This window comes from Bradyrhizobium sp. U87765 SZCCT0048 (assembly GCF_018131225.1).
GTDB lineage: Bacteria > Pseudomonadota > Alphaproteobacteria > Rhizobiales > Xanthobacteraceae > Bradyrhizobium_A.
This window is the reverse complement of sequence record NZ_JAFCMM010000003.1, coordinates 543,479-916,863: the sequence shown is the minus strand read 5'-3', so window position 1 is coordinate 916,863 and position 373,385 is coordinate 543,479. Positions and strand designations below refer to the sequence as shown.

Annotated in this window: 330 protein-coding genes, 1 tRNA gene, 1 pseudogene and 3 riboswitches; of the genes and pseudogenes, 211 read left to right on the top strand and 121 right to left on the bottom strand. The window is 66.7% G+C overall.

Annotated elements, in window-relative coordinates; translation table 11 throughout:
* The 3 genes and pseudogenes from JQ639_RS35835 to JQ639_RS35560 form a co-directional block, all read left to right on the top strand.
* A pseudogene (locus JQ639_RS35835) lies at positions 1-76 on the top strand (autotransporter outer membrane beta-barrel domain-containing protein); the annotation flags it as partial.
* A gap of 383 nt (positions 77-459) precedes the next feature.
* On the top strand, positions 460-3,732 hold the full coding sequence (locus JQ639_RS35715; RefSeq protein ID WP_211976386.1) for an autotransporter family protein: 3,273 nt from the start codon (positions 460-462) through the stop codon (positions 3,730-3,732).
* Positions 3,733-4,154: 422 nt separating this feature from the next.
* Positions 4,155-7,469, top strand: a complete 3,315-nt coding sequence (locus JQ639_RS35560) for an autotransporter domain-containing protein (RefSeq protein WP_211971087.1) — start codon at positions 4,155-4,157, stop codon at positions 7,467-7,469.
* 269 nt (positions 7,470-7,738) lie between these two features.
* Here JQ639_RS35560 and JQ639_RS22710 read toward each other — a convergent pair whose 3' ends face one another.
* On the bottom strand, positions 7,739-8,752 hold the full coding sequence (locus tag JQ639_RS22710) for a helix-turn-helix domain-containing protein (protein ID WP_211971089.1): 1,014 nt from the start codon (positions 8,750-8,752) through the stop codon (positions 7,739-7,741).
* A gap of 309 nt (positions 8,753-9,061) precedes the next feature.
* Here JQ639_RS22710 and JQ639_RS22705 point away from each other — a divergent pair, with 309 nt between their 5' ends.
* Positions 9,062-14,170, top strand: coding sequence for an autotransporter domain-containing protein (locus tag JQ639_RS22705; RefSeq protein WP_211990926.1), 5,109 nt, complete (start codon positions 9,062-9,064; stop codon positions 14,168-14,170).
* A 235-nt stretch (positions 14,171-14,405) separates the two neighbouring features.
* Here JQ639_RS22705 and JQ639_RS22700 read toward each other — a convergent pair whose 3' ends face one another.
* Complete coding sequence (locus JQ639_RS22700) at positions 14,406-15,404, bottom strand: LysR family transcriptional regulator (protein ID WP_211968507.1); 999 nt, start codon at positions 15,402-15,404, stop codon at positions 14,406-14,408.
* A gap of 100 nt (positions 15,405-15,504) precedes the next feature.
* On the opposite strand from JQ639_RS22700, the gene JQ639_RS22695 reads away from it, so the two are divergent.
* The 3 genes from JQ639_RS22695 to JQ639_RS22685 all read left to right on the top strand — a co-directional run bounded on the left by JQ639_RS22695 (position 15,505) and on the right by JQ639_RS22685 (position 18,302).
* Positions 15,505-16,344 (top strand): oxidoreductase, encoded by an 840-nt coding sequence (locus JQ639_RS22695; protein WP_211968506.1) that lies wholly within the window; start codon positions 15,505-15,507, stop codon positions 16,342-16,344.
* A gap of 340 nt (positions 16,345-16,684) precedes the next feature.
* Positions 16,685-17,668, top strand: a complete 984-nt coding sequence (locus tag JQ639_RS22690) for an SDR family oxidoreductase (RefSeq protein ID WP_211968505.1) — start codon at positions 16,685-16,687, stop codon at positions 17,666-17,668.
* 355 nt (positions 17,669-18,023) lie between these two features.
* A complete protein-coding gene (locus JQ639_RS22685) occupies positions 18,024-18,302 on the top strand; it encodes a hypothetical protein (protein WP_211968504.1) in 279 nt (92 codons plus the stop codon).
* A gap of 106 nt (positions 18,303-18,408) precedes the next feature.
* Here JQ639_RS22685 and JQ639_RS22680 read toward each other — a convergent pair whose 3' ends face one another.
* Positions 18,409-19,113: a sulfite exporter TauE/SafE family protein gene (locus tag JQ639_RS22680; protein WP_349644585.1), complete on the bottom strand. Its 705-nt coding sequence runs from the start codon at positions 19,111-19,113 to the stop codon at positions 18,409-18,411.
* Between the two features lie 195 nt (positions 19,114-19,308).
* Here JQ639_RS22680 and JQ639_RS22675 point away from each other — a divergent pair, with 195 nt between their 5' ends.
* Both JQ639_RS22675 and JQ639_RS22670 read left to right on the top strand, forming a co-directional pair.
* Positions 19,309-20,316, top strand: coding sequence for an ADP-ribosylglycohydrolase family protein (locus JQ639_RS22675; protein ID WP_211968503.1), 1,008 nt, complete (start codon positions 19,309-19,311; stop codon positions 20,314-20,316).
* 91 nt (positions 20,317-20,407) lie between these two features.
* Positions 20,408-21,232 carry a terminase small subunit-like protein gene (locus JQ639_RS22670; RefSeq protein ID WP_211968502.1) on the top strand — a complete coding sequence of 275 codons (825 nt, stop codon included), beginning with the start codon at positions 20,408-20,410 and terminating at the stop codon, positions 21,230-21,232.
* Between the two features lie 57 nt (positions 21,233-21,289).
* On the opposite strand, the gene JQ639_RS22665 is transcribed toward JQ639_RS22670, so the two are convergent.
* Positions 21,290-22,189 carry a hypothetical protein gene (locus JQ639_RS22665; protein WP_211968501.1) on the bottom strand — a complete coding sequence of 300 codons (900 nt, stop codon included), beginning with the start codon at positions 22,187-22,189 and terminating at the stop codon, positions 21,290-21,292.
* A 45-nt stretch (positions 22,190-22,234) separates the two neighbouring features.
* Between JQ639_RS22665 and JQ639_RS22660 the strand changes: the two genes are divergently transcribed.
* From JQ639_RS22660 to JQ639_RS35365, 20 genes are all read left to right on the top strand, one after another.
* The gene (locus JQ639_RS22660) at positions 22,235-22,840 is read left to right on the top strand and encodes a hypothetical protein (RefSeq protein ID WP_211968500.1); all 606 of its coding nucleotides are present in this window, start codon (positions 22,235-22,237) and stop codon (positions 22,838-22,840) included.
* Between the two features lie 108 nt (positions 22,841-22,948).
* Positions 22,949-23,188 carry a hypothetical protein gene (locus JQ639_RS22655; protein WP_211968499.1) on the top strand — a complete coding sequence of 80 codons (240 nt, stop codon included), beginning with the start codon at positions 22,949-22,951 and terminating at the stop codon, positions 23,186-23,188.
* 257 nt (positions 23,189-23,445) lie between these two features.
* Entirely contained in the window at positions 23,446-24,909 is a 1,464-nt protein-coding gene (locus JQ639_RS22650; protein ID WP_211968498.1) for an aldehyde dehydrogenase family protein, read from the top strand.
* 187 nt (positions 24,910-25,096) lie between these two features.
* A complete protein-coding gene (locus JQ639_RS22645) occupies positions 25,097-25,846 on the top strand; it encodes a glucose 1-dehydrogenase (RefSeq protein ID WP_211968497.1) in 750 nt (249 codons plus the stop codon).
* A 274-nt stretch (positions 25,847-26,120) separates the two neighbouring features.
* On the top strand, positions 26,121-26,891 hold the full coding sequence (locus JQ639_RS22640; protein ID WP_211968496.1) for a secretin and TonB N-terminal domain-containing protein: 771 nt from the start codon (positions 26,121-26,123) through the stop codon (positions 26,889-26,891).
* A complete protein-coding gene (locus tag JQ639_RS22635) occupies positions 26,888-27,598 on the top strand; it encodes an energy transducer TonB family protein (protein WP_211968495.1) in 711 nt (236 codons plus the stop codon). The genes JQ639_RS22640 and JQ639_RS22635 overlap by 4 nt, the downstream gene beginning before the upstream one ends.
* Before the next feature lie 236 nt (positions 27,599-27,834).
* Positions 27,835-28,377, top strand: coding sequence for an RNA polymerase sigma factor (locus JQ639_RS22630; RefSeq protein WP_211968494.1), 543 nt, complete (start codon positions 27,835-27,837; stop codon positions 28,375-28,377).
* A gap of 363 nt (positions 28,378-28,740) precedes the next feature.
* Complete coding sequence (locus tag JQ639_RS22625) at positions 28,741-29,727, top strand: FecR family protein (RefSeq protein ID WP_349644586.1); 987 nt, start codon at positions 28,741-28,743, stop codon at positions 29,725-29,727.
* A gap of 258 nt (positions 29,728-29,985) precedes the next feature.
* On the top strand, positions 29,986-31,659 hold the full coding sequence (locus JQ639_RS22620; protein WP_349644587.1) for a ShlB/FhaC/HecB family hemolysin secretion/activation protein: 1,674 nt from the start codon (positions 29,986-29,988) through the stop codon (positions 31,657-31,659).
* A complete protein-coding gene (locus JQ639_RS22615) occupies positions 31,659-33,659 on the top strand; it encodes a DUF2341 domain-containing protein (RefSeq protein ID WP_211968493.1) in 2,001 nt (666 codons plus the stop codon). Before JQ639_RS22620 ends, JQ639_RS22615 begins: the two co-directional genes overlap by 1 nt.
* Before the next feature lie 5 nt (positions 33,660-33,664).
* Positions 33,665-34,069 carry an ExbD/TolR family protein gene (locus JQ639_RS22610; protein WP_211968492.1) on the top strand — a complete coding sequence of 135 codons (405 nt, stop codon included), beginning with the start codon at positions 33,665-33,667 and terminating at the stop codon, positions 34,067-34,069.
* Positions 34,070-34,089: 20 nt separating this feature from the next.
* Positions 34,090-34,572, top strand: a complete 483-nt coding sequence (locus tag JQ639_RS22605) for a hypothetical protein (RefSeq protein WP_249123381.1) — start codon at positions 34,090-34,092, stop codon at positions 34,570-34,572.
* Positions 34,569-35,393 (top strand): TonB C-terminal domain-containing protein, encoded by an 825-nt coding sequence (locus JQ639_RS22600; protein ID WP_249123380.1) that lies wholly within the window; start codon positions 34,569-34,571, stop codon positions 35,391-35,393. Before JQ639_RS22605 ends, JQ639_RS22600 begins: the two co-directional genes overlap by 4 nt.
* Positions 35,394-35,442: 49 nt before the next feature.
* The gene (locus JQ639_RS22595) at positions 35,443-37,269 is read left to right on the top strand and encodes a putative porin (protein ID WP_211968491.1); all 1,827 of its coding nucleotides are present in this window, start codon (positions 35,443-35,445) and stop codon (positions 37,267-37,269) included.
* Positions 37,270-37,271: 2 nt separating this feature from the next.
* Positions 37,272-37,865 carry a coiled-coil domain-containing protein gene (locus tag JQ639_RS22590; RefSeq protein ID WP_249123379.1) on the top strand — a complete coding sequence of 198 codons (594 nt, stop codon included), beginning with the start codon at positions 37,272-37,274 and terminating at the stop codon, positions 37,863-37,865.
* A complete protein-coding gene (locus JQ639_RS22585) occupies positions 37,862-38,908 on the top strand; it encodes a peptidylprolyl isomerase (RefSeq protein ID WP_249123378.1) in 1,047 nt (348 codons plus the stop codon). The genes JQ639_RS22590 and JQ639_RS22585 overlap by 4 nt, the downstream gene beginning before the upstream one ends.
* Before the next feature lie 47 nt (positions 38,909-38,955).
* Complete coding sequence (locus JQ639_RS22580) at positions 38,956-39,480, top strand: YbjN domain-containing protein (RefSeq protein WP_211968490.1); 525 nt, start codon at positions 38,956-38,958, stop codon at positions 39,478-39,480.
* Between the two features lie 57 nt (positions 39,481-39,537).
* Positions 39,538-40,020: a hypothetical protein gene (locus JQ639_RS22575; RefSeq protein ID WP_211968489.1), complete on the top strand. Its 483-nt coding sequence runs from the start codon at positions 39,538-39,540 to the stop codon at positions 40,018-40,020.
* A 1-nt stretch (position 40,021) separates the two neighbouring features.
* Positions 40,022-40,825 (top strand): lytic transglycosylase domain-containing protein, encoded by an 804-nt coding sequence (locus JQ639_RS22570; protein ID WP_371745161.1) that lies wholly within the window; start codon positions 40,022-40,024, stop codon positions 40,823-40,825.
* Positions 40,826-40,851: 26 nt separating this feature from the next.
* The gene (locus JQ639_RS35365) at positions 40,852-41,322 is read left to right on the top strand and encodes a hypothetical protein (protein WP_249123377.1); all 471 of its coding nucleotides are present in this window, start codon (positions 40,852-40,854) and stop codon (positions 41,320-41,322) included.
* Positions 41,323-41,554: 232 nt separating this feature from the next.
* Here the strand turns inward: JQ639_RS35365 and JQ639_RS22560 are convergent, their stop codons facing one another.
* Positions 41,555-41,905, bottom strand: coding sequence for a hypothetical protein (locus JQ639_RS22560; RefSeq protein ID WP_211968488.1), 351 nt, complete (start codon positions 41,903-41,905; stop codon positions 41,555-41,557).
* 92 nt (positions 41,906-41,997) lie between these two features.
* On the opposite strand from JQ639_RS22560, the gene JQ639_RS22555 reads away from it, so the two are divergent.
* The 18 genes from JQ639_RS22555 to paaE all read left to right on the top strand — a co-directional run bounded on the left by JQ639_RS22555 (position 41,998) and on the right by paaE (position 60,070).
* On the top strand, positions 41,998-42,438 hold the full coding sequence (locus tag JQ639_RS22555; RefSeq protein WP_211968487.1) for a MarR family winged helix-turn-helix transcriptional regulator: 441 nt from the start codon (positions 41,998-42,000) through the stop codon (positions 42,436-42,438).
* 279 nt (positions 42,439-42,717) lie between these two features.
* Entirely contained in the window at positions 42,718-43,692 is a 975-nt protein-coding gene (gene ytfQ / locus JQ639_RS22550) for a galactofuranose ABC transporter, galactofuranose-binding protein YtfQ (RefSeq protein WP_305828616.1), read from the top strand.
* A gap of 32 nt (positions 43,693-43,724) precedes the next feature.
* On the top strand, positions 43,725-45,263 hold the full coding sequence (locus JQ639_RS22545; RefSeq protein ID WP_211968486.1) for a sugar ABC transporter ATP-binding protein: 1,539 nt from the start codon (positions 43,725-43,727) through the stop codon (positions 45,261-45,263).
* Between the two features lie 2 nt (positions 45,264-45,265).
* On the top strand, positions 45,266-46,246 hold the full coding sequence (locus tag JQ639_RS22540) for an ABC transporter permease (protein WP_211968485.1): 981 nt from the start codon (positions 45,266-45,268) through the stop codon (positions 46,244-46,246).
* Entirely contained in the window at positions 46,243-47,226 is a 984-nt protein-coding gene (gene yjfF, locus JQ639_RS22535; protein WP_211968484.1) for a galactofuranose ABC transporter, permease protein YjfF, read from the top strand. The genes JQ639_RS22540 and yjfF overlap by 4 nt, the downstream gene beginning before the upstream one ends.
* On the top strand, positions 47,223-48,008 hold the full coding sequence (locus JQ639_RS22530; RefSeq protein ID WP_211968483.1) for a FadR/GntR family transcriptional regulator: 786 nt from the start codon (positions 47,223-47,225) through the stop codon (positions 48,006-48,008). The genes yjfF and JQ639_RS22530 overlap by 4 nt, the downstream gene beginning before the upstream one ends.
* Complete coding sequence (locus JQ639_RS22525; protein WP_211968482.1) at positions 48,005-48,931, top strand: Gfo/Idh/MocA family protein; 927 nt, start codon at positions 48,005-48,007, stop codon at positions 48,929-48,931. The genes JQ639_RS22530 and JQ639_RS22525 overlap by 4 nt, the downstream gene beginning before the upstream one ends.
* A 2-nt stretch (positions 48,932-48,933) precedes the next feature.
* Positions 48,934-49,998, top strand: coding sequence for an aldose epimerase family protein (locus JQ639_RS22520; protein ID WP_211968481.1), 1,065 nt, complete (start codon positions 48,934-48,936; stop codon positions 49,996-49,998).
* An 81-nt stretch (positions 49,999-50,079) separates the two neighbouring features.
* Positions 50,080-50,946, top strand: coding sequence for an SMP-30/gluconolactonase/LRE family protein (locus JQ639_RS22515; protein ID WP_211968550.1), 867 nt, complete (start codon positions 50,080-50,082; stop codon positions 50,944-50,946).
* Positions 50,947-51,150: 204 nt separating this feature from the next.
* Complete coding sequence (gene chvE / locus JQ639_RS22510; protein WP_371745166.1) at positions 51,151-52,197, top strand: multiple monosaccharide ABC transporter substrate-binding protein; 1,047 nt, start codon at positions 51,151-51,153, stop codon at positions 52,195-52,197.
* A gap of 82 nt (positions 52,198-52,279) precedes the next feature.
* Positions 52,280-53,878, top strand: a complete 1,599-nt coding sequence (gene mmsA, locus JQ639_RS22505; protein ID WP_211968479.1) for a multiple monosaccharide ABC transporter ATP-binding protein — start codon at positions 52,280-52,282, stop codon at positions 53,876-53,878.
* Positions 53,875-55,065 carry a multiple monosaccharide ABC transporter permease gene (gene mmsB / locus JQ639_RS22500; RefSeq protein WP_211968478.1) on the top strand — a complete coding sequence of 397 codons (1,191 nt, stop codon included), beginning with the start codon at positions 53,875-53,877 and terminating at the stop codon, positions 55,063-55,065. The genes mmsA and mmsB overlap by 4 nt, the downstream gene beginning before the upstream one ends.
* Before the next feature lie 65 nt (positions 55,066-55,130).
* Entirely contained in the window at positions 55,131-56,012 is an 882-nt protein-coding gene (gene paaX, locus JQ639_RS22495; protein ID WP_211968477.1) for a phenylacetic acid degradation operon negative regulatory protein PaaX, read from the top strand.
* 56 nt (positions 56,013-56,068) lie between these two features.
* On the top strand, positions 56,069-57,067 hold the full coding sequence (gene paaA, locus JQ639_RS22490; RefSeq protein ID WP_211968476.1) for a 1,2-phenylacetyl-CoA epoxidase subunit PaaA: 999 nt from the start codon (positions 56,069-56,071) through the stop codon (positions 57,065-57,067).
* Positions 57,068-57,081: 14 nt separating this feature from the next.
* Positions 57,082-57,369: a 1,2-phenylacetyl-CoA epoxidase subunit PaaB gene (gene paaB / locus JQ639_RS22485; protein WP_211968475.1), complete on the top strand. Its 288-nt coding sequence runs from the start codon at positions 57,082-57,084 to the stop codon at positions 57,367-57,369.
* Between the two features lie 185 nt (positions 57,370-57,554).
* The gene (paaC, locus tag JQ639_RS22480; RefSeq protein WP_211968474.1) at positions 57,555-58,331 is read left to right on the top strand and encodes a 1,2-phenylacetyl-CoA epoxidase subunit PaaC; all 777 of its coding nucleotides are present in this window, start codon (positions 57,555-57,557) and stop codon (positions 58,329-58,331) included.
* Complete coding sequence (paaD, locus tag JQ639_RS22475; RefSeq protein WP_211968473.1) at positions 58,325-58,828, top strand: 1,2-phenylacetyl-CoA epoxidase subunit PaaD; 504 nt, start codon at positions 58,325-58,327, stop codon at positions 58,826-58,828. The genes paaC and paaD overlap by 7 nt, the downstream gene beginning before the upstream one ends.
* A gap of 162 nt (positions 58,829-58,990) precedes the next feature.
* Complete coding sequence (gene paaE, locus JQ639_RS22470; protein WP_211968472.1) at positions 58,991-60,070, top strand: 1,2-phenylacetyl-CoA epoxidase subunit PaaE; 1,080 nt, start codon at positions 58,991-58,993, stop codon at positions 60,068-60,070.
* Positions 60,071-60,360: 290 nt separating this feature from the next.
* On the opposite strand, the gene JQ639_RS22465 is transcribed toward paaE, so the two are convergent.
* The 8 genes from JQ639_RS22465 to paaG all read right to left on the bottom strand — a co-directional run bounded on the left by JQ639_RS22465 (position 60,361) and on the right by paaG (position 68,430).
* Positions 60,361-60,786, bottom strand: coding sequence for a PaaI family thioesterase (locus JQ639_RS22465; RefSeq protein WP_211968471.1), 426 nt, complete (start codon positions 60,784-60,786; stop codon positions 60,361-60,363).
* A 170-nt stretch (positions 60,787-60,956) separates the two neighbouring features.
* The gene (locus JQ639_RS22460; protein ID WP_211968470.1) at positions 60,957-62,225 is read right to left on the bottom strand and encodes a cytochrome P450; all 1,269 of its coding nucleotides are present in this window, start codon (positions 62,223-62,225) and stop codon (positions 60,957-60,959) included.
* A 319-nt stretch (positions 62,226-62,544) separates the two neighbouring features.
* A complete protein-coding gene (locus JQ639_RS22455) occupies positions 62,545-62,856 on the bottom strand; it encodes an EthD family reductase (RefSeq protein WP_211968469.1) in 312 nt (103 codons plus the stop codon).
* A gap of 86 nt (positions 62,857-62,942) precedes the next feature.
* Positions 62,943-64,976 carry a phenylacetic acid degradation bifunctional protein PaaZ gene (paaZ, locus tag JQ639_RS22450; protein ID WP_211968468.1) on the bottom strand — a complete coding sequence of 678 codons (2,034 nt, stop codon included), beginning with the start codon at positions 64,974-64,976 and terminating at the stop codon, positions 62,943-62,945.
* Positions 64,977-65,007: 31 nt separating this feature from the next.
* Positions 65,008-65,643 carry a TetR/AcrR family transcriptional regulator gene (locus JQ639_RS22445; protein WP_211968467.1) on the bottom strand — a complete coding sequence of 212 codons (636 nt, stop codon included), beginning with the start codon at positions 65,641-65,643 and terminating at the stop codon, positions 65,008-65,010.
* A 181-nt stretch (positions 65,644-65,824) separates the two neighbouring features.
* Positions 65,825-67,159, bottom strand: a complete 1,335-nt coding sequence (paaK, locus tag JQ639_RS22440; protein WP_211968466.1) for a phenylacetate--CoA ligase PaaK — start codon at positions 67,157-67,159, stop codon at positions 65,825-65,827.
* 27 nt (positions 67,160-67,186) lie between these two features.
* Positions 67,187-67,639: a hydroxyphenylacetyl-CoA thioesterase PaaI gene (gene paaI, locus JQ639_RS22435; protein WP_249123376.1), complete on the bottom strand. Its 453-nt coding sequence runs from the start codon at positions 67,637-67,639 to the stop codon at positions 67,187-67,189.
* Positions 67,639-68,430, bottom strand: coding sequence for a 2-(1,2-epoxy-1,2-dihydrophenyl)acetyl-CoA isomerase PaaG (gene paaG / locus JQ639_RS22430; protein WP_211968465.1), 792 nt, complete (start codon positions 68,428-68,430; stop codon positions 67,639-67,641). The genes paaI and paaG overlap by 1 nt, the downstream gene beginning before the upstream one ends.
* A gap of 183 nt (positions 68,431-68,613) precedes the next feature.
* On the opposite strand from paaG, the gene JQ639_RS22425 reads away from it, so the two are divergent.
* The 9 genes from JQ639_RS22425 (at position 68,614) to JQ639_RS22385 (ending at position 75,879) form a co-directional block, all read left to right on the top strand.
* A complete protein-coding gene (locus JQ639_RS22425) occupies positions 68,614-69,777 on the top strand; it encodes an ABC transporter substrate-binding protein (protein ID WP_211968464.1) in 1,164 nt (387 codons plus the stop codon).
* 274 nt (positions 69,778-70,051) lie between these two features.
* Positions 70,052-70,924 (top strand): branched-chain amino acid ABC transporter permease, encoded by an 873-nt coding sequence (locus JQ639_RS22420; protein ID WP_211968463.1) that lies wholly within the window; start codon positions 70,052-70,054, stop codon positions 70,922-70,924.
* A 2-nt stretch (positions 70,925-70,926) separates the two neighbouring features.
* Positions 70,927-71,871, top strand: a complete 945-nt coding sequence (locus JQ639_RS22415) for a branched-chain amino acid ABC transporter permease (RefSeq protein ID WP_211968462.1) — start codon at positions 70,927-70,929, stop codon at positions 71,869-71,871.
* Positions 71,868-72,650, top strand: coding sequence for an ABC transporter ATP-binding protein (locus JQ639_RS22410; RefSeq protein WP_211968461.1), 783 nt, complete (start codon positions 71,868-71,870; stop codon positions 72,648-72,650). Before JQ639_RS22415 ends, JQ639_RS22410 begins: the two co-directional genes overlap by 4 nt.
* A complete protein-coding gene (locus JQ639_RS22405) occupies positions 72,643-73,347 on the top strand; it encodes an ABC transporter ATP-binding protein (RefSeq protein WP_211968460.1) in 705 nt (234 codons plus the stop codon). The genes JQ639_RS22410 and JQ639_RS22405 overlap by 8 nt, the downstream gene beginning before the upstream one ends.
* A gap of 295 nt (positions 73,348-73,642) precedes the next feature.
* Complete coding sequence (locus JQ639_RS22400) at positions 73,643-74,332, top strand: spermidine synthase (RefSeq protein ID WP_211968459.1); 690 nt, start codon at positions 73,643-73,645, stop codon at positions 74,330-74,332.
* Between the two features lie 94 nt (positions 74,333-74,426).
* Positions 74,427-74,768 carry an ArsR/SmtB family transcription factor gene (locus JQ639_RS22395; protein ID WP_211968458.1) on the top strand — a complete coding sequence of 114 codons (342 nt, stop codon included), beginning with the start codon at positions 74,427-74,429 and terminating at the stop codon, positions 74,766-74,768.
* Positions 74,769-74,778: 10 nt separating this feature from the next.
* The gene (locus tag JQ639_RS22390) at positions 74,779-75,270 is read left to right on the top strand and encodes an SRPBCC family protein (RefSeq protein WP_211968457.1); all 492 of its coding nucleotides are present in this window, start codon (positions 74,779-74,781) and stop codon (positions 75,268-75,270) included.
* Between the two features lie 186 nt (positions 75,271-75,456).
* A complete protein-coding gene (locus tag JQ639_RS22385) occupies positions 75,457-75,879 on the top strand; it encodes a DUF2158 domain-containing protein (RefSeq protein WP_211968456.1) in 423 nt (140 codons plus the stop codon).
* Positions 75,880-75,943: 64 nt separating this feature from the next.
* Here the strand turns inward: JQ639_RS22385 and JQ639_RS22380 are convergent, their stop codons facing one another.
* Both JQ639_RS22380 and JQ639_RS22375 read right to left on the bottom strand, forming a co-directional pair.
* On the bottom strand, positions 75,944-76,084 hold the full coding sequence (locus JQ639_RS22380; protein WP_211968455.1) for a hypothetical protein: 141 nt from the start codon (positions 76,082-76,084) through the stop codon (positions 75,944-75,946).
* 129 nt (positions 76,085-76,213) lie between these two features.
* The gene (locus tag JQ639_RS22375) at positions 76,214-77,464 is read right to left on the bottom strand and encodes a multidrug efflux MFS transporter (RefSeq protein WP_211968454.1); all 1,251 of its coding nucleotides are present in this window, start codon (positions 77,462-77,464) and stop codon (positions 76,214-76,216) included.
* Between the two features lie 112 nt (positions 77,465-77,576).
* Here JQ639_RS22375 and JQ639_RS22370 point away from each other — a divergent pair, with 112 nt between their 5' ends.
* Positions 77,577-78,254 (top strand): GntR family transcriptional regulator, encoded by a 678-nt coding sequence (locus JQ639_RS22370; RefSeq protein ID WP_211968453.1) that lies wholly within the window; start codon positions 77,577-77,579, stop codon positions 78,252-78,254.
* Between the two features lie 179 nt (positions 78,255-78,433).
* Here JQ639_RS22370 and JQ639_RS22365 read toward each other — a convergent pair whose 3' ends face one another.
* A complete protein-coding gene (locus JQ639_RS22365; RefSeq protein ID WP_211968452.1) occupies positions 78,434-81,895 on the bottom strand; it encodes an indolepyruvate ferredoxin oxidoreductase family protein in 3,462 nt (1,153 codons plus the stop codon).
* Positions 81,896-82,204: 309 nt separating this feature from the next.
* Positions 82,205-82,413, top strand: a riboswitch (cobalamin riboswitch).
* 108 nt (positions 82,414-82,521) lie between these two features.
* Between JQ639_RS22365 and metE the strand changes: the two genes are divergently transcribed.
* From metE to sorB, 4 genes are all read left to right on the top strand, one after another.
* Positions 82,522-84,897: a 5-methyltetrahydropteroyltriglutamate--homocysteine S-methyltransferase gene (metE, locus tag JQ639_RS22360; RefSeq protein WP_211968451.1), complete on the top strand. Its 2,376-nt coding sequence runs from the start codon at positions 82,522-82,524 to the stop codon at positions 84,895-84,897.
* Positions 84,898-85,030: 133 nt separating this feature from the next.
* The gene (locus JQ639_RS22355; RefSeq protein WP_211968450.1) at positions 85,031-85,444 is read left to right on the top strand and encodes a DUF3830 family protein; all 414 of its coding nucleotides are present in this window, start codon (positions 85,031-85,033) and stop codon (positions 85,442-85,444) included.
* Positions 85,445-85,878: 434 nt separating this feature from the next.
* The gene (gene sorA, locus JQ639_RS22350; RefSeq protein ID WP_211968449.1) at positions 85,879-87,090 is read left to right on the top strand and encodes a SorA family sulfite dehydrogenase catalytic subunit; all 1,212 of its coding nucleotides are present in this window, start codon (positions 85,879-85,881) and stop codon (positions 87,088-87,090) included.
* A 53-nt stretch (positions 87,091-87,143) separates the two neighbouring features.
* Positions 87,144-87,425 (top strand): SorB family sulfite dehydrogenase c-type cytochrome subunit, encoded by a 282-nt coding sequence (gene sorB / locus JQ639_RS22345; RefSeq protein WP_249123416.1) that lies wholly within the window; start codon positions 87,144-87,146, stop codon positions 87,423-87,425.
* Between the two features lie 37 nt (positions 87,426-87,462).
* Here the strand turns inward: sorB and JQ639_RS22340 are convergent, their stop codons facing one another.
* From JQ639_RS22340 to JQ639_RS22330, 3 genes are all read right to left on the bottom strand, one after another.
* Positions 87,463-88,836, bottom strand: coding sequence for an MFS transporter (locus JQ639_RS22340; protein ID WP_349644634.1), 1,374 nt, complete (start codon positions 88,834-88,836; stop codon positions 87,463-87,465).
* Positions 88,837-89,190: 354 nt separating this feature from the next.
* Positions 89,191-90,105, bottom strand: a complete 915-nt coding sequence (locus JQ639_RS22335; RefSeq protein WP_211968446.1) for a hydrogen peroxide-inducible genes activator — start codon at positions 90,103-90,105, stop codon at positions 89,191-89,193.
* A 349-nt stretch (positions 90,106-90,454) separates the two neighbouring features.
* Positions 90,455-92,023, bottom strand: a complete 1,569-nt coding sequence (locus JQ639_RS22330; RefSeq protein WP_211968445.1) for a glycoside hydrolase family 26 protein — start codon at positions 92,021-92,023, stop codon at positions 90,455-90,457.
* Positions 92,024-92,405: 382 nt separating this feature from the next.
* On the opposite strand from JQ639_RS22330, the gene JQ639_RS22325 reads away from it, so the two are divergent.
* Entirely contained in the window at positions 92,406-92,963 is a 558-nt protein-coding gene (locus JQ639_RS22325; protein WP_211968444.1) for an NADPH-dependent FMN reductase, read from the top strand.
* Here the strand turns inward: JQ639_RS22325 and JQ639_RS22320 are convergent.
* From JQ639_RS22320 to JQ639_RS22300, 5 genes are all read right to left on the bottom strand, one after another.
* Positions 92,941-93,900, bottom strand: coding sequence for a LysR family transcriptional regulator (locus JQ639_RS22320; protein WP_211968443.1), 960 nt, complete (start codon positions 93,898-93,900; stop codon positions 92,941-92,943). The two genes, JQ639_RS22325 and JQ639_RS22320, sit on opposite strands and share 23 nt — an antisense overlap.
* A 69-nt stretch (positions 93,901-93,969) precedes the next feature.
* Positions 93,970-94,869, bottom strand: a complete 900-nt coding sequence (locus JQ639_RS22315) for a dihydrodipicolinate synthase family protein (RefSeq protein WP_211968442.1) — start codon at positions 94,867-94,869, stop codon at positions 93,970-93,972.
* Between the two features lie 234 nt (positions 94,870-95,103).
* Complete coding sequence (locus tag JQ639_RS22310) at positions 95,104-95,925, bottom strand: carbohydrate ABC transporter permease (protein ID WP_211968441.1); 822 nt, start codon at positions 95,923-95,925, stop codon at positions 95,104-95,106.
* Positions 95,922-96,881 carry a carbohydrate ABC transporter permease gene (locus tag JQ639_RS22305; RefSeq protein WP_371745160.1) on the bottom strand — a complete coding sequence of 320 codons (960 nt, stop codon included), beginning with the start codon at positions 96,879-96,881 and terminating at the stop codon, positions 95,922-95,924. The genes JQ639_RS22310 and JQ639_RS22305 overlap by 4 nt, the downstream gene beginning before the upstream one ends.
* Before the next feature lie 261 nt (positions 96,882-97,142).
* Complete coding sequence (locus JQ639_RS22300) at positions 97,143-98,492, bottom strand: ABC transporter substrate-binding protein (RefSeq protein ID WP_211968440.1); 1,350 nt, start codon at positions 98,490-98,492, stop codon at positions 97,143-97,145.
* A 302-nt stretch (positions 98,493-98,794) separates the two neighbouring features.
* On the opposite strand from JQ639_RS22300, the gene JQ639_RS22295 reads away from it, so the two are divergent.
* Together JQ639_RS22295 and JQ639_RS22290 are read left to right on the top strand one after the other, a co-directional pair.
* Positions 98,795-99,880: a tartrate dehydrogenase gene (locus JQ639_RS22295; protein WP_211968439.1), complete on the top strand. Its 1,086-nt coding sequence runs from the start codon at positions 98,795-98,797 to the stop codon at positions 99,878-99,880.
* Positions 99,881-100,157: 277 nt separating this feature from the next.
* A complete protein-coding gene (locus JQ639_RS22290; RefSeq protein ID WP_211968438.1) occupies positions 100,158-102,527 on the top strand; it encodes an efflux RND transporter permease subunit in 2,370 nt (789 codons plus the stop codon).
* 90 nt (positions 102,528-102,617) lie between these two features.
* Here JQ639_RS22290 and JQ639_RS22285 read toward each other — a convergent pair whose 3' ends face one another.
* Entirely contained in the window at positions 102,618-103,115 is a 498-nt protein-coding gene (locus tag JQ639_RS22285) for a hypothetical protein (protein WP_211968437.1), read from the bottom strand.
* A gap of 331 nt (positions 103,116-103,446) precedes the next feature.
* Here JQ639_RS22285 and JQ639_RS22280 point away from each other — a divergent pair, with 331 nt between their 5' ends.
* Both JQ639_RS22280 and JQ639_RS22275 read left to right on the top strand, forming a co-directional pair.
* Positions 103,447-104,370: a 2-dehydro-3-deoxygalactonokinase gene (locus JQ639_RS22280; RefSeq protein WP_211968436.1), complete on the top strand. Its 924-nt coding sequence runs from the start codon at positions 103,447-103,449 to the stop codon at positions 104,368-104,370.
* Between the two features lie 110 nt (positions 104,371-104,480).
* Positions 104,481-105,791, top strand: a complete 1,311-nt coding sequence (locus tag JQ639_RS22275) for an MFS family transporter (protein WP_211968435.1) — start codon at positions 104,481-104,483, stop codon at positions 105,789-105,791.
* An 82-nt stretch (positions 105,792-105,873) separates the two neighbouring features.
* Here JQ639_RS22275 and JQ639_RS22270 read toward each other — a convergent pair whose 3' ends face one another.
* The 4 genes from JQ639_RS22270 to JQ639_RS22255 all read right to left on the bottom strand — a co-directional run bounded on the left by JQ639_RS22270 (position 105,874) and on the right by JQ639_RS22255 (position 109,317).
* A complete protein-coding gene (locus JQ639_RS22270) occupies positions 105,874-107,385 on the bottom strand; it encodes an MFS transporter (protein WP_211968434.1) in 1,512 nt (503 codons plus the stop codon).
* A gap of 170 nt (positions 107,386-107,555) precedes the next feature.
* Positions 107,556-107,693: a hypothetical protein gene (locus tag JQ639_RS22265; protein ID WP_211968433.1), complete on the bottom strand. Its 138-nt coding sequence runs from the start codon at positions 107,691-107,693 to the stop codon at positions 107,556-107,558.
* An 11-nt stretch (positions 107,694-107,704) separates the two neighbouring features.
* Positions 107,705-108,925 (bottom strand): pyridoxal phosphate-dependent aminotransferase, encoded by a 1,221-nt coding sequence (locus JQ639_RS22260; protein WP_211968432.1) that lies wholly within the window; start codon positions 108,923-108,925, stop codon positions 107,705-107,707.
* Between the two features lie 5 nt (positions 108,926-108,930).
* Entirely contained in the window at positions 108,931-109,317 is a 387-nt protein-coding gene (locus JQ639_RS22255) for a tautomerase family protein (protein ID WP_211968431.1), read from the bottom strand.
* 93 nt (positions 109,318-109,410) lie between these two features.
* On the opposite strand from JQ639_RS22255, the gene JQ639_RS22250 reads away from it, so the two are divergent.
* The 9 genes from JQ639_RS22250 to JQ639_RS22210 all read left to right on the top strand — a co-directional run bounded on the left by JQ639_RS22250 (position 109,411) and on the right by JQ639_RS22210 (position 116,471).
* Positions 109,411-110,268 (top strand): LysR substrate-binding domain-containing protein, encoded by an 858-nt coding sequence (locus tag JQ639_RS22250; RefSeq protein WP_211968430.1) that lies wholly within the window; start codon positions 109,411-109,413, stop codon positions 110,266-110,268.
* 68 nt (positions 110,269-110,336) lie between these two features.
* On the top strand, positions 110,337-110,933 hold the full coding sequence (locus tag JQ639_RS22245) for a YdcF family protein (protein WP_249123375.1): 597 nt from the start codon (positions 110,337-110,339) through the stop codon (positions 110,931-110,933).
* A gap of 79 nt (positions 110,934-111,012) precedes the next feature.
* Positions 111,013-112,161, top strand: coding sequence for an ABC transporter substrate-binding protein (locus JQ639_RS22240; RefSeq protein WP_211968428.1), 1,149 nt, complete (start codon positions 111,013-111,015; stop codon positions 112,159-112,161).
* Between the two features lie 35 nt (positions 112,162-112,196).
* On the top strand, positions 112,197-113,060 hold the full coding sequence (locus JQ639_RS22235; protein WP_211968427.1) for a branched-chain amino acid ABC transporter permease: 864 nt from the start codon (positions 112,197-112,199) through the stop codon (positions 113,058-113,060).
* On the top strand, positions 113,057-113,914 hold the full coding sequence (locus tag JQ639_RS22230; protein ID WP_211968426.1) for a branched-chain amino acid ABC transporter permease: 858 nt from the start codon (positions 113,057-113,059) through the stop codon (positions 113,912-113,914). The genes JQ639_RS22235 and JQ639_RS22230 overlap by 4 nt, the downstream gene beginning before the upstream one ends.
* On the top strand, positions 113,911-114,678 hold the full coding sequence (locus JQ639_RS22225) for an ABC transporter ATP-binding protein (protein ID WP_211968425.1): 768 nt from the start codon (positions 113,911-113,913) through the stop codon (positions 114,676-114,678). Before JQ639_RS22230 ends, JQ639_RS22225 begins: the two co-directional genes overlap by 4 nt.
* Complete coding sequence (locus tag JQ639_RS22220) at positions 114,671-115,378, top strand: ABC transporter ATP-binding protein (RefSeq protein WP_349644589.1); 708 nt, start codon at positions 114,671-114,673, stop codon at positions 115,376-115,378. The genes JQ639_RS22225 and JQ639_RS22220 overlap by 8 nt, the downstream gene beginning before the upstream one ends.
* Positions 115,378-116,103 carry a histidine utilization transcriptional repressor HutC gene (gene hutC, locus JQ639_RS22215; RefSeq protein ID WP_211968423.1) on the top strand — a complete coding sequence of 242 codons (726 nt, stop codon included), beginning with the start codon at positions 115,378-115,380 and terminating at the stop codon, positions 116,101-116,103. Before JQ639_RS22220 ends, hutC (JQ639_RS22215) begins: the two co-directional genes overlap by 1 nt.
* 86 nt (positions 116,104-116,189) lie before the next feature.
* Positions 116,190-116,471 (top strand): DUF1330 domain-containing protein, encoded by a 282-nt coding sequence (locus tag JQ639_RS22210; protein ID WP_211968422.1) that lies wholly within the window; start codon positions 116,190-116,192, stop codon positions 116,469-116,471.
* Positions 116,472-116,697: 226 nt separating this feature from the next.
* On the opposite strand, the gene hutU (JQ639_RS22205) is transcribed toward JQ639_RS22210, so the two are convergent.
* Genes hutU (JQ639_RS22205) through JQ639_RS22190 form a run of 4 tightly spaced genes read right to left on the bottom strand, consistent with a single transcriptional unit; the run spans position 116,698 to position 121,410 of the window.
* Positions 116,698-118,374: a urocanate hydratase gene (gene hutU, locus JQ639_RS22205; RefSeq protein WP_211968421.1), complete on the bottom strand. Its 1,677-nt coding sequence runs from the start codon at positions 118,372-118,374 to the stop codon at positions 116,698-116,700.
* 10 nt (positions 118,375-118,384) lie between these two features.
* Positions 118,385-119,587: a CaiB/BaiF CoA transferase family protein gene (locus JQ639_RS22200; RefSeq protein ID WP_211968420.1), complete on the bottom strand. Its 1,203-nt coding sequence runs from the start codon at positions 119,585-119,587 to the stop codon at positions 118,385-118,387.
* The gene (locus JQ639_RS22195) at positions 119,584-120,582 is read right to left on the bottom strand and encodes an NADPH:quinone oxidoreductase family protein (protein WP_211968419.1); all 999 of its coding nucleotides are present in this window, start codon (positions 120,580-120,582) and stop codon (positions 119,584-119,586) included. The genes JQ639_RS22200 and JQ639_RS22195 overlap by 4 nt, the downstream gene beginning before the upstream one ends.
* A gap of 3 nt (positions 120,583-120,585) precedes the next feature.
* Positions 120,586-121,410, bottom strand: coding sequence for an IclR family transcriptional regulator (locus JQ639_RS22190; protein ID WP_211968418.1), 825 nt, complete (start codon positions 121,408-121,410; stop codon positions 120,586-120,588).
* Positions 121,411-121,514: 104 nt separating this feature from the next.
* On the opposite strand from JQ639_RS22190, the gene JQ639_RS22185 reads away from it, so the two are divergent.
* The 7 genes from JQ639_RS22185 to JQ639_RS22155 all read left to right on the top strand — a co-directional run bounded on the left by JQ639_RS22185 (position 121,515) and on the right by JQ639_RS22155 (position 128,992).
* Positions 121,515-122,501, top strand: coding sequence for an ABC transporter substrate-binding protein (locus JQ639_RS22185; RefSeq protein ID WP_211968417.1), 987 nt, complete (start codon positions 121,515-121,517; stop codon positions 122,499-122,501).
* Positions 122,502-122,592: 91 nt separating this feature from the next.
* On the top strand, positions 122,593-123,495 hold the full coding sequence (locus JQ639_RS22180; protein WP_211968416.1) for an ABC transporter permease: 903 nt from the start codon (positions 122,593-122,595) through the stop codon (positions 123,493-123,495).
* Positions 123,492-124,286, top strand: a complete 795-nt coding sequence (locus tag JQ639_RS22175) for an ABC transporter ATP-binding protein (protein ID WP_211968415.1) — start codon at positions 123,492-123,494, stop codon at positions 124,284-124,286. Before JQ639_RS22180 ends, JQ639_RS22175 begins: the two co-directional genes overlap by 4 nt.
* 13 nt (positions 124,287-124,299) lie before the next feature.
* On the top strand, positions 124,300-125,853 hold the full coding sequence (hutH, locus tag JQ639_RS22170) for a histidine ammonia-lyase (protein ID WP_211968414.1): 1,554 nt from the start codon (positions 124,300-124,302) through the stop codon (positions 125,851-125,853).
* Positions 125,854-125,878: 25 nt separating this feature from the next.
* Positions 125,879-126,487, top strand: coding sequence for a carboxymuconolactone decarboxylase family protein (locus JQ639_RS22165; protein ID WP_211968413.1), 609 nt, complete (start codon positions 125,879-125,881; stop codon positions 126,485-126,487).
* Between the two features lie 106 nt (positions 126,488-126,593).
* Complete coding sequence (locus JQ639_RS22160; RefSeq protein WP_371745165.1) at positions 126,594-127,589, top strand: pyridoxal phosphate-dependent aminotransferase; 996 nt, start codon at positions 126,594-126,596, stop codon at positions 127,587-127,589.
* Positions 127,589-128,992, top strand: a complete 1,404-nt coding sequence (locus JQ639_RS22155; protein ID WP_211968411.1) for an FAD-binding oxidoreductase — start codon at positions 127,589-127,591, stop codon at positions 128,990-128,992. The genes JQ639_RS22160 and JQ639_RS22155 overlap by 1 nt, the downstream gene beginning before the upstream one ends.
* A gap of 167 nt (positions 128,993-129,159) precedes the next feature.
* On the opposite strand, the gene JQ639_RS22150 is transcribed toward JQ639_RS22155, so the two are convergent.
* From JQ639_RS22150 to hutI, 4 genes are read right to left on the bottom strand one after another with little or no spacing between them, the layout of a single operon-like run.
* Positions 129,160-129,741, bottom strand: a complete 582-nt coding sequence (locus JQ639_RS22150) for a HutD/Ves family protein (protein WP_211968410.1) — start codon at positions 129,739-129,741, stop codon at positions 129,160-129,162.
* A complete protein-coding gene (gene hutU, locus JQ639_RS22145) occupies positions 129,741-131,405 on the bottom strand; it encodes a urocanate hydratase (protein WP_211968409.1) in 1,665 nt (554 codons plus the stop codon). The genes JQ639_RS22150 and hutU (JQ639_RS22145) overlap by 1 nt, the downstream gene beginning before the upstream one ends.
* 23 nt (positions 131,406-131,428) lie before the next feature.
* Complete coding sequence (gene hutG / locus JQ639_RS22140; RefSeq protein ID WP_211968408.1) at positions 131,429-132,250, bottom strand: N-formylglutamate deformylase; 822 nt, start codon at positions 132,248-132,250, stop codon at positions 131,429-131,431.
* Positions 132,247-133,449 carry an imidazolonepropionase gene (gene hutI, locus JQ639_RS22135; RefSeq protein ID WP_211968407.1) on the bottom strand — a complete coding sequence of 401 codons (1,203 nt, stop codon included), beginning with the start codon at positions 133,447-133,449 and terminating at the stop codon, positions 132,247-132,249. The genes hutG and hutI overlap by 4 nt, the downstream gene beginning before the upstream one ends.
* Before the next feature lie 125 nt (positions 133,450-133,574).
* Here hutI and JQ639_RS22130 point away from each other — a divergent pair, with 125 nt between their 5' ends.
* A complete protein-coding gene (locus JQ639_RS22130; RefSeq protein WP_211968406.1) occupies positions 133,575-134,987 on the top strand; it encodes a formimidoylglutamate deiminase in 1,413 nt (470 codons plus the stop codon).
* Complete coding sequence (hutC, locus tag JQ639_RS22125; RefSeq protein WP_211968405.1) at positions 134,980-135,723, top strand: histidine utilization transcriptional repressor HutC; 744 nt, start codon at positions 134,980-134,982, stop codon at positions 135,721-135,723. Before JQ639_RS22130 ends, hutC (JQ639_RS22125) begins: the two co-directional genes overlap by 8 nt.
* 408 nt (positions 135,724-136,131) lie before the next feature.
* On the opposite strand, the gene JQ639_RS22120 is transcribed toward hutC (JQ639_RS22125), so the two are convergent.
* The 3 genes from JQ639_RS22120 to JQ639_RS22110 all read right to left on the bottom strand — a co-directional run bounded on the left by JQ639_RS22120 (position 136,132) and on the right by JQ639_RS22110 (position 139,740).
* Positions 136,132-136,878 carry an SDR family NAD(P)-dependent oxidoreductase gene (locus tag JQ639_RS22120; protein WP_211968404.1) on the bottom strand — a complete coding sequence of 249 codons (747 nt, stop codon included), beginning with the start codon at positions 136,876-136,878 and terminating at the stop codon, positions 136,132-136,134.
* Between the two features lie 57 nt (positions 136,879-136,935).
* Complete coding sequence (locus JQ639_RS22115) at positions 136,936-137,670, bottom strand: SDR family oxidoreductase (RefSeq protein WP_211968403.1); 735 nt, start codon at positions 137,668-137,670, stop codon at positions 136,936-136,938.
* 261 nt (positions 137,671-137,931) lie between these two features.
* Complete coding sequence (locus JQ639_RS22110; RefSeq protein ID WP_211968402.1) at positions 137,932-139,740, bottom strand: IlvD/Edd family dehydratase; 1,809 nt, start codon at positions 139,738-139,740, stop codon at positions 137,932-137,934.
* A 297-nt stretch (positions 139,741-140,037) separates the two neighbouring features.
* On the opposite strand from JQ639_RS22110, the gene JQ639_RS22105 reads away from it, so the two are divergent.
* The 7 genes from JQ639_RS22105 to eda all read left to right on the top strand — a co-directional run bounded on the left by JQ639_RS22105 (position 140,038) and on the right by eda (position 147,208).
* Complete coding sequence (locus tag JQ639_RS22105) at positions 140,038-141,099, top strand: ABC transporter ATP-binding protein (RefSeq protein WP_211968401.1); 1,062 nt, start codon at positions 140,038-140,040, stop codon at positions 141,097-141,099.
* 80 nt (positions 141,100-141,179) lie between these two features.
* Complete coding sequence (locus JQ639_RS22100; protein ID WP_211968400.1) at positions 141,180-142,502, top strand: ABC transporter substrate-binding protein; 1,323 nt, start codon at positions 141,180-141,182, stop codon at positions 142,500-142,502.
* 75 nt (positions 142,503-142,577) lie between these two features.
* On the top strand, positions 142,578-143,540 hold the full coding sequence (locus tag JQ639_RS22095) for a carbohydrate ABC transporter permease (protein ID WP_211968399.1): 963 nt from the start codon (positions 142,578-142,580) through the stop codon (positions 143,538-143,540).
* Positions 143,533-144,441, top strand: coding sequence for a carbohydrate ABC transporter permease (locus JQ639_RS22090; protein ID WP_211968398.1), 909 nt, complete (start codon positions 143,533-143,535; stop codon positions 144,439-144,441). Before JQ639_RS22095 ends, JQ639_RS22090 begins: the two co-directional genes overlap by 8 nt.
* Before the next feature lie 170 nt (positions 144,442-144,611).
* Positions 144,612-145,598, top strand: a complete 987-nt coding sequence (gene denD, locus JQ639_RS22085; RefSeq protein WP_211968397.1) for a D-erythronate dehydrogenase — start codon at positions 144,612-144,614, stop codon at positions 145,596-145,598.
* A 33-nt stretch (positions 145,599-145,631) separates the two neighbouring features.
* Positions 145,632-146,567: a sugar kinase gene (locus tag JQ639_RS22080; RefSeq protein ID WP_211968547.1), complete on the top strand. Its 936-nt coding sequence runs from the start codon at positions 145,632-145,634 to the stop codon at positions 146,565-146,567.
* Positions 146,564-147,208: a bifunctional 4-hydroxy-2-oxoglutarate aldolase/2-dehydro-3-deoxy-phosphogluconate aldolase gene (eda, locus tag JQ639_RS22075; RefSeq protein WP_211968396.1), complete on the top strand. Its 645-nt coding sequence runs from the start codon at positions 146,564-146,566 to the stop codon at positions 147,206-147,208. The genes JQ639_RS22080 and eda overlap by 4 nt, the downstream gene beginning before the upstream one ends.
* Positions 147,209-147,301: 93 nt before the next feature.
* Here the strand turns inward: eda and JQ639_RS22070 are convergent, their stop codons facing one another.
* The 6 genes from JQ639_RS22070 to JQ639_RS22045 all read right to left on the bottom strand — a co-directional run bounded on the left by JQ639_RS22070 (position 147,302) and on the right by JQ639_RS22045 (position 153,648).
* Positions 147,302-148,027 (bottom strand): OmpW/AlkL family protein, encoded by a 726-nt coding sequence (locus tag JQ639_RS22070; RefSeq protein ID WP_211968546.1) that lies wholly within the window; start codon positions 148,025-148,027, stop codon positions 147,302-147,304.
* A gap of 400 nt (positions 148,028-148,427) precedes the next feature.
* Positions 148,428-149,285 (bottom strand): acyl-CoA thioesterase, encoded by an 858-nt coding sequence (locus tag JQ639_RS22065; RefSeq protein WP_211968395.1) that lies wholly within the window; start codon positions 149,283-149,285, stop codon positions 148,428-148,430.
* Between the two features lie 146 nt (positions 149,286-149,431).
* Positions 149,432-149,800 carry a nuclear transport factor 2 family protein gene (locus tag JQ639_RS22060; RefSeq protein WP_211968394.1) on the bottom strand — a complete coding sequence of 123 codons (369 nt, stop codon included), beginning with the start codon at positions 149,798-149,800 and terminating at the stop codon, positions 149,432-149,434.
* A 96-nt stretch (positions 149,801-149,896) separates the two neighbouring features.
* Entirely contained in the window at positions 149,897-151,891 is a 1,995-nt protein-coding gene (locus JQ639_RS22055) for a carbohydrate porin (protein ID WP_211968545.1), read from the bottom strand.
* A gap of 188 nt (positions 151,892-152,079) precedes the next feature.
* The gene (locus tag JQ639_RS22050; RefSeq protein WP_211968393.1) at positions 152,080-152,838 is read right to left on the bottom strand and encodes a sulfite exporter TauE/SafE family protein; all 759 of its coding nucleotides are present in this window, start codon (positions 152,836-152,838) and stop codon (positions 152,080-152,082) included.
* Positions 152,839-152,901: 63 nt separating this feature from the next.
* Entirely contained in the window at positions 152,902-153,648 is a 747-nt protein-coding gene (locus tag JQ639_RS22045; protein WP_211968392.1) for a helix-turn-helix domain-containing protein, read from the bottom strand.
* 168 nt (positions 153,649-153,816) lie between these two features.
* On the opposite strand from JQ639_RS22045, the gene JQ639_RS22040 reads away from it, so the two are divergent.
* The 3 genes from JQ639_RS22040 (at position 153,817) to JQ639_RS22030 (ending at position 158,849) form a co-directional block, all read left to right on the top strand.
* Positions 153,817-154,179 (top strand): nuclear transport factor 2 family protein, encoded by a 363-nt coding sequence (locus tag JQ639_RS22040; protein ID WP_211968391.1) that lies wholly within the window; start codon positions 153,817-153,819, stop codon positions 154,177-154,179.
* Positions 154,180-154,318: 139 nt separating this feature from the next.
* Positions 154,319-154,550: riboswitch (cobalamin riboswitch) on the top strand.
* A 123-nt stretch (positions 154,551-154,673) separates the two neighbouring features.
* Positions 154,674-157,553: a ribonucleoside-diphosphate reductase subunit alpha gene (locus JQ639_RS22035; protein ID WP_211968390.1), complete on the top strand. Its 2,880-nt coding sequence runs from the start codon at positions 154,674-154,676 to the stop codon at positions 157,551-157,553.
* Between the two features lie 153 nt (positions 157,554-157,706).
* The gene (locus JQ639_RS22030) at positions 157,707-158,849 is read left to right on the top strand and encodes a ribonucleotide-diphosphate reductase subunit beta (RefSeq protein ID WP_211968389.1); all 1,143 of its coding nucleotides are present in this window, start codon (positions 157,707-157,709) and stop codon (positions 158,847-158,849) included.
* 260 nt (positions 158,850-159,109) lie between these two features.
* Here the strand turns inward: JQ639_RS22030 and JQ639_RS22025 are convergent, their stop codons facing one another.
* Positions 159,110-159,466 carry a putative quinol monooxygenase gene (locus JQ639_RS22025; protein ID WP_211976392.1) on the bottom strand — a complete coding sequence of 119 codons (357 nt, stop codon included), beginning with the start codon at positions 159,464-159,466 and terminating at the stop codon, positions 159,110-159,112.
* Positions 159,467-159,790: 324 nt separating this feature from the next.
* Here JQ639_RS22025 and JQ639_RS22020 point away from each other — a divergent pair, with 324 nt between their 5' ends.
* Positions 159,791-160,789: a quinone oxidoreductase family protein gene (locus JQ639_RS22020; RefSeq protein ID WP_211968387.1), complete on the top strand. Its 999-nt coding sequence runs from the start codon at positions 159,791-159,793 to the stop codon at positions 160,787-160,789.
* A gap of 141 nt (positions 160,790-160,930) precedes the next feature.
* On the opposite strand, the gene JQ639_RS22015 is transcribed toward JQ639_RS22020, so the two are convergent.
* Positions 160,931-161,845, bottom strand: a complete 915-nt coding sequence (locus tag JQ639_RS22015; protein ID WP_211968386.1) for a LysR family transcriptional regulator — start codon at positions 161,843-161,845, stop codon at positions 160,931-160,933.
* A 153-nt stretch (positions 161,846-161,998) separates the two neighbouring features.
* A complete protein-coding gene (locus tag JQ639_RS22010; RefSeq protein ID WP_211968385.1) occupies positions 161,999-163,213 on the bottom strand; it encodes a serine hydrolase domain-containing protein in 1,215 nt (404 codons plus the stop codon).
* Between the two features lie 275 nt (positions 163,214-163,488).
* On the opposite strand from JQ639_RS22010, the gene JQ639_RS22005 reads away from it, so the two are divergent.
* Positions 163,489-164,721 carry an MFS transporter gene (locus JQ639_RS22005; protein WP_211968384.1) on the top strand — a complete coding sequence of 411 codons (1,233 nt, stop codon included), beginning with the start codon at positions 163,489-163,491 and terminating at the stop codon, positions 164,719-164,721.
* Positions 164,722-164,734: 13 nt separating this feature from the next.
* On the opposite strand, the gene JQ639_RS22000 is transcribed toward JQ639_RS22005, so the two are convergent.
* The gene (locus tag JQ639_RS22000) at positions 164,735-165,247 is read right to left on the bottom strand and encodes a VOC family protein (RefSeq protein WP_211968383.1); all 513 of its coding nucleotides are present in this window, start codon (positions 165,245-165,247) and stop codon (positions 164,735-164,737) included.
* A gap of 174 nt (positions 165,248-165,421) precedes the next feature.
* Between JQ639_RS22000 and JQ639_RS21995 the strand changes: the two genes are divergently transcribed.
* From JQ639_RS21995 to JQ639_RS21975, 5 genes are all read left to right on the top strand, one after another.
* The gene (locus JQ639_RS21995; protein WP_211968382.1) at positions 165,422-166,855 is read left to right on the top strand and encodes an amidase; all 1,434 of its coding nucleotides are present in this window, start codon (positions 165,422-165,424) and stop codon (positions 166,853-166,855) included.
* Between the two features lie 356 nt (positions 166,856-167,211).
* Complete coding sequence (locus JQ639_RS21990; RefSeq protein ID WP_211968381.1) at positions 167,212-168,102, top strand: helix-turn-helix transcriptional regulator; 891 nt, start codon at positions 167,212-167,214, stop codon at positions 168,100-168,102.
* Positions 168,103-168,427: 325 nt separating this feature from the next.
* Positions 168,428-169,609 (top strand): acyl-CoA dehydrogenase family protein, encoded by a 1,182-nt coding sequence (locus JQ639_RS21985; protein ID WP_211968380.1) that lies wholly within the window; start codon positions 168,428-168,430, stop codon positions 169,607-169,609.
* A gap of 66 nt (positions 169,610-169,675) precedes the next feature.
* On the top strand, positions 169,676-170,815 hold the full coding sequence (locus JQ639_RS21980; RefSeq protein WP_211968379.1) for an acyl-CoA dehydrogenase family protein: 1,140 nt from the start codon (positions 169,676-169,678) through the stop codon (positions 170,813-170,815).
* 201 nt (positions 170,816-171,016) lie between these two features.
* Positions 171,017-173,122 carry a hybrid sensor histidine kinase/response regulator gene (locus tag JQ639_RS21975; RefSeq protein WP_211968378.1) on the top strand — a complete coding sequence of 702 codons (2,106 nt, stop codon included), beginning with the start codon at positions 171,017-171,019 and terminating at the stop codon, positions 173,120-173,122.
* A 141-nt stretch (positions 173,123-173,263) separates the two neighbouring features.
* On the opposite strand, the gene JQ639_RS21970 is transcribed toward JQ639_RS21975, so the two are convergent.
* The 7 genes from JQ639_RS21970 to JQ639_RS21940 form a co-directional block, all read right to left on the bottom strand.
* Positions 173,264-174,307, bottom strand: coding sequence for an amino acid ABC transporter substrate-binding protein (locus JQ639_RS21970; protein ID WP_211968377.1), 1,044 nt, complete (start codon positions 174,305-174,307; stop codon positions 173,264-173,266).
* Between the two features lie 48 nt (positions 174,308-174,355).
* Entirely contained in the window at positions 174,356-174,967 is a 612-nt protein-coding gene (locus tag JQ639_RS21965; protein WP_211968376.1) for a L,D-transpeptidase, read from the bottom strand.
* Positions 174,968-175,335: 368 nt separating this feature from the next.
* A complete protein-coding gene (locus tag JQ639_RS21960; protein ID WP_211968375.1) occupies positions 175,336-175,947 on the bottom strand; it encodes a sigma-70 family RNA polymerase sigma factor in 612 nt (203 codons plus the stop codon).
* A gap of 177 nt (positions 175,948-176,124) precedes the next feature.
* Positions 176,125-176,859 carry a response regulator gene (locus JQ639_RS21955; RefSeq protein WP_211968374.1) on the bottom strand — a complete coding sequence of 245 codons (735 nt, stop codon included), beginning with the start codon at positions 176,857-176,859 and terminating at the stop codon, positions 176,125-176,127.
* Position 176,860: 1 nt separating this feature from the next.
* Positions 176,861-178,606 (bottom strand): ATP-binding response regulator, encoded by a 1,746-nt coding sequence (locus JQ639_RS21950; RefSeq protein ID WP_211968373.1) that lies wholly within the window; start codon positions 178,604-178,606, stop codon positions 176,861-176,863.
* Positions 178,576-180,618, bottom strand: a complete 2,043-nt coding sequence (locus tag JQ639_RS21945) for a sensor histidine kinase (protein WP_211968544.1) — start codon at positions 180,616-180,618, stop codon at positions 178,576-178,578. Before JQ639_RS21945 ends, JQ639_RS21950 begins: the two co-directional genes overlap by 31 nt.
* A 75-nt stretch (positions 180,619-180,693) precedes the next feature.
* Positions 180,694-181,620 carry a TRAP transporter substrate-binding protein gene (locus JQ639_RS21940; protein WP_211968372.1) on the bottom strand — a complete coding sequence of 309 codons (927 nt, stop codon included), beginning with the start codon at positions 181,618-181,620 and terminating at the stop codon, positions 180,694-180,696.
* 318 nt (positions 181,621-181,938) lie between these two features.
* Here JQ639_RS21940 and ugpB point away from each other — a divergent pair, with 318 nt between their 5' ends.
* Positions 181,939-183,246 (top strand): sn-glycerol-3-phosphate ABC transporter substrate-binding protein UgpB, encoded by a 1,308-nt coding sequence (gene ugpB, locus JQ639_RS21935; RefSeq protein ID WP_249123411.1) that lies wholly within the window; start codon positions 181,939-181,941, stop codon positions 183,244-183,246.
* A 7-nt stretch (positions 183,247-183,253) separates the two neighbouring features.
* Here the strand turns inward: ugpB and JQ639_RS21930 are convergent, their stop codons facing one another.
* Genes JQ639_RS21930 through exbB form a run of 3 tightly spaced genes read right to left on the bottom strand, consistent with a single transcriptional unit; the run spans position 183,254 to position 185,301 of the window.
* The gene (locus JQ639_RS21930; protein WP_211968370.1) at positions 183,254-184,045 is read right to left on the bottom strand and encodes an energy transducer TonB; all 792 of its coding nucleotides are present in this window, start codon (positions 184,043-184,045) and stop codon (positions 183,254-183,256) included.
* Complete coding sequence (gene exbD, locus JQ639_RS21925) at positions 184,042-184,479, bottom strand: TonB system transport protein ExbD (protein ID WP_211968369.1); 438 nt, start codon at positions 184,477-184,479, stop codon at positions 184,042-184,044. Before exbD ends, JQ639_RS21930 begins: the two co-directional genes overlap by 4 nt.
* Before the next feature lie 3 nt (positions 184,480-184,482).
* On the bottom strand, positions 184,483-185,301 hold the full coding sequence (gene exbB, locus JQ639_RS21920; protein ID WP_249123374.1) for a tonB-system energizer ExbB: 819 nt from the start codon (positions 185,299-185,301) through the stop codon (positions 184,483-184,485).
* A gap of 460 nt (positions 185,302-185,761) precedes the next feature.
* Here exbB and JQ639_RS21915 point away from each other — a divergent pair, with 460 nt between their 5' ends.
* The 8 genes from JQ639_RS21915 (at position 185,762) to JQ639_RS21880 (ending at position 193,887) form a co-directional block, all read left to right on the top strand.
* Complete coding sequence (locus JQ639_RS21915; protein WP_211968368.1) at positions 185,762-187,381, top strand: ABC transporter substrate-binding protein; 1,620 nt, start codon at positions 185,762-185,764, stop codon at positions 187,379-187,381.
* Positions 187,382-187,400: 19 nt separating this feature from the next.
* Positions 187,401-188,414, top strand: a complete 1,014-nt coding sequence (locus JQ639_RS21910) for an ABC transporter permease (RefSeq protein ID WP_211968367.1) — start codon at positions 187,401-187,403, stop codon at positions 188,412-188,414.
* Positions 188,411-189,310: an ABC transporter permease gene (locus tag JQ639_RS21905; protein ID WP_211968366.1), complete on the top strand. Its 900-nt coding sequence runs from the start codon at positions 188,411-188,413 to the stop codon at positions 189,308-189,310. Before JQ639_RS21910 ends, JQ639_RS21905 begins: the two co-directional genes overlap by 4 nt.
* A 3-nt stretch (positions 189,311-189,313) precedes the next feature.
* Positions 189,314-191,053, top strand: coding sequence for a dipeptide ABC transporter ATP-binding protein (locus JQ639_RS21900; protein WP_211968365.1), 1,740 nt, complete (start codon positions 189,314-189,316; stop codon positions 191,051-191,053).
* A gap of 71 nt (positions 191,054-191,124) precedes the next feature.
* On the top strand, positions 191,125-191,307 hold the full coding sequence (locus JQ639_RS21895; RefSeq protein ID WP_211968364.1) for a DUF4089 domain-containing protein: 183 nt from the start codon (positions 191,125-191,127) through the stop codon (positions 191,305-191,307).
* A gap of 4 nt (positions 191,308-191,311) precedes the next feature.
* Positions 191,312-192,718, top strand: a complete 1,407-nt coding sequence (locus tag JQ639_RS21890) for an AtzE family amidohydrolase (RefSeq protein WP_211968363.1) — start codon at positions 191,312-191,314, stop codon at positions 192,716-192,718.
* Between the two features lie 23 nt (positions 192,719-192,741).
* Positions 192,742-193,140: an oxalurate catabolism protein HpxZ gene (hpxZ, locus tag JQ639_RS21885; protein WP_211968362.1), complete on the top strand. Its 399-nt coding sequence runs from the start codon at positions 192,742-192,744 to the stop codon at positions 193,138-193,140.
* 15 nt (positions 193,141-193,155) lie between these two features.
* A complete protein-coding gene (locus JQ639_RS21880; protein WP_249123373.1) occupies positions 193,156-193,887 on the top strand; it encodes a GntR family transcriptional regulator in 732 nt (243 codons plus the stop codon).
* A gap of 230 nt (positions 193,888-194,117) precedes the next feature.
* Here the strand turns inward: JQ639_RS21880 and atzF are convergent, their stop codons facing one another.
* Complete coding sequence (gene atzF, locus JQ639_RS21875) at positions 194,118-195,917, bottom strand: allophanate hydrolase (RefSeq protein ID WP_211968361.1); 1,800 nt, start codon at positions 195,915-195,917, stop codon at positions 194,118-194,120.
* Positions 195,918-195,936: 19 nt separating this feature from the next.
* Positions 195,937-196,629 carry a cysteine hydrolase family protein gene (locus JQ639_RS21870; RefSeq protein ID WP_211968541.1) on the bottom strand — a complete coding sequence of 231 codons (693 nt, stop codon included), beginning with the start codon at positions 196,627-196,629 and terminating at the stop codon, positions 195,937-195,939.
* A gap of 372 nt (positions 196,630-197,001) precedes the next feature.
* Between JQ639_RS21870 and JQ639_RS21865 the strand changes: the two genes are divergently transcribed.
* The 9 genes from JQ639_RS21865 to JQ639_RS21825 all read left to right on the top strand — a co-directional run bounded on the left by JQ639_RS21865 (position 197,002) and on the right by JQ639_RS21825 (position 206,902).
* The gene (locus JQ639_RS21865; RefSeq protein ID WP_211968360.1) at positions 197,002-198,858 is read left to right on the top strand and encodes a feruloyl-CoA synthase; all 1,857 of its coding nucleotides are present in this window, start codon (positions 197,002-197,004) and stop codon (positions 198,856-198,858) included.
* 201 nt (positions 198,859-199,059) lie between these two features.
* Positions 199,060-200,307 carry an aminotransferase class I/II-fold pyridoxal phosphate-dependent enzyme gene (locus JQ639_RS21860; RefSeq protein ID WP_211968359.1) on the top strand — a complete coding sequence of 416 codons (1,248 nt, stop codon included), beginning with the start codon at positions 199,060-199,062 and terminating at the stop codon, positions 200,305-200,307.
* Positions 200,308-200,579: 272 nt separating this feature from the next.
* Positions 200,580-201,788: an ABC transporter substrate-binding protein gene (locus tag JQ639_RS21855; protein ID WP_211968358.1), complete on the top strand. Its 1,209-nt coding sequence runs from the start codon at positions 200,580-200,582 to the stop codon at positions 201,786-201,788.
* 199 nt (positions 201,789-201,987) lie between these two features.
* Positions 201,988-202,860 carry a branched-chain amino acid ABC transporter permease gene (locus tag JQ639_RS21850; protein WP_211968357.1) on the top strand — a complete coding sequence of 291 codons (873 nt, stop codon included), beginning with the start codon at positions 201,988-201,990 and terminating at the stop codon, positions 202,858-202,860.
* Between the two features lie 2 nt (positions 202,861-202,862).
* Complete coding sequence (locus tag JQ639_RS21845; RefSeq protein WP_211968356.1) at positions 202,863-203,888, top strand: branched-chain amino acid ABC transporter permease; 1,026 nt, start codon at positions 202,863-202,865, stop codon at positions 203,886-203,888.
* A complete protein-coding gene (locus tag JQ639_RS21840) occupies positions 203,881-204,648 on the top strand; it encodes an ABC transporter ATP-binding protein (RefSeq protein WP_211968355.1) in 768 nt (255 codons plus the stop codon). The genes JQ639_RS21845 and JQ639_RS21840 overlap by 8 nt, the downstream gene beginning before the upstream one ends.
* Positions 204,645-205,355 (top strand): ABC transporter ATP-binding protein, encoded by a 711-nt coding sequence (locus tag JQ639_RS21835; RefSeq protein ID WP_211968354.1) that lies wholly within the window; start codon positions 204,645-204,647, stop codon positions 205,353-205,355. Before JQ639_RS21840 ends, JQ639_RS21835 begins: the two co-directional genes overlap by 4 nt.
* Positions 205,356-205,493: 138 nt before the next feature.
* Complete coding sequence (locus tag JQ639_RS21830; protein WP_211968353.1) at positions 205,494-206,573, top strand: NAD(P)H-dependent flavin oxidoreductase; 1,080 nt, start codon at positions 205,494-205,496, stop codon at positions 206,571-206,573.
* Between the two features lie 71 nt (positions 206,574-206,644).
* On the top strand, positions 206,645-206,902 hold the full coding sequence (locus tag JQ639_RS21825; RefSeq protein ID WP_211968352.1) for a hypothetical protein: 258 nt from the start codon (positions 206,645-206,647) through the stop codon (positions 206,900-206,902).
* A gap of 242 nt (positions 206,903-207,144) precedes the next feature.
* Here JQ639_RS21825 and JQ639_RS21820 read toward each other — a convergent pair whose 3' ends face one another.
* Both JQ639_RS21820 and JQ639_RS21815 read right to left on the bottom strand, forming a co-directional pair.
* On the bottom strand, positions 207,145-207,651 hold the full coding sequence (locus JQ639_RS21820) for a hypothetical protein (protein WP_249123821.1): 507 nt from the start codon (positions 207,649-207,651) through the stop codon (positions 207,145-207,147).
* A gap of 53 nt (positions 207,652-207,704) precedes the next feature.
* Complete coding sequence (locus JQ639_RS21815) at positions 207,705-208,628, bottom strand: helix-turn-helix transcriptional regulator (RefSeq protein WP_211968350.1); 924 nt, start codon at positions 208,626-208,628, stop codon at positions 207,705-207,707.
* Between the two features lie 239 nt (positions 208,629-208,867).
* On the opposite strand from JQ639_RS21815, the gene JQ639_RS21810 reads away from it, so the two are divergent.
* From JQ639_RS21810 to boxA, 6 genes are all read left to right on the top strand, one after another.
* Positions 208,868-210,403, top strand: a complete 1,536-nt coding sequence (locus JQ639_RS21810) for a benzoate-CoA ligase family protein (RefSeq protein WP_211968349.1) — start codon at positions 208,868-208,870, stop codon at positions 210,401-210,403.
* 329 nt (positions 210,404-210,732) lie between these two features.
* A complete protein-coding gene (locus tag JQ639_RS21805; protein ID WP_211968348.1) occupies positions 210,733-211,554 on the top strand; it encodes an alpha/beta fold hydrolase in 822 nt (273 codons plus the stop codon).
* Between the two features lie 81 nt (positions 211,555-211,635).
* Positions 211,636-212,121 (top strand): DUF309 domain-containing protein, encoded by a 486-nt coding sequence (locus tag JQ639_RS21800; protein ID WP_371745164.1) that lies wholly within the window; start codon positions 211,636-211,638, stop codon positions 212,119-212,121.
* A gap of 114 nt (positions 212,122-212,235) precedes the next feature.
* On the top strand, positions 212,236-213,927 hold the full coding sequence (boxC, locus tag JQ639_RS21795; protein ID WP_211968347.1) for a 2,3-epoxybenzoyl-CoA dihydrolase: 1,692 nt from the start codon (positions 212,236-212,238) through the stop codon (positions 213,925-213,927).
* A 56-nt stretch (positions 213,928-213,983) separates the two neighbouring features.
* Positions 213,984-215,435: a benzoyl-CoA 2,3-epoxidase subunit BoxB gene (boxB, locus tag JQ639_RS21790; RefSeq protein WP_211968346.1), complete on the top strand. Its 1,452-nt coding sequence runs from the start codon at positions 213,984-213,986 to the stop codon at positions 215,433-215,435.
* An 89-nt stretch (positions 215,436-215,524) separates the two neighbouring features.
* Complete coding sequence (gene boxA / locus JQ639_RS21785; protein ID WP_211968345.1) at positions 215,525-216,721, top strand: benzoyl-CoA 2,3-epoxidase subunit BoxA; 1,197 nt, start codon at positions 215,525-215,527, stop codon at positions 216,719-216,721.
* A 191-nt stretch (positions 216,722-216,912) separates the two neighbouring features.
* Here the strand turns inward: boxA and JQ639_RS21780 are convergent, their stop codons facing one another.
* Positions 216,913-217,719, bottom strand: a complete 807-nt coding sequence (locus JQ639_RS21780) for an SDR family oxidoreductase (protein ID WP_211968344.1) — start codon at positions 217,717-217,719, stop codon at positions 216,913-216,915.
* Between the two features lie 98 nt (positions 217,720-217,817).
* Complete coding sequence (locus JQ639_RS21775) at positions 217,818-218,873, bottom strand: polysaccharide deacetylase family protein (RefSeq protein ID WP_211968343.1); 1,056 nt, start codon at positions 218,871-218,873, stop codon at positions 217,818-217,820.
* 291 nt (positions 218,874-219,164) lie between these two features.
* On the opposite strand from JQ639_RS21775, the gene JQ639_RS21770 reads away from it, so the two are divergent.
* The 10 genes from JQ639_RS21770 (at position 219,165) to phoB (ending at position 229,037) form a co-directional block, all read left to right on the top strand.
* Positions 219,165-220,562, top strand: a complete 1,398-nt coding sequence (locus tag JQ639_RS21770) for an OmpA family protein (RefSeq protein ID WP_211968342.1) — start codon at positions 219,165-219,167, stop codon at positions 220,560-220,562.
* A gap of 14 nt (positions 220,563-220,576) precedes the next feature.
* Positions 220,577-220,873, top strand: coding sequence for a hypothetical protein (locus tag JQ639_RS21765; RefSeq protein ID WP_211968341.1), 297 nt, complete (start codon positions 220,577-220,579; stop codon positions 220,871-220,873).
* Between the two features lie 283 nt (positions 220,874-221,156).
* A complete protein-coding gene (locus tag JQ639_RS21760) occupies positions 221,157-222,212 on the top strand; it encodes a lysylphosphatidylglycerol synthase domain-containing protein (protein ID WP_211968340.1) in 1,056 nt (351 codons plus the stop codon).
* A gap of 58 nt (positions 222,213-222,270) precedes the next feature.
* On the top strand, positions 222,271-223,539 hold the full coding sequence (locus JQ639_RS21755; RefSeq protein ID WP_249123409.1) for an ATP-binding protein: 1,269 nt from the start codon (positions 222,271-222,273) through the stop codon (positions 223,537-223,539).
* A 140-nt stretch (positions 223,540-223,679) separates the two neighbouring features.
* Positions 223,680-224,726 carry a phosphate ABC transporter substrate-binding protein PstS gene (pstS, locus tag JQ639_RS21750; RefSeq protein WP_211968338.1) on the top strand — a complete coding sequence of 349 codons (1,047 nt, stop codon included), beginning with the start codon at positions 223,680-223,682 and terminating at the stop codon, positions 224,724-224,726.
* A gap of 159 nt (positions 224,727-224,885) precedes the next feature.
* Positions 224,886-225,881, top strand: a complete 996-nt coding sequence (gene pstC, locus JQ639_RS21745; RefSeq protein ID WP_371745159.1) for a phosphate ABC transporter permease subunit PstC — start codon at positions 224,886-224,888, stop codon at positions 225,879-225,881.
* On the top strand, positions 225,881-226,759 hold the full coding sequence (gene pstA / locus JQ639_RS21740; RefSeq protein WP_211968337.1) for a phosphate ABC transporter permease PstA: 879 nt from the start codon (positions 225,881-225,883) through the stop codon (positions 226,757-226,759). Before pstC ends, pstA begins: the two co-directional genes overlap by 1 nt.
* Positions 226,759-227,574, top strand: a complete 816-nt coding sequence (gene pstB / locus JQ639_RS21735; RefSeq protein ID WP_211968336.1) for a phosphate ABC transporter ATP-binding protein PstB — start codon at positions 226,759-226,761, stop codon at positions 227,572-227,574. Before pstA ends, pstB begins: the two co-directional genes overlap by 1 nt.
* Positions 227,575-227,599: 25 nt before the next feature.
* Positions 227,600-228,316, top strand: a complete 717-nt coding sequence (phoU, locus tag JQ639_RS21730) for a phosphate signaling complex protein PhoU (protein ID WP_211968335.1) — start codon at positions 227,600-227,602, stop codon at positions 228,314-228,316.
* A gap of 19 nt (positions 228,317-228,335) precedes the next feature.
* Positions 228,336-229,037 carry a phosphate regulon transcriptional regulator PhoB gene (gene phoB, locus JQ639_RS21725; RefSeq protein WP_211968334.1) on the top strand — a complete coding sequence of 234 codons (702 nt, stop codon included), beginning with the start codon at positions 228,336-228,338 and terminating at the stop codon, positions 229,035-229,037.
* Positions 229,038-229,148: 111 nt separating this feature from the next.
* Here phoB and JQ639_RS21720 read toward each other — a convergent pair whose 3' ends face one another.
* Positions 229,149-229,952 (bottom strand): helix-turn-helix domain-containing protein, encoded by an 804-nt coding sequence (locus tag JQ639_RS21720; RefSeq protein WP_211968333.1) that lies wholly within the window; start codon positions 229,950-229,952, stop codon positions 229,149-229,151.
* A gap of 138 nt (positions 229,953-230,090) precedes the next feature.
* On the opposite strand from JQ639_RS21720, the gene JQ639_RS21715 reads away from it, so the two are divergent.
* Positions 230,091-231,539: a sulfatase family protein gene (locus tag JQ639_RS21715; protein ID WP_211968332.1), complete on the top strand. Its 1,449-nt coding sequence runs from the start codon at positions 230,091-230,093 to the stop codon at positions 231,537-231,539.
* A gap of 194 nt (positions 231,540-231,733) precedes the next feature.
* On the opposite strand, the gene JQ639_RS21710 is transcribed toward JQ639_RS21715, so the two are convergent.
* Entirely contained in the window at positions 231,734-232,243 is a 510-nt protein-coding gene (locus JQ639_RS21710) for a GcrA family cell cycle regulator (RefSeq protein ID WP_211968331.1), read from the bottom strand.
* A gap of 469 nt (positions 232,244-232,712) precedes the next feature.
* Here JQ639_RS21710 and JQ639_RS21705 point away from each other — a divergent pair, with 469 nt between their 5' ends.
* From JQ639_RS21705 to JQ639_RS21695, 3 genes are all read left to right on the top strand, one after another.
* A complete protein-coding gene (locus JQ639_RS21705) occupies positions 232,713-233,918 on the top strand; it encodes an aspartate aminotransferase family protein (RefSeq protein WP_211968330.1) in 1,206 nt (401 codons plus the stop codon).
* The gene (gene argF, locus JQ639_RS21700; RefSeq protein ID WP_211968329.1) at positions 233,918-234,856 is read left to right on the top strand and encodes an ornithine carbamoyltransferase; all 939 of its coding nucleotides are present in this window, start codon (positions 233,918-233,920) and stop codon (positions 234,854-234,856) included. Before JQ639_RS21705 ends, argF begins: the two co-directional genes overlap by 1 nt.
* Positions 234,857-235,031: 175 nt before the next feature.
* Positions 235,032-236,012 carry an Hsp33 family molecular chaperone gene (locus tag JQ639_RS21695; RefSeq protein WP_211968328.1) on the top strand — a complete coding sequence of 327 codons (981 nt, stop codon included), beginning with the start codon at positions 235,032-235,034 and terminating at the stop codon, positions 236,010-236,012.
* A gap of 68 nt (positions 236,013-236,080) precedes the next feature.
* Here JQ639_RS21695 and apaG read toward each other — a convergent pair whose 3' ends face one another.
* On the bottom strand, positions 236,081-236,473 hold the full coding sequence (gene apaG / locus JQ639_RS21690; protein WP_211968327.1) for a Co2+/Mg2+ efflux facilitator ApaG/CorD: 393 nt from the start codon (positions 236,471-236,473) through the stop codon (positions 236,081-236,083).
* A 192-nt stretch (positions 236,474-236,665) separates the two neighbouring features.
* Here apaG and JQ639_RS21685 point away from each other — a divergent pair, with 192 nt between their 5' ends.
* From JQ639_RS21685 to JQ639_RS21675, 3 genes are read left to right on the top strand one after another with little or no spacing between them, the layout of a single operon-like run.
* On the top strand, positions 236,666-237,985 hold the full coding sequence (locus JQ639_RS21685; protein WP_211968326.1) for an OpgC family protein: 1,320 nt from the start codon (positions 236,666-236,668) through the stop codon (positions 237,983-237,985).
* Positions 237,982-238,923 carry an SGNH/GDSL hydrolase family protein gene (locus JQ639_RS21680; protein WP_211968325.1) on the top strand — a complete coding sequence of 314 codons (942 nt, stop codon included), beginning with the start codon at positions 237,982-237,984 and terminating at the stop codon, positions 238,921-238,923. The genes JQ639_RS21685 and JQ639_RS21680 overlap by 4 nt, the downstream gene beginning before the upstream one ends.
* Complete coding sequence (locus tag JQ639_RS21675; protein WP_211968324.1) at positions 238,923-239,864, top strand: SGNH/GDSL hydrolase family protein; 942 nt, start codon at positions 238,923-238,925, stop codon at positions 239,862-239,864. The genes JQ639_RS21680 and JQ639_RS21675 overlap by 1 nt, the downstream gene beginning before the upstream one ends.
* 153 nt (positions 239,865-240,017) lie before the next feature.
* Here the strand turns inward: JQ639_RS21675 and JQ639_RS21670 are convergent, their stop codons facing one another.
* A complete protein-coding gene (locus JQ639_RS21670; protein ID WP_211968323.1) occupies positions 240,018-241,259 on the bottom strand; it encodes an O-succinylhomoserine sulfhydrylase in 1,242 nt (413 codons plus the stop codon).
* Positions 241,260-241,328: 69 nt separating this feature from the next.
* Positions 241,329-241,408, bottom strand: a riboswitch (SAM riboswitch).
* Between the two features lie 138 nt (positions 241,409-241,546).
* On the opposite strand from JQ639_RS21670, the gene JQ639_RS21665 reads away from it, so the two are divergent.
* A complete protein-coding gene (locus tag JQ639_RS21665) occupies positions 241,547-242,677 on the top strand; it encodes a 2'-deoxycytidine 5'-triphosphate deaminase (RefSeq protein WP_211968322.1) in 1,131 nt (376 codons plus the stop codon).
* Positions 242,678-242,720: 43 nt separating this feature from the next.
* Here JQ639_RS21665 and JQ639_RS21660 read toward each other — a convergent pair whose 3' ends face one another.
* The gene (locus JQ639_RS21660) at positions 242,721-243,653 is read right to left on the bottom strand and encodes a LysR family transcriptional regulator (protein WP_211968321.1); all 933 of its coding nucleotides are present in this window, start codon (positions 243,651-243,653) and stop codon (positions 242,721-242,723) included.
* Positions 243,654-243,747: 94 nt separating this feature from the next.
* Here JQ639_RS21660 and JQ639_RS21655 point away from each other — a divergent pair, with 94 nt between their 5' ends.
* The 3 genes from JQ639_RS21655 to JQ639_RS21645 all read left to right on the top strand — a co-directional run bounded on the left by JQ639_RS21655 (position 243,748) and on the right by JQ639_RS21645 (position 246,689).
* On the top strand, positions 243,748-244,923 hold the full coding sequence (locus JQ639_RS21655; RefSeq protein ID WP_211968320.1) for a muconate/chloromuconate family cycloisomerase: 1,176 nt from the start codon (positions 243,748-243,750) through the stop codon (positions 244,921-244,923).
* 3 nt (positions 244,924-244,926) lie between these two features.
* Positions 244,927-245,217 (top strand): muconolactone Delta-isomerase, encoded by a 291-nt coding sequence (gene catC, locus JQ639_RS21650; RefSeq protein ID WP_211968319.1) that lies wholly within the window; start codon positions 244,927-244,929, stop codon positions 245,215-245,217.
* 107 nt (positions 245,218-245,324) lie between these two features.
* The gene (locus JQ639_RS21645) at positions 245,325-246,689 is read left to right on the top strand and encodes an MFS transporter (RefSeq protein WP_249123371.1); all 1,365 of its coding nucleotides are present in this window, start codon (positions 245,325-245,327) and stop codon (positions 246,687-246,689) included.
* A 24-nt stretch (positions 246,690-246,713) separates the two neighbouring features.
* On the opposite strand, the gene JQ639_RS21640 is transcribed toward JQ639_RS21645, so the two are convergent.
* From JQ639_RS21640 to JQ639_RS21625, 4 genes are all read right to left on the bottom strand, one after another.
* Positions 246,714-247,682 (bottom strand): AraC family transcriptional regulator, encoded by a 969-nt coding sequence (locus tag JQ639_RS21640; protein ID WP_211990924.1) that lies wholly within the window; start codon positions 247,680-247,682, stop codon positions 246,714-246,716.
* Between the two features lie 184 nt (positions 247,683-247,866).
* A complete protein-coding gene (locus tag JQ639_RS21635; protein ID WP_211968317.1) occupies positions 247,867-248,058 on the bottom strand; it encodes a hypothetical protein in 192 nt (63 codons plus the stop codon).
* Between the two features lie 185 nt (positions 248,059-248,243).
* Positions 248,244-249,569, bottom strand: coding sequence for an MFS transporter (locus JQ639_RS21630; protein ID WP_211968316.1), 1,326 nt, complete (start codon positions 249,567-249,569; stop codon positions 248,244-248,246).
* Between the two features lie 101 nt (positions 249,570-249,670).
* A complete protein-coding gene (locus tag JQ639_RS21625) occupies positions 249,671-251,353 on the bottom strand; it encodes an FAD-dependent oxidoreductase (protein WP_211968315.1) in 1,683 nt (560 codons plus the stop codon).
* 135 nt (positions 251,354-251,488) lie between these two features.
* On the opposite strand from JQ639_RS21625, the gene JQ639_RS21620 reads away from it, so the two are divergent.
* Positions 251,489-252,382, top strand: a complete 894-nt coding sequence (locus JQ639_RS21620; protein WP_211968314.1) for a LysR family transcriptional regulator — start codon at positions 251,489-251,491, stop codon at positions 252,380-252,382.
* A 21-nt stretch (positions 252,383-252,403) separates the two neighbouring features.
* Here JQ639_RS21620 and JQ639_RS21615 read toward each other — a convergent pair whose 3' ends face one another.
* On the bottom strand, positions 252,404-253,618 hold the full coding sequence (locus JQ639_RS21615) for an EAL domain-containing response regulator (protein WP_211968313.1): 1,215 nt from the start codon (positions 253,616-253,618) through the stop codon (positions 252,404-252,406).
* A gap of 290 nt (positions 253,619-253,908) precedes the next feature.
* On the opposite strand from JQ639_RS21615, the gene JQ639_RS21610 reads away from it, so the two are divergent.
* Positions 253,909-253,983: transfer RNA gene (locus tag JQ639_RS21610), tRNA-Gly, on the top strand.
* Between the two features lie 94 nt (positions 253,984-254,077).
* On the opposite strand, the gene JQ639_RS21605 is transcribed toward JQ639_RS21610, so the two are convergent.
* Complete coding sequence (locus tag JQ639_RS21605) at positions 254,078-255,124, bottom strand: LacI family DNA-binding transcriptional regulator (RefSeq protein ID WP_211968312.1); 1,047 nt, start codon at positions 255,122-255,124, stop codon at positions 254,078-254,080.
* Positions 255,125-255,473: 349 nt separating this feature from the next.
* On the opposite strand from JQ639_RS21605, the gene JQ639_RS21600 reads away from it, so the two are divergent.
* The 3 genes from JQ639_RS21600 (at position 255,474) to JQ639_RS21590 (ending at position 258,826) form a co-directional block, all read left to right on the top strand.
* The gene (locus JQ639_RS21600) at positions 255,474-256,331 is read left to right on the top strand and encodes an amidohydrolase family protein (protein ID WP_211968311.1); all 858 of its coding nucleotides are present in this window, start codon (positions 255,474-255,476) and stop codon (positions 256,329-256,331) included.
* A 92-nt stretch (positions 256,332-256,423) separates the two neighbouring features.
* Positions 256,424-257,419 (top strand): AraD1 family protein, encoded by a 996-nt coding sequence (gene araD1, locus JQ639_RS21595; RefSeq protein WP_211968310.1) that lies wholly within the window; start codon positions 256,424-256,426, stop codon positions 257,417-257,419.
* A 111-nt stretch (positions 257,420-257,530) separates the two neighbouring features.
* The gene (locus tag JQ639_RS21590) at positions 257,531-258,826 is read left to right on the top strand and encodes an MFS transporter (protein WP_211968309.1); all 1,296 of its coding nucleotides are present in this window, start codon (positions 257,531-257,533) and stop codon (positions 258,824-258,826) included.
* A 102-nt stretch (positions 258,827-258,928) separates the two neighbouring features.
* Here the strand turns inward: JQ639_RS21590 and JQ639_RS21585 are convergent, their stop codons facing one another.
* The 5 genes from JQ639_RS21585 to JQ639_RS21565 form a co-directional block, all read right to left on the bottom strand.
* The gene (locus JQ639_RS21585; RefSeq protein ID WP_211968308.1) at positions 258,929-259,966 is read right to left on the bottom strand and encodes a branched-chain amino acid ABC transporter permease; all 1,038 of its coding nucleotides are present in this window, start codon (positions 259,964-259,966) and stop codon (positions 258,929-258,931) included.
* Between the two features lie 10 nt (positions 259,967-259,976).
* Entirely contained in the window at positions 259,977-260,843 is an 867-nt protein-coding gene (locus JQ639_RS21580) for a branched-chain amino acid ABC transporter permease (protein ID WP_211968307.1), read from the bottom strand.
* 5 nt (positions 260,844-260,848) lie between these two features.
* Complete coding sequence (locus tag JQ639_RS21575; protein WP_211968306.1) at positions 260,849-261,556, bottom strand: ABC transporter ATP-binding protein; 708 nt, start codon at positions 261,554-261,556, stop codon at positions 260,849-260,851.
* A gap of 10 nt (positions 261,557-261,566) precedes the next feature.
* Entirely contained in the window at positions 261,567-262,274 is a 708-nt protein-coding gene (locus tag JQ639_RS21570) for an ABC transporter ATP-binding protein (RefSeq protein ID WP_211968305.1), read from the bottom strand.
* Positions 262,275-262,451: 177 nt separating this feature from the next.
* Positions 262,452-263,744 (bottom strand): ABC transporter substrate-binding protein, encoded by a 1,293-nt coding sequence (locus JQ639_RS21565; protein WP_211968304.1) that lies wholly within the window; start codon positions 263,742-263,744, stop codon positions 262,452-262,454.
* A 614-nt stretch (positions 263,745-264,358) separates the two neighbouring features.
* Here JQ639_RS21565 and JQ639_RS21560 point away from each other — a divergent pair.
* The 3 genes from JQ639_RS21560 (at position 264,359) to JQ639_RS21550 (ending at position 267,500) form a co-directional block, all read left to right on the top strand.
* Positions 264,359-265,297 carry an ABC transporter ATP-binding protein gene (locus JQ639_RS21560; RefSeq protein ID WP_211968303.1) on the top strand — a complete coding sequence of 313 codons (939 nt, stop codon included), beginning with the start codon at positions 264,359-264,361 and terminating at the stop codon, positions 265,295-265,297.
* Between the two features lie 109 nt (positions 265,298-265,406).
* Positions 265,407-266,168 carry an ABC transporter permease gene (locus JQ639_RS21555; protein ID WP_211968302.1) on the top strand — a complete coding sequence of 254 codons (762 nt, stop codon included), beginning with the start codon at positions 265,407-265,409 and terminating at the stop codon, positions 266,166-266,168.
* Positions 266,169-266,318: 150 nt separating this feature from the next.
* Positions 266,319-267,500, top strand: coding sequence for an NADH:flavin oxidoreductase/NADH oxidase (locus JQ639_RS21550; RefSeq protein ID WP_211968301.1), 1,182 nt, complete (start codon positions 266,319-266,321; stop codon positions 267,498-267,500).
* A gap of 93 nt (positions 267,501-267,593) precedes the next feature.
* Here JQ639_RS21550 and JQ639_RS21545 read toward each other — a convergent pair whose 3' ends face one another.
* From JQ639_RS21545 to JQ639_RS21530, 4 genes are all read right to left on the bottom strand, one after another.
* Positions 267,594-268,883 (bottom strand): MFS transporter, encoded by a 1,290-nt coding sequence (locus JQ639_RS21545; RefSeq protein ID WP_211968300.1) that lies wholly within the window; start codon positions 268,881-268,883, stop codon positions 267,594-267,596.
* Between the two features lie 128 nt (positions 268,884-269,011).
* Positions 269,012-270,670, bottom strand: a complete 1,659-nt coding sequence (locus tag JQ639_RS21540; protein ID WP_211968299.1) for an FAD-binding dehydrogenase — start codon at positions 270,668-270,670, stop codon at positions 269,012-269,014.
* A gap of 104 nt (positions 270,671-270,774) precedes the next feature.
* Complete coding sequence (locus JQ639_RS21535) at positions 270,775-272,424, bottom strand: alkaline phosphatase D family protein (RefSeq protein ID WP_211968298.1); 1,650 nt, start codon at positions 272,422-272,424, stop codon at positions 270,775-270,777.
* 167 nt (positions 272,425-272,591) lie between these two features.
* Entirely contained in the window at positions 272,592-273,278 is a 687-nt protein-coding gene (locus tag JQ639_RS21530; protein WP_249123404.1) for a Crp/Fnr family transcriptional regulator, read from the bottom strand.
* A 255-nt stretch (positions 273,279-273,533) separates the two neighbouring features.
* Here JQ639_RS21530 and JQ639_RS21525 point away from each other — a divergent pair, with 255 nt between their 5' ends.
* The 5 genes from JQ639_RS21525 to JQ639_RS21505 all read left to right on the top strand — a co-directional run bounded on the left by JQ639_RS21525 (position 273,534) and on the right by JQ639_RS21505 (position 277,728).
* The gene (locus JQ639_RS21525) at positions 273,534-274,010 is read left to right on the top strand and encodes a hypothetical protein (protein ID WP_211968296.1); all 477 of its coding nucleotides are present in this window, start codon (positions 273,534-273,536) and stop codon (positions 274,008-274,010) included.
* A gap of 113 nt (positions 274,011-274,123) precedes the next feature.
* Positions 274,124-274,306: a hypothetical protein gene (locus JQ639_RS21520; protein ID WP_211968295.1), complete on the top strand. Its 183-nt coding sequence runs from the start codon at positions 274,124-274,126 to the stop codon at positions 274,304-274,306.
* A gap of 18 nt (positions 274,307-274,324) precedes the next feature.
* Positions 274,325-274,918, top strand: coding sequence for an SCO family protein (locus tag JQ639_RS21515; protein WP_211968294.1), 594 nt, complete (start codon positions 274,325-274,327; stop codon positions 274,916-274,918).
* A 140-nt stretch (positions 274,919-275,058) separates the two neighbouring features.
* Positions 275,059-275,976: a transporter substrate-binding domain-containing protein gene (locus tag JQ639_RS21510; RefSeq protein WP_211968293.1), complete on the top strand. Its 918-nt coding sequence runs from the start codon at positions 275,059-275,061 to the stop codon at positions 275,974-275,976.
* A 114-nt stretch (positions 275,977-276,090) separates the two neighbouring features.
* Entirely contained in the window at positions 276,091-277,728 is a 1,638-nt protein-coding gene (locus JQ639_RS21505) for a lysine--tRNA ligase (protein ID WP_211968292.1), read from the top strand.
* Between the two features lie 57 nt (positions 277,729-277,785).
* Here JQ639_RS21505 and JQ639_RS21500 read toward each other — a convergent pair whose 3' ends face one another.
* A complete protein-coding gene (locus JQ639_RS21500) occupies positions 277,786-278,415 on the bottom strand; it encodes a S24 family peptidase (protein WP_211968291.1) in 630 nt (209 codons plus the stop codon).
* Positions 278,416-278,760: 345 nt separating this feature from the next.
* Between JQ639_RS21500 and JQ639_RS21495 the strand changes: the two genes are divergently transcribed.
* Both JQ639_RS21495 and JQ639_RS21490 read left to right on the top strand, forming a co-directional pair.
* The gene (locus JQ639_RS21495; RefSeq protein WP_211968290.1) at positions 278,761-279,105 is read left to right on the top strand and encodes a DUF952 domain-containing protein; all 345 of its coding nucleotides are present in this window, start codon (positions 278,761-278,763) and stop codon (positions 279,103-279,105) included.
* Positions 279,102-280,193, top strand: a complete 1,092-nt coding sequence (locus JQ639_RS21490; RefSeq protein ID WP_211968289.1) for a quinone-dependent dihydroorotate dehydrogenase — start codon at positions 279,102-279,104, stop codon at positions 280,191-280,193. The genes JQ639_RS21495 and JQ639_RS21490 overlap by 4 nt, the downstream gene beginning before the upstream one ends.
* Positions 280,194-280,205: 12 nt before the next feature.
* Here the strand turns inward: JQ639_RS21490 and JQ639_RS21485 are convergent, their stop codons facing one another.
* The 5 genes from JQ639_RS21485 to JQ639_RS21465 all read right to left on the bottom strand — a co-directional run bounded on the left by JQ639_RS21485 (position 280,206) and on the right by JQ639_RS21465 (position 285,658).
* Positions 280,206-281,372 (bottom strand): haloacid dehalogenase type II, encoded by a 1,167-nt coding sequence (locus JQ639_RS21485; RefSeq protein ID WP_211968288.1) that lies wholly within the window; start codon positions 281,370-281,372, stop codon positions 280,206-280,208.
* 56 nt (positions 281,373-281,428) lie between these two features.
* The gene (locus tag JQ639_RS21480; RefSeq protein WP_211968287.1) at positions 281,429-281,731 is read right to left on the bottom strand and encodes a hypothetical protein; all 303 of its coding nucleotides are present in this window, start codon (positions 281,729-281,731) and stop codon (positions 281,429-281,431) included.
* Entirely contained in the window at positions 281,715-283,652 is a 1,938-nt protein-coding gene (locus tag JQ639_RS21475; protein WP_211968286.1) for a C1 family peptidase, read from the bottom strand. Before JQ639_RS21475 ends, JQ639_RS21480 begins: the two co-directional genes overlap by 17 nt.
* Before the next feature lie 241 nt (positions 283,653-283,893).
* Positions 283,894-285,237, bottom strand: coding sequence for an MATE family efflux transporter (locus JQ639_RS21470; protein ID WP_249123370.1), 1,344 nt, complete (start codon positions 285,235-285,237; stop codon positions 283,894-283,896).
* Between the two features lie 94 nt (positions 285,238-285,331).
* Complete coding sequence (locus JQ639_RS21465; protein ID WP_371745158.1) at positions 285,332-285,658, bottom strand: DUF6460 domain-containing protein; 327 nt, start codon at positions 285,656-285,658, stop codon at positions 285,332-285,334.
* A gap of 308 nt (positions 285,659-285,966) precedes the next feature.
* Between JQ639_RS21465 and ltnD the strand changes: the two genes are divergently transcribed.
* Genes ltnD through otnC form a run of 4 tightly spaced genes read left to right on the top strand, consistent with a single transcriptional unit; the run spans position 285,967 to position 289,636 of the window.
* Positions 285,967-286,896 (top strand): L-threonate dehydrogenase, encoded by a 930-nt coding sequence (ltnD, locus tag JQ639_RS21460; RefSeq protein ID WP_211968285.1) that lies wholly within the window; start codon positions 285,967-285,969, stop codon positions 286,894-286,896.
* A 30-nt stretch (positions 286,897-286,926) separates the two neighbouring features.
* A complete protein-coding gene (gene otnI / locus JQ639_RS21455; protein WP_211968284.1) occupies positions 286,927-287,700 on the top strand; it encodes a 2-oxo-tetronate isomerase in 774 nt (257 codons plus the stop codon).
* Positions 287,701-287,703: 3 nt separating this feature from the next.
* On the top strand, positions 287,704-288,972 hold the full coding sequence (gene otnK, locus JQ639_RS21450) for a 3-oxo-tetronate kinase (protein ID WP_211968283.1): 1,269 nt from the start codon (positions 287,704-287,706) through the stop codon (positions 288,970-288,972).
* A 25-nt stretch (positions 288,973-288,997) separates the two neighbouring features.
* On the top strand, positions 288,998-289,636 hold the full coding sequence (gene otnC, locus JQ639_RS21445; protein ID WP_211968282.1) for a 3-oxo-tetronate 4-phosphate decarboxylase: 639 nt from the start codon (positions 288,998-289,000) through the stop codon (positions 289,634-289,636).
* Positions 289,637-289,659: 23 nt separating this feature from the next.
* On the opposite strand, the gene JQ639_RS21440 is transcribed toward otnC, so the two are convergent.
* Both JQ639_RS21440 and JQ639_RS21435 read right to left on the bottom strand, forming a co-directional pair.
* Positions 289,660-289,938: a hypothetical protein gene (locus JQ639_RS21440; protein ID WP_211968281.1), complete on the bottom strand. Its 279-nt coding sequence runs from the start codon at positions 289,936-289,938 to the stop codon at positions 289,660-289,662.
* Positions 289,939-290,162: 224 nt separating this feature from the next.
* Entirely contained in the window at positions 290,163-290,702 is a 540-nt protein-coding gene (locus JQ639_RS21435) for a hypothetical protein (protein WP_211968280.1), read from the bottom strand.
* A 226-nt stretch (positions 290,703-290,928) separates the two neighbouring features.
* On the opposite strand from JQ639_RS21435, the gene JQ639_RS21430 reads away from it, so the two are divergent.
* A complete protein-coding gene (locus JQ639_RS21430; RefSeq protein WP_211968279.1) occupies positions 290,929-291,129 on the top strand; it encodes a hypothetical protein in 201 nt (66 codons plus the stop codon).
* A 13-nt stretch (positions 291,130-291,142) separates the two neighbouring features.
* Here JQ639_RS21430 and JQ639_RS21425 read toward each other — a convergent pair whose 3' ends face one another.
* Both JQ639_RS21425 and JQ639_RS21420 read right to left on the bottom strand, forming a co-directional pair.
* On the bottom strand, positions 291,143-292,849 hold the full coding sequence (locus JQ639_RS21425; RefSeq protein ID WP_211968278.1) for a cisplatin damage response ATP-dependent DNA ligase: 1,707 nt from the start codon (positions 292,847-292,849) through the stop codon (positions 291,143-291,145).
* Positions 292,846-293,892: a ligase-associated DNA damage response exonuclease gene (locus tag JQ639_RS21420; protein WP_211968277.1), complete on the bottom strand. Its 1,047-nt coding sequence runs from the start codon at positions 293,890-293,892 to the stop codon at positions 292,846-292,848. The genes JQ639_RS21425 and JQ639_RS21420 overlap by 4 nt, the downstream gene beginning before the upstream one ends.
* 55 nt (positions 293,893-293,947) lie before the next feature.
* Between JQ639_RS21420 and JQ639_RS21415 the strand changes: the two genes are divergently transcribed.
* The gene (locus JQ639_RS21415; protein WP_211968276.1) at positions 293,948-294,874 is read left to right on the top strand and encodes a class I SAM-dependent DNA methyltransferase; all 927 of its coding nucleotides are present in this window, start codon (positions 293,948-293,950) and stop codon (positions 294,872-294,874) included.
* 309 nt (positions 294,875-295,183) lie between these two features.
* Here the strand turns inward: JQ639_RS21415 and JQ639_RS21410 are convergent, their stop codons facing one another.
* Positions 295,184-296,686 carry an outer membrane protein gene (locus tag JQ639_RS21410; protein ID WP_349644590.1) on the bottom strand — a complete coding sequence of 501 codons (1,503 nt, stop codon included), beginning with the start codon at positions 296,684-296,686 and terminating at the stop codon, positions 295,184-295,186.
* Positions 296,687-296,808: 122 nt separating this feature from the next.
* Here JQ639_RS21410 and JQ639_RS21405 point away from each other — a divergent pair, with 122 nt between their 5' ends.
* Both JQ639_RS21405 and pdeM read left to right on the top strand, forming a co-directional pair.
* Positions 296,809-299,340 (top strand): ligase-associated DNA damage response DEXH box helicase, encoded by a 2,532-nt coding sequence (locus JQ639_RS21405; protein ID WP_249123369.1) that lies wholly within the window; start codon positions 296,809-296,811, stop codon positions 299,338-299,340.
* A 94-nt stretch (positions 299,341-299,434) separates the two neighbouring features.
* Positions 299,435-300,133 (top strand): ligase-associated DNA damage response endonuclease PdeM, encoded by a 699-nt coding sequence (gene pdeM, locus JQ639_RS21400; RefSeq protein ID WP_211968274.1) that lies wholly within the window; start codon positions 299,435-299,437, stop codon positions 300,131-300,133.
* A gap of 97 nt (positions 300,134-300,230) precedes the next feature.
* Here pdeM and JQ639_RS21395 read toward each other — a convergent pair whose 3' ends face one another.
* On the bottom strand, positions 300,231-301,094 hold the full coding sequence (locus tag JQ639_RS21395; protein ID WP_211968534.1) for a LysR family transcriptional regulator: 864 nt from the start codon (positions 301,092-301,094) through the stop codon (positions 300,231-300,233).
* A 97-nt stretch (positions 301,095-301,191) separates the two neighbouring features.
* Here JQ639_RS21395 and JQ639_RS21390 point away from each other — a divergent pair, with 97 nt between their 5' ends.
* From JQ639_RS21390 to JQ639_RS21370, 5 genes are all read left to right on the top strand, one after another.
* Complete coding sequence (locus tag JQ639_RS21390) at positions 301,192-302,148, top strand: DMT family transporter (protein ID WP_211968273.1); 957 nt, start codon at positions 301,192-301,194, stop codon at positions 302,146-302,148.
* Positions 302,145-302,930, top strand: a complete 786-nt coding sequence (locus tag JQ639_RS21385) for an MBL fold metallo-hydrolase (RefSeq protein WP_211968272.1) — start codon at positions 302,145-302,147, stop codon at positions 302,928-302,930. The genes JQ639_RS21390 and JQ639_RS21385 overlap by 4 nt, the downstream gene beginning before the upstream one ends.
* 93 nt (positions 302,931-303,023) lie before the next feature.
* Entirely contained in the window at positions 303,024-303,809 is a 786-nt protein-coding gene (locus JQ639_RS21380; protein WP_349644591.1) for an IclR family transcriptional regulator, read from the top strand.
* Positions 303,810-303,852: 43 nt separating this feature from the next.
* On the top strand, positions 303,853-304,479 hold the full coding sequence (locus JQ639_RS21375; protein WP_211968271.1) for a 2-dehydro-3-deoxy-6-phosphogalactonate aldolase: 627 nt from the start codon (positions 303,853-303,855) through the stop codon (positions 304,477-304,479).
* Between the two features lie 142 nt (positions 304,480-304,621).
* Entirely contained in the window at positions 304,622-305,008 is a 387-nt protein-coding gene (locus JQ639_RS21370) for a hypothetical protein (protein WP_211968270.1), read from the top strand.
* A gap of 62 nt (positions 305,009-305,070) precedes the next feature.
* Here the strand turns inward: JQ639_RS21370 and JQ639_RS21365 are convergent, their stop codons facing one another.
* The 3 genes from JQ639_RS21365 to JQ639_RS21355 form a co-directional block, all read right to left on the bottom strand.
* Positions 305,071-305,841, bottom strand: a complete 771-nt coding sequence (locus JQ639_RS21365) for a TIGR02186 family protein (protein WP_211968532.1) — start codon at positions 305,839-305,841, stop codon at positions 305,071-305,073.
* 14 nt (positions 305,842-305,855) lie between these two features.
* Positions 305,856-306,782, bottom strand: a complete 927-nt coding sequence (locus JQ639_RS21360; RefSeq protein WP_211968269.1) for a sulfite exporter TauE/SafE family protein — start codon at positions 306,780-306,782, stop codon at positions 305,856-305,858.
* Between the two features lie 123 nt (positions 306,783-306,905).
* Positions 306,906-310,481: a tetratricopeptide repeat protein gene (locus JQ639_RS21355; protein ID WP_211968268.1), complete on the bottom strand. Its 3,576-nt coding sequence runs from the start codon at positions 310,479-310,481 to the stop codon at positions 306,906-306,908.
* 398 nt (positions 310,482-310,879) lie between these two features.
* Here JQ639_RS21355 and JQ639_RS21350 point away from each other — a divergent pair, with 398 nt between their 5' ends.
* The 3 genes from JQ639_RS21350 to JQ639_RS21340 all read left to right on the top strand — a co-directional run bounded on the left by JQ639_RS21350 (position 310,880) and on the right by JQ639_RS21340 (position 316,275).
* Complete coding sequence (locus JQ639_RS21350; RefSeq protein WP_211968267.1) at positions 310,880-312,670, top strand: acyl-CoA dehydrogenase C-terminal domain-containing protein; 1,791 nt, start codon at positions 310,880-310,882, stop codon at positions 312,668-312,670.
* Between the two features lie 72 nt (positions 312,671-312,742).
* The gene (locus tag JQ639_RS21345; protein ID WP_211968266.1) at positions 312,743-313,951 is read left to right on the top strand and encodes an acetyl-CoA C-acetyltransferase; all 1,209 of its coding nucleotides are present in this window, start codon (positions 312,743-312,745) and stop codon (positions 313,949-313,951) included.
* A gap of 107 nt (positions 313,952-314,058) precedes the next feature.
* Positions 314,059-316,275 carry a 3-hydroxyacyl-CoA dehydrogenase NAD-binding domain-containing protein gene (locus JQ639_RS21340; protein ID WP_211968265.1) on the top strand — a complete coding sequence of 739 codons (2,217 nt, stop codon included), beginning with the start codon at positions 314,059-314,061 and terminating at the stop codon, positions 316,273-316,275.
* Positions 316,276-316,368: 93 nt separating this feature from the next.
* On the opposite strand, the gene gstA is transcribed toward JQ639_RS21340, so the two are convergent.
* A complete protein-coding gene (gene gstA, locus JQ639_RS21335; RefSeq protein WP_211968264.1) occupies positions 316,369-316,968 on the bottom strand; it encodes a glutathione transferase GstA in 600 nt (199 codons plus the stop codon).
* Positions 316,969-317,152: 184 nt separating this feature from the next.
* Between gstA and JQ639_RS21330 the strand changes: the two genes are divergently transcribed.
* The 3 genes from JQ639_RS21330 to JQ639_RS21320 all read left to right on the top strand — a co-directional run bounded on the left by JQ639_RS21330 (position 317,153) and on the right by JQ639_RS21320 (position 319,881).
* Positions 317,153-317,647, top strand: a complete 495-nt coding sequence (locus tag JQ639_RS21330; protein ID WP_211968263.1) for a MarR family winged helix-turn-helix transcriptional regulator — start codon at positions 317,153-317,155, stop codon at positions 317,645-317,647.
* 93 nt (positions 317,648-317,740) lie between these two features.
* On the top strand, positions 317,741-319,111 hold the full coding sequence (locus JQ639_RS21325) for a glutamate--cysteine ligase (protein WP_211968262.1): 1,371 nt from the start codon (positions 317,741-317,743) through the stop codon (positions 319,109-319,111).
* Between the two features lie 209 nt (positions 319,112-319,320).
* On the top strand, positions 319,321-319,881 hold the full coding sequence (locus JQ639_RS21320; RefSeq protein WP_211968261.1) for a PAN domain-containing protein: 561 nt from the start codon (positions 319,321-319,323) through the stop codon (positions 319,879-319,881).
* A gap of 19 nt (positions 319,882-319,900) precedes the next feature.
* Here the strand turns inward: JQ639_RS21320 and JQ639_RS21315 are convergent, their stop codons facing one another.
* Genes JQ639_RS21315 through tldD form a run of 3 tightly spaced genes read right to left on the bottom strand, consistent with a single transcriptional unit; the run spans position 319,901 to position 322,465 of the window.
* Positions 319,901-320,242 carry an MmcQ/YjbR family DNA-binding protein gene (locus JQ639_RS21315; RefSeq protein WP_211968260.1) on the bottom strand — a complete coding sequence of 114 codons (342 nt, stop codon included), beginning with the start codon at positions 320,240-320,242 and terminating at the stop codon, positions 319,901-319,903.
* A 13-nt stretch (positions 320,243-320,255) separates the two neighbouring features.
* Positions 320,256-321,044: a signal peptidase I gene (lepB, locus tag JQ639_RS21310; RefSeq protein ID WP_211968259.1), complete on the bottom strand. Its 789-nt coding sequence runs from the start codon at positions 321,042-321,044 to the stop codon at positions 320,256-320,258.
* On the bottom strand, positions 321,041-322,465 hold the full coding sequence (gene tldD, locus JQ639_RS21305; RefSeq protein ID WP_211968258.1) for a metalloprotease TldD: 1,425 nt from the start codon (positions 322,463-322,465) through the stop codon (positions 321,041-321,043). Before tldD ends, lepB begins: the two co-directional genes overlap by 4 nt.
* Positions 322,466-322,625: 160 nt before the next feature.
* Here tldD and JQ639_RS21300 point away from each other — a divergent pair, with 160 nt between their 5' ends.
* Positions 322,626-323,117, top strand: a complete 492-nt coding sequence (locus tag JQ639_RS21300; protein WP_211968257.1) for a GNAT family N-acetyltransferase — start codon at positions 322,626-322,628, stop codon at positions 323,115-323,117.
* A 45-nt stretch (positions 323,118-323,162) separates the two neighbouring features.
* Here the strand turns inward: JQ639_RS21300 and JQ639_RS21295 are convergent, their stop codons facing one another.
* A complete protein-coding gene (locus JQ639_RS21295; protein WP_211968256.1) occupies positions 323,163-323,714 on the bottom strand; it encodes an invasion associated locus B family protein in 552 nt (183 codons plus the stop codon).
* Positions 323,715-324,224: 510 nt separating this feature from the next.
* Between JQ639_RS21295 and coxB the strand changes: the two genes are divergently transcribed.
* The 12 genes from coxB to JQ639_RS21235 all read left to right on the top strand — a co-directional run bounded on the left by coxB (position 324,225) and on the right by JQ639_RS21235 (position 335,252).
* Complete coding sequence (gene coxB, locus JQ639_RS21290) at positions 324,225-325,064, top strand: cytochrome c oxidase subunit II (protein WP_211968255.1); 840 nt, start codon at positions 324,225-324,227, stop codon at positions 325,062-325,064.
* 64 nt (positions 325,065-325,128) lie between these two features.
* On the top strand, positions 325,129-326,745 hold the full coding sequence (gene ctaD / locus JQ639_RS21285) for a cytochrome c oxidase subunit I (RefSeq protein WP_211968254.1): 1,617 nt from the start codon (positions 325,129-325,131) through the stop codon (positions 326,743-326,745).
* Positions 326,746-326,884: 139 nt separating this feature from the next.
* Positions 326,885-327,820, top strand: coding sequence for a heme o synthase (locus tag JQ639_RS21280; RefSeq protein WP_211968253.1), 936 nt, complete (start codon positions 326,885-326,887; stop codon positions 327,818-327,820).
* A 3-nt stretch (positions 327,821-327,823) separates the two neighbouring features.
* Positions 327,824-328,003, top strand: a complete 180-nt coding sequence (locus JQ639_RS21275) for a cytochrome c oxidase system small membrane protein (RefSeq protein WP_211968252.1) — start codon at positions 327,824-327,826, stop codon at positions 328,001-328,003.
* 14 nt (positions 328,004-328,017) lie between these two features.
* Positions 328,018-328,647, top strand: a complete 630-nt coding sequence (locus JQ639_RS21270; RefSeq protein WP_211968251.1) for a cytochrome c oxidase assembly protein — start codon at positions 328,018-328,020, stop codon at positions 328,645-328,647.
* Positions 328,648-328,732: 85 nt separating this feature from the next.
* A complete protein-coding gene (locus JQ639_RS21265; RefSeq protein ID WP_211968250.1) occupies positions 328,733-329,587 on the top strand; it encodes a cytochrome c oxidase subunit 3 in 855 nt (284 codons plus the stop codon).
* A gap of 85 nt (positions 329,588-329,672) precedes the next feature.
* Positions 329,673-330,056 (top strand): DUF983 domain-containing protein, encoded by a 384-nt coding sequence (locus JQ639_RS21260; protein ID WP_211968249.1) that lies wholly within the window; start codon positions 329,673-329,675, stop codon positions 330,054-330,056.
* Positions 330,056-330,781 carry an SURF1 family protein gene (locus JQ639_RS21255; RefSeq protein WP_211968248.1) on the top strand — a complete coding sequence of 242 codons (726 nt, stop codon included), beginning with the start codon at positions 330,056-330,058 and terminating at the stop codon, positions 330,779-330,781. Before JQ639_RS21260 ends, JQ639_RS21255 begins: the two co-directional genes overlap by 1 nt.
* A 168-nt stretch (positions 330,782-330,949) precedes the next feature.
* Positions 330,950-332,368 (top strand): threonine synthase, encoded by a 1,419-nt coding sequence (gene thrC / locus JQ639_RS21250; RefSeq protein WP_211968247.1) that lies wholly within the window; start codon positions 330,950-330,952, stop codon positions 332,366-332,368.
* On the top strand, positions 332,365-333,654 hold the full coding sequence (locus tag JQ639_RS21245) for a M16 family metallopeptidase (protein ID WP_211968246.1): 1,290 nt from the start codon (positions 332,365-332,367) through the stop codon (positions 333,652-333,654). Before thrC ends, JQ639_RS21245 begins: the two co-directional genes overlap by 4 nt.
* 205 nt (positions 333,655-333,859) lie before the next feature.
* A complete protein-coding gene (locus tag JQ639_RS21240) occupies positions 333,860-334,447 on the top strand; it encodes a GNAT family N-acetyltransferase (RefSeq protein ID WP_211968245.1) in 588 nt (195 codons plus the stop codon).
* 100 nt (positions 334,448-334,547) lie between these two features.
* Complete coding sequence (locus JQ639_RS21235) at positions 334,548-335,252, top strand: hypothetical protein (RefSeq protein WP_371745157.1); 705 nt, start codon at positions 334,548-334,550, stop codon at positions 335,250-335,252.
* A 101-nt stretch (positions 335,253-335,353) separates the two neighbouring features.
* Here JQ639_RS21235 and JQ639_RS21230 read toward each other — a convergent pair whose 3' ends face one another.
* The 5 genes from JQ639_RS21230 to JQ639_RS21210 form a co-directional block, all read right to left on the bottom strand.
* The gene (locus JQ639_RS21230) at positions 335,354-335,836 is read right to left on the bottom strand and encodes a F0F1 ATP synthase subunit B family protein (RefSeq protein WP_211968244.1); all 483 of its coding nucleotides are present in this window, start codon (positions 335,834-335,836) and stop codon (positions 335,354-335,356) included.
* A gap of 6 nt (positions 335,837-335,842) precedes the next feature.
* Positions 335,843-336,400: a F0F1 ATP synthase subunit B family protein gene (locus JQ639_RS21225; RefSeq protein WP_211968530.1), complete on the bottom strand. Its 558-nt coding sequence runs from the start codon at positions 336,398-336,400 to the stop codon at positions 335,843-335,845.
* Positions 336,401-336,501: 101 nt separating this feature from the next.
* A complete protein-coding gene (locus JQ639_RS21220) occupies positions 336,502-336,729 on the bottom strand; it encodes a F0F1 ATP synthase subunit C (RefSeq protein WP_211968243.1) in 228 nt (75 codons plus the stop codon).
* A gap of 55 nt (positions 336,730-336,784) precedes the next feature.
* The gene (locus JQ639_RS21215; protein ID WP_211968242.1) at positions 336,785-337,534 is read right to left on the bottom strand and encodes a F0F1 ATP synthase subunit A; all 750 of its coding nucleotides are present in this window, start codon (positions 337,532-337,534) and stop codon (positions 336,785-336,787) included.
* 81 nt (positions 337,535-337,615) lie between these two features.
* Positions 337,616-338,005, bottom strand: a complete 390-nt coding sequence (locus JQ639_RS21210) for an AtpZ/AtpI family protein (RefSeq protein WP_211968241.1) — start codon at positions 338,003-338,005, stop codon at positions 337,616-337,618.
* 274 nt (positions 338,006-338,279) lie between these two features.
* On the opposite strand from JQ639_RS21210, the gene JQ639_RS21205 reads away from it, so the two are divergent.
* From JQ639_RS21205 to JQ639_RS21195, 3 genes are all read left to right on the top strand, one after another.
* Positions 338,280-338,903, top strand: coding sequence for a 2-hydroxychromene-2-carboxylate isomerase (locus tag JQ639_RS21205; protein ID WP_211968529.1), 624 nt, complete (start codon positions 338,280-338,282; stop codon positions 338,901-338,903).
* A 140-nt stretch (positions 338,904-339,043) separates the two neighbouring features.
* On the top strand, positions 339,044-339,811 hold the full coding sequence (locus tag JQ639_RS21200) for a hypothetical protein (RefSeq protein WP_211968240.1): 768 nt from the start codon (positions 339,044-339,046) through the stop codon (positions 339,809-339,811).
* Between the two features lie 43 nt (positions 339,812-339,854).
* Positions 339,855-340,322 carry a secondary thiamine-phosphate synthase enzyme YjbQ gene (locus tag JQ639_RS21195; RefSeq protein ID WP_211968239.1) on the top strand — a complete coding sequence of 156 codons (468 nt, stop codon included), beginning with the start codon at positions 339,855-339,857 and terminating at the stop codon, positions 340,320-340,322.
* Positions 340,323-340,423: 101 nt separating this feature from the next.
* Here JQ639_RS21195 and JQ639_RS21190 read toward each other — a convergent pair whose 3' ends face one another.
* A complete protein-coding gene (locus JQ639_RS21190; protein ID WP_371745156.1) occupies positions 340,424-342,052 on the bottom strand; it encodes an MFS transporter in 1,629 nt (542 codons plus the stop codon).
* 375 nt (positions 342,053-342,427) lie between these two features.
* Between JQ639_RS21190 and JQ639_RS21185 the strand changes: the two genes are divergently transcribed.
* Positions 342,428-343,105: a response regulator transcription factor gene (locus tag JQ639_RS21185; RefSeq protein WP_211968237.1), complete on the top strand. Its 678-nt coding sequence runs from the start codon at positions 342,428-342,430 to the stop codon at positions 343,103-343,105.
* Between the two features lie 19 nt (positions 343,106-343,124).
* Here JQ639_RS21185 and JQ639_RS21180 read toward each other — a convergent pair whose 3' ends face one another.
* Entirely contained in the window at positions 343,125-346,646 is a 3,522-nt protein-coding gene (locus JQ639_RS21180) for a hybrid sensor histidine kinase/response regulator (protein ID WP_211968236.1), read from the bottom strand.
* A gap of 310 nt (positions 346,647-346,956) precedes the next feature.
* Here JQ639_RS21180 and JQ639_RS21175 point away from each other — a divergent pair, with 310 nt between their 5' ends.
* Positions 346,957-347,607: a response regulator transcription factor gene (locus JQ639_RS21175; protein WP_211968235.1), complete on the top strand. Its 651-nt coding sequence runs from the start codon at positions 346,957-346,959 to the stop codon at positions 347,605-347,607.
* A gap of 54 nt (positions 347,608-347,661) precedes the next feature.
* Here the strand turns inward: JQ639_RS21175 and hemA are convergent, their stop codons facing one another.
* The 4 genes from hemA to gcvA all read right to left on the bottom strand — a co-directional run bounded on the left by hemA (position 347,662) and on the right by gcvA (position 353,495).
* Entirely contained in the window at positions 347,662-348,891 is a 1,230-nt protein-coding gene (gene hemA / locus JQ639_RS21170; protein WP_211968234.1) for a 5-aminolevulinate synthase, read from the bottom strand.
* Positions 348,892-349,042: 151 nt separating this feature from the next.
* Complete coding sequence (locus JQ639_RS21165; protein ID WP_211968233.1) at positions 349,043-350,104, bottom strand: MBL fold metallo-hydrolase; 1,062 nt, start codon at positions 350,102-350,104, stop codon at positions 349,043-349,045.
* A 176-nt stretch (positions 350,105-350,280) separates the two neighbouring features.
* A complete protein-coding gene (locus JQ639_RS21160) occupies positions 350,281-352,422 on the bottom strand; it encodes a methyl-accepting chemotaxis protein (protein ID WP_211968232.1) in 2,142 nt (713 codons plus the stop codon).
* An 89-nt stretch (positions 352,423-352,511) separates the two neighbouring features.
* On the bottom strand, positions 352,512-353,495 hold the full coding sequence (gene gcvA, locus JQ639_RS21155; protein WP_211968231.1) for a transcriptional regulator GcvA: 984 nt from the start codon (positions 353,493-353,495) through the stop codon (positions 352,512-352,514).
* 150 nt (positions 353,496-353,645) lie between these two features.
* Between gcvA and JQ639_RS21150 the strand changes: the two genes are divergently transcribed.
* On the top strand, positions 353,646-354,872 hold the full coding sequence (locus tag JQ639_RS21150; RefSeq protein WP_211968230.1) for an MFS transporter: 1,227 nt from the start codon (positions 353,646-353,648) through the stop codon (positions 354,870-354,872).
* Complete coding sequence (locus JQ639_RS21145) at positions 354,869-355,285, top strand: PaaI family thioesterase (protein ID WP_211968229.1); 417 nt, start codon at positions 354,869-354,871, stop codon at positions 355,283-355,285. Before JQ639_RS21150 ends, JQ639_RS21145 begins: the two co-directional genes overlap by 4 nt.
* Positions 355,286-355,365: 80 nt before the next feature.
* On the opposite strand, the gene JQ639_RS21140 is transcribed toward JQ639_RS21145, so the two are convergent.
* A complete protein-coding gene (locus tag JQ639_RS21140; protein ID WP_211968228.1) occupies positions 355,366-356,811 on the bottom strand; it encodes an NAD(P)-binding domain-containing protein in 1,446 nt (481 codons plus the stop codon).
* Positions 356,812-357,041: 230 nt separating this feature from the next.
* Between JQ639_RS21140 and JQ639_RS21135 the strand changes: the two genes are divergently transcribed.
* Genes JQ639_RS21135 through JQ639_RS21115 form a run of 5 tightly spaced genes read left to right on the top strand, consistent with a single transcriptional unit; the run spans position 357,042 to position 363,013 of the window.
* Entirely contained in the window at positions 357,042-357,887 is an 846-nt protein-coding gene (locus JQ639_RS21135) for a VOC family protein (RefSeq protein ID WP_211968227.1), read from the top strand.
* 41 nt (positions 357,888-357,928) lie between these two features.
* On the top strand, positions 357,929-359,545 hold the full coding sequence (locus tag JQ639_RS21130) for an ABC transporter substrate-binding protein (RefSeq protein WP_211968226.1): 1,617 nt from the start codon (positions 357,929-357,931) through the stop codon (positions 359,543-359,545).
* Positions 359,546-359,569: 24 nt separating this feature from the next.
* The gene (locus JQ639_RS21125) at positions 359,570-360,547 is read left to right on the top strand and encodes an ABC transporter permease (RefSeq protein WP_211968225.1); all 978 of its coding nucleotides are present in this window, start codon (positions 359,570-359,572) and stop codon (positions 360,545-360,547) included.
* A gap of 2 nt (positions 360,548-360,549) precedes the next feature.
* Complete coding sequence (locus tag JQ639_RS21120; protein WP_211968224.1) at positions 360,550-361,383, top strand: ABC transporter permease; 834 nt, start codon at positions 360,550-360,552, stop codon at positions 361,381-361,383.
* A gap of 7 nt (positions 361,384-361,390) precedes the next feature.
* A complete protein-coding gene (locus JQ639_RS21115; protein ID WP_211968223.1) occupies positions 361,391-363,013 on the top strand; it encodes an ABC transporter ATP-binding protein in 1,623 nt (540 codons plus the stop codon).
* Between the two features lie 3 nt (positions 363,014-363,016).
* Here the strand turns inward: JQ639_RS21115 and JQ639_RS21110 are convergent, their stop codons facing one another.
* From JQ639_RS21110 to JQ639_RS21100, 3 genes are all read right to left on the bottom strand, one after another.
* Positions 363,017-363,793: a formyltransferase family protein gene (locus tag JQ639_RS21110; RefSeq protein WP_211968222.1), complete on the bottom strand. Its 777-nt coding sequence runs from the start codon at positions 363,791-363,793 to the stop codon at positions 363,017-363,019.
* Between the two features lie 31 nt (positions 363,794-363,824).
* Positions 363,825-365,177, bottom strand: coding sequence for a hypothetical protein (locus JQ639_RS21105; protein ID WP_211968221.1), 1,353 nt, complete (start codon positions 365,175-365,177; stop codon positions 363,825-363,827).
* A 108-nt stretch (positions 365,178-365,285) separates the two neighbouring features.
* Positions 365,286-367,826, bottom strand: coding sequence for an HAD family hydrolase (locus tag JQ639_RS21100; RefSeq protein ID WP_249123366.1), 2,541 nt, complete (start codon positions 367,824-367,826; stop codon positions 365,286-365,288).
* 517 nt (positions 367,827-368,343) lie between these two features.
* On the opposite strand from JQ639_RS21100, the gene JQ639_RS21095 reads away from it, so the two are divergent.
* The 6 genes from JQ639_RS21095 to JQ639_RS21070 all read left to right on the top strand — a co-directional run bounded on the left by JQ639_RS21095 (position 368,344) and on the right by JQ639_RS21070 (position 373,378).
* Positions 368,344-369,024, top strand: a complete 681-nt coding sequence (locus JQ639_RS21095) for an RNA polymerase sigma factor (protein WP_211968220.1) — start codon at positions 368,344-368,346, stop codon at positions 369,022-369,024.
* A 142-nt stretch (positions 369,025-369,166) separates the two neighbouring features.
* Entirely contained in the window at positions 369,167-369,991 is an 825-nt protein-coding gene (locus tag JQ639_RS21090) for a flagellin (RefSeq protein ID WP_211968219.1), read from the top strand.
* A gap of 67 nt (positions 369,992-370,058) precedes the next feature.
* The gene (fliD, locus tag JQ639_RS21085; protein ID WP_211968218.1) at positions 370,059-371,774 is read left to right on the top strand and encodes a flagellar filament capping protein FliD; all 1,716 of its coding nucleotides are present in this window, start codon (positions 370,059-370,061) and stop codon (positions 371,772-371,774) included.
* Positions 371,774-372,190: a flagellar export chaperone FliS gene (gene fliS / locus JQ639_RS21080; protein WP_211968217.1), complete on the top strand. Its 417-nt coding sequence runs from the start codon at positions 371,774-371,776 to the stop codon at positions 372,188-372,190. The genes fliD and fliS overlap by 1 nt, the downstream gene beginning before the upstream one ends.
* A 176-nt stretch (positions 372,191-372,366) precedes the next feature.
* Positions 372,367-372,861: a hypothetical protein gene (locus JQ639_RS35710; protein WP_349644592.1), complete on the top strand. Its 495-nt coding sequence runs from the start codon at positions 372,367-372,369 to the stop codon at positions 372,859-372,861.
* A 10-nt stretch (positions 372,862-372,871) separates the two neighbouring features.
* Positions 372,872-373,378, top strand: coding sequence for a periplasmic heavy metal sensor (locus JQ639_RS21070; RefSeq protein ID WP_211968216.1), 507 nt, complete (start codon positions 372,872-372,874; stop codon positions 373,376-373,378).
* Positions 373,379-373,385: the final 7 nt, after the last annotated feature.

Sequence of the window (373,385 nt, the reverse complement as noted above, 5' to 3'; positions counted from 1 at the left end):
CGCGACCTTCGAGGGCGAGTTCTCGAACGTCACGCGCTCCTACGGTGGCCGCGGCGTCGTGCGCTACAGCTGGTAAGGCGCCGGCACGCGCCGCCTTCTGTCCCGATGTCATTTCGGAACATCAGCCAACGGGCCCGCGCGACGCGCGGCCCGATGGCGGACGTCGCGACGGATCCGGAGTCGCGTCCGTTGCATTCGTTGTCCGCCGCATCGACGCGGCGCCACGCTTCCTGCAGCGCCGGTCGGTGACACTGAATGGGACGCAGCGCGCGCCGTCTTTACATCCATTTACATCGCGCGGCGACGTCGCACGGAGAATTTTACGCACGGGACGCTAATCCTGATCGCTGGACTGCGCGCATTGCGAGTCGGTTTTTGGGGAATGAGCGGTCGCGCATGCGCGCCGCCAGCGCTGCCGGGGTGGATATGAACGTTGTGGGAATGCGGCCGACACGGCCGGTGGTTGGTCAAACCTATCGTCTTGCCGGCCTTGCGGCGGCTCTGCTGGTCAGCACGGCGCTCACCGCGCCCGCCTTCGCCGACGGCGGCAACTCCGGTTTCTGGAACAACCCTGGCGTCGGCCCTGTGTACGGCGGCAGCGGCGGCAGCGATCGCGCGACCCGCCGCGGCGACGCCGGCGAGGATGCTCCGGGCTGCTGCGGCGGCGGAGGCGGCGGCGCCGGCACGATTGGCGGCAATGGCGGCGCCAGTGGCGTCGCGGGCGGCGCGGGAGGACTGACGCCCGGCGCCAATGGCGGCAACGGCGCGACGGACACGAATGGCGCCGGAAGCGGCGGCGGTGGTGGCGCGCATGGCTTTGTCGGCAGCGTCCTGCCGACGGTGACCGTCACGGGCGGCAATGGCGGCAACGGCGGAGATTCGTTCGAAGGCCCGCCCTCGGCGCTACCGGCGGCCGGCGGCGGCGGCGCGGGCGGCTACGGCGCCGTCGTGTTCGGCGACGGCACGGTTCTGTCCGGCACGCTGACGGTCAATGCGACGGGCGGCAACGGTGGCGCCGGCGGTGCTGGCTACAGCGCTCAGGGCGCGAGCGGCGGCACCGGTGGCAGCGGCGGTGTCGGCCTGGTCTTCACCCCGAACAATGACGCCCGCAATGCGGACTTCACGATCAATGGCGCGGTGACCGGCGGTAACGGCGGCGCCGCACGCGCGATTGGTCTTGGTGGCGACGGCGGCACCGGAATGTCCCTCTCCGCCAGCGGGATGGGCCAGACCATGTTCACGCTCAACGGGGCGGTGACGGGCGGCACGGGCGGTACTGCGGGCGCCCGTGATTACGGCGGGAGCGGTGGCACTGGACTGTCCGCGCTGGGCGACGGCCGGGGCATGTTCCAGCTCACGGTCAACAGCGCGATCTCCGGCGGCAATGCCGGCGCGGTGGCACCGACCGGCCACACCGGCAATGGCGGCGCTGGCCTTGTGGGGGCGAACGTTCTGATCATCATGGGCGCCGGTGGCAGCATCAGCGGAGGAACCGACGGGAACGGAGTGCGGGCCAACGCTCTCGAGTTTATCGGCGGCAGTGTCAACTACCTGGCCTTCAATGGCCCGACCTCGCAACTGACCGGTGGCATCAGCCTCAACAACTCCTCGACGTCCGCAGCTCTGATGATGTTCACGGACGGCGCCACGGTGGTCGACAACGTCATCTCCGGCTACGGCGCCATCGGCAAAGGCGGCACGGGGACTCTCACGCTGACCGGCGTCAACACCTATTCCCAGGGCACCACTGTCATGGACGGCACGCTGAAACTGTCCGGGGCCGGTACCCTGGGCGATGTCGGCAACCAGACTTTCGTTGGACCGACGGGCACACTCGATCTCGGCGGCACCACGCAGACGCAGAGCTCCGTCCAGCTCAACGGCGGCACGATCATCAACGGCAACCTGAATGCGCCGGTCAGCTCCACCGGGGGCACGATCCGGAATCTCGGCGGCACGGCGAGCCTGACCACGACGGACGGCGTCACGACGCTGCTCGGCACGGTCCGCTATAGCGGCGCCACCGTCGTTAATGGCGGCACGCTGAATCTGGCGGGCTTCATCACCGGCACGCCATCGGTCACCGTCAATTCCGGCGGCACGCTGACGGGCGGCGGCCTTATCCAGCAGTCCTCCGTCACCATCAACAGCGGCGCCACCTTCGCGCCGGGCGAGGGGACGCCCGCCAGCGTGATCAGCATCGTCGGCAATCTCGCCGTCCAGTCCGGCGCGACGTACCTCGTGCAGGTCAATCCGTCGACGGCGTCGCTGGCCAGCGTCACGGGAGCGGCGACGCTCGGCGGCGCGACCGTCAACGCCGTGTTCGCGAACGGCAGCTACATCAGCAAGGCCTACACCATCCTGGCCACCACCGGCGGCGTGTCCGGCACGTTCGCCTCGAACGTCGTCACCACCAACCTGCCGGCGAACTTCCACACCGGCCTGCGCTACGATGCCAACAATGCCTATCTCGATCTGGCGCTGAACTACACGCCGCCGCCGACACCGACCGCGCCCGGCTTTGGCGGCGGCCTGCCGCGCAACCAGCAGGCGGTGGCCAATGCGCTGATCAATTCGTTCAACGCCAATGGCGGCATCCCGTTCGTCTATGGCGCGCTGACGCAAGGCGGCCTGACCCAGGCATCCGGCGAACTCGGCGCCTCGTCGCAGCAGACGACGTTCCAGGCGATGGGCCAGTTCATGGGCATGCTCACCGGCCCCGCGGGCGGATGCGCGTCCCAGGCACAGGGCGGCGACGCATGTTTCAGCGGCGCATCGGGCTCCGGCGTGCTCGGCTATGCGGATGAGCGTGCCGGCGCGTCGACGGTCAGCAAGCGCGCGGGCGATGCCTTCGCGATGTTCACCAAGGCGCCGCCGGCCGGCATCTCCGATCCGCGCTGGAGCACCTGGGTGATGGGCTTCGGCGGTTCGCAGACCACCGACGGCAATGCCATGACTGGCTCCAACACGTCGACCAGCAGCATCTACGGCACCGCGCTCGGCGCCGACTATCGCCTCGCGCCAAACACCATTCTCGGCTTCGCGCTCTCCGGCGGCGGCACCAACTTCAGTGTCGGCAACGGCGGCAGCGGCCGGTCCGATCTGTTCCAGGCCGGCGCCTATGTTCGTCACAACATCGGAGCGGCCTACCTCTCCGCCGCGCTCGGCTATGGCTGGCAGGATGTCACCACCGATCGCACGGTGGCGGCGGATCGCCTGCGCGCCAGCTTCAACGCCAATGCGTGGAGCGGACGCGCCGAGACCGGCTATCGCCTCGTGGCGCCGTGGGTCGGCGGCATCGGCGTCACGCCGTATGCGGCGGTGCAGGTGACAGCGTTCGATCTGCCGGCCTATGCCGAGCGCGCCGTCGCCGGCACCTCGGCCTTCGCGCTGAACTATGCCGGCAAGAGCATCACCGACACCCGCACCGAACTCGGCCTGCGCACCGACAAGTCGTTCGCGGTGCAGGACGGCATCCTGACGCTGCGCAGCCGCTTCGCCTGGGCGCACGACTACAACGCCGATCGTTCGGTCGCGGCAACCTTCCAGGCGCTGCCGGGCGCGAGCTTCGTCGTCAACGGCGCGGCGCAGGCGCGCGATGCCGCGCTGACCACCGCGTCCGCCGAAATGAAGTGGCGCAATGGCTGGTCGGCGGCCGCGACCTTCGAGGGCGAGTTCTCGAACGTCACGCGCTCCTACGGTGGCCGCGGCGTCGTGCGCTACAGCTGGTAAGCGGCTCGATCCGCGACGGCTGCGACGAACGGGCGGGTCCTCGCTGCCGCGATCGCGTCGCGGTCGGTTTGATGGCCAATGCCGTGATCGCTCCCGGCCCTGGTAGCAGGCAGCGATCACGGCGTGCATCGTGGTGCGGCAACGCTCGTCGGGCGAATGCCCGGCCCGCCTGGCGCAGCCCGGTCGCGCCGGCGATCCGGGCCAGGACCAGGAGATGCCTCGACCGGCGCGCGGTGCGTGGGCTCTCCGGCGCGCCGTCTTTACATTCATTTACAACGTGCGACTGGCCGTCGCGACAAACTTCACCCGCGGGACGGTAAGCAGCTTCCCGGGACTGCGCGCATTGCGAGTCGAAGTTGGGATGTGAGCGGTCGCGCCAGCGCGCCGCCGGGGCCGTCGGGGTGGATATGAGCGTTTCTGGAATGCAGCCGGTCGTCGCGTCGGCCGCGCGTCGAGCTTGTCGCGTCAGCAGCCTGGCTGCGGCGCTGCTGGTCAGCACCGCGCTCACCGCGCCGGTCTTCGCAGACGGCGGTCAATCGGGCATCTTCGACGAGGGGGGCGGCGTTCGGACCAGCAATGCCGGCGGCCGCGATCAAGCCGAATCCGCCGGAGGGTACGGCGATAGCGCCGCGGGCTATCATGTCGCCGGCGGTGGTGGTGGCGGCGCCGGCACGACCGGTGGCGATGGCGGTGCGAGTTCGCGCGGACCGTTCGCCGGCGTGGCCGGAGGGGCAGGCGGCGCCACTCCCGGTGCGAGCGGCGGCAATGGCGGAACCGACGCCGATGGTTCCGGAAGCGGCGGCGGCGGCGGTGCGCATGGCTCTGTCGGCAGCATCTTTCCGATATCGGCCGCGACGGGTGGCAATGGCGGCAATGGTGGCGCTGCCGTTGATACCCATGGCATGTCGCAGCCGGCAGCGGGTGGCGGCGGCGCCGGCGGCTATGGCGCCGTGGTCACCGGCTCGTCTCTGGTCGATACCCTGTCGGTCAATGTCACAGGCGGCAATGGTGGTGCGGGTGGCGATGGTTACGCCAGCCAGGCTGCGAGCGGCGGTGCCGGCGGCAGCGGCGGCATCGGACTGCTGTTCAACCCGAACAACGGCGGCAGCAACGCCACATTCATCTTCAACGGGGCGATCGCGGGCGGCCACGGTGGTGGCGCGGGTGCGTATGGCCTCGGCGGCGGCGGAGGCATCGGACTGTCGATCGCAACCTCCGCGAGCGGCTCGACGCAGTTCACGATCAATGGCGCCGTTACGGGCGGCACCGGCGGCACCGCGGGTGCCAATGACTATGGCGGCAGTGGTGGGACCGGGCTGTCGGTCCTGAACACGGCGGCCAAGGAGCAGCTCACGGTCAATATCAACGGCGCGGTCACCGGCGGCGATGCCGGCCCCGTGGCGGTGAACGGGCATCTCGCCGGCGGCGGTGTCGGTCTGGTCGGCAAGAACGTCACTGTCGTGATGGGAGCCGGCGGCAGCATCAGCGGCGGGTTCGGCGCGTCAGGGCAGGCGAACGCGATCGAATTCATCTCCGGCAGTTTCAACGCTCTGCTCTTCACGGGGGCGACGTCGCAGCTGCATGGCGGCATCAGTGTCAACAATGTCAGCACGCCATCGACTTTGACTCTCGTCACCGACGTCAACACGGTGGTGGACAACGTCATCAGCGGCAATGGCTCCATCGGTAAAATGGGGGCGGGGACCATCACGCTGACCGAAGCCAATAGCTATACGTCCGGCACGTTTATCGGCCTGGGCACCGTGCAGCTGTCGGGCGCCGGAACACTGGGTGACGTCGGAAACCTGACGGTTGTCTTCACCGGAGCGACACTCGATCTCGGAAGGACGACCCAGACGCAGAGAGCCGCGTATCTCTCCGGCGGCACGATCATGAACGGCGACCTGAATGCGCCGATCAGCTCCACCGGGGGCACGATCCGGAATCTCGGCGGTACGGCGAGCCTGACCACGACGGACGGCGTCACGACGCTGCTCGGCACGGTCCGCTATAGCGGCGCCACCGTCGTCAATGGCGGCACGCTGAATGTGGCGGGCATGCTCGCCGGCACGCCGTCGGTCACCGTCAATTCCGGCGGCACGCTGACGGGCGGCGGCCTCATCCAGCAGTCCTCCGTCACCATCAATAGCGGCGCCACCTTCGCGCCGGGCGAGGGGACGCCCGGCAGCGTGATCAGCATCGTCGGCAATCTCGCCGTCCAGTCCGGCGCGACGTACCTCGTGCAGGTCAATCCGTCGGCGGCGTCGCTGGCCAGCGTCACGGGAGCGGCGACGCTCGACGGCGCGACCGTCAACGCCGTGTTCGCGAACGGCAGCTACATCAGCAAGGCCTACACCATCCTAGCCACCACCGGCGGCGTGTCCGGCACGTTCGCCTCGAACGTCGTCACCACCAACCTGCCGGCGAACTTCCACACCGGCCTGCGCTACGATGCCAACAATGCCTATCTCGATCTGGCGCTGAACTACACGCCGCCGCCGACACCGACCGCGCCCGGCTTTGGCGGCGGCCTGCCGCACAACCAGCAGGCGGTGGCCAATGCGCTGATCAATTCGTTCAACGCCAATGGCGGCATTCCGTTCGTCTATGGCGCGCTGACGCAAGGCGGCCTGACCCAGGCATCCGGCGAACTCGGCGCGGCGTCGCAGCAGACGACCTTCCAGGCGATGGGCCAGTTCATGGGCATGCTCACCGGCCCCGCGGGCGGCTGTGGCTTCCAGGCGCAGGGCGGCGACGATTGCTTCAACGGTGCGTCCGGCGCGGGCGTGCTCGGTTATGCGGATGAGCGTTCCGCGCGCAAGCGCGCGGGCGATGCCTTCGCGATGTTCACCAAGGCGCCGCCGGCCGGCATCTCCGATCCGCGCTGGAGCACCTGGGTGATGGGCTTCGGCGGTTCGCAGACCACCGATGGCAGCGCCACGGTCGGCTCGAATACCGCGACCAGCAGCATCTACGGCACCGCGCTCGGCGCCGACTATCGCCTCGCGCCAAACACCATTCTCGGCTTCGCGCTCTCCGGCGGCGGCACCAACTTCAGTGTCGGCAACGGCGGCAGCGGACGGTCGGATCTGTTCCAGGCCGGCGCCTACGTTCGCCACAACATCGGTGCGGCTTATGTCTCCGCCGCGCTCGGCTATGGCTGGCAGGACATCACGACCGATCGGACGGTGGCGGTTGCGGGCGCCGACCGTCTGCGCGCCAGCTTCAACGCCAATGCGTGGAGCGGACGCGCCGAGAGCGGCTATCGTCTCGTGGCGCCGTGGATCGGCGGCACCGGCGGCTTCGGCGTTACGCCCTATGCCGCCGTGCAGGTCACGGCGTTCGATCTGCCGGCCTATGCCGAGCAGGCCGTCGCCGGCACCTCCGCCTTCGCGCTCAACTATGCATCGCGCAGCATCACCGACACCCGCACCGAACTCGGCTTGCGCACCGACAAGTCGTTCGCGGTGCAGGATGGCATCCTGACGCTGCGCAGCCGCTTCGCCTGGGCGCATGACTACGATCCCGATCGTTCGGTCGCCGCGACCTTCCAGGCGCTGCCGGGGGCGAGCTTCGTGGTCAACGGCGCGGCGCAGGCGCGCGATGCGGCGCTCACCACCGCGTCTGCCGAAATGAAGTGGCGCAACGGCTGGTCGGCGGCGGCGACCTTCGAAGGCGAGTTCTCGAACGTCTCGCGCTCCTATGGCGGCCGCGGCGTCGTGCGCTACAGCTGGTAAGGGCGCCATCCATCGCAGGGCCGGCGCGTGTCACGCCCGCCGGTTCTGCGCAGGCTCGCGAGGGATTTGCCAGTCCGGCAGGCCGGGGAGGCGTCGCGATGGCCTGCGGGCCGCTCGTCATCGGCGGGGCGGAATGATCGGCGCATGGACCCTCGACGCAATCACGCGCTCTAGAACGCGCCCTGGATTCTCGTTATGACGCGTTGTCTTCACGCGCAGCGTTGCCATCCCCCGATCAAGTCCGGGGGCATGTTTCGCCCGGCAGGGCGCTAGAACTCTGCGGCAGCAGGCTCGATCGGACGCAGATAGGGCAGCGCGTCAGGCGATACCATGAACGGTACCTCATCGGCCTCGGGATGGGCGATCAGGTCGCGAACGTCCTTCGGCGACATGCCGAAGAATGCCTTGAAGGCCCGTGTGAATGCCGGAGCGTGGCTGAACCCGAATTCGAAGGCGAGCTGCGAGATGCGCAGCCGCGGCTGTGCGGGATCGGTGATCCGGCGGAGCGCATAGCGCAGCCTCCGCTCGGTGATATAGGCGCTGACGCCGCCGAGCGGCTCGAAGGCGCGATAGAGCGTCGAGCGCGTGATGGCGAACTCGTCGATCAGTGTTTGAGGTCCAAGCGAAGGATCGCTGAGACGACGTTCGATCGTGCTTTTCATGGCGGCGAGCGAGGCGGTGCCGGTGCCCGCGTTTGCCGGCGCCTGTTCGCGCGAGACGTTCTCCAGGCAGGCGACCACGAGCCCGACGATGGCGTCGGCGATGGGGCGCGCCTCTGCAAGCGTCATCGCCGGGCCGATCGCCATGCTTTGCTCCATCATGCCGATCAGCACGCGCGTGAGCGCTCCCGATTCCAGCACCATGCCGTGGGCAAGGTCGAGCAGCGGAAACAGCGCCTCGAGCCTGCGCCGTGAAATGGCGAGACTGATGTTGGCGACGGACGGCGCTTCGATCACGATCTCCTGCGACAGATCGAAGAAGGCGAGTTCGCCCTTGTCGACGCGCCGCTCGGCGCCGCCGGTCTTGAAGGTGAAATGGCCGCTGGTGTAGCAGACGACGAGGATCTGGTCGGTCGCCGATTGCGCGATTGTCCTGATCGTCCGTGTCAGGCGGACGGCCGAGCTCCTGGTTCGCGACACCGTGACCTCGGGCAGACAGTAGACCTCGGCCTCCGAGGCGAACGGCGCCTCTCTGGCAAACTCCGGCAATTCGAACTCGAACAGCGGCAGCATCATCCTGCGGTAGGCCTCGCTGCTCGCGCGATCCGTCTCCGGAAACAACATTCCGAAACATTCGATATGCGGGACTGCGTCGGCCAAGCGCGGGTCTCCTGAGGCAATGAAAACGAAAGCAATGACCAAGGGTCTTAGCCGAGCCGATGCCGGGCCGGCAATGCGGCTGGGCCTCTTCCGACGAAGACGCGGGGAATGTCCTTAACGTCCCAATTTCTTACCCCAACGTGCCAACCGCGTTTGCGAATATTGATTTTGGGTAAAGGACCAGCATGACCTTTCATTCCTTGGTCGCGGAGGGGCGCGGCCGGGTGGTGTTGCGGGTTGAGGGTGAGGGGCTGGACAATGGAGTTCGAGGCATTGGCTCCGCGCTGCGACGACAGCGCGCGCAAGGTCGTGCCCGGTGATATCCGGCATCGGGATCAAGCGGCCTCACGCAGCCTGACAGCGATCGCCGCCGTCGTCGCCGCATTGATCGCGCCGATTGGCAGCGGGGCTGCCGTGGCCGCCGATGGCGACGGCGGCGCCGGCACGGGCGGCTACCGCGCAGGCGGCGCCGGCGGGGGAGCCGGCGGGGCCGGCGCGGCCGGCGTCGACGGAAACGAAAATCCCGCTGCCGCCGCCGCCAGCGGCGGCGGCGGGGGAGGCGGAATTTCGGGGATCGTGGCCGGCAGCAGCGGCGGCGTCGGCGGGAATGGATATGTGCAAGGGGATGCCCTGATCGCTGGCGGCGCCGCGGGGGCCGGAGGTGTGGGCGACGGCGCGGCCGGCGGCGTGGGAGGCAACGGAAGCTCGGGGGGCTATTCCGGCAGCGGCGGCGGCGGCGGCGGCAGCGGGACCGCGGGCAACGGCAATAGCGGCACCATCTCGTCGACTGTCGCGGGCGGCGCCGGAGGGGCAGGCGGCAACGGCGGAAGCGGACCCAGCGAGGCCGGCACGGGCGGTGGCGGCGGTGGCGGTGGCGGCGGCGGTTACGGCGCGGTCATCACCAACGACGTCCAGACCTTATTCGTGGTCAAGGGCGGAAACGGTGGCGCGGGTGGCACGGGCGGCGGTGCCGGCGGCGGCGGCTCGGGCGGCTTCGGCGGCAATGGCGGGAGCGGCGGCGGCGGCATCCTGGGCTTCGGCATAGGCCTGAATGTGTTCTATGCCGGGATAGCCACGGCCGGCAATGGCGGAGCCGGCGGAGCCGGCGGTTCGTCGTCGATCGCCGGTCTCGGCGGCAATGGCGGCACGGGCGGTACGGGTATCATCAACCTGAACGGTGGTGTGATGACCAATATCGGCTCCGTCATCGGCGGCAATGGCGGTGCCGGCGGTGCGGGCGGCCTCGCCCTCAACGCGTTCTCCAATCAGGGCGGAAACGGCGGGAACGGCGGCGCCGGCGGCGCTGGCATGGCGCTTGGCTCGGCGGCAACGCTGGTCAATTCCGGCTTCATCTCGGGCGGGAACGGGGGCGCAGGCGGCGGCGGCGGCGCCGCGCCATCGTACACCGGTCAGGGCGGGAACGGCAGCAATGGCGGCAATGGCGGCGCTGGCGTGACGCTCAACACGGCGACGCTGGTCAACTCCGGCTTGATCTCGGGTGGCAACGGAGGCGCGGGCGGCGCAGGTGGCACCTCGCTCCAGACAAACGGCACGGCCGGTGCGGGAGGGGCGGGGGGCGCCGGTGTCACCGGCTTCGACGTCACGCTGATCAACAGCGCCACCATCTCCGGCGGCCTCGCCAGCGATGGCGTCACGCGCGCCAACGCTGTCACCTTCACCGGCGGCACGAACGTGCTGGAGTTGCAGGCTGGCTACAGCTTCCTCGGCAATGTGGTGGATCAGACCGGCAATGGCCGGCTGCAGCTCGGGGGAAGCGGCACTGCCAGTCTGGATGTTTCGCAGCTGTCGCCGTCAGGTCAGTTCCAGGGCTTCTCGGGTTTCGTCAAGACCGGCTCCAGCACCTGGACGCTGAACAACACAACGAGCGCCGTGACGCCCTGGAGCATCAACCAGGGCACGCTCGTCGTGTCGCAGAGCGGCGGGCTCGGCGCCTCCTCGGGGAGCATCACCTTGAACGGCGGTGCGCTGCAGGCAGGAGCCTCCAGTGTCACGGTCTCCAACCAGATCGTGGTCACGGCAGCCGGCGGCTCGCTCAGCGGCAACAACGGTCTGCTCATTCTGAACGGCGGCATCACCGACGGCGGAGGCTCTCCCGGCACCCTCAGCATCACAGGGAACAGCGTGATATTCGGCGGCAGCAACAGCTACTCGGCCGCGACCGTGGTCACGGCGAACGGCGCCCTGCTGAGCGGGACCAGCACGGCCTTCTCGGCGAACTCCGACTTCACCGTCGATGGAAAACTGGAGCTTGGATTCAATAACGCCATCCGATCGCTGTCCGGCAGCGGCCGGGTGTTCGGCATCTATGGCAACGACGTCACGCTGACGGTCGGACTTGCGAGCGGGTTCGCCAATTTTTCAGGCGTGATCGCGGACAATGGTGGGCTCCCCGGCAAGCTGTCGTTCGTCAAGAACGGCGGCGGTGCGCAGGTCCTGACCGGCGCCAACACCTATACCGGGGGCACTGCGCTCAATGCGGGCATCCTCTCGCTCCAGCATGCAACGGCCGGTGCGATCGACGCGGCCGGCACCGGCGCCATCGCCATCAACGGCGGCCTGCTCGAGTTCGGAGCGACGGGCAGCCTCGCCAATGCGCTGAGCCTGGCGACGACGCGGGGCACGATCGCAGCGGTTACCGGCACGAGCGCGACGTTGACCGGCGCTTTCTCGGTCAGTGTCGCCAACGCCAGGCCGGTCTTCGGCTCGGCACTCGACACCGGCACCATCGTCTTCGCGGCGTCGTCGGTCAGCGGTCAGCCCCTCGATACGCTCGAGGTCGCCGGCGGCGTCTTGCGGGCCGGCACGGGCAATAGCTCGCTCGGCACGCTGACGGCGGCGGCTGGCGCCACGAAGATCGATGCCGGCGGCACGCTCGACTTCAACGGCGGCAACGCCACCATTGCCAATCTTCAGGGCACTGGCGGAACGCTGACCAACGCGGCGGGCGCAACGACGACGATAGGCCAGGGCAGCTTCGGAGGCGTCATCGCCGGCGGCGGCGCCCTGACCGTCTCGACGGGTACGCTCACGCTGTCCGGCGCCAACACCTACACAGGCACGACGACGGTCAGCGGTGGCACGCTGGTGCTCGCCGCGGCCGGCAGCATCACCTCCAATGTGACCAACGGCGCGATCTTCACGACCTCGGGCACGGTCACCGGCACGGTGACCAACACCGGCACGGTCAATGCCAATGGCGGCACGGTAACCGGCGCGATCGCCAACACTGCCGGCATCTTCACTGTCGGCGGTGTGTTCGCCGGCAACGCGACCTTCACCAACGCTGCGGGCGCGAACCTGGCGATCGCATCGGCCGGCAGCTTCAATCTCGGCGGTCTCCTGACCAACGCCGGCGCGGTCACGGTGGCAAACGGCGGCACTCTGATTGCAACCGCCGGCGGCATCACCAACAGCAGCGGCGGCGCCATCACGGTGGCGGCGGGCGGCACGGTGCGCGACGATCTCAGCAATGCCGGTACGGTGACCAACAACGGCAGCTATGTCGCTGCCGTCGCCGGCAATACCGGCAGCATCACCAACAACGGCAGCTGGACCGGCAATGTCGCCGGGAGCAGCGGCCGCATCGCCAACAACGGAACCTGGACCGGGGCGATCACGACCTCAGGCACGTTCGCCAACGGCGCGGGTGCGACGGTGTCGGGCCTGGTGAGCAACAGCGGCGCCGGGCTCAACGCCGGCACGCTCAATGGCGGCCTCACCAGCACCGCCGGCACGTTCAACAACGCCGGCACGATCAGTGGCAATACAGTGATCTCCGGCGGCGCGTTCTTTGGCACGGGATCGGTCGGCACCCTGTCGATCGGCAGCGGCGCGGCCTTTGCGCCGGGCAACGGCACGCCGGGCACGTCGATGGCCGTCACCGGCAGCCTCGCGTTCTCCCCGGGCGCGTTCTACCAGGTGGCGATCAATCCGCAGACGGCGTCGTTCGTCACCGTCACCGGCGCGGCGACGCTCGGCGGCGCCTCGGTGCAGGCGTTCTTCAGCGCGGGCAGCTACGTCAGCAAGCAATACACCATCGTCAACGCGGCGGGTGGCATCAGCGGCACGTTCAATGCCCTCGCCAACACCAACCTGCCATCGGGCTTCACCTCGAGCCTGAGCTATGACGGCACGCACGCCTATCTCGATCTCGCACTCAACTTCACTCCGCCGGCGGCGCCCGCCAACAACGGGTTGACGGTCAACCAGCGCAACGTCGGCAACGCGCTGGTGAACTCGTTCAACACGGCCGGGGCGATCCCGATCGTGTTCGGTGCGCTGACGCCTTCGGGTCTGACCCAGGTCTCGGGCGAGTTGGCGACCGGCACGCAGCAGGCGACGTTCAGGGCCATGGATCTGTTCCTGGGGGTGTTGACCGATCCATCCACGGGGCGGGGAGATGGCGTCGATGGCGCAACGTCACCTGCAGGCTATGCGGACGAGGCGACCGTCGCCGGTCGCACGGGCGATGCCTTCGCGATGTTCACCAAGGCGGCGCCGGCTATCTTCGCGCCGCGCTGGCGCGTGTGGGCGGCGGGCTATGGCGGAGCGCAGAGCACGAGCGGCAATGCGGTGCTCGGCTCGAACGACACGACCAGCAGCGTCGCGGGCACGGCGGTCGGCGCGGACTACCTGATCTCGCCGGATACGCTGGCCGGCTTCGCGCTCGCTGGCGGCGGCACCAGCTTCAATGTCAACACTCTCGGCAGCGGTCGCTCCGACCTGTTCCAGGCCGGCGCCTTCGTCCGTCACACCATGGGCGCGGCCTACATCACCGGCGCGCTGGCCTATGGCTGGCAGGACATCACCACCAACCGCACGGTGACGCTCGCCGGCGTCGACCAGCTGCGCGCCAGGTTCACCGCCAATGCCTATGCGGGGCGCATCGAGAGCGGCTATCGCGTCGTCGCTCCTGTCGTCGGCGGCATCGGCGTCACGCCTTATGCTGCCGTGCAGGTGACGGCGTTCGATCTGCCGGAATATGCCGAGCAGGCGATCTCCGGCGCCTCGACCTTCGCGCTGAGCAATGCGTCGAAGAGCGTCACCGACACGCGGACTGAACTCGGCCTGCGCACCGACAAGTCGTTCGCCATGCAGGACGGCATCCTGACGCTGCGCAGCCGCGTTGCCTGGGCGCACGACTTCAATCCGGATCGCGCGATCGCAGCCGCCTTCCAGGCGCTGCCGGGCGCGAGCTTCGTGGTCAACGGCGCGGCACAGGCGGCCGACGCCGCGCTGACCACGGCGTCCGCCGAGATGAAGTGGAGCAACGGCTGGTCGGCCGCGGCGACCTTCGAGGGCGAGTTCTCCAGCGTCACCCGCTCTTACGCGGGCAAGGGAATGGTGCGCTATAGCTGGTGAGCGTGATCGATCTATCGCGTGGCCTGCGGGAATGTCCGGAGCTGGAGAGGTTCGCGGCCGGGTTGATCGGGAGCCCCGGCGTTCCCGAGGGGTGGCCGGGCCTGTCGTTGCCGGTCCGGATGACTGCCCGACGCCAGAGCGTTTTCGAGCGAAGCGGGTAACGGTTGGCGTGAAGAAAACGCGTCGGAACAAGAATCTGGAGCGCGTTTGCAATTCGATCAAAAGAGAACGCGCTCTAGCTTTGGGTGGTTCTGCTCTTGCCGGAGCGCCGCAAGCCGCCGGTCGCCTTTGCGCCGGGTGTCGTGGTGCCAGGGGGCGGCGTTGTCTTTCCCGCCAGCCACGACTTTTGCTCTTCACGCAGCAGGTCGATGAAGGCGCGAAGGCCGGCGGTCATGTGCCGGTGCGGCGGATAGTAGAGGCGCAGTCCGGGGAACGGTGGCGTCCAGTCGTCGAGCACCGCTTTCAGCGTGCCCGCCGCGAGATGGCGGGTCACCCAGAAGTCGCTGAGGAAAGCGAGGCCGAGACCTTCAAGCGCGGCGTCGACCATCAGAAGGTCGTTGTCCAGCGTCAGCCGGCCCGGCACATCCAGCGACATCTCTTCACCGCGTTTCTCGAATTCCCAGCGGTACAGTTTGCCGCCGGGCAGCCGCCGGCGGATGCAGGTATGGGCGAGCAGGTCCGCGGGCGATCGCAACGCGGGCGCGCCGTCGAGATAGGCCGGCGCGCCAACCACGATGAAGCGCGTGTCCGGGCCGCAGGGCACGGCGACCATGTCCTGCGGGACGGCCTCCGCCAGGCGAACGCCGGCGTCGAAACCTTCCGCGACGATGTCGATCGGGCGGCCCTCGATCACCAGCTCGACATTCATGTCGGGATAGCGCCTGAGATAGGTCGCGACCACCGGGCGCAGGATCTGATGCGCGGCGCGCTCCTTCAGATTGATGCGGAGCGTGCCTGTCGGCGTGTCGCGAAACGCGTTGACGTCCTCCATCGCGCCGGCGATCTCCTGCAGCGCCGGCCGGACCCGCGCCAGGAAACGCTCTCCGGCCTCCGACAAGGCGACACTGCGGGTGGTGCGGTTGATCAGGCGGACGCCGAGCCGCGCCTCCAGTCCCGCGATCGCATGGCTGAGCGCCGAAGGTGAAATGCCGAGCTCGGCCGCGGCGGCGCGAAAGCTGCGATGGGCGGAGATCGCCCCCACGGCGTTCAGTTCGAACAGGCCGGTTTCCAGCATTGTGCGATTTCCTTCATCAGGTCATTTCATTTTATCCCGATTGTTGCATCAATCAATCGCCCTATCTTGAGCCGGCAATCGATCAGGAAAGGGACCTGCCATGACAAGACCATCGGCCAAGACATTTCTCATCACCGGCGTATCGTCCGGGTTCGGCCGCGCCCTGGCGGAGGCGGCACTGCGCGATGGCCATGTCGTCGCCGGAACCGTGCGCACGGCCCGCGACAAGGAGACGTTCGAAGCGCTCAGTGAGCGCGCCCATGCGGTGATCCTCGATGTCACCGACACGGCGCGGGTCGCGCCCGTGGTGGCCGGGATCGAAGAGCGCGTCGGAGCGATCGACGTGCTCGTCAACAATGCCGGCTACGGCCATGAGGGCATTCTGGAGGAATCGTCGATCGACGATCTGCGGCGCCAGTTCGAGGTCAATGTGTTCGGCGCCGTGGCGATGATCCAGGCCGTGTTGCCCGCCATGCGCCAGCGTCGTGCCGGGCACATCATCAACATCACGTCGATGGGCGGCATCATCACGTTTCCTGGCCTCAGTTTCTACCACGGCAGCAAGTTCGCGCTGGAGGGCATCTCCGGGGCGCTCGGCAAGGAGGTCCGCGACTTCGGCATCAAGGTCACCGCGATCGAGCCGGGCGGCTTTCGCACCGACTGGGCGGGACGTTCGATGGTGCGGGCGGAGCGGTCGATCGCCGACTACGACGCCATCTTCGAGCCGGTGCGCAAGCGCCGCATGGACATGAGCGGCCGGCAGGTCGGCGATCCGGCGAAGGCGGCGCAGGCGATGCTCAAGGTCGTCATGTCGGACCATCCGCCGGCCAATCTGCTGCTCGGCAGCGACGCCGTCCGGCTGGTCGAGGAGCAGATGACAGCACGGCAGGCGGATTTCGAGGCCTGGAAGACCGTCTCGCTGGCCACCGACGTCACCTGACTTCGCTTCGAAGCGCAGCGCGGGCATCGGCTCCGGCGCGCCCCCAATGAGGCGCATCTCCGCGGGCCGGTATCGGTTGCTCCGGGCTGGCGCGCTTTGGCGGTGGGCCGCCCAGTCCCGCGTTGACCTCGCGCCTTCCATCTGGTCAAACCCTGGTGTCGAAAATGGCTGGCTTGGTCTGGGTAGGCCCAAGCCCTTCTTCGTTCCGCGAGGAAGCTCTGTTCGCGTGCGCAGCACGCGAACCCCCGACAGTCCCGCGCCTTGTGCGCATCCTTGGGTCTGTCCGGTCGCCATGCCGATCCCGCTGCTCCGGCGGACCCTGACTAAAGGAGCAGTGCCGATGTCCAATCCCTTGTCTGGTCTTGTGTCCGGTTTCGAGCCGTCGAAGCCTGTTCTCGTCACCCTCGCCAATGGCGTGCAGGGCGGCGCTGTCGTGCGCGCGGCGCTCGCACGCGGCCTCAGGGTGCGCGCGCTGGTGCGCGATCGCGCCGGGGCGCAGCCGCTCGCCGCACAGGGCGCGGAGATCGCGGTCGGTGATCTCGATGACGCTGCCACGCTGATCGCCGCTTGCGATGGCGCCGGCGCGCTCGTGCTGCAGGTGCCGATCGGCCCGCTGGATATCATGCGGGTGCGGGCGCGGCACGCGCTGGTGGCGGCGCGCGCCGGCGGCGTCGCCGCGCTGGTGCTGAAGCTCGCCAGCGCCAGCCGGCCGGCGCCTTGCGAGGAGCCGAGCTTCGTAGCCAACGCGGCGATGACGGATGATGTGCGCTGTGCGGGCCTGCCGTTCGCGGTGGTGCGGCCGACGATGTATCTCGACAACCTGCTGAAACCCTCTGCGCTCGCCGAGATCGCGACACAGGGCGTGTTCGCCCCGCCGATCGCGGCAGGGCAGCGCATCGCCTGGACCAGCGCGGCCGATTGCGCCGAGGCGGCGGTGATGCTGCTGGTGCGTGGCATGTTCGGCGGCGATCATCGCATCGCGGGGCCGGAGAGTGTCAGCGGCGATGAGCTTGCCCGGCGTATCTCCGATGGCCTCGGCCGCCGCATCGTCTATCGCGCGCAACCGCTCGATGAATTCGAGCGCGAGGTCGACGCGGCCATGGGATTCGGCATGGGCCGCCGTGTTGCATCCAAATTCCGCTTCTTCGCGCAGCACCGTGCGGAAGCCGATGCCATCCTCGCGGGCGCCTTCACGCCGCAGCCGGGGCTCGATGGCTTTGTGCCGCAGCCGATCGCCAGCTGGGTGCGCGCGCATCTGCTCCCGGTGGTGGAACGTGAACGCGGCGGCGTGCACGCGCCGAAGCCTCCGCAACGCAGCCGGTAACACGCGGGCCTTTCGCTGAAGTGCGGATCTCACGCGCCTCCCGCGCCATGGCAGGGAGGCGCGCGAAATGCCTCGATGTTCGGAGAAAGCCCCGATCATGACGAATTGAATCAAATACACCGAATTTTTTGAACCTTTTTTTAGTGAAACTTTCGCGCGATAGGATGAACGCGAGATTGAGCAGGTGCGTGCGCCGCGCGCGGCTGACAATGTAGGCGCGCACACTTCAACGATGTGCGCGTCAGCAGGCGGCAGGGACTGCCGATTACGGTCGACGCCGCGAACATGGGTCTTCAGAGGCAATTTCATGACGGCGAAAAAGAAGCGCGGACAGCGAGCAGCAGCGGATCAGGGCGTGACGGGCAGGCAGACGCCGGCCAACACTTTGTCGTTGCCGGCGCAGCCCGCAGCGCTCGATCAATGGGCGAATATCTTCCACATCCAGAGCAACCGGCTCGGCGTGCGCCTGTGGTTCGGCACCACGCGCGGCGATGCCAGCGACGCGGGCGACATCCGCACCGCCGTGTTCCTGCCCGGCGACATCGGTCGCCTGTTCCTGGCCCATGCCCGCGAGGTGGCTGAAGCGCAGAAGCTCCAGCTCGACGCGACGCCCGGCAAGAGCAGCATCAACTGAGGCAGCCTCAAGCAGGATTGATCATGCCGCGGCATGGCGTCGTCGTGGCGTCGCCCGCATCGCGGCCGGCACGGCGAGGTGTGAGCCCGCCGATCGCGCGGTCGCCTCAGCCGAAACGGCACCACGCCGGCAGCGCTTCCGGCGGCAGCGCGCTCGCGAAGCCGAGCGCGAGGATGGCGCAGCCCATCAGCGTCTGCAGCCGCGGCGAGCGCGCACGGCCGCGCAGCCAGGGCAGGCCGAGGCCGGCGCCCATCACGGGCGCCAGCGTGCCGAGCCCGAATCCGAGCATCACCAGCGCGCCGGACAGCGCGCCACCAGCCAGCATGGCGTAGAACAGCGCCGCATAGACCATGGCGCAGGGAAAGAAGCCCCAGACGCAGCCGGCGGTGAACAGCCCGAGGCGCCGTGCCGGCAGGTTCGCGGCAAGGCGGCCGATGGTGCGGCTGATCACGCCGCCCAGCCGCAGCAGCGGATCGGGCAGCGGCAGCGCGCCGAGCAGCGACAGGCCGATCAGCCCCAGCGACACCGCGGCCGCCCAGCGCAGCACGAGATGGGCGAGCGTGCGGTCGAGTGCGCCGAACATCTGGGTGCCGAGGCCGCCGACCAGCGCGCCGGCGATGACATAGCCGCTGATGCGCCCGGCGTTGATCAGCAGCAGCGGCGCGACAAGGCTGCGCCACGATGGTCCGCCCGGCACGGCGAGGCCCAGGCCTGCCGCGATGCCGCCGCACATGCCGAGGCAATGCAGGCTCGACGCCAGCCCAAGCAGCAGGCCGGCGACAAGTGCGGGTTGGGTGACATCGAACGGCACGGATGCCTCCGGAGGAATTGCGCGACACTGGCCCAAAGACGCCAGGTGGACCTTGCGCTGGGTCAAGGGCGGCCGGCCGATGTACCGTAGCCACGGACCGCCAGAGGCCGCGGCGGTTGCATCGCCCCCGCGCGGTGCGGCAAATTCCGATACGCACGGATGGGGGAGCGGATGCCGGTGTTGTCGCGGGCGGGGATGCGATCGCGGTTTCGCGGCTGCCTGCTCGGCGGCGCCTGTGGCGACGCGCTCGGCGCGCCCGTCGAGTTCCTGTCGCGCAGCGAGATCCTGCAGGCGTTTGGGCCCGGCGGCATTGCCGCATTCGCGCCGGCATTCGACCGCCGCGGCGGTATCACCGACGACACCCAGATGACGCTGTTCACCGCCGAGGGTCTGCTGCGGGGCGCAGCGTCAGGCGCCAGTCCCGCTGCACTGACTCGTGGCGTCGCACAGGCGTATCTGCGCTGGTTGCGCACCCAGGGCGAGATGAACCTCGAAGGGCTCGACGAGGAGCCGGCCGACGGCCTCGCGGCGCTGCCGGAATTGAACATGCGTCGCGGCCCCGGGCGGACGTGCCTAGCGGCGCTCCATGCCATGCGCGACCTCGGCGCTTCTGCCCGCAACGACAGCAAGGGCTGCGGCGGAGTGATGCGCATGGCGCCGGCCGGGCTGTTTGCCGCCGGACGCGCCGCGACGATGACGCCGATGATGACGTTTCGCCTTGGCTGCGATCTCGCCGCGCTGACCCATGGTCATCCCACCGGGGCGTTGCCGGCCGGCGTGCTCGCCGTGCTGGTGCTCGGTCTCGTGCGTGGCGAGGCGATCGAGGTCGCCTTGCGGACGGCGAAGGATTGTCTGCGCCGCGCGCCGCGGCACGACGAGACGCTCGCGGCGATCCTGCGTGCGGAGGAGTTCGCGGCGTCGGGCGAACCGCCGCCAAGCGCCATCGCCATGCTCGGCGGCGGCTGGATCGCCGAGGAAGCGCTGGCGATCGCCCTCTATTGCGCGCTGACCGCCGGCGACTTCGCCGAAGGCGTGCAGATCGCGGTCAACCACGACGGCGATTCCGATTCCACCGGCGCCATCACCGGCAACATCCTCGGCGCGCGATGGGGCGAGGCCGCGATTCCGCCGGACTGGCTGGCCGACCTGGAGGCGCGCGAGATCATCGCGGCGATGGCGGAGGCGTTGCTCGCGGTGGAATGAGACTTCACCGGCGTCTGTTGCCGGGGCCTGCTCGGTCTGTTGCAGGGATGAGCGCGGCGATATCCGGGGTGTTCGGCGCGACCGCTCCGTCATGTCGCGCTTCGCGCATGGGGCTCGATCCCTGGTCATCGTGGGAGCTGGCGGCGAGTTGACCACAGGTGGGCCGGAAGATTTGCCGCGTGACGGCCGATCGGCGATGCTCGGCAGCATCAAGCTGCGGGTGCGCGAACATCGTTCCGTCCACTCCGCCGACGGCTGTGGAGATCGTGGAATGAGGGAGATGCGCCGCAGCCCCGTCTACTCCCGCGCGCTCGCGACACGCATCTGCCGCCTGCTTCGCGCCGGGCAGTCGCTGCGTGCGATCTGCGCTGCGCCGGACATGCCGGGCGAACGCACGGTACGCGACTGGGCTGCGCAGGATCGGGATGGCTTTGCCGCACGCTACCGCGGTGCCGTCAGGCGCAGGGGGCCGGAGAGCCGCTACAGCGCCGCGCTGGCCGCGCGCATCTGTGTGGCGCTCGCCGCCGGCCGGCCGCTGCGCGACATCTGCAGGTCGCCGGGCATGCCGCGCCACACCACGGTGCTGCGCTGGGTGCAGGCCGATGCGCATGGCTTTGCTGCCCGCTATGAGGCGGCCCGAGCGCTCGGCTACCAGCGGCTGTTCGACGAGATCCTGGAAATTGCGGACGACAGCCGTGAAGACTGGCGGCGCGGGTCAGGGGAGAGTGTGGTGCTCGATCCAAACGCTCTCGTCCGCGCTGAACTCAAGATCGCCCGCCGCCGCCATCGTCTCGCTGCGGCGCTGCCGAAAGGTGAAGGCGGGGAGGCGTGCTCACCCGCGATGCCGCCGCGCGACCCGTTGGACGCGGTGATGGACGAGATGGGGCAGCGCTCTGCCGGCCTCGGCGGTGACTGACGGCCGATGGCGCTGGCGTGGGCGCGCTGCCCGAAATCTCTGGCGAGCGCGATGGTCCTATCGCGCCACGCCGCCCGGCAGCTGCTTCACCATTTCGCATTGAGCGTCGCGCCCGGTCTGCTTTTCACGGCTGTCGAACAGCTCCATGCCCTGACGCATCAGGTCTTTGACACGGTCCTCGCCGAGGACCGGCGTGCATTTCCGGACGTCCTCGATCCAGCTCGTGGTGTCATGGCGGAAGTTGCACTGAAACTGCGCCCGGCCGATGACGCCGAAAACCGTGACGATCTGCTCGCAGGTATCGACGCGGCTGTCGGCCCGTGCGACGCCCATGAAGGTTTCGGTCTGCTCGCGGGCTTTCAGCGTGGCTGAAAGCTTGCGGCCATCGCGCAGGATCGCGCGGCAGCTCAGCTCGATATTGCCGCGCGGCTTGCGCTCGAACGCGCACTGGCCGTCGGCCTCGACGCGCTGCTGGTTGATATAGGCGCCGTCGATCCACAGCACACTCGTGCTCTGCCCGGTGGTTTCGAGCTTCTGCCCGGCGAACCCGACGCTGGCGATGTCCTTGGCCACGAAGTTGACGAGGTGGCGGCCATTGCCGAGACGACTGTAGATGGCTCCCTTGGGGCAGCCGATATCGGCCTCGTTGAGAAGGACCTTGCATGGTCCCGGCTGCATGGCGATGGCGGCGTCGCCAACTTGCGTTTGCGCGACCGCTGGCGTGGCGAGACCGCAGGCAAGGATGAGCGTGATCCAGATGCGTGACATGGAAATCATGAAGTGCCCCGAAAGTATCTTGATCAATACATCGCTCTGTAGGGGAACGCGTGCGACAAATCGAGAGCTTCTTGTTACAGGCGACAGGATGACTGAAGAGAAGGGCATTTGAAGGTATCGGAGGGCAGTCTGTCCTGCGGCGCCCGGCCCATCGAACCGATGCCCCGGGATGGGCCACAAAGATCGGGGCGCCGTGATCTCGCGGCGCGGCAGGGGGAGGGAAGAATGCAGGCGGTGACCCGGCGATGGCGCTTCTGGCCGCGATTGTTCGTCTTCATCGTTGCCGGCTTCTTGATCTCCTCCGTCATCACCGCGGTGTTCGCACCCTGGGCGTTCTTTCTCGGCGGCCGCTTTCATTGGCTGCCGATCTGGCAGGGCGTCGGCGTTCTGGAGGCGCCCGGGCATGGCCGTTTCGGTTTGCGTGTGCGGCTCTATCCCAGTCCGCGCGGCACGAAATTCGGCGGCACGTATGTGCGCGGCACCGCCGAGCTGTGTACGCTCGCGGGCGTGACGTTCGCGCTCAACCTGCAGGGCAGCACGGCGGATGCGGTCGGCGCGGACATGAACGGGCACACGCTGTCGCTCGATCTCGCCAACCGGCCGGCCTGGTGGTGGGTCGACGGCCGCTATGAAACATGGCGCCCGCGTCTCGCCCTGCATGGGCGCTGGGTCAATCCGCAGCTGGTGCTCGACGATGGTGGCACATTCGTGCGCGAGTTCGCGGCGGACGGCATGCTGCGTGCGCAGCCCGGCGCGGCGGGCGTGTCGGCGCATGGCGCGCTGCACGAGGGCGGCAGCGCCGACTTCGCGGCCCTGTGCCGGCAGCTGTGAAAGGGACCAGCGCAGCGTAAAGATTCATCGTCAACACAGGTGCCACACACCTACCACCCTTAACCATGCGCCGCGCGCTAAGCCTTCGCCATGTGGAGATGGCGCGCGATGTGGCTGCTGGTTGCGATCGTCCTGGTGGTGGGCGCGCTGTTCGTGCTGAGCGTGCGGGCATGGATCTCGATCCTTGCCCAGGAAACCGATCGCCGTGCCTGCCCCACCTGCAAGGCGCGCATGGTGGTGACGTCGACGCCGGAGACCGAGAGCGGCCTCAGTTGCCAGTGCACGCGCTGCGGCCGCGTCCTGCCGTTCGAGCGTCCGCGCCGCGAGATGTTGAACCGGCCGGGATGATGCCGCCATCGCCCGGTCTCCGACCCATGTTGCGGGTCGTTGCGCTGCAGCGGGAATCTGTTTCCGCGTCAGACGCATAGGAGACGTGCATCGCGTCCCTGCGTGGTTTGACAGCCGTCGGTGAAGCACCGAAAATCGCGGCCTCGTGTCTTCGGCCTGGCCGCGTGCGCGGAACCTGCGGACAGCGCGACGTTCGCGTTCCGCTGCCGTGCCTGCCGCGGCCAGCCCAACAGAACAACCGGCATCAGGACCGCCCCATGAACATGCCCCTCAAGCTGCCGCCCGCCAAAGGCGTCTTCATCAACAACAAGTGGCAGCCGTCGCAGGCCGGCAAGACCGTGCCGCTGCTGGCGCCGGCCACCGGCCAGGTGATCACGACGCTCGCGGCCGGCGATGCCGCCGACATCGATCACGCGGTGGCGGCTGCGCGCCATGCCCTGGAAGAAGGCGCGTGGGGCCGCCTCACCGCCATCGAGCGCGGCCGGCTCCTGATGCGGCTCGCGCGGCTGATCGAGGATCACGCCGACGAACTGACCTTGCTGGAGGCTACCGACACCGGCAAGCCGATGAAGCAGGCCCGCGCCGACGCGGTCGCGCTCGCGCGCTATTTCGAATATTATGGCGCCGCCGCCGACAAGGTGCATGGCGACACCATTCCCTTCCTCGATGGCTATCTCGTCTCGACGCTGTATGAGCCGCTCGGCGTCGTCGGCCACATCATTCCCTGGAATTATCCCGGCCAGATTTTTGGTCGCACCGTCGGTGCATCGCTCGCCATGGGTAACGCCTCGGTGGTGAAGCCGGCGGAAGAAGCCTGTCTCGTGGTGCTGCGCGTCGCCGAACTCGCCGCCGAAGCCGGCTTCCCGGAGGGCGCGCTCAATGTCGTGCCGGGTCTTGGCGAGGAAGCGGGCGCGGCGCTGTCGGCCCATCGCGGCATCGACTTCATCTCGTTCACAGGCAGTCCCGAGGTCGGCACCCTGGTGCAGACCGCGGCGGCGAGGAACCACATCGGCTGCACGCTCGAGCTCGGCGGCAAGTCGCCGCAGATCGTGTTCGCCGATGCCGATCTCGACGCGGCGATGGCGTCGGTGACCCTCGCCATCATCCAGAATGCCGGGCAGACCTGCTCGGCCGGCTCGCGCGTGCTGGTCGAGCGCTCGATCTGGGATCGCGTGCTCGGCGATCTCAAGACACGGTTCGAGAAGCTCCGCGCCGGCACACCGGAAATGGATCTCGACCTTGGCCCGGTGGTCAGCGCCGGCCAGAAGACGCGCATCGCGGCGATGCTGGCGCGCGCCGAAGCCGCCGGCGCCACGGTAGTGGCGCGCGGCGCCATCGCCGATGGTGCGCCGGCCGAGGGCTTCTATGTGCCGCCGGCGCTCTATGCCCATGTCGATCCGAAGTCGGAGCTGGGCCAGCTCGAGGTGTTCGGCCCGGTGCTCGCGGCGATGCCGTTCGACGACGAGGCCGATGCCATCCGCCTTGCCAACGGCACCGACTACGGCCTTGTCGCCGGCGTATGGTCGAAGGACGGCTCGCGCGCGCTGCGTGTCGCGCGCAAGGTCCGCGTCGGCCAGATGTTCGTCAACGGCTACGGCGCCGGCGGCGGCATCGAGCTGCCGTTCGGCGGCATGAAGAAATCCGGCCACGGCCGCGAGAAGGGGTTTGAGGCGCTCTACGAATTCGCGGCGATGAAGACCCTGGTGGTCAAGCACGGCTGAGGCGGCGCCGTTCGTACCTCAGCCTGTGTTCCGTCATCCTGAGGTGCGAGCGTAGCGAGCCTCGAAGGATGGACGGCCAGGAGGCCTTGGGCCGTCGCCCTTCGAGGGCCGCGTTGCGCGCGGCCACATCAGGGTGACGGATCAGTTCATTTGAATTCTGGAAAGATTGACAACAAGGACCAGCAACATGCGACTGCAAGGCAAATCCGCCATCGTCACCGGTGGTGCATCGGGCTTCGGCGAGGAAATCGTCCACGCCTTTGTGCGCGAGGGCGCGGGCGTCGTGATCCTCGATCTCAATGGTGATGGCGCGGCGAAGGTGGCGGCGGCTGCCGGCAAGGACGCGGTCGCGGTCGCCGGCGACGTCACCAAGAAGGCGGATATCGAGCGTGCCGTGCAGCAGGCGGTGTCGTCGTTCGGCAAGCTCGACATTGTCATCAACAATGCCGGCTGGACGTTCCGCAACAAGCCGTTGCTCGAGGTCACCGAGGACGAGTTCGACAAGGTGTTCGCGATCAACGTCAAGTCGATCTACCTGATGACCAATGCCGCGGTGCCGGTGATGAAGCAGCAGAAGTCCGGCCGCATCATCAACATCGGCTCGACCGCCGGCGTGCGGCCGCGGCCGGGGCTGACCTGGTACAACGCCACCAAGGGTGCCGTGAACCTGCTGTCGAAGTCGATGGCGCTCGACCTCGCCCCCGATGGCATCCGCGTCAACTGCATCGCGCCGGTGATCGGCGCCACCGCGCTGCTGGAATCGTTCATGGGTGTGCCGGACACGCCGGAGAACCGGGCGAAGTTCGTCTCCACCATTCCACTGGGCCGGATGTCGAAGCCGTCGGACATCGCCAGCGCCTGCGTGTATCTGGCGAGCGACGAGGCCGAGTTCCTCACCGGCGTGGTGCTGCCGGTCGACGGCGGCCGCACGATTTGATTCTGGCGCGATGGCGGGTGCGGCCTGCCTGCCGTCCGTCCGGGCAGGGATCACCGGCCGACTGATGCCTTTGTGCATCAGGACCGACCACGCGTGTCCGGGATCGGGTCGGTGCCCCGATCCGGTTAGATCACTGTCACAATTCCGATATAAAAGCGGAGCCCGTGGCCCGTCGATCCGATCCCGCGCAGCGAGACAGGAGCGGCGATGGTCATTTCGTGCAACCGGCTGATCGGTCGCAGCTCTTCGCGGGCGCGCCGGCTGAACCAGGGCCATGACCGCATTCGCTTCCTCCGCCGGCACGGCTGCGCCGGGCGTCCGCACTATTATAAAGAGTATGCGACGGCGGCCGGGCCTCGCCATGATCCTGGCTGCGCTCGTGGCCGTGGGCCTGTGTGCCGCCGGGGCGGAGGAGCGGCTTGCGGTCAGCGAGGCGCCGATCGATTTCCATATTCCGGCCCAGCCGCTGGCCAGCGCGCTGCAGGCCTATAGCGAGCGCACCGGGGTCCAGGTGCTCTATGAGAGCACATCGGCGACAGGGCGACGTTCGATCGCCGTCGACGGCGCCTTCACGCCGGCTGATGCGCTCAATCTGCTGCTCACCGGCAGCGACCTGAAAGTGCGTTACATCCGCCCGGACGCCATCACGCTGGCGCCACCGGTGGTCGACAGCAACGAGCCGCCGGCGAGCCCGCTCGCCCCGGCGACGATCGACCTGTCACTGGGGCGGCTGCGGATTCGGACAGGCGATGCCGGCGATGACACCACGCGCTTCCACGATTACAACGAGAGCATCCAGACCGACATCCAGAGGGCGCTGCAGAAGAACAGCCGCACGCGCATCGGCAGCTACCGGGCGGTCCTCGACCTGTGGATCGATCCGTCGCGGACCATCCAGCGCACTGAACTGTTCAAGTCGAGCGGGGATCCCGAGCGCGATGCGGCGGTCGCGTCGGCCTTGCGTGGTCTCGTGATCAGCCGTCCGGCGCCATCGAACACGCCGCAGCCGATTCGCGTCGTCATCGTTGTGAGATCGGCGCAATGAGCGATCCGCGCGACCCGTCCGCCGGGCGAAACCCGCTGAGCGCGACATTCCAGCCGGATGATCCCAGCGCCTGGTCCTCGGGCGAAGTGGCGCGGCTGGTGCTGGCGCCGACGGTCGCGGTGGTGCTGTTCGTCGGCGGGCTGTACTGGGTGCGGTTGCAGGCGCCGGCGGGGACCAGCGGCCGCGATCAGGCCGCAGTGGTGCAGGTGCAGATCATGCCGCGCCCGGACCCTGTGCCGATCCCCGTACCGCTGGCGTCGCAGCCGACGCCGGCGTCGCTGTCCACGCCATCCGAGACGCCGTCAGAGCGCGCCGATCCCGTGGTGACGGACGATCCGGCGTTGGCGCCGCCACCACGGGCGACACCGCCGCTGGATGCGCGCGCACCGAGCCTTCGCCCGGCTCCGGCGGCGGCCGAGGCATCGGCGAATCGCGCTGCGCTGATGTTCCAGCAGGCGTTGTTGCGGCATGTTGCGCGCTTCAAGCGGCGTTATCCCGGATTGCCGCGCGGGTCGGTCGAGGCCGCGTTCACGATGCGGCGCGACGGCACCCTGCTCGGTGTCTGGGTGCGCACCAGCTCCGGGCTGTCAGCGGTCGACAAGGAAGCTATTGAGACAATTCGCCGCGCGCAGCCGCTGCCACCGATTCCATCCGAGCTGCCAGATCGTCTGAATGTCCAGATCGGGCTCGATTTCGACCCGTCGTGACACGGCGGCCAGTCGCGACACTTTAATATAAACCGACGATTGCCTCGCGGCATTTGGGCTTGCGGCGGCGCGCTCGACGATGATGCGATGCATCGGGGAGCGTGTCGCCCGCTCGCCCGCATGGGTGGTACGCAGAGCTGGCATCGGCTCGTCATAAATATGTAGTCCGCTGCGGCTACCACCGTCGCGCTCCCGATTGTATGAGTGCGGGAGTTGCGTGTGGGGGCCCGCGGGACGTGGCTGATATCAACCGAGCGAAGCTGCGCGGCCAGCTCATCGAGAATTATGACGGCCTGGTCCGCAAGCTGACCCGCCGACTCGGTTCGTCCGATTTTGCCTATGAGGCCTTGCACGAGACGTTCGTTCGCCTCGATCGCGTGACCGATCAGGTCGCGGTGCGCAGCCCGGCCGACTACATCTTCCGTACGGCCATCAACATTGCAAAGGATCGGCAGAAGGCACAGAACTATCGCGTCAGTGCCTCCGAGATCGATGCGCTGCTCGATGTCAGCGACGATTGCCCGGATCCGGCCCGCGTGGTCGAGGCGCGTTCGGAGATCGATGGCTTCAAGCGCGCGCTGGAGGCGCTTCCGTCGCGCCCGCGCGAAGTCCTGCGCAGCATCGCTGTCGAAGGGGCGTCGCCTCAGGCGGTGGCCACGCGGTTGCAGGTCAGTCTGCGCACCGTTGAAAACGATTTGAAAACGGCTTTGCAGCATTGTGCGGATTGTCTCGACCATCCATTGACCCGGCGTCTCGGCGGTCCGCGTCCCCGGTCCTGACGGGATATATTGCGTAACATTCGCGGCGGGCATTTTGGCCCGTCTGTCATGAAACGAGCTCTCGGGCGTCGATCGGCCTCCGCGGAAGAGGCTGGCGACGAATCGATGTCGAAATTTTAACTTCCCCCCGATTTTTCTTCGGGATAGGGGGACTTCAGTCGTCTATCAAAGAGAGGTCCGCGCGATGGAACATCGTGCGGCCGGGATTCAAGCGGGGGTTTCGGGGGGAATGACCAGACGAGGCGACGCGACGCGTCAGCAGGGTCTGCCGGTGCAGGAGCGGTGCGCATTGCGCCACCGATTCGCGCCGCGGCCGTGGCGTCGTTCGGCTTCGGTCTCCCGCGGTCGCATGAGTGGTCGATCGTGACAGAGCCGCTGCGCCCCTCCGACCGCGATCCCCTGCTGGACGAAGCGCTCGCTTGGATCGTCCGTCTGAAGACGGGCGAGCCGACGCGCGCCGACGTGACCGCCCTGCAGCGCTGGCGCGAGCAGGATCCGGCCCACGAGGCGGCGTTCAAGGCCGCGGCGCGGCTCTATCGCAATGCCGGCCTTGCAGCGCAGGAGTTGTCGAGCGAAGCCGCATCGCGTGCTGGTGTCGTGTCCCTGGCAGCGCGTCCGCGCCGGGTCATGACGCGTCGGGCCATCCTTGGTGGCGCTTCTGCCGCCGCTGCGGCGAGTTACATGGTCGTACATCCGCCGCTCGGCCTGTGGCCATCGCTCGAGGAGCTGTCGGCCGACTATCGCACCGGCAAGGGCGAGCAGCGGCGGGTCGCCGTCTCGCCGGACGTCTCGCTGGAATTGAATACGCAGACCAGCATCGCCCTGCGCACGGCGCCGGACGAGACGCGAATTTCGCTGATTTCGGGCGAGGCATCGGTGGCAGCCAAGCTTGCGCCGTCGAAATCGCTGGTGATGCTCGCCGGCGATGGCCGGATCGCGGCGTCGCAGGCCGATTTCAACGCGCGCTGTCTCGACGGCGTCGTCACGGTGGCGTGCCTCGGGGGCGCCCTCACGGTCAGTCAGGGTGGCAAGTCGGTCGAGCTCCGCAAGGCGGAGCAGGTGACCTATTCCAGTGCCGGTCTCGAGGCGGCCGCGCCGGCCGATGCGGCGCAGGTAGCGGCCTGGCAGGCCGGCCTCCTGGTCGTGCGGGATCGTCCGCTCGCCAGTGTGGTCGACGAAGTCAATCGCTATCGCAGCGGCAAGATCATCATCACCAGCCGCGATCTCCGCCAGCGGATGGTCAACGGCACGTTCCAGCTTGATCGGCTGGACCACTTCGTCGCGCAGGTCGAGCAGCTGTTCGGCGCGCGCGTGACCTCTCTGCCCGGCGGCGTGGTGCTGCTCAGCTGAGCCCGCGCGCCGGTTTGCCGCCGTTCGCGCACTGATTTGCCAACAAGTTCCTAAAAATCGTCTCACCCGCGACAAAAGTTTTGCGGGTTAGCTTTCGCCCGGTCGTCTGTTCATTGAGGGCGCGTGGTCGCGGCGGTTTGGCCGCGTAGGCGCGCGCCCGCAAGAAGCGAGCGGACGTCGGTGCGAAGTCAGTTGAACGATCGAAATGGCGGGTCTCGGGTGCGGGGCGGCGCGGTGCTGCGGCAGGGTGCCGCGGCAGTGACCCTTGTTGGTGCCCTGGCCGGCTCGCTGCCGGCCGAGGCCGCGAAACAGCCGGCGGCCGAACAGGTTGCGGCCAAGGATGCCGCGGCGGCGCCGGGTGCGCCCGGTGCGGCTGCCCCGCAGAAGCCGGCCGGTCCGCTGGCGCGCTTCGACATCGACGATTTCGCGGTCCAGGGCGCCGATACGCTGCCGCAGATCGAAATCGAGGAGGCGATCTATCCGTTCCTCGGCCCGGGCAAGACGGCGGAGGATGTCGAGAAGGCGCGCGCCGCGCTTGAAAAGGCCTATCACGACAAGGGCTTCCAGACCGTCAGCGTGGCTGTTCCGCAGCAGAACGTCACCGGCGGCGTGGTCACGCTGAAGGTCAGCGAGCTGAAGATCGGCCGGCTGCGGGTGAAGAACTCGCGCTATTTCGATGTCGGCCGCATCAAGGGCAGTGCGCCGTCGCTGGCGGAGGGGACTGTTCCGAACTTCGGCGCGGTGACCAAGGACATCGTGTCGCTCAACCAGTGGCCGGACCGTCGCATCACCCCGGCATTGCGTGCCGGTGTCACGCCCGGCACCGTCGACGTCGACCTCAACGTCGAGGACAAGGCGCCGATCCACGGTTCGCTGGAATACAACAACCGGCAGTCGCCGAGCACGACGCCGACGCGCCTCAGCGCGACCGTGCACTACGATAACCTCTGGCAGCTCGGCCACTCGCTGAGCTTCACCTACCAGGTGGCGCCGGAGCGTCCCAATGACGCGCAAGTGTTCTCCGGGTCGTATCTGGCGCGCGTGCCCGACCTCGACTGGCTGAGCCTGCTGTTCTACGCCGTGAAGTCGAACAGCAATGTCGCCACCATCGGCGGCGCCAACGTCATTGGCCCCGGCCAGATCTTCGGTGGCCGTGCGGTCATGACGCTGCCGACGCGCGACAGTTTGTTCCACACGCTGTCGGTCGGCATCGACTACAAGCACTTCGACCAGACCATGCGGCTTGGTCAGGACGGCTACAACTCGCCGGTGACGTACTTCCCGCTGGTCGCGAGCTACGGCGCGACGTTCCAGACCGAGAAGTTCACGACCCAGTTCAACGCTTCGGTGACGCACAACCTGCGTAAGCCGAGCAGCAGCTGGGATGAGTTCGACAACAAGCGCTACTACGCGTCGGCGAACTTCACCCACGTCAATCTCGACGTCTCGCATACCCACGAGTTGCCGGAAGGTTTCCAGATCTACGGCAAGGTGCAGGGCCAGATCTCCGACGGTCCGATGGTGTCGAGCGAGCAGTTCAGCCTCGGTGGCCTCGACACCGTGCGCGGCTATCTCGAATCCGAAATCCTGGGTGACGATGGCGTCGCCGGAAACCTCGAGCTGCGCAGCCCGAACATCGGCGACATGCTGCAGTCGCGCATGAAGAGCGCGGCCGGCGACAAGCCGCTGCCTTTCAACACCTTCAACGAGTGGCGGTTCTTCGTGTTCGCCGATGGCGGTCACGCCTCGATCCAGCGGCCGCTCGATTCGCAGCAATCCAAATTCGACGTCTGGAGCTACGGCGTCGGCACGCGGTTCAAGGTGTTCGACACCTTCAACGGTGTCGTCGCCTACTCGGTGCCGATGGTGACGCAAACCTACACGCGGTCGGGCGATCCGCGGGTGAATTTCCGAATCTGGGGTGAATTCTGATGACAATGGGGTTGAACGAGATGCCGCGCGTGCGCCGCAACGGCCGGCGGCTTCTGTCCGGGCTGCTGCTCGGCGCGATGGCCACGCTGATGCTGTCGGCGACACCGGCGAAAGCCTGGTGGAACGACGAATGGCAGATGCGCAAGAAGATCACCGTCGACGCCAGCGCCTCCGGGGCCAACATCACGGATCAGATCGGCACGACGCCGGTGCTGGTGCGCCTCCATGTCGGCAATTTCCGCTTCGCTTCCGCCAAGGAAGATGGCAGCGATCTGCGCTTCGTCGCCGGTGATGACAAGACCCCGCTGAAGCATCACATCGAGAAGTACGACTCGCTGCTCGGCGAGGCGCTGGTGTGGGTCGCCGTGCCGAACGTGCAGTCCGGCGCCAAGACCGACATCTGGGCTTATTACGGAAACAAGAAGGCCGTCGCTACCGCCGACGCCAAGGGCACCTACGATCCCGACCAGCAGCTGGTCTATCATTTCAGTGAGCGTGGCACCCCGGCGCTCGACTCCTCGGTCTGGGCCAACAACGCCCAGAGCGTCGGTCAGCCCGCGGATGGCTCGCTGATCGGCAATGGCCTGCGGCTCGATGGCCGCACCGGCCTGACGCTGCCGGCGTCGTCCTCGCTGGCGCAGGCGGCCGGTGGTGCGTTCACCTGGTCGGCCTGGATCAAGCCGGCTGCGCTGCAGCCGAATGCGGCGATCTACAGCCGCCGCGACGGTGCCAATGCCGTCGTGATCGGTCTCGACAACGGCGCGCCGTTCGCCGAGGTGACCAATGCCGGCACGGTTCAGCGCAGCGGCGCCGGTGCGCCGGTCGCGCCCGGCAGCTGGCATCATCTCGCAGTGATCGCCAACAGCGCCCAGGTGACGATCTATCTCGATGGCGCGGCCTATGCCTCGCTCTCGGCGGCGCTGCCCGCCCTCACCACCATCGCTCTCATCGGCGCGGACAGTGCCGGTGCTCCAGTCGCGGCCGCGACGACGCCGTCCGCAGCCACGCAGACCGAGGCCCCCGCTGCGTCGGCTGCGGACGGTGGCGCTGCCGCTCCCGCTCCGGCGGAAGCCGCGGCTCCGGTTGCTGCCATGGCCGGCTTTGTCGGCGACATCGACGAGCTGCAGATCAGCAAGATCGCGCGCCCGGCCGGCTTCATCAAGTTTGCTGCGGTTGGCCAGGGACCGGATCAGGCCAAGCTGATCTCGTTCAGCGTCGACGAAGAGACTGCGAGCTGGCTGTCCGGCTACTTCGCGGTGATCCTCAAGTCAGTCACCCTCGACGGCTGGGTCGTCATCGGCATCCTGCTGATCATGGCCGTCATCAGCTGGGTCGTGATGGTGGACCGCGCCTCGTATCTCAACAAGCAGGCCAGGGCCAACAACCAGTTCATGAAGGGTTTCCGCGAGATCGCGGCCGACCTGACCATGATGGATCGCGGCGATGCTGATGAAGTGTCGAGCCTCGGTGGCCGTCTCAGCGATGCCGATGCCAAGATGATGAAGGCGTCCTCGCTCTACCGCATCTACCACATCGGCGCAGCGGAGATCCGTCACCGCTTCGCCCAGTACGGCACGCCCAATCCGGTGCTGTCGGCGACCTCGATCGCCGCGATCCGCGCCGCCCTCGACAGCGGCGTCGTCAAGGAGATGCAGCGCCTCAACCGCATGATGGTGGTGCTCACCATCGCGATCTCCGGCGGTCCGTTCCTCGGCCTGCTTGGCACGGTGGTCGGCGTCATGATCACCTTCGCAGCGATCGCGGCGAGCGGCGACGTCAACGTCAACGCTATCGCGCCGGGTATCGCGGCGGCTCTCGTCGCCACCGTCGCCGGCCTCGGCGTCGCGATCCCCGCGCTGTTCGGCTATAACTACCTGATCTCGCGCATCAAGGATCTCTCCAGCGACATCCAGGTCTTCGTCGACGAGTTCGTGACCAAGATGGCGGAATTCTACTCCGCCGACCGGCCCGACCCGCAGCACCGTATCGCCGCGGAGTAAAGACGATGCAGCTTCAGGCCGACTCCAAGCCATATGACGACATCAACATCACGCCGATGTTGGACCTCGCCTATGTGCTGCTGGTGATCTTCATCATCATGACGACGGCGACGGTGCAGGGCCAGAAGGTCAACCTGCCGAAGGCCTCCGCTGCGCCGAGCCTCGCCACGCAGACCACCAAGGCGATTACCGTCGCCAACGACGGCAAGATCTTCCTGGACACCATTCCGGTGACCTTGCCGGAGCTGGAGCAGCGTCTGGTGCAGCAGAAGGCACTGACGCCCGAGTTTCCGGTGGTGCTGCGCGGCGACGCGCAGGCCCAGTACCAGAGCGTGATGGACGTGCTCGACCTGCTCGGCCGCATCGGCCTCAACCAGGTCGGTCTCGCCACCAAGCCGCTGGTGAAGTGAGCGAGCCGACGGGCGCTGTCATGATCATGCAACTGCCGCACGCAACCTCGCCGCGCCGGACCCTGTGGTCCTGGCTGTGCGACACGGTGCTGCTGCTCGACCGCCATAGCGGGCCGTCTTCGGTGACGACGCGCGCAGTACAGAGCCACGCCGCCGCGCCGCGCACGGCGGCGGCGAACGGTGCGGCGATCCTGCCGTTCCCGATTCTCGGCGAGGCACTGCTGGTCAGGCTCGCCGCGGCGCTGCGCGAGCGTGTTGGCGAATGCGATGCCAACCCGCTGGCGTTGACGATCTCCCGCGCGCCGCGGGCGCGGCTGACGATCGACCCGGCGGCCTATGTGGAATTCCACGGCGAGCGCGGCATCTACCACGCGGTGATCGAAGCCGCGGCCGATACCACGGTCCGGCTCGACACCACCGATTTCGACACGCTGGTCCGTTTCGTCATGCAGTACGTGACTGATCGTCCGGCGGATACGGCAACCCTCGAGGCTGCGTCATGAGCATGTTGGCCAAAGACCAGGACGCCCTGATGGCGCGCCGTTCCGTGGCGGCGTCAGGCAGCCGCGCCCCGGCAGCCAGCGACAAGTCGACGCCCGCTTCGCCGTCGCCCGCCGGTGCGCCGCAGCCGCCGGACAATCCCGAACGTCGTGCCTTGATTCGTTATGTCGGCGGGCTGGCGCTGATTTTCGTGGTTCTCGGCGGCGCGCTCTACATGTTCCTTGGCCATGACGACATGCCGCCGCCGCGCCAGGTGCGCGAACTGACCATCGTCAATGTCGTTCCGCCGCCTCCGCCCCCGCCCCCTCCGCCGCAGCAGCAGCCCGAACAGAAGATGATCGAGCAGCCGAAGATGGCGGAACCGGAGTTCAAGGAAGAGAAGCCGGTCGACAAGCCGAAGGACGAGCCGGCCAAGGATGCCAAGAACGACGAGCCGCCGGGCCCGCTGTCGCTCGATGCCAAGGCCACCGGTCCGGGCGATCTGTTCAATCTCGGCGGTAAGCCGGGCGGCAGTCCGTATGGCGGCGGCGGAGGCGGCGGCAGTCGCTGGGGCTGGTACGCGTCCATCGTGCAGTCGCAGATCGAGACCGCGCTGCGCTCCAATCCGAAAACCCGCAACGCGATCATGCAAGTGCAGATCCGCCTCTGGGCCGACAGCACCGGTCGCGTCAGCAAGATCCAACTGGTGTCGTCCACGGGCGACGCCGAACTCGATGCCGTCATCCGCAACGACCTGTTCAGCGGCATGACGTTGCGTGAACCGCCACCGAAGGACATGCCGATGCCTGTGGTCACCCGCGTTACCGCGCGGCGGCCGAGCTGAGCTGTCCTGATTTCAACTTCAGACGTGACGAGTGAGAACTGGGGGACTGATGTTTAAGAGCAAAGCAGACGCAGGTTGGCAGGCGATCCCGCTCGCGGTGTCGCTGTGCGCGCTCGCCTGTGCGACGCCGGCCATGAGCCAGACCGCGGACACGGCGCCTGCCAAGAAGGAGAAGCGTCCGGCCGTTTCCCAGGCCAAGCCGACCTCCCCCAATGCGACGATCAACCTCGTCAACATGCTGGTCAGCCAGGGCGTGATCAAGGAAGAGCAGGCCCAGCTGCTGATCAAGCAGGCCGAAGATGAAGCTTATGTGTCGCGCCAGGCGGCCAAGGACGCCACCGCCAAGGCCGACGATGCCGCCAAGGCCGCGAGCGCCGCGGCGGCCGCCGCCCAGCCTCCGGGCACCCGCCACGTCACCTATGTGCCGGAAGTCGTCAAACGGCAGTTACGTGACGAGATTAAGAAGGAGGTGATGGCCAAGGCACAGAAGGAAAACTGGGCGTCTCCCGGCGCTTATCCCGAGTGGGCGCAGCGCATCCGCTTCTATGGCGATGCGCGTGTTCGGTATCAGGGCAGCTATTTTCCGAGCGGTAACGACCAGGTCGATGCCTGGAACTTCAACAGCATCAACACCGGCTCGCCGTACGACTATACCAACTCGAACAAGACGCTGCCGTCGACCTACAACACTACCCAGGACCGCAACCAGTTCCGCCTGCGTGCACGCCTCGGCATGGAAGCCGATCTCTACAACGGATTTACGGCTGGCCTGCGCATCGCCACGGGTGAGAGCAACTCCCCGGTGTCCACCAACCAGACGATGGGCAACAGCGGTGGCAACTTCTCGAAGTATTCACTGTGGCTTGATCGTGGCTACCTGAAATACCAGACCTTCGGCGACGATCTGACGCTGTCCGCCGGTCGCTTTGACAACCCGTTCTGGTCGCCGACGGATCTCGTGTGGTATCGCGAGCTCGGTTTCGACGGCTTCGCCGTTCAGGCCAAGCGTGAAGTCTGGGAGGGCATCACGCCGTTTGCGGTCGCCGGTGCATTTCCCACCTACAATACCGACTTTAACGCGGGTATTACTCCGTCAGGCGGGGGAACTACGAAGTTCGCCAGCCACGACAAGTGGCTGTTCGGCGCACAGGTCGGCGTGGCTGCGAAGATCAGCCCTGAATATTCCTTCCGCCTCGGCGTGGCGTACTATGACTTTACCAATGTGCAGGGACGGGTTTCGAGCCCATGCGATGTCAAAAGCGCGTCTGATACCTGCGATACCGATTTGACGCGCCCGTCGTTCGCGCAAAAGGGCAACAGTTATACGGTTCTGCGGAGCATCTATCAGACGTTCGATAATAATTTCGGACAGTCTTTGCAGTACCAGTACTTCGGTCTGGCCAGCCAGTTCCGTCCGCTGGTGGCGAGCGCTCAGCTCGACCTCGGCCACTTCCACCCCTATCACATCGTGATCGACGGAGAGTACGTGGTGAATACGGCGTTTGATCGCAACTATATGAACTTGAACGCCATCAATAACCGCGTCGGCACCAATAGCGGCGTGGTCGGTCCTTACAACGGCGGCAACACCGGCTGGATGGGGCGCCTAACCGTCGGCAATAAGGAGATCAAGCATCTCGGCGACTGGAACGTGCATGTCGGTTACAAGTATCTGGAGTCTGACGCCGTCATCGACGCGTTCGCTGACTCGGACTTCGGTCTCGGCGGCACCAATCTCAAAGGCTACTTCCTGGGCGGCAACCTCGGCCTCAGCGAGAACGTCTGGGCGTCGCTGCGCTGGATGAGCGCCAACAACATCGCCGGCTTCCCGTACAACGTCGACGTTCTGCAGGTCGACCTCAACGCCAGGTTCTGATCATGCGCCGCGCCCTCCCGCTAGCCATGCTGGTGACCGCTACGCTGATGTCCAGCGCGGCGTTCGCCGAGAACGAGACCGATCGTCTGCGCGAGGCGTTGCGCAGCGCCACCATGCAGACCCGTGCGCTGGAAGACCAGCGCACGGCCCTCCAGGCCAAGATCGCTGACGCCGACCGCGAGAAGGCGGCGATGAAGGCCGAGATCGACGCCGCCAAGGCGCAGGTCAAGAAGGTCGAGAAGGAACATCGCGAGGCGGTGGACGAGTTCAACCACCGCCTCGAGGAACGAGATCAGACCCTCGAGAAGTGGAAAACCGCTTACGAGGAAGCTGCGACCGTCGCGCGGACCAAGGATGCCGAGCGCGCCAAGTTCGAGAGCGAGGCGGCGACCTACAAGGCCAGCACCAAGAGCTGCGTCGCCAAGAACACCCTGCTGGTCAAGGCCGGCAAGGAACTGGTGCAGCGGTACAAGGAAGTCACCATCGGTGACACCATCGTCGCGCGCGAGCCCGTGCTCGAGCTGCGCCGCGTCGAGCTGCAGAACCAGCTGCAGGACACCTACGACAAGTTTCTCGACCAGAAGGTAACCCAATGAGTCACAGGCCCTCGATGTTCAGGATTGCGCAGACCGCCACCGTCGCGACCGTCGTCGCGCTGGCGGGCATGCCCGTGATGGCGCTGGCTCAGACGATGGCGCCGGCTCCGGCGCAGCGCGCCGCCCCGGCTCCGGCTCCCGTCCCCGCGCGGCCGAAGCCGGCTGCGCAGCCGGTTGCCGCCGCGCCGCAGGCCCCGGTGACCCAGGGCCTCGCCTCCGGCAAGAGCGCGACCGGCGACGATGTCGTTGCCAAGGTCGGCAACACCAATATCTCGTCCGACGACCTGCGCAGCTATATTGCGACGCTCGGCCCGCGCGAGCAGGCGGCTCTCTCCAAGGATCCGGCGTTGCTGAGTCAGGCAGTGCGCCTGCTGCTCGCCAACCGCCTGGTGCTGCAGGAACTGCAGGCCAAGAAGTGGGAGCAGCAGCCGAGCGTGAATGCGCAGCTCGAGCGGGTGCGCGAGAGTGCGCTGGTCGAACTCTATCTGCAGTCGGTGTCGACGCCGCCCGCGAACTTTCCGAGCGAGGACGAGCTGCAGAAGGTCTATGACGCCAACCGCGCCGCCCTGCTGGTGCCGCGCCAGTTCCAGCTGGCGCAGATCTTCATCGCGGCGCCGAAGGATGCCGACAAGGCGACCGAAGACAAGGCCAAGCAGGAGCTCGACGAAGCGCTGCGCAAGCTCAAGGCGCCGGGCGCCGACTTCATGGCGATCGCCCGTACCGAGACCGATACCGGCGACCTCGGCTGGCTCGTGGAAACGCAGATCCGGCCCGAAATCCGCTCGCAGGTGATGGGCCTTGCCAAGAACGCGGTGTCCGAGCCGATCCGGCTCGACGATGGCTGGCACATCCTCAAGCTCGTCGACACCAAGGCGTCGTACACCCGGACGCTGCCCGAAGTGCGCGACCAGCTGGTGCAGCAGATCCGCTCCGAGCGCGCCAACATGATGCGCCGGGCCTATCTCGCGGAGCTGCTGAAGCAGCATCCGCCGGTGCTCAATGAGCTGGCGCTGTCGAATCTGCTCGAAACATCGCGTAAGTAAGCTTTCCGCATCGCGTTAGATCCACGCGTAAACCTCTTGGAGTTTCCATGTCCGATATCGTCACCACGCTGACCCTCGACGCCCTGCGCGAGACCCTGCAGGCTTCCGGCTATCGCGTCGAGCAGTTGACCGATCCGGTCGCCAACGTGCCGTACCTGCGGTCGGCGACGGCGGGCCTTGCCTTCGATGTGCGTCCGGGCAACCGCTTCGTCGGCGAGGACCAGGGCTTTGCCGACGTCGCGTTCGTCGCCGCGCTTCAGGTGCAGGGCGAACTGCCGCTCGACATCGTCAACCGCTGGAACGTGACCCGTCGCTTCGGCCGTCTGCAGCTCAGCCAGCCCTTCCTTGTGTTCTGCCTCGACGTTTCGGTCGCCGGTGGCGTCGCGCCGAACTACCTGCGCGGCCAGGTCGAGATCTGGGATCGCCTCGTGCAGGAGCTGATCGCCTATCTGCGTGATGAACTGCAGAAACTTGGCGCTGCCCAGTCCCAGACCGTCCAGAACCCTACCGCGACGACCGATGCGCCGGTGCGCGATGCCTCGGCGGAAGCCAACGCAGCGACCATCCAGTGACATGATCCGGTGGCGCAGGGATCGTCCCTGCGCCGCTCCCAAATTTTCGAGTGTTCGATGAGTGTCGATTCCGCTGGTAACGGTGACAGCCTTGCACGACGCGTCGTGCGCTGGCTCGGTGCGGCCACCGGGCTGATCACGGTCGGGCTTGGCAGTACGGCTGCGCCGGCCGTCGCCCAGCGCGCCGATTTCCAGTCAGCGACAGCGGCGCCAGCTGCCTGGCAGGCGTTCGCCAGGCAATTGCAAAGTCAGTTCCAGCAGCAGCTCGCCGCCGATGACACGGTGGCACGGCAGGTGCGGGACGGCATTGCGGGACAGGCCGTGGTCGAGAGCGGTCGGCCTTCCAGTGTGGTGGTGCGGACCTGGATCCTGCCGAGTGGCCGTGTCGAGCGTGTCGACTTCGATGGTCTAGAGCCCGATGTCGCAGCGCCGCTGCGTGCGCTGCTGGCGCGCGACAATGTCGGGGCGCCGCCGGCAGACATGCTGCAGCCACTGCATTTGCGGCTGTCGCTTCAGCCCAGGGAATCGCAGGAGCACTAGCATGCGGCCGTGGGCCGGCAGGTTGCGAATGGTGGCCGCGCTGGGGAGCGTCCTGGCGGCGGCGCCGTTGCATGCCGAGACGCCGCAGCCGCCGTTTGCGCCGCGCTTCGCCGCGGTCGAGCTGCCGGAACAGCAGCAGGCTCAGGCTCCCGCCGAGCCAGCAGCCGAGCCGCCCAAGAACGTCATGGCCAAGCCCGATGTGCCGGCCCAGCGCCCGGCCGATGCGCGCGCCTACTACCGCACGCTGATCGAGAAGGAAACCGCGCGTACGGGCCTCGCTCCGGAGATCGCTGAGGCCGTCATGGCCGTGGAGAGCGGCTACAACCCGGCTGTGATCGGCGGCGTCGGCGAGATCGGGCTGATGCAGCTGCTGCCGTCGACCGCGCGCATGCTCGGCTTCTCCGGAACGCTCGCTGATCTCGCGGTGCCGGAAACCAATATCCACTATGGCGTGAAGTATCTGTCGCGAGCCTGGCAGCTTGCCGGCGGCGATCTCTGCACGGCGACGATGAAGTATCGCGCCGGTCACGGCGAGACGCGTTTCTCGCATCTGTCGGTCGCCTATTGCGTGGCGGTGCGCGGCAAGCTGATGGCGCGCGGCTTCGCCGTCGCGGGGACGGTGCCCGTCGCCACGTTCGGCGATCCCGTGCGCGGGCGCTTCGGTGGCGCTGGCGGCGGCGCCTGCGGGCGCAAGTGCCTCGCCGGTGCGCAGATCGGGCGCGTGGATCTCGCGGCTCTCAACACCCGTCTGAATGCGATCGTGATCCAGGTGCATGGTGGACAGGCCGTCCGGCGCGGGCCATGAGCGCGCCTATCGCGGGGGAGTGACAGATGAGGGCGTCGATCGTCGCGATGTTTTCGCTGCTGGCTGCAACTGCAGCGATGGCGCAGGAGCGCACGCCGCTGCCGGGGATTGTCGTCGGCGCACCGCCGCCCGGCCCGCCCGCGTCGGTGCTGGAGCCGCCGGCGCCTCCAGCGCCCACGCCCTTCACGATCGGTGGGCCGTCCCAGGAAGCCGATGCCAGCCGCCGCTCCGGCCCTGGCCGGTCGCACGAGCGCTGCGTCGATGTGACCATCGGTAACGATCGCTCTTTCGGCTGTCTCAACGACAAGCTCAAGAAAGAAGTCGACAAGGTCAATCCGACGGCAAACATTCCGCCGCTCGATGCCAAGTCGGCCGATCCCAAGATCGGTGTGGTCAACATTCCCGGCGTCCAGCAGCAGTATGGCCGAAATTTCGGCGTATCGGTCTATCCCTATCGTCCCTCAGCGCCTGTCTACGCGCCACCCGTCGGCCGATGATCGCAGCCCGGGAAGCGCGATCGCCGCGCCGGACTACCGCGACGGCAGCGCCGTGCAGATCGCCGGCTACGGCCGCCTCAGTGAGGCGCAGCAGCAGATACTGACGCCCGAGGAGCGCCGCCGTCTCAACAGCGACTGACGGCGAAGCGGCCCCCGACTATCGGATAGCAACAAGGCGCGATCGGCAGAGCCGGCCGCGCCTCTATCGTCATGCGGCGGAGCGCGAAGGACGTCAGACGTAACGCGCCGTCACCATGCACACCACGGTGATCGCGAGCAGGACGGCGGCGATGCGCTGCGCCACCGCCGGCTTTTTCTTCAACGCGCCCTGCACGCCGGCGGCCGCGATGGCGGCGAGCGCGCCGGTCACCAGCACCTTCTCCATGGCGCCGAAGCCGGCGGAATGCAGCAGATGCCACAGGCCCGCGCCGGTCAGCACGGCAACGACGGCGGCGCCCATCTGCGGGCGGAACAGGGCCTCGCTGCCGGCACCGCCCTGGCGCGCCAGCGCAAAGGTCGAGCCGACCCAGAACGTGCCGGACAGGGCGTGCAATGCGATCAGGATGATGATGGCTGTGGTCATGGAAAAGCCTTTCAGGAGGTGATGGCGGGATGCCGCCGGGCTGATATAATCATAGATGTCTAACTGTTAGATGTCTATCAATTGAGGCGATGATGCGGGAAGGCAAGCCGATCGGACTGCTGCTGGTGCAGACCGCCAAGGCGGTCAGCCGCGCCTTCGAGGACGAACTGGCAGCCAGAGGCGGCTCGCGGCCGGTGTGGCTGATCCTGCTGGCGCTGATGGATGGCGCCCATCGCACCCAGGCCGACCTTGCCGCGGCGATCGGCGTGCGCGGCCCGACACTGACCCATCATCTCGGTGGCATGGAGCGCGATGGTCTGCTGACGCGCAAACGCCTGCCGGAGAACCGGCGGGTGCAGGTGGTGGCGCTCACCGCGAAGGGGCGGGCGACATTTCACAAGCTGCGGCAGGGGGCGATGAGTTTCGATCGTGACCTCGATCGCCGCTTCACGCGTGCGGAGATGGTGACGTTGCGTGATCTGCTCGGCCGCTTCGGCGCCAGTGCCACGGTGGGATTCGGTCCCGATTCATAAGCCGTGTCATTCGCCGGCAAGCGTCACCGGGCATTGTCGGCGAGTGGCCGGCAGGTGATCGTCCAGCGATATGCTGCGGGCTTTCGCATTGTGCGTCGCCGCTGTCGCGTCGCACCGCTCCGGGGGATGTGAGTTCCAGGCCGTGCAGCGATCGACCCACAACGTGGGAAGAAAAATAGTCAAATAATATGACTCGTCAGGTCGGGCCTTCCATGCCAGTCTGCCGCGCACTGACACGCTCACAGAAGCGGTGCAGCCAAAAAAATCGGGAGAAACGCGATGCCACGTTCGTTCCTGAAGTCCCTGCTCGCTGCCGCGGTCATGACCGCCCCGGCGTTCGTCCCCAACGCTCACGCTGCCGAACTGACCATCGGATTTTCGCAGATCGGCTCCGAATCCGGCTGGCGCGCGGCCGAGACATCGGTCGCCAAGACCGAAGCCAAGAAGCGCAACATCAACTTCAAGATCGCCGACGCCCAGCAGAAGCAGGAGAACCAGATCAAGGCGATCCGCTCCTTCATTGCGCAGGGCGTCGACGCCATCTTCCTCGCGCCGGTGGTGGCGACGGGATGGGATGCGGTGCTCAAGGAAGCGAAGGAAGCGAAAATTCCAGTCGTGCTGCTCGACCGCGACATCGATCCGTCGGGCAAGGACCTCTATCTTACGGCCGTGACCTCCGACAGCGTGCACGAAGGCGAGGTCGCCGGCGACTGGCTCGCCAAGAGCGTCGGCGACAAGGCCTGCAACGTGGTCGAACTGCAGGGCACCGTGGGCGCCAGCGTCGCGGTCAACCGCAAGAAGGGGTTCGACACCGCGGTCGCCAAGCATCCCAACATCAAGGTCGTGCGCAGCCAGACCGGTGACTTCACCCGCGCCAAGGGCAAGGAAGTGATGGAGAGCTTCATCAAGGCCGAAGGCGGCGGCAAGAGCATCTGCGCAGTCTATGCCCATAACGACGACATGATGGTGGGCGCCATCCAGGCGATGAAGGAAGCCGGCCTCAAGCCCGGCAAGGACATCCTTACCGTGTCGATCGACTCGGTGCCTGATATCTTCAAGGCGATGGTGGCTGGCGAGGCCAATGCCACGGTCGAATTGACGCCGAACATGTCCGGGCCGGCGTTCGACGCGATCATCGCCTACAAGACCAAGGGCACCGTGCCGCCGAAGTGGATCCAGACGGAGTCCAGGCTCTACACCGCGGCGGACAATCCGCAGAAGATTTACGACAGCAAGAAGGACCAGGGCTATTGAGGTCAGGCAGGGACGGCGGGAGCGCCGGACCCATGCCTGAGGTTGTCGACCGCGACATCCCGCTGCTCGACGTGCGCGGCCTCAGCAAGAGTTTTGCCGGGGTCCGCGCCCTCGACGCGGTCGACTTCAGCCTGCGGGCCGGCGAGATCCATGCCTTGCTCGGCGAGAACGGCGCCGGCAAGTCGACGCTGATCAAGACGATCACCGGCGCGCTGTCTCGCGACGCTGGGACCGTGAATCTCGCCGGCGTCGAGATCGCGCCGCGCTCGGCCGAGGCGGCGCTCAAGGTCGGCATCGCCACGGTCTACCAGGAGGTCAATCTGCTGCCGAATCTCTCGGTGGCGCAGAACCTGTTTCTCGGGCGACAGCCCACCCGCTTCGGCCTGGTGCGCGAGCGCGAGATGCGGCGTCGTGCGTCGGCTCTGCTGGACGGCTTCGGGCTGCACATCGACGTCGCCGCGCCGCTCGGCGATTATGCGGTTGCCGTGCAGCATATCACTGCCATCGCCCGCGCCGTCGACATGTCCGCGCGGGTGCTGATCCTCGACGAGCCGACCGCCAGCCTCGACAAGCACGAGGTCGAGATCCTGTTCTCGGTCATGCGCCAGCTTGCCGCGCGCGGCATCGGCATCCTGTTCGTGACTCACTTCCTTGAACAGGTCTATGCGGTCTGCGATCGGATCACCGTGCTGCGCAACGGCCGCCTGGTCGGCGAGCGCAGGACTGCGGAGCTGCCGCGGATCGAGCTCATTCACATGATGCTGGGGCGCGAGCTCGGCGACGCCACGACGGCGCGCGCGCGGTCGTCGGCCGCGCCGGTGCGACCGGCCTACGCGACGTTTTCCGCGTTCGGCAAGTCCGGCTATCTCGCGCCGTTCGATCTCGCGCTGCGCAGCGGCGAGGTGGTCGGCCTCGCCGGCCTGCTCGGCTCGGGACGGACGGAAACGGCACGTCTGGTGTTCGGGGCCGAGCGTGCCGATGGCGGCACGGTCGAGGTCGAAGGGAAGGCCGCGCGGTTGCGCTCGCCGCGCGACGCGGTGCGCCATGGCTTCGGCTATTGCCCCGAGGAGCGCAAGACGGAGGGCATCGTCGCCGAGCTGACGGTGCGTGAGAACATCGTGCTGGCGCTGCAGGCGCGCCGCGGCCTGCTTCGCCCGTTGTCGCGGCGCGAGCAGGACGATATCGCGCGACGTTTCATCACGCTGCTGGACATCCGCCCGGCCGATCCGGAGCGTCCGATCGGCCTGCTGTCCGGCGGCAACCAGCAGAAGGCGCTGCTGGCGCGCTGGCTGGCGACGCAGCCAAGGCTGCTGATCCTCGACGAGCCGACCCGCGGCATCGATGTCGGCGCCCATGCGGAGATCATCCGGCTCATCCGCCAGCTGTGCGCCGACGGGCTGGCGCTGCTCGTGGTGTCGTCGGAACTGGAGGAGATTGTCGCCTATGCTGACGAGGTGATCGTGCTGCGCGACCGCGCCCATGTCGAGACGCTGCAGGGCGAGGCCATCAACGTCAGCGCGATCGTCGCGGCGATTGCCGCCGATGGGGTGCGTCCCGGACCGGAGGCGTGACGATGGCGATCCGTCTGCCGCGTGCCGGGCTGCCCCAGGTGCTCGCCTTTCTGACCATCCTGGCGATCAACTGGACGGTGTCGCCGCAGTTCTTCGACCTGCGGCTGCAGGACGGCCGGCTGTTCGGCAGCCTGATCGACGTCTTCAACCGCGGCGCACCGGTGGCGCTGCTGTCGCTGGGCATGGTGCTGGTGATCGCCACGCGCGGCATCGATCTGTCGGTTGGTGCTGTCATGGCGATCTCCGGCGCGATCGCGGCGAGCCTTGCCGATACACACCCGCTTCCGCTTGTGCTCGCCGCTGCGCTCGGTGCCGGCCTGTTGTGCGGGCTGTGGAACGGCTTTCTGGTGGCGGTGCTCGGCATCCAGCCCATCGTCGCGACACTGATCCTGATGGTGGCCGGCCGCGGCATCGCCCAGCTCATCACCGAAGGGCGCATTGTCACCTTCACGTCGCCCGCGCTGGCCTGGCTCGGCGGCGGTTCGGTGGGCGGAATTCCGGCCGCGGTCGCGATCGCCGCCGCCATGCTGCTGCTGACCATCACGCTGGTGCGCGGCACGGCGCTTGGCCTGATGATCGAGGCGACCGGCGGCAATGCCCGGGCCAGCGCGCTCGCCGGCGTCGGCACTCGCGCCATGATCATGGCGGTCTATGTCTGGTGCAGCCTGTGTGCCGCACTGGCGGGGCTGATCGCGGCGGCCGACATTCTCGGCGCCGACGCCAACAATGCAGGCCTATGGCTCGAACTCGATGCCATTCTGGCCGTGGTGGTAGGCGGCACCTCGCTGTTGGGCGGACGCTTCAGCCTGGTGCTGGCTGTGCTCGGTGCGCTGATCATCCAGGCGATGAACACCGGCATCCTGCTGTCCGGCTTTCCGCCGGAGTTCAACCTCGTGGTCAAGGCGGTGGTCGTGCTGGTGGTGCTGTTGTTGCAGTCACCGCGCCTCGATGTGCGCGTGCTGCTGTCGAAGGTGCGCAAATGAGGCGGCTGCTTCCGGTGCTGGTGACTACGACGGTGTTCATTGTCGGCTTCGCGGGCTGTGCAATCCAGTTTCCGAACCTCGCTTCGTCACGGGTGGTCGCCAATCTTCTGACGGACAATGCGTTTCTCGGCATCGTCGCGACCGGCATGACCTTTGTCATCATTTCCGGGGGCATCGATCTGTCGGTCGGCTCGGTGATCGGATTCACCACGGTGTTCCTGGCGCTGGCGATCGAGCGGCATGGCATGCCGCCGTTCGCCGCCTTTGCCCTGGTCCTGATCATCTGCGCGCTGTTCGGCGCGGCGATGGGAGCGATGATCCAGTATTTCGACATGCCACCGTTCATCGTCACCCTGGCGGGGATGTTTCTGGCGCGGGGCGCAAGTTTCCTGATGTCGACGGAGTCGATCCCGATCAACGCGCCGCTCTACGCTGGCCTCGCTGACCACGCTATCGTGCTGCCGGGCGGCGGGCGGCTGTCGGTGATCGCCATGATCATGCTTGGGGTGTTCGCCGGAGGCATCGTGTTGCTGCACTTCACCCGCTTCGGCGCCAACGTCTATGCGCTCGGCGGCAGCCGCACCTCCACCGCGCTGATGGGCGTGCGGGTCGCGCCGACAACCATCGGCATCTACCTGCTGTCGAGCGTGCTCGCGGGGCTGTCGGGCATCGTGTTCTCGTTCTACACATCCGCAGGGTATTCGCTGTCGGCGGTTGGCGTCGAACTTGACACGATCGCCGCCGTGGTGATCGGCGGCACGTTGCTGACCGGCGGCTATGGCTACCTGTTCGGCACCTTTGTCGGCGTGCTGATCCAGGGGCTGATCCAGACCTACATCAGCTTCGACGGCACGCTGTCGAGCTGGTGGACCAAGATCGTGACGGGTATCCTGCTGTTTGCGTTCATCGTCCTGCAGCAGGCCCTGGTCGGTCTCGCCAAGCGGTCCCGCCGCCGGACCACGGAGGTCGCGTTGCCATGACGTCCCATCTCGTCGTCATTCCCACCCGCCGCGCGCATTCCAACCATGCCGAGGTCGCCCGTACCATCGGCATCGACATCATCTCCGGCCGCTATGCGGAGGGCGCCAAGCTGCCGGGCGATCCCGAGCTGACGGTGATCTTCGGCGTGTCGCGCCCGGTGCTGCGCGAGAGTGTCAAGACGCTGGTGGCGAAGGGACTGCTCAGCACCAAGGTGCGGATCGGCACGGTGGTGCGCGAGCGCGCCGCCTGGAACATGTTCGATACGGATGTTCTGGCCTGGCATCTCGACGTCGGCATCGACATGCGTTTCGTGCGCGATCTCGCCGAGATCCGGCTCGCGGTGGAGCCGCGCGCGGCGGCGCTGGCTGCGATTGGCCGCTCGGAGGCCGATCTCGCGGAGCTGCAGCGCAGTATGGCGTGGATGCGGCGCGAGGCCTACGATTCCGTCGGCTTTGCCGACGCCGATCTTGCCCTGCATCTTGCCGTCGCCAATGCCTCCGGCAATCCGTTCATGCGCTCAATCGGCGGCGTCATCGAGGCAGCGCTGCGCGCCTCGTTCCTGCTCAGCGCGCCGGCGGAAGAGCGGGAGCGCGACGACACCGTCCTGTTCCATCAGCAAATCGTTGACGCCATCGCGCAGCAGCAGCCGGATGTCGCCGAGGAGGCGATGAAAAGAGTCATTCTCGACGGCCTGCGCCACACCGGCGAACGCACCGGCCCGACGGGGGAGCCGGCCGGGCCGCCCGTGCGTGGCAAGGACAACAGGGACATCACAACATGACTGGGCTTCGCCTCGCCGTGATTGGTCTTGGCAAGATCGCGCGGGATCAACACCTGCCGACGATCGCTGCCCTGCCGGCCGTCAAGCTCGCCGCCGTCGCCGATCCCCACGTCACGCTGGCCGGCGTTCCCGCCTTCGCCTCGCTCGAGGAGTTGCTGCGGAACGGGCCGCCGGTCGATGCGGTCGCGCTGTGCACGCCGCCACAGATGCGCGGCACGCAGGCGGCCATCGCGCTCGCCGCCGGCAAACATGTGCTGTTGGAAAAGCCGCCGGCCGCGACCATCAGCGCGATCGGGCCGCTGGTCGGGGTCGCCGGAGCCGCGGGCCTGACACTGTTCGCGACATGGCATGCGCGCTTCGCACCCGCGGTCGAGCCGGCGCGCACATGGCTGGCATCGCGCGAGATCCGGGCGGTGCGGGTGATCTGGAAGGAGGACGTCCGTGTCTGGCATCCGGGCCAGGCGTGGATCTGGGAGGCAGGCGGCTTCGGCGTGTTCGATCCCGGCATCAATGCGCTCTCGATCCTGACCCGCGTCCTGCCGCGACCGTTCTTCCTGACTGACGCAGAGCTGTCGTTTCCGGACAATCGTGCTGCGCCGATCGCGGCGCGCCTTGCTTTCTCGGATGCCGGCGGGCTGGCGATCGAGGCCGATTTCGATTTCCGCCAGACCGGCGAGCAGACCTGGGCGATCGAGGTGGATACCGACCACGGCCGCTTGACGCTGTCGGCGGGCGGCGCCCGGCTCAGTCATGACGGACAGCTGCTGATAGACGAGAAGAAGGTGGCCTATCCGCTGATCTACCGGCGGTTCGTCGACCTCATCGCGCGCAGCGAATCCGATGTCGACCTCGCGCCGCTCGCGCATGTTGCCGACGCATTCATGCTCGGCCGGCGCGTCGTCGTCGAGCCGTTCGAGGATTGATCATGGCCAAGGCCTCGCGCGAGATGTTCGGAACTCTGGCGGATGGCGCCCCGGTCGAGCGGGTAAGATTGCGCGGCGACGGCGGCTTCGAGACATCGATCATCACCTTTGGCGCCACGCTGCAGGCGCTGCTCGTCCCGGATCGCCATGGCGTCATCGGCGACGTCGTGCTGGGGCATGACGATCTCGACGGCTATGCCGGGGCGCGCAAGTTCTTCGGCGCCACCGTCGGGCGCTTCGCCAACCGCATTGCCGGCGCGCGGTTCGACCTCGACGGTGCGGTCGTTCGGCTCGCGGCCAACAACGGTCCCCATGCGCTGCATGGCGGTCTTGCAGGCTTCGACTGCCGGCTGTGGCAGATCACGGCGCTGGACGAGGGCGCCAGTCCCGCGGTGACGCTCGCCTATCACAGTGCGGATGGTGAGGAAGGCTACCCCGGCGCGCTCGATGTTCGTCTGACCTGCCGGATCTCGGGGCCCGGCGAATTGTCGCTTGCCTTCGAGGCGACCACCGACCGACCGACGGTGATCAATCTCACAAACCACAGCTTCTTCAATCTCGAAGGCGTTGGTGCCGACGAGACGATCCTGCGCCATCGTCTGCACATTCCGGCGGATCACTTCCTGGCCACCGATGCCACGGCGATCCCGCTGCCCGGGCCGCCGCGCCGTGTTGCCGGCACGCCGTTCGATTTCCGCGAGGCGCACGAAATCGGCAGCCGGATCCGGACCGCCGAGGAGCAGCTGCAGCGCGGGCGGGGCTACGACCACACCTTCTGTCTCGCGCCCGGCGCGGGCCCGCAGCTGGCCGCGCGGCTCGCGGCGCCTCGCTCGGGCCGGGTGATGGAGCTGCACACCGACCAGCCCGGCGTGCAGCTCTATTCCGGCAACTATCTCGATGGTTCGGTCGCCGGCAAATCCGGACGGCTGTATCGCCAGTCTGACGCCGTCTGCCTCGAGCCGCAGGCTTGGCCCGACGCGCCCAACCGACCCGATTTTCCCTCGGCGCGCCTCGAACCCGGCCAGACCTATCGCCATCGCACGCTGTATCGCTTTTTTGCCGAGTAGGGGAACTTCGCCGCGCGCAATCGCGTACTGGAGAGCACCATCGTGACCGGTCCTGACGACAACCGCGAGGACGTGCCGACCATGATCCTCAGTGGTGCGCGCTGTCATCTCGGCGAAGGGCCGACCTATGATGCTGCCAGCGACACGGCCTGGTGGTTCGACATTCTCGAGCGCCGGCTGTTCGAGGCGCGCGTCGCATCGGGCGAGGTCGTCTTTCATCGCCTGCCGGTGATGGCGAGCGCCCTGGCGATGATCGACGACGCTCACCAGTTGTTGGTCGCCGACGACGGTCTTTATGTCCGCAGCGTCAGTGACGGCCGGCTGAGCCGTTATCTGCCGCTCGAAGCCGACGATCCGGCGACCCGCTCGAACGATGCCCGCGTTCATCCCTGCGGCACGTTCTGGATCGGCACCATGGGGCGCAACGCCGAGCGTGGCGCCGGGGCAATTTATGCGCTGCACAATGGCGAGCTGATCCGGCTATTCGCTGACATCAGCATTCCCAATGCGATCTGTTTCGCGCCGGACGGCGCTACCGGATACTTTGCGGACAGCCGCACCAACGTACTTTGCCGTGTCGCGCTCGATCCGGCGACGGGCCTGCCGGTCGCGGCACCGTCCGAGCTGCTCGTGCATCGCGGTGCGGGAAGCCTCGACGGCGCGGTGGTCGATGCCGACGGCGTGATCTGGAACGCGCGCTGGGGCGGCGGATGCGTCGATGCCTATTCGGCTGACGGCGTCCGGCTGCGCACCGTGCGGGTGCCGGCGAAGCAGGCGAGCTGTCCGGCCTTCGTCGGCAGAGATTTCAGCCGTCTGCTGGTGACGTCGGCCCATGAGGGGATGGATGCCGCGGGGCGGGCGGTCGATCCGGATCACGGCCGGACGTTCGTGCTCGATGTGCAGGCACGGGGGCGGCCGGAGCCGCGTGTCAGGCTGGGGCCGTCATGAGCGGCGCATCATCATTTCGTGCGGTTGTCCGCGGCCCCTTGCGCAGCTGCAGGGCGTGGCCGATCATCGCGGCCGGCCATGGATGCGACCGATGGAATCGGCATCCCGCGCCAGGAGCGCCGGCGCCAGGAACTGCAAGACCGCGACCAACGCGGCGATCAACGTTCAACGCTGTGGGAGTGAAACATGACGTCGTTCAAATCGATGCTTTCCATTGTCGCTCTGGGCTCGCTGCTTTTCGCCGGCGGGGCCCAGGCACAGACCAAGCCCACCGTGGGCATCGCGATGCCGACAAAGGCCTCGGCGCGCTGGATCGATGACGGCAACAACATCGTCAAGGTATTGCAGGAGCGCGGCTACAACACCGACCTGCAATACGCCGAGGACGATATTCCAAATCAGCTGTCGCAGATCGAGAACATGGTCACCAAGGGTGCCAAGGTGCTGGTGATTGCGTCGATCGACGGCACGACGCTGTCGGATGTGCTCAAGCAGGCGAAGGACAAGGGCATCACCATCATCGCCTACGACCGCCTGATCCGCGACACGCCCAATGTCGATTACTACGCCACGTTCGATAACTTTCAGGTCGGTGTGTTGCAGGCCCAGTCGATCGAGCAGGGGCTGAAGTTGAAGGAGAGCAAGGGGCCGTTCAACATCGAATTGTTCGGCGGCTCGCCCGACGACAACAACGCCTACTTCTTCTACAACGGCGCGATGTCGGTGCTGCAGCCCGATATCGACAGCGGCAAGCTCGTCGTGGCCAGCAAGCAGATGGGCATGGACAAGGTCTCGACGCTGCGCTGGGACGGTGCCACGGCGCAGGCCCGCATGGATAACCTGCTCAGCGCGTTCTACACCACCAAGCGGGTCGATGCCGTGCTGTCGCCCTATGACGGGCTGTCCATCGGCATCCTGTCGTCCCTCAAGGGGGTCGGCTACGGCAGCGGCAACATGCCGATGCCGATCGTTAGCGGTCAGGATGCCGAGGTGCCCTCGATCAAGTCGATGCTGCGCGGCGAGCAGTATTCCACGATCTTCAAGGACACCCGCGATCTCGCCCGTGTCACCGCTGATATGGTCGACGCGGCGCTGAGCGGCAAGACGGTGACGGTCAACGACACCAAGACCTACAACAACGGCGTCAAGGTGGTGCCGTCCTATCTGCTCAAGCCCGTGGTGGTCGACAAGAGCAACTGGGAGCAGGTGCTGATCGGCAGCGGCTACTACAAGAAAGAGCAGTTCAACTGAAGGCGGAGCGCCGTCCTGGCCGGGGACGCCCGGCCAGGGTGGCTCAAAGCGCTCGCTCCAAGCCCTGAACAGGGGAGCCGTCATGACCAACCTGCTGGAGATGCGCGGGATCGGCAAGGCCTTCGCCGGCGTGAAGGCGCTGAGCGACGTCAGTTTCACGGTGAGACCTGGCGAGATCCATGCGCTGGTCGGCGAAAACGGCGCTGGCAAGTCGACGCTGATGAAGGTGCTGAGCGGCGTCTATCCGCACGGCAGCTACGATGGCAGCATCGTTTATGACGGCGAGGAGCGGCGGTTTCGCGACATCAACGATTCCGAGGCGCTCGGCATCATCATCATTCATCAGGAACTGGCGCTGATCCCGCTGCTGTCGATCGCGGAAAACATCTTCATCGCCAATCCACCGTCGCGCTTCGGGGTGATCGACCGCGACGAGGTCGATGCACGTGCGCGGCGGCTGCTGGCCAAGGTCGGCCTCAACGAGGCCCCGGACACCCTCGTCACCGACATTGGCGTCGGCAAGCAGCAACTGGTCGAGATCGCCAAGGCGCTGTCCAAGGAGGTTCGCCTGCTGATCCTCGACGAGCCGACGGCGAGCCTCAACGAGAGCGACAGCGCGGCGCTGCTGGACCTGCTGGTGGAGTTTCGCGACCAGGGCATGTCGGCGGTGCTGATTTCCCACAAGCTCAACGAGGTATCGCGCGTCGCCGACCGCATCACGGTGCTGCGCGATGGCCGCACAGTCGACACCCTGGATTGTCGCGCCGGCGAGATCGAGGAAGACCGCATCATTCGCAAGATGGTCGACCGCGACCTCGAGCATCGCTATCCGAAGCGGCAGCCGAACATCGGCGAGCCGGTGTTCAGGGTCGAGAACTGGTCGGTCTATCATCCCCAGCATGCCGAGCGGCAGGTCATCCGCAACGTCGATTTCCAGGTGCGCCGCGGCGAGATTGTCGGCATCGCCGGCCTGATGGGCGCCGGCCGCACCGAGTTCGCGATGAGCCTGTTCGGCCGGTCGTGGGGGCGCGGGATCACCGGGCGCGCCCTGTTGCACGGTCGCGAGGTCGATCTGTCGACCGTCAGCCGGGCGATCGATGCCGGCCTTGCCTATGTCACCGAAGATCGCAAGCAGCTGGGGTTGCTGCTCGCTGACGATGTCCGCAAGAACATCACGCTCGCCAATCTCGACGGCGTCGCGACCGGTCGTATCATCGACGATCTCAAGGAATTGCAGGTCGCCAATGAGCACCGCAATCGCCTGCGCATCCGCTGCGCCGATGTTTATCAGGCGTCGGGCCATCTCTCCGGCGGCAACCAGCAGAAGGTCGTGCTGTCGAAGTGGCTGTTCACGAATCCGGACATCCTGATCCTCGACGAGCCGACCCGCGGCATCGATATCGGCGCCAAGTACGAGATTTACTGCATCATCAACGACCTTGCCGATGCCGGCAAGGCGGTGATCATGATCTCGTCGGAGATGCCGGAGCTGCTCGGCATCTGCGATCGCATCTGCGTCATGAACGAGGGAAGCTTTGTCGGCGAGTTCGATCGCGCCGACGCGACGCAGGAACGGATCATGCGCGCCATCGTGCGCCGGAGCGAGCGTCTGGTCGATCCGGGTGTGAGGGAGCGGGCGCAGGACGGCGGCGACGAATTCCCGGTGGAGGTCCATTCATGAGCGACAAGACCGTGGCGCTTCCCGAAGCGCGCAAGCACACCGGCTTCATCAAGGCGAACCTGCGCGAGTATGGCATGCTGTTGTCGCTGTTTGCGATCATGGCATTCTTCGAGGTGGTCACCGACGGCACGCTGCTGCGGCCACTCAACCTCACCAACCTCGTGCTGCAGAACAGCTACATCGTGATCATGGCGCTGGGCATGCTGCTGGTGATCGTCACCGGGCATATCGATCTGTCGGTGGGCTCGGTGTCCGGCTTCGTCGGCGCGATCGCGGCCGTGCTGATGGTGCGCTATGGCATGCACTTCATCCCGGCGACGATCATCTGCCTGGTGCTCGGCGCGCTGATCGGCGCGGCGCAGGGCTACTGGGTGGCCTATTTCAAGATTCCGTCCTTCATCGTCACCCTGGCCGGCATGCTGGTGTTCAAGGGGCTGGCGCTCGCGGTGCTGCAGGGGCAATCCGTCGGGCCGTTCTCGCCGACATTCCAGAAGCTGTCTTCCGGCTTCATTCCGGAGCTGTTCCCTGCCGCTGGCGCATTGTATCCGACGTCCCTGCTGATCGGCGCGGTGCTGGCGCTGGGCCTCGTCTATGTCAGCGTCAAGACTCGCGCCCGTCGCGCCAGCCACGGCGTCGACGTCGAGCCCGCCGGGTTCTTCGTGCTCAAAAACGCCATTCTGTTCGGCGTGGTCCTCTATTTTACCTATCTGATCGCCTCCCATCGCGGCCTGCCGAACGTGCTGGTGATCATGATCGCGCTGATCGCGCTCTATGGCTTCGTCACCGCGCGTACCACCATTGGCCGGCAGATCTATGCCGTCGGCGGCAACGAGAAGGCGGCCAAGCTGTCCGGCATCAAGACCGAGCGTCTGACCTTCCTGACCTTCGTCAACATGGGCGTGCTCGCCGCGCTCGCCGGGCTGGTATTCGCGGCCCGCCTCAACACGGCGACGCCCAAGGCGGGTCTCGGCTTCGAGCTTGACGTCATCGCCGCCTGCTTCATCGGCGGGGCGTCCGCCTATGGCGGTGTCGGCCGGGTCGCCGGGGCGGTGATCGGCGCGCTGATCATGGGGGTGATGAACAACGGCATGTCGATCCTCGGGATCGGCATCGACTACCAGCAGGTCATCAAGGGGCTGGTGCTGCTCGGCGCCGTCTGCCTGGACGTCTACAACCAGCGGCGGTAACGGCCCGCGAGCGGTCGCTGCCCCTGATGACAGGGGTGGGCGAACCGTGGAATATAGCGGGACGCATGGCCTCTCATCCGCTCGCCCGCATCGTCAGCCAGTTCAAGCGCGAACCCTCGCGCACCGGCTCGCTCATCATCACCTTCCATGGCGACGCGATCCTGCCGCGCGGCGGGTCGGTGTGGCTGGGAACGCTGCTGCAGTTTCTGGAGCTCCTGGAGATCGACGGCGGCGTGGTGCGGACCGCGGTGTCGCGCCTCGCGGCCGATGGCTGGTTCGATCGCGACAAGGTCGGCCGCAAGAGCTTCTATCGCCTGGCGCCGACCGGGCGTGAGCGGTTCGAGGCGGCGATCGAGCATCTCTACAATCCTCATGTTTCCGACGCGGCCGGCCGTTTCGAGCTGCTGCTGATCGAGAACGGTTCCGATCGCGATAGCGCCCGCGCGGCACTGACCGAAGCCGGCTTCGGCAATCCGCTGCCGGGGGTGTGGGTGGCGCCGAACGGCGTCGCGGTGCCGTCCGCCGCGGCGAGCGCGATCCGCCTCGATGTCGCAGCCGCCGGCGACATGGGGCGGCGTCTGATCAGCGCGAGCTGGGCGCTGGACCGCATGGCTGAGTCCTATCGCGCGTTCACGGCGACGTTCGCGCCGCTCGACGCCTGGATCGCGGCGCAGGACGCGTTGGCGCCGTCGGACGCAATGCTGGCGCGGGTGCTGCTGATCCACCAGTACCGGCGAGTGATCCTGCACGATCCGCTACTGCCGGGGGAACTGCTGCCGGCCGCGTGGCCCGCGGCCGAGGCGCGCGCACTGTGCGCCCGGCTCTACCGCGCGCTGCTCGGGCCGTCGGAAAAATGGCTGGATTCCCATGGCGAAAGCCCCGCCGGTCCGCTGCCACCGCCAGGCGCGGAGTTGCGGCGGCGGTTCGCCGATATGTTACAGAAATAGATTGCATGTAGAAATTTTTGTCATATATTAAGACTGCCTCCAGGGAGAAGACGGCCATGTACACGCAAGCGCTGAATGCGCCGCAGAGCGATGACCGCCACGTTGAAGACGCCGCCAAGTCGGCCGCGTTCCAGGCCCGCATCGATGCCGAAGAGCGCATCGAACCCAATGACTGGATGCCCGCGGCCTATCGCAAGACGTTGACGCGGCAGATTTCCCAGCACGCCCATTCCGAGATCGTCGGCATGCTGCCGGAGGGCAACTGGATCACCCGCGCGCCGACGCTGCGCCGCAAGGCCGCGCTGCTGGCCAAGGTGCAGGACGAGTGCGGCCATGGCCTCTATCTCTACGCCGCGGCCGAGACGCTCGGCACCTCGCGCGAAGAGCTGGTCGACCAGATGCTCAGCGGCAAGGCCAAGTATTCCTCGATCTTCAATTATCCGACCCTGACCTGGGCCGATATCGGCGCGATCGGCTGGCTCGTCGATGGCGCGGCGATCATGAACCAGATCCCGCTGTGCCGCTGCTCCTACGGCCCCTATGCGCGCGCGATGATCCGCGTCTGCAAGGAAGAGTCGTTCCATCAGCGCCAGGGCTACGAGATCATGCTGACGTTGTCGCGCGGCACCGCGGACCAGAAGGCGATGGCGCAGAACGCACTCGATCGCTGGTGGTGGCCGTGTCTGATGATGTTCGGCCCGCCGGACCAGCACAGCCAGCACGGCGATCAGTCGACGCGCTGGAAGATCAAGCGCTTCTCCAACGACGAGTTGCGCCAGAAGTTCGTCGACGCCACCGTGCCGCAGGCGCAGTACCTCGGTCTGACCATGCCGGACCCGGATCTGAAGTGGAACGAGGCGACGGGCCATTGGGATTACGGCACCATCGACTGGGATGAATTCCGGGAGGTGCTGTCGGGCAACGGTCCGTGCAACCGCGATCGCATGGCGGCGCGGCGCAAGGCCCACGACGAGGGGGCCTGGGTGCGCGAGGCCGCGCTCGCCTATGCCGAGAAGCAGCGCGCCCGCAAAGCCGCCGCAGCCGTGGCCGCGTGAGGGAGGAAACACCGATGACCGTGCAGAATATCCAGCTCTGGGAAGTGTTCATCCGCAGCCGCAACGGCCTTGCCCACAAGCATGTCGGTTCGCTGCACGCGACCGATGCGACGCTGGCGTTGCAGGCGGCGCGCGACATCTACACCCGCCGCGGCGAAGGTCTGTCGATCTGGGTGGTGCCGTCGAACGCCATCATCGCGTCCGATCCCGCCGAGAAGGACATGATGTTCGAGCCGGCGATGTCCAAGATCTATCGCCACCCGACCTTCTACGACGTGCCAGACGAAGTCGGGCACATGTGATCTTGCGAACGAGACCCTCATGGTGAGGAGGCGCGCAAGCGCCGTCTCGAACCATGAGGCCCGGTATCGCTTTACAGCCATCCTTCGAGACGCCCGCTTCGCGGGCTCCTCAGGATGAGGCAGAGTTGAGCATCGAGCTGCGCTCATCCGAGCTACGGTGATCATACAACGCACAGGGATCTTCCATGGCTGCCGCCTCCATTTTCGTCACAGAAAGCCCGCTGGTGCTCTACGCGTTGCGCCGCGCCGATGATGCGCTGATCCTCGGCCATCGCCTGTCGGAGTGGTGCGGTCATGCGCCGATGCTGGAAGAGGACATGGCGCTCGCCAATATGGGCCTCGACCTGATCGGCCAGGCGCGCGAGCTCTACACCTATGCCGCCGAGGTCGAGAACGCCGGCAACGACGAGGACAAGCTCGCTTACCTGCGCGACGTCAGGCAGTATCGCAACCTGCTGCTGGTCGAGCAGCCGAACGGCGATTTCGCCCGTACCATCGTGCGCCAGCTGTTCTACTCCGCCTTCGCCGATCCCTACTGGCGCGCCATGATGGCCTCGAAGGACGCGACGCTGGCGGCGATCGCCGCCAAGTCCGAGAAGGAAAGCGCCTATCACCTGCGCCACGCTTCGGAATGGGTGATCCGTCTCGGCGACGGCACCGAGGAAAGCCATCGCCGTGCGCAGACCGCGGTCGATGATCTCTGGGCGTTCACGGGCGAACTGTTCCACGCCGACGATAGCGACGCTGGACTGATCGCCAGCGGCATCGCGATTGATCCCGAGACCCTGCGCACGCGCTGGGAGCAGACGGTCGCCGGGGTGATCGGCACCGCCACGCTGAAGCTGCCGACCGGAAGCTGGATGCAGAAAGGCGGCCGCTCCGGCAGCCACAGCGAGCATCTGGGACATCTCCTCAGCGAACTGCAGTCGATGCAGCGCACGTTTCCGAACGCCACATGGTGAACGCGGCCGACCATGCTGCCAGCCTGCGCCAGATCGCCTGGGACGCGGCGGCGCGCGTGGTCGATCCGGAGATTCCAGTGCTGACGATCGCCGATCTCGGTGTGCTGCGCGACGTGATTGTTCACGACGATGCCGTCGAGGTGTCGATCACGCCGACCTATTCCGGCTGTCCGGCCATGAACATGATCGCGCTGGAGATCGAGGTCGCGCTGGCAAAGGCCGGCATTCGCAACGCCAAGATCAACACGGTGTTGTCGCCGGCCTGGACCACCGACTGGATGAGCGAGGAGGGCCGCGCCAAGCTCAAGGCCTACGGCATCGCACCGCCGCAGGCCGGTGGCGGCCGCCGCGCGCTGTTCGGCGAGCAGCAGGTAGCCTGCCCGCAGTGCGGCTCGACCGACACCGAGGTTCTGTCCGAATTCGGCTCGACGTCGTGCAAGGCGCTGTGGCGCTGCAAGAGCTGCCGCGAGCCGTTCGATTACTTCAAGTGCCATTAATTCGTCATGCCCGCGCTTGTCGCGGGCATCCACGTCTTCACGTTGCTTCAACAGGAAAGACGTGGATGGCCGGGAGACCTTAGTCCTAGCGATCCGTCGAAGACGGATCGCGCTGCCCGGCCATGACGAAAGAAACGACAGTCGATACGAGGTAGGTAGCCGATGTCCCATGCACCGAAATTCCACCGTCTCGCCGTCCGTGACCTGCGCCGCGAAACCGCTGACGCGGTCTCGATGACCTTTGCCATTCCGGATGAGCTCTCCGCCGACTACGCGTTCGCGCCGGGTCAGTACCTCACGTTGCGCACCACAATGGACGGCGATGAAGTCCGGCGCTCCTACTCGATCTGCTCGGGGCCCGATGATCATGAGCTGCGCATCGCAGTGAAGCGCGTCGACGGCGGCGCGTTCTCGTCCTATGCCATCGAGGAACTCAAGAGCGGCGATGAGCTCGACGTGATGACGCCGACCGGCCGCTTCGGCGTCGCTCATGCGCCGGGCGAGGCCCGTGTCCATGTCGGCTTCGCCGCCGGCTCCGGCATCACGCCGATCCTCTCCATCGTGCGCGGCATCCTGGCGCGCGAGCCAAACAGCCGCTTCTTCCTGTTCTACGGCAACCGCGCCACCAACGGCATTCTGTTCCGCGAGGCGCTGGAAGAGTTGAAGGACCGTTTCATGGGCCGCCTCTCTGTGTTCCATGTGCTGTCGCAGGAGGAGCAGGACCTGCCGATCCTGCATGGCCGGCTCGACCGCGCCAAGGTCGAGGTGCTGCTGCGTGCCATGGTGCCGGCGGCAAGTGTCGATCATGTCTTCATCTGCGGTCCGGTCGCCATGAGCGAGGAGATCGAGGCGGCCTGCCACGGCCTCGGCATCGCGCGGGAGCGGGTGCATGTCGAGCGCTTCGTCTCCGAGTTCGGCGGCAAGCCGCGGCCCAAGCCCGTGATCGCGCCGGAAGCGCCGCCGAAGGCGGTGGCTGCGCTGATCGTCGACGGCAAGCGCAAGGATGTGCCGGTGGCGGACGGCGAAGCCATCCTCGACGCCGCGCTGCGCGCCGGCATGGACCTGCCCTACGCCTGCAAGGGCGGCATGTGCAGCACCTGCCGCGCCAAGATCGTCGAGGGCGAGGTGCAGATGGACGTCAACTACTCGCTGGAGCCGTGGGAGCTGAAGGCCGGCTTCGTGCTGACCTGCCAGGCTCATCCGGTGTCGGAGCGCGTGGTGGTGGATTACGACCAGATGTGAGGGGCGCGCCGGTGCGCCGCAATGGACGCTGCGCTTCGACATCCACCATCGTCATGCGCGGGCTTGACCCGCGCATCCAGCTTGCGGCGCCTCGTTCTTGTTGAAGTCTTCAAGATGGATCACCGGGTCACGGCGCTTCGCGCCGGCCCGGTGATGACGCCGAAAAATGAGCGTTGCAGGCTAAGGCCGAGGCTCGGCTTGCAATGTGGCCGTCCATCCTTCGAGGCTCGCTGCGCTCGCACCTCAGGATGACGGATTAATTCACGGCGTCCTGTCTCGACGCAGCCCTTTCACTTCCCATCCCGCATCAGTGCGTAAGCCGTCTGCGCCATCGCGACCGGGCGGGCATCGCCGTCGGTATGGAGAGTGATGCTGCCATAGGCCATGGTGCGGCCGAGCCGCACCACCTTCGCTTCCGCCAGCACATCGGCGCGCATGGCCGGGCGCATGAAATGGATGGTCTGGTCGACGGTCGTCATCGGCAGGTAGCCGCCCGCGGCGGCCGACACAGCGAATACCATGGAGGTGTCGGCGAGGCTCATCAGCGCCTGGCCGCAGACGACGCCATTGTCGCGGCAGAGCTTGTCCAAGAACCGCATCCGCAAGGTCGCGCCTTCGGGCGAAAGGGTCTCGATCGACAGGTCGAGATCCCTGACCCAGGAGGCAAACACGGTCTGGAGCAGGGTGGTGGCGGCGGCCTTGTCGAAGGTGGGCATCGGGCGTTTCCTGGTTGCGGGTGGTGGCCAATACGGGTGGTCGTGCATTCCCGTGGAAGCGATGATGGGCCGCTTCTGACGAAGTGCGTCTCACGACGTATCGCCGCATCTTGCGTCATGCGCAGGCGTGACCCGCGCATCCAGCTTGGTCTTGCCTGTGAGGGCCAGGTTCACCCCAGCCGCACCGGCAGCGTGGTGAAGCCGCGGAAGCGGGCACGGCGGGCGCGGTGGGCTGGGCCGTTGGCGGAGAAGGTCGGGAAACGGGCGAGGAATCGACCGATCGCGATCCGTCCTTCGAGCCGCGCCAGGGCGAGGCCGGCACAGGCGTGGGCGCCGGTGGCGAAGGCGAGATGGCGGTTGGGCGAGCGGCCGACATCGAGGCGATCGGGGTCGGAGAACTGTTCGGGATCGCGGTTGGCGGCGCCGATGCACAGCGTGACGAGCGTGCCTTCCGGCAGGGTGACGCCATCGATCTCGGCGGGCTGCACCACGCGGCGGTTGCCGATCTGGTTGGAGCTCTCGAAGCGCAGGAATTCCTCGACCGCGGTCCTGATCAACGAGGGATCGTCGCGCAGGCGCTGCTGCTCGTCCGGGAATCGCATCAGCAGTTCGAGGCCGTTGGCGATGAGATTGGTAGTGGTCTCGTGGCCGGCGTTGAGGATGAAGATGCAGTTCTGCAGCAACTCGATCTCGCTGAGCCGCTCACCGCTGGCCTCGCCCTGGATCAGGCGGGTGAGCACGTCATGTTCGGGATTGCCAGGATTCTGCCGGCGGTCGGCGACGAGATCGCGGAGATAGGCGAGGAAGTCGGCAACGGCCTGCTCGCCGGTCTGCTGCATCTGCGGCGACAGCACCGGCTCCAGCGCGCCGAGGATCGCGAGCGACCAGCCACGCAGCGGATCGCGGTCGGCATGCGGCACCGCCAGAAGATTGCCGATCACCTCGACGGGGATCGCGGAAGCAAAGTCCTCGACGAGGTCGGCCTCGCCCTTCGCCTGCATGCGGTCGAGCAGCTTGTCGACCAGCGCGACCAGCGCCGGCTCCATCTCGGCGATGGCGCGCGGGTTGAGCGCTCCCGCGATCAGCCGACGGACGCGGGTGTGCAGCGGCGGATCATTGAACACGAGGCTGGTGGTGTGGTGCTGGAACAGCAGGGACGACGTGCCGTACTTCGGCGCGAACTCCACCTTCTTGTCGGAGCTGTAGCGCGTGGTGTCCTTGTAGATCGCCTCGAGATCGCGGTGGCGGGTCAGGAACAGCGAGCCGTCCGGCATGCGGTGGACCGGATCGAGGTCCTGCAGCGCGCGATAGGTCGGGTAGGGATCGTCGTAGAATGAATCGGGCAGGCGCTGCAGCGAGAAGTCGCGGACGAGGGCGGCTGCGTTGGTACCGACCACGGTGGATGGGGTCTGAAGAGAGGGAGATTCCAAGGCGGTCATCCTGCCAGCTCCTTCCAAATGATGTTCAGGCGATTTTGCCGAACGCCACGTCGGGGTTCGTCGTGACGCCGGAGTCGTTCCACATCTTCGGCGTCATCACCGGGCCGGCGCGGAGCGCCGTGACCCGGTGATCCAGCTTCAAACACTCCGCGCCACTGTGAGCAAGCTGGATTGCCGGATCAAGTCCGGCAATGACGCAGAGGGTGTGAGGCGCTTCGAGGCCAAGTGAAGCTTGGCAAGTGAAATCAGGCCTCGGCCTCATCCTTCGAGACGCGGCGCAGAGTGCCGCTCCTCAGGATGAGGAGGAATCGCAGCGGCGCTATTCCACCACGTTGTTGATCTGCACCACGGCCTGGGTGTTCGTGAACTTCGGGATGTCGGCGAAGATCTCGCGGCCATGGGCCTTGCCGGCGGCCTTGAAGTCGTCGAGCGAGCCGAAGGTCAGCAGCGCCATCATCTGGTAGTCGGCGGCGCTGCCGTCGGGCTTGCCGGCGCCGCGCAGCACCTGTGCACTCTTGAGGCCGTAGGGCGTCCAGCGCTCCCGCACCAGCGGAATGTGTTTCTGCAGATAGTAGTCGTGGTCGAACGTCGCGTCGCTGCCGGCGGGATACATCACGGTGACAGTAATCATCTGCTTCCTCCATTGTTCTTGTTGTCGTGGGGTCGGGCCGTGGATGGGGGCCGCGGCCGGCCCATAGGCCGGCAGCGGTGTGAGGGTTACGCCTGCGGGCGCACCGCGTTCATGGTCAGCAGCTCGTAGGTCGCCGCCGTCTCGCCCTTGTCGGTCGTGATCTCGACGTCCCAGCGCACCTCGCCATACTGCTTGTTGCGCGGCGACTTGTCCTTGGCGGTGAGCCGCACACGGATAGCTTCGCCTGGCTGGATCGGCTTGAGGAAGCGCAGCGAGTCGAGGCCGTAATTGGCGAGCACCGGGCCCGGATCGGGATCGACGAACAGGCCGGCGGCGAACGACAGCAGGAGATAGCCATGGGCGACGCGTCCGGGGAAGAACGGATGGCCCCTGGTCGCCTCCTCGTCCATGTGGGCATAGAAGGTGTCGCCAGTGAAGTGGGCGAAATGCTCGATGTCGTCGAGGGTGACGGTGCGGTCCTTCGAGATGAAGGTCTGGCCGATAGCAAGATCCTCGAAATGGTAGCGGAACGGATGTCGCTCCTGCGTAACCTGCGGCGCGCCCTTGATCCAGCTGCCGGTGACGCCGGTCAGCATCCGCGGCGAACCCTGCAGCGCGGTGCGCTGCATGTAGTGGCTGAGGCTGCGCACACCGCCGAGCTCTTCGCCGCCGCCGGCGCGGCCGGGGCCGCCATGCACCATGTGCGGCATTGGCGAGCCGTGGCCGGTCTGCTCCTTGGCGCAGTCGCGATCGATCAGCACCAGGCGGCCGTGGAATGCGCCGATGCCGAACACGAGGTCGGAGGCGACGCGCGGATCGTGGGTGTAGACGGAGGCGACAAGGCTGCCGCCGCCGCGATTGGCAAGGGTGATCGCCTGGTCGAGGCCGTCATAGCCCATCACGGTCGCGACCGGGCCGAACGCCTCGACGGAATGCACGGCCTGCGCGCGCACCGGGTCGGCGCAATGCAGCAGCAGCGGCGGGATGAAGGCGCCGCGCACCTTGTCCGCCCCCTCGACCGCGAAGTTGTCGGGATCGCCGGCGACCAGCTCCGCCTCCTGGCGCAGCTTCGCCACATGGGCGAGCACGTCGCGGCGCTGCGACTGGCCGACCACCGGGCCCATCCGCACCGTCTCCAGCTCGGGGTTGCCGATCTGGATCTTGGCGAGGCGCTCGCGCAGGGCGTCGATCACAGCGGAAACATGGCCAGCCGGCGCCAGCGCGCGGCGGATCGCCGTGCACTTCTGGCCGGCCTTGACCGTCATCTCCTTCGCAACCTCCTTGATGAAGAGGTCGAACTCGGGCGTGCCGGGGGCCGCATCCGGCGCGAGGATGGCGGCGTTGAGTGAGTCTCGTTCGGCGACGAAGCGTACCGCCTCGCGCGCGATCACCGGATGGCGCTGCAGCATCTCGGAGGTTGCCGCCGAGCCCGTGAACGACACCGCGTCCTGGCAGGTCAGGTGGTCGAACAGGTCGCCGGTCGGGCCGACGACGAACTGCAGCGCGCCGCCGGGGAGGATGCCGGAGGCCTGGATCATGCGGACCAGCGCATGCGCCACATACGCGGTCACCGTCGCCGGCTTGGTGACCACCGGCACGCCGGCGAGCAGCGCGGGGGCGAATTTCTCCAGCAGGCCCCAGCACGGGAAGTTGAAGGCGTTGATGTGGACGGCGACGCCCTGCAGCGAGGTCACGATGTGCTGGCCGGCGAAAGCACCGGTCTTGCCCAATGGCTCGACGGCGCCGTCGAGCAGGAAGGTGCTGTTGGGGAGTTCGCGGCGGCCCTTGCTGGCATAGACGAACAGCGTGCCGATGCCACCGTCGATGTCGATCATGTTGTCGGTGCGCGTCGCGCCGGTCTGGAACGACAGCTTGTAGAGTTCGTCCTTGCGCTCGGTGAGGTATTGGGCGAGGCGCTTGAGGAGGTCGGCGCGCTGGTGGAAGGTGAGCCGCCGCAGCGCCGGCCCGCCGACGCTGCGCGCGTAGTTCAGGATCTCGGCCATGTCGAGGCCGCCGACATTGGCGTCCGCCACCACGTCGCCGGTCACGGCGCTGCGAATATCGATGAGGTCGCGGCCGGGAGCCGCCCAGTGTCCGCGGACGAAGCTTTCGAGTTTCATGGCAGCACTCTGTGGTTGGAGGTGAACATCATCATTCCGCCGCAGCGGTGCGCCGGCTGGCGGAGGTCGCCGGCGCGCGCAGCTCGCGCGTGCCGTCAGCAATCAGACGGGTGACGAGGTCGGCATAGTCGGCGCGGGTGACCTCGCCACCGCTCTTGAACCAGAGGTAGTGCCAGTTGAGCATGCCGAACAGCGACATGGTCACGGGCTTCAGCATCTTCGTGCCCTTGAGCTGCGGCGCGACGCCGGCGACCGCGTCGGAGAAGATGCGCACGAGCTCACGCTCCATGCCCTTGAGTTCGGTCTGGCGGTCGTCCGGGAGGAAACGCATGCTGTTGATCTGCACATTGTGCTGCGCGTCGGCGTCGCGATAGGCCTCGAGCAGCGCGCCCGCGAGGCCGCGCAGGCGTGCTTCCGGTGCATCGCCGGGCCGGTCCGCAGCCTCCACCGTCTCGAGCAGTTCCTCGAGGTGAAAGCGGATGACGTCGAACAGCAGTTCTTCCTTGTCCTTGTAGTAGTGATAGAGATTCGCCTTCGACACGCCGCACGCGTCGGCGATCCTGTTCATCGAGGCACGGTCGTAGCCGTGCTCGGAGAACAGTTCCGCCGAACGGTTGAGGATTGCCCGTCGCTTGTCGTCGTAGTCACTGGCGCGGCTGCGTGCCATTTAGATGGTGTTCCGTTTCGTCAGAGTCGTTCAGTGTATCTCGTCGTCCTGAGGTGGCCGTGCATTGCGCGGACCTCGAAGGACGGCAGCCCGGGCCATGCGCGACACGGGCCGTTCATCCTTCGAGACCCGCTTTGCAAACACCTCAGGATGACGGAGCAGGTGATGTGCCCGCGACCTATCATTCCTTCGGTCGCCGGTCGATGATGCGCCGAGCCTTGCCCAGCGAGCGCTCGATGGTCTCGGGATCGCGCACGTTGACACGGGCGGTGATGCCGATGGTGTCCTTGATCGACTGCTCCAGCCGGTTGGCTGCTGCCTCGCGCACGTCGGCGGTACGGGCTTCGGGGCGCGCCTCGACCTGGATCTCCATCTGGTCCATGCGGCCGTCGCGGGTCAGGATGATCTGGTAGTGCGCCGACAGCGCCGGAATGGTCAGCAGCTTTTCCTCGATCTGGGTCGGGAATACGTTGACGCCGCGCACGATCATCATGTCGTCGGAGCGGCCGGTGATCTTCTCCATCCGCCGCATGGCCCGGGCGGTGCCCGGCAGCAGCCGCGTCAGGTCACGGGTGCGATAGCGGATCACCGGCATCGCCTCCTTGGACAGCGAGGTGAACACCAGTTCGCCCTTCTCGCCGTCGGGCAGCACCTGGCCGGTCACCGGGTCGACGATCTCCGGATAGAAGTGGTCCTCCCAGATGTGGAGGCCATCCTTGGTCTCGACGCACTCGTTGGCGACGCCGGGGCCCATCACCTCGGACAGGCCGTAGATATCGACCGCATGGAGATCGAATGCCTCCTCGATCTCCTCGCGCATGGCGTTGGTCCAGGGCTCGGCACCGAAGATGCCGACCCGCAGCGACGACTTGCGGGGATCGAGCCCCTGCTTCCTGAACTCGTCGAGAATCGCCAGCATGTAGGACGGCGTCACCATGATGACTTCCGGCTGGAAGTCGGTGATCAACTGCACCTGCCGCTCGGTCATGCCGCCGGACATCGGAATCACGGTACAGCCGAGACGTTCGGCGCCGTAATGCGCGCCGAGGCCGCCGGTGAACAGGCCGTAGCCATAGGCGACATGCACCTTCATGCCGGGGCGGCCGCCCGAGGCGCGGATGGAGCGCGCCATGCAGTCGCTCCATACCTCGATGTCGCGTTTGGTGTAGCCGACGACGGTGGGCTTGCCGGTGGTGCCGGACGAGGCGTGGATGCGCGCGACCTGTGACTGCGGCACCGCGAACATGCCGAACGGATAGTTGGCGCGCAGGTCCGCCTTGGCCGTGAACGGGAATTTCGCGAGATCCTCGAGGCTTTTGAAGTCATCGGGGCGGACGCCAGCTGTGTCGAACGCCTTGCGGTAGTGCGGCACGTTGTCATAGGCGTGGCGCAGCGACCAGGCGAGGCGGTCGCGCTGATGGGCGCGCAGCTCGTCGCGCGAGGCGCGCTCGAAGTGGTCGAGGGCCGTCGGCGCGGGGCTCAGCTCGGTGAGCTTGCGAAGTGGGATCTGCAGCAATTCGTCCTCCCGGAGGTGGTTTCTTGATCAGGCGCGCGCCGTGTCGTCGGGCGACCGGCGGGCGATGGTGCGTGAATGTCCGCGGAATTCCGCGACCACCTTGCCGGTGTGGTCGCGCACGGTGACGTCATAGATGCCGCCGCGGCCGACCCGCGAGCGTTCGATCGCATGGGCGGTCAGCACGTCGCCCTGACGGACCGCATGGATGAATGTCACGGCGCACTGCTGCGCCACGGTCGGCTGGCCATGAGTGTTGCAGGCGAAGGCGAAAGTCGAATCGGCGAGCGTGAAGATGAATCCGCCATGGCAGATGCCGTGGCCATTCACCATGTCGGGCCGCACCGTCATGCTCAGCTCGGCCTCGCCGGGCGCCACGCGCTTCAGCTCCATGCCGAGCCCGCGGCTGGCGCGGTCCTGCGCCCACATCGCATCGGCCTCGGCCCGTGCGGTGGCAGCGGCGTTTGCGTCATGCTGATCCATTACTGCCGTCCCCTGAATTTTGCCGGCCGCTTCTCGAAGAAAGCGGTGACGCCCTCGCTGTAGTCCGGCGTGCGCCCGGCATCGCCTTGCAACTGGCATTCGAGATCGAGCTGGGCGTCGAAGTCGTTGGTCTCGGCGGCATCGAGCGCCTGCTTCATCAGCGAGAGGCCGATGGTCGGCTGGGCCGCGAAGTGGGTGCCGAGGCGGTGGGCCTCAGTCATCAGCGCGGCGTCGTCGAGCACCTTCCAGATCAGGCCCCAGGCTTCCGCCTGCTCGGCGCTGATAGGCTCCCCCAGCAGAGCGAGGCCGCGCGCGCGGGCGCGGCCGGCGAGGCGCGGCAGCAGCCACGATCCGCCGGAATCCGGCACCAGGCCGAGCCTGGCGAACGACTGGATGAACTTGGCGGAACGCGCCGCGAGCACGATGTCGCAGCCCAGCGCGATGTTGGCGCCGGCGCCGGCGGCGACACCGTTGACGGCGCAGATCACCGGCATCGGCAGGTCGCGCAGCTTGCGCATCAGCGGATTGTAATGGCGCGCGATGGTGATGGAGAGATCGGGCGTCTCGCCGGGCGTGAACACGCCGTCGGACAGGTCCTGCCCGGCGCAGAAGCCGCGGCCCGCGCCGGTGAGGATCAGGGCGCGACAGCTCTTGTCGGCATCGGCCGCTTCCAGCGCCGCCATCAACGCTCCGTGCAGCGCGGCGCTGAACGCGTTGAGGCGGTCGGGGCGGTTGAGGGTGAGTACGCGATAACCGTCGCGCATATCGGTCAGAACCAGATCGTCGGTCACCTTGTCCTCCCGTCGGGCGCATCCTTCCATGGGCGCCATTGCGACCAATCGTACTATTGACCAACCGTTCGGTCAATTATATTGACGAGAGAAAGCGGATCGCGTCTGATGTGGCCATCGGGGCCGGGCGACCGCGCCGGGCAAGCTCATCAAAAAGAGTATCCCCGAAACCAGGAGGAAACGATGACGCCACTTTCGGTGAAGAGTCTTGTCGCGGCCGGCGTGCTCAGTCTCGCTCTCGGTCAGGGCGCATCCGCGCAGCAGACCATCAAGATCGGCTCGATCCTGTCATCCACGGGCCCCGCCTCGTTCCTTGGCGAGCCCGAGGACAAGACGCTGCGGATGTATGTCGACAGGATCAACGGCGCGGGCGGTGTCGACGGCAAGAAGCTCGAGCTGGTCGTCTATGATGATGGCGGCGACGCCAACAAGGCGCGCACCTTCGCCACCCGCCTGATCGAGGACGACAAGGTCGTTGCCATGGTCGGCGGCTCCACCACCGGCACGTCGATGGCGATGATCCCGGTGTTCGAGGAAGCGCAGGTGCCGTTCATTTCGCTCGGCGGCGCCATCGAGATCATCGATCCGGTGCGCAAGTACACGTTCAAGACGCCGCACACCGACAAGATGGCCTGTGAGAAGATCTTCGAGAATCTCAAGCAGCGCAGCCTCACCAAGATCGCGCTGATCTCCGGCACCGACGGCTTCGGTGCCTCGATGCGGGCGCAATGCGTCAAGGTGGCGCCGAACTACGGCCTGCAGGTCGTCACCGAGGAGAGCTACGGTCCGCGCGACAGCGACATGACGGCGCAGCTCACCAAGATCAAGAACACCGCGGGCGTGCAGGCGGTGGTCAATCCGGGTTTCGGCCAGGGCCCGGCGATCGTCACCCGCAATTATGCCCAGCTCGGCATGAGCAGTACGCCGCTGTACCAGAGCCACGGCGTCGCCTCCAAGAGCTTCATCGAGCTCGCCGGGCCGGCAGCGGAAGGTGTGCGGTTGCCGGCCGCGGCGCTGCTGGTCGGTGACAAGCTGCCGGACTCTGACCCGCAGAAGAAGATCGTGGTCGACTACAAAAAGACCTACGAGGACGCGACCAAGCAGCCGGTCTCGACCTTCGGCGGTCATGCCTATGACGGCCTGTTCATCCTGGTCGATGCCATCAAGCGGGCGCAGTCCACCGATCCGAAGAAGATTCGCGACGCCATCGAGGCGACCAAGGGCTTCGTCGGCACCGGCGGCGTGGTCAACATGTCGCCGACGGACCACCTCGGGCTCGATCTCACTGCGTTCCGCATGCTCGAGATCAGGAACGGCGACTGGGTGCTGCTCGCACCGGGCACGTGAGGATCGCGTTTCGCAGCAGGGGGGCCTCATGGTTCGAGACGCGCGGCGTTGCCGCGCTCCTCACCATGAGGAGGACTGCCTCCCGCGGGGAGCGGTAGCCGTCACGCGGAGGATGGTCCTCGCGAGGCTGGGAGCCTTTCCCTCATCCTGAGGAGGCGCGCAGCGCCGTCTCGAAGGATGAGGCCAAGGCGCATGACGCGGGTTCACCGACCGTCGCATATGTGCGGCGACATTACTCTCGCAGACCCGATAACAGAGGCATTCCGACGACAGCATGGCCGAGCTTGTCCAATTCCTGATGTCCGGACTGACGGTGGGCGCGGTTTATGCGCTGGTCGCGCTCGGCTTCACGCTGATCTACAACGCATCCGACGTCGTCAACTTCGCCCAGGGCGAGTTCGTGATGCTTGGCGGCATGGTCACGGTGTTCGTGTCCGCCGCCGGCGTGCCGCTGCCGCTCGCCGCGCTGGTCGCTGTCGCGGCGACCATCGGCGTCGGCCTGCTGCTCTACGCGCTTGCCATCGCGCCGGCGCGTGGCGCGTCGCCGGTGACGCTGATCATCATCACCATTGGCGCGTCGATTCTGCTGCGCGGCGCGGCGCAGGTGCTGTTCGACAAGCAGTTCCACAAGCTGCCGTCGTTCTCCGGCGATACGCCGGTCAACGTGCTCGGCGCCGCGGTGCAGCCGCAGAGCTTCTGGGTGCTGGGCGGCGCGGCAGTGATCGTGCTGCTGCTCTATGCCTTCCTGGAGCGCACCGTGCTCGGCAAGGCGGTGCTCGCCACCGCCGCCAACCGCCTCGCGGCGCGCCTTGTCGGCATCAACACCACGACCGTGATGGCGCTGGCATTCGGCGGCTCGGCGGCGATCGGCGCCATCGCCGGCATCCTGATCACGCCGATCACCCTGACAAGCTATGATGCAGGCACCCTGCTGGCGCTCAAGGGCTTTGCCGCCGCCATGCTCGGCGGCATGGGCAATCCGCTCGGCGCCGTCGCCGGCGGCCTCCTGCTCGGCCTTCTGGAAGCGCTCGCCGCCGGCTATATCTCCTCGACCTACAAGGATGCCTTCGCCTTCATCGTCATCCTGGTGGTGCTGTTTGCGATGCCGCAGGGCCTGTTCGGCCGTCGCGCGGTGGAAAGGGTCTGATCATGCTGCGATCCGATCCACGCGTCGCGACGCTGCTGGTGCTCGCCCTTGTCGTCGGCGTGCTGCCGTTCGTGCTGCCGTCGACCTACTACATCCGCGTCGCCTCGCTGGTGTGGGTGTCGGGCTTTGCCGCCATCGGCCTCAACATCCTGATGGGCCAGGCCGGGCAGGTCAGCCTCGGCCATGCCGGATTCTTTGGCATCGGCGCCTATGCGGTGGCGATCGGGCCGGCGCATCTCGGCCTGCCGTCATGGCTGGCGCTGCTGCTTGGTGCCGTGGTGTCGGCGCTGCTCGCCTATCTCGTGGGCCGACCCATCCTGCGGCTGAAGGGGCACTACCTCGCCATCGCGACCCTCGGCCTCGGCGTGCTCGTCGCCATGGTGCTCACCACGGAGAGTCGCTGGACGGGTGGCCCCGACGGCATGCCGGTGGCGAAACTGGCGCTGTTTGGCTGGCGCGCCAGCGGCTCGACGACCTGGTACTGGATCAGCGGCGGCATGCTGCTGGCCGGCGCCTGGATCGCGCTCAACCTCGGCAACACGCCGACCGGACGTGCCTTCCGCGCGCTGCATGACAGCGAGGTCGCTGCCCGTGTCGCCGGCGTCAATGTCGCGCGCTTCAAGCTGCGCGCCTTCGTCATCGCCGCGGTCTATGCCGCGCTCGCCGGCTCGATGCTGGCGCTGATGAACGGCTTCACCAATCCCGACCAGGCCGGCTTCCTGCATTCGGTCGAACTCGTCACCATGGTGGTGCTGGGCGGGCTCGGCTCGGTCGCGGGCGCGGTCATCGGCGCGGCGGTGCTGATCACCCTGCCGCAGGTGCTGACCGTGTTCCAGGACTACGAGCACCTGCTGCTCGGCGCGATCATCATCGTCTCGATGATCTTCATGCGCGACGGCATCGTGCCGACCGCGGCCCATTGGCTGGCGCGGAGGGCGCGCGCATGACCATCCTCGCGGCCCATGACATCGGCATCTCGTTCGGCGGCGTCAAGGCGATCGACGGCGTCAGCTTCGCGGTCGCGCCCGGCCAGATCCTGTCTATCATCGGCCCCAACGGCGCCGGCAAGACCACGCTGTTCAACATCGTGTCCGGCGTCTATGCGGCCGATCAGGGCCGCGTCGAGCTCGGAGGCGTCGACGTCACCGGTGCGGCACCCGAGCGGCTCGCGGCACGCGGGCTGTCGCGCACCTTCCAGAACCTGCAGATCTTCCAGCGCATGACTGCGGCGGAGAACGTCATGGTCGGCCGGCACTTGCGCGAGACCTGCAATCTGTTCGCTGACCTGTTTCGGCTGCCGTCGGTGACGCGGCAGAATCGCGCCACGCGCGAGGCGTCGCTGGCGCTGCTCGACGAGGTCGGCCTGCGCGGCAGCGCCGACGTTCAGGCCGGATCGCTGCCCTACGGCGCCTGCAAGCGGCTGGAGATCGCCCGTGCGCTCGCCGCCGAGCCGAAGGTATTGCTGCTCGACGAGCCGGCCGCCGGCTGCAACGCGGTCGAAACCGAGGAGATCGATCGCCTGATCAAGCGCGTCGCCGACAAGGGCATCGCGGTGGTGCTGGTCGAACACGACATGAAGCTGGTGATGAAGATCTCCGATCGCATTCTGGTGCTGGAACGTGGCCGGCCGCTGACCGAGGGCACGCCGCGCGAGGTGCGTGACAATCCGGCGGTGCTCGATGCCTATCTCGGCAAGCACGGGGCGCGGGAGGCGGCGCGTGCTTGAGGTCAGAGATTTGCACAGCGCCTATGGGCGCATCGTCGTGCTCAAGGGCGTCAGCCTCAGGGTCGACCCCGGTGAGGTCGTCGCGCTGATCGGCTCCAACGGCGCCGGCAAGACCACGCTGTTGCGCGCGCTGTCCGGCGTGCAGCCGATCTGCGGCGGAGAGATCAGTTTTCGTGGCGAGCGCATTGACCGCCTGCCGCCGCACCGCCGCGTCGAGCGCGGCATGACCCAGTCCCCCGAGGGCCGCCAGGTGTTCGGCCCGCTCACCGTCGACGACAATCTGCGGCTCGGCGCCTACATGCGCCGCGACGATGGTATCGAGGCCGATCGCGAGCGCGTGTTCGGCATGTTTCCGATCCTGCGTGAGAAACGTCATCTCGCTGCCGGCGGCCTCTCCGGTGGCCAGCAGCAGATGCTGGCGATCGGCCGCGCGCTGATGGGGCGGCCCAAGCTGCTGCTGCTCGACGAGCCATCGCTGGGGCTCTCTCCGCTGCTGGTCGACCAGATCCTCGCCGCCATCGTTGCCCTCAAGGCGGAGGGCATCACGGTGCTTCTGGTCGAGCAGAACGCCACCGCTGCGCTCGAGATCGCCGATCGCGGCTACGTGCTTGAGACCGGCTCCATCGCGTCGAGCGGCACGGGCGCAGCGCTGCTGTCGGACCCGAAGGTGAAGGCGGCCTATCTCGGGGCGGATTAGAGCATGACGATTTGGCCTGAGGTCGACGTACTCCGTCATGCTGAGGTGCGAGCGAAGCGAGCCTCGAAGGATGAACGGCCCCTGAGTCACTGCTGGGGCCGTCGCCCTTCGAGGGCCATGCTTCGCACCACCAGTCGGGCTCGCCCGACTGGTGGCTTTTAAAGAACGCCCCGGCTAAAGCCGGGGCTATGCAGGGTGACGGATTTCGCGGCTTCAATCGGGATTCATTGCCTTCAAAAGGCGTGTGCTGCCGCTGCCGTTTGCGCCGGCTCCTCTGGCGCGATACCAAGGCGTCATGATTCCCTGGACCCTGATCGACACCGGCAACATTCCCGGAACCGAGGACACGCTGAAACTGATGCAGCGTGGCACCGAGTTCTCGATCATGCTCGGCGGCAATCAACTGATGAACAGTCGCCTCAGCGGTTCTGAAGTGGCGCTGGCCACGCTCGCCTGCGCGCGCACCGAAGGGCGCACGACGCGCCGGATTCTGATCGGCGGGCTCGGCATGGGCTTCACGTTGCGCGCGGCGCTCAAGGTCGCCGGCGACAAGGCGACGATCGTCGTCGCCGAACTGGTGCCGGCGGTGATCGCCTGGGCGAAGGGGCCGCTGTCCGGCCTGTTCGGGGATGCGCTGAGCGATCAGCGCGTCGATCTCCAGCAGGCCGACGTGACCGACGTCATTCGTGCGAAGAAGTCGTTCTATGATGCGATCCTGCTCGACGTCGACAACGGTCCGGAAGGGTTGACCCGTTCGGCGAACGATCGGCTGTATCACGCGGCCGGTCTTGCGGAAGCCTATACCGCCCTGCGTCCCGGCGGGGTGCTGGCGGTGTGGTCGGGCGGTGCGGACGATGACTTCACCCGGCGGCTGAGCCGCGCGGGTTTCGTGGCCGAAGACATCATGGTGCGGGCGACCGGTGCCCGTAAGGGCGCGCGCCACCACATCTGGCTGGCGACGCGGCCGGCGTCTCCTTCGCGATAACCGCCGGTCGACATCGCGAGGGCGATGGCGCCGCGCCGATCTGCTGGCTTTTATATGCCTTGACAGGTATATTCCTTTATTGGCATATAAAAGCATGATCGAAACCTTCGCAGCCCTCGCCGAGCCCACGCGCTTTCGCATCGTCGAGCTGCTGCGCGCCGGTCCTTGTCCGGTGAACGACATCGGCGAACGGCTGCGGCTCAGCCAGCCGCAGGTATCGAAGCATCTGCGCGTGCTCAAGGACGCCGGGCTCGTCGATGCACAGCCGCGCGCCCAGCAGCGGCTTTATGAATTGCGGCCGCAGCAGTTGCGCAAGCTGCACGACTGGCTCGAACGCTATCGCCAGCTCTGGGACGCACGCTTCGACGGGCTGGATTCACTGATCGAGGAACTCAAGGCTCAGGAGAAACCCGGTGGACGCAAAAGCAAAACATGAAGCCAGCGCCATGAATCTCACCACAATGAACCTCAAATCCGATCGCGAGATCATCATCGCACGGACCTTCGATGCTCCCGCGCGCATCGTGTTCGAGGCCTGGACCAGACCCGAACTGGTCAAGCGCTGGTGGGCGCCAAAATCCCATGGCCTGTCGATCGTCGTCTGTGAAGCTGACGTGCGGGTTGGTGGCCGCTATCGCTACGTTCTGCGCACGACGAAAGACGAGGAAATCGGCTTCTCGGGGCAGTACACGGAAGTGACGCCGCATAGCCGTCTCGTCTATACCCAGGTGTTCGAGCCGATGGCGGACGCAGGCGCCGTGACAGTGGCGGTGACGTTCGAGGAGCGGGCCGGCAAGACGCATCTGGTGTCGCACGAAATCTATCCCTCGCCGGAAGCGCGTGAAGCAGCGCTGGCGTCGGGAATGGAGCACGGCATGCGCGAGGCGATGGACCAGCTTGACGCGCTGGCCGGTGCGCTGGCGGGAGGGGCGACCTAGGATCGGATTCCCGCCGCGGTTCGCGGAACAAGCCGCGATACCGGCGACAGGTGCGAAGGCTGACCCGATCGAGGGGTCTGTCGGTGTCAATCCCGACATCGTGCCGCGTGCTTGCGCTGCAGCGATTTGCTAGTGTTGCACTGCGGCAGGTCGCGATTCGCGCCTGCACACCGGGAAGGTCTCGCCATGGTCCGTCACAAGGAAATGGCTCGCCTCAAGGAAGGCGATCTGGTGGTGCTCAGGTCCGGCGGCCCGGTGATGACGGTGGACGCCGTCAACACCAGTGTGTTCGACGACAGCAAAGTCACCGGCGTGAGTTGTGTCTGGTTCGTCGGCGATGCCTTTCATCGCGTTCGCTTTGATCCGAATGCCGTCGAGCGGGTGAAAGCGAAGCACACGGCAGTCCGGCGCGTGAAGGATGCTTCCGGCGCGGCTCCGCAGTACACCAGTACGCTCGATACCGTGATCGGCGCGATGAACGATATCACCGAGGCGACAAAGCCCGTCGCATCGTCCTCCGCCAATGGCATGAGCGCGCCGGCAACACCAAAAAGGCCGTCGTCGCGGACGACAGCCAAGATGGCAGCGCCAAAGATCGTGACGTCATAGCGTCGACAGATCCGCTATGTTGGCAGCGGAGGCGCCGTAGCTCAATTGACGTGAGATAGCGCGATCAGTAGCAGACCCGCGTACAGGTGCGCCCGCTCGACGGGCTGCTGCTGCAGTTGGTGGTGCAGGTGCGCTGGGCGAAGGCTTCGGCAGTGGTGACGGCGACGCAGGCGAGGGCGGCGGCAAGGATCAGAAATTGACGCATTGAAAATGACTCCGGCAAAGACAACTTCGCCTCGGAAAAATGTGAGGCGCTGAACGCTAACAGGCGTTGCGATGTGTTGCCAGACGTTTCAATTGTGGCTTGTATCGTCGCTGCGGCGCGAAATGGCGGTCAGTTGCCCGCCTGCGCACGGCGACGGCGCAGCACGACGAAATTATAAAGCGCGCCGAGCGCCATCAGCACGCAGGTGCCGAGGAACACCGCGCGCATGCCGATATGGCCGCCGACAAAGCCACCGAGCAGCGGCCCCACCACCTGGCCGGCGTATTGCGACGAGGTGGAATAGCCGAGCGCCGCGCCGCTGACATTGTCGGGCACGTTGTGGCGGATGACCGCCGCGATACATGGCAAGAGGCCGCCGAGCGCGATGCCCATCAGGAAACGCAACGCGATCAGTTGCCAGCTGTCGGTGACGAAGGCCTGCGGAATCAGCAGCAGCGCCGCCGTCGCCAGTGCGCCGACGATCACGTACCAGTGGCCGATGCGGTCGGCGAGCTTGCCGAGGCGCGACGCGGACAGGATACTGCCGAGCGCGGCGGCCGACATCACGACGCCCGCAACGATGGTGATGCGGCTGGCGTCGCTCACGAGTTCGGCGACATACACCGTGATGATCGGCTCGATCGACATGTTGGCGACCATCAGCAGCAGGCCGGTGGTCAGCATCGCCAGCACCGGGCCTTTGTCGGGGATGCTGCGCCAGCCGCCGCTCGCGGCAGCGGCCCTCGCGCCCTTCGGCCGGGCGTCCTCGCGAATGAAGACGCAGGTGGCGAGAAACGTCACGAAGATGACCGCGCCGCACAGCCAGAAAGTGTTGCGGATGCCGATCAGCGGCGGCAGCGCGCCGCCGATCAGCGGCCCGACCAGGTTGCCGGCCATGATGCCTGACGACAGCACGCCGAGCGCCCAGCCGGAGCGATCTTTTGGCGTCTGCGTCGCCACCAGGATCATCGACCCGGAGGCGTAACCGCCGGCAAGGCCGACGAACAGCCGCAGCGCCACCAGTTGCCAGACATTGCCCGCCATGCCGATCAACGGCATGGCAATCGCCATGCCAAGGCTGGCACGGATCAGCATCAGCTTGCGGCCGTAGCGGTCGGCGAGATGGCCCCACACCGGTGCTACCAGCGCGGCGGCGAAGAAGGTCGCGCCATAGGCGGCGCCCGACCACTGCGCGATCGCAGCGCGGTCGGTGACACCGAGCTGCTCGACATAGAGCGGCAGGAACGGCAGCAGCAGCGTCATCGCGACAATGGTGGTGAAGGAGCCCAGCAGCACCACCACGAGGTTCTGCCGCCAGTAGCGGGCGCCGGACGCCGCCGCGTCAGGAGGAGAGGCTGGTTCGGACACCGCCGCAGTCATTTTCGCTGTTCTTTCAGTCGCTTGAAGTCTGGTTCGGTTTGGGATACCAGATTGGGATACATTCATCACCAAGCCATCGGCTTGTCAACGCGCAGAGCACCGGGGCGGACGCATGTCTCAGATGCAGCAGGTGGAGCAGCAGCTCCGCGACATGATCCTCGGCCTCGAGATCGCCCCCGGCGAGCGCCTGACCGAGCGCTGGATCGAGGCGCGGTTCGATGCCTCGCGCACGCCGATCCGCGCCGCGCTGCTGCGGCTGGAGACCGAGGGGCTGGTCGGGCGTGACGGTCGCGGCTGGACGGTGGCGCCGATCAATCTCGTCGAGCTCGAGCAGGTGTCGGTCTATCGCGAGGCCGTCGAGGTGGCCGCGGTGCGACTGACCTGCGCGCTGCCCGATCGCGGCGGCTTCGAGGGCGGCCTGGAGGCGATCGAGGGACTGCTGGAGTCCTGCGACGCCGAAACCACGCGCGAGGAGTGGCACCGTGTCGGCAATGACTTCCACATCGAACTGGCGCGCATCTGCGGCAACGAGTTCCTGGCGCGGGCGGTGCGCGACGCCATGCTGCGGCTGTCGCGCGCGCGCTGGCTGGAGGTGCGCGAGGCGCCGGCGCGGGACCGCGCCTGGGCCGAGCATCGCGACATTCTCGCCGCCGTGAAGGCGGGGGAAGCCGATCGCGCAGCGGCGCTCCTGAGCGCCCATATCGGCGGCAGCCGCGATCGCCTGATCGCATCTCTGCACGACGACCGTCGCGGCCTGCGGGCGCGGGGCTTTGCGGTGGTGGCGGGTTGAGGTGCGCAGTCGTGCGTGATGAATTGAGGTCGAGTTAAAATCCGTCATCCTGAGGTGCGAGCAAAGCGAGCCTCGAAGGATGAACGGCCCCTGAGCCACTGCCCGGGCCGTCGCCCTTCGAGGGCCATGCTTTGCATGGCCACCTCAGGGTGACGGATAATCGAGCTTGGAATTATGCTCTACGCGGCGCGCCGCGGCGTGTCGTTGGTCGCGAGGGCTGCGAGCAGTCGCTCGACCCGCACGCGCACGTCTTGCACGGCCTGGTCCTTGACCGGGCCATAGCCACGGATGTCCATCGCTGCGGTCGCCAGTGGCAGCAGCGCCGCCGCGCCATGCCGCGGCAGCTCGCGCAGCATCAGTGCGATCAGGTCGTCGTACCAGGCGATGAGCGCACGCTCCATCTTCCTCTCGGCAGTATAGCCGAACGGATCGAGCGCGGTGCCGCGCAGACCCTTCAAGCCTGCGAGCAGGCGGAATGGCCCACGCAGCCAGCCGCCAATCCGGATCTTGCGCGGGCGGCCGCGGGCGTCCTTGCCGAGCGGCAGCAGCGGCGGTGCGAGATGGTAATTGAGGCGGACGTCGCCCTCGAATTCGCGCTTCAGCATATCAGCGAAACTGTCGGCGAGATGCAGCCGCGCGACCTCGTACTCGTCCTTGTAGGACATCAGCTTGAACAGCGATCGCGCCACGGTCTCGGTCAGCGTCTGCGTGCCCAGCGGCTGCTCGGCGGCGCGGACGCGATTGACCGTCGTGCGATAGCGCTGGGCCCAGGCGGCATTCTGGTAGTCGGTGAGGAAAGCCACCCGGCGTGCGATGAGATCGTCGAGGCTCTCCGGCGCGGGCGTGTCGTCGGCCGGCGCAAGCGCCTGCGGATCGATCGCCGCGACGCGGCCGATCGCGAACGCCGCCTTGTTGCGGTCGATCTCGACCTTGTTGAGCGTGATCGCCTGCGTCAGCGCCGCCAGCGACACCGGGACGAGGCCGAGCTGCCAGGCCGCGCCGAGCATGATCATGTTGGCGTAAACGCTGTCGCCGCACAGCCGCTCGGCGAGGGCGTTGGCGTCGAGGGTCGAGAGGCTGGGCTCGCCGATGGTCCGGCGCAGCGCAGCGAGGCGGTCGCTGACGGCAAGATCGGCTTCGCGCTGGCGCACGATATCCCCGGTCGGCATCTCGGCGGTGTTGACGACGGCGTGCATACCCATGCGGTAGGTGGTCGACGCCTTGGGCGAGGACGACACCACGACGTCGCAGCCGATCAGCGCGTCGGCGGCGCCTTCGTCGATGCGCATCTGATGGATGTCCTGTGGGTGGGCGGCGATCCGCAAGTAGCAGAGCACCGGGCCGAATTTCTGGGCGAAGCCGGTGAAGTCGAGCACGCTCGCGCCCTTGCCTTCGAGATGCGCCGCCATGGCGATCAGCGCGCCGACGGTGATGACGCCGGTGCCGCCGACGCCGGTGACCAGCAGATCGTAGGGCTTGTCGAGCGGCGCATCGGCCAGGGCGGGTGACGCCAGCGCATCGGCGCGGGCGACGACGCCGGAGACATCGACGGTGCGGCGGCGCCGCGTTGCTCCTTCCACGGTGACGAAGCTCGGGCAGAAACCGTCGACGCAGGAGAAGTCCTTGTTGCAGGTGGAGAGGTTGATGCGGCGCTTGCGGCCGAATTCCGTTTCCCTGTGCTCGACGCTGAGACAGTTCGAGGCGGTCGAACAATCGCCACAGCCCTCGCATACGAGGTCGTTGATGACCGCGAAGCGCTGGGCATCCTGCATGGTGCCGCGCTTGCGGCGGCGGCGCTTCTCGGTGGCGCAGGTCTGCTCGTAGATCAGCACGGTGACGCCGGGGATGGCGCGCAGCTCGCGCTGCACGGCATCGAGGTCGCGGCGGTGATGCAACGTCACGCCGGGCGGAAAATCGCGAAGCCTGAACTTGTCGGGATCGTCGGAGACAAGAGCGATGCGCGCCACGCCTTCGGCGCGCACGGCGTGGGCGATCGCCTGCACGCTGATCGGGCCATCGACCGGCTGGCCGCCGGTCATGGCGACCGCGTCGTTGTAGAGGATCTTGTACGTGATGTTGGTTCTTGCCGCGATCGCCTGGCGGATCGCCATCGAGCCGGAGTGGTAGTAGGTGCCCTCGCCAAGGTTCTGGAACACGTGGCCCTTGCCGGTGAACAGTGACGACGCGGTCCAGTTGACGCCTTCGCCACCCATCTGGATCAGCGAGGAGGTGTCGCGGTCCATCCAGCTTGCCATGAAGTGGCAGCCGATGCCGGCGAGCGCCTTGGAGCCCTCCGGCACCCTGGTCGAGGTGTTGTGCGGACAGCCGGAGCAGAAGTACGGCGTGCGGGTCGTGCCCGGCAGCTGGATGACGCGGTCGTCGGCAGCCTTCAGCGCTTGCGCGCGTGCCGGCAGGTCGAGTTCGGGAAAGAACGGGTGCAGCCGCGCGGCGACGATCGGCGCCAGCAGACGCGGCGACAGCTCGCCGGTCCAGGGGATCAGGTCGTCGCCGTTCTCGTCGGTCTTGCCGACCATGCGCTCGGGCTTGGAGCCCGGGAAGTCGTAGAAATATTCCTTGAGCTGGCTCTCGATGATGCCGCGCTTCTCCTCGATCACCAGCACTTCCTGCTTGCCCTGGATGAAGGCGAGGGTGTCGCGCACGGCGAGTGGCCAGACCATGCCGATCTTGTAGATGTCGATGCCGAGCTCGCGGCACACGGCTTCGTCGAGGCCGAGCAGCCGCAGCGCCTCCATCAGGTCGAGATGGCCCTTGCCGGTGGTGACGATGCCGTAGCTGGCATGGTCGAGTTCATAGATATGGCGGTCGATCGGGTTGGCGTCGGCGAAGGCCTGCACGGCTTTCTTCTTGGCGACGAGGCGTTGCTCGATCTGCGGCCCCGGCAGGTCGGGCCAGCGGTAATGCAGGCCGCCGGGCGGCGGCGTGAAGTCGGGAGTGTTGAAGATCCGGTCCGGTTGCAGCTCCACCGAGGCGCCGGACTCGACGGTCTCGGAGATCGCCTTGAAGCCGACCCACATGCCGGAGTAGCGCGACAGCGCGTAGCCGTATTCGCCGAAGGCGAGATACTCCGATACGGAGGCCGGGTTCAGCGTCGGCATGAAGAAGGTCATGAACGCGACGTCGGACTGGTGCGGCATCGACGACGACACGCAGCCATGGTCGTCGCCGGCGACCACCAGCACGCCGCCATGGGGCGAGGAACCATAGGCGTTGCCGTGCTTGAGGGCGTCGCCGGCGCGGTCGACGCCGGGGCCCTTGCCGTACCACAGACCGAACACGCCTTCGACCTCGCGGCCGGCCTGGGTCTCGACTTGCTGCGATCCGAGCACGGCGGTCGCCGCGAGATCTTCGTTCACCGCCGGCACAAAGGCGATGTTGTTGACCTCAGCGAGATCCCTGGCGCGCCAGAATTCGAGATCGACGCCGCCGAGCGGGGAGCCGCGATAACCGGAGACGAAGCCCGCGGTGTTGCGGCCGGCGGCGCGGTCGCGCCGCGCCTGGTCAAGGGCGATGCGGACGATGGCCTGGGTGCCGGTGAGAAAGACGCGGCCATTCTCCCGGGTGTAGCGGTCCTCCAGGCGGTAGTCGCCGTTTCCGAGGAATTGCGAAGCTGTGTGCTTCATGGCGTTGTCTCCCCTGACTTTGGGATGAGTCTAGCGCCATGGCGTGGTGGAGTTTGCCAAAGTGGGCGGCGGCCGTTTGCGTTCCGCAACAAGCTTTCATTCCCGGCGGCCTAGCGAAAGGATTTGCCAGCGGCGATTGCGCGCCGCAGCACGGCGGGATCGATGCCGCGTCACACCGGTTCTTCCGTCCCCTGCCGCAGCGAGGGGCATGCCGTCGTGGGACCGCGAGGGCGGTATACCGCGGCCGTTCAGACCGTCATCCCCGACGTCATGCCGCAGACGACCTGATTGACGAGCGGTGCATCTGCTCTTAACTGGTGCTGTCGTGGTTCTCCGGGCACTCTCGCGCCGGAGCTAAGAGGGAAGCCGGTGCGGCGCAAGCCAATGCCGGAGCTGCCCCCGCAACTGTAAGCGGCGAGCCGCTGTCCATTGATGTCACTGAAACCGCAAGGTTTCGGGAAGGCGGACAGCAGCGATGACCCGCGAGCCAGGAGACCTGCCTCGACAACATAAACGTCCTCGGGCGGGGTGTCCCGGTGGTGCGGTGCGGATTCGCCCGGCCATCGGTCGCGCGCGTTCGACACGTGTCACCTTGGCCTTTGCCCCCAATCTTTTGGGGTTAAGCCATGACTAAGTCTGCAACTTCCACAAATCCACATTCCACACATCCATCATTGGCGGTCGCGACGCTCGGCACGCCGCGGATCGGTCCGCGGCGCGAGCTGAAGACCGCGCTGGAGAGCTTCTGGGCCGGCAAGTCCGACGAGAAGACGCTTCTGGAGGCGGCCAGCGGCCTGCGTGCGGCCAACTGGGCACGCCAGGCGGCGCGCGGCGTCAACGTGATTCCGTCGAACGACTTCTCGCTCTACGACCAGGTGCTCGACACCAGCGTGATGGTCGGCGCCATTCCGGCGCGCTACGGCTGGACGGGCGGCGACGTGCCGCTGGCGACCTACTTCGCCATGGCACGCGGCTCGCGGCCCGAGGCGCAGGAGCAGGCCTGTACCCATGGCCATCATGGTCATGATCATGGCGTGCCGGCGCAGGAGATGACCAAGTGGTTCGACACCAACTATCACTACATGGTGCCGGAGTTCCGCCGCGGCCAGACGTTTGCGCTGTCGTCGCACAAGCCGATCGACGAGTATCGTGAGGCCCGCGCGCTCGGCTACCAGACCCGCCCGGTGCTGCTGGGCCCGGTGACTTACCTGCGTCTCGGCAAGAGCGAGGATGAAAAGGTCGACGTGCTGTCGCTGCTCCCGGCGTTGCTGCCGGTGTATGTCGACGTGCTGCGCCGCCTTGCGGCGGAAGGCGCCGAGTGGGTGCAGCTCGACGAGCCCTGCCTCGTTCTCGATTTCGACGATGCCGCCAGGGCCGTGCTGAGCGACGCTTACGCGGCGTTCGCCCGCGAGGTGCCGCAGATCAAGATCATGCTGACGACCTATTTCGGCGGTCTCGGTGACAACGCCGCCACAGTGCTGTCGCTGCCCGTCGCCGGACTGCATCTCGATCTCGTCCGCGCGCCGCGGCAGCTCGACACGGTCCTCGCCAGGGCGCCGTCGCAGATCGTATTGTCGCTCGGCGTCATCGACGGTCGCAACATCTGGCGCAGCAACCTGCCGGCGCTGCTCGATCGGCTCGCGCCTGTCGTCGCAGCCCGGGGCGCTGCCGGCGTGCAGATCGCGCCGTCGTGCTCGCTGCTGCATGTGCCGATCGACCTGTCGCTCGAGACCAGTTTCGATACCGACCTCAAGAGCTGGCTCGCCTTCGCCGTGCAGAAGATGGACGAGCTCTCCGTGCTCGGCCGGGCGCTTGCGGGTGATCGCGCTGGCGTCAGCGAGGCGATCGCGGCGTCGGGGGCTGCCGCCGCCGCGCGCCGTGCGTCGCCGAAGGTGCACAGCCAGGCGGTCGCCGACCGCGTCGCTGCGGCCACGGCGGCGATGGGCGGCCGCACCAGCGCCTTCGCGGCGCGCGCTGCGGTTCAGCGGGCGCGATTCCAGCTGCCGGCGTTCCCCACCACCACTATCGGTTCGTTCCCGCAGACCGCAGAGGTGCGCAAGGCGCGCGCGGCCCACGACAAGGGCCAGCTCGACGATGCGTCCTACCACAAGTTCCTGCAGGACGAGACGGCGCGCACCATCCGCTGGCAGGAGGACATCGGCCTCGACGTGCTGGTGCATGGCGAGTTCGAGCGCAACGACATGGTGCAGTACTTCGGCGAGCAGCTCGCCGGTTTCGCTTTCACCCGTTACGGCTGGGTGCAGAGCTACGGCTCGCGTTGCGTGCGGCCGCCGATCCTGTTCGGCGACGTCTCGCGTCCCGCGCCGATGACCGTCGCGTGGTGGACGTTCGCCCAGTCGCTGACCACGCGTCCGGTCAAGGGCATGCTCACCGGCCCGGTGACCATCCTCAACTGGTCGTTCGTGCGTGACGACGTGCCGCGCAGCGCGGCGTGCCGTCAGATCGCGCTGGCGATCCGCGACGAGGTCGTCGATCTCGAGAAGGCGGGCGCCGCCATGATCCAGATCGACGAGGCGGCGCTGCGCGAGGGTCTGCCGTTGCGCCGGGACGAGTGGGCCGCCTATCTCGACTGGGCGGTCGAATGCTTCCGCATCGCCGCATCGGGCGTGCGCGACGACACCCAGATCCACACCCACATGTGCTACTCCGAGTTCAACGACATCATCGGCGCCATCGGCGCGATGGATGCCGACGTGATCTCGATCGAGACCTCGCGGTCGCGCATGGAGCTGCTGGAGGCGTTCCGCACCTATCGTTACCCGAACGAGATCGGCCCGGGCGTCTACGATATCCACTCGCCGCGGGTGCCGGATGTCAGCGAGATGACCGAACTGCTGACACTGGCGCGCCAGCGGCTCGCCGACGACCAGCTCTGGATCAACCCTGACTGCGGCCTCAAGACCCGCCGCTGGGAAGAGGTCGAGCCGGCGCTGGTCAACATGGTTGCGGCGGCCCGGGAGGTTCGTGCCCTTCCGCGCTGAAGACGACGGAAGGGTGACGCCGTCGGCGTCACCCTTTTCCGAATTGCGCCCGTTGGGCCGCTGCGGCATGCTGTCGGACCAGCGGGCATGCGAGGTGCCCGACGTTGTATGCTGCCAACCCTGTGAGGCTGCCATGAGCCAGCTTGTGATCCGTGCCGGAGACTTCGTGTTCGATGCCCGTTTCGAGGATCAATTGGCCCCCAAGACCTGCGAGGCGTTCCGCAAGGCGATGCCGTTCGAGAGCCACATGATCCATGTGCGCTGGAGCGGCGAAGGGGTGTGGCTGCCGCTCGGCGACCTCAGCTTCGGCGTCGGCTACGAGAACCACACCAGCTATCCGGCGCCCGGCCAGATCATCCTCTATCCCGGCGGCATCAGCGAGACCGAGATTCTGCTCGCCTATGGCGGGGTGCAGTTCGCCAGCAAGGTCGGTCAACTCGCCGGCAACCACTTCATCACCCTGACCTCCGGCCTCGAACGCCTGCCCGAGCTCGGCAAGACCGTGCTGTGGAAGGGCGCGCAGAAGGTCCGCTTCGAGCTGGTGTGATTGCCGCGCGCGAGCAGCGACGCTCTGTCATCGTGAGAATTGGCTGAAAATGCAACCGCCGACCTCAGTGTTTGTCGTCGCCGGGCAGCGCGATCCGTCTTTGACGGATCGCCAGGACGAAGGTCTCCCGGCGACCCCGAGAAGGAAGGCACTGCGTCCCTGAGCGGGGTGGCCGGGACAAGCCCGGCCACGACAGAGGGAAGCCGAAAGCGAGGTCATTTCACCACAGCCTGACGGCTCACCTTGCTTTGTGGCGTGGCGGCCCTCCCCCTTCAAACGGGGCGAAAGCTGGCGACGAGTTGCTCTTGCGCCATGATGGACGCCGCGCCATCCTCAGGCTGATTTGGAGCCGTCCCGGCGGCCGCGATGGGATCGCGGACATCCGGACGACGACAGCCGAGCGTCATATGGACGCGAGGTAACGGGAGGACACCGTGATCGATCGACGCCGCCTCATTGTGCGGTCCGGAGCCATGTTCGCTGCGCTCGGGACCGCGTCTGCCTTTGGTTCACGCTTCGCATTCGCCGACACCGTGACGCTGCCGTTCGACAATGGCGAGCGGCCGCTGGTCAGGTATCCGCAGAAGCGGGCGATGATCGGCCTGACCAGCCGCCCGCCGCAACTCGAAACACCGTTCTCGGTGTTCAACGAAGGCGTCATCACGCCGAACGACGCGTTCTTCGTGCGCTATCACCTTGCCGACGTGCCGCTCGACATCGATCCCTACACGTTCAGCGTCGAGATCAAGGGCAAGGTCGACAAGCCGCTGAAGCTCTCCATGGCCGAGATCCGCAAGATGCCGGCGGTCGAGATCGTGGCGGTCAACCAGTGCTCGGGCAACAGCCGCGGCTTCTCCGATCCGCGCGTCGCCGGCGGCCAGCTCGGCAACGGCGCCATGGGCAATGCGCGCTGGCGTGGCGTGCCGCTGAAGGCTGTGCTCGACAAGGCCGGCGCTCAGGCGGGCGCCAGGCAGGTCACGTTCAACGGCATGGACGGGCCGGTCAGCGACAAGACGCCGGATTTCGTCAAGGCGCTCGACATCGATCACGCCCGCGACGGCGAGGTGATGCTGGCCTATGCCATGAACGGCCATGACCTGCCGGTGCTGAACGGCTTTCCGCTGCGCCTCGTGGTGCCCGGCTATTACGGCACCTACTGGATCAAGCACCTCAACGAAATCACGGTGATCGACGGCACGTTCGATGGCTTCTGGATGAAGAGCGCCTATCGTATTCCGGATACCGATTGCGCCTGTGTCGAGCCGGGCACGGCGCCGAAGGCGACGGTGCCGATCAATCGCTTCAATGTCCGCTCCTTTGTCACCAGCCTCGTCAACGGTGCCAAGGTCCGGGCGGGCAAGCCGACGGTGGTGAAGGGCATCGCCTTCGACGGCGGCAAGGGCATCAAGGAGGTCAGCGTCTCGACCGACGGCGGCAAGACCTGGACTGCCGCGAAGCTCGGCAAGGATCTTGGCAAGTACTCGTTCCGGGAATGGCAGCTGCCGGTGACGTTCGCCGCCGGCGCGCAGCAGATCAAGGTGCGGGCCACCAACAATGCCGGGCAGGTGCAGCCGGCGACCGCCACCTGGAATCCGCCGGGCTACATGCGCAATGTCATCGAAACCACGTCCGTGACCGCGGTCTGAGGGAGAGCATCATCATGGCTCCGACGATTCGTTCCGCTGTACTGGTCGCGGTGATGGCGGTTGTGCTCGGTCTCCTACCCGCCAGCGCGAAGCCGGTATCCTACAAGCTGCCCGACGAAACCGCGACGCTGAAGCCGGGCCCCAATGTCGAGGTGGTGCAGAACAACTGCACCGCCTGCCATTCGGTCGACTATATCAAGACACAGCCGCGTGGTCCGAAGTTCAAGAAGGACTTCTGGCAGGCGGAGGTCACCAAGATGATCAAAGTGTTCGGCGCGCCGATCGACGATGCCGACGCCGGCAAGATCGTCGACTACCTGTCGCAGACCTACTGATCTGGAGGGATCGTGACGGCCGCCGCGCGCGGTGCCGTCACGCCGGCCGTGTCGCCACCAGGCGCAGGAAGCTCATCACCGATCCGACCGCGGCGAAGCCGGCACCGAGCGCCAGCGCAACGGTTGGCCCGTGGGCGGCGAACAGGCCGAAGCACAGCGCGGCGAGCGCCGCGCCGGTGGTCTGCCCCGTCAGCCGCGCCGTCGCGACGATGCCGCTGGCGCCGCCGCTGCGTCCGGACGGTGCGCTCGACATCAAGGCCTGCATGTTCGGCGACTGGAAGAAGCCGAAGCCCATACCGCACACCACCATGCGCCAGACGATGTCGATGACGCGGGGGGCCTCGGGAAGGGTGGCGAGCAGCGCCATGCCGATCGCCAGCACCACGAGCCCGATGCCGCCGAGCACGCCGGCAGGATAATGGTTGGACAGCCGCCCCGCGATCGGCGCCATGATGCCGACCGTCAGGGACCATGGGGTGATCAGAAAGCCGGTGGCGACGGCCGTCAGACCGAGATTGTGCTCGAAATAGAACGGCAGCGACACGAAGGCGAGGCCCTGACACGCGAACGAGCACATCGCGGTGACGGCCGACAGTGCGAACATCGGGCGGCGGAACAGGTCGATCGGCAGCATCGGCGCAGGGTGGCCGGCCTGCCGGCGCATCAGTAACAGGCCGAGCAGGATGGCACCGGCGAGCAGCAGCGCGACATAGCGCAGGTCGGCGTCATGGGCGCCGCTGCCGATCGCCGTGATGAACAGGCCGAGGCAGGCGGTGGTCAGCAGCGCACCGGGAAGATCGAAAGCGTGGTCCAGGCGTGGCGTCTGCGGCAGCGTGCGCATCCCGACCAGCACCGCGGCGATGCCAAACGGCACGTTGACGCCGAACAGCCACGTCCACGGGCCGACCGACAGCAGGCTGGAGGCGACCGTCGGTCCGATCGTGAACGCGGTGGCGACCACCAGCGCGTTCATGCCGAAGCCGTGGCCGTGCAGGCGCCGGGGATAGACGAAGCGGACCAGCGCGGTGTTGACGCTCATGATGCCGCTGGCGCCGAGGCCTTGCAGCAGCCGCGCCACCAGCAGCGTGGGCAGCGACCACGCGAATGCGCACAGCAGCGATGCCAGGGTGAACAGCACGAGTCCGCCGAGATAGACGCGCTGGTGGCCGACGATCTCGCCGAGAGCGGCGAGCGGCAGCAGCGTCGCGACCATCGCGATCTGGTAGATGTTGACCACCCAGACGACGTCGGCGGGGGTGACATGCAGGTCGCTGGCGATCGCCGGCAGCGCGACATTGGCGATCGCGGTGTCGAGCGATGCCATCGCCAGCGCGGTGAAGATGGCGAGAATGGCGAGGCGCCGCCGCTCCGGGGGCAGCCCATCGGGCGCCGGCGCGGCCGCGGATGTCACGCGTGGCCGTGGAGACCGGGCGTCGTGCGGGGACTGGCTTTCCTGCGGAGACTTCTTTTCCTGCGGAGACTTGGCGTCCACGTGGCGTCCATCGGCGGCTTGCGAGGGGTGTCGGATGCGGTCACGGCGACCGGACTTGTCTTGCGACAAATAGTCCAATCCGGCCGCGTGCGGCAGGGATGTCGTCGCATGCGCCATCCCGAGCCATGCATGGCAGGACACCGCTGCGCGCACGAAGATGGATTTGCTGTCATGCCGCCGATCCGCAGCGCGAATGTACTGCTGTGGCGCGCCATCCGGAACGGCGCTGCTGCACGGGGAATGGCCGCGGCTGCTCGCCGCCTTGTGATCGCGTCATCCGCCGCGCGCCCGGCGCAGCTGTTCGGACGCGACCGTCGTTATGAGCTTGCCGAGCTCGATGAAGTGACGCTTGCGCGGCGAGCTGCGCCGCCAGGCGAGGCCGATCACCCGCCGCGGCTCGGGTTCGCCGAAACGGATCAGGCGGATCGCGCCCTGCCGCGTCTCGACGTTCAGGCTGAGCTCCGGCAGCAGCGTGATGCCGAGGCCGTTGGCGACCATCTGCACGATGGTGGACAGGCTGGACGCGCCCGATGTGTCGATGTTGCCGGCGCGCTGCAGGTTGCAGAAGGTCAGCGCCTGGTCGCGCAGGCAATGTCCCTCCTCGAGCAGCAGCAGGCGATCCTGCTTCAGCAGCTCGGCCGTGGCGCGCACATTCTTGCCGATCGGCTGGGCCTGCGAGGTGGCCAGCAGAAATCGGTCGTCGAACAGGCGGATGGTCTCGATGTTGGGGTCGTCGACCGGCAGGCCGAGCAGAAGGAGATCGAGCTGGCCGTCCAGCAGTTCCTCGACGAGGTGCTGGGTCTGGGTCTCGCGCAGATGCAGGTCGATCTGCGGATAGGCATCACGCAGCTTGGGCAGCAGCGGCGGCAGAATATAGGGCGCGACGGTCGGAATGACGCCGAGATGCAAGGAGCCCGCGAGCACGGTGCCATGACGGCGGGCGAGCTCGACCATGTCGCGGATGTCGGTCAGCACCTGGGCGGCGCGGACGGCGAGTTCGCGGCCGGTGTCGGTCAGGATCACGCCTTTGCGGCCGCGCTCCAGCAATTGCGCGCCGAGCAGCTTCTCGAGATCCTGGATCTGCATCGACAGCGCCGGCTGGGTCACCTCGCATTGCTCCGCGGCCCGGCCAAAATGCCCGGTCTTTACCACCGCGTCGAAATACCTGAGCTGCTTCAGCGAGATCATGACATCAGATTTTCTGATCCGAGGGGCAGCTTATTGCGGTCGCGGCTGATGGTCCAGCCCGGGATCGATACTGGTGCCATGCACAGGCCACCCCCAATGCGTTGCCCGCGGGCTTGTCCTGCATCCAGCCGAGGCGGCCCGGTTTAAATTTCAGCGCTGGCCACACTCGCAGTGTCATTGCGGACTTGACCCCGCAATCCAGCTTGATCACCACAAACGGCAAGTCTGGAAAGCTGGATCACCGGGCGTCGGCGCTGCGCGCCGGCCCGGTGATGACGCTGCAAATGCCGATGTGCTCGTGCCAGATGATGTGCAGAACAACGAACCGTAGGACTGGCGCGTCCCGGCCCTACGGCTTGTGGAACAGCGAGGCGAACAGGGCCTGGGACTGCGGGAACTCGCCGTCGTCGATGCGGGTCGGCCACGCGCCGTTGACGTCGAAGTAGCAGGCGTAGGCGATCTGCGAGGCGTTGACGACGAACCAGTCGTGCATCTTCTGGATGAAGTAGGGATTGTCGCCGGCCTGCCCGACCCCCCATTCCGGATAGCTCATCAGCTTGCCGTGGGCGGACGCGAATGCCTGCTGCCAGTTCAGGCCGAATGGCGCGTTGAGGGTGTTGTCCATCCAGCGCTGCTGCACGCTGGTGCCGCCGGTGTAGTCGTAGACATCGAGGCCGATGTAGTCGACGACGTCGTCGCCGGGATAGGCCACGTCGGCGGGGCCGTCCTGCGCGCCCCACGCCGGGCACCAATCGAAGGTGAACGCCGCCGACTGGGCGCGGAAGATGCCGACGACGCGGCGATAGGCGCCGATGTAGTCCTCGGTCTGGCCGATGGCGCTCGACGGCGTGCCGGCGATGTTCATCTCCCAGCCGATGCGGATGATCGCGTCCGGCTGTGCGGCGGCGATCTTGATGGCGATGTCCTCGAAGGCGCTATCGTGCAGACCGGTCGCGACATCGGCGAGCGGCGTGCCCGGCACATTGAGGCCGATGCTCCACACCAGCTTGCGCTGCGGATTGGCGTTGTGCCAGAAGCCCGGAAGCCAGTCGTTGGCGGTGTAGTCCGACCAGGTCGACCAGCCGTAGAAGTCCATCGCTCGCACCGACGATGGTGTCTGGTGGAGCCAGCTCTCCCAGATCGCCATGTTGCTCTCGCGGCCATTGGTGCCCCAGTTGACGAACGCGCCGGCTTTGGCCGGAAACAGCGACGGCGTACTGCTCTGCACGGCGATGGCCAGGGCATTCGGCAACTGGAACAGCGGCGTCCAGCTGTTGTCGGCGGTGTTGACGGTCAGCGCCACCCGCGTCGGGCCCGTCGGCGCATTGGCGGGAATGGTGAAGGTGTGGGACAGCGGCACGACGGCGCCGACGCCGAGCTGGCTGGCGTCGATCGCCTTGGTGAAGATGCCGATCTGCTCGCTGCTCGCGACATTGAACAGCTGGATGTTGAACGCGGAGCTGCCGAGCGCCTGGGTGATCGTGAACGACGTCGTAAGGGTCACGGTGCTGCCGGGCGCGACGGTGAGCGCGCTCGATGTCGTGACGCCGGCGGTCATCGGCGCGGGCGCGACGGCGAAGTCGAAGGCATCGGGGTCGTCGAACAGCAGCGTCCAGTTGCTGTCGGCGGTGTTGGCCGTGAGCACCACCTTGGTCGCGCCGAGCGGCGCGGTCGAGGCGATCGGGAAGCTGTGATAGACCATCACGCTCGCCCCGGGGGTGAGCTGCGCGGCGTTGAAGGCCTCGGTCCAGCCGCCGATCTGCTGGTTGCTGGCGACGTTATAGAGCTGGACGTTGAACGCCGTGATGCCGAGCGCCAGATGGATGGTGAACCATGCGGTCACGGTGATGATGCCGCCGGGGGCGACGAGCGTGCGGTCGGCGATGGTGAGGTCGGCGGTGATCGGACTGGTCGGCATGGGCTGAGCCTCCGCGAAAACGCCGCGCTCATCGGCGCGGCGTCTTCCCACCTATCAGGGCGGCCGGTGCGGGGCTGCAACGGGCGACAGTGGGTTTGGTGGATTGCGGGGCTTGGCGGACGCTGGGCGATTCGGGGCAGGCCGGACAGCAGGCCCAGACGGCAGGCCCATGCTCGCCACGGCTGGGGTGGCGGGGACAGCGGCCGTCGCGGGGCATCAGGGTCGTGTCGGGGCCGTCTGCCCGGATCGGAAACCATGAGTTTCCAAGGTTTCTATATTTTAAAGTCACGCTGGCAGGGTATGTTGCATTGCAGGCCGCGGGTGATCGAGGGATGCCCGGCGGGCTGTGGCAAGCGGTTTTCCTGACAGAGGTTTTCGGACAATGACGATCAACGTGGTCACCATCAGTGGCAGCCTGCGCAAAGGCTCGTTCAACTCCGCCTTACAGCGCGCGCTCCCGGCGCTGGCGCCGGCCGGCATGACGCTGACCGAAGCCCCCGCCTATGACAGCTTCCCGCTGTACAACGCCGATATCCAGAACGGCTCCGGCTTCCCCGAGGCGGTCAAGACCTTCGCCGACGCGCTGCGCGCCGCCGATGGCATCATCATCATCTCCCCGGAGTACAACTACTCGGTGCCCGGCGCGCTCAAGAACGCGATCGACTGGGTGTCGCGTCTCGAGCACCAGCCGTTCAAGGACAAGCCGGTGGCGATCCAGTCGGCGACAGGCGGTCCGCTCGGCGGCGCCCGCATGCAGTATCACCTGCGCTCGATCCTGGTGTTCCTCAATGCCTTCACGTTCAACACGCCGGAGATCTTCGTCGGCTCGGCGCACACCAAGTTCAACGACAAGCTCGAGCTGACCGACGAGCCGACCCGCAAGATCGTCGCCCAGCAGCTCGAGGCGTTCGGCAAGTTCATCGCGCGCGTGCGCGCCTGAGCTTGAGCTCGGCCTTCTTTTCCTGACAGGTCACCCAGGACGGCTTCGACAGCCGCCTGGCGAGAAATTCGGCCAGCGCGTCGATGCGCGCTGGCCGCGGCCCCGCCGACGGCGTGACGAAATGCAGCGCCGCCTGCGGGATCTGCCAGTCCTCCAGGATGATCTCCAGCCGCCGCTCGGCGAGCGCGTCGGCGGCGATGAACTCAGGCAGCTCCGCGACGCCAAGGCCCGCGAGCAGCGCCGGCATCAGCGCGTCGCTGTTGTTGACCCGCAGGGGACCATTCGGTCGCACGCTGGCATGCTCGCCCGCGCTGTTGGTGAAGTGCCAGGTGTCGGCGGTCGACAGATACGCATAGCCGAGACATTGATGCGTCGCGAGGTCGAGTGGATGCCGCGGCCGGCCATGGCGTTCGAGATAGGACGGCGCCGCCAGCACATAGCGCGCGATCGCGCACAGACGCCGCGCCACCAGCGATGAATCCGGCATCACCGCGATGCGCAGCGCTGCGTCGAAGCCTTCGCCGACGAGGTCGACCGGTGCGTCGCTGAGATGCAGGTCGACCGACACCTCCGGATACATCGCCAGGAAGTCCGGCAGCAGCGCGCCGACATGGCGCACGCCGAACGACATCGGCACCGCAAGGCGGATGCGGCCGCGCGGCGTCGCTGACTGCGCCAGCGCATCGTTCTCGATCGCCTCGCCGTCGGCCAGGAGCTGCGCTGCGCGCTCCGCCAGCATCTTGCCGGCGTCCGTCAGCGCGAAGCGGCGCGACGTGCGGTTGAACAGCCGCGTGCCGAGCCGCGCCTCGACCCGGCTGATCGCCTTGGACACCGTGGCCTTGGACAGCCCAAGCTCGCTGGCGGCGCCGACGAAGGAGCGCATCTCCACCACCTTGGCGAAAATCGCGAGGCCTTCGAGATCGGGCAGTTTTGACATGGGTGATCCGAAACGATGAGATTCAATGGTTTCTATTTTTGCCTCGAAGCGGGTCCCGGTGCAAGGTGCTCAGCGGCCGAGCGGCCCGAGCTCGTACGCAAACCTCGCCACCAGCTCCAGTCCGAACGCGGTCGGCCGTAGCGCCGGGCCGCGGTCGTGGACGGCGAGGCCGGCGCGGGCGGCGAACAGGCGCTTGCCATAGCAGATCAGGCTCTCGACCGACTGCATCACGAACACGATGGCCGGCAGGATGCTCTGGTAGATGCGCTCGGCCTCGGCCTCATTGCCGACGCGGAAGGCGTCGTAGGCGCGCACCGCATGGTCGATGACATCGGGCGCGAGAATGAGCCCGGCGCAGCCGGCGCGCAGGTTATCGATCAGCTCGAGGCCGCCGCGGCCGTTGAACACCGGCACACGGCCTTTCGTGCGCTCGATGACGCCGCGGATGTCGGTGGCGGGCCCCTCGCCCTTGAGCAGGCGGATGTTGGGATAGCGCGTCACGAGTTCGGCGATCTCGTCGGCGGTGAGGCCGCGGCCCATATAGGCCGGCGCGTTCTGGATGCCGACCGGCAGCCGCGTCGCCTCTGCGACCCGGCCGAAGAACGCGATGTATTCGCCGGCGGCGAAGCTGCCGACCATCGGCGGCTGCAGGATCACCCAGTCGGCGCGGTTCTGTTCGGCCGCGCGCACCTGCGCGATCTGCTCGGCGACCGAGCCGCCGAAGATGGTGAAGCCCAGCGGCACGCGGCCGGCGACATCTTCCGCCGTCCATTCCATCACTGCGACACGCTCGTCGAAGGACAACTTTAACACCTCGGTGGCGAGGCCGAGCGCGGCCATGCCATGAACGCCGGAGGCGAGGCAGCACTGTACCTGCCGCCGCATCGCGGCGCGGTTGAGCTTCTCGTCGGCGTCGAACAGCGCGTAGACGATGCCGTGAATGCCGTGGAAGGCGCTAGCGTCCATCATGGAATGTCCCGTTTCTTATCAAGCACGCCGAGATCTGATGAGTTCGGGCGAAAGGTTATCCGTCATCCTGAGGTGCGAGCGGAGCGAGCCTCGAAGGATGGACGGCCGCTGAGCTACTGCTCGGGCCGTCGCCCTTCGAGGGCCATGCTTTGCATGGCCACCTCAGGGTGACGGATTACGTTGACGCGCGAAGCTACTGGATCAGCTCCAAAATAAGCTCCAAGCCATCGCCCGCTACCCACCCTTCACCGCGCCCGCGGTGAGGCCGGCGACGATCTGGCGCTGGGCGACTAGGGTCAGCAGCAACACCGGCAGCGTGACCACCAGTGCGGCGGCGGCGAGTGGGCCCCAGCTCAGCTGGTCGAACGAGATCATGTTGTAGACCGCGACCGGCAGCGTGCGGGTCTCGCGGCCGGCGAGTACGATGCCGAAGGCGAAATTGTTCCAGGAGAAGATCACGGCGAGGATGAACGACACCGCGATGCCTGGTTTGGCGATCGGCAGCGCGACATGGCGAAACACCTGCCAGCGGCTGGCGCCGTCGATGATCGCGGCCTCCTCCAGCTCCATCGGCGTAGTGTCGAAGTAGTTGATCATGATGTAGATCACGATCGGCACGGTGATGACGAGATGGATCAGGATCTGCGGCAGCAGCGTGCCCATCAGGCCCAGCCACTGGAACAGCAGGAATAGTGGGATCAGGTAGGACAGGCCCGGCGTCATGCGCGCGATCAGCACCACGAACGCCGACTTCATCGCCTTCATGCGAGCGATGCCGTAACCCGCGGGGACGCCGACGATGAGACCGAGCAGCGTCGCCGATCCCGTGACGATCAGGCTGTTGAAGAAATACTGCACGAAGCGGTTGGACTGCATCACCTGGACATAATTGTCGAAGGTGACGGTGGTCGGGATCAGGATCGGCGGATAGGCGGAGTTGTCGACCTCGTATTTCAGCGACAGCGACAACATCCAGATGAAGAACAGGATCGCCGGCGACACCAGCACGATGGCGGCGAAGACGAGCCCGATACGCTGCAGGACGATCCGGATCATGCCGATGTCCCCACGTCCATCCACTGGGTGCGGCGGCGCAGATACAGCAGCAGCACCGACAGCGCCACCACCAGCAGGAAGAATACCAGCGCGATCGCCGAGCCGTAGCCGACGTCGTAGTACACGAACGCGACCGAGTAGAGATAAAGGTTGATGGTCTCGGACGCCGTGCCGGGGCCGCCCTGGGTCATGGCGAAGATGATGTCAAAGCTCTTCACCGCGTCGATGGTGCGGATGATTGCGGCAACCAGCATGAACGGGGCGAGCAGCGGCAGGGTGATGTAGCGGAACATCTGCCACTGGCTGGCGCCGTCCATCAGCGCGCTCTCGTAGGGCTCGGTCGGAATGGCGGCGAGGCCGCCGAGCAGGATCAGCATCACCAGCGGCGTCCACTGCCAGGTCTCGACCAGCACCAGCGACGGGATGACGGTGGCGGGATGGAAGATCCACAGCTGCGCCGGAATGCCGACCAGCGACAGCAGGTAGTTCATGACGCCGAGCTGCGGGTGGAACATCATGGTCCACACCAGTGCGATGGCGACGGGCGTCGCCATCATCGGCATCACGAACAGGCCGCGCAGCAGGCCGCGCGCAGGGAATTTGGCATGGAAGATCAGCGCGGCGACGACGCCGAGCACCAGCGGCAGGACGACCGCCAGCACGGTGTAGACGAGGGTGTGGATGGTGGCATCGATAAAGCGGGCGTCGGTGAGCAGACGGACGTAGTTGGCAAGGCCGACAAAGCGCGGCGCCTCGCCGACCTTCCAGCCCTGCAGGCTCATCCAGACGGTGAACACCCAGGGGAAGATGATGACGCCGCCGACCACGAGGACGGCGGGCACGACGAACGGCCAGTAGCTCGGCGGCCGCCATGGCGCGGCGGTCGCCACAGCGCCGCGCTCCGCGGCGGAGCCGACAGTCATGAGCGGGGTGGATTTGACGTTCGCGTCGACCATGTACAGCAAGACCTCATGTGGCGAACATCAAAAAATCGAGTTCGGTGTGACGGGGGTTGTTTGCCCGCTGTCGCCATGCGTTCGCTCCTGATGGTGAGGAGCGGCCAACGGCCGCGTCTCGAACCATGAGGCCCGTCACGCTCGGCCTCATCCTTCGAGACGCAGGCTGCGCCTGCTCCTCAGGATGAGGGATTGGCGCCTGTGCCGGTATCGGCACCAAGGGACGCGACAAGGGACGCGATCCTCGGTGGATCGCGCACCTCACCCCTTCTCGCTGCGCTCGAGGATCGGCTTGAACTGCTCGGTCGCCTTCTTCATTTCGGTGGCCGGGTCGGCGCCGGACAGCGTCGCGGTCAGTGCGGCGCCGATGACGTCGCGGAATTCCGCCACGGGCACGATCACCGGCAGGCCGAGCTTGCTGATCTTGGCCGAGCCGATGACGCAGTCGAGCCACTCGCTCGGCATCTTGACGCCCTTGCGGGTGTCCGGATCGTCGATCACCGAATTACGGAAGGGAACGCCGCCGCCGACCTGCAGCAGCCGCGCGCCCATCAGCTTGGACACCGCCCACTGGCTGTAGAGATAGCCGGCCTCCTTGTTCTTGCTGGCTTCGGCGACGCCGATGCCGTCGCCATAAGTAGCGGACGCCCGGATCTTGGGGCCCTTGGGCATGACGCCGTAGCCAACCTTGCCGACGACGCGCGAGCGTGTCGGGTCTTCCAGCGGCGGCGCCCAGCCGATGCCGTCGAGCCACATCGCTGCGCGGCCCTGGATGAAGGCGGCCTGGGATTCCATCCAGTTGAATCCGGCAATGCCGGGAGGGCCGGCCTTGGTGAGGAGATACTGGTACTGCTTGGTCGCCTCGATCGCCTCGGGGCTGTCGGTGAGCAGGTTGCCCTTGTCGTCGATGAAGTCGAGGCCGTAGCCGAGATAGATGCTGGCCCACATCGGCAGGTTGGCGTTGCGCAGGCCGCGGCCGACGAAGCCGGAAATGCCTTCCTTGGGATCGTTGAGAAGCTCTGCCGCCCGGATCATGTCGTCGATCGTCTCGGGATACGGGACGTTCTTCTTCGCGAAGATCTCCTTGTTGTAGTACAGCATGAAGTAGTCGACCGACCACGGCAGCGAGCGCAACTGGCCCTTGTCGGTGGTGGCGTAGGTCAGCCCGGCCGCCGAGAAGTCGCTCGGCGTGAGGTCCGGCGTCGTCAGGTTGGGATCCTTGATGAAGCCGGAGAAGTCGGCGAGCCAGCCCGCCTTGTCGAACTGCCGCTTCTGCACGTGATAGCTGAGGTGCACGACGTCGAAGTTCGGCTTGCCGGAGGTCAGCTCGATTACGGCCTTCTGGCGCTGCTGTTGTTCCGGGATCAATTCCGACGATACCTTGATGCCGGTCAGCTCGGTGAACTCCTTCTCGTGGCGCTGCAGCAGTTCGCCGCGCGGGCCCTTGATCAGGTTGGCCTCGAGCATCGTGCCGGCGTACTTCTTCCATTGCGGATCGGCCAGCGCGGGCAGGCCGGCGAGGCCAAGCGCGCCGGCGGCGAGGCCGCCCTGCAGGACGCCGCGGCGGGTGGGGCCGAAGCTCGATCTACGGCCGGTGGTCAGACGTGTCATCCGATCATCCTCCCTCAAGTCCGCCTTGTTGCGGCGGTGATTGATTTGTTGGGTCCTGCCGGCAACGCGGCGGAGCAACAAAAATTAATATATCAGCGGCGGACCGACAAGGCGGCACGTGCGTCTGAAAATGACCCGCTATGTGGGGCGTCGCCCTGTTCGGCTGCGCCCGGTCGCCGAATCCGGATGACTGCCATCGGCAGCGGGACGGTTTCCAATGGCGTGCGCGCATCGCATAGTGCGCGCGCCGCGCGGTTCGTTCGCGCGGCGCACCGACCTGCCCCCCGAAAAGGATCGACGAGATGGCCAGCACCGGCAGCAACCGCAAGTACAGGATCGCAGTGATCGCCGGCGACGGCATCGGCAAGGAAACCGTGCCGGAGGGATTGCGCGCGCTCGAGGCGGCGGCGTCGAAGTACAAGTTCGAACTCGAGCTCGATACCTTCGACTTCTCGTCCTACGACTATTACGCCAGGCACGGCCAGATGATGCCGGACGACTGGAAGGCCCAGATCGGCGGCCATGACGCCATCTTCTTCGGCGCGGTCGGCTGGCCGGAGAAGATTCCCGACCACATCTCGCTGTGGGGCTCGCTGATCCTGTTCCGGCGCGAGTTCGACCAGTATGTCAACCTGCGGCCGGTACGGCTGATGCCGGGGGTGCGCTCGCCGCTCGCCGGCCGCAAGCCCGGCGACATCGATTTCTTCGTGGTCCGCGAGAACACCGAGGGCGAATATTCGTCGATCGGCGGCCGCGCTTTTCCAGGCACCGAGCGCGAGTTCGTGGTCCAGGAGACGATCATGACCCGTACCGGCGTCGACCGCATCCTCAAGTTCGCCTTCGACCTCGCCCAGAAGCGCGACAAGAAGCACCTGACCTCGGCGACCAAGTCCAACGGCATCTCGATCTCGATGCCGTACTGGGACGAGCGGGTCGAGGCGATGGCCAAGGCCTACCCCGACATTCGCTGGGACAAGTACCATATCGATATCCTGACCGCGCACTTCGTGATGAACCCGGACCGTTTCGACGTGGTGGTCGCCTCCAACCTGTTCGGTGACATCCTCTCGGACCTCGGGCCGGCCTGCACCGGCACGATCGGCATCGCGCCCTCCGGCAACATCAATCCGGAGCGCAGGTTTCCCTCGCTGTTCGAGCCGGTGCATGGCTCGGCGCCGGACATCGCAGGTCAAGGGATCGCCAACCCGGTCGGCCAGATCTGGTCGGCGGCGATGATGCTCGACCATCTCGGCGAGCCGGAGGCCGGCAAGGCGGTGGTCGCGGCCATCGAGACGGTGCTCAAGGAAGAGAAGCTGCGCACCCGCGACCTTGGCGGCGCGGCCGATACGACGACCTGCGGCAAGGCCGTCGCCGACGCGCTGTCCTGAGCCTCGGTCAATCCGCCGCTGGCCGGTCGGGCCGGTCACATCGTCGCGACCCGGCCCGGGCGGGCCGGGTGCTGCCCAAAAACGCCGTTTTCGCTGTCAAGCTGGGCGTGGCCGTCCCCACCGTGAGGGGCATGGCCGCGCCGCCCCGGCGCATGCGAGGCCGCGTTACAACAGGGTGCGTCTCAATGACCGGAGGGTCATCATGGTTGTCCCTATTTTCATCAAAATTTGCTAAACCCGCTTATCGGTTATTCGTCGGTACGGACACGGATCTCGCATGCTTGACCCGAAACAGATCAACGTCGGTGCGGAGGAAAATGCCGCCCGTCGCTCTCTCAGTATTGCTTTCGGAATCGAGCGAATCGGCCTGCTGCCGATGCGTGCGCCGATCCTGTCGTGCCTGATCCTGGTGGCGCTGTGCATCGGCGCCTTCTTCGGCCTGCAGCGCATCAAGATCGATGATTCGCTGAGCCAGCTGTTTCGCTCCGAGACCCGCGAGTACAAGCAGTACGAGGCCGTGACCAAGCGCTTCCCGTCGACCGAGTTCGACGTGCTGGTGGTGGTCGAGGGCAAGACCCTGCTGGCGCGGGACAATCTCGAGAAGCTGCGTGAATTTGTCACCGATCTCCAGCTCGTCGACGGCACCCGCGGCATTATCTCGCTGTTCTCGGCCCGCCAGGCGCCGGCGCCCGGCCAGTTCCCCGCGGCCCTGTTCCCGGAGAAGCTGCCCGAGGGGGCCGACTACGACAAGTTCATCGGGACGGTGAAGTCGAACGAGATCATCCGTGGCAAGCTGCTGTCCGAGGACGGCACGCTGGCGCTGGTCGTGCTGTCGCTCGAGCCCGCGGTCGTCTCCAGCAAGGGCCTGAACGGAACCATCGGCGACATCCGCAAGCTGATGAAGGACGATCTCGGCGACACCGGGCTGTCGGTGCAGCTCTCCGGCGTGCCGGTGATGCAGCTCGAGATCCGCAATGCGGTGGAACGTGACGGCCTGATCTACAACGCCGCCGGCATCATCGCCGGCTGCCTGATTGCCATCGCGTTCTTCCGCAAGATCTCCTTCATGGTGATCGCGGCGTTCCCGCCGCTGCTCGCCATCCTGCTGGCGCTGGGCGGCCTCGGCTGGGCCGGCTTCAGCCTCAACATGTTCCTGAACGTGATGACGCCGCTGATCATGGTGATCAGCTTCTCGGACTCCATGCAGTTGACCTTCGCCGCGCGCGACCGCCTGATCGCCGGCGAGGACCGGCGCACGGCGTTCGCCAATGCGGTGCGGGTGGTCGGGCCGGCCTGCGTGCTGACCCACGCCACCGCGGGCATCTCGTTCCTGGCGCTGCAGTTCTCCAATTCGGACCTGATCCGGGCGTTTGGCGAAGCAGGCCTTGCCGCCACCATCATTGCCCTCCTGGCGGTGCTGTCGTTCGTGCCGGTGTTCGGCGTGCTGCTGGTGCGTGGCGAGCAGAAGTTCGCGGCCAAGTTCAAGAGCGCGGACGCCGGCGTCACCGCGCTGCGCAACTTCTGCGCCTGGATCGCGGTGCGCATGGTCAGCCGCCCGGGCCTGTTCAGCCTGATCGCCGTGGTCGTGGTCGGCGGCCTTGCGCTGATCTATTCCCACCTCGAGCCGCGCTACCGCCTCGCCGACCAGGTGCCGGACAAGCAGCAGGCGGTCGCCGCCTCCAGCCGGCTCGATGCCAAGCTGACCGGCGCCAATCCGATCGATGTGCTGATCGAGTTCCCCAAGGGCGCCTCGCTGTACGCGCCGGACACGCTGCAGACCATCGCCGATGTCCATGCGCTGGTCGAGAAGCAGGCCGGCGTCGGCAATGTCTGGTCGCTGGAGACGCTGCGGCGCTGGCTGGCGGAGAAGGCCGGCTCCCATGATGTCGCGACGCTCAAGGAATATGTCGACGTCATCCCCGACCATCTCAAGCGCCGCTTCGTGTCGGCCGAGCAGGACGCGGTGGTAGTGTCGGCGCGGGTGCCCGACAAGGACTCCAGCCAGATCCTGCCGGTGGTCGAGAACCTCGACAAGGCGATGGACGCGGTGCGGGCCAGGCACCCCGGCTACGAGATCGCGGTCACCGGCCTGTCGGCGATCGCGGCGCGCAACAGCGCCAGCATGATCGAGAAGCTCAATTCGGGCCTGACCATCGAATTCGCGTTCGTCGCGGTGTTCATCGGCCTCGCCTTCCGCTCGGTGGTGGTGATGTTCTCCAGCATCCTGCCGGGCATCTTCCCGGTGGTGCTGTCGGGCACCGTGCTGTGGGCGCTGGGCGAAGGGTTGCAGTTCGCGAGCGTGGTGGCGCTGACGGTGTCGTTCGGCCTCGGCCTGTCCGCCACCATCCACTTCCTCAATCGTCTGCGGCTGGAGACGGAGCCGGGCGCCGACCCGGCGGTCGCCGTCGAGCGCGCCACCGTGCTGGTCGGTCCGGCGCTGATCCTGACCACCGTGGTGCTGGCCTGCGGTCTCGTCGTGATGGTGTTCTCGGACCTGCCGTCGCTGCGGCTGTTCGGCTGGCTCAGCGCCTTCTCGATGGTGGCGGCGCTGATCGCCGACCTGTTCATCCTGCGGCCGACGGCGATGTTCCTGATCAGCCTGGGACAGAGGGTGCGCGCCGCCGTGCTGGGGCCGGCCAAGACCTGACGCCATCTGCGCCTGACAACCCAGAAAACGAAACGGCGGCCGGGAGGCCGCCGTTTTGTCGTCGGAGGTGGGCGAGGGGGAGGGGCCGCGTCAGCGCGCCAGCGTGATCTGCACACCCCTGAACTGGGTGTTCTGGGAATTGATGGCGATGGTCTGCCTGTTGCCGCGGGCGGTGACCCGCAGCTCGGCGGCGAAGCCATTGGCGGTGACCAGCGCGTTGAACTGGCCGTCGCTGGCACGGCCCTCGACACCGCCGTTGATGCCGCGGCTGGCCTCGCTCCAGGTGCCGGTCAGGGCGCCGCTGCGGTTGGTGACATCGCTCGACAGGTCGAAACGGTAGCTGTCGCTGGCGCAGCGCAGCACCTGCTGCAGGTTGTTGCCATCGGAGCCGACCGTGTAGGTCGCACGGCACCGGATGCGTTCGCTGCCGCCGTCGGCGATCTGCACCGTGCCGTTGCCGGACCAGTTGCCGCTCAGGCCGGTGAACGGGCCGGACTGGGCAAAGCTCGGCGACGCCGCGAACAGGCCGGCCGCGACGCAGGCTGCCTTGATCAATTGCCAGAACACTTTCGAACCGAACGCTGTCATATCTGGTCCCTGCTATTGTCCATCGATGTCGGGTTCGTGCCCGACTGTCAGTCATCAGCTTAGTCGCGGCGTGTTACCAAGGGTTCAACCGCGACGCCCGCTTTATACGGCCGGCCTGTGGCGGTGACGGCCCCCGGGCGCTGCCTGTTCGGCAGATCACATCGGACCGTCGCACCACAATGCAGGATGACGGTAATCCGTGGAACATTCCAGCGCCGCCGCGCCGCCGCGATGCACCGATGCGAAATTGTGCACTTGAAATATCAAGCAACGCCGTGCCAATCCTGACGACGAGGCGAACGTGACGGTGCGACGACAGACGGAGGTGGGGGTGGCGGTCGAACCTGCCTGGATTGCTGTCGACTGGGGGACCTCGAACCTGCGGCTCTGGGGGCTCGATCCGACAGGCGCCGTGCTGTTCGCCGGCGAATCCGACCAGGGCATGGCGCGCCTCTCCCGCGAGAGTTATCCAGCGGTGCTGGCCGGCCTGGTCGCAGAGCATGTCGCGGCCGACGGCCCGATGATCGATGTCATGATCTGTGGCATGGCCGGCGCGCGACAGGGCTGGACCGAAGCGCCTTACCTGCCGGTCCCGGCCGATCTCGACCATCTTGCGTCACATGCCGTGCATCCGCCGCTGGCCGGTTCGCGGCTGCGGCCGCGCATCCTGCCCGGCCTGTGCCAGACCGGTGCCGGCGATGAGGACGTGATGCGCGGCGAGGAGACCCAGTTGCTGGGCCTCGCCGCCCGCCATCCCGGCTTTTCCGGTCTCGTCTGCATGCCGGGGACGCACTGCAAGTGGGCGCAGCTCGACGGCCGGCGCGTCGTGCGCTTCACCTCGGCGATGACAGGCGAGGTGTTCGAGGTGCTGCGACAGCACTCGGTGCTGCGCCATTCGCTGAACGGTGACGACGATCCCGCCCTGCGGGCCCAGGGGCTCGACGAGGGGCTGGCGCTCGGGCTGACGTCGCCGGACAAGCTGCTCGGCAGGCTGTTCAAGGTGCGCGCAGCCTCGCTGGTGTCGGAGCGGCCGGCGGCATGGTGCGCGGGTTTCCTGTCCGGCCTGCTGGTGGGCAGCGAGGTCGGAAGCCAGCGGGCCGATCTCGGCCATGACGAGATTCCCCTGATCGGCGGCGCGCAACTGTCCCACATCTATGCCAGGGCGCTCGCCATGGTTGGCGCCCGCTCGCGCCGTGTAGATGCGGCCGATGCCGTGCTGGCGGGCCTTGCCGCAGCGCGGCAATCGCGGAGCTGATCTCAGACCTATTGTTGACAGGAACCTGCTCTGCAAGGGTATCCGGTGACTCGCTTCCCCGGGTCAAAAACAGTATGTGGGCCTTTCGACGCCACGAGGAGACATGACTGATGACCGCATCCACGACGCCTGCCATCGGAGACAGCGCCGACCGCCGCCGACGTATCTTTGCGATCTTCGGCAGTTCCTCTGGCAACCTGGTCGAATGGTACGACTTCTACGCCTACGCGTTCACCGCGCTGTACTTCGCACCTTCGTTCTTCCCCAAGGGTAACCAGACCACCCAGTTGCTGCAGACCGCGGCCGTGTTCGCCATCGGCTTCCTGATGCGGCCGATCGGCGGCTACCTGTTCGGCTTCATCGCCGACAAGTTCGGCCGCAAGACCTCGATGATGATTTCGGTGCTGATGATGTGCGCCGGCTCGCTCGCCATCGCCGTGATGCCGACCTACAACAGCATCGGGGCGCTGGCGCCGGCGCTGCTGCTGCTGGCGCGCATGATGCAGGGCCTCTCGGTCGGAGGTGAATACGGCACCAGCGCCACCTACATGAGCGAGGTGGCATTGCCCGGCCGGCGCGGCTTCTTCGCCTCGTTCCAGTATGTCACCCTGATCGGCGGCCAGCTGCTGGCCTCGCTGGTGATCCTGATCATTCAGCAGTCGATGACCGACGGCGAACTGCGCGGGTGGGGCTGGCGCATTCCGTTCTTCATCGGCGCCGCGTGTGCCGTGGTGGCGTTCCTGCTGCGCCGCTCGCTCCACGAGACCTCCTCGGCCGAGACCCGCGCGCGCAAGGAAGCAGGCTCGCTCAGCGAGCTGTTCGGCAAGCACAGCCGCGCCTTCCTGATCGTTCTCGGCTACACCGCCGGCGGATCGCTGATCTTCTACACTTTCACGACCTACATGCAGAAATACCTCGTCAACACCGCACACATGAACGACCGCACCGCCAACGTCGTCATGACCGCAGTGCTGTTCACCTACATGATCCTGCAGCCGCCGTTCGGCGCGTTCGCCGACAGGTTCGGCCGCAAGACTGCGATGCTGCTGTTCGGCGCGCTGGCGACAGTGTTCACCGTGCCACTGATGTACGCGATCGGCGGCGTCACCAGCCCGTACATGGCCTATGTGCTGATCGTCGCGGCGCTGGCGATCGTGTCGTTCTACACCTCGATCAGCGGCCTCGTGAAAGCCGAGATGTTCCCGACCGAAGTGCGTGCCCTCGGCGTCGGCCTTGCCTACGCCATCGCCAACGCCATCTTCGGCGGCTCGGCGGAATACGTCGCGCTGTGGTTCAAGGAGGCCGGAGTCGAGACCTATTTCTACTGGTACGTCACGATCATGTGCGCCATCGCCTTCCTGTCGGCGGTCGCGATGGCCGACTCGCGCACCCACGGCTATCTGCGCGGCGAGGAACACTGAGCGCGACGTCCTTCGTCCGTCCGTGAACAAACGAGGCCGTCGCCCGCCGGGCGGCGGCCTTTTTGATTCGGGGGTCGGATGCTCAGGCGTTGCAGGTAGCCGGCTGGGGGCGCGGGCGGAAAGTGAGGTAGCTTGCCGCCGCCAGCACCCAGACGCCGAGCCCGCCATAGAGCAGGACCGTGCCAAAGCCGCTGACGAGCGCGGTGTGCACGAGGTCGGCAGACGCGCCGGGAATATCCGTGACATGACCGGCGGCGATGCGTCCGGCGAGATCGCGCAGTGGCAGGCCGGCGGTCCCGGTGGGCAGGGCGTCGCGCAGCACCGTCAGGATGCCGTGCTCCAGCAGGAAACCCATCACGGCGATGTTGATGGCCAGCGAGATCAGTCGCGCGCTGATGTCGAGGCCCGACGCCATCCCGGCGCGGTCCGGCGACACAGAGCCGGTGGTGGTGTTGGTCACCGGTGTGTTGGTGATGCCGAGGCCGATGCCGGCGAGCAGTGCGCCCGGCAGCATGGTCAGCCAGCTCGCCTGCGTCGCGGCGCTGCCGAACCGCATCAGCAGGAAGCCGGCGCCGATGGTGAACAGGCCGGCGGGGATGACGACGCCGGGCCGGTAGCGCAGCGCCAGCCGTTCGCCGAGCGGTGGGAAGACCAGCGTCGGCAACGTATAGGCCAGCAGCGACAGGCCGGTGGTCAGCGGATCGTAGCCGAGGCCGCTCTGGAAGTAGATCGGCAGATAGATCATGAACGGCCAAAAGCTGAAGTTCATGCCCATGGAGCCGAACAGCGCGCCGGAGAAGTTGCGGATGCGGAACACCGAGGCGTCGAACATCGGATGGCGGCTGGAGCGTTCGATGAGGACGAAGGCGACGAGGCTGACGGTGGCGGCTGCGATGATCGCAAGGCCGGTCGGGCTGTCGAAGCCAAGGTCGGGCCCCTGGGTGATGTAGAAGGTCAGTCCGAACACGCCGAGCGAGAGCGTGACGATGCCGGGCAGGTCGACGCGGCCCGCATTGGGATCACGGGATTCGGCGACGCTCACGGCGACGAGCACCAGCGTCACCGCGGCGATAACGACATGCACCAGGAACACCCATGGCCAGCCGGACAGCGCGACGATCGCGCCGCCGATGATCGGGCCGAAGCCAAGGCCAAGGCCGAACACGATGCCCCACACGCCGAACGCGCGGCCGCGCGCCGCCGGCTCGCGGAATTGATGCGACAGGATCGCGATCTGGCAGATCAGCATGGCGCCGCCACTGAGCCCCTGCAGAAAACGACCGACAATCAGCACCGGTGTGCTCGGCGCAAGGCCGCACAGCAGCGAGGTGATGCCGAACGCGACGACGGTGACGACGAACAGCCGCTTGCGGCCGAAGCGGTCGGCCAGCGTGCCGGTCGGCATCAGCACCGTGGTGCAGGCGATGGTGTAGGCATTCATGATCCATTGCATGTCGCGGAAGCTGCCATGCAGCACCTGTTCGAGCGTCGGCAGGATGGTCGGCACGCTGGAGATTTCCAGGCCGAACATCAGCGCGGCGAGGCAGATCGCGGTGAGCGCGAGGTTATTCGTGGTGGTGGGCGACAGTGACATGGCAGGCATTCCCGTTGATGGGCGTGACGGTAGGCAGGCGCGCGCGACGGCGCTGGCCGGAAACGGACGCGATCATGAGGCGTTGCGTTGGTGTGCCGCCGTGCGTTCGGCGGCAGGCGCGTTTCCGGGCGAGACGGCGCCGGCCCCGGGTGACGAAACGCGCCGAAAAGCTAGAGGCCGAGCAGGCGCGCGGTATGCAGCATGGCGCCGGTCAGGCCAAGTATCAGCGACGCGCCGGCGACGAGACCCATGATGCAGGCGGTGAGATCGGCGCCGGCGTCGTATTCGCGAGGGGACGGGAGCGACATCGCAGCCTCCTCTATCGCAGCTGTGCGCAGGCGCCGGCAAGACGGGCGCCCGCCGCGGCGAGGACGGGCAGAGTATAGCCGAAGCTCATGCGGATGTACGGCGACAGGCCATTGTCGCTGCCGGGATGGACTGCGACGCCGGCGGCGTCGAGCAGCCAGGCGGCAACATCGCGATCGCTGGCAAGGCGCCGGCCGTCCGGCGTGGTGCGGCCGATGAGGCCGGCGCAGGATGCAAAGAGATAGAACGCACCATCCGGAGCCGTGCAGGCGAGGCCTTCGCACCGGTTGATCAGGTCGACGAAGGTGTCGCGACGGGCCTGTAGCTCGGCGGCACGCGCCCTCAGCAGGTCCTGTGGCCCGGTCAGGGCGGCGATCGCCGCCGCCTGGCCGATCGATGATGCGCATGATGTCGTCAGCGACTGGATCTTGGCGATCTCGGCGATCACCGCCGCGTCGCCGGCGACATAGCCGATGCGCCATCCGGTCATGGCGTAGGCCTTGGCGACGCCACCCACGGTGAGAATGCGCGCGCGCAACTGCGGCGCAGCGGCGGCGAATGTCGGCGCATGGCCACCGTCGTAGACGATTTGCTCGTAGAGCCCGTCGGCGATCACGCCGACGCGGGGATGATCCCGCAGCACGGCGGCGAGCGCGGCGATGTCGGCCTCGGAATAGACGGCGCCGGTCGGGTTGACCGGGTTGTTGAGGATCAGCCAGCGGGTACGCGGCGTGATCGCGGCGGCGAGATCCTCGGGCCGCAGCCGGAAGCCGTTGTTCTGCGGACACACGACCGTCACCGGCACACCGTCGGCGAGACGCACCTGGTCGAGGTAGGGCGCCCAGTACGGCGTCGGCACGATGACTTCGTCGCCGGGCGCGAGGGTGGCGAGCAGCGCGTTGTACAGTGCCTGGATCGAGCCATTGCAGATGGCGATCTCCTCGCGGTCGAACGACAGGCCATGGTCGCGTGCGAGCGCGGTACGCACCGCATCCTTCATCTCGGGCGAGCCGTCGGTGCTGGTGTAGTGGGTCTCGCCGCGCAGTGCGGCGGCATGGGCGGCGGCGATGACATGATCGGGCGTGGCGAAGTCGAGTTCGCCCGACGACATGTCGATGATGTCACGGCCTTCGGCGCGGAGCGCGGTGATCCGCCGGCGCAGCACCGCGACGGGCGCCGGGGCGATGCGGCTGCTGCGCGGAGACAGCAGCGGCTGATGCAGGGCGATGGTCATGGCGGTCAGTCCCTGACGTACTGCGCGAGGCCGTGCCCGAACGACCAGTTCTCGGGCAGCACCTCCACGAGGTTGATGAAGATGTCCTCGGGGCGCACCCCGGGATTGTCGGCCAGCCGTTCGGCGATGCGGCGGTACAGCGCCTTCTTCTGGGTCACGGTGCGGGTGTTGCTGACGGTGATCTGCACGATCACGAGGTCGTCGCTGCGGCGGATGCCGAGATATGTCGCGCCATAGGCGAAATCCGGCTCATCATGCTCGGTCAGCACCATGAAGCGGTCGTCCTCCGGCACGTCGAAGGTGTCGCGCATGGTGCGGTAGAGGCTGTCGAGCAGGGCGGCGCGATAGGCGGCAGGCTTGCCCCGGCGCAGGGAGACGCGGGTGAGCGGCATGGCAGGTTCCTTGTTGCTGGCCCTGCTGAAGGTAGCCTTCCACCCGGCATTTAAAAACGATATGATTGGATATTTCAGTCATTGAGAAATGTAATGGTTGGCAGGGCACTCGATCTCGAAGCGGTTCAGGCGTTCGTGCTGGTGGCGGAGCTGAAGAGCTTCACCCGCGCGGCAGAGGCGATGGGGTCGACGCAGTCCGCGGTCAGCCTCAAGATCAAGCGGCTGGAGAGCGGCATCGGCCGCCATCTGGTCGAGCGCACGCCGCGGCTGGTGCGCCTGTCGTCGGACGGCGAGACCTTTCTGTGTGCCGCGCGCCAGCTCGTCGCCGCCCATGAATCCGCGCTTACCGCCTTCACCACCGAGCGGCGGCGGCTCACCGTCGGCATCAGCCATCACATCGTCGGCTCCGAGCTGCCGCACCTGCTGAAGCGGCTGAACAGCTCCGACCCGACGCTGGTGGTGGAACTGCGCGTCGCCGCCTCGCGCGAGGTGCTGGCGGAGTTCGACGACGGCCGGCTCGATGCGGCGATCGTGCTCCGCCACGACCGCACCGGCCGCCAGGGCGAGGTGCTGTTCACCGAGGGCTTCGGCTGGATCTCGGCGCCGGACTTCAGCTACGCGGCGGGCGAGCAGCTGCGTCTTGCCACCCAGGCGGAGCCGTGCAGCGTGCGCGCCATGGCGATCAAGGCGCTCGACGACGCGGGCATTCCCTGGACCGAAGTCTTCGTCGGCGGCGGCATCGCCACCATCGGTGCGGCGGTGTCCGCCGGGCTCGCGGTGGCGGCGCTGGCGCGGCGGGTGGCGCCGCCCGGCACCGGCGATGTCGGGCCCAAGCTCGGCCTGCCGCGCCTGCCGTCACGCGAGGTCATGCTGTATGCCACGGCGGCGGATGCGCCGGCACGTGCAGCGATGCGGCTGCTATCGGCGAGCTTTCGTGCGATGGCGGCGTAACGCCGCGTGACATCGGCCGCAATGTGAAGTGATTGGCAGGGCCCATGGCGTCTCGCCATGATCGGCCGATGATCCCGTCCGACGACAGGCCGAGCGACGCCGAGATCGCGACGATCAATGCCCGGCATCTCGCGGTCACGCCGCTGAAGCCGGCCGACCTGCTGTTCGTGTTCGGCTCGCGCGAGGGCGTGGCGCTGCGCGTGGCCTCCGCCGCGCGGCTGTGGCGCGCGGGATTCTTCCGCCGGGCGATTGTCAGCGGCGGTGTCACGGCCGGTGGCGCGCTGTCGGAATGCGCGGTGATCAAGGCGGCGATGGTGGACGCAGGCGTGCCGGGCAAACTGATCCTCGAGGAGCATGCGGCGACCAACACCGGCGAGAACGTCATTTTGTCGCTGCCGGTGCTCGACGCCGGGGTCGGGCTCGACCGGATCCACAGCGTCATCTGCCTCGGCAATGCCTGGACCGCGCGGCGCTACCCGATGACGCTTCACCGCCACTGGCCGGCCGTCGAGAAAATGCTTTTGACCGTCAACAGCTTCGGAGTTCCAATGGCGTCCTGGCCCGACCATTCGGTGCTGCGCGCGCTGGTGCTCGCGGAATGGGCGAAGATCGAGCCTTACAAGCGCAGCGGTTTCATCGCCGACTGGCCGCCGGCCGGTGTTTGAGGCCTGAAAGATTCGCCGCTTGACCGGGCGATGACAGCCCCGCTAGTCTAAGCATGTCTATACAACTTGGGAGGACTCAGTGCGCAGTCCGGTTCATATCGTCAGTGCGGTTATCGTCGCGGCGTCGCTTGGTACGGCGGCTCACGCGCAGGATGCGGTCAAAATCGGTTTCCATGCTCCGCTCACCGGCTTCGCCGCGGCGGACGGCAAGTCGGCCAAGCAGGGCGCCGAACTCGCCGTGCAGCAGGCCAACGCGGCCGGCGGCATCGGCGGCAAGAAGATCGAGCTCGTCAGCTATGACGACGAGGGCAAGCCGGAAAACGCCATTCCTGTCGCCAACAAGTTGCTCGGCCAGGATAAGGTGGTGATCGCGGTGTCCGGCAGCTACTCGGGCCCGACCCGCGCCGCCGCCGCCGTATTCCAGCGCGCCGGCATGCCTTATCTCTCGGCCTACGCGATCCATCCGGACATCACCCGCGCCGGCGACTTCATCTTCCGCACCGGCACCATGGGCGAGGTCCAGGGCCGCGCCGGCGCCAAGCTGGTCGGCGAGACGCTGAAGAAAAAGAAGGTCGAGATCGTTGCCGTGAACAACGACTTCGGTCAGGCGCTGACCGCCGGCTTCAAGGAAGCCGCGCCGAAGTTTGGCCTGGAGATTGTCGGCGAGCGCACCTTCGGCATGCCCGACCGCCAGTTCGGTCCGCTGGTCACCCAGATCAAGGCCGACAATCCCGAGGTGATCTACGCGCCGGGTTACTTCTTCAACGCCGGCCCTCTCGTCGCCCAGTTGCGCGCCGCGGGCGTCACCGCCGACATCATCGGCCAGGAAGGCTATGACAGCCAGCGCTTCATCGAGATCGCCGGCAAGGCCTCCGAGGGCGTGATCGTCACCACCTCGCTCGACCGAGACTCGCAGTCGCCCGCAACCCGCGCCTTCATCGACAACTACGAGAAGGAGTTCAAGGATCGCGTCGACATGGTCGCCGCCTCCGGCTACTCGGCGATGACGGTGGCGATCGAGGGCCTGAAGAAGGCCGGCTCGACCGACGGCAAGGCGGTGCGTGACGCCATCCGCGGCAACAGCTTCGAAACCGCGATTGGCAAGCTGTCGTTCAACAGCCTCGGCGAAGTGAAGAAGGCCGTGCAGGTGCAGGTGGTCAAGGACGCCAACTTCCATCGTTACGGCGTGATCGACGACCTCCAGTTCCTCACCCCGCCCGAAAAGTAAGTCGGCCAGGCCGGCGACCAGCGAAGACAACGCGCATGCTACACATCGAACTGGTGCTCCAGGGCCTCGTCAACGGCAGCATGTATGCTGTCGTTGCCGTCGGTCTCACCCTGATCTACGGGTTGCTACGCGTCCTGCACGTCGCCCACGCCGGCCTGTTCACGCTCGGCGCCTACATCACCGTCCTCCTCACCAACGCCACCGGCAGCCTCGTGATCGGCACGCTGATCTCGATGCTGGTGGTCGGTGTGGTCGGCATGGTGGTGTATCGCCTGCTCTACGAGCCGCTGCTCAAGCAGCCGCCCTACGTCGCGCTGATCGCCTCGATCGGGCTGTTCATCGCGATGGAGGAGGGCTACCGCATCCTGTTCGGGCCGTATGGCAATTCCTTCACCACCACCTGGCTGACCGAGCGCGTGTCGATCGGCCCGATCAGCCTTGCGGCCGCCGATCTCGCCATGCTGCTCGGTGCGATCGTGCTGCTGGTGTTCCTCGCCCTGCTGATGAGCCGCACCCGCCTCGGGATGTCGTGGCGCGCGACCGTCACCGATCCGGCGATGGCGCGCTCGTTCGGCGTCGACACCATCAAGGTGCGCTACGGCATCTTCTTTCTCGCCTCGGTGTTTGCCGCGGTCGCCGGCTCGCTGGTGTCGGTGCTCAACAATCTCGTCGAGCCGACCATGGGCAGCGTGCCCAGCTACAAGTCGCTGGCCATCATCGTGCTCGGCGGCCTCGGCAATGTCGGCGGCACGCTGATCGCCGCGCTGCTGCTCGGCGTCATCGAAGCCTATGGCACGATCTACTCCGGAGCCTATCTCGACCGTGACGCCATCGCCTTCGTGTTCCTGATCGCGGTGCTGATGGTCCGCCCGCAGGGCCTGTTCGGAGCCAGAGCATGACCCTGGGCGCCTATGAAGTTTCGCTGATCGTCATCGTGGCGATCAATGTCATGCTCGCGCTGAGCCTGAACATCATTACCGGCCTGTGCGGCCAGGTGTCGCTGGGCCACGCCGCGTTCTTCGGCGTCGGGGCCTATGCCGCCGCGGTGCTGGCGCGCAACGGCGTGCCCTTCGCCGCCGTGCTGCCGCTCGCCGGGCTTGTCGGCTGCGCCGTCGGGCTGCTGGTCGGCCTCGCCTCGCTGCGGGTGCGCGCCGACTTTCTCGCCATTACCACCATGGGCGTCGGCTTCGTGTTCGTCGGCTTCGTACGCAAGCAGAACTGGCTCGGCGCCGAGATGGGCCTGTCGGACATTCCCGATCATGGCCTCGGCGATGTCGGCTTCGTGCTGGTCAGCCTCGGCCTCGTCGTCGCCATCATACTGCTGACCGCCTACATCAAGCGCAGCTGGCTTGGCTTCGGCTTTGCCGCCGTCGCCGACGACGAGGACACGAGCCGTACGCTCGGCGTCGATTCCGCCGCCTACAAGCTCACCGCCTTCGTGGTCGGCACCTTCCTTGCCGGCGTCGCGGGCGCGACCTACGCCTACTTCACCCGCTTCCTCATTCCCGGCGCGTTCGGCTTCACCATCTCGATCAGCATCCTCGCGATGGTGATCGTCGGCGGTGTCGGCTCGATCTGGGGCGTCATTGTCTCGGCGGCGGTGCTGACGTTGCTGCCGGAGTTCGTGCGGGTGGCCAACGACTACAAGATCTTCGTCTACGGCGTGCTGCTGGTGCTGACCATGCGCTTCGCGCCCGGCGGTCTCGCCGGGGTCGTCAGCAGGCTCTGGCGCAGGCCGGGAGGTGCCGCATGACCGCGACGTCCCCCGTTCTCCGCCTCGAGGCGATCTCCGTCCGGTTCGGCGGCATTGCCGCGCTGAGCGGCGTCGATTTCGCTCTCCATCAGGGCGAACTGCTCGGCCTGATCGGCCCTAACGGCGCCGGCAAGACCACGCTGCTGCGCACCGTGATCGGCGTCGTCAGGCCCACCGAAGGCCGCGTCATCCTCGAAGGCCGCGACGTCACGCCGCTCGGCGTCGACCGTCGTGCGCGCCAGGGCATCGCGCTGACCCATCAGATCGTCAAGCCGTTCCGCGGCATGTCCGTACTGGACAACGTCGTGTTCGCCGCCGGCCATGCCAAGACCGGCAGTGTGCTGCGAGCGCTCGGCAGCCAGTCGCGCAGCGCCGAGATCGCGCGCGCCCATGAGCTGCTGGCGCTGGTCGGCATCGACAACTACGCCGACGCCTCACCGAACGCCCTGCCGCTCGGTGCGCTCAAGCGACTCGAGGTCGCGCGGGCGCTCGCCACCGATCCGAAGATCCTGCTGCTCGACGAGCCGCTCGCCGGCCTCAACCATATCGAGGCCGAACGCCTTGCCGATACCTTCCAGCGTCTCAACGCCGGTGGCGTCACCATGGTGCTGATCGAGCACAATCTCGGTCAGGTTGCGCGCATCTGTCCGCGCGCGGTGGTGCTCGACAATGGCCGCAAGATCGGCGAGGGCGTCACGCGCGAGCTGCTGGCGGATCCAGCCGTGATCGCCGCCTATGTCGGCAAGGAGGTGGTCGGTGCTTGAGGTCAAGGATCTGGTGTGCGGCTACGGCCATCTCGTCGCCGTCCATGGCGTCAGCTTCTCCGTCGCGAGGGGCGAGGCGCTGGCGATCCTCGGCGCCAACGGCGCCGGCAAGACGTCGACGCTGATGGCGCTCGCCGGCCATGTCGAGGTCAAGGGCGGCAGCATCACCTTTGCGGACGAAGATGTCACCCGCGCGAGCCCGATGCAGCGCTGCGGCCGCGGCATCGCCATCACGCCGGAAGGTCGTCGTCTGTTCAGCGACATGAGCGTGCGCGAGAACCTGATCGTCGGCGGCTACTCGCGGCCGGCGGCGCGCACCAGGGACAATCTGGAGCGTGTGCTCGAGCTGTTTCCGCGGCTCAGGGAGCGCCTGCACAACCGCGCTGGCGGCCTGTCCGGCGGCGAGCAGCAGATGGTGTCGATCGGTCGCGCCATGATGGCCGAACCGAAGATGCTGCTGATCGACGAGGTTTCGCTGGGCCTGATGCCGAAGAACGTCGACATCTGCTACGAGGCTCTCGACAAGCTGCGCAGCACCGGCCTGACGCTGGTCCTGGTCGAGCAGAGCCTGTCGCGGGTGCTGTCGATCGCCGACCGGGTCTGCGTGCTCGACTCCGGCACGCTTGCCTGGAGCGGCAGCGCGGCGGATGCGCGCGGCAATCCGGAGATCCTCGACGCCTACATGGGCGGAGCCCATTGATGGCGAGCGTGCCGAAGCCTGCGCGTGCGTTCCATCAGGGGCCGCCCTACGCGCAGGTGAAGGATTATGTGCTCAAGCAGATCCAGAGTGGCGCCTGGCTCGAAGGCGAGATGATCCCGTCCGAGCATCAGCTCGCCGAACAGTTCGGCCTGTCACGCATGACCGTCAACCGCGCGCTGCGCGAATTGACGGCGGATCAGATCCTGCATCGCGTGCAGGGCACCGGTACGTTTGTTGCGCTGCGCAAGTACGAATCGACCGTGGTCGAGATCCGCAGCCTCGCGCAGGATATCGCCGATCGTGGCCACGCCCACCGCGCGTCGGTGGTGGTGCATCACCGTGTGCGCCCGGCGGACACGGTCCATGGCCTGTTCGAACGTAAGCACGCCACGTTGTTCCACTCCATCCTGGTGCACTACGAGAACGGCACGCCGATCCAGCTCGAGGACCGCTTCGTCAATCCGGAGCTGTTTCCCCAGTACCTCGACCAGGACTTCACCCAGCTCACCCCGAACGAATATCTCACCCGCGTCGCGCCGATCGAGCGGGTCGAATTCCGCATCGAGGCGATGATGCCCGACGGCGAGACCGCGGCGCGGCTCGCGATGGTCGTCGGTGAGCCCTGCCTCGTGCTCAACCGCCGCACCTGGTCGTTCGGGCAGGTCGCGTCCGCCACCGCGCTGTGGCATCCGGGTTCGCGCTACCGCTTCTCCGGCAGCTTCTGACATCGCCGTCGTCCGACCGCCGCTTGCCAGCAGGGCTGATCCCGGCCTAATCTAATTGTATAGACAATTAGATTAGGGAGAACGTCATGTCAGTTTTCATCGTGTCGCGCGTCGATATCCGTGATCCGGAGCAAATGGCTGCCTACATGCAGGCGGCGCCGGCGACGGTCGCCGCATTTGGCGGCACCTACATCGTGCGCAGCGGCAATATCGAGGTCGTCGAGGGCGACCAGCGCTGCGACCGTGTCGTGGTGCTGGAATTTCCGACGCGCGAGCAGGCGCTCGCCTGGTATCATTCGCAGGAGTATCGCCCGCTGCGCGACCTGCGCCAGGCGTCAGCGAGCGCCAGCATCATGCTGGTGGGCTGACGCGCGGTGCTTCCTCGCACCACCGCATAAAAAAACGCCCCGCGAGGAGGTCGCGGGGCGTTGCGGATGTCGGCCGCGGCGGTGTGGAAGCCGGCGCGACGTGTAGCCCGCGAGTGGTCCCGTCACGCCCGGCCTTGCACCAGGCATCCCTGTCGCCGAGGCATGGGAGCACGGCGGCAGGGACGACCGGGGAAGGCCCGGCCGTGACGTAGGAGGAGCGTCGTGATCACGACGCCTTTGCGGTGTGCAGGCTCGGCATGTCGAGCCCGTTGCGCACCGCGCAGTCGATGGCGATCTGGTAACCGGCATCGGCGTGGCGCATGACGCCGGTGGCCGGGTCGTTCCAGAAAATGCGCTCGATCTTTTCGCCCGCTTCCGGCGTGCCGTCGGCGATCACGGCGATGCCGGAGTGCTGCGAATAGCCCATGCCGACGCCGCCGCCGTGGTGGAACGAGACCCAGGTCGCGCCGCAGGCGGAGTTGAGCAGCGCGTTGAGAATCGGCCAGTCGGACACCGCGTCCGAGCCGTCGAGCATGCCTTCGGTCTCGCGCATCGGCGAGGCGACCGAGCCGGAATCCATGTGGTCGCGGCCGATCACGATCGGCGCCTTGAGTTCGCCGCGCGCGACCATTTCGTTGAAGGCGACGCCGACGCGATGGCGGTCGCCGAGGCCGAGCCAGCAGATGCGCGCCGGCAGGCCCTGGAACTTGATGTGCGCGCGCGCCTTGTCGAGCCACTGGTTGAGGAAGGCGTCGTGCGGCATCAGCTCGCGCACCTTGGCGTCGGTCTTGTAGATGTCCTCGGGATCGCCTGACAGCGCCACCCAGCGGAACGGGCCCTTGCCCTCGCAGAACAGTGGCCGGACATAGGCCTCGACGAAGCCGGGATAGTCGAAGGCGTTGGCGACGCCCTTTTCCTTGGCCATGGCGCGGATATTGTTGCCGTAGTCGATGGCGATCGCGCCCTTGGCCTTGAATTCGAGGATGCAGCGCACCTGCTGCGCCATCGATTGCTTGGCGGCGTCGGCCGTGCCTTCGGGATCGCGCTCCTGGCGCTCGAGCCACTGCTCCAGCGTCCAGCCGATCGGGATGTAGCCGTGCGCGGGATCATGCGCCGAGGTCTGGTCGGTGACGACGTCGGGCACGAGGCCACGCTGCAGCACGTCCTGGAACACTTCGGCGGCGTTGCCGACCAGGCCGACGGAGACCGGCTTGCCGGTCTTCTTGGCTTCATCGATCATCGCCAGCGCCTCGTCGAGGGTGGTGGCGGAACGGTCGAGATAGCCGGTGCGCTGGCGGAATTCGATGCGGCTCGGCTGGCACTCGACGACGATGATCGAAGCGCCTGCCATCGTCGCGGCGAGCGGCTGTGCGCCGCCCATGCCGCCGAGGCCGGCGGTGAGGAACCAGCGGCCGGCGAGGCTGCCGCCGAAATGGCGGCGGCCGATCTCCGAGAAGGTCTCGAAAGTGCCCTGCACGATGCCCTGCGAGCCGATGTAGATCCACGAGCCGGCCGTCATCTGGCCGTACATGGTCAGGCCCTTGCGATCGAGCTCGTTGAAGTGTTCCCAGGTCGACCACTTCGGCACGAGGTTGCCGTTGGCGATGATCACCCGCGGCGCGCCGGGATGGGTCGGGAACACGCCGACCGGCTTGCCCGACTGCACCAGCAAGGTCTGGTTGTCGTCGAGGCGCTTGAGCACGTCGACGATCTGGTCGAACGCCTCCCAGTTGCGCGCCGCGCGGCCGATGCCGCCATAGACCACAAGCTCCTCGGGGCGCTCGGCGACATCGGGGTCGAGGTTGTTCATCAGGAGGCGCAGCGGCCCCTCGGTGTGCCAGCTCTTCGTCGTGAGCCCGGCTCCGCGCGGGGCACGGATGATGCGATCGTTCTTGCGCAGCATGGTCTTTCCTTTAGACAGTCTTTGCGGCCCGCAGGGCGGCAATTCTGGCGTCGTCGAGGCCGAGCTCGTCGCGCAGGACGGCTTCGGTATCCTCGCCGAGGGTCGGGGCGCGCATCGTCGCGGGCGCCGGCGTTCCCGCGAACCGGACAGGTTGCGGTGCGAACCGGATGTCGCCGAGCTTGGCGTTGTGCCCGGGCACGAGGAGCTGGCGCGCGGCGACCTGCTCGCTGGCGAGGACGTCGTCGAGTGTCCACACCGGTGCGGCCGGCACGTCCGCGGCGCGCAGCCGCGCCAGCGCTTCGTCCTGCGTCAGCTCGCCCGCCCATGCGGCGAGGATGGCGCGCAGCTCGGCTTCGTGGGCGTTGCGCTCGCGGTTGTTCTTGAAGCGCGGATCGGCGGACAGCTCGGGCTGGCCGATGGCCTCGAAGATGCGCTTGACGATGGCTTCGGAGAATCCGACCAGCACGATGTCGCCAGTCTTGGTGGCGAAGCTGTCGACCGGGTAGGTCTCGGGGTGGCGGTTGCCGACGCGGCGCGTCGGCTGGTCTGTGAACAGCCGTCGCGACAGGTTGGTCAGCAGCATCGAGAATACCGAGTCCAGCATCGCGACCTCGAGCCGCCGGCCGGTTCCGGTGCGCTCGCGGTCGTACAGCGCCGCGGCGATGCCCCACGCGGCGAACATGCCGGTGGTAATGTCGGCGACGCTCTCGCCGACCGCGGTGGCGCGGCCGCCGGCCTCGCCGGTCACGCTCATCAGGCCGCTCATCGCCTGGATCACGAGATCGAACGCCGGCAGGTCGGCGAGCGGGCCCTGCTGGCCGAAGCCGGAGATCGAGGCGTAAATCAGGCGGGGATTGTCGGCCTGCAGCACGTCGTAGCCGAGGCCGAGCCGCTCCATCACGCCGGGGCGAAAGTTCTCGACCAGCACGTCGGCCTTCTTCGCCAGATCGCGGATCAGGTCGATGCCTTCCGGCGACTTCATGTTGATGGTGATGCTGCGCTTGCCGCGGTTGAGCATCGCGAAATAGGTGCTCTCGCCGTTGACGTGGGGCGCGAAGTAGCGGCTGTCGTCGCCTGAGCCCGGCAGCTCCACCTTGATGATCTCGGCGCCGAGGTCGGCGAGCATCGCGGTGCAGAACGGACCCGACATCACGCGCGTGAGGTCGAGCACGCGCAGGCCAGCGAACAGATGGGCGGGAAGCGGCTGGTTCATCGCGCGGCCTCTTGCGTCAGGCTGATGGTGACTTTGCCGGTGGTCTTGCGGTCGCCGAGGGCGCGCAGCGCGTCCGGCAGCTTGTCGAAGGCGAAGGTCGCGCCGATATGCGGGCGGATCGCGCCGGCTTCCATGAAAGCGGTCAGCCGTTTCGACACGCGCGTCAGCATCTCGGCGTCGCGATCGTGGTTCCAGTAGACGCCGATCGCCGACGCGCGCTTCAGCAGCAGGCGATTGGCGGGGATCTGGGGAATTTCGCCGGACGTAAAGCCGACCACCAGATAGCGTCCCTCCCAGGCCAGCACCCGCAGCGCTTCCTTTGCCGCCGCACCGCCGACCGGATCGACGATGACGTCGGCGCCGTGGCTGCCGGTGAGTTTCTTGAGCTGCTCGCCCCAGCCTTCGCTGCGATAGTCGAGGGTGTCGTGGGCGCCGTGCTCCTTCGCCAGCGCGCACTTGTCGTCGCCGCCGGCCGCGGCAATCACCCGCGCGCCGAGATGGCGCGCGATCTCGACCGCGGCGAGGCCGACGCCGCCGGCTGCCGCCAGCACCAGCACGGTCTCGCCGGCCTTCACGGTGGTGCTCTCGGTGAGCGCGACCATCGATGTGGTATAGACCACAGGCAGCGCGCTCGCCGCCGCAGCGGACATGCCGTCGGGAATGCGGATCGCCATGTCGCCGCGCACCGGAACGTAGTCGGCGAAGCCGCCCCACAGCACCTTGCTGGCGACGCGATCGCCGACCGCAAGGCCGCTGCGCTCGCCGGCAGCGACCACGGTGCCGGCGACTTCCTGGCCCGGAATGAACGGGCGTGGCGGCCGCACCTGGTAGCGATCGTCGATCATCAGCAGATCGGAGAAATTCAGCGCGGCGGTCTCGACCTGGACCAGCACCTCATCGGCGGTGTGAGCCGGCAGGGCGGCTTCGGTGCGCTCGAGATCGTCGATGCCGGGAAGGGCGGATCGCCAGGCGCGCATCGTGGAGGCTCGCGTCATGTCTTACTCACCATTCGTGGTGCCGGTGATGCGGGCCGCGACGCGGCGGCCGGCGTCGACCAGCAGTCTGGCGTAGGCCTCGATCTCCCCTTGCTTCATGCGCTGGGTCGGCGCGGCGATGGCGATCGAGCCGAGCGGCTGGCGGCGCGGTGTCAGCACCGGCACCGCGATGCCGACGACGCCGGGATAGGTCTCCTCATGGGTGACGACGAAGCCGTCGGTGCGCACGCCCTCGAGCTGGGTGCGCAGCGCATCGGCTGGAATGGTCGAGCTCGGATTGACCCCGGTGAGGTCGCCGGCGAGCACCGTGTCGATCTGTCGCTGCGGCAGAAATGCCAGCACCGCCTTCGAGGTTGCGCCCGAATGCAGCGGATAGGCGGTGCCGATCTGCTCGAACACCCGCAGGCCGCCCTGGCGGCTCGGGATCTGGGCGAGGCAGACGACGCTGGCATGAATGTCGTCGTAGCCGGTGAGAATGACTGTCTCGGCGGTGGCCTGCGACAGCTCCTCGAGAATGCTCTGGCACAGCCCGACGAGGTCGAACTGCAACTGGGCGCGGCGGCCGAGGTCGATGGCGGCGAAGCCGAGCGTGTAGCGGCCGCGCTGCTCCATCAGGTAGCCGGTCGCGCACAGGAAGCGGACCAGGCGGCTCAGGGTCGAGCGCGCCAGTTGGGTGTCCCGCGCCAGTTCCGACTGCGTCCAGCTCGGACGCTCGTCAGTGAAAAGGTCGAGGATTTGAAAGGCCTTCTTCAGAAGGCCGACGCCCGCGGTGTTGGCGGTGGCGGTTGGCGCTTCCTCGGAGCCGATGTTGACAGATGTCTCATTCATTGCTCATATTGTGGAACACAATGCCACATATTGGCAAGAGATAAGTTGGTTGCCGGGCCGACGGACAGCGTTTCGAGCTTCAACCGAGACTGGGAGAGAGAGTGATGAGGGGAGTTTTCTTGCAGGCGCAGGCTGTTCTGTTGGCGTGCGCGGCGTCGGCGTTGATCAGCGGTCATGCCGCGGCAGCGCCGAAGAAGGTGATGATCTCGACGATCGTCGAAGTGCCGCAACTGGTTGAAACCAAGGACGGCGTGCTCAAGGGGCTCGCCGAAAGCGGCTTCGAGGATGGCCGCAACATCAAGGTCGAATACCAGACTGCGAACGGCAACGCCTCGACCCAGCAGCAGATCGCCAAGAAGTTCGTCGGTGACGGCGCCGACCTGATCATCGCGATCACCACGCCGACCGCGCAGGCTATGGCCAGCGTCACCAGCTCCGTGCCGATCGTGTTCGCGACCGTCACCGATCCGATCAAGGCGAAGCTCATTCCGCAGTTCAAGGCGCCCGGCGGCAACATCACCGGCGTGTCCGACGCACCGCCGCTGACCGCGCAGCTCAACTTGTTCCGCGAAATCTCGCCGAACCTCAAGAAGCTCGGCTTCATCTACAATCCTGGCCTCGACAGCTCCAACGCGACACTGGAAAAGCTGCGTGAAGAAGGCGCAAAGCTCGGCATCACCGTGGTGGAAGCGGCCGCGCCGACCACCAACGAGGTGATCCCCGCCACCAAGAAGCTCGTCGGCAATGTCGATGCGATCTACGTGCCGAACGACACCACCGTGGTCGCGGCGCTCGAGACCGTGGTGAAAGTCGGTCAGGAGACCAAAATTCCGGTGTTCACCGGCGAGACCCGCGGCGTCGACCGTGGCGCGATCGCTTCCGTCGGCCTCGACTACATCGAGGTCGGCCGCATGGCGGGTCACATGGCCGGCGTGATCCTGGAAGGCGCCAAGGCCGGCGATGTCGACGCCGTGATCGCCTACCAGAAGATGCCGAACTTCGTGGTGGTCGTGAACAAGAGCGCTGCCGCGGCGATGGGCGTCACCCTGCCGGAAGCGGTGCTGAAGCGGGCCACCCGGACCGTGAACTGATCGTGACGCGCGGCGGCCGGCCGATGCCGGTCGCCGCTGCCGTCGCGCCGATCATCGTTGTCGGCGGATATCGCCAGAAAGATCGCATCATATGTCGCTCTACGAACTTCTCGGGACTGTCGAGGTCGGCCTGATCTTCGGCCTCGTCGCCCTCGGAGCATTCATCACCTTCCGCATTCTCGACTTCCCGGATCTCACCGTCGAAGGCAGCTTTCCTCTCGGCGCCGCGGTGGCGGCGATCCTGATCGCGAACTTCGGCTGGAATCCCTGGCCGGCGACGCTGGTCGCGGCGGTCGCCGGTTTCGGTGCGGGCTTCGTGACTGCGTTCCTCAATGTGCGGTTCAATATCCTGCACATTCTTTCCGGCATCCTGGTCTCGATCTCGCTGTACTCCATCAACCTGCGCATCATGGGTGGCCCGAACAAGCCGCTGCTCGGCGCGCACACCATCTTCTCGGCGGTGCAGGGCTGGGGCATTCCCGCCTACATCCTGAGCCCGATCCTGCTCGCGGTCATCATTCTGGTGATCAAGGTGCTGCTCGACCTGTTCCTGCACACCGGTCTCGGCATGAATATGCGCGCCGCCGGCGCCAACCCTGCCATGGCCGCCGCCAACGGCGTCAACGTCGGCCGCATGAAGCTGCTCGGTCTCGGCATGGCGAACGCGCTGACCGCGCTCGCGGGCGCGATGTTCGCCCAGAGCTTCGGCGCCGCAGACGCCTACATGGGCATCGGCGTCATCATCATCGGGCTCGCCGCGGTGATTGTCGGCATGTCGATCCTGCCGGTGCGCACCATTGCGCAGGCGACGCTGGCGTGCCTGTTCGGCGCGATGCTGTACCGTTTCGCCGTCGCATTCTCGCTCAATGCCGATTTCCTCGGCCTCAAGGCGTCCGACGTCCAGCTCGTGACCGCGGTCCTCGTGGTCGTCACCCTGGTCGGCCAGTCGTCCCGCTCGGGCATGGGCAAGCTCCTGAAGAGGAAGTCGTCATGATCGATATCAGCGACGTCCGCGTCACCTTCAACAAGGGCACGCCGCTCGAAGCTCCGGCGATCCGCCAGCTCGACCTTGTCGTGCCGCAGAGCCAGTTCCTCACCATCATCGGCACCAACGGCGCCGGCAAGTCGACCGCGCTCAACGTCATCGCCGGCCTCGTCAAGCCCGACTGCGGCAAGGTGATGGTCGATGGCCAGAATGTCACTAACTGGCCGATCCATCAGCGCTCGCGGCTGATCTCGCGCGTGTTCCAGGATCCCAAGATGGGCACCTGCGAGGATCTCACGATCCTCGAGAACTTCGCGCTGGCCCACGGCCGCACCCAGCCGCGCGGCTTCCGCTTTGCCATCGACAAGGGCATTCGCGAGCACGCAGCCGAACGCCTCAAGCTGCTCAAGCTCGGCCTCGAGAACCGCCTCAACGACAAGGTCGGCCTGCTCTCGGGCGGCCAGCGCCAGGCCGTCAGCCTGCTGATGGCAACGACCGGCGAAACGCGGGTGCTGCTGCTCGACGAGCACACCGCCGCGCTCGACCCCAAGACGGCCGAGTTCGTGATGGAGCTGACGCGCGACATCGTCGCCCAGCTCAAGCTGACCTCGGTGATGGTCACCCACTCGATGGCGCAGGCGCTGCATTATGGCGACCGCACCGTCATGTTCCACCGCGGCCGCATCATCTTCGATGCGGAAGGCGACAAGCGAGCCGCCATGCAGGTCTCCGATCTGCTGGCATTGTTCAAGCGCGACCAGGGCGAGGAGCTCTCGGACGACGCGCTGTTGTTGGGCTGATCGGAAAAACACAATGACCAAGCAGACGAACGTCGCCAATGACGTGACCATCGAGCCGGGGCAGGTTTCGCTTTCCACCTGGCGGCGCATCCTGCGCGAGGCGCCGACCGTGCATCTCGCCGACGGCGCTCGCGCCGTGGTGGACGCCTGTCACGCAACGATCCTCGAGCTCATCGGCACCGGGCGGCCGATCTATGCCGTCAACACCGGCTTCGGCAAGCTCGCCGCGGTGCGCATCGAGAACGACCAGCTCGAGAAGCTGCAGCAGAACCTGATCTTCTCTCACAGCGCCGGTACCGGCGAGCTGCTGAGCGACGATCTGGTGCGCCTCATCCTGGTCATGAAGGCCACCGCGCTGGCGCAGGGCCATTCCGGCGTGCGCTGGCAGGTGATAGAAGCGCTGCTGGCGCTCGCCAATGCCGGCGTCTATCCCTGCATTCCCGCCAAGGGCTCGGTCGGGGCGTCCGGCGATCTCGCGCCGCTGTCGCACATGGCCTCTGCCCTGATGGGCATGGGCGATGTGCGCGTCCAGGGCAAGGTGATGCCGGCCGCCGAAGGCCTGCGCCATGCCGGCCTGTCGCCGATGACCTTCGGGCCGAAGGAAGGCGTTGCGCTGATCAACGGCACGCAGGTGTCGACCGCGCTGGCGCTGTCCGGCCTGTTTGCTGCGGAGGACGCGTTGCGTGCCGGCCTCGTCACCGGTTCGCTCGCGCTGGAGGCCTGCCGTGGCAACGACACGCCGTTCGATGCCCGCATCCAGGCGGTGCGCCGCCATCGCGGCCAGCAGGACGTCGCGGCGATCTATCGCCGCCTGATCGATGCCAGCCCGATCCGCGAGGCGCATCGCGCCACGCTCAAGGTGCAGGACCCCTACTGCATGCGCTGCCAGCCGCAAGTGATGGGCGCCTGCCTCGACAACCTGCGCTATGCCGCGAGTGTGCTGGCGATCGAGGCCAACGCGGTCAGCGACAATCCGCTGGTGTTCCCGGCGGAGCGCGACGTGCTGTCCGGCGGCAACTTCCACGCCGAGCCGGTGGCCTTCGCCGCCGATATCATCGCGCTGGCGATCTGCGAGATCGGCTCGCTGTCCGAGCGCCGCCAGGCGATGCTGGTCGATTCCTCGCTGTCGGGCCTGCCGGCGTTCCTGATCGAGAACTCGGGCCTCAACTCCGGCTTCATGATCGCGCAGGTCACCGCCGCGGCGCTGACCAGCGAGAACAAGATGCTGGCGCATCCGGCCTCGGTCGATTCGATCCCGACTTCGGCCAACCAGGAAGACCACGTCTCGATGGCCTGCCATGGCGCCTATCGCCTCGCCCAGATGAACGACAATCTCGTCGCGATTCTGGCGCTGGAATGGCTCGCCGCCTCCCAGGGCGTCGAATTCCACCGGCCGTTGACGCCGGCGGCGCCGCTCGCGGAGGCCGTCAAGCGCCTGCGCGTCGAGGTCGCCCGGCTCGACCAGGACCGCTACCTCGCTCCGGACATTGCCGCCGCCAAGCGCATGCTCGGCGATGGCGCGCTCGGTGACATTGCCGGCGCCACGATGTTCGACGACGTCGCCTGAGGTAAGCACAAGGACACGGCACCCGATGTGGATCTCGCACATTCCCTACCCCGAGTCCGAGGGGCGTCTGCGGACGCTGTATGACCGGATCAAGGGGCCCGACGACAACGTCGACAACATCATGCTGGCGCACAGCCTGCGCCCGCACAGCATGGAGGGCCACATGGCCCTCTACAAATACGTGCTGCACCATGCCTCCAATGCCATTCCGAAGTGGTTCCTGGAAACGCTTGGCGTCTATGTCAGCTCGCTCAATGCCTGCGCCTACTGCGTCGACCATCACTTCGCCGGCCTGCGGCGGTTGCTGAACGACGACGACCGCGCCGCGGCGATCCGCCGCGCGCTGCAGAGCGGCGTCTTCACCGACGTGCTCACGCCGGTCGAAGGTGCTGCGCTGCGCTATGCCGAAGCGCTGACGCTGAAGCCGCAGGCACACGACGAGCTGCGCGCGCGGCTCGAGGCGATGCGGGCGGCGGGCTTCGACGATGGCCGCATCCTCGAGGTCAATCAGGTGGTGGCTTACTTCAACTATGCCAACCGCACGGTGCTCGGCCTCGGCGTCACCACCGATGGCGATATCCTCGGCCTGTCGCCGGGCAACTCCAACAATCCGGACGACTGGTCCCATGGCTGACGCGGCAAAGATCGAAACCGTCGTCACGCCGCGCATCCAGCGGCTGGAAACCGTGCCGCCCCAGGTGACGCCGCCGGATCTCGGCGAGGCGTTGCCGGTCCGCAGCCTGCACCTTAACGAATCGCCATTTCCGCCAGCGCCGGCCGTTGTCGAGGCGATGCAGCGCGCCGCCGCCGGGCTCAACCGCTACCCCGACCATGACGGCAGCGAACTGATCGCGGAGCTGGCGCGCCGCACGGGCGCCGCGCCGGACCACATCGTCATCGGCTCGGGCACCAACGAGCTGCTTTATGCCAGCGCCGACATCTCGCTCGACCAGGGCGACGAAGCGGTGGCGCCGGTGCCGGGCTTTCCGACCTACGCCAAGACCATCACCATGCGCGGCGCCACCCATGTGGGCGTCGCGGTGCGCAAGGACGGCGTCGTCGATATCGAGGCGACGCTGAAGGCGGTGACGCCGCAGACGCGGCTGGTGTTCGTCGCCACGCCGCACAACCCGACCGGCGGCCTGCTCGGCATGGCGGATATCGAGCTGCTCGTGCGCGAGCTGCCGGAGCATCTGCTGCTGCATTTCGACGAGGCCTACTACGAGTTCGGCCGCCACGCCGGCGGTCCCGAGAGCCTGCCGCTGCTGGCGCGCCGGCGCGGCCCGTGGATCGCGACACGCAGCTTCTCCAAGGCCTATGGCCTTGCGGGCGCCCGCGTCGGCTACGGCATCACCAGCTCACGCGAGCTGGCGGATGCCTATCGCAAGATCCGCATCAACTTCAGCGTCAACGCGGTGGCGCTCGCCGCCGCCCGCGCGGCGCTTGATGAAGGTGGCCATCTCGCGGAGCTGCTCGATCACACCGCCGCGGAGCGCGGCCGTCTCGCGCAGGGGCTGTCGGCGCTTGGCTTCCAGCCACTGCCGAGCGCGGCCAATTTCGTCACCGTGGTGACGCCGCGGCCGGCGGCAGAGATCGCGCAGGGCCTGCGCGCGAAGAACATCTTCGTGCTGCCGTTCCCCTGGCCGCAGACGCCGGGTGCGCTGCGCATCACCGTCGGCACGCGTCAGGACACCGACGCGTTCCTCGCGGCTATCCGCAGCGTGATGGGCGCGTGATGACGGCGTTGCCGGCCACGCTGCGGGCGCTGGTCGGAGACGACGGCGTGCTCGATCAGGCCGGCGATCTCGCCGGCTATCGCGGCGACTTCGCCCTGCATACCGACGGACCGCTCATCGCCGTGGTGCGGCCGCGCACGACGGCGGAAGTCGCCGCCCTGGTGCGGGCCTGCATGGATGCCGGCGTCGCGCTGACGCCGCGCGGCGGCGGCACCGGCCTTGCCGGCGGCGCCGCGCCTGCGGCCGACCGCCCCGCGGTGGTGATCTCGTTCGAGCGCATGCGCGCGATCCGCACACTCGACACCACCGGCGATATCATGGTGGTGGAAGCCGGCTGCACCCTGCATGAGGCGCGCGAGGCGGCGGTGAGCGCCGGCCGGCTGCTCGGCCTCGATCATGGCGGCCTGTCCAGCCAGATCGGCGGCAATCTTGCGACCAATGCCGGCGGCAACAATGTGCTGCGCTATGGCATGGCGCGTGAGCAGGTGCTCGGGCTCGAGGTCGTGCTGGCGAATGGCGATGTGCTCAGCCAGCTGTCGCCGCTGCGCAAGAACAACGCCGGCTACGACCTGCGCCAGATCTTTCTCGGCAGCGAGGGCACGCTCGGCCTGATCACCGCAGCGGCGCTCAAGCTGCGGCCGGCACCGGCGGTGCGCGCCACCGCCTGTCTCGGCCTGCAGACGCTCGATGCGGTGCTCGATCTGTTCGTGCGGGCGCGGACCGCGCTTGGCGAAGCGATCAGTGCCTTCGAGGTGCTGCCGCGTGCCGGGCTCGACCTGCATTTCGGCCATGTCGGCCGTGCGCGCGAGCCGTTCCCGACCATCACGCCGTGGGCGGTGCTGCTGGAAGCGGATAGCGCCAGCCCCTATTTCGACCTGCCGCGCGCGGTCGAGGAGCTGTTCACGAGCGCGATCGAGGATGGCGTCGTGATCGACGGCACGGTCGCGGCATCAGAAGCCCAGCGCCAGGCGCTGTGGACCCTGCGCGAGGGCATCGCCCACGCCATGATCGAAACGCCGGGCAGCCTGAAGAGCGATTCGGCGGTGCCGGTGTCCGCGATCGGTGCGTTCGTCACGGCGGCGATGCAGGCGGTGGAGGCCGTCGTCCCGGGCTGTCGTCCCGTGCCGTTCGGCCATGTCGGCGACGGCAATATCCATTTCAACGTGCTGCCCCCGGTGGACATGGCCGGCGAGGCCTTCAAGGCGCGCTGGGGCGAGGTGACGGAAGCGATCGAGGCCGTCGCGCTCGACCTTGGCGGCACCGTCAGCGCCGAGCATGGCATCGGCGCCATCAAGCGCACGGCGCTGCGCCGTATGCGTTCGGCGTCGGAGATCGACGCGATGCAGCGGCTGAAGGATGCGTTCGACCCGCAGGGATTGCTGAATCCCGGGAAGATTTTGTAAGGCGGGCTCATCGAAAAGCGCGCTTACTGTCTTTAACTCCGTCGTGGCCGGGCTTGTCCCGGCCACCCCGATAAGGAGGGAACTACGTCCCTAAGCGAGGTTGCCGGATCCAGTCCGGCAACGACGCATTGGGTGTGGCCAGTGCCGGAAATCAACCCGCCAGCCGATCACCCGAACGCGATTTCGACCACGAACAGGTCGGCCGTGCCCTGCGGCGTGGCCGTGAGGGCGGTGGCGTCGTCGGCTTCCAGCACCAGTGCGTCCTTGGGACCGAGCATGATGAGATCGGAGCCGGCCACGATCTCGACGCCGCCGCCGATCGCGACGAGCACGCCGATCTCGCCGCTCAGCGCAAGCCGCGTCGACGAGGTGAGGCCATGCCGTGCCACGCGATGGCGGCAGCGGCTGCGGCGGGTCATGACGTTGAGGTCGTCGATCGCCCCGTCGACCAGCGTGCTGTCGACGGCGACGTCACCGGGAAACGCGAACGGCGCCGAGCAGCGGTTGAGGGTGGTCGGCGTCCGCTCGGGCAGCTTGAGCGTCAGGCCGTGGCCGGCGATCACGCTCAAGGTGCGGTCGATGTCAGGGAACAGCGAGAACGGGCCGGGCGCGCCGACATGGGCCATGCTGAGGCGCCAGTCGAAGTTGTCGAACGACGCCCCGGCGGGCGAGACCACCATCTCGATGGTCTCGCCGCCGCCGTTCTTCCAGGGCATCCGCCGATAGGAGGCGGCGCGCAGAATGCGCATCAGCCAACGCTCGGGAGCTTGAGGCCGTGCTCCTTGGCGCACTCGATCGCGATGTCGTAGCCGGCGTCGGCATGACGCATCACGCCCGAAGCCGGGTCGTTCCACAGCACGCGCTCGAGGCGCTTGCCGGCTTCCGGCGTGCCGTCGGCGACGATCACCATGCCGGCATGCTGCGAGTAGCCGATGCCGACGCCGCCGCCGTGATGCAGCGACACCCAGGTGGCGCCGCTGGCGCAGTTGATCAGCGCGTTGAGCAGCGGCCAGTCGGACACCGCGTCCGAGCCGTCCTTCATCGCTTCGGTCTCGCGGTTGGGGCTCGCCACCGAACCGGAGTCGAGGTGGTCGCGGCCGATCACGATCGGCGCCTTGAGCTCGCCGCGGGCGACCATCTCGTTGAACGCCATGCCGATGCGGTGGCGGTCACCGAGGCCGACCCAGCAGATGCGCGCCGGCAGGCCCTGGAACTTGATGCGCTCGCGCGCCATGTCGAGCCAGTTGTGCAGGTGCTTGTTGTCGGGCAGCAGCTCCTTCACCTTGGCGTCGGTCTTGTAGATGTCCTCCGGATCACCCGACAGGGCGGCCCAGCGGAACGGACCGATGCCGCGGCAGAACAGCGGGCGGATATAGGCCGGCACGAAGCCCGGGAAGTCGAAGGCGTTCTCGAGGCCTTCTTCCTTGGCCATCTGGCGGATGTTGTTGCCATAGTCGAGGGTCGGCACGCCCATCTTGTGGAAGTCGAGCATCGCCTGGACGTGCTCGACCATCGAGCGCCGCGACGCTGCGTTCACCGCCTTCGGATCGCTCTCGCGCTTGGCTTCCCACTCGGCGAGCGTCCAGCCCTTCGGCAGGTAGCCGTTGATCGGATCGTGCGCCGAGGTCTGGTCGGTGACGACATCAGGCTTGATGCCGAGACGCACCAGCTCCGGGAAGATCTCCGCGGCGTTGCCGAGCAGGCCGACCGACACCGGCTTGTTGTCCTTGCAGGCCTTCTCGATGATCGCGAGGGCGTCCTTGAGGTCCTTGGCCTGGACGTCGAGATAGCCGGTGCGCAGGCGCATCTCGATGCGGCTCGGCTGGCACTCGACGGCGAGACAGGACGCGCCCGCCATGGTTGCGGCCAGCGGCTGCGCGCCGCCCATGCCGCCGAGGCCGGCGGTCAGGATCCACTTGCCGGCGAGGCTGCCGCCATAATGCTGGCGGCCGACCTCGACGAAGGTCTCGTAGGTGCCCTGCACGATGCCCTGCGAGCCGATGTAGATCCACGAGCCGGCCGTCATCTGGCCGTACATCATCAGGCCCTTGCGATCGAGCTCATGGAAGTGGTCCCAGTTGCCCCAGTGCGGCACCAGGTTGGAGTTGGCGATCAGCACGCGCGGCGCGTCGCGGTGCGTGCGGAACACCGCCACCGGCTTGCCCGACTGCACGATCAGCGTCTCGTCGTCCTCGAGGTCGCGCAGCGAGGCGACGATGCGGTCGAAGCTCTCCCAGGTGCGCGCGGCGCGGCCGATGCCGCCATACACCACGAGCTCGCCCGGCTTCTCGGCGACGTCGGGGTCGAGGTTGTTCATCAGCATGCGCAGCGGCGCTTCGGTCAGCCAGCTCTTGGCCGTCCGCTCGGTGCCGTGCGCCGCGCGGATGACGCGGGTGTTGTCGATACGGGTCATAGGGGTCTCCTCAGTGAAAACGATCAGGTCGCCTGCTGCGCGAAGCGCAGGCAGGAATTCAGGATGGCGGTGAGCGCGTCGCGCATCGGCCGCGCGTAGGCCGGATCATAGGCGGTGGGCCATTCGCCCTCGCCGACCGGGCCGAGCGTCTCCGGCATGTAGCCGCGGCAGGCGAGCTCCATCTGGACAGTGTGCACGCCGTTCTTCGGATCGCTGTGGCCGCGGGTAATCCAGCCGCCGGTGAAGCGGCCGTTGGTGACGCGGCTGAAGCTGGTCGCCGCGCAGTCGGCCTCGATCGCGGCGGTCAGCGCCGGATCGCAGCTCGCGCCGGAATTGGTGCCGATGTTGAAGTTCGGCAGTTCGCCGTCGAACAGCCGCGGGATGAGCGAGCGGATCGAATGGCAGTCGTAGAGCACCACGGTCGGATGAATCTGGCGCAGCCGTGTGATCTCGTCCTGCAGCGCGGCATGATAGGGATCGAAGTAGCGCGCGCGGCGCTCCGGCACTTCCGCCGGATCGAGCTCGGCGCCGGCCTTGTACAGCGGCTCGCCGTCGAAGGTCGTGGTCGGGCACAGCTCGGTCGTCGCCTGTCCCGGATACAGCGAGACGCCGGTCGGGTTGCGGTTGACGTCGATCACGGTGCGCGAGATCGCGGTGTGCACCGTGGTGGCGCCGAGGCCGGCTGCGAAGTCATAGAGCCGCTCGATCCACCAGTCGGCGTCCTTGCGCGCCAGCCAGGGCGAGACCAGGCGGCTGTCGTATTCGGCCGGAATCTCGGTGCCGGTATGCGGAAACGAAACGATCAGCGGCGCGTCGCCGCGGTGCACCGTCAGCCAGGACGTCATGCTCCCCTCCAGATGCGCTGATGCAGCGGGTTGAAACCAATGCGGTAGACGAGCTCGGCCGGGCGCTCGATGTCCCAGATCGCGAGGTCGCACCATTTGCCGGTCTCGAGCGTGCCGATGTCGGACAGCCGGCCGAGTGCGCGGGCGGCTTCGCGCGTGACGCCGGCAACGAGCTCGTCGATGGTCAGGCGGAACAGCGTCGCGCCCATGTTCATGGTCAGCAGCAGCGAGGTGATCGGTGAGGTGCCGGGATTGCTGTCGGTGGCGATGGCGATTTTGACGCCATGCTTACGGAAGGCCTCGACCGGCGGCAGTTGCTTCTCGCGCAGCACGTAGAACGCGCCGGGCAGCAGCACCGCCACGGTGCCGGCTTTCGCCATCGCCGCCGCGCCGTCCTCGTCGGTGTATTCGAGATGATCCGCCGACAGCGCGCCATGTTCGGCGGCGAGCCGCGCGCCGTGCAGGTTGGAGAGCTGGTCGGCATGCAGCTTGACCGGCAGGCCGGCGGCCTTGGCGGCGTCGAACACCCGCGCCGTCTGCTCCGGCGAGAACGCGATGCCCTCGCAGAACGCGTCGACGGCGTCGGCGAGCTTGTCGCGGGCGATTGCCGGGATCATGGTGCAGATCCCGGCGATGAAGGCGTCCTTGTCCGTCGCTTCCGGCGGCATCGCATGGGCGCCGAGGAAGGTGGTGACGAGGTCGACCTTGCGCTCGCGGCCGAGGCGGCGCGCAGCGCGCAGCAGGTTGATTTCGCTGGCCTGGTCGAGGCCATAGCCCGACTTGACTTCGATGGTCGTGACGCCTTCGGCGAGCAGGTGGTCGAGGCGCGGCAGCGCCGTCCTGACGAGATCGTCCTCGCTTGCGGCGCGCGTCGCCTTGACGGTGGAGACGATGCCGCCGCCGGCGCGGGCGATTTCTTCATAGCTCGCACCCGCGAGGCGCAGCTCGAACTCGTGGGCGCGGTTGCCGCCATAAACGAGGTGGGTGTGGCAGTCGACGAGGCCCGGGGTGACCCAGCGGCCGTCGAGTTTCACCGTCTCGGCCGCGCTCCAGCCGGACGGCAGGTCGGCCTCGGGGCCGACATAGGCGATGCGGCCGTCCTTGGCGGCGATGGCGCCGCGCTCGATGATGCCGAGCCCGGCCAGCGCCGGGTTGACGGTGACCAGCCGCGCATCCAGCCAAATCTTGTCGTAGCGCATGTCTCCCTCGCAGGATTGGTTCGTCGCATGGCTCCCGCCAGGGACGTTTAATTGTCTATACATAATTGCCGACCGCGACCCAATTGTCTATACATAAGATGCCAATGAGCATGGAGGCCGACCGGATGACACGATCTCAGACCCCCGCCGCGACGAACGCAAAGGATTCCGGGGCGGCGCGCAGCCTGGTGTTCGACCATGCCTTCCTGCCCGGCGGCTGGGCGCGCGACGTGCGCATCACGGTCGCCGATGGCGTGATCTCGGAGGTTGTGGCGGGCGCTGCCGGCACGGCCGGCGAGCGCGTCAAGGGCATCGCGGTTCCCGGCCTGCCTAACCTGCATTGCCACACCTTCCAGCGTGGCATGGCCGGCCTTGCCGAGCGGCGCGGCCCCGGCGACGACAGCTTCTGGACCTGGCGCGACGTGATGTACCGCTTTCTCGGCAAGCTGACGCCCGAGGATGTCGAGGCGATCGCCGCCTATGCCTATGCCGAGATGCTGGAGCGCGGCTTCACCGCGGTCGGCGAATTCCACTACATCCACCATGGCGCGGACGGCACGCCCTACACTGACCTCGCGGAAATGGCCGCGCGCATCGTCGCTGCGGCCGGCGCCACCGGTATCGGCCTCACCATGCTGCCGGCGTTCTATGCCTATGGCGGCTTCGGCGCCGCGCCCGCCGTGCCCGGCCAGCGTCGTTTCCTCAACGATCCCTATCGCTTCCTGAAGCTGGTCGAGGCCACCCGCAGTGCCGCGGCGCGGCTGCCTTCGACCGCGGTCGGCATCGCGCCGCACTCGCTGCGCGCGGTGACGCCGGAAACCCTCGCCGAGGTGGTGAAGGCAACACCGCAGGGGCCGATCCACATTCATATCGCCGAGCAGGTGAAGGAGGTCGACGACTGCCTCGCCTGGTCGGGTGCGCGGCCGGTGGCCTGGCTCTACGACAACATGCCGGTTGACGCGCGCTGGTGCCTGATCCATGCCACCCACATGACGGCGGATGAGACCCAGCGGATGGCGGCGTCGGGAGCGGTGGCGGGCCTGTGCCCGATCACCGAGGCATCGCTCGGCGATGGCATCTTCAACGGCCCCGAATTCCTCGCGGCCGGCGGCCGGCTTGGCGTCGGCTCGGATTCCAATATCGAGATCGATGCGGCCGGCGAACTGCGGCTGCTGGAATACAGCCAGCGCCTCGGCCGCCGCGGCCGCAATGTCATGACCACCGAACCCGGCGAATCCACTGGCCACCGCCTGTTCACGGCGGCGCTTGCCGGCGGCGCCCAGGCGCTGGGTCGGCCGATCGGCTCACTCGCCACGGGCCAGCGCGCCGACATCGTGGTGCTGGATGCCGAGCACACCAGCTTCTCGACGGTCGCCCGCGAGCACTGGCTGGATTCCTGGATCTTCGTGCCGGGCCGCCCGGCGGTGGACAGCGTGTTCGCCGGTGGCGTCAAGGTGGTGGACGGCGGGCGTCACCTGCAGCGCGACGCCATCGCAGCGCGCTACCGCACGACCCTGGGGAGGCTGATCGATGCCTGACGTCCGCACGCCACGGCCGCGACAGGCCGGCGTGGCGCGCTATGCCGAGATTCAGCGCGCGCTCGAGACGGCGATCGTCTCCGGCGATTGGCCGCCGGGCGCGCGCGTGCCTTCCGAGCAGGAGCTGCTCAAGCGCTATCACTGCTCGCGCATGACCGTGAACAAGGCGCTGAGCGCGCTGGCCGCCTCCGGGCTGATCGTGCGCCGCCGCCGCTCCGGCAGCTTTGTCGCGCAGCCCAGTGCCGAAAAGAACGTGCTGCAGATCCATGATACCGAGGCGGAGATCCAGCGCGAGGGCAAGGCCTATCGCATCGCCCTGGTCGGCCGCAGCGAGCGCAAGGCGACCAAGCGCGACGCCGCGCGTCTCGATGTCGAGGCCGGTGCGCGCATCCTGGCGCTGACCAGCATCCACTTCGCCGACGACAAGCCGGTGGTGGTGGAGGATCGCCTGATCAATCTCGAAGCGGTGCCATCCGCGGCCGGCGTCGACTTCACCGAGACATCGCCGGGCAACTGGCTACTCAAGAAAGTGCCGTGGAGCGAAGCGGAGCACCACATCCGCGCCGTCAACGCCACCGAGGAGGTGGCGCGGCATCTTGACATCGCCAAGGGCGACGCCTGTCTCGTCGTCGAACGCCGCACCCGTTACAGCGGCCACATCATCACCCATGTGACGCTGTCCTATCCCGGCAGCAGCTATCAGCTCGTCGCGCGGTTCAGCCCGGCGCCGGTGTAGGGACGAAGTCACGGATGTCAGTCGACCGCCGACCGATGGGGGCCGTGTCGACGAGCGGCGCCGTTTCCGGCCGATGTTCGGACCTCGGATTTACCCCTCATGGTGAGGAGCGCAGCGCAGCTGCGCGTCTCGAACCATGAGGCCAAGGTGCCGCTGATGCCCGGCCTCATCCTTCGAGACGCCCGCTGCGCGGGCTCCTCAGGATGAGGGGGAAGGGTGCCCTCCGAGAACAGTATGTCTCTATTCACTCCGTCATGCCCGCGCTTGTCGCGGGCATCTAGGTCTTCCTTGCGGGCGTGCCTTCAAGACGTGGATGCCCGGGACGAGCCCGGGCATGACGACGAATGGAAGCCGCGGTCGTGATCGCTGGCAGCCCCCGTCGCGGCGGCGATGGGGCGGTCGGCGCCCTCAATACGTCGCGCGGCCGCCGGAGATGTCGAACACCGCGCCGGTGGTGAAGGCGCATTCCTCCGACGCCATCCACGCCACCATCGCTGCGAGTTCCTCGACCAGCACGAAGCGGCCGCGCGGGATCTTGGACAGCATGAAGTCGATGTGCTGCTGGGTCATCTGGTCGAAGATCGCGGTGCGCGCCGCCGCCGGGGTCACCGCGTTGACGGCGATCTTCGTGCTCGCGAGCTCCTTGCCGAGCGACTTGGTCAGCGCGATCACGCCGGCCTTCGAAGCGGAGTAGTGCGCGGCGTTTGGGTTGCCTTCCTTGCCGGCGATCGAGGCGATGTTGATGATGCGGCCGTAGTCCTGCTTGATCATGCCGGGCACGATCGCCTTGCAGCAGACGAACGGGCCGTCGAGATTGATGCGCATCACCTTGCGCCATTCCTCGACATCGGTCTCCCACACAGTGCGGTTGATGCCAGCAATACCGGCATTGTTGACGAGGATGTCGATGCCGCCGAGCGCGGCGACGGTCTGGTCGCGCGCGGCCTCGACCGCCGCGAGATCGGCGATATCCACCCTGAGGGCCGTCACCTGCGGTCCGATCTCCTTCGCGGTCTTGTCCATCAGCGCCTGGTCGATGTCCCAGATCGCCACGCTGGCGCCTGATGCGACGAAGCGCTCGGTGATGGCGCGGCCAAAACCCTGCGCGCCGCCCGTGACCACGGCGCGGCGTCCCCTGAGGTCGATGTTGTTCATGTCTTTTTCAATCCTCTGTCGGGACGCCGGCGGGGGCCGGGCGTCCCATGATACGGGTCAGAGCGTCCAGCCGCCGTCGATGATGTGGGCGACGCCGGTGGTGAATGCGCTCTCGTCGCTGGCGAGATAGAGTGCGAGCGCGGCGATCTCCTCCGCGGTGCCGAGCCGGCCCATCGGCTGGCGGCTGACGAACATCTCGCGCCCGCCGGGGCCGGCGGCCTCGGCGCGGCCGAGCATCGACGGCGTCTCGATGGTGCCGGGGCAGATGCAGTTGCAGCGGACGCCCTTGCCGATGAAGTCGACGGCGACGGCGCGGGTCAGCGCCGCGACTGCGGACTTGGTCGCGCTGTAGACGTAGCGGTTGGGTGCGGCCTTGAACACGCCGGCAGCCGAGGCGATGTTGACAATGCTGCCGCCGCCACCCGCCAGCATCGCCGGCAGGAACGCCTTGATGGTGCGGTGCATCGACTTGACGTTGAGGTCGAAGGAGAAGTCCCAGTCGTCCTCGCTGCAGTCGAGGATGGTGCCGTTGTGGACGAAGCCGGCGGCGTTGAGCAGCACGTCGACCTTGCCGACGCGCTGCGCCAGCGCATTGACGTCGGCGGTGTTGCGCGCGTCGAGCCGCGCCACCTCGGCGATGCCGTCCTGCTTGAGCGATGCGAGCCCCTTCTCGTCGATGTCGGTGGCGATCACGGTGGCGCCTTCACGGGCGAAGGCGATGGCGCTGGCGCGGCCGATGCCTGCTGCGGCGGCGGTGACGAGGGCGCGTTTTCCCTTCAGTCGGTCAGTCATAGGTCCTCTCTGGGTCTTCAGTCGATGATGGCTGCAATCAAGTCCTGCGATTGCTCCTCATGGTCAGGAGGCGCGGTGCGTCGTCTCGAACCATGAGGGGCCTCATCCTTCGAGACGCCCGCTGCACGGGCTCTTCTGGATGAGGGAATAAGTCGTCGGATGTAGCCCGGATGAGCGCGAGAGCGCGATATCCGGGGACTTGGCTGTCCCGGGCGTTGCTTCGCTCACCCGGGCTGCTCGTTCGCTGGCTGCGTCGAACGCTCAATGATTGTCGCGGGCGACGCCGACGCGGCCGGCGATGTTCTGGTAGCGCGTGGCGAATTCCATGCAGGCGCCGGTGGCATGCTGGCCGACGGTGTTGCGATAGATTTCCTGCCACGGCGTCTGGTTTTCCGAATGCCCGAAGCCGCCGCGGGCCTTGAGCGCGGCACGGCGCTCGGCGAGCTCGGCGTCGGAGATCAGGATGTTGGCCTCGCCCTTGTTGAGGTCGATGCGCACCCGGTCGCCGGTCTTGAGCAGCGCGAGACCGCCGTCGGCGGCGGCCTCCGGCGAGGCGTTGAGGATCGAGGGGGAGCCCGAGGTGCCGGACTGGCGGCCATCGCCGATGCATGGCAGCGCGTGGATGCCGCGTTTGATCAGCGCCGCCGGTGGCTGCATGTTCACGACCTCGGCGCCGCCGGGATAGCCGATCGGCCCGACGCCGCGCACGAACAGCATGCAGTGCTCGTCGATGGCGAGGTCGGCATCGTCGATGCGGTGGTGATAGTCCTCCGGCCCTTCGAACACGATGGCGCGGCCCTCGAACGCGTTCGGGCTCTTCGGGTCCGAGAGATAGCGCTCGCGAAATTCCTTCGAGATCACGCTGGTCTTCATGATCGCGGAATCGAACAGATTGCCGTGCAGGACGAGGAAGCCGGCGTCCTTCACCAGCGGCTTGTCGTAGCTCCAGATCACGTCATTGTCGGCCTTGGGCGCATCCTTGCAGTTCTCGCCCATGGTGCGGCCGTTGGCGGTGATCGCATCCTCATGGATGCGCTTGTGCTGCATCAGTTCGCGCACCACCGCCGGCACGCCGCCGGCGCGGTGATACTCCTCGCCGAGATAGAAGCCCGCCGGCTGCAGGTTGACCAGCAGCGGCACGTCATGGCCGACGGTCTGCCAATCCTGAATGTTGAGTTCGACGCCGATGTGGCGCGCCAGCGCGTTGAGATGGATCGGCGCGTTGGTCGAGCCGCCGATCGCCGAGTTGACGACGATGGCGTTCTCGAACGCTTTGCGGGTGAGAATGTCCGACGGCTTGAGGTCTTCCCATACCATGTCGACAATGCGCTTGCCGGTCTCGTAGGCGATCTGGCCGCGCTCGCGGTAGGGCGCAGGGATGGCGGCGCAGCCCGGCAGCGACATGCCCAGCGCTTCGGCGAGTGAATTCATGGTCGAGGCGGTGCCCATGGTGTTGCAGTGGCCGACCGACGGCGCCGACGACGCCACGATCTCCATGAACTCCTCGTAGTCGATCTCGCCGGCGGCAAGGCGCTCGCGCGACTTCCACACCACGGTGCCGGAGCCGGTGCGCTCGCCGTTGAACCAGCCGTTGAGCATCGGGCCGCCCGACAGCACGATCGCCGGCATGTTGACGGTCGCCGCGGCCATCAGGCAGGCGGGCGTCGTCTTGTCGCAACCGGTGGTCAGCACCACGCCGTCGAGCGGATAGCCGAACAGGATCTCGACGAGACCGAGATAGGCGAGGTTGCGATCGAGCGCCGCCGTCGGGCGCTTGCCGGTTTCCTGGATCGGATGGGTCGGGAATTCCATCGCGATGCCGCCGGCTTCGCGAATGCCTTCACGGACGCGATGCGCGAGTTCGAGGTGATGACGGTTGCACGGGGAGAGGTCGTTGCCCGTCTGCGCGATGCCGATGATCGGCTTGCCGGACTGCAGCTCTTCGCGGGTCAACCCATAATTTAGGTAGCGCTCGAGATACAGCGCGGTCATTCCCGGATTGCTCGGATCGTTGAACCAGCGCATCGAGCGGAGATTGCGTTTTTTTGAGGCAGGTTCCGGCTTTTTCATTGTTTCTCCCGCAGTGCACATTCGTGTGATCGGCTTGTTTTACGGGCCGAACGTTGCGGCGACTCTCGCATTTCGATCCTGTCTTCGCAACGCCGACGATGCTGCATCGTGACGCTTGCCAATGCGCGTCTCTTAGACTTTTATCGAGCAGCGCAAACACAAACTTCGGCTATGATGGTTGTCGGATCGGGGCTGCGCCAGCGTCCGGTCCGCGCCACGGCGGTCCAGAGAGAACAACAAGAAAAGCGAAGACGGCCTTCCGTCATATGTCGCTCGCAAATCCAAGGAGGGGAAAGCATGGCGTCGGTGCAGATTCATGACGTTCGAAAGTCGTTCGCCGGGTTCGAGGTGCTGCACGGGGTGACCATCCCCATCGAGGATGGCGAGTTCGTCGTGCTGGTCGGCCCGTCCGGTTGTGGCAAGTCGACGCTGCTGCGCATGCTGGCGGGCCTCGAAAGCATCACGGCCGGCACGATCTCGATCGGCGAGCGCGTGGTGAACAACGTGCATCCCAAGGAGCGGGACATCGCCATGGTGTTCCAGAACTACGCGCTCTATCCGCACATGACGGTGGCGGACAACATGGCGTTCTCCATGAAGTTGCGCGGCGCCCCGAAATCCGAGATCGAGACGCGGGTCAGCAAGGCGGCCGATATCCTCGGCCTCAAGCCGCTGCTGGAGCGCTATCCGCGCCAGCTGTCCGGCGGCCAGCGCCAGCGCGTCGCCATGGGCCGTGCCATCGTGCGCGATCCGCAGGTCTTCCTGTTCGACGAGCCGCTGTCGAACCTCGACGCCAAGCTGCGCGTCGCCATGCGCACCGAGATCAAGGAGCTGCACCAGCGCCTCAAGACCACGACGGTCTATGTCACCCACGACCAGATCGAGGCCATGACCATGGCCGACAAGATCGTGGTCATGCACGACGGTATCATCGAGCAGATGGGCGCGCCGCTCGACCTCTACGACCGTCCGGCCAACCAGTTCGTCGCCGGCTTCATCGGCTCGCCGGCGATGAATTTCATTGACGGCAAGCTCGTGGCGGGCGCCGCCCCATATGTTGAGACGGTGAGCGGCGCGAAGTTGCCGCTGGCATCGGCGCCGGCCGGTTCAGATGGCAAGCCGGTGGTCTACGGCGTGCGCCCCGAGCATCTCGAGCTCGCCGATGACGGCGTGCTGGCCGAAGTGGTGGTGGTCGAGCCGACCGGCTCGGAAACCCAGATCGTGGCGCGCGTCGGCTCGCAGGACATCATCGCCGTGTTCCGCGACCGCCAGACGGTGCGGCCCGGCGAGAATATCCGCCTGCGGCCGCGCACCAGCGCCGTGCACTTGTTCGACAAGGATACCGGAAAGCGACTTTGATCTGATTTCTTCGGCCTGACTTTTTCAGTGCAAGCAGCCGGGATCCCAACAAGCCGGCGCAACACAAGGAGGAGACGAGAATGACGGAGTTCAATCCGAGCAGACGGTCGTTGCTGCTGGGCAGCGCGGCTGCGGCCGCCGGCCTGTCGGCGATGTCGGCCGACCAGCTGTTCGGCTTCGCCAAGGCATGGGCGCAGGCGTCGCAGTGGAAGCCCGAGGCCGGCGCCAAGATCAACCTGCTGCGCTGGAAGCGCTTCGTCGAAGCCGAGGATCAGGCCTTCATGGCCATGATCCAGGCCTTCACCAAGGCGACCGGCGTCGAGGTCAACGTCTCCAACGAATCCTATGACGACATCCAGCCCAAGGCCTCGGTCGCGGCCAACACCGGGCAGGGCCTCGACATGGTGTGGGGTCTCTACTCCCTGCCGCACCTGTTCCCGGACAAGTGTCTCGACATGGCTGACGTCGCGGCCTACCTCGGCGGCAAGTATGGCGGCTGGACGCCGTCTGCGGAGGCCTATGCCAAGACCGGCAACAAATGGGTCGGCATTCCTGTCGCAACCACCGGCGCGCTGCTGAACTACCGCATCTCGGCGTGCGAGAAGGCAGGCTTCAAGGAGTTCCCCAAGGACACCGCGGGCTTCCTCGAGCTGTGCCGCGGCCTGAAGAAGAACAACACGCCGGCGGGCTTCGCGCTCGGCCATGCCTCGGGTGACGCCAACGGCTGGCTGCACTGGGCGCTGTGGTCCCATGGCGGCTACCTCGTCGACAAGGACGACAAGGTCATCATCAACTCTCCGGAGACCGCGAAGGCGCTGGAGTACGTCAAGCAGCTCTACGAGACCTTCATTCCCGGCACGGCGTCGTGGAACGACAGCTCCAACAACAAGGCGTTCCTTGCCGGCGAGCTGTACCTGACCAACAACGGCATCTCGATCTATGTCACCGCGAAGAAGGAGAACAAGGCGATCGCGGACGACATGAACCACTCGTACATGCCGGTCGGTCCGGTCGGCAAGCCGACCGAGCTGCACCTCTCGTTCCCGATCCTGACCTTCCAGTTCACCAAGTACCCGCAGGCCTGCAAGGCGCTAGCTGCCTTCATGCAGGAGGCCGACCAGTTCAATCCCTGGATCTCGGCGGCGCAGGGCTATCTGTCGCCGTTCCTGCTGGCCTACGACGCCAACCCGATCTGGACGTCGGACCCGAAGGTCACGCCGTATCGCGACGTCGCCAAGCGGACGCTGACGCCGGCGGGCATCGGCAAGCTCGGCGAGAAGGCGGCGGCGGCGATCGCCGACTTCGTGGTGGTCGACATGTTCGCCAACTACTGCACGGGACGCGAAGACCTCAAGGGGGCCATCGCATCCGCCGAGCGGCAGGCGAAGCGCATCTACCGGTAAGGCGATCGTCGGCCGGCGCCTGACGCGCCGGCCGACCTCCGCATCGTGGCGATCCATATTCGGAGCATCGGCAGCATGGCGGTCCTGGAAGCGTCTCCGGCCTCACGTTCGCAGCCTTCGGCCCTCTCGGAAGCGTGGCGGCGGCTGCGGGCCAACCGCAACTGGCTGTCGTTCTGGTTCATGATGCCCGCCGCGGCGTTTCTGCTGCTGTTTCTGGCCTATCCGCTCGGGCTCGGGCTGTGGATGAGCCTGACCGACGCCCGCATCGGCCGCGGCGGCGCGTTCGTCGGCTTCGAGAATTACGAGTGGTTGTGGGACGACGGCGTGTTCTGGCTGTCGGTGTTCAACACGCTGCTCTACACCATTGTCGCCAGCATCATCAAATTCGCGGTCGGGCTCTATCTCGCGCTGCTGCTCAACCGCCACATGCCATTCAAGGCGCTGGTCCGCGCCGCCGTGCTGATCCCGTTCATCGTGCCGACCGTGCTGTCGGCGATCGCGTTCTGGTGGATCTATGACGCGCAGTTCTCGATCATCTCGTGGTCGCTGCGCAAGATGCATCTCATCACCGAGAACATCAATTTTCTCGGCGACGGCAACTGGGCGCGCGGCAGCGTGATCTTCGCCAATATCTGGCGCGGCGTGCCGTTCGTCGCCATCACCCTGCTGGCCGGCCTGCAGACGGTGTCGCCTTCTCTTTATGAAGCGGCGACGCTCGATGGCGCGACGCCATGGCAGCGCTTCCGCTACATCACCTATCCACTGCTGACGCCGATCATCGCGGTGGTGATGACGTTCTCGGTGCTGTTCACCTTCACCGACTTCCAGCTGATCTGGGCGATGACCCGCGGCGGCCCGGTGAACGCCACGCACCTGATGGCGACGCTGAGCTACCAGCGCGCGATCCTCAGCGGTCGCCTCGGCGAGGGCGCGGCGATCGCCACCGCGATGATTCCGTTCCTGCTGGCCGCGATCACGCTGTCGTGGTTTGGCCTGCAGCAGCGCAAATGGCAGCAGGGTGGAAACAACAATGACTGACGCCGCCGCCGGCCGTGTTGCCGTGACCGAGGCCCGCGCGGACAACAGCGAGGGCATGAGCTATCTGGAGACGCTGCCGCGGCGCCTCGTGACGCTCTATCTTCCGCTCGGCATCATCCTCGTGATCCTGCTGTTCCCGTTCTACTGGATGGCGCTGACGTCCATCAAGCCGGACGCCCAGCTCATCGACATGGAGACCTACAACCCGTTCTGGGTCGTCCATCCGACGTTCAAGCACATCCAGAAGCTGCTGTTCGAGACCGAGTATCCGCGCTGGCTGTGGAACACGATGTATGTCGCCGCCGGCGCCACCATCCTGTCGATCGCCGCCAGCGTGCTCGCCGCCTATTCCATCGTTCGACTGCAGTTCAAGGGCGCTCAGGTGGTCGGTGCGCTGATCTTCTTCGCCTATCTGGTGCCGCCGTCGATCCTGTTCATCCCGATGGCCAGCGTGATCCATGCCTATGGCCTGTTCGATTCGCCGGTGGCGCTGATCCTGGTGTATCCGACGCTGCTGATCCCGTTCTCGACCTGGCTGCTGATGGGCTATTTCAAGACCATTCCGTTCGAGCTCGAGGAGTGCGCGCTGATCGACGGCGCCAGTCGCTGGCAGATCCTGATCAAGATCATTCTGCCGCTTGCGGTGCCCGGACTGATCTCGGCCTTCATCTTCTCGTTCACGCTGTGCTGGAACGAGTTCATCTACGCGCTGACGCTGCTGTCCTCGACCCCGAACAAGACCGTGCCGGTGGCGATCGTCAACGAGTTCGTCGATGGCGATATCTACCGCTGGGGCGCGCTGATGGCCGGTGCGCTGGTCGGCTCGCTGCCGCTCGTCATCCTCTACGCGTTCTTCGTCGAGCACTATGTGTCGGCGATGACCGGCGCCGTGAAGGAGTAGCACGGCAGGGGCGCGTGAATTGCGATTGGCGCGGCGCACGGAAACAGGCATGATCGCGCCTGTCGCAGGCTGCGATCAGATGGCCGGACGCGCGGGATGATCGCATCCGGCGCGGTCATCGGCCGGTAGCGTTCCCACATGATGAGTTCTGCCACGAAAGGGTGACGTCCTTGCATATTCTGATTCTCGGGGCCGCCGGCATGGTCGGCCGCAAATTCACCGAACGGCTGCTGCGCGACGGGCGCCTCGGCGAGGCCGCGATCACCAGGCTCACATTGCAGGACGTGGTCGCGCCGGAGAAACCCGCGGATGCGCGCATTGCCATCGACACCGTGACCTGCGACTTCGCTGTGCCCGGCGCGGTGACGCCGCTGGTGGCGAGCCGCCCGGATGTCATCTTCCATCTCGCCGCCATCGTGTCCGGCGAAGCCGAGGCTGATTTCGACAAGGGCTATCGCATCAACCTCGACGGCACGCGCTATCTGCTGGAGGCGATCCGCGCCGTCGGCGACGGCTACAAGCCGCGCGTGGTGTTCACCTCGTCGATCGCGGTGTTCGGCGCGCCGTTCCACGACAAGATCGACGACGAGTTCGTCCTGACGCCGCAGACCAGCTACGGTACGCAGAAGGCGATCGGCGAGCTGCTGCTCGCGGATTACTCGCGCCGCGGCTTCCTCGATGGCATCGGCATCCGCCTGCCGACGGTGTGCGTGCGGCCGGGCCGGCCCAACAAGGCGGCGTCGGGCTTCTTTTCCAATATCATTCGCGAGCCGCTCAACGGCGAGGACGTGGTGCTGCCGGTGTCCGAGGACGTGCGCCACTGGCATGCGTCGCCACGCTCGACGGTCGGCTTCCTGCTGCATGCCGGCACCATGGATCTCAAGATTCTGGGCTGGCGGCGCAGCCTCAGCATGCCCGGCCTCTCGGCAACCGTCGGCGAGCAGATTGCGGCGCTCGCGCGTGTTGCCGGCCCCGGCGTCGCTGCTCGCATCCGTCGCGTGCCCGATCCGGTGATCATCGGCATGGTGGCGAGCTGGCCGCGCGACTTCTCGACGGAGCGTGCGCGCCAGGTCGGCTTCACGACGCACGAGCAGACATTCGACGACATCATCCGCATCCACATCGAGGATGAGCTCGGCGGCAAGTTCGTCGCCTGACGCGGCCGGCGCACGCCGGCCCACCGAGGCCCCCTGATGAAGATCGCCTGCATCGGCGAATGCATGATCGAGCTGACCGAGGCCGCGGACGGGCATTTCGCCCGCGGTTATGGCGGCGATACGCTGAACACCGCGACCTATCTGGCGCGGCTCGGTGTCGCCGTCGACTATGTCACGGCGCTCGGCGACGATCCCTGGAGCGACGAGATGGTCGCGGGCTGGCGCACTGAGGGCATCGGCACCAGCCATGTGGCGCGCCTCGCCGGCAAGTTGCCGGGGCTCTATGTCATCGAGACCAATGCCGCCGGCGAGCGGCGTTTCCATTACTGGCGCGACAGCTCCGCAGCGCGGTCGCTGCTCGATCTGCCGCAGACCGGTGCGATCCTGGAAGCTCTCACCGGATACGACGTCGTCTATCTGTCGGGCGTGACGCTGTCGCTGTACGACGCGGCGGGCCGCGCACGGCTGATGAGTGCGCTCGAGGACGTGCGCTGTGCCGGGCGACGCATCGCGTTCGACACTAACTTCCGGCCGCGCGGCTGGCCCGACCGGGCGCTGGCACAGCGCACCTATCACGACATGTTCGCCGGCGCCGACATCGTGCTGGCCTCGGTCGAGGATCTCGATCTGCTGTTCGGCCCGGGGCGGGGCGCGGGCGAGGCCGATCGGCTGCATGTGCCGGAACTCGTGCTCAAGCTGGCCGAGCCGGCGAGCCGGGTGCGTGCCGGCGGCCTCGATGAGGTGGTGCACGCGGCGCCGGTGGCGCGCGTGGTCGACACCACGGCGGCGGGAGACAGCTATTCGGCGGCCTATCTCGCCGCGCGGCTGCAGGGCGATGATCCGGTGGCCGCAGCGCGCGCCGGCCATGATCTCGCCGGCATCGTGGTCGGATATTCCGGTGCGCTCATCCCGCGCGCCGCGATGCCGGCGCCATCATCCATGTTCCAACGGCGGATCACCACGGCATGACCTCCCAAGCTTCCGCATCCCGCGACGATATCCTGCTGGCGCTGCTGAAGGCCGCGCGGGTCGTTCCCGTCATCACCATCGAGCGTACCGAAGACGCCGTGCCGCTGGCGCGCGCGCTGGTTGCCGGCGGCGTGCGCACGCTGGAGATCACGCTGCGCACCGCGGCGGCGGTCGGCGCTGCAGAGGCGATCATCGCGCAGGTGCCGGAGGCCGTTGTCGGGATCGGCACCGTGTTGACGCCGCTGGATCTTGCGCGCGCAAAGGCGCTCGGCGCAAGGTTCGCTCTCAGTCCGGGCGCGACGCCGGAGCTGCTGAATGCGGCGGCGGAGACAGATCTGCCGTTCGTGCCGGGCATTGCCACCGCGTCGGAGCTGATGGCGGCGCTGGTGCGCGGCTTCGGCGTCTACAAGTTTTTTCCGGCGCAGCAGGCCGGCGGTATCCCGGCGCTGCGCGCGCTCGGCGGTCCGTTCCCGCAGGCGCGCTTCTGCCCGACCGGCGGCGTGGGTGAAGCCAATGCAGCGGAATGGCTGGCGGAGCCCAATGTGGTGGCGGTCGGCGGTTCGTGGCTGTGTCCTGCCGCGGACATCCGTGCCGGCAACTGGGACAAGATCACGACGCTCGCCCGCCGCGCGATGCAGTAGCGCAGTGGGTGTTCGCCGAACGACGACGAGATGGTGGCTGACGACGCCGCGAGCCTGTCGTCTCGCGGCGTCGTCGTCGTGGATGCTGAAGCGTCAGAAGCGATAGGTGACGCCGCCGCCGATCAGCCAGGGATCGATGGTGGCGCGGCCGCTGACCGTGATCGCGTTGTTGACGACGGCATTGTAGTCGGCGCGCAGGAACAGCTTCTTGACGTCGAAGTTGATGCCCCAGTGGCGGTCGATCATGTAGTCGAAGCCGGCCTGCAGCGCGAGGCCGGGCGCGTTCTTGACACTGAGGCTGGTAGTGGCGAGCCCGGCGGGCGAGACGACATTGGCCGCCGACTGGCTGAAGAACACGGTGTAGTTGACGCCGACGCCGACATAAGGCTGGAAGGCGCCGAAATTGGTGAAGTGATATTGCAGCGTCAAGGTCGGCGGCAGCAGCCAGGCCTTGCCGATATCGAGGCCGCCCAGCGTGCCGGTGCCGGTGATGTTGTGGCGGGTGACGCCAAGGATCAGCTCGGCGGCAATGTTGGGCGTGAAGAAGTAGGTGATGTCGAGCTCGGGAATGGCCTGATTGTTGATGCCGAGCCCCGACTGGGGCGACGACAGGCCCGGTACACCGGTGACATTGACGCTGCTGCCGCCGCTCTGAGGAATGACTGCCAGCGCGCGGACACGGATCTGCCAGGGGCTCCACGGCTCCGCGGCCGGCATGTCGGGCGGAGCTTTCGTGATCAGATCCGCAGCAATGGCGTTGCCGCCGACGGTTGCGGTGATCAGGGCGGCGGCGAATGCGAGCCGCGCCATGGTGGACATCTGCATATGGAAATCTCCCGAGGTCAGTCAATGATGCGGCCATCGCGTGTCGCGCTGGCGCCGCGCATCAGGCGCACTCACGGGCCCCGGAGAAATTGATCCATGTCAGTCGCGGGACGCCTTGCTGGCCAGTGTTGCTGCTGCGCAACAAGCGTGGGACTCTGTTGGTCGGATGTGATCGTGTGTGTCGGGTGATGGGTGACGAGGCGCGCCAGTGTGCCAGGAGAGGCATCGCACGATGTCGTCGCTCGAGCATGCCGATCTCACGCCTGCTCGATGTGATCCGGTGAAGTGTACCCGCGACAGCCGGGTAGCCGCTTCGGAGCCGTTCATCCTTCGAGGCTCGCTTCGCTCGCACCTCAGGATGACGGTGGACGGCTCAAGCCAAGCTTATCGCACTTCAATCCGCTGGCGGCGTCCAGTCGCGAAAGTAGGTCGCCTGCACCGAGGTCACGAGCAGCCGGCCGTCGCGCGACCACAGCTCGGCGGTCTGGTCGCCGAAGCCGGCGCGGTAGATGCTGGCGCCGGCATTGCCGAGTACCCAGCCATCATCCGTCGGCAGGTCGTCCGCCGCGCAATGAAAATACGTGGTGAGCGTCACGGTGCCGAACGGCACCAGCACGCCGAGGATATGGAAGACGCGCCCGAAGAATGCATCGGACATCGACGCCAGCGACAGGAAGTCGAGCGGCCGCGGCGCCGCGTCGCGAAGCCACAACAGCGTCTGTGCCGGCTGTGGCTCGGCATGGGGGGTCTTGCGAAAAAGCGGCTGCTCGCCGACGAAGCGCATGTCGTACTGGTCGACCCATGGTGTCGGCAGGTTGACGCGATAGGGGGCGAGATCCTCGGGCTGCGGTACCGCCGGCATCCGCGCGATCGGATGGCTCCAGCCGGGACGACGTTTGGCGAACACGGCAGTAGCGGTGGCGAGGATGTCCCCTTCCGTCTGGAACAGCTCCATGGTCCAGTGCTGTGTCGAACGGTTGGTCTTCGCTGGCCGCACGGCGACCTGCAGCGGCCCTTCGGCGATCGGCGCGCAGTAGTTCACGGTCAGCGCGAGCGGATCGCCGATCCGCTGGGGATGGTCGAGCGCGGCGCGCAGCAGGGTTGCAGCCGTGGCGCCGCCGAACGGGCCGATGAAGGCCCAGTAATCCTTGCTGGTGTGGCCGAGCAGGTGATCGCCATGCGGCGTCAGGCGCGTCGCGGCTTCCAGCGGATGAAGCCGGGATGCGGAGGAAGACGGTGGCGTGCTGTTCATGCTGATGCTCGGTCTGCGATGCGGATGCAGCAATCTATCCCGGCATGTTCAGGGAATAGAAGTGCCGTGCCGCGCATGGCGGTTTGAATCGACGATACGCGGCCGCGAGCCGATGGCCCGCGGCCGCGCCGATCGACCAGGCCTGATCAGCTGGGGACCTGGTCGAGAAAGCCGGTGACGCTGCGGATGCGGCCGCCTTCGGTCACCACGAAATCGGTGCCCTTGATCGGGTTGTCGCCGCCGCGCGGGCCGAGACCCCACTGGAAGCGTACGAATTGGCCATGGCTGTCCGGCGTGCCGAGCAGGGCGAACTCGAAATCGGGAAAGCGCTGCTGCACGCCGGCGATCATGGCGTCGATGGCGGCGGGGCCTTCGCTCGCCGCCAACGGGTCGACATAGCGCGCGTCGCCGGTCCAGTTGGACGCCAGCAGGTCGCGGCGGCGGGCGTCGTTGCGCTCGTTCCACAGCGTGATGTAGCCCTCGGCGATCTTCAGTGCGTTCAAGGCGTCGGTCATGATGGTCTCCTCTGGGGTTGTCGCAATCCCTTGCGGGTGTGACCATCATGACGATGCACGGAAGCGGATCGATTACCTTGCAGGTAACGGTCAGTGTCAGAACGACGCACGCACGCGGCCTGAGATGATCGACACTGGCCCACGGTCGGCGTTGTAGGCGGGATTGACGATGTGCTGGTAGTCGAGCGTTGCGACGAGGCCATCCCTCACCGATACCGCATAGTACGCCTCGACGATCCGTTCCGGACGATAGTTCAGCGCGCCGTCGCCGATCAGGATGCCGAGGCCGCCAAGTGCGAGATAGTCGCGATGATCGCGCGACAGCATGTTGACCGCGCCGGCGATGCCGATGGTGTCGGCGGGCCGGCCCCACGACGCGCCCTTGATCGACAGGCCGCCCGACAGCGAGGCATCGATGTCGGTGAAGGCGGAGATCTCGCTGGTGCCGCTGTTCCAGCTCCAGCGCCCGAACAGGCCGACGCTCTCGCTCAGCGCCTGCTCGAAGCCGACGACATAGCCGTATTTGATGCGGCCCTCGCGGGTCAGGCCGATGGCGTCGTTGATGGCGAGGCCGGGGATGGACGCGCTGAGATCGATCGCGCCACGGTAGCTGCCGGAATTGGCGTTGTTGAGCCACGCGGTGGCGCGAAGTTTGCCGGGTAGCCCGCCGAACGTCGTCCGCGCCTCGGCTTCCGCGACATAGGCGCCGCGGCGGAGGACTGCGGTGTCGAAGGTGTTGGAATTCGGCTCGCTCCCGGTCAGGAAGTAGCCGGCGCGCAGCGCCCAGCGCTTCTCGTTCCACTCGGCGACCGCGCCATAGGTCAGGCCGACCTTGTCGGCGGGATAATCGAAGGCGCCCGCCGCCCAGATCGACCAGTTGAGGAAGTCGACACGCGGATCCTGCGCATAGGCGTTGGTGTCGAACACGTCGTGGACCGCGAACTTGCCCACCTGCACCGTCAGGCGCGAGATGTCGCGCCTGGCCGACATCTGGCCGTAGTCGCCCTCGACGCTCTCCTGCTCGCCGCCGAAGCCGAAGGTCTGGCGCACGAACAGCCGCGAGGTGTTGTAGTGCGGGTAGAGGAAGTCCGACTTCTGCGCCTCGCCGTTGGAGAAGCCGGCAAGGCCCGCCGTGTTGTTGAAGCCGAAGCCCTGCAGCAGCTCGGGATTGAAGTGCAGCTCGGCGCCGTCCCACAGGCCGAACGTCATGTAGAGGCTGGTGCTCCAGGTCTGCTTGTTTTGCGCCGCGCCGTTCAGGCTGTTGGCGCCGGCATAGGGCGAGCGGAACGATGGATAGGCCTGATGAATGTAGGTGGTCTGGCCGTGGATCTCCCAGTTGCTGCCCTCAGGGGCGGCGATCGCCGGCGCTTTGAATGCGGCTGCGTCGGACCACGACATCTGGCGATTGAGGCCGATGCGCAGTGCCGAAAAATCCATCGACGCGGTGTAGGTGCTGTCGGGCGCGAAGGCGAGGCTGCGGCTGCCGAGGCGAGCGTAGAGATATTCGGCGCGCACGCTCCAGTCCTGCGACAGGCGGTATTCGACACCCGCGCCCGCGGCCCAGCCGGCGCGCAGCATGGCTTTGGTGATGTCGTCGTCGCCGGCGAGCGAGGTGCGCGTTACCTGGCTCGACGACAGCGCAAGGCCGGCGGTGGCGTAGACCAGCCAATGACCACGCACGTAGCCGAGGCGGCCGCGCACGGTGGCGATGGTGTCGAGCTGCTCGGCGAAGGCGTGGTCGGCGGCGGTGTTTGTCCAGACCGTGCCATTCGACGGATAGGCGTTCGGCAACATGGCGTCGACCTCGACACCGAGCAGCAGGCCCGACGGCAGCACGCGGTTGGCGCCGATCTGCACGCCGCCGATCATGCCGCCGAATCCGTGGGATCCTGCCACCGCATCGCCATCGAGGACGCTGGCGCGGCCGTGGCCATAGCCGAAGCCGGCATGGGCGCCGAAATAGATCCCGTTCCAGTCGGGCAGCGGCGCAGTGGCAGCAGAAGGGGCGAGCGGCAGGTCGGCGGACCGGGCGCGGTCTGCGCCGGCCAGGGAAACCAGAGCAAGGCTGCCCAGCAGCGCCGGCCATCGCATTGAAACGTCCACGGGATATCCTCTGTCATGATGCAACTAAGAACTAATCGCAACTAAAACAGCATATCGGCCCGGGCTTGGCAAGTCAGTTGCGAGTAAGTCGCAAAAGCAAAAAGCCGGACGCGCCATTGGCGCGCCCGGCGGGGCATTCGGACTGTGAAGAGGTGGGACGAGGGCTGCGGCGCCGGTCAGGTCACGAAGTACCAGATCGTCAGGGCGAAGCCGCTGACGATGACAAAGCTGCGCACCAGCGTCTCCGGGATGCGCCGGGCGACGGCGACGCCGCTCCAGCCGCCGAGGATGCTGGCCACGGCGAGCAGCAGGCTGAGCTTGAGATCGACGAGGCCGGAGACGAGGAAGACGATGGCGGCGACCGCCTGCAGCACGATCGACAGCAGGTTCTTGGCCGCGTTCACCGCGTGATAGTCGTTGTCACGGGACAGCGACAGCGACGCCAGCATCATCACGCCCATGCCGGCGCCAAAGTAGCCGCCATAGATCGAGACGAGGCCCTGGGCGGGCAGCGCGAGGTCGGGTCCTTCGCCGTTCGGCCGCAAGGCGGCGCGTGCCTGCACCAGCTTCTGCAGTGGACGCGCGAGAGCGAACAGCACAGTGGCAAACAGCAGTAGCCAGGGCACCAGCGCGCGGAAGGCATGGTCGCCGGACCACAGCAGCAGCGCGCCGCCGAGGCCGCCGCCGATCATGGAGATAACGCACAGCGGCAGCAGCCGTCGGAATGCGGCGGCGAGTTCGCGGCGGTAGGCGATGGCGGACGCGGTCGATCCCATCACCATCGCGGTCGCGCTGGTGGCGTTCGCGGCGACCGGGGGCACGCCGATCGCGAGCAGCGCCGAGAACGTGAAAATTGTGCCGCCGCCGGCCACCGCGTTGAGCACGCCCGCGCCGAAGCCCGCGGTCGCAAGCAGCGCCATTTCCGAAATCGTCATGTCGGTCTCCTGCCGGCCTTGGATCACGGCGGGCAGCAGGCGCGCTAGAACGAAAGTGACGGCTCAGCGGGCGGTGTGGGCAGCGCGGAACTGGCCCGGCGTGGCGCCGAAATAACGCAGGAAAAGCCGGCCGAAATGGCTCTGGTCGCTGAAGCCCGCGGCATAGGCGGTGTCGGAGATGTTCTCGCGCTGGCGCAGCAGTTCGCGGCCGCGGTTGAGCCGCTCGTTGATGCGATAGGCATGGGGCGTCATGCCGGCGTGGCGCGAGAATGCACGGATGAACCCCTCGCGGCTGCACGACAGCGCGCGTGCCGCCTCGGCGACGCTGGTGTAGCGCGTCGCCGCCTCCAGCAGCTCGGCATCGACGCCGGCGCGGGCACGGGGGCCGCGCCATGGCGGCGGCGTCGCGCCGTCGCGCACCCACGAAACCAGCAGATCACCGACGTCGCCGGGCTGGGCCGCCAGCAGCGCCGGCGCGTCGGCGACGAGATAGTCGCTCTCGGCGAGCTGCTGGCGCATGCCGGTGGGCAGGCTGTCGGGTGTGACGAAGAATTCGGTCGAGCGCAGCGCGCGTTGCAGCGAGGGCAGCGCACGGTGGGCGCGGCGGTGCGGCACCAGCAGCATCTGGCCGGGGGCGAGCCGCAGCGCCTGGCGGCCGATGCGGAAGTCACGATGGCCGTTCCATACCACCGAGACCTGCACCTCGTCGTGATAGTGCAGCTCGAGGCCGTCCGGCCGGCAGCCGATCCAGTCGGCGCCTTCGCGCAGCCAACGGTGGCCGACATAGTCGTATCGAAGGTTGTTCGGCATGCTCGATTGAGGGGCGCAAATGGGTCGCGGAGGGGCAGGTTCCCGCAGCGCGAACAGGGCCTTATCGCATGTCGCGGGGCATTTGAAATGGCTGGAACCTCGTCCTTGAGGTTATGCCAGCGCTGCCTATCTTGCATGCCGAGTCTGGAACCGGCGAAGGGGAATGCCATGCCGTCGCGTGCACGGGTCGATGAGTTTATTGCGGCGGTCGAAAGCGGCGATCACGCCGGCGCCATCGAGCGCTTCTATACCGAAGACGCCACCATGCAGGAGAACGTGGCACCGCCGCGGGTCGGCCGCGAAGGCCTGGTGGCGCACGAGCGCGCGGCGCTCGCCCGCATGCGCCAGATCGAATCGAAGGCGATGGCGTCGGTGGTCGAAGGCGACCGGGTCGCCATTCACTGGATTTTCGACATCATCAACCTCGACGGCAGCGAGCGCCGGGTGGACGAGGTCGCCCTCCAGGAATGGCGTGGCGACCGGATCTTCCGCGAGCGCTTTTTCTACAATCCCCAGCCGCCGAAGGCGTGACAGGGGCGGAACCGGCGTCCCGGCACTTTGGGCCGGGCCGGTGGCTCTGACAGAGCCCTCATGCGCGGCGGACTGTCCCCGCTATCCCGCATCCTTAAAAAAACATATCTGCGCCCATTGACCCGAATCGCGCCTTCCTACCAGATGTAGTGGTCACGGTTCTTTCGGATCACTACCTTCGGAAGCTAAGAGGGAAGCCGGTACGCTACCGATCAGGTTCTGATCGGCGGCAAGGCCGGCGCTGCCCCCGCAACTGTATCGGCGAGTCTCGGTCCCACCAGCCACTGGAGGCCTTCCGCAAGGAAGCTCCGGGAAGGCGGACCGAAGCGATGACCCGGAGCCAGGAGACCTGCCGCGACACACGATTCACGTCCACGGGCGGGGTGTCCCGGTGGCCGCTCGCTGACGGCTGGCCGCACGGTCCGCCGCCCTGACGCAGCGTCCCCTCGGCCCAAGCCCCAAGATTGAAACAAGATCGAGCAAGGGGTTGCCGAATGTCTCTCTCCGCTGAAACCATCACCAACGGCCATGCGCCCGTCCACCTGACCCAGCGCCTGTCCGACGGCGCGTCGGTGTCGTCCGCGCCGGCGTTCCATGTCATCCGCCGCAACGGCAGCGTCAGCCCGTTCGAGGCCGGCAAGATCGCCGTGGCCATGACCAAGGCCTTCCTCGCGGTCGAGGGCCACGCCGCGGCGGCGTCGCGCCGCGTCCATGAGATCGTCGAAGAACTCACCGTGCAGGTTGTCTCCGCGCTGACGCGGCGGGTCGATTCCCAGCGCGCGCTGCACATCGAGGACATCCAGGACCAGGTCGAACTGTCGCTGATGCGCGGCGGCCACCACAAGGCGGCGCGCGCCTATGTGCTGTACCGCGAGGAGCGCGCCAAGGCGCGCCGCGACGCGGTGGTGCCGGAGACGTCGTCAGTGGCGCCGGCGCTTCGCGTCAAGGGCCAGGACGGCACGCTGCGCGCGCTCGACGAGGCGCGGCTGCAGCGCGTGCTGGCGGAAGCCTGCGACGGACTCGACGGCGTCAGCGCCGCGCCGGTGCTCGCCGAGGCGCGCCGCAATCTCTATGACGGCATGACGGCCGACGAATTGGCGCAGGCGCTGGTGATGGCGGCGCGGACCCTGATCGAACAGGAGCCGAACTACGCCTATGTCAGCGCGCGGCTGCTGCTCGACGCGCTGCGCCGCGAGGCGCTGACCTTCGTGTTCAAGCGCGACCAGCAGGCGAGCCAGGCCGACATGGCCGGGCTCTACGCCGATTACTTCAAGGCCTATATCGACACCGGCATCAGCCATGAGCTGCTCGACCCCGAGCTGCGCCGCTTCGACCTTGGCCGTCTCGCCGCGGCGCTGAAGCCGGAGCGTGACCAGCAGTTTCAGTTCCTGGGCCTGCAGACCTTGTATGACCGTTATTTCCTGCATGCCGACGGCACCCGCTTCGAGCTGCCGCAGGCGTTCTTCATGCGCGTCGCCATGGGTGTTGCAGTGCGCGAGATCGATCGCGAGGCGCGCGCCATCGAGTTCTACGACCTGTTGTCGTCGTTCGACTTCATGGCCTCGACCCCGACGCTGTTCAACGCCGGCACGTTGCGACCGCAGCTGTCGTCGTGCTTCCTCACTACGGTGTCCGACGACCTCGACGGCATTTTCAAGTCGATCAAGGACAACGCGCTGCTGGCGAAATATTCCGGCGGTCTCGGCAATGACTGGACGCGGGTGCGTGGCCTCGGCGCGCACATCAAGGGCACCAATGGCGAAAGCCAGGGGGTGGTGCCATTCCTGAAGGTCGCCAACGACACCGCGATCGCGGTCAACCAGGGTGGCAAGCGCAAGGGCGCGGTGTGCGCCTATCTCGAGACCTGGCATGTCGACATCGAGGAGTTCCTCGATCTCCGCAAGAACACCGGCGACGACCGCCGCCGCACCCATGACATGAACACCGCCAACTGGGTGCCGGATCTGTTCATGCAGCGTGTCGCGAGCGATGGACCGTGGACACTTTTCTCGCCCGACGAGACGCCCGACCTGCACGATCTCTATGGCCCGGCGTTCGCCGCGGCATATGAAGGCTACGAGACCAAAGCCGCGCGCGGCGAGATGCGTGTGTCCAAGACCCTGCGCGCGGTCGACCTGTGGCGCCGCATGCTGACCATGCTGTTCGAGACCGGCCACCCCTGGATCACCTTCAAGGATCCCTGCAACATCCGCTCGCCGCAGAACCACATCGGCGTCGTGCACTCCTCGAACCTGTGCACCGAGATCACCCTCAACACCTCGGACACTGAGGTCGCGGTGTGCAACCTCGGTTCGGTCAACCTTGCCGCCCATGTGACGCCGCAGGGGCTCGATCACGACAAGCTGGCGCGCACAGTGAAGACCGCGGTGCGCATGCTGGACAACGTCATCGACGTCAATTTCTACACCATCCCGGAAGCGCGCCGTTCCAACCTGCAGCATCGCCCGGTCGGCCTCGGCCTGATGGGCTTTCACGATGCGCTGCAGACCCTGCGGCTGCCTTACGCCTCCGACGAAGCTGTGACGTTCGCCGACACCAGCATGGAGGCGCTGAGCTTCCACGCCATCTCGGCGTCGGTCGACCTTGCCGCCGAGCGCGGCCGCTACGCCTCGTTCGAGGGCTCGCTGTGGAGCCGCGGCATCCTGCCGGTCGATTCGATCGCACATCTGTCGGCGGCCCGCGGCGGCGTCGCGTTCAACCAGACGACGACACTCGACTGGGAGCCGCTGCGCGCCCGCGTGCAGAAGGTCGGCATGCGCAACTCCAACGTGATGGCGATCGCGCCGACGGCGACGATTTCCAACATCTGCGGCGTCGCGCAGTCGATCGAGCCCGCCTACCAAAACCTCTATGTCAAGTCGAACATGTCCGGCGACTTCACGGTGGTGAACGCCGCGCTGGTGCACGACCTCAAGGCGCGCGGGCTGTGGGACGAGGTGATGATCTCCGACCTCAAATACTTCGACGGCAGCGTCGGCCAGATCGACCGTGTGCCCGACGATCTCAAGGCGCTCTATGCCACGGCGTTCGAGATCGATACGTCCTGGCTGATCGAGGCCGCCGCGCGGCGCCAGAAGTGGATCGATCAGGCCCAGTCGCTCAATCTCTACATCGCCAATCCGTCGGGCCGGAAACTCGACCAGCTCTATCGCCTGGCCTGGGAGCGTGGCCTCAAGACCACCTATTACCTGCGTTCGCGCAGCGCCACCCATGTCGAGAAGTCGACGCTGAAGGGCACGGACGGCAAGCTCAACGCCGTCACCGCCCAGGTGGTCGAGGCGGCGGAGCCGATCCTGCTGCCGCAGCCGCTGGCGTGCTCGATCAACGATCCCGACTGCGAGGCGTGCCAGTAGGCCTTGCCCCACCTTCGTCATGGCCGGGCTTGACCCGGCCATCCAGCTCATCATTCGGCGGCGGCTCTCAAGATGGATGCGCGGGTCAAGCCCGCGCATGACGCTGAGATGATCGCCGCGCCTCTGCACTCGAATTCTCAGGAATCTGTACCCATGCTCGACTGGTCCGACCCCGTATCGCCGCCGCCCGCTGCGCCTCTCCATCCCGCCTTCGCCGGGCGCACTGCGCCGGTGGAGGCCGCTGCCGCGCCGTCCGATCGCATCATCGATCGCTCCGGCGGACGCGTTCGCGTCGACGACAAGGCGATGATCAACTCGCGTGCCGACGTCAACCAGCTGCTGCCGCTGAAATACAAGTGGGCGTGGGAGAAGTATCTCGCCGGCTGCAACAACCACTGGATGCCGACCGAAGTGTCGATGCAGGCCGATATCGCGCTGTGGAAGTCGCGCGACGGCCTGAGCGAGGACGAGCGGCGCATGATCAAGCGCAATCTCGGCTTCTTCGCCGCGTCGGAATCGCTGGTCGCCAACAACATCGTGCTGGCGATCTATCGCCATCTCACCAATCCGGAATGCCGCCAGTACCTGCTGCGCCAGGCGTTCGAGGAAGCTGTGCATACCCACACCTTCCAGTACATCGTCGAAAGCCTCGGCCTCGACGAGGGCGAGCTGTTCAACATGTACCGGGAAGTGCCGTCGATCACCGACAAGGCGGCGTGGGCGCTCAAGCACACCCAGAATATCGACAATCCGGAGTTCACCACGGGCACGCTGGAGAAGGACCAGGCATTCCTGCGCGACCTCATCGCCTTCTATGTCGTGTTCGAGGGCATGTGGTTCTACACGGGGTTCGCCCAGATTCTGTCGCTGGGACGGCGCAACAAGATGGTCGGCATCGCCGAGCAGTACCAGTACATCCTGCGCGACGAGTCGATTCACCTGAACTTCGGTATCGACGTCATCAATCAGATCAAGATCGAGAACCCGCAGCTGTGGACCAGGGCGTTCCAGGAGGAGACGCGCCAGATGCTGCACGATGCCGCCCAGCTCGAGGCCGCCTACGGCCGGGACACCATGCCGCGCGGCTTCCTCGGTCTCAACGCGGCGCTGTGCGAGCAGTATATGCATTTCATCGCCAACCGCCGCTGCGCCCAGCTCGGGCTCGCGCCGGTGTTCGCTCAGGTCGAGAATCCGTTCCCGTGGATGTCCGAGGCGATGGACCTCAAGAAGGAGAAGAACTTCTTCGAGACGCGGGTCATCGAGTACCAGAACGGCGGGGCGCTGAGCTGGGACTGAGTGCGGCACCCGCCATGGTATGTCACTGCTCGTGCAGGCTTTTCGTACGGACGCAGGTCGGACGAACTCGAAGAAGGCCAGCTTCTCGTCAGGGATGACGAGAAGCGCCTTTCGGTTGTTGTTGCGCTGGCCCATTTGCAGGGTCGCGCGCGAGGGCAGGCTGCGGCATTTGCGCGATCACGCGATCGATGCCTGCCTGATACAGTTGCTGTCGCGATGACGGGCGGCCAAACCTGATACGTTCTTCTGCGCTCGGCGGATCAAGGCCTGACGGGCTCGAGTATTTTCAGATCGGCTGGCTGAACCAGGAGTGCGCCAAGCCGGTCTGCAACCGCCTTGAAGTAGGGCTTCTCAAAATGAGCGTTCAGGTCTGCGCGGGAGCGCCAGACCTCATAGAAGACAAACACGCTCGGGTCGTCCGCGGGCTGGTTGATTTCGTAGCGTACACAGCCGTCTTCCTGGCGCGATTCCTGTGCGACGGATAGAAGCGCCTTCTTTGTATCGTCTTCCAGGCCTGGCTTGGCTTTCAAAACAGCGACGACCCGAACGCCGGTGTCATTGATGGGGGCCTGATAGGCTGCCACCGCCTTTTGTATTCCCATGAGATTGATCGACATCAGAACAGCGATCACGGCACAGCGCCGAAGGGGTCTCTTCGTAGTCATCCGTTCATCTCCGTAATTGGGATCAAGATCTTCAGGCATCGTGCCTGCCCGAATATGAAGTCCAGATTGGCAAGTGACTATTGCGACTGCGAACATCTGTCTCATGATCGAGAAGCAACAATCATGTCGCGCGGGGATGCGGGCTTGTTGCCAGTCTCCCGCAACCAGACCCAGGCGATTCATGAACCCGCGTCACCGATGTCATGTCGCGACACCGAGTTATCGATCTGACGACCTCATTTAACCTCGTCGCGTTGAAACCACATGATGTGAATGATGAAAGCTATCCAGTTTCGTGTCTTTGGCGGCCCCGAACAGTTGTCTCTCGTCGATGTCGATGAGCCCCGGCCTCAACCGGGACATATCGCCATCGACGTGCGCGCCGCTGGCGTCAATTTCGCCGAAATCATGCATCGCAGGGGCATGCTTGGCGGGGATCCCATTGCTGTTCCGGGACTTGAAGTGGCAGGTGTCGTCGCCGAACTCGGAGCGAATGTGGCGAAGTTTGCGCTGGGGGAGGCCGTCGCGGCCTTCGCCTGGTCTCCGGGCCGGCCGTTGAACGGCTATGCGGAACGCGTCGTGGTCGATGCAAGGCTCGCCATCTCACTGCGGCGCCCGGAGCGGGTCCTCTCGTTCGAAGAGGGCGCCGGCTTTCCCTGCGCGGCCGTGACCGCCTACCAGCTTCTTGCAGATGTCGCGCGAATCCGACGAGGCGACACCGTCCTTATTCAGGCCGCAGCCGGCGGCGTCGGAACGCTTGCCGCGCAATATGCGAAGGCCCTGGGTGCTGCCAGGGTTATCGGGGTGGTCGGATCTGCCGCCAAACGTGAGGCCGCGTTGAATGCAGGGTGTGACGTTGTTTTGCTCCATGACGAGTTCGACAAGGTCATTCGCGACCATACTGACCGGGCGGGCGTCGACATCGTGCTTGAAAGCCTCGGCGGGGAAACGCTCATTCGCTCCCTGAGCGTTCTCAAGCCCATGGGACGCGTGGCCTACTTCGGCAACGCATCTGCTTCTGAGGCCGCCAAAATCTCGGCGTTCGATCTATGGTTCGGCGCAAAGGGCGTTCTCGGCTACACAATCAGTGGCCTCGCCGCCAAGCATCCCGATCGCTGGTATCAGGCGGCTGAGGCTGCGATCCGTCTCGTTGAGAGTGGCGCGGTTCATCTGCAACCGTCCAGTATTCTGCCGCTCTCCGAAGCGCGACAGGCTCATGAGCTCATCGAAGCTCGCAAAGCGACGGGCAAAATCGTCTTGTCCGTATCGCGTTAGAACCGGCCTGTGGGAGCTGGCTCGATCGCGTTAGCCAGTCTCCCGCTTCGATGCGTTGGTCGCGGACAACTGGCATCCACGTCGTGGTGGGGAGAGACAGGCTGACCTGCAGAAAATGGTCATCGCATTCTGATGCGAATTTCAGGGGAGCAGGCGATCCCATGGCGGGGGATCGTTGAAGGTCGACGCGAGCAGATCAATCACCGCCCGCACTTTCCGGGACAGTTGCCGATTGGATGCATACACCGCAAAGATCGCGGTCGGCTCGAACTCGAACTCCGGGAGCACACGGACAAGAGATCCAGACTTCAGCGCTTCGTGAGCGGAGAAGGTCGCTCCCAGGGCAATTCCATGCCCGTCCTTGGCGGCCTCGAGCAGCGCCTCGACATTGTTGGATGTCATGGTGCCCTGAACCGCAACGCTCACAGAGCCGTCTGCCCCTGACAATCGCCAGTCATGGGGGCGCGAGATTCCCGTATAGACCAGGCAATCATGGCCCGTCAGATCGGAAAGCTGTCGCGGCATGCCTTTGCGAGCGAGGTAAGCCGGGCTTGCAACAATCCAGCGCCTGTTTGTGCAAAGTCTTCGGGCGATCAGGCGTGAGTCCGCGAGTCCACCGATCCTGATGGCGAGATCGACGCCCGAATCAACAACGTCGACAAATTGATCGGTGAGCGTGAGTTCAACCGCGATGTCTGGAAAGCGCCGTCGCAGCTCACCCAGGAATGGCACGACATGAAGCCGACCAAAAACGACCGGCGCATTGAGCCGCAACAATCCGCGCGGCTGCTGGGTCATGCTGGACATCTCCGATTCGATTTCGGACATGTCCGCGAGCAGGCGCAGAGCCCGGCGATGAAACAGCAATCCGGCTTCCGTCAGCGACAGCCGGCGCGTGGTGCGCTGTAGTAGCCGTGTCCCCAGGCGATCTTCCAGACGTGACACGATCCGGCTGACAGCGGACGGGGTCAACTCAAACTCCTCCGCGGCGCGCGCGAAGCTGGAGTGTTTGGTCACACTGACAAATATGGCGAACTCTAGCGTCTCGATCGCCATGAAAATTGTCCAAGCCCCGGGAAAACCATCGAAGTCTGACGTCTAATGTCCAATATATAGCGGCGCAACCTGCCCAAATTGTTCGAAGCAACACGGATCAGGGAGCATGAAAGGCGGCTTCATAAGACAGAGGCCGCGCGTTGTTAAAACATGTCATTCGCGAATGTTCTTGTAAACGGCGTTACGCACGTCCGTTGGGAGCTTGCCCGCCATTCCTTCAAAAGCGGTGTTGGTCATGACAACCACAGTCAGTTTTCTTGCGGGATCGACAAACCAGCTATGGCCGTACACGCCGCCCCATGCCCATGTGCCCGGAGACTGCGGAGTCTTTGCCAACGCCGGATCACGCAGCACCGCGCCCCCGAAACCAAAACCCCACCCCGGCCCATACAAGTTGATCGGAAGGTCCGCCGTCTGATTGACCATCATCGCGCGTGCGGTCGCCGGCCGCAGCACGGGCTGTCCGCCTTGCCTCACATGATCGAGAAAGCGCATCACATCATCCGCTGTACCAACCATGCCGGCGCCGCCTGAGGGGAAAAAGTCCTTTCCAAGGGGGCGGCTGGGCGAGAAGCGAATACCGGCGAACTCCGCGAAAGGAACAATTTGGGGATCGTTCATCACACCAGGCGCGGGCTTGCCATCGACATACGGTGTCGCCAGGCGGTCCTTGGATCTGACGCCGAAAGCCGTATCCTTCATCCGTAGCGGCTTTGTCACCAGGTCGTGGACCACATCCGGGAGAGGCTGGTGCGCCGCTGAAGACACAACGTTGCCCAGCACGTCGATCGCGACCGAGTAGCCCCAGCCTTTTCCTGGCTCATAGCTCAGGCCAGCGGCGGAGATGCGGCGCGTCTCCTCCTCAAGGCTGACAGGTGATTCATCCATCCCGTCGGAGACGCCAAACCGGTGGTAGGGGCCATTCGGATCTTCGAGAAATCCATAGCTGAGCCCGGCCGTGTGATTCAGGAGTTCGCGGATAGTTATGACCGGAGTCTCGCCAGTGGGCAAAGCGGGACGGAAGTCAGGCAGCCAGTCCGTCACCGGTTGATCGAGCCTCAACCTGCCCTGGTCCACGAGCGCCATGGCTGCGGCAACGACGATCGGCTTGGAGACAGAAGACAGCCGGAATATCGTGTCTTCCTGCATCCTTGTCTTCGATTCCCGATCGGCATAGCCTGCCGCGCGACGATAAACAAACTTGCCGTCACGCATCACCAATACAACAGCGCCCACCACGCGCTGATCGACGATCGCCCGATCGATGACGTCGTCCAGATCGCCGCGAAGCGTTGAAGGGGCCGGCTCGGCGACCGCGGTCGCCACGCAGACAAGACCCGCAAACAATCCATTGATATACTTCAGCATGCCATGAACCCTGATCGGTTTCCTCCGCTCAGACTACCGGTATTCGTTGTGGTCGATTAATCGGCTTCTGGTCACATCACTCGTGACCATGCGTCAACAATGCTGGCGATACACGCGACATGGCGGTGCATCCAGCCGTGCCGGGCACTGCGCAATGCGCTGGCGCGTCCACCGGCGCCGATCAGGGCGTCCCAAGAGCCCCTTCAAAACGGCAGGGAAGGGATGCTACGCTCGCCATCCCTTTCTCTTGTCCCGCATGCCTGGAGGCGCTGCCCATGGATGCCTCCACTGTGCCATCGCCGCTCAATGAACGCTCGCTCCGCTTCGCGGGCTGGCGGGTCGTCGGGGTGTGCTTTTTGGCCGCGACCTTCGCCTGGGCGCTAGGCTTCTACGGCCAGAGCGTCTATCTCGCGGAGCTGCGGCGTGCCCATGGCTGGTCGGCGGCGACCATCTCCGCGGCGACGACGTTCTTCTATCTGTTCAGTGCGCTGCTGGTGGTGTTCGTCAGCGACGCCATCCGTGTCCTCGGCGTCAGGACCTGCCTCGTCGGCGCGGTGCTGTGCATGGCGCTGGCGACGGTGCTGTTCGGCTTCGTCGACGCGCCCTGGCAGCTTTACGGCGTCTACACCCTGATGGCGGTCGGCTGGGCCGGCCTGACCATGGCGGCGATCTCGAACACGCTTGGCCTCTGGTTCCATGCGCAGCGTGGTCTTGCCATCAGCCTGGCGCTCAACGGCGCCAGTCTCGGCGGCATCATCGGCGTGCCGGTGCTGGTGGCGGCGATCGCCGCGCTCGGCTTCACGCCGGCGGTGGTGGCGATGGCGGCGGTCATGGTGGTGGTGCTGCTGCCGGTGATCCTGCTCGGCGTCGGCACGCCGCCGCTGCATGCCCCCGACGGGGCGTCCGCGCGCGCGGCGCTGCCGTCATCGCGGATCCGCGCCGGCGCGCTGCGCAGCCTGTCGTTCTGGAGCATCGCGCTGCCGTTCGCCCTGGTACTGCTGGCGCAGATCGGCTTCATCGTCCACCAGTTCTCGTTCATGGAGCCAGTGATCGGCCGCGAGCAGGCAAGTCTCGCCATGGCGATGATGACCGCCATGGCGGTGGTTGGCCGCGTCGTGTTCGGCTTCCTGATGGGGCGCCTCAACCAGCGTGCGGCATCGGCGGTGCTGTTCGTGAGCCAGGCCTTGGCGCTGCTGGCGATGGTCAACATTTCCGGCGCCACGGCGCTGTTCGCCGGCTGCGTGGTGTTCGGCTTCACCGTCGGCAATGCCATTACGTTGCCGTCGATGATCGTGCACCGCGAGTTCGACGCCCATGCCTTCGGCGTCGTCGTCAGCCTCAGCACGGCGATCAGCAGTGCGATCTCGGCGTGCGGCCCGGCGCTGGTCGGCATTCTCCGCGACTGGTCGGGCAGCTATGCGCTGCCGCTCTATGTCTGCATGGCGCTGGAACTGGTGGCCGCTGCCGGCGTCTTGCTGCGCGGCCGGAATGATCCATTGTCGGCCTGAGGCGGGGCCGCCCTCACACTGGATCGCGGGCGCGCAGCAGGTCGTCGAGGTCGAGCCGACGGGTGAACATCGCGAGCGAGCCATCCGCATTGCGCGGCCACTGGTCCTGCGCGCGGTCCCAGTACAGCTCGACGCCGTTCTCGTCGGGATCGCGCAGGTAGAGCGCCTCGCTGACGCCGTGGTCGCTGGCGCCGTCGAGCGGGATGCCGGCCTCGACCACGCGCACCAGCGCATCCGCCAGCGCTGCGCGGGTCGGGTAGAGGATCGCGGTGTGGTAGAGGCCGGTGCTGCCGGGCGGCGGCGGATGGCCGCCCTTGCTCTCCCAGGTGTTGAGGCCGATGTGGTGGTGATAGCCGCCGGCGGAGATGAACGCGGCCTGGGCGCCATAGCGCTGTGTCAGCTCGAAGCCCAGCACGCCGCAGTAGAACGCCAGCGCGCGATCGAGGTCGGCGACCTTGAGATGGACATGGCCGATGCGCGTGCCGGCGATGATCGGACGTGATGTGCTCTGCGGTTCGGTGGTCATGGCGGCTCTCGTCGAGGTCGATGCCGTAATGTGGGAGGCGGGCGCCCATGGCGCAAGATCGTGTGCCGGCTCGCCGTCGGCGGTCGCCATCCGGATCGAACATCTGATCGATGGCGCGGGGCCGGCGGATCTGCTCCGCTGGCCGGGATCGCAACAAAAAATCCAGAGGGTGGGATGAAGCTCGAGGAATACGCAAGCTATGACGGATTGGGCCTTGCCGCGCTGGTGCGGCGCGGCGAGGTGAGCGCTGGCGAGGTCGCCGAGACGGCCCAGAGGGCCATCGATGCCGTCAATCCGACTCTCAATGCGGTCATCGGCCGGATCGAGCCGCAGCCGCCGGCGGCAGACCGCAGCGCGCCGTTCTGCGGCGTGCCCTTCCTGATCAAGGATCTGGTCCTGCACAGCGAGGGCGTTGCCTGCGACATGGGGAGCCGGCTGGTCGCGGGCGCCTTCGTCTCGCCTCATGACACCGACCTGATGCAGCGCTTCAAGGCCGCGGGCGTCGTGAGCCTCGGTCGCACCAGCACGCCGGAGTTCGGGTTCTGCAGCACCACCGAGCCGGTGCTGTACGGCCCGACGCGTAATCCCTGGGACACCGGCCGGTCCCCCGGCGGCTCGAGCGGCGGTTCGGCCGCGGCTGTTGCGGCCGGCATCGTGCCGGTCGCGCATGCCAACGATGGCGGCGGTTCGATCCGCATTCCGGCCGCGTGCTGCGGGCTGGTGGGGCTCAAGCCGACGCGTGGACGCACGCCGGTCGGCCCCGAGTCCGGTTATGCGCTGCATGGCCTCGGGATCGAGCACGTGGTCTCGCGCACGGTCCGCGACAGCGCGGCCATGCTCGATGCGGTGCAGGGCCCCGGTGTCGGCGATCCCTTCGAGATCGCGCCGCCGCAGCGGCGCTATGCAGAGGAGGTCGGCGCGCCGACCGGGCGTCTGCGCGTGGCGGTGTCGCTGTCGGGGATGATAAATGCGACGATCGATGAGGACATTCGCGATGAAGTGATGCGCGTGGCTCGCCATCTCGAATCCCTTGGCCACCATGTCACCGAGGCGTCGCCGGCTTTTGACGAGGCCAGTTTCCACGCCGCGAACATGACCTATTGGTGCGGCTTTCTCGCCGCCGGCGTGCTTGGGGCCGCACAATTGACCGGCCGTAAGCCGTCCCGCGAGACGCTCGAAGCCACGACGCTCGCCTGCTATGAATATGGCGCGTCGTTGAAGATGACCGATCTCGAAACGGCTGATGTGCTTGCCAACGCCGTCTGCCGTTCCGTCGCACCGTTCTTCAGGGAGTTCGATGTGCTGCTGACGCCGACGACCACCGGCGCCGCGTTGCCGCTCGGCTTCATCAATGCTGACGATCCAGCGCTCGGTGCGAAGGGCTGGTACGATCGCCTGTTCAGGTATGCTCCCTTCACGGCGCTCTACAACATGACCGGGCAGCCCGCGATCAGCCTGCCGCTCGCCGTTGATGCCAAGGGGCTGCCGGTCGGCATGCAGTTCGTCGCACGGTCCGGCGCCGAGGACGTTCTCCTGCGTCTCGCCGGCCAGCTCGAACAATCGTTGCCGTGGGCCGGTCGTCGCCCCCGCGTTCACGTGGCGGCGTAAACACGGCTGCTGGCGGCGCGTGGGATGCGCCACGCGGCCGCCGCGGCCTTCTCGGCAGGGTTGTCTCGCCGCAGCAGATCGTGGTTCCGCATTGAAAAGACCTTCGGGCCTGCATTACTCTTCAGCCAGTTTCCACAAGGAGACGTGAGGGAGGTTGGAGGCAGTGCATGGCGAACATCGCGTCGGCGCCCGTGTCCATGAGGTCTCGCCGGCAGGCACGGCCGCGCAGCGGCGCGGCCGGCGCGATGGCGTCGGGGGCGCACGAGCGTGGCCTTGCCCGGCGCGCGAGCGCGTTTCTGCTCGACCTCTATGCGTTGTCGCGTCAGCACGCGCCTGATCGTTTCCAGAAGGCGGCATTGTCGCGGCTGCGCGCCGAGTTGCCGTTCCGTTCGGCCTATTGGGGCATGCTGCGCGCGCCAGCGGATGGCTCCCTGACGTTGCACAGCACCTTTGTCGATGCACTGCCCGGCGAGTTCGTGCGCGAATGGGAAGCGCTCAAGGACAAGGACGAACTGGCGACGCGCGTAATCGCGCGGCCGGGCGTGGCCTCCAGCGTCCGCACCGTGGATATGAAGCACCGCGAATTTCTGTCCATGGGCGAGCGGTTTGGCATTGGCAGTGCGACGTCCGTGGCCGTGGCGGCGTCCACGCCCAGCCTGCTCACATTCCTGTCGCTCTACCGGCCGTTCGACGAGACGCCGTTCGATGACGACGATCGATGTCTGCACGAAATCATCATGCCCCATGTCGTCGCGGCGTGGCATGCGAATTTGCGGTACCATTGCGAGGGCGCACATGCCGGCGCGGACGGGCCGCGCAAGGGTTTCGCCGTCGCCGACCGGCATGGCCTGCTGCATGTCAGCGACCCTGCGTTCTCCGTGCTGATGGACAGCGAATGGCCAGCCTGGAGCGGGCATCAACTGCCAGGGGCGCTGTGCGCGTCCATTGCACGGGGCGATGATTTCGATGGCGATCGCCTGAGCGTCGCGCTCCATCGCCAGGGCGACCTGACCTTGTTGTATGCGCGCCCGCGCAGCGCGCTCGATCGCCTGTCGCCGCGCGAGGCGGAGATCGTCACCTGGTATCGCGAAGGCCTGTCCTACAAGGAGATTGCCCAGCGGCTGGGATGTTCGCCCTATACCGTGCGCCACCACCTCCGCGAGATCTATGTGAAGCTCGGCGTCGGCAACAAGGTAGCCCTCGCCCGTCTCGCAGGGGATATGCGTCCGGTCCGGACCAGGCAATAGGCTGCGAGCGGCACGCGCGCGATCCAGCGTGACAAAGGCCGTTCGGCGCGCCCGGAGTTTACAGAAGGCGCGCCAGTCCGTTGCCTGCTTCTCATTTCGCCAGACGGAAACTCAGGGATGCGCTCGTTTGAAAGCGTTGTTGTTTCGCAGCGCGAAACTGGCGCGCGGCAGCCATGCCGGGACCGATCGTCGCCGCCATGTTGTATTCCGCAAGGCGACGGGTAAAGTTCGCGGCCAATTCGTCCGCGCGTCAGCGCGACGACAATGGCAACAGCACATAGTCAACAGCACATAGTCAACAGCAAAGCGACAGCAGGAAACGCCGATGGCTGATCTCGATCATTTCCGACAAGAGACCCGCGCCTGGCTCGCGGCCAATTGTCCGCCGGAGATGCGCAAGCCGATGACCAAGGAGGAGGATACCTTCTGGGGCGGTCGCAATGCCACCTTCTCGTCGGAGCCGCAGCGCGTGTGGTTCGAGCGCATGCGCGACAAGGGCTGGACCGTGCCGCACTGGCCCACAGAATACGGCGGTGGCGGCCTTGACGGCGAGGAGACCAAGATCCTGCGTCAGGAGATGGCGGCGATCTCGGCGCGGCTGCCGCTGGTGTCGTTCGGCATCTCGATGCTTGGGCCGGCGCTGCTCAAATACGGCACCGACGCCCAGAAGCGCGAGCACCTGCCGAAGATCACCGCTGGCCTGATCCGCTGGTGCCAGGGCTATTCGGAGCCCAATGCCGGCTCTGATCTCGCTTCGCTGCAGACCCGCGCCGAGGCCGACGGCAGCGACTTCATCATCAACGGCCAGAAGATCTGGACGTCCTACGCCAATTACGCCGACTGGATCTTCTGCCTGGTGCGCACCGATTCCGCGGCAAAGAAGCATGACGGCATCAGCTTCATCCTGTTCGACATGCGCTCGCCCGGCGTATCGACCAAGCCGATCCTGCTGATCTCCGGCAAGTCGCCGTTCTGCGAAACCTTCTTCGACAATGTCCGGGTGCCGCAGGCCAACGTGCTCGGCACCGTCAATCGCGGCTGGGATGTTGCCAAGTATCTGCTGCAGCACGAGCGCGCGATGATCAGCGGAATGGGCGAACGCGGCGGCCGGCCGCTCGGCCAGGTCGCGGCAGATTCGCTTGGTACCGACGAGCAGGGCCGCATCGATGACGCGGTTCTGCGCGGCCAGATCGCGACCTTCGAGATCGACGAAGCGGCGCTGGCCTGCGCCGCGGAACGTGCGGTCGATCTCGCCAAGGCCGGCCAGGCGCATCCTGCGTTCTCGTCGGCGATGAAGTATTACGGCACGGAGCTCAACAAGCGCCGTCACGAGTTGCTGATGGCCGCAGGCGGCATCGATGCGCTGGAGTGGGAGAGCGAACGCTCAGAGGACGGCGCCAGGGCGCGGTCGTGGCTGCGCACCAAGGCCAACTCCATCGAGGGCGGCACCAGCGAGGTCATGCTCGGCATCATCGCCAAGCGCATCCTCGACCTGCCGGGGGCGTGATCCGGCTTTCCTGCCGGTCGCGTCGTCGCTCTCCCATCACGATTTTTTCAAAGCGGAATTCCTGTCATGGCTCTCGTCCTCAATGAAGAACAAACCATGCTGCGCGACAGTGCGCGCGGTCTGATCGGCGAAAAGGCGCCGGTCGCGCACCTGCGCCAGTTGCGCGACAGCCGCGATGCGATCGGCTTCTCGCGCGAGTTGTGGCGCGCGTTCGCCGACATGGGTTTTGCCGGCCTGCTTGTGCCGGAAGAGTTCGGCGGCAGTGGGCTCGGATGCGTCGAGGCCGGCGTCATCATGGAGGAAATCGGCCGCAACCTGATGCCGTCGCCATTCCTGTCGACGGCGGTGCTCGCGGCGTCGGCGCTGCGCCAGGCCGGCACGGCGGCACAGAAATCCGAACATCTCGGTCGGATCGCCAGGGGCGAGCTCGTGGCTTCGCTCGCGGTCGACGAGGGCGTCAAGCACCGGCCGCTGCAGACGGCGCTGCAGGCGACGCGGTCGGGCAACGGCTTTCGCCTCAACGGCGCCAAGGGGTTTGTCGTCGACGGCCATGTCGCCGATCTGCTGATCGTGGCGGCCCGCACGGCGGGCGCGCCGGGCGAGGCCGGCGGCCTGACGCTGTTCCTGGTCGATCCCAGGAGCAAGGGCATCGCGATCGAGCGTACGGTCATGGTGGACGCGCACAACGCCGCGCGGATCACATTCGACAATGTCGACGTCACCGCGGACAGCGTGCTTGGCGAGGTCGATCAGGGGAGCACGCTGCTGGACGGCGTCCTCAATGTCGGCCGTGGTGCCGTCGCAGCCGAAATGCTCGGCGCGGCCGAGGAGGCGTTCACGCGCACGGTGGACTATCTCAAGGAGCGCAGGCAGTTCGGCCGGCTGATCGGCGAGTTCCAGGCGCTGCAGCACCGCGCCGCGCATCTCTATTGCGAGATCGAATTGACCCGCGCGACCGTCCTCAAGGCGCTGCAACTGATGGATGCCGACCCAGCGGCGGCCGGGGCAGCCGTGGCGGTCGCCAAGGCCAAGGCGGGCACCACGGGGACGCTGGCGGTGCAGGAGGCGGTGCAGATGCACGGCGGCATGGGCATGACTGACCAGTTCGACATCGGATTTTTTATGAAGCGAATGCGGGTTTGTCAGGAACTTTTTGGCGATTCAAACTTTCATGCTGATCAACTCGCGCGGCTGAAGCGGTACTGAAGCGCGCCGCGCAGGCGGGGAATTCGGTAACGTGTTGAAAAATAGAGGATTTTGTCTGGAGCGCGGCATTCTGCCGTGCCCGCCGATGCCCGTGGTCGCGGGGTCTCGCGCACCGATCGGCAGGCGCTCCCCTCCGAAAGTCGCAAACGCCGCCGTGGACCCGACCGGGGTTCCGGTGTCCCTCTCATCATGACGGGCATCATGAATCCTGCAGAGCAGGCGCTGAGGTTCAGCGAGAATCTCTTCCCGGTCGGCGGTGGCCGCATGGGCACGGCGATCCGGGGATTTTCCTGGTCGAAAACGCCCCTCGGCCCGATCGCACGCTGGCCGCAGAGCCTGCGGAGCGTGATCGACATCGTGGTCCATTCGCCCGTGCCGATGTGCCTGCTGTGGGGCAGGACGGGCGTGATGGTTTACAACGACGCTTATATTCCGGTCGCGGGCAGCCGCCATCCCGGACTTCTCGGCCGATCCGTGTTCGAGATGTGGCCGGAGGTCGCCGACTTCAACCGGCGGGTGATGGATGCGGGCTTCGAGGGGCGTGCAATCTCGTTCCGCGACCAGCATCTGGTGCTTCATCGCAATGGCCGGCCGGAGGACGTCTGGCTCAACCTCGACTACAACCCGGTGCGCGACGAGGACGGCCAGCCGTTCGGCGTGCTCGCCGTCGTCGGCGAGACCACGCGCCAGGTCCATGCGACGCGCGACCTGCGCGCGCGCGAGGAGGAACTGGCGCGGACAAACTCGTCGCTCGAGCGCAAGGTCGAGGCTCGGACGCGCGAGCGCGACCATCTATGGAACGTGTCGCAGGACCTGATGCTGATCGCCGACGAGGCGGGCGTCTGGCTCAGCGTCAATCCGGCGTGGACGGCGACGCTGGGCTGGCTCGAGGCCGAGCTGGTCGGCCAGTCGTCCGAATGGCTCGAGCATCCCGACGACGGTGTGCGCACCCGGGCCGAGCTGGCGCGTCTGGTCGAGATCGGCGCGACGCCGCGGTTCGAGAACCGCCTTCGCCACAAGGACGGCTCCTACCGCTGGATCTCCTGGACCGCGGTGCGCGACAGCGGACTGATTTATGCCGTGGGCCGAGATGTCAGCGCCGAGAAGCAGGCGCAGGAGGCGCTGCAGGCCGCCGAGGACCAGTTGCGCCAGTCGCAAAAGATGGAGGCGGTCGGCCAGCTTACCGGCGGCATTGCCCATGATTTCAACAATCTGCTGACCGGCATCATCGGCGGACTGGACATCGTCAAGCGTCGGCTCGCAGCCGGGAGGAACGGAGACGTCGACCGTTTCATCGATGCGGCGGTGGCTTCGGCGAATCGCGCCGCGGGGCTTACCAACCGCCTGCTGGCGTTCTCGCGCCGCCAGACCCTCGATCTCAAGCCGCTCGACCTGCGGCGGCTGATCGGTTCGCTGGAGGATCTGCTCAAGCGCACGCTGGGCGAGCGTATCGCGGTTCGCCTCGATGTCGCCGACAATCTGTGGATCGCGGAAGGCGATGCCAACCAGATCGAGACGGCACTGCTCAATCTGGCGATCAACGCCCGCGACGCCATGCCGGAAGGCGGGGTGTTGACCATCGAGGCGGTCAACGTCAGCGCCGATGCGCGCTCGCTGCATCGGCAGGGCGGTCTCGCCCCCGGCGACTATGTGGTGATGCAGGTGAAGGATACCGGCGTCGGCATGCCGCCTGACGTCATGAAGCGGGCGTTCGATCCGTTCTTCACCACCAAGCCGATCGGGCAAGGCACCGGCCTCGGGCTGTCGATGATCTACGGTTATGCCAAACAGGCGCGCGGCCATGTCCAGCTCGACAGTACGGAAGGCGAGGGCACCACGGTTGCCCTTTACGTACCACGTTACCGCGGCGCCGCGCCGATTGTCGTGCCGAGTGTCGCCGAGGCCGCGCCGTCCGCACAGGAGACCGTGCTGGTGGTCGAGGACGATCCGGCGGTGCGGCTGATGGTGATCGAGGCGCTGCGAGAGCTCGGCTACAGCACCATCGAGGCGGCGGACGACAAGGCGGCGATGCCGGTGCTGGAATCGGCAAGGCAGATCGATCTGCTGGTCACGGATGTCGGGCTACCGGGCCTCAACGGTCGCCAGATCGCCGACTTTGCCCGGCTGCAACGCAAGAACCTGCGCGTGCTGTTCATCACCGGCTACGCCGAGGATGCGGCAATGCGCGACGGCTTTCTCGAACCGGGAATGGAAATCCTGGCCAAGCCTTTCTCGATCGACGCGCTCACCAGCCGCCTGAAGCGGATGGTGGCATCGATCTCCGGTCCATCACCGACACGTCATTAGAGCGTTTTCGAGCGAAGTGGGCACCGGTTCGCGTGAAGAAGACGCGTCAAAACAAAATGCTCGAGCGCGTTCACGATTCCATCAAAAGCGAACGCGCTCCAGCCGATCAGCCCGCACCCTGCCGACGCGGATGTGCCGCGCTCAGCGGATCGGTGGCGCGTACTGGATGCCGCCCGCGTTCCAGAGCTGGTTGAGGCCGCGTGGAATAGCCAGCTTCGAACCGACGCCGAGATTGCGGTCGTAGACTTCGCCGTAGTTGCCGACAAGGCGGATAATGCGTGCCGCCCAGTCATTGGTCAGGCCAATCTGCTCGCCATAGTTGCCGTCGGTGCCGACCAGCCGCTTGACGTCGGGCTTCGCTGACTGCAACGCCTGGTCGATGTTCTTGGAAGTCACGCCGAGCTCCTCGGCGTTGAGCATGGCGAAGTGCGTCCACTTGACGATCTGGAGCCAGCCGTCGTCGCCCTGGCGCACCACCGGACCGAGCGGCTCCTTGGAAATCACGTCGGGCAGAATGACGTGATCGCCGGGCTTGGAGAAGTTGGCGCGCTCGGAGTGCAGCTGCGACACGTCGCTGGTGAAGACATCGCACTGGCCGCTGTCATAGGCCTTCACGAGGTCGGCGAGCACGGTGAACTTGACCTCTTCGTATTTGAGGTTGTTGGTGCGGAAGTAGTCGGCGAGGTTGGCCTGGGTGGTGGTGCCGGCCTGGACGCAGATCTTGGCGCCGCCGAGGTCCAGCGCCGAATCGACGCTGCGGGTCGACTTGTGCAGCATGAAGCCCTGGCCATCATAGTAGGTGATGCCGGTGAAGCTGAGGCTGAACTCGGTTTCGCGTCCCATCGTCCAGCTCGAGTTGCGCGACAGCACATCGATCTTGCCGGACTTCAGCTCGTTGAAGCGCTCGCTGGCGTTGAGCGGCACGAACTTTACCTTGCCGGTGTCATTGAAAATCGCCGCGGCCAGCGCGCGGCAGAAGTCGACATCGTACCCGCTCCAGTTGCCCTTGTCGTCGGCGAGCGAGAAGCCGGTCAGGCCGGTGCTGACGCCACACACCAGCTGGCCGCGATCCTTGATCGCGTTCAGGGTCTGCGCCTGTGCGCCAGGGGGTGATGCGAGCGCGATCGACGCCGCGAGCAGGCCGGACGCCAGCGGTGCGGGCAGGGACATTCGGAAAAGGGCCATGGAACTCTCTTGTCGAATCGAACGGGATGAAATCGAAGGCGGAGGCGATCAGAGCGTGGGGCGCTGGCGGACGACCACCTTGGTCCCGACAGGCACACGCCCGAACAGATCGACGATGTCGTTGTTGACGAGACGGAAGCAGCCGGACGACACGGCACTGCCGATGGTCTGTGGCTGGTTGGTGCCGTGAATGCGATACACTGTCTCGCCGAGATAAAGTGCCCGCGCGCCCATCGGATTGCCGGGGCCGCCGGCCATGAAGCGCGGCAGGTAGGGCTGGCGCTGGATCATTTCGGCGGGCGGCGTCCAGTCCGGCCATTCCGACTTGCGCGAAATGCGCAGCAGTCCCTGCCACTGGAAGCCTTCGCGGCCGACGCCGATGCCATAGCGCAGCGCGCGGCCGTTGGGCTGCACCAGATAGAGATAGCGCTCGGAGGTCTGGATAATGATCGTGCCCGGCGGCTCGCTTGTGCGGTAGAATACCAGCTGGCGCTGGTATTCCGGCGGCAGGGCCTCGTCCGACGGCACGTAACCCGGCTGATCGTCGATGTTCATTTCCACGGTCTGCGCGACACCATGCGACGAAGGGATCAGCAGCGCGAGGCCCGCGAGCTGCAAGCAGAGGAAAATACGGGTCAGTGCGGTCGTCGTCTTGGTCATTCAGGCCTCTCGGAATGAATGGAGCGGAGCGGGCAGGACACCATCAAAGCCCAGCCGCCGCAGGCTGGCAAGCGCCTGCGACCGCCGGAGCCGATCGGCAGACGGGGTGATCGCACGTCCTTCATAAATGATTCATGAAAACGACGCTGGCCCGTATGGCCGTCACACGCCATGCGCGGCAGCAGGTGTCCGGTTCCGCCAGGAGGTGTGTGGCCGCGGCGGCATCGCACCTGAGCCGCGATTCCGGCGGGCGGGATGACCGGCGGCTCACGGCCGGCCGGCGCGGCGAATGTCACCGGATGAGGCGCGCTGCTTTGCGGCGCGCGACGTCAACGAATGGGCTGCGAACGAGTGGCCTGCGATGTTGATCAGGCCGCGATGCTCTCGATGCCCTCACGCTTCAGCAACTCGGCGAGCGCCTTGCGCGCGTAGAACATGCGGGTCTTCACCGTCGCCTGTGGAATGCCGATGATCGCGCCGGCTTCTTCCACCGACTTCTCATGGTAGTACACGAGATCGATCACCTCGCGGTGAGCGGCCGACAGCTTGTTCATGCAGGCGCGCAGCACGGCACTGGTCCGGGCGCGGTCGAACGCGGCTTCAGGATTGTCGCCGTCGTCGGCGATCTGCAGCACCTCGTCCTGGTCGATGTCCTCGAAGCGGCGCTGACGCAGTGCAGTGAGGGACTTGAAGCGGGCGATCGACAGGATCCAGGTCGACACCTGCGAGCGCTGCTCGAACTGGCCGGCGGTGCGCCAGACATCGAGGAACACCTGGCTCACGAGGTCCTCGGCGATTGCGGCATCGCGCACGATGCGCAGGATGAAGCGGTAGGTCCGCAGGTGATGGCGGGCGTAGAGAATGTGCATCGCGCTCTTGCTGCCGCCGGCGATGCTTTCGATCAGCATGTCATCCGAGGTGGCCTGGGCGGCGAGGATTCCCCTGCCGGCTGCGCTGGTGATGGCGATTGCGTTTTGCATGATCGGCTCCCTCTCGCGCTTCGGTGCGCGTCGTTGGGAGCATTGATAGGGGGGCGGCGTTTCACGGTGTTTCCTTGCCAGGGCGAAAATGGTTTCGTGCCCCCGCCTTTTTGTTTCGTCGCGCCTGTCGCGACGAAACAATTCAGGAAAAACACCAATAATTTCAATGGCCGTCGATCAGGCCCTGTCGTCTCCTGGCGAGAACACATAGCCGCCGCCCCGGATGGTCCGGATGACGCTCGGGCGGGCGGGGTCGGGTTCGATCTTGCGGCGGATCCGCATGATCCGCAGGTCCACGGCGCGGTCGAACGCCTCGCTGTCGCGGGCGTTGGCGAGTTCCAGCAACCGCTCGCGGGACAACACCCGCTTCGGGTTGGCGGCGAACACCTTGAGCAGCCCGAACTCGGAGGCGGTCAGCGGGTGCTCGTTGCCGTCGTCGTCGCGCAGGGCCTGGGCGTCGAGGTCGAGCCACTTGGTGCCGAAGCGGACGAGCGCTTCCTTGTCCCGGGCGGCTTCCGCCGGCGCCGCGGCGCTCTTCGCGGGGGTGCTTCGCCGCAGCACCGAACGGATGCGCGCCATCAGCTCGCGCAGTTCGCAGGGCTTGGCGAGATAGTCGTCGGCGCCGAGCTCGAGGCCGACGACGCGGTCGATCGGGCTGGCGGTCGCCGTCAGCATGATGACCGGGACGTCGCTGCGGCTCTTGAGGTCGCGGATGATCGACAGTCCGTCCTCCTCCGGCATGTTGAGGTCGAGCACCACGAGGTCGGGCATGCCGCAGGCAATGGCGCCGCGCAGGCTCTTGCCGCCATCGCACAGCGTGACGCCGAAGCCGTGCATGCGCAGGTAGTCGCCGACCATTTCGCGCGCCGGCGCTTCGTCGTCGACAATGATGATGTGGGGAGGCTGGCTCATGTCAGTTCGACTTTGCAGCAGGCAGATGAATGGAGAACGTCGATCCCTGGCCGGGGCCTCCGCTGTGCGCGGCCACCGTGCCGCCGTGCATGTCGACGATGCGCTTGACGATGGAGAGGCCGAGGCCCGTCGAGCTCTCGCCTGCGGTGGGCTTGGCGGACAGGCGCTGGAAGCGGCCGAACAGCCGAGCGATGTCCTCCGGCGACAACCCCGCGCCTTCGTCGTTGACACGGATGCACAGAGCGTCGCCGTCCGGTTCGACAGCGAGCACGATGCGGCCGCCGATCGGCGAATACTTGATCGCATTGCTGACGAGATTGTCGATCGCCTCGCGCATGCGGTCGGAATCGCACATCGCCGTCTGGTTGGCCGGGGCCGACACATCGAGGCGCTGTTGCTTGTTGAGGGCCAGGGGCCGGTTGGCTTCCGCGACTTCGGCGACGAGCTGGGCGATGTCGACGGACTCGCGGCGGATGGTGATGTCGAAGGCATCGGCCATGGCATCGGCGATCAGGTGATCGACCATCACGGTCAGTCGCTTGGTGGCATCGCGGATGTGGTCGACCTGGGTGGCGATGTGTTCCTTGGCAGAATCGACGCCAAGCAGCTCGCTCAGCATTTCGGTACGGCCGAGGATGACGCCGAGCGGGTTCTTGAGGTCGTGGGCGACGGTGCCGAGCACTTCGTTCTTGAAGGCGTTGGCGCGTTGCAGCCGCAGCCATTGCGATGACAGCCGGCGGTTGGCGGTCATCAGCGCGCGCGTTCGTTCACTGACGCGGTCTTCGAGCTGCGAATTGGCGTCCTGCAGTTGCTGATAGAGGATGACGTTGTCGAAAGCGATCGACAGCCGGCTGCCGAAGATCTCGACCAGCGAGCGGTCGGTGTCGGAGAGCTCACGCGCCGATTCCAGCAGCACCACCACCTCGCGGCCGCTGCCGGTGCGGACATACAGCACTGTTCGATGGTCGGCGAAGTCGTGCTTGCGCCGCTGGAATGCGGCTTCCACCATCTGGCGCAGGTCGGCGTCGAGGGACTGGGGCTCGCGGTGATCGGTAAAGCGCCTGTAGCAGCCGGAGCCGGCCAGCACCGAGAACGATTGTCCGATGTCGCCGCCGTCACGCAGCACCAGGATGCCGGCGCAATCGACGTTGAGCAATGAAGCGATCTGGGTCAGCACGCCTTCGGCGAGGCGCTGCATCGAGCGGAAGTCGTAGAGCGTCGACGCCGCATCGATGATGATCTCGAGGCCACGGCGCGTCTGCACCATGCGTTCGAGCTGCTGGTAGCTGCGCAGCGCGGCGGTCAGCGAGGTGAACAGCTTGTCAGCGGTAAGCTCGGTCTTGGCCTTGTAGTCATTGATGTCATAGTCGACGATGACGCGGCGTTCCGGCGCCTGGCCAGGCTGCCCGGTGCGCAGGATGATGCGCACCGTCTCGTTCTGCAGGTCGTTGCGGATGAACTCGACGAGATCAAGGCCGGCGGAGTCGGTTTCCATGATGACGTCGAGCAGCACCGCGGCGATGTCGCGGTGCGCCTTCATCAGTTCGCGCCCCTCGGCCGCCGAATAGGCCGACAGGATTTCGAGCCCCTGGCCGTTGAGGTTGTAGTCGCTGAGCGCGAACCGCGTGCCCTCATGCACGGCGTGATCGTCGTCGATCACCGCGACCTTCCACCTGCGGCGGGTGTCGATCTCCGGCGTGTGCCCGGAATCGTCGATCAGATGGAGGACATCGTCCTGGTCGGCCATTGCGTGGTCCCGCGTTGGGTTGCGTTGGGGGTGAGGTCCGAGCCGCGCATGGCGTTTCTCGGGAGGATGATACGAAAAGTGGTGCCGGTGCCGGCTTTGGATTCCAGCCGGATGCGGCCGCCGAGCTGCTGGATCACGAGATTGTAGACGATATGCAGACCGAGCCCGGTGCCGCCTTCGCTGCGCCGCGTGGTGAAGAACGGGTCGAACGCCTGGCGCTGCACCTCCGTGGTCATGCCGATGCCATCGTCGGAGAACACCAGTTCGATATCGTCGGCGCCGCGCGGCGTGGCACCGACGCGGATGGTGCCGGGACGTCCATCGGGGAAGGCATGGGTGGCGGCGTTGAGGAACAGGTTGGTCAGCACCTGGCCATAGGAGCCGGGATAACTGTTGAGGACGAGGCTCTCGGGCATGTCCACCACCACGGTGACCGGCGCCTTCTTGAGCACCGGTCGAAGGCTGGCGATGATCTGGTCCGTCGCTTCGCGCAGGTCGAATTCGCGCTGCTCGGCGTGGGAGCGGTCGACTGCGACCTGCTTGAACGACTGGATCAGTTCGCCGGCACGCTGCAGGTTGCCGACGAGCTGCTGGGCGGCGTCCTGGGACTGGCGGACGAATTCCTCGAGCTGCGAGCGCCGCAGCGGCACATTGGCGCTGAGATCGCCGGCGAAGGCCTCGCTGCGCCGCGCGAAGCTCGAGGCGACAGTGAGGCTGATGCCGATCGGGTTGTTGACCTCGTGGGCGACGCCGGCGACGAGCCCGCCGAGCGCGGCGAGGCGTTCTGCGTCGATCAGGTTCTGCTGGGTCGCGCTGAGTTCGGCGAGCGCGTTTTCAGCGCGCTCCTTGGCGGCGCGAAGTTCTTCCTCGGCGGTGCGCTTGGCGATGGCGTTCTCGCGGAACACTTCGACCGAGCGCGCCATGGCGCCGATTTCGTCGGTGGCGCGCGTGCCCTGTACCTTGCGGTCGAGGTCGCCGGAGGTGATCGCCTGCATCGACGCCATGATCTGCTGGAGCGGCAGGCGGATGCTGAGCGCGATGACGATGCCGGCAACGATGATCAGGGCGAGGAACAACAGCGAAATCGACAGCACCTTGCGGGAGATGTCGGCCAGCGTCTGGTCGAATTTCTCCTGTGCCAGCTGTTCGCGTTGCCGCATCTTTACCGAAAGGCCGTCGATCGCGGCGATGGTTTCAGCCTGGCTGGCGTCGATCGAGTTGCGCAGCAACGCCGTGCGGGCGGCGAACTGGTCGCTGAGCCTGGACAGGCCTTCGCGCAGCGCCTCGGTGCGCTGCCTGAGCCGCTGCAGGGCGATGCGTTGCAGGTCGTTCTCGGCGAGGTCGGTCATCACCGGGATGGTGCGTTCGATGGTCTCGACGTTGCGCCGCGCTTCCTCGACCGATTCGGAGGCCAGCGACAGGTAGTAGGAGTTGGCCGCGACCAGCATCGCGGTGAATGCCTCGCGCGATTTGCCGAGCGATGGCCAGATCAGCGCTTCGCGCCGGCCGGTCGCCCCCTCGATGATGGAGTAGAGCCCGGCCATGTCGCGAGCCGGCGTCAGCACCTGCTCCTCGTAGGTCTTGGCGATGGTGGCCTGCACCGAGCGCAGCTCGCCGAAGCCGTCGAGAAAGGATTCGGTGACGCGCTCGAGTTCGGCGACCGAGCCCGACAGCATCGGATCGGTCGAGGCGCGGCTCTTGAGCGTGCCGAGCACCGCCTCGCGCAGCAGCAGGATCTCGGCGAACAGGTCCGGGCTCGGCTGATTGATGTAGCGGTGGATCAGGTTCTGCAGCCGGCCGGTCTCGCTCTCCAGCAGCGCCAGCACCTTGTCGGACTTGCGCACCTGGCGAACGTCGTCCCAGGCCGAATCCAGCACCTTGGCGCCGCTCCAGATCAGCCCGGCCAGCACCAGCACCACGGCGGAGTTCAGCGCGGCGATCGACAGGATGCGCCAGCGGATTGGAACCGCGCGGACGAGGTTGACGATGCCGAAGCGGCTGCGCGCGACCAGGGTGTCGCTGTCGCCCGCCGGCTGCGGCGCCGCTTTGCTGATCGAGGAGGCGGTCGGCAACGTCGGTTCCCCTCGCTACTGCACCTGGCGAATGCGTTGGATGAGACTGGCCATCGCGGGATCCTTCAGCGCCTGCTGGTGTATGTCGGCCATGGCGGCTTCGAACGGCGCGCGGTCGAATTCGGTGGTGATGAAAACCCCCGCAGCCTCGGCCTGCTGGCGCGAGTGATCCTCGAGCTCTTTCCATTTCCGCCGCATGAACGCGCTGGCCTCCTGGGCGGCCTGGCGGAACATGGACTGGTCCTCGGGCGGCAGGCTGTCCCATGCCTTTTTCGACATCACCAACACCTCCGGGCTCATGGTGTGCTCGGTCAGCGTGTAGTAGCCGGCATATTTGTAGTGGTCGGTGGTGACATAGGACGGCCAGTTGTTCTCCGCGCCATCGATCAGGCGGGTGGCGAGGCCCGTTCGCACCTGGCCATAGGGCAGCTCCACCGGCTCGGCGCCGAGCGCGCGGATCATGTTGACCATCAGCGGCGACTGCTGGACGCGGATGCGCAGCCCCTTGAGGTCGGCGAGCGTGCGGACCGGCCGCACGCTGTTGTAGATCGAGCGCGCGCCGGAGTCGAAAAAGGCGAGCCCGATGAAGCCGTAGGGTTCGAAGCTCGCCAGCAGTTCGCGTCCGATCGGACCGTCGAGGACCTTGTTGAGATGGTCGACCGAGCGGAACAGGAACGGCAGCGCCAGCACATTGACCGAAGGCACGAAGCTGCCGATGGGCGCGACATTGGTGCGGTTGAGGTCGATGGCGCCGACCCGGGTCTGCTCGATGGTCTCCTTCTCCTCGCCGAGCTGATTGGAGTGGAAGACGCGGATCATGTACGCGCCGTGACTGCGCTGGGCGACGAGCTGGCCCAGGTAGCGCAGCGCCTGGACGGTGGGATAGTCCTCGGCCTGGGTGTCGGCGGCGCGAAACTCCCGTGCTCCGGCCGATCCGGTCATCACCGCGGCGCCTGCGGTCAACAGCAGCACAGCCAGGGGGCGGCGGAGGGATCGGAGCAGCGACAACGCATCACCTCGTGGCAATATGAATTTCGAAAAAGACTGGTATGTAACCTTAGCAGAAAGCGTTCGGAACTGGCTATCTGGCGCCCCCCGGGGCGGAAATCGCCAGCCTGACGGGCATAAATGGCCACCCGAGGGGTCAATGTCCTTGCGGGTGGGACTTGCAGGCGGGATTTGCAGGCGGCGTCCTGCGGGAGGTTTCGTGGGCGGCAAGGGGCGGAGGGATCCTTGAGGAAGAGGTCGTGGCGCGACAGGCTGCCGGGGCGACTGGCCGCGATCGTCCTGTGGGTGGCGCTGCCATTCGCGTCCGCCCGGGCCGCCACGGACATCATCTGGTGGCACGCCATGCAGGGCGAACTCGGCCGCCAGGTCGACCGGCTTGCCGACGATTTTAATCGATCTCAATCGGAGTACCGGGTCGTTCCGGTGTTCAAGGGCAGCTACACCGAGACCGTGACCGCGGCGATCTTTGCGTTCCGCTCGCGGAGCCAGCCGGCCATTGTGCAGGTCAACGAGATCGCCACGGCGACCATGATGGCGGCCAAGGGGGCGACGTATCCCGTCTACGAGCTGATGCGGGACGAGGCCGAGCCGTTCTTTCCCAGCGCCTACCTGCCGGCGGTCGCCAGCTATTACACCGATCTCGACGGCAACATGCTGTCGTTCCCGTTCAACGCCTCGACGCCGATTCTCTATTACAACATGGACCTGTTTCGCGCGGCGGGGCTCGACCCCAACGTGCCGCCGCGGACATGGCCGGAGCTCGGCGCCGCGGCGCAGCGCCTGCGCGCCGCGGGCGTGGCCTGCGGCTTCACCACGCACTGGCCGTCCTGGGTCAATGTCGAGAACTTCTCGGCCCTGCACAACATCCCGATCGCGACACGTGCCAACGGCATCGGCGGCCTCGACGCTGTGCTCACCATCAACAACCCGCTGATGGTGCGTCATGTCGCGCAGCTCGCGGAATGGCAGAAGACCAGGGCCTTCGACTACAGCGGTCGCGGTACGGCCGCCGAGCCGCGCTTCCAGCGCGGTGAGTGCGGCATCTTCCTGGGATCGTCGGCGACGCGCGCCGATATCCTCGCCAACGCCAGGTTCGCTGTCGGCTACGGCATGCTTCCGTACTGGCCGGACGTCGCCGCCGCGCCGCAGAACTCGATCATCGGCGGCGCCACGCTGTGGGTGCTCAAGGATCGCCCGCGCGCTGAATACAAGGGCGTGGCACGCTTCTTCGCCTATCTGTCGCGCTCCGAAGTGCAGGCGACGTGGCATCAGAATACGGGTTACCTGCCGATCACCCGGGCCGCCTACGACCTGACGCGCAACCAGGGTTTTTACGAACGCCATCCGGGGACGGCGATCTCGATCGAGCAGATCACGCTCAAACCGCCGACAGAGAACTCCAAGGGATTGCGGCTGGGGTCGTTCGTGCTGATCCGCGATGTGATCGAGGAGGAGCTCGAGCAGGCGTTCGCCGGCAAGAAGAGCGCGCAGGGCGCGCTCGACAGCGCGGTCGAGCGCGGCAACCGGCTGTTGCGCCAGTTCGAGCGCGCCAATCCCTGAGCCGCGCCTAGCGCAGCGCGTAGGCGATCGGCACGCTGAAGCTCATTGAGGCTTCGCGGATTTCCGGCGGGAAGGCCGGCAGCGGTTGCGCCCTGCGGATCAGCGCCATGGTCTCCGCATCCAGCGCGGGATGGCCGGATGAACGGCCGATCCGGCTGCTCAGCACATGGCCACCGCGATTGACCGTGAAGCTCAGCGTCACCACGCCGGTCTCGCCGATCGAGCGCGACCCGGCCGGGTACTGCTTGAAGCGCTGCAGGTGCGCGGCGAGCATCGAGCGGTAGGACGCCGCAGCAGCGGCTGCGGCGGCGCCGGTGGCGGCTGTGTTCTGTGTCGGCGCGACGCGCTCGGCGCGCGGCTGCGCGGTCGTCCGTGGCGCCGGCGGACGCTCGCTGGGCTTCTTGACCTCGCGCACCGGCCTGGCCTTCGGCTTTACAGGCTCGGGCGTCGGCTTCGCCTTCTGCTCCGGCGGCGCGGCGACCACGGGCTGGGGCTGTGGCGGCGTCGGCGCGATCATCTCCGCGGCCGTTTCAGGCGCGGCGTCCGGCGTCGGCGCCTCGGCTTCCTGCATGGTCGGTCCCGGCGCGAGGTCCTGCTCCTGCGGCTGCGGCGCCGCCGACACCGGCGCCATGTCGATCAGCACCGCCGGGATGGTCGCGCCGGGCGAGGGCTGACTTGCCTGCCATCCGACGATGGCGGCGAATGCACCGGCATGAATGGCGCAGACCAGCAGCGCGGCAGGTGCCCAGCGGCGCAGGTCGCGCGGCGGCGCGGGCCTATAGAGCGCGAACGCGGTCATTTCGCGCCGTCCCGGCCGTCGAGGCCGACCAGCGCGATCTTGAGGTAGCCGGAATCGCGCAGCAGGTTCATCACGTCCATCAGGTCGCCATAGCTGACCGCCTTGTCGGCGCGCACGAAGATGCGTTCGTCCTTCTTGCCGGCGGTCGCGGCATCGAGCGCGTTCGCCAGACCGTCGCGCGCCGTCGCGGCTTCGCCGACCGCCAGGGTGTGGTCGGGCTTGACCGTGACGAACACCGGCTTGTCGGGCCGCGGCTGCTGTTCGGCGGTCGAGGCCGGCAGATCGACGCCGACGTCGACGGTGGCGAGTGGCGCCGCCACCATGAAGATGATCAGCAGCACCAGAATGACGTCAATGAAGGGCGTGACGTTGATGTCGTGGGTCTCGACCAGTTCGTCATCGCCGGCGCGCCGGCCTCCGAGCTTCACGCCCATGGTCTACTCCGCGGCGCGGGCAATGTGGGGCAGGCGGCGGCTCTGGCTGCGGCTGAGCAGCAGCAGCACCTGCGCGGACGCGTCGCCGAGCAGCGCGCGATAGCCGGCGGTGACGCGGGCGAGATGGTTGTAGATCACGACCGCCGGGATCGCCGCGATCAGGCCCATGGCGGTGGCGAGCAGCGCCTCTGCGATGCCGGGCGCGACCACCGCGAGGTTGGTGGTGTTGGCTTCCGAGATGCCGATGAACGAATTCATGATGCCCCACACCGTGCCGAACAGGCCGACGAACGGCGCGGTGGCGCCGATGGTGGCGAGCACGCCGGTGCCGCGGTTGATCTGGCGCACCATCGCGCTCTCGACGCGCTCGAGCCGCAGTGCGACGCGCTCCTTGAGCCCGTCGTCGAAGATGTCGCCGGACAGCGCGGTCTCGCGGGCTGCCGACTGGATGATCTGGGCGACTGCATCGCTGTCGTCGCCGCAGGCGCGCGCCGCCTCCGTCAGCGTGGTGTCGGTGTCGAGCGCGGTGAGGCGCTGCCTGGCGCGCCGGGCCGCGCGCATCAACTCCAGCGTCTTCACCAGCCACACCGTCCAGGTCACCAGCGAGGCGAATGCGAGGCCGATCATGACCGCCTTCACCACGATGTCGGCCCCGAGGAACATGCCCCACGGCGACAGGTCGCGCGGCAGCACACCGGTGGCCGTAGCGGCGAGTGCCGGCGCTGCTGCCAGCACGAGAAACGCGCCGGCCAGGGCTGCCGGAACGGCGCGGTGGGAGCGGGATGCCGCATTCGCGCGGCCGGGCTGGAACTGATGCATCATGACGGAGATTTCGGTCCGGGCCTCGTGATCGTCTCAAGGCAGTGGGCAGGCGGGTTGCGCGCAGGGCATGGATCAAGCGCCGCCGGATGGATCGCGATGACCGGATGGCCGTCGCAAGCGTGTCTTCTTGTAGTCGCTGCGGCGCTGCCGCCGCAATTCAGGGAGCGCGATTGAGGGGCGCGATTTGACCAATTCTAAGACCTTCCGGGGCGCCAGCCAGTGGTCCCGGCGGCCGCAGCGGCCCCGTTTCGATGATTTTGCGTGCGGTCCATATGGGCTGCTGTTTATTTGAGCATTTGCCGCGCGATGTATGCAATGAAGCTTTGGCGCAGGTGAGCGCCCGCGACGTGCTTCATGTCGGATAACTCAATTATTTCAGATGTTTGCTGGCGAGGATGGCGCGCCATTCGCTGTGGCATGCTCCTTGCGAAGTCGTCTCCGTCAGTGATCGGAGAATTCCATGAAGCGTCGCGATTTCCTGAAAACTGCCTCGGGCCTGGCGGCCGGGGCGCTGGTGTCCGGACCTGCGGTATGGTCGAGCGCGAAGGCGCAGAGCCGGCAGGAGACGCTGCTCGTGGTGTCCGAGAGCGGGCCGAACAATCTCGACATCCACGGCGTCGGTACCAATGTGCCCGGCTACGAGGTGTCTTGGAATTGCTACGACCGCTTGATCAGCCACGAGATGAAGAGCGGTCCGGGCGGCGTGCCCTATTACGACCGCGACAAGTTCAAGCCCGAGCTCGCCGAGGACATGAACGTCGGCGACATGTCGGTCACCTTCAAGCTGAAGAAGAACGCCACATTCCATGACGGCACGCCGGTGACGGCGAAGGACGTCAAATGGTCACTCGACCGCGCGGTCAGCGTCGGTGGCTTCCCGACCTTCCAGATGAGCGCGGGCTCGCTGACCAAGCCCGAGCAGTTCGTGGTCGTCGACGATCACACTGTGCGGGTCGACTTTCTCACCAAGGACAAGCTCACCATTCCGGACCTCGCGGTCATCGTGCCCTGCGTGGTGCATTCGGAACTGGTGAAGAAGAACGCCACCGAGAAGGATCCCTGGGGCCTCGAATTCACCAAGCAGCAGACCGCGGGCTCCGGCGCCTACAAGGTGACGAAGTGGACGGCCGGTACCGAAGTGGTGATGGAGCGCAACGACAACTGGGTCGGCGGCCCGCTGCCCAGGATCAAGCGCGTGATCTGGCGCATGGTGCCGCAGGCCGGCAACCGCCGCGCGCTGCTGGAGCGCGGCGACGCCGACATCTCCTATGAACTGCCCTATCGCGATTTCGCCGAGCTCAAGCAGTCCGGCAAGCTCGACATCGTGTCGCTGCCGTTCAGCAACGGCATCCAGTACATCGGCATGAACGTCACCAGGCCGCCGTTCGACAATCCCAAGGTGCGCCAGGCGTTGGCCTACGCCATGCCCTACCAGCGCATCGTCGACGCCGTGCTGTTCGGCCTCGCCAACCCGATGTTCGGCGCGCCCGCCGACAAGCCGACCGAGGTCGCCTGGCCGCAGCCGACCAAGTACGTCACCGACATGGCCAAGGCGAAGGCCCTGCTCGCGGAAGCGGGTTATCCCAACGGCTTCGAGACCACGCTGTCGTTCGATCTCGGCTTCGCCGTGGTCAACGAGCCGCTGTGCGTGCTGGTGCAGGAAAGCCTGGCGCAGATCGGCATCAAAACCACGATCAACAAGATCCCCGGTGCCAACTGGCGCACCGAGCTGAACAAGAAGGAGATGCCGCTCTACACCAACGTGTTCTCGGGCTGGCTCGATTACCCCGAATACTTCTTCTATTGGTGCTATCACGGCAACAATTCCGTCTTCAACACCATGAGCTACAAGTCGCCGCCGATGGACAAGCTCATCGACGGCGCCCGCGCGGCCGCGGCTATCGGCGATACCGCGACCTACGATGCCGACGTCAAGGGCTTCGTCGACCTCGCCTTCACCGACGTGCCGCGCATCCCGCTGTATCAGCCGTTCGTCAACGTCGCGATGCAGAAGAACATCTCCGGCTACCAGTACTGGTTCCACCGCCGGCTCGACTACCGCACACTCGTGAAGGCATGAGGGAGGGCGAGACGGCATCATGCTCGGCCTGATCGGCAAGCGGTTGATGTTCGCGATCCCGAGCCTGATCGGGGTCGTGATCGTGACCTTCCTGTTGACGCGCGCGCTGCCGGGCGATCCGGCTGCGTATTTCGCCGGCCCCGCGGCCACCAAGGAAGCGGTCGAGCAGATCCGCAAAAAGCTCGGCCTGGACAAGCCGCTCATCCAGCAGTTCATCGGCTACACCGCCGATCTCGCCCATGGTGACCTCGGCACGTCGCTGACCACCGGGCAGCCGGTGGCCGCCGAGATTCGCAACCGACTGCCGGCCTCGGCCGAGCTGACGCTGCTCGGCCTCGTGCTGTCGGTGGCGATCGCGATTCCGCTGGGCATCGCCGCGGCGGCGCGGCCGGGCTCGCTGGTCGATCACATCTGCCGCGTCACCACAACGGCCGGCGTGTCGCTGCCGGTGTTCTTCACCGGGCTCGTCCTCGTCTATGTCTTCTACTTCCGACTGGGGTGGGCGCCGGCGCCGCTCGGCCGGCTCGACGTTTACGCTACTGCGCCCCCGACCGTGACCGGCTTCTATCTCATCGACAGTCTGGTCGCGCGCGACTTTGAAGCGTTCCGCTCGGCGCTGGGCCAGATCATCCTGCCGGCGGCGACGCTGGCGATCTTCTCGCTGGCGCCGATCGCGCGCATCACCCGCGCGGCGATGCTGGCCGTGCTGGCGTCCGACTTCGTGCGCACCGCGCGGGCGAGCGGGCTGTCGCCGGGCACGGTCACCGTCACCTATGCGTTTCGCAACGCGATGCTGCCGGTGATCACGACTCTCAGCATGGTGTTCTCCTTCCTGCTAGGCGCCAACGTGCTGGTGGAGAAGGTGTTCGCCTGGCCGGGCATCGGCTCCTATGCCGTCGAGGCCCTGATCGCGTCGGATTTCGCCCCGGTGCAGGGCTTCGTGCTCACCATGGCGGTGATGTACGTGCTGCTCAATCTCCTGATCGACATTCTCTATGGCGTCATCGACCCGCGCGTGAGGCTCGAGGGATGAGTATTGCAGCCCCCGCATCCGACGCTTCCGCGTCGGCCCGTCCGTCGCGTCTCGCGGCGACAGCGCAGCACGCGCGCTATGTACTGTCCGAAAATCCGGTCACGGCGTTTGCTTTCGTCCTGTTGCTGATCATCGTGCTGGCGGCGCTGGTCGGGCCGTGGCTCGTGCCCTACGATCCGCTCGCCAGCGATACCGCTGTCGCGCTCAAGCCGCCGACGGCAGCTCACTGGTTCGGCACCGACCAGCTCGGCCGCGATATCTTCAGCCGTGTCGTGGTGGCCACGCGGCTCGACCTGTTCATCGCTGTCGCCTCGGTGGTGCTGGTGTTCCTGCTCGGCGGTCTCGCGGGCGTCGCCGCCGGGTATTTCGGCGGCTGGACAGATCGCATCGTCGGCCGCATCGCCGACACCATCATGGCGTTTCCGCTGTTCGTGCTGGCGATGGGCATCGTCGCGGCGCTCGGCAATACCGTACAGAACATCGTCATAGCCACCGCGATCGTGAACTTCCCGCTCTATGCGCGGGTCGCGCGCGCCGAGGCCAATGTCCGTCGCGAGGCCGGCTTCGTGCAGGCGGCGCGGCTGTCCGGCAACAGCGAGTTGCGCATCCTGCTCGGCCACATCCTGCCTAACATCATGCCGATCATGATCGTGCAGATGTCGCTGACCATGGGGTATGCGATCCTCAACGCCGCGGGCCTGTCGTTCATCGGCCTCGGCGTGCGGCCCCCGACCGCGGAATGGGGCATCATGGTCGCCGACGGTGCCGCATTCATGGTGTCCGGAGAATGGTGGATTGCGCTGTTTCCCGGCCTTGCGCTGATGGTCGCGGTGTTCTGCTTCAACCTGCTCGGTGATGGCCTGCGCGACATCGTCGATCCGCAGCGAAGGACCTGAGCCATGGTTGCGATTCCCCTGCTCGACGTCCGCGACCTCACGGTCGAATTCGCTACCCGCCGTGGCCCGGTGCAGGCGGTGCGCAGCGTCGACATCTCCGTGGCCAAGGGCGAGACGCTCGCGATCGTCGGTGAGTCCGGCTCCGGCAAGTCGGTGACGTCCTATGCCGTGATGCGCATCCTCGACCGCGCCGGCCGCATTGCCGATGGCGCGATCCGCTTCTCCGGCATCGACATCGGTGCGGCGTCGGAGGCGCAGATGCGCGACCTGCGCGGCCGCGAGATTTCGATGATCTTCCAGAACCCGCGTGCCGCCCTCAATCCCATCCGAAAGGTCGGTGAGCAGATCGAGGATGTGCTGCGCCAGCATGCGCAGGCCTCGAGTGCCGAGCGCGCCGAGAAGGCGATCGCGGCGCTGGAACAGGTCCGCATCGCGCGGCCGCGCGAGCGCTACCATGCCTATCCCTTCGAATTGTCCGGCGGTATGTGCCAGCGCGTTGTCATTGCGCTCGCGCTCGCCTGCAATCCGCAGCTCCTGATCGCGGACGAGCCGACCACGGGCCTCGACGTCACCACCCAGAAAGCGGTGATGGACCTGATCGTCGACCTGACGCGCCAGCGCGGTCTTTCCACCATCCTGATCACCCATGACCTCGGCCTCGCCGCCGCCTATTGCGATCGCGTGGTGGTGATGGAGAAGGGGCGGGTGGTCGAGACGGCGGTGGCCGCCGACGTGTTCGCCCGGCCGGCCCATCCCTACACCCGCAGGCTGATGCGTGCGACGCCGCGGCTCGGCGTCGGCCTGCGCGATCTGCTGCCTGATGACGACACCGCGCCGGCTGCCTTCACGATGGCGACGGTCGCCGCGAACGGGCCGGCGGTGGTGACGCCACCTCTGCTGCTGGTCGACAAGCTGGTGAAGGAGTATCCGCGCCAGGGCGCGTCGGCCTCGCTCGGCCGTCTGTTCGGCAAGCGGCCGCCGGTCGAGCCCGATCGCTTCCGCGCTGTCGACGGCATCAGCTTCACGGTCGGACGCGGCGAGAGCGTCGGTCTCGTCGGGGAATCCGGCTGCGGCAAGTCGACGACCTCGATGATGGTGATGCGGCTGCTCGACCAGACCTCCGGGCGCATCGCCTTCGACGGCGAGGAGATCGGCAACCTGCTGCCGAAGGCGTTCGCGCGCTCGGCGCTGCGCCGCCGCATCCAGATGGTGTTCCAGGATCCGACCGACAGCCTCAACCCGCGCTTTACCGCCGCCCGCGCCATCGCCGATCCGATCCTGCGGATGGGCGAGCCGATGGGCGCTGCGGCACTGCGCCAGCGCTGCGAGGATCTGGCGGCGCAGGTTGGCCTCCCGGTGGCGCTGCTCGACCGTTTTCCGCACCAGCTCTCCGGCGGTCAGAAGGCGCGCGTCGGCATCGCCCGGGCGATCGCGCTGCGGCCCGATCTCGTGATCCTCGATGAGCCCACCGCCGCCCTCGATGTTTCCGTCCAGGCGGTGGTGCTCAACCTGCTGCAGGACCTCAAGCAGTCACTTGGCATGAGCTACCTGTTCGTGTCCCATGATCTGAACGTGGTGCGTCTGCTGTGCGATCGTGTCATAGTCATGCGTGCGGGCCGGATCGTGGAGCAGGGGCCCGCCGAGGCGGTGCTGGCCGCGCCGCAGGCCGACTATACCCGCGAGTTGCTGGCGGCGATTCCGCATCCGCCGGCGCAGGATCGTTCCATGATCGTAAGTCCATGACTTCAAATCCATGACTTCAAATCCATGACTGTAAACCCACGACCGCGAATGAATGACAGTGGCAAGTTGACATGACCCCCGACCAGCTCGATGCCCATATCGCGGCCGCGTCCGCCGCGCTCGACCTTCCCGTCGCGCAGGAGTGGAAGGATGCGGTGCGCGCCAACCTCGCGGTGACGCTGCGCTTCGCTCATCTCGTCGACGCCTTTCCGCTGCCGGACGAGGCCGAGCCGGCCGATCTGTTCAGGGCCTGATGCCGTGACCGACAGCAATCTCAGGAATGGCTGGGCGTCCGCCGGCGAGATCGCCGCGGCCGTCGCGGCGGGACGCCTTTCGGCGCGTGGCGCGGTGGAAACCGCGCTCGCGCGCATTACGGCCCACAACGGCGTGCTCAATGCGTTCACCGATGTAGTGGCGGAGCGCGCGCTTGCGCGGGCCGATGCGATCGATGCCGCGCTCGCCCGTGGCACGGCCGCGGGGCCCCTCGCGGGCGTACCGTTCGCGGTCAAGAACCTGTTCGACGTGCGGGGCCTGCCGACGCGGGCCGGCTCGAAGATCAACCGCGACCGGGCGCCGTCGCCGCGCGACGCCACACTGATCGAGCGGCTGGAAGCGGCCGGCGCCGTGCTCGTCGGCGCACTCAACATGGGCGAATACGCCTACGACTTTACGGGCGAGAACGTGCACGACGGCCCCTCGCGCAATCCCCACGACCCGACACGCATGACCGGCGGCTCGTCGGGCGGTTCGGGCGGTGCGGTGGCCGGTGGCCTCGTGCCGTTGTCGCTGGGCTCCGACACCAACGGCTCGATCCGCGTGCCCTCGTCGTTCTGCGGCCTGTTCGGCCTCAAGCCGACCTATGGCCGGCTGTCGCGGGCGCGCTCGTTCCCGTTCGTGTCGAGCTTTGACCATCTCGGGCCGCTGGCGCGCAGCACGCGCGATCTCGCGCTGGCCTATGACGCCATGCAGGGGCCGGACGCCGACGATCCGGCCTGTGCCGCGACGATCGTCGAGCCGGTCGCGGCGGAACTCGCGCGCGGCCTCGATGGCCTGCGCATCGCCGTCGCCGGCGGGCATTTCCGCACCGCACTGTTTCCCGAGGCGGTCGAGGCCGTGGCGCGGGTGACGCGGGCACTCGGTGTCAGCCGAGAGGTCGAACTGCCGGAAGCGGCGCGGGCGCGCGCGGCCGCCTATCTGATCACCGCGGTGGAAGGCGCGGCGCTGCATCTCGACCGTCTGCGCCAACGGCCGACGGATTTCGATCCGGCGGTGCGTGACCGCCTGATCGCCGGCGCCATGGTGCCGGCGCCCTATATCGAACGGGCGCAGAAGTTCCGCCGCTGGTACCGCGCGCAGGTGCTGGCGCTGTTCCGGGATGTCGACGTCATCATCGCACCGGCGACGCCGTGTGTGGCGCCAGAGCTCGGCCAGGTCAATTTCGTGCTCGACGGCGTCGCGTTGCCGGTGCGGGCCAACATCGGCATCCACACCCAGCCGATCTCGTTCATCGGCCTGCCGGTGGTGGCGGTGCCGTTGCCGCTGTCGCCACTGCCGATCGGCGTGCAGATCATCGCTGCGCCATGGCGTGAGGATGTCGCGCTGCGGGTGGCGTTCGCGCTCGAGCAGCAGGGCGTCGCGGTCGCGCCGCGGCCGGCGCAATTCTAGGATTTCAGGAAAGGAATTCGTCCATGGACATCGATCTGCCGGAGGTGGTTGCCGAGGTGACGGCAGCGTTCGCCCGCTACGAGGCGGCGCTGGTGTCGAACGACGTTGCCACGCTCGACGCGCTGTTCCGGGACGATCCGCGCACGCTACGCTATGGCGGCGGAGAGAATCTTTATGGCTATGCCGCGATCAAGGCGTTTCGTGCCGGCCGCTCGCCGGCGGGGCTTGCCCGCGAGCTCAGCCGCACGGTGATCACCACCTATGGCCGCGACACTGCGGTCGCTTCCACGCTCTTTCACCGCGCATCCGCGCCCGATAAGGTTGGACGTCAGATGCAGACATGGGTGCGATTCGCCGACGGCTGGCACATCGTCGCGGCCCATGTCAGCGTGATCGACCGGCCCCGGGAGGGGGAGAGTTGAGGACCTGAGCGCGGCATGACGTTCGACGATATCATGGTAGGGACACGCGGCGGCGCTGCCGGTCGCATCGATGCCGGGCGCAGCGAGCGCGTGGTGGTCGGCGCGGCCAAGGTGACACTGGCGGAGGAACTGCGGCTGCAGCTCGCCGACGACATCGTGCGCGGAGCGCTGCTGCCGGGTGCGCCGCTCGACGAGAGCGACCTCGCGCGGCGCTTCAAGGTATCGCGCACGCCGGTGCGCGAGGCGCTGCGGCAACTCGTCGCCAGCGGTCTCGTCGATTCGCGGGCCCACCGCGGTGCAGTCGTGGCGCGGCCGAGCCTCGAGCGGCTCAACGGCATGTTCGAGGCGATGGCGGAACTCGAGGCGCTGTGCGCCGGGCTCGCCGCGGAACGGATGTCGCCGGCTGAGCGCCATGGCCTCGAGGCGCTGCACGAGCAGTTGCGGGTGCTGAGCCATGCCGGCGATCCGCAGCGCTTCCATCACGTCAACGAGCAATTTCACAACGCGATCTATGCCGGATCGCGCAACACCTACATCGCCGAAATGACGCTGGCGACGCGGGTGCGGGTGCAGCCGTTCCGCCGCGCCCAGTTCCGCAACCTTGGCCGTCTGGCGAAGTCCCAGGCCGAGCACGATCGCGTCGTCGTCGCCATCATGCGCGGCGACCGCACCGGCGCCTCCGCCGCGATGCGCGACCACATCGACCTCGTGCGCGATGAGTACGAGATCTATGCGGAGTCAGTGTGAGGGTGTCGGCTCGCTGCGGAGCGCTTCTGCATTTCCTGCGTCATCGCCGGGCCGACGCGAAGCGTCGCGACCCGGTGATCCAGCTTCAAGCCGCTCACCATACGCTGCGATGAAGCTGGATTGCCGGATCAAGTCCGGCAATGACGCAGTGGGTGGCGCGGGCGCGATACCAGAGCAATGGCTGCCGTGCTCGCATCGTTTGAAGGCCTGTCTTCGCCGAAGAGCGTTTCTCACCCCTGCGCCGCCATGAACGCACGCCAGCCGCCGAATGCCGAGATGTCGCGGGCGCCGCCGAGGGCGGCGGGTTCGACCAGGAAGCCCTTCACCAGGCGGCCGTCGGCCAGGCGGATCGAGCCGATGCCGAGCGGCGGCGGAATGGCGGCGACGAACCTGCCGAAGGCGGCGGCCGACAGGCTGTAGATCTCCAGCGCGATCGCCGCGCCCGCATTGGCCTCGACGCGGAGCAGTCCCGGCTTCGGCGGTGTGGTGCCGGCGAGTGCATAGAGCTTGTAGTCCGGGGCGGTGACGGCGGTTTCGACAAGCGTGGCGTCGAGGGCCGAAAGCTCGTGGTTGAGCGGCATGCCGGAGAGATGCGCGCCGACAACCGCAAGAGCGATACCGTCCGTACTCGCCGCGAGCGGCCGCAGCGGGGGCTGCGGCAGGGCTGTCGCGCCGACCGGCAGCTGCGTGTCGGCATGGAAGACGCGGGCGATCGCCGCGAGCGCGGCGTCGCGGCCGGCGGGGGCCAGCAGCGTCACGCCGAACGGGATGCCGTCGTCGCGCATGGCCGCGGGCACCGCGATGCCGCAGAGATCGAGCAGGTTGACGAAGTTGGTGTAGGTGCCGAGGCGACTGTTGAGCGTGATCGGATCGGCCAGCACCTGCGCGGTGGTGTAGGCGGTCGGTGCAGTCGGCAGCAGCAGGGCGTCGATGCCGGCAAAGGTCCTGCGGGCGACGGCGCGCAGCGCTTCGAGACGATAGAACGCGGCGAAGGCGTCGGCGGCGCTGGGACGCGCGCCGGCGAGGGTGATCTCGCGCGTCACCGGGTGGATGGCGTCCGGCGCCGAGGCAAGGAGGTCGCGGATGACGAGATAGCGCTCGGCGATCCACGGGCCTTCGTAGAGCAGGCGCGCGGTTTCATAGAATGGTTCGAGGTCGATCTCGACCGTCGTGGCGCCGAGCCGGGTGAGGCGCGCGAGCGCCGCCGCGAAGCCGGCTTCCGAGGCACGGTCGCCGAAGAACACCAGTTGGCCCTGGCGTGGCACGCCGATGCGCAGGCTCTTCGGCAGGTCGCCGACGGTGCCGAGCGGCCGGTCGCGGGAGAATGGATCGCTCGCATCGAGGCCGGTCATCACCGATAGCGCGGTCACCGCGTCGTCGGTGGTGAGCGCGAAGATCGAGACGCAATCGAGGGTGCGGCACGCCGGCACGACGCCGGCGGTGGAGATCATGCCGACGCTGGGTTTGAGGCCGACGATGTTGTTGAGCATCGCCGGCACGCGGCCGGAGCCGGCGGTGTCGGTGCCGAGCGCGAGCGGCACGAGGCCGGCGGCGACTGCGACCGCCGAGCCGGAACTCGAGCCGCCGGGTACGAGGTCGCCGTGCACCGGATTCTTCGGGATGCCGTAAGGCGAGCGCACACCGACGAGGCCGGTCGCGAACTGGTCGAGATTGGTCTTGCCGATGACGATGGCGCCGGCGGCGCGCAGCTTTGCTACCGCAGTGGCATCGCGTGTCGGCGTCGAGGCAAATGCCGGGCAGGCCGCGGTGGTCGGCAGGCCGGCAACGTCGATGTTGTCCTTGACCGCGACGGGTACGCCGTAGAGCGGCAGCGATGTCGGATCCTTGTCCGCAAGCGCACGCGCCTCGGCGATGGCGTCGGCCTCGGCGCGCAAGCTGATGAAGATCGCGGGGTCGCCGTGGGCGCGGATGCGCGCGAAGGTTCGCGCCACGGTGTCGGCGGGCGTTGTCGTTCCGGAGCGGTGGGCGGCGACGATCTGGTCGATGGTTTCGATCACGCGGGAGTCCATTTCTGTTCAGGAAGAAGCATCAGGCGCCGGTTGGCCGAGCCGGCGCCAGTGCGGCGAGGGCGGCGAAAGAGCTGCTGACCCAGCCGAAGATGCCGCCCTGCGCCTTGATCATCTGCAGGCCGGCGTCGTGAAATTGCGGGAAGTAGGAGGCGCAGCAGTCGGCGAGCACGATGCAGCGGAAGCCGCGGTCGTTGGCCTCGCGCACCGTGGTGTTGACGCATACTTCGGTGGTGACGCCGCCGACCAGCAGGGTGTCGATGCCGCGTTGCGCCAGCACCGTGCCGAGCGGCGTGGCGTAGAACGCGCCCTTGCCTGGCTTGTCGATCACGATTTCGCCGGCCGCGGGGTAAAGCTCCGGCACGATGTCGTGGCCGGCCTCGCCGCGGATCAGGATGCGGCCCATCGGCCCGGGATCGCCGATGCGCAGTTGCGGCGCGCCACGCGCGACCTTGGCCGGCGGCGCGTCGGAGAGATCAGGCAGGTGACCTTCACGGGTATGAATGATGGTCAGGCCGACGGCGCGCGCGGCCGCAAGCATGGCGGCGCACGGCGCGACTGCGGTCTGCAGGCGCGACACATCGTTGCCGAGCGTCTCGCCGAAGCCGCCGGGTTCGAGAAAGTCGCGCTGCATGTCGATCAGCAGCAGCGCAGTGGCTAACCAGCGCACGTCGATCGCATCAGGCTCGGCCTCGATCCGGCCGGTCGGCGGCAGCGTTGGCGGCACGGGCTCCTCCTGCGGCAAAGGGGAAGCAGAGCGCCTCGCGGCCTCCACGTCGGTCCATGCGAAGCAAGCGCCATGCCATTGTGTACAATGGTATTCGAGGCCGTTATCTCACAATTAAAGTAAATAGAAACAGTATGTTATGCCGATGCGGGCGAGGCGGCTCCGATGCCCTTCGCGAAGCTGGTTGCCTGTTTTGTAGGCATGAGTGGCAGTGCTTATTCTGAAAAATCGTTCATCCTAACAATGCATTATATTGCACATGCGCCGTCACATCGCGTAAGCAGAGGACCGAACGCGCCGCTGGGCCAACGCCCGCCACGTCAATGCCGGCGCGCCTGAGGGCTGGAGGGGAGGGAAAGCATGGCTTTCGCTGAGACAGTCGTGCGTGCGCAGGCCGCGGATTTGTTCGCGCCGCCGCGAACGCAGATCACGCACCGCGCTGATGGCAGCGTGCTCCTGACCTCGCCGGTGCCGCTGGCACCGGCTGCGCGCTGTGTCGGCGACTGGCTCGAGGACTGGGCCCGCCGCCGCCCCGATCGCATCTTTCTCGCGGAGCGCGTCGATCCGGCCCAGCCCTGGCGCACGGTCAGCTACAGCGCGGCGTTGCGACAGGTCCACGCCATCGCAACGTGGATCCTGGCGCAGCGGCTGTCTGCCGAGCGTCCGCTCGCCATCCTGTCCGACAACAGCATCGCGCACGCACTGCTGACGCTGGCGGCGATGCATGTCGGCGTGCCGGCGGCAGCGATTTCGCCGGCCTACTCGCTGGTGTCGAAGGATTTCGACAAGCTCAAGGGCATGATCCGCCTGCTCGATCCTGGCGCCATCTATGTCGCCGACGCCGCGGCCTTCGCCCCTGCGCTGACGGCGATCGCGCCGCTGCACACCGCGACAGTGGTCGCGAGCGAAACGCGCGGCGCCGATGGCCTGACCGCGTTTGCCGATGTCGCCGCGACGCTGCCCGGTGGCGACGTGGCACGGGCGTTCGCGAGCCTCGGCCCGGACACCATCGCCAAGTTCCTGTTCACGTCGGGCTCGACCGGCGCCCCCAAGGCGGTGATCAACACCCAGCGCATGCTCACCACCAGCCAGGCGGCCAAGGCGCAGGTCTGGCCGTTCCTCGGCGACGCCGACCTCGTGATGCTCGACTGGCTGCCGTGGAGCCACACCTTCGGCGCCAACCACAACTTCAACATGGCGCTGCGCAACGGCGGCACGTTGTACATCGACGGCGGCAAGCCGGTGCCGCAGCTGTTCGCGACCTCGCTCGCCAACCTGCGCAGCGTGATGCCGACGGTGTACTTCAACGTGCCGCGTGGTTTCGACATGCTGATCGCCGCGCTGCGCGACGACGAGGCGCTGCGCCGTCGCTTTTTCAGCGAGGTCAGGGCGGTGTTCTACGCCGGTGCGGCGCTGCCGCAGAACCTGTGGGAGGCGCTGGAAGCGCTGTCGATCGCGACCGTCGGCCATGCCGTGCCGATGGTGTCCGCATGGGGCTCGACCGAGACGTCGCCGCTCGCCACCGACTGTCACTTCCAGGCCGCGCGCTCCGGCAATATCGGCGTGCCGATCCCGGGCACGCAGATCAAGCTGGTGCCGTCGGGCGACAAGCTCGAGGTGCGCGTGCGCGGCCCCAACGTCACGCCGGGCTACTGGAAGGCGCCCGATGTCACGGCGCAGGCGTTCGACGAGGAGAATTTCTACAAGATCGGCGATGCGGTGCGGTTCGCCGATCCGGATCATCCCGAGCGCGGCCTGTTCTTCGATGGCCGCGTCAGCGAGGACTTCAAGCTGACGTCAGGCACCTGGGTCAATGTCGGCACGCTGCGCGTTGCCGGCATCGCGGCCCTGGCGCCGCTCGCCCAGGATATCGTGGTGTGCGGCCACGGCCGTGACGATGTCCGCTTTCTCGTCTTTCCGAACATTGCGGCGTGTCGCGCCCATGCCGGCCTCGGCGATGACAGCGCCGTCGCTGACGTGCTGGCCCATGACGCGGTGCGTGCGGCGGTGCAACAGGGCTTGTCGTCGCTGAAGACGCAGGGCGGCGGCTCGTCGACCTTCGCCACCCATGCGCTGCTGCTGCACGAGCCGCCCTCGGTCGACGGCGGCGAGATCACCGACAAGGGCTACATCAATCAGCGCGCGGTGCTCACGCGCCGGTCCGGCCTCGTGGAGAGTCTCGTGGCCGGCGAGGGCGGCGATTGCATCGCGTTGTAGCGTGCCGGACCGGTTCGCGCCGGGGCCGCTTCAGGCCCTGCAATTGGCGCTCTGTAAGGTTCGCGTCAGGAATGTCGCCGTCCCGCCGCCGCGGCATGCAGATATCATTGCAGCCGCCGCATATTTTTGTTTCCAATCTTGTCAAGGCCGCCGCCCTTGTGATGAATAGCGCCATTCGACTCCGGGGCAATAGGGGCGAGCGTGCAGGAATTTATCGAGATGGTCGAATGGCTCGGCCGTCAGAACCTATCTCATGACGAATTCGTCGAGTCGCTGCCGGGGCCGGCCTTCCGTGCCGAAGGCAGGCATCTCGTGTCGTTCAGCACCAACAACTATCTGGCGATTGCATCGAGCACGCGGATGATCGCAGCCGCGAGGCGCGGTCTGGAGCAGTATGGCGTCGGCAATTGCGAGTCGCGTCTGCTCGGCGGCAACCTCGCTGTCTACGGCGAACTCGAACGCAAGCTCGCAGCTTGCAAGGGTAAGGATGAGGCGGTGCTGTTCGCCACCGGCTATCTCGCTAATCTCGGCGTGCTCTCGACATTGCCGCAAACGTCCAAATATGCCCGGATCTACGGTTTCGCGGGGACGCGCGAGTACACCTACGCCTACTTCTGCGATGAGCTCAATCACGTCAGCATCCGCGAGGGTGTGCGGATGTCGGGCGCGGCGCGGGCGACCTACCGCCATCTCGATCTCAACCACCTCGAGACGCTGCTCAAGAAATCGTCCGCCACCACCAAGATCATTGTCACCGATGGCGTGTTCAGCCAGGACGGCGACATCGCGCCGTTGCCGGATCTGCTGCAACTCGCGGAATTGTACGATGCCACGCTGTATGTCGACGATGCCCATGGCACGGGAGTGCTGGGGGAACATGGCGGCGGCATTGCCGAACATTTCGGGGTGGCGAGCGAGCGCCTGATCTACATGGGCACGCTGAGCAAGGCGTATGGCGGAATCGGCGGGTTCATCGCCGCCGAAACCTATGTCACGAAGGCGCTTCGTCTCGCCTGTTCGGCCTATGGCTTCACGTCGACGCTACCGCCGGACCAGGCTGTTGCGCTGTGCGAAGCGGTCGACATGGTGATCGACGAGCCCGAGCGTCGCGCACGGCTGTGGGACAATCAGCGCTATTTCGTCGCCCGCATGTCGGAGTTGTCCTATCCGCTGGTATCGACGGAATCCCCGATCGTTCCCATTCTCGTCGGCGACGAAGATGCGGCCGACGCGCTGGCGCAGTCTCTGGCGGCGTTGAACATCTACGTCGATGCAGTGCGCTTTCCGGCCGTGCCGCTGCGTAAGGCGCGGCTGCGCGTGCAGCTCAATGCCGGCCACACCCATGCGGACATCGATCGGCTGATCGATGCGTTGCGAGAGCATGAGCATCATCTCGAGGCCATGCTGGCGGCGCCGGCGCGGCCGACCGAAGACATCGTCAATCCCTGACGACCGGCGGCTCGCCCGCCGCAGCCTGATGCAGAGTGGCCGGACCATGTCCGGACAGGTCGTCGCGCGTTGTCGTACCAGGACCGACGTGCGGCAACAGGTCCAGCGTTCCTGAATTATATTTCTTGATTTTTGTCGCGCCTGCGAATTATGGTGCATCCCTGCAATCACAAGAAGACGCGGCGTCCTTAATGGAGCCGGCGCGCGGGCACGCCCGCGAACCGCCAGCTCGTCGGCGCAAGCGGAACCAAAAAACCGAGGGAGAAGCGCTGATGTTCGATCACAAGACGCTGCTGCGTGTGACCCGTCGTGGCCTGTTGTCCGGTGCCGCGGGGGCGGCGACGCTTGCGGTAGCGCCGCGGCTGATGACCCCCGCCATCGCCCAGGCCGCCCCGTTCAAGGTCGGCCTGATGCTGCCCTACACCGGCACCTTCGCCAAGCTCGGCCAGTTCATCGACGACGGCTTTCGCCTCTATGTCGAACAGAAGGGCGGCAAGCTCGGCGGTCGCGACATCACCTTCGTGCAGGTCGATGACGAGTCCAAGCCCGAGGCGGCGACCGACAACGTCAATCGGCTGATCGGCCGCGACAAGGTCGACCTGGTGGTCGGCACCGTGCATTCCGGCGTCGCGATGGCGATGGTCAAGGTCGCGCGCGACACCAATACGTTGCTGATCATTCCGAACGCGGGCGCCAACGATGCCACCGGGCCGGCCTGCGCGCCCAACATCTTCCGCTCGTCATTCTCCAACTGGCAGACCACGTTCCCCGCCGGCAAGGTGATGGTCGACGCCGGCCTCAAGAACGTCGTTACCATCACCTGGCGCTATACCGCGGGCCAGGAGATGATCGGCGCGTTCGCCGAGAATTTTACCAGGAGCGGCGGCAAGGTCGTCGAGGAGCTGACGCTGCCGTTCCCCGAAGTCGAATTCCAGGCGCTGATCACCCGCATCGCGGCGCTCAAGCCCGACGCCGTGTTCAGTTTCTTCGCCGGCGGCGGCGCGGTGAAGTTCGTCAAGGACTATGCAGCGGCGGGGCTCAACAAGACCATTCCGCTGTATGGCGCCGGCTTCCTCACCGACGGCACGCTGGAGGCGCAGGGCGAGGCCGCGAACGGCATCCGCACCACGCTGCATTACGCCGACAATCTCGATCATCCGGCCAACGTCGCTTTCCTCAAGGCGTTCAAGGGCAAGACCGGCAAGGACGGCGACATCTACGCCGTGCAGGGCTACGACGCCGCCGCGATGCTCGATGTCGGCCTCACGGCCGTGAAGGGGGATGCCGGTGCGCGCGATACCCTGGTCAAGGCGATCGCCGCGGCGAAGATCGACTCGCCGCGCGGCCCGCTCAGCTTCAACAAGGCGCACAACCCCGTGCAGAACATCTACCTGCGCGAGGTCCGCAACGGTCGTAACGAACTGGTGTCGATCGCCCAGGCCAATGTCGACGACCCGGCGCGCGGCTGCAAGCTGACGTGAGGCCTCGATCATTCAACACGGTGCGAAGGCGCGAGGGAGACCGGGCGCCTCGACACCCATCGCCGTCGTGCCCGGGCTTGACCCGGGCATCCAGCTTGCGAGGTCTTCGCGGTAAGCTGGCTTGCCCGATAAAGTCCGGCAATGACGCTCTGTGTGGAGATGCGCTCCCGCGTTTGCTCGCGCCTGCAGGATCGTCCTGATGGATCTCGTCACTTTCGGCGTGCAACTGCTCAACGCCGTGCAGTACGGCATGGTACTGTTCCTGGTCGCGAGCGGATTGACGCTGGTGTTCGGCATTCTCGGTGTGATCAACCTCGCCCATGGCGCGTTCTATATGCTCGGCGCCTACCTCGCGTACTGGATCGCGGCCTATAGCGGCAGCTTCTTGCTGGCGCTGGTCGGCGGTGTCGCCATCGCCTTCGTGCTCGGCCTCGCGCTCGAGGTCGTGTTCGTGCGCCGTCTCTACGGCCGCGATCATCTCGCCCAGGTGCTGCTGAGCTTCGGCCTGATCCTGATGCTGGACGAAGTGCGGTTGATTCTGTTCGGCAAGGATGTTCATGCGGTGGCGCCGCCAGCCATGCTCGCCGGCGCGATCCAGCTCACCGACAACATGTCCTATCCGGTCTATCGCCTGGCGATCTGCGGCTTCTGCCTGCTGGTCGCCGCGGCGATCTTCCTTGTCATCCGCTACACGAAGATCGGCATGGTGGTGCGCGCCGGCGCGGAGAACCGCGAGATGGCGCGGGTGCTCGGCATCCCCTTCGATACCGTCAATCGCTACGTCTTCGCCGTCGGCATTGCACTTGCCGCGCTCGGCGGCATCGTGGTGTCGCCGATCTCGACCGTCTTTCCCGGCATGGGTGACGGCATGCTGATCCTGTCCTTCGTCGTGGTGGTGCTGGGCGGCATCGGCTCGGTGGCGGGGGCGGCGATCGGCGCGCTGCTGATCGGTCTCACCGATACTTTCGGCAAGGTGTTCTTTCCCAGCATCTCCAGCATCCTGATCTACCTGCTGATGGCCGTCGTGCTGCTATGGCGGCCGAACGGCATTCTCGGCCGGCGGGAGGTTTGACGATGTCCGATCGTCCCGTGCGCCTTGCCGTCATCGCGGTTCTGCTGCTCGCCGCGGTCGCGCTGCCGTTCGTGGTGCCGACCTACTACGTGCAGTTCGCCAGCAAGGTCATGATCATGGGCCTGCTGGCGCTGGCGCTCAATCTCGCCGTCGGCCATGGCGGCATGGTCAGCCTCTGCCATGCCGCGTTGTTCGGCATTGCCGGCTACGTGCTGGCGCTGTCTACGCCGAAATACGATCCGGCGTCGCTGTGGCTGACACTGCCGCTCGCAGTTGGTGCATCGGCGCTGGTCGCTCTGGCGATCGGTGCGCTGGCGCTGCGCACCCGCGGCGTCTACTTCATCATGGTGACGCTCGCCTTCGGCGAGATGCTGTTCTATCTATTCCACGACACCGGCTTCGCCGGCGGCTCCGATGGCGCCTATGTCAACACCAAGCCGGAGATCGCCATCGTCGGGCATGCGCTGCTCGATCTCGAAAAGCCTGTGACGTTCTATCTCGTCGTGCTCGGCGCGCTGCTCGCGTCGCTGATGCTCACCGGCATGCTGGTGCGCTCGCCGTTCGGCCATGCGCTGGCGGCCGCGCGCGACAACGAGCGCCGGGCGCGCTCCCTCGGCTTCCCGATCTTTCGCGTGCGCCTGACGGCATTCGCGATCTCCGGCGCACTCGCCGGCGTCGCCGGTTATTTTGCTGCCGCGCAGTTCGGTTTCGTGGCGCCGCAGATGCTGGGGTGGCACCAGTCGGCCACCGCACTGGTCATGGTGCTGCTCGGCGGCCTGCGCTCGGTCGCAGGCCCGGTACTCGGCGCGCTGGTGCTGATGGGGCTGGAGGAGGTGCTCAAGGCCCTTACTGTGCACTGGAAGCTGATCGAAGGCCTGATCGTGGTGATGATCGTCCTCGCGCTCCCGAACGGGGCGCGCCAGTTGCTGACGCTGGCGTTCGGCGCGCCAGCGGAGGCTGCGCCGCCTGCGCGCGCGGAGGGATCAGCGAAGGTCGAGGCGCCTGCGGCAGAGACCGGCCATGGCTGAGCGGAGCGAGGCGGCTGCGCTCAGCGCGCGCGGGGTGTGGAAGCGGTTCGGCGGGCTCAGCGCGGTCGCCGACGTGTCCCTGGAGGTGCATGCCGGCGAGATCCACGCGGTGATCGGCCCGAACGGCGCCGGCAAGTCGACACTGATCAATCTGCTGTCCGGCGACCTGTCGCTCAGCGCCGGCACCATCGTGCTCGACGGCACCGAGGTCGGCGCGCTGCCGCCGGACCGGCGCGCGCGGGCCGGGCTCGGCCGCTCCTATCAGAAGACGACGATCTTTGCGGACTTCACGGTGCACGAGAACGTGCGCCTCGCGGCCCAGGCCCATGCGCCGCGGCCGCTGCGGATGCATGGCGGCGTGGCATCGGATGCGGTGGTCAACGGCCGCGTCGCCGATGCGCTCGCCCGCACCGAGCTTGCGGCGCGCGCGGATGTGGTGGCGCGGCTGCTCAGCCATGGCGAGCAGCGCCAGCTCGAGATCGCCATGGTGCTGGCGACCGATCCGCGGGTCATCCTGCTCGACGAACCACTTGCCGGCATGGGCCAGTCGGAGGCGCGGCGGGTCGTCGACCTGATCGCCTCGCTGAAGGCGGAGCGCGCAGTGTTGATTGTCGAGCACGACATGGACGCGGTGTTCGAGCTCGCCGACCGTCTCACGGTCATGGCCGACGGACGCGTGATCGCCAGCGGCCGGCCGGCGGACGTGCGCAAGGATGCCGCGGTGCGCGCCGCCTATCTCGGCGAGGAGGATGACGCATGACGGCGCTCCTGACCATCGAGCGGCTGGAGGCATTTTACGGCGCGAGCCAGATCCTGCACGGCATCGATCTGTCGGTCGCGCGCGGCGAGCAGGTGGCGTTGATCGGCCGCAATGGCATGGGCAAGACCACACTGCTGCGCACGCTGATGGGCCTCGTCGCCGATTGCCGCGGACGCATCGCGGTCGCCAGCCGCGACATTCGCGGCCTCGCCCCGGAGCGGATCGCGCGCGCCGGCGTGGCGCTGGTGCCGGAGGGGCGCGGCGTGTTCGGCTCGCTGTCGGTGGTCGAGAACCTGGTGATGGCGGCACGGCCCGCGGTCGACGGCCGGCGCCACTGGACGCTGGAGCGGATCTTTTCACTGTTTCCCCGCCTTGCCGAGCGGCGTGACCATGGCGGCCACCAGCTCTCCGGCGGCGAGCAGCAGATGCTGACCATCGGCCGCGCGCTGATGACCAATCCCGACCTCGTGCTGATCGACGAGGCAACCGAGGGTCTCGCGCCGCTGGTGGCGCGCGAGATCTGGCGCACGCTTGGCGTGATCCGCGACGAGGGTGTCGCGACGGTGGTGGTCGACAAGGATTTCCGCAGCCTGGCGCCGATCGTCGACCGCGCGGTGCTGCTGTCGAAGGGCCGCGTGGTGTTCGACGGCGCGCCGGCGGAGCTTGCCGCGCAGCGCGGCTTGCTGGAGCATCATCTCGGCGTGTGAGCGCGCGCTATTGGGGTGGCGAGCGATCGGTGGTCGCGATAGCCGTCATCTGTTCAATTCATGCCCCGGCCATCCGCCGGGGGTGTATCGTGGACCACGCGCCGGCGACCGGTGCGTGCCAGCAGATAGGCGACAGTCATGACCGCTCTCCATCACGCCCGTGCCCGGGCTGAAGCCTTCGCCCATTCCCTCGGTCTGCGTGTGCCGATCCTGCTCGGGCCGATGGCCGGCGCCTGCCCGCCGTCGCTGTCGATCGCGGTCGGCAATGCCGGAGGTCTCGGCAGTGCCGGCGTGTTGCTGATGACGCCTGAGGCGATCAAGGCCTGGGCGGCGGAGGTGCGCAGCGGCACCAACGGTGCCTTCAATCTCAACCTCTGGATTCCCGATCCGGCGCCGCGCCGCGATGCTGCGGCCGAAGCAGCCGTGCGCGAGTTCCTGAAGGGCTTTGGCCCGGAGGTGAAGCCGGAGGCTGCGGATGCGACGCCGCCGGATTTCGCCGCGCAGTGCGAGGCGATGCTGGAGGCGGCACCCGCCTTCATCTCCTCGGTGATGGGGCTCTATCCGCCGGAGTTCGTCGCGCGAATGAAGGCCAAGGGCATCAAGTGGATCGCCAACATCTCCTCGGTGACCGAAGCGAAGGCGGCGGAAGCGGCCGGCGCCGATATCATCGCGGCGCAGGGCATGGAGGCCGGCGGCCATCGCGGCGCGTTCGATGCGGCCACCGCCGAGGCCAACATGATCGGCCTGTTCTCGCTGCTGCCGGCGGTGGTCGATGCGGTCAAGCTGCCGGTGGTCGCGACCGGCGGCATTGGCGATGCCCGGGGTGTCGCGGCCGCGCTGCTGCTCGGAGCGTCCGCCGTGCAGATCGGCTCCGGCTTTCTGCGGTGCCCGGAGGCGAAGATTGCGCCCGCGTGGGCCGATGCGCTCGGCCGCACCCTGCCGGAGCAGACCAGGATCTCGCGGGTGTTCTCCGGCCGGCCCGGCCGCTCCATCGCCACCGCCTATGTCCAGGCCGCCACCGCGCCGGGGGCACCCAACCCTGCGCCCTATCCGGTGCAGCGCGGGTTGACCCAGGCGATGCGCGATGCCGCGGTGAAGGCTGACAATATCGACGGCATCCAGGCCTGGGCCGGGCAGTCGAGTGCGATGGCCCGGGCCGTGCCAGCCGCCGAAGTGGTCCGTGACCTCTGGGAGGGCGCCAGCGCCCTGCTGGGCTGAACGTCCTCAAATCCGCCACAGCACGGGCGCACGGCAGGCATCAGCCTCTGTCCTTCATGGAACGATCCGCCATGCGCCTGTTGCTGGGAACTGTCATCTGTGTCGCGCTTGCGGCAAGCGCCGGTGCGACGGAACAGGGCGGCAGCAGCGCTGCGCCGGCGAAGCGCAAGGCGCCTGCCGCGCCGGCCTCGCTGTCGGAAGCCTATTCACAGACCCAGGCGGCCGGTGTGCCGAATGCCCACATCCGCACGGCGCCCGCGCCATCGTCCGGCTCGGACCGGCCCTGGAGCGGCATGCATGTCGGGGTCGGCGTCGGGGGCACGAAGTAGCGATCGGGCTCCGTTGAATCTGGCTTGATCAAGTGATCCGTCACCCTGAGATGGTGATAGCCCCGGCTTAGCCGGGGCGTCTGTCTAAAGTCATAAGTCGGGCAGGCCCGACGTGTGATGCAGCTGGACCCTCGAAGGGCGACGGTCCATGTAGCAGATCGGGGGCCGTTCATCCTTCGAGGCGCGCAAGAGCGCGCACCTCAGGATGACGGAATAAGCTCAGCCCTTCCGGATGCCGCAGCTCAAGTCCCGCTCGATTCGTCCACGATGCGAATCCTGACATCATCCGCATCGCGAATATCCTGCGCCAGCGGCGCCGGCCATTGCACGATCAGGCGGCCGACGAGGTCCTCCAGGCCGCTCTCCTCGCGCACGTCGTAGAACACCGGCGCGCTGGCGTGGGCGATGAAGTTGTGCAGCAGATGCGCCGCGTCATGGTCGTAGACGATGTCGCTGGGCGCGATGCCAGGGCGGCGCATGGCGAAGCGGCGATGCGCGGTGAGGCGCGCCTTGCCGTCGGGCAGGGCCATGAACGACAGCACGCAGCGGTCGTGGGCGATGCGCGGGCCATCCTGCATGCGGTCATAGATGTGCAGCACGCCGGCGGTGTCGAGATCCGCGATCGAGCGGAAATCGTCGCACACGTGTTCGGGATGCAGATCGTTGCGGATCGCGGTCACGGCGGCCGCATCGACGCCGCGCGCGCGCAGCAGGTCGGCGAGAGTGCAACTGGCGTCCTGGTCCGGCATTTGCTCCACCATGCGCCGCACGCCCTTCGGTGGCGATCAGCCCGCGATCAACCCTATGACGCCGCGCGGGCGAAGTCGTGGGCCTCTTGCGCCAGCACCGGCGTCACCGCCTCGACGAGGCGTGTGGCGGCGTCCTTGACGCTGAGGCCCGCTGTGTCGACGCAGGCGGCGGCGCGGGCGTACAGCGGCTCGCGGCTGAGCAGGATGGTGCGCAGCTCCTGCATCGCCGAACGGTCGTCGGCCATCGGCCTGAGGTCGCCCTGGCGCCGCACCCGCGCCATGTGCTCCTCGGGCTCGGCCTTGAGCCAGATGGTGTAGTACGACGACAGGATCAGATCGAAGGTCAGCGGCTCGGACACGATGCCGCCGCCGGTGGCGAGCACGACCGGCTCCTTGCGTGCGAGCAACTGGCCGAGCGCGGCCTGCTCCATGCGGCGAAAACCTTCCTGGCCATACAGCGCGATGATCTCGGCAACGGACAGGCCGTTCTGCCGCTCGATCTCCTTGTTGAGCTCGACAAAGCTCCAGCCGATCCGTTCCGCCAGCAACTTGCCGAGCGTCGACTTGCCGGCGCCGCGAAGGCCGATCAGGGCGATGCCGGCGAACGCCACCTTGCGCTGCGCCAGCGGCGTCACGGTCTGGCCGGACAGCACATCCTTGGCGTGGGCCACCTGCTGCGGCGTGGCCTTGCGGACGAGGTCGCGGATCACCGGCCAGTCCGGCGATGTCTCGCCGGAAGGAATGAGATCCTCGAGCGGCGCGGCCATCGCCTGGGCGACGCGGCGCAGCAGCACGATCGAGACATTGCCTTTGCCGCCTTCGAGCTGGGCGATGTAGCGTTCGGAAATGCCTGACACCCGTGCGAGCACCTTGCGGGACATGCCGCGCAGCCCGCGCATGGTGCGAACCCGCTGGCCCAGCTCCTGGAGAAAGCTGTCTTCCTGGCTGTCCTGCCGGGTGTCGGGGTGCTCGGTCATAATGTTCGGAACTCGGGCTCCTGCGCCGGATTCGAGGGCTGCGAACCTGAAACATAGTGCCGCGCGAGATTGACAGCAAGCGTGGGAAGTGCCTTTATATGAATTATAATTCTAAAAACAACGGGAGGGTACGCTGTGGTCAGCAACAGCGGGATCGTTCGGAGACTTGCGCGAACTATAATTCATAGCGCGCCGAGATATGCACAGGTTGTGCTGATCGCGGCTGCGGAGCTCCGTCGATGAGCGAGAGCTACAATGCGGTGACCTACCTGCTCGACCGCAATGTCGCGGAAGGGCGGGGTGCCAAGGTGGTGTTCACGGACCCCACTGCCGAGATCAGCTATGCCGGCCTGCAGACTCAGACCCGGCGGCTCGCCAACGCCCTGAAGCGTCTCGGCGTGCGCCGCGAGGAGCGGGTGGCGATGATCATGCTGGACACGATCGACTTTCCGATCGTGTTCCTGGGGGCCATGCGCGCCGGCATCGTGCCGGTGCCACTCAACACGCTGCTCACGGCTGCGCAGTATGCCTACGTGCTCGCCGATTGCCGCGCCAGGGTGCTGTTCGTGTCCGGGGCGCTGCTGGCTGTGGTCGCCGACATCCTGCCGCAACTGCCGAACCTCGAGCATGTCGTGGTGTCCGGCGGCGAGGCTCATGGCCATCAGCAGCTCGCCGACCTGCTGGCACAGGAAGACGACCAGTTCGAGACGGTCGCGACCCACCGCGACGAGCCGGCGTTCTGGCTGTACTCGTCCGGCTCGACCGGCATGCCCAAGGGCGTGCGGCATGTGCATGGCAACCTCGAGGCCACGGCGGAAACCTATGCCCGCCAGGTGCTCGGCATTCGCGAGAGTGATGTCGGGTTGTCGGCGGCGAAGCTGTTCTTCGCCTACGGCCTCGGCAATGCGCTGACCTTCCCGATGTCGGTCGGCGCCTCGACGATTCTCAATCCGGAGCGGCCGACGCCGGCGGTGATGTTCGACCTGATCCGCCGGCACGATCCCAGCATCTTCTTCGGCGTGCCGACGCTGTTCGCCGCCATGCTGAACGACGACGCCAACAAGGGCGCGCCGCGCACCGCGCGGCTGCGCATCTGCACCTCCGCCGGCGAGGCGCTGCCCGAGCAGGTCGGGCGGACCTGGACCGACCGGTTCGGCGTCGAGATCCTCGACGGCGTCGGCTCGACCGAGCTGCTGCACATCTTCCTCTCCAACGCGCCGGGCGATGTGAAGTACGGCACGTCGGGGCGGCCAGTGCCGGGCTATGCGGTGCGCCTCGTCAATGACGCCGGGCAGGACGTCGCTGACGACGAGGTCGGCGAGCTCATCGTCAACGCGCCGTCGGCCGGCGAAGGCTACTGGAACCAGCGCAGCAAGAGCCGCCAGACCTTTGAGGGCAACTGGACGCGCACCGGCGACAAGTATGTCCGCGACGCCGAGGGCCGCTACACCTACTGCGGCCGCGCTGACGACATGTTCAAGGTGTCCGGCATCTGGGTATCGCCGTTCGAGGTCGAGAGCGCGCTGATCACTCATCCCTCGGTGCTGGAGGCGGCCGTGGTGCCCGCGTCCGATGGCGAGGGATTGCTCAAGCCCCGGGCGTTCGTGGTGCTGAAGGCGGGCGCGCCGACCGAGGGTCTGCACGAGGCGCTCAAGGATCACGTCAAGCAGAAGATCGGCCCCTGGAAGTATCCGCGCTGGATTGAAGTGGTGGAGAGCCTGCCGAAAACCGCGACCGGCAAGATCCAGCGCTTCAAGCTGCGCGAGGAGACGTAAGTTTCCATCCTCATGGTGAGGAACGCGGCGCAGCCGCGCGTCTCGAACCATCAGGCCCCGGCATCAGCGCATTGGCCTCATCCTTCGAGACGGCCGCTGCGCAGCCTACTCAGAGGGCTGGTCGGGGAAAGCCTTTGGCCTCAATGCTTGTCGTCGCCGGGCTTGTCCCGGCGACCTCGATAAGCAAGGCGCTGCGTCCCTAAGCGAGGTGCATAGCAACTCGGCTATGCCGAGTTGCGTTCTAAAGGAGCGCAAGTCGGATATATCCGACTTGCGGGACAAGCCCGGCCACGACGAGCGAAGTGATGGACGTTGAGAAGGAGACTGCCATGAGCGTGCTGCAGCCATCGGGGCGCCTGACCATCGGCGCGAACGAACTGGAATACCGCATGATCGGTCCGGCGCCCGACGCCGCGCCGACGCTGGTGCTGCTGCATGAAGGGCTCGGCTCCGCCGGCCTGTGGGGGGATTTCCCCGATCGCCTCGCCGCGGCGACCGGCGTCGGCGTGTTCGCCTATTCGCGTGCGGGTTACGGTGCGTCGAGCGCGGTGCCGTTGCCGCGCGCGCTCGACTACATGCATCGCGAGGCGATCGATGTGCTACCGAAGGTGCTGGACGCCATCGGCTTTCGCCGCGGCCTGCTGATCGGCCATTCCGACGGCGCCTCGATCGCGACCATCTATGCGGGCAGCGTGCAGGACCATCGCGTGCGCGGCGTCGGCCTGATCGCGCCGCACTTCGTCGTCGAGGACATCTCGGTGGCCTCGATCGCGAAGATCAAGACTGATTATGAGCAGACCGACCTGCGCGCCAGGCTGGCGCGCTGGCACAGCGATGTCGACAACGCGTTCTATGGCTGGAACACCGCCTGGCTCGATCCCGCGTTCCGCGCCTGGGACATCTCCGACACGCTCGCCTATGTCCGGGTGCCGATCATGATCGTGCAGGGCGCCGACGATCACTATGGCACGCTGCGCCAGATCGAGATCGCGCAGGAGGAATGCTACTGCCCGGTCGACGTCGAGATCATCCGCGGCGCCGCGCACAGTCCGCATCGCGAGGCCCCCGATGTCACGCTCGCGGCGCTGTCCGGCTTCGTCAACCGCATCCTGCACGTGCATGGCGAGGGCGCGATCGGGCGCGCGGCGTAAGGCGCCGCTGACGCGGTCTCGTCACCGCGCCATGACCAGACCGGGAGATTGATCATCACGACGATCGACCAGGCTTCGGACGTGTTCGCATTGCCGCGCTGGGCGCATGTGCCGGGCGCGGACGGCAGCGCCGATCGCGACGCGCTCGATCCGGTGAAGGCGGGCGTGCCGCGGGCTTTCGTCGGTCACGTGCCGGCCGCGTATCCGGCGCTGCGCTATGGCCTGCGGCTCAACGATGCCGGCTTTTTCTGGGAGGCCCACGAGATCCTCGAGGCGGTATGGCATGCGGCGCCGAAGGGCGGGCGCGATCGGGTGGCGCTGCGTGGCTGCATCCAGGTCGCCAATGCCAATCTCAAGGTCAGGATGGGGCGGCTTGCCGCCGCCCGCCGGCTGTTCGCCGACGCCGGCGCCGAATTCGCGGAACTGGGCGTGCGGCGGAGCGATGGTCGGGATGCGGGCAGTTTCGCAGCCATCTGCCCCGCGGCTGCCCTGGTCAGTGAACTGCGCATCGCCGCCCTCGCGGGCACACCCGACGTCGTTCGGCTCGCGCGGGCGATGCATGCATAAAAATGCATATTCTGAGTTTTTGGCGCTGGACGAGCATTCGAACATGCATTATTATGCATATTAATCCCCAAGGGGTCGACGCAACACCACACGACAACAGGGTTCAGGTGGCTCATGGCAGGTGAGGGCAGCAAACTCGCCCACGGCGCGACGTTCATCGATTTTCAGACCGATCCGTCCCGCTACCGGCACTGGAAGATCGACGTCGCCGGCGATGTCGCCACACTGACCATGGATGTCGACGAGAACGGCGGCCTGTTCGAAGGCTACCTGCTCAAGCTCAATTCCTACGATCTCGGCGTCGACATCGAGCTCGCCGACGCGGTGCAGCGGCTGCGCTTCGAGCACCCCGAGGTCAAGGCGGTGGTGCTGCGCTCGGGCAAGAACCGGGTGTTCTGCGCCGGCGCCAACATCCGCATGCTCGCCGGATCGACCCACGCCCACAAGGTCAATTTCTGCAAGTTCACCAACGAGACGCGCAACGGCATCGAGGATTCCAGCGCCAACTCCGGCCAGCGCTTCATCTGCGTGGTCAATGGCACCGCCGCAGGTGGCGGTTATGAGCTGGCGCTCGCCGCCGATCATATCGTGCTCGCCGACGACGGCTCGGCCGCCGTGGCCCTGCCCGAGGTGCCGCTGCTGGCGGTGCTGCCGGGCACCGGCGGCCTCACGCGCGTGGTCGACAAGCGCAAGGTGCGCCGCGACCATGCCGACTATTTCTGCACCATCGAGGAAGGCGTCAAGGGTCGCCGTGCGGTGCAGTGGCGTCTCGTCGACGAGCTCGCGCCCAATTCCCGACTCGAAGCCAAGGTCGCCGAGCGCGCCCGTGCCTTTGCCGAGGCTTCGCCGCGCAATGGCGCCGGCCAGCAGGGCATCGCGCTGACGCCTCTCTCGCGCGCCATCGACAGCAATGGCCTGCATTACGGCTTCGTCGAAGTCGAGATCAACCGCGCGGCGCGTATCGCCACCATCACCGTCAAGGCGCCGGACGACGCGCCGCCGGCTGATGTCGCCGGCATGGTGGCGCAGGGCGCTTCGTTCTGGCCGTTGCAGGCCGCGCGCGAACTCGACGACGCCATCCTGCACCTGCGCATCAACGAGCTTGGCCTTGCGATGCTGGTGTTCAAGTCGCATGGCGACAGCGCCAGGGTGCTGGCCTATGACGCATTTCTTGACGCGCACAAGGACCACTGGCTGGTCAACGAGATCCGCCACAACTGGAAGCGCGTGCTCAAGCGGGTCGACGTCACCTCGCGCACGCTGGTGGCGATGGTCGAGCCGGGATCGTGCTTCGCCGGCACGCTCGCCGAACTCGTGTTCGCCGCCGACCGCTCCTACATGCTGATCGGCGAGAAGCAGGGCGACAACCGTCCGCCGGCGACTCTCGTGCTGTCACCTGCCAATTTCGGTCCCTACCCCATGAGCCATGGCCTGACGCGGCTCGAGGCGCGGCTGCAGGCCGATCCGGCGGATCTGGAAGCTGCGAAGGCGCGCATCGGCGAGACGCTCGATGCGGAGACCGCCGAGGAGCTCGGCCTCGTCACCTTCGCGCTCGACGATATCGACTGGGACGACGAGGTTCGTGTGTTCCTCGAGGAGCGCGCCAGCTTCTCGCCCGACAGCCTCACCGGCATGGAGGCGAACCTGCGCTTCGTCGGGCCGGAGACGATGGAATCCAAGATCTTCGCCCGCCTCACCGCCTGGCAGAACTGGATCTTCCAGCGGCCGAACGCCGTTGGTCCGGATGGCGCGCTGCGTCGCTACGGCACCGGCGAGCGTGCGCAGTTCGACATGACACGGGTCTGAGACAGGGCAGCGGACGCGCAGTGGCGCGCGCCCACAGGAACAACGCATAGCGGGAGTTGGCCATGAACGTGATGAACGTCGACTACACCACCAAGATTCCGAACAACGTCAATCTCGCCGAAGACCGCCAGGTGCTGAAGGCGCTGGAAGGCTGGCATCCCGGCTATCTCGACTGGTGGAACGACATGGGTCCGGAGGGTTTCCAGGAAGCGCTGGTCTACCTGCGCACGGCGGTCAGCGTCGATCCCAAGGGCTGGGCCAAGTTCGACTACGTGCGCATGCCGGATTATCGCTGGGGCGTGCTGCTGGCGCCGCAGGACGAGGCGCGCCTCGTCAACTTCGGCCAGCACAAAGGCGAGAAGGCGTGGCAGGAAGTGCCCGGCGAATACCGCGCCATGCTGCGCCGCCTGGTCGTGATCCAGGGCGACACCGAGCCGGCCTCCGTCGAACAGCAGCGCCATCTCGGCAAGACTGCCCCCTCGCTCTACGACATGCGCAACCTGTTCCAGGTGAACGTCGAGGAGGGCCGCCATCTCTGGGCGATGGTCTACCTGCTGCAGAAGTATTTCGGTCGTGACGGCCGCGAGGAGGCGGACGACCTGCTGCGCCGCCGCTCGGGCGATGCCGATGCGCCGCGCATGCTCGGCGCCTTCAACGAGGCGACGCCGGACTGGCTGTCGTTCTTCATGTTCACCTTCTTCACCGATCGCGACGGCAAGATGCAGCTCGAGAGCCTGGCGCAGTCCGGCTTCGATCCGCTGTCGCGCACCTGCCGCTTCATGCTGACCGAGGAAGCGCATCACATGTTCGTCGGCGAGACCGGCGTCGGCCGCGTCCTGCAGCGCACCTGCGAGGCGATGAAGGCGGCGGGCATCGAGGACCCCAACGCCATCGACAAGGTGCGCGCGCTCGGCGTCATCGACCTGCCGACCATGCAGAAGAAGATGAACCTGCACTATTCGCTGTCGCTCGACCTGTTCGGCTCCGAGGTCTCGACCAATGCGGCGAACTTCTATAACGCCGGCCTCAAGGGGCGTTTCCAGGAAACCAAGATCGAGGACGATCACCGCCTCACCAGCGATATCTATCCGGTGCTCAAGCTGGTCAACGGCGAGATCAAGCTGGTCGACGAGCCGGCGCTGACCGCGCTCAACATGCGCCTGCGCGACGATTACACCGCCGATTGCGCCAAGGGCGTCGAGCGCTGGAACAAGATCATCGAGAAGGCCGGTGTCGACTTCCGCCTGGAACTGCCGCACACCGCATTCCACCGCCAGATCGGCGAATTCGCCAATGTCCAGGCGACGCCGAAGGGCGTTATCGTCAGCGATGCGGAGTGGGCGCGCCTGCGCAACGACTACCTGCCGTCGAGCGCGGACGGCGATTTCATCGCCTCGCTGATGACCCCGGTGGCCGAGCCCGGCCAGTTCGCCAACTGGATCGCGCCGCCCAAGGTCGGCATCGATAACAAGCCCGGTGACTTCGAGTACGTCAAGATCGCCGCATAACGCCTCCCGAGGTGGAGGCCTCATCCTTCGAGACGCGGCCTTGCAGGCCGCTCCTCAGGATGAGTAGATAACGATGGGATGAAGAGGACATGCACGTCGAAGGGCTTCTCAAGCAGCATGTGATCGATCCGGAGATCTGCATCCGGTGCAACACCTGCGAGGAGACGTGTCCGATCGACGCGGTCACCCATGACGACAACAACTATGTCGTCAACGCCGAGATCTGCAATTACTGCATGGACTGCATTTCGCCGTGTCCGACCGGCGCCATCGACAACTGGCGCGTGGTGACGAAAGCCTACTCACTCGAGGACCAGTTCTCGTGGGGCGAGCTGCCGCCGCAGGAGGACCTTGGCACCGCCGACGCCGGCGGCGCGATCGAGGCGCTGGAGGACGAGGTCGGTGCGCTGCTCGAAGAGGCGCGCAAGGGCCTCGGCGGCAAGCCGATTGCGCCGGCGTCAGCGAGCAAGCCGACCGTCAACCTCTACAACCGCGGCAAGCCGGCGAAGGCGACGGTCACCGGTAACTTCCGTCTCACCGATGCGGACGCAGAGTCCGACGTCCGTCATCTCATTCTCGACTTCGGCGACCAGCCGTTTCCAGTGCTGGAGGGCCAAAGCATCGGCGTCATCCCGCCGGGCACCGATGCCGACGGCAAGCCGCATGCGGCGCGGCTCTATTCCATCGCCAGCTCCCGCGACGGCGAGAAACCGAACGCCAATAATCTGGCGCTCACCGTCAAGCGCGAACCGGGCGGCGTCTGCTCCAACTTCCTCTGCGACCTGCCGCGCGGCGCCAAGGTCGAGGTCACCGGTCCGTTCGGCGCGACCTTCCTGATCCCGAACGATCCAGCGTCGAACATCGTGATGATCTGCACCGGGACCGGTTCGGCGCCGTTCCGCGCCTTCACCGAACGGCGCCGCCGCGCCATGCCGCAGGCGCCGGGACATCTGCTGCTGTTCTTCGGCGCGCGGCGTCCGGAGGAACTGCCGTATTTCGGCCCGCTGCAGAAGGTGCCGGAAAAGCTGCTGACGCGGCACTTCTGCTATTCCCGGGTGCCGGGCGAGCCGCGCACCTATGTGCAGGACCGCATCCGCAGCGAGGGCGGCCGCGTCGCCACGCTGCTCGGCGACGCCAACACCCATGTCTATATCTGCGGCCTCAAGGGCATGGAGAGCGGCGTCGATGAAGCCTTCGCCGACATCTGCCGCCACGCCGGCGTCGACTGGGCCGGCCTCAAGGTCGCCATGCGCGAGAGCGGGCGCTATCACGTCGAGACGTATTGAGGCGTTCGTCGTCGCTCTGAAGATGCAAGCCCCTCATGGTGGGGAGGCGCGCTCGCACCGTCTCGAACCATGAGGCCGAGGCGCGCTACGCGGCCTCATCCTTCGAGACGCGGCCAAGACGCCGCTCCTCAGGATGAGGGGAAACGCCGAGGCGAAGTGAAGCGGTTTCCTCGCCTCAACGTCTGCCGTCCTCAATCCCAGCCCGAGCCCTTGATCCCAGGGTTGGCGTAGACGATGCCGCCGTCGACGGCGATGGTGGTGCCGACCACGTAGTCGCCGGCACGCGAGGCCAGGTAGATCGCGGTGCCCGCCATGTCCTCGTCGGTGCCGATGCGGCCCGCGGGCACGCGCTCGGCGACGACGTCGGCGTTGTCGCGCGCGGCCTTGTTCATGTCGGAGCTGAACGGCCCCGGCGCGATCGCCGACACCACGACATGGTCCTTGATCAGCTTCGCCGCCATGCGGCGGGTGAGGTGGATGAGGCCGGACTTGCTGGCGGCGTAGGAATAGGTCTCCAGCGGATTGACGAAGATGCCGTCGATCGAGGCGATATTGATCACCTTGGCCGGTCGCGCGGCGCTCGCGGCGGCGCGCAGCGGCGCGGCCAGCGCCTTGGTCAGGAAGAACGGCGTCTTGACGTTGAGGTTCATCACCTTGTCCCAGCCGCTCTCGGGAAACTCGTCGAAGTCTGCGCCCCACGCCGCGCCGGCGTTATTGACAAGGATATCGAGCTTCGGCTCGCGCTTCTTGATCTCGGCGGCGAGCATGTCGACACCCGCGGTGGTCGAGATGTCGATCGGCAGCGCGATGCACTCGCCGCCATAAGCCGCCGTCAGTTCCTTCGCGGTCTCCTCGCACGGCCCGGCCTTGCGCGCGGTGATGTAGACGCGTGCCGCCCCCTGGGCAAGAAAGCCTGCGGCAATCATCTTGCCGATGCCGCGCGATCCGCCGGTGACAAGGGCGACGCGGCCCTCGAGTGAGAACAGGTTTGCGAACATGGCTTCCTCCCGACGCTCTGTGGCGCTGTGCGAACTGTGCGTCAGGTTTGCGCCCCGGCCGCAGGCTGAGTCAAGGATCGCGACGATGGACGCGCCGATCAGGCCGCGTCGACGCGGCGGAAGCCGTTCCACATCGCGGTCGCGGCGCCCGACGTCAGGACGGCGAGGAAGCGGCGGTCCTGGTAATTGCCGTTGAGCGAAATACGCGGCAGCGCCGTCAGGTGGTTGGCGTTGTCGGCGAACAGCACGCCGGGCCGTGTGGTCACCGCGGTATCGAAGCCGAGCGTGCGTGCAAGCGCGAACTCGCGCGTGGTCGCCGCGCCGCGGTCGCCGTAGGGATAGGCGAAGTGGCGCACCGGCCGCTGCAGCGCTTCGGCGATGCGCGTGCGACTGTCCGCCATCTCGCGCGTTGCGCCGGTCTCGGTCTCGCGTGCCAGGTTGCAGTGGGACAACGTGTGGGCGCCGATGGTCACCAGCGGCTCGGCGGCGAAGGCGCGCAACTCGTCCCACGACAGGCAGAGGTCGGCGCCGCGGGCCTTGGTCGCGATGCCGTGTTGCCGGCAGAGCCGGTCGACCGCGTCGCGCACCGCGGTGTCGTCGGGCAGGCCGCGCAGCCAGCCGTGCAACTGCGCGAAGGCGTCGGTCTTGGCCTGCGGAGTGCCGCAGTCGAGCCGGATGCCGTCGCCGATCGGCGCCTCGATGGTGTCGGCCTGCGCCACCAGCTGCTCGAGCGCCAGCCACCACAGCGGGCCGCTGCCGTCGGCGAAGTCTGCTGCGGCATAGACCGTAAAAGGTGCGTCATAGTCGCGCATCACGGGCAGGGCGTGGTCGCGGTTGTCGCGGTAGCCGTCGTCGAAGGTGAAGCAGGCAAAGCGGCGCTCGAAGTCGCCGGCCGCAAGGCGGCGGTGCATCTCGTCGAGGCCGATGATCTCGAAACCCTGAGCGCGGACGTGGGCAAGGGTGGCGCGCAGGAAGTCCGGCGTGACTTCGAGATGGCGGTTGGGCTGGAAGGCGTCGTCGCGCGCCGGTCGCACATGGTGCAGCATCAGGATCAGGCCGACGCCGCCGAGCAGCGGTCGCAGCAGGTGATGGGCGCCGGAGAAATAAAGGGCGTCGAAGCCGGCGCGGATGATGCTGTTGCGGATGTTCGGCATGGCGGGCAGCCCGGACGTCGGCCTCTCAAACGGGGCGAAGCGGAAGCACTGCCAGAAATCGCTTAAGAAAGCGGTTATGCGCGGGAGCGGCAAAGAGGGGGCTGGCGCGGGGCACGGCGAAGCGGTTACGGTTTGCCGTCAGGCATGTCGCCTGCCATGGCCATGGAGCCTGCGCCCCGACGACGGGTCTGCGCCGTCCTGTGGCGCGGCGCGGCACATTCTGGTCATTTCTAAATTGACACTCCAGCAAGTGTTTGTTTTCACTGCGTCGACATCGACGAAGGTAGCCGAATGCGTGGTTTTTTCAGGTGGAGCAACAAATGGTGGCCGGGGCTGCTCCCTCTGGTCATTCTTTGGATCATCGCCGCCTGGAACACGACCGTTCCGCTGGAGCAGGACCTGACCGCGGAGGCCAGCGCCGCGCTCAAGGACAGCGTTCTCGACAAGACCCGGATCGCCGCCGCCGGACGCGATCTCACCTTCTCGGCTGAAGCGTTTTCCGAGCAGGGCCGGCGCACCGCGCTGGCGCAGGTCGAGAGCGTGCCGGGCGTGCGGCTTGTCAACGACGAGACCCGCCTGGTGCCGGAAGCGAAGCCGTTTGTCTGGAGCGCCGAGCGTGACGTGGTGCGGGTGACGCTGAGCGGCAGCGCACCGCTGCCGGCGGTGCGGACGCGCCTCGCGGAGGCGGCGCGCGCCGCCACCGGCGGCGGCGAGGTCGCCGATCGCATGGTGCTGTCGCGTGGTGCACCGCAGCGTTTTGACGCCGCTGCCCAGCTGCTGCTCGACCAGATCGGCAAGCTCAAGGACGGCAAGGTGACGCTGTCCGACTCCGACGTCAGCCTCAGCGGCATGGCCCGCGATCTCGGTGGCCGCGAGGCCATCGCTGCGGCGTTGAAGAACCTGCCGGAAGGGTTCAAGGTCGCCGAGAACGCCGTCAAGGCGCCACCCTACATCTTCCAGGTAAACAAGGATCCGGTCGCCGGCACCGTCACCTTCACCGGCTATGTCCCCGACAATGCGGTTCACGCCGCACTGGTGGCGGCGGCGACCCGCAAGTTCTTCGATACCAAGGTGGTCGACAACCTCAAGGCCAGCGTCGGCGCGCCGTCCGGCTTTGCCAATGCCGCGACCTTCGCGCTGGGGGCGCTGTCGCGGCTGTCGACCGGCTCGCTGGTGATCGCCGACCGTGAAGTCAAGCTGTCCGGCGACGCCCTCTACGGCATCGCCGCGGACCAGATCCGCGCCGGACTTGCCACCGAGCTGCCCAAGGACTGGAAGGCGGCGACCGAGGTCACGGTCCGTCCGGCGGCCAGCATGGTCGATCCCTCGATCTGCCAGCAGCTGTTCAGCGACCTTTTCAAGAAGGGCAAGATCCGCTTCGAGACCGGCAGCGCCACCATCGATCCGGATTCGGGGAGTCTGCTCGACCGCCTGGTCGAGGCGGCCCTGCGTTGCCCGGCGGCCAGCATCGAGATCGGCGGCCACACGGACTCCGCCGGCGACGATGCCGCCAATCAGACGCTGTCCGAGAAGCGGGCGCAGGCGGTTCTTGAATACCTAGTGAAGGCCGGTCTGCCGGGGGATCGCCTGACCGCGGTGGGCCACGGCAGCACCCAGCCGATTGCCGCCAACGACACCGACGAGGGCAAGGCGGAGAACCGCCGCATCGAATTCATGGTGAAGGAATAGCCGAGGAACAATTGATGGCCTATCTCGCGGTCTTTCACTGGGGCTGGCTGGCGGGCGCGCTGGTGCTGGGCTTCTGCATGGGCTGGATTGCCGTGGTCCATCGCGGCCAGCCGTTGTCCGGCGTGATGATGCGGCGCATCGCGATCATCGTCGCCACGTTTGTGGCCGTGGTGCTGGCGCGGGCCATTCCGGGGCGCCCTGGCTACTGGTTCGATCTTGGTCTTGTCATGTTCGCATTCTATCTGGTGGGGTGTGCCGTCGGATCCTGGCTGCGCGACCGGGTGGTTGCGCGCCATGCCGCGGCGAAATGACGCCAGCAGCCTGCGCGATCTGCAGAGGCCGACGAATGACCGTGCCGTGTTTCCACTCGCGCAGCCCTGCGGCAGTGGTTAAGCCGTGGTTTGCGTCCCCGGGACGCCGCACGTGAGCGCCGGATGGAGCCGCGGAGCAGGGGTGGCCGCGCCCTGGCGTGATGTGCTCTCGCGACGGGGCGGCGCTTCTGCTAGGACAGCAGGGCCGGGGGAGTTTCGACGCGGCGGCGCGGGGGCAAAAGCCCGGGCCGCGGCGCCGTGGAGGATGGCATTCGAGGTCTAGATGCTGGGATCAATACGCAGAACGATCGCCGTTCTGCGCGAGCGGCAAATCCTGCAAAAAATCGGCATTGTGATCAGCATCACGATCATCGCGACCGCATGCTACATTCTCTACCATTCCCTGCAGGATCTCGACTTCGATGACCTGATGGAGGCGCTGCGGGAAACCGACCGCCGCGCCATCCTCCTCGCCGGGCTGTGCGTCGCGGCGGCCTACTTCACGCTGACCTTCTACGACCTGTTCGCGTTGCGGACCATCGGCCGCAGCGATGTGCCCTATCGCATCGCGGCGCTCGCCGGCTTCACCAGTTATTCGATCGGGCACAATGTCGGCGCCAGCGTCTTCACCGGCGGCGCGGTGCGCTATCGCATCTACTCCGCATGGGGGCTGACGGCGATCGACGTCGCCAAGGTCTGTTTCGTCGCGGGCCTGACGTTCTGGCTCGGCAATGCCGCCGTGCTCGGCATCGGCGTGCTCTATCACCCGGAGGCGGCGGCATCCGTCGACCAGCTGCCGCCGCTGCTCAACCGTGTGATCGCGCTGGCGATTCTCGCGGCGCTGGTGGGGTACGTGGCCTGGGTCTGGGTCAAGCCGCGCCGGGTCGGCCGCGGCACCTGGACCGTGGTGTTGCCCGGCGGGCCGCTGACGCTGCTGCAGATCGCCATCGGCATCATTGATCTCGGGTTCTGCGCGCTGGCGATGTTCATCCTGCTGCCGGACGAGCCCCATGTCGGTTTCATCGTGGTCGCGGTCATTTTCGTGTCCGCGACGCTGCTCGGCTTCGCATCGCACTCGCCGGGTGGCCTCGGGGTGTTCGATGCCGCGATGCTGATCGGGCTGTGGCAGTTCGACAAGGAAGAGCTGCTGGCCGGCATGCTGTTGTTCCGTGTCCTCTATTACCTGGTGCCGTTCGTGCTGGCTGTCACGCTCCTGACGCTTCGGGAGGTCATCGTAGGGGCGCGCAACAAGAAGGTGCAGGACGCCTTCGCGACCCTCGACGAAACAGCCAAGCAGAGGCCACAGATTTTGCGGGACCAGGGTGATGGCGGCATCTGACCAGACCGAGCGGGACCGCGACCTGGGCCTGTCTGGCCGGACCACCCCTTCTCCCCTGATGTCGCAATGGTCGGAACGGCTGCGCCGGGCCGCCATTATCCTGGTGGCCGGGGCGCTGGCGCTCGGGGCGCTTGTGGTGTTCGGCGACGTTTCCTTTCCGCGGGCGCTTGCGGTGTTCGTCTGCCTGGTCGCCGGCGCGCTGATCCCCTGGCGGCTGCACGATGCCGAGCAGGCACGCGGCGAGGGCGTCGGCGCGGTTCCGGTCGAGACGCCAGTGGTGCGTGCCGTTGTCGAGGGCATGCCCGACCCGGCGGTGCTGCTCGACCGGGCCGGACGGGTGCTGCATTTCAACACGGCGGCAGGCCAGCTCGCGCCGGCGCTGCGCAAGGGCGAACTGGCGCAGTTCGCGCTGCGCTCGCCGGAGATCATCACGGCGCTGCGCCAGGCGATTGCCACCGCCGAACCCAAGCGCACCACCTATCTCGATCATGTTCCCGTCGATCGCTGGATGGAGCTGATCGTCACCCCGATCGCCGTGCCGACCGCGTTCGGCGGCTCCGACTACTGCATGCTGATGACTTTCCACGACCAGACGCCGCTGCGCCGGGTCGAGGAGATGCGTGCCGACTTCGTCGCCAACGCCAGCCATGAGCTGCGCACGCCATTGGCGGCGCTGTCCGGCTTCATCGACACCCTGCAGGGGCCGGCGCGTGAAGATCCAAAGGCGCGCGAGCGTTTCCTCGCCATCATGCATGCCCAGGCGACGCGCATGGCCCGCCTGATCGACGACCTCTTGTCGCTGTCGCGGGTCGAGCTCAGCGCCCATGTCCGCCCGGACACTTCGGTGGATATCGTCACCATCATCCGCCAGGTGGTGGATGGCCTGGAGTCTCTGGCCAAGGAGCGCCAGGTGGCCATCGAGGTCGACCTGCCGACCCTGCCGATCGCCATTGCCGGCGACCGCGAGGAGCTGCTGCGGCTGTTCGAGAACCTGATCGAGAACGCCCTGAAATACGGCGCCTCCGGTGGCCGTGTCATCGTGTCGCTGGTAATGGCGAATTCGACCGATGGCGCCCCCGAGGTGCGGGTTCTGGTGCGGGATTTCGGTCCCGGCATCGCCCCCGAACACCTGCCGCGGCTGACCGAGCGCTTCTACCGGGTGGATGTCGGCGACAGCCGCAACCAGGGTGGCACCGGGCTCGGATTATCCTTGGTAAAACACATTCTTAACCGTCATCGCGGCCGTCTGCTGATCGAGAGCGTGCCCGCCAAGGGCGCGACTTTTACCGCCTGTTTTCCCCAGACGAAAACCGCGCAGAATACGTAAACACCCGCCTTTTCAAGGGGTTGAGGGTGTCACATGAGTGTCATTAAACCCTCATAAAACTCTCAACGCCGGCTCCTAAGAAGCCGCCGAGGGTGATGATCGAACGCGATTGCGCCCCGCTCAAACGATGGAGAGATCCCGTGAATTTCATCAAAGCGATCGTCGCTGCCGGCGTTGTTGCCGTCTCGACGCTGCCGGCCCTTGCCGTGGACATTTCCGGCGCGGGCGCGACCTTCCCGTATCCGATCTACGCCAAGTGGGCGGATGCCTATAAGAAGGAAACCGGCAACGGGCTGAACTATCAGTCCATCGGCTCGGGCGGCGGCATCAAGCAGATCCAGGCCAAGACCGTCACCTTCGGCGCCACCGACATGCCGCTCAAGGGCGAAGAGCTCGAGAAGCATGGCCTCGTCCAGTTCCCGACCGTCATGGGCGGCGTGGTTCCGGTCGTGAACCTCGACGGCGTCGCCGCCGGTGAGCTGGTGCTCGACGGCGTGACCCTCGCCAAGATCTTCCAGGGCGAAGTGAAGACCTGGGATGACGCGGCGATCAAGAAGCTGAACCCGTCGGCCAAGCTGCCGTCGCAGGCGATCGTCGTCGTGCATCGTTCGGACGGCTCGGGCACCACCTTCGTGTTCACCGACTATCTCTCCAAGGTGAGCCCGGACTGGAAGAGCAAGGTCGGCGCCAACACCGCCGTCGAGTGGCCGACCGGCCTCGGCGCCAAGGGCAACGAGGGCGTTGCCAACAACGTCGCGCAGACCAAGGGTTCGATCGGTTACGTCGAGTACGCCTACGCCAAGCAGAACAAGCTGACCTTCACCAAGCTGATCAACACCGCCGGCAAGACCGTTGCGCCGACCGTTGAAGCATTCACCGCCGCGGCGGCGAATGCCAACTGGGAAGGCACCCCGGGCTTCGGCGTGATCCTGACCAACGAGCCGGGCGACGCCTCCTGGCCGATCTCGAGCGCCACCTTCATCCTGATCCACAAGCAGCCGCAGGACGCCGCGGCCGCGACCGAAGCGCTGAAGTTCTTCGCCTGGGCCTATGCCAAGGGCGGCGCTGCGGCTCAGGAACTCGACTACGTGCCGATGCCGGCCAACGTCATCAAGTCGATCCAGAAGGTCTGGGCCAACGACATCAAGGACGGCTCCGGCAAGGCGCTGTTCTCGGCCTCGAACTGAGGTTTCAGCGGTGGGGAGGTTCGCGCTTCCCCACCGTTTTTCTTTCCGGACTGATGTGTTGAAATTCCTGTTCCCGTCGGCAGGCGATGGGAACATCGGCACTCCTCACGCGGCCGATGCCGCCGGAGGGTTGTCATGACATTCGCCAGGAGGCGGCCCGTGGTTGACATGGCGTTGGGTGGTCAGAGCGTGAGCGCACGACAGGACGTCAAGGAGCGCGCCCGCGCGCTGGACAGGTTGCGGCTCAGCGACGACATCTTCCGCATCCTGACGCGCAGCGCGGCGATGCTGGTGCTCGCGCTGCTCGGCGGCGTGATCATCGCGCTGGTCGCCGGCTCGCTGCCGGCGCTGCGCGAGTTCGGCTTCGATTTCGTGGTGTCTGAGAGCTGGAATCCGGTCACCGAGAAGTTCGGTGCGCTGGCTCCGATCTACGGCACGCTCGTCACCTCGTTCGTGGCGATGCTGATCGCAGTGCCGTTCGGCCTGCTGATCGCGATGTTCCTCACCGAGCTGTGCCCGAAGTGGTTGCGCCGCCCGATCGGCATCGCCATCGAGCTGCTCGCCGGCATCCCGAGCATCATCTACGGCATCTGGGGCCTGTTCGTGCTGGCACCCTTCCTGCAGCAGCACATCCAGCCGGGCCTGATCTCGACCTTCGCCAATGTCCCCGGCCTGTCGTCGCTGTTCGCCGGCCCGCCCTACGGCATCGGCGTGTTCACCGCGAGCCTGATCCTTGCGATCATGGTGCTGCCGTTCATCACCTCGATCTCCCGTGACGTGTTCGAGGCCGTGCCGCCCGTGCTCAAGGAGGCCGCCTATGGCCTCGGCTGCAGCACCTGGGAAGTGATGCGCTATGTCGTGCTGCCCTATACCCGGGTCGGCGTCATCGGCGGCGTCATGCTGGGCCTCGGCCGCGCGCTCGGCGAGACCATGGCGGTGACCTTCGTGATCGGCAACGCCCACAAGATCGCCGCCTCGCTGCTGGCGCCGGGCACCACCATCTCGGCGACCATCGCCAACGAGTTCACCGAGGCGGTGGGCGATCTTTACACGTCGTCGCTGATCGCCCTCGGCCTCATCCTGTTCGTGATCACTTTCATCGTGCTCGCCATTGCGCGCTACATGCTGCTGCGCATCGAGCGGAGGATCGGCTGATGGACGCCTCGCTCTATGCTTCCCGCCGCCGCCGCAACGGCATGGCGGTCACTGCCTCGGTCATCGCCACCTCGATCGGCCTGGCGTGGCTTGCGCTGATCCTCGGGGCATTGTTCTGGAAGGGCTTCAGCGGGCTGTCGCTGAACGTTTTCACCCAGATGACGCCGCCGCCGGGCTCCGATGGCGGTCTGCTGAACGCCATCATCGGCAGCCTGATCGTGACTGTCCTCGCGGTCGTGATCGGAACTCCGATCGGCATCCTCGCCGGCACCTACATGGCCGAGTACGGTCGCCACGACAAGCTGACCAGCATCGTGCGCTTCATCAACGACATCCTGCTGAGCGCGCCGTCGATCGTGGTCGGCCTGTTCATCTACGAGGTGATGGTGCGCCCGATGGGCCACTTCTCAGGGATCGCCGGCGCCATCGCGCTCGCCGTGATCGTCATTCCGGTGGTGGTGCGCACAACTGAAGACATGCTGCTGCTGGTGCCCAACACCATGCGCGAGGCGGCGGCGTCGATCGGCCTGCCGCGCTCGCTGATGATCCAGCGCATCGCCTACCGTGCGGCACGTTCCGGCATCGTCACCGGCATCCTGCTCGCGGTTGCCCGCGTCAGCGGCGAAACCGCGCCGCTGCTGTTCACCGCGCTCAACCACCAGTTCCTCAGCACGGTGCCCGTGCCGTTCTTCAATCAGCTCTCCGTCATCAACCTCAACGCGCCGACGCCGAGCCTTCCGGTCGTCATCTTCCAGTTCGCGCTCAGCCCCTATGCCGACTGGCAGAAGCTGGCCTGGACCGGGGCTCTCATCATCACCCTTTCAGTGCTCGCGCTCAGCATTACCGCCCGTGCGCTCGCCGGATCGAGGAAGACCTAATGACCCTGGCAACCGTGACCCCGCCGTCGGCGAATCCCGCGGCGCTCGACACCTCCACGCTCAAGGACAAGATCGCGATCCGCGACCTCGACTTCTTCTATGGCGAGGCGCGTGCGCTCAAGAACATTTCGATGAGCTTGTATGAAAACAAGGTCACCGCGTTCATCGGTCCGTCGGGCTGCGGCAAGTCGACGCTGCTGCGCATCCTCAACCGCATGTACGACCTCTATCCGAACCAGCGGGCCGGCGGTCAGGTCAATTTCGACGGCGCCAACATTCTGGCGCCGGGGCTCGACATCAACCTGCTGCGCGCGCGTATCGGCATGGTGTTCCAGAAGCCGACGCCGTTTCCGATGTCGATCTACGAGAACATCGCGTTCGGCATTCGCCTGTACGAAAAGCTGTCCAAGAGCGAACTCGACAACCGCGTCGAGCAGTCGCTGCGCCGCGCTGCGCTGTGGGACGAGGTCAAGAACAAGCTGAACGCCAACGGCCTCAGCCTGTCGGGCGGTCAGCAGCAGCGCCTGTGCATCGCCCGCACCGTCGCGGTGCGGCCCGAAGTGATCCTGTTCGACGAGCCGTGCTCGGCGCTCGATCCGATCTCGACTGCCAAGATCGAGGAGCTGATCGACGAGCTGAAGGACGACTACACGATCGTGATCGTCACCCACAACATGCAGCAGGCCGCCCGTGTCTCGGATTTCACGGCCTTCATGTATCTGGGCGAACTGATCGAGTTCGGCCCGACGACGAAGATCTTCACTACGCCGTCGGACCGTCGCACGCAGGATTACATCACCGGCCGGTTCGGCTGAGGCGCTTCGCGCGCGGGAGATTATGATGGCCTTTGAACATACAGCCAAAGCCTTCGACCAGGACCTGCAGGAGCTGACCCGCCTGGTCGCTGAGATGGGCGGCCTCGCCGAACGTCAGATCGTCGAATCCGTCGATGCGCTGATCCGTCGCGACATCGCGCTGGGACAGCGGGTGGTCAACGCCGACACCGAGCTCGACAAGCTGCAGCGCAATATCGAGGAGCGTGCGGTGCTGACCATCGCGCGCCGCCAGCCGATGGCCGTCGACCTTCGCGAAATCGTCGGCGCCATGCGCGTCGCCACCGACCTCGAGCGCATCGGCGATCTCGCCAAGAACATCGGTAAGCGCGTCAGTGCGCTCGACAACGATTTTCATCCGCTCAAGCTGATCCGTGGCCTCGAGCACATGGCGAGCCTCGTGCAGTCGCAGATCAAGTCGGTGCTCGACGCCTACGCCGCGCACGACCTGCCGGCGGCGATGGCGGTGTGGAAGGGCGACGAGGAAGTCGACGCGATCTGTACCTCGCTGTTCCGCGAGCTGCTGACCTACATGATGGAAGACCCCCGCAACATCAGCTTCTGCATCCATCTGATGTTCTGCGCCAAGAACATCGAGCGCATGGGTGACCATGCGACCAACATTGCGGAGACCGTGTTCTACATGGTCGAGGGGCAGCAGATGCAGGATCCGCGCCCGAAGGGCGACATGACCGCGTTCGTCACCGCGACCTCCGGCAACTGAACGACTTTAAGGAACCGATATGGGTGCACGCATTCTGGTTGTTGAAGATGAAGAAGCGCTGACGACGCTGCTGCGCTACAATCTCGACGCTGAAGGCTATGATGTGGAAACCGTGGCGCGCGGCGACGAAGCCGACACGCGGCTCAAGGAGCGCATTCCGGATCTCATCGTCCTGGACTGGATGCTGCCCGGCCTGTCTGGCATCGAGCTGTGCCGGCGTCTGCGCGCCCGTCCCGAGACCAAGCAGTTGCCGATCATCATGCTCACCGCGCGCGGCGAGGAGAGCGAGCGCGTGCGCGGCCTTGCGACCGGCGCGGACGATTATATCGTCAAGCCGTTCTCGGTGCCGGAGTTGCTCGCGCGCGTGAAGGGTCTGCTGCGCCGGGCAAGCCCCGAGCGCCTCGCCACGGTCCTGACCTACGGCGATATCGAGCTCGACCGGGACAAGCGTCGCGTCGCTCGCTCGGGCCAGCCGATCGACCTCGGCCCGACCGAGTACCGCCTGCTCGAATTCTTCCTCGAGCATCCGGGCCGGGTGTTCAGCCGCGAGCAACTGCTCGACGGCGTCTGGGGGCGCGACATCTACATCGATGAGCGTACGGTCGACGTGCATATCGGCCGTCTGCGCAAGCTCCTGAATTTCGGCCGTGATCAGGATCCGATCCGCACGGTGCGCGGTGCCGGCTACGCGCTCGACGATCGCTTCGCCAAGGTCGAGTGATCCGTTTCCGCTGCAGCGCGTTCGCTTTTGGTGAAATCGTGAACGCGCTCCAGCTTTTTTGCTGATGCGCTTCCTGCACGGGAGGCGGTGTCCGCTTCGCTCGAAAAGGCGTTAGGCGGGCGCGCCAAGCGGCGGTCGGCCTTCGGAAATGCGGGTGCCGATCGCCTGGGCCGCCTGCTGCAGGCGAGAGAGATGGCGTCGTGCGAACGATGCTTCGCTCATTGCCGATGATCGCCACACGATGTTGATGCAGCCGAGCAACTGCCCGGCACTGAGGATTGGCACCGCGATGCCGATGTCGCCCTGGCCGGCTGACGTGGTTACGCCTGCCGGCGCCCGGCAGCCATATCCCTTCCGCCGGGTCCGTTCGAGGACGGCTTCGAGGCTCTGCTGGCGACGATCGCCGAAGCGCGCAGTGTTGCGGTCGGTCGCCTGACGGGCCTGGGCGACGGCCCGAAGACGCTCCGAGTCCTCGCAATGTGCGAGCCAGGCGCGGCCGAGCCCCGACCCGAGCAGCGACACCCGCAGTCCCACCGGTACCGGCGCGATCGCCAGCGGCGTCAGCGCGCGGGTGGTCTCGATGATTTCCATGGCGCCATCGCGATAGACACCGACGTCCGACGGCCAGGCCACATCCCGGCACAGATGACGCAGCACCGCGGCGCTGTGATCGAGCAGTCGCTCGCGTCCATCCGCGGCGCCCGAGCGGCCGCGGACCGTTCGCCGCCAGTGGCGATCGGCGAGACGCTGGGTGACGTAACCACGCTGTTCGAGGGTCGCGAGCAAGCGGAGCAGCGTCGGCTTCGGCAGGTCGGTCAGCCGATGCAGTTCGCGCAACGGAAGGCCATCGCATGTCTCGAGCGCATCGAGAACATCGAGGCCCCGCGACAGGGCTCTGACGGCGTCATGCTCCATATGTGCGTCCCTCTGCCATGGCCGGCAGGCGTTTCCACCGAGGACACGTTCCACCCTCCGGAACGCCGGTGCAAGAGGGATTGATGTGCGCCGGCGCGCCCTCCTAGCTTTGCCGCCGTGCGACTATGGGAGGTCTCGATGCCTAAAATGACCCGCCGCAGGTTGATCAACTCTGCGGCCGCTACGTCCGTCACGCTCGCGCTCGGCCAGCAGGGCGCGTTTGCGCGGACGCCGCGAAAGCCACCGAATATCATCTTCATCCTTGCCGACGATCTCGGCTATGCCGACCTGTCCTGCTACGGGCCGTCCGAAATGCAGACGCCGAATATCGACCGCATCGCGTCAGGCGGCCTGCGTTTCCTGCAAGCCTACGCCAATTCGGCGGTGTGTTCGGCGACGCGCACCGCGCTGATCACCGGGCGCTATCAGTATCGCCTGCGGCTCGGGCTCGAGGAACCGCTCGCGGGCGCCGGCAAGACCGTCGGGCTGCCCCCGGAGACACCGACCATTCCCTCGCTGCTCAAGAAGCTCGGCTACGGCACGACGCTGGTCGGCAAGTGGCATATGGGCGAACTGCCGGCGTTCGGGCCGCTCAAGAGCGGCTATGATCATTTCTACGGCTTTCGTGGCGGCGCGATCGACTATTATTCGCACAAGGGCACGGACCATCATGACGATCTCTGGGACGATGATCTCGCGATCCATCAGGTCGGCTACGCAACCGAGATGTTCGGCGACCGCGCCGTCCGCGTGATCGAGGATTACGCCAGGGCGAAGCAGCCGTTCTTCCTCAGCCTGCATTTCAATGCGCCGCACTGGCCGTGGGAGGCGCCTGGCGACGAAGCGGAGTCGCAGCGCCTTGCCGGGAAATCGCTGTTCGATTTCGACGGCGGCACGCTGCAGACCTATCGCCGCATGGTGCAGGCGATGGATACCCAGGTCGGCCGGGTCCTGCGCACCCTCGACGCCAAGGGGATCGCCGACGACACCATCGTGGTCTTCACCAGCGACAATGGCGGCGAACGCTTCTCCAACACCTGGCCGTTCACCGGCCGCAAGACCGAGTTGCTGGAGGGCGGCCTGCGGATCCCCGCGGTAGTCCGCTGGCCGGCGCAGATCAAGCCCGGCCGCACCCATGGCCAGGTGATGGCGAGCATGGACTGGCTGCCGACGCTGCTGGCCGCGGCAGGCGGTGCGCCGGATCCGGCGTCTCCGTCCGACGGCATCAGCCTGCTGCCGGTGCTGACCGGCAACCCGGCGCCGGTGCCGCGCAAGCTGTTCTGGCGCTACAAGGCCAATGCGCAGCGCGCCGCGCGCGATGGCGACTGGAAGATCCTCAAGATCCTCGACAAGACCTTCCTGTTCAACGTCGTCGCCGATCCGCTCGAACGCGCCAATCTCAGGGAGCGTCACCGTGACGTCTACGACCGGATGGTCGCGGAATGGACCGAGTGGAACAAGGGCATGTTGCCCGAGGTGCGCGAGAGTTTCACCGACAGCTTCGACAGCGGTCAGCTCGCCGATCACTTCGGTGCGCGCAAGGCTGACGGCCAGCCGGACAACGACGCCGCCTTCCCGCACGACTAGAGCTTTTCGAGTGAAGCAGTTGCCGGTCGGCGTGAAGCAACCGCGCCAAAACAGACACCGGAGCGCGTTCACGCTTTCAGCAACGCGCTCCTGGTGGTGGAGACGGTGGCATGAGCCGCTGCGTCCGGACATACAAAAGCCGCCTCGTCGCCGGGACGAGGCGGCTCTTCAGGCCGCGGGTCGATGAAGAAAGCCTATTTGCCTGCGGGCCGGCGGTCCCGGCGGCGGTCGCTGGCCGGCTGATAGGCGATGCGCGAGTGATGGGCGCAGTAGGGCAGGCCGGTCAGGGCCTTGCCGCCGCAGAAGAAGAAGTCGTTGCTGCCGGGATCGCCGACCGGCCAGTGGCAGGTGGCTTCGGTCAGCTCGAGCAGGGACAGCCGCTGGCTCATCGGCACGACGTTGTCGTAGGCGACGGGCTCGGCTTCGGCTTCCACCTCGAAGGCGTGGGCGAGGGCGGTGTTGCCGCGGGCCATCGGTCGCGAGATCCGCATCATGTGCTGGGCCGGGCGCGCCTTACGCTGGCGCGGCGCCGCCGAGGACGGGCTCTTGGCACGGCCCGACAGGCCGAGCCTGTGGACCTTACCGATGACAGCGTTGCGGGTAATATTGCCGAGTTCCGCCGCGATCTGGCTGGCGGAGAGGCCGGCTTCCCAGAGTTTTTTCAACTGCTCGACGCGATCGTCGGTCCAACCCATTACCGTCATCGCAGTGTATCCCTTCGTGTCGCGCCACCCCGGACGAGCCGGTTGGCGACGGCCTGTGTCTCAAAAATTCGTGCTGGCAGAATCCCTTAGCCCTCGCCGGATGCATGGGTCGCAACCGAGCGTGTACGCCGCTACAAAGGACCGATAAGGAGTCAGATCAACCGCACGAGATGTCGTATCCGACGGCCGAAACGCTACAATATGCCGTGACTCACGCGCAAGAGTCGGGCAGGCCGCGTCCACATGTTCTACGTTAAAAACCTCAAAAACCGCTTTTTCTGCGGCTTTTGGGGATCACTGCCGAGTTGACAGCAGGGGGCCCGCCAATAGAATGCCGGTGCGTGCTGCCCGCGAGGCGGCACGTTTTGTTTCTGGAACCAGCAAACCAGGCAGGGGCATCGTCAATCTCGCCGCTCGCGCAGCGCGATCCGTCGGTATTTCCGGCCTCAAGGCATTCTCTCAGGTTGTCATGAGCACCAACGCCGCTTCCCATCTCATGCCGGTATTCGCACGGGCCGACGTCGCCTTCGTGCGTGGCGAAGGCGTCTGGCTGCATGGCACCGACGGCGAGCGCTATCTCGATTTCACCAGTGGCGTCGCCGTCAACGCGCTCGGCCACGCCCATCCGCATCTCGTTGCCGCCCTGCAGGAGCAGGCGACGAAGCTGTGGCACATGTCGAACCTGTTCAAGAGCCCGGATGGCGAGAAGGTGGCGGCGCGGCTGTGCGCGGCGAGCTTTGCCGACGTGGTGTTCTTCTGCAATTCCGGCGCGGAGGCGATGGAGGCCGTCATCAAGCTGGTGCGCAAGCATCACGCGGCCAAGGGGCATCCGGAGCGCTACCGCATCATCACTTTCGAGGGGGCGTTCCATGGCCGCACGCTGGCGACGCTCGCCGCCGGTGGCCAGGAGAAGTATCTTGAGGGCTTCGGCCCGCGTGTCGAAGGCTTCGACCAGGTGCCGCATGGCGATATCGAAGCCGTCCGCAAGGCGATCGGGCCGCACACCGCCGGCATCCTGATCGAGCCGGTGCAGGGCGAGGGCGGCGTGCGCAGCGCGCCACTGGCGTTCTTCAAGGCTTTGCGACAGCTGTGCGACGAACACGGCCTGTTGCTGGCGTTCGACGAGGTGCAGACCGGCATGGGGCGCACCGGCGAATTGTTCGCCTATCAGTGGACCGGCGTCACGCCGGACGTGATGGCGCTCGCCAAGGCGCTCGGCGGTGGTTTTCCGATCGGTGCCTGCCTTGCGACTGCGGATGCCGCAGCCGGCATGACGGCGGGCACGCACGGTTCGACGTTCGGCGGCAATCCGCTGGCGATCGCAGCCGCGGGCGCGGTGCTCGACGTCATGCAGGCCCCGGGCTTCTTCGATCATGTCAAACGCATGTCGCTGCTGCTCAAGCAGAAGCTTGCCTCGGTGGTCGATCGCTATCCGGCCATTCTCAGCGATGTGCGCGGCGAGGGGCTCCTCGTTGGCGTCAAGGCGGTCATTCCGAGCGGCGATCTCGTCGCGGCGCTGCGCGGCGAGAAGCTGCTGACGGTCGGCGCGGGTGATAACGTCGTGCGCTTCCTGCCGCCGCTGATCGCGACTGAAGCTGATATCACCGAAGGCGTCACCCGCCTGGAGCGCGCCTGCGCGACACTTGCGGATGCCTCGCACAAGAAGGCCGTGTGATGAGCAAGCGGCCCCGTCATTTCCTCGACCTCACCGAGCTCCCGACCGCGGACCTGCGTGCCATGCTCGACGCTGGCGTCGCCATCAAGGCGAGCCTGAAAGCGGCCAAGGCCAGCAATCAGGCGTGGGACCAGCCGCTCAAGGGCAAGACCCTGGCGATGATCTTCGAGAAGCCATCGACCCGCACGCGGGTGTCGTTCGACGTCGGCATGCGCCAGCTCGGCGGCGAACCGATCATGCTCACCGGCCAGGAGATGCAGCTCGGCCGCGGCGAGACCATCGCCGACACCGCGCGCGTGCTGTCGCGCTTCGTCGACGCCATCATGATCCGCATCCTCAGCCATGACGCGCTGCTGGAGCTTGCGGCCCACGCCACGGTGCCGGTCATCAACGGCCTCACCCGGCGTTCGCATCCGTGCCAGGTCATGGCCGACCTGATGACCTTCGAGGAGCATCGCGGGCCGATCACCGGCCGCACCGTGGCCTGGACCGGCGACGACAACAACGTGCTGCTATCCTGGGCGCACGCTGCCGAGCGCTTCAAGTTCAACCTGCACATCGCGACACCGCCGGAACTGTCGCCGAACAAGAACTTCCGCGACTGGATCAAGGCGACCAATGCGCCGATCGTGCTGAGCAGCAATCCCGAAGAAATGGTCAAGGGCGTCGACTGCGTCGTCACCGATACCTGGGTCTCCATGGGCGACAAGGACGGCGAGCACCGCCACAACCTGCTGCGCCCCTATCAGGTCAACGCCAAGCTGATGTCGCTGGCCAAGCCCGACGCGCTGTTCATGCACTGCCTGCCGGCCCATCGCGGCGACGAGGTCACCGACGAGGTGATCGATGGTCCGCAGTCGGTCGTGTTCGACGAGGCCGAGAACCGTCTGCACGCGCAGAAGGGAATCCTGGCCTGGTGCTTCGACGCCGTGGCCTGAGAGCCTACGCGGGCTCGAGGTTCCAGCGCGGCGGTTGGCGAAGCGCAGCGACATCCCTATATGGGGCCTGTCCGTCCGGGGCAGGCCTGGTGGACGCGTGCCGCCCGGGCGCAGGACAGTCTGCGAGACCGGCGGCGGCGAGCATTTCCAGCAGACAAGATTTGGCTAACGGGACATGGCAGACCAAGGCAACGTTCGTGCGCCATCAGCGACCCCGGTCGATGATACGGTGCTTCCTTTCGAAGTGGCGGCGCTGGACCTGCGCGGCCGCCTCACCAAGCTCGGGCCGGCGCTCGACGAGATCATCACCAAGCATGCCTATCCGGCTCCGGTCGGCAAGCTGCTCGGCGAAGCCATCGTGCTGACCACGCTGCTGGGCTCGTCGCTGAAATTCGACGGGCGTTTCCTGCTGCAGACCCAGACCGATGGCCCGGTGTCGATGATCATCGTCGACTTCGTGCTGCCGAACCGGCTGCGCGCCTATGCACGCTTCGACAAGGACCGTCTCGGCGAGGGCAGCGATGCCGGTACGCTGCTCGGCCGCGGCCATCTCGCGCTGACCATCGACCAAGGCTCGGATATGAAGCGGTACCAGGGCCTCGTGGCGCTGGAGGGCGGCACGCTGGAAGATGCGGCCCATGAATATTTCCTGCGCTCGGAGCAGATCCCGACCCGCGTCAAGCTCGCGGTCGGCGAGGAGCTGCGTGGCGGCGACGGCCCGCGCCATCGCTGGCGTGGCGGCGGCATGTTGCTTCAGTTCCTGCCCAAGGCGCCGGAACGTACGCGCCAGGCCGACCTGCACCCGGGCGATGCACCGGAAGGCACCGAGCCCCACACGGTGGCGGAAGACGACGCCTGGCTCGAGGGGCAGTCGCTGATCGGCACGGTCGAGGACGTCGAACTGATCGATCCCGACCTGTCGGCCGAGCGGCTCGCCTACCGCCTGTTCCACGAGAGGGGCGTGCGGGTGTTTCCGGTCCAGGAGGTGCGAGCGCAATGCTCGTGCTCGCGCGACGCGGTCTCGGCGATGCTGAACCGCTTCGACCAGAAGGACCGCGCCGACATGGTGCAGAACGGCAAGGTGGTGGTCACCTGCGAGTTCTGCAGTTCGGTCTACGACTTCACACCCGAGGAGGCCGGCGTCGAGCCCGGCTAGTGTGGTGCCGTCGCGGCAATGTCGCGGCGGACAGGGCCGCAACAGGGGCGCCGTGGTTAAGCCGAGCGCTAGTTGATCGTGCGTCTGTCGTTCGGGCTGTCGAGCGAGAACAGCGGGATGTCGATCTCGAAGCGGTCGCCGCTGTCGCTGACCATCTGGTAGCGCCCGGTCATGAAGCCGGACGGCGTCGGCAGCGGGACGCCGCTGGTGTATTCGAAGCGCTCGCCCGGTCCGAGCACGGGCTGTTCCCCGACGACGCCTTCACCGCGGACCTCCTGCTGGCGTCCGGTGCCGTCGGTGATGATCCAGTGGCGCGTCTTCAGCTGCACCGTCTCCGGGCCGGAATTGACGATCACGATGGTGTAGGACCAGAAGTACTGGTTCTTCTCGGTCGACGAACGTTCCGGCATGAAGTTCGGCTGAACGGTGACGACAATCTGGCGGGTGACGGCGCGGTACATGGCTCCTGGTCCGGTCTTGAGCGCGACAATGGCGCGCGCGTGAAGCGTGCTCCTTTTTTGCCGCACTGTCAGCCTATCATTTTCGTGCTCATTTGGGACGTTTGCACGGGGTGATTCCACCTTTTACACTCTGCGGTGACGCTGCACGCTCGGCCCGGACGGCGCGGCGGTCCCGGTTCGACACGGATACGAATGACGCCAGCTGCCGCCCAGACCACCGGTCCCGCCAAGGACGCTGCCCCCGATCTGGCGCCGGCGGTCCGGCGCGAGCCGGTCATCGATATTGCGACCGGGCCGCCCGGCGGCTTTCCGTCAGAGCCGCGCGAGGCGCCGCCGCCAAAGGTGAAACATGTCCCCGGCGGCAGCGAGCGGGAGCTGCGCCTCGATCTGTTTCGCGGCATCGCGCTGTGGCTGATCTTCATCGATCACCTGCCGCCGAACATCCTCACCTGGTTCACCATCCGCAACTACGGGTTCAGCGACGCCACCGAGATCTTCATCTTCATCTCCGGCTATACGGCCGCGTTCGTGTACGGCCGCGCGATGCAGGAGCGCGGCTTCGTCGTCGCCAGCGCCCGCATCCTCAAGCGGGTGTGGCAGATCTACGTCGCGCACGTCTTCCTGTTCACGATCTATCTCGCCGAAATTTCCTATGTCGCGAACAGCTTCGAAAACCCGCTGTACGCCGAGGAAATGGGCATTCTCGATTTCCTGAAGCAGCCGGATGTGACGATCATCCAGGCGCTGCTGCTCAAGTTCCGGCCCGTCAACATGGACGTGCTGCCGCTCTATATCGTGCTGATGGTGTTCCTGCCGCCGATCCTGTGGTTGTTGCAGCGCAAGGCCGACCTCGCACTCGGGCTGTCGGTTATGCTGTATGCGATCACCTGGGAGTATGATCTTGCCCTGCCGGCCTATCCCAATGGGGTCTGGTTGTTCAATCCGTTCGCCTGGCAGTTGTTGTTCGTGTTTGGCGCGTGGTGTGCGCTTGGCGGCGCCAGGCGCATGGCCCGTATCCTGTCGTCGCGCATCACACTTGGCATTTCGATCGCTTATCTTATCTTTGCGTTCTGCGTGACGCTGACCTGGTACATGCCGCAGCTCAGCCGCTTCATGCCGCGCCTGCTCGAACAGTGGATGTATCCGATCAACAAGACCGATCTGGACGTGTTGCGGTTCGCCCACTTTCTGGCCCTCGCCGCGATCACGGTCCGCTTCCTGCATAAGGACTGGCCCGGCCTCAAGTCGAAGTGGCTGCGCCCGCTGGTGCTGTGCGGCCAGCACTCGCTCGAGATCTTCTGTCTCGGTGTGTTCCTGGCGTTCGCCGGTCACTTCGTGCTGGCCGAGGTCGCTGGCGGTGCCTGGATGCATTTCGCCGTCAGCGTGACCGGTATCGTCGTGATGTCGACCGCGGCATGGGTGTTCTCGTGGTACAAGCGGGTTGCCGACAAGAGCGGGTCACGTGCGAAGATCGCGGACCAGAACGCCGACATGGCCGGAGGGGAATTGTGACGATCAGGGTGAAGATCGTTGCGGTGATACTGGTGGCTGGCTGCATGGCTGGCGGCCTCGCGCTGTCTCAAGCGGCGGCGCAAGGGGCCTCGCCGTCTGCGACGGTTCCCGCCGCGGCGCCAGCCGAAGGCACGCCGTCCGGCAAGGCGTCCGAGGGCGGCCGGCCCGATGCAGGAGGGGCTCCCGCGCAGCCGCAATCCCAGGGCGCGCCGCCGGTTCCGGCCGCGCCCGACCAGGAGGCTGCCAAGGCAGCGGGTTTGTGTGAGGTGCCTGAATACCTCAGAACAACGGAGAGTTCCCTCGGCAAGGTCGCGGAAGTGATCAAGGCCCACCAAAAGCTGGAGATCCTTGTGGTCGGAAGCCGCTCGTCCATGTTATCGGGACCCGACGGCGCCGGCATGTCCTATCCGGCGCAGCTGGAATCCGCGCTGCGGGACAAGCTCCCCGGCGTAACGGTGAGTGTGGCGACCGACCTGCAGGTCAAGCGGACCGCAGCGGAGGTGGCCGAAGGGCTGGAAAAGCTCGCGAAGGACCGCAAGCCAACCCTGGTGATCTGGCAGACCGGAACCGTGGATGCGGTGCGTTCGGTCGATCCGGATGATTTTCGCGCCGCAATCGACGACGGCGTGACAGGGCTGCTCAACGCTGGAACCGATGTTTTGTTGATGAACTTGCAATACAGTCCGCGCATGGAAACGATGATTACTGTCGCACCCTACCTCGACAACATGCGGGTGGGCGCGCAGGAGCACAACGTACCTCTGTTCGATCGCTTTGCCCTGATGCGCTACTGGAACGAGAATGGCCTGTTCGATCTGTTCAATCCGCACCACGGCTTCGGATTGGCCAAGCGCGTGCACGAGTGTCTCGGGCAGGCGCTAGCCGCCTTCGTGATCGAGGCGGCTCACGCCACGCCTGCCGACAAGGTCCAACGCTGATGAGGCTCTCCTGTGTGACCCGCAGCGCCTGTTGCGCCGTCGCCGGGGCGATGCTGCTCGCCGGCCTCACGGGGGCAGCTTCGGCGTCGGACGCCGCTGCGAGCAACGAAGTTGCTGCCGTGCATCCGGACACCGTGCCGCCGGGGCAGAAAGGCGTCGCCGGCAAGGCCATTGATGCGGTGAAGTCGGTCGCCAAGAGCGCCAGCGACATTTTCAACCGCGTGCCGTGTTCGACCCCGCGGGATGTGAAGCTCGATGCGGCAGCGCTGCCCCACGTCGCGCGCAAGATCGCATCCGGCGAGCATGTCACGATCATCGCGTTCGGTTCGTCCTCGACCGCAAGCTACGGCGCGAGCACGCCTGCCTTCCAGTATCCCAACCGTCTCGCCGAGCAGTTGCGCCGGCGCTATCCCAAGGCCGATATCACGGTGATGAACCAGGGCATCGGCGGCGAGGATACGCCGGAGATGATGGCGCGGCTGAAGACCAGCGTGATCGAGCAGAAGCCGGATCTCGTGATCTGGCAGCTCGGCACCAATACCGTGGTGAAGGGCGGCGACATCGATGCCACGCTCGGCCTGCTCGAGGACGGCATCCGCCAGCTTCAGGCGATCGGCACCGACATTGTGCTGGTCGATCCGCAATACGTTCCGGCGACGACCGCCAAGGAGGCCGACGCCGACAAGATGGTCGGCATCATCGGCCGCGCCGCGCGGGTGATGAAGGTCGGCCTGTTTCCGCGTTTCGCGGTGATGAGGGAATGGCACAACGACCAGAAGCTGCCGTTCAACGACTTCGTCATCAACGATGGTCTGCATATGAACGACTGGGGCTATGCCTGCTTCGCCCAGTTGCTCGGGGACACCATCATCAAGTCGGTGGACCAGGTGCAGGCCGGCGCCGAAGTGCCGTCCAACGTGCTGACGTTCCGGCCAATGTAGCTGCATGCCGCATGGCGGCGCGAGACTGTTGGAATTTCGAATGCCCGGCCCTGGCCGGGCATTCGCGTTCTGGGCGGCCTGAGGTTTCGCAAGACGGCGATGGCCGGGACGCGCCCGGCCATCGCGCAGTCAGGGAAAATGGCGTGCGGCGGGTTACGCCTGCTCCAGCGCGGCGAACAGGTCCTCGATCAGGTCGTCGCGATGCTCGAGGCCGGCCGAGAAGCGGATGAAGCCCTCGGAGATGCCGAGTTCGGCGCGCGCTTCCGGGGTCAGGCGCTGGTGCGTCGTGGTCGCCGGATGGGTGACGATGCTCTTGGAGTCGCCGAGGTTGTTGCTGATGCGGGCGAGCTTGAGCGCGTTGAGCGTGCGGAACGCCGCCGCCTTGCCGCCCTTGATCTCGAAACCGACCAGCGTCGAGCCGCCGCGCATCTGCTTCTTCACGACCGCGGCCTGCGGGTGGTCGTCGCGTCCCGGGTAGATCAGGCGCGAGATCTTCGGATGCTTCGCGAGCGCGTCGGCGATGGCCGCGGCGCTGTCGGTCTGCTGCCGCACGCGGATCGCCAGGGTCTCGAGGCCCTTGAGCAGCACCCAGGCGTTGAACGGCGACATCGACGGGCCGGTCTGGCGCAGGAAGGTGTGGATGTGCTCCTGGATGAACTGCTCGGACGACAGGATGACGCCGCCGAGACAGCGGCCCTGGCCGTCGATGTGCTTGGTCGCGGAGTAGACGACGACGTCGGCGCCGAGCTGCAGCGGGCTCTGCCAGATCGGGGTCGCGAACACATTGTCGACGACGAGGCGCGCGCCGCCCTTGTGGGCGATCTCGGCGACAGCCGCGATATCGACGACATCCAGCGTGGGATTGGTCGGGCTCTCCAGGAAGCAGGTGCGGGTGTTCGGCCGCATCGCCTTCTGCCACTGGTCGAGGTCCATGCCGTCGACCAGCGTCGACTCGATGCCGTAGCGCGGCAGCAGGTCTTCCACCACATAGCGGCAGGAGCCGAACAGCGCCTTGGCGGCCACCACATGGTCGCCGGCGCGCAGCGGCGCGAGGATCGCGGTGGTCACCGCCGCCATGCCGGTCGCGGTCGAGCGCGCGGCTTCCGCGCCCTCGAGCTCGATCATGCGCTGCTCGAACATCGCTACCGTCGGGTTGGAGAAGCGCGAATACAGGAAGCCGGGGTCCTCGCCGGTGAAGCGCGCTTCGCACTGCTCGGCGGTGTCGTAGATGAAGCCCTGGGTCAGGAACAGCGCTTCGGAGGTCTCGCCATACTGCGAGCGCAGGCTGCCGCCGTGGACAAGGCGGGTTTCCGGGCGGTAGCGGGCGGTCGCGGACGGGGGCTTGGGGGCGGTCTTGCTGGGACCCTTGCCAAGATCGTTGGGAGCGTCGGACATCGTGACTCCAGACTGGCCGACCGAAATCGACCATAAAAAAACCGGCCTGAACATCGAGTTCGGCCGGGATCACACGTGTCCCCGGCCTGTTTAGCGATTTATTTAACGTGGCTGCAAGCCGGCCGGCTCAAATGACCACGGGATAGGCTCGCGTCTTAATCCCGGCGGACCCTTCCGTCAAGTCACCGTCCCCGCGCCTCATAAAAGCCCCTGACTTGTCGGCCCGGGACTGATATCCGGTGGGTTTCCCGTGCGAGAGGGCGGTCCGTGGTCCGTCTCGCCGGAAGATGCTCCAGGGGACGTCGACCGTGACCTATTCGCTGCCGCCCGATGCCAGGGGAATTCTGCCGGATCGCCTGATTGCGGCGATGGCGGACGAGGGCGTGATCCTGCCCGAATACCCGTTCGTGGAGAGCCAGATCCAGCCGGCGAGCCTCGACCTGCGGCTCGGCGGCACGGCCTTCCGTGTGCGCGCCAGCTTCCTGCCGGGCCCCGGCGCCACGGTGGCCGAGCGCATCGACGAGCTCAAGCTGCACGAGATCGACCTGACCGACGACGCGGTGCTGGAGACCAATTGCGTCTACATCGTGCCGCTGCTGGAGAGCCTCGCGCTGCCGCCGTCGATCTCCGCGGCGGCCAATCCCAAGAGCTCGACCGGCCGCCTCGACGTCTTCACCCGGGTGATCGCCGATAACGCCCGCCGTTTCGACACCATCGACGCCGGCTATCACGGCCCGCTCTATGCCGAGATCAGCCCCAAGACCTTTCCGGTGCTGCTGCGCGAAGGCTCGCGGCTGTCGCAGATCCGCTTCCGTGTCGGCGATGCGCTGCTCGATACCGCGGAGCTGCAGGCGTTGCATGCGCGTGAGCGGCTGGTCGATCAGGACGAGGCCGACCTCAGCAATGGCCTCGCACTCAGCATCGATCTGTCCGGCGAAGGCTCGGGCGGTTTCGTCGGCTACCGTGCCAAGCGCCACACCGGCGTCGTCGACGTCGACCGTCGCGGCGGCTATGCGGTTGACGATTTCTGGGAGCCGATCCGCGCCCGCGACGATCGCAGCCTGATCCTCGATCCCGGCGAGTTCTACATCCTGGCCTCGAAGGAGGCGGTGCAGGTGCCGCCGGACTTCGCCGCGGAGATGGTGCCGTTCGATCCGCTGGTCGGCGAATTCCGCGTGCACTACGCGGGCTTCTTCGATCCCGGCTTCGGCTATGCTGGCGCAGGTGGGCAGGGCTCGCGCGCGGTGCTGGAAGTGCGTTCGCGCGAGGTGCCGTTCATCCTCGAGCACGGCCAGGCCGTCGGCCGGCTGGTCTACGAGAAGATGATGTCGCGGCCGGACGCGCTCTACGGCCAGCGCATCAGTTCGAACTACCAGGGTCAGGGCCTCAAGCTCTCCAAGCACTTCCGCAGCGCGTGACGGATGCTGCTGCGCTGCGGCGTGGCGGATCACACGGCGACGATCACCGGGCCTGCCGCGGTTTCGCCGGGGTGTTTTGTGCCGTGCCGTGCGCCGCGTCGTAGACCGCGCGGATGAGGTCGAGGATCTCGCGCACCTCAGGCGACGTATCGCTGGTGCGCACGCTCATGATCAGCGGCGAGGTGATGGCATCCTCCGCGAGCGGACGATAGACCACATCGTCCCGGCGCAGATGGTGGACCGCGTGCGGGACGAGGGTGATGCCGACGCCGGCGGCGACGAGGCCGAGGGCCGTCTGCAACTCCCGCACCTCCTGGACCACCCGCGCCTCCACGTTGCGGTCGCGGAAGAACGACAGGATCTGGTCGGCGTAGCTCGGCCGGGGCGATCTCGGATAGAGCACCAGCGGCTCGGCGGCGATATCAGCGAAATGCAGCGTGTCGCGTGCGCGCAGGCGATGGTCGGGCGATAGCGCCACCAGCAGGCTCTCCTCGACGATCACCTCGCGGCGGATGGCCGGATCGTCGATGCGCAGGCGGCCGAAGCCGACATCGATGCGCCCCTCCTTGAGCGCGGCGATCTGCTCCACCGTATTCATCTCGACAAGCGCGACCTCGAGCTGGTCATGGGCGGAGCGAAAGCCGCGCACCACGTCGGGCAGGCCGCCATAGAGCGCGGAGCCAACGAAGCCGATGACGAGCTGGCGCCGCCCGGTTTCGCCGAAGCGGCGGGTGGTGATGCGCAGCTCGTCGGCCCGCTCCAGGATCTGCAGGGCGTGTTCATGGAAGAAGCGTCCCGCCGGGGTCAGCCGTAGCGGCCGGCTGCCGCGCTCGAACAGGGCGACGCCGAGTTCCTCCTCCAGGTCGCGCATCTGCCGGCTGAGCGGCGGCTGCGCGATGCGCAGCTTCTCGGCGGCCCGGGTAAAGCTCCGCTCGCCGGCGATGGCGGTGAAATAGCGCAGGTGTCGCAGTTCCAATTGATACCTTCTGGGTATGGAAGGGGACCGAAACGGTCTTTGACCCGCTGGCCTTGGCATGAGAACACCACGGACCGCAGGAGAAATCCCCTTCATGAGCACCAGCGTGGCAGTTCGCGTCGATCAGGTCGAGACCTTTTTGGTTGATGTGCCCACCATCCGCCCGCATCGGCTGTCGATGCACACGATGAACAGCCAGACCCTCGTGCTGGTGCAGATCCGCTGCTCCGACGGCACGGTGGGGATTGGCGAGGGCACGACCATCGGCGGCCTCAGCTATGGCGAGGAGAGCCCCGAGGGCATCAAGCTGACCATCGACAGCTACATCGCTCCGGCGATCATCGGTCAGGATGCCTCCCGCGTCGCGACGCTGATGGCTGGCGTCAAGCGACGGGTGAAGGGCAACCGCTTCGCCAAGTGCGCGGTCGAGACGGCGCTGCTCGACGCCCATGGCAAGCGTCTCGGCGTACCGGTGTCTGAACTGCTCGGCGGCCGCCAGCACGACGCCCTGCCGGTGGCCTGGACGCTGGCGAGTGGCGATACCGCCCGTGACATCGCCGAAGCCGAGCAGATGCTCGCCAGCCGTCGCCACAACATCTTCAAGCTGAAAATCGGCCTGCGTCCGTGGGACGTCGACGTGGCGCATGTGGCTGCCATCGCCAAGGCGGTGGCGGGCCGCGCCAGCGTTCGCGTGGATGTCAATCAGGCCTGGTCCGAGCCGGTCGCCCGGCGTGCCATTCCTGCCCTCGAGGACGCTGGCGTGGACCTGGTCGAGCAGCCGCTGTCACGCGACCATCGCGGCGCCCAGGCGCGTCTCGCTGGCCGTTTCACGGTTCCCATCATGGCCGACGAGGCCCTGCATGGCCTGACGGAGGCTTTCGATATCGCGGCCGCAGGCACCGCTGATGTCTTCGCTCTCAAGATCGCCCAGGCGGGCGGCCTGTTCGAGGCCGCCAGGATGGCGGCGGTCGCGGAAGCCGCGGGCATCGGCCTCTATGGCGGCACGATGCTCGAGGGCGGCGTCGGCACCGCCGCCTCGGCGCAGGTGTTTTCGACATTGCCGCATTTCGTGTGGGGAACCGAGCTGTTCGGCCCGCTGCTGCTGACCGAGGAAATCCTGGCGACGCCGCTGCGCTATGGTGACTTCGTGCTGCAGGTGCCGACGGCGCCCGGCATCGGCGTCGACCTCGACATGGATCGCGTCGCCTTCTTCCGCCGTGACGGCGGTGCAGCGCGCGTCCATCCCGTCCACGTCAGCGCAGGAGCCTGAGCCATGCTGTTCCAGGTGGAAATGAACGTCGAGATCCCGCAGGGAATCGCGCCCGAGGTGGTCGCGCAGCTGAAGGACACCGAGCGCCTGCGCGCGCAGGAGCTGCAGCGCAGCGGCCAGTGGCGTCATCTGTGGCGGATCGCGGGGCGCTACGCCAACATCAGCATCTTCGACGTCGAGAGCAACGAGGCGCTGCACGACATCCTGTCGACGCTGCCGCTGTTCCCGTTCATGCGCGTGACCGTGACGCCGCTGTGCCGGCACCCGTCGTCGGTCCACGCCGACGACCGGTGACCGCGCGGCACGCCATGCAGCCGACGCGCAAGGGACATGGGGGCACAGGCGCCCCGCATCCCGATCAACAACAAGCAATGACAAGGGCCCCGGGCGGAAACCACATCATGAGCGATCACACCATTTCCGAACCATTCAAGACGCTGCAGATGTCCGCGTCGAAAAATGGACATCAGGCCAACGCCGACGCCGCGATCGAAAGGACGGCGATGCGCAAGATCATCTGGCGCATCGTGCCGATCCTCACCCTGTCGTATTTCCTCGCCTATCTGGACCGGATCAACATCGGGTTCGCGGCGCTCGACATGAACAAGAGCCTCGGCCTGTCCAGCACGGTCTATGGTTGGGCCGCGGGCGTCTTCTTCATCGCCTACATCATCTTCGAGATTCCGAGCAATCTGATCATGGAGCGTGTTGGTGCGCGGCTGTGGATCGCCCGCATCATGATCACCTGGGGACTCATCGCCGCGGGCACCGCCTTCGTCGTCGGGCCGTCATCGCTCATCGGCATGCGGTTTCTGCTTGGCGTCGCCGAGGCTGGTTTCTTTCCCGGCGCGCTTCTCTACCTGACCTACTGGTGTCCTGCGGCCTATCGCGCCAAGGTCATCGCGGCCTTCTCGGTGTCGATCCCGCTCGCGGGCTTCGTCGGCTCGCCGCTGTCGGGCGCGCTTCTTGGCATGAACGGCCATCTCGGCCTGCATGGCTGGCAGTGGTTGTTGATCATCGAAGGATTGCCGGCGGTGATCCTCGGTCTGGTCGTTCTCGCCTTCCTGCCGAGCAAGCCGGATTCGGCGCGCTGGCTGACTGCCGAGGAGAAGCGCTGGCTGCAGCAGACGCTGGCGAACGAGGCGCGGAGCCTCGGCGGCGGCGGCCATGGCAGCGTGTGGCGCACGCTGGCGAATCCGCGGGTGCTCGCGCTGGGCCTTGCGTCCGCCGGCAGCCTTGCCACCGGTTATGGCCTCGCCTTCTGGCAGCCGCAGATGGTGAAGTCTTTCGGACTGACGAATTTCCAGACCGGTCTCGTCAATTCGATTCCCTTCGCGGTCGCCGCGGTTGGCATGTTCGTCTGGGCGCGCCGCTCCGACAGCCGGCGCGAACGCGTATGGCACACGGTCATTCCGTTGCTGGTGTCTGCAATTGCGCTGGCTTCGTGCATCTATCTCAACGAGCTCAGCCTTGTGGTCGTTGCGCTGTGCTTCGCGCTGCTCGGGGGCTACGGCGTCAAGGGGCCGTTCTGGGCGCTGGTCTCGGAGTGGACTTCGCCGGCTGAAAAGGCGGCGGCCATCGCCATGATCAACTCCCTAGCCAACGTCTCCGGCTTCGTCGCGCCATTTCTGCTCGGCTTCATCAAGGACCAGACTGGCAGCTTCGTGCTCGGGCTGATCCCGATGGTGGTGCTGGCGCTCATCGGCGCGGCGACCATCCTGATCCTCAAGGGCCAGGTCGCCGCGCGCGCCGGCCGGCCTGCGTAGCCAGTCGCATCGTCGCGCATGCGGCTATCCCCGTCCGTGCGACGGAGGGTGGCCGAAGCGGAGCTTGTAGGCGCGGGAGAATTCCGACAGCGATTTGAACCCGACGGCATAGGCGATCTCGGAAATCGTGGTGCCGGTTGCGCCATTCCTGAGGCGGGCGTCGGCTTCGTCGAGCCTGATCGCGCGGACATGTTCCATGACGCTCTGGCTCGTCCCGCGATAGGACTTGTGCAGATAGCTCACGGATATGCCGCAGGCCGCCGCGATGGCCTGCGGCGACAGGTGTTCGTTGGCGTAGTGCTTCGCGATCCATCGCGAAATGCGATGGCGGTGTGCGTTCAATAACGTACTGTCTTCCGAATAGACGCCGGTCGGTGCGGCAAAGCAGAATGCCGTGAGATCGCACAGCTGGCGTTCGAGGAAGCTGGCCGACTGCGACTCGAGTGCTGGTCCGTCCTGGTAAAGCGCGTTGGCGAATTGCTGCAGGATGGATGCGCCGATGGAGTCGCGCGGCAGGTAGAACTGCGGGGGGCTTCGCCCGCTGCCGAGCCGGTCGGCGATCATCGCCGCAGGCAGCTGAATACTGAATTTCTCGTGGCGGTCGTCAACCTGCGATCTCGTCCGGTTTCCGGTGCGGAAGATCGTCGGCCGGGTGCTGTCGATCAGCAGGATGCGGTTCGGCTGCAGTTCGATCTCGCGGCCGTCGTTGACGATGAGCGAGCGTCCGCGGATGGAATAGGCGACAGAGTAGAACGGGGCTTCGGTCTGCCGTGGTCTTTCAAGGGTCATGCCGCCGAGGCTGGCCCAGGTGAGTTGTGACGAGCCGACCGTGACGGAACGGAGCGCGCCGTAAAAATCCTCCGAGCCGCGGTGGATCAGGTCAATCGCGCCCCAGACCTTGCGGCAGGCGTCGACCCAGTAGTCCGCGCGAACGCTTTTGCCGACATCATGGGTGCATGCCTGATAGAGAGCGCTTGGCCGGGGCTTCGGCACATTTCGCATTTCCGAACCTCCCCGCTCCGCAGCGATGTGATCGCCAGAGTAGTGTGAGCCGAATGAGGCTCACAAGCAGGCATTCGCGACTGCCTGCACGGAGGTGTTGACAGATGGCAGTCGGATGGTTGCCCGCAATGGGGCTGGCAACCGCAGCGCGTCCCGACGCCGCGTGAGTTCCCTTTCAGCGGGATGTCTGGAGAGCCAGCAGACGCTGTGCATAGTCCAGCACGGCCTGCCGATCCTCCGCTGATTTCAATGCCGTGAATGTCTGAACCAGCCTGAGACTGAGCAGCGCCAGTTCGGGATTGCCCGGGTGGAGTTCGATCGCTTCGCGCCAGCGTCGTGGATGCGATGTGCACGGCTTGTCCGTCATGAAGCCCTCCCGGCGTCTGGTTGGGGGAAGGTCACGAATCCCCCTGGGCATGTCATTCTGACCGCTTCGCGCCGGGCAGGTTTGATGAAGCGTCTACTGTCGTTTGCTGCGTGGATCACCGGTGTGGCATACGGCATTCCACGCTCGCCATGTTGTTCCGCGGCTATTCTATCCGCAGGGTCGTCTCAGCCGGCGCGCCGGGCGATGCCGGCGGCGGCGAGCAGCGTCACCACACCGATCATCAGCAGGGCGATCGCATACCAGATGCCGGTGTTGAAGCTTGCCGACAGATCGCGCAGCAGCCCGACCACGGTCGGGCTGACAGCGGAGCCGAGAATGCCGGCCGAGCTGATCAGGCCGATGCTGCCGGCGCGATTGCGCACCGACAGCAGCGGCGTGGCGAACGCCCAGAAGATCGCCATGCCGCTGAACGCACCGATCGACACCAGCACAAGGCCGGCGAGACGCCAGGATGCGTCGGCGAACGTCACGACGGCGAGCCAGCCGAGCGCGGTGAGCGCGAACAGCGCCACGGTGTGCCAGAGGCGTTCCTGCAGCCGGTCCGAGCTGAAGCTGATCAGCGGCATCGCCATCAGCGTGAACAGCGACGGGATCGCACCGAGCAGGCCGATGGTGGTGAAGCTGTGCGAACCAGCGAGGAACTCGCGAATGATCTGCGGCGTCCAGGTGGCATAGGTGTTCAGCGAGGTGACGAGGCAGAAGTAGCCGAGCGACAGCAGCAGCACGCGGGCACCGAGCAGTTCCTGCCACATGCTGCCGCTGCGCGCGGCCGGCACGGTGCGACCTTCGCTGTCGAGTGCATGCTGGATCACCTGGCGCTCTTCCGCCGTGAGCCACCTGGCGTCGCTGGGCCGATCGGTGAGATAGAAGTAAGTGACGATGCCGAGGATGATCGACGGCAGTCCCTCGAGCAGGAACAGCCAGCGCCAGCCAGCGATGCCGAACGCGCCGTGCAGCTGCAGGATCAGCCCCGACACCGGCGAGCCCAGCATGAAGGTGGCGGGCATCGCCATCATCAGCAGCGCCATGGCGCGCGCCCGCTGCGCCGCCGGGAACCAGTAGCTGAGATAGAGGATCACGCCCGGCACGAATCCGGCTTCGGCGAGGCCGACCAGCGCACGCACGAAGTAGAGGCTGTAGGGGCCGGTGGCGAACATCGTCGCGGTGGAGGCGAGGCCCCATGTCACCATGATCCGCGCCAGCCAGATGCGGGCGCCGAAGCGCTCCAGTAGCAGGTTGCTGGGCACCTCGAACAGCATGTAGGTCAGGTAGAACAGCGTGTTGGCGAAACCGAACATGGTCGCCGTCAGCGCGAGGTCCTTGTTCATGGACAGCGCGGCGAAGCCGATGTTGATGCGGTCGAGATAGGAAAAGAAGTAGGCGACGAAGAGAAAGCCGATCAGCCGACGAAACACCTTCGTCATCACGCGGCTGTGCGCGACATCCTCCGTGATGAAGTCGCCGGCGGCTTGAAGCCGTACATCGGTCATGTCCCGTCCCTCCCGAGGCGCCGGATCCCTGCGGTCCGGCCGTTGCTTTTTGTCGTGGTCCGGCCGGGGCGTGGCGTCCCGGCCGCAGGCGTCAATGATGGTCAGGCCGCGCCGCGCCGTGCGCCCCGCAGCAGGTCGATCAGCGTGCGGCAGTCGGCGGGCAGTGTGTCGCCGCGCCAGGCGATGTGCTGGTCCGGCCGCGCCAGCAGCAAGGCGTGGCGATAGACGTCCGGCGCCTGCGCCCGCGGCACGTCGAGCACAGTCAGCGGCATGCCGGCCGCGTCGGCCGCCGCGGTCATGCCATCGACGTTCGCCGCCGGATCGAAGCGCAGCAGCGTGTAGCCCTTGCCCATCGCGTCATAGAGCGAACGCTCCGGCGCGAGCCACAGATGCGGCACGCGCGCGCCGGGCACCGTGGACGGCGTGAAGTCGCCCATGCTGTAGGCCGGCGCGCGCTCCTCGTCATAGGCGATGATCGGCGATCCCTCGTAGAAGTAGCCGAAGTTCAGTCCGGCGCAGCAATATTGCTGGACGTTGAGTTCGTAGGCAGCCTGGCCGATGGCGGCGCGCACGCGCTCGCCCTCCGGACCGTCGGCCTCGATCGCCGCCGGGATCTCGCGCCGTGCCTTGCTCATGGCGATGGCGTGCTTCATCGCGAAGTGGGACACCTGCTCGGTAATCGGCAGCCGCTCGGCCTCATAGGCGTCGAGGATGCCGGCGTCGGCCCATCCTGCGAGATGGCCGGCGAGCAGCCACGACAGGTTGGTGGCGTCGGCGATGCCGGCATTCATGCCGTAGCCCGCGAACGGCACCCACAGATGACAGGCGTCGCCGCAGATGAAGACGCGGCGGTCACGGACCTTGTCGACCACGAGACGTCGGCCGATCCAGTCCTCCTTGCTGATCAGCTCGTAGGTGAAGTCGGGGCCGACGCCGAGCAGGTCGCGAATGCCGGCGTCCCGGTCGACGGCCTCGAACTCGGTCTCGTGCTCGTGCATGTAGGCATGGACCAGCCAGGTCTCGCGGCCATCGATGGCGTAGACGTTGCCGGTGCGCCGCGGATTGATGGCGAACGACCCCCAGGCGCGGACGCCGCCCTTCGCCTGCAGCATCGGCAGCAGGTCGGGCGCGCGGATGTAGCTCGACTGCACCCGCTGCAGCATCGGATCGCCGCTGAGTTTTGCACCGATGGCCTTGCGCACCATCGAGCCGCCGCCGTCGCAGCCGACCATGAACTTGCAGGCGATCTCGATGGTCGTGCCGCTGTCGAGGCTGGTCGCCTCGGCGACGACGCCGTCCGCCGTCTGGCTGAACGACTGCAGGGAGGTGCGGTCGAGGATGCGCACGCACGGCTGCTCCGCGAGATGGTCGAACAGTACTGGCTCGAGATAGATCTGGTTGATGCGGTGCGGCGGCTCGGGCGTCGGCCACCACGTGTCCGGGCCACCGGTCGCGGTGTAGCGGTCGGCGCGGCAGGGGATCGGGATGCGCGTCAGCTCGGTGCCAAGGAACGAGGTGCGGTACGCCACGTCGTTGGGGTGGTCGGCGGGCAGGCCGGCATCGCGCACCTTGGTGGCGACCCCGAGCCGGCGGAAGATCTCCATCGAGCGGGCGGCGACATGGTTGGATTTGACGCTCGGGCGCTCGGAGCGGTGCCGCGTCTCGACGACGGCGACATCGACGCCGCGCCAGGCCAGGTCCAGCACCAGCGTCAGCCCGACCGGGCCGGCGCCGATGACCAGGACGTCGGTGGACAGCCTCGTTGTCGCGCCTTGATTCGCCATGTTCCCTCCCAGGTCGTGCTGACGTCGATGCCGTTTTCGGGGTGTCCGATAGGCGCCAGCGATTGGCGAGACCCTACTGAATTCCCATCCATCCGAAAAAGATGGATAATAATTGTGGGTTCAGAAGGAATGCTCATGAATGCCACTCTGCGTCAGCTCGAAGCCTTCGCCCTGGCCTATCGGCTGGGAAGCCTGACCCGCGCCGCGGCGGAGATGCACCTGACCCAGTCGGCGGTCAGTCTGCTGGTGCGACAACTGGAGGAGCAGTGGCAGGCGCGCCTGTTCGATCGAACAACCCGTGCCCTGAATCCGACGCCAGCCGCCGACGAGGCGATCGTCTGGGTCGAGCGGATCCTGGGTGAACTGCGCGGGCTCGCCAACCATATGCGGGGTCTGGGAGACAAGAGCATCGGCCGTGTTGCGTTCGCGGTGACCGCGGGGGTGGCGTCCGCGCTGATGCCGCGGGTCCTGAAAAGATTTCGTAACGCGCATCCGGCGATCAGGATTCAGATGCTGGACGTCGGTGCGGATCAGCTGATCCCCAAGATCCTGTCCGGCGAAGCCGAATTCAGCATCGGCACGGTCGAGAACGACAACCCGGACATCGCGCTGGAGACGCTGATCAGCGATCGTCTCAGCGCCATCGCGCCGCGCGACGGCACCTTCGAGACACGCGCGGAAATGAGCTGGGACGATCTTCGCCGTTATGCCACCATCTCGGTACCGCAGGGCACCAGCATCCGCCATCTCATCGATACGGCGCTCGCCGCCGATGGCCGCGTCTTCACGCCGGCGCTGGAAACATCGCTGCTCAACACCGCGCTGTCGATGACGGCCCATGGCCTCGGCGTCTCGGTGCTGCCGGCCTATCTCGTGCCGATGCTCCAGTTCCCCGATCTCGTTGCGGTGCCGCTGGTCGATCCCGTCGTGCGCCGCAACCTGTCGCTGATCACGCGGTCGGGGCGCTCGCTGTCGGCGGCCTCGCGGAGCTTCGTGGAGGTAGCGAAGGCCGTGATCGTGGGAGCCTGAGCAGCGGAGCCGGATTGGCTCTCAGGCGCTCGCCACCGCCAGGGGCCGTCCCAGCGTGGCGCGCGCGAACTTGCGCGGTGCGGCCGGGCGTCCGAACAGGAAGCCCTGTGCGAGGTCGAAGCCCATCTCGTGCACCGCCATCAGGTCTGCGCGGGTCTCGACGCCTGCGGCCACCGTGCGCGCGCCGTAGCCGTTGGCGAGCTCGACAATGCGTCGGCACACCGAACGCTTGAGGCGGTCGTCGGCGCAGCCGGTGATCAGGCTGCGGTCGACCTTGAGTTCGGTGAAGGGGAAGCGATCGATGCCCATCAGGTCGGGCCAGTCGGCGCCGATGTCGTCGATCGACAGCGCGATGTTGTGGAAGCGCACGCGGCGCGCGACCTCGAGCAGCATGTCGAGATTGCGCACCGTGTCTGAGCCGCTGATCTCGATCATCAGGCCGCTGAAGGCGGGGTGGCGCGGCATCTGCAGGCAAAGCTGCTCGACGGCGGTGGCATCGGTGAGGAAAGCTGCGGGCAGGTTGATGGAGAGGTCGACCGGGCCGCTCTGGCTGAGAAAGTACTGCCAGTCGTCGAGCGCGCGGCCGATCACGAATTCCGACAGGCTGCGAAAATGCGGATCACCCTCGGCGGGAATGAAATAGGCCGGCGGCACCACGCCCCACGACGGATGGCGCATCCGCACCAGCGCCTCGGCGCCGCGCGACACCAGCGTGCGGGCATCGACCTTGTGCTGGTACCACAGTTCGAGCCAGCCCGACTTCAGCGCCTCGGCGACGTCGACGGGCGCGCTCGGCGGCCCTTCGGCCGGCATCATCGCGGCGACGCTGGCGCGCAGGCGGTCGGTGCCGAACGGCGTCGTCAGTGTCGGCAGCATGACGAGGCCGAGTTCCGCGCCGAGCTGCTGGATCGCCTCCACCGCCGGTGAGCCGGCGGGGCCGATCGGCAGCACCTGGCCGTCGAACGCCTTCTCGGCGAGGACCGCCAGCACGTCGCCCGCAGCAACACCGCCGGCGGACAGGCCGAGCAGTACCGCGTCGACATGCTGCTGGTCGAGGCGCGTGCCGAGCTCATCGGCGTCGCGCGCGCCGCAGGTCAACAGCCCCAGCTCTTCGAGGGTGTCGGCGAGGAAGGTGCGGATGTGCTGCTTGCCGTCGACGATACAGACGCTGGACGCGATCTTGCGTCGCCCGAAAGCGACGAACCTGGATGGTCGTTCCGAGTGCTGGTTCTGCATTCCCCACCGCGCGAATCGCTTGTTTGCTGGCGAATCCTTCGTAGCGGGTGGTCGGTGCGCGATTGGGGAATTGTCCACGCCGTTCACCGTTATGCTTCGCTAAGGTTACTGTCTCCAATGCAATTCAAATGTCTGTCAAATTGTCGGCGGGTGCTGCGGCGCACGGGCGCAGGCGCGCAGAAGCCGGGCCGCGGCGCGACAACCCATCGACTTTTCGATTCATTTTATTGGGTTTTGGGCCAATCTTGATCTTGCCGGAGGTCAGATCGGGCGGGTATGGTCCGCCTCACGCGGGCGTAGTTCAGTGGTAGAACGACAGCTTCCCAAGCTGTATGTCGTGAGTTCGATTCTCATCGCCCGCTCCATTTCCCCTCGACATCGCTGTGTTTATGACGCCGCCGCATCCCGCTGTGCGCGAACGCGCGTTGTGGCCGCTGGCCGGGCGCCGCCGGATCCTGATCAGGTGGTCTCGCCGGGATCGAGATGCACGGGCAGCACCACGTCGGTCTCGCGAAAGCTGTCGCCCGCGAAGCGTTCGAGCAAGGCCTCGGCAGCGCGCTCGCCGATGGCGTAGGCCGGCGACATCACCGTGGTGATCAGGGGGCGGGCGTAGCGGCGGGATTCGAAGCCGTTGAAGCCGGCGATCCGCACCCGGCCGGGAATGGCGATGTCTTTCGCCTGCAGCAGCAGCATGGCGCCGATCGCCAGACGGTCGTTGGCGCCGAAGATGGCGTCGGGCAGCGCGTGGCTGTCGAGATAAGCCGCGACGCTGCGCTGGACGCTGTCGAAGTCCTCGGTGGCGGTGCGGACGATATCGATCGACGCTTCGGGAACGAGGCGGCGAATGGCCTCGCAGAAGCCGTCGACGCGGGCCTCGATGGCCGGCCATTCCGTTTCCGGCTTGATGACGAGGTAGCGGGCGAGCCGGCGCGCGGCGAAATGGTCGGCCAGCACGCGGCCGCCGCCGGCGTCGTCCTGCCGGACGATGCAGATGTCAGGCGCGCGCGGTGCTGTGGTTTCCTGGATCAGGACCACGGGCTGGTCGAGGCGGACGAGGGTGTCCACGATCTCGGCGCGCCGCGCCGGTGGTCCCGACATGATGACGCAGAAGCCGTCCACCGCGAAATTCTGGATCACCAGCGACTTGCTGAACTGCTGCGGCGGAATGCCCTGCACCAGCAGCGTGTGGTTGTGGCGGCTGAGCACGTTGCTGAGGCCGGCCACCACATGGGCGTTGAAGTGATCCGAGAGAAAGGTCTGGGTCTCGTCGACGATCGCGATGCCGACGGACCGGCGATACGATGTGCGCAGGCCGCGCGCGCTCTCCTGGACACGGTAGTTGAGGCGCGCGATCTCCTTCTCGACCGCCTTGCGCGTCGCTTCGCCGACGAACTGATGCCGTCCGTTGATGACGTTGGACACCGTCATCGGCGAAACGTTGGCGGCGGCGGCGACGTCCTTGATCGTGACGCGACGTCGTTTGGGAGCCGGGCCGGGGGCGGTCATGGGCGCTTCGCTGTCTCGCTCGTGTTCGGCACGGTCCCTCTTCGCCCTCGTCTGGGCCGGTCGCTTCGGCTCTGGCACCGCGCAGGGTCTGTGCAGATGTGCGCGACTCGGGGCGGGTTGACAATCCGCCCGCACAGGTCCGGAGCGGATTTTGATTTAACGTTATACAATAGGCCTGTTTGCGAGGCAGCGCCGCTCGTTCTGAAAATCAGCTGGGTTCTTAGTTGCAATGCGATGGTGCAGTTTCGCCGCAGGATCGCCTCTTGACAGTTGCGGGTCGCTTTAGTGTAACGTTAAATGTAAATGAAATCTGCTGCGAACGGCGGTGGGCGGACCATGGGAGCGGAGCGTGATCGTCGATTGCCATGTCAACGTGTTCGAGGCTGAGCAGGCGCTGCCGCTGTTTCACGAGCTCAACGCCATCTCCCGTCCCGGCATGGGGCTCGCCGCCGACCCCGATACGGTCGCGAAGGCCATGGCCGATGTCGACAAGGCCATCATCTTCTCGCTGCGCTACAAGGACGCCATCGGCATCGACGGCGACGACGAGGTCACCGCGCGGGCGGTGGCCAAGTACCCGGACAAATTCGTCGGCTTCGCCGCGGTCGATCCGCGGCGCCCCGACACCATGGATCTGCTGGTTCACGCGATCGAGGACCTCAAGCTCAAGGGCGTGAAGTTCGGGCCGATCTACAACGGCGTGTCGCTGCTCGATCCGCGCTTGGTGCCGATCTACGAGTACCTGCAGAAGAACAACCTGCCGCTGACCATGCACATGGGCACGACGTTCGGCGCCAATGCGCCGGTGGAGCTCGGCCGCCCGATCGACGTCGATACCATCGCCGCGCGTTATCCCGACCTGAAGATGATCATGGCCCATATGGGGCACCCCTGGTACGAGGAGTGCATCGTCGTCGCGCGCAAGCAGCCGAACGTCTATTGCGAAGTGTCGGCGCTGTTCTACCGGCCCTGGCAGTTCTACAACATCCTGGTCTGCGCCCAGGAATATCACATCACCGAGCGCAACAAGATCTTCTGGGGCACCGACTTCCCCTGGAGTTCGGTCGGCGAGGCGATCGAAGGGCTTCGCAACATCAACGACCAGGTCGAGGGCACGCGGCTGCCCCGCGTCGCGGCGACCACGATCGACCGCATCCTGCATTCCAATCCATTCGAGCACTGGTGGCACGGCGGCTATCGCGGCTGACCGTTTCCGTCGCGCCGAGCTTCGCACCTCACCTGGCGACCGCCGCCCGGTGAGTTCCTCCCACACGTCCGCAGCTGACGACAGGACTTGCCATGCATCTCGTTCAATTCCTCACCCCCGATGGCCAGCGTCGCGTCGGCATCGTCGAAGCCGGCGGCGCGACCATCGCGCCGCTGGTCGGCTACGCGACCACCTACGATCTGGCGATGGCGGCGATCGGCAAGGGCGTCAGCCTGTCGGCGCTGTGCGCCACGCTGCCGCGCGACGCGGCGGTTGACTATGACGCGGTTCTGTCGTCGGGCCGCATCCTGCCGCCGCTCGATCACCCGGAGCCGGCGCGTTTCCTGGTGACGGGCACCGGGCTGACCCATCTCGGCAGCGCCGACGCCCGCGACAAGATGCATGCGCTCGAGCACGGCGAGGAGAAGGAGATGTCCGACTCCATGAAGATCTTCCGGATGGGCATCGAGGCCGGCAAGCCCGCGTACGGTGCCATCGGCGTACAGCCCGAGTGGTTCTTCAAGGGCGTCGGCACTTGCATCGTGCCGCCGGAAGCGCCCCTTGAGCTGCCGGCCTATGCGCTCGCCGGCGGCGAGGAGGCGGAGATCGTCGGGCTCTACCTGATCGGCCCGGACGGCACGCCGTGGCGGATCGGCTTCGCCATGGGCAACGAGTTCTCCGACCAGGTCACCGAGGCGCTGAACTATCTCTATACCGCGCACTCCAAGCTGCGGCAGTGCTCGATCGGTCCCGAGCTGCTGGTCGGGGACCTGCCCGATCATGTCGAGGGTGCCGTCCGCATCCGTCGCGGCGAGGAGACGCTGTGGGAGGGCAAGTTCCTCAGCGGCGAAAGCAACATGTCGCACTCGATCGCCAATCTCGAGCATTACCACTTCCGTTACGACGTTCACCGCCGGCCGGGCGACCTGCACGCCTATTTCATGGGGGCGGCGCTGCTGAGCTGCGCGCACGGCATCACCGCACAGGTCGGCGACTGCTTCGAGATCGACGTGCCGGCGTTCGGTCGGCCGCTGCGCAATACCATGGTCGCGGTGCCGGCGCCGCGTTTCGACGTGAAACAGCTCTGACATTCGGGCCGGCCGCGCGCGCCACGGTGCAGCGGCCGGCCTCACGACCCTTCGCCCGCCACGGCGGGCGAAGCAATCACGATTCCAGGCAGTAACGCATTGGGGGGACACATGCAGCCATCGGCTTCCGAACTCGAGCAATCGACGATCCGCAAACTGGATCGCCGCATCATCTTCATTCCGTTCATTCTCGCGGTGGTGTCGTTCATCGACCGGGTGAACATCAGCTACGCCGCGCTGCAGATGAACAGCGAGCTCGGGCTGTCGACCACGGCGTTTGCGTTCGGCGCCGGCGTGCTGTTCTTCGGCTATTGCATCTTCGAGGTGCCGAGCAATCTCATCATGGAGAAGGTCGGTGCGCGGCGCTGGCTCGCCCGCATCGCCATCACGTGGGGCATCATCACCATGGCGATGGCGTTCGTCAGCGGACCCTGGTCGTTCTACGCCCTGCGCTTCCTGCTCGGTGCGGCGGAGGCCGGCCTGTTTCCCGGCGTCTACCTCTATCTCACCTACTGGTATCCGGACGCGCATCGCGGCAAGGCCAACGCGCTATTCCTGGCGTGCATTCCGATCGCCGTCATCGCCAGCGCACCGCTGTCGGCGTGGCTCGTCAGCTTCGACAAGACGCTGATGAACCTGTCCGGCTGGCAGCTGCTGTTCCTGGTGGAAGGCCTTCCCGCCATCCTGCTCGGCTTCGTCGTGCTGGCCTGCCTGCCGGACCGTCCCGAGAAGGTGTCGTGGCTGACGGTCGCGGAGAAGACCTGGCTGCGCGACACGCTCGACCGCGAGGTGCGCGCCGCCGGGAACGGCAGCCATAGCTTCTCCTATGCGTTCAAGAGCCCCATCGTGTGGGGCTACATTCTCGCCTACTTCTGCTACGCCTGCGGCTCCTACGGCCTGACGCTGTTCCTGCCGCAGATCCTGGCGCAGCTGAAGTTCTCGACGGTGCAGACCGGTTTCGTCGGCGCGCTGCCGTACATCGCCGGCCTGATCGCGATGTTGATCAACGGCAAGCATTCGGACGCGACCGGCGAGCGCCGCTGGCACTTCGCCGTGCCCATGATCATCGCCGGGATCGCGCTGTGGCTGGCAGGCATGACGATCGCCCAGCCCTATACGGCGTTGGCCTTCCTGACGATCGCCGGTGGCGGCATCTATGCTTCGCTTGCCGCGTTCTGGGCCCGTCCGATGGCCTTCCTCATCGGCACGGCGGCCGCGGGCGGCATCGCGCTGATCAATTCGCTCGGCAATATTGGTGGCTTCGTCGGGCCGTACATGATCGGCTACCTGAAGGTGACGACCGGCGATTACACGGCCGGTCTGACCATGCTGGCGGGCCTGCTGGTGCTCGGCGCGGTGGTGTGGGTGCTGCTGCGCGACCGGCCGGCGGGGCAAGCGGGGCGCTGAGTTTGCCGTATCGGAACGCACGATGGCCGGGGCGTGCCCCGGCCATCGTCGTTTCGGTCAGGCAATGTCGCGTCAGACCGCTGGTGCGGTCGCCGTCGCGGCCTATTCGGCCGGGTGAGGCGCTGCCTTGTTGTCGGTGCGGGTCAGGGCCGCGGGGGTATAGGACACCGGAATGAGGTCGCCCGGCAGCAGGCGGCGGAGCAGGCCCCAGAGGCCGCGCGGCTCGACCAGGATGACGCCGATCGACAGCGTGCCGAGCAGGATGAAGTGCCAGACGCCGATCTCCGCGAGGTACTCGCGCAGCAGGAAGAACACGATCGTGCCGATGATCGGTCCCTCGAAGCTGCCGACGCCGCCGATCACCACGATGAAGATGATGTACACCGTCCACTCGGTGATGCTGAACGAGGCGGGCGGCGCGACGCGCAGCTTCTGCAGGGTGATCAGCGCGCCGGCGAGGCCGAGGAACGGGGCGGCCCACAGGAAGCACAGCACCCGCGACCAGGTCAGGTTGACGCCGACCGAGCCGGCGCCTTCCTCGTTGTCGCGCATCGCGGTGAGGCCGAGGCCGATCGACGAACGCATCAGGAGATAGCTGGAGACGAATGCCAGCGCCACGAGGCCGAGTGCCAGCCAGTAGATGTTGGTGTAGCGGGTGACGATGGTGCTGCCGAACTGCCTCACGGCAGCGACCGGCAGGCTGACGCCCGAACCGCCGCCGAACGCGGACAGCTTGCCGGCGGCCAGCATCAGCGTTTCCGCCACCACCCAGCTGCCGACCGCGAGATAGGCGGCGCGCAGGCGGAAGATCACCACCATGATCGGCACGGCGAAGGCGAGCGCCACAAGGCCGGCCATCAGCACCGACAGATAGGGATTGAAGCTGCCGAACACCAGGAAGCCGAAGAACGCATAGGCGCCGATACCGACGAAGGCATGCTGGCCGACGGAGACGATGTCGGCATAGCCGGCGAGCAGGTTCCACATCATCGCCAGCACCAGCAGCAGCATGAACTCGGTGGCGAGCTGCATCTGGCGCGGGTCGAGGATGAACGGGCCGACGGCGAGAAACACGGCACCGAGCAGCAGCAGCGCGCGGCCGGCGAGGATGGAATGGGATGTGGCGAAAAAGCGCGTCACGCTGCCGACCTCAATATTTCGGGAACAGGCCCTGCGGCCGGGCCAGGAAGATGACCAGGAAGACGATGTGGCCGGCGAGCACCTGCCAGGCGGCGTCGAACTGCGCGCCGACGGCCTGGGCAATGCCGATCACGATGCCGCCGACCAGGGTGCCCCACAGGCTGCCGAGGCCGCCGAGCACCACCGCCTCGAACGCGATCAACAGGCGGCTCGGGCCGGAGGTCGGATCGAAATTGGTCCACACCGCCATGAAGCCCGCCGAGATCGCCATGGTGACGCCGACGACGCCCATGGCGATGGCGTAGATCCGCGCCGATGGCAGGCCGACGAGGTTCGCGGTGGCGACGCTGTCGGACACCGCGCGGATGCGGGCGCCGATGCGGCTGCGGTACAGCAGCAGGTCGAGGCCCCAGATCATCGCGATCGCCGACAGGAAGATGATCAGCGGCAGCACGCCGATGTTGATGTTGTTGCCGAGATGCAGCGTCGCGGTCTCGATGGCGCCGCCGGAGACCTTGCGGATGTCGGCGCCGTAGACGCCCTGCAGTCCGTTCTGGACGATGATCGACAAGCCGAACGTGACCAGGATGATCGACAGCACGTCCTTGCCGAGCACGCGCTGCAGCAGCAGGCGCTGCAGCAGGTAGCCGCCGGCGAAGGTGAGCGGCAGGATGATCGCGATCGCAACCAGCGTCGGCAGCCCCAGCGCCTGCGTCAGCGACCACAGAATGAAGGAGATGAGGACGATGAGATCGCCGTGCGCGATGTTGACAAACCGCATGACGCCGACCGACAGCGACAGTCCCATGGCGAACAGCGCATACAGCCCGCCAACCAGGATGCCCTGCACGATCTGATTGAGCCAGATTCCGAGCATGGTCTCTACAGTCCGAAATAGTGTTTGACGACGGTGTCGTGGGACGTCTCGGCCGGCCGGCCGCTGAGGTTCACCTTGCCTTCGAGCAGGCAGTAGAACCGGTCGGCGACGGCGAGGGAGCGGGTGATGTCCTGCTCGACCACGAGGATGCCGATGCCGCGCGCCTTGATCGCCGGAATGATCTCGTAGAGGTCCTTGATCACGGTGGGCGCGAGGCCGAGGCTGATCTCGTCGCACAGCAGCAGTTTGGGATTGGCGAGCAGCGCGCGGCCGACCGCGACCATCTGCTGCTGGCCGCCGGACAGTTCGCCCGCGAGCTGCCGCCGCTTGTCCTTGAGGATCGGGAAGAAGCGGTAGATGTCGTCGAAGCCGATCTCGCCGCGGCGCCCGACCTCCCAGCCGATGTGGAGGTTCTCCTCGACCGTGAGCGAGGGAAACAACCGGCGCCCTTCCGGCACCAGTGCGACGCCCCCAGCCACGATGTCCGCGGTTGAGCGGCCGGCGAGATCGGTGCCCTCGAAGCGGATCGCGCCCTCGGTGCGGTCGGCCTGGCCGACGATCGCCTTGAGCAGCGACGATTTACCTGCGCCGTTGGCGCCGATGATCGACACGATCTCGCCGGCGCCGACCGTGACGGTGGCGCCCACGAGGGCGCGAAACTGACCGTAATAGACCGACAGATTTTCCACTGCCAGCAAGGGGTGCCGTGACATTCCCTGATCCTCAAACGCCAAGATAGACTTCCTTGACGCGTCCGTCGGCGAGCACCTGGTCGGGTGGCCCGCTGCTGATGATGTTGCCGCCGTGCAGGACGGTCAGCCGTGTTGCGATGCGGCGCAGCGCGTGCAGCACGTGCTCGATCCAGATGATGGTGGCGCCCTGGCCATGGGCCGTGCGGATGATGTCGAGCAGGGAGTCGCATTCGGCGTCGGTCAGGCCGCCGGCGATCTCGTCGAGCAGCAGCAGGCGCGGGTTCTGTGCCAGCGCCTTCGCGAGCTCCAGCCGCTTGAGGTCGAGCAACGACAGCTGGCCTGCGGGCGTGCGCAGGCGGTGCGCGAGACCGGTGAAATCCAGTACCTCCTGGGCCTTGTCCTTGGCGGCGCGGATGCCGAGGCCGCCGCCATGCACCGCCGCCACCATGACGTTCTCGAACGTGCTCATGTGGGTGAAGGGTTTCGGCACCTGGTAGGTGCGGCCGATGCCGAGCCTGCAGCGGTCCCAGACCTTGATGCGGGTGATGTCGCGGTCGTTGAAATGCACGCTGCCGCCGCTCGGCGCCTGCACGCCGGCAATGATGTTGAACAGCGTGGTCTTGCCCGCGCCGTTGGGGCCGATCACGCCCAGCACCTCGCCCGCCTTCACGTCCATGTCGAGATTGTCGATCACGGACAGGGCGCCGAAACGCTTCGAGAGGCCGGCAAGTTTCAGCATGGTGGTTCTTCTGCGTCCTTGGTCCGCGATCGGACCGTCTGCGATGGGGGATGGCGCCGCGATGGATGGCGCAGCCGCAAGCTACGCGTGCGGCGTCCGGTCGGTCAATGATGTGGGAATTTCCACCTTGCGCGAGTGCGGTCCGCGCCGGTCCTCGGGGACCGGCGCGGCGATCGCTCAGCCGTACTTGATCACGCGCGCCTCGCCGCCGACAGGCACGTCCTTGGCGGTCGAGTTGTCGACGATGACCATTTCGTAGGGGTACTTCTTGCCCTTCTCCCACTGGCCGATGACCAGCGGCGTCTGGGCGCAGTTCGGGAACGGGCCCTTGTTGAAGTTGATAGGGCCGACGATCGACTTGTAATCGGTGGTCTTGATCGCGTCGCGGATCGATTCCGGCTTGTCGAGGCTCTGGGTGCGCTTGAGCACGTCGAAGATCACCTCGAACAGCGCGTGGCGGAAGCCGAGCGGCAGCGACCACTGGCGGTTGCTGACCTTCTCGTACTCGTCGGCGAGCTGGAGCGAGCTCTGGCCGTTGAGTCCGGAGACGTAGGGGTGGAATTTCGACCACCACACCTCGGTGGTCAGCCCCAGCGCGCGGTCGCCGAGCGGGGTGATCGCCGGCGGGAATTCCAGCGCCTTGCCCATGTAGACGATCTTGGGCTGGAAGCCCTGCTGCGCCGCGCCGTTCCAGAAGGTGGTGAACTCCGGCGGCGGCACGACGCCGGTGACGATCTCGACGCCCGCCGACTTGAACGCGGCGATCTGCGAATTGTAGTTGCTCGCCGGCATGTCGAAGCGGCCGGGATCGATCACGGTGAAACCGTTCTTGATCAGGAACGGCGGGTTGCCGTGCTCCTTGTCGGACTGGGCGATACCGTCACCATCGTTCGGCCACAGCGCGCCGACCTTCTTGTTGGTGTCGAGACGCTTGAAGTACGGCACCAGCGACTCGATCAGCTGCTGGCCGGCGAAGAAGAAGTGGTAGGTCCACTCGAAGCCCTTCTTCGGGTCGCCCTTGCGGCCGAAGAAGTAGGGTTCCAGCGGCGCGTCATTGGTGATGCAGGGAATGCCGTTGGCTTCACACTGATCCGAGACCGGGTTGACCGTCTCGGGTGTCGCGAACGCCGCGACCAGGTCGACCTTGTCCTTGAGGATCAGTTCCTGAGTGACTTCGGCCGCGCGGTTCGGGCTCGACTGGCTGTCCTTGATGACGATCTCGTAGGAATGCTCGGTGCCGTTGACCTTGATCTTGCCGCCGAGTGTCTTCTTGATCTGGTCGAGCGTGAACGGCACGTGCTCGGTGAAAAACGCCAGCGGGCCGGTTGCCGGCATGACGAGGCCGATCTTGATGGTTTTCGGCGCGGCAAAAGCCACGCGCGGCAGGCCGCCGACCGCAGCGAACGCAGCGCTCGCCCCGGCGGCCTTGAGGACCGAACGTCGGTTCAGGTGCTTGATATCCTTTGGCATCGCTATGTGCTCCCCTCGTTGCAATTCCGCGACGTCCGGTCGCTCGTCGTTGTTGTGATTGTTGACGGAGCTTCCGATACGCCTGTGGGCCGCAACGGTGGTTGCGACCCGCAGCAGTCTTCTAGCTTGCATCCTCGCCGAGGAAAGGGCTGAATTCGCCGGGCGAGCGGCGCGACAATTCGCCGGCTGACAACGCTGAAACGCAGGAAACTGCGTTATTTCAGGGCTTCCCGCGTTGTGGGTCGCATCGCCCTGTGCGACGAAGTCGCGGCGCAGGCGTCGCCCAGTGCGCTGGTAATCAATCCAAAGTTCATCCTGGGAAGGGGGCTGCCGCGGGCCGAATGTCGCACGTCCAAGGCGTCATCGCGCCGTATCGTGCGGGGCAGATCATGGCGGGTTCAGCGGGACGAACCGAGCCGATGCCCGGGTGTTGCGCTGCAATGCAGCACGCGGCGGTGCGCGGGTGACGGCGCGATGACGCCGGGGTGACGGCACTCACCAAAAAAAGCAACGAAAACAACCGGCTAAATGCGTGTTTGGAGAACGAAAGCGCTTGCTGCAGTCGCCATAGAGATTATATCTGCCGCCACCCCCCTCGTGAGCAGCCCCGCCCGATGCAGCCGATCATCTCCGTCGCGAACCTGTCGAAAGTCTATGGATCGGGCTTCCAGGCGTTGAACAGCATCAATCTCGAGATCCGGCGCGGTGAGATCTTCGCGCTGCTCGGCCCCAATGGCGCCGGCAAGACCACGCTGATCAGCATCATTTGCGGCATCGTCAACCCGTCGTCGGGCACGGTGCGGGTCGACGGCCATGACATCATCCGCGACTACCGCGCGGCGCGCGCGCAGATCGGCCTCGTGCCGCAGGAACTCACGACCGACGCGTTCGAGACAGTATGGGCGACCGTCAGCTTCAGCCGCGGTCTGTTCGGCAAGCCGCCGAACCCCGCCCATATCGAGCGGGTGCTGAAGGCGCTGGCGCTGTGGGACAAGAAGGACAACATGATCATGACGCTGTCCGGCGGCATGAAGCGGCGCGTGCTGATCGCCAAGGCGCTGTCGCACGAGCCGTCGGTGCTGTTCCTCGACGAGCCGACCGCAGGTGTCGACGTCGAGCTGCGCAAGGGCATGTGGGATGTCGTGCGCGAGCTGCGGAGCAACGGCGTCACCATCATCCTGACGACGCACTACATCGAGGAAGCCGAGCAGATGGCCGACCGCATCGGCGTCATCCGCAAGGGCGAACTCATCCTGGTGGAGGAAAAGGCCGAGCTGATGCGCGAGCTCGGCCAGAAGCAGTTGACGCTGCATCTGCAGTCGCCGATCGATGCCATCCCGGCCGCGCTCGCGCCCTACGGGCTGACGATCGGTGCCGATGGCCACGAGGTGGTCTACACCTACGACACCCAGGGCGAGCGCACTGGGATCACCTCGCTGCTCGGCGACCTGCGCCAGGCAGGCCTTGTCTTCAAGGATCTGCAGACAAGCGAGAGTTCGCTGGAAGACATTTTCGTCGGGCTGGTTTCGCGCTCCAACACCCGCGCCGGCTAGTGTGGCGGATCCGACATTCGCAAAATGCATGCAGCAAGGTGATGCGAATGTCACAACCGGGACACCAGCAGCCTCCGCTGCCCATCCACGTTTGCAAGAGGACAAGCCGATGAACCTCCACGGCGTTCTGGCCATCTATCGGTTCGAGATGGCGCGCACCAAGCGCACAGTGTTCCAGAGCATCGTCTCGCCGGTGCTGTCGACGTCGCTGTATTTCATCGTGTTCGGGGCCGCGATCGGCTCGCGCATCAGCGAGATCGATGGCGTCAACTACGGCGAATTCATCGTGCCCGGCCTCATCATGCTGATGCTGCTGACGCAAAGCGTCTCCAATGCCTCGTTCGGCATCTATTTCCCGAAGTTCACGGGGACGATCTACGAATTGCTGTCGGCGCCGATCTCCTACTTCGAGGTGGTCGTCGGCTACGTCGGCGCGGCGGCCACCAAATCGATCATTCTCGGCCTGATCGTGCTGGTCACGGCAGCGCTGTTCGTCGATCTGCGCATCGATCATCCACTATGGATGTTGACTTTTCTGGTGTTGACGGCGGTGTCGTTCAGCCTGCTCGGCTTCATCATCGGCATCTGGGCGCAAGGCTTCGAGCAATTGCAGGTCATTCCGCTGCTGGTGGTGACGCCGCTGACCTTTCTCGGCGGGACCTTCTACTCCGTCAACGTGCTGCCACCGGTCTGGCAGAAAATCACCCTGTTCAATCCGCTGGTGTACCTGATCAGCGGCTTCCGCTGGAGCTTCTACAGCATCTCGGACGTGCATGTCGCCATCAGCGCCGCCGTCGCGCTGGGTTTCCTGGTGTTGTGCCTCGTCGCGATCTGGTGGATCTTCAAGACCGGCTATCGCCTCAAGAGCTGACGTTGCCGACGCAGGGCAGGCTGCGCGCAATCGCCGCTTGCGCCCCGACGCGATCCTGACATGCTGATGTGGTGAATTTGACCTTCATTGGTATCGCTGCGACGCGGCGATGCCAACCTGCCCGCACTCCAGTTGCCCGAGACCGTCCCCATGTCCCAGCCCCGCCTGTTCACGCCGATCACCCTGCGCGGCGTCACCGCCCGAAACCGCCTGATCATCTCGCCGATGTGCCAGTACTCGGCGGACAGTGGCATGGCGAACGACTGGCATCTCGTACATCTCGGCAAGTTCGCCCAGGGCGGCGCCGGGATCGTGATGACGGAAGCCACCGCCGTGGTGGCCGAGGGGCGGATCACCCATGGCGATCTCGGCATCTGGAGCGATGCCCAGGTCGCACCGCTGGCGCGGATCGCCACCTTCCTTCGCAACAATGGCGCGGTGCCGGCGATCCAGCTTGCCCATGCCGGCCGCAAGGCCAGTATGCAGCGGCCGTGGTACGGCAATGCCGCGCTGACCGCCGAAGACCATGCCCGCGGCGATGTCGCGTGGCCCATCGTTGCGCCGAGCGCGATCGCCATGGACGAGGGCTGGCTGACACCGCATGAACTCGGTGTCGCCGAACTGGGCGGACTGCGCGACCGCTGGCGGGCCGCCACGCTGCGGGCGGCGGCCGCCGGCTTCGAGGTGCTCGAGATCCATTGCGCCCACGGCTATCTGCTGCACGAATTCCTGTCGCCGCTGTCGAACAAGCGCACCGACGCCTATGGCGGCGATCTCGCCGGGCGGATGCGCTTTCCGCTGGAGATCATCGCCGCGGTACGCGAGGTCTGGCCCGACAACCGTCCGCTGTTCGTTCGCATTTCGTCGGTCGATGGCATCGACGGCGGCTGGACGCTGGGGGACTCCGTCGCCTTCGCGCGCGAGGCCAAGGTGCGCGGCGTCGACGTCATCGACTGCTCGTCGGGCGGCCTGATGGGTTCGGCGACCGCGGCGCGGCTGCCGCGCGGCTATGGCTTCCAGGTGCCGTTCGCGGCCGAGATCCGCAAGCAGGCGGGGATCGCCACCATGGCGGTCGGCCTGATCCTGCATCCGCAGCAGGCTGAGGACATTCTCGCAGCTGATCACGCCGACATCGTCGCTGTCGGCCGCGAAGCGCTGTTCGATCCGAACTGGCCCTTGCATGCCGAACTCGAGCTGTCCGGTCGCGCCGAAGGCGCGTTCGATGCGTGGCCAAAGCAGTATGGCTGGTGGCTGGAGCGCCGCGAGCCGGGACTGCGCCGCCTCGACGGCCCGGCGCTGCCGTTCCGTGGTGGAGCGGCGCGGCAGGCCTGAGACCGTGGCAGTTTTTATGCTCGCGTCGCGATGACCGACGGCGCGGGCGGCGGGTTTGCAAGCGGCCGCGGGCCGGCCGCTCGCCAGGTGTCGTCAGGCGGCCGCGGCGGCGACGACGCGGTTGGACTCGCCACGGCGATAGACCATCAGCGTCGCGACCAGGCCGCAGGCGGCGGCGAAGATCAGCCACAGCGCCGGCGAGGCGTTGTTGCCGGTGCGCTGGATCAGCGTCGTCGCGACCGCCGGCGTGAAACCGCCGAACAGCGCTGTGGCAAGGCTGTAGGCCAGCGAAAAACCAGCGGTGCGCACGCTGGCCGGAACGATCTCGGTCAGCGCCACCACCATGGCGCCGTTGTAGCTGCCGTATAGGAACGACAGCCACAGCTCGACGGCCAGCATGCGCTCGAACGATGGCGCCGCAGTCAGCCACGCCATCGCCGGATAGGCGGTGACGATGGTCAGGACGGTGAAGGTCAGCAGGATCGGCTTGCGTCCGATGCGATCGGACAGCGCGCCCATCACGGGCAGCCAGAACAGGTTGGATACGCCGACGCAGAACGTCACGATCAGCGAATTGATCTCCGTCAGCTTGAGCACCTTGCCGAAGCCGGGCGTGTAGACTGTGATGAAATAGAACGACACCGTGGTCATCACCACCATCAGCATGCCCGCGATCACGATCTGCCAGTTCTCGGCGATGGAGCGGAAGATCTCGCCGGTGGTCGGGCGATGCTTGCGCGCCATGAACGCTTCGGTTTCCTGCAGCGAGCGGCGGATGATGAAGATCAGCGGCACGATCAGCGAGCCGATGAAGAACGGGATGCGCCAGCCCCAGTCGGAGATCTCGGCGGGCGACAGCGACTTGTTGAGCACGTAGCCGATGATCGCCGCGAACACGATCGCGACCTGCTGGCTGCCCGACTGCCAGCTGACGTAGAAGCCCTTCTGGTTCGGCGGAGCCATCTCCGAGAGATAGACCGACACGCCGCCCAGCTCGACGCCGGCGGAAAAGCCCTGCAGCAGGCGGCCGATCAGCACCAGGATCGGCGCAATCATGCCGATGGTGGCGTAGGATGGCACGAACGCGATCAGGATGGTGCCCATCGCCATGATCGCCAGCGTTACGATCAGTCCCTTGCGGCGGCCGACCTGGTCGACATAGGCGCCGAGCACGATCGCGCCGAGCGGACGCATCAGGAAGCCGACGCCGAACGTCACATATGTCAGCAGCAGCGAGGCGATTTCGTTCTCTGCCGGGAAGAATGCCTTCGCGATGTGCGTGGCATAGAATCCAAACAGGAAGAAGTCGAACATCTCAAGAAAGTTGCCGCTGGTTACCCGCAGGACCGTGGCAAGCTTGGAAGACGTGGGTGCGGTCGCCATGGGCCGATCTCTCCCGGAGGTTGCTTTTCTCGCAGCACTCTGGGCGGTTTTGCCGCACCCTGCAAGAGGATGCGGAAATCAGCTGTGATCCTGTCGTCGGTGACAGGTTTTGCGGCGATGCAAACGCGTTACGCCACGGCCTGTGCCGCGGCGCGTCCGGCGGCGCGCCCCGAGAACAGGCAGCCGCCGAGGAAGGTGCCTTCGAGCGCGCGATAGCCATGCATCCCGCCTCCGCCGAAGCCCGCGGCTTCACCCACGGCGTAGAGGCCGGGAATGATCTGGCGGCCGGCGCCGAACACACGGGCGTCGAGATCGGTCTCGAAGCCGCCGAGCGTCTTGCGGGTCAGGATGTTGAGCCGCACCGCGATCAGCGGGCCGTGCGCGGGATCGAGGATGCGGTGCGGCTTCGCCGTGCGGATCAGCTTGTCGCCGAGGTAGCGGCGGGCATTGTGGATGCCCATCACCTGGGTGTCCTTGACGTAGGGGTTGTCGAGCTCGCGGTCGCGCGCCTCGATCTGGTTGCGGATGTCGGCGGCGGACAGCAGGTCGTTGCCGGCGAGCGTGTTCATGCCGGCGACGAGGTCCTCGAGCGAGTTGCGCACGATGAAGTCGGCGCCGCGCGCCTTGAACGCCTCGACAGGGCCGGGCGCGCCCTTGTTGGTGGCGCGCTTGAGCGTCATGCGCCAGCTCTTGGAGGTGAGGTCGGGGTTCTGCTCGGAACCCGACAGCGCGAATTCCTTCTTGATGATGCTCTGGGTCAGGATGAACCAGGAATAGTCGTAGCCGCTCGCCATGATGTAGGCGAGCTGGCCGAGCGTGTCGTAGCCGGGATAGAGCGGCGAGGGCAGGCGCTGGCCTCGGGCGTCGAACCACATCGACGACGGGCCGGGCAGGATGCGGATGCCGTGGTTCGGCCAGATCGGATCCCAGTTGTGCAGGCCCTCGACATAGTGCCACATCCGGTCGCGGTTGATCAGCCGGCCGCCGGCGGCCTCCGTGATGCCGATCATGCGGCCGTCGACATGGGCGGGCACGCCGGCCACCATGCGCTGCGGCGGGGCGCCGAGGCGCGACGGCCAGTTCTGCCGCACGAGGTCGTGATTGCCGCCGATGCCGCCGCTTGCCACGATCACTGCCTGCGCCGTCAGCGCGAACTCGCCGACCACGGTGCGCGACGAACTCTCGCCGCGCTTGACCTTGGTCGGCTCCAGCACGGCGCCGCTGACGCCGGTGGCAGCGCCGTTGGTCATGGTCAGCGCGTCGACCCGATGACGGAAGCGGAAGGTAATGCGGCCGGCGCGTTCCGCCTCGCGGGCGCGGCGCTCGAACGGCTCGACGACGCCCGGCCCGGTGCCCCAGCTGATGTGGAAGCGCGGCACCGAGTTGCCATGGCCCATGGCGTCGTAGCCGCCGCGCTCGGCCCAGCCGACCACAGGGAAGATGCGGTGACCCATGGCGCGCAGCCAGTCGCGTTTCTCGGTGGCGGCGAACTGGACATAGGCCTGCGCCCAGCGCCGCGGCCAGTCGTCCTCGTCGCGGTCGAAGCCCGCGGTGCCCTGCCAGTCCTGCCAGGCGAGTTCGTAACTGTCCCTGATCTTGAGGCGGCGCTGCTCGGGGGTATCGACCAGGAAGAGGCCGCCGAGGGACCAGAACGCCTGGCCGCCGAGGTTCTGCGGGCCCTCCTGATCGACCACGATGACGCGCTTGCCGGCGTCGGCGAGCTCCGTCGCCGCCACGAGCCCCGCAAGGCCTGCGCCCACGACAATGACATCCGCCGTGTCAGCCATTGGTTTCCCACCCCTTCAACATTGCTTGCACGCCGTCGTCGCGCAGACCGGCTTTCCAGCCACGATGCCGGTTTTCCGTCCGTCCGCGCAAGGGCACATTCGCCTCATGCCCTGCGCGGCACCTCGTAGACCAGCGCCGGCGCCATGGTGTCGATGTCCTCGACGGGCTGGGGCGGGCGCCACAGGAACATGGTGAAGGTCATCTTGTCCGGGGTGACGTCGATGATGGTGAAGCCGTTCTTCTCGGTGGGCTTCAGTGCCTGCTCCATGCCGATGAGCTGGGAGGGCATCGATTCGATGCCGCGGTACGCCGAGGGAAAGCCGAGATCACCCGTTCCCAGAGTGCCTGCCATGACCGCATGGACCGGATGGGCCAGCGACAGGTCTCCCGAGCGGGTCATCTGTCCTGCGGCGCTGGCGTGGAAGTCGCCCTGCACGATCACGCCCGCGCGCCGTGTCTGGGCGGCGAGGGCGGCGATGAGCCGCTGATGCTGCGCGAACCAGCCGCGTTGCCATCCCGCCTTCTCCTCATAGAGGACGAGACGGCCGGAAGCGTCGAGCACGTCCGGATACCAGTCGCCGAGCTTGCCGGAGGAGTAGGCGAACGGCAGTGACGGCACATGCATGAAATGCGTGGTGTCCTCGGCGCGGGTGCGTGCCACCAGCCAGTCCTCGGTCCATTGCGGAAGGATCTTCGCGTGCGACCCCTTGTAGTCCACATACCTCCGGCAGTCGTACAGCACGGCCTCGAGCAGCTTGCCGTAGCGCAACGTGCCGAACGTGATGTTGGTGCCGGCCGGCGCCTGCGCCTTGTCGCCCCCGGGCAACCAGGCTGGACGGTTCGCGTCGGGCAGGAACTCGGGATAGTACAGCTGCTGGGTCTGCTCGGCGCCCAGGGTGCCGTAGGTATCCGGCGGCAGGGTCGCGACCTTGGTGTCGAACTCGTCGTTCTCGAAGGTGTCGTGGTCGTCGGTCAGGAAGAATGCCGGTGTCGATCGCAGTGTGGTGCCGTAGAGCCCCGGGATCTGATAGTCGCACACGCCGAGGAAGATCGCCGCGTTGCGCGGATGCAGCATCGGCACGGAGATGTCGAGGGCGCCGCCGAACCTCGTCCAGAGATCCTCGCGGACGAGCCGGGCGAACGGCTTGTTGAGTGCGGTCTCGATGTCCCAGTAGATGTGGTCGCCATTGGCGATGACGGCGTCCGGCCGGTATGACATGGCACGGGCGAGCAGGCGTTGGCGCGCCGTCATGTCAAGAAATCCGGTCTTGTCCTTCCAGCGCGCGCCGTCATAGCCGCCGGCACAGGTGTAGGCGACGAGACGCATGCGCGTGGGCGTGGCATCCGGGGCGGGAAAAGTCGCGAGTGGCCACGCGTCGCACAGCGGCGCGCCGCCGGCATCGACGATGCGCAGCTCATAGCGCGTTGCCGGCCGCAGCGACGTCGCATCGAAGCGCCAGAAGCGTCCCTGGCTGTCGGTCCGCTCGCCGTCGATGTGCCGGCCGTCGACGGTGAGTTGCGGCGTGCCGGCCAGTGGCGCCTTGAAGGAGACCTTGATCAGGAAGCGATCATGGCTGGCGGTCGGGATGAGGTGGGCGAGCTGCCCCTGGTTCCAGCCATCCGTCGGCGGAGCGGGGGCGATGGGGGCCGCGCCGGCCTGAGGCCCAAGCACGCCGAGCGCCGAAACGCCGGCGCTCAATGCCAGGAATTCACGGCGCCCGATCCCGGATGCGCGGCGTCGATGCTTGTCCATGTCGTCCTCCCGGTCGCGGCGGCGCTACCAAGGCCCTGCCAAGAAACAGCCTTGTCAGGAAACGGCCCCGTCAAGGAGGCCACCACCTGCCGCTCTCTTTAGGCCGCCGCGGCGGCGAGGACTGTCAGCGATTTATCAATTGGCGGATGGTGGCGCGCGCGGATGGCTCAGGGCCTTGCCGGGCGTGGCTTCCGCTGCCGTGCGGCCTCGTGGAGTTCGATCTCGCCGTAGCGCAGTGAGATCAGGCCGCGCCTGGCGAGCGCCTGCAGCTCCTTGTTGAGCGTCGGGCGGCTGATGCCCAGCATCATCGCCAGTGTGTCCTGCGATGCGCTGACCGTGCTGCGGCCGTCGGCCGACAGCGTCATGTCGCCGTGGGCGAGCGCCCGCAGCCGCCGCATGATGCGCTCCTGCGTGCTCAGCAGCGCGCTGTCGCCCATCGTGCCGTAGGCCATTCGCAGGCGTTGGGCCACCTGGCGGGCGATGGCACGGGCGAAGCCGTTGCTGTGCATGAGCTCGTCGAACCGCGCCGCACTGACGGCACGCAGCTCCACGTCGCTCAGGGCGGTCGCGGTGTGGGCCCGCGGCCGGTGGTCGAGCACCGGGCCCGCGCCGAACCAGTTGCCGGGCTCGACCACGGCCAGGATCACCTCCTTGCCCGCGGGATGCAGGATCGACAGCTTGATTCGTCCGGAGACGGCGCCGAAGAATGCGCCGAACGGCGCGTCGAACGGATCGTCCTGGCAGAACAGCAGCGCGCCCTGTGCCAGCGTGACCGGGGTCGAGGCCGCCAGCAGCGCCTCCGCATCCGCGGGAGCGAGACTCCTGAACCAGGGATTGTCGGCGAATGCCTGCATCACGGCGCGCGAACCTTGTGGCCGGGCACCATAGCCCCGTCGGCGGGAACCGGCAGCAACGAAAAATACAGGATTATGTGCGCCGCTACGCATCGCTGTCTCACTTCGGGATCGCGGCGTGTGCACTGCATCTTCCGCGCAACACCCCGGCCCGAAAATCGGCGCGCGTGGATTGCGCCACTGGACAAAGCGTCGCGATCGAAAGACGTTTACGACAGATTGATTTCGATTGTTCCGGTCGGACGGGGCGGGGGAATGAAGGTCGTCACGGGGTTGCTCGCAGCTGTGCTGCTGATCGCGGGTATCGGAGCCAGCCATGCAGTGGTCCGTATTTCCGATGATCGCGGCGGTCGCATCGGAACCTATGTCGATCGCTATCAGGGCCTGCGCAGTTCCGGCGAGATGGTCATGATCGATGGCCTGTGCGCTTCGGCCTGCACCATCGTGCTCGGCGCGGTGCCGCACGACCGCATCTGTGTCACCTCGCGGGCCAATCTCGGCTTTCATGCGGCGTGGGACTACGGCAATGACGGCCGGACCGTCACCAATCCCGAAGCCACGCAGATGCTCTATTCGATGTATCCGGCGCGGATCAAACGCTGGATCAGCCATCGGGGCGGCCTGACGCCGCGGATGATCTTCCTGCGCGGGCGCGAACTCACCAGCATGTACCGTCCCTGCTACATGGACGCCCAGGCCTCGGCTCACGAGCCGGCGCCGGCGGGCCACTGACCGTCAGGTTCTGCCGCCGCACCCTCCGCAGGACGTGATCGGGGCTCCGGCGTTAATGCTTGCCTGCTGGCGGCGTCCGACCTATCTGGAACCTGATGCCACGACATCCGGCCATGACGCATGCGACGGCCGCGGCCGACGATGATCGGACCGCGGCGCGGTTGCGCACGGTGGTGCTGGCCTGCGTGCTCGGCGTGATTGGTCTTGCGCTGGCTGTCGCGGTCGGGCTGTGGATGCATTACGGAACGACGGTGTTCTTCCAGGTGCTGGCGGCTGGCATCGCCGCCTGTTTCTGATGAAAGACGGGAATTGACATGACGGATCGGACGGCGCGCCCGCTTGTTGTGGTGGCGGCATTCGCGGCGAGCCTCGCCATCGGCCTTCTTGCCACGCTGTGGCTGCTCGGCGGCTTCAGCGGCGCCACGGCGCCCGCGGCGATCGGGGGTCCGTTCCAGCTCAGCGACCAGGCCGGCCAGCCCGTCACGGAGAAGAGCCTCCAGGGCAAGCCGACCTTGATCTTCTTCGGCTTCACCCATTGCCCCGACGTCTGTCCGACCTCGCTGTTCGAGATTTCCGAGGTGCTGCGGGCGATGGGCAGCGACGCCGACAAGGTGAACGCCTATTTCGTGTCGGTCGACCCGGAGCGCGACACGCCGGCGGCGATGAAGGACTACCTGTCGAGCTTCGATCCGCACCTCAAGGGATTGACCGGTAATTCCGATGCCGTCGCCAAGGTCATCTCGGCCTACCGCGTCTATGCCAAGAAGGTGCCGCTCAAGGATGGCGACTACACCATGGACCATACGGCCCTGATCTACTTGATGGACCGGAACGGCCGGTTCGTGGCGCCGTTCAACCTCAAGCGCAAACCGGAAGAGGCGGCCGCGGACCTCAAGCGGTATATTTGATCGGATCGAGCCTCTGAAGGCCCGATCGCTCTCGCGAACGACGCCGGATCGTCTATAACGCCCGCATGCAGATGGTTCCCGTCAGGCGCTTTCCGTCCGGATCGGCTGAGCCCGCGCGCTTTGCGCGCCGGGCGGGAGCCATGTTGGCGGCGTTGTGCGGCCTCGGCCTGCTGAGCGTCGCCGCTGGCGCCGAGACCGTGGCCCAGGGCGCCCCGCCGCCGACTGCGGTTCCGGCACCTGCGGGGGCACCGGCCAGCAAGCCGGCAACGATTGCGCCGGGTGCTCAGGTCGCCCCCCAGGCGGTTCCCGGCTTCTGGGACCCGCGTCGCCGCCCGGATCGGCCCGACCTCAGTCGTCTGACAGTGATCAGGTTTCTGACGGAAACCGACTATCCGCCGTTCAACTTCGCCGGGCCCGACGGCAACCCGGCCGGTTTCAATGTCGACCTCGCCCGCCTGATCTGCGAAGAGATCAAGGTCACCTGCACCATCCAGATGCGGCGCTTCGAGACGCTGGTGGACTCGCTGACCAGCAACCGCGGTGATGCCATCGTCGCCTCGCTCGCGGCGACGCCGCAGCTGCGCGCCAAGGTCGACTTCAGCGACCCTTATTACCGTGCGCCCGCGCGCTTCGTGTCGCGGCGTGACGCGGTGATGGCGGAGATTCGCCCCGAATACCTCGAGGGCAAGAAAGTCGGCGCCATCGCCGGCTCCGCGCACGAAGCCTTCCTGAAATCACAGTTCACCGATGCGCAGATCGTCGGCTACGCCGATGACGAGGCGCTGCGCACCGCCCTGCGCAAGGGCGACGTCGACCTGATTTTCGGCGACGCCATCTCGCTGGCGTTCTGGATCAATGGCACCGATTCCGCCGAGTGCTGCGCCTTCAGCGGCGGCCCGTTCGTCGAGAGCCGCTATTTCGGCGAGGGGGTCGGCATCGCCGTTCGCAAGGGCAACGACGTGCTGCGCCAGGCCCTGAACTGGGCGATGTTCCGGATCTGGGAAAAAGGCCGCTACACCGACCTGTGGCTGCGCTACTTCTCGGTCAGCCCGTTCTGAACCACTCCATGCGGGAGCTGATCTCCCGAACAACGGTCCCGCAGCGGCTTCACGCCGCGCCTCTGGCCGGATATGACAGTTCCTTGCGCACCGGCGCGAACGAAAGAGGATGTAATGTCGAACGAAATCCCCGGCACCGCGAGCGAGTTGCGGGCGCTGGCCGAACAGTCCAACGCATGGCCCTTCGAGCAGGCGAAGCTGATCGTCGCCCGTCTGAAGAAAAAGCCGAAGGACGAAGTGCTGTTCGAGACCGGCTATGGGCCGTCGGGGCTGCCGCACATCGGCACGTTCGGCGAGGTCGCGCGCACCAGCATGGTGCGCCATGCGTTCCGCGTGCTGACCGAGGACAAGATCAGGACGCGCCTCTTGGCGTTCTCCGACGACATGGACGGCCTGCGCAAGGTGCCTGACAATATCCCGAACAAGGATCTGCTCGTTCCGCATCTCGGCAAGCCGCTGACGCGCGTGCCCGATCCGTTCGGCACCCATCCGAGCTTCGGCGAGCACAACAACGCGCGGCTGCGCGCCTTCCTCGATGCGTTCGGCTTCGATTACGCGTTCGCGAGCTCGACGGACTACTACACGTCCGGCCGGTTCGACGCGACCTTGCTCAAGGTGCTGGAGCGCTTCGACAAGGTGATGGCGATCATGCTGCCGTCGCTGCGCGAGGAGCGCGCGGCGAGCTACTCGCCGTTCCTGCCGATCTGCCCGCGCACCGGCGTGGTGCTGCAGGTGCCGATCGTGGCACAGGACGTCGAGGCCGGCACGATTTCCTATGACGATCCCGAAACCAACGAGCGGGTGACGGTGCCGGTCACCGGCGGCCACTGCAAGCTGCAGTGGAAGCCGGACTGGGCGATGCGCTGGACCGCGCTCGGCGTCGATTACGAAATGGCCGGCAAGGACCTGATCGATTCCGTCAAGCTTTCGGGCAAGATCTGCAGCGCGCTCGACGGCACGCCGCCGGAGGGCTTCAACTACGAGCTGTTCCTCGACGACAAGGGCCAGAAGATCTCGAAGTCCAAGGGCAACGGCCTCACCATCGAGGAGTGGCTGCGCTACGCTTCGCCGGAATCGCTGTCGCTGTTCATGTACCGCGAGCCCAAGGCGGCGAAGCGGCTGTACTTCGACGTCATCCCGCGCAACGTCGACGACTACCAGCAGTTCCTCGATGGCTATGGCCGACAGGACGGCAAGCAGCGCCTCGCCAATCCGGTGTGGCACATCCACGGCGGCAACCCGCCGCCGGCGGACATGCCCGTCACCTTCCAGTTGCTGCTGACGCTGGTGTCGTCGTCGAACGCGGAGAACGCCGAGACGCTGTGGGGCTTCATCGGCCGCTACCGCCCGGGGGTGACGCCGCAGACCCATCCCAGGCTCGATGCCCTCGTCGGCTACGCCATCAACTACTACCGCGACTTCGTCGCGCCGACGAAGCAGTTCCGCGAACCGACAGCGGAAGAACGCGTCGCGCTGTCCGACCTGCGCGATGCGCTGTCGCAGTTGCCGGCCGAGGCGACCGCCGAGGACATCCAGAACGTCGTCTACGAGATCGGCCGCCGCGATCCGTTCCTCGACCATGCCAAGAAGGGCAAGGACGGCCGTCCCGGCGTGTCGCTCGACTGGTTCAACATGCTCTACCAGGTGCTGCTGGGACAGGAGAAGGGCCCGCGCTTCGGCTCCTTCGTCGCGGTCTACGGCCTCAGCAATGCGGTGGCGATGATCGACGGCGCACTGGCGCGCTCGGCCTGAATTGTGGATGTTTGCGCTGTTCGGCGCTTCACTGCGCCGAACAGCGATCCTTATTGCCTACTGCCGCACCCAGATGATCCGTGCGATCCAGGCGACGTCGGCGGCGGCGAGGCCGAATTCCCTTGGTTCGGTCTCCAGCGACTGCAGTTCGATGGTGCGCGCGGTGCGGCGTCGCAGGACGCACAACGACAAGGTGCTGTCGCGCATGCGCACCACGACCCGGTCGCCGAGGCGGACCGGAGCGTCCGGCGACGCCACGACGACATCGCCGTCGCAGTAGGCTGGCGCCAGTGCATCGCCCGTGATCTCGAGCGCGAACAGGTGCCGCTCGACGATGGCGGATGGCAGAGCCAGCTTGTCCCAGCCCGGTCCGACTGGATAGCCGGCGACGTCGAAATGTTCCGGCGTGGCTGCCCGTGCAAGGCTCGTGACCGGAATGGTCGGTGTGTCCGGCTCAGCCGTGCCCATCAGCCGCACGAAGGTGTCGAGGCTGGTTTCCGTTGCGGCCAGCGCCTTGGCGAGCGATTCGGTGGAGGGCCAGCGCGCGCGGCCGTCGCCGGTCACGCGCTTGGATTTGTTGAACGTGGTCGGATCGAGGCCGGCGCGGCGCGCGAGCCCGGATGGCGACAGCCCGGCGCGGGTCGCCAGCCGGTCGATGGCGGTCCAGATCTGCTCATGCGTCAGCATGGCGGCTCAACGGTTGCGGCCCGATCCCGCGGGATGGGCCTGTGCTCGGGGCACCCGGTGCGGCCGATTTGACGACGGGCCGCTGCGGTCCTTGAAAAGGGCCATCTGAACCGGACCACGCAAAAATCGTGTGGCCTTCAGCGTCAGTGCCGCAGAAAAGGCGCGGCCGAAGTCTGGTCAAAATCAACGTTGTGAGACTAGGAATGATTACCTCGAATGGCGCGCGCGCGCAATGTCGCAGGCCCCCTTGCCGGCGGCGCTTGAACGTGCACAGTGCCGTCGCTACGGTTTTCACTGATCTTCAAAATCCTGAATTAGTTCAACAATTCGCAAGAACCAGACCGCGTGCCGACGATCTATAAAATTTGTTCCGCCTCCGCCTGGCGCGAAGCCGAGCGACGCGGGAGCTATACGGGCAGCGCCGACGACCTGCGCGACGGCTTCATCCATTTCTCGACCGCCGCCCAGGTGGCGGAAACGGCGCGCAAGCACTTCTTCGGCCAGACCGGGTTGTTTCTGGTGGCCGTGGATGCGGCCGTGCTGGGGGATGACCTGCGCTGGGAGCCGTCTCGTGGCGGGGCACTGTTTCCGCATCTCTATGGGGAGCTCGATCTCGGTGCAGTCATTGCGGTGCATGACCTGCGCGCCCGTTCCGATGGAGGCCACGACGTGCCGGAGTTGACATCGTGATCCGCGCGCTCGAAGCCTTCTCGCTGCCGCTGCTGCGCTGGCTCGAAGCGGAGGACGCGCACCGTCTCGCCATTCAGGGGCTGCGGTTGCTGCCGCCGCCGCGGCCGCGGATCGAAAATCCAATGCTGTCGGTGCGCGCGTTCGGCCTCAATTTTCCGAACCCGATCGGCATGGCGGCCGGCTTCGACAAGAATGCCGAAGTGCCGGATGAACTGCTGCGGCTCGGCTTCGGCTTTGTCGAGATCGGTTCGGTGACGCCGCGGCCGCAGAGCGGCAATCCGCGGCCGCGCCTGTTCCGCCTCGCGGCCGATGACGGCGTCATCAACCGCATGGGCTTCAACAACGATGGCGGCGAGGCCGTGTTGCGGCGTCTTGCGGCGCGCGCCAACCGCGGTGGCATCGTCGGCGTCAATGTCGGCGCCAACAAGGACTCGGCCGATCGAGCCGCCGACTATGTCGCGCTGATCGAAAAGTTCGCGCCGGTGGCCAGCTATTTCACGGTCAACGTCTCCTCGCCCAACACGCCAGGCCTGCGTAACCTGCAGCAGGCTTCGCAGCTCGACGATCTGCTGGCGCGGGTGATCGATGCGCGTGACCGCGTGCGCACCAGTGCCGGCGAAACGCCGGTGCTGCTCAAGATCGCGCCGGACCTGTCGCTCGCCGAGCTCGACGACGTCGTCCATGTCGCGCGCTCGCGCCGTGTCGACGGCATGATCGTGTCCAACACCACGCTGGCGCGGCCGCCGTCGCTGCGCAGCTCGCAGGCGGCGGAACAGGGTGGTCTGTCGGGACGGCCGGTGTTCCGACTGTCGACCCGCATGGTCGCGGAGACCTACGTCCGCGTCGAGGGCGCGTTTCCGCTGATCGGCGTCGGCGGCATCGATTCCGGCGGCGCCGCGCTGATGAAGATTCGGGCCGGCGCCAGCCTGATCCAGCTGTACTCGTCGCTGGTCTACAAGGGCCTCGGCCTTGTCGAGGAGATCAAGACTGATCTCGTTTCGGTGCTGCGGCGGACGGGGCGTGAATCGATCGGCGAGATCGTCGGCGCGGACGCGGCGACCATCACCGCCGAAGACTGGCCGGTGTGATAGCGGTCGCCGTCACGTCCTGAAATACATCATCGGCGCGTTCGGACGGCCCACGAAGCATTGATGGGTGAATCCGAAGCGCTTGATGATCGTTTCCGCATGCAGTGCGTTGGCCTTGCCGGCGCCGAAGTCGAGCATCCGCGACGATCCGTCGGTGACGATCCAGTCGCTGCCCGATTGCTGCGCGACGACCCCGGCAAGGTCGAAGGCAACCGCGTCTTCGCCGGCCATTGCGCCCGCCGGCGCCTTGCCTCCAGCCGTGAAATACATCATCGGCGCATGCGGGCGGCCGACGAAGCACATCCGGTCGAAACCATAGTGAGTGACGACGTCGCGGGCGCGCTGTGCGTTGGCCTGACTGGCGCCGAAGTCGAGCAGCGACTGGCTGCCGTCGATTACCGTCCAGCGCCCGGCGATCTCGGCGACCTGGAGGCTGCCGGGGTGAATGACGATGCAGTCGTCGGGCGCCGGAACCGCTGCCGCGCCCAGTTGCTGTGCAAGGTCGACGAGACTCGTGGCGTTGAAATCGAAGGCGGGATCTGGGTGGTTGCCAGGCGATCCAGCCGGGCCATTCTCGCTCGGGCGGGCGATGTAGGCGGTGCGGAAGCCCTGAGCTCTGGCGGCGTTGAGGTCGTAATTGTGGGCGGCGACCATCAGGATCTCGGCCGGCTTCACGTTCAACGTCGCCGCGGCCATCTGGTAGACCGCCGGCGTCGGCTTGTACGCCTTGATGCTCGCGGCGGACAGCAACTGGTCGAATGTCAGGCCGGCGCGGGTGCGCAGCGCGGTCTGGGTCGCGACGCTCATATTGGAGAGCACCGCGAGCGTATAGTGGCTGTGCAGCGCCTGAAGTCCTGCCGCGACGTCCGGCCATGGCGGCAGGGTGTGCCATAGCGCGGTGTAGTCCACGATCGCTTGTGATGCCTTGTTGCCGAGCTGCCGCAGCGGCAGCGGCGTCGCCGTGGCGTTCTGCAGGATGGTGTCCGGTGGCACCCAGCCGCCTCCGGCCAGCACCTGTCCGACGCCGGCCGAATAGCCGGCCAGCGCGGCGGCCGCAAAGCCGCCGCCCTGCAGGCTGAGGCCATATCGGGTGTTCAGCGGGCCGACGCCCTGCGCCAGGCCGTCATAGGCATCGAACACGGTGCCGATGATGTCGAAGGTCAGGGCCTTCAGCTCCATGACACGCTCCACGGAGGATGGATGTGATGGACGGGATTGCCGCGCCGGCGTAACCGCTACGGCACGACGGTGACGGCGATGTCGTGCGCCTCGCGGGGCGGCTGGCCTGGCACCCGGACGAGGCGCAGCTCGACGAGGCAATGGCCCGGCATGCGCCCGGTGACGGCGAGCGCCTGCGGCAGGCTCCCGCCCGACGGCGCGTCGGGCGGGCGTGGCCCGGCGGGGCCGATGCTGGCCGTGATGGCGTTGGCGTCGCCGCGGATCGCAAGCTGCCAGACATAGCCGACCGAGCCCGCACTGGTGAGAGGGACGCTTGCCCTCTCACCGACGTGCAGAGTGAGGTCAGTGGGTGTTGCCAATGACGACTCCTGCGTGCCAGCCGGCGCCGTCGCGCCAGTAGTGCTGCAGCATGCCATCAGTGCGCAGAACGACAACCTCGAGATTGAAGCCGAAGCTGCCTTCGACCAGCGCCAGCACCCGCGCGACGCCGGAGCCGAACGTTGCCGACTTGCTCCACACCCAGTTGGCGTTCTGGTTGTTGCGCCACCAGTGCTCGACCGCACCGGCCTTGTTGGCGACGACCAGTTCGAAGTTGCCGTGGCCATGCTCGTCCGCCATGCCGTACTGGCCCTGGATCATCACCGGCGCCGACGCGACGTTGGCCCCGAACAGCTGATCGCCCTGCCAGGTCGATCCGTTGCGCCAGAAGTGCTGCATCTGGCCCGAGGTCAACACCGCGACCAGTTCCAGGTTGCCCCAGGTGCTCTGGATCAGGCTCGGACCCATCGTGGCGATGTTGCTGCCGAAAGTCACGCTCGGCTGCCAGGTGCTGCCGCCACGCCACCAGTGCTGCAACTGGTTGCCGCCGACCCCGACCACCACCTCGAAGTTGCCGGGACCCCAGCTGCTCTCGATGAAGCCGACACCGCCGGTGGCATTGTTCGGGCCGAACACCGGTCCGTCCTTCCAGCTCGCCGAGGCCTGGTCGAAGTAGCGGTGGTGCAGCCGGCCCGCGGTGGTGCGGTACACCATCTCGAAGTTGCGGTTGTAGCTGGTCGCCGTGAAGGTCGGCGGATCGGCGACGTCGTTGCCGATGGTCTCCGCCTTGGCCCAGGGCATCGCGCCGCTGGAATTGTCACGCCACCAGTGCGTCCAGGAGTTGCCGGGACCCGGCGCGATCAGCTCGAAATTGCGGTGCAGCGCGCCGTCACCGCTCTCGATCATGCCGCCGCCATGGGTGCGGCGCTTGGTCCACGGATCGGGATTGGTCAGACGGACGCCGAGCTTGGCGCTGTCGTCGATGCCGCACTGGCCATACTTGATCAGCCAGTAGCCCTGGTTGCCGAGCGATGGCCCCCACGAGTTCTTCACGATCCAGCAGCCGAGATTGTCGTCGAAGCCGACGGCGAGCATGATGTGGCCGCCGAGATCGGTCGCACTCGACACCTTCTGGTACGGCGTGTTGCCGTGCCAGCCCTGGAAGTCGCTCCAGACCTCGAAATACACCACCAGCGGGCCGACGTTCTGGATCCAGTTCTTCTGGTCCTGAATGTTGTCGATCGAGGTGTAGGCCGGGATCTTCACGGTGCGGCCGTTGCGGCTGCCCACCGGCGCCCATGCGGGCGGCGGCTTCATCGATCCGCCGCCGCAGCCGTTCGGCGATGGATTCCAGTAGGGTCCGCTGCGGTCGCCGGGGTCGCTGTCGACCCAGGGCACGCAGTCGAGATCGGTGACGCCGTTCGATGCGAACCAGTTGAGCACCGGAACGGGATCGCCGCACTGGCCGCACGGGATCTTGTTGGCCTCGATGTAGTCGCCTTCGGAGCGTGGGCTCCACACGCAGTGTTCGATGCGCACCATGCACTCGACGAGTGCGGTCGGCGCGTAGATCCAGCAATGCTCGCAGGGATCCTGGTCGCGGATCGCGGTGACCCACGGCCAGCCGAAGCGGTTGCGCCAGTCGACGACCAGCGGCGCGGCCGGCCCACCGGCGGGAGCGGCGTTCGGGCTCGCGCCGGCCTGTCCGAGGAACGGCGGCGGCGAGCGCAGCACGCCGCGCGTCAGCAGATCGCGCGCGAGCAGGATGTTCGTCGGCGGATTGTCCCGGACCACCGCCTCGACATCGACCCGGCGGCTCGGCACCGCGGGCGGCGGCTTGCTCACCGCGCCGAGGGGCGGGCGGCGGATCGGTTCACTGTCGGCGAATTGCGGATTGACGGTCCAGGGTAGGTTTTCGCGCGCGAGCTCCTGGCGAAGCTCGCCATAGGTCTGAAAAGCCATGACGCAGTCTCCAGAGATGATGATGACAAATGCTTCAAATTTTCTTTGAGTGCAGAAATGTCAGCCGGCCATCCCCGGCGTTGGCCTTTCGGCCAACAAGCAGAATGCTCTGCGATCGGAAGTGTGCACGCCAAACGCTACGGTGGATGTGATGTGGATCACACTTGCGACGGAACCGGTATCCACGCACGTCACGTGTTGGTGTTGCGGCGCCGGCGCACAGTGCAGCAGTTGTCCGCGCTCAGGCGAAGGTCGCGCGCAGCAGGCCGCGATAGCGCATCATCTGCAACAGGCCGCGCGCCAGCAGGAACACCAGCAGCGCGCCCCACAGGCCCGCATTGCCGAGCGGCTTCAGCAGCCACCATCCGGCGAAGTAGCAGCCGAGCGACACGATCATCAGATTGCGCATGTCGCGCGACCATGTGGCGCCGATGTAGACGCCGTCGAACGCATAGGCCATCACCCCGCACAGCGGCGCGAGTGCCGCGAGCCACATGTAGTCGCGCGCGGTCTGGCGCACGTCGGGGCTCGTGGTGATGAAATCGATCAGAGGGCCGCCGGCGGTGACGAACACGATGGTCACCGCCGCGGCGAAAGCGAAGCCCCAGATCACGATGAGGCGCACTGCCTGCGAAAAGCCCGTGCGGTCGCGCGCGCCGATGCTGCGGCCGCACAGCTGCTCGGCGGCATTGGCAAGGCCGTCGAGAAAGAACGAGCCGATCAGCATGAAGTTGTTGAGCACGGCGTTGGCGGCCAGCACGTTGTCACCGGCGCGTGCGCCCTCGGCGGTGAAGAACAGGAAGACGGCAATCAGCGCCGCGGTGCGGATCATGATGTCGCGGTTGACCGCGAGCATGCGGCCGAGCTTGGCGCGGTCGAACAGCGTGCGCGAAGTGACGCCGAAGCGGCCGCCGAGCAGGCGCCACGCGACGATCGCACCGGCGATGCAGCCTGCGCCTTCGGCGATGATCGCGGCGATTGCGGCGCCGGCGATGCCCTTGCCAGCACCGAGTACCAGCCACACCGTCGCGGCCATGTTGACGACGTTGATGATGATCTGCAGCATCAGGGCGCTGCCGGGCCGCGCCTGGCCGACCAGCCAGCCGAGCAGCACGTAATTGGCGAGCACGAACGGCGCCGACCACAGGCGGATGGCGAAGTAGGTCTTCGCCGCGGCGGTCACCGCATCGCTGCCGCCGAGCAGGCCGAAGACCGCGCTGGAGAGCGGCAGCTGCAGCGCGAGCAGGGCGAGGCCGACCACGCTGCTCAGCAGCACCGCACGCACCAGCACGGCGCGGATCTCCGGTGCATCGCTGGCGCCCTGTGCCTGCGCGGTGAGCGCCACGGTGCCCATCCGCAGGAAGCCGAACAGCCAGAACATGCAGTCGAACACCACCGAGGCCATCGCGACGCCGCCCAGCAGATGGGATTCGCCGAGGCGGCCGATCGCGGCGGTCGCCACCACGCCGAGGAATGGCGTCGTCAGGTTCGCCAGCATCGCGGGGCCGGCGAGGGCGAACACCCGCCGTGTGGTCACGGCAGGCTGGAGCGTCGCGGCGGAGGGCGGCGAGGCGTGGTCTTGCATCAATTGTCTTGCATCAGGGGTGATCCATCGCCCGGCTGAGGCCGCGGCAGGCGGCGCGGGCCGTGATGCCCGCGCCCGGCGTGGCGGGACAGTCTCAGCGCGGCTTGTGCGAGCCGAAGATGCGCATCAGCAGCCAGACCGGGATGACGATCACCGCGCCGAGCAGGAAGTAGCGCCACAGCCAGTTCACCGTCTCGAAGCCGCGCTCCCAGATGCTCTGGAACAGCAGGCGGATGCTGACAACGATATTCCAGGGATCGAAGCCGATGGCCGCCAGCACCACGCCGACCAAGATCGACAGCAGGATCAGACGGAACAGGACCGTCAGCGGTGAGCCGCCGAGAAAGCGCGACAACCCGTCGCCCGCTGGCTGGCGGTACTCTGGCGCCTTGGTTTCGATCGGCTTGTCGTCCATCGACATCTCTGGTCTCCCGGCTGCGCCGTCATCCGGCGCGAAGGCCCACATAGTGAGGCAAGTGGGTCCCGACGCAAGTGGGGGAAGTGGGAACCTGCGTCAAGTCACCACCGCCCCGATGGTGCATGAATTTACTGTCATGCGCAGGCGAGGTCTACCTGAGGCGACGCGGGCATCCACGATGCGGTGAGTCATCGTCCGGCCTCGACTCGCCTTGGGCGACGCGCCCGGTCTAGACTGGTGGCCAGAACATACCGCCGCCTCCCCGGCGCGGGCCAGACAGACGACAACAAACGATAACAAGCGAAGGTCAGATGGAAACGTCACACCCCCACCACCGCGCGGCCGTGATCGGTCTCGGCTCGATGGGCTATGGCATGGCGCTGTCATTGCGGCGCAAGGGGCTGCAGGTTGCGGGATACGATGTCCGGCCCGAGGTCAGCCAGCGCTTCGCGCATGACAGCGGTGGCATCGCTGCGGCGACGGCGCAGGAGGCGGCGAAATACGCCGACATCGTGGTGGTCGTGGTCGTCAATGCCGATCAGACCGATGCGGTGCTGTTCGGCGCGCAGGGTATCGCCACCGTGATGCAAAAGGGCGCGGTGATTCTGTCCTGTGCCACCATGGCGCCAGAGCGGGCGCGGGCGTTCGCGGCCGCGGCGACTGACGCTGGGCTGCTCTATGTCGACAGCCCGATCAGTGGCGGCGCGCAGCGCGCCGCGGAGGGCGCGCTCACCGTGCTGGCGTCCGGTGCACCGGAGGCGATGACGAAAGCCGAGCCGGCGCTCGACGCCATGGCGGCGAAGGTCTATCGCCTCGGCGACGAGCCGGGCACCGGCGCGGCCTTCAAGATGGTCAATCAACTGCTCGCCGGCGTGCACATCGCGGCGGCGTCGGAGGCGATGGTATTCGCCAAACGCCTCGGCCTCGACATCGCCAAGGTGTACGAGGTGATCACGGCGTCCGCCGGCAACTCCTGGATGTTCGAGAACCGCATGCCCCATGTGCTGGATGGCGACTACACGCCGCGCAGCGCGGTCGACATCTTCACCAAGGATCTCGGCATCATCAACGACATGTCGCGCTCGGCGAAATTTCCCACCCCGGTTGCATCCGCTGCGCTGCAGATGTTCCTGATGACCGCGGCCGCCGGCATGGGCCGTGACGACGACGCCTCCGTGGCACGGCTCTATGCCCGGGTCGCCGGCCTCGAGCTGCCGCTGACCAAGACGGCCCAGAGCTGAGCTTCAACGTTACGAGAACGAGACCCGCCGATGCCGCGCTTCGCCGCCAACCTCACGATGATGTTCAACGAGTGGTCGTTCCTCGACCGCTTTGCCGCAGCGGCCGACGTCGGCTTCGACGCGGTCGAGTTTCTGTTTCCCTACGATTTCACGCCCGACGAGGTCGCCGAGCGGCTGCAGCGCAACAAGCTGACGCCGGCGCTGTTCAACGGGCCGCCGGGGGACTGGGACAAGGGCGAGCGTGGCTTTGCGGCGCGGCCGGACCAGCGCGCGGCGTTCGAGGCGTCGATCGACACGGCGCTGGTGTATGTCAGGGCGACGGGCGTCAAGCGTCTGCATGTCATGGCCGGCCTCGCGCCGGCGCAGGATCCGGCGGCGATGGCCGCTTATGAGCGCGCTTTGCTGTTCGCCTCGGACCGCGCGGACGAAGCTGGCATCGACATCGTGATCGAGCCGATCAATCCGCGCGACGTGCCCGGCTACTTCCTCAACAATTTCGACGTCGCCGCCGACATCGTGCGGCGGCTGGCGCGGCCGAACCTCAAGCTGCAGTTCGACATCTATCACCGCCAGATCATCCATGGCGACGTCACCCGCGGCCTCGAGGCGATGATGCCAATTATCGGACATATCCAGGTTGCCTCGGTGCCGGAGCGCCACGAGCCGTGCAGCGGCGAACTCGATGACGCGCGGGTGTTCGGCGTGCTCGACCGCCTCGGCTACGCCGGCTTCGTCGGCTGCGAATACCGGCCTGCGGGCAAGACGCTCGATGGTCTCGGCTGGCTTTCGGGCGTGCGGAGGTAAGCCATGATTCTCGGATGCGTGGCCGACGACCTGACCGGTGCGACCGATCTCGCACTGATGCTGACGCGCGAGGGTCTGCGCACGGTGCAGTCCACCGGGTTGCCGCCGGACGATCTCGACGTGTCGCAGGTCGATGCGGTGGTGGTGGCGCTGAAATCGCGGACGATTGCGGCCGCCGATGCCGTCGCGCAGTCGCTGGCGGCGGCCCGCGCGCTGCGGCGGCTCGGCGCACAGCGGCTGTTCTTCAAATATTGCTCGACCTTCGATTCGACCGACGACGGCAACATCGGTCCGGTGGGCGACGCGCTGCTCGATTTCACGGGGGGCGGCGTCACCATCGCCTGTCCCGCATTTCCCAGGGCGGGCCGCACGATCTATGCCGGCTATCTCTTCGTCAACGGCGTCCCGCTGAACGAAAGCCCGATGAAGGACCATCCGTTGACGCCGATGCACGACGCCAACCTGGTGCGCGTGCTGCAGCGGCAGACCGGGCGGCCGGTCGGGCTGATCGGTTCCGACACGGTCGAGCGCGGCGTGGCCGCGGTGCGCGAGGCGCTGGCGGGAAGGGCGACCTATTTCATTGTCGACGCCATCGCGGACGCGCATCTTCGGGTGATCGGCGCGGCGACGGCGCATCTGCCGCTGATCACCGGCGGTTCGGGTGTGGCGATGGGCCTGCCGGCGGCCTATCGCGACGCCGGTTTGCTGCCCGCGCTAACGCCGCCGCCGGAGCGACTGGCCGCGCCGAAAGGGCGCGCAGCGATCCTCGCCGGATCGTGTTCGGCAGCGACGCGCGGCCAGGTCAAGGCGGCGATCGACGCCGGCCTGCCGCACCTGCGCATCGATCCGCTGGACGTTGCGAGCGGCACGCAGACCGCGCAGCATGTGTTGCAATGGATCGCGCGTCAGCCGCAGGACAAGCCTTTCCTCGTCTATTCCAGCGACGATCCCGAGGCGGTGCGCGAGGTGCAGCAGCGGCTCGGCCGTTCCCAGGCCGGCACCATTGTCGAGGACCTGCTCGGGCGCGTCGCGGCGGCGCTGCCGGCGCAAGGCTTTACCCGCCTGATCGTCGCGGGCGGCGAAACGTCGGGCGCGGTGATGCAGGCGCTCGACGCCGGCGTGCTGAGCATCGGCCCGGAAATCGATCCAGGCGTGCCATGGACGCTGGCGCGACCGCGCGTGCAGGCGGGAGTGGAGATGGCGCTCGCCTTGAAGTCCGGCAATTTCGGCGCGCCCGACTTCTTCCTCAAGGCCTGGGACCGGCTGACGTGAGCGGCGGTACGGAAAGGATCCATCGATGAGCGAGAGCGCGCTGCGCGACAAGATCTGCCGGGTGGGCGAATCGCTGTTCCGGCGTGGCCTCACCTTCGGCTCCACCGGCAACATCTCGGTGCGGTTGCCGGATGGCGGCTTCCTGATGACGCCGACCAATGCCTCGCTCGGCGAGCTTGATCCCGCCCGACTGTCGCGGCTCGATGCCAACGGCCATCTCCTCGGTGGCGACAAGCCGACCAAGGAAGCGTTCCTGCATCGCGCGATGTATGGCCAGCGGGCCGGCGATCATGCGGTGGTGCACCTGCATTCCACTCATTCGGTCGCGGTGTCGTGCATCCACGGCATCGACCATCACGACTGCCTGCCGCCGCTCACGGCCTACTACGTGATGCGGGTCGGCCGCCTGCCGCTGGTGCCGTACTATCCGCCGGGCGACGAGAGCCTTGCGCTGGCGGTCGAACAGCTGGCCGGCGACCATCATGCGGTGCTGCTGTCGAACCATGGCCCGGTGGTGTCCGGTACCAGCCTCGACAACGCGACCTATGCCACCGAGGAACTGGAGGAGACGGCGAAGCTGTTCCTGTTGCTGCGTGGCGAGACAACACGTCCGCTGACGCCAGAGCAGGTCGACGACCTGCGGCGGCGACTTCAGCTGCGGTGAGCCGCGGCGCGCTATAGGTCCGGTCAGTTGCAGGGGTGGGGACGGCCATCCTGGCCGCGATAGGCCGAAGCGCTCTGCTTGCACCACGCATTGAGCGGCCCATCATAGGTGGCGGCAGTACCGGGTTCGGGTCCTCGCCCATAGTTGTGGAGGTAATTCATCCCGATCCGGTCGTAGGCATGGCGGACATGCGCATGATGACCGTGATGGTGGTGATGGTGCATGGGATGCGTCCGGTGGCGCGCCAGCGCCGGCGCGGACAGCATGGTCAGAATCGCAATCGCTCCGATGAGACGTTTCATTCCTGGGCTCCGTCGCTCCCCAATCAACCAGCGCCGCGCCATTCGGGTTCCAGTCTGCCTGGAAAATCGCGTTTTGTCGTACGGACGCGAGACTTTGTCTCGCCACGGGCCACAAGGTTCGATAGCGCACGAAGGACGAGGCCCGCGTCGCTTGAAGCCACTCTAGCATTTTGTTTTGACGCGCTTTCTTCAGCGAACCGGTGGCCACTTCGCTCCAAAACGCTCTAGGAGCCGCAATGCGGCGACAGGTTGAGCGCCCGCATCAGGCCGCTCATGGCGTCCTGGCGGCAGGGCAGGGCGTTGACCGTGGCCTTGGACGGATCGTTCGCTGCCTCGGTGCGGGGGTGCGCGTGCCTTGCGTGCCGGCGGGGCGGCGGCGTCTCGGCCAGCCTGGCGTTGGCGTCCTGCCAGCGCTGGTGGTGGCGTGTACGCGAGGCCGTTGTGCGGCGAGGCGTCTCGTCGCCATTCGCGGTGGTGGCTGCCGGCATCGCCGGAGTGCTCTCGGCCTTGTCGAGCAGGTCCGGTGCGACGATTGGCGGGTCGGCGGCGGGCTGGGCCGCGACCTGGGCTGTGGCAGGATCCTGCGCCTTCACGAGGGGAAGTCGGTCCGTCTTGGCCGAGCGGTCGAGGACGAACCCGTCGCCGGCCTCGGCGTGCTGTTCGGCGGGCGCCGGCACCGGCACCGGTGTCATGGTTGCCGCGATGGCGACGACGGCGCCGAGGCCAGAAAGGCCGATCAGGGCGAACCACACGGTTCTGGTCATGGAGAGGTCCCAACGTTCTGGTGGGCGCGCGATGCGCCCATCGTCGCGCCCGGGGGCAAGGGAGCCCAGTTTCAAGACCGAAATCAGGCCCTGCGCGGGCAGGGGGCGGCGGGTTTGCGGCGGCGGGAGGGCCGTGGATGGCGTCTTCCGGGCGGCCGGATTCGGAGCGGCAAGGAGCGCGGGAATCGGCGATAATCGCCGCCGAGGGACAGGGAGCAATGACGTCATGAGGGTCTGGGTCGTCACCAGGGCGCCGGCCGAGCGGTTGTGGGCCTATGAATTCGTCGGTGTCTTCCGGTCCCTGCCGGAGGCCGAGGCATCGGTTCATTTCAGCGCCGGCACCTATACGATCGCCGAGATGGAGGTCGGGCAGCGTTATTCGGGAGGCGTGCGCAATACCGTCGTCATCGAGAAGGTGCTGAAGTAGCCGAAGCTGTCGGTCAGTCTTTCGCGGACATCCCGATGGAGACGAGGGCGTTGTCGCTGTCAGTCCCGTCGGTGCTGTCGCTCCCCGTCTTCAGCATCCGCTCCAGCGTTTCCAGCCGGTCGGCCTCGCGCGGCGGCTTGTCCCAGCGCAGGCGGCTGATGCGGGGGAAGCGCATGGCGATGCCCGACTTGTGGCGCGTCGAGCGCTGCAGGCCTTCGAACGCGACTTCGAAGACCAGCCCCTCGTCGCCCTTGTGCACGACCTCGCGCACCGGGCCGAAACGGTCGGTGGTGTTGCGGCGGACATAGCGGTCGATCTGGATCAGCTCCTCGTCGGTAAACCCGAAATAGGCCTTGCCGACCGGCACCAGTTCGTCGCCGCCATCACCGGCGGTCCACACCCCGAAGGTGTAGTCGGAATAGTACGACGAGCGCTTGCCATGGCCGCGCTGTGCATACATCAGCACCGCATCGATGATGTGCGGATCGCGCTTCCACTTCCACCACGGGCCCTTGGGCCGTCCCGGCAGATAGGGTGCGTCGCGCCGCTTGAGCATCACGCCCTCGACGGCGTCCGCATCGTCGCCGGCGCCGGCCGCGGCCGGATCGGCGCGGGCGGCCGCGAGTTCATCCCACGTCCGGAATGGCACCTGCGGCGACAGGTCGACGCGCGGCGTGTTGAGGCGGGCGACGAAATCGACGAGCCGCGTGCGCCTGTCGTCGAACGGCAGCTCGCGCAGGTCGTCGTCGCCATCGCCGAGCAAGTCGTAGACGCGAAGGTGGATCGGAAACTCGCGCATCAGCTTCGGTGTCACCGTCTTGCGGTTGAGCCGCTGCTGCAGCACGTTGAAGCTCTGCACCCGTCCCTCGCGCACCACCAGCAGTTCGCCGTCGAGCGCGCCGGGGCGATGCAGCGCTGGCAGCAAGTCGGGGAAGGCGGGCGTGATGTCCTCGCCGGTGCGGGAGTAGAGCCGCGTCAGCGGCGCGCCATCCTCCGTGCGGCCGGTCACCGCCTGCACGCGGATGCCGTCCCATTTCCACTCGGCGGTGAAGTCGGCTGCGTCGAGCTTGTCGAAATCCGCATCCTCGATGGCGTGCGCCAGCATCACCGGGCGGAACGGCGCGGGATCGCGGCTCACCGGCTTGTCGCCATGGCCGTCGAGCCAGGCGAACAGGTCGAGGTAGGGTGGTGCGAGGCCCGGCCAGATCAGCTCGATCTCGTGCGGATCCTTGTCGCCGAGGGCGGCGGCGGCGGTCTTGGCGAGGCGTGCCGAGATGCCGATGCGCATCGCGCCGGTGAGGAGCTTGAGGAGCGCCCAGCGGCCAGTCTCGTCGAGGTTGTCGAGCCAGCGCGCGAGCTGCGCCGGCAGCTCCTTCTTCGGCAGCGTGTCGAGGGTGGTGACGACTTCCGACAGGCTCGGCGGCGGCGGCATGTTAGTGGCGCGCGCGTCGACCGGCCACATCAGCGCGACAGTCTCCGAAAGATCGCCGACATAGTCGTAGGACAGCGCGAACAGCACGGGATCGACGCGAGCGGCGATCAGCTCCCGGATCATCGCCGGCTTGGCATGCTTGAACGACAGCGCGCCGGTCAGCGCCGCCAGCGCATAGCCGCGATCGGGATCGGGCACCTCGCGAAAATAGCCGGTGATCAGCCGCAGCTTGTTGTTGCGGCCGGGCTCGTAGGCGAGGCGGTCGAGCAGGTGGGCGAAGCGGTTCATGCGTCGGCCTCGCCGGCCGCGGTCTCAGGCGTGGCATTCTCCGCATCCTCGTCGCCATAGCCGACCAGCGCCAGCGGCCGGGCGACAAGGCCCTTCGTCGTGCACCAGTGCACCAGCGCATCTTCCTGGCCGTGGGTGACCCAGATCTCGCCGGCACCGGTCGCGCCGATGGTCGCGCACAGGCCGTTCCAGTCGGCATGGTCCGAGATCACCAGCGGCAGCTCGACGCCGTTCTGCCGGCCGCGCGCCCGCACCCGCATCCAGCCGGAGGCGAACGCGGTCACCGGATCGGGAAAGCGGCGTGTCCATACGTCGGTGGTGGCCGAGGGCGGCGCCAGTGTGATCGTGCCGGCGAGATCGGCTTTCGCGACGCCCTTGGCCAGGCGCACGTCGCCGAGATCGATCCCGCGGCTCTGGTAGTAGCGGGTGATGGCCTCCATGGCGCCGTGCATGTAGATCGGCGCGTCGTAGCCGGCCTGCCGCAACAGCGCGATCACACGCTGCGCTTTTCCGAGCGAGTACGCTCCGACGAGATGGGCGCGTTCCGGAAACAGTGCGACCGATGCCAGCAGCCTGGCGATCTCGGCATGGGCCGCGCCGTGGCGGAACACCGGCAGGCCGAATGTCGCCTCGGTGATGAAGACATCGCACGGCACGACCTCGAAGGTCGCGCAGGTGGGGTCGGGCACCTCCTTGTAGTCGCCGGAGGCGACGATGCGCGTGCCGCCATGGGTCACCGCGATCTGCGCCGATCCCAGCACATGCCCGGCGGGGTGAAACGTCACCGTGACGTCGCCAAGCGCGATCTCCTCGCCATAGCCGATCGCCTGCGTTGTCCGTGCGAACCCCTCGCCATAGCGCAGGCGCATCATGTCGAGGGTTTCCCGCGTCGCCAGAACGGCGCCATGGCCGGGGCGGGCATGGTCGGAATGGCCGTGGGTGATCAGCGCCCGCTCAACAGGACGCACCGGGTCGATGTGAAAGCCGCCGGGCTTGCAGAACAGGCCGGCGGGCTGCGGCGTCAGGATATCTTGCGGGCGCATTTTCGTTATATAGAAACGCTCTAGCCCCGTTCGAGCCCTTGCAGCGTCCAGTTCGATGTCCGCCCGCCTGTTCCTGTCGTCCGGCGACCTGATCGCCGACCGCCGTTTCGATTTCGCCCGCGACCTGCAGCTGCGCGGCGATCTGGTCGCTGCCGCCGACCTGATGGAGCAGGCTGTGGAGCTGGCGCCGAATTTCGCCTCGGCGTGGTTCGCCCTCGGCGAGCTGCGCCAGGAACTCAATCTGCACGATGCGGCGATCGCGGCCTACCGCCGCGCCTGCGCCGCCGATCCGGACGATCGTCACGGTGCGCGGCTGCGGCTGATCCGGCTCGGCGCCGAGCCCTTGGCAGAGATGTCACCGGAGTACGTGCGAGCGCTGTTCGACCAGTACGCGCCGAAGTTCGATACGGCATTGCGCGGCGATCTGAACTATCGCGGACCGGAAATCCTGCAGCGCGCGGTGCTTGCGGCGCGCCATGCGGCGGGCAAGCCGGCCTCGTTCCGTCATGCGCTGGATCTCGGTTGCGGCACGGGTCTGGCGGGCCGGATCTTCGCCGGAACGGTCGAGACGATCGATGGCTTCGACCTGTCACCGGGCATGCTGGCGCAGGCGCGCGCCACGGGAATCTACACCCGGCTTGGCGAGGCCGACATGGTTGCGGCGCTGCGTGATGAACCGGTCGCGAGCGCGGACCTCGTGCTCGCTGCGGATGCCATGGTCTATCTCGGCGATCTCGCGCCGCTGTGCGGTGAGGTCGCCCGTGTGCTGACGCCTGGCGGGGTGTTCGCATTCACGGTGGAAGCCCACGCAGGCGATGGATTCAGCCTTGGCGCAGGTCTGCGCTACACCCATAGCGAGCCGTATCTGCGCGACGTGGTCCGCGCTGCCGGCCTTGTCCTGAGCGAGCTGTCGGAGGTGTCGACACGTACTGACGGTGGTGTTCCGGTGCCGGGGTACGTCGCGGTTGCGGACAAGCCGTGACAGGTCGGGTTCCACGGTGGCTGCGGCAATTGGCATTTTGCCGAAACGGCCTATAGTGGTGTTTCCGTCAACAACCGAAAGGAGGTGATCCAGTGTCTCATTCGAAACGCTGTCACCTCGCTGGGGACGCCCGCTAAGCTCCTTTGAGAGCAGCCGGTGGGCGCCCTCGGCGCCTGGACCAGCGAGATAGAAGGGAAGGGCGCGTCGCGGCCATCGCGGCGCGCCCTTTTCCGTTGGGCGCAGCTCTATCGGATGCATCGGACAAAACCCCGGCATGAGGCCGGGGACGCTGCTGCCGTTCTGCGGCGATCAGTACTTTGCGATCACCGGCGTGTTGAAATGATAGTTCAGGCCGGTGCGGAAGATGTGTTCCCGCGTCGCATTCGCATAGGTGTGGCCGATGGGCGCATTCGGAAAACCGGTGCGCGTGGTGTTGTAACTGTCGGAGTTCGATCCGAGATCGACATAGAGATACTCGGTCTTGGCAGTCCAGTTCCTGCCGAACCAGCCGAGGAACTCGAGCGGCGATTCGATGCCGCCGCCCGCCGTCCAGCCGGTCCTGGTGTGGCTCAGCGACGTCACGTTGGTCGTGCCGACGAAGGTTTCGGTAATGGTCGTTTTCGTCTGGCCGTAAGCAAGGCCGCCCGTCACGTAAAACAACGTCTGACCGATGTCGTAGCCAATCCGGCCGCGGACGGTGCCGAACCATGGCAGCTTTTCAGTGTCCTGCAGCGTGAACGGTTGGAGACAATTGACGAGGCAGATCCGGTCATCCTTCTGCGTCGATCCCTGGAAGTCGGCTTCGAGGCCGAACACCCAGCTCGTGGCTTGCCAGTTGTAACCGGCCTGCACGCCGCCGAGGAAGCCACGCGCCTGTGTGGTGAAGCTTTCATTGATTCCTCCGGCAGGAATCGTCTGCGTGAAGCGATCGCGGGAGATGCCGGAGCCGGCATTGGCACCGAGATAGAAGCCGCGCCAGTCGGCGGGAGCCGACGCGAAGACTGTCGTGGCGTTGCCGCCGAAGCGATAGTTCAGACCGGCGCGGAAGACGTGTTCACGGATGTCCGAACTGAGTACCCGGGTGGCGCCGCCGAGCACGAAGGTGTCGGACGTGCGGCCGAGGTCGACATAGAGATATTCGATCTTGCCGGTCCAGTTGCCGCCGAGCGCGGCCTCGACGCCGCTGCCCAGCGTCCAGCCGGTTCGGGTCTGCTCATTCTGGAATGTGCCGGGAACGCCGCCGATGACCAGCAGCTCACTGGTCTTGACATCACCATAGGCGAAGCCGCCGGTGACGTAGCTCAGCACCGGGCCCGTCGCATACCCCACACGTCCGCGGACCGTGCCGAACCACGACAGCAATTGTCCATTCCCACGGCAGTTGGTCGCGCAAATCGCCGGAGTGCTCGATTGTTCGACGGTGATGCCCTGGATATCCGCTTCGGCGCCGACGACCCAATGTCCGAACTGATAGTTGTAGCCGAGCTGGCCGCCGCCGGCGGCGCCCATCGGCGAGAGATTGAAAAACGAAGCGTTGTTCGTGGCGGGCGTGGCGTTCGTCGCCTTGTTCTGGCCAACGCCGACGCCGACGTTCACGCCAGCATAAAAGCCCGTCCAGTCGTAGACCTGTGCGAGTGGCGCTTTGTAATAGGGGGCCCTGGTGGAAAGGTCGGCTGCATGGGTTGCGGTTGCACTGACGGCCAGCATGGCCATCGTCAAATACGGTTTCATGAAAGAATTCCCATTTCCAAATATGTTGGAACCGTAATCAGTGCGGCTGATTGTGTCTGTTGTATCTGGGCCACAATGCAACCTTTTGTTGTTTCTGTATATTTCAACAGCTGCTGCGCGTAGGCGGGGGTGCGGCAGGAAATCGCTCGACCCTGGCTCGGTCAGCGCCTACCTGTCATCATGTGAGCCTCGCCGCCAATTCATTGATCGATCTTTCCACACTGCCCGATGCGTTCGCGCGCTGGTTCGCCGGGCGCGGCTGGACGCCGCGGGCGCATCAGCTCGCGCTGCTGCGCAAGGCGCATGAAGGCCGCTCGTCGCTGCTGATCGCGCCGACGGGGGCCGGCAAGACGCTCGCCGGCTTTCTGCCGACCCTGGTCGATCTCGTCGGCGACGGGCAGACCCGCGGGCGCGTCGTATCGACCGGGCGGGGCATCACCCGCAGCGACGGGCTGCACACCCTCTACATCTCGCCGCTCAAGGCGCTCGCCGTCGACATCGCGCGCAACCTCGAGGCGCCGATCGCCGAGATGGCGCTGCCGGTGCGTGTCGAGACCCGCACCGGTGACACGCCGGTGTCGCGTCGCCAGCGCCAGCGCAAGTATCCGCCGGATATTTTGCTCACGACCCCCGAGCAGCTCGCGCTGCTGCTGGCCTCGGACGATGCACCCTACCTGTTCTCGTCGCTGCGCCGGGTGGTGCTCGACGAGCTGCATGCACTGGTGACGTCGAAGCGCGGCGACCTGTTGTCGCTCGGCCTCGCGCGGCTGTTCCGCCTCGCGCCGCAGCTTGCCACCACCGGCCTGTCGGCCACCGTGGCGGACCCGGATTCGCTGCGCCGCTATCTCGTGCCGCAGGTCGCTGGCGAGACGCGGATGGCCGATCTCGTGATCGCCGACGGCGGCGCCGCTCCGGTGGTGGAGATGCTCGACACCCGCGAGCGGCTGCCATGGGCCGGGCATTCGGCGCGTCATGCGCTCGCCGAGATCTACGATCTCGTCAAGCGCAACAAGACCTCGCTGATGTTCGTCAACACGCGCAGCCAGGCGGAGATGCTGTTCCAGGAGCTGTGGCGTATCAACGACGACGCGCTTCCGATTGCGCTGCATCACGGCTCGCTCGACGTCGCCCAGCGCCGCAAGGTCGAGGACGCCATGGCCGCGGGGCGGCTGCGCGGCGTGGTCTGCACCTCCTCGCTCGACCTCGGCATCGACTGGGGCGACATCGATCTTGTGATCAATGTCGGGGCGCCGAAGGGCGCGTCGCGGCTGATCCAGCGCATCGGCCGTGCCAATCACCGCCTCGACGAACCGTCGCGCGCGGTACTGGTGCCGGCCAATCGTTTCGAGGTGCTGGAATGCCGCGTCGCCATCGACGCCATCGCCGAGAATGCGCAGGATACGCCGCCGTCGCGCACCGGTGGGCTCGACGTGCTGGCGCAGCATGTCCTCGGCTGCGCCTGCGCGGCGCCGTTCCTCGCCGACGAGCTGTACGACGAGGTGCGCGCGGCGGCGCCCTATGCGGAGCTGTCGCGGCGTGATTTCGACGATGTCGTCGAATTCGTCGCCACCGGCGGCTATGCGCTGAAGACCTATGAGCGCTTCGCCCGCATCAAGCTCGACAAGGAGGGCCGCTGGCGTGTCGCCAATCCGGCGGTGCGGCAGAGCTACCGCCTGAATGTCGGCACCATCGTCGAAGAGCAGATGCTGAAAGTCCGGCTGGTGCGTTCGCGCCATCGCGGCAGCGGCGCCACCGGTGCCATCGCCCGCGGCGGCCGGCTGCTCGGCGAGATCGAGGAGTATTTCATCGAGGGGCTCGTGCCCGGCGATACCTTCGTGTTCGGCGGCGAGATCGTCCGCTACGAGGCGATGATGGAGGACGAAGTCTACGTCTCCCGCGCCAACGATGCCGACGCCAAGGTGCCATCCTATGCGGGCGGCAAGTTTCCGCTGTCGACCTACCTCGCGGAACGGGTGCGGCTGCTGCTCGCCGATCAGCGCGCGTGGCGCGGCCTGCCGGATCAGGTGCGCGAATGGCTGCAGCTGCAGCTCAAGCTGTCGCGCGTGCCCGGGCCGCGCGAACTGGTGGTCGAGACGTTCCCGCGCGGCCGGCACTACTTCGTGTGCTATCCGTTCGAGGGCCGCCTTGCGCACCAGACACTCGGCATGCTGCTGACGCGGCGGATGGAGCGCGCGCGCATTCATCCGCTCGGCTTCGTCGCCAACGAATACGCGCTGGCGATCTGGGCGGTCGGCGACATGTCAGCGGCAATCGCGCGTGGCCAGCTCGATCTCAACGCACTGTTCGATCCGGACATGCTCGGTGACGATCTCGAGGCCTGGCTCGCCGAGTCGGCGTTGATGAAGCGCACCTTCCGCAGCTGCGCCGTCATCTCGGGGCTGATCCCGCGCCGTTTCACCGGCGAGGACAAGAGCCGTCGCCAGGTGCTGTTTTCGACCGATCTCGTCTACGATGTGCTGCGCAAGCACCAGGCCGATCATGTGCTGCTGCGCGCGGCGCGGGCGGACGCCGCCACGGGGCTTCTCGATCTGCGCCGACTCAGTGATATGCTGTTGCGGATCCAGCGCCATATCACCCATCGCGCCCTCGACAAGGTGTCGCCGCTCGCGGTTCCGGTGATGCTGGAAATCGGCCGCGAGGCCGTCTATGGCGAAGCCTCGGACGAGCTTCTGGCGGAAGCGGCCGAGGACCTGGTCAAGGAAGCGATGTCGTGAGGCCCAGGCGGCGAACGGAGTGCGATCGGGCGAGGGGAATGGTGGCGGCGTTCGGCCGTGCGCCGGCGCGTGCCTGCGCCGCGAGACGGCAGCCATGAGCGCAGGAACAGCGCTCGCCCATCGCCCGCCGGCATCGATCCGGGTCGCCGGCATCGATCTCGTCGCCGACGTTTCCGGCGTGTTCGTCTGGGAGGCGGAGCGGCTGCTGGTCGTGTCCGACATGCATCTGGAGAAGGGCTCGAGCTTCGCCGCGCGCGGCGTGCTGCTGCCGCCCTACGATACCCCCGCGACCCTGGCGCGCCTCGCCGCCGCGGTGGCGCGTTACAATCCGAAGACGGTGATCGCGCTGGGCGACAGCTTTCATGATCGCGATGCACATGAGCGTCTCGCCGCGCCGGACCGTGCCGTGGTCGACGCGCTGCAGGTTGGCCGCGACTGGATCTGGATCGCCGGCAATCACGATCCGGCGCTGCCGCCGGACATCGGCGGCACGGTGGCCCATGAGGTTTCCATCGGGCCGCTGGTGTTCCGGCACGAGCCGACCGGCGCGGTCGGGGAGATCGCCGGCCATCTGCATCCCAAGGCGCGGGTACCGACACGCGGCCGCGCCATCGACCGGCGCTGTTTTGCCTGCGACGGCGAACGCGCGGTCATGCCGGCGTTCGGCGCCTATGCCGGCGGCCTCAGCATCCGCGACCGCGCCTTCGCGGCGATCTTCCGCTCGCTCGCTTTCACCGCCCATGTGCTGGGCGACACCAAGCTGCACGCGATCGCGGCGTCGCGGTGTTATTGAGCTTCCACTGTCGGCGCTGAGCCGCCCCGTAATAACGCGGAGAGGCGCGTTGCGCCGCTTCCGTACAGATTCTCGCCGACGTCGGACATTTTGAACGTCACGCCGCCTCCCGCTGCACCTCATCGCAATATTCAGCGAGCCGTTCCGCGAGCCGCAGCGTCGCCGGGCTGGCGTTGGGGGCGGCGACCAGCGCGACTTCGGTCTTGTCGATCGGAGCGAAGCCGTCCCTGGTGGTCAGCACGCGGTGTTCCGGCTGGATTGCGATGGCGGGCAGGATGCTGAGACCGAGGCCAGCGGCGACCGCAGCCTGGATGCCGGCCAGCGACGAACTGGTGTACGCCATATGCCAGCCGCGGCCGGCGCTCTCGATCGCGTGGATGGCGCGGGTGCGATAGAGGCATCCGGACGGGAAGAAGATCAGCGGCACGGACTTCGCCTGGGGATCAACCGGGCTCGCCTTGCTGGTCACCCAGTGCACCCGTTCCGGCCACACCGCGATGCCGCCCTTGTCGCCGGCGTCGCGCTTGAGCAGCGCAAGGTCGATCTCGCCGCGTTCGAGGTCGCGGCGCAGGAACGTGCTCTGGTCGGCGCGGACATCAAGCCGCAGACCGGGCCGCGAACGTGCAAAGCCGGCGAGCAACTGTGTCAGGCGGTAGGCCGCGAAATCCTCGGGAATGCCGAGCCGCACCGCGCCCTCGGTCTCCGGGCGGCTCAGCACGTCGCGCGCTTCCTCGGCGAGGGCGAGGAGGCGCCGGGCATAGGACAGCAGCCGCTCGCCATCCTCGGTCGGCGTCACGCGCTTGCCGACGCGGTTGAGAAGGATGCAGCCGAGTTCATCCTCCAGCCGCTTGATGTGCTGGCTGACGGTCGACTGGGTGCGATGAACCCGCTCGCCCGCGCGGGTGAAGCCGCCGGCGTCGATCACCGAGACAAAGCTGCGCAGCAGGTCGAGATCGAGCATGGACCGATCCATTCATTTTTCCACTGATCAATATTTTATCATTTAATTTCCAAATAGAAAGGGGCGCCTCTAGATCTGACGGCGAAGGAGAATCGCCATGTCTGCCGCCGCTTCGCTTGCCGCCTCCGCTCCCCGCCCGCGGGACAACCTGCTGCCGCTCTCCATCACGGTGTTCTGCCTGCTGTGGAGCGGCGCCTTCGTCGCCGGCAAGATCGGGGTGACCGACTGCCCGCCGCTGATCTTCCTCACGGTCCGCTTTCTCGCCGCCGGCCTCATGGTATTCGCCATCGCCGCCCTGCGCGGCGAGACGTGGGACCTGTCGCGTCGCGACGTGTTCGCGTTTGCCGTGATCGGCATCGCCAACAACGCGCTTTATCTCGGGCTCGGCTACATCGGCCTGCGCACCATTTCCGCCGGGCTGAACGCGCTGATCGTCAGCGCCAATCCGGTGTTCGTCGCGGTGCTGGCCTCGCTCGTGCTCGGCGAGCGCATGACCTGGCGCAAGGCCATCGGCCTCGTGCTCGGCGTCGCGGGCGTCGCGGTGATCGTCGCCCACCGCATCTCCGTCGGCTCCGACAGTCCCGTCGGGATCGCCTTTTCGGTCGGAGCGCTCATCGCCATTGTCGCCGGCACCATGCTGTTCAAGCTGCTGGCGCCGAAGGGCAACCTGTGGCTCGGCAACGGCGTGCAGAATCTCGCCGGCGGTCTTGCGGTGCTGCCGTTCGCCGCGATGACGTCGAGCGTCAGCGATATCGTGCCGAGCGGCCGTCTGCTCGCCGCGTTCGCCTTTCTCGTGCTGCTGGTTTCGATCGTGGCATATATGCTCTGGTTTCACCTGCTCACGGTGTCCGGCGCCACCGCCGCCAGCGCCTACCACTTCGTGATGCCGCCACTCGGCATGCTGTTTGGCTGGATGATTCTCGGCGAGCATGTCGCGGCGCGCGACCTGCTGGGCATCGTGCCGGTGGCGCTCGGCATCTATCTCGTCACCCGTTCGGCCAGCCCGGCGCGTCCTATGTCGGCGACCACCTCACAAGAAGGCGTTTCCGCATGACCACGGTTCGCATCACGCTCATCGGCGGCCCGACCGCCGTCATCGAGGTCGGCGGCTTCCGCCTGCTGACCGACCCCACTTTCGATGCGCCCGGCGACTACGCCCTGCCGCATGTGACGCTGACCAAGACCGCAAGCCCCGCGCTCGGCGCCGACCAGGTCGGCGCGGTCGACGCGGTGCTGCTGAGCCACGACCAGCACAGCGACAATCTCGATCACGGCGGCCGCGCGTTCCTCGACACCGTCCAGGCCGCCGGCGGCCGGGTGCTGACGACGCTCGCCGGCGCCGCGCGTCTCGGCGGCCGCGTCGAGGGCTTCGCACCGTGGGGGAGTACCGAGCTGGTCGGATCCGACGGCCGCCGTCTGCGTGTCACCGCCGCGCCGGCGCGCCATGGCCCGGCCGGCATCGAGCCGCTGTCAGGCGACGTCATTGGCTTCGTGCTGTCGTTCGACGATGGCGCGAGCCGGCCGATCTACATCACCGGCGACACGGTCTGGTACGACGGCGTCGCCGAGGTCGCGCGGCGCTTGCCGGCCGGCATCGTGCTGCCATTCGCCGGCGCAGCACAAACCCGCGGCCCCTTCCATCTCACCATGGACACCAACGACGTCATCGAGACGGCGCGGGCCTTTCCCGACGCAGTGATCGTGCCGGTGCATCACGACGGTTGGGCCCATTTCCGCCAGAGCGGCGCGGATCTCATGGCCGCCTTCAAGGCCTTGGGGTCTGCCGACCGACTGCGGTTGCTCGGTCCGGGAGAGACCGTCGAGGTCGTTTCCTGAGACATAAACCCATATTCCGGGTCATGAGCTTATATATTGACTTGTGATCACAGCCTCATATCCTCCCTCAAAACCTGAGGGAGGAGCATCGACGTGACGACGGCAATCGAGAGTACGGCGGGGACGCAGACGCTGTTCCGGGGTCTCGCGGTGGTCGAAGCGGTGGCACGCGGCGTGCCCAACCTGCCGGCTTTGAGCCGCGCCCTGGGGCTCAGCCGCAGCACGACCCAGCGCCTGGCGGCGGCCCTTGTGAAGGCCGGTTACCTGCGCAGTGAGGACGACACCTACACTCTCGGTGCCAAGCTGATCGAACTCGGCTTCACCGCACGCGAGCAGGTGCCGCTCGCCAAGCTGGCGCGGCCTCACCTCGAGGCGCTGTCCGCCCGCACCCACGACACCGTGCATCTATGCGTGCCCGAGGGGGCCGAGGTGCTCTATCTCGACAAGATTGCCGGCCAGCGCGGTCTCGAGATGAGTTCGCGCATCGGCCATCGCATGCCGATGGCGCTGACCGGCGTCGGCAAGGCGCTGATGTTCGACATGACCGAGGCGCAGTGGGAAGCGCTGTACACCACTGGCCTCAGCCACACCGGCAGCCGTGGCACGCCGCGCCCGTGGGACGCCTATCGCTGCGATATGCAGAAATACGTTGCGCAGTCGGCGGCGCTCGACCTCGCCGAGAATGAACTCGGCATTCACTGCGTCGCCGCGCCGATCCGCGACGCCGGTCGCCATATCATCGCGGCGATCAGCGTCACTTCCGCCTCGCAATACATGCCGGAGGATCGCATGCTGGCGCTCGCGCCCGAGGTGATCGCGGTCGCGGAAGCGATTTCGGGTAGCCTCGGCTGGCGCAATGGCCCCTCGCGGCTGATCTGATGATCGGCCTCCCTGGCCCCATGCCGCGCGGCGAGGGCGTCGCATGATCTCGCTCGACGCCGCGCTCACACGCTTGCCTCTGGTTGCGATCCTGCGCGGCATCACGCCCGATGACGCGGTGGCGGTCGGCGAGGCGCTGGTGCGGGCCGGATTCACGCTGATCGAGGTGCCGCTCAATTCGCCGCAGCCCTGCGACAGTATTCGCCGTCTCGCGGCGGCGCTCGGCGGCCGCGCCGTGGTCGGTGCCGGAACCGTGCTGTCGTCACAGCAGGTCGTGGAGGTCGCCGAAGCCGGCGGCCGTCTCGTGGTGATGCCCCATGCCGACGTCGCCGTCATCAGCGCCGCGAAGGCCGCAGGGCTGTGGTGCGTGCCGGGCATCGCCACGCCGACCGAGGCGTTCGCTGCGCTCGCGGCCGGCGCCGATGCGCTCAAGCTTTTTCCCGCCGAGCTCCTGACGCCGCCGGTGCTGAAAGCTATGCGTGCGGTGCTGCCGCGCGAAACGCGTGTGCTGCCGGTCGGCGGTATCACGCCCGCGCGGATGACGGACTTCGTGGCCGCCGGCGCCACGGGTTTCGGTCTTGGCTCGGCCCTCTACATGCCAGGCATGGATGCCGCGGCGGTCGGCGACCGGGCGCGAGCCTTTGTCGAGGCCTGGCGCGCGCTCGGCTGAGGTAATGTTTGATAAGTTAGGCTGAGCTAATAGTCCGTCATCCTGAGGCGCGAGCCAACGGGTCCGCGCGAAGCACGGACCGATGACAAGCTCCGCGAGCCTCGAAGGATGAACGGCCTACTCCCTTGCCGAGCGGATCGCGATGAATACTGGAGACATAACCTGGCGCCTCGCGCAGCTGTCTTCGCTGCCGTTCCAGGAACGTTATGGAATCGCTGGAACTCCCAACGAGTACGTGGTGGATGTCGAGCTCCTAGAGAACGTGGATAGTCTGAAGTACATTGTCCGCCGCCCCGAAAACGAGGCCGTATTGACTGATGCTCAGCGTGGTGCGCTGGAAGATCTGTTCGCATATATCGAAGTGTATTCTGGAGATGCGCTGTCGGCGCAATCGCGTGACGAGGCGATCGTGCTGATTCGAGAAAGCGTGATTTGGAAAGCCCTTCGGTCCAAAGCTGCGACGGCGCTCCAGCTTTTCGGCCTCTCTGCAGAAATGTCCATTGAGGAAATTGATCGTCTCAGTGAATAAACGCCGACTTTGGAGGTCGCCGCTGCTGATCGGAAGCCGCAATAGATTCAATCCCAGACAATCTAGTCGCGCCGGAAGATCTCGGACGCCAGCCAGCCGGTGAGGAGTGCCATCATCACCGTGATCAGGCCATAGAGCAGCGGCTGTTGCCGCGCCGATGTGGCGACGAACTGCTCGAAGCCGACCTTGACGATCTCGAACGCGGTCTCCGTTCTGGTCACCAGCGCGCCGTCGGACAGCAGCTTGATGTCGACGTCATAGCTGCCGATCGGAACCTCGGCCGGCAGCGGAATGGTGGTGCGAAACAGCGTCGGCGTCAGGAAAGTGACGGCGTTGGTCTCCTCGCGGTACAGCCCGTGCTCGCCGCGCAGCCGCACGAACGCACTGCGGAACGGATCGCTCGCGACCACGTCGGCGTAGTCCGTTCCGACCCGCTGGGTCAGCAGCACATGGTTCAACCCGAGCTGCAGGCGGCGCTGCACGTCGGGCGCGGCCACTGCCTCGAACGGCCGATTGGCAAACACCGCGAGATAGGACGGCACCTGCAGGAACTGGCGGGAGTCGGTGTTGACCCAGATGCCGAATTTGCGCTCCTTGCGCCGTGTCACGAGATCGATGCGCGGGCCGCTCACCGTGACCACGAGGTCGTAGCCGCCGCGCGCCGGCGGTGTGCCGGCGTCGCGCTCGATGGCGCCGAACAGCACCAACTCCTCGCCGGTGTAGTTCGAGGTCACCGTGACGCGGTGGTTGGACACCGACACGATCAACCGTTCTGCACAGGCCGCGCTGCCGGCGCAGGCCGCGATCAGGAGCGTGGCAAGACGTGTGCCGATCCGGCTCGCCCGCTTCACTGGCCGCCCCCGATCTCGCGGATGGTGAACAGGTCCTGCGGACGGATCACCAGTTCGATGGCGAAGCGGACGCCGACCGCGAGGATCAGCAGACCGAGCAGCATGCGCAGGTGTTCGCCGCGAATGCGCTGGCCGGCGCGGGCGCCGAACTGGGCGCCGGTGACGCCGCCGACCATCAGGATCAGGGCGAGCACGGCGTCGACGAGATGGTTGGTCAACGCATGCAGGAGGGTGGCGATCGCCATGGTGGCGAGGGTGAGCACCTGTGCGGTGCCGATCACGGTGCTGGTCGGCACCCGCAGCAGGTAGATCATGATCGGGATCAGCAGGAACGCGCCGCCGATGCCCATCACTGCGCCGACGAAACCGATCAGCAGGCCGACTGCGGCGATCGGGATCACCGACAGGTAGATCTTGGAGCGCTTGAAGCGCACCTTCAGCGGCAGGCCATGGATCCAGCCATGGCCGCCCGAGCGGCGCAGCGTCACCTTCTCGCCGCGGCGGGCCCGCCGCATCGTGGCGAGGCCTTCCCACAGCATCAGTCCGCCGACGCCCGATAGCAGCACCACATAGGACAGCGCGATCATCAGGTCGAGCTGGCCGAGCGAGCGCAGGGCGGTGAACAGCCAGACGCCGAGCGCGGTGCCGATGAGGCCGCCGCTCAGCAGCACCAGCGCCAGCGCCGGATCGATGGCGCGGCGGCGCCAGTAGGAAAGCGCGCCGGAGAACGACGATGCGGCGATGTGGCTGGACACCGAGGCGACCGCGACCGCGGGGGAAATGCCGACGAAGATCAGCAGCGGTGTCATCAGGAAGCCGCCGCCGATGCCGAACATGCCGGAGACGAAACCCACTGCCATGCCCATGGCCAGCAGCAGGAACATATTGACCGGCAGGTCGGCGATCGGAAGGTAGATCTGCACGCGCGGGGCCCTTGTCGGCGGGCCGGGCATCTGCGCCGGCCCGCTCAGCGACCGATAGCAGGTCGGGCTAAATATTCCATGGATGGGATGCGCAGGCGGCGCGCGCCAGTGCGAAACGCCGCACTAGCGCGCGGCCGTGGTCAGCTTGGCGGCCGGCTTGCCCGGATAGCGCTTGGCGGCGGTCGGCGCGGGCGCCGGTGTCGCGGCGGCGTCCCAGCCGCCGACCGGGGCCGGCACGCTGATGGCGTCGCTGGGCTGGACCTCCGGGTTGAAGGTCTGCAGCGCCAGCTTGGCGGCGGCCAGCGATTGCGGATCGAGGCGACGAGCGACATCGTCGCGCTTGCGGCTCGAGTCGGCGTCGCCCTGTGAGGCCGCGAGGCTGAACCACTTGTAGGACTCGGCAAGGTTCTGCTCCACCCCGATGCCCCGGGCGTAGAGGATGCCGAGATTGTACTGGCTGTCGGCGACGCCGTAGTCGGCGGCCTTGCGGAACCACTGCGCCGCGCTCTTGTAGTTCGGGCCCTTGCTGCCGCCGTCGGCGTCGAGCACCGCGAGGTTGTGCATCGCCTTGGCGTTGCTGCGCTCGGCGGCGCGGATGTAGTAGCGGCGCGCGGCGTCGACGTCCTTGGGCAGGCCAAGGCCCTTTTCGTAGAGCGTGCCGAGGCGGAACATCGCGGGTACGATGCCTGCGTCGGCGGCGCGGTCGTACCACTTCACCGCTTCCTCGTAGTTCACGGCCACGCCCTTGCCTTCGGCGTAGCGCACCGCGACTTCATAGGCAGCGGCCGGATCACCCTTAAGCGCCGCGCTGCGCAGCACGGCACCGCCGATCGCATCGGGGAGAGCATCCGTTACCGGATTGAGCGTGATCGGCTTGTACGGCGTTGCCGGCACCGGCGCTGCAGGCGGCACGGTGATGCTGCCGGTGACGTCCGGCGAGGCGGCCTTGTCGTCGCCCGGCGCGGTCGCGGCGTTGCTGCCGGCTGGAGCGGCCGCGGGCGCGGTCGGCACACTGCGGGCCTGGCGATCGATCGGCGTCGGCGAGGTCATGGACGGCAGCGTCAGTTCGCCCTGCTGCTGCGCGCGGCCGGGATCGAACAGAACCGGCGGCGCGGCCTCGCTCGACTTCTCCATCGGCTTGTCGGCAGGCTTGTCGACCGCGGCCGCGGGCGGCGTGTCGTGGCCGCCACCGTCGAACATGTTCATCGCCATGCGGAAGCCGCTGAGCACGATCACGACCACGCTGGCGCCGACCAGCAGCGAGCGGATGCGCGACGACGCTCGGGTCTCGCCCTTGGTCTCGTTCCTGACGGCCGTTCGCGCCTCAGCCTTGGCCTTGTCGGCCTTGGCGCCGCGCGCGGCATTGGCCAGAGCGGCGACACGACCCGGCTTGTCCTTGCCCTTGTCCTTCGGTTTGTCCTTGGCGGTGTTGGCCGCTGCCTGGGCGGCGCGGCGCGCGGCCGCAATGAAGCTCGACGTGCTGGCGGCTTCTTTTGCGGCGTTCGGGATCTCGCTCAGCACGCTCTCGGACGCGGCGATGCGCTGCGACGGCGTCACTGGCGGAGCGGTGCGCTCCTGCGGTCGCGTTCCCGGCTCGAGCGGGTAATCCGGCGGCAGGTCGGGATCGATCGGGCGCGCGGCTTGAGCGGCAAAATTCTGGGCGGCAAAATTCTGGGCAGTAAGGTTCTGCGCCGCAGGCTGAGGGGCGGGTGGGGCCGGCGCCCGCTCGGGATGAGCCGCTGCGGTGAGAATCTCCTGAATGGCCTGCGGCGCCGGACCGGGCGGCGGCGGGGGCGGACGATGCGCGGAGGTCTGGGCTGCGACGGGGTTGGGCAGATCCGGGCGCGGCGGCGGAGTAACGGCCAGGCGCGAGGGAGCGGGCATCGGCGCGGAGATCGCGGTCGATGAGATGATCGGCGCGAGTGGCGGCGCGCTCTCGCGCGCCAGCGGGGCCGGTTCGGCGAACATCGGTGGCGATGGCCGCTCCGGCGCGCGGTCGCGCGGCCGCTCGCCGGCACGGTCGTGCACGTCCTGGCCGGCCGGTCGGGCGGTACGGCTCTCGCGCAGATCGGTTTCGATCATCGCCAGGCGGTCGACGACATGGCCGAGGGTGTTGTGCACGCTCTCGAGTGCGTCCTGGGTGTTGCGATCGGTTTCCGACTGGCTGTGGCGAAGATCGGCGATCTCCCGCCGGATCGTGCCGAAGGCCTCGTTGTCCATCGCCGACGGGCCGGCGCGGGTCTCGCTGAGCGCGGCGAAGGAGAGGCGCTGGTCCTCGAGATGACGCAGGATGTCGGCGAGGCCGCTCTCGACGCGGCCGAAATTGGCCGTGCGCGAGTCCACCGTCTCCAGCCGCTCGAGCAACTGCTGGATGCGCTGTTCGACATGGGTGAAGGCCGAAGACGTGTCGTGGCCGACCTGCAGATGATCGATGCGGTCCGACAGCAGCCGCACCGCGGCCTCGAGCTGGCTGCAGTCGTCGGCCGGCCGTTCGCGCTTCTCGAGCGTCGTGGTCAGCACGGCGATGCGCTGTTCCAGCGCCGCCAGCGAGCCGGCGAAGCCGGCGTGGGCGGCCTGCTCGTGGGAAACCTGATCCATCCTGGAAGCGAGGCCGCGCACGTCGTCGCTGAGCCGGGCCAGCGCGTCGTTCGAGGCGACGTTGGACACGATCGCGCGCAACGCGCCGATCGCGCCTTCGAGCTGCTGCACCGATCCGCTGTCCGGATTGGTGCGCACCAGGATATCCATCTTGTCGCCGAGGTTGCGGATCGCCTCGTCGAAGCCGGCGAGCTGCTCGGCGGGCGTCAACTTCTGCAGCGTGGTATGGATGTCGCGCAGGCCCTGCTCGATGCTCTGCAGCGCTTTGGCGTCGATGCCGTTCTGGTGGCCCTCGTCGATGCGTCGCGCCACCGCGCGGATCTCGTTTTCCAGCGCTTCCAGCGCCCGGCGCGGCAGCGCGTCGGTGATGACGGCGCGCATCTCCGCGAGTTCGTTGCGGAAGGCCGCGATCGACTGCTCGACGCCGTCAGGCCGGCGCAGGCTCTCGATCTGGCTGGTGAGGTGCTGCAGCTGCTTTTCGAACGCCGACATGTCGGGCGCGGCGGCGGCAGGCGCCGCAGGCTGGGCGGGCGGCGGAGAGGGCGGCGCCATCGTCGCTGCGGCGGACGCGGACAGGCGCGACGGCGGCGCCTCGCTGTTCAGCTCGGCCTGGCGTGCGCGAATCTCGGCAATGTCGAAATCGAGCAGTTCGGGAATGGTGGTCGCCTGGCGGCGCGGCGCCGGAGCGGCCTCGGCCTGCGGTGCGGCCGCGGGACGGTGCGGCGGCTCGGGCTGTTGCGCGGCCTGCAGCGGCGGTGCCGGCTGCACCGGTGGCGGGGCGGGCGGCGTGTTGATCTGGGCGATGCGTGCGTCGAGGCGGGCAATGGCGTCGTTGAGCTCGCGCGCGACGCCGGGGCCTTCGGTCTGCGGAGCGGTGCTGGCGACCTGCGAGATACGCTCGATCTGACGGGTGATCGAATCGAGGCGATGATGAATTTCGGCGACATCCGCGGCGGCGCTGCGCGCAGCCGGCGGCTGAGTGCCGCCGGTGGTCGCGAGCCAGTCGTTGAGCGACATGCCGGCGCGCCGCGCCGCAGCCTCGGCGCGGTCCTGGGTCGCCGGATCGGTCGCTTCAACGCTTCTCGGTACGCGAGATGTCATGCCAGGGTCCGGTGTTGACCGGCGCTTTTCAGCGCCCTCAGGCTCGCCGCGCTCTCCTTGAGAATAAAAGCGAATTTCGCGGCAGCGTGCCCATTTCCAGCCGTGACTTTTTCTCGTTACGGTAAACAACGGGTTAAGGAGCGGGCCGCGGCGGCCGAAAAGTTCGGGAACCGGGGCAGATATTTGCGGCCCCGGACCCTTGTGCCGGGCGTGATTACCTCCAGCTTGAGACTGGCTGCGTACAGGGCTGGCGGGCGGTCACCGTGTCGCGGATGCTGGGGGCGCCGATCCCATCCTTTCGTCTGATTTGAGGTGTTAGTTCCAAAAAGGCATTGCTGCGATGCAAAATTTTTCTTAATGAGGCAGTTAAGATTTCGATCAAGGGGAGAGAGACAGACATGCCGAGCTATCGGGCGCCCGTCGAGGACGTGACTTTCCTGCTCAACGACGTTTTCCAGATCGACCGCTACAACAACCTGCCGGGTTTCAGCGACGCGTCCGCGGACGTGCGTGAGGCGATCCTGTCGGAAGCCGCCAAGTTCAGCGAAGAGGTGCTGCAGCCGCTCAACCGCGTCGGCGACCTCGAAGGCTGCACCCGTCATGACGACGGCCGGGTCTCCACGCCAAAGGGCTTCAAGGAAGCTTTCCGCCAGCTCGGCGATGGCGGCTGGATCGGCCTTGCCGGCCCCGTGAGCCATGGCGGCCAGGGGCTGCCGGCGACGCTGGCACAGAGCGTCAATGAATTCATGATCTCGGCCAACATGGCGTTCTCCATGTATCACGGCCTCACCCTCGGCGCGGTTGCCGCGCTGATGGTCCATGGCACCGAAGAGCAGAAGAACACCTTCGTGCCGAACATGCTGGCCGGCAAATGGGCCGGCACCATGAACCTCACCGAGCCGCATTGCGGCACGGATCTCGGGCTGCTGCGCACGAAAGCGGTCAAGCAGGCCGACGGCAGCTACAAGATCTCGGGCACCAAGATCTTCATCTCCGGCGGCGACCAGGACATCACCGAGAATATCGTCCACCTGGTGATCGCCCGCATCGAGGGCGCGCCGGCGGGCGTCAAGGGCATCTCGCTGTTCGTGGTGCCCAAGCGTCTCGTCAATGCCGACGGCACGCTCGGCGCCGGCAATGGCGTGTCGTGCGGCTCGATCGAGCACAAGATGGGCATCCACGGCAATTCCACCTGTGTGATGAACTACGACAACGCCACGGGCTGGCTGGTCGGCGAGGAGAACAAGGGCCTCAACGCCATGTTCGTGATGATGAACGAGGCGCGGCTCGGCGTCGCCGTTCAGGGCCTCGCGCAGTCGGAAGTCGCCTATCAGAACGCGGTCGCCTATGCGCGCGAGCGCCTGCAGGGCCGTTCGCTGTCCGGCGCCAAGGCGCCGGACAAGCCGGCCGATCCGATCATCGTGCATCCGGACGTGCGCCGCACGCTGCTGACCATTCGTGCCTTCAACGAAGCGGCGCGTGCGCTCGTGGTGTGGACCTCGCTCAAGAGCGACGTCGCCCACCGCTCCGACAATGCCGCCGATCGCCAGGAGGCCGACGACCATATGGGCCTGCTGACGCCGGTGCTCAAGGGCGTGCTCACCGATGTCGGCTTCGCCAATTCGGTCGCCGCCCAGCAGATGTTCGGCGGCCATGGCTATATCGCCGAGTGGGGCATGGAGCAGTTCGTGCGCGATGCCCGCATCGCCATGATCTATGAAGGCGCCAACGGCATCCAGGCGCTGGATCTCGTCGGCCGCAAGCTGCCGCGCGACGGCGGCCGTGCCGCCATGGCGTTCTTCAACGAGGTTGGCAGCTTCGCCAAGGAGAACGCCGCCGACGAGGCGATGAAACCCTATGTCGCGCCGCTGAGCACCGCGCTCGGCCACCTGCAGCAGGCGACGATGTGGCTGATGCAGAACGCGATGGGCAAGCCCGAGAATGCCGGCGCCGGCTCCACCGACTACATGCATCTCTTCGGCCTCGTGGTGATGGGGTACATGTGGGCGCGGATGGTCAAGGTGGCCCAGGGCAAGATCGCGGCGGGCGACACCTCGAGCTATCTCTCGACCAAGCTGGTGACCGGCAAGTTCTTCATGGAACGGATGCTGCCGGAGACAGCGACGCATCTCGCCCGCATCCAGACCGGCGCGGCGACCGTGATGGAACTGCCCGCCGAGGCGTTCTGACGACATCTGCAAGGCCGTGCCGGATGGCGCGGCCTTTTTTTCTGAATCAAGATGGATCGAAGGGAGGGCATCATGCCTGAAGCGTTTATCTACGATCACGTCCGCACGCCGCGCGGCAAGGGCAAGTCCGATGGTTCGCTGCACGAGGTCACGGCGCTGGCGCTCGCGACCGTGCCGCTGAAGGCGCTCAAGGAGCGCAACAATCTCGGCAAGGACAGCATCGACGACGTGGTGCTCGGCGTGGTCGATCCGGTCGGCGAGGCCGGCGGTGACATCGCGCGCTTCGCCGCGATGAACGCCGGTTTCGGTACCTCGGTGCCGGGCGTCCAGGTCAACCGCTTCTGCGCCTCGGGTCTCGACGCGGTGAACTTCGCCGCCGCCCAGGTGATGTCCGGCCAGCATGAACTGACGATCGGCGGCGGCGCCGAATCGATGAGCCGCGTCGGCATCATGTCGTCGGGCGCTGCGTGGCCGATGGATCCGTCGATGGCGCTGCCGACCTACTTCATGCCGCAGGGCGTCGCGGCCGACCTGATCGCGACCAAGTACGGCTTCTCGCGCGACGACGTCGACGCCTATGCGGTGCAAAGCCAGCAGCGCGCGGCCAAGTCGTGGGAAGAAGGCCGCTTCAACAACTCGGTGGTCGCGGTCAAGGACATCAATGGCCTGACCATTCTCGACAAGGACGAGCACATGCGTCCGTCGACGACCATGCAGTCGCTGGCGCAGCTGCAGCCATCGTTCGCGGTGATGGGCGCGATGGGCGGCTTCGACGCCGTCGCGGTGCAGTCGCATCCGGAGATCGAGGGCGTCAACTACGTCCACCATGCCGGCAATTCGTCGGGCATCGTCGACGGTGCCGGTGCGGTGCTGCTCGGCAGCAAGGAAGCCGGCGTCAAGCACGGCCTCAAGCCGCGCGCCAGGATTCGCGCCTTCGCCAACATCGGCTCCGAGCCGGCGATGATGCTGACCGGCCCTGTCGACGTCACGAAGAAGGTGCTGGAGCGCTCCGGCATGAAGCTGTCGGACATCGACCTGTTCGAACTCAACGAGGCGTTCGCCTCGGTGGTGCTGCGCTACATCCAGGCGTTCGACATCGACAACGACAAGATCAATGTCAACGGCGGCGCCATTGCGCTGGGACATCCGCTCGGTGCGACCGGCGCGATGATCCTCGGAACCGTCCTCGACGAGCTGGAGCGGCGGCAGCTGTCCACCGCGCTGGTGACGCTGTGCATTGGCGGCGGCATGGGCACCGCCACCATCATCGAGCGGGTCTGATTTTCAACCTGGACGCCGGCCGCCTGAGCGCGGCCGCCGCCGGAGCGCGCCGCGGCTGCTTGCCGCCGCGCCCGGCGCTTGAACCAAGGGATTGAAGGAGCTTTCAAATGGCATTCAAGAATTTCAAGGTCGAGACCGACGCCGACGGCATCGCCCTGGTGACGTGGGACATTCCCGGCCGCTCGATGAACGTGCTCGACCAGACGTCGGTCGAGGAACTCGCGGCGATCGTGCAGCAGACCTCTGCCGATGCGGCGGTGAAGGGCGTGGTCATCACCTCCGGTAAGGAGGCGCTGTCGGCCGGCGCCGACCTCACCATGCTCGAGGGCATGAACCGCACCTATCTGGAGACGCTCAAGCAGAAGGGCGAAGTCGCCGCCAATCAGCTGCTGTTCGACGAGAGCCGCAAGCTGTCGCTGACGCTGCGCGGCATCGAAACATCCGGCAAGCCGTGGGTCGCCGCGATCAACGGTCTCGCGCTCGGTGGCGCGTTCGAGCTGACGCTCGCCTGCCACTATCGCGTCGCGGCGGAGAACCCGAAGACCCGCCTCGGCCTCCCCGAGGTCAAGGTCGGCCTGTTCCCCGGTGCCGGCGGCACCCAGCGCCTGCCGCGCATCATGCCGACGCAGGATGCGCTGCAGTTCCTGCTGAAGGGCGATCCAATCGATCTGACCAAGGCCAAGGCGATGAAGCTCGTCGATGCCGTGGTGCCCGCGGCCGACCTGATCAAGACCGCAAAGGACTGGATCAAGGGCGGCGGCAAGGCCGCGGCGCCGTGGGACGAGAAGGGCTTCAAGCTGCCGAACGGTCCGGTCTACTCCAAGGCCGGCACCATGACCTTCCCGCCGGCCAACGCCATCCTGCGCCGCGAGACCTACAACAACTATCCGGCGGCGCGCGCCATCCTGCAGTGCGTCTACGAGGGCCTGCAGCTGCCGATCGATGCGGCGCTGCGCGTCGAGTCGCGTTATTTCGCCAACATCCTGCGCAGCAAGGAAGCGGCGGCGATGATCCGCAGCCTGTTTGTGTCGATGCAGGAGCTCAACAAGGGGGCCCGCCGGCCGGAGAACGTGCCGCCGACCAAGGTCAAGAAGCTCGCCGTGATCGGCGCCGGCTTCATGGGCGCGAGCGTCGGCTATGTCTCGGCCAAGGCCGGCATCGAGGTGGTGCTGATCGACCGCGACCAGGACAGCGCCGACAAGGGCAAGGCCCACGCGAAGTCGGTCATCGACGGCCTCGTCGCCAAGGGCCGCGCCAAGGAGGCCGAGCGTGACGCGCTGCTGGCGCGCATCACCGCGACCGCCGACTACAGCGTCATCAAGGACTGCGACCTCGTGATCGAGGCGGTGTTCGAAGACCGCAAGGTCAAGGCCGAGACCTATGCCAAGGCGCAGGAATTCCTGCGGCCGGACGCGATCTTCGCCTCCAACACCTCGACGCTGCCGATCAACTCGCTGGCCGAGGAGTTCAAGGACCAGGCCCGCTTCATCGGCATCCACTTCTTCTCGCCGGTCGAGAAGATGATGCTGGTCGAGATCATCGTCGGCAAGAACACCGGCGATGTCGCGCTCGCGACCGCGCTCGACTACGTCCGCCAGATCAGCAAGACGCCGATCGTGGTCAACGACTCCCGCGGCTTCTTTGCCAACCGCTGCGTGCTGCGCTTCACCGCGGAAGGACTCGAGATGCTGATGGAAGGCGTGCCGCCGGCGATGATCGAGAACACCGCCAGGATGGCCGGCATGCCGGTCGGCCCGTTGTCGCTCAGCGACGAGGTGGCGCTCGACCTCGTGCTCAAGATCATGAAGGCGACGGAAGCCGATCTCGGCCCCAATGCCATCGACCAGACGCAGAAGAAGCTGATGGTCGAGATGGTCGAGAAGGAGGGGCGCTTCGGCCGCAAGAACGGCAAGGGCTTCTACGACTATCCCGAGAAGGGCAAGGGCCAGAAGCGGCTGTGGAGCGGCATCGGCCCGCTGCAGCCGAAGTCGCTCGATCCCGACACGCTGGACGTCGAGGAGCTGAAGCAGCGCTTCCTGGTGGTGCAGGCGGTGGAGGCCGCGCGCACGGTCGAGGACCACGTCATCACCGATCCGCGCGAGGCGGACGTCGGCTCGATCCTCGGCTTCGGCTTCGCGCCATTCACCGGCGGAGCGCTGTCCTATATCGACTTCATGGGCACGAAGAACTTCGTCGCGCTGTGCCACAAGTTCGAGGCCAAGTACGGCTCGCGCTTCACTCCGCCCAAGCTGCTGGTCGAGATGGCGGAGAAGGGCGAGACCTTCTACGGCCGCTTTCCGCCGAAGAAAGCCGCGGCCGCCTGAGGGGCAGCCGCCGCGCCCTGCACGCACATCACGTCAAGAAACGGGCCGGATCGATGATCCGGCCCGTTGTCGTGTGGCGAAGGCGCGGTGGGCTCAGGCTTCGGCCTGCACCGCGGCCTGGACCTGCGGGCGCGCCGCGACGCGCTCCTTGTAGGCCGTGAGGTGGGGGAAGCCGGAGAGATCGACCTTCATGCGATCGGCCCAGCGCAGCATGGTGTAGAGATAGCCGTCGGCGACGGTGAACTGCTGGCCCATCAGGTAGTCCTGGCCGGCGAGCTTGCTGTCGAGATACTTGAACTTGCCGGCGAGGCGATCGCGGAACACCTGCTTGGCCTCGTCCGTGAGCGTCGGGTTGAACAGCGGGCTGAAGGTCTTGTGGACCTCGGCGCTGATGAAGGTCAGCCATTCCTGCAGGCGATAGCGCTCGGTGGTGCCGTTGGCGGGGGCGAGGTTCTTGCCGGCGGCCTTGTCAGCGATCACCTGGACGATCACCGGGCCTTCAGTGAGCAGTTCGCCGTTGTCCAGCGCGAGCGCCGGGACCTGGCCCTTCGGGTTGATCTTGCTGTAATCCTCGCCGCTCGCGAGCGTCTTGGTCTTGAGGTCGACCTTGACGAGCTCATGCGGGATTCCGGCTTCCTTCAGCGCGATATGGGGCGAGAGCGAGCAGGCGCCCGGCGTATAGTAGAGTTTCATGTCGTCCTCCTTGGTCGTCCCTTGACGTTCCCGGGCCGCCTGGCTTTCTGGCGGCCGGCAAGCAGCCAACCCAGTCATAGCATGGCGCGGTCCGGCGGCCGGATTACATGCGGCTGCATGAAATTGTCAATGTTGATGCAGATGCATTCAGTGACGTATAATCCGAGCCGAGGGACTATCGCGCATGAAACGTAAGCCGTCGACCGAGGCCACAGCCGCCTGGATCCGCCTGATGCGGGTCCAGAGCAGGGTGCTGGACGCTGTCGAGCAGGATCTCAAGAAAGCCGGCTTCCCGCCGCTGGCATGGTACGACGCGCTGCTTGAGCTGTCGCGCGCGCCGCGCGGCGAACTGCGGCCGGTCGAGCTCGAACGGCAGATGCTGCTTCCGCAGTACTCGACGTCGCGTCTGATCGACCGTCTGGTCGACGAAGGGCTCGCGCTCCGGAGGGAGTGCGAGATGGACCGGCGTGGCCAGTTCGTCGAGATCACGGAAGCCGGTCGCGAGCTGCAAAAAAAAATGTGGGGAGCCTATTCCGCCGCGATCGAGCGGCATGTCGGCTCCAAGCTGTCCGACGTCGATGCATTGAAGCTGTGCGGCCTGCTCGACCGCCTCGGCTGCTCCTGCGCCGACTTGCAACAGCAGGCGAACGGCGGCAAGGAAGCCGCGCCGGCGCGATGACCCTCACTTCACCTCTTGCCGCTACCGCAGGCGGCAGCCCTTGTTCCCGTCCGCGCGCGTGCAGTGTCGCCGCGGCTTTGACCCGGACTTCGCATGGCTCGTGACCAGATTGATATGACGCCGCTGCATTCGCGCGACGAACTCGTCGCGTGGCTGGAAGCAGGCGTGAAGCCGAAGGATGCATTCCGAATCGGCACCGAGCACGAGAAGACGCCTTTCACCCTGGAGGGGCACCAGCCGGTGCCCTATGGCGGCCCGCGCGGCATCGAGGCCCTGCTGCAGGGCATGCGCCACCTGCTCGGCTGGGAGCCGATCATGGAGCAGGGCAACATCATCGGCCTGTACGACGTCACCGGTGGCGGTGCGATTTCGCTCGAGCCGGGTGGTCAGTTCGAGCTGTCCGGCGCGCCGGTCGAGACCGTGCACCAGACCACGGCCGAAGTGATGGCCCATCTCGCCCAGGTGCGCGAGGTGGCGACCCCGCTCGGCATCGGCTTCCTTGGCCTTGGCATGACGCCGTCTTGGTCGCGCGAGCAGATTCCGGTGATGCCCAAGGGGCGCTACCAGATCATGACCAACTACATGCCGAAGGTCGGTCGCTACGGCCTCGACATGATGTACCGGACCTGCACGGTGCAGACCAATCTCGACTTCTGCTCCGAAGCCGACATGGTGCTGAAGCTGCGCACCTCGGTGGCGCTGCAGCCGGTGGCGACGGCGCTGTTCGCCAACTCGCCGTTCACCGAAGGCAAGGCGAACGGTTTTCTGTCGTTCCGTTCGGAGATCTGGCGCGACACCGACAATGCGCGCTCCGGCATGCTGCCGTGGGCGTTCGAGGACGGCATGAGCTTCGAGCGCTGGGTCGACTATGCGCTCGACGTGCCGATGTATTTCATCAAGCGCGGCGATCGCTACATCGATGTCGCCGGCTCCTCGTTTCGCGATTTCTTCGACGGCCGCAACGAGCGCGTGCCGGGCGAGCGCCCGACACTGTCGGACTGGGCCAACCATCTGTCGACCATCTTCCCGGAGGTCCGCCTCAAGCGCTATCTGGAGATGCGCGGCGCCGACGGCGCGCCGTGGGACCGCTTGCCGGCGCTGTCGGCGTTCTGGGTCGGCCTGCTCTATGACGACGACAGCCTCACCGCCGCCTGGGACATCGCCAGGAACTGGACCGCGGAAGAGCGCCAGCAACTGCGCGACGACGTGCCGCGGCTCGGCTTCAAGGCCAGGATCGGCAATCGCTATCTGTTCGAAATCGCCCGGGAGTGCCTCGTGCTCGCCCATGCCGGCCTGCGGCGGCGCGCGCGCATCGATCATCTCGGCCGCGACGAATCGCGCTACCTCGAGCCGCTCGATCGCATCCTCGAGGCCGGGCGTACGCCGGCCGAGGATATGTTGCTGAAATTTAATGGGGCGTGGGGCGGCACGGTCGAGCCGGCCTACGATCAATATGTGTTCTGAATCAGCGGTTTGATGTCGCAGCAGGACATCCGCTCACTGTTCATCTGCCGTACAGAAATCTGATACTTTAATGGGCAGCGCGGCGGCGCACGCGATGGCTCGCTTGGAGCGAGCCATCGGCGATGTGATCGCGTGCCGATCGCAGAACTCGTGCGTGATCGTCGGCGGCCTTCCCCTGCCGCAGCGGTCTGGATTGAAAGTTGTCCGGCATGGTCCGAGCCCGTCGCTTCAGAGCCTGCCTCGCGGCCATCGCCGTTGTTGTCGGCGTGATCGTCGCAGTCCCGCAGCCGGTGCTCGCACAGGCCAACTTCGATCGGCCGGGCGGAGACTACCTGCGCTCTCCGGTGACGTCGGGCGATCCGGCGGACTGCGCCCTGCAGTGCGAGCGCGACCGCCGCTGCCGCGCCTGGAGCTTCAACTATCCGACCTATGCCGCGACCGAGGCGGTGTGCTGGCTGAAGAGCAGCGTGCCGGCGCGCGTCGCCAACAACTGCTGCGTCTCGGGCGTGCGCGGCGCCGGGGTTGTCGAGCAGCGCACCGGTGCGGTCGAGATGTCGACCGATCGTTTCGGCGGCGACTATCGCAATTTTGAACTCAAGGGCAGCGAGCACGACGACGCCTGCAAGGAGGCCTGCGAGGCCGACAACAAGTGCCGTGCGTGGACCTATGCGCGCCCCGGCTATATCGGAAAGGAAGCGCGCTGCTTCCTCAAGAACCAGATCAAGCCGCCCCATCGCAAGCCGGGTTTCGTGTCCGGCGTCGTGCGTTAGCCAGGCTGCGTCGACTCCGCTAGATCCCGCGCTCGAACGCCTTGACCGCCGCCTTCGAAGCCAGTTCCTTCCAGCGCCGCCGCAGCAACGGCTCGAGCACGCCGCGCGGGCAGGCGGACAGGCGCACCAGCACATTCGGCCAGTCGCGATAGTGCTCGGTGATGTAAAACACCCGCGGCCGGGCTTCCATCATGACGGCGCGCTCGTCGGGTTCGATGCCCGTCAGCACGACGCTGTCATCGTCCTCTTTCAGTCGCACCAGCAGCTTGGTCCGAACCTTGAGCGCAGGCGTGCCATAGGACGTGCTGTCCGTGACCTCCGGCCAGGTCAGGGCAAAGGCGCGGACGTCGTCGAAGGTCACAGCGGGGCCGGCGTCAGTTGACGCCGGTCATGAAGCGCGAGGGCCGCAGGCCGGACAGCCAGGTGGTGACCGGCTGCTGGCTCTGGGCCAGATCCCACGAGCCCAGCACGGCCTCGACACGGCCGACGAGGTTGGCGGTCGGCAGCATGCCGACGCCGCCGTCGGCGACCGGCACGCGGCTGTCGGCGGAGTTGTCGCGATTGTCGCCCATCACGAAGAGATGATCGGACGGCACGGTCACCTCTGCCGTGTTGTCGTAGAAGCCATGGGCCCGCAGTTTGAAGATCGGATGGCTGCGGTTGCCCGGCAGGGTCTCGACATAGCGTGGCGCCGGCACCTCGGCGCCATTTTCGGTCTCTGCCTTGCCGACGCCGTCCGCCTGCAACGCCGCCGCGATCCCGTTGATGAACAGCTGGCCGTTGCGCATCTGGATGCGATCGCCCGGCAGGCCGACCACGCGCTTGACCCAGACCTGGGCGCGGTCGCCCGGCCAGCGAAACACGACGACGTCACCACGTTCCGGCAGAGCGCCGAGCACGCGCGACGTCGACGGCAGGGAAATGTTCAGCGGCACGGAAGCGGCGCTGTAGCCATAGGGGTATTTGGTGGCGAGCAGGGCGTCGCCGATCATCAGCGTCGGCTCCATCGAGCCGGACGGCACGTAGAACGGCTCGGCGAGCGCGCCCTTGGCGGCCATCACCACGGCGAACACCGCCGCCATCTGCGCGAGCGCGCCGGCCCAGCTGACCACGGTCTTTCTGAACGAGGTCGTCGTGTTCAGGGTGGGGGTCTGCTCGCTCATGCGCCGGTGCCTCCGACAGTGATGCGGTCCATGCGCAGGGTCGGCTGGCCGACGCCGACGGGGACGCCCTGGCCGTTCTTGCCGCAGGTGCCGATGCCGGCGTCGAGCTGCAGGTCGTTGCCGACCATGGTGACGCGGTGCAGGTCGGTCGGGCCGTTGCCGATCAGCATGGCGCCCTTGACCGGTGCGCCGAGCTTGCCGTTCTCGATGCGGTAGGCCTCGGTGCACTGGAAGACGTATTTGCCCGAGGTGATGTCGACCTGGCCGCCGCCGAAATTGGCGGCGAAGATGCCGTTCTTTACCGAAGCGAGAATTTCCGCCGGATCATGGCCGCCAGCCAGCATGTAGGTGTTGGTCATGCGCGGCATCGGCACGTGGGCATAGCTCTCGCGCCGGCCGTTGCCGGTCGGCTTCATGTTCATCAGGCGGGCGTTCTGGCGATCCTGCATGTAGCCGACCAGGATGCCGTCCTCGATCAGGACCGTGCGATTGGTTGGCGTGCCCTCGTCGTCGATCGACAGCGAGCCGCGCCGCGCGGCGATGGTGCCGTCGTCGACCACGGTGACGCCGCGCGCGGCAACCTGCTGGCCCAGCAGGCCGGCGAACGCCGAGGTCTGCTTGCGGTTGAAGTCGCCCTCGAGGCCGTGGCCGACGGCTTCATGCAGCATTACGCCGGGCCAGCCCGGGCCGAGCACCACGTCCATTTCGCCAGCCGGCGCGGGCACCGATTCGAGGTTGATCAGGGCCTGGCGCAGCGCGCCGTCGGCGGCCTCGCGCCAGGCCTTGGTTTCGATGAAGCGGGCATAGCCCTCGCGGCCGCCATAGCCCTGGCTGCCGGTCTCCTGGCGGTCGCCGGCGCCGGCGACCACGGAGATGTTGACCCGCACCAGCGGGCGAATGTCGCGGTAGCTCTCGCCGTCGGGGCGCAGGATCTCGACCACCTGCCAGGTGGCGCCGAGGCTCACAGAGACCTGTCGCACGCGCGGGTCCTTGTCGCGGACATAGGCGTCGATTTCGGCGAGCAGCTTGACCTTGCTCTCGAAAGCCTGGCCGTCGAGCGGGTTGTCGTCGCCATAGAGCCTGATGTTGGTGTGGGTGGGCGCTGCGGCAAAGTTGCCGGAATAGCCGCCGCGCACGGCATGAACCGCGTCCGCGGCGCGCGCCAGCGCGGCCATCGAGACATCGGAGGAGTGGGCATAGCCGACCGCGTCGCTCTTGACCGCGCGCAGTCCGAATCCCTGGGCGGTGTCGTAAGTCGCCTGCTTGAGCCGGCCATTGTCGAACATCAGTCCCTCGGACTGGCGGTATTCCAGGAACAGTTCGCCGTCGTCGGCGCCATCGAGCCCGCGGGCGACTTCGGCCCGGACCGTGTCGCGATCGAGGCCGGCGCGGTCGAGCAGGGAAGATGTTGCGAGGGTCATGAAAAGGTCCATTGTGGATGTCGCCCGGGCGTCACTTTGCACACGGCGGGTGGAATAAAGATAGGGGGCCGCACCTTGTTTCGCGAGAGGGTCCTGCCGGCGCGGGGAACCGTGCGCCGCTGGCGGCAGGCCGCCCGAACGATGATATAAGACTGTCGAGATGCCGATCGAGATCAAGCAGATCGAACCGCACCATATCGAAGGCTTTCATGCCGTCCTCGACGCGGTGGTGCGCGAGCGCCAGTACCTCGCCTTTCTGGAGGCGCCGCCGCTGGAGGCGGCGCGGGCGTTCGTCGAGGCCAACCTCGCCCGCGGCACGCCGCACCTGATCGCGCTGTCCGAGGGGCGGGTGATCGGCTGGTGTGATATCACCCCGCTGCACCGGGTGATCTATTCCCATTGCGGGGTGCTCGGCATCGGCCTGCTGCCGAACTTCCGCAACCAGCGTATCGGCACGCGGCTGATCCGCGCCGCGCTCGACGAGGCGCGGCGGATCGGGCTGCATCGCGTCGAGTTGACGGTACGCGAGAGCAGCGCCCAGGCCATTGCCCTCTACAAGGCGATGGAGTTCCGCATCGAGGGCGTCAAGCGCGATGGCGTGCGCCTCGATGACCGCTACGAGAACCTGCTGATGATGGCCGTGCTGTTTTGAGGCGTCGCGCGTCGGCGCCCGGGCGGGGCCGCCGAGGTCCGCGCCTCACGGCAGCTTGTCGTAGCCCTCGCCGATGCCCTTGAGGCTGAGCGGGAAACCGATGCCTTCCTCGGGCGTCTCGAAGATGATGAAGGTCGCGGTCTGGGCGGTCTTGAGCTGGTTCAGCAGGTTGTCGTCCATCACGACCTCTGCGACGCAGCCATTTGGGAGGCAGCGCACGAAGCCGGCGCGTCCGACGTCCTTGTTGTCGAGCTTGAGGCCGAGACCCGACGGCAACAGCACCCCGAGCGGCGCGACCACGCGCATCAGCTTGCTCTTCTGGTCCGCGGTCTTGAGGATGATCACGGTCAGGCCGGCATTGGAGCGGTCGTCGGCCACCACGCTCTGGATCAGGGCGCACTGCTCGGCCTGGGCGCCGGGCGGGGTGTCGCAGCGGATCTGCCAGTCGCCATGGACCGACTTGACCGCGCCCTGGGCGCTGGCGCCCCCGGTGCCGGTGAGGAGGGTCACAATCACGGTCAGGCAGGCCGCCAGCAGGGTGGCGATACCGGCCCGGAGGGCGTTGGCGGTCCGTTTCGGGGGTCGTGAAGCGCCCATCAGGGTCGATCCTTGATCATGTATCCTTGTCGTCCGCCATAATCGCTCCCGGGAGCATGCGGGAAGGCTGACACGGCAATGACGGCGCCTTGAAGGCGATCCGGGGCCGCGATGGCGCGTCCCCGGGCTGGCTGGTTCTGGCGTGCCCACTCCCTCTCCGCCACGTCGACGGCGGCGGGGCAGGGGCCCGTCTCCGGGCGCGAATCGCGGCCCCGTCATGCGCCCGGACCGTGCGTACATTGCGTAATCCGCCTGTCAAGCACTGTCGATGCGGGAGGCCGGCGCGGCGGCGGATTTTTCGCGTGACGAACCAGCGGTACCCGCCCGCCGGGGACGCAGCCGAAAACTGCGTAATCCTGCATTGCGATAGCTCTGGAAGTATGGTTTGAGAGGCGGGAATCTCGACGCGTTCTAACCTGCCGGACGGCGGCCGCAGAGCGGGTACGGGGCCGCCGGTCACGTCGTTTCGGCCTGCCGGCTTTGACGTTCAGGACAAGGAGCGGGAGCGGCATGAAAATGTCGAGGGGACAAATGGTCCGCCGGGCGCTGGGGTTGTTAGTGGCCGGAAGTGTGGTGGCGTTCGCCGGGGCAGCTTTCGCCGGGTTGGGTCAGCCGACCCCATGGGAATACACGCTGCAGCATTCCGCATCGCCGGTGATGGATAACATCATCTGGTTCCACAATTTCCTGCTCTGGATCATCACGGCCATCACGCTGTTCGTGCTGCTGCTGCTGATTACCGTGGCGGTCAAGTTCAACGCGCGCTCCAATCCGGTGCCGTCGAAGACCACCCACAACACCCTGATCGAGGTTGCCTGGACGCTGATCCCGGTGTTGATCCTGGTGTGCATCGCGGTGCCGTCCTTCCGCCTCCTCTTCCAGGAGCTCGAGGTGCCCAAGGCCGACGTCACCATCAAGGCGACCGGCAAGCAGTGGTACTGGAGCTACGCCTATCCCGATAACGGCAAGTTCGAGTTCGACTCGCTGATGGTCGCGGACAAGCAGCCGCGCCTGCTCGGCGTCGACAACGAGATGGTGGTGCCGGTCAACAAGGTGATCCGCGTCCAGACCACCGGCGCGGACGTCATCCACTCCTTTGCCGTGCCGTCCTTCGGCATCAAGATCGACGCCATCCCGGGCCGCCTCAACGAGACCTGGTTCAAGGCGACGAAGGAAGGGATGTACTACGGCCAGTGCTCCGAGCTGTGCGGCAAGGATCACGCCTTCATGCCGATCGCGGTGCGCGTCGTCAGCGAGCAGGAATTCGCCGCCTGGATCGAGCAGGCGAAGAAGAAGTTCGCGGACACCAGCGCCAAGACCTACGCGTCGGTCGAGGCGGCCGCGCGCTGAGCGCGGCCGCATTCGCTTCGAGATTTAAGAGACGACGAACCACCTCGGTTCAAGGGATCTGAAAATGGCCACTGCTGCACCCACCGCTCACGCTGATCACGACGATCACGCTCACGACCACCCGACTGGCTGGCGGCGCTACCTCTACTCCACGAACCACAAGGATATCGGTACGATGTACCTGATCTTTGCGGTCATCGCGGGCATCATCGGCGGCGCCATGTCGGTGGCGATCCGGATCGAGCTGATGTATCCGGGCGTGCAGATCTTCCACGAGAGCCATACCTACAACGTGTTCGTGACCTCGCACGGCCTGATCATGATCTTCTTCATGGTCATGCCGGCGATGATCGGCGGCTTCGGCAATTGGATGGTGCCGCTGATGATCGGCGCGCCGGACATGGCCTTCCCGCGCATGAACAACATCTCGTTCTGGCTGCTGCCGGCTTCGTTCGCGCTGCTGCTGATCTCGACCTTCGTCGAGGGTGAGCCGGGCGGCAACGGTGTCGGCGCCGGCTGGACGATGTACGCGCCGCTGTCGACCTCGGGTCACCCCGGTCCGGCGGTCGACTTCGCCATCCTGTCGCTGCACATCGCCGGTGCGTCGTCGATCCTCGGCGCCATCAACTTCATCACCACCATCTTCAACATGCGCGCGCCGGGCATGACCCTGCACAAGATGCCGCTGTTCGTGTGGTCGATCCTCGTGACCGTGTTCCTGCTGCTGCTGTCGCTGCCGGTTCTGGCAGGCGCCATCACCATGCTGCTGACCGACCGCAACTTCGGCACCTCGTTCTTCGCCGCCGACGGCGGTGGCGATCCGCTGCTGTTCCAGCACCTGTTCTGGTTCTTCGGTCACCCCGAAGTGTACATCCTGATCCTGCCGGGCTTCGGCATGATCAGCCACATCGTCTCGACCTTCTCGCGTAAGCCCGTGTTCGGCTACCTCGGCATGGCCTACGCCATGGTCGCGATCGGTGGTATCGGCTTCGTGGTGTGGGCGCACCACATGTACACGGTCGGCATGTCGGCCGCGACGCAGGCCTACTTCGTCGCCGCCACCATGGTGATCGCGGTGCCGACCGGCGTGAAGATCTTCTCGTGGATCGCCACCATGTGGGGCGGTTCGATCGAATTCCGCGCCCCGATGCTGTGGGCCGTGGGCTTCATCTTCCTGTTCACCCTCGGCGGCGTGACCGGCGTGGTGCTGTCGAACGCTGGCGTCGATCGCGTACTGCAGGACACCTACTACGTCGTCGCGCACTTCCATTACGTGCTGTCGCTCGGCGCCGTGTTCGCCATCTTCGCGGGCTGGTACTACTGGTTCCCGAAGATGTTCGGCTACATGTACAACGAGGGCATCGCCAAGCTGCACTTCTGGGTCACCTTCATCGGCGTGAACCTGGTGTTCTTCCCGCAGCATTTCCTCGGTCTGTCCGGCATGCCGCGCCGTTATGTCGACTATCCGGACGCGTTCGCCGGCTGGAACCTGGTGTCGTCGATCGGTTCCTACATCTCGGCTTTCGGTGTCCTGGTGTTCATTTACGGCGTGATCGAAGCCTTCGCCCGCAAGCGCCAGGCCGCGAACAATCCGTGGGGTCCGGGTGCGACCACCCTGGAGTGGACGCTGACCTCGCCGCCGCCGTTCCACCAGTTCGAGGTCCTGCCGCGCATCCAGTAAGCGCGGCGGCTTCGGCCCTGATGACGCGGTGCGGTGTTGCACCGCGTGAAGACGAAAACGATCGCCGGCGATATCATCGCCGGCGATTGCCGAACCGGAAGAGCCTGCCGGATAGATCCGGAAGAAAGCGAACGCCGTCGTGTCGACGATCGACCATCATCCGCTGGACCTGCCGCACATCTCCGAGGCGGGCGTCGGCGACTACATCACCCTGCTGAAGCCGCGGGTGATGTCGCTCGTCGTTTTCACCGCGCTGGTCGGCTACGTGATGGCGCCGGGGCATATTCATCCGGTGATGGCGTTTACCTCGATCCTGTGCATCGCAGTCGGCGCCGGGGCCTCTGGCGCGCTCAACATGTGGTACGACCGCGACATCGACGCCCTGATGTCGCGCACGGTCAACCGCCCGATCCCGCGCGGCCGCGTGACCCCGCCCGAGGCGCTGACCTTCGGCATGACGCTGTCGTTCTTCTCGGTGGTGACGCTGGGAATCCTGGTCAACTGGATCGCCGGCGCGCTACTTGCCTTCACCATCTTCTTCTACGTGGTGGTCTATACCATGTGGCTGAAGCGCTCGACGGTGCAGAACATCGTCATCGGCGGCGCCGCCGGCGCGTTGCCGCCGGTGGTGGCCTGGGCGGCCGCAACCGGCACCCTCGCGGTCGAGCCGCTGCTGCTGTTCCTGATCATCTTCCTCTGGACCCCGCCGCACTTCTGGGCGCTGGCGTTGTTCCGCAGCGACGATTACGCGCGGGCCAATGTGCCGATGCTGCCGGTGGTGGCGGGTGCGGATGCGACGCGGCTGCAAATCCTGCTCTACACGGTGGTGCTGGTCGCTGTGGCGACGGCGCCTTGGCCGCTCGGCTACTTCGGGCCCGGTTATGGTGTCGTCTCGATCGTGCTCGGCGCCTGGATGCTGTGGCTTTCGATCCAGGTTTTCCGTCACCGCGACGATACGGAAGCCAAGCGTGCGCCGCGGCGCCTGTTCGCCTTTTCGATTGTCTACCTCTTCGGGCTGTTCGCGACCCTGCTGGTCGAGGCCATGCTGCCCGCGGTGACGCGGCTCGTCTGGTAAGGGATGCGTGCTGACTTGAACGACCAGAGCAAAGAGCCCGAGGGGATCGTCCTCACCGAAGAGCAGAAGCGCCGCCGCCGTGAGCGCTCACTGGCGATCGCCTGGGCGCTCGGCATCCTGGTCGTGCTGTTCTTTGCCGTGACCATGGTCAAGGGTCCGGCCGTGCTGCACCGGCCGCTGTGACGGGAAAGTAAGCCATGACCGCCATTTCGCCGCCCCCCGCCGACCAGCCGAAGCGCAAGCCGCGCGGGTTCGGACGCGACACCATGGTGGCGTCGATCTGCGGTTTCGTGGTGGCGCTGATGGTCGGCGCGTCCTATGCGGCGGTGCCGTTCTACAACTGGTTCTGCCGCGCGACAGGCTTCAACGGCACGACCCAGGTCGCGACCTCGGCGCCTGCCGGCAGCCTCGAACACCAGATCGCGGTTCGCTTCGATTCCAATGTCAGCGGTGGCCTGCCCTGGAAGTTCGAGCCGGAGAAGACCGAGATCAACGTCAAGATCGGCGAGGTGGTGACCGCCTATTACAAGGTGACCAACCAGGCCGCGCGCCGCACCGCCGGTATCGCCGCCTATAACGTCGCGCCGCTGACCGTCGGGGCCTATTTCCAGAAGATCAACTGCTTCTGTTTCAACGAGCAGATCCTCGGCCCGGGCGAGACCCGTGAGATGGCCGTGGTGTTCTATGTCGATCCGGCGCTGATGGCTGACGACGACAACAAGGGCACCAACACCATCACGTTATCCTATACGTTCTATCCGGCGAAGGATGCCGACCCCAAGCCGCTCGCGGCCGGGGAAGGCGACACCCGGAAGGGGAATTTGTGAGTTTCGCGGCTTCTCGGAGCCGCGGGGATGATTGAGAGACGAACACGGGCCGGTTAACATCGGTCCTGCGAACGGAGAAACGGTAATGGCTACGGGGCAAGTGAAACAGCACGACTACCATCTCGTCGATCCCAGCCCGTGGCCGGTGGTCGGCTCGCTCTCGGCCTTCATCATGGCTGTGGGCGCAGTGGCGTGGATGCACCACATGTTCGCCGGCGCGCCGATCGTGTTCGGCGTCGGCCTGATCGGCGTGCTCTACACCATGGCGAGTTGGTGGGGCGACGTGATTCGCGAAGCCCAGCACGGTGACCACACCCGCGTCGTGCAGCTCCATCACCGCTACGGCATGATCCTGTTCATCGCCTCCGAGGTGATGTTCTTCGTTGCCTGGTTCTGGGCCTACTTCAACGCCGCACTGTTCCCCGCCGATCCTGTGCACGCCACCCGCGAAGCGCTGTTCGGCGGCGTGTGGCCGCCGAAGGGCATCGAGACCTTCGACCCCTGGCACTTGCCGCTGCTCAACACCCTGATCCTGCTGACCTCGGGTACTACCGTGACCTGGGCGCACCATGCCCTGCTCGAGGGGGACCGTCAGGGCGTCAAGCAGGGCCTGATCCTGACCGTGCTGCTCGGCGCCGCGTTCTCCTGTGTCCAGGCGTTCGAGTACAGCCATGCGACCTTCAGCTTCGCTGGCAACGTCTACGGCGCGACCTTCTTCATGGCGACCGGCTTCCACGGGTTCCATGTGCTGGTCGGCACCATCTTCCTGCTGGTGTGCCTGCTGCGCGTCTATGCCGGCCATTTCACGCCCAAGCAGCATCTCGGCTTCGAATTCGCGGCCTGGTACTGGCACTTCGTCGACGTGGTGTGGCTGTTCCTGTTCATCTGCATTTACGTCTGGGGGCACGGCGCCGAGACCATGGCGCACGCGGCCCACTGAGGCAGATCGATCTCGATCCGGGGGCGGCCTCACGGCCGCCCCTTTGCGTTTTGAACGGGCGCACCGCTCGCAGAAGGGAGCGCAGATGACCAACGACAATCATGCCGTCTCCCCATTCGCGGCCGGTCTCGGCTGCAAGTGCCCGCGCTGCGGCCAGGGCAAGCTGTTCTCGGGCTTTTTGCGGCTTGCGCCGCGCTGCGAGGTCTGCGGGCTCGACTACACTTTCATTGATGCGGGCGATGGTCCGTCGATCTTCATCATCATGATCGCCGGCTTCATCGTGGTCGGCGCGGCGCTGGTGGTCGAGATCAAGTACCAGCCGCCATTCTGGGTGCATGCGGCGCTATGGTTGCCGCTGATCCTGGCGACGACGCTGCTGCCGTTGCGCGTGATGAAGTCGTTGTTGATTGCTCTGCAGTATCATCATCGGGCGTCCGAGGGCCGCCTGATCGATCGTGAGCCCAAGTGATGTCCACCTCCACCCGCGGCCGTTTCGGCATGGCCATCATCACTGTTGCCATGCTGGTGGTTCTGGTCGGTCTCGGCATCTGGCAACTTCAGCGCAAGCAAGAGAAGCAGCAACTCATCGCGGCCCTCAACGAGCGCCTCGCCGCGGCGCCGGTGGCGCTGCCGCCTCCGTCGGAGTGGGGCGGGCTCACCGCGTCCCGCGACGAGTTTCGCCGGGTGAAGGTATTGGCGCAGTTCGACGTCGCGCGTGACGCACGGGTCTATACCTCCGGTTCGGCGCTGCGCCCCGACGTCAGCGGTCTCGGCACCTGGGTGTTCATGCCAGCGCGCATCGCCAGTGGCGGGACGATGGTCGTTAATCGCGGCTTCCTGCCCGAAGGGGCGGCCTTGCTGACGGGCGTAGTGGCCAATCCGCCGGTCGAACTCGTCGGCTACCTGCGCTTTCCCGAAAGCCCCGGCTGGTTCACGCCGAAGCCTGACGTGGCGAAGCATCTGTGGTTCGCGCGCGATTCGCTGGACATGGCGCAGATGCTCGGTTGGGGGCAGGTGGCGCCGTTCTACCTCGATCTCGAAGGGCCAGTGCCGCCCTCGGGGCTGCCGAAGGCAGGTCCGCTCGACGTCCAGCTGCGCGACCAGCACCTGCAATACGCGATGACCTGGTTCGGCCTCGCCATCGTGGTGGCCATCGCGGCAATGTTCTGGTTTCGCAGCCAGCGCCGTGCGTGACCGGCGGTGTATGCATCCTGCTCACGCGCTCTTGAGGCGACGGCCCTGCGGAAATCCGGTTTCCACTTTGCGGGCTGATGCCGTAAGGTGCCCGGACGTTTTCTCAGGAAAACTGAATAATTCAAATTTATCAGAGGTTTGGAGAAGGCTCCGCCTTTGGAGGATGTGTTGACGCGCTATATCTCGACCCGTGGCGAGGCACCTGCATTGGGCTTCTGCGACGTGATGCTGACCGGGCTTGCCCGCGATGGTGGACTTTATGTGCCCGAAACCTGGCCGTCATTGTCGGCGCAGCAGATCGCCGGCCTGTTCGGCCGGCCCTACTGGGAAGTCGCCGTCGAGGTGATCCGGCCGTTCGTCGGCGGCGAGATCTCCGACGCCGAACTCGGGCGCATGGCGAACGAGGCCTACGCCACGTTCCGCCATCCGGCCGTGGTGCCGCTCGACCAGGCGAGCCCGAACCAGTTCATCCTCGAGCTGTTCCACGGTCCGACGCTGGCATTCAAGGACGTCGCAATGCAGCTGCTGGCGCGGCTGATGGACCACGTACTCGCCAAGCGTGCTCAGCGTACCACCATCGTGGTGGCAACCTCCGGTGACACCGGCGGCGCCGCGGTCGATGCCTTCGCAGGCCGCGACAACGTCGATCTCGTCGTGCTGTTTCCGCAGGGCCGCATCTCCGAGGTGCAGCGGCGGATGATGACGACCACGGGCGCGGCCAATGTGCATGCGCTCGCGGTCGAAGGCACCTTCGATGATTGCCAGGCGCTTGTGAAGGGCCTCTTCAATCATCATCGTTTCCGCGACGCGGTGGCCCTGTCCGGCGTCAACTCCATCAACTGGGGCCGGATCGTCGCGCAGGTGGTCTACTATTTCACCGCGGCGGTCGCACTCGGTGCGCCGGCGCGCACTGTCGACTTTACGGTGCCGACCGGAAATTTCGGCGACATCTTCGCCGGCTATGTCGCCAAGCGCATGGGCCTGCCGATTCGCCGTCTCAGGATCGCCTCCAACGTCAACGACATTCTGGTGCGCACACTCGCCACCGGCACCTATGAGGTGCGCGGGGTGAACGCGACCTCGTCGCCGTCGATGGATATTCAGGTGTCGTCGAATTTCGAACGTCTGGTTTTCGAGGCAACCGGCCGCGACAGCGCTGTGGTGCGCGCTCTGATGGCGTCGCTGACGCAGTCGGGACGCTTCACGCTGCCCGATACCGCGCTCGCCATCGTCCGGCGTGATTTCGACGCCGGCCGCGCCGACGAGAACGAAACCAGCGCCGCGATCCGCACGGCCTTCCGCGAAACCGGCGACCTGATCGATCCGCATACCGCGGTGGCGATGGCCGTGGCCGAGCAGGAGGGCGCCGACACGTCGGTGCCGACCATCGTGTTGTCGACCGCCCATCCGGCGAAGTTTCCCGACGCGGTCGAAGCCGCGTGCGGCGTGCGCCCGCACTTGCCGGCGTGGCTTGGCGATCTGATGAGCCGGCAGGAGCAGGTCCGTGTCGTCCCCAATGATCAACCGGAGCTGGAGCGGTTCGTGCTGTCGGTCAGCCGCGCCGCCAAGCAGGGAGCGGTCCGATGAGCGTCGAGGTCACCCGTCTGCCGTCAGGCCTCACCGTCGTCACCGACAAGATGCCGCATCTGGAAACCGCCGCGCTCGGTGTCTGGAGCGGCGTCGGCGGCCGTGACGAGAAGCTCAACGAGCACGGCATTTCGCATCTGCTCGAGCACATGGCGTTCAAGGGCACGACGAATCGTTCGGCACGGCAGATCGCCGAGGAGATCGAGGCCGTTGGCGGCGATCTCAACGCCGCCACCAGCACCGAGAACACGGCGTACTATGCGCGGGTGCTGAAGGCCGACGTGCCGCTGGCGCTCGACGTGCTGTCCGACATTCTCTCCAACCCGACCTTCGACGCCGAGGAGCTCGAGCGCGAGAAGAGCGTGATCGAACAGGAGATTGGCGCGGCGCAGGACACGCCCGACGACGTCGTGTTCGAACACCTCAGCGAGCTCGCCTATCCCGACCAGCCGATGGGACGCTCGCTGCTCGGGACCGCGGAAACGCTGCGCGGCTTCAACCGCGACATGCTGCGCAGCTATCTGCTGACCCACTATCGCGCGCCCGACATGGTGATCTCGGCCGCCGGCGCGGTCGATCATCGCGAGGTGGTGGCCGAGGTCGAGAAACGTTTCGGCAGCTTCCAGGGACCGGCGGCGCCGAAGCCGCAGCCGGCGACCTTCGGGAAGGGCGGCGTGCGCGTGGTGCGCCGTGATCTCGAGCAGGCCCATCTCACCATGGCGCTCGAAGGCCTGCCGCAGACCGATCCGGCGCTGTTCAGCCTCAATGTCTTCGTCAACGTCCTTGGTGGCGGCATGTCTTCCCGCCTGTTCCAGGAGGTCCGCGAGAAGCGCGGGCTGTGCTACACCATCTCGACCTTCCACATGCCGTATTCCGACACGGGCTTCTTCGGGCTGTACACCGGCACTGATCCGGCCGACGCGCCGGAGATGATGGAAGTCATCGTCGACGAGATCAACAATGCGGTCGAGACGCTGACCGAGGCGGAAATCGCGCGCGCCAAGGCGCAGATGAAAGCCGGCCTGTTGATGGCGCTCGAAAGCTGCAGCGCTCGCGCCGAGCAGCTCGCGCGGCATATCATGGCCTATGGCCGCCCGCTCACGGTCGAGGAACTGATCGGCCGGATCGAGGCGGTCAGTGTCGAGACGACCCGCGAGGCAGGGTATGGACTGCTGCATCGCAGCCGCCCGGCCGTGGTGGCCCTCGGCACCGGACGCGGGCTGGAGACGGCGGTCAACCGGGCCGAGGGCCTGAGCCGCCCGGTGGCGCGGGCGCGCTACCACTAGCGTCCAGCCCAATCGACATAAGGGGCGCGCTTTGGCGCGCGCCGCTTCAGGTCCGGCAGGCCCGGGCGGACATTCCGGGGCGGGCTGGCGGGCGCGAAGTCGTTGCCGATTCGCGCGCCGGTGGCATGAGGCTCGACCGAAAACAGGGTTCACAGCCTTCCGGCCGATGCTCTAGAATGCCGATCTGATCGCAAGGAAAGGCGTCATGGCCCTGTTTCGGTTGCCGTCGAGCGCGCCTCCGCCGCTGGCGCCGCGTGGAAACGGACTTTTGCTGCGGGCGCCGCAGATGTCCGACTTTCCGCAATGGGCCCAGCTGCGCGAGGCCAGCAGGGCGTTCCTGACGCCGTGGGAGCCGATCTGGCCGTCCGACGACCTGACCCGCTCCGGCTTCCGCCGCCGCATCCGGCGCTATGAAGAGGATATGGCCGGTGACAAGGCCTATCCGTTCCTGATCTTCCGCGAGAACGACGGCGTGCTGATCGGCGGGGTGACGCTGGCGAACGTCCGGCGCGGCATCGTGCAAGCCGGGACCATCGGCTACTGGATCGGCGAGCCGTTCGCCGGCATGGGCTACATGACCGGCGCCCTGCGAGCCCTGCTGCCGTCGCTGTTCGGGGAGCTCAACCTGCATCGGGTCGACGCGGCCTGCATTCCGACCAACACCGCCTCGGTACGGGTGCTGGAAAAGTGTGGTTTTGCCCGGGAAGGCCGCGCGCGCCGCTATCTGTGCATCAATGGTGTGTGGCAGGACCACTATCTGTTCGGCCTGCTCAACGAGGATCTCCGGAGCTGATTCGTCCCGCGCCGGGCGCGGCCGATTGTGCCTTTGGTTTGCCGCCTTTGCGCTGCTATAAACCCGCTCGAAATCGGGGGATTTCGGGATCACGGGGACGATGACCAGACAACGATCGATGTTTTTGCAGGCCGGCGCTTCGCGCGGCTTCACTCGCGCTGCGCTCTTCACGCTGACGGCGCTTTCGCTGGCAGGATGCGGCGGCGGCAGCATGCTGGGCGGCTCGTCCGGCAGCGAATCGTCGATCGGATCGCGTTTCAGCCAGTTGTTCGGCTCCAAGTCCCAAGCTGTTGGGGAGCCGGCGCCGACGGCGGCTGAACAGGCCGCCGACGCGCAACTGACCTGTCCGGCTGTGGCGATTCGCGCAGGTGCCTCGACCCTGGCGGTCGGTGCGCCAGGCAAGCCGGCGAGTGGCGAAGACCTGCGCTACCAGGTGACGATCACCCGTACCGCGCGCGACTGCAATCTCAATGGCGGCCAGATCACGGCCCGCATCGGCATCGAAGGGCGTGTCATCGTCGGCCCGGCGGGAGCGCCGCCGACCGTCGATATCCCTGTTCGCGTCGCCGTGGTTCAGGAGGGCGTTGGCGACAAGGTGATCTTCACCAAGGCTTACAGGACCAGTGTCGCCATGGGCGCCAACGGCGAGAGCACGGTTTACAGCTTCGTTGCCGAGGACGTCATCTACCCGGCGCCGAAGGGCGATGCCGGCGACCAGTACGTGTTTTATATCGGCTTCGATCCCAACGGCTTGAAGCCCGAGGCCGCGCCGCGGCGCCATCGCAGCAAGGCGCGCGCCGGATAGATCCACCGCCCCGGGTGGGCGGGCCGGGACGACAGCAGCACAAAAAAAAGCCGGTGCGAGCAATCGCACCGGCTTTTTGGTTGGCTTCGTGATCCGGGCGATCAGTTCAGCTTTTGCCGAAGGTCCTGGATGCCCTGGGCGATCAGGTTCTCGTTGAGCGAGCCCTTGACCGTCTGGGACATGATCGAGCCGGCAGCAGCGACGGCAGCTTCCGCCGCAGCGGAGCGGACGTCGGCCAGTGCCTGGGCCTCGGCCATGGCGATCTTGTTCTCGGCGCTCTTGGTGCGACGGGCGACAAAATCTTCCATCTTGGCCTTGGTCTCGGCCGCGATGCGCTCGGCTTCGGCCTTGGCGTTGGCCACGATCTCCTGAGCCTCGCGCTCGGCGCTTTCGCGACGGGAGCGATACTCGGCGACGAGCTTGCTGGCCTCTTCCTTGAGGCGGCGGGCGTCGTCGATTTCCTTCTTGATGCGGTCGCTGCGGTTATCGAGCGCCTTCAACAGCGTCCGATGGACGCCGAAATAGGCGAAGATGCCCATCAGGATGACGAATGCGACCGCGACCCAGTCTTCTGCTTCGAACATCGCCGCTTATCCCTTCAACGATGCGTCGACGGCGTTCGCGACGGCGGTGCCGTCGGGAAGCGTTCCGGTCAGACGCTGCACGATCGCAGCAGCCGCATCGGTCGCAATCGAACGGACGTTGCCCATCGCTGCGGTGCGGGTCGACGCGATCGAAGCCTCGGCCTCGTCGAGCTTCTTGGCGAGACGCTCTTCGAGCGCCTTGCGTTCGGCATCGGACTGGGCGTTGAGCTTGTCCCGGGTTTCGTTGCCGATGGCCTGCGCCCGCGAACGCGCCGAGGCGAGCTCGCTTTCATAGGCCTTCAGCGCCGCATCGGATTCGTCCTTGAGCTTCTGCGCCTCGGCGAGGTCGTTTTCGACCAGGCCCTGGCGCGCCGCGAGCACCCCGCCGACGCGCGGAAGCGCGATCTTCGAGACGATCACATAAAGCAGGATGAACGCGATGGCGAACGACACCAGCTGCGAGGCGAAGGTCTCAGCCTGGAAGGGCGGGAAACCGCCCTTGCCGTGGCTGTCCGCCTCGGTGTGGGCGCCGGTCGCAGCCTTGGCGCCGTGCGCCTTGGCCATGCCGGCTTTTTCCGTGCCATGACTTTCAGCCACGGACATCTCCTCTGTCGTCAGTCGCGGGCATCAGCGCGCCCGCGAGTGCCGTTTCGGGGTGGGTACGCTTAGACGGCGAACAGGAGCAGCAGCGCGATCAGCAGCGAGAAGATGCCGAGCGCTTCGGTCACGGCGAAGCCGAAAATCAGGTTCGCGAACTGGCCCTGGGCGGCCGACGGATTGCGCAGTGCGCCATTGAGGAACTGGCTGAAGATGGTGCCGACGCCGATGCCCGCGCCACCCATGCCGAGGCAAGCGATGCCGGCGCCGATGTACTTTGCTGCGACTGGATCCATAACGAAACTCCTTCTGTGAAGACTGGTTTGAGGGTTGGTGAAATTCGTCCGGGTCTCAATGTCCCGGATGAAGCGCGTCGTTCAGGTAGATGCAGGTGAGGATGGTGAAGACGTAGGCCTGCAGGAAGGCCACCAGCAGCTCGAGGCCGGTCAGGGCGGTGGTCATCAGCAGCGGCAGGATCGAGCCGGCGATACCAAGCGCCCCGAGCGCCGACAGCGAGGTGACGAAGCCGGCGAACACCTTCAGGGTGATGTGACCCGCCAGCATGTTGGCGAACAGACGCACCGAGTGCGAAACCGGCCGCGACAGGAAGGAGATGACCTCGATCACCATGATCAGCGGCAGGATGTAGATCGGAATACCGTGCGGGACGAACAGCTTGAAGAATTTGAAGCCGTTCTTGTAGATGCCGTAGAGCAGCACGGTGAGGAACACCATCAGCGCCAGCGCGAGCGTCACGATGAGGTGGCTGGTCACGGTGAAGGTATAGGGAATGATGCCGATCAGGTTCGCCGTCAGGATGAACATGAACAGCGAGAACACGAACGGGAAGAACTTCATGCCTTCGTCGCCGACGCTGCTGCGCAGCGTGTTGCCGACAAATTCGTAGGATAGCTCCGCGAGCGACTGGAAGCGGCTCGGAACCAGACGGCGGCCGGCGCTGCCGCCGATCATCAGCAGGGTGACGACCGCCACCGCGATGAACATGTAGAGCGACGAGTTGGTGAAGGCGATTTCCTGGTTGCCGATATGGCCCAGCGTGAAGATCTTGTGGATCTCGAATTGATGAATCGGATCGGCCATCCGGTTTCGTCTCTCATCGTTTGCCGGCGCATGCCGGACTGAAAACCAATATGTCTCGTCTCGCGCGGCCGGGAGCGACGGTCAGGATCGATCGGTGTGGTCGCTGGGAGCGACACCTGCTGCCCGCATCAAGTTGAGGACACCGGCTGCGAAGCCGAGCAGGAAGAACACGATCAGTCCCCAGGGAGATGTCGACAGCAGACGGTCGATACCCCACCCGATGACCGCTCCGACGACCACGCCAGCAACCAGTTCAGAGGAAAGGCGGAAGCCGCGTGCCATCGCCGAAGCTTTGGCCGAGCCTGTCTCCGCCTCCCCGCCTTGCTGGGCGCTCCGGCTGTCGCGGTCCTTCCTGACATGGGAAAGCCGCTCCTCCAGATGCGTTAGCCTTGCGGAAAGCGCAGCCTCGTCGGCTGGCGGTCGTCCGTTGTTTCCGTCGCCCTGCTGATTGCTGCGCGTGCCGTCCGCCATCGTCGTCGACACCCTAAGCACACGTGCGCGATTGAAATAAACGCCCCGCCACCCACGAAACCGCGCGGACCATACTGACCACCCTCTGGCAAGTCAAGAAGTCGTAATCACCTATTATCGCATTGATATAGTTGATCTAAATTTGCCTCGCGACGATCGGCAGCAGGACGATGCCGCAACGCGAGAACAGCCCCCTGCAACATCCGCCTTGCGGGCTGCGGGAGGCTCTGTTGGGATGATCGTCATTGCATCATCGCGGATTGCGGACACCGATATGCCACGTCAGATCGACTACTATTTTTCGGTCCAGTCGCCCTGGGCCTATATTGGCCACAAGGCCTTTCGACGCGTCGTAAGTGATTATGATTGCAAGGTAAATCATAAGCCCGTGATGCTGGTCGACCTGTTCTCGGAGACCGGCGGGCTGCCGCTCGCCAAGCGCCATCCGGTACGTCAGCGCTACCGCCTGCTGGAGCTGCAGCGCTGGCGTGACAAGCGCGGTTTGTCGTTCGACATCCGTCCCCCGTACTGGCCTTTCAACGCGACGCTGGCCGATCAGCTGGTCATTGCCATCCTGGATGCCGGCCATGATCCCGATCCGTTCCTGCAGCGCGCCTTCCCCGCGATCTGGGAGGAGCAGCGCAATCTCGGTGATCCACAGGTTTTGGAAGCGCTCGCGGATGCGGCGGGTCTGCCAGGCCGGGACCTGCTCGTGCGTGCGGGCGATGGCGACATCGCCGCGCGGTACGCCCGTAATCGCGACGAGGCAGTGGCGGCCGACGTCTTCGGCTCGCCGGTCTATGTGCTGGACGGCGAGGTGTTCTGGGGGCAAGACCGGATCGAACTGCTGGCCGATGCGTTGAAATCGCAGCGCCAGCCCTATCGCCCCGACGTCTGAGGAGTACCGTCGTGCTTCGCCGCCTGCATGGCCGCCGTGCCATGCGTTCTCTTCCTGCCGCCACGGCGGCATGTGTCCTGATGTCGGGAGTGGCTGTCGCGCTCGAGCCTTGCGCGGTGTTCGCACCGGGAGCTGATGGCGTGCTGCGCCTCGACGGCGCCCAAAGTGGTTCGTGTTCGGCGCCGTCTCGCAGCGGTCGCGCGGCGGCGGAGGCGTTCGAGAGCCGGCCGGCGCGGCCGAAGGCCGGGCCCGTGCAGCCGCAGGCAGCAGCCGAGCCGGCATTGCCGAAGCCGCCGCGGGCGCAGCCGGATTCGGTCGCTGCCGATCCGGCGATCGAGCCACTGCCGCAGGTGGCTCAGCCTGCTCAAAACGCGCAATCCCCAGTTATGCCGCATGTCGAGGATCGCGCGGCCGATGCCGGTCGCGCCGATATCATGCGTCTCCAGGCGGAGACCGCGCAGCTCAAGGACGAGATGGCGCGGCTGCGGGATGAGGCCGCACGCCTGCGCGTCGAGACCGCGCGCCTGTCGAAAGAGTTGGCCGCGCGCGATCAGGCGCCGGCGGTGACCGGATCAATCGCGCCGGCACCGGCCGGATCGCAGGCGCCCGGCAAGACCGGCGACAGCGCCGCATCCAGCAAGATCGTCGGCAAGGCCGACATGAGCAAGGTCGACACGGCGACGCCTGCGGCCGTCGCGCCGAAGGGCGATCTGCTCGTCACCGAGCCGCAGAGCAGCGAGGCGGTGAAGGCGCCCGCGGGCAACAAGAACGCGGACAAGCCGGCCGATGCGCAGGCGACGGATCCGCAGGCCTTCGAGCGGCAGAAGGGCGTGGTGGAGCGGGCCTGGAAGCAGTTGCGTGACCTAGCCGCGCGCATGAAAGCCGACGCTGCGCGCAAGTCCGAGTGAAGCCGATCAGAAGAGTTCGGCCGGTGTCGGATCGGAGTATGCCATGAATGCACCTCGCCTGTCGGCAATCCGTACGGCACGGGTCAATGCCGTCGCCACCGCGACCCTCTCGGTTGCGACCCGCAGAGCCGGCTTCAGCGACCTGACCGCTGACACGGCGCGTTTCGTCGCCGATTGTGGCGCGCAGGATGGCCTGCTGACGCTGTTTGTGCGTCATACCTCGGCATCGCTGACGATCCAGGAGAATGTCGATCCGTCGGTGCGTGACGACCTGATGATGGCGCTCGACCGCCTCGCGCCCGAGGGGGCTGGATGGAGCCATGACACCGAAGGTCCCGACGACATGCCCGCCCATGTGAAGACCATGCTGACGGCGACGTCGCTGCAGGTGCCAGTGGCGGCGGGCCGCCTCGCGCTGGGCACCTGGCAGGCGATCTATCTGATCGAGCACCGCGCCGATCCACACCGTCGCGAGGTCGTGCTGCAATTCATCGGTGCCTGCGCAGGCTGAGCGCGGCGGCCGCGCCTTCCGTCTACAAAAGAAAACGGCCGCGCGGTGAGCGCGGCCGGGGAGAATGCAGCGGGGCGGACGGACCGCCCCGCATGCGGACATCAGTCGTGTTCGGTGATGTCGACGTCCTTGGTTTCCGGCACGAACAGCACGCCGATCACGAAGGTGATCGCGGCGAAGATCACCGGGTACCAGAGGCCGGAGTAGATATCTCCGGTCGAGGCGACGATCGCGAACGCGGTCGCCGGCAGCAGGCCACCGAACCAGCCGTTGCCGATGTGGTAGGGCAGCGACATCGACGTGTAGCGGATGCGGGTCGGGAACAGTTCGACCAGCATGGCGGCGATCGGTCCGTAGACCATGGTGACGTAGAGCACCAGGATGAACAGCAGGCCGATGGTGGCCGCAACCTGCGGGCGGAAGATGTCGAACGGATGCGCCATCTTCACGATGCCCGCGTCGCCCGGCTTCGGATAGCCGGCGGCCAGCACCGCGGCGGTGATCGCCGGGTTCGAGGTCTTGGCGTCCGAGTAGGGCACTTCCTTGTCGTTGACCATGATCTTCACGGGCGCGCCGGCCGGTGCGTCGACGGTCGAGTACTTCACCGACGATGACGCCAGGAACGAGCGGGCCGTATCGCACGGTGCGCTGAACACGCGGGTGCCGACCGGGTTGAACAGGTCGCCGCACTTGGCGGGATCGGCCACCACCTGGACCTTGACGGTCTCGTAGGCCTTCTCCAGCGCCGGATTGGCGTTGCTCGAGATCATCTTGAAGATCGGGAACAGCGTCAGGGCACCGATGATGCAGCCGGCCATGATGATCGGCTTGCGGCCGATGCGGTCCGACAGCGCTCCGAAGAACAGGAAGAAGCCGGTGCCGAGCAACAGCGACCAGGCGATCAGCAGGTTCGCGGTGTAGCCGTCAACCTTCAGGATCGATTGCAGGAAGAACAGGGCATAGAACTGGCCCGTGTACCAGATCACGGCCTGGCCCATGGTGAGACCGATCAGGGCCAGGATCACGATCTTGGCGTTGCTCCAGGTGCCGAACGCCTCAGTGAGCGGCGCCTTGGAGGTCTTGCCTTCTTCCTTCATGCGCTGGAACACCGGCGACTCGTTGAGGCGCATACGGATCCAGACCGAGACGCCGAGCAGCAGCACCGACACCAGGAACGGAATGCGCCAGCCCCACGCAGCGAAATCGGTTTCGCCGGTGAACGTGCGGGTGAACAGGATCACCAGCAGCGACAGGAACAGGCCCAGCGTCGCGGTGGTCTGGATGAACGAGGTGTAGAACCCGCGCTTGCCGTGGGGCGAGTGTTCGGCGACGTAGGTCGCCGCGCCGCCGTACTCACCGCCGAGCGCGAGGCCCTGCAGCAGGCGCAGCGCGATCAGGATGATCGGGGCCGCGATGCCGATGGTCGCGGCGTTGGGCAGCAGGCCGACGATGAAGGTCGACAGACCCATGATGAGAATGGTGACGAGGAAGGTGTACTTGCGGCCGACGATGTCGCCGACACGGCCGAACACGATGGCGCCGAACGGGCGGACCAGGAAGCCCGCGGCGAAGGCCAGCAGAGCGAAGATGTTGCGCGTGCCTTCCGGATAGGCGCTGAAGAATTGCGCCCCGATGATGCCGGCGAGCGAGCCGTAGAGATAGAAATCGTACCACTCGAAGACGGTGCCGAGCGAGGACGCGAAGATGACGAAGCGTTCGTCCTTCGTCATTCCCTCGGATCTGGCAGGCGCGATGGTCGTTGTCGTCATAATGTGTTTCCCCCGATCTGGCTGATTGCAGCGTCTCTCCGCGCTCCGGACATTGGCTGTCTCATGGGCGCGACAAATCGAGGGGAAGTTAGCACTGGCACGAAATCGGGCCCAATACGACTTTCGGCCCCTGTGGGCGCTGCTGTGCATGTCGCTTTTGCGACGCACAAAACCTGTCGGTCGCCGCGCCTGAATTAACTGCGCGCAGCGTCCGGCGCGCCGGCGGTCTTGCAACGGCAGGCCTGCCGGTGAACAATCGCAAGTGCGTTAAACATTTGCTTTTGCTTTTGATCTGCGACAGATCAGGAACGTGTTCTTCTTTCGCTGATGGCTTCGATGACCGCATCCAGCACCACCCGCATCGTGATCGCCGACGATCATCCCCTGTTTCGCGGCGCGTTGCGCGAAGCGGTCGCCAGCGTTCTGCCGGATGCGACGATCGACGAAGCCGGCACCTTCCAGGAACTGACCGGACGGCTCGAGCAGGATGCCGACGTCGACCTCATCCTGCTCGATCTCAGCATGCCCGGCATCAGCGGTTTCTCCGGGTTGATCTACCTGCGCGCGCAGTATCCGGCGGTTCCGGTGGTGATCGTGTCCGCCAGCGACGACGCCGGCACGATCCGGCGCTCGATGGATTTCGGCGCGTCGGGTTTCATTCCCAAGCGCTTTGGCGTCGATACCTTGCGCGCGGCGATCGCCAAGGTGATGGCAGGCGATGTCTGGATTCCGGCCGATGTCGATCTCGGCGGCGCCGGCGATCCGGATATGACCAGGCTGCGCGACCGTCTCGTGACGCTGACGCCGCAGCAGGTCCGGGTGCTGATGATGCTGTCGGAGGGACTGCTCAACAAGCAGATCGCCTACGAGCTCGGCGTGTCGGAGGCGACCATCAAGGCCCATGTGTCCGCGATTCTGCAGAAGCTCGGGGTCGAGAGCAGGACCCAGGCGGTGATTGCCGCGGCCAGGATTTCCGGCGCCCAGTGGCGCGGCGGCGACGCGCCCGCGTCCTGAACGCCGTTCGGCGCGGCGGCTATTCGGCGGCGATCATCTGCTGCGCGCGCCACTGGCCGAGCAGCGCCCGCAGCGCCGCCGGCTTCAGCGGCTTGTTCAGCACCACGATACCTTCGCCGGCTGCGGCGGCCCGAACGCCAGGACTGCGGTCGGCGGTGATCAGGATAGCGGGGATCCGCCTGCCGAAGCGGCTGCGGATGTCGCGGATCGCGGCGACGCCGTTGCCACGGTCGAGATGGTAGTCGACCAGCAGGCCGGTGATCGGCCCGTCCGCGGCCGCGATGGCATCGATGGCGCCGGACAGGTCGAGGGCGGCGATGACCTGGGCGTCCCAGCCGGTCAGCAGCGTCTTCATGCCGTCGAGGATCGCCGGATCGTTCTCGATGCAGACGATACGGGTGCCGCTCATCGGCGCGCGCGACAATGGCGTCGCGCTGGTCACCGCGGCGGTATAGGTAATTGCGGAGGCGATCGGCAGCGTCACGGAGAAGCGTGAGCCGCCGCTGCGGTTGGCGTCGATCGCGATGGTGTGACTGAGCACGCGCGCGATGCGCTCCACGATCGACAGTCCGAGGCCAAGGCCGCGCGCGATTCGGGCGCCCTGATCGAGGCGATGAAACTCCTTGAAGATCTCGCGGCGCTTCTGCACGGGAATGCCGACACCGGTGTCGTAGATGTCGATCTGCAGCGAGCGGCCGCGTCGCCGGCAGCCGACCAGCACGCGGCCGTGCGGGGTGTACTTGATGGCGTTGGAGATCAGGTTCTGCAGCAGGCGGCGCAGCAGCACCCGGTCGGATTCGACCGGCAGCGCGCAGGGCATGAACGTCAACGTCAGGTCCTTGGCACGGGCGACGGGCGCGAACTCGATTTCCAGCGAGCGCATCAGGTCGCCGATCCTGAAACTGGAGATCGATGGCGTCATGGCGCCGGCGTCGAGGCGGGAGATGTCGAGCAGCGCGCCGAGAATATCCTCGATCGCTTCCAGCGATTCGTCGATGTTCTCGACGAGGCGCGCATTGTCCCCGCCGCGCTCGCGTTCGCGTTCGACGAGGCTGGTCACGTAGAGGCGGGCCGCATTCAGCGGCTGCAGCACGTCATGGCTGGCGGCGGCGAGGAAGCGCGTCTTGGAGGCGTTGGCGTCTTCGGCGGTGCTCTTCGCCTGCGCCAGTTCTGAATTCAGCCGCGTCAGTTCCTCGGTGCGCTCGCGCACGCGGTTCTCCAGCGAGGCGTTGGCGCGCTCGAGCGCTTCGGCGGCCTCCACGCTTGGCGTGATGTCGGAGAAGGTGATCACCAGCGCGCCGCCGGGCATGCGGTTGGCGCGCACCTCGATCACCAGGTTGCGCTCGGCGAGGCGCTCCAGATACGGCTCGCCCTCGGCGGTGTAGGCGGCGAGGCGCTTCTCGATCAGGCTGTGGCCGGGGGCGCTTGGCGCCGGCTTGCTGTCCAGCACCTCGAGGATGTCGCGCAGCGGCACGCCGTTTTGCAAGATGTAGGGCGGCAGGTCGAGCAGTTCGCCGAACTGGCGGTTGGAGACGATGAGCTGCAGATCGGCATCGAAAACGGCGATGCCCTGGCGCACATGGTTGAGCGCGGTCTGCAACATTTCCTGATTGAAGTGCAACGCGGCGTGGGCGTCGTCGAGCAGCTTGAGCGCCGCCTTGGCCGACACCGTGCGCTTGCGCAGCAGCAGCGACATCACCACGCGTGAGGACGCCGCGCCGATCGACGATGCGATCAGGTGCTCGGCGTGGCGCAGCAGGCGGAAGTCGGCGGGGGCGCTGCGATCGAGGCTGATGCGCTGCAGGCCTGCGAACGATTCGAACTCCAGCCGTGTGCGTTCGGGGCCGAGATATTGGGCGACGGTGCCGAGCAGGTCCTGCACCGTGACCGTGGTGCGCCAGCGCCGGAAACTCGGGGTCATCGGCGCGAGCTGGTTGGGTACGAAAAGATCGGCCTGCACGCGCTCGATCGCCGACGGCTGGCGCATCAGCGACAGCAGCACGTAGGTCAGGCAGTTCAGCGACAGGCTCCACAGCACGCCATGCATCAGCGGCGGCAGCTCCGATCCAAGCAGCGCCTGCGGCCGCAGCAGTTCGATGCCGAGCGGGCCGTGCTGCAGCCACATCATGCTGTTCGGGCCGAGATCCGAGAGGCTGGGCAGGAACAGCGTATACGCCCATACGATGAAGCCGACCACCATGCCGCCGATGGCGCCACGCGCGGTGGCGCGCCGCCACACCATACCGAACAGAAACGATGGCGCGAGCTGGGCAATGGCGGCGAACGACAGCAAGCCGATCGCCGCGAGCTGGGCATTGCCGAGCGCACGGTAGTAGCAATATGCCATCAGCATGATGGCGAAGATCGCAAGGCGCCGGGTGTTGAGCAGGAAGCCGGCGAAGTTCTGGCCGCCGTCACGCCAGGCCGGACTGCGGCGCAGCATCAGCGGCACCACGAGGTCGTTGGAGACCATGATGGCGAGCGCGACGCATTCGACGATGACCATCGCGGTCGATGCCGACAGGCCGCCGACGAACACCGCGATGCTGACGAGGTTCGAGCCGTCTGCGATCGGCAGCGCCAGAAGATACATGTCGCTGTCGATGGCGCCGAACGGGAAGGTGACGAGGCCGGCGAGCGCGACCGGGATCACGAACAGGTTGATGGCGACGAGGTAAAGCGGAAACATCCAGCGCGCGCGCCGCACTTCGGCGTCGCGCGTATTCTCGACCACGCTGACGTGGAACTGGCGCGGCAGCAGCATGACAGCAAAGAACGACAGCACCGTCATGGTCACGAAGTTGCCGATCGAAGGTGCGTAGTTGATGGCGCGCGCCGCCTCCGGCGTCTTCATGGCGCGGTCGATGAGCTCGTGGGGGCTGAACATCAGGAAGGTGATGAACGCGCCGGCGACCAGGAACACCACCAGCTTGACGATCGACTCCGCCGCGACCGCCAGCACGAGGCCGTGCTGGTGCTCGGTGGCGTCGGTCTGGCGGGTGCCGAACAGCACGGCGAACAGCGCCATGGCGATGGTGACGACGAGGGCGATGTCGCCAACCAGCGGAATATGCGAGATCGCGAGATCGATCGACTGATCCTCGCCAAGGATCGTCTCCAGCGACGATGCCACCGCCTTGAGCTGCAGCGCAATGTAAGGCACCGATCCGATGATCGCGATCACCGCGGCGGTGGCAGCCACCGCCTGGCTCTTGCCATAGCGGGCGCCGACGAAATCGGCCACCGAGGTGATATTGTGCGCCTTGGCGAGATGGATGATGCGCAGCAGCAGCGGCGTGCAGAAGCCGATCAGCAGCACGGGCCCGACATAGATCGCGAGGAACTCGATGCTGGTGCGGCTGGCGAAGCCGATTGAGCCGAAGAAGGTCCACGACGTGCAGTAGATCGCCAGCGAAAGCGGGTAGATCAGGAGGCCGGCACGGGCGCGCTGGGCCTGAGACAGGCGGTCGCCATAGCTCGCGATCACGAACAGCAGGCCGATGTAGCCGAAGGCGACTGCGATCACGCCCCAGTTCTGCATGTGGCCTTTGTCCCGGATCCGACAGCCGCCCCGGCATGGGCGCGACCTCTACGAGACCCTAGCGCTGGCTGCGGCTGCGAGCGACTGCGATTTTCACCGGCCTTCCCAAGAGGTTACCGGGCCAATGTGGGGAGTTGCGAGTGCAACTAAAAATTGCGCTTACGGCTGCAATCCGGTGGTCGCGTCCGGCCATGATTCCTCGAAATATCGCAGAATAATGCGTGGTTCCGTTGCGGATTTGTAAACCTCTGCGAATCAGCATATACACGTAATAGTTGCAATGAGGCGTTCAGGGGCAGGACGAGCGCACATGGGCCAGAAGCATCCATTTGCCGTTGATCTTCCGGTTTTCATTGTGGACGACGATTCCTCAGTCAGGGACGCGCTCTCACTGTTGCTGAAGATCGAGGGTTTCGTTCCGAGAGGGTTCGGCGACGGCCTCTCGTTCCTGGAAGCCGTCCAGGAAAGTGTCCCGGCCTGCGTGGTCATGGACATCAACCTTCCGGGGCGGAACGGCCTGGAACTGCTGGACGATCTCGCCAAGCTGCGGTTCCCGCCGCCGGTGATCGTGATCACCGGGCAGGCCGATATCGCGATGGCGGTGGCGGCGATGAAGAGCGGCGCCAGCGACGTCCTGGAAAAGCCGTTCGCGGCCAATGTTCTGATCGACCGCATCCGTGACGTGGTGGCGGCCCATCATCGGCTCACCAACGGCTATATCGAGGGGCTGGCCAACTTTCCGGGGCGCGAGCTGCTCACCAGCCGGGAGCGCGACGTGCTGTCCCAGGTGGCACGCGGGGCTTCGAACAAGGAAGCGGGACGGCGTCTCGGCATCAGCCCGCGGACCATCGAGGTCCATCGGGCCCGTATCATGGACAAGCTCGGCGCCAAGAATGCCGCGGACCTCATGAGGATCGTGCTGTCGGACCAGCCTGTCCGGTCGCGGCATTCCCACGGCTGACGCGGCCGGGCATCGTGCGGCTGGACCGCCGGTCCCCGATGCCGCGGGGCGGTGCTATTCCGCGGCCAGCGCCTTTTCGCCGAGCGGCAGGCTGAGCTTGTCCCACACCTGAACCATGGCTTCTGCGAGCTGATCCATCAGGGCGTCGTCGTGGTAGGGCGACGGCGTGATGCGCAGTCGCTCGGTACCCTTGGCGACGGTGGGATAATTGATCGGCTGGATGTAGACGCCGTGGTCCTCGAGCAGCAGGTCGGATGCCTTCTTGCAGCGCTCCGGGTCGCCGACGAACACCGGCACGATGTGGGTGTCGCTCGACATCACCGGCAGCCCCGCAGCGGTCAGGATCGCCTTCAGCCGTGCGGCGCGGTCCTGGTGGCGGTCGCGTTCCCACTGCGAAGTCTTGAGATGGCGGATCGCGGCGGTGGCCGCGGCGCAGATCGCCGGCGGCAGCGCGGTGGTGAAGATGAAGCCCGGCGCATAGGACCGTACGGCGTCGATGACGTCGGCCTTGCCGGCGATGTAGCCGCCGAGGCAGCCGAACGCCTTGGCAAGCGTGCCCTCGAGAATATCGATGCGGTGCATCACGCCGTCGCGCTCGGCGATGCCGCCGCCGCGCGGGCCGTACATGCCGACGGCATGGACTTCGTCGACATAGGTCATGGCACCGTAGCGCTCGGCGAGGTCGCAGATCTTCGCGAGCGGCGCGACGTCGCCGTCCATCGAGTAGAGACTCTCGCAAACGATCAGCTTGGGCCGCTCCGGGTCGGCGGCGCGCAGCAGTTCCTCGAGATGGGCGACGTCGTTGTGACGGAACACGACGCGCTCGCAGCCGGACTGGCGTACGCCCTCGATCATCGAGTTGTGGTTCAGCGCGTCCGACAGGATGAGACAGTTGGGCAGCAGCTTGGCGAGGGTCGAGATGCCGGTCTGGTTGGAGACGTAGCCGGAGGTGAACACCAGCGACGCTTCCTTGCCATGCAGATCGGCGAGCTCCTGCTCGAGCTGAATCAGCGAGTGATTGGTGCCGGCGATGTTGCGGGTGCCGCCTGCGCCGGTGCCGGCGCGCGTCGCGGTCTCGACCATGGCGCCGACCACCTTGGGGTGCTGGCCCATGCCGAGATAGTCGTTCGAGCACCAGATCACGACATTGCGCTGGCCGCGCGGCGAGTGCCACAGCGCGTGCGGGAAGCGCCCGGCGAGGCGTTCGAGGTCGGCGAATACGCGATAGCGCCGCTCGTCGTGCAAACGTTCGAGGGCCTGGCTGAAGAAGCGAGTGTAATCCATCACAAATCCCGGATCGCGGCTGGCGCGGCGTCGGCGCTCCAGCCTTTTTAGAGCGTTTCCAGTCTAGCTGTCGAGGCGCATTTCTGCAGCCCCAATATCCCTGGAAACTCCTTGGACAAATTGACCAAGATCAACGGGCCGGGAAACGGGCTCAGGCGGTGGCGAAGCGCAGCACGCCATCGGTTGTGGGCGCAACGGTGAGGCGGCCCTCCGCCAGCATGTGGTTGACATGGGCGATCAGCTCGCCGGCGGCGAAGCCGGTCTGGTGGGCGTCGAGCTTGTGCTTGTTGAACACCACGGGCACCAGTTGGGCCGACGTCTTGGGTGCAGCGCGGCAAGCATCCGCGATCATGCGGCAGCGCTCCTCATGGTGGTCGGCGAGCTGCTTGATGCGGATCTTGACCCCGAAGAACGGGATGCCATGGCCCGGCAGCACCAGCACGTCGTCCGGCAGCACCCGGTCGAGTTCGGCGAGCGAGGTCAGGTAATCGCCGAGCGAGTTGGCGTCGGGTTCGACCGCCCACACACTGACGTTCGGCGAGATCTTGCTCAGCACCTGGTCGGCCGACAGGAACAGCTTGTCGTCGGCGCAATACAGCATCACCTGGTCGAGGGCGTGGCCGCCGCCGGTGATGACCTTGAAGCGTCGCGTGCCGATGGTGATCTCGTCGTCCTTGGACAGGCGGCGATAGGACGCCGGCAGCGTCGAGACGCGCTGGAGATACTCCTGGCCGCGACCGAGCAACTGGTCGGTGAGATCCTCGTCCATGCCATGGCGGCGGAAGAACAACCGCTGCGCCAGCTTGCGCTCGTCCGAGCCGCGATGCTGGTGATAGGCGCTCTGCAGGTATTCGACCTGCGACATCAGCAGCGGGCAGCCGAAGCGCTCGACGATCCAGCCGGCGAGACCGACATGGTCGGGGTGGGCATGGGTGACGATCAGGCGTGTGATGGTGACGCCCTTGAGCGGGCCTTCGAACAGCTTGGTCCAGGCGGCGATGGTTTCCTCGTTGCCGAAGCCGGCATCGACCATCGCCCAGCCATCGCCGTCCCTGAGCAGGTAGATATTGACGTGGTTGAGGCGGAACGGCAGCGCGAGCCGCACCCACAACACGCCAGGCCGAATTTCGATCACTTCGTCCGGCTGCGGCGCGGTCTCGAAAGGATAGCTCAGGGGATCGGCGGGCTTGGTCGTCGGGGCGTTGGCATGCATCGTTTCGGAACCTCTCCGGTCCGGCTTAGCTGTCCCGGCGGCGTTGCGCCAGCCGAAAGTGCCCGGCTACGGTCAAACGCATGTTTGAAAATTCCCTGATGCGGCAAGTTCCCGGCTTGGGTGGCCTGGTTCGACGACGATGCATGGCTGATCCGCGCCTGCGCGTCGTTGTGCGCTCAGGCCGCGCGGATGTCGGCGAGGAAGGCGTGGATGCCGTCGCGCAGGTCGTCGGCGTCGCGGCGCAGCGCGCCTGATGCGGCGAGCACCTGTTCGGCGGCAGAGCCTGCATCCGCAGAGGCTTCGCTGACACCGACAATGTTGCTGGAGACCTCGGTGGTGCCGGCCGATGCATGCTGGATGTTGCGCGCGATCTCGCGCGTTGCCGCGCCCTGCTGCTCCACCGCCGCGGTGATGGTGGCGGTGTACTCGCTCATCGTTCCGATGGTCTCGCTGATGCCGCGGATGGCGCCGACGGCGGCCGCGGTCACCTGCTGCACCTGGGCGATCTGCGAGCGGATTTCCTCGGTGGCGCTCGCGGTCTGGTTGGCGAGGCTCTTGACCTCGGACGCGACCACGGCGAAGCCCTTGCCCGCCTCGCCGGCACGCGCCGCCTCGATGGTGGCGTTGAGTGCCAGAAGATTGGTCTGCGAGGCAATGGTCTGGATCAGGTCGACCACGACGCTGATGCGGTTGGCGCTGTCGGCGAGGCCCTGCATGGTGGCGTCGGTGCGGCCCGCTTCCTCGACCGCCTGGCTCGCGACCTCGGACGATCCCTTCACCTGGCGGCTGATCTCGGCGATCGAGGACGACAGTTCCTCGGTGCCGGCTGACACTGTCTGGACGTTGATCGCGGTCTCCTCGGCGGCGGATGCGACCGCGTTGGCGAGTTCGCTGGAGCGGCCGGCCGTCGCAGCCATGCCCTGCGCGGTCGATTGCATCGAATCGGCCGAGGTCATCAAGCCGTCGAGCGCGCTGCGGACGCTGGCTTCGAAATGGGCGATGCGCTGCTCCATGCGGGCAGTGCGCGCCGCCTTGACCTCGCGGTCCTGGTCCTGTTCGCGGCTCATGTCACGGGCGCGCAGCAGGCCTCCGCGGAACACCTCCAGTGAGCGGGCCATGCTGGCGACCTCGTCCTGCTGGCGGCTCGGCGTCACTTCGGCGGCGAGATCGCCGTCGGCGAGGCGCTGCATCACGCTCTGCAGATTGCCGATGCGGCGCAGGATATTGCGCCCGACATAGAGCCACACGAACAGGGCCGAGCCGACCAGCGTCAGCGCGCCGAGCGCGAGCATCACGGCGGTCGCGATCGAGATCGTGCGCTTGACGCCCGTGGTGGCGGCGTTGGTGTTGGTTTGGACGTCGGCGACGAGCTGGCGCACGCTGATTTCGAGGCCGCGGTTGAGCTTGCGCGTCTCCTCCAGGATCAACTGGCCGTAGTCGAGGGCGTCGATCTCCTTCTGGCGCAGCTTGAACACGCTGGACTTGCCTTCACCGAAGGCGATCAGCTTCATCGCCGCGGCGTACAGCGGGGCTGCGCTCTTGATCCCGGCGAGCGACTTCAGCAGCGGATCGATATGCTTGCGCGTGGCGGTGAAGCTCTCCTGCAGCGTATCGATATCGCCGCTGTTGGTGGCGGACATCGCGCCCATCATGTCCGCGGCCAGGCTGTTGCTGTCGGAGACGATGGTGCTGAGGCGCTCGACGCTGTAGGCGACGTCCTTGACGAGGTCGGCGTCGATCTCCGCGGCCGTCAGTAACGCGTTCAGCCGGGTCTGCGCGTCGGCCATTTCCGGCGCGGCGGATTCCTGGAAGTGGCCCTGCGCAAGGCGCAGCGTATCGTACTGCTTCTCACGCGCGGCGACGATGTCGAGCCGTTCCTTGGCGGCGTTGCCGAGGCTGTTGATGGTGTCGTCGATGCTTTTCACCGTCTCTTCCAGTGCACTCACCACTGTCTTGTCGGCGCCAAGGCTGGCGATCTCGCGCAGCTTGTCGATCGCCGACGCCTGCGTCGCCTTGAGATCCTTGGTCAGCTCGACGCGTGAGGCGTCGTCGCGGGCCGACAGCAGCGCCGGGCCCTTCGAGGACAGGCTTTCGCTCAGCGCGGAGAGCTGCATGCTGGCGGCGAGGCGGGGAATGTCGCGACCGGAGAGGTCCGCCATGGTGCCGCCGAGGCGGTCGAGCAGGATGCTGGCGGAACCGCTGATGATCAGCGCCATCGCTGCGATCAGCGAGAAGGCGAGAAAGAGATTGCCCTTGAGACCGAGCTGCGGTCGTCGGCCGCCACGCGACATCAGTCGTGTCGTGAACGAGAAGCCCATGTTTCCCCCTTCGCACGGCAGTATCTGCTCTTTGCGCGGGCGGAGTATGGCCATACCGAGTTAACAAAATTTGGAAGACTTGCGCGTTTTCAGCGGGTTTTTGCCTGCAAACGACCCGGATGTCGGGTTGGTGGCGGTGTCGCGCCGGGTGTTGAAATGTCGGCGGTATTCCGCTGCGCGGCATCGAGGATCCAGCGCCGGAAGGCGTCGATCTTCGCTGACGGGCCGCGGTCGTGCGGATAGACCAGATAGTACGCGAACGCCTCGAGGGTGACGGTATCGGCCAGCCGCACCAGACGGCCCTCGGCGACGTCACCGGCGGTCAGCGCTGCCGGCAGCAGCCCGACACCCTGCCCGGCGCGCACCGCGGTCAGCAGCAGCGCGGAGTCGTCAAATGAAACGCCGCGCGGCGGTGGAATCTCGGCAATGCCCTGCGCCTGAAACCACAGCTGCCAGCCTTTGCGCTCGGCATCGTGCACGAGCGGCCAGTGTGCCAGCGCTGCCGGGGTCGCCGGTCGTCCGCGCTGCTCGACCAGCGATGGCGCGGCCACCGGCACGATCTCGACCGCCAGCACCCGTTCGCTGTGCAGGCCGGGATAGCGGCCGAGGCCGTGACGGATCGCAACGTCGACGCCGCCACGATCGAAGTCCGCGAGCGCGTTGCTGGCGACCACCTGGAGGTCGATGTCCGGGTGAGCGTCCTGAAAGCTCTTGAGGCGCGGCACCAGCCAGGCGGACGCGAAGAACGGTGTCACGCTGACCGTCAGCAGCCCGGCGTCCGCGCGGCTGGCCACACGGCGCGACGCGTCGGCGATCTGGCGGAAGGCATTTCGCACCGGCGGCAGATAGGCCTGGCCGGCCTCGGTGAGCAGCATGCCGCGCCGGCCGCGCGTGAACAGGCGGACGCCGAGATGGCTCTCGATCACCTTGATGAGCTGGCTCACCGCACCCGCCGTGACGCACAACTCGGCGGCCGCCGCCTTCACCGACAGATGTCGCGCCGTGGCCTCGAAAGCCCGCAGCGCGTTTAGCGGAGGGAGGGCGCGGTTCGGCCGGTCGTCGCGGTTTTCCATTTAGTTTTTCTAATGTATCGAACCCAGAAAATCTGGTTTGTTCGTTGCCGTCGCGCGCTTCATATTGCGGTTTAGCCGTTCTCGATACGTTGAATGCGGCGTGGCTGACACGATCCTGACGTTAGTTCAGCTAAGTTCAAAGAGGAAAATATGAGCAAGGGCCTGTTCTACGGCTGGTTCGTCGTCGCCGCGGCCTTCGCCGTCACCTGCATGGGGTTCGGCAGCGCCTATTCGTTCAGTGCCTTCATCGGTGCCCTGCAGAGCGATTTCGGCGCGTCGCGCGGCTCGGTCGCGCTGGTGTTCTCTCTGGCAGGGTTTCTCTATTTCAGCCTCGGCATCATCAGCGGGCCGTTGGCCGACCGGATCGGCTCGCGTCCGCTGGCCATCGCCGGCATGGTGCTGACCGGTCTCGGTCTCGGCGCTGCGGGATGTGCGCGCACGCTGACCGAAGTCTATGTCGCCTATGGACTGGGTGTCGGCGGCGGCGTCGGCTGCGCCTATGTGCCCGCGGTCGGGGCCGTGCAGCGCTGGTTCGTGCGCCGCCGTGGTTTCGCGTCGGGGCTCGCCACCGCCGGCATCGGCGTCGGCACGCTGGTGATGCCGCCGCTCGCGGCGGTGATCATTGCCGCGCTGGGCTGGCGTCAGGCCTACATCATTCTCGGCGTGCTCACGGTCGTGATCGGCGCCGGCATGGCGCTGTTGATCGAGAACGACCCGCAGCGCCGCGGTCTCGCTCCTGATGGCGATGCGCTGCAGGCCGGCGCCAGGGTGACGCAGGCGGCCGGACTGTCCGTTGGCGAGGCGGTGCGCTCGGGGCGCTTCATCGGCCTTTATGCGGCATGTCTGGTGTGCTCGTTCGGCGTGTTCGTGCCGTTCGTCCATCTCGTGCCGTTCGCGCTCGACCATGGCATTGCGGCAGGCACCGCCGCGCTGCTGATGGGCGCCATCGGCATCGGCAGCACCGCCGGGCGGTTCTTCCTTGGCGGCGTCGGCGACCGGCTGGGACGGCAACAGTCGTTGCTGATGATGTTTGTCGGCATGGCGCTCGCCTTGATGATCTGGGTTGTGGCGACCCAGGCCTGGTCGCTGGCGCTGTTCGCGCTGGTGTTCGGGGTGTTCTACGGCGGCTGGGTGGCGGTGCTGCCGGCGGTCGTGATGGATTTCTTCGGCGGCCGTAACGTCAGCGGCCTGATCGGCATCCTCTACACCAGCGTCGCCTTCGGCACGCTGATAGGTCCGAGTGCGGCGGGCTTCATTTTCGATCTCAGTCACAGCTATACCGTGCCAATCCTGGCGAGCGTCGCGGCCAACGGCCTCGCCGCGGCCATCATGGTCGGGATGCTGCGGCTGTTCACGGCGAAGGAGAAGGTGGGATGACGGATGCAGTGGCGACGGTGACGGCCCGGCAGGAGGGCAAGCTTCCGGGCGTGCTTGGTTTCGAATGGAGCGAGGTACGCTCCGGTTCCGTGAAGGGCCGGTTCGACGTGCGCAGCCAGCATCTGTCGCCGAACGGCTATCTGCATGCGGGGAGCGTCGTGGCGTTCGCGGACACCGCGTGCGGCTATGGCTGTCTGCACTCGCTGCCAAAGGGCGCGACCAACTTCACCACGGTGGAGCTGAAGTCGAATTTTCTCGGCACTGCGCTCGAGGGCGGCGTTGCCTGTGAGGCGCGGCTCGTCCATGGCGGTCGCACCACCCAGGTGTGGGACGCCGAGGTCAGGAGCGAGGCGACCGGCAAGACCATCGCCCTGTTCCGCTGCACCCAGATGGTGCTGTACCCGCGGGCCTGACCCCGTATCCCGTCATCCTGAGGGGCGCTCGCGCGCCTCGAAGGGTGACGGTTAACTGGACTTTGCTCGACGGCTTGAAACTAGTCGCGCTCGTCCGGCGGCATGTAGAACGGCGTGCCCTGGAGCTCCGGCTCGTCGAACGCCTCGACGCGCCGGCGAATCGCTTCGGCGTCTTCGCAGAACAACGACGCGCTGATCGCGCCGGAGACGCGTTCGGCGGCGATGTTGACGCCGGGAATGTCGCTGGCGATCGCGGTGTGGCTCAGCGTCGCGCCATGATTGACGAGATGGATATGCGCGAGTGCCGGGTTGCAGCCGGCGACGCGCTCGGTCAGCTCGAAGCCGGCACCGAGATAGGGAAAGCGGGCGAGGTCGTCGCGCGCGAGCTCCGCCGGCGGCGCGTAACGATCACCCCAGGTGGCGATGTCTCCGGCGAAGGCCGCGAGCTCGGGGATCGCCCGCGTATCGACGTTGAAGCCGGTCGCGACGATGGCGAAGTCGTGCCGCCGCGGCGCGGCCTCGCCGGCGAGCGTCACCGCGACGCCATCGCCGTCGCGCGCGACCGCACGCACGGGACAGCCGAGATGGATGTGGAAGTCCGGCTGCGCCAGCGTGCGATGCACGGTCTCATGCGGCACCGGCGACTGCACGTCGTTGAAGTAGGCCATGTAGCGCCAGCGCTCGGCGTCGGGCAGCGCCGACCAGCCCTGCAGGAAGCCCGGGAAAGCCGTGCCGCGGCCCTTGTTGACCTGGGGCAGCACCTTGCGGCGGACATACATGTCGACGCGGGCCGCGCCTTGTTCGAGCGCGGTGGCGGCATTGTCCCAGCCCGACGCGCCGCCGCCGATGATGGCGATGGATTTGCCGCGCAGCCGCTCGAAATCGATGGGGTCATTGGTGTGGGCGGCGAATTGAGGCGCCAGGTCGCGGTCGACGAACGCCGGCCAGGCGTCACCGCCGGTGCCGCCGCGGCCGGTCGCGAGGATCACACGCCGCGCGATCAGTTCCTGCGCCTCACCTGCGGCGTCGAGCCGGGCGCGCAGATGGCGTCCCGCTGGCGTCAGCGCCACAAGAGATGTGCGATGGCGGACCGGCAGCGACAGCACGCGCTGCAGCCAGGTGAGATAGGCGGCCCACAGCTCGTTCGGGATCTTGTAGAGACGCTCCCAGTCGGCGGTGCCGAAGCGCGCCTCGTGCCAGGCGCGGTAGGTCAGCGACGGGATGCCGAGCGCAGGTCCCGGCAGCGTCTTGGGCGAGCGCAGCGTGCCCATGCGGGCGTAGGTCAGCCACGGGCCTTCGCGGCCGGGATCGGCGCGGTCGATCACCGCGATGTTGCGCACGCCGCGAAACAGCAGGCTGCCGGCGGCGGCGATGCCGTTCATGCCGGCGCCGACGATCAGCACGTCCAGTACCGGCGTGCCGTCCGGTCCCGTCGCGGCCGCAGGCCAGTTGTCTGGCGGCAGGCCGAGACAGGCGAGATCGCGGGCGACCGCGGCATCATGATGGTGCGCTGAAGTCTGATCCATAGGCGCGATCTAACATTCCGCGGTACACACCTCAATGAGGGCGATCAGCGACGACATAGAAGAAAATGCCAGTGGCGCGGCAACTGATAGAACGGTTAACTTATCGGCCGGGCATATCTTGTTTTGCGGAGTAAAAATATCCAAGGTTGGGGAACCGCGCGCCGCCCCCGGCGCTTCGGAGGCGGGCCCATCTCCACCGGACGCGCGACAGGATTTTGGAAGGACGACGCATGCCGCTCAAACACCTCATCGGGCTCGACCACGTGGTCGTGGCCGTTCGCGACCTCGATGCCGCCGGTGCGGCGTGGAAGAAGCTCGGCTTCACGGTGTCGCCGCGCGGCACGCATTCGGCTCATCTTGGTTCGGGCAACTACACCATCGTGTTCGGTGACGACTATCTCGAGCTGCTCGGCATTCTCAACGAGACGCCGCACAACCAGGCCACGCTGCAGTTTCTGAAAGCGGGCGAAGGCATCGAACGGACTGCCTTCACCACCGACGATGCGGCGGCCGGCGTCGCCGAAGTTCAGGCCCGCGGCATCGCCGCCGACGGCCCGGTGCATTTCGGCCGGCCGGTGGATCTGCCGAACGGCGGCAAGAGCGAGGCCAGGTTCAACATCTTCCGCTGGCCGGCCGATACGGCGCCCGGCGGCGTGCGCATCTTCGCCTGCCAGCATCTCACCCCCGAGGCGGTGTGGATTCCGGAATTGAAGACTCATGCCAACGGCGCCAGGGGGCTGGTGCGGGTGGAGGTGCTGACCGGCAAGCCGCAGGACGCCGCCGCGCAGCTCGGTCGCTTGATCGACCAGAGTGCGACCGAAACCGCCGACGGCGTGCGTGTCGCCTCCGGCGGCAGTCGGGCCGATTTCCTGTTCTATGACGCCACGGCATTCGCGCAGCGCTATCCCGATGGCGTGCGCCAGGGCGCGCCGGCCGGCGGCGCCGTCGCTATCGTCATCGCGACCGATGATCTCGCCAAGGCCCGCGCCATCCCCGGTGCGGTCGTCCATGGTGACGGCGTCAGCGTGCCGGCGTCCGCCGCGAATGGCGCCATTCTTCATTTCGTCAAGGCGTAAGCGGCGCGTCGCGCCCGACGTCCCGTCAGCAGAGGACAACAATGAGTTCCGACCGTTTTGAACTGACCCGCCGCGCCGCGCTGATGACGTCGGCCGCGATCGCCGCCAATGTCGCGTTTCCGTGGCGCGCGTTCGCGCAGGAGACGCCACGCAAGGGCGGCGTGTTCACCGTGCACTACAATGCTGAGCAGCGGCAGCTGAACCCCAGCCTGCAGGCCTCCACCGGCGTCTACATCATCGGCGGCAAGATCCAGGAATCGCTGGTCGATCTCGACGCCAATGGTCACACTGTCGGTGTGCTGGCGGAGAGCTGGGAATCGTCGAAGGACGGCAAGACCATCACCTTCAAGCTGCGCAAGGGCGTTACCTGGCACGACGGCAAGCCGTTCACGTCCGCCGACGTCGCCTTCACCGCGCTGGAGATGTGGAAGAAGATCCTCAACTATGGCTCGACACTTCAGCTGTTCCTGACCGCCGTCGACACGCCCGATCCGCACACCGCGATCTTCCGCTACGAGCGGCCGATGCCGCTCAACCTGCTGCTGCGGGCGCTGCCGGACCTCGGCTACATCTCGGCGAAGCACCTCTACGAGAGCGGCGACATCCGCGCCAACCCGGTGAACCTCGCCCCGGTCGGCACTGGCCCCTTCAAGTTCGTGCAGTACGAGCGCGGCCAGCACATCATCGCCGAACGCAATCCCAACTACTGGCGCGGCGAGGGGCCCTATCTCGATCGTATCATCTGGCGCGTGATCACCGACCGCTCGGCCGCCGCGGCCCAGCTCGAGGCCGGCCAGCTGCACTACAGCCCGTTCTCCAGCCTGACGATCTCGGATCTCAGCCGTCTCGGCAAGGACAAGCGCTTCATCGTCTCGACCAAGGGCAACGAGGGCAACCCGCGCACCAACACCATCGAGTTCAATTTCCGCCGCAAGGAGCTCGCCGACCTGCGCGTGCGCCAGGCCATCGCCCACGCCATCAACATCCCGTTCTTCATCGAGAACTTCCTTGGCGACTTCGCCAAGCTCGGCGTCGGCCCGATCCCGTCGGTGTCGAAGGACTTCTTCCCCGCAGACAACGGCCCGCAGTATCCCTACGACAAGGCGCGCGCGATCAAGCTGCTGGACGAGGCCGGCTTCAAGGCCGGCGCCGGCGGCGAACGCTTCTCGCTGCGGCTCCTGCCTGCGCCGTGGGGCGAGGACATCTCGCTGTTCGCCACCTTCATCCAGCAGTCGCTGTCGGAGGTCGGCATCAAGGTCGAGATCGTGCGCAACGACGGCGGTGGCTTCCTCAAGCAGGTCTATGACGATCACGCTTTCGATCTGGCGTCCGGCTGGCATCAGTACCGCAACGATCCGGCGGTCTCGACCACGGTGTGGTACCGCTCCGGCCAGCCCAAGGGCGCGCCGTGGACCAACCAGTGGGGCTGGACCGATCCGGTGATCGACAAGATCATCGACGATGCCGCGACCGAGGTCGATGTCGACAAGCGCAAGGCGCTGTATGGCGACTTCGTCCGCCGCGCCAATGCCGAGCTGCCGATCTGGACGCCGATCGAGCAGTTGTTCCTCAGCGTGATCTCGACCAAGGCGCGCAATCACTCCAACACGCCGCGCTGGGGCTCCTCGACCTGGCACGATCTGTGGCTCGCGGAGTGACGGCCGATCCGTTAACCTGACGCCATGCGCATCCTGACCCTCGCGGGGCGGCGGCTCGCCGCCTCGATCCCGACCGTGTTCCTGATCCTGATCGGGATCTTCCTGCTGCTGCAGTTCGCGCCCGGCGACACCGTCGACGCGATGATGGCCCAGATGGGCGGCGGCGACGCTGCCACCGCGCGCGAGCTCCGCCATTTCTATGGTCTCGATCTGTCGATCCCGGCGCGCCTGCTCGACTATCTGTGGCGGCTGGTGCGGTTCGATCTCGGCTTCTCCTCGATCTACGGCAAGCCGGTGTCGACGGTGATCGTCGAGCGGCTGCCGGTCACGCTGCTCCTCATGGGGGCGTCGCTGTCGCTGGCGTTCTTCGCCGGCCTCGTGCTCGGCGTCGTTGCCGCCCGCTCGGTCAACAAGTGGCCGGATACCCTGATCTCGACGCTCGGGCTGATCTTCTACGCCACGCCGTCATTCTGGCTGGGGCTGATGATTATCGTGGTGTTCTCGATCTATCTGCAGTGGCTGCCGCCAGGCGGGTTCGAGGACATCACCATGGTGCGGACCGGCCTCTGGCGCACGCTCGACATCGCCCGCCACCTGCTGTTGCCGACGCTGACGCTCGGCTTCATCTTCCTCGCCATCTACCTCCGCATCATGCGCGCCTCGATGCTGGAGGTGCTGAACCTCGATTTCGTGCGCACCGCCCGCGCCAAGGGGCTGGACGAGACGCGGGTGATCTCGCGCCATGTGCTGCGCAACGCGCTGCTGCCGATGGTGACGCTGATCGGCCTGCAGGCCGGCACCATGCTCGGCGGCTCGGTGGTCGTGGAAAGCGTGTTCTCGCTGCCCGGGCTCGGCCGGCTCGCCTACGAATCGGTGATCCAGCGCGATCTCAACACCCTGCTCGGCATCGTCTTCATCTCGGCTCTGCTGGTGATCGCGGTGAACTTCCTGGTCGACCTGCTCTATGCGCGGCTCGATCCGCGCATCACCTCGGGGGTGTGACCATGCAGGCACTGCGTCATTATTTCCGCAGCCCGCCGGCGGTGATCGGCCTGTTGCTGCTGCTCGTCGTCGTCGTCATGGCGCTGAGCGCGGGCATCCTGTTCCCGCGTGATCCGCTGTCGCTGGCCGGCCGGCCGCTGGTGTGGCCGTTCGAGAATCCGCGGTTCTGGCTCGGCACCGATAACTCCGGCCGCGACATCGCTGCGCAGATCTTCTATGGCGCGCGCATCTCGCTGCTCATCGGCCTGGTCGCGACCCTGGTCGCGGTCGCCATCGGTGTCGTGATCGGTGCCATCGCCGGGTTTTATGGCGGCCGGGTCGACACCGTGCTGATGCGCATCACCGAGGCCTTCCAGACGCTGCCCAACTTCATCTTCCTGCTGGTGCTGGTGGCGGTGTTCGGCTCCAAACTCACCACGGTCACCATCGCCATCGGCATGGTGTCGTGGCCGGCCCCGGCGCGGCTGACGCGCGCCGAGTTCCTGTCATTGCGCAACCGCGAATTCGTCCAGGCGGCGAAGACGCTCGGCGTGCGCGACGTCGGGCTGATCTTCCGCGAGATCCTGCCCAATGCGCTGCCGCCGATCGTCGTCTATGCCAGCGTCGTGATGGCGGTCTCGATCCTGCTGGAGAGCGCGCTGGCGTTCCTCAAGCTGTCCGATCCCAATGTGGCGTCGTGGGGCAACCTGATCGGCCTCGGTCGCGACGTGCTGCGCGTGCAGTGGTATGTCGCCGCGATTCCCGGCGTCGCCATCCTGGTGACGGTGCTGGCGGTGTCGCTGGTCGGCCAGGGCCTCAACGACGCCTTCAATCCACGACTCAAAGGCCGGGGCTGACGGACCGATGACTGCGATCCTGACCCTCGATCATCTCAGCGTCAGCCTGCCGCGCGGCGCCGATCGTCCGTTCGCCATCGACGACGTGTCGTTCGCCGTCAACGCTGGCGAGATCGTCTGTGTCGTCGGCGAATCCGCCTCGGGCAAGTCGATGACGGCGAATGCGGTGATGCGCCTCCTGCCCGGCGGTGTTGCGATCACCGGCGGCAAGGTGCTGTTCGAAGGGCGCGATCTCGCCGCGCTCGACGAGGCGGCGATGCGCAAGGTGCGCGGCGCCGGCATCGCCATGATCTTCCAGGAGCCAATGACCGCGCTCAATCCGCTGCGCAGCATCGGCGACCAGATCGGCGAGATGTTCTCCATCCACACCGGCCTGTCGCGGGCGGCGATTCGCGCCCGGGTGCTGGAGTTGCTGGAAGAGGTCCGCATCCCGGACCCGGCGCGGGCCGCCAAAGCCTATCCGCACGAGCTGTCCGGCGGCCAGCGCCAGCGCGCCATGATCGCCATGGCGCTGGCGCTCGATCCCCGGCTGCTGATCGCCGATGAGCCGACCACCGCGCTCGACGTCACCACGCAAGCGCAGATCCTGGAGCTGATCCGGGATCTGCAGCGGCGCAAGGGCACGGCGGTGCTGTTCATCACCCACGATTTCGGGGTTGTCGCCGAGATCGCCGACCGCGTCGTGGTGATGCAGCAGGGGCGCATCGCCGAGCAGGGCGCGGCCGATGAGGTGCTCGAGAGGCCGCAGCATCCCTATACGCGCCAGTTGATCGCCGCGGTGCCGCGCCTCACCGCGCCGCCGCCGCGCAAGCTGGCGGAGGACGCGATCCTTGCCATCGATCATGTGTCGAAGACCTATCGCACCGGCGGCTTTTTCGGCCGCGGCGCCCGTGTCACCCATGCGGTAAAGGACGTGTCGCTGGCGCTGCCCCGTGGTGCCACCCTCGGCATCGTCGGCGAGTCCGGTTCGGGCAAGTCGACGCTGGCGCGCTGCCTGCTGCGGCTGATCGATCCTGACGGCGGCGCCATCGTGCTCGACGGCAAGGATCTCGCCTGTCTCGACCGCGCGGCGATGCGTGGGGAGAGCCGCAACATCCAGATGGTGTTCCAGGACCCGTTCGCCTCGCTCAACCCGCGGCGCACCGCCGGCGAGCTGGTGGCGCAGGGACCGATCGTGCATGGCATGCCGCGCGCGGAGGCGTTCGCCCTGGCGCGCGAGCTGTTCGGCCTGATCGGGCTTGATCCCGCCGCCGTCGATCGTCATCCGCACGAATTCTCCGGCGGCCAGCGCCAGCGCATCGGCCTTGCGCGCGCGCTCGCGCTCCGGCCCAAGGTGCTGGTGGCGGATGAGCCGGTGTCTGCGCTCGACGTCTCGGTACAGGCGCAGGTGCTGACGCTGCTCGCGGACCTGCGGGCACGGCTCGGCCTCTCGATGGTGTTCATCACCCACGACCTGCGCGTCGCGGCGCAGATCTGCGATCTCGTCGCGGTGATGAAGGACGGCGAGGTGGTGGAGAGCGGGCCGGTGGCGCGGGTGTTCGGCCACCCGCACCATGCTTATACAAGGGCGCTGCTCGCCTCGATCCCAGGGCGGGAATTCAGCCTGGGGCGCGCCGCGGTGCCGGCTTGAGGTTTACGCCGACGTCGCGCAGGCCGGCGCCTCCGGGGCGGTCGGCGGTGCGGTGACGATCGCGGCGGCTGGACGCTCGGTCACGGCGCAGGCCTGCGGCATCGGCGCTGCGGGATCGGCGGCGAGTTCAAAGCGCAGGCCGTGCAGGGTGATCGTCAGCGGTACGCCGCGAAAGTCGTCCCGGAAGGCGCGAACGCGCAGCGCCAGCTCCTCGGCGGAGATATCGGCCGGGATGGCGCAGGCTGCACGGTAGCTGTCCTTGGTGCTCTTGGACGCGCTCCAGGCGATCGGCAGCGGCGGCAGCAGCGCCGGATGGGTGGCGAGCTCCTTCGACATCCGCCAGAACAGATAGGCGAGACGAACGAACGCGGTCTTCTCAAGTTCGGCGACGGCGATGCCGTCGGGAATGGCGAACGTCTCCACGCCGATGATGGCGCCGCAGTCGACCCGCGCTTCCATGACATGGGCGGTGGCGCCGAAGGTCGTGGCGCGATCGGCGAGCGCGAAGTGCGCCGGCGCCCAGCCGGGATAGGCCGGTGAGCCCGGATGGAAGTTGTAGGCGCCATATCCAATCGCGTTCAGCACCTGCGGCGGCACGATGACCCCGGTGGTGAAGGCGACCAGGCGGGCACGGCGCAGCGTCGCCGGGGCGATCGCCAGGAGGTCGTCGAGGCTCACGGCGCCGTGGATGTCGACATGCGGGTTGTGCTCGCGCAGCAGCGCCGCGAGCGCCACCTGCTGCTGGGGCAGGCCGGTGAGCAGGATGATGGTGTCGAACATGGCGCGATCGCTCTTGGAACGGTGAAAGGGATTATGCGGGGGAACGCGGACGCCGCAGCGGCACGATGTTCTGGCGCAGCGACGATCCGGATGTCGCGGCCAGCGTGCGAAACAGGTCGCCGTCGATCGGGTCAGTCGGTGCGAGCTCCAGGATGCGGTGCCGGGCGGAGGTCGCGACGGCGGTCGCCGTCTTGACGTCGTCCTGCCAGGGGCACAGCGACAGCTCGAGATGGCTGAAGCCCGCGGGATCACCGGCGAAGGCATCTGCCACAGCCTCGACGCTCGCGGCCACCGTGCGGGCGCCGGCGGACTGGGTGTCGCGCAGGATCACGGTCACCGGCTGGATGGTCGCTTCCGGCGCGGTGATGACGATCAGCGATTCCGGCGGGCCGGTGCGGCAGGCGCGGCGCGCGGTGCGCAGCGCCTTGGGGTAGCCGCCGTCGGGGCCAAGGCTTGCCGTGGTGGTCTCGCGTTTGTGCAGGATCACCGGGCGCGTGCCCTGGTCACCCTGCATCGTATGATAGCTGCGCGGCAGCCACACGGTGTCGAGCGCACGCTGCGACGATACCACGCTCCAGGCCTGGTCGAGGGCGTGGCCGTCCCAGACGCCGGGGTAGGCGTGGCTGAAATCGCGCCAGGTGCGCAGCAGCGCCTCGGCGGCGGCGGATCGGCCGAAATAGAGGACCCGCGTCGACATCTCCCACCGGTTCCACTTGTGGACGGCGAAGTCGCCGTCGATGGCCGCCGGCAGGTGCGGCGGCTCCAGCAGCATGGCATCGGCGTCGACCCACAGGATCGGCTGATCGTGCGTCTCCCACATCTGCAGAATGAAGTCGGCCTTGTCGCGGCCGTGGAGGGGGCCGGCGGGGGCGTCGTCGCGCGGGGTGATGTCGAAGTCGAGTTCGAGCGCCGTGAGCGAGCGCGCCAGATGGGTGATGTGGTCGGCGCCGAGCGCGCGCGCATAGCAGGATTCCACCCGCGGCAGCGGCGCGCGCACGTCATGATGGGCGATCGCGCCCCAGTTCATGCCGCCCCACCACAGTTCGTGCGGACCTTCGCTGCCGGCGGCGCCGATGGTGCCGAAGTCGATCAGCTTGGACTTGAGAAAGTCGAACGCTGGATTCTCGCCGAACGGAATGACCACGACGCTGCGATCGTCGAGGGTACGAAAGAACAGCTCCGCGCGCGGGCCCGTCGGGGGCTCCAGCACCACGACAAGGCCGCTGCCAGCGATGTGGCTCTCGGGTCCTTCCCATATCACGGGAGCGCCGAGCCGCGTCGCCAGCCAGTGCAGGCGGCCGCGCTGGCGTTCACCGAGCTTGACGTGATGGGAGTGGAGCAGCGTGTCCAAGCGATCGAGCGAAAAATCCGAAACCTGCGTCATGTCCGTCCGCGTCGTGCATCTGCTGCCGTTGCAGCATTCAACGGACGGGCGCGCGCAATCAGGCGGCAGGAAATGCCGCGCGGCAGAGATTTTCGATTTGACGCCGCGCTAGTGCTGCGCCACCCGCGCGCGGACGTGATTCGCAGCCGCGCCAGGAGGCGTGGCCTTCACTGGCGGCTGCAGCAGGGCGGCGAGCTCCTCGTCGCCCGTATCGGCCTCGTGCAGGGCGAGCACGCGGTCGTTGTCGAGCGCGCCAATGGCGACGCTGTAGATCGAGATTGGCGCCTGAGCCGGGTCGAGGGTGATCAGCAGGCAGCCGTCGGCGTCGCTCGCCTGATAGTGGCGGCCGGTCCGCTCGAGGCCGGTCACGGCGAGCCTGCTCTCAGGTACGCTGACGACGTCGGGATTCAGCGTTGCGTCCTTGATCGTCGCGCCGGCTTGCGCCGTGACGCCGTACAGCAGGCCGCTCGCCGCGATGCGACCGAGCGGCACCGCGATCATCGCCACCTTCATCTTGCGCGAGACAGGAATGCGCAGGCGAATGTCGCCAAGGCCGGTGCGGTAGCACGAGATGGTCTGCATGGTGGCCTCGCCATCGGCGCCGAACAGGCCGATCTGCAGGGAGCCGCACCTGGCTTCGCCGAAGACGTTGGGCGGCAGGAGATTGGCGCCGAACAGCATGTAGAGGTAGCCATGGGAGGGCGACAGCGTGGCGAAGCTGCCGGCCGGCCACATCGGCGGGGCGGGTGCGACGCAGGCGACCTGCAGTCCGCGGGCGATGATCAGGTTGCGGATCATGTCGCTGTCGACCATCGGCGCCAGCGCCCGGGTGCCGAGATTGACGTCGTGCTGCAGCGGACCGAGCAGCACGAGTTCGTCGTCGTTGGGCAGCAGCAGAAGGCGAGCGAGCGTCGCCGCGCTCCAGCGCGCCGCCGTGTCGGTGACGCCGAACGGGGCGAGATCGTACTGCGGACCGAGTTCGATGGCGCGGGCCACGAAGGTGAGGGCGCCGTCCTGCGCTTCGGCGGCGAGCGCCAGCTGGCTGTGCGGACGCGGGTTGATCTCCCGCAGCACCTCGCCGTCGCGATAGTCGCGCACCGAGCCGCCGGCGGCGGAGCACAGCTGTTCGAGCAGCGCGACATTGCGCACGATCATGCGCTTGACGTGGGGCGTCACCACGAGGTCGGATATCAGCCCCGTGGCAGTGTCGTCGTCGGCGATATCGTCGAACGCGTCGTCGAGGGGCAGCAGGTAGACGCCGTGGATCCGGACCGGGATGCCCTCGAGATCGAAGATCTGCCGCAGCGATTTCTGGACGCTGCCGGAGTAGCCGAGATCGGCGAGCACGAGGTCGGTGCAGGCATCGAAGTCGGGGATGGTCCGGCGCAGGTAGACCAGCAGTGCCTTGCGCAAGGCGGCGGCGACGTCGGCGATCTGATCGGGTGAGATCAGGCGCGGCAGCGCTTCGGCGAGCGCGGCGCCGCTGGCGATGCCGTCCGGAAACTGGGCGAAGAACGCGACCGCCGCGGGCGGCAGCACCTTGATGATGTCGCCGAAGGTCGTGGCGTCGATGCGGGTGATTTTGCGGATCAGGTCGATCAGCGGAGCCGGCGTGGCGGCCGATCCGACCAGGCTGACGCGGCGGTTGATCTCGACATAGGCGGCGGTGTCGCCATGGATGGCCTGCCAGATGCGATGCGACAGGAAACCGTCGCGGCCGAGGAACGCCACGGCCGCATTCGCGCCGCCGGCGCGCAGCCGCTCGGCGCGGTCGGCGACGAACGCGTCGAAGGCGGTCATCACCGGGCCGAGGCTGCTGACACCGAGCGTAAAGGCCGCCGAACGTTCCGGGGTCTGTGTCGCCACCACGCGGCGCAACGTCCGCGCACCATCGTCGAGGCGGGAGGCGGGCGTGCTGCACAGCAGCTCGTAAACAGCGCTTTCGCGCTGCAACTGGGCGGCGAACACGGCGCTGGCCTGCGGATAGTAGCGTGCCCTGATGCCGTGGTCGCGGGCACCCTTGATGTCGGCCCTGTCGTTGTCGCCGATATGCAGGGCACTCGCGGGATCGATGCGCTCGCCGGCAAGGTAGCGCGCGAACAGCTTGTCGCTCTTGCCGGCGCCGTGGGCGCTGGATGCGTAGAGGAAGTCCCAGCGCAGATCCGGGCAGCAGGCCGTCAGCAGGTGGCCGAGCTGGGTGGCGCTCCAGTAGGTGTCGGAGATGAAGCCGACACGCTGGCCCTTGCGCTGGGCGTCGCGGTAGAGCCGCAGGATGTCATGATTGACCCGGCACAGATCGATCTCCGCAGCGAACTCGGCCGCGACCAGTTCTTCGCGCGCCGACTTGTCGAGGCCGAACAGGCGGAATGGAAAACAGGCGTAGATCTCGTCGATGTGCACCTCGACTGTGCCGCGCTCCTGCATGGCGGTCTTGCGTGCGCGCCCCTCGGCCTGGATGCGGTGCTGGACGTAGCTGGCCATCGCATGGGGATGGCTGCGGCTGGCCGGCGACAGTTCGTAGGCGCGCTCGAACACTCCGTTGGGATCGGTGCAGCGCCGCAGTAGGAAGGTGTCGAACACGTCGAATGAGCAGACGGCAATCGCCGCGCGCCCGGGTGCGCGCGTAACGCCGTGATCGAAGTCGGTCATGAAGTGCCCCGCAAGGTTCTGAAACATGAACGATGCAGGCGAAGAAATCAGGCGCACTCCGCGCGTGTGATTTTGCGGCGGTCCGGGACATCAAATGAAACATGCCGCAACAACTTAAACATATCTTAACTGCGGCGTCTTGCCGCAGAATCGTGAGGCTAAGTGCATGATTCGAAAGCTTAACAGTCGTTTACCAATTGGCTGCCGCGATGGGGTCGATGGCAATGAACCGGACCTGGAGTGTTCGCGAAGAGGGCGGCCTGCGCAGGCCAACCTCTTGGCGCGCCACGCTTCCTGCGTCCGCCGGGATCCTTCTCGCCATCGCCGGCTTGCTGCGGGGGCCGCGCGGCGGTCGCCGTGCGGTACGGCATTTTTTGCCCGTCGGTGGGCAGTATTTTCCCACTAAGTATCTGAAAAATAATAAAAAAACTGCGCCTGGTTTGTTCGTTGTCCCCGTTCAAGCAGTGAGGGACCGTGTGGCGCGTGTGCTGCCACCACGGCCGGGCGGGAGATTGTGATGGCTGTTGCGCTCGATATCTGGTCCGCGATCGAAGTGGACACCGTACCTGCCATGGAGACGCGCGTTCGCGAGGCCGCCAACGTTCCAAGCATCGCGTCGGCGGCACCCCAGGTTCGTGACGAGGATGAGGAACTGCTCGATCGTCTCGCCGCCAACGACGAGACCGCGTTCCGCATGCTGGTCGAGCGCCACATCGATCGCGCCTTCAGCATCGCGCTGCGCATCGTCGGCAGCCGCGCCGATGCGGAGGATGTGGTCCAGGACACCATGCTGAAGGTCTGGACCCATCGCGGCCGCTGGCTGCAGGGCCGGGCCAAGTTCTCGACCTGGCTCTATCGCGTCATCACCAACCGCTGCATCGACCTGCGCCGCCAGCCGCGCACCGACGATGTCGACGCGGTGCCGGAGCCCGCCGACACGCGGCCGGACGCCGCGAGCACCATGCAGCGCGAGGAAGTCACCGATCTCCTCGAGCAGGCAATGCAGCAGCTGCCGGAGCATCAGCGCATCGCGGTGATTTTCTCGTACCACGAGGACATGAGCAACGGCGAGATCGCCGAAGTCATGCAGACCACTGTGGCGGCGGTCGAGTCGCTGCTCAAGCGCGGGCGGCAGCAGCTCAAGGCGATCCTGCGCCGGCACGAGCGCGACATCCGTCACGTGTTTACCGAATCCTAACCATAAATCGAGCGTCCGGCGGATAGTCCGCCCGGTGACTCCATCGGCCCCGTTTTACGGCGTGGGCGAGGGATGACCCGCGCCGGAGATTTCGTTTCAACGATTCGGCAGCGGCTGCCGTTCGATAGCAAGGAGCACATCAATGCCCGTCATTTCGACGAATACGGCAGCAAATTCCGCCGTCATGTACCTCAACCTGAATTCGTCCCAGGAAAGCAGCGCGCTCTCCAAGCTGTCGAGTGGTTCGCGCATCACCCAGGCGTCCGACGACGCGGCGGGTCTTGCGATCTCGACCAGCATTTCGTCCGACGTGACGGCGCTGCAGCAGGCCGCCACCAACGCGTCGCAGGCCACCTCGATCCTGCAGACCGCCGATGGCGGCGCCTCCAACATCTCCAACATTCTCGCCCGCATGAAGTCGCTGGCCTCGGAATCGTCGTCGGGCACCGTCACCGACTCGAGCCGTTCCTACATCAACTCGGAATTCTCGCAGCTCTCGAGCGAAATCAATTCGATCGCGAGCGGCACCAGCTACAGCGGCCAGAGCCTCCTCGACGGCACCAGCTCATTCGCTTCGGGCATCGCCGTGCTCGTCGGCGCCACCGCCTCCGACACCATCACGATCACCCTGTCGAGCCTGACTGCCTCGACGCTCGGCGTGTCGTCGCTTGATGTCAGCACCCAGTCGGGTGCGACATCGGCGCTGACCGCGCTGACCACTGCGATCGGCACCGTGTCGGCCGCCCGCGCCAACATCGGTGCGCTGGAATCGCGGTTCAACTTCAGCGCCAACGACATCTCGACCCAGACCCAGAACCTGCAGGCCGCCAACTCGGCCATCACCGACGTCGACGTCGCTTCGGAGGAAGCCACGCTGTCCTCGGCCGAAGTGAAGACCCAGGCTGCGGTGTCGGCTGAAACCGCGGCCAACCAGATGCCGCAGTACCTGCTGAAGCTGCTCGGCTAACTCCTGATCTCCCGGTGGGCCGGCTGCTTGCAGCCGGCCCGTCATCTGTTGTCTGAGGATCTCGCCGATGACCGTCAGCGGTGCCACCTCGACCACGACGACGCCGACCACGTCGTCGACGTCTTCGACGACGACGAGCACCACCAGCTCCGCTTCGACCAACCCTTCGGGTGTCGACTGGAACGCGCTGATCCAGTCCGAAGTCAACGCCATGCTGGCGCCGGCGACGAGGATCCAGACCAGCGTCACGGCGAACCAGGCGAGAATTTCGGCCTACCAGCAGTTGCAGTCACTGCTCGCCAGCCTGTCGACGGCCGCGCAATCGCTGCCCAGCTCGAACACCACCTCGCTGTCGTCGAGCATCTTCAGCGCGCGCACCGCGACCATCGGCTCGACCGGGACGGCGAACGCGAGTTCGAACCTCAACATGTCGCTGAACAACGGGGCGCCGACCGGCAGCTACGCGTTGACCATCAGCCAGCTCGCCCAGGCGCAGCAGGTCGCCGGCGCGGCACAGTCGAGCGCGACCACAGGGCTTGGCTACAATGGCGTATTTTCGGTCGGCCTGTCGGGCGGCGCCAGCGCTGCGATCACCGTCACCTCGGGCATGTCCTTGCAGGACGTCGCTTCGGCGATCAATGCCCAGACGTCGACCACCAACGTCCAGGCGTCGATCGTCCAGGTCTCCGGCAGCCAGTATGAGCTGGTGCTGAGTGGCACAAAGGACGGCGTCAATATCGCCACCAGCAGCGTGTCCGGCGACAACATCCTCAACAAGCTCGGGGTGACCGACACCAGCGGCAATTTCACCGATCAACTCGAGAAGGCGCAGTCGGCGATCTTCACCCTCGATGGCATCACGCTGACGCGCAACACCAACGACGTGACCGACGTGCTGAACGGCGTGACCTTCAATCTGTTGGCGCCGACCACGGCCGGCACGACGCTGAATGTCAACATCGGCGTCGATGACAGCCAGATCTCCACCGCCCTGCAGTCGCTGGTGACCGCCTACAACAACTTCCAGAGCTATGTGGCCAGCCAGCAGGCGACCAACGCGGATGGCACCGCGTCGTCGAGTTCGGTGCTGTTCGGTGACAGCACGATGAACGACATCATGAATCAGTTGCAGGATGCCATCAACACTACGGTCGGCGGACTGTCGCTCAGCGATCTCGGGCTGTCGTTCACCAACACCAACCAGCTCAGCCTCAATACCAGCACGTTGACGAGCACACTCAGCAGCAACCTGCAGGGCGTCGAGCAACTGCTCGCGGCGCAGGCGACCTCCTCGTCGAGCCAGCTCACCACCATCGCCAGCAGCTCGACGGCGCCGGGTTCGTTCAGGCTCGATCTCGCCGTCGACAGCTCGGGCAACCTGCAATCGGTGTCGGTCAATGGCGACAGCACGATGTTCTCGGTGAGCGGCAACACCATCCTCGGCAATCCGGGCACGCCCTATGCCGGCATGGCGTTCGCCTATTCCGGCACGACGTCGCAGTCGATCAGCGTCACCACCACGCCGGGCATTGCCGGCCTGCTCGACAGCATATCGAGCACCAATTCCGATCCGCTGTCCGGGTCTCTGCAGGATCTCGTGACCAATTTGCAGAGCCAGGATGGCACGATGCAGCAGCAGATCACCGACATTCAGGCGCAGGCCTCGATCTACCAGACCCAGCTGCAAAGCCAGTATGCGCAGTACCAGGCTGCGATCGCGCAATCGACGACCACGCTGAACTACCTGCAAGCCCTCATGAACGCCCAGTCCCAGAGTTCTTAATGACCCAGAATCTCAATGCTTATCGCGCCAATCAGGCTTATCGCGGCGCCGCCGTCACGGTCGCGCCGCTGACCGCGGTCGTGATGCTGTTTGACGGCGTCATCATGTTTCTCAAGCGCGCGGTCGAGGCCTCCGAGGCCGGCCGTTTCGAGGAAGGCCATGCCCATCTGATGAAGGCGACCGCGATCCTGCGCGGGCTGAGCCATCATCTCAACATGCAGAAGGGTGGCGCGCTCGCCGAGCGGCTGTTCAAGACCTACAACTCGATCATCGTGGCGAGCCACCGTGCCTACGGCCGGCCGGATGCCGGGCGGCTCTACCAGAAGCTGATCAAGGCGCTCACCGAACTGCGCGACGCCTGGAAATCCGTCGCCGCGCAGACGGCGGGATCGTCGCCGCGCTCGAACCGGGCGTGACAGCCGCAGGGCTGAACCCGCCGGAGACCCCAGGCAGTCCCCGGGGAGGCGCGCCGCCGCCGTCATGGATTGGCCCGCACTGTCGATTTTCGGCTTGAAACTTCGGCACATTGCTTGCTTATTCCGGCAGTGGCCGGACCGCGGGGGGCGCGGTTCCGGTCGGGGACCTGTCGGCGATGAATCTTGACGAGTTCGAGGACTGGCTGGACCGCCTCGGAGAGGACGTATCGCGCTGGCCTGATCCCCAGCGCAGCGCAGCGGAGGCGTTGCTGGCCGACTCCGCCGCAGCCCGTGATTTGCTCGAAGAGGCCAAAGCGTTGCGCGAGGCGCTCGCCGCTCCGAAGCTGCGTGCCCCGGCCGGTCTCGCAGGGCGCATTCTGGCCGAGGCAGGCCGGATGGCGACCGAATCGCCGGCCCCCACCGCCGCCCCGGCGCCGCCCGCCGACAGGAAAGTGGCTGTTGAAAACACCGAAAGACCGGTTCCGCGGTCTCGCTGGCGACTGCCGCTGCCGATAACATACCGGTCACGGGCGGCCGTGCTGCTGCCGCTCTGCTTTGTCGTCGGGTTGATGTTCGGCCTGCTGACCCATCCTGAGGAAGCCGAAACCGACCAGGTGGATCTGACCGGTTATGTCGCTCACCTCATCGACCTGGCGCACGCATTCGACTGATTGACATGACTTGCGGTCTGACCTGATGGCGCTGGAGCCGGAGATACCCGCTGGCCGCTGGCAACGATCGAGCTGGCTGCCGATCGTGCTGCTGGTGTCGCTCGGCGCCAATCTGTTTCTGGCTGGCTGGCTGCTCGGGGGCCGTTCGCTGCGGCCGCCGCCGCCACCGCCCGATCATTTCAACGATCAGATTCACGAGCGGCTCAGTTCCGACGGCGCCAAGGTCATGCAGACCGCATTCGACGCCATCCGCCGTCGTTTCGAGACGCACGCCAGGGAGGGACGCGCCCTGCGCGATCGTCAGATGTCCCTGCTGCAGGCCGAGCCGTTCGACGCCGACGCCTATGTGCGCGCGCTGCAGGACTCCCGTGTGGCACGCGAGCGCGACCGCGTGCTCGCGGACCAGGAAATCGCGCGCGCCATTGCGCTGCTGTCGCCTGATGATCGCCATCAGCTGGCGGCGATCCGCCAGCACGGGCACGGCGCGTTCTTCGACCGTCCCGATCGTCCCCGCTGAGGTTGTC

Bases quoted from the DNA above. Each gene is read 5' to 3' on its own strand.
- JQ639_RS35560 (WP_211971087.1), top strand. From the start codon at position 4,155: ATGCAGCCGGTCGTCGCGTCGGCCGCGCGTCGAGCTTGTCGCGTCAGC.
- JQ639_RS22710 (WP_211971089.1), bottom strand. From the start codon at position 8,752: ATGTTGTTTCCGGAGACGGATCGCGCGAGCAGCGAGGCCTACCGCAGG.
- JQ639_RS22700 (WP_211968507.1), bottom strand. From the start codon at position 15,404: ATGCTGGAAACCGGCCTGTTCGAACTGAACGCCGTGGGGGCGATCTCC.
- JQ639_RS22695 (WP_211968506.1), top strand. From the start codon at position 15,505: ATGACAAGACCATCGGCCAAGACATTTCTCATCACCGGCGTATCGTCC.
- JQ639_RS22690 (WP_211968505.1), top strand. From the start codon at position 16,685: ATGTCCAATCCCTTGTCTGGTCTTGTGTCCGGTTTCGAGCCGTCGAAG.
- JQ639_RS22675 (WP_211968503.1), top strand. From the start codon at position 19,309: ATGCGATCGCGGTTTCGCGGCTGCCTGCTCGGCGGCGCCTGTGGCGAC.
- JQ639_RS22670 (WP_211968502.1), top strand. From the start codon at position 20,408: ATGTCGCGCTTCGCGCATGGGGCTCGATCCCTGGTCATCGTGGGAGCT.
- JQ639_RS22660 (WP_211968500.1), top strand. From the start codon at position 22,235: ATGCAGGCGGTGACCCGGCGATGGCGCTTCTGGCCGCGATTGTTCGTC.
- JQ639_RS22655 (WP_211968499.1), top strand. From the start codon at position 22,949: ATGTGGCTGCTGGTTGCGATCGTCCTGGTGGTGGGCGCGCTGTTCGTG.
- JQ639_RS22650 (WP_211968498.1), top strand. From the start codon at position 23,446: ATGAACATGCCCCTCAAGCTGCCGCCCGCCAAAGGCGTCTTCATCAAC.
- JQ639_RS22645 (WP_211968497.1), top strand. From the start codon at position 25,097: ATGCGACTGCAAGGCAAATCCGCCATCGTCACCGGTGGTGCATCGGGC.
- JQ639_RS22640 (WP_211968496.1), top strand. From the start codon at position 26,121: ATGACCGCATTCGCTTCCTCCGCCGGCACGGCTGCGCCGGGCGTCCGC.
- JQ639_RS22635 (WP_211968495.1), top strand. From the start codon at position 26,888: ATGAGCGATCCGCGCGACCCGTCCGCCGGGCGAAACCCGCTGAGCGCG.
- JQ639_RS22615 (WP_211968493.1), top strand. From the start codon at position 31,659: ATGACAATGGGGTTGAACGAGATGCCGCGCGTGCGCCGCAACGGCCGG.
- JQ639_RS22610 (WP_211968492.1), top strand. From the start codon at position 33,665: ATGCAGCTTCAGGCCGACTCCAAGCCATATGACGACATCAACATCACG.
- JQ639_RS22605 (WP_249123381.1), top strand. From the start codon at position 34,090: ATGATCATGCAACTGCCGCACGCAACCTCGCCGCGCCGGACCCTGTGG.
- JQ639_RS22600 (WP_249123380.1), top strand. From the start codon at position 34,569: ATGAGCATGTTGGCCAAAGACCAGGACGCCCTGATGGCGCGCCGTTCC.
- JQ639_RS22595 (WP_211968491.1), top strand. From the start codon at position 35,443: ATGTTTAAGAGCAAAGCAGACGCAGGTTGGCAGGCGATCCCGCTCGCG.
- JQ639_RS22590 (WP_249123379.1), top strand. From the start codon at position 37,272: ATGCGCCGCGCCCTCCCGCTAGCCATGCTGGTGACCGCTACGCTGATG.
- JQ639_RS22585 (WP_249123378.1), top strand. From the start codon at position 37,862: ATGAGTCACAGGCCCTCGATGTTCAGGATTGCGCAGACCGCCACCGTC.
- JQ639_RS22580 (WP_211968490.1), top strand. From the start codon at position 38,956: ATGTCCGATATCGTCACCACGCTGACCCTCGACGCCCTGCGCGAGACC.
- JQ639_RS22575 (WP_211968489.1), top strand. From the start codon at position 39,538: ATGAGTGTCGATTCCGCTGGTAACGGTGACAGCCTTGCACGACGCGTC.
- JQ639_RS22570 (WP_371745161.1), top strand. From the start codon at position 40,022: ATGCGGCCGTGGGCCGGCAGGTTGCGAATGGTGGCCGCGCTGGGGAGC.
- JQ639_RS35365 (WP_249123377.1), top strand. From the start codon at position 40,852: ATGAGGGCGTCGATCGTCGCGATGTTTTCGCTGCTGGCTGCAACTGCA.
- JQ639_RS22560 (WP_211968488.1), bottom strand. From the start codon at position 41,905: ATGACCACAGCCATCATCATCCTGATCGCATTGCACGCCCTGTCCGGC.
- JQ639_RS22555 (WP_211968487.1), top strand. From the start codon at position 41,998: ATGCGGGAAGGCAAGCCGATCGGACTGCTGCTGGTGCAGACCGCCAAG.
- ytfQ (WP_305828616.1), top strand. From the start codon at position 42,718: ATGCCACGTTCGTTCCTGAAGTCCCTGCTCGCTGCCGCGGTCATGACC.
- JQ639_RS22545 (WP_211968486.1), top strand. From the start codon at position 43,725: ATGCCTGAGGTTGTCGACCGCGACATCCCGCTGCTCGACGTGCGCGGC.
- JQ639_RS22540 (WP_211968485.1), top strand. From the start codon at position 45,266: ATGGCGATCCGTCTGCCGCGTGCCGGGCTGCCCCAGGTGCTCGCCTTT.
- yjfF (WP_211968484.1), top strand. From the start codon at position 46,243: ATGAGGCGGCTGCTTCCGGTGCTGGTGACTACGACGGTGTTCATTGTC.
- JQ639_RS22530 (WP_211968483.1), top strand. From the start codon at position 47,223: ATGACGTCCCATCTCGTCGTCATTCCCACCCGCCGCGCGCATTCCAAC.
- JQ639_RS22525 (WP_211968482.1), top strand. From the start codon at position 48,005: ATGACTGGGCTTCGCCTCGCCGTGATTGGTCTTGGCAAGATCGCGCGG.
- JQ639_RS22520 (WP_211968481.1), top strand. From the start codon at position 48,934: ATGGCCAAGGCCTCGCGCGAGATGTTCGGAACTCTGGCGGATGGCGCC.
- JQ639_RS22515 (WP_211968550.1), top strand. From the start codon at position 50,080: ATGATCCTCAGTGGTGCGCGCTGTCATCTCGGCGAAGGGCCGACCTAT.
- chvE (WP_371745166.1), top strand. From the start codon at position 51,151: ATGCTTTCCATTGTCGCTCTGGGCTCGCTGCTTTTCGCCGGCGGGGCC.
- mmsA (WP_211968479.1), top strand. From the start codon at position 52,280: ATGACCAACCTGCTGGAGATGCGCGGGATCGGCAAGGCCTTCGCCGGC.
- mmsB (WP_211968478.1), top strand. From the start codon at position 53,875: ATGAGCGACAAGACCGTGGCGCTTCCCGAAGCGCGCAAGCACACCGGC.
- paaX (WP_211968477.1), top strand. From the start codon at position 55,131: ATGGCCTCTCATCCGCTCGCCCGCATCGTCAGCCAGTTCAAGCGCGAA.
- paaA (WP_211968476.1), top strand. From the start codon at position 56,069: ATGTACACGCAAGCGCTGAATGCGCCGCAGAGCGATGACCGCCACGTT.
- paaB (WP_211968475.1), top strand. From the start codon at position 57,082: ATGACCGTGCAGAATATCCAGCTCTGGGAAGTGTTCATCCGCAGCCGC.
- paaC (WP_211968474.1), top strand. From the start codon at position 57,555: ATGGCTGCCGCCTCCATTTTCGTCACAGAAAGCCCGCTGGTGCTCTAC.
- paaD (WP_211968473.1), top strand. From the start codon at position 58,325: ATGGTGAACGCGGCCGACCATGCTGCCAGCCTGCGCCAGATCGCCTGG.
- paaE (WP_211968472.1), top strand. From the start codon at position 58,991: ATGTCCCATGCACCGAAATTCCACCGTCTCGCCGTCCGTGACCTGCGC.
- JQ639_RS22465 (WP_211968471.1), bottom strand. From the start codon at position 60,786: ATGCCCACCTTCGACAAGGCCGCCGCCACCACCCTGCTCCAGACCGTG.
- JQ639_RS22460 (WP_211968470.1), bottom strand. From the start codon at position 62,225: ATGACCGCCTTGGAATCTCCCTCTCTTCAGACCCCATCCACCGTGGTC.
- JQ639_RS22455 (WP_211968469.1), bottom strand. From the start codon at position 62,856: ATGATTACTGTCACCGTGATGTATCCCGCCGGCAGCGACGCGACGTTC.
- paaZ (WP_211968468.1), bottom strand. From the start codon at position 64,976: ATGAAACTCGAAAGCTTCGTCCGCGGACACTGGGCGGCTCCCGGCCGC.
- JQ639_RS22445 (WP_211968467.1), bottom strand. From the start codon at position 65,643: ATGGCACGCAGCCGCGCCAGTGACTACGACGACAAGCGACGGGCAATC.
- paaI (WP_249123376.1), bottom strand. From the start codon at position 67,639: ATGGATCAGCATGACGCAAACGCCGCTGCCACCGCACGGGCCGAGGCC.
- JQ639_RS22425 (WP_211968464.1), top strand. From the start codon at position 68,614: ATGACGCCACTTTCGGTGAAGAGTCTTGTCGCGGCCGGCGTGCTCAGT.
- JQ639_RS22420 (WP_211968463.1), top strand. From the start codon at position 70,052: ATGGCCGAGCTTGTCCAATTCCTGATGTCCGGACTGACGGTGGGCGCG.
- JQ639_RS22415 (WP_211968462.1), top strand. From the start codon at position 70,927: ATGCTGCGATCCGATCCACGCGTCGCGACGCTGCTGGTGCTCGCCCTT.
- JQ639_RS22410 (WP_211968461.1), top strand. From the start codon at position 71,868: ATGACCATCCTCGCGGCCCATGACATCGGCATCTCGTTCGGCGGCGTC.
- JQ639_RS22400 (WP_211968459.1), top strand. From the start codon at position 73,643: ATGATTCCCTGGACCCTGATCGACACCGGCAACATTCCCGGAACCGAG.
- JQ639_RS22395 (WP_211968458.1), top strand. From the start codon at position 74,427: ATGATCGAAACCTTCGCAGCCCTCGCCGAGCCCACGCGCTTTCGCATC.
- JQ639_RS22390 (WP_211968457.1), top strand. From the start codon at position 74,779: ATGAATCTCACCACAATGAACCTCAAATCCGATCGCGAGATCATCATC.
- JQ639_RS22385 (WP_211968456.1), top strand. From the start codon at position 75,457: ATGGTCCGTCACAAGGAAATGGCTCGCCTCAAGGAAGGCGATCTGGTG.
- JQ639_RS22380 (WP_211968455.1), bottom strand. From the start codon at position 76,084: ATGCGTCAATTTCTGATCCTTGCCGCCGCCCTCGCCTGCGTCGCCGTC.
- JQ639_RS22375 (WP_211968454.1), bottom strand. From the start codon at position 77,464: ATGACTGCGGCGGTGTCCGAACCAGCCTCTCCTCCTGACGCGGCGGCG.
- JQ639_RS22370 (WP_211968453.1), top strand. From the start codon at position 77,577: ATGTCTCAGATGCAGCAGGTGGAGCAGCAGCTCCGCGACATGATCCTC.
- JQ639_RS22365 (WP_211968452.1), bottom strand. From the start codon at position 81,895: ATGAAGCACACAGCTTCGCAATTCCTCGGAAACGGCGACTACCGCCTG.
- metE (WP_211968451.1), top strand. From the start codon at position 82,522: ATGACTAAGTCTGCAACTTCCACAAATCCACATTCCACACATCCATCA.
- JQ639_RS22355 (WP_211968450.1), top strand. From the start codon at position 85,031: ATGAGCCAGCTTGTGATCCGTGCCGGAGACTTCGTGTTCGATGCCCGT.
- sorB (WP_249123416.1), top strand. From the start codon at position 87,144: ATGGCGGTTGTGCTCGGTCTCCTACCCGCCAGCGCGAAGCCGGTATCC.
- JQ639_RS22335 (WP_211968446.1), bottom strand. From the start codon at position 90,105: ATGATCTCGCTGAAGCAGCTCAGGTATTTCGACGCGGTGGTAAAGACC.
- JQ639_RS22330 (WP_211968445.1), bottom strand. From the start codon at position 92,023: ATGCCGACCAGTCCGATCACCGCCGACCTCACCATCGCCGACCGCACG.
- JQ639_RS22325 (WP_211968444.1), top strand. From the start codon at position 92,406: ATGACGATCAACGTGGTCACCATCAGTGGCAGCCTGCGCAAAGGCTCG.
- JQ639_RS22320 (WP_211968443.1), bottom strand. From the start codon at position 93,900: ATGTCAAAACTGCCCGATCTCGAAGGCCTCGCGATTTTCGCCAAGGTG.
- JQ639_RS22315 (WP_211968442.1), bottom strand. From the start codon at position 94,869: ATGATGGACGCTAGCGCCTTCCACGGCATTCACGGCATCGTCTACGCG.
- JQ639_RS22310 (WP_211968441.1), bottom strand. From the start codon at position 95,925: ATGATCCGGATCGTCCTGCAGCGTATCGGGCTCGTCTTCGCCGCCATC.
- JQ639_RS22305 (WP_371745160.1), bottom strand. From the start codon at position 96,881: ATGGTCGACGCGAACGTCAAATCCACCCCGCTCATGACTGTCGGCTCC.
- JQ639_RS22300 (WP_211968440.1), bottom strand. From the start codon at position 98,492: ATGACACGTCTGACCACCGGCCGTAGATCGAGCTTCGGCCCCACCCGC.
- JQ639_RS22295 (WP_211968439.1), top strand. From the start codon at position 98,795: ATGGCCAGCACCGGCAGCAACCGCAAGTACAGGATCGCAGTGATCGCC.
- JQ639_RS22290 (WP_211968438.1), top strand. From the start codon at position 100,158: ATGCTTGACCCGAAACAGATCAACGTCGGTGCGGAGGAAAATGCCGCC.
- JQ639_RS22285 (WP_211968437.1), bottom strand. From the start codon at position 103,115: ATGACAGCGTTCGGTTCGAAAGTGTTCTGGCAATTGATCAAGGCAGCC.
- JQ639_RS22275 (WP_211968435.1), top strand. From the start codon at position 104,481: ATGACCGCATCCACGACGCCTGCCATCGGAGACAGCGCCGACCGCCGC.
- JQ639_RS22270 (WP_211968434.1), bottom strand. From the start codon at position 107,385: ATGTCACTGTCGCCCACCACCACGAATAACCTCGCGCTCACCGCGATC.
- JQ639_RS22265 (WP_211968433.1), bottom strand. From the start codon at position 107,693: ATGTCGCTCCCGTCCCCTCGCGAATACGACGCCGGCGCCGATCTCACC.
- JQ639_RS22260 (WP_211968432.1), bottom strand. From the start codon at position 108,925: ATGACCATCGCCCTGCATCAGCCGCTGCTGTCTCCGCGCAGCAGCCGC.
- JQ639_RS22255 (WP_211968431.1), bottom strand. From the start codon at position 109,317: ATGCCGCTCACCCGCGTCTCCCTGCGCCGGGGCAAGCCTGCCGCCTAT.
- JQ639_RS22250 (WP_211968430.1), top strand. From the start codon at position 109,411: ATGGTTGGCAGGGCACTCGATCTCGAAGCGGTTCAGGCGTTCGTGCTG.
- JQ639_RS22245 (WP_249123375.1), top strand. From the start codon at position 110,337: ATGATCCCGTCCGACGACAGGCCGAGCGACGCCGAGATCGCGACGATC.
- JQ639_RS22235 (WP_211968427.1), top strand. From the start codon at position 112,197: ATGCTACACATCGAACTGGTGCTCCAGGGCCTCGTCAACGGCAGCATG.
- JQ639_RS22230 (WP_211968426.1), top strand. From the start codon at position 113,057: ATGACCCTGGGCGCCTATGAAGTTTCGCTGATCGTCATCGTGGCGATC.
- JQ639_RS22225 (WP_211968425.1), top strand. From the start codon at position 113,911: ATGACCGCGACGTCCCCCGTTCTCCGCCTCGAGGCGATCTCCGTCCGG.
- hutC (WP_211968423.1), top strand. From the start codon at position 115,378: ATGGCGAGCGTGCCGAAGCCTGCGCGTGCGTTCCATCAGGGGCCGCCC.
- JQ639_RS22210 (WP_211968422.1), top strand. From the start codon at position 116,190: ATGTCAGTTTTCATCGTGTCGCGCGTCGATATCCGTGATCCGGAGCAA.
- hutU (WP_211968421.1), bottom strand. From the start codon at position 118,374: ATGCTGCGCAAGAACGATCGCATCATCCGTGCCCCGCGCGGAGCCGGG.
- JQ639_RS22200 (WP_211968420.1), bottom strand. From the start codon at position 119,587: ATGAACCAGCCGCTTCCCGCCCATCTGTTCGCTGGCCTGCGCGTGCTC.
- JQ639_RS22195 (WP_211968419.1), bottom strand. From the start codon at position 120,582: ATGACGCGAGCCTCCACGATGCGCGCCTGGCGATCCGCCCTTCCCGGC.
- JQ639_RS22190 (WP_211968418.1), bottom strand. From the start codon at position 121,410: ATGAATGAGACATCTGTCAACATCGGCTCCGAGGAAGCGCCAACCGCC.
- JQ639_RS22185 (WP_211968417.1), top strand. From the start codon at position 121,515: ATGAGGGGAGTTTTCTTGCAGGCGCAGGCTGTTCTGTTGGCGTGCGCG.
- JQ639_RS22180 (WP_211968416.1), top strand. From the start codon at position 122,593: ATGTCGCTCTACGAACTTCTCGGGACTGTCGAGGTCGGCCTGATCTTC.
- JQ639_RS22175 (WP_211968415.1), top strand. From the start codon at position 123,492: ATGATCGATATCAGCGACGTCCGCGTCACCTTCAACAAGGGCACGCCG.
- hutH (WP_211968414.1), top strand. From the start codon at position 124,300: ATGACCAAGCAGACGAACGTCGCCAATGACGTGACCATCGAGCCGGGG.
- JQ639_RS22165 (WP_211968413.1), top strand. From the start codon at position 125,879: ATGTGGATCTCGCACATTCCCTACCCCGAGTCCGAGGGGCGTCTGCGG.
- JQ639_RS22155 (WP_211968411.1), top strand. From the start codon at position 127,589: ATGACGGCGTTGCCGGCCACGCTGCGGGCGCTGGTCGGAGACGACGGC.
- JQ639_RS22150 (WP_211968410.1), bottom strand. From the start codon at position 129,741: ATGCGCATTCTGCGCGCCGCCTCCTATCGGCGGATGCCCTGGAAGAAC.
- hutU (WP_211968409.1), bottom strand. From the start codon at position 131,405: ATGACCCGTATCGACAACACCCGCGTCATCCGCGCGGCGCACGGCACC.
- hutG (WP_211968408.1), bottom strand. From the start codon at position 132,250: ATGACGTCCTGGCTGACGGTGCACCGCGGCGACGCGCCGCTGATCGTT.
- hutI (WP_211968407.1), bottom strand. From the start codon at position 133,449: ATGCGCTACGACAAGATTTGGCTGGATGCGCGGCTGGTCACCGTCAAC.
- JQ639_RS22130 (WP_211968406.1), top strand. From the start codon at position 133,575: ATGACACGATCTCAGACCCCCGCCGCGACGAACGCAAAGGATTCCGGG.
- hutC (WP_211968405.1), top strand. From the start codon at position 134,980: ATGCCTGACGTCCGCACGCCACGGCCGCGACAGGCCGGCGTGGCGCGC.
- JQ639_RS22120 (WP_211968404.1), bottom strand. From the start codon at position 136,878: ATGAACAACATCGACCTCAGGGGACGCCGCGCCGTGGTCACGGGCGGC.
- JQ639_RS22115 (WP_211968403.1), bottom strand. From the start codon at position 137,670: ATGACTGACCGACTGAAGGGAAAACGCGCCCTCGTCACCGCCGCCGCA.
- JQ639_RS22110 (WP_211968402.1), bottom strand. From the start codon at position 139,740: ATGAAAAAGCCGGAACCTGCCTCAAAAAAACGCAATCTCCGCTCGATG.
- JQ639_RS22105 (WP_211968401.1), top strand. From the start codon at position 140,038: ATGGCGTCGGTGCAGATTCATGACGTTCGAAAGTCGTTCGCCGGGTTC.
- JQ639_RS22100 (WP_211968400.1), top strand. From the start codon at position 141,180: ATGACGGAGTTCAATCCGAGCAGACGGTCGTTGCTGCTGGGCAGCGCG.
- JQ639_RS22095 (WP_211968399.1), top strand. From the start codon at position 142,578: ATGGCGGTCCTGGAAGCGTCTCCGGCCTCACGTTCGCAGCCTTCGGCC.
- JQ639_RS22090 (WP_211968398.1), top strand. From the start codon at position 143,533: ATGACTGACGCCGCCGCCGGCCGTGTTGCCGTGACCGAGGCCCGCGCG.
- eda (WP_211968396.1), top strand. From the start codon at position 146,564: ATGACCTCCCAAGCTTCCGCATCCCGCGACGATATCCTGCTGGCGCTG.
- JQ639_RS22070 (WP_211968546.1), bottom strand. From the start codon at position 148,027: ATGTCCACCATGGCGCGGCTCGCATTCGCCGCCGCCCTGATCACCGCA.
- JQ639_RS22065 (WP_211968395.1), bottom strand. From the start codon at position 149,285: ATGAACAGCACGCCACCGTCTTCCTCCGCATCCCGGCTTCATCCGCTG.
- JQ639_RS22060 (WP_211968394.1), bottom strand. From the start codon at position 149,800: ATGACCGACGCCTTGAACGCACTGAAGATCGCCGAGGGCTACATCACG.
- JQ639_RS22055 (WP_211968545.1), bottom strand. From the start codon at position 151,891: ATGCGATGGCCGGCGCTGCTGGGCAGCCTTGCTCTGGTTTCCCTGGCC.
- JQ639_RS22050 (WP_211968393.1), bottom strand. From the start codon at position 152,838: ATGACGATTTCGGAAATGGCGCTGCTTGCGACCGCGGGCTTCGGCGCG.
- JQ639_RS22045 (WP_211968392.1), bottom strand. From the start codon at position 153,648: ATGCCGAACAACCTTCGATACGACTATGTCGGCCACCGTTGGCTGCGC.
- JQ639_RS22040 (WP_211968391.1), top strand. From the start codon at position 153,817: ATGCCGTCGCGTGCACGGGTCGATGAGTTTATTGCGGCGGTCGAAAGC.
- JQ639_RS22035 (WP_211968390.1), top strand. From the start codon at position 154,674: ATGTCTCTCTCCGCTGAAACCATCACCAACGGCCATGCGCCCGTCCAC.
- JQ639_RS22030 (WP_211968389.1), top strand. From the start codon at position 157,707: ATGCTCGACTGGTCCGACCCCGTATCGCCGCCGCCCGCTGCGCCTCTC.
- JQ639_RS22025 (WP_211976392.1), bottom strand. From the start codon at position 159,466: ATGTCGATCAATCTCATGGGAATACAAAAGGCGGTGGCAGCCTATCAG.
- JQ639_RS22020 (WP_211968387.1), top strand. From the start codon at position 159,791: ATGAAAGCTATCCAGTTTCGTGTCTTTGGCGGCCCCGAACAGTTGTCT.
- JQ639_RS22015 (WP_211968386.1), bottom strand. From the start codon at position 161,845: ATGGCGATCGAGACGCTAGAGTTCGCCATATTTGTCAGTGTGACCAAA.
- JQ639_RS22010 (WP_211968385.1), bottom strand. From the start codon at position 163,213: ATGCTGAAGTATATCAATGGATTGTTTGCGGGTCTTGTCTGCGTGGCG.
- JQ639_RS22005 (WP_211968384.1), top strand. From the start codon at position 163,489: ATGGATGCCTCCACTGTGCCATCGCCGCTCAATGAACGCTCGCTCCGC.
- JQ639_RS22000 (WP_211968383.1), bottom strand. From the start codon at position 165,247: ATGACCACCGAACCGCAGAGCACATCACGTCCGATCATCGCCGGCACG.
- JQ639_RS21995 (WP_211968382.1), top strand. From the start codon at position 165,422: ATGAAGCTCGAGGAATACGCAAGCTATGACGGATTGGGCCTTGCCGCG.
- JQ639_RS21985 (WP_211968380.1), top strand. From the start codon at position 168,428: ATGGCTGATCTCGATCATTTCCGACAAGAGACCCGCGCCTGGCTCGCG.
- JQ639_RS21980 (WP_211968379.1), top strand. From the start codon at position 169,676: ATGGCTCTCGTCCTCAATGAAGAACAAACCATGCTGCGCGACAGTGCG.
- JQ639_RS21975 (WP_211968378.1), top strand. From the start codon at position 171,017: ATGAATCCTGCAGAGCAGGCGCTGAGGTTCAGCGAGAATCTCTTCCCG.
- JQ639_RS21970 (WP_211968377.1), bottom strand. From the start codon at position 174,307: ATGGCCCTTTTCCGAATGTCCCTGCCCGCACCGCTGGCGTCCGGCCTG.
- JQ639_RS21965 (WP_211968376.1), bottom strand. From the start codon at position 174,967: ATGACCAAGACGACGACCGCACTGACCCGTATTTTCCTCTGCTTGCAG.
- JQ639_RS21960 (WP_211968375.1), bottom strand. From the start codon at position 175,947: ATGCAAAACGCAATCGCCATCACCAGCGCAGCCGGCAGGGGAATCCTC.
- JQ639_RS21955 (WP_211968374.1), bottom strand. From the start codon at position 176,859: ATGAGCCAGCCTCCCCACATCATCATTGTCGACGACGAAGCGCCGGCG.
- JQ639_RS21950 (WP_211968373.1), bottom strand. From the start codon at position 178,606: ATGGCCGACCAGGACGATGTCCTCCATCTGATCGACGATTCCGGGCAC.
- JQ639_RS21940 (WP_211968372.1), bottom strand. From the start codon at position 181,620: ATGACCGGATCGGCCGGAGCACGGGAGTTTCGCGCCGCCGACACCCAG.
- JQ639_RS21930 (WP_211968370.1), bottom strand. From the start codon at position 184,045: ATGACCGCGTTCGCGCTCTATAGGCCCGCGCCGCCGCGCGACCTGCGC.
- exbD (WP_211968369.1), bottom strand. From the start codon at position 184,479: ATGGGCGTGAAGCTCGGAGGCCGGCGCGCCGGCGATGACGAACTGGTC.
- exbB (WP_249123374.1), bottom strand. From the start codon at position 185,301: ATGATGCATCAGTTCCAGCCCGGCCGCGCGAATGCGGCATCCCGCTCC.
- JQ639_RS21915 (WP_211968368.1), top strand. From the start codon at position 185,762: ATGAAGCGTCGCGATTTCCTGAAAACTGCCTCGGGCCTGGCGGCCGGG.
- JQ639_RS21910 (WP_211968367.1), top strand. From the start codon at position 187,401: ATGCTCGGCCTGATCGGCAAGCGGTTGATGTTCGCGATCCCGAGCCTG.
- JQ639_RS21905 (WP_211968366.1), top strand. From the start codon at position 188,411: ATGAGTATTGCAGCCCCCGCATCCGACGCTTCCGCGTCGGCCCGTCCG.
- JQ639_RS21900 (WP_211968365.1), top strand. From the start codon at position 189,314: ATGGTTGCGATTCCCCTGCTCGACGTCCGCGACCTCACGGTCGAATTC.
- JQ639_RS21895 (WP_211968364.1), top strand. From the start codon at position 191,125: ATGACCCCCGACCAGCTCGATGCCCATATCGCGGCCGCGTCCGCCGCG.
- hpxZ (WP_211968362.1), top strand. From the start codon at position 192,742: ATGGACATCGATCTGCCGGAGGTGGTTGCCGAGGTGACGGCAGCGTTC.
- JQ639_RS21880 (WP_249123373.1), top strand. From the start codon at position 193,156: ATGACGTTCGACGATATCATGGTAGGGACACGCGGCGGCGCTGCCGGT.
- atzF (WP_211968361.1), bottom strand. From the start codon at position 195,917: ATGGACTCCCGCGTGATCGAAACCATCGACCAGATCGTCGCCGCCCAC.
- JQ639_RS21865 (WP_211968360.1), top strand. From the start codon at position 197,002: ATGGCTTTCGCTGAGACAGTCGTGCGTGCGCAGGCCGCGGATTTGTTC.
- JQ639_RS21855 (WP_211968358.1), top strand. From the start codon at position 200,580: ATGTTCGATCACAAGACGCTGCTGCGTGTGACCCGTCGTGGCCTGTTG.
- JQ639_RS21850 (WP_211968357.1), top strand. From the start codon at position 201,988: ATGGATCTCGTCACTTTCGGCGTGCAACTGCTCAACGCCGTGCAGTAC.
- JQ639_RS21845 (WP_211968356.1), top strand. From the start codon at position 202,863: ATGTCCGATCGTCCCGTGCGCCTTGCCGTCATCGCGGTTCTGCTGCTC.
- JQ639_RS21840 (WP_211968355.1), top strand. From the start codon at position 203,881: ATGGCTGAGCGGAGCGAGGCGGCTGCGCTCAGCGCGCGCGGGGTGTGG.
- JQ639_RS21835 (WP_211968354.1), top strand. From the start codon at position 204,645: ATGACGGCGCTCCTGACCATCGAGCGGCTGGAGGCATTTTACGGCGCG.
- JQ639_RS21830 (WP_211968353.1), top strand. From the start codon at position 205,494: ATGACCGCTCTCCATCACGCCCGTGCCCGGGCTGAAGCCTTCGCCCAT.
- JQ639_RS21825 (WP_211968352.1), top strand. From the start codon at position 206,645: ATGCGCCTGTTGCTGGGAACTGTCATCTGTGTCGCGCTTGCGGCAAGC.
- JQ639_RS21820 (WP_249123821.1), bottom strand. From the start codon at position 207,651: ATGCCGGACCAGGACGCCAGTTGCACTCTCGCCGACCTGCTGCGCGCG.
- JQ639_RS21815 (WP_211968350.1), bottom strand. From the start codon at position 208,628: ATGACCGAGCACCCCGACACCCGGCAGGACAGCCAGGAAGACAGCTTT.
- JQ639_RS21810 (WP_211968349.1), top strand. From the start codon at position 208,868: ATGAGCGAGAGCTACAATGCGGTGACCTACCTGCTCGACCGCAATGTC.
- JQ639_RS21805 (WP_211968348.1), top strand. From the start codon at position 210,733: ATGAGCGTGCTGCAGCCATCGGGGCGCCTGACCATCGGCGCGAACGAA.
- boxC (WP_211968347.1), top strand. From the start codon at position 212,236: ATGGCAGGTGAGGGCAGCAAACTCGCCCACGGCGCGACGTTCATCGAT.
- boxA (WP_211968345.1), top strand. From the start codon at position 215,525: ATGCACGTCGAAGGGCTTCTCAAGCAGCATGTGATCGATCCGGAGATC.
- JQ639_RS21780 (WP_211968344.1), bottom strand. From the start codon at position 217,719: ATGTTCGCAAACCTGTTCTCACTCGAGGGCCGCGTCGCCCTTGTCACC.
- JQ639_RS21775 (WP_211968343.1), bottom strand. From the start codon at position 218,873: ATGCCGAACATCCGCAACAGCATCATCCGCGCCGGCTTCGACGCCCTT.
- JQ639_RS21770 (WP_211968342.1), top strand. From the start codon at position 219,165: ATGCGTGGTTTTTTCAGGTGGAGCAACAAATGGTGGCCGGGGCTGCTC.
- JQ639_RS21765 (WP_211968341.1), top strand. From the start codon at position 220,577: ATGGCCTATCTCGCGGTCTTTCACTGGGGCTGGCTGGCGGGCGCGCTG.
- JQ639_RS21760 (WP_211968340.1), top strand. From the start codon at position 221,157: ATGCTGGGATCAATACGCAGAACGATCGCCGTTCTGCGCGAGCGGCAA.
- JQ639_RS21755 (WP_249123409.1), top strand. From the start codon at position 222,271: ATGTCGCAATGGTCGGAACGGCTGCGCCGGGCCGCCATTATCCTGGTG.
- pstA (WP_211968337.1), top strand. From the start codon at position 225,881: ATGGACGCCTCGCTCTATGCTTCCCGCCGCCGCCGCAACGGCATGGCG.
- pstB (WP_211968336.1), top strand. From the start codon at position 226,759: ATGACCCTGGCAACCGTGACCCCGCCGTCGGCGAATCCCGCGGCGCTC.
- phoU (WP_211968335.1), top strand. From the start codon at position 227,600: ATGGCCTTTGAACATACAGCCAAAGCCTTCGACCAGGACCTGCAGGAG.
- phoB (WP_211968334.1), top strand. From the start codon at position 228,336: ATGGGTGCACGCATTCTGGTTGTTGAAGATGAAGAAGCGCTGACGACG.
- JQ639_RS21720 (WP_211968333.1), bottom strand. From the start codon at position 229,952: ATGGAGCATGACGCCGTCAGAGCCCTGTCGCGGGGCCTCGATGTTCTC.
- JQ639_RS21715 (WP_211968332.1), top strand. From the start codon at position 230,091: ATGCCTAAAATGACCCGCCGCAGGTTGATCAACTCTGCGGCCGCTACG.
- JQ639_RS21710 (WP_211968331.1), bottom strand. From the start codon at position 232,243: ATGACGGTAATGGGTTGGACCGACGATCGCGTCGAGCAGTTGAAAAAA.
- JQ639_RS21705 (WP_211968330.1), top strand. From the start codon at position 232,713: ATGAGCACCAACGCCGCTTCCCATCTCATGCCGGTATTCGCACGGGCC.
- argF (WP_211968329.1), top strand. From the start codon at position 233,918: ATGAGCAAGCGGCCCCGTCATTTCCTCGACCTCACCGAGCTCCCGACC.
- JQ639_RS21695 (WP_211968328.1), top strand. From the start codon at position 235,032: ATGGCAGACCAAGGCAACGTTCGTGCGCCATCAGCGACCCCGGTCGAT.
- apaG (WP_211968327.1), bottom strand. From the start codon at position 236,473: ATGTACCGCGCCGTCACCCGCCAGATTGTCGTCACCGTTCAGCCGAAC.
- JQ639_RS21685 (WP_211968326.1), top strand. From the start codon at position 236,666: ATGACGCCAGCTGCCGCCCAGACCACCGGTCCCGCCAAGGACGCTGCC.
- JQ639_RS21675 (WP_211968324.1), top strand. From the start codon at position 238,923: ATGAGGCTCTCCTGTGTGACCCGCAGCGCCTGTTGCGCCGTCGCCGGG.
- JQ639_RS21670 (WP_211968323.1), bottom strand. From the start codon at position 241,259: ATGTCCGACGCTCCCAACGATCTTGGCAAGGGTCCCAGCAAGACCGCC.
- JQ639_RS21665 (WP_211968322.1), top strand. From the start codon at position 241,547: ATGCTCCAGGGGACGTCGACCGTGACCTATTCGCTGCCGCCCGATGCC.
- JQ639_RS21655 (WP_211968320.1), top strand. From the start codon at position 243,748: ATGAGCACCAGCGTGGCAGTTCGCGTCGATCAGGTCGAGACCTTTTTG.
- catC (WP_211968319.1), top strand. From the start codon at position 244,927: ATGCTGTTCCAGGTGGAAATGAACGTCGAGATCCCGCAGGGAATCGCG.
- JQ639_RS21645 (WP_249123371.1), top strand. From the start codon at position 245,325: ATGAGCGATCACACCATTTCCGAACCATTCAAGACGCTGCAGATGTCC.
- JQ639_RS21635 (WP_211968317.1), bottom strand. From the start codon at position 248,058: ATGACGGACAAGCCGTGCACATCGCATCCACGACGCTGGCGCGAAGCG.
- JQ639_RS21630 (WP_211968316.1), bottom strand. From the start codon at position 249,569: ATGACCGATGTACGGCTTCAAGCCGCCGGCGACTTCATCACGGAGGAT.
- JQ639_RS21625 (WP_211968315.1), bottom strand. From the start codon at position 251,353: ATGGCGAATCAAGGCGCGACAACGAGGCTGTCCACCGACGTCCTGGTC.
- JQ639_RS21620 (WP_211968314.1), top strand. From the start codon at position 251,489: ATGAATGCCACTCTGCGTCAGCTCGAAGCCTTCGCCCTGGCCTATCGG.
- JQ639_RS21615 (WP_211968313.1), bottom strand. From the start codon at position 253,618: ATGCAGAACCAGCACTCGGAACGACCATCCAGGTTCGTCGCTTTCGGG.
- JQ639_RS21605 (WP_211968312.1), bottom strand. From the start codon at position 255,124: ATGACCGCCCCCGGCCCGGCTCCCAAACGACGTCGCGTCACGATCAAG.
- araD1 (WP_211968310.1), top strand. From the start codon at position 256,424: ATGCATCTCGTTCAATTCCTCACCCCCGATGGCCAGCGTCGCGTCGGC.
- JQ639_RS21590 (WP_211968309.1), top strand. From the start codon at position 257,531: ATGCAGCCATCGGCTTCCGAACTCGAGCAATCGACGATCCGCAAACTG.
- JQ639_RS21580 (WP_211968307.1), bottom strand. From the start codon at position 260,843: ATGCTCGGAATCTGGCTCAATCAGATCGTGCAGGGCATCCTGGTTGGC.
- JQ639_RS21575 (WP_211968306.1), bottom strand. From the start codon at position 261,556: ATGTCACGGCACCCCTTGCTGGCAGTGGAAAATCTGTCGGTCTATTAC.
- JQ639_RS21570 (WP_211968305.1), bottom strand. From the start codon at position 262,274: ATGCTGAAACTTGCCGGCCTCTCGAAGCGTTTCGGCGCCCTGTCCGTG.
- JQ639_RS21565 (WP_211968304.1), bottom strand. From the start codon at position 263,744: ATGCCAAAGGATATCAAGCACCTGAACCGACGTTCGGTCCTCAAGGCC.
- JQ639_RS21560 (WP_211968303.1), top strand. From the start codon at position 264,359: ATGCAGCCGATCATCTCCGTCGCGAACCTGTCGAAAGTCTATGGATCG.
- JQ639_RS21555 (WP_211968302.1), top strand. From the start codon at position 265,407: ATGAACCTCCACGGCGTTCTGGCCATCTATCGGTTCGAGATGGCGCGC.
- JQ639_RS21550 (WP_211968301.1), top strand. From the start codon at position 266,319: ATGTCCCAGCCCCGCCTGTTCACGCCGATCACCCTGCGCGGCGTCACC.
- JQ639_RS21545 (WP_211968300.1), bottom strand. From the start codon at position 268,883: ATGGCGACCGCACCCACGTCTTCCAAGCTTGCCACGGTCCTGCGGGTA.
- JQ639_RS21540 (WP_211968299.1), bottom strand. From the start codon at position 270,670: ATGGCTGACACGGCGGATGTCATTGTCGTGGGCGCAGGCCTTGCGGGG.
- JQ639_RS21535 (WP_211968298.1), bottom strand. From the start codon at position 272,424: ATGGACAAGCATCGACGCCGCGCATCCGGGATCGGGCGCCGTGAATTC.
- JQ639_RS21530 (WP_249123404.1), bottom strand. From the start codon at position 273,278: ATGCAGGCATTCGCCGACAATCCCTGGTTCAGGAGTCTCGCTCCCGCG.
- JQ639_RS21525 (WP_211968296.1), top strand. From the start codon at position 273,534: ATGAAGGTCGTCACGGGGTTGCTCGCAGCTGTGCTGCTGATCGCGGGT.
- JQ639_RS21520 (WP_211968295.1), top strand. From the start codon at position 274,124: ATGACGCATGCGACGGCCGCGGCCGACGATGATCGGACCGCGGCGCGG.
- JQ639_RS21515 (WP_211968294.1), top strand. From the start codon at position 274,325: ATGACGGATCGGACGGCGCGCCCGCTTGTTGTGGTGGCGGCATTCGCG.
- JQ639_RS21510 (WP_211968293.1), top strand. From the start codon at position 275,059: ATGTTGGCGGCGTTGTGCGGCCTCGGCCTGCTGAGCGTCGCCGCTGGC.
- JQ639_RS21505 (WP_211968292.1), top strand. From the start codon at position 276,091: ATGTCGAACGAAATCCCCGGCACCGCGAGCGAGTTGCGGGCGCTGGCC.
- JQ639_RS21500 (WP_211968291.1), bottom strand. From the start codon at position 278,415: ATGCTGACGCATGAGCAGATCTGGACCGCCATCGACCGGCTGGCGACC.
- JQ639_RS21485 (WP_211968288.1), bottom strand. From the start codon at position 281,372: ATGGAGCTGAAGGCCCTGACCTTCGACATCATCGGCACCGTGTTCGAT.
- JQ639_RS21475 (WP_211968286.1), bottom strand. From the start codon at position 283,652: ATGGCTTTTCAGACCTATGGCGAGCTTCGCCAGGAGCTCGCGCGCGAA.
- JQ639_RS21470 (WP_249123370.1), bottom strand. From the start codon at position 285,237: ATGCAAGACCACGCCTCGCCGCCCTCCGCCGCGACGCTCCAGCCTGCC.
- JQ639_RS21465 (WP_371745158.1), bottom strand. From the start codon at position 285,658: ATGTCGATGGACGACAAGCCGATCGAAACCAAGGCGCCAGAGTACCGC.
- ltnD (WP_211968285.1), top strand. From the start codon at position 285,967: ATGGAAACGTCACACCCCCACCACCGCGCGGCCGTGATCGGTCTCGGC.
- otnI (WP_211968284.1), top strand. From the start codon at position 286,927: ATGCCGCGCTTCGCCGCCAACCTCACGATGATGTTCAACGAGTGGTCG.
- otnK (WP_211968283.1), top strand. From the start codon at position 287,704: ATGATTCTCGGATGCGTGGCCGACGACCTGACCGGTGCGACCGATCTC.
- otnC (WP_211968282.1), top strand. From the start codon at position 288,998: ATGAGCGAGAGCGCGCTGCGCGACAAGATCTGCCGGGTGGGCGAATCG.
- JQ639_RS21440 (WP_211968281.1), bottom strand. From the start codon at position 289,938: ATGAAACGTCTCATCGGAGCGATTGCGATTCTGACCATGCTGTCCGCG.
- JQ639_RS21435 (WP_211968280.1), bottom strand. From the start codon at position 290,702: ATGACCAGAACCGTGTGGTTCGCCCTGATCGGCCTTTCTGGCCTCGGC.
- JQ639_RS21430 (WP_211968279.1), top strand. From the start codon at position 290,929: ATGAGGGTCTGGGTCGTCACCAGGGCGCCGGCCGAGCGGTTGTGGGCC.
- JQ639_RS21425 (WP_211968278.1), bottom strand. From the start codon at position 292,849: ATGAACCGCTTCGCCCACCTGCTCGACCGCCTCGCCTACGAGCCCGGC.
- JQ639_RS21420 (WP_211968277.1), bottom strand. From the start codon at position 293,892: ATGCGCCCGCAAGATATCCTGACGCCGCAGCCCGCCGGCCTGTTCTGC.
- JQ639_RS21415 (WP_211968276.1), top strand. From the start codon at position 293,948: ATGTCCGCCCGCCTGTTCCTGTCGTCCGGCGACCTGATCGCCGACCGC.
- pdeM (WP_211968274.1), top strand. From the start codon at position 299,435: ATGAGCGCAGGAACAGCGCTCGCCCATCGCCCGCCGGCATCGATCCGG.
- JQ639_RS21395 (WP_211968534.1), bottom strand. From the start codon at position 301,094: ATGCTCGATCTCGACCTGCTGCGCAGCTTTGTCTCGGTGATCGACGCC.
- JQ639_RS21390 (WP_211968273.1), top strand. From the start codon at position 301,192: ATGTCTGCCGCCGCTTCGCTTGCCGCCTCCGCTCCCCGCCCGCGGGAC.
- JQ639_RS21385 (WP_211968272.1), top strand. From the start codon at position 302,145: ATGACCACGGTTCGCATCACGCTCATCGGCGGCCCGACCGCCGTCATC.
- JQ639_RS21375 (WP_211968271.1), top strand. From the start codon at position 303,853: ATGATCTCGCTCGACGCCGCGCTCACACGCTTGCCTCTGGTTGCGATC.
- JQ639_RS21370 (WP_211968270.1), top strand. From the start codon at position 304,622: ATGAATACTGGAGACATAACCTGGCGCCTCGCGCAGCTGTCTTCGCTG.
- JQ639_RS21355 (WP_211968268.1), bottom strand. From the start codon at position 310,481: ATGACATCTCGCGTACCGAGAAGCGTTGAAGCGACCGATCCGGCGACC.
- JQ639_RS21350 (WP_211968267.1), top strand. From the start codon at position 310,880: ATGCCGAGCTATCGGGCGCCCGTCGAGGACGTGACTTTCCTGCTCAAC.
- JQ639_RS21345 (WP_211968266.1), top strand. From the start codon at position 312,743: ATGCCTGAAGCGTTTATCTACGATCACGTCCGCACGCCGCGCGGCAAG.
- JQ639_RS21340 (WP_211968265.1), top strand. From the start codon at position 314,059: ATGGCATTCAAGAATTTCAAGGTCGAGACCGACGCCGACGGCATCGCC.
- gstA (WP_211968264.1), bottom strand. From the start codon at position 316,968: ATGAAACTCTACTATACGCCGGGCGCCTGCTCGCTCTCGCCCCATATC.
- JQ639_RS21330 (WP_211968263.1), top strand. From the start codon at position 317,153: ATGAAACGTAAGCCGTCGACCGAGGCCACAGCCGCCTGGATCCGCCTG.
- JQ639_RS21325 (WP_211968262.1), top strand. From the start codon at position 317,741: ATGGCTCGTGACCAGATTGATATGACGCCGCTGCATTCGCGCGACGAA.
- JQ639_RS21320 (WP_211968261.1), top strand. From the start codon at position 319,321: ATGGTCCGAGCCCGTCGCTTCAGAGCCTGCCTCGCGGCCATCGCCGTT.
- lepB (WP_211968259.1), bottom strand. From the start codon at position 321,044: ATGAGCGAGCAGACCCCCACCCTGAACACGACGACCTCGTTCAGAAAG.
- tldD (WP_211968258.1), bottom strand. From the start codon at position 322,465: ATGACCCTCGCAACATCTTCCCTGCTCGACCGCGCCGGCCTCGATCGC.
- JQ639_RS21300 (WP_211968257.1), top strand. From the start codon at position 322,626: ATGCCGATCGAGATCAAGCAGATCGAACCGCACCATATCGAAGGCTTT.
- JQ639_RS21295 (WP_211968256.1), bottom strand. From the start codon at position 323,714: ATGGGCGCTTCACGACCCCCGAAACGGACCGCCAACGCCCTCCGGGCC.
- coxB (WP_211968255.1), top strand. From the start codon at position 324,225: ATGAAAATGTCGAGGGGACAAATGGTCCGCCGGGCGCTGGGGTTGTTA.
- ctaD (WP_211968254.1), top strand. From the start codon at position 325,129: ATGGCCACTGCTGCACCCACCGCTCACGCTGATCACGACGATCACGCT.
- JQ639_RS21275 (WP_211968252.1), top strand. From the start codon at position 327,824: ATGCGTGCTGACTTGAACGACCAGAGCAAAGAGCCCGAGGGGATCGTC.
- JQ639_RS21270 (WP_211968251.1), top strand. From the start codon at position 328,018: ATGACCGCCATTTCGCCGCCCCCCGCCGACCAGCCGAAGCGCAAGCCG.
- JQ639_RS21265 (WP_211968250.1), top strand. From the start codon at position 328,733: ATGGCTACGGGGCAAGTGAAACAGCACGACTACCATCTCGTCGATCCC.
- JQ639_RS21260 (WP_211968249.1), top strand. From the start codon at position 329,673: ATGACCAACGACAATCATGCCGTCTCCCCATTCGCGGCCGGTCTCGGC.
- JQ639_RS21255 (WP_211968248.1), top strand. From the start codon at position 330,056: ATGTCCACCTCCACCCGCGGCCGTTTCGGCATGGCCATCATCACTGTT.
- JQ639_RS21245 (WP_211968246.1), top strand. From the start codon at position 332,365: ATGAGCGTCGAGGTCACCCGTCTGCCGTCAGGCCTCACCGTCGTCACC.
- JQ639_RS21240 (WP_211968245.1), top strand. From the start codon at position 333,860: ATGGCCCTGTTTCGGTTGCCGTCGAGCGCGCCTCCGCCGCTGGCGCCG.
- JQ639_RS21235 (WP_371745157.1), top strand. From the start codon at position 334,548: ATGACCAGACAACGATCGATGTTTTTGCAGGCCGGCGCTTCGCGCGGC.
- JQ639_RS21230 (WP_211968244.1), bottom strand. From the start codon at position 335,836: ATGTTCGAAGCAGAAGACTGGGTCGCGGTCGCATTCGTCATCCTGATG.
- JQ639_RS21225 (WP_211968530.1), bottom strand. From the start codon at position 336,400: ATGGCCAAGGCGCACGGCGCCAAGGCTGCGACCGGCGCCCACACCGAG.
- JQ639_RS21220 (WP_211968243.1), bottom strand. From the start codon at position 336,729: ATGGATCCAGTCGCAGCAAAGTACATCGGCGCCGGCATCGCTTGCCTC.
- JQ639_RS21215 (WP_211968242.1), bottom strand. From the start codon at position 337,534: ATGGCCGATCCGATTCATCAATTCGAGATCCACAAGATCTTCACGCTG.
- JQ639_RS21210 (WP_211968241.1), bottom strand. From the start codon at position 338,005: ATGGCGGACGGCACGCGCAGCAATCAGCAGGGCGACGGAAACAACGGA.
- JQ639_RS21205 (WP_211968529.1), top strand. From the start codon at position 338,280: ATGCCACGTCAGATCGACTACTATTTTTCGGTCCAGTCGCCCTGGGCC.
- JQ639_RS21195 (WP_211968239.1), top strand. From the start codon at position 339,855: ATGAATGCACCTCGCCTGTCGGCAATCCGTACGGCACGGGTCAATGCC.
- JQ639_RS21190 (WP_371745156.1), bottom strand. From the start codon at position 342,052: ATGACGAAGGACGAACGCTTCGTCATCTTCGCGTCCTCGCTCGGCACC.
- JQ639_RS21185 (WP_211968237.1), top strand. From the start codon at position 342,428: ATGACCGCATCCAGCACCACCCGCATCGTGATCGCCGACGATCATCCC.
- JQ639_RS21180 (WP_211968236.1), bottom strand. From the start codon at position 346,646: ATGCAGAACTGGGGCGTGATCGCAGTCGCCTTCGGCTACATCGGCCTG.
- JQ639_RS21175 (WP_211968235.1), top strand. From the start codon at position 346,957: ATGGGCCAGAAGCATCCATTTGCCGTTGATCTTCCGGTTTTCATTGTG.
- hemA (WP_211968234.1), bottom strand. From the start codon at position 348,891: ATGGATTACACTCGCTTCTTCAGCCAGGCCCTCGAACGTTTGCACGAC.
- JQ639_RS21165 (WP_211968233.1), bottom strand. From the start codon at position 350,104: ATGCATGCCAACGCCCCGACGACCAAGCCCGCCGATCCCCTGAGCTAT.
- JQ639_RS21160 (WP_211968232.1), bottom strand. From the start codon at position 352,422: ATGGGCTTCTCGTTCACGACACGACTGATGTCGCGTGGCGGCCGACGA.
- gcvA (WP_211968231.1), bottom strand. From the start codon at position 353,495: ATGGAAAACCGCGACGACCGGCCGAACCGCGCCCTCCCTCCGCTAAAC.
- JQ639_RS21150 (WP_211968230.1), top strand. From the start codon at position 353,646: ATGAGCAAGGGCCTGTTCTACGGCTGGTTCGTCGTCGCCGCGGCCTTC.
- JQ639_RS21145 (WP_211968229.1), top strand. From the start codon at position 354,869: ATGACGGATGCAGTGGCGACGGTGACGGCCCGGCAGGAGGGCAAGCTT.
- JQ639_RS21140 (WP_211968228.1), bottom strand. From the start codon at position 356,811: ATGGATCAGACTTCAGCGCACCATCATGATGCCGCGGTCGCCCGCGAT.
- JQ639_RS21135 (WP_211968227.1), top strand. From the start codon at position 357,042: ATGCCGCTCAAACACCTCATCGGGCTCGACCACGTGGTCGTGGCCGTT.
- JQ639_RS21130 (WP_211968226.1), top strand. From the start codon at position 357,929: ATGAGTTCCGACCGTTTTGAACTGACCCGCCGCGCCGCGCTGATGACG.
- JQ639_RS21125 (WP_211968225.1), top strand. From the start codon at position 359,570: ATGCGCATCCTGACCCTCGCGGGGCGGCGGCTCGCCGCCTCGATCCCG.
- JQ639_RS21120 (WP_211968224.1), top strand. From the start codon at position 360,550: ATGCAGGCACTGCGTCATTATTTCCGCAGCCCGCCGGCGGTGATCGGC.
- JQ639_RS21115 (WP_211968223.1), top strand. From the start codon at position 361,391: ATGACTGCGATCCTGACCCTCGATCATCTCAGCGTCAGCCTGCCGCGC.
- JQ639_RS21110 (WP_211968222.1), bottom strand. From the start codon at position 363,793: ATGTTCGACACCATCATCCTGCTCACCGGCCTGCCCCAGCAGCAGGTG.
- JQ639_RS21105 (WP_211968221.1), bottom strand. From the start codon at position 365,177: ATGACGCAGGTTTCGGATTTTTCGCTCGATCGCTTGGACACGCTGCTC.
- JQ639_RS21100 (WP_249123366.1), bottom strand. From the start codon at position 367,826: ATGACCGACTTCGATCACGGCGTTACGCGCGCACCCGGGCGCGCGGCG.
- JQ639_RS21095 (WP_211968220.1), top strand. From the start codon at position 368,344: ATGGCTGTTGCGCTCGATATCTGGTCCGCGATCGAAGTGGACACCGTA.
- JQ639_RS21090 (WP_211968219.1), top strand. From the start codon at position 369,167: ATGCCCGTCATTTCGACGAATACGGCAGCAAATTCCGCCGTCATGTAC.
- fliD (WP_211968218.1), top strand. From the start codon at position 370,059: ATGACCGTCAGCGGTGCCACCTCGACCACGACGACGCCGACCACGTCG.
- fliS (WP_211968217.1), top strand. From the start codon at position 371,774: ATGACCCAGAATCTCAATGCTTATCGCGCCAATCAGGCTTATCGCGGC.
- JQ639_RS35710 (WP_349644592.1), top strand. From the start codon at position 372,367: ATGAATCTTGACGAGTTCGAGGACTGGCTGGACCGCCTCGGAGAGGAC.